We start from the raw sequence: 461,373 nt of genomic DNA, 5'->3' as shown, positions 1-461,373 counted from the left end.
GAATACCTACGTGAACCAGGCCGTTTCCAGAAATTGGGTGGGAAAATTCCAAAAGGTATTCTGATGGTCGGGCCACCAGGTACTGGTAAGACCTTGCTGGCAAAGGCAATTGCTGGTGAGGCGAAGGTTCCGTTCTTTACTATCTCTGGTTCTGACTTTGTTGAAATGTTTGTCGGTGTTGGTGCATCCCGTGTTCGTGATATGTTCGAACAAGCGAAGAAAGCCGCACCTTGTATCATCTTTATCGATGAGATTGATGCCGTAGGTCGTCAGCGTGGTGCTGGTTTGGGGGGAGGCCACGATGAGCGTGAGCAGACTTTAAACCAGATGCTGGTTGAGATGGATGGTTTTGAAGGTAACGAAGGTATTATTGTTATTGCTGCGACTAACCGTCCTGACGTACTTGATCCGGCGTTACTGCGTCCTGGCCGTTTTGACCGCCAGGTTGTTGTTGGTCTGCCAGATGTACGTGGTCGTGAGCAGATTTTAAAAGTTCATATGCGTCGTGTTCCTCTGGATACTGATGTTGATGCTTCGGTCATTGCTCGTGGTACTCCAGGATTTTCTGGTGCTGATTTGGCGAATTTGGTAAATGAAGCTGCTTTGTTTGCTGCTCGTGGCAACAGACGTGTGGTTTCTATGGTTGAATTCGAAAAAGCGAAAGACAAAATCATGATGGGTGCGGAACGTCGCTCCATGGTGATGACGGAAGAGCAAAAAGAATCAACTGCTTATCATGAGGCAGGCCATGCGATTATCGGTCGTCTGGTTCCTGAGCATGACCCAGTTCATAAAGTTACCATTATTCCGCGTGGCCGAGCTTTGGGTGTGACGTTCTTCTTGCCGGAAGGTGATCAGATTAGTGCCAGCCGTCAGAAACTGGAAAGTCAGATTTCAACCTTGTACGGTGGGCGTTTGGCAGAAGAGATTATTTACGGTCCGGACAATGTTTCTACTGGTGCATCTAACGATATCAAAGTCGCGACCTCAATTGCCCGAAACATGGTGACGCAGTGGGGATTCTCGGAAAGACTTGGTCCATTGCTTTATGCGGAGGAAGAAGGTGAAGTATTCCTCGGGCGTTCAGTTGCTAAAGCTAAACATATGTCTGATGAAACAGCTCGTTTGATTGATCAGGAAGTTAAGGCAATTGTTGATAATAATTATCAACGTGCCCGCCAGATTCTGATGGATAACCTTGATATCCTGCATTCAATGAAAGATGCATTGATGAAGTATGAAACCATTGATGCACCTCAGATTGACGATTTAATGAATCGCACAAATGTGCGCCCACCGGCAGGATGGGAAAATGGTAATGGTAGCAACAATAGCAGCCGTCCAGCAGATAATACATCTCCGTTACAGCCTGTAAAATCAACTGGTGATGTCGATACATCGGTACAAGGTGGAGAACAGTCAGGGAAACCAGGAAGCAATGATCGGTAATTGTTCCCTGAGTCTGGTAGATATACTCCTCAAACCCCAGGTAAACCCTGGGGTTTTGACATTAAAGGTGGACCAAAATGCAACTCATAGCCAGAAATAGTGTTCTCGATCTTTCTTGTCCACAAGTGATGGGCATTTTGAATGTTACTCCAGATTCATTCTCTGATGGTGGTGCTTACAATACTTTTGATATGGCCTTACGACATGTGGAAAAAATGATTACTGAAGGAGCTGCGATCATTGATATCGGCGGAGAATCTACTCGTCCTGGCGCTGATGAAATCAGTGAACAGGAAGAAGTAGATCGGGTTGTACCGATTGTTGAAGCTTTAGCTCAGCGCTTTGATATCTGGATTTCTGTTGATACATCAAAAGCATTGGTTATGAGTGAATCGGCAAAAGCCGGTGCTTGTTTGATTAATGATATTCGTTCATTGCGGGAGCCTGGTGCCTTAGAAAGTGCTGCTCAATCTGGCTTACCTATTTGTTTGATGCATATGAAGGGGCAGCCACGGACTATGCAGGATGCGCCACATTATGAAAACGTATTAAGTGAAGTGAAACAATTTTTTACTAAACAAATTGAACGTTGTGTTGCGGCAGGGATAGGAAAAAATAAGCTTATTATTGATCCGGGCTTCGGTTTTGGTAAGAGCTTGACACATAATTATCAATTATTAGCGCATTTAAATGAATTTCATCAATTTGGCTTGCCTGTGCTAGCAGGAATGTCTCGTAAGTCTATGATAGGTCAATTACTTAATGTACCGCCACAAGAAAGGGTTGCCGGTAGTGTGGCCTGTGCTGTTATTGCTGCTATGCAAGGAGCGCAGATTATCCGGGTACATGACGTTAGAGAAACCGTGCAGGCAATGCGAATTGTCGAAGCAACACTTTCAGCAAAGGAAGAGAAAAATTATGAGTAATCGTAAATATTTTGGCACTGATGGCATCCGTGGCAAAGTGGGTGACAGTCCGATTACACCGGATTTTGTGTTAAAGCTCGGTTGGGCGGCAGGTAAGGTATTGGCCCGTCATGGTTCTCGTAAGATCATTATCGGTAAGGATACCCGTATTTCTGGCTATATGTTGGAGTCTTCTTTAGAGGCGGGTTTGGCGGCGGCTGGTTTGTCTGCTTCATTCACTGGCCCTATGCCAACACCTGCTGTTGCTTACCTGACCCGTACTTTCCGTGCTGAAGCGGGAATTGTTATCTCTGCTTCTCATAACCCTTATTACGATAATGGTATTAAATTCTTCTCTATCGACGGCACAAAACTGCCAGATGATGTGGAAGAAGCTATCGAAGCGGAAATGGAAAAATCCCTGACTTGCGTAGAATCTGCTGAATTGGGGCGTGCAAACCGTATTGTCGATGCGGCAGGTCGCTATATTGAATTCTGTAAAGGCACATTTCCAAGTGAGCAAAGTCTCAATGGATTGAAAATTGTACTTGATTGCGCTAATGGTGCGACTTATCACATTGCTCCAAATGTACTTAGAGAATTGGGGGCTAACGTTGTGACGATTGGCTGCGAGCCAAACGGTATTAATATTAACGAAAAATGTGGTGCTACCGATGTCCGTTTGTTGCAGCAACGTGTTGTTGAGGAGAAAGCAGACGTTGGTTTGGCATTCGACGGTGATGGTGATCGCGTTATTATGGTTGACCATTTAGGGCAGAAAGTTGATGGCGACCAGATCCTTTATATTATTGCTCGTGAAGCGTTGAGACAGGGACAATTGCGTGGTGGTGTTGTTGGCACGTTGATGAGTAATATGGGATTAGAGTTGGCATTGAAACAGCTTGGTATCCCATTCTTGCGTGCTAAAGTGGGGGACCGATATGTACTGGAAAAACTACAGGAAGAAGGCTGGCGCTTAGGTGCAGAAAACTCTGGTCATATTATCCTACTTGATAAAACGACTACAGGTGATGGCATTGTTGCTGGCCTTCAGGTCCTGAGTGCAATGGTACGCAACCATATGAACTTGCATGATTTGTGTAGTGGTATGAAACTTTTACCACAGGTGTTGGTAAATGTTCGTTTCTCCGGCTCATATGATCCACTTCAATCAGAAAATGTAATTAATGTTACCAAGTCTGTTGAAGCTGAATTAAATGGTTGTGGACGGGTATTGTTACGTAAGTCTGGTACTGAGCCATTAATTCGTGTCATGGTAGAAGGTGAAGATAATGAGCAGGTAACTGCGTTGGCGCATCGTATTGCTGATGCAGTGAAACACGCAGGTTAATTTGTTGTTTTTTTCTTCAAGTGATTCTGATTATTGAAATTAACCTTGCGTATCAGATGTGGTTTGGTTAGTATTCAGACCCACTCAGTCAGGTGATTAATCTGTTTGAGTGGGTGATCAGTATTAAGGTAACCACGTAGATTGTGGTAAACCCCACGAGGACACAGGTACAACATATGTATGAAGCTCTTTTAATTGTTTTCTTGCTAGTAGCTATCGGGCTGATTGCCTTAGTCATGCTACAGCAGGGTAAAGGTGCTGATATGGGTGCTTCCTTTGGTGCGGGTGCGTCTGCAACACTGTTTGGTTCGTCGGGTTCGGGTAACTTTATGACCCGCATGACGGCGATTTTTGCCGCTCTGTTTTTCATTATTAGTCTAGTGCTCGGTAATATGACTAGTAACCAAACTGGTACGAGTAGTAAGTGGGAAAATATTGGTGAGCCTGCTAAAGTCGAGAAATCAACAGAAGTTCCGACAGCGCCAGCAGCACCAACACCAAATAGTGACATTCCTCAGTAATCGTCACGAAGAATTAAGGTGGGGTTGTCAGTTTAGGTAGATGGCCTCATATCAGTGCCGAGGTGGTGAAATTGGTAGACACGCTACCTTGAGGTGGTAGTGCCCACACTAGGGCTTACGGGTTCAAGTCCCGTCCTCGGTACCATTATTCAGATAACTTGCGTTTTTGCGGTTATCGGCGTAATATTTGCCACGTTTTCGAACGCGGGATGGAGCAGCATGGTAGCTCGTCGGGCTCATAACCCGAAGGTCGTCGGTTCAAATCCGGCTCCCGCAACCACTTCTTAACGAATAAGATGCACCTTTTTGAATGAAATAATTCAGCAATATTTAAGATATTGATCCTGATTTGAAAGGTGCATGAAGTGAGTGGTTGAAGCCACTGGCAGCAAACAGGGTCCAGTTGCATAAAGCCCCGAATTTCGGGGTTTTTTGTTATTTGACAACAGAACTACTGGGCTAATAAGCCCTTTTTTTATGTCTTGGGGGTGGGCTTGTCCACATTAGAACAAAAATTAACAGCGATGATTTCAGCACCAGTTGAAGCTTTAGGCTTTGAATTAGTCGGCTTAGAGTTTATTCGTGCGCGTGTTTCTACACTGCGGATCTATATTGATAGTGAGAATGGTATCACTGTTGATGATTGTGCTGATGTTAGCCACCAGGTCAGTGCGGTATTGGATGTCGAAGATCCTATCTCAGTGCTTTATAACCTGGAAATTTCTTCACCTGGCTTGGAGCGTCCGTTGTTCACTGCTGAACATTACCAGCGTTTTATTGGTGAGGAAGTCAGTCTGGTTTTACGTCTAGCAATGCAAAACCGTCGGAAATGGCTGGGTGTTATCAAAACTGTCGACGGCGAAATGATCACGGTTACGGTGGATGGAAAAGATGAAGTGTTCGCACTGAGCAACATCCAGAAAGCGAACCTGGTACCCCACTTTTAAAGTTCGGATGAGGCAACTAGGATGAATAAAGAAATTCTGGCTGTTGTGGAAGCGGTTTCCAACGAAAAATCCCTTCCACGCGAAAAAATCTTCGAGGCGCTGGAAACAGCACTGGCCACAGCCACCAAGAAAAAATATGAACAAGATATTGATGTTCGTGTCAGTATTGATCGTAAATCTGGCGATTTTGATACCTTCCGCCGTTGGCTAGTTGTTGAAGAAGTGACTCAGCCGACGCGTGAAATTACACTGGAAGCGGCTAGATTTGAAGAACCTGAAATCACTTTGGGTAGTTATACCGAAGATCAAATTGAATCAGTAACGTTTGATCGTATTACAACACAGACAGCTAAACAAGTTATCGTACAGAAAGTACGTGAAGCTGAACGCGCTATGGTTGTTGACCAGTTTCGTGAACAGCAAGGTGAGATCATCACCAGTGTGGTTAAGAAAGTAAATCGTGAGAATATCACTCTTGATTTGGGCAATAATGCTGAAGCAGTTATCCTTCGTGAGGATATGTTACCAAGGGAAAATTTCCGTCCAGGTGACCGCGTGCGTGGTGTACTGTATGATGTTCGCCCTGAAGCACGAGGTGCGCAATTGTTTGTCAGCCGTTCCCGCCCGGAAATGTTGGTTGAACTGTTCCGTATCGAGGTTCCGGAAATTGGCGAGGAGCTTATCGAAATTAAAGCTGCCGCCCGTGATCCAGGCTCTCGCGCTAAAATCGCAGTAAAAACTAACGACAAACGTATCGATCCAGTTGGTGCTTGTGTTGGTATGCGTGGGGCGCGAGTACAAGCTGTTTCCAGCGAGCTGGGCGGCGAACGAATTGATATCGTACTGTGGGATGATAATCCTGCTCAATTCGTAATTAATGCTATGGCTCCGGCTGATGTTGCATCTATTGTTGTTGATGAAGATAAATGTACGATGGATGTTGCCGTTGAAAGCAACAACTTAGCTCAGGCTATTGGCCGTAATGGCCAAAATGTACGCCTGGCTGCTCAGTTGTTGAAAAAACACCGCGGTGATGACAAATGGGAATTGAATGTCATGACTGCTGATGAGTTGCAAGCAAAACATCAGGCAGAAGCTCATGCTTCTATTGATATATTCACTAAGCATCTCGATATTGATGAAGAGTTCGCTACCGTTCTGGTCGAGGAAGGTTTCTCAACTTTGGAAGAATTGGCTTATGTACCAATTAATGAGCTTCTGGAAATTGAGGGTCTTGATGAGGAAACTATCGAAGTCCTGCGTGAACGTGCGAAAGCTGCTTTAACTACTCTGGAACTGGCTCAGAAAGAAAGCCTCAGTGATAAACAACCAACTGAAGAGTTGTTAAATCTGACTGGCATGAACCGCACTTTGGCATTTGACCTGGCTGCCTGTGGCATCTGTACGCTGGAAGATCTTGCCGAGCAGGGTATCGACGACCTATCTGATATTGAAGGTTTGAATGATGAGAAAGCAGGCGAGCTTATCATGGCTGCCCGCAATATCTGTTGGTTTGGCGATGATGCGTAATAAACTGTAGCAGGAAGGAACAGTATGACAGATGTAACTGTAAAATCACTGGCAGAAGAGATCCAGACATCGGTTGATCGCCTGGTACAGCAATTTGCTGATGCAGGGATTAAAAAAACCGAAGCTGATTTTGTTTCCCAGAAAGAAAAAGAAGCTTTACTGGCACATTTGAACCGCGAACAAGGTGGTTTAGCTGGTAAACCTGATAAATTAACATTACAGCGTAAAACACGTAGTACACTGAATGTTTCAGGCACCGATGGTAAAAGTAAACCGGTAGCCGTTGAGGTCCGCAAAAAGCGCACATATGTGAACCGCGATGCAATTGAACAGGCTAAAGCGGAAGAACAGGCGAAGCGTGAAGCGGAAGAGCAAGCACGGCGTGAAGCAGAAGAAAAAGCGCAACGCGAAGCCGAAGAAGCTGCAGTGAAGAAACTCGCTGAAGATCAGGCTAAACGTGAGGCAGAGGAAAAAGCCAAACGTGAAGCGGCTGAAAAAGCTAAGCGCCAGGCAGCGGAAAATGAAAAAGTGACCAATCAACATACCGAACATAGACAAAAACCAGCTCAGACTGATAAAACAGTCCAAAATGAAAAAGCGCGTCGTGAAGCAGAAGCTGCTGACCTGAAGCGTAAAGCAGAAGAAGAGATGCGCCGTAAGGTAGAAGAGGAAGCTAGGCGCGTTGCTGAGGAAGCTCGTCGTATGGCTGAGGAGAATCAGGATAAATGGTTAAATGATTCAGATTCCAGCGATAACGATGATTATCATATGACTACCTCTCGCCACGCCCGTGCTGCAGAAGATGAAAACGATGCCAAAGTTGAAGGTGATCGTCGTACTCGCAGTCGTAGTGGTAAAACTACTCGCCAGAAGAAAAATAATAAACATTCAGAATCTAAAGCCGATCGTGAGGAAGCCCGTGCAGTTGGCCGTACAAAAGGCAAACAGCGTAAAACCAGTACATTACAACAGAGCTTCAATAAGCCGGTAGCAGCGGTTAACCGTGATGTTGTGATTGGTGAAACTATTACTGTTGCTGAGCTGGCTAACAAAATGGCGGTTAAAGGTTCTCAGGTCATCAAAGTCATGATGAAAATGGGGGCAATGGCAACTATCAACCAGGTGATTGATCAGGAAACAGCTCAACTGGTTGCTGAAGAAATGGGCCATAAGGTTATCCTTCGTCGTGAGAATGAGTTAGAAGAGGCGCTGATGAGCGACCGTGATACAGGTGAAGCTGTAGCAGAACCTCGAGCACCGGTTGTTACCATCATGGGCCATGTTGACCACGGTAAAACTTCTCTTCTGGATTATATTCGTTCTACGAAAGTTGCTTCTGGTGAGGCTGGTGGGATTACCCAGCATATCGGTGCTTACCATGTTGAGACTGAAAGTGGCATGATTACTTTCCTGGATACCCCGGGACATGCTGCGTTTACTTCAATGCGTGCACGTGGTGCGAAAGCTACTGATATTGTAGTTCTGGTTGTTGCTGCTGATGATGGTGTGATGCCTCAGACGATTGAAGCTATCCAACATGCAAAAGCAGCGAATGTTCCTGTGGTTGTTGCAGTTAATAAAATTGATAAACCAGAAGCCGATCCAGATCGTGTTAAAAACGAACTTTCTCAGCACGGTGTTCAGCCTGAAGAGTGGGGCGGTGAAACTCAGTTTATCAATGTATCTGCTAAAGCAGGTATCGGTATTGATGAGCTGTTAGACGCAATCTTATTACAGGCTGAAGTTCTTGAACTGAACGCTGTTCGTTCTGGTATGGCCAGCGGTGTTGTTATCGAGTCATTCTTGGACAAAGGTCGTGGCCCAGTCGCGACAGTACTGGTTCAAGAAGGTACTTTGAACAAAGGTGATATTGTACTTTGTGGTTTTGAGTATGGGCGAGTTCGCGCAATGCGTGATGAGTTGGGTCGTGAAATATTCTCCGCAGGTCCATCTATTCCTGTGGAAATCCTTGGTTTGTCCAACGTACCTGCGGCTGGTGATGAAGCAACCGTTGTACGTGACGAGAAAAAAGCCCGCGAGGTGGCTTTGTATCGTCAGGGTAAATTCCGTGAAGTGAAACTGGCTCGTCAACAGAAATCTAAACTGGAAAACATGTTTGCTAACATGGAAGAAGGGGAAGTTTCTGAATTGAATATCGTTCTGAAATCTGACGTTCAGGGGTCATGTGAAGCGATTCGCGAAGCATTGGAACAACTGTCTACCAATGAAGTGAAAGTGAAAATTATCGGTTCTGGCGTAGGTGGTATTACTGAAACTGACGCTACACTGGCTGCTGCTTCTAATGCAATTATTCTAGGTTTCAACGTTCGAGCTGATGCTTCTGCGCGCCGTGTCGTTGAAAATGAAAACCTGGATCTTCGTTATTACTCTGTCATCTATAGCTTGATTGATGAAGTTAAACAGGCAATGAGTGGTATGCTGGCACCTGAATATAAACAACAGATCATGGGCCTTGCAGAAGTTCGTGATGTGTTTAAGTCACCGAAATTCGGTGCAATTGCAGGTTGTATGGTGACTGAAGGTACCATTAAGCGTAATAACCCGATCCGCGTATTGCGTGATAACGTGGTAATTTATGAAGGTGAATTGGAATCCCTGCGCCGCTTTAAAGATGATGTTAACGAAGTCCGTAACGGTATGGAATGTGGTATCGGTGTCAAGAACTACAATGATGTTCGTGTTGGTGACATGATAGAAGTATTTGAAATAATTGAAGTTAAACGTTCTATCGCTTAATTCCTACCGCTGGTTAATTTCATTGTTGGGGGGCTTAGGCCCCCCAAATGTCAGGAGATACAACAATGGCAAGAGAATTCAGTCGTACTCAGCGTGTTGCGCAGGAAATGCAAAAAGAAATTGCTATCATTTTGCAGCGAGAAGTAAAAGATCCACGGATCGGTATGGCAACTGTTTCTGGTGTTGAAGTTTCACGTGATTTGGCTTACGCCAAAGTTTTCGTCACTTTTCTAAATGTGCTGACTGAAGAGCATGATTCTGATGTGGTGAAAAACGGTATTAAGGCGTTGGGTGAAGCTTCTGGTTTTATTCGCTCTCTGCTAGGTAAAGCAATGCGTTTACGTGTTGTACCAGAATTGACATTCTCCTATGACAATTCCTTGGTAGAGGGGATGAGAATGTCGAATCTGGTCACGAATGTCGTTAAGGATGATGAACAACGTCGGGCTTCTGCGGATCACAAAGAGGAGAACTAATGGGGCGTCGTCGTCGCGGTCGCGATATACATGGTGTGCTGTTACTGGATAAGCCGCAAGACATTTCTTCTAATGATGCACTGCAAAAAGTAAAACGTATTTTCAATGCCAGCAAGGCTGGTCACACTGGTGCGTTGGACCCATTGGCAACGGGTATGCTGCCGGTTTGCCTCGGTGAAGCGACTAAATTTTCCCAGTTCTTACTTGATTCCGACAAGCGTTACCGGGTGGTAGCCCGCCTTGGTCAGCGAACTGACACATCTGATTCACATGGGCAAATCATCAGTGAAAGAGCAATCCTGTTAAATCAGGCACAACTTGATACAGCTTTGAATAAATTTCGTGGTAATACCATGCAAATTCCCTCTATGTATTCTGCACTGAAACATCAGGGGAAACCACTGTATGAATATGCCCGTCAGGGTATTGAAGTAGAACGAGAAGCTCGGCCAATTACGGTTTATGAATTACAGTTTATCCGTTGGGTAGAGGATGAGCTGGAATTGGAGATACATTGTTCGAAAGGAACTTATATTCGTACTATTATTGATGACTTAGGCGAGTTATTAGGTTGTGGTGCTCACGTTATTTATTTACGCCGTTTACAGGTAGCAAATTACCCAAATGATCGAATGGTGACACTTGAGCAATTATATGAATTGCAAAATCAGGCTGAAGATCGGGAAATACCTGTGGGAGAATTAATTGATCCATTGTTATTGCCAATGGATAGTGCAGTTGCTCATTTTCCTGAAGTTAATTTACTTCCTGTCGTTGCGTCTTATTTCAAACAAGGTCAAGCTGTGCGAAGTGCAAAATCTTCGGCTCTGGTTGAAAGTATGGTGCGTGTAACTGAAGGTGATGAAAGGAAATTCATCGGCATTGCTGCTATTAATGATGATGGTCTTGTCGCTCCCCGTCGTTTGGTTGTTGAAAGCAGGGACTAGGGTATTTGGGGGTTATCTTGCGCTTAACTTATTTGCGGCGTAGAATGGCGCAGCTATATGTTGGGCGGCTGAATTAGAGATCGGCACCTGTGATTTTAATTTATATATTTTTGGAGTTGTAATATGTCTCTAAGTACTGAAGCAAAAGCGCAAATTATTGCTGAATTTGGTCGTGATGCGAATGACAGCGGTTCTAGTGAAGTACAGATTGCTCTGCTGACTGCGCAGATTAATCACTTGCAAGGTCATTTTTCAGAGCATAAAAAAGATCACCACAGCCGTCGTGGTCTGCTGCGTATGGTTTCTCAGCGCCGTAAATTGCTGGACTATCTGAAGCGTAAAAATGTAACAAGTTACACTGCGCTGATTGGGCGTCTCGGCCTGCGTCGCTAATCAAGCAAGTTTCAGTGGAAAGGGGCCATATATGGCCCCTTTTCTTCTGAAAAGCCATCATTATGTAACAGCATAAGAATGCTGATGGTGGTTTTTGGTAAGGCTCTTCGGTTACAGAGGTTCGCGCGGCTAATGAGAGTACTTAAGGGGGTAAGTTCTGTCATTAGTCGCGAGGATGTGGCATGAAGAGATCATTCATTGTTGTCTGCTAAATATCAAAGGCAACGTTAACGAAAGGATATTATTTTGCTGAGTCCGATTGTTCGTAAATTTCAATATGGCCAACATACCATCGCTATCGAAACGGGTATGATGGCTCGCCAGGCCACAGCTGCTGTTATGGTAAATATGGATGACACGGCTGTATTCGTCACTGTTGTTGGTCAGAAAAAAGTAAAAGCTGGTCAGGATTTTTTCCCACTGACTGTTAATTATCAGGAGCGTACTTACGCTGCTGGCCGTGTTCCAGGTAGTTTTTTCCGCCGTGAGGGCCGTCCCGGCGAAGGTGAAACGCTGGTAGCTCGTTTGATTGATCGTCCTTTGCGACCTTTATTCCCAGAAGGCTTCCTGAACGAGGTTCAGATCGTAGCAACTGTTGTTTCTGTTAATCCACAAGTTAACCCTGATATTGTTGCAATGATTGGTGCTTCTGCCGCATTGGCACTTTCTGGCATTCCATTCAATGGCCCAATTGGTGCTGCTCGTGTTGGTTATATTAATGATCAATATGTACTGAACCCAACCAGTGATGAGCTGAAAAATAGCCGTTTAGATCTAGTGGTTTCAGGTACTGCTGGCGCTGTACTGATGGTTGAATCTGAAGCAGATCTGTTAACTGAAGAGCAAATGCTTGGCGCAGTGGTGTTTGGTCATGATCAACAACAGGTGGTTATTGATAACATTAATGCGTTGGTTGCGGAAGCGGGCAAGGAAAAATGGGATTGGGCGCCAGAGCCTATTAACCAAGAATTACATGATCGTGTCGCTGCATTGGCCGAAAGCCGTCTGGGTGATGCTTATCGTATCACTGAGAAGCAAGAGCGTTATGCTCAAGTTGATGTTATCAAAGATGAAGTTATAGCAGCATTGCTGGAACAGGATGAAGCGCTGGATGAAGCCGAAATCCATGAGATTTTGGGTAACTTAGAGAAAAATGTTGTTCGCAGTCGTGTCTTGCGTGGTGAACCACGTATTGATGGTCGTGAAAAGGATATGGTTCGTGCGTTGGATGTACGTACTGGTGTTCTGCCTCGTACCCACGGTTCTGCGCTGTTTACTCGTGGTGAAACTCAGGCTTTGGTTACTGCGACTTTGGGTACAGAGCGTGATGCACAAATCATTGATGAGCTGATGGGTGAACGTACAGATCGCTTCCTGTTGCATTACAATTTCCCTCCATACTCTGTTGGTGAAACAGGTATGATTGGTTCTCCAAAACGTCGTGAAATTGGTCATGGCCGTCTGGCCAAACGCGGTGTATTGGCAGTCATGCCAAAAGCTAATGAATTCCCATATACTGTTCGTGTAGTTTCTGAAATTACTGAATCAAACGGCTCATCTTCAATGGCATCTGTTTGTGGTGCATCTCTTGCATTGATGGACGCAGGTGTGCCGATTAAAGCTGCTGTTGCTGGTATTGCAATGGGGCTGGTGAAAGAAGGGGACAATTTTGTTGTTCTGTCTGACATTCTGGGTGATGAAGATCATTTGGGAGATATGGACTTTAAAGTAGCGGGTAGCCGTGAAGGTGTTAGCGCGCTGCAAATGGATATCAAAATTGAAGGTATCACTCGTGAAATTATGCAAGTTGCTCTAAATCAGGCAAAAGGTGCACGTTTGCATATTCTGAGTGTAATGGAGCAAGCGATTAATTGCCCACGTAATGATATTTCTGAATTTGCACCACGCATTCACACTATTAAAATTAATCCTGACAAAATCAAAGATGTTATCGGTAAAGGTGGCTCAGTTATCCGTGCATTGACTGAAGAAACCGGTACTACTATTGAAATTGAAGATGATGGTACAGTGAAGATTGCTGCAACTGATGGCGAAAAAGCGAAACATGCAATCAGTCGTATTGAAGAAATTACTGCGGAGATCGAAGTTGGTCGTGTTTACACTGGTAAAGTAACCCGTATTGTTGATTTCGGTGCGTTTGTTGCTATCGGTGGTGGTAAAGAAGGTTTAGTACATATTTCTCAGATTGCTGATAAACGTGTTGAGAAAGTGGCTGATTATTTGCAGGTTGGTCAGGAAGTATCAGTTAAAGTACTAGAAGTTGATCGCCAAGGCCGTGTTCGTTTGAGCATTAAAGAAGCAATAGTGGGTACAACTGTTGAGGAAGTACAGGCACCACAATCAGCAGAATAAATTTGATGCTATAAACGGTGTCTTGTAAAAGAGCGCCGTTTAATAGACTCAAGGGCAGGAGGCCCAATAAATGCAATATGGGTGATAGGGCATTCTTATCAATGTCTGACTTTCGGGAGTAGGAAATGAATTTTTTTCTGCGCTGGTGTTATGCTGTGGCAATACTTATTTTAACAGGATGCAGCAGCAAGGATTGGCGTAAAAACGAAGTTTTTGCTATTCCGTTACAACCTTCATTGCAGCAGGAAGTCATTCTGGCTCGTATGGAACAGATTCTTGCGAGTCGGTCATTGACAGAAGATGAGTACGCACAGCTTTTATATGAGAGAGGTGTGCTGTATGATAGTCTCGGGCTGAGAGCTTTGGCACGGAATGATTTTTCTACTGCCTTATCTATTCGCCCGAATATTCCCGAGATTTTTAATTATCTCGGGATTTACTTTACGCAGGCTGGCAATTTTGATGCCGCCTATGAAGCGTTTGATTCTGTATTAGAGCTTGATCCAACTTACAATTACGCGCGTCTGAACCGTGGCATCGCGTTGTATTACGGTGGCCGGTATAAGTTAGCGCAGGATGATCTGCAGGCGTTTTATCAAGACGATCCAAATGATCCTTTTCGTTCGTTGTGGTTGTACCTAGTGGAAAAAGAATTTTATCCTAAAGGAGCGATGGTAAATTTGTCGCAACACTACGAAAAAGCGAACCGGGGGCAATGGGGCTGGAATATAGTTGAATTCTACTTAGGTAAAATCAGTGAATATACATTGATGGATCGCTTAAAAGAGAATGCAACGGATAACACTTCGCTCGCTGAGCATCTCAGTGAAACTGACTTCTATTTAGGTAAGCATTACCTAAGTCTGGGGGACAAGGATAGCGCATCTGCGTTATTCAAACTGACGGTAGCTAATAATGCACATAACTTTGTTGAGCACCGCTATGCATTGTTGGAGTTGGCGCTGTTAGGCCAGGAACAAGACGACCTATCAGAATCGGACCAGCAATAGCTGACGAACATTTTTCGAGATCGATTAACAAAGTCCATCATCTTGACCGATGAGGGCTTATTTGTTCGTTTAATTAAATACTTTGAGCCAGTTCACATTTTAAATGAAAATGACCGAAATTCTTTTCGATGCGTTATGTAGACTGGCCGCCATAACTAATGAGGCACCATTACATGACCACTGAGACTGAAATCTCTTTTGCTGATCTGGGTTTATCAGCACCTATTCTTTCTGCACTGGAAGATCTTGGCTATGAAAAGCCATCTCCAATTCAGCAACAATGTATTCCTCACTTATTAAACGGCCGTGATGTGCTGGGTATGGCACAGACTGGCAGTGGTAAAACTGCGGCGTTTAGCTTGCCCTTATTGCATAATATTAATGCTGAGCTGAAAGCTCCGCAGATCCTTGTGCTGGCACCGACCCGTGAACTGGCGGTACAGGTAGCTGAAGCATGCGCAGATTTTTCTAAGCATATGCGTAACGTAAATGTTGTTGCACTGTATGGTGGACAACGTTATGACGTTCAATTACGTGCTTTGCGTCAGGGGCCACAAATTGTTGTGGGTACACCAGGCCGTCTCCTGGACCATCTGAAGCGTGGTACTTTGGATCTGTCTAATCTGAGCGGTTTGGTTTTGGATGAAGCTGACGAAATGCTGCGTATGGGCTTTATCGAAGATGTTGAAAACATCATGAGTCAAATCCCTGCGGAGCACCAAACTGCGTTGTTCTCTGCAACTATGCCGGAAGCTATCCGCCGTATTACTCGCCGTTTTATGAACGACCCACAGGAAGTACGTATTCAAGCGAGCGTAACTACTCGTCCTGATATTAGCCAGAGTTACTGGTCTGTTTACGGTATGCGTAAAAATGAAGCACTAGTGCGTTTCCTTGAAGCTGAAGATTTTGATGCTGCGATTATTTTTGTGCGTACTAAAAACGCAACCCTGGAAGTGGCTGAAGCACTGGAGCGTAATGGTTACAACAGCGCCGCTTTGAATGGCGACATGAACCAGGCACTGCGTGAACAGACTCTGGAACGCTTGAAAGATGGTCGTTTGGATATTTTGATTGCAACTGATGTTGCTGCGCGTGGCTTGGATGTAGAGCGTATCAGCTTGGTTGTTAACTATGATATTCCAATGGATGCAGAATCTTATGTTCACCGTATTGGTCGTACTGGTCGTGCGGGACGTGCTGGTCGTGCGTTATTGTTTGTAGAAAACCGTGAGCGCCGCTTGTTACGTAATGTTGAACGTACAATGAAGCTGACTATCCCGGAAGTTGAACTGCCAAATGCTGAGTTGTTGAGTCAGCGTCGCCTGGAAAAATTTGCAGCTAATGTACAACAGCAATTGGAAAGTAGCGATCTGGATCAGTACCGTGCTCTGTTGTCCAAATTGCAACCTGCGGAAGATCTGGATATAGAAACTCTGGCTGCAGCATTATTGAAAATGGCGCAGGGTGAACGTCCGTTGATTCTACCACCAGATCCGGTTCGTCGCCCTCGCCGTGAGTTCAACGAACGTGATGATCGTCGTCGTAATGGCTTTGATGATCGCGGCGAACGAGGTGATCGTCCTCGCCGTGAACGTCGTGATGTTGGGGAAATGGAACTGTACCGTATTGAAGTGGGCCGCGATGATGGTGTTGAAGTTCGTCATATCGTTGGTGCAATTGCTAATGAAGGTGATATCAGCAGCCGTTATATTGGTAATATTAAACTGTTTGCAACACATTCTACGATTGAATTGCCAAAAGGTATGCCAGGTGATTTGTTATCCCACTTTACCCGTACCCGTATTCTGAATAAGCCAATGAATATGCAGTTAATGGGTGATGCACAGCCATTTGAACGTCGCGAACGTCGTGGTGGAGGACGTAACGGTAATGGCAATGCTCCTCGTCGTGATCGTGAAAGCTTCAATGGTGGTGGTCGTCGCTTCAGTGGTGAACGTCGTGGTGGTGAAGGCCAAAGCCGTAGCAATTTCCGTGGTCGTAGTGATGACCATGGCCCATCTGCTGCCCCACGCCGCCGTTATAGCAATAGTAACGCGCAGTAATTGACTGATATTTAAATGATAAAACGGCTCCTTTTTACAGGAGCCGTTTTTGATCTATAGAAATAGATCAATTATTTAGAGCGTTAATTGGATTGCTGGCACTACGCGCGTGCCATAGTTTCAGCCATTGCATAATAGAAGCAGCCAGAATTACGGCACCAAGGATAACCATCGCAATTGAGATAGTGCCATTAAAAATGTTGAAACCTTTTGCTGTGGAGTTGAAATAAACGTGCTTCACCATCCAGTAAGCAGCATAGTTCACAGTAACATACAGATAAGCTAATGGGATCAGACAGGTCAACATATACCAGCGTTTTTCAGACAGGCGTAGGATAACTGTTGCACCAATCATCAGGCCGATAGATGCCATCAGTTGATTGGATACCCCGAATAGTGCCCAGACTGAGTTGATGTCGCCGGAATTCAGTAGGTAGCCCCATAGTAAACAAGCAATGATGCTGCAACCAATGGAACCCGGTAACCAGTCGATGCGTTTTAGCGGTGCCCAGATATCGCCCAGGAAATCTTGCAGTAGGTAACGGGCAACACGCGTACCGGAATCAACGGCTGTCAGGATGAATACTGCTTCGAACATGACAACGAACTGGAAGAAATAGGACGTTAACTGGTTAAACCAAGGGATACGAGTGAATATATCTGCCATACCTACTGCTAGTGTTACTGCGCCACCAGTACGGCCATTCAGATCGAGGCCGATTTCTTGACTTAGCGTTGGTAGGTGAACAACGTCCATACCCAATGTGGCAAAGACTTCTGGAGAGGCATTAATCGCGAAGTAGTCAGCAGGATACAGGGAAGTGGCAGCGATCAGGGCCATTACACCAACGACACATTCTGCTAGCATTGCACCGAAGCCAACTGGCAAGATATCACTCCATTTATCGATCTGTTTAGGAGTTGTACCAGAGCCGATAAATGCGTGGAAACCAGAGATTGCGCCACAAGCAATAGTGATAGAGATAAATGGCCATACCGGACCTGCCAGCACAGGGCCATTGCCATGAATAAATTCAGTGACTGCCGGGAATTGTATCTCTGGGTTAATAAAGATCACGCCCACAACCAGCGCACCGAATACCCCGATTTTCATAAAGCTGGAAAGATAGCCACGTGGAGTTAGTAGCATCCATACAGGCAGAGCAGTTGCGAAGAATGCGTAGATTGGCAGTGCCATGCTGACGGTTGATGTACGCAAACTCAACCATTCACCGAAAGAGGATGTCTGAATGTAAGGGCCGGCGATCACGCATACCATAATGGTGATAATACCTACCCAGGTTGCACCGCGCATATTACCGGTAAAGCGTTCCCACAGACCGACACCAATCGCTACCGGAATGGTCATAAATACTGCAAATGTACCCCAGGGGTTACGTTCCAAAGCGTGAACTACCACCATGCAGAGACCTGACATGGTGATAGTGATGATGAATAGCATTGCAAGACCTGTACACCATCCAGCAATCGGACCAAGCTCTGCTTTGGTAACTTCTGACAGGGATTTACCGCTATGTTTCATTGAAGCGAACAGAATAACGGTATCGTGTACTGCACCACCAATGACACAGCCGATTAATAGCCATAACATGCTGGGCAGATAACCGTATTGAGCTGCTAATACGGGGCCAACCAACGGGCCGGCCGCAGCAATTGCAGCGAAGTGACTGCCGAAATTGACCCATTTCTTTGTAGGTACATAATTTTTGCCATCTTCCAGTAAATGCGAAGGTGTAACCTCATTGTCATCGGCTTTCAGTACCTTCTTAACGAAAAATACACCATACAAGCGGTAGCAGATGACCAGGATACACAACGTCGCAATAACAAATGTAAGAGCGTGTTGCATTTCTCTTCTCCTGAGATCGGTAAGTTTTTACTCAATCTTGTCACAGGTAAAGGAAGTAATAGGGGAGTGTCTGAGTGAGTGGTTGTATGGTGGGTTGAGTGGTTAGATTCAGCAGGTAAGTGGTTAGCAAAAATTGACTAACCTGCTGAAAATGTGATGGATATCACTTATTATTTTAATCCTAACGCCTCTTTCAATGGCTTTAGGTAGCGACGGCTAATAGGAATAGTTTTACCATTACGTAAAATCAGTTCAGCCTGTCCGTGATCACCAAATAGGATTTCGCGCAGATGGGTCATATTAACCAGATATTGACGATGATTTCTCATCAGTGATGTACGAGTTTCCAGTGTACGAAGTGTCAGTTCAGTAAATCCTTCTTGGCCATTGGTACACATAACGTAAACTCCACTAGGACGGGAGGTAACATAAAGTATTTCATCCAGTTGAACAAGCCATATGCGACTATAGCCAGTGCATGGTATATATTTTAGTGGTTCTTCTGCTTTCAGGATGGAAATATTTTGTTTCTGATGCCCTTGACGTAATCGTTGTAAGGTTTTGGTTAGGCGGTTTTTTTCCGGTGGTTTTAATAAATAGTCGAATGCGTGTTCTTCAAACGCTTGTATTGCGTATTCATCAAATGCCGTCAGGAAAACAATATCGGGGCGATGCTCTGGATCGAGCATCCCGACCATTTCTAATCCGGTAATACGTGGCATCTGGATATCTAGAAACACAACATCTGGCTTCAGGCGATGGATCGCACCAATAGCTTCAATGGCGTTGGCGCATTCGCCAATGATTTGGATATCTTGTTCTTCTTCTAGTAAACAGCGCAGGTTCTCTCGCGCTAGTGGTTCGTCATCAACAATTAATATATTCATATTCACACAGTTTTATCAGCCTCTGTATTCTAGTGGTAAACATAAAGTTACGCGGGTGAATTGTTCTGGCTGGCAATCTATTTGCACACCATAATTTTCACCATAGCGAAGTCGCAGTCGTTTATCCACCAGACTCATTCCTAATCCATCTCCCATGGAAACTGGTTTATAAAGACCGGCATTATCTTCTACTTCCATTATCAGCAATTGATCTTGCTGGTGGGCTCGGATAGTAATTTTGCCGGTTTCCAGTAATTGTGATGTGCCGTGTTTGATGGCATTTTCTACTATCGGCTGGAGAGAAAAAGCAGGGAGTCTGGCATCAAGTAGAGAATCAGGTAGTTCAATACGCATTTGCAGATGATCACGGAATCGGGCTTTCTCAATTTGTAGGTAAGCATTCACATGTTCGATTTCATCAGTCAGGCTGACAATTTCTTCTGATCGTTTCAGGTTCTTACGGAAGAAAGTTGAGAGATATTGTACTAACTGACAAGCTTGATTACTGTCCCGGCGGATTACGGCTTGCAGGGTATTTAGGGCATTGAATAAAAAGTGAGGGTTCACTTGCGCGTGAAGCAACTTAATTTCTGATTGGAGCAGTGATTGTTTATTACGTTCATATTGTCCGGCGAGGATTTGGGCAGATAACAGGCTGGCAATACCTTCCCCAAGAGTCCGGTTGATCGAGCTGAACAAACGATTTTTAGCCTCGTAAAGTTTAATCGTTCCGATCACTTGTTGATTTTCTCCCCGTAGTGGAATAACCAAGGTGGAACCCAGTTTGCAGGTTGGGTTGATTGAGCAGCGGTAAGGTATTTCATTGCCGTCGGCATAAACGACCTCGTTATTTTCAATTGCCCGACGGGATAGAGCTGAGGCGATAGGTGTTCCGGGAAGATGATGATCTGAACCGATACCAATAAACGCCAGTAGTTTTTCCCTATCTGTAATGGCAACTGCGCCGATTTCCAATTGCTGATAAATAACTTTTGCTACTCGCATGCTGTTATTTTCATTAAATCCTTTCCGCAGAATACCTTCAGTATAGACGGCGATCTTGAGTGCCTGAGCAGAAAATGCACTGGTGTATTTTTCAAATATAGCGCGCCGGTCGAGCAGAATACGTATGAACATTGCTGAGCCGATACTATTGGTGACAATCATTGGAGAGGCGATATTTTTTACCAACGCTAATGCTTCACTATATGGGCGAGCAAGTAGTAGTAAAATTCCCATTTGCATTATTTCAGCACAGAACGTTACGATAGCAGCTGTCCAGGGATTAATTAGTCGGTTTATTTGACCGCGTTTTATTAGGTAGCTGTGAATAATTCCACCGATCAAACCTTCGACAATAGTCGATATCATGCAGCTAAAAGCGGTCATCCCACCAAGAGAATAACGGTGTAGTCCACCTGTTAATCCAACCAGCATGCCAACGCTAGGCCCACCCAACAACCCGCCAAGGATGGCACCAATAGCACGAGTATTGGCAATGGAATCACCTACATGTAGACCAAAGTAAGTCCCCATAATGCAGAAAATAGAGAAAATGACGTAGCATAGTAACTTGTGAGGTAAGCGCACTGTGACCTGTAAGAGTGGAATAAATAGCGGCGTTTTACTGAGTAGCCAGGCGATGACTAGATAGACACACATCTGCTGTAGTAATAACAACACGAGGTTAAATTCGTACATAGGCTTTCTGGGAAGATTATTAATGTTACCAGTGTATAGAAATTGTTAATAATATTATTAACAATTTGGTTTAAGTAGAGCAATATTTGACAAGAGCTATAAACCATTCCACTATGGTAAAAATTTTTCCTTTCTGTCAGTGATTATACGCACAAACATATAAGAAATTTTCCGTAAAACAATGCGAGACTATGCTATTAGTTTCAGGCCGGGCGATTTTGGGTGTGTAAGGCATAATGAAAAAAAGAACACTTTTTACGATCTTATTGGTTATTTTGCTCACAGCAATGGCTGTGTTATTCCGTTCTCATAACCAATACTTATTGTTGCAAGGTGAAGTTGATGCGCCGGAAGTGATTGTGGCATCTAAAGCCAAAGGTCGGGTGATCGCGCGCCATGTAGAACGAGGGGATGATGTTAAGGCGGGTCAGTTGTTGATTACGCTTGAAAATCCTGAATTACTGGCTCAGGTGGCCTCACTGGAAGCTGCCCGTGATCAGGCTAAAGCCCAGTTAGAGCAGTCTCTCCATGGTACTCGTGAAGAAAGTATCCGGAATTTGGAAGCCGGTCTGGCGCAAGCTCAGGCCGAATATGATAATGCGATGCGCGAGTACAACCGTATCCAGAACATAGCATCTAAAGGCTATGTTTCACCAAATGAACTGGATAATGCCCGTAGAAGCAGGGATGTTGCCTATCAGAAAATGCAAGGAGCAAAAGCTGCATTGGATGAGGGTATGCATGGTGACAGGATTGAAATACGTCAGAAATATGAAGCCGCTCTACGTCAGGCTGAACAACAACTGATTGAATTACAGACCCAAAGTGATGATTTGCTGGTTAAAGCGCCTGTAGCGGGTGAAGTTGGGCCGATTCCGGCAGAAGTCGGGGAATTATTTAATGCCAATAGCCCGCTGGTGACGTTAGTCCGTGTACCAGAAGCTTATTTTGTTTATAACCTGAGGGAAGATATTCTGGCCAAAGTGCGCAAAGGGGATAAAGTCAAACTCTGTGTTCCGGCATTAGGTGATAAAGAAATTGAAGCAGAAGTTCGTTATATCTCCTCGATGGGAGATTATGCGACTAAACGCGCAACTCGTGCGACTGGTGATTTCGACTTAAGAACTTTTGAAGTTCGTTTGTATCCTGTACAGCCTATTGAAGGTTTACGTCCTGGTATGAGTGCTTTATGGCATTGGGATGAGTAGGTAACGGATGCGGAGCAAGGTTGCATGGCGTAGTTTCGAACGCGCTTTTAGTCAAGAAATTCGGGCTACGATTCGTAGTCCGGTTTTTCACTGGCTAAGCTGGCTATTCCCTTTGATGCTATTTGTGCTGATCAGCGCTAATTTCTCAGAAGGGACGTTGCTCAATCTGCCAGTATCGGTGGTAGATAATGATCATAGTTCATTGTCACGTACTCTGATCCGTAACTTGGATGCAGCTTCTCATGCGCAAATTAAATCCTACGATGGTGGATTGCAGGAATCTCTTGAGCGGCTTGGTAATGCTAAGGATTACTCTCTGCTTTATATCCCGAATGATTTTGAGGCTGATGCTCTCCGGGGGTACCAGCCAACAGTGCGTATGTATTACAACGCGTTGTTTTATGGCGCGGGAAGTTATTCTATTCAGGATTTCAGTGGAGTAATGGCGGAGATTAATACGAAGTATCGTTCCATATTGGCGACAGAAATGGGTCATCAGTTACCTCCGTTAGCTAATGTTACGCTCGTTTATGACAGTCTTTTTAACGCCAGCGGTAGTTACATCTATTATCAGCAGTTTGCGGCCACAATCCATTTGTTACAGCTTTTTGTCGTAACCTGCACGATTTATAGCATGGCACGTGGCAATATGCTGATGACAATGAAGCCGTTTACCTGTGCTCTACTGGGAAAACTGGCACCTTATACCTTGTTTTTTACTCTTTTGTTGATTGTAGAACTGGCGGCGCTGATCGGCGTATTTGATGCAAAAGTGAATGGTAATCCAATATATATGGTGATAGTGGGTTTCTTCTATGTCATTGCTGCTCAAAGTATTGGCCTGCTACTGTTTACTTTCACCAATAGCACACTGACTGCTTATAGCCTTATTGGGGTACTAGTGAGTATCGCGATGACCTTTTCAGGTATGTCAGTACCAGAATTATCAATGATATTACCGGCGAGGATAATTGCTAATATCGAGCCTTTGACGCATGCTTTGAATGCGATGTTTGATATTTTTCTGCGTGAAGTTTCTTTACTGGGTATCTTATCTGTTTGTGCCTTGTTACTGATCTACCCGCTCATTTGCTCCCTGCTTGTGCGCAATCGGTTATTGAAACGACTTAGCCTGCTACAAGGCGGTGAATAATGCGAATGTATTGGCAAACTTTCCGTCGGGTGCTAATGGGGATGCTGGAAAAACCCATGTGGATGTTAATGTTGGCTTCCCTGTGTCTAATGAGTCTGGTGTATGTCCGGCCAACAGTATGGGATCTGCCCGTTGCCGTGATCGATCAGGATCACAGCTTTGCCAGTCGTGCTCTAATACGTCAGCTTAATTCCACGGCTAAAATTGCTGTCCACAGCTATGACAATTTGGCTGATGCTCGTCACGATCTACTATTACGTGAAATTTTCGCGATCATTATCATACCGGCGGATCTGGAGAAAAATATCCTTAATGGAAAAAATATTACTTTCCCGATTTATGGAGATGCAACGAGTCGTCTTGCCAATGGGCAAATTCAGCAAGAGTTGACCTTTGCTCACCGGCAACTGTTGAATGAATATAACAACAAATTATTACTGAAATATGGTTTCAGTCCAGAGCAGACAAAATTATTACTGATGCCAATTCGTAGTGAAACGGTTGGGTTATTTAACCCAGGTGTTAGTTTTGCTGCAATTGTTTTTCCCGGTTTGTTGGTGATGTTATTACAACATTCATTGTTGATATCTTGTGTGCGGGTCAGTATTACGATGCGAGGAACGCCGAAAGGTAAACCTCCATTACCTGTCTACTTGGGAGCATTGTCGGCGTTATTACCAATTTGGATTTTTCTCTCCATCATATTTTTCGTGCTTTGGCCGTGGGTGTTGGGATATCGACAGGAAGCGTCAATTCCGCTGTTATTAATGCTGACTTTCCTGTTTATGTTGGCAGTACTCGGATTGGGGAAATTGGTGACAGAATGTATGCGCAGTGTAGAAATGATCTATTTGACGATCGCTCTTCTGACAACGCCTGTGTTCTATATTTCCGGCACAATTTGGCCTGTACAAGCGATGCCTGATTGGGTAAGAGCCATCTCTTTTGCTTTACCCTCTACTTGGGCGACAAAAGCGATTGCCGGTATTAACCAGATGGGGCTGTCATTACAGAATATTTTGGGAGATATTGCTATGATGCTGATCCTTGGTGTGGTTTATATGCTACTAGGAATTATGATCGGGATGGTTCGAAATGGTGAATTCAGGAAAATAACTTATTATTTGCGTAAAATATTTAGGTAATAATTCTATATACCCAATAGATTTCGAGTTGCAGCGCGACGGCAAGTGAACGCATCCCCAGGAGCATAGATAACTATGTGACTGGGGTGTGTGAAAGCAGCCAACAAAGCAGCAACTTGAAGGATGAAGGGTATATTTCTATTTTTCATATAATTGAATTTTATTATATAAGCTGCGAAACCGCAGCTGTTTTGCTGCGGTATTTACGTCGAGTTTCCTACCTAAAATCTCGTTTTCTTCAGCGAAAGCAAAAATAGTATATTTTTAACAACAAAGGCACTGATTAAAAAACAGAGGAAAAAGAAAAGTGCATCGATATAAGTAAGATTAAGATAAATAAAATAGGTTATTGTGACACCAATAGCGGAATCAAGTTGATCGAATAAAATAAACAATCGTTTATTTTTCTCTGGGTGTTGCCCCGGTGGTGCGCCGAGCCTCCTTTTTAGCCAGGAGTTTGGTAGTTCGAAAATAACATAGCCGAAACCTGCCAGAAAACCGGTAAATAAGCAGGAGGAAATAGTCTGGGGAATAGTCGTGTCTTGTGTTCCGGTGTCGAGAACTAACCACAATAGTGAAGATAGCGCGGTAACGATGGGTACAGTAATAAAACCGCGCCAGGTTTTGTTACGGCCGAAATAACGTTGATGTATTGGGATAGCCCAGCGGGCAAAATAGTTTTTCGTCACAATCACCATATGTAAACAGCCACCAAGGATGATGGGGATCATTAGAATCCATCCGTGATAAAAACTATTGAGCATAAAGACTCCAGAAATGAAGACCGGTAAATAAAACAAACCCTGCAAGTGTTGTACTGATGATAGTATTGAGACTCTTGAACTTATAAAACGGGCGATCCCATAGCATGGCGATACTGAATGTAAGGAGCGCTAATGTCAGTAAGAAATGGCTTAACCACGGCTCGATTACCAGGTTTACCAAAGCGTAACCACTGATAATAAATAAGCTCCAGAATACAGGCATACCAAGATAGGAGAGCTGATTTTCATTCTGAATATTCCCGACTTCATTAAATACAGATAATCGCAGACAACCGCTAATTATCATTAAGATAATGAACAGGGAATACCAAGATTGATAACCGGAAAGGTAGAGAATAATGGCTGGAGAGATCAAGTAAATAAGTTGATCCATAAATCCATCAAGATAACGACCAAACGGGCGAACAATATCTAAATTTCTGGCGAGAATGCCATCGAGCGCGTCACCAAGCATGGCAAGATATAAAAACGCAATAGCTAAGTAATACCAATGTTGTAACGCTGCGGCTACAGCCAGAGCGCTAAATACCGCTCCACCAATAGTAATATAGTCTGCTTTGTTTAATTGGATAATAAAATGATTATTGTTCATAATTTTTCCTTGTATGCAATGGAGGATAATTGGCCTTTCCTGAGCATATTTATCAGCTCAATGCGGTTTATTTTGCTGTTATGACGAATGTCGACAGGGATAGGATTGATATAATAAAGACGGGTAACTAACGTAATATTCAGTTCGTCTAAAATGACGGGTAAATCTGCCGGTGTGGTAGTGCTTTCCAGTATTAGAGCGGCTCCTCCCAAAGGATGCAACACGAATGCGCTCCGAGTGACATCGGGGAGTTCATTGATTCTTTTTTCTACCATATAGGGATGGATAATTCGCCCATCATCTAACACTACTTTGTCTTTTACCCGCCCAAGCAACCAAAGTTGTTCTGTGGCGTCTATGTAGCCAACGTCACCGGTACAGTGCCAGATACCTCCCTGTTTTCGTGGAAGTTTGTTTTCTTTCGTTGCTTGAGGATTATCAATATAGTCTTTAAGTACATGAGGTCCAGCAACCAGGATTTCACCGACATTACCGGTGGTGAGTGGAGTAATTTGCTGGGGATTGGTGGTTATCTCCCGGATACATATTTCTGCTTGTGTAACCGGTTTTCCGACCAGATAGCCATCATGTGTTGCCCATTGGTTTAACTGAATTGACATTTCGACTGTACTGATTGGTTCGACTTCGGTAGAGCCATAGACGACTAAATGCCGTGCATGTGGGAAAACGGCCAGACAGTTTTCGAGCAGTGACTTGTTGGCAGGCGCACCACCTACGATAACCGTCCGTACATTGGGGAATGACAACTTGTTGTTTCTGGCATAGTTAGTGACCTTGTTCATATAGGCAGGGGCACCGCTGAGACATGTGATGCCTTTATCTTGCAATTGCTTAACGATTTTTTGCGGATCGACGGTTGCGGGATGGGCAAAGTCAAAGTTTGGCAGAATACTGCCGTTACCGCAGCACAATGAATGCAGCACCATAACGGGAAAACTGTGCAGGTCAATCTCATTCTTTTCTTCGGGAAAAAGCGCCTTTATAGCGTAAAGTTGTGCTAACAGGCTGTCATGGGTGCGGTTTGCACCTTTGGGCATGCCGGTGGAACCCGAGGTAAAGGTAATTAACCCTGTCGTATCAGGTGGTAAATCACGGCAGATAAAACTATTTAGCGGTAAATGTTGGCTGGGGGTTTCCAGCACTTTCATGCCCCAGATACGTTGTCCAATGACAAAACGACGCAGTCGCCACAGTTCGGGGATCAGAAACCAGAATTTTCCTAATGTAGGTTGGGTGATCACTGCTGATAATTTACTGTGACGCAGTATCTTTCTAAATTGCTTTTTAGAAAGCCCGCGCTCAAGCATAACCGGAACGAGTCCCAATCCTAAAATGGCGATAAGTAATGGGTAAAGTATCAGGCCAGGCTGAACAATGACTAACAAGCGATCACCGGCCACGAATCCAGCTTGAGTTAACAGACTCTGGAAATGGGACGCATGAGAAAAGAAGTCCCGAAAACTTAAACTACAGCCGTTATCCAGTGGATGTGGCGCTTGCAGGGCTAAATGTTCAGGATGTTTTTGGGCTGCATCGACAATTGGCTGACAAATATTTGTCATGCGATCCTCCTGTAATAAAGCGCATATTGATGTTTGGTGGAAGTAGGGGTACTGAAGAGCCGTTCTGCGGTCTTTAATGATTTGTTATCTTCACGCATCAGAGCGCCCCCTAAACGGGGATGAACGCGGCTGGCGCTCCGCTCAAATGAGTCATATAGCGTGTTATACAGCCGGCTGCCTCTGTATTGCGGTGCGACGGCCACAGTTTTCAACAATCCGATTGCGGGTTGACCTTCTTGCAGGACCGATAGACTAAGAATTAACCCAGCAATCTCGCCGCTGGTGGTTTTAGCCAGGAATGACGCAGGATAGCGACAAAACGGTTTAATAAATTCCTCACCACAATATTGTTGAAACGTTGGCCAGGATGGCGTGGTATAAGCGAAATTCTCGCCAAATACCGAGTCAATAAAAGAATAGAGCCTAACTTGTTCCTGCATCCATAATTCCGGTGTTAACGGCAGTAATGTTGCTTGGGGATCAGGGAGTTTTTGTGCGCGTAGATAATCTTGTCGAAAGTTGTTTGCTATTGCTCGGGTGTCATTGAATAACGAGGTATAGCGGTAACGGGTACCAAATCCCAACCCTTCTAATAACAGGGAATAATAAGGAGGATTATAAGGTTCATGCTCAAAGGGAGGGACATCAAAATGATCAAGCCGGACACGATAATGCCCGAAGGTTGAAAAGTTGATTGGCCCGTAGAGCGCGCGCGCACCATTTTCCTTAGCCCATTGTTCCAGGGCGCTAAACAGCATGGTGTTGCTTGCCAGGTCATGATCGGTTTCCCAAAAGCCGAAGAATGCGGCAGGTTGTCCATCAACGCTATGAGGCACCAAAAAGCCGGCAAGACGGGTTTTCCCTGGAATACAACCAATCCAAGCTTTACTGTGATTAAACCAAGGATTGGTCAGGCTGAACTGCTGTTGTATCTTTTCCTGATCTTCACCAGGCCAAAGCGGCCAATCGCGGTAAATGATTGATGGAAGCTCAAGAAAGCCTTTAGGCAGTGGATTGGTCGGAGACCATTCTCCCATGAATATGTCAGACATGTTCACTCCTTGGTGTCAGCTCTTCTGTTGTGGTGTCGTGCAAGCGGATAACGCTCCCTGTTGCGCCATCCATGCGTACTCGATCGCCATCTTTCAAAATTTGTGTAATGGCGGGAATACCGACAATTGCGGGTATCCCAAGTTCACGAGCGACAACGGCGGAGTGTGAGAGTGTGGAACCGCGCTCGATTAATAATCCGCCTGCTGTAGGGAATAATGGAGCCCAGCCAGGATCGGTACGCACGGTACAAAGGATCTGCCCTGCCAATGACATTTCATCCTGTGGGTTTTTAATCAAGCGGATAGTCGTTTCAACTTGCCCTGGGTAACAACCTATGCCTTGCAGCACGCTGCTATCGGTCGGGAGTTGTTGCTCTTGGTAGGGGTAACTGTAATCTTGTTGTTGATATAGTGAACCTCTAGTGAAAAAGTGGTGAGCAGGTTCATCCTCTGTTTCGTAGCTGGCATATTCTTGTTTGCGTATAGCAACTAAAGGCTTAAGTTGGGTTTGTACTGTTGTCCCTTCGTAGCCGCTGTAGATCTCTTCTAGCGTCAGATAGAAAATATCGCGGGGTTCAGCAAGGAGTCCTTCTAGTGCATATGCCTGACCAAGTTGTATGAAAATATCCCGGTATAGCCCAAACATACGCGTCCGGGTGAAGCGCATATTTTCCCGGTGGCGTATTGCCTGGCGCAATTTCTGCAAATTCTTTTTAAAGGTGCCCATACGTTTGGAGCCAAGTCGCTCGCGTATTTGCTGAAATGCGGTATTTTCTGCCTGAGTACGCAATTTTCTTTCCCGGCTGGATAACGTCTCTGGTGTGAGGTTATCGATAGCAAGGTAGTTTTTTATTATCAGAAACAGAAAACTGGGATCTTGTTTTAGTGTAATGGTTTCCAGCTTCAGTTCACCCATAGTACGATCGCCATATTTTTCAATATAATCAATGCACTGTTGGTAGAATGGTTCATCAAGCTGGCGTACTTGGGTTAGCAAAGTACGTGCATCGCCGTTCGTTAGCAGGGTGCATAATTCAGGACGCTGGCGCGCATATTGGCACATCCTTAACAGTACCTTGGTCGGTTGGGTACTTTCAATATCTTCATCCCCTGAGAGGAGATCACCCAATAATGCCGTCGGGTTTTCTATGCCAGCAGCAGCTAGCCCCCGGTGTACCCGGCCATTAAACATCATTACGTAGAAGTCATTCAGAATTGGCGTCGTCCAGCGTCGTAGCAGGTACTCATCTAGATATTTTAATTTCTCGATCAGTTGGCCGCTGTTGCAGGTATGCAGTTCTGTTCGTTTTATAGCAGCGGCATGCTGTTTAAACTGTGCTAAAAACAACTCTACTCGTTGATCCATCGTTCTGAAAGCATATAGCAATCGCAGCAGTGCCCACCCCATTTTGGGCAGTCTTTTTATTTTATCGCCTAATGAAAGCTCTTTATCTTCAATGAAATCGACGGGATCTTCCAGCCCCATCATTCTTTCCATATCTTTCTTATTAGTTTGGAAAGAGGGGAGTAATAATAGCCCTTTATACCAATTGTTGATGTTGTAATAGATCCGGCCTTTAATTAAGCCGAGCATATTTTCCAGCATGGAACGATGTTGATTAACTTGTTTATCTGAGCAACCCAATGCACGTATTGTCTGTTCATAAACAGTGGCATAACCAGCACGTGCAAAAGAGAAAGTTAGTGGCGTTGTTATTCCACAATAAGATTCCTGAATATTAGAGTTATCGAAGATAATACGATGTTCATTCTTATCATCCAGACGGGGTAATCTGGTTATTGGCCGGGTCTGTAGAATAAATATTTGATGGTCTTGAACCGTCCACTCGATATCTTGTGGGCAACCACGTGCTGCCGCAATTTTTTTGCCAATATCCCGCAATGCATATATTTCATCATCGGATAAGGTTGGCACCCACTGTTTTTCCTCCGCAACAGGTACTGTCACTGTACCGCTGCCGTTAGCAGTATCGAAGATACTTGCTGTTCCTTTTTGTGTGATATGGTGTTCGATCTTTGGCATGGTGAGATGAACCGAAAACTCATCGGTATCACATTCACCAGAAACCACGCCTTCCCCAGTGCCCCAAGCGGATGAGATTAAGTAATGTTGCCTGCTGCCGGTAACTGGGTGTGCGGTAAACATGACACCAGAAACTTCACCGGCAACCATGTCCTGAATGATGACTGCGCTACGGATATTACCCATCGGCAGTCGTTTGTGTAGGCGATATTGTAACGCGCGGGTATTAAAGGCTGAAGCCATCACAGCTCGTAGACTGTCGGCAAGTGCGGATTTGCCACGCTGAAATAGGTAGCTATCCATCTGCCCGGCAAAAGATGCATTGGCGGCGTCCTCTCCAATAGCGGATGAGCGAACAGCAAAAAACGTATCCGGGTGATTCTCTGACAATAGAGCCAGCTCTTCTTCTAATTCCTCAGGCAGAGGGAGTGATTTTAACCATTGGCGCAAAGGGGCGGCAATAGCGTCGAGTTTTTCCTGGCTGATATCATGTGGCACGGCGGCTAACTGTTCCACGATGTTGATCGCAAATGTATCGTTAGCTAATAAGCTGTTTAGCACCTCGCTGCTGATGACCCAATAATTAGGCACAGGAAAACCATTTTGTGTCAGCCATAATAAATTAGCCGCTTTGCCACCTAAGGAATGCTCCGCTAATTTAATAGCGTTATCTTGAGTATAGAGATATTTCATGTTATTCCACCAATGCAGCAATAGTACACGTATATATATCATGGTCTTATTTGCACATAATATTTGTGGGTTAATAGATCAATAAGATACGCATGAATTACAAGCTATTGCTGCACCCTTTATTATTAGAGGAAGAGTAAATTAAGTAACCTAATTCGATTTACTATTGATTCCGCGTTAATGAAATAAGCCATCGGATAGTTTTCATCGTGCGCTCCATAAATGGGTAGCCAATAACATTATGTGCCATCATATAAAGCGGGATTCTTCTCATCCAGAAATCACGTAGCGCGAGCTCATAGCCGCGATGCCAATTTATCGGATCAAGAGAAACTCCCGATTTTTGCTCAAGTTCAATTCGGTGTAATTCAATATAATAGGCCACACTGTTTGCATCGATTTGCTGGTGGTCTAAGCTAAAGGCTAATAGTTCGACAAGGTCACGTTGTGGCAGATGTAAAGTAGACAACTCCCAATCCCAGGCACATAAACGTAATCCTTCTTCCTGCTGTCGAAAAGCGATGTTACGTGGGTTGAAATCACCATGGATCAGTGTCCGAGGCATCTGTTCGATCTCTTGCCACCAGATGGCTGAGTTATCTACCCAGTGCTGGAAATCTTGGTGTTCCTCGGCGGTCAACAAATCCGGGAACACTTGGTGAACAAAATTGCCAAGTTTTTGCCATAGAGGTTTCGTTTGTGAAACCGTGTCAGCGTTCGAAATTTGCAGTTGTGGGAATTTCCACATAAGCTCTTCTTCTTGCCCTAACCAGATGGCGTGAACATCGGCAATTCCTCGGATGGCAGCTTCAAAGTGATGCTGTTCCCAAGGTATTTCCAGATTAATATTGTTCATTAACACCATATCGTGAAGTAATTCTTCAATCAGGGCATAGGTTCCGGTTGCTTCGTTTTCAATCACACCATAGATAATTGGAATATAGCGCATGAGCCGTGGAACCCGCTGGTTCATAATGGCTAGCTCGCGGGTATGGCTTTGGTTAAATTCAAGCTGATGCGCGAAATCCTGAAAAACGGCAAACAACTCAGGGGAACAGTGTTTGGCGATATCCAGGACCATATTAACGACTTCACTCCCCAATGGTTTTAGCTTCAGTATCACTGGCAGAGTACTCTGTGCGGATGTGGTCATCGCAAAGGGAAATAGACCAATTAAACGTTCCGCATAGTTTGAGCTCAAATGTGTCAGCATGCTGTGTCCATCATCCCCAGAAAACTTGGGTTTGATGGTGGTCGGGTGCGCCCCTTGTAACACCGGATTAAAATTTGCTTGTTGGAAGAATGACAGGTCAAGCTCTTGTGGGGTACGCGGAATAATGCCACCGGTGGGAGCTGGATGGTTACGGCTAAGTTTTTCATGCGATTGAGCGAACTCATCCGCAGCAATGGCTGATAGTGTTGAAATATCAAGGGCCAGGCAATAACTAGCGATGATTTCAGCCAGGCGAGCAGTACCGTTTTCATCGGTACAGCCCAACATGTTCAGGCATTCGCGTTGATGTGGCAAATAGGTACCACCGCCGACTGTACCTACGATCAATGAAGGCAGTGTGATACTGCAATAGACGCGGTTATCGGCAGTTAATGTCATGTGTAAATGTGCGACTGACGATTCATGTACACAGGCGATGTCCTGACCTAGAGCGGTAAACATCCCGGCAATAACATTTGCTGCATTAATGTTTATGCCGACCATCCCTGAAGCGATGGCTCCCTCGCAGACATGATGATAAGCCGTGACTAGTTGTTGTGGAGTGACCCTCAAGATCTGCTGGCAGGATTCAGCATTTAGATAAACCTCAGCCACCACACGAGTTCCACGTCCTTCGATGAAAGGTTGATAAGACACTTTTTTATCGCTGGATGTATTACCATCGATCATAAAATGACGCAGTGGGATAAACGCCATTTTAGCTAGCTGTTGTTGTATCCATTGACATGCATACCAAGTGCAGATGGTGGTCATGTTTTGACCGGCAGCCGCGGCAGTATTGTAGATAAATTGCAGATGGACGCTGCGTCCAATGATGTGTGGTTTTATGTCCATCAATTGTGCATGTTTGGAGTGACGTCCAATTTCATACCGTAGTTCGCTGATATGTTCGTTGATCCAATCACTGAACATCATGCTATGTGAGACGCTATAGAATTCAAAACGGGGAGCTCGTATCATGCGTTGGCCGAGCATACGGGCAGTCGTACCCCCTGATTGCATAATGGCTGAGGAGCCACGGGATACCGATGCAATTAAAGCGGCTTCCGTGGTGGCAAGTGGTGCATAATATACCCCTTGAGCGTATTGTCCCTTTATTAAGAGAGGGCCGGCGATCCCCACAGGAATTTCTATTGAACCAATAAATCCCTCAAGAGTTTTTGTTAGTTTCGTCGCGTCCAGATGGGTATTTGCTACATGCTCCAATGCATGCCCGGTATGTTTTGCCAAATAATCCAGACGTTTTTGCCGGGCTTCCTCGGTATATGTATAAAGATGGCGGCGGGGTAATAATTTTACCTGGGCTGCTGTTGTATGAACGGCAGACACCTCTTGGCGTTTATTGCTGAATATGTCACGTGATAATTCTGGAATTGAACCCAGTGCACAGCTTTCTATATGAGTTGTGGTATTATCTGAGATATTACTCACATATGATTGGATATTTTTTTGCAACATAACTATATTTCCTTCAATACTTAAGCAAACCCAAGCTTTATTAAAATACTGGCAGCGCAAACTGAATAACCCAGAACCATAAATATTCCCACGACAGCTTCATCGCGTTTGCGATTTTGAATGGTGGGGTGGCGGAGAAATTTACCCAATTGCCACAGACACAATGCATAACAAACTACCAAGATAATTACTGCCCATAATGCTATGTCATCAGTGGTGATGTTAATGAGCCAAATTTGTAACACTAACATTATGGTGAGTAGTGCCGCGATAATAGCGACAGCCCCTTTTTTGCCGAAAATAGATGAATAGGTCGGTATTTCCGGGCGTTCTTCATCTGGACCTTTACATTTGCGTGTAATTTCAAAACTAAATCCAGAGAAAAAGCATAACCCCATCAAAATCCATATTGGGAAAGTGAGTGTGAGGTTGGGACTGGCGATGTTAACCAGCCACCAGATAATGAGTGGCATGACCAACATATGGGAAATGGCATACCAAGTGAGGTGCTGGTTTAACCATTCACTGATAAAGAATTCTTTCCCCATCAGACAGGTCCAAATAAAGACTGACAGCCAGGCAAAAGTGACTGAGCCAATTCCCTGATCTAAAAATAAACTCCCTCCCAATTGCAGGGCAATACAGCAGATACCAAGTACCCGTAGATTTTTCAGCGTAATAATACCTCGCTGTAATATCCGCTGTGGGTGGTGTTCACAATCCAACTGATAATCTTTATGCTCATCAAATATCCGTAATAGTAAAAAATAAGAAAAGGACATTAAGCAACCGAGCAGGATTTCCCATGATAAAACGGGCTTTTCCCCTATCGAATAAAAAGCTACGGAATAGCTGATAATATAAAAGATAAAGAAAAGTGGCGCGTTTTGTAGCGGGAAGCGTTCATCCATCCATAGCTTTATCCTCTTACCAATGGATTTTGAATAAATATCTTGGCTTTCCATATACCATTCCTATTTACTGTATAAAGATCGAACTAATATACGTTTGTGACAAATGACAGCCTAAGGATAGTAAATCCAGAAGCAATACTTAATGAAATCTATACGTGCTTTTAGCATTATTCCTAAGAATAACCGTAAGGAATACGTATGGACTGATGTCATACGTTAAGCTAAAAATTTGCAATCCGCTATAATCAAGATGTGTAAATTTAGATCTTAACATGCAACTTATGTTTACAATTTTATTTGTAACTGTATGTTTATCTGTGTTTTTATTTTGTTATAAGATTGAGAGAATAACGGGCCTTGATCTCCTACTTTAGAATGATATCGATGGTATCGGCCCTGTTATCTGCAACGATTTTATTCCTCATATAGGTTTTTTGTGGGATAAAGTTTCCCGATATAAAATACCGGAATAAAGTAATAATGATTAGTAATTTTAATTGAATTAAAGGGGCGATGTTTTGATTTAGAGCAGTTTATAAGCAAATGTTACTTTAATAACTGAAAGGTAAAATTTACAGCTGGTTCTGCATTGGATTCTTGATGTAGGATCGGAGAAATACCGATGTATTCTGGCAGAATAGCTACATTACTTTGTCGAGTAAGGAGTCTGAGCTGTGTTAGGAAAAATCTGCGATCTCAATCTGCGTTGGTTTGTTACTGTCCGTGATAATCATTGGGTTATCAGTCAGTGTGAGCAGAAAAATATTGGTCTTAGCAACGAAACCAATGGTCTGGTATTGATAGCTACCCGTAAAGAAGACCCTGATACTCCGTCCTTTCTGCGTCGTTGTTTGTGTATCGCAGAAGAGGCTGGACTAAAGTTTTATATTAAAATCGGTCCCCTGGAGGGCGCGGATCAATACGATCATGCGCGATTATCATGTTGATTAGGGTAGAGATTCCGGTAGATGCAGTCGGGATAGATCGGTTATTACGGAAATCGTTTGATACCCCGGTAGAAGCGGAATTGGTGCAGCAATTACGAGAGGATGGATTGTTGACACTAGGCATGGTTGCCACAGATGACGAAGGTCAGGTAATCGGTTACGTGGCATTCAGTCCGGTAGATATTAATGGTGAGGATCACCAGTGGGTCGGTTTGGCACCATTGGCAGTTGCTGAAGAGTATCGCAGGCAGGGGATTGGAGAAAGATTGGTTTATGAAGGTCTGGATAGTCTGAATGAATTTGGCTATGGCGCAGTCGTTGTTTTAGGTGATCCTCGTTATTACCGTCGGTTTGGTTTTATGCTTGCGAGTCAACATCAGTTGCGTAGTCAGTGGCCAGCATTTGAACCCTATTTTCAGGTATACGAATTAGCTGACAGCTTCTTGGCTGACCATACTGGCCTGGTTACTTACTCTCCACCTTTTAATCGTTTCTGAATTGATGCTAAATATTCTGCTATACAGATAGGCTGGCAAATGACCAGCCTTTCTTTTTGTTGTTTACTCAACTGTTTTACCTGATATTCCAATCGTGAGGCGTTGGCTTTATCACCGATATGACTGCTGAAAACCAGTTGCAATGGTCCTTTCCCTCTTAGCGCTTTTGCTCCTTTACCATTTTCATGCTGCGCAAAACGGCGGTTGATATCTGTCGTTATTCCTGTGTACAGCATTCCTGTTCTCGTTTTTAGCAAATAAAGAACCCACTGATTTTTAGTCATATAACTTTTTTCTTAATTTTTTACTTTTGATATCTATGTTTTACTCAAGTGCTCATTCTATATTATTTTTTGGAATAATTTATTTTAAGTTATTATTATATAACAACTTTGTTAAAAATTGTTACATATCAATTTCATAGATATAGCGCTATTTGTTCAAAAAATTTGAAAATAAATAGCAATAATTGCTAATTTTTATTCTGGCCGTTAGAGCATACTATGATCCACATCACAGAGAGTAACTCATTCCGTTAAAAATTGATTAAGGATCATATTATGAAAAACGTAAAATATATCGCTGCTGTTTTAGCTTTAAGTGCTATCTCTTTTGGTAGTATGGCGGCAACTGAAGTTCAATCTTCTTCATCTCCTAAAGTTGGTGTGGTTTCTGTAACTGGAGCTGATACCTTGGAAAGCTTGAGTACCGAATTGTCCAAAAAAGCTGACAAAGCTGGTGCATCTTCTTTCCGTATTATCTCTGCTAGTGGTAAGAACCAATTATCAGGTGTTGCTGAAATCTATAACTAATTTATAGTAGAGCATACTGAACCCTGATTCTGTCAGGAGATGTCAGAACACGCCGCGGGGTAATATTTGTCCGGGCGTGGTTCTGGGTATCCAGGCAGATAAAATCCTCCTATCGGAGGGAGTGTGAATACTACTGAAAACTTCCTACTTATCCGTCAATACCTCGCAAGACAACATGTCCTTACGCTTTGTACCGTCGCCGATGATGATATTTGGTGTGCGAGTTGTTTTTATATTTTCGATGTCGATAACGTAGCCTTTTTGTTTATGACGGAATCCCATACTCGGCATGGGAGAATGATGCAAATAAACCCACAGGTTGCAGGTACTGTTGCTGGACAAATTCGAAATATTGCTCAGATAAAAGGGATTCAGTTTAAAGGGGAAGTCATTCGTCTTGAGGGTGAAAAAGATAAAGTTGCCAGAGTACGTTATTGTCGCCGCTTTCCAGTGGCAATGGCGGCTGAAACGCCTATTTGGCAACTGAATCTCAGAGAGATAAAAATGACTGATAACACGCTGGGATTTGGTAAGAAAATCTATTGGCAGCGATGAAATTATCTTAATTTATGAATAATCTGGTTATAGCTGCCACGCCATAGTAAACCGGGATCATGAAGAGCTTGTACGAATTTCCCATCCACCAGTACGTTAATATGACTGACAATTTCCTGCTGAGCTTCGTTAAGGTTATCTAACAGATAGCCAGTCCAGAGCCAAATATCTTTTCCAGGACATTCTGTTTTGACCCGTCTTACTAATGTTAGGATTGCAGGAATGTTGTGTGGATGGAGAGGGTCGCCTCCAGACAGTGACAATCCTTGTCGTTTAATGCGGTTATCCTGTAAATCAGCAATAATATGGTCTTCTATTTCTTGCGTAAATGGGTGGCCAGAGTTAATTCGCCAGGTGTTTTTGTTATAGCAACCGTGGCATTGGTGTTCGCATCCCGCGACGAATAGTGTGCAGCGAGTTCCGGGACCGTTGACCACATCAACGGAGTAATATTGGTGATAATTCACTTTCTTAGCCTGTTTTATTAGCCTAACTGCCCATTTTTCAGGTGTTTTACCCTGCGTTTTACTTCTTCTTGTTTACCTACATTGAATGGGCGAGCATCAGGACTCCCCAAATAACCGCAGACGCGGCGGGTTACTGATACTCTTGAAGATTCATGGTTGCCGCAACGTGGGCAGGTAAACCCTTTACTGGTACAGGAGAATTCACCCGTAAATCCGCAGTTATAGCACTCGTCAATGGGAGTATTGGTTCCGTAATAAGGCACATGTAGGTAGCTGTAATCCCAGACATCTTCCAATGCTTTCAGATTATGTTGCAGATTAGGATATTCGCCGTAACAGATAAAACCGCCATTTGCCAGTGGTGGATAAGGTGCTTCAAAATCCAGTTTATCGTAAGGATTGACCTTCTTTTCAACGTCTAAATGAAAGCTATTGGTGTAATAGCCTTTGTCTGTCACGCCTTTGATAACACCAAATTCAGCGGTATCAAGGCGGCAGAAACGGTAACATAGATTTTCACTTGGTGTACTGTATAGGCTGAAACCATAACCAGTTTCTTTCTTCCATTGATCAGTGGCTTCTCGCAGACGTTTAACAATTGAGAGTGCTTTTGCACGTAATTGTTGATCATCAAATAGATGAACTTGGTCGCCATACAATGCGTTAATGGTTTCGTGAATGCCAATATAGCCCAGAGAGATAGAAGCCCGGCCATGTTTAAAGATTTCAGCGATATTATCATCAGCTTTCAGGCGAACCCCGCAGGCACCTTCCATATAAAGGATTGGAGCAACTCGTGCTTTGACCCCTTCCAGACGACTGATACGGGTCATCAATGCTTGTTTCACCAATGTCAGACGTTTATCTAGCAATTGCCAGAAGTATTTTTCATCTCTTTTGGCTTCGATAGCAATACGAGGGAGATTTAAGCTGATAACTCCCAGATTATTGCGTCCTTCATGAATTTGCTCACCATTTTCTTCATAAACATTGAGGAAACTACGGCAACCCATTGGAGTTTTAAAGGAGCCTGTCACTTTGACAACCTGATCGTAGTTAAGAATATCAGGATACATCCGCTTGCTAGCACACTCGAGAGCCAATTGTTTGATATCGTAGTTAGGATCACCAAGCTTGTGATTTAGACCATTGCGGATAGCAAATACCAGTTTGGGGAATACCGCTGTTTTGTGGTTCTTACCCAAACCCGCAATGCGGTTACGCAGAATAGATTGCTGGATTAGTCGGGACTCTTTTGACAGCCCCAAACCAAAGCCAAAAGTGACAAAAGGAGTCTGCCCATTGGCGGTATGCAGTGTATTAACTTCATATTCCAGTGATTGGAAAGCGTCGTAACACTCTTTTTCTGTTCGTGCTTCGGCGTAAGATTTTTTATCGCTGATATCCCACTGTTCGGCAATTGCCAAGTGTTTTTCATAGCTGGCTTTAACGAAAGGGGCCAATACTTCATCTATACGGTTGATGGTGGTACCGCCATAAATATGGCTGGCAACTTGAGCAATAATTTGTGCCGTTACCGCCGTTGCGGTTGCAATAGATTTTGGCGGTTCTATCTCAGCATTACCCATTTTGAACCCGTTGGTTAGCATGTTTTTCAGGTCAATCAGCATACAGTTAAACATTGGGAAAAAGGGGGAATAATCGAGATCGTGATAGTGGATTTCCCCCTTTTCGTGAGCTGATACTACGTTACGCGGCAGAATGTGTTGTTTGGCATAATTTTTAGCAACAATTCCTGCCAGCAGGTCGCGTTGAGTTGGGATAACTTTACTGTCTTTATTGGCATTTTCGTTGAGTAGGGAAACATTACTTTGTTCAACCAAGCCACGGATTTCCTGATTAAGATGGCTATGTAGCTCGCGGGCAATATCTCTGTCGTGACGATATTCAATGTAGATACGGGCAAGGTGCTTATAGTTGCCAGCCATTAATTGATTTTCTACTGCGTTTTGAATATCCCGTATATCAACTTGGCTGTGATTAGTCATTAATTGTGTCACTACGGATGCAACTTGAGCACAATATTCATCATCTGTGACACCAGCAGCAGAGGCGGCCCGTTTTACAGCATCCCTGATACGCTCTCCATCAAATGGTACCTGATGACCATCTCGTTTTATCACAACAGTTTTCACAATATAGCTCCTTGAGAATATTATCCATAGATATCAGCCATACCCGTTCGGATAATTAACTTAAATATGGATAAATCTATATATAGATTTAATTTAATATTTAAACACAATATATGGTAATTCGAAGCAAGATAATAACCAGCTGATTTGATCTAAGACAAAGAATAGTCAACTAGGTTTAGAAGGCGGAGAAAAGTAAAAACCCTTAGTTAGCGACTAACTAAGGGTTTGTAGAAAACGGAGCAGGGGAGATTATCTACGAATCGCGATAGCTTCGATTTCGATTTTAACGTCTTTTGGCAAACGGGCTACTTCAACACAGGAACGAGCTGGGAAAGATGCATTGTGTTCTTTGAAGAATGCTTCATAGGTTGCGTTAACGGTGCTGAAGTCATTCAGGTCCTTAACGAAAACGGTTGTTTTAACAATGTCACCTACAGTCAAACCTGCTTTTTCAACAATGGCTTTAACGTTTTCCAATGATTGACGAGTCTGAGCAGCAATATCTTCTGCAACATCACCTGTTTTTGAATTTACCGGGATCTGTCCGGAAGTGATTACCATGCTACCCAAATCAACCCCCTGAACATATGGACCAATTGCAGCTGGGGCTTTATCGGTATTAATCTCGTATGACATAGGTTCTCCTGTTAATGTGATAACTATACCCGTTATCTTTCAAGTTGCCTCTTTGTTGGCTGCACTCACTCACCCCGGTCACATAGTTCTCTATGCTCCCGGGGATTCGCTCCCTTGCCGTCGCGATGCATCTTGAAATCCATAGGGTATAAATGAATATTTCATTAAAGGTACTATTATAGTGCCCGTATCTGCCTCAGCAACTGACATAGATCGTTTAATCGTTGAGTATCACCACGTTGCGGTCGAACTCTTTCTCACAGTATTTGCAGGTTAGCACCACGTCTTCGGATGTGACTTTAACCCGAAAACTACTTTCTACTGGCTCATTGTGGCTAATGCAGTTGCTATTAGGGCAGACTAACACGCTATCAATGCGCTCGGGCAAGTTAATTGGCAGTTTCTTGACAACTTCATAGTCTTCAATACAGTTCACGGTTGCGTTAGGCGCATACATAGCAAGTTGGTTAGCCTGTTGTTCTGTAAGAAATGTGTTCTCGATTTTGATGAGATCTTTCTTACCTAATTGATTGGAAGGCAAGTTCAGGCCGATGGTGATACGTTGATCAGTTTCAGTCAGTTTAAATAAAGAGAGTAATTTGAAGCCTACTTGAGCTGGGATATGGTCAATCACGGTACCGCATCTAATGGCTTCGACTTGTAGTTTATGATCTTGGGTCATAGTATTTTTTGTGAATACATTTTGGTAAAACTTTTCTGTATTCACCCTCCAGACAATTATTAAGAATCGATATTCCTTCCATTCTAGAAAGAAAATAATAACCGGTTATGTTCGCGGATTAACAAGTATTTTCTTTGTCTTAATCATTCACTTAAAACTAAAGATAATAGTGCTTGACGAGCATAAATACCATTTTCTGCCTGTTGGAAATAATAAGCATAAGGTGTTTTATCTACATCAACAGTAATCTCATCAATACGTGGTAGCGGATGCAGAATTTTGAGGTTCTCTTTTGCTCCAGTTAAATCAGTAGCACGTAGGACAAATTGTGCTTTTACATTGGCGTATTCGGATGGATCAAGGCGTTCTTTTTGTACGCGAGTCATGTAAAGAATATCCAACTCGGGTAAGACTTCTTCAATATTGGTATGCAGACTATAAGTAGCCCCTTTTTCGTTCAGCATATGCAGAATATGATTTGGCATTGCTAGTGCTTCTGGGGCGATAAAATAAAAATGGTTGCCATTAAATTTCGCCAGTGCTTGTGACAGAGAATGAACGGTGCGACCATATTTTAGGTCACCAACCATGGCGATATTCAGACTATCCAGCCGTTGCTGGGTTTCCTGAATAGTGAATAGATCCAGCAAGGTTTGAGTCGGATGCTGATTTGCACCGTCACCAGCATTGATAATCGGAGTATGACCGGAAAATTCAGAAGCCAGACGCGGTGCACCTTCTTGTGGATGGCGTATCACGATAGCGTCAACATATTGGCTGATAACGGAAATAGTATCTGCCAGTGTTTCGCCTTTCTTTCCCAGGGAAGTATTACTACTATCCGAAAAACCGACTACTGAAGCACCAAGACGGTGAATTGCTGTTTCGAAAGAGAGGCGAGTACGAGTAGATGCTTCAAAGAAACAACTGGCGATAACCTTGTGTTTCAGCAATTCAGGCTGTGGTCTGGTTTTCAGGGCGGCGGCAGTTTGCAATACCAATTCCAGCTCTTCGCGGTTCAAATCATTTATCGAGATGATATGTTTGCGATATAACGGATTAGCCATTTTTCACTCTCCTCTAATGCTGACATCCGGGTGTAGCGATCTCAATTGATTACCGGGCAAAAAAAAGCCCCTCATTGAGGGGCATTAAATGATCGGTTTAGCTGCGGGAAAAACAATGGCTGCTGGCTGCCTTCGGGCAGTTGCACTCGTATTTTAGCTTGACGAAAATAAGCGTTGTTTTCCATGATTTCTCCCGGCAAATTGCGGCGCATTATACTCGTGAAAAATCTCACAGCAAGTACTTGCCGGAAGAAAAATGATATTGGCAGCATTCGCCTTTATAGACATAATCTTACAGATATCTTAAGTAATCAGATTTTCAAATCCTTTGCCAGTGTTGCTACCATTACTGCTTTAATGGTATGTAGGCGATTTTCTGCCTGATCAAATACAATACTGTGTTTTGACTCAAAAACTTCATTGGTGACTTCCAGTCCGCCATACATATCAAACTCGGCCGCCAGTTGCTTACCTAATGCTGTTTCTTCATCATGGAATGCAGGCAAGCAGTGCAGGAATTTTACCTGTGAATTACCTGTCATTTTCACTACATCCATATTGACCTGATAAGGTTTCAGTAGACTAATTCGCTGTTGCCAAATTTCTTTTGGCTCTCCCATCGAAACCCAGACATCGGTATAAAGAAAATCAGCATCTTTAACACCCTCGGCGATATTTTCAGTTAGCGTAATTTTACCACCGATTTTTTCAGTCAGCTTTTGGCATTCAGCAACCAGTGTTGCATCTGGCCAGTATTCTTTAGGAGCAACTAGTCGAACATCCATACCGATCAATGCAGCGGCTTCTAGCATACTATTCCCCATATTGTTACGGGCATCACCCAGATAGGCAAATTTGATTTCTGATAGCGGTTTCTCTGGTTGATGTTCTTGGATAGTGAGTAAATCTGCCAGTAACTGGGTAGGATGAAACTCATTTGTCAGGCCATTCCATACGGGGATGCCGGCGTGTTCTGCTAGTGTTTCGACGACTTTTTGAGCATAGCCGCGATATTGAATACCGTCATACATGCGACCAAGTATACGAGCGGTATCTTTAATTGATTCTTTGTGGCCAATCTGGCTGCCACTAGAGCTGAGGTAAGTGATATTTGCCCCCTGGTCAAAAGCAGCTACTTCAAATGAACAGCGGGTACGGGTGGAATCTTTTTCAAAGATCAACACAATATTTTTGCCTGTTAATAAAGCTTTTTCAGCACCAGATTTTTTGGTCGATTTTAATTCAGCAGCCAGTTTTAGAAAGGAGTGGATTTCTGTTGAAGAAAAATCAAGTAACCTTAGGAAATTACGTTGATATAATGGATTCATTATTGGGTACCTCTGTATTCACTTTATGCATTTATATTCAATTTATATCTATAAAAATTCAATTTCAACTCCGTGTTAGATTTCTTTGATGTAAACAGTGGTTAGGCTGACTGTGGTGTGGGAGAATGAACGCCAGGACAGCCAACTGATTGAGGGTATTGGGTATGGCAAATCAAAAAGACTTAGAAGAACAGCGCGAAGAAACGCGCCTTATTATTGAAGAGTTATTGGAAGATGGTAGTGACCCAGATGCGCTTTATGCCATTGAACACCACTTTTCTGCAGAAGATTTTAATCTATTGGAAAAGGCTGCTGTTGAAGCCTTTAAACTAGGTTATGAAGTGACCGATGCGGAAGAATTGGAGATTGAGGATGGCACTATCCTTATGTGTTGTGATGCTATCAGTGAATGTGGATTGAATGCAGAGCTGATCGATACCCAAGTTGAACAACTGATGAATCTGGCCGAAAAAATCGGTGTCAATTATGATGGCTGGGGTACTTACTTTGAAGATCCTGATGAACAAGATGAAGATGATGAAGACGATCTATCAGAGCACGGAGGAGATAGGCTTCATTAAGGTATCGAAGTAAGAAATAAATAGAGGGATAGCTTACAGGTTTCCACTCTGTAAGTTACCCTTTATTAATTTAAAGCAGTGGTTAATTCTTATTTCCTTTTTATAGGAATTTATATTCCAATTGAACTGAACGTTAATATCTGCTGATTTTTCAAAGTAGAGCTCCCATTGCTAAAAAAATAGCCATTATGATTATCATTCCTCCACCCAGTATATTCACTAACTTCATTCTTTTTTCAGTAAAAGATGCGCGCAAACTCACCGCATGCGCGGCAGCGACCCATGCTGTATCTATCACCAAGCCTAAGCCAATCGGTATCAATGAAAAACTGAGCAGGGATAAAATAGGGCTGTCTATTCCTTCGGTTAAAAAGCTTGGAACTATCGTACCAAACATAATCAATGCTTTCGGATTTGTTGCACCAACGATTATTCCTAGTGCCAATGTTTGTTTATTTTTCTTGGAACTAATATTCTCCCCAGCTTGCAGCGGCTTCGAGAAAAAAATATATTGAAAACCGATGACCAGTAAGGCAATAGCACCCAGCAAACGAATAACCATCAAAGCTGTGCTGGATTGTGTGAGCAAAGAGCCAATTCCCAAGGCAAGGACCACGGCAACGCAATAGGTTCCGATTGCATTACCAATCACTCCACGTAATGCGTTGGCCCGTCCTACTGACAGCGCTTGCCCCACAATAAACATGATACTTGGGCCAGGAATAGCGATTAGTATTGAGCTAGTCAGTAAGAGTCCTAACAGACCTTGAAGTGTAGTAAAATCTGTGAACATAAAGTAGCCTTCGTCATCTGATGCAGGGACATGAATTTTTTAGATAAAAATTGTTATCCTGCCCCTGCCGTGTTAGTTAAATTTCGCAGTATACATCTAGTACAATATAATCATGATTGCTTAGCAAGTAATGCCAAGTTTGGTTGAATCCGAAGCGCTTCTGCGATCTCCTTTTCGCTCATGAGGGGGTAGCACTTATCGACAAACTCATCAAGCACGGGCAACATGCTTCTGCGCTCTTCAATGCCAAGTGCGCAGGCGCAGGCATTGAAAGCGACGTTCCTGTACTGATCAACATTAGTCTCGGCATTTACATAGTCATCAAGGTCCCAACGACCAATAAGACTTTCTTGCATATGAAAGGAGTTCACTTCTACACCCTCGCGGAAAACATGAAACACGGGGTGGATATAAGCACTTTGAGAAGTGTCGAAATGATCAGCGGGTAACGTAAAGTAATGTGTCGGGAGCTGGCCATTGCCATATCGATAGAATCCATACTCGAATACTACCTCAAGGCGATTTTGCTTATCTCCCCAACGCTCGTTGTTATATTCTCGTGAAAATGGAGGCCATACGCGCGCGCATACAACATTTTCATCATCACACTCTTCGAATGTAACAATGTTTCCAAAATAACTGAAAAGCTCAAATAGTGGCATGCTTGTACTGACAAGGTCTACGAGAAACTTGGAGAGAGATACCAGCGCGTCAGAAGGATTGTTAAGAGGTATTCTGCATTCAAATATTGGCTTGAGAGCTATGCTGTGATATTTCTCAGCGATGATATTTCCAAGCGCTTGAATATTACATCGGAAGCCATGCACAAATCCGGAGGCGGCATCTGGATCATTGACTCGCATAGGGGCACCAATAAAATAGAGCCCAGGTACGTTCACTGATTCCCAACTTGATGTGAGTAAACAGTATTTGCCTTTTTCATCAACATCTGGTCGAACAGTATCCATGTCGAAAATATCTGATAAGGTATAGTTGAATCCACAGCATACAATGACATCGTCAACGATACCTGTTCGCTTCATCCATCTTGGTGGAGACCAATGTGGGCAGGGTGTCTCGTAGCTGACTAATAACCGCCCTTTATGCTTCCCACTAGCAATTCGACGAATTTCAACAATGCGGTCACTGACAATATTATTGTTGGATTTGAGTTGCATTAAATCGAAAACATCTGAGACTTGAGCTCGCAAATCATGCACGTTATGAGTTTGTCGGGCGAATAGCGGTAATGATCTCGTGACAACACGCGTTTCGGCTGTGATATCGATAAGGTGGTGTGCAATTTCGAAAGCAGAATTACCTCGTCCAAGTACCACAACAATTTTATTTCTATAGCGCTCAGTAGCGGTATTTGGATCGAAGTTCTCGTAAAAGGTACAGGTCTCAGTATTAAGTCCTTTGATATCTGGCACAATCGGCTTTGATACGCCGGTAGCACAAAATATCCGATCCGCTGAGATATGCAGAGAATCAGAAATTTCGATAATAAAATGTTCATTCTCTTTCGTTATACGCCGAACGCGCATATTGGTGCGTATACACTTTACGAGCCCCATTTTTTCAGCCACGTATTTTAGGTATTCTTTATAGATTCTTGCTGATGGCCAATGCGCTGATGTCCATTCTGTAAATCGAAGTTTTGGATCATTTGCCACATCTTCAGCGTCAATGGTGCTGAGGGTGTGCCAGTCATAGCGCATCCGGTAGGTATGATTGTCTCCGGGAACATATTTTTTGTTGAGTGAGATCAGTTCTCCACATACGGGAAATCGATCCCATTGACCACCAACAGTCTCGTTTGCTTCAAGTAAGAGATATTCAATCCCGCGTTTACTAAATTCAAGGGCCATATTTAGCCCAGCAGGACCTCCACCGATGATAATATTAGGATAATGGTTTCGCATTATACTTATCTCCGCTAGTAATAATATTAAGATAATGAACTTGCATTATATTTACCTCTTATAACGATGAAATTGAGATAAGGGTTCTACATTTATCTCCGCTTAATTTAAAGCTCTTCCATAATTTATTCTGAGTGATATCAGAAGGGGGTGTAGATCAAATGCCCTTCTTTAAGAACCAAAGATTTTGGTTCCTGAAATATATTGTTAGCTCCCAAACACTATTTATTAAAGATAATATTTATGGATGAAATTTCTGCCTATTAATTAAATTATTTCATCTATAATGCATGCGGGAAGGATACTCTCAAATATCGATACGAATTTCAAATATAAAATTATGATTAGTTGATTCAGCAATGCTATATATTATTTGCCATCCTTAATAATGGAGTAATAATAAATCGTAATAAGCCGCCAATTATTAATTGAGGAAGTATTTTTGATAAGGTTTTTGTGATTATTTATACCCATTCAACTTGAAGATGCCGGTTTCAATATTTTAAGGGAAATATTAATGGTATTTTTCTGTGACAGATTGTTTTAATCCCGTCTGGAAATAAATAATAATTTATTAAACATAATTCAGGCGGTGAATTCAGATACTGTACTGTTTTATCTGATAATGTTTCTGTGAACTTGAATTAGGTGAGCAACCAGATTCAATTTATAGCCTTAAATTCTATCTTCTATGGGGAAGAGGGATAAATGAGAATATCAATAATTTCATCAGACAATACTTTCCAAAAGGAATATATTTTAAATAAGGATAAAATGAAATATTATCAGTGGTAAAATTTAGCGTAATTTAATAAACAGAAGTGCAGAATTCTGAACGCTTCCGTTGCATGGTTGAATGTGTTCAGAATTCTGTGTCAGACCTTCGCTACCCATATTTTAAGTACTGTACAATATTCCAGGTATTAAGAGAAACCATCTCTTGAAAGAAAAGAGGGTCACTTTCTTATTTGGAAACGTCGGTACCGAAATACTTGGTAGAAATTTGCAGATAGGTGCCATCAGCTTTAATGTCGGTGAGTGCCTTATCGATAGCCGCTTGTAATTCTGGTTCGCCTTTACGGATTAGAATACCGACCTGATCGCCATTGGGTTCAGATGCGACAACTTTTACCGGCGCATTAGGTTTGTGTTTTTTAAAATCCAGATAGGACAAATTATCATTGATGGTTGCATCAGCCCTGCCTGTAGCAACCAGATCGATTGCCTGATTAAATCCTTCGGTAGGGACGATTTCAGCACCAAAACGTTTTGCTAACTGCGCATAGTTGCTGGTTAAGCTATGGCTTGATGTTTTACCTTTAAGGTCACTAAACGTCTTGATACTGTCATTGTTTTGGCGGGTGATAAGTACGGCCTTGGAGATAATATACGGAGCGGAAAAGTCATATTTTTTCTTGCGTTCTGGCGTAATAGCGACTTGATTGATTACAGCGTCGTAGCGTTTAGCATCCAGGCCGGCAATAAGCCCATCCCATTTTCCTTCAGTGAACTCTGCTTTGACATTTAGGCGATGGGCAATTTCGCGGCCAATCTCAACATCAAAACCGGTTAAAGTTCCTGAAGCATCGTGATAGGTAAAGGGTGGATAGGTTCCTTCGGTAGCGATTTTGAATACACCCGTTGATTTAATCTTATCAAGGCTAGATTCTGCACTGGCAGAATGTACAATGCCGAATTGAATGACACCAGCTAATAATGCGGTAAAGAATACTTTCATTTTGTTTCTCCAATCTGTCAAAAAATTTATTTATTTGATCATCATTGATTTGATGTAAGGAGCAATGATGACAAGGTATTTTTAACGGTGGATTATATTTCCCAATCCGGTAAGGTATTGGTTAAGGTTGAAACAAATTCCACAGTACGTTGTTTAAGGGCCCGGGTAAAAATCGTTTTCGATGTTCCCGATTCGATAATTTCCCCAGATTCTAAAAATATGACGTTGTGAGCAAGATTAGCAGCCAGACGCAGATCATGGGTGGCCATTAACATAGTGGTTCCTTCTTTAGCTAACTGCTTTAATACGGCGACAACTTCCTGGGATAATTCTGGATCAAGCGCGGAAGTTGGCTCGTCGCATAATAACACTTTGGGCGAAGGTGCCAGTGCCCTGGCAATCGCGACACGCTGCTGCTGACCACCGGATAGAGTGGCTGGCAAGACATCAGCTTTATGTAACATACCCACCTTTTCCAGCAGTTCGAGCGCCCGTTTTTTTGCCTGTTCATGTGACCATTTTTGAACCCAGATCAACCCTTCCATAATGTTTTCAATGACGGTGAGGTGAGGAAAAAGCTGGAAGTTTTGAAACACCATGCCGGTTTGCTGACGGATTCGTTGTACGTCCTTGTGAGCAATTCGTTCTTTACCGATGAAGGTCATACTTTCATTACCAATTTGCAGCTTCCCGGACTGAGGAATTTCTAATAAGTTGATACAGCGTAACAGCGTGCTTTTGCCGCTTCCTGATGGACCGATTAATGCGGTAAGGCTGCCTTCCTCAATGGTAAGATCGATATTTTGCAGGACCTTTTGCCCGTTAAAACTTTTTTCAATGCCGTTGAGCTGTATCATTTTCTAATTCCTTTGTATCACTCTTTTGCGAAAACTTCTTTTCCAGGCGGGCTTGTAATGATGATAATACTGAACTGATTATCAGATAAATTATTGCAGCTTCGGTGTAAAGAATGAGAGGTTGATAAGTCACTGCGGCAATACGTTGTGCGGCAAGGAAAAGTTCCGGTACTGTGATTACTGAGGCCAGCGAAGTATCTTTCACCAGTGAAATAAATGTGTTTGAGAGAGGTGGAATAGCGATTCTAGCGGCTTGAGGCAGAATGATCCGGCGTAATGATTGTGTCCAGCTCATGCCGATAGAATAAGCGGCTTCCCACTGCCCTTTTGGCACGGATAATAAAGTAGCGCGGATTACCTCAGATGTATAGGCACCGATATTCAGAGTGAAACCGATAACGGCTGAGGTAAATGCGCCTAGCGTAATACCGACGCTGGGTAAAGCATAAAAAATAAGAAACAGTTGTACAAGCAGTGGCGTACCACGGATCAGCCATACATAGAATTTAGCGACAGCAACAAAGGGTTTCGGACCGTAAAGCCGGATTAGTGCAACGATAAAACCCAGTATGATACCAAGGGTAAAGGTAATCAGAGTGAGTGGAATAGTGAAAGTAAAACCGGCATAAAGCATAGGCCAAAAAGAATCGAGTACTAAAGTGAACCAGGAGGGTTCCATATATTTTCCCTATTGTGTGAATATAAGAATATATTTATATGTAATTTTTTAAATATCATATGGCAAGCTGGTAGTTTATATATATAAAATAAAGTTATATCATATTGTATTTTTCGATATATCGAAAAAATTGTATAAATTAATATATTTTATATTTGATTAAAATATTGCCTAATTGTTCGATTAAACGAGATTAACGATAAAGTTCCCAGGTCAGAGTTTGTATCCGACTTTTAGGGAACGAGGACACTTAAGTAAGAGATGTTTCACTTATTCGGGAGTATTGACGCCAAAGTATTGAATCCAGATGCGTTGGTAGGTGCCATCAGCTTTGATATCAGTTATTGCTTGATCAATAGCAGCTTTGAGTTCGGATTCTCCTTTGCGGAGTAAAATGGCTGTCTGCCCTGTGTTGGGATGGGAAGAAACAATTTTCACCGGCGCATTTGGCTTGTGCTTCTTATAATCCAGATAAGATAGGTTATCGTTGATTGTGGCATTGGCTCTGCCTGTACTAACCAGTTCGATTTCCTGGCTAAACCCATTAGTGCCAATAATTTCTGCGCCGTTATGTCTTGCAATTTGGGCGAAGTTATTGGTCAGAGTATGTGCTGAGGTTTTTCCTCGTAAGTCACTGAATGTTTTTATACTGTTGTTATCTTTATGGGTGATAAGTACGGCTTGAGATGTGATGTATGGAATGGAAAAATCATATTTTTTCTTGCGCTCAGGTGTAATTGCAATTTGATTAATTACCGCATCAGAGCGTCCAGCATCCAGCCCGGCTATAAGCCCATCCCATTTTCCTTCAATAAATGTTGGTCTTACATTTAGTCGCCGTGCAATTTCACGACCGATATCAACATCGAAGCCCGTTAAAGCACCTGAAGTATCGTGATAGGTGAACGGTGAATAAGCCCCTTCGGTTGAAATCCTGAATACACCCGTTGATTTAATTTTATCAAAAGTTGATTCAGCATTGGCTGAATGTACAATACCGAATTGAATAGTACTTGCTAATAATAGGGTAAGAAGTATTTTCATTTTATTTCTCCGGGTTATTAGAATTTAGTGAAGCAATTTATCTGGAAATACGTGGTCATCATGTATTACGTGTATGCTGTAGTTTCTGTATGTTGTTCGGGCTCACTATTTATTGTTACCTAATAATGTCTATCGGAATAGATTGTTAAGATTAATAAAATAATCGACTGTTAAATAAAACCAAAATACATGATGATTAAACTCGTTATTAGTAATAAATATTTATTTTTGTGAATTTATTTTCAATATAATATGCCAATTCTAATGATTTATATATAAAATAAAATTATATCATATTGTAATTTTAAATATATAAAGGTTAGAAATTAATGAAATAAATAATTATGAGATATTTTCATATTAAGAAAATAAGGATTATTATTTTCAATATATTCGATGATATTTATATAAAATTAGTTGAAATTACGTTTTATTCTAAATTCTACCGTTTGGTTTATACCTAATATATTTCGAGTTGCAGCGCGGCTGCAAGTGGAAAGCCGCCAACAAAGCAGCAACTTGAAAGATGAAGGGTATATAAACTAAAAAGCCACTAATAATTGAACTGACCCCAGAAAGTTGGACATTTTAGTTAAACGGCGTGTAAGGCCTGGTTTCGATATTCTATCGGAGTTAGGCCTTTTAATTTCACCTTGATCCGTTTTGTATTGTAATATTCAATGTATTCTTCTATTTTTTCAATCAGTTCATCCGCACTTTTAAAGTGCTGCTGGTGATACATTTCTGTTTTGAGTAAGGCAAAAAAGTTTTCTGCCATCGCATTATCCAAACAGTTCCCTTTCCTCGACATACTTTGTTTAATATCTTTATCAGCAAGTTGCTTTTGATAAGCCCTATGCCGATATTGCCAACCTTGATCACTGTGAATGAGTGGCTTAGAGTGAGCATCTAGCCCATCTAATGCCCCTTTTAGCATCTCTGTCACTAAAGGCAGACTCGCCTTTTTCGCCACGTTGTAAGCGATAACTTCTTGATTAAATAAGTCAATAATAGGTGATAGATAGACTTTTTGTTCATTCACTTTAAATTCCGTCACATCCGTTACCCATTTCTCATTAGGTTTTGTCGCGCGAAAATCTCTTGCCAACCAATTCGGTGCTGTTTTTCCAACTTCCCCACGATAAGAACGATATTTCTTCGGCCTTACCGTGGATTTTAGGTTTAATTGCCCCATTAATCGTTGGACTGTTTTATGATTGATTTTAAAGCCATTTTTTCTCAATGCTAAATGAATGCGGCGATAGCCATAACGACCTTTATGCTCATGATAGATAGTTTTAATCATCTCTATTTCTTGTTCATAAGCACGCGTTTTTTTAAGCGCTTGGCATTGATAGTAAAACACGATTCTTGCAAGATTAATGGCACAAAGTAAGTGCTTTAATGGATATTTCTTTTTAAGAGCTAAAACAATTAACGCTTTTTCTTTGCTAGTGGGCGTTTCTTCTGTTCCAGCTCTTCTAACTTTTTTAGGACAGCATTTTCTGCACGCAAATAAGCTAATTCTTCTTTAAGTTCCTCAACTGTCATTTCGTCATCAGACTTCGGCGGGGTTTTAGGTCGGGATTTCATTGGGGGTCTTCCTCGCTGATGACTTTCGAGTCCTTTGATACCGGTTTCATTATACTTATCAAGCCAGACTGATAAGGTACCTGGAGTCGTTAAATTGAGAACTGCACTAGTGTGAGTGAGAGACCAATCATGTGTCCACATTAATTTTAAAGCTTGGAGTTTTGTTACAGCACAAAGAGAGTGAGACGTTGGCAAAAAGGCGTTATCGCCATGAATGGCAACAACTTGAGCCCAGTATCGAATTTGTCGAGAAGAGATTGAATATTCCGCTGATAGCTTATCCGATGTGTTACCTGCTAGACATCGTTTAGCAATAATGATTTTTAGTTCACGACTATATTTAGACATAAAAAAACCCCCAGTAAGTGGTTGTCCAACTATTGGGGGTCACTTCATAATGTAGTGGCTTTGGATGAAATACTTATCTATTGAGAATATTACAGCGCCGCAATGGTTTCCTTTTGAGCCAGCAGCTTCTCTTTTGATGTATTGCAGTTTGCCAGACGCTCACGTTCTTTAGCTACAACGGCTTCAGGTGCACGACTGACGAAGCCTTCATTCGACAGTTTACCTTCGATGCTGCCAATCTCTTTGTCCAACTTCTCAATCTCTTTATCCAAACGGTTCAGCTCGGCTTCTTTATCGACTAAACCAGCCATTGGGATTAGCACCTCTGCGCCATCAATCAGTTTGGTCACAGAAACCGGGGCTTCTTCGCCCGCAGACAGAAGAGTAACTGAAGAAAGGCGGCCCATTGCTTGAATAAAATTCAGATTTTCTGCTACACGGCGTTGTGCGTCAGGGTCAGCATTGCGCAATAGAACTTCCAGTGGTTTGCCAGGCGCAATGTTCATTTCAGCACGAATATTACGTACCGCAATAATTGCTTCTTTAATCCATTCCAGATCATTCAGAGCCAGTTCATCTGTTTTTTCCTGATCAAATTCTGGGAACGGTTGTAGCATGATGGTATCGGCTTCAATCCCTTTAACGACTTTTACTCGCTGCCAGATGGTTTCAGTGATAAATGGAATAATAGGATGGGCCAGACACAATAATCCTTCCAGAACTTCAATCAGAGTATGACGGGCACCACGGACTTCTGCTTCTGAACCTTTGTTGATCGCCGGTTTAGACAGTTCAAGATACCAGTCACAGAATTGGTTCCAGGTGAACTCATAAAGAATATTGGCTGCCATATCAAAACGATATGTATCCAGAGCTTCACGATAGGCTTTTACTGTCTGATTAAATTCAGCCAGAATCCAGCGATCAGCCAATGACAGCATCATTTCGCCACCATTTTGTCCACAATCCTGACCTTCTGTATTCATCAGAACAAAACGGCTGGCATTCCACAGTTTGTTACAGAAATTACGGTAGCCTTGTAGACGTTTCATATCCCAGTTGATATCACGGCCTGTCGAGGCCAGTGCTGCCAATGTAAAGCGCAGGGCATCTGTGCCATGTGCTTCAATACCTGTCGGGAATTGTTTTTCTGTGCGCTTGCGGATTTTTTCGGCTAACTGTGGTTGCATCATATTGCCGGTGCGTTTTTCCAGCAGATCTTCCAGGGCAATACCATCAACCATATCCAGTGGATCAATGACATTCCCTTTAGATTTGGACATCTTCTGACCTTCTTCATCCCGGATAAGTCCAGTCATGTAGACCGTCTTAAATGGAACCTGAGGCTTGCCATTTTCATCTTTGATGAAATGCATGGTCATCATGATCATGCGGGCAATCCAGAAAAAGATGATGTCAAAGCCACTAACCAACACATCCGTTGGATGGAAGGTTTTCAGTGCTTCGGTTTGTTCCGGCCAGCCAAGGGTGGAGAATGTCCACAGACCGGAAGAGAACCAGGTATCCAGTACATCTTCATCTTGGTTGAGGATGATATTTGCACTCAGATTATTTTCACGGCGAACTTCTTCTTCGTTGCGACCGACATAGACATTACCTTCAGCGTCATACCACGCCGGGATGCGATGGCCCCACCACAATTGACGGGAAATACACCAATCTTGGATATCGCGCATCCAGGAGTAGTACATATTTTCATATTGCTTAGGTACAAATTGGATATCGCCATTCTCAACGGCTTCGATAGCGACTTTTGCCAGAGGTGCAGTGCGGACATACCACTGATCAGTCAGCATTGGCTCAATCACTACACCGCCCCGATCGCCGTAAGGAACAGTGAGATCATGAGCTTTGATTTCAACTAGTAGACCCAATTTTTCAAATTCAGCAACCATTGCTTTACGGGCAGCAAAACGTTCCATGCCCCGGTATTCAGCTGGAATATCAGAACTGTAAATATCAGAAATTTCGCCATTGGTATCGAAAACTTCTGCTTCATCAAGGATATTGCCATCAAGTGTCATGATATTGATCATTGGCAAAGCATGGCGTTTACCCACTTCATAGTCGTTGAAGTCATGGGCAGGTGTGATTTTCACGCAGCCAGTACCTTTTTCCATATCCGCGTGTTCATCACCGATAATAGGAATACGGCGATTAACCAATGGCAGAATGATCTCTTTGCCGATTAAATCCTTATAGCGCGGATCTTCTGGGTTAACTGCTACGCCGGTATCGCCTAACATCGTTTCAGGCCGGGTGGTTGCAACGATCAGATAATCTTTACCTTCGGCAGTTTTTGCACCGTCAGCCAGTGGATAACGCAAGTGCCACATAGAGCCTTTCACTTCACGGTTTTCAACTTCCAGATCAGAAATTGCAGTGTGTAGTTTCGGGTCCCAGTTAACCAGACGTTTGCCACGATAGATCAGGTTTTCTTGATACAAACGAACAAAAGCTTCTTTTACCGCGTTGGATAGACCTTCATCCATGGTAAAACGCTCACGTTCCCAGTCAACCGAGTTACCCAGACGACGCATCTGATTGGTAATCGTACCGCCGGATTCGGCTTTCCATTGCCAGATTTTATCGATAAAAGCGTCGCGGCCATAATCGTGACGCGTTTTGCCTTCTTCTGCTGCGATTTTACGCTCAACTACCATTTGAGTAGCAATACCTGCATGGTCAGTACCAGACTGCCACAAAGTATTTTTACCCTGCATCCGCTGATAACGGATCATGGTATCCATAATGGTTTGCTGAAATGCATGGCCCATATGCAGGCTACCAGTCACATTTGGCGGTGGAATAACAATACAAAAGCTCTCGCGGCTGGTATCACCGTTAGGTTTGAAATAACCGCTTTTCTCCCAATGGCTGTAAAGCGGTTGCTCAATTTCTTTAGGATTGTAAGTTTTATCGAGAGATGGCTCAGATTGCGTTTGATTAGTGGGTGTTTTTTCCATTTTATCTTGATACTTAGTATGTTGGCGGCGTTGCCATGGTCAAATTAAAGCCGACGCTGCGATATGTTTTATATCGTTCACGCGCCAACTGTTTCAAATTCTCGTCTATAGGAACGAAGTCTATCACTTCATGGAAAGCGGTGGCAAAGTCTGCAAATTGCGGTAGCAGATTTATCAATATATCACGGGGAGAATTTCCCCGTTTTTGTGGCCAACATAACTCAACGGGTGCACCATATCTCGGCCCTTCACCAGCAAGATTATGCGGGACGAACTGGTGGGGTTCCCTTTGCCATAAGGCTTCATCTAACTTTTCTGCCTGTTGCTGATCTTCACAAGCAATTAGCACCCGTTTTCCGGCTCGCCATTGGTCAGCCGCAAATTGACATGCCAGCCATTCGTGAGCTTGCAAATCTGCCTGAGGTGATGGCTGTTCCAGTAAATAAAACGTGGCGCTTTTCATAATGTCTCTATTACGGGGAAAGGGCATTGTTAATGCCCTTTTTTGATTAGCGGGGTATAAATCAATCGTCGTTATTGATACCTGTACTACCAGCACGATTTAACAGGAATTGTGACAATAGTGCAACTGGGCGACCTGTTGCACCTTTCGCTTTACCTGAACGCCATGCAGTACCGGCGATATCCAGATGTGCCCAATGATATTTTGTTGCGAAGCGGGACAGGAAGCAGGCAGCCGTAATCGCACCACCCGCACTGCCACCAGTATTTGCCAGATCGGCAAAATTGGAATCAATTTGCTCGAAAAATTCATCGGTCATTGGCAGGCGCCATGCGCGATCACCGGATTGTTCTGAAGCATTTAGTAGCTCGTGAGCCAGTGGATTATGGTTGGATAGTAACCCACTGTAATGATTACCAAGAGCGGTGATGCAAGCACCGGTCAGTGTGGCGATATCAATGACCAATTCTGGATCAAAACGTTCGACGTAAGTTAATGCATCACACAGAACCAGACGGCCTTCTGCATCAGTATTGAGCACTTCGACCGTTTGACCAGATAGGGTGGTTAAAATATCTCCTGGTCGGTAAGCACGACCTCCTGGCATATTCTCACAGCCGGCCATGACACCGATGACATTGAGTGGTAGCTGTAGTTCAGCAACCACACGCATAACACCATAAACTGTTGCAGCGCCACACATATCGTATTTCATCTCATCCATGCTACCAGCAGGTTTGATTGAAATACCACCGGAGTCAAAAGTCAGGCCCTTGCCAACCAGGATGATCGGTTTGGCACTTTTATCAGAGCTGCCTTTATATTCCATGACTGACATCAGGGATTCATTCTGAGAACCCTGACCAACGGCCAGATAAGCGTTCATTCCCAACTCTTTCATCTGTTCTTCACCAATTACTTTTGTTGTAATGTGGCTATTAGCAGAATCTGCGAGCTGACGGGCTTGAGAGGCCAGATAAGCTGCGTTACAGATGTTTGGTGGCATATTGCTAAGATCTTTAGCTGCTTTGATACCGATAGCAATGGCAAGACCGTGTTGGATTGCACGTTCACCACTGGTTAGCTCCCGACGGGTAGGAACATTGAACACCATTTTACGCAGTGGGCGGCGCAGCTCATTTTTATTACTTTTAAGCTGGTCGAAAACATAAAGAGACTCTTTTGCTGTCTCTACCGCTTGGCGTACTTTCCAGTAATTATTCCGGCCTTTAACATGTAATTCTGTTAAAAAACAGACTGCTTCCATTGAGCCGGTTTCATTAAGGGTATTGATAGTTTTTTGGATAATTTGTTTATACTGACGTTCGTCCAGCTCGCGCTCTTTACCGCAGCCGATGAGCAAAATACGTTCAGATAACACATTGGGAACATGGTGGAGCAGCAGTGATTGACCAACTTTGCCTTCCAATTCACCACGGCGCAACAAGGCGCTGATATAACCATCACTTATTTTATCAAGTTGTTCGGCAATAGGGGATAGGCGGCGAGGTTCGAAAACGCCGACAATAATACACGCACTGCGTTGTTTTTCCGGGCTACCGCTTTTTACACTAAACTCCATGCGTTCTCCTGAATCTTAAAGACAAAGACGGATGCTATCGCTAAAATATAACGTTCTGCATTAATCTACCCCATAGAGAGTTAACTATTTATGCTAAGCTAAACACACTATTTGTTATTGTTTAGCTAACTATAAGTATATTCTGACTGGGGACCTTAATTATGGAATGCTTCGATATCATTTTAGCAGCGAGGAAGCCAAACTGATGCACATAATAAATGGTATATATACAATGAAGTTAGCGATTTTCCTGCAAAAAAACAAGTTTTCACAGGCGTAATAAGCGTGATCATCATTAGATATCTGGTACGGGAAACCCTAAAAAGCCAAGTTGCGATACTCTTTATCCTTTTATTGATCTTTTTTTGCCAAAGGTTAGTAGAAATTTTGGGTGCAGCAGTGGAAGGGAACGTCCCGGCAAATTTGGTTATATCCTTATTAGGATTAGGCGTGCCTGAAATGGCGCAGCTTATTTTACCTCTGAGTCTTTTTCTTGGGGTGTTGATGACTTTCAGTAAACTTTATACTGAAAGTGAAATTACTGTTATGCATGCGTGTGGTTTGGGGAAACGTGTGTTGGTGGTTTCGGCACTTATTCTCGCATTGTTGACTTCCGCATTGGCCGCAGTGAATGTTATTTGGATGATGCCGTGGTCCTCTAAATATCAGGAGCAGGTGCTGGCTGACGCTAGGGCCAACCCAAGCCTGGCAGCGATAATGGAAGGGAAGTTCAAACCTTCCAATGATGGCAATCTGGTACTCTATATTGGTAGCGTACACGGCGATAAGTTTAAAAACGTATTCCTCGCCCAGCTTCGTCCGGTGGATAATCAGCGTCCTTCAGTTGTTATTTCTGATGGTGGCCATATGGTGGAACGGCCTGATGGTAAACAGGTGGTTATCCTTAATCATGGTACACGTTACGAAGGTACTGCTATGCTGCGTGATTTTCGGATTACTGAATTCAATGATTATCAGGCGGTTGTTGGGCATCAGGCTTCAGTCGTAGATGGTGATAAAGTTGAACAAAAATCCATTGCTCAGTTATGGCGGGATAATGACAAGGATTCCCGTGCTGAGTTCCATTGGCGTCTGACTCTAGTACTCTCGGTACTGATTATGGCCATGATGGTGGTACCGTTAAGTGTGGTAAATCCGCGTCAAGGGCGGGTGCTGAGTATGTTGCCTGCGATGCTGCTTTATCTAATTTTCTTCTTGCTGCAAAGTTCTCTGCGCTCTAACGGAGGTAAAGGAAAATTGGACCCGTTGATCTGGATGTGGACGGTTAACGGAGCTTATCTGATGCTGGCGCTGGTTCTCAATATCTGGGACACCGTGCCGATACGCAGGATTCGGTCTCGTCTCAAAGGCAGAGGAGTAGCCTGATGTTTGGTGTATTAGATCGTTATATTGGGCGAACTATTCTTCAGACTATTCTGATGACATTGTTTATGCTGGTATCACTCTCTGGCATTATTAAGTTTGTTGATCAGTTGAGAAAAGTGGGACAAGGGGAATATACCACTATTTCCGCTGGTCTTTATGCTTTGCTGAGTGTGCCGAAAGATATTCAGATATTCTTCCCAATGGCAGCTTTACTTGGTGCATTACTGGGACTTGGCGCACTGGCGACGCGTAGTGAGCTGGTGGTTATGCAGGCTTCCGGTTTTACCCGTATGCAAGTTGCTGGCTCAGTCATGAAAACGGCTATTCCGCTGGTGATCTTGACAATGATTATCGGTGAATGGGTAGCGCCACAAGGTGAGCAGATGGCACGTAACTACCGGGCTCAGAAGATGTTTGGTGGTTCTTTGGTTTCAACAACCAAAGGTATGTGGGCGAAAGATGGTGCCGATTTTATCTACATCCAGCGGGTAATGAGCGACACAGAGATTAAAGGCGTTAATATCTATCATTTTAATGATGATAAAAAACTACTCTCTGTGAAGTATGCAGACAGTGCTGTTTATGATGAGAATAATGATCTGTGGAAACTTTCTCAGGTGGAGGAATCTGACCTGACAGACAGCAAAAAAATCACTGGGTCGCAGCGTATTTCTGCTGATTGGAAAACCCGCTTAACGCCAGAGCAATTGGGGGTTGTTGCTCTTGATCCTGAAGCGCTTTCCATCAGTGGCTTGTATCAATACATCAGTTATCTTAAACAGAGTGAGCAGGAATCTGGACGTTATCAACTGAATATGTGGAAAAAGATTTTTGCACCACTTTCAGTTGCGGTAATGATGTTGATGGCACTCTCTTTCATCTTCGGGCCGCTGCGTACCGTACCGATGGGAGTTAGGATAATAACAGGTATCACTTTGGGTTTCTTATTTTACTTACTCAACGAGATCTTTGGCCCGTTGAGCTTGGTCTACAGTATGCCAGCAGTTCTGGCCGCACTGTTACCAAGCTTACTATTCCTTACCTTAAGTATTTATTTACTGCTTAAGAGACAATAGCTTTTAGCAATGCGGTCTGGTAATGATACCAGACTTAGAGGAACGGCAGGGATGGGGTTGATAAACAGACAACTCCATCCTTGGTATCTCTTTATAAAGTGTCTACATCAAGCTTGGTTATGATTCCTCGACAATGCAGTGACGAGTTGGTTAACCCCTGTTGTTACGCTGCTAAACTTACTGTGTTGCTTACGGGTAATCACGACAAATACTCCGATATTCTGCTCGGGGATCATTGCTATATACGTATTGAATCCACCTCCCCCACCGGTTTTCTGATAGATATTGGGGATATCACCATGAGCACTCATATAAACCCAGCCAAGACCAAGGCCATCTGCTTGACCGGCAACATCCATTCCTTTAATTGCAGCCAGAGCGGCACGCTTAAAATAGACCCCCTGCTCACGGCTAGCGGTCTGTTTACGTAACTGATTGTCTGATGATAGAAACTGCTGCATCCAGCGTTGCATATCTTTTGGTGTTGAATAGACTCCACCACTACCTGCTGCTGCAACAGTATTGACACACGGGCTGGGCTTATAACTTTCCATTAAACGGGCACACTGAGAACGGTTTGGTGTCAGTGTAGTGTCTTTCATATAATAAGGGCCGGTGATCTTATCGTATAGTAAGCGGGTATATGGCTTACCAGCAGCTTTAGAAAGCGCATCTGCTAATAAATCGTAAGCTAGATTGGAATAAGAAGCTGTTGTACCTGGAGGCATATCTAATCGAGCCGAGTTCAACCAGGCCCAACGATTGGTTTGTGTCGGCCAGACAAAAACAGGTCGTCCCCATTTTCCTCCTGGTTGTTCACGAGGTAACCCACTGGTATGGCTTGCCAGATGGAACAACCGGATAGGTTGAAGGGGACTATATTCAGGCACTTTCACGCCAAAATAGTCATAGTCTTGTAATGGATCGGTGGAGCGTAAAACCTTATCTTCTTCCAGTTTGATCATAATCTCACTGGTCATCAGCTTAGTCAGCGAGGCGATGCGGATAATGGAATCAGGTTTCGGACGGATGCCACTTCCCGGACGTGTTTCACCGAAGCTACGGTAAACTACCTGATTATTATCAATCGCCACTATTGCCATTCCTTGAGCATTACTGCCGTTGAAAATATCCTGTGCATACTGATCGACCAATTGTGAAGCTAGCTTTTTAGTTCTCGCATTGCCTTCAAACACTTCCCATTTCAATGGTTGTCTCTTTGGTTGCAGAAACTTTGTCGAACATGTTTTATCGGAAGAAGAGCAGGCCGCAAGAGCCAATACTATGGCGGAAACCGGGAAGATCTTAAAAAGCAGTTTATTCATTTTGAATTAACCAATCAGGCATACTTCCAGTGAATACAGGAACGGAATAGAGAGACCAGAAACTGCTACTTGTTCCTCTTAAACAACATCATCAACGCGCCAATGACAATGCCTAAAAAGATCCCGGCGCCAATCCAGCTAATAATCGTCATAATTATTTACCTCGCAGTGAATTATCATCCTGAGATTATATAAGGTGATGATAGGTTGTCTATCTGAGTTAGATGTTTCAGCTCATTAATGGTTGTAAAATTATTTTGGGATATTTATCAGTTGTTGTTTTAGTGCTTAGTTGGGAATTTATTTCGGGTAGAAAAGATGTTGTTGGGTGTATCCAGTACCTTGTGATGAGGCTTTGTGCTTGGAAATTGAGCGATGATTTGCATTGAACATATGCAACATGCTCTTTTTTTCGACACTTAAACTAAATCAGAAGGATAACAGTTGCTAACAGATCGCTGACAAGTATAATGGCCTCCGTTCTCCGCATACTACTTCAGTGCCGAAGTGGCGAAATCGGTAGACGCAGTTGATTCAAAATCAACCGCCTTCGGGTGTGCCGGTTCGAGTCCGGCCTTCGGCACCATTGCTATGTTCATAGCAGTTCACTAAAGTCCACTTATCTAAGAAAACTCCTTGTAAATCAAATAAAATAGTCTATCAAGGTCTATTATCGTCCGTTGCAATCCACATATCTGTGGGGGCATAATTAGGGGCATCTTCCGATTCGATTAAGAATGTGCCCCCAAAATGAAACTCAATGCTAGGCAAATAGAGACAGCAAAGCCAAAAGATAAAGCTTATAAACTCGCTGATGGTGGAGGGTTGTATCTGGAAATTACTCCGCGAGGTTCAAAATACTGGCGTATGAAATACCGCCGACCAACAGATAAAAAAGAAGACAGGTTAGCATTTGGTGTTTACCCGGTAATTTCTCTTGCTGATGCCAGAGCTAAACGTGATGAGGCTAAAAAACTTATAGCTAGTGGTGTAGATCCCAAAGCAACACAGAAAGAGGCTCAAGCTGAGGTATCTGGCGAATTTAATTTTGAAACTATTGCTAGAAAATGGCACGCCAGTAATAAGCGGTGGGGTGACTATAACCGGGCGCGTGTACTGCGCAGCCTTGAACAATACATCTTTCCCCATATTGGTAAAGTTGATGTTCGTCAGTTAAAGACTAGTCATCTATTGGCACCTATCCGAGTGGTTGATGATGCAGGAAAGCATGATGTGGCTCAACGGCTCCAGCAGCGGGTAACAGCTATCATGCGCTATGCCGTACAAAATGACATTATCGACAGTAATCCGGCTATAGATATGGCCGGGGCGCTGACCATGCCTAAAACTAAACATTATCCTGCATTGCCATCTAATTGCTTTCCTGAATTATTGGAACGTATAAATCGTTACTGTGGCAGGAAAATTACACGTTTAGCAGTAGTACTGACTTTACTCACTTTTGTGCGTTCTAGTGAGTTACGTTTTGCACGATGGGATGAAATTGACTTTGATATCTCTGTGTGGCAGATCCCCGGCCAACGAAACCCAATCGAAGGGGTTCGTTATTCTTACCGTGGTATGAAAATGAAATCAGCCCATATTGTACCGCTCAGTAATCAAGCAATAGATGTTTTACAGCAACTTAAAGAGCTTAGTGGGGACAATGAGCTGCTTTTTCCCGGCGACCATGATCCTAATAAAGTCATGAGTGAAAATACGGTAAATAATGCGTTACGAGTAATGGGATATGATACAAAAACGGAAGTATGTGGGCATGGTTTCAGAGCGATGGCTTGTAGCGCTTTAGTTGAATCAGGACTATGGTCAAAAGATGCAGTTGAAAGACAAATGAGCCACACAGAGCGTAATGGTGTCCGAGCTGCTTATATCCATACATCTGAACATTTGGAGGAGCGGCGATTAATGATCCAGTGGTGGGCGGATTATTTGGATCAATGTAAAAAAGAGTTTATTGCTCCTTACGTTTTCTCAAATAAAAATAGTAAATAGCCATATAGAAACATATTAATTCACTGTGTAAAAAAGCCCACTTTGAATAGTGGGCAATAGATGTTTTGGGTTAGTGATGTTTTTTTAAGAGTTATAAAATCTCTCTGACCTGGATACTTTAATATTGTTACCTTTTATAACGGGAAGGCCAGATAATTTCTGGCGCAATTTCTAACGCATTAGAAATAACTCTTTCTCCTTTAGGCCAGCGGCGTGTCAATGCATTGGCTAGTGTAGATGAAGCTAATCCAGCGCTCCTTGATAAAGCAGCTAATGTTATTCCTTTCTTTTTTAGTCCGGCAATAATATCGGCTGGGTGCCAATCTTGTTGAATCATATTTTATATTCCCCTGAGTAGTGACATAAAATAATTATCCTTTCATGGACTCTATCTGTAAATAGTTAAAGTTAAAAAATACTATTATTTTACTATTCCCCCGTTTAAATGGAACTCCCCCATTCATTACCCATTTCATTCCCTTTAAATAAAAAAGGCGTTTTTATAATTACAGAACAATGTAAATATTCTATTGAATGTCACTGAATAGGATTGTTTTAGATATTATATTATGAACGGGTTAAATAACGATGTATTCATAGAAGAAATATACCCATGTTTCCCCCGTTTTATCCCCCACGATATATGGATTTTTATTGCCCCCACATTGATATTATTAAAATCGCTTAAGGTCAGACAGAATAAGGGTTTCACGTGCTTCCCCCTTTTAGGTGTACTTAATAAGTGGCAAGTGGGGAGTATTGCCGGATTTCTGACAATATCCCCCACATTTACCATTTATTCCCCCGTATTGGAATGGCGTTGATTAATGCGGATATCTTCACCCAATACGGTCAATAAGCCATCATTTTCCAGTTTGTCCAGCCAACGGCTGAATTTCTTTGATACATCGATGCCTTTTGCTCGTAAGTCATCCCGCACCTGTGATTTTGTGCAGGAATCGCTTTGGGCTGTTCGGTTACGAACAGATTCCCATAGGGCTAGATGATTACCTGACAGACGCCGGACATGGGCCAGTGCGATATCACCGGCTGCGGCATCCCGTGGTTGTCTGGGCTGATCTGACAACACCAGAGAGGTAATCTCTTCGCCATCTTCATCAATACAAATGCTGACCGGATGCAGGTCATAAGCGACTTGTGGCGGTTCATCAGCATCTTTCATTTTAGTACAGCTTAATATCAGCGCTTCTTTATCATTTTCACGGCGGATATTAAACTCCGCATCCAGTGCTGCCCGAAAGGCGCTGGAGCCTCTTGCGCCTTTATCCTGGTCTTTGCCGGAATGGTGCACAACAAGTACGGTGGCGTTTGTTTTGGCTTTGATATAGTCGCAACCCTGAATAAACGCGCCCATATCTTTAGCGGTGTTTTCGTCTGAGCCGCCAAAACAACGGGCGAGGGTGTCAAGTACAATCAGACGAACAGGTAATCCGGTTTCCTGTTCGACATCTTTGGCTGCACAAATCACCTGTTCAGCGCTTTCCGGGTTAGCAGGAAACACCGGGCAGTCTATACGGTAAAGGGCGTCTATCGGGCTGTTATCATTCAGGCTGCTTTCCCATGCCCGGATACGACGAGGAACGCCCAGACCACCTTCACCTACCACATAAACCACCGCTCCCCGATTGACTCGTTTACCTGCCCATGCTTTACCTGTGGCAATATGACATGCCCATGACACCGCCAAAAAAGATTTATAAGAACCACTGGGGCCGTAAATACTGGCTAAGGAGTTACTGGGCAAATGGCCTTTAATCAGATAATCCTGATGAGTATCAAATCCTTCAGAACTTCTGCGTAAAGGTAATGATGTGCTGTAAGTCGTCGGAAGACAAGTTACAGGAAGGGGACTGATGATTTTATCTGTCTGATGATAAAAGGCTGTTCGGGTGGCTTCATCACCGTATTGCCTGCGGTAATCATCCCAGTCAGCCTGATAGTCTGTTGGTGGCAGGGCAACCTTTCCCTGTATTGCATTAGCGGCCTGTTCTGCCTTAATTTTTCCGGTGTTCTCTTCATCTGCATTAATATCATTATCCCCCGCGATAATAAAAACATCGTGGGGATGTTGAGCTTTAAGCGTTTTTGCTACATTGAGCAGATTATTAGCGGAAATGGCGGCATAGATTGCACTGTTACGGTTAATAACGGCCAGTGATAAGCCAGTGGCATAACCTTCTGTAATGATAATGTCATCATGAGAATCAGGCTCGCGGACAACAGCAAAAGCCCCTTTTAACTGACTGCCGGATAATAGTCGCTTACTGCCGTCAGGGTGAATCAATTGGGCGCCGCAATATTCTCCCGAAATATTAACCAGTGGCAACACCAGTGTATTTTCTGGAAACATCACATTGCCTGTCTTTTGACAGTAAGCCGGCGGGAACAGAAAAACGGGTTCAGCTAAATTTTTGCGGAGCAAATAAGGGCTTGCGCCCTTAATGCACTGATTTAATAATAAACTGACCCGTTCAGCAATCGGCACCTGAATAACAGAGGCTTTTTTTCTGGCTGGCGCTGTTGACGGAAGTTCTGACAACTCAGATATCCACCTTGCCGCTTCAATCAACTGACAGCCTTTAAATTTTGCCAATAAATCCAGTCCATCTCCATGACCGCATTCAGCCCGATTACAAATCCATGTGCCATTACCGTCTTTATCATCAAATCGGAACCGGTCTTTCCCTCCACACATGGGGCAAGGCCCATGACGATGATTGGCAGGCACAACAATGCCCGCCTGAGACAGAATCGCGGGCCAGCGGTGGCGGGACTGCCGGACAATATCAGAAACGAAGGAGGGCATGACTTTCCTCCTCAGTGGTTTCTCCAACCAGCATTTTACTGAGCAGTTCAATGCGTTCCCATAAAATGAAAGCTAGGATTTCCTTAAACGCGAGATTATTTTGCTCAATAATACTATTGATAAGTGCCCGGCAGTGGTCGAGTACTTCTTCTGAGTTTTCAGGGCGGTAATCATGCATAAAACACCCCTGCCAGAGAAAAAGTCTTAGAACGGGAGAATAGTTGACATTGTAGATAAAACAGCCAGTTTTGGGGTGGTAGGTAGAGGTTAAGAGGGGGTATAGCCATAAGGCAGCCTCCATTGTGTGCGAACTATCGCTACCACCAGAGACGCTAACCTCAAGGGTGGCAGCCCAGACAGGGTTAGCGTTACCGGACACAATGGAAACCGGCGCTTCTTTCGAAGCCCCTGCCTGAGCCACCATAGACAACAGGTGTACAAAGGCACCAGCATTGAATAGCCTAAAACAGGCGTTTAATGCTGCCATCATGTTAATCGGAACGCTAACTCCGGCTGCGGATTTTGCCGCAGCGCGTGAACTATACCTCAGTAATTTACTGATTATCAACTTATAATTAAGGTTAAAAGCCTCATTCAGACTCATCCCTGTGTTTCCTTACGATTGTTGATTTTATTGATAATCCATTCATCAATTTCTTTTTCTACCCATGCAACTGAGCGTGCTCCCAGACTGACAGATTTAGGAAACTCGCCTTGCTGCATCAAATGGTAAATCCATGATTTCTTTAAACCGACTTTTTTCATGACATCCGCCAGACGTATTAAGGTTGTCTCTGCCATTTTTCAATCTTCCTTTTGACTATAAACTCGTTCAACATAACGCCCGCGACCATCACCGTGACCTAAATCCATTGAGACTAAGGCTCTGGCTTCCTGACGAGTAAAACCGCTTTCTTGGTAAAACTTCAATGCATCCTGTGCCCATGCGTAGCGCAAACTGTGCGGGGCATAACAGCCTGTTAATCCCAATTGTGTCGTATGAGCACGCCAGTAGTTCATAGCTTGTTTGAGGTTGGGTTTATCAATCAGCCTACCGCTGCGTTGTTCTGCAATTTCAATGGCTTTCTCAACGGTTTTTTTCACGGCTTCCACATTCAGTACATGGGTTTGCCTTGGGCGACCGCCTTTGGTGCCGAAAATTATATGAAGTTTAGGTTCAGGCTGGTTAAGCTGTTTTTGCCAGCTTTTCAGCGAAGCACTACACTGAACGGCTTCCTGAGAACGTAACCCCATCAAACGAGTAAGCTGGAGAGTGACAGCCAGTCCGGCATCGTATTTTGTTGCTTTCTGATAAACCGCCTGAAAAAGCACATCAGGAATAGCTTGTTTTGTCCCTGCTCGGCTGGCGCCACTCAATCCCAATGCCTGATTACTCAGCCGGGGAGAGGTGCTTAACTTGGTCCGACCCGCTAGAAGAAAGATATGGCGAAGCGCCGACATTTCATTTTGCAGGGTACGTTTGGCTATCCCTTGAGACAGACGGGCATGGATATAACTTTCAATGTGTTTGGTCTTTAAATGGCTGAGGCTTTTCACCTGGATATTCAGCCTCAGTAAAAACTCGCCTAATCGTCCCGCTATCCTAATACGGTCATGGCAGGTTTTATGACTGCCTCCGGCCTGTCGGGCAAAAGTTTGCATTTCCCTGACTAATCGACTCATATCACCCCTTATTTTTCACCTGATAACATTAAATCTCTGGCGCGCGACAATTCTGACAAAACAGAGGTTATCTGTTTTGCCCTTGAACGATACCTGTGCGCCAGAGTGAACGCTGTTGAGGTATTGCGGGGCATCGGTTTCAGTACGCTGTACTACCGCCTGTGTGAACAGGTTATCCCCTCTGGCAAAAGCCAGCCTCGATATTGTCAAGCCTTCCTTTTTAATGTTTTTTTAATCTTAATTAGCAGTGACAGAAGCACTGATTTGTTGAACGGGCATACACCTGTAATACGAATGTTGCCTTTATACTGCGGCGTCACTTTCAGCGGTAAACCGGCGAAAAGTGACTCCTGAACATCGGAGTGAGTAAACAGAAGCAGGATAGGCGTTTGCTGATGCCTGCTGGCATAGCAAAGTGCTGCCCGTAGCAGTGTAAAACTGTCGCAATATGCTGATATTGAGAAATAACCTACCTGACCGCCTGATAACTCAGGCAGCAGTAGTTAAAGTGTGAGCCAAGCAAACCACAAACCGCGGATGCTTTAACTTACGTGAAGTGAATGAGGTTAAACGTGTAACTTAATCTCATTGGAGCGAAAGGCAAGTAAAGCTGTCCTGTCTGACTCCTGGGTATAAGAAGAACTCTTTTCCTCCGGGATAAACAACCCGTGAGTGAGTCAAATGTATAAGTGCACCTTCATCGCTTTCATTTCGCGATCCCCGCTCTCAAAGGATAAGTGGGGTTATCAGCCTCATGGTATCTGACGGCCTTCTCTTTTCAGATCAGGGAGAATTTTAGGTATGGTCGCTCGAAAGCGCTTCTTCACAGACCTTTTAGAAGCATTGAGTGCTGTCAATGGCAGCAATAGCGGATCACTCGAAAGCGTTTCCTCACAGATCCCTCGGAAACATTGGCGGCTGTCGATGACAGCAATTAAGTGTAGCAAGGTTAACGCAGGATGTAACACGTAGCAATAGGGAACAGATAATTTAATCAGTTAGTTAAACGGTTGATTAGATACGCTGACGAAATCAGCTTATTGATGACTATGACATGGGCGTTTTCTAGCTGACGCGCTACGCTTGTCTTCTCTTAGTGGACTTGTTAAAAAATTTAACAAGTCCACTAAGAGAGTTGAAAAGACCACGGAGTTATCTTGTATCTCAAATGAAATAAAATCACGTAACGAAATAGACTGTAACTTAAAATTACGCCATACCTGTTGTATTAATTTTCTATTTAAATTTAATCGGTTACATGAAATAGTAGTAAATAATTCTGGTCTTGGGGGCATAAAAAGGGGCATCATAATAATATTTTTTAATAAACTAATTTAAAAACAATGTATTAACTTATTATTCGAGTCCGGCCTTCGCACCATCGGAACATCAATAGACGTCAACGGACGTCTTTTTTTGTGCCTGAAATCCTGTACTTAACCATCATTCCCGCTATATTAACTCTCTCAAGGTCAACCGACTTCAACGTACATCTACCAACAGATGTTGGTACAGATGATGGTATTTCCGGTTCGATAATGCTTGTACCAACAGGGAGGGGATAAGCATGGCCCTAACAGATATTAAAGTCAGAACAGCCAAGCCAACGGATAAGCAATACAAGCTGACCGATGGCAACGGTATGCATCTTCTCGTTCACCCAAATGGTTCAAGATACTGGCGTCTGCAGTACCGATTTGGCGGAAAGCAAAAGATGCTGGCTTTAGGTGTATATCCTGAAGTGTCTCTTGCAGATTCCAGAGCTCGTCGTGATGAGGCTCGTAAGTTGTTGGCAAACGGCATCGATCCGGGAGATAAAAAGAAAAACGATAAGATTGAGCAGGAAGAAACCCGAACTTTCGAGCAGCTCGCTGTTGAGTGGCATGCCACAAATAAAAAGTGGTCGGAAGAACATAGTCGACGAGTGCTCAAAAGCCTGGAGGACAACCTCTTTCCAGCCATAGGTAAGCGTAATATTGCCGAACTAAAAACGCGGGACCTTTTAGCGCCCATCAAAGCTGTTGAGCTGTCTGGGCGACTTGAAGTGGCTTCTCGGTTACAACAGCGCACTACGGCAATAATGCGTTATGCAGTACAGAGCGGTTTGCTTGACTATAATCCCGCGCAGGAGATGGTCGGTGCTGTTGCTTCGAGTAACCGGCAGCATAGGCCTGCGTTAGAGTTGAAACGTACTCCCGAACTGCTTCAGCGCATTGAGAGCTATACCGGTAGGTCTTTGACTCGTCTTGCCGTTGAGCTAACCCTTCTTGTCTTCATCCGCTCCAGCGAACTACGTTTTGCTCGTTGGTCTGAGATCGATTTTGAAACATCTATCTGGACGATTCCAGCCGAGCGAGAAGCTATTGAAGGGGTAAAGCATTCGCAGCGTGGCTCTAAAATACGTACACCTCATCTGGTGCCGCTTTCTCGTTAAGCGTTAGCAATCCTTAAACAGGTACACAAACTTAGTGGCGATCGCGATTTTGTTTTCATTGGCGATCACGACCATCGCAAACCGATGAGCGAAAACACAGTAAACAAGGCGCTACGCGTTATGGGTTATGACACTAAGGTAGAGGTTTGTGGACATGGCTTCAGGACGATGGCATGTAGTTCATTGATAGAATCGGGATTGTGGTCGAGGGATGCGGTTGAACGGCAGATGAGCCATATGGAGCGTAACTCTGTGCGTGCGGCTTATATTCATAAGGCCGAGCATCTGGATGAGCGCAGATTGATGCTGCAATGGTGGGCTGATTTTCTTGATGCGAATCGTGAGAAGGGGGGGAGTCCGTTTGATTTTGCCAAATTAAATACGGGCTGATTAGAAATATATAAGGTATGTATCTGACATACCTTATTTTTTCTAAAATATTGCTTCTGATGGGCTGTACATTTTGGTGATAAAATCTGTTGTTCAATGCCAAAAACTCACATTGTAAGCTTGGTTCAAGTGATAGGTAGTTTTACACTGTGTCATCAGAAAAGCAGCATCCAAGATTTAGCCTTTCAAATAGAAGCGTTCTTACTGTTACATCAAAGGCAGGAGCTATGACTAGTCGCCCACAGATGATTATTAATGTTCTTCAGGCTAATCCTGATGAACAATTTACAGCCCGTCAGCTTGCCAAAAAAATCATAGATCACTATGGCGCAGAGCTTGCTGTAAAGCGTTAAAACCCTTGTTTCGCCAGTGATGAAGATTTCTTGAGTCAAATAGCTGCTGAAGTTGGTGGGAGCAGAACCGTTCAGGCAAAAGCGATGTGTCCTCAGGTTATGACGCGTGACAAACCTCGGCCTAGACTATTTTACTGGGGTAAGGAAATCGATAATGGTGTGCAACAAGAGTCATCTTTTGATATTGCTCCGACTCCATCTGCTGAGACGGTAGGTTTTTCTGAGCATGCTCTTTACCCGCTTTTGATTGAGTACCTTTCTGAAGAAGAAGAATTGCTTTGTCGCCGTATCGATGAAAAGCGTTCAAGCAACAACAAAGGTCTTGGGGTAAACCATTGGCTTTATCCTGATATTGTTGCATTGCAGCCTCTCGATAAAGGCTGGGATAGTGTCGTGCAAAACTGTGTACGGTATAGCGAAGGGCGTTTAACCCGTCTGTGGTCCTTAACCGTAGCAATGTTCGAGAATGTTTCTTCCAGGCTGTGAGCAATTCAAGCTGGGCCCATTTTGGTTATCTCGTCGCGACCGAAATAAATGAAGATAAGCAGCGTTGCGTAGAAAGAGAGCTGCAGATGTTGTGTGCATTGCATGGTATTGGTGTGATCCTCCTTAATCCGCAAGATCCCGGTAATAGGCAAACTCTGATTCCTGCGCGAGAGCGAACCAGCATTGACTGGCAATCCGTCAACCGCTTGGTGGTAGAGGACAAGGATTTTAAAGAGTTTATCGATCTGGTTTCTGATTATCTACCAGACAGGAAAAATACACAAAGCGCTCTGGAATAGATAATCCGCTCCAATATTTCAATAAGAAATATGATAGCGAATTAGAAGCAATATAGATTAATGAACAGCGAGGTGTTTAGAATTAGTAATATTTAAAAGTTCTGTCTGCGAACCGATGGAATAGTAAATATAATAAAGGTGGGCGAGTAGGTGCTCACCAAATATAATAAAAAATAAAGCCATACAGATAGGTTAGGTTATCCAAATCTGTCATTTTAAAGAAATAGACCGCATCTTTTAAAGATGGTTTTTTTCGATTGTAATCTAATACACTGGAATTTGCACTTCAGTCAAAAACCAGGTTTTTCTCACTGACAATTGTATAGAACACTGGGATAGGTCAGGGGGACCACTTTGTCCCCCTATGCGCCCACAACTAAATTTGCCCACCTACCCCTTTAAACTTCTCAATAAACTCACCAATTTTCTGAAAAACGGTTTGTTTTTTCGTTTTGTACTGGGGGTTTAACGGACTAAGCTTTGGTAGAGTCTCGTTTAACTCAGTACCATTTTCGGTGGCATATTCGCGTTTCAGCGATGTACGGATATAGCGCTTTGCAGCCTCTTCGTTCAGGTTTTCTTCCTTTATCAACGCTTCAATTTCACGCAGCTGCTCACGCTGAGCAAAAATGAAGAACGCATCAATGATGCTGGCTTTGTCCGGCATGTCATCAAGATTAGTCTGCTGAATAAAGTCAACAATCAGACCTTCTTTGGCCCTGTTACCCAGACTGGAGCGGATTAACCGTCTAACCTCTTCAGTCAGTGCCTCTTTACCTTTCTTCTGCCTGTTATGTTCAAAAATCAGACCAAGAATGTAGTCCAAGTTAATTTCCTGAGATTTCAACAGGTCAATTTCAAACACGACATCATCCCAGTCAGTGGTTGACTTATCCTTGTCATTAGCCACTTTTTCGCGACGCTGCCAGTCACGGATATCATTGTAGGCTGAACGATAGTCCTGAATCTTACGTTCTGAGGGGAGACGAATGGTCTGTAATTCGGCAAACTTTTCATCGTCAAGATAATGCGCTGACTTGAAGGTTTCCACGGCATCGGGATCGCTACTATCGACTTTTTGCAAGTCTTTCAGCATGGCAAATTCGTCGTAGTTTTGTAGGATATTTTCAGCCCGCAGGTATTCGCCAAACAATTTAACGAAGGCCTTTTTCCCCTTCTCGCTATCAATGCTAGCCGGATCAGGGAACTGATATTCCAATGTCGTAACAATATCCATAAAGCCGCGCTTGGCCTCACCTGTCACGATATCGGTAAAGCCCTCCATGTACTCTTTGTAACTTTTCTCAAGCACCACGTTTTTGGTATTTTTATCCCCAAACAGCGTGATGGCATCAATGGTTGCGCGTTCCAGATCTCTAAACGTCACAATATTGCCGAAGGTCTTTGTAGCATCAAAGATACGGTTGGTGCGGGAGAATGCCTGCATCAAACCGTGATAACGCAGGTTTTTATCGACGAACAGGGTGTTCAGCGTCGGGGCGTCAAAACCGGTTAAAAACATTCCCACCACAATGAGCAGGTCGATATCCTGATTTTTAACTCGCAGGGCTAAATCACGGTAATAGTTCTGAAAGCCGTTGCTGTCAGTGCTGAAATTGGTTTTAAAGTGAGCGTTATAGTCATCAATGGCTGCATCCAGAAACTCTTTGGCGCTGCTATTCATTGCACTGGTATCAAAGCTTTCATCAGTAATGTCACCGATAGCACTTTGTTCTTCATTAGCCGCAAAAGAGAAGATAGTTGCCACCCGCAACGGTTTATAGCTGGCTGATTTATTAGCCGCCTCCTCCTGTAGCTCTTTAAACGTCGCGTAATATGCTTTTGCCGCATCCACGCTACTTACTGCCAGCATGGCATTAAAACCTCTGGCACTAGGGAAAGTGCGATGTGTTTTCTGGCGGAAGTTATTCAGGATGTACTGTGTGATTTCCTGAATGCGCAGTGGGTGAAGAAAAGCCTGCCGGTTTTCCGCGGCGCTGAGTTTTTTCTCGTCGGTTTCGGTTTCCAGCGCCTTAAACTGCGGGCGGACATCGTTATAGTCCACCTTAAACTTCAGCACCTTTTCATCACGAATGGCATCGGTAATCACGTAAGAATGCAACTCTCGCCCAAACACGCTGGCGGTAGTTTCCGACCCTAATGCGTTTTGCGGGAAAATTGGCGTACCGGTAAAACCGAACTGGTAAAAACGTTTGAATTTCTTTTTTAGGTTCTTCTGTGCTTCGCCGAACTGACTACGGTGACATTCATCAAAAATAAACACCACCTGTTGCTGATAGACGGGTAGGTCAGCTTCAGCTTTCATCAGGTTATTCAATTTCTGAATTGTGGTGACGATAATTTTGTTATCGTCTTTATCCAGATTCCGTTTAAGGCCTGCAGTATTGTCAGAACCATTGACGCTGTCCGGGGAGAAGCGCTGGTACTCCTTTATGGTCTGGTAATCGAGATCTTTCCTGTCTACCACAAAGAAAACTTTATCAATAAAGTCTAGTTCAGTTGCCAGCCGTGCGGCCTTAAAGCTGGTCAGGGTTTTGCCTGATCCGGTGGTGTGCCAGATAAACCCCCCGCTTTCCGGCTTTGACCAGTTCTTGGCGGTAAAGGAACTGTTAATTTTCCATAGGATTCGCTCGGTGGCAGCAATCTGATAGGGGCGCATCACTAGCAGCGTCTGGCTACTGTCAAACACGCTGTAATTAAACAGCACATTGAGCAGAGTATGCTTCTGGAAAAACGTGGCGGTAAAGTCCTTCAAGTCTTTAATCAGCGTGTTATCGGACTTCGCCCAGTTCATGGAGAAATCAAAGCTGTTCTTATCCCGCTTGGTGGTGTTGGCAAAGTAACGGGTATCTGTACCGTTGGAAATGACAAACAATTGCAGGTATTTAAACAGGGAATTGTCACTGTTAAAGCTTTCCTTGCTGTAACGGTGTATCTGGTTAAAGGCTTCACGAATTGCCACGCCACGCTTTTTCAGTTCGATTTGTACCAGCGGCAGGCCATTGACCAGGATGGTTACATCGTAGCGATTGGCGTGCGTGCCACTTTGCTCAAACTGCTTGATCACCTGCACTTTATTGCGAAGGATGTTTTTTCTATCCAGTAGATAGATGTTCTGAATACGGCCATCGTCGAAGACGAAATCATGAACATAGTCATCATGAATCTTACGGGTCTTTTCGACAACGCCATCGCTGGGCTTGTCCATCCAGGTTTCCACAAAGCGACGCCATTCAGCCTCCAGGAACTCTACATTGTTAAGGATTTGCAGCTGTTCCCTGATATTAGCCAGCATAGCCTTGGTATTGTTCAAGGCTGGCAGGTATTCATAGCCTTGGTTAACCAAATCCTGAATCAGCTCACGCTCCAGATCACCTTCGCTTTGGTAGCTCTCGGTGATTTTCCATTCTGGGTTGTATTTATCCAAAATAATGAAATTATTGGACTCAGCAATTGACTTGGTGCAATCAACCATTTTTTTGTTCCTGCTGCCAGAAGCCACAGTTGTTCTTCAAGTGATCGAGCAACAGTTTGACAGTCGCTTTCTCCGCTGGCGTTGGCTCTGCAACGGCTTCATTTGATAGAGTGCTGTGGCTTGTGAAATTGATGATTCTGCTCAGATAAAGCTGCTTGTCGTCAGGCAAGAGTTCAGACCATTTAGGGTAGCCCAGAAAGCTGGCCGTTTTCTCATAAAGATTGCGCAGTAACGTGAAGTGATATCTTTCAACGTTGTTGTCAGCGATTGCCTGTTCGATTGTTTGCTTTAGGTGGAGATGGTAGGAAAAACTCTTGTTAGAGTCGCCATGTTTTTCTGTGAGGGCAAATGTACCATCCTCAAAACTCTCCAACATGTAACAAGCTTTCCCGTTCAACTCATTGAAAAGCACATTATAAAATATTGGGCTATGCGTCGTGATAATGAACTTCAAATTGGATTCGCTGGATTTGATCAGGCCCGCAAGATTAACTGCTAGTTCAATCAAGTGGTTATCATCAAGGGAGCTGACTGGATCATCAATGAATACAAATTCCAGCTGATCAAATGCGCGGGTCTCGCGCGCATCGGGTTCGGCGACATTGAGAATTGTTACCACTTGATCCAGTAAGGTGTAAAATACACTCCAGATGAAGTTGCTTTCTTCACCTTTGGATAACTTGATATGGGCGGAACGCTCATCGTTGCCGCGCTCCATTGAAAACGTGACTTCGGTAAAATCTGTATTGAAGTGGGGCGTTAGCTTGTCGTTTGCATAGCGCTGGAAATAACGGACGATATTGCCATCCTGTCCCAAATCTTTGAGTAGGGTCAGCAACCAGTTTGTATAGGAATTAGGCTGCACCTTCAGCCTCGGCTCGGCGTCTTCTTGCAGATCGTTGTCCCAATAAAACAAGTCCTCGGTGAAGGCATTGTAATAGAGGATTTTTTTGTGCGACAACTCGGACTGTTCAGCTTCGTCTTCACCTTCTCCGTCAATGACTTTGGGCGCAATCAATTGCTTGAAATCCCGGGAAAGATGTGTCTTGCCCGTGCCGTTGAAAGCGTAGATTAACTGCACCTTTGGTACGGGCCTTGTCTCTTCAACTTCCTTAGTTTTTTCAGGGACAGTTTTCTTAACTTTTTTAGGCGTACTCAGCTGCTGGGCTATTTCCGAGAGTGTCTTGTTCATGTCACGCCTCTAACACATCCGGCTTCGGGAAGCTAAGTAGCGTATCCCGATAATATTCGTACTGCTTATTACGCAGGGTAAGCTCAGTGGTAAGCTCAGTGGTAAGCGAAGTAAATTTATCCAGAATTCGTACGATTTCAGACTGTATGGCAAGGGACTTCTCTGGATTGTCCGGGCAGGGGATTGGGAATTCAAGTTTTTCAAGTACTGACTTTGAGAGGCGCGGAATACTGGCACGGCGTACTTGCCCTGAAATTTTATTTTTTTGTGTCAACAAAAAATGAAACAGAAATCTGTCATTTATGTATTCTGGTGTGATTGCAAAATGAACATCATCGGCCGCCCAAAATTCATCTTCGCTATAACCAATTTCACCGGCAGCACCCGCACAGATAATGAACGAAGATTGTGCGGCGACATTAGATTCATGATAGTAACCTAGTGGTGTCATGCTGTTCTGATAAACTGCATATTTGCCACTGATTTCTAATTGAGATTTTACAAGCCGTCTACCACGCTGAAGATCGACAACATCTCCCAATGGCTTCCATTCGACCTCAGCCCCATCCAACAGTTTTTCCAGATAGTTCAACCCACTAATGCCTGCGTCCTCACTGCCTCCAATCTCTGCCACAATCGCATCAATGTCTTTGCGTAACTGATCGATTTTGCTGACGGTAGTTTTCAGTTCGGCATTCAGTTCCGTAATATCAACGATTTCTCGGGTGTCTTTGGCTTCCACGTAGCTGCTGACAGACAGGTTGTAATCATTCCCGGCCACTTGTTCGAAGGCTACTGATTTTGCCAGATGGTCAACATCTGATTTACTGCTGAACACCTGCATGATCTGAGCAATATGGGCATCGGTGAGAATGTTGTTATTGGTTTCTTTTTTAAACAGACCGCTGGCATCGATGAACTGCACGCTGGTATCTGTTTTGTGCTTTGACAGCACCAGAATGTTAACGGCAATGGTAGTGCCGAAGAACAGGTTTGGTGCGAGTGAAATCACCGTCTCAACATAGTTGTTATCAACCAGATACTGGCGGATTTTCTGCTCTGCACCGCCACGGTAGAAAATACCCGGGAAGCAGACAATCGCCGCACGGCCTTTGGCGGACAGGTAGTTCAGCGCATGAAGCACAAACGCAAAGTCAGCTTTTGATTTTGGTGCCAGCACGCCTGCTGGTGCGAAACGCTCATCGTTAATCAGCGTCGGGTCGTCACTGCCAATCCATTTCACCGAATACGGCGGGTTCGAAACAATCGCATCAAACGGCTTTTCATCGCCAAAGTGTGGTTCAGTCAGGGTATTGCCCAACCTGATATCAAACTTGTCGTAGTTGATATTGTGCAGAAACATGTTCATACGTGCCAAGTTGAACGTCGTATGGTTAATCTCCTGACCGAAAAAACCTTCCTCAATGATGTGGTTATCAAAATGTTTCTTCGCCTGCAGCAGCAGTGAACCCGAGCCTGCTGCCGGGTCGTAGATTTTATTGACGTGGGTCTGACCGTGCATTGCCAGTTGTGCAATCAGTTTTGAAACGTGCTGTGGCGTAAAGAATTCTCCGCCAGACTTACCGGCATTCGCCGCATAGTTAGAAATCAGGAACTCGTACGCATCACCGAACAGGTCAATCTGGTGGTCGTTAAAGTTACCCAGTTTTAAACCTTCGACACCTTTCAGAACGGCGGCCAGACGGCTATTTTTGTCTTTAACGGTGTTACCCAGACGGTTACTGGTGGTGTCAAAATCAGCAAAAAGGCCTTTAATGTCAGCTTCAGACGGGTAACCATAAGCCGAGCTTTCAATGGCGACAAAAATGCTGTTTAGATCAGCATTCAACCTGTCGTTGGTACTGGCTTTAGCTGCAACGTTGCAGAATAGCTGGCTCGGGTAAATGAAATAGCCTTTGGTTTTGATGGCATCATCTTTGATGTCATCGGTAATGATACTGTCATCCAACGCAGCATAGTGGATGCTGTCATCACCGGCTTCGATGTAACTGGAGAAGTTTTCACTGATAAAGCGGTAAAAAAGCGCACCAAGGACATACTGCTTAAAATCCCATCCATCTACCGAGCCTCTGACATCGTTAGCGATGGCCCAGATTTGACGATGTAGTTCTGCACGCTGTTGAAAGCTTGTCATTTTTTATCCTGTGTTCGGTTCTTAGCAACTGCTGTTGACGAGATTTTACCGCAATTTGTTCTCAACGACTTTACCTATATCAGATCCAGTTATGCCTTTTCCGGTAAGTGGCTTCGTAGAGGCAGAAAGGCTATGCCAGTTACCCGTATCTGTGTGCATTGTAAAAATTTGATTATTTACTGTTGCTGCAGCAATCGTTTTCTGGTCTGCCGCATTGGGCATCAGAGCGTATCCTGCAGCAGATAAACCTGCATACCTGTTCAGTTGAGTCGCAGGGGAAGCCGTGGACGACCTGTCAGCGGACGCTCAGGTACTTCGTTGCAGCCGTGGAGTAGCAAGCCCTCCTTCTGTTGGATTTTTGTCATATGGCGAGTACCTGCCTTATGTTGGTAATACTTCCAGGATCGTTGTAGTGAACAGGGATATTGATATTTGCTCGATAGTGTTCCTTGTACTCACAACGGTGGTGCCATCCTTCCCTGTCTGTGATGTTGCTCCATAGCTCGCCCGCTTTTTCAGCTCATGGATAGGTTATCTGGGTCCGATTACCATCTAACCAGAAGACTGCATGGGCGTGGTAGCGGTGATCCTCAGTCCACTCTATGACCCAGAAATAACCTACTACGGCTCGCAGGCTCATCATGTTTTTCATTAACAACTGGATATCCAGCTCCAGTTGGTGGTGTCCAGGTTGTGCAAATCTAGGCGTTCCGTTTTTGTAGAACAGATCTATTCGAATAGCCCGCAGGCAAGCATACCGGTTGATCATACTATCCGTATGCCAGTTCAAGACAGACTCCAGAAACCAGTCTGGTGTCCAGGATTGTTTAATATTCATATGGTTATTTCCTGACCGCTGCTTGGATCAGCCATGTAGAGGAAGGTAATCCCCCGGCAAGAAGCTGAGGGATGGATTATTAATGGGCAGATCTGTAGGGAGGTTGAAGAGGAATATAAAAAAGGGAGTGCCTATTAATTATATTAATTAACCGATATTAATTTTAACTACCCGAATCATCTATTAGCCCTTACAGAACAAGACTTGAGGCTCAAATCAGCGGATCGAGTACTGTACGATAGGCAAAACAGATGTACTCATCCATCTTGCTGGTAAGCATGTGGTTCTCAGCCTGACGGTCATTGACCCAGCTATTTACCTCCTCGCTTGTTTTGAATTTTAGACTTTCAACCCAATCAGCAAGACAATTCCCCAACATCAAATCGTACCAGCATAGCCAGACAAGCTTGAGACGGAGCTCAGTCCCTCTAAACTGCTGAAACAGGCTGGTGAGCTTATTTGCCAGTGAACGTTGTTTTAAACGGACACATTCGGAAAGCAGAACACCTTCAAGCATGGGATGGTGTGCCAGCAAGTGATCCTGCGTTAATAAGCTTACGCTCATGTCATCATCTATCGATAATGATGCTGCCGTTAAATTTCCGTAAATAAGCCGGTGTAGCCAGTGGGGCACAATAGCAATAACAGCTTCTTTCCCAGGGAAACTTAGACAGCCAATCGTTAGACTATGATAGTGATATATGTTTTGATGGCACATTCCCTGCCTGACAGTCAGCTTAGTAAAATCTGTCAACCAAGTCTGGTAGTATTTATGAAGTTCTTCGTAACGTGGTTTATAGTCTTTCATGGTTCATATTCTTTCTGGCTTAAATTACAGGTAGTAGAAAGTCGCTGGGGAGCCGGATAACTATCTTCGTACTGCGGGTTTATCTCGGTTGTGATTACTGACGGGAAAGGTCGATACGTTCCTGAAGCCAGGCTTCAACTTCGCTTTTTAACCAGCGGGAGCTACGACCCATTTTTATTGGTTTTGGGAAAACATCTTCTTTAATTAACTTATAGAACCACTTATCAGTTAAACCAGTCAGACTGGTGATAAATGCCATATTGACAAACTGGTCTTCTAAAAGAGAAGGGTGGGTATTCATTATTCGATTCTCCGGTTAAGAAAGGTAAGCCGGATTCGTGATGTTTGATAACGACCACGTGCTTCGGCATACCAACCCGGTAATCTGTAAAAAATTGAAGATCGTTTACCTCTATGCCACTACGGACCTATAGGCGAATTGAATCGATATGTGCTTCCTCATACCGATCCGTTAGTCATTAGCTACTGAGTATCCTGAACGCCACTACATACCAATTTCTTGTCTGCCATTGAATACTGCATTAAGCGAAGTTTTTTTCATTGAATGTCAAAAGACCGCTAAGTGCGGGAGTGAATAAAACGTCCGCTTCTTTCCTTGGTAGTTACTGAGCAGTCAATCGAGTTGATGGTAGAAGGACATAACTGCTGAATCTGGCTACGATTTTTGTGTAGAACATCATGGGGTAGGTTTCGTCGTGTGTTATAAGTAGAAGACTGTATTTTTGATGCGGAAAAGACCATGCGTCATCTCTAACTTATTGATATTGTATCTTGTAACTGAAATTACACCCTACACTTTTACTACGTTATTACACTGTTTTTATATCATTTTTTCCTTCAAAAAAAGTATGATTTACATCTGGATTTGCTTCTTTTACTCTTGAGTGAAATGATGGAAAACAACCATTCTGGAACAGGAGGGGTACCATGGAAGAGTATGAATTCGATGAACGGGAAATGCGAAAAAAGAGACAGAGACAGGCAAGTCGCCTAAAGTGGTTGAGGAAAAACCCTAGGGCAATGCATTTCTTTCTCTTTCATTTACTAACGAAGAAAACCGTAGCACTTGCTAGTACGAACGTCCGATCTTATCTAGCTGTGCCACAATTTCATGTCCATGACCCCGAAGTGACCATGTCCCCACAAAATATGGGAAGAATGAATAAAAGCGAGATAGACTCTCAGGGTTTAGACCTGAATTTGCAGGACTTGGATCTAAATTTGTCTTCACCAAAATGTGAGCAAGCTAATGGATTAGACTTCTCAAGGATAACAAATACGGATGTCATCCCAGATGTAATGGAAAAAATAATCGATGTCATTTTGAAAATGTATCCATCGACGAGGTTAGTAGACCAAGCTATACGAACCGATCATTGGCATCATGGGCAAAACAGGTGCGGGAAAATCGTCACTCTGCAACGCGCTGTTCCAGGGTGAGGTCACACCTGTCAGCGATATCGACGCCTGCACCCGTGACGTGCTGCGATTGCGGCTGCGAAGTGGTGAGCATAGCCTGATACTTGTAGACCTACCTGGCGTAGGCGAGAGCGAGCAACGAGATGAAGAGTATGAATATCTGTATCGCAAAGTTCTGCCTGAGCTGGATCTCATCCTATGGATTATTAAAGCTGACGATCGTGCTTTCTCCATCGATGAACGTTTCTACCGGCGAGTGATAGCTGGCTACCAACAGCGGGTGCTGTTTGTTGTTAATCAGGCTGACAAAATAGAACCAAGCCATGAATGGAATTCTATCAGCAATACGCCTTCACATAATCAGTCGGCAAATATGGAGGCCAGACTAGAATCCATTCGCCATCTTTTTTCATCGCATCTTCCGGTGTGTGCCGTTTCAGCCAGGAAAGAATGGAATCTGCCGTCAATGGTAGAAACGATGATGCGTTGCCTGCCGGACCGTGCCGCCAGCCCATTGGCTACACAACTGCATGGGAGGTTATGCAGTGAACCGGTAAAAAAGCAGGCTCGTGAAGGCTTTGGCGATGCGGTTGGGGAGGTATTTGATTCTGCGGAAGCGGCATCATTTATTCCCGCGCCACTAAAAATGGTTATTCGTACTATTCGTGAGGTGGTGGTATCTGTTGCCCGTGCCGTTTGGGACTGGATTTTCTTCTGAGCAGGCTTATCTGCAATTATCTTCGGGACATACGCTGTCCGTTCTGATGTTCTATAGGTTGCTGAATTTCGACAGTTTCCCCTTTATGCCCCGTCACGCTTGATTTTGGCATCAGTAAAAAATACGTCTTTTTATGTCCATTCCCTGTCCCACCCTCTCGTTAGAATAATCGTTTTATTTTCAGCTAATTATCTCACTGGAGAACCTGCCTCATGGTTCAGGTTGAACGTCGTCATGATCGGCTTGCCGTCCGACTGTCGTTAATTATCAGCCGACTGGTGGCTGGCGAAACACTGGATTTGCGAGCGCTGGCAATGGAATTTGGCGTGTCGGTTCGAACTCTGCGCCGGGACTTTCGGGAACGGCTGATGTATCTGGACCTGGAGTATCGCAAAGGCCGGTGCCGCTTGTTATCCGGTAGCCGCCAAAGGGAGCTGGCGGTAATGACATTTGCCCGCCAGTCAGGCGTTGAAGCACTGTTTCCTGATATGGATAACAACCTGGTCAGTTCACTGCTGAGCGGCCCAGGGGAGTCTCCTTGCCTTATCTGGCAGGGAGCTGCCCAGATTTCATCCCCAGACTCAGGCGTATTCACTCGGTTGGTGAGTGCGATATCGGAGAATCGAAAGGTGACGCTGCTCGGTAACGGTTGCCGGTGTACGGGCCTTGCTCCCTACCGGCTGGTTCTGCGTGAAGGCGAGTGGTATCTGACGGGTGAGCATCAGGAACGGATTGCCGTCTTTCCCCTGACCGATATTCGGACGGTCACGCTCCACAATGGCAGCTTCGCTCCTGATATAGCGATGCGCGACATCCTCTCTCATCCGGATTTTCTTCAGGCTTTACCACACTTTCGCTTTTTCCATTCATTGCTTGTCGCAACTGACGGCGGGCTTATACCTCAGAAGGAATAACCACGATGAAATTATTTACCACAACATTGCTGGCTGCCAGCATTTGTCTGGGTACAGTTTTTCCGGCTGATGCTGGAAATATTGTCGGCTCTGTCAAAGCCTGGCAGTACATGCAGGCTGATGGCTGGAAATCCGCCGATGGTACGGATGACAACAAGCTGCACAATATGCTCTACCAGGCCAATGTTATTGATAACTACCCGTGGACGAAGCAGTTTTTGCTACGTACCCGTGGTGGTGGTGCAATTTTCCTGGCCGATAAGAAAACCCACACCATTCGTCAACTAAAACTGAGTCCTGTCGGTGAAACCTACAATGATATTGAAACGGTTTATCAGGGAGATGATAAAGGGGAAGGCTGCTACTTCGCCATTATAGACAACCAGTCCTCAGCCCGATACGAAGCGGAGCAAAGTGTTCTCTACAGCTACCCTAAGGTCGATAATATTGATAACGAACTGGCTAAAGTCAGGCAGAAATTCAGCCCACAAGTAGTTACAGTCATTCCGGATAACTGCGTAGATAAACAACAGCAGGCCGTGTTGGTGGCTAAACGTTCGGAAGAAGATCGGAAACTACAGCAATGGGTGGCGCAGCAAAGCCTGGCGGAATTGTGTCGTCGCACAGGCAACTGCTAATTTCTTCTCAATAACCATCAAAGGAAAAGAATGATGGAAAAGGATTATCAGAAGGTTATCGCTATACCTTCTCCCACAATGGTAAAGATATTTGCAAAGCCTGATTGCAGCAATCTCCTGCCATTCGTCAATCGAACTGCTAAAGCCTTATCAATCATTGTCGGTTTAATGTTGTGCCATCCATCCTACGCTTACGCAGATGAACAACGCTATATCAGCGTCCGCAGCACCGATACTGTATGGACTCCCGGTAATATCTGCGCGTATCAGTTCCGTCTGGATAATGGTGGTAGCTAGTGTGGGTTTTGGCCCATTGTCTATTTCGCTGCGGCTGAAAGACAAGGCGGGCAACACGCTGGCGACGGGAACAATGCATGTTGCTCCTTTTGGCGACAGCGATGCTACTCGTTCTCAGGAAGCTTTTTTGGAGCATGAATGTGTCGAAAACGTCAGCGCTGTTGAAATCATGAAGGCGAGCGAAGAGCGCAACGGCCATCAGGTTAAACTGCCACTGTCCGTTTTCGACCCACAGTATTACCAGCCACTGTCAGTATCGGTTGCCGGGAATAAGGCATCATAGCTGGCTTAGATTTGCATCTGCCTAACATCAACTTAGCACAATCCTTCACTACACATCAGGCCATGCCTCCTTCGGGAAGCATGGCCTTTTCGTTTTTAATCTCTAAAAAAGGAATAGCCATGACCCGATTAGCCAGCCGCTTTGGTGCGGTTAACCTGGTACGCCGTGACCGCCCGCTAACCCGTGATGAACTGGCGCATTATGTGCCGAGTGTCTTCAGCGAAGAAAAGCATGAATCCCGTAGTGAGCGCTATACCTACATCCCGACCATCACTCTACTCGATAACCTGCAGCGCGAAGGCTTTCAGCCGTTCTTTGCCTGCCAGACGCGAGTGCGTGATCTGAGTAAACGCGAGCATACCAAACATATGTTACGTCTCCGCCGGGAGGGGCAAATCACCGGTAAGCAGGTGCCGGAAATCATTCTACTTAACAGTCATGACGGCTCCAGCTCGTACCAGATGCTGCCGGGGCTATTCAGATCGGTTTGCCAGAATGGACTGATTTGCGGGGAGAGTTTTGGTGAGGTGCGCGTGCCGCATAAAGGCAATGTGGTGGAGAAAGTCATTGAAGGGGCCTACGAAGTGCTGGGAATATTTGACCGGGTGGAAGAAAAGCGAGACGCCATGCAGTCGCTGTTGTTACCACCACCCACTCAGCAGGCAATGGCTAAAGCGGCATTAACTTATCGCTTTGGTGAAGAGCATCAACCAGTGACGGAATCGCAAATCCTTTCCCCGCGCCGCTGGCAGGATGAGAGTAACGACCTGTGGACCACTTATCAGCGCATTCAGGAAAACCTGATCAAAGGCGGACTGTCGGGGCGAACGACCAAAGGTAAACGCGCCCATACACGCGCTGTTAAAGGTATCGACGGTGATGTAAAGCTCAACCGCGCTCTGTGGGTGATGGCTGAGAATATGCTGCAGCTTGCTTCATGAACCTTTTTATCACCCTTCAGGCCCTGCTAATAAACCAGCGGGGCTGTTTGTTTTAAGGAACCATTATGTCTGCATGCAATTTATCCCCGGTATTTCCTGCAAATGAGCAGCGGGTCATCCGGCGAGCGTTACGACTGCTGGAAAAATACCAGCGTCAGCCTAGTGAGCCTTTTACCTCCACCAGCCTCACCAAAACCTGGTTGCAACTACAGATGGCTCATCAGGAGCGTGAAGTTTTTATCGTGTTGTATCTCGACAACCAGCACTGTCTGCTGGAACGAGAAATACTATTTACCGGCACGCTCAGTCATACCGAGGTTCATCCCCGCGAAGTGGTTAAATTGGCCCTAAAGTACAATGCCGCAGCGGTAATTCTGGCGCACAATCATCCATCGGGTACGACGGACATCAGTCAGCAGGACAAACATATTACCCAGCGGATCGTGAAAGCCTTGGCACTGGTGGAAGTGCGCGTGCTGGATCATCTCGTGGTTGGAAACGAAGTGGTGTCTTTTGCCGAGCAGGGTTTGCTTTAAACGGAGGTACCCATGTCATTAACACCATCTCAGGAATGGGGGCTACAAAGCGATATCACCCCACGCTTTGGGGCAAGATTGGTTCAGGAGGGTAATCGGCTGCATTACCTGGCTGACAGGGCTGGGTTGACGGGGGGCTTTACCCCGAAGCAACTGCAGAAACTGGATCAGGCTTTCCCGCTATTTATCGGTCAACTGGAAGCAATGCTGCGTTCCGGTGAGCTAAATCCACAGCAGCAACATCAGGTGACCATTCAACTTATGGGGTTAATCTGTATAGCTGATACCCGTGGTAGCTGCGGCTACGTTTATCTCACTATTTATCCAGCCCAGTAACAACTTCTCTCTTTCTTTTCTCAGGACACTACTTATGCACATTTCATCTGTACCGGCCACGGGGCCGGTTGCGTTACGTCTGTCGCCCGTACAGGTCTGGCAGCAACTTTTAACGTATCTGCTAGATACCATTACGGCCTAACGCTTAACGATACGCCATTCCATAATGACGCGGCCATCCAGGAGCATATAGAAGCGGGAATAACACTTGCTGATGCGGTGAATTTCCTGGTAGAGCGTTATGAACTGATATGCACCGACCGTAAAGGATTCACTTGGCAGGAGCAAGCACCATTCCTGACCGCCACCGATATTCTCAGAGCCAGACGTGTTACCGGCCTGATGAATACGTAAATTCTTCGAGCTTCGTTCCTGATTTTTACCTCTGAACTTCCCACCCTTTTTATTCATCGCATAATGCGCCTGCCGCTCCTGGCAGGCGTGTTTGCTTTTATGGACGATTGACGATGCAAGCAGAACCCTACGTATTGACGGAACACAATGAACTCATCCTCTCGACCAATATCGAACGTATTGTGACTGGCCGCGATACTGCACTGGTGCAGATTAAACAGATTATCGAGCAGCTTGATGCTATATCCCGGTTAACCTCAGAAGTCGGCGGAGGTACAGCGCAAGACTGGGCTATGAAGTCAGGTCACCGGTACGATAGCTGGCTGAATGAAGACGTTGATAAAGCGATACCTGCGATCACCCGCAATATAGACCGCAGCATCTGGCGAGACCTGATGTTGAAATCCGGCATGATGGCTTTGATGGATGCGCAGGCCCGCGACCAGTGGCATAAGAACCTTGAAGAGGGCGACCTCCCTGCAATCAGTGAGGGGAATATCCTCAACACCTTTGAGCAGTTGCATCTCAACAAAATGGATGTCTTCGAACGTGGGATCATCAACGTCTTCAAAGGGCTATCATGGGATTACAAAACCAATAGTCCCTGCAGCTTTGGTAAGAAGATTATCATTAACAATCTGGTGACGTATAACCGCTGGGGCTTTAGTCTGAACTGGGGCTGGCGGCGAGATCAACTGGCAGACCTGGAGCGGATGCTGTTTCTTCTTGATGGTAAACCGATTCCTGAAAGTCGTGGTGATGTCACTACCTCGGCTGATGGATCACATTCGGGACAACCCTTCGAAGGATGCTTACGAAGATGATTTCTTCAGTATCCGTTACTTTCAGAAGGGCACTGCGCACATAACCTTTAAGCGTCTGGAATTGATTGAGCGGATGAATGATATCATCGCCAGACACTATCCGGAAATGCTGGCTGCGAGGTAGGTTAGGTGTCGTATGTTTGCTGTTAAAAGTGTCGTATGTTTGCTATGATGAAGAAACGAACAAAGGAGGATGACATGACCATAAAAGCTCGTATTCAGTCACGGCTGAAACGCTCAAAGCGTTATGTTTTCACTCGTGACAATTTCAAAGATCTTGCTGGCTACGATCAAATTGGCAGAGCACTGCGTGAACTGGTGAAGGAAGGGCAACTGCTGAAAGTAGGTTATGGCGTCTACACCAAAGCGCGGCAAAATGCGATTACCGGTAAGCTGATGCCTGCTGCTCCCGGAGGTTCTGTTGCGGTAATGATTGAGGCGTTGGAACGTCTGAAAGTGGATTACCGTCTGGCAGGAGCAACAAGTGCTTACAACAGTGGTAAATCTACCCAGATCCCCGCGTCACTTGAAATCAAAACCTCACCACGTTTTAAGAGAACATTGTCAGTAGGGAGCAGCAAACTAAATGGATGATTTAACAAAGCTATTCCCGGACGTTGCCGATGCTCTAGGCATTGAATCAGTTGCAATTGTAGAGAAAGATCATTACATCGTTGAGTTATTGCGATTGCTCCAGCCTCTGTCCTTTGATACGCATCAGCTGGTTTTTGCCGGTGGAACAGCATTGTCAAAAGCGGGTATATCTTTGAACAGGATGTCGGAGGACGTGGACATTAAGCTTGTTCCTGTCGCCGGTTTTTCCCAGCAATATTCCAGAGGCCAGCGTAAAGACATTCGTAAGGGTATTATTCAGACCATTATCGAAACGATTACAGCCTCAGGTACGTTTCGCATGGATGAAGGGTATCCAAAGGTTACTCGTGATGAATATCGCTATAATGAAATTTCGGTGCGCTACCCACAGGAATATGCACAAATTCCCTGCTTAAGGCCATTTATTAAACTGGAACTGATGGAAACGGGTTTGCTTGAGGCTGCGGAAAACCGTGTTATTAGCTCATTGGTAATGGATCTAACAAAGAAGGGTGAAGTAGTGAGGGCTTTTCCCTGCGCAACTATCGCCAGCACGCAGGCTGAAAAGCTGATTTCGATGATGCGCAGAACGGCTGCAAGTATGAGTGATGTGGAACGTGTAGTAGATGAATCATTGGTGCGTCATATCTACGACAATTTTTGTATTGTTAGAGAAAAAGGTGCTGATGTTCCTGTTTTAAAGCAATTCGTGCAGGAATGCATTGAGCAGGATATTGAACGTTACGGTGACCAGTATCCTGAATTCTGCGAGTCGCCTGTTGAAGAACTAAAAATGGGGCTGGAAGAACTTGAGAGCAATCCTGTTTATAAGGAACGCTATCTGCGGTTCGTCACACCAATGGTATTCGGTGAAAGCCACGTTTCATGGGAAGATGCCTATACCTGCTTCCGCAAAACGACATTGGATGTGTTTGATGCATAGCGCCAGGGATACGCTTGATGGTGAGCATCTTCCCAGGTAATTCGAGTCCCAAAATCAACGATTTAATGTGTTGGTATCGATGTTGGTACATTATCTAATTATTATTTTTTATTTGTTTTAAATCAAAGGATTACTAATTATGTGCGAGTCCGGCCTTCGCACCATTTGACCTTCCAGAGATGTCCATAATCTTTCATAACTATCTGAAAAAACAACAAATTACTTAGTTTTTGAGTCTATAATCGTCCATTCGTATCCGTTGACATCCATGATATTTGGGGGTCATTTCTTTTCGATAATGAGTTGACCCCCAAATTATGCCTTTAACAGACATGGAAGCTCGTGCGGCAAAGCCCCGTGAAAAAGAATATAAACTTACCGATGTACAAGGTTTGTATCTTCTCATCAAACCCAATGGCTCAAAACGCTGGTATCTGAAATATCGGTTTGCGGGTAAAGAAAGCCGGATTGCTTGAAGTGACCCCCAATAGTTGGACAACCACTTACTGGGGGTTTTTTTATGTCTAAATATAGTCGTGAACTAAAAATCATTATTGCTAAACGATGTCTAGCAGGTAACACATCGGATAAGCTATCAGCGGAATATTCAATCTCTTCTCGACAAATTCGATACTGGGCTCAAGTTGTTGCCATTCATGGCGATAACGCCTTTTTGCCAACGTCTCACTCTCTTTGTGCTGTAACAAAATTCCAAGCTTTAAAATTAATGTGGACACATGATTGGTCTCTCACTCACACTAGTGCAGTTCTCAATTTAACGACTCCAGGTACCTTATCAGTCTGGCTTGATAAGTATAATGAAACCGGTATCAAAGGACTCGAAAGTCATCAGCGAGGAAGACCCCCAATGAAATCCCGACCTAAAACCCCGCCGAAGTCTGATGACAAAATGACAGTTGAGGAACTTAAAGAAGAATTAGCTTATTTGCGTGCAGAAAATGCTGTCCTAAAAAAGTTAGAAGAGCTGGAACAGAAGAAACGCCCACTAGCAAAGAAAAAGCGTTAATTGTTTTAGCTCTTAAAAAGAAATATCCATTAAAGCACTTACTTTGTGCCATTAATCTTGCAAGAAGCGTGTTTTACTATCAATGCCAAGCGCTTAAAAAAACGCGTGCTTATGAACAAGAAATAGAGATGATTAAAACTATCTATCATGAGCATAAAGGTCGTTATGGCTATCGCCGCATTCATTTAGCATTGAGAAAAAATGGCTTTAAAATCAATCATAAAACAGTCCAACGATTAATGGGGCAATTAAACCTAAAATCCACGGTAAGGCCGAAGAAATATCGTTCTTATCGTGGGGAAGTTGGAAAAACAGCACCGAATTGGTTGGCAAGAGATTTTCGCGCGACAAAACCTAATGAGAAATGGGTAACGGATGTGACGGAATTTAAAGTGAATGAACAAAAAGTCTATCTATCACCTATTATTGACTTATTTAATCAAGAAGTTATCGCTTACAACGTGGCGAAAAAGGCGAGTCTGCCTTTAGTGACAGAGATGCTAAAAGGGGCATTAGATGGGCTAGATGCTCACTCTAAGCCACTCATTCACAGTGATCAAGGTTGGCAATATCGGCATAGGGCTTATCAAAAGCAACTTGCTGATAAAGATATTAAACAAAGTATGTCGAGGAAAGGGAACTGTTTGGATAATGCGATGGCAGAAAACTTTTTTGCCTTACTCAAAACAGAAATGTATCACCAGCAGCACTTTAAAAGTGCGGATGAACTGATTGAAAAAATAGAAGAATACATTGAATATTACAATACAAAACGGATCAAGGTGAAATTAAAAGGCCTAACTCCGATAGAATATCGAAACCAGGCCTTACACGCCGTTTAACTAAAATGTCCAACTTTCTGGGGTCAGTTCAGCTTTAGGTGCATTATTTTCACGTAGTTCTTCTATAACTACGGTAAGTTTTTCTAGTATCTCTTCCAGTGTTTCCAGATTTACTTCACGCGATAGAGGTCGTAATTTTCAAATATTGTTTAATAATTCAATTGTTTCGTTCATTGGATAATTCTCCTTGGTAAATTATGTATACGCTGATACTGCCTTATCTTTTTGGACAAAAGCAACTTAACTTTTACAATCAATTTATAATTATTCGGAAAATGATATACTGTGAGGGGTTAAATTGGATTGGATAAGATAAATTTCAAACACTATTATATCTTATCTGTATGTTACAGACAGATTTGAATAGTTGCAGAATATGCAACCTTTGGAATTTTCTTTATGACTTATAATGAAGGCAAATGTCGCGATACTCAAAAGTATACGTTGATACTATCGCTCTACAGATGAGGGGATTAGCTAGTACAAATTATAGCATTCTGCTTTCAAATATCTCTCAATATAAATCTTTGGTTATCTATGGAAAATACTTATTGGCTATTCCGAAGTGTGTAGTTGTGTTAAATATTATTTAAAAACAACCTTATGAAAAAGGTTGTTTTTATTAATATTGTATTAGAAAGGGGCTTTCAAGAACTCAAATCCCTCGGAGTTTTTGAAAATTTCAAAATTTGTCTCTTCATCTCTATAATTAGTTTTTTGCAATTCATACAACGACCCATTTGCTCCTAAAAATGGGGCATCATGCGAAAATTCGTCAGGAGCAAACCCGATGCATATTAAGGGTAAAGAAACCTGTGAAAGATAAGATCTGTTCTTTAATTCTTGAAATGAACCATTTCTATTTGATACGGGCCATATCCTTGTAGCAGAGCTTTTCTTATCGATACTTGTTATAAAACAACCACCATCTATTTGACCTTGGTGAAACAATCCGTTTAGTTTGTTTATAGCCCTAAATGAGCTTGCAACATTACCTGTTTCAAATTCGACACCAATTTTATAACGATAGGATACATATTTTTCTTCAAAAAAATCCTTTATATTTTCAAGTAGTGGCAGGTTAAAGCAGAGTCTATCGGCATACATACCATAAAACATTGGAAATAGGTTGTAGATGACATTCTCTGCAAGTTTTTTGGATTCTATATATTCAAAGGCTACATCCAATATCCGTCTTTTATCTTTTAATTTATATGCAAGTCCATTATATTCTATGCTAATGAAGCCATCTATTCGTTGTAATAGTAAGCTTGTTTCCCCTAAACAATCAGGTAGTAGACTTAGATTTTTTTGGAATTTACTTGATATGAAAGATGCAGAGTTCATTACGCAAGGTGTAATTCTATTGTTGTTTTGCTTTCTCATAAATGAAGAATCATTGATTATAAATTTATTATCAATGGTTTTTATTTCATTTAAAGCGTGAATAACTTTATTTTTAACTATCTCTGCAATCTCATTAGGAAGAAATCCATCGTCTAATTCTATATTAGTTATCATTATCAACCTCGATATCTCTGAGAAACTCTTCTATAGGTATTTCTAAGACTGTCAGTATTTGAAGAAGCTGATATAGGGAGATGTGTTGTCTGCCATTTTCAATCCGTGATAAGGTTGCCCTATCGATACCAGTTGCATTCTGGATATCATTTTGGCTGAGGCCCCTATGAGATCTTGCAACCATCAATCTGCTACCAACTATCGATGCGAAAGATTTTCTGTTGATTTTCATCAAGCTATCAATCCGTTCTGTCATTTTAAGTGAGATGTTAACAGGCGATGGACTATGAGGGAGTGACAGATTCTCACGATTATGAGATGCTACTTGCAGTGTGAATTTATCAAAGTGTGGTTTATCAAATGGGTTATTCTGATCAATTTCTTAAAACTTTGGGAAAGGTTGATTCTACTTCTAAAACTTACAATGAAATAAGTAAGAAAACATCTATTCCTGTGGAAACACTTAAGTATTATAATCAGAGAAATATTATGCCTAGCGGAAATGACCTTTCTGTTCTTTGTCGTGCATATAATATTACCCCTCTTTATTTTCAACTGAATATGGGACATATAGATATGAATATTCTGGAATTGATTCAAAGAAATGCATCATTAATATATGATAAACTTAATTGCTCCTATTCAGAAAGTGAAAACTGTATTAATAGTGGTGATGAACCTATCTTAGCTTTACAAACCGAAAATGGCACTTTGTATCATGGTGACTGCTTGAATATTAGTAAGGTAATTCAGAGCGATACAGTTGATATGGTATTTGCTGATCCTCCATTCAATCTTGATAAATTATATCCTTCTAAAATGGACGATAACTTAAAAGAGGAAGAATATATTAAGTGGACCCATCGGTGGTTGGATGAATGCATTAGAATACTAAAGCCGGGGGGGGCATTTTTCCTCTGGAATTTGCCTGTATGGAATAGTAAGATAGCAAGCTTCTTACATGGCAGGCTTAATTTCAAACACTGGATAGCTGTTGATATGAAAAATAATATGCCGATCCAGGGGCGTTTATATCCTTCACATTATTCTCTTTTATATTTTATTAAGGGAGAAAAAGCTAATACATTCGAACCTGATAGATTACCGGTTCAAACTTGCCCTAAATGCTTCGGTGATCTTAAAGATTACGGAGGGTATAAAAGCAAAATGAATCCTCTTGGTATTAATCTAACCGATGTCTGGTATGACATTCCTCCGGTTAGACATAAAAAATATAAAAAAAGAAATGGTGCTAATGAATTAAGTATAAAAGTTCTTGATAGAGTCATCGAAATGTCAACCAAAGAAGGTGATTTAATTTTTGATCCTTTTGGTGGTTCAGGTACAACTTATGTAATCGCAGAGATTAAAAACAGGAAATGGATCGGATCTGAAATTGATAATTGTGACATTATCAAGGAACGTTTTGATAATATATCTGAAGATAAGGAACATTTAGTCAATATTCGTGACAAGCTCAATTCTCTTTTTCCACCTACTATTAGGTTAGAGAGAGAAAAAAGAGGACTATGGACTGTAGAAAGTATTAGAGAAAAGAATGCTAATAAAGTAAAAAATAAATTGAGCAAGAATGATATCGATCCTACTCAATAATTAAAGCTTCTTGGTGAGAATGATAATTAATATTTATTAAATCATCGGATAAATAAACATTATGATCAGGAATTGCTATATAGCAATTCCTGTATCGATGATGGCAATGAAGGCGGTAGCTGCTCTTGAATTGGATTGTTTTAGAGTTATTCAAAGCATTTAACTCCATTTAATATCAAATTGTGTCGATTAATTGCACTATCGAGGTGGTTTTATGGATTTTGTTAACCTTGTCGAAAGCAATGGACCGGCAACTAAAATAAGTATGGCTGAATTTCAGCGTCGAAATTTTATAGCACGGCTTTCCCACTACCACGAAACTGAAAATCCAGAAATCTGTCCGTTAAGTACCAAATCAAAACGATTTAAAGGTTTATCCAAATCAACGGACTTTGAAGAGGCAAAAAGAATAAAGGCTAGGTTTTATCGGTTCAAAAACCCCAAACAAGGTAAACTCAGTCAGACGGACTTCACCAAAGAAGGTTAATGTCGCTGATAGTTTCAGTATCTGGGGATATAAAGACATGGTCATATTTTGTGAGTGGGCATGTCCTTTTGATAGAAAAACAGATTGTACATTTCATAGTCGATGTATTCATAATTCAGCTATACTTGGATTGCCCACGTTCGTAGACACATCTGGCCTATGGTTGTAAGCCAGTGAAATTATGTGAGAGCCAACAGTTACATTAGATTCCTTCTTAACACACCACACACATGGGTTTACCTGAAATTGGCTCGGGGTGAATTTCCGTTTCAATGTTGAATACTTGCTGCAATAATTCCGGTGTCATAACTTCCCCGGGTGAGCCCTGAGCGACAACTTGCCCCTGCGAAAGCAGCACCAGGTGGTCACAGTACCGGCTGGCCTGATTGAGGTCATGCAGTACTGTCACTACCGTTTTTCCTTCGTTGTTCAGTTCACGTAGCAGCTTCATCAATTCCACCTGATGGTTGATGTCCAAGTACGTAGTGGGTTCGTCGAGCAATAGCACTGGCGTATCTTGGGCCAGGACCATCGCCAGAAAAGCGCGCTGGCGTTGCCCGCCAGAGAGGTCGGTAACGCGTTTATCAGCAAGATGGCTAATCTGCGTTTTTTCCATTGCTTGTTGTACAAGACGATGATCCTCAGATGCTAAACGCCCCCAGAATGTAAGCCAGGGGCTGCGTCCGTATGCAACCAGTTCACAAACGGCGATCCCTTCAGGCGTGAGAGGGTGTTGCGGCAAAAGCGCCAGATGTCTGGCGAGCTGGCGTGAGGAGAAGTGCGCTAAAGATTCACTATTTATTGTTAACTTGCCGGATAATGGTGTTAATAGTCTTGAAAAGCATTTTAGTAATGTCGATTTCCCGCAGCCATTGGGGCCGAGCAGTGCCGTGATTTTCCCGGTCGGGAGAGTGAGCGACAGGTCATTTAGAATGCGTTTCTCCCCGTAGCCTGCATATAACTTTTCCGTAGTCAGTTGCATTTAACGTATCCTCACTAAAAGCCAGAAGAAATAAGGGGCGCCAATGATGGCGGTCAATACGCCCGCAGGTAGTTCCATCGGTGGATTTATGGTTCTTGCCAGCAAATCGGCTAGTAGCAGAACCAGTGCTCCCATAAGCATGGATGTTGGTATAAGCCAGCGATGCCGACCTCCTACAAGCCTACGAACGAGATGGGGTACCACGAGGCTGATAAAGCCAATCGGCCCGCAAACGGCGACGCCTGTTGCGGCAAGTGCTACTGCTAATATTAGTCCCCAAGATTGTACGTGTAGGAGCGAAACGCCCAGTGTGTTGGCGCTGTCATCACCAAGCGCCAGTAAATCTAAATCGCGACAAAAGCGCAGGCTGAGTGGCATCAGTATCATCAGTACTGGTAGAGCTATAGCCACAAACTGCCAGTCACGTCCCCACAGACTGCCTGTCAGCCACAGAAGCGCGTTGTTGATATCTTGTGGACGTGAGAGCATCAGGTAGTCGGTAATGCTTGTCCAAGTAGCTGAAAGTGCTATGCCAACCAGTGCAAGGCGTAGCGGTGAAGATGGTCCGGCAATTGCCCGCAGCAGGATTAGTGCGGCCATTCCTCCGCCAAAAGCGAGCAGTGGCAGCCACAGCACTGGTAGGGAAGGGAAAAGGATCAGTGCGCTGATGGACGCCAGGCTTGCTGCATGATTTACCCCCAGCACATCGGGGGAGGCCAGTGGATTACGAATAATACCCTGAACCAGAACGCCGGAAAGTGCCAGTGCAGCGCCTACAGTGATGGCCAGTAAAATACGTGGTAGGCGGTACTGCATTAGCACAAAATGGTGTTCGTCACTGGGTTGCCAGCCGCTGATTAATGCTTCCCAAGGAAGCGGTTGTGCACCCATGCGTAGCGCCAGCACCAGCGTAACCGTTAGCAGCAACATCAAAAGTAAGATAACCTGACGATTCATGCTCGCCTCCTTGCCAGCCATACGAAGCAAGGAGCGCCAATCAGAGCCAATACCGCACCTGCCGGGAGTTCTCCAGGCCAGGCCAGTGCACGGGCCAGTAAATCCGCAAGTAACATAAATACCGCTCCCAGCAACATACACATTGGGAGTGTGCTGCGCAGATCGTAGCCAACCCAGAAACGTGCCAGATGCGGCATTAGCAGGCCAATAAATACGATCGGACCAGCAACACTGACACAGGCCCCTACCAGAATCAGCACCGTCAGATTGACGAAGGTACGTAGGTACGTCAGGTTCACGCCAAGCGTATGGGCACTGACATCGCCAGCGTTAAGCAGGTTAAGCGATTTCGCCAATAACAAAACTACGGGCGCAATGACCACCACGAAAGGGAATAGTTGCCAGAATTCAGGCCAGCGGACATGGGAAACCCCACCCGCCAGCCAATAGAAAATGCCGTAAGCATGATCTTCAGCAAGCAGTAGCGTAATACGTGTTAGTGCCATACATAAGGCAGATAAAGCAATGCCCGCCAGAATCAGCCGGTTGCGGTCGTATTTTTGCTGCCAGCTGCCACTTGCGGCCATCACCATCATCCAGCTGATTCCACCGCCGCAGGCTGCTACTAGGGAAATGGAATATCCGGCTAGTGGTGCTGGACTGAAAGCGCTGACCAGCGCCATTGCCAGCGCTGCGCCACTGTTAATTCCTAGTAAGGAAGGTGAGGCTAGAGGATTATGGGTAAGTGTCTGGAGTAGTGCACCAGCCAGCGCCAGAGCCGCACCGAGTAAAATGGCAACCAGACTGCGTGGTAGCCTCAGATTGATAACTAGTGTTTCAGGCAGCGTCGGTGTATGACCGGGCATCAGTGCCTTGAGCGCGCTGATGGCAGGAATGGGAATAGCAGAATAGCAAAACAGGCTTAACCAGAACGCGCTAAATAGTGCAACCAGCGGTAATCCCCAACGCAAGACCGGATGATGGTGGAGTTTCATGGTGTTTCGTTAACCGGCTGGTGATGGAAGATTTTTACTGCATCACGGCCAATGCGTTCAGCAGCAAATATCCCCCGCATGCGTGCCCAGGTGTTGCTGTCTACCGCTGCTATTTGGTGCTTGTGCTGTGCTGTCATCATTTGCCACAGAGTATCTTGCTGCCAGCGTTTCACGATGCTTTCCTGGCGATAATGGGCCACGATAAGCCAGTCAGGATTGAGTGCCAGTAACTGTTCAAGGCTGAGAGAAACCATTGCTGCGTGGTTAACTGGCGTGGGAACCTTCAACCCTAATGCGGTTAAGACGCTGCCGGTATAGGTGTCGCTGGAGTGCAGGTTAAATTGTTGTTCGCGCGAGGTGCCAAAAACCACATTGACACCTTGTGGCAACTGACTGGCATAGCCTTTCATACGTTCATGGTGCTCTGCCAGTTGTTTCTGCATCTCACTATCTTTTCCCATTACTTTGCCGATGGTCGCAGCAGATTGCAGGTTTTCTTCGTAAGTTTCGTTGCGGGATTTTAGCAGCAGGACGGGGGCGATGCCCTTGAGTGCTCGATAAATCCCCGCGTGGCGTTGGCTATCTGCAATGATGAGATCAGGCTTCAACGCGCTGATAGCTTCAAGGCTTGGCTGGGCGCGAGAGCCTGTTGATTGCCAGGGCTTAATACGTTGGCGAACATCCGTTAGGATGCGTTGTGGATCATTATCATCGGCAATACCCACCGGGCTGATATTAATGGCAGCCAACGCATCGGCAAACGATAATTCCAGCACGACCACGCGCTGGGGAATGGTATTGAGGGTAAAACTGCCCTGCTCATCTTGCACCGTGACTGCGAGAGCGTAGGTCAGGTTGGTGAAGAAAAGCAAAGCGATAAACATAGCTCGAATCAGGGCATACATAACTTAACTCCAGAAATAGCAAAGCCGGGCAATAGCCCGGCGAAAGGATTAACGTAGCGTCAGAACTTCAGCGAACCCTGCATATAGAGCGTGCGCGGTTGCCCGGCGTAGATGCCTTTATTGTTATCATCATAGGAACGGGTGTAATACTCGTGGTCGAAAATGTTTTTCACCCCAACGGCCAGAGTTAGGTTAGCCATTTGTGGGCCGAAGTCATATGCCACGCGCGCGTCCCACAACATAAAGCCAGGAATGCGACCGGTGCTACCATCTGCGCTTTCCTGTATGGTATTAGCGTTATCAGCAAACTGGCTAGACTGGAATTCGCTATTGAGGTTGAAGGTCCAGTTGCCCGGTTTGTAATCCATACCCAATGTACCTTTATGTTTCGGTGAGAACGGCACTTGATTCCCGTAGGTATCGCCTTCTTCACGAATTTCCGCGTTTACATACGTGTAGTTGGCATAAACCGAAACGTTCTCCAGTTTGGGCGTAAGCTCGGAAAAATCGTAACGTGCCTGAGTTTCTAGCCCGGTGTGTCGGGTTTTCCCACGTGCCGTAACGGTATCGTTGGTCTGGTTGGAGTCGTACTGATTGTTGAAGTTAATCAGGAACAGCCCCATTTCCGCAGTCAGTGCGCCATCGTCGTAGCGGGTTCCGACTTCCCAGGTTCGCGCTTTTTCTGGTTCTACATTACCGCTTCGCACCGCCTTACCAATTTGGCTGTACTGTACGGTACCGAACGAACCTTCTGTATTGGCATAAAGATTCCAGTTGCCAGTGACGTGATAAAGAACATTGAGCGCAGGCAGCGGTGCATTGTAGCTTACTTCTTGGCGGGTGCCTTTCAGGTTGTTGTTTTGGATGGATTCGATATGTTCAAATCGTATCCCTGGCGTGATGGTCCAATTGCCAATATCAATGCGATCGTCAATGTACCAGGCATGTGCTTCGGTGCCGGAGCGGGTATTACGGTCATAAGGACTCGACGTGCTGGGTAATTCGCCGCTGCTGGTGGCGGTGTAATAACGCATTTCGTGACTGGATTCATTCACGTAACGGTAGCCAATTCCTACCTCATGGGCTGAAGGCCCTAAATTGAAGATCTGGCTATAGCGTGGTTCGATGCTGCGTACCCAATATTCTCGTGGGGAAAGGGTAATGCGCTTGCCCTGCTCAAGATAACCGCTGCGCAAGGTATGAGTATATAAGCCTTGAATATTGAATTTGTGTTGTTGGTCGGGCTGATACTGATAGCTGAGGCTTGCGAGCTGACGGCGGCCCCAGAAGCGATCATATGGGCGAGTGGATTGCCAGCGATTGGCATCGTAATCGGCGCGTGAAAGGCCCCCGGGCATATCTGCTCTGCCATCGTAATATTGCAGCAAGCTGTTGAAGGTATGTACTTCATTGGGGGCATAGCGGCTTTTGAGCATCACATCGTCAATGTGCGTAGCGCTGTGCTCACGCCAGTCGCTGCCGCGTGTGCTGGAGTAAAGAAGCGCTGTGCCAAAACCGTTAGCTGCTGTACCACCAATCATCAAGTTATGGGTTTCTTTTGGGTTATTTTGTGAGGATGTGGGGCTAAGCTGGCCTTCTACACTTGCCTCAATACCAAAATCCTGTGGGATAGCGCGGGTCACGAAATTCACTACACCACCTACGCTTTGTGGTCCGTAGCGCACAGCACCACCACCGCGTACCACATCTACGGCGTCCATGTTGCCAAGAGATACTGGTGCCAACGACAACTGTGGCTGGCCGTAGGGCGCATAGGGCACTGGAACGCCATCCATCAGAACTGTAGAGCGGCTGGCGAGACGCGGGTTCAGGCCACGAATGCCGAAGTTCATTGCCAGATCGTGGCTGCCGGTACCGTTGTTTTCCGGTGCATTGACGCCCGGAATGCGGTTCAGCACTTCACGCATGGTTGTTGCACCTGTTTTAGCAAAATCTTCACGGCGGATGACATCACGTGCACCGGCATGTTCAAACACGTCAACTTCACGCGCACTACCTAACCAGTCGCCTACCACGGTCAGTACGTCTTTCTGCGCAACAGGGGCGTGCTCGAGCGTGAACGTATTATCCCCCAAGGTTTTCACTTGCAAATCAGTACCGACCAGTAAGGTATTCAGCCCATCGGTGATGGAGTAATTGCCGTGTAGGCCGCTGCTTTGTTTGCCGCGTGTTAAGCTGGCATCGACCGAAAGAGTGATACCTGCACGGGTGGAATACTGATTGAGAACTTTATCCAGTTCGCCTGCATTAATGTCATAGTATGTGCTAGCTGACTCCACCGCAGCATATGTGATCCCTGAGGTTAGGCAAGCCACCGGTAACAGGCTCAAACGAATCGCCATTACCAGCGGTGCTGTTTTGTGAAGCGCGCGCAGTGGCCGTGCACGTAAAGGCATCATAACGTCTCCATAATTATTTTGTTGCTGTATTTATTTACTAAGTCGAATGAGGAGGTAAAAAGGACAATTGAAAATGATTATTTTTTACGTTAACGATTTTTCTGCGGGCAGAATATTTACCCAATAACGAGTAATGTATTGAATTTTAACGGGAAGCGTCTTTTCTATGACAGTTAATACCGTATCGGTATTTTTTATCGGGAAAGTGCCGCTTAACCGTAGCGAGGCGACAGTCGGGTCGCAGCGTAATACGCCATTGCGATAGCGGGCGAGGGTTGCTATCACTTCACTCAGTGGCTTATCGCTGAAGCTTAGTATCCCCTGTGTCCATGCGTTGTCTTCAGCGGTTGCTGTTGTCAGTTCGCCAAAATAGGTGGCGTTAAATTTTAGGCTTTCACCTTGACGCACAATATATTTACGGTCAGCGCCGGTTAGTCTCACCTCTACGGCATGTTGTTGCACGCTAAGTAGAGTGGCGTTGTCTTCCTGACGAACTGTAAATTTGGTGCCCAGTGCGGTCAATTGTGCATGGCGAGTTTGTACACGTAACAGCCTTGCTCCGATATCGTGCCCGGTGGTGATGGCAATTTCCCCATACCAAAGATGAACCAGACGTTGCTTAGGGTCAAAACGAACATCTACTGCACTTTCGGTATTGAGTGTAAGCAGAGTGCCATCGTTCAGTCGATGATGCTGAATATCTCCTTTAGCGGTACGGTAATCGGCCCGCAGACCCGCTCCTGTTTCTGAACACCACAGTTGCCAGCTACCGCCAACCCCTAGTAGTAACAGTATGCTTTTGATCATTCTGCGACGTGACAGGTGCGTTTCCTGAAGTGTGCGGCTTGCCACATTGCCGGGTACCACCAACATCTGGTTACGCAGATTTTCTATCTGCTGCCATGCCCACTGATTATCCTGATGCTGGTCGTACCAACGCTGCCATTTTTCGGTTTGCAGCGGACTTACCTGATCGCTACTCAGTACTGCGTACCAGTGCGATGCTGATTTTAAAGCCTGACGACGAGAATGGGTCAACGTGATGTTCATATTAGAGTCCATGTTCCAGGCGAAATAGTAGGCAGTGTTCAGTGGCTTTGGCCATGTATTTTTTCACGGAACTGACGGACACATTAAGACGTGAAGCGATATCGCTATAGGTCAGATTTTCAAGCTGAGACAGTAAAAATGCTTGACGCGTTTTGTTGCTCAGGCCATCGATCATCTGGTCGATTTGCTGGAGTGTTTCAAGCTGACACTGGCGGATTTCCGGCGAGGGCATGAGTGCCTCCGGCTGTTGCGCGAGCAGTTCCAGATATGCTTTTTCCAGCGCATTGCGGCGGAACAGATCGATCATCACCCTTTTGGCGATAGTGCAGAGGAAAGATTTTGGGTCGCGAATTGTCTGTAGTGAGTCACTGGTTATTACACGCAGGAAGGTGTCCTGCGCTACATCGTCGGCGTCAACGGACGATTGTAGTTTGCGCGTGAGCCAGTTTTGCAGCCAGCTATGATGCGTGCCGTAAAACGATTCAAGTGTCAGCTCAGCGGAAACAACAATGTAGTCAGACATAGTTTTATAATATCAAAAGTAAATAATCACGGCATCATCTTAATGTGAGAATGGTTATCATTACAATCTTTCCTGAAGGTTTTTTATTTAATGTTAATGTGATGTCAAGTGGATGTAGTTGCGGGAACTATTCGCTGTTCTGTAATCCAGCTATCTGGATCTGACTTGTCCACAGGGTTTTGTGGTGTTGCTGTTTGGTTGCGGATGGCGGTGATCATAGCAAATACAGATTTTTTGCTGTAGCCGGATACTGCCCTTATCAGGGCAGAGGTTTGAAGAGTAGATTGCGAAGAATGGAGTTATGATTTTACCAAGTATAAGTAAGATATCCCTATTATTAGAAATATTCATCATTTAATGCTTCAATGAGACTATTTTCACTAGCACTAACCATCTTCTCGACCATATTTTTTATTTTTTTCTTAATTATTCCGAACTTATTTTGCAACTCAATAGGTGGTATAGGAATAGATAAGTTTTCTATTTGATCCTTTGTTAACGCTTCCCTGGTTGCGCCCGCAGATCTAGCTATAGACAGCAAGTACTGTTTAAAGCTAGGTGAAATTAATATGTGCAGTAAATAGTCATGATTTACTACTTCTGATCTAATTATAGAAACATGCTGGTTAACTCTAGCTGGTAAAATATTATTATCAACAATCGCACAGCGACAAACAGAGGCACCTGTAATATTTAAAAGTATATCATTCTTCTTAACTTCAACATTATTCAATGCAGAAGCTTGTGCGTCATTGATGAATACAAGATCTTTATGCAAAAACTTATTATCATGAATGTTTAAACTACGAATGAATGATATGCCGTTTTCAACATAAACGCTTTTTCCACCTTTTGGAGTGGCTCCGCTACCAATTTTAGTCGTTATATCTTTTAGTTTATATTTATTCCAATGGCTAGGGTTTACCACTGGATCACCAAACATCTCCAAAAACGTGGCTTGTAAAAAATCATCAGCTAATTTAACTGCTTGTTCATGCTTGCGGTGAATACTGTCGGCTTTATCGAGAATAGCGGCGATACGTTTTTGTTCATGTAAAGGAAATAATTCTATTTCAAGTGATTCAATGTGAGAACGACTAATTTGCTTAAAAGTAGAGCCGGTGCCTTTCGAGGAAAGTAAACTTTTTCTAGTATTCAAATAGTGCCATAAGTATTTACTATCTAATTCTTTTTTTGGCCGTAACCCTGCAACTCCTCGTCCTAAACAATATTCTTTATCGCTCCAGTTTAGATCACCAATCGTTGCGCGAATGCAAAGAATAATATCGCCAACTTTTGATATCTTAGAAGCCTTTGTTGTATATTTTTTGGGGTGTGGCGTCATTTCGCCAAAATCACCGGCACCTGCAATAAGAGCATAACCCATACCTTTTTCATTATAAGAAGAACCGGCAGGTGCTTGCCCCATTGTAATTTCACATACATCAACTAGACGGCAAACTATACTCACAGCATTCCCTCCAGCTCATCCAGCTCATCCAGAATCTCTTTTTCCAGATCTTTTAACCGTTTGAGTATCACCTTTGGATCTTCATGTTGCTCCGTCTGATACACCACTTCTTTATAGCGATTGATGGAGAGGTCATATTTCTGTGCGGCAATATCTGCTTTCGTAACCACAAACGCCGACTGAGTGCGATCCTGATAATCTACCGTTTCATCAATCCCCTCAGAATACTGTTGTTTCAGCAAGTTATTGAATTTCTCACCGATAAAGTTATCCACCGGCATACCTTTTAACTTGCGGTAATGTTTCCAAGAGGCGATCAAGTGCGGTAGATCGTTGTCTTTAATCGGGTGTCGCTTGTCATCCAGACTGTAACCATCGTTTTGCAGGTCATAGAACCACACTTCATTGGTTTGGCCGCCTTTGGTGAAAATCAGAATTGCAGTTGCCACACCGGCGTAAGGTTTAAACACCCCTGAAGGCAGGTTGATCACCGCTTCAAGCTGGTTATCTTCCACCAGTATTTTACGTAGTGACTGGTGCGCTTTGCTGGAACCAAACAGTACCCCTTGTGGCACAATGGTTGCGCTGCGACCACCCACTTTTAGCATTTGCAGGATACGCGCTAGAAACAACAGTTCGGTTTTCTTGGTTTTCACCATTGCTAGCAGAGTGGGATCGGTATCCTCTTCATCTAGTGAGCCGGTAAACGGTGGGTTAGCCAGAATCAGGTTAAACGCGTTTTTACTGGCCTGCGGGAAGTTGGCGCTGAAACTCTGACTCATAGTGTCCTGATAATGAATATCGGGCTCTTCTACGCCGTGCATAATTAGGTTCATCGCTGCAATACGCAGCATAGTAGTATCAAAGTCGTAGCCGTGGAACATGTTGTTATCAACATGATTACGCCATGGGGTAAGTAGATCCCCAGTGAAGATTTTTTGTTCTTCCAGCTCGCCCCGCTCGTTTGTACCGATCTCACTATGTACCGATTCCAGTGAGCTGTATTTTTCCAGCAGATATTCATAGCTGGTTGCCAGAAAACCACCCGTACCACAGGCAGGATCACATACCGTTTCGCCACGTGCCGGGTTTGGCTCCATCATCTCTACCATTGTACGGATAATATGACGTGGTGTGCGGAACTGGCCGTTAATCCCAGCGGTTGTCAGTTTACTGAGCAGATACTCGTACAGATCGCCCTTGGTGTCACCCCTGTCCAGCGGCAGGTTTTTGATCATATCTACTGCTTTAGTTAACAGGGAAGGCTTAATAATCTCCAATCGAGCATCTTTCATAAAGTTGCCCAGTAACGTTATTTGTTCTCCTTCTGCTTGTCCTAACTGACGGAAATGCTGAAATACGCCATCGCGCACCACTTCCATCATTTCATCAGCACCCAGATTACTGTAATGACTAAAGCGAAATTCTTGTTGTACTGGTACAAAACGTGGTTTAAAGTCGATACCGGTAATCTGTTTACGTTTTTCGTCTTTCTGTTCCTGAGTATCCAGCATGCGGGAATACATCAGATAGGTAATCTGCTCGATAACGGTCAGCGGGTTAGTGATTCCTCCTACCCAGAAATCTTCCCACAAGCTATCGATTTTGCTTTTTAATTCACCAGTAATCATGTTGTTACGTCTTATACCTTGTAAAAATATAAAAGCCCAGGGCTGGGCTTATCATGAGGACATTATACCGCTGGAGTGTTGGTGACAACACCTAACTCTTCGACGATTTTTTGTAGGCGGGCAATTTGCGTCATATCTGGGAACACACCTGTTATGCCTTCGTTATGAATATGGGTAAATGGTTGTTCGAAGAGTTGTTTCATCTCGATAGTTCCAAAGTCACGTATGTGGTTTTTCAGTAAATCGAGGAAACGCAGTTGCTGGCTGTTCAGATGATGATGGGAAGCAAACTGTGCGAAGCGCGTTGCGACAGCTTCACCGTCCATACCGATAATAGTACGTAACAATTGATCAAGGCTAGCAGTGGCTTGGGGGTAAAACTCTTTAAGAGCCCGAATGTTCACATTGGGGTTCTGAATCAATACCAGTTTCGCCAATTCGTCCAGCTCTGTTTCTGTAACCGGTTCACCGTTACGTACTTTTTTCAGTACTGGGTTGTTCTGGAACAGTGGTTCCAGTGCCCCCTGCACCTGCTGACGGTAGAGCTTGAAGTTAATTGAGTGAATATTCGTCTTGCGGGTTTCTGACTGAATCAGATTAATGTCTTCAGTAATATCCACGTTCAGCGGACCGGAACGCGTCGTTACCTCTTTCTCCATCAAATGCATGATGCCGCGTAGGTGAATGCGCATATCTTCTAGTTCTTCCAGATTAGCCTTTTTCCACCAGGTTAAATCGCGTAGCTGGTTAATTCGCGATCCTTGTTGTTGCACCTGTACCAGGTGCGGCGGCAGACGTTCCAGTTTTTCCACGATTACTGGCCAGAGTACATCCAGTTCATCCGGGTTAGTATAACGGGCTGTTTGCGCTGCCAGGATGTCTATGTCAAAACGCAGGGCTTCACTCTGACCACGAACATCTACCCACTGCATTAGTGGGGCAAGAATGGTCAGCAAATCCTGCTGGGTTTTTGGCGAGAACTGTTGAAGTACTTTTTCGTTGCTGTACTGAACTTTTTGCTGCCATTTTTCCTGAACGGCAATAGATTTTTCGTCCAGCGCGTTAATTTGTTCCTGTAACTGGCGAGCCACCAGAATCACAGCTTGCTTATCAAACTTACGTTGTGCAGCGGCCCCCAGAGTGATCCAGGCTTCAAAGCGTTTTTGAGCAAGGGATTTAGCGGGGGTGACTTCCGCTTCTTCAGTACGCAGTTCGTGATACTCAAAGTTACCCCAGTGATCGAATATCCGGAATTTCTCCTTATCAAGTGATTTGCCGTTCTTGTCTTCACCGTACAAACCGGGGCACAGACGGGTACCACGGCCAATCATCTGCCAGAACTTCACTTTTGATTTTATCGGTTTTGCAAAAACCAGATTCACAATCTCGGGTACATCAATACCGGTATCCAGCATATCCACAGAAATCGCGATTGTGAGCTCTTTGTTCGTACTTTCGTCTAGCCCTTTAAAGTCCTCAATAAGTTGTTCGGCTCGGGGATCGTAGTTGTCGATGACTTGGCAGAACCGCCCGGCAAACTGCGGATACATATCGTCGAACAATTTATTCAGGAGAATGGCGTGGGCATGGTTACGGGCAAAAATGATGGTTTTACCCGGCAGTTGTTCGTCACGGTCTTTGAGTCCATTTTCCATTAGATTACGCAGGATATGGCGGTTGGTGTCTTTGTTAAAGATCGCTTCATCCAGCGCAGTACCTTCAAATTCCAGGGTATTGGGATCGATGCCTTGATCTTCCAGTTCACGGATTTGTACATCACTGAGTTTTTCCCGCTTGATACCGTCACGAAGGAACTGTGTGGTATGCGTGACTACCTCGTAAGGTACCAGATTGTTGTCGGCAATAGCATCTTCCAGACTGTAGTTTGCGGTGGGAATGCGTCCTTCGCAGCCAAACAAGCCAAACGTAGTTTTACTGACCATATCAATGGGGGTTGCGGTCAGGCCCACTTGTAGCGCATCAAAATACTTGAAGAGATCGCCATAGACGTTATAGATAGAGCGATGAGACTCATCGGCGATGATCAGATCAAAATAACCCACATCGAAGCGGTCCATGATCTTTAGCATACCGGGGTAAGTAGCAATATAGATACGCGCGTTCTGCATATCTTCTCTTTTCGATTTTCCCACTATGTACAATGGATCGTTGGTGAACTGTTTAAAGGCATTCCCAGCCTGCTTACGCAGCTCTTTACGATCGCAAAGGAACAGTACGCGCTTTACCCAACGGGCATCAATCATCAGTTTGCTGAGAGCAATAGCAACACGAGTTTTCCCGGTACCGGTTGCTTGTACGATTAATGTTTGACGGTATTTATTGGTGAAACGCTCGCTAACGCGAGCGATAGTCTCAAGCTGATATAAACGTCCGGCAACCAGTTGACCATTACTGTCTTTAACATGTGGAACAGTATTTAATGGCAGACGTGTTTCACGCTGCTGAATTAGATATTGCAGGCTTTCTTTGCTGTAGAAGCCGAATATCCGGTGTGGTGGGTAGCCCTGAGTTTTATGGTCATCCCATAGCCAGATGTCGTATCCGTTGGTATAAAAGATAACTGGACGTTGACCATACTCTTTTTCCAGCCAGTCAGCATAGAGTCTTGCCTGAATGCGTCCCTGTTCCGCATTGACACTGGTCTTCTTGGCTTCAATGACTGCAAGCGGTTTGTGGGTATCATCCCAGAGTACGTAATCAGCGTAACCATCACCACTTGTTGTCGGTTGCTCTTTAACAGGATGTTCCTGAATGACTTGGTCTGTATTTTGTAATTCAGTGCCAACATCCCAGTCTGCTGATATTAGGCGGGAATCAATCAGACGGCGTCGGGTTTCCGCTTCGTCGATAGCAAGAATATCGGCAACCTGCTGGTTACGCGCTTTGGCTTCATGCAGGCGTTGAGTAAGTTGCTCCGCTTTTTCCTGCTCCTGCTGCAAAGCACGTTGTAACGCCAGTTCACGCTCACGGCTTTCATCCTGGGCTTTCAGCGCTTTTTCAAGATGTTTTTTATCTGTGGTGTTAGATGAAGAGGACAGGGGAGGAAGCGTGAATTTAGGGCAGTCGTCTACATTGCCATGCCCGTAACGAACGTAAAGCCAGACGCCTAACAGAAACGCTTCTTTCAGCAACCAGTAAGTATCTTTGGCTTTGATTCGCCCACCATGTGCAGCCCGGTTACCGTGAATACGTAATGCGTCCATCTTCATGATAATGGCTTCTGGCATCATGCTGGTGAACACATCGGCGTTCATCAGGTCGTACAGGTTAGCTTTAAAACCTTCCGGCAAACGCTCTTGGCGGTACAACCAGCGCACCATCAGTTCATCAAAATTACGTAACTTAACCAGGCAGCTTTCTGGGTCAGAATGAACATAACGTTCTGCCATATATGCTAGCTCAGTAAGCTCCGGCCATTGGCTACGCAGCATTTCAAAGTTGAGAGACTGCTCCATAAAATCGTTGCCTTATGTAGTGGATACAGCAGGAAATTTGTGCAGCATATCACATGCCTTATCGTAAAAGTGTGAGTACTATGATGAATATTAATAGTAGTTCGGTAAGTGACGTATATTGCCTCTAATGGGGCAAAGGAGAATCAGTGGGATCGGCTAGTGATAAATTTGTAGAAGAGAATCATTAAGCAGATTTACTGTCATAATCGGTGTTTAGGTGGTGTACAGCATGCAGTACGCCACCTTTTTTATATATACCTGTTATCTTTCAAGTTGCCTCTTTGTTGGCTGCACTCACTCACCCCGGTCACATAGTTCTCTATGCTCCCGGGGATTCGCTCCCTTGCCGTCGCGATGCATCTTGAAATCTATTGGGTATAACAGCTAAGTTGGACTTTTAAAGTCTCCGTTTCTTTAAGAAGCTTATCGATTAGTCTGCTAGTCTGCGTTGTTGTTGCAGCATTTCATTAGCAACTGAGAAATACTGGCAGCCAGACCAGATTTCTTTGTTGCCGACAATATAGACCCTTTTCTGCGCACGAGTGACGGCGACATTCAATAGGTTAGGTTTAGAGGATGCCCATTTAGTTGCACCGCGGTTTTCAGTAGACAGTCCGAGTACGAAGATGACATTTTTCTCTTCTTTACCCTGAAAGGTATGGACGGTGCCGATTCGCTCATTTAGCCATTTATTTCGTCCATTGATGGGGGATAACTTTTCTTTCAGAAAAATGTTTAGTTCCTTTTTAACATGTTTAAAGGGGGAAATGATGTAAGCATCCGGCAGTTTTTTATAATGATCAATATAGGCTTGTAGCATGGTCAGTACATGTTGGGCTTGTTCGGGAACAAAATGTTTGCCTTCAGTACAGCCCCGTACATCAAACCAACAACTTGGACCCCAGAAAAACATCTCATCACTCCATGGATTATCCAGACCGTGCAGCATTTTGTTGTTGTAGGCAATCTCATTGGCAATGCTGAACATAGGTTCATCACAGCGGCGGTGGACGCGCAATGGGCTTCCCAACCATGTATTTTTAGCGATCTGCTCTGTGCCGTAAGGATTCACTCTGTCTGCCAGGTTTTGTACTGACGTTACGGTCGGAGACCATAATTTCCATTGTTCACCAAATTCGCGCCTGGCAATACCTTCAACAAAAGCCGGTGGAATGGTAAATACTGGTTCAATCTGTAATGGATCGCCTACGACTATGGCTCGCTTTGCTCGCCATAGTGCTCCAACAGCTTGCTGAGGGGTTGCCTGACCCGCTTCATCAATGAACAGCCAGCCAATATCCCCATCATCCAGTGCGCTGAACTGACGAGCCACAGAGGCAAATGTTGAGGACACTACCGGGATGATCATAAACAGTAATTGCCACAAGGCTTTGGCGGCCTGTTTGTCCGCTATTCTGCCGTTAATCACATGCATGATAACGAGTAGGGAATCTGAAAAGTGGCACTCTTTGTAAGCTGCGGCAAGCCATGCTTGATGTAACTCAAGAGCTTTTACAGTAAGGCGGTTTCTGGCTTCATTCAATGTTGGACATTGACCAGAAGCAGTACGTTGAATAGCGGGAGCTTCCAGATCGGTATCCTGCCCGGCAAAAAGCACATTGGCATATTTTTCTTTAAGAATCATGCAGGTCTGTTGCTCAATTTCCAGCTCTGCTTGCAGGTGTTCCCATGTATGTTGATCCTTTTGATATTGTGTTTCCACTTTATTACGGCGTAGTGTCAGACCCGTAATGATGGCCCGCAAACGGTACCTATGCCTGATGCGTAGGTCCCACCACTTGGTTTTCCTTTGCTGAAGTTTTGCCAGGCGCACATTTAGGCAAAGGATGCGAAGCCGTTCACGTTCTGCTTTCTGTTTCTGAACTTGGCAGTTTTCTTCCAATATGGGCAGACTCTCCAATTTTTTTAGCTCATTGAGAAGTATCTCAAGATCCTTTTGAGCTTGTTGAAATGCGTTCTGCGCCTGAGTAAACGAGGAGGTAGCATCAGAGCTATTTGCTAACTGTTTAATGGCGGCGGCCAGTGTACGGTATTGGTCGGCAGGAGGTGGGGCAATGCACTTTTCCGTTGTCTGGAAGATCGCCCGTGTACCAAATATCTCCCGGTTTTTTTGTTTACCCAACGCGGCAGCAATCAGTCCCCAGCACTCTGTTTTTTCAGTTAAGGGCGTGATCTCATATTTATCCTGACCGTCAGGGAGCTCATGAAAGGCGGCTAATTTTTGCGCGACAGGTTTAAGATAACTGATATCCTGCCAGGATTTTCCCAGGCTTTTTATCTGGGGTAATTCCTGAGAAATGTTCTCAACGGCTGCGTTATTGCTAGAAACAACAATCATTTCAAAGCCAGTGAGCGATGGTGACAAGCATTTGACAGTGCGTTGTTTGTCACCCGACGTAACAGTAATTTCATGGCTGAAGGCATCCGCAGCACTATTAAGATCAGCCAGGACTTCTGCCCTTTTCACCAGATTGCTGGCAATAAGGTCACGAAGCATGGTTGTTTTTCCTGTTCCCGGCGGACCGTTGACAGAATAGAGGCCACTTAGCGTCAGCTCTTCCTCAATAGTGTTGATGGCAAATTGTTGCATCAAGCTCATGGAATGGGCAGTTTCGGTGGGCCAACGACCTAATGGGAGTTTATTTAACCGCAACATTTCCAGGAGTAAAGGTTTACCATCAGGCTTCAGTAAATCTGGTTTTCTTTCTCTCGTGTCAGAAAGATAGCGTTCTAAAGGAGGATTAAGCTTAAATCCATCCCGTTTTACACATTCCATAATTCGTTCTATATCACGAATATAAAAACTATTGAGAATGGTTATTTCTTTGGTTTCTTTTATCGAGGGGGATGAGCTTTCAGTTTTTAACTTATCGATATCTGCTTTCGCTATCTTATCTGGCAAGGTTGATAGATGAGGTAATAAATTGATGTCCAACTCAATATGCTTTGTACTGTTTTTTCTTTTTTTTCCTTTTGCCTGAGTAAGCTTGATGTACAGGGCAGGAGTTGAGATCTCGGGGCTAAAGTCTGTCCATTCCGACATAGATTTAAGGAACTCGATAATCTCATAAGTTGTCAGTTTGGGGGGGAGTTCATATTGTTGCTTCAGGTTATCAGCTACTGCCATGACGTTGAGAAAATGCTGGCGTAATTTCTCCGTATCTTTCTCGTATGTGTTTAGCGTAATGTTGTCGAGCCCGTTTTTTTCCAGTTGTCCTAGAGCCCAGGTTACCGTAGAGAATGCAAAACTGTCTTTATCAGCACATCCATCCTGATTGACATATAGCGTAATAGAGCATGTCCGACCTTCGTCCTGATTTTGTTCTTCTTTGTCATTGATGATGTCCGGAAACGCACATTTGGCGCGCTCAAAGATTTCACTGCGATCGAAGATGCCGAAATACAGCGTGTAATTATATTTTTTCGCAGGAGAGAAATTTTTTCCTGCGCGTCTTATTTGCTGAGGGTTAATCCATGGCAGGCAACTGGGTTCCTGTAGCTCTTCTGGCATTAACTTAATGACGCCTTCTGCTCCCTCTTCCAGTTCTTTTATGTCTGTGGACTCAAAGAATTCGATTTTGTGCCAGTAATCCAGCACCCTGAGAGCCTGGCTACTGTTACTGTGTAAAGTACTGCTCTGATTTTTATAATCCATTTAGCGGAGATGTCCTGTCCTAATGATTCATGCTTTTCAGTTATATTAACTCTACTAATGAATTATGTTCAATGGGCGGATTTTGAAGGCAAGTCACTAATTTGTAAGGTGTTGTATAGGTTAACTCAGTGATATATTGGTGAAATTTGATCAAACGTATGACAGATACTTTATCAAGATTGATAAAAAATTTGCTCAGAGAGCAGCATAACTAGGAATGTTGATATGGCGGTACCAACCTACGATAAATTTATTGAGCCTGTTTTGCGTTTTTTAGCAGAGAAACCAAAGGGTGCACCAGCCCGTGATGCGCATGAGGCTGCGGCAGATGCCCTCCATTTGGATGAAAATCAGCGAGCTGAAGTAGTTGCCAGCGGACAACTGGTTTATAAGAACCGCGCTGGTTGGGCACACGATCGCCTGAAGCGAGCCGGGTTGTCACAAAGTCTTTCCAGAGGGAAATGGTGCTTGACGCCACTAGGATTTAGTTGGGCACTGTCGCACCCTCAGCCACTGAGTGAAGATGAAGTGACGCATCTCGCTTTTGATTTTATGAATGTGAAATTGAAACAACAATTCGATTCAGTTGAGCTGGATACTAAACCTGAACCTCTTAACCAAGAAGAACTGGCAAAGAGCAGCCCTGATGATCGGCTGGATCGGGTATTAAAAGAACTACGTGATGCGGTAGCAGATGAGTTGCTTGAAAACTTGCTACAGGTTTCCTCAGTTCGTTTTGAGGTGATTGTACTGGATGTTTTACATCGTCTGGGGTACGGCGGGCATCGGGATGATTTACAACGGATTGGTGGGACAGGCGATGGTGGGATTGATGGCATTATCTCTCTAGATAAACTGGGATTGGAAAAAGTCTATGTACAGGCGAAACGCTGGCAAAGTACGGTAGGGCGTCCTGAACTTCAGGCTTTTTATGGTGCCCTGGCAGGACAAAAAGCAAAACGTGGTGTGTTTATCACTACATCAGGTTTTACTGCCCAGGCTCGTGATTTTGCTCATTCCGTTGAAGGAATGGTACTGGTCGATGGAGAGCGTCTGGTTCATCTAATGATTGAAAACGAGGTTGGCGTTTCTTCCCGCCTTTTGCGAGTGCCAAAACTGGATATGGATTACTTTTAGCAAAATCCGCCGTAAACCCTCTTTACGGCGGGGAGCAGTCACTAAGGATATTAAGTACCTACAAGACTGTATTCATTCAAACAAACTCTGATGAAGAGTTTGAACAATTTGCTCGGCATCTTTGCCAGGAACAAGCAGGCATAGATTGTGATTGCTAGCGCCGTGGCTGATCATACGAATATTGAATACTTCCAGCGCATCAAAAATCTGTTTTCCTAATCCTCTGACCTGAGAAAGCTGATTACCAATAATTGCTATCAAAGCCAGATCTTCTTCTACTTCAACTCGGCATAGAGTTGAAAGCTCAGTCATCAGTGCATTAGTTAGCAGATAGCCATTAGTGCTGGTGGAACCTGTTGTATCTAGCGTTAATGCTACATTCACTTCAGATGTGGTGATCAAATCCACTGAGATGTTATGGCGTGACAGAATGGTAAATATTTCAGCTAGAAATCCTTGCGCATGCAGCATTTTCAAGCTATGTAGTGTCAGTAATGTTTGTTTCCGACGCAGGGCGATAGCCCGGAATTGTGGCGGAGCGGTTGTTGTATCGCAAACCAGTGTTCCACCAGCTTGGGGATTCTTACTGGAACCAACAAATACCGGAATGTCACAACGAATAGCAGGCAGTAGTGTGGCCGGATGTAGAATTTTTGCACCAAATGTTGCCATCTCAGCTGCTTCATCAAAGGCAATTTTGTCAATTCGTTTGGCAGTAGGAACGACTCGTGGGTCAGTAGTGTAAATCCCCGGGACATCTGTCCAAATATCAACGCGTTTCAGGTTGAGGGCTTCTCCCAACAGGGCCGCAGTATAATCACTGCCACCACGTCCTAGTGTAGTGGTACGTCCTTTCTCTTCACGACCAATAAAGCCTTGAGTAATTACCAGAGTATTTTGTAGACGTGGTAAGAGATGTTCAGTGACTAGTGATTGGAGTTGTATATTGTCTGGTTCTGCGCAACCAAAATGATCATCGGTACGCATAATCTTACGGACATCAAACCATTCAGCATCGGTACCGCGTTGACGGAGTAGTTCAGTAAACAACAATGTAGACATCAGTTCACCGTGGCTGACCAGTTCATCTGTCAGCGCATCTGAAGTTGCCAAAGAGGCGGCTTCGGAAAGCGCTTTAATGTTTTCCAGCAGGCGGTTGATTTCTTGACGAATAACATCAGAGTCATGCAAACGGTCAACAATTGCGTGTTGAATGGTGTGGATCTGTTTCAGGTAGTCAGCCCGCTTATCTGCGTCGCAACCTTCCGCCAACGCGATTAATAAGTTAGTAATACCAGCAGATGCGGACAGTACAACTAAACGTACCTCTTTATTTGCCAGTACGATGTTGGCACTGCTATTCATGGCATCGAAATTTGCCACGCTGGTACCACCAAATTTTGCGACTACATATCCGCCGATTTCCGGACATAGGGATGAAACAGCACTCATTGCGATAACCTTCTGTTAACTGAATAGGCTTTTAGAAATATCGGGTTAGTAGGTTTGAGTCAACACAGTAAAAGGCTACATAAATATCTTTCATGATGATGTAAGAATCATAAAAGAAATTGAGGATAGCGGAGAAAAGTAATTATTTTTTATACACATCAGCAAATAGAGCTAGAAAAATTTAATTGTTTTGACCAATATCAGCGATTAAAGGAAAAGAGACTTCAATCACGGAATTACAGGTTACAATCTTTACCTCCATTTATTTATTGTCATTGATAGAGAGCATAGCTATGAAAAATATCAATCCTAGTCAAACTCCAGCTTGGAAGGCATTAGAACAACATTTTGCACAGATAAAAAATATTCATATACGTGAGTTGTTTGAACAGGACAGAAATCGTTTTGCTAAGTTCTCCGCGACGTTTGATGACCAGATTTTGGTAGATTTTTCGAAGAACCGTATTACGGCTGAAACATTGGAAAGGTTACAGGCACTTGCTAAAGAGACTGATGTTGCCGAGGCTATTCGCAGCATGTTTTCCGGTAAGAAAATTAACCGTACTGAAGATCGCGCTGTACTACATATTGCCCTGCGTAACCGCAGCAACACCCCTGTTATTGTTGATGGGGAAGATGTTATGCAGCAGGTCAACGTTGTGTTGGCAAAAATGAAAGAGTTTAGTGAGCGTGTGATTAATGGTGAGTGGAAAGGTTATACCGGCAAGGAAATTACTGATGTGGTGAATATCGGTATTGGTGGTTCGGATCTCGGTCCTTATATGGTGACTGAAGCGCTGAAACCTTATAAAAATCATCTGAATATGCATTTTGTCTCTAATGTTGATGGAACGCATATCGCGGAGACTTTAAAAGCACTTAACCCGGAAACAACCCTGTTCTTGATTGCTTCCAAGACATTTACTACACAGGAAACGATGACTAATGCTCACTCTGCTCGTCACTGGTTTCTGAGAAGTGCCGGTGATGAGGCATATGTGGCTAAACATTTTGCTGCGCTTTCCACCAATGAGCAGGAAGTGAAGAAATTTGGTATTGATACCAGAAATATGTTTGAGTTCTGGGATTGGGTTGGTGGCCGTTATTCCTTGTGGTCAGCGATTGGTCTGTCTATTGCGCTCTCTGTTGGGTTTGAAAATTTTGAGCAACTGCTTAATGGTGCACATGCTATGGATCAGCATTTTGCCAATACCCCATTTGAGCAAAATATCCCGGTATTGCTGGCGCTGATTGGAATTTGGTACAACAATTTCTTTGGTTCAGAAACTGAAGCGATTCTGCCATACGATCAGTACATGCATCGCTTTGCGGCATACTTTCAGCAGGGCAATATGGAATCCAATGGTAAATATATTGACCGCAATGGCAATCCGGTGGATTACCAAACAGGCCCAATCATCTGGGGGGAGCCTGGAACCAATGGCCAGCACGCTTTCTATCAGCTTATTCATCAGGGTACTAAACTGATTCCTTGTGATTTTATTGCTCCGGCGATCAGCCATAATCCATTGAGTGACCATCACAGCAAATTGTTATCCAACTTCTTTGCTCAAACGGAAGCATTAGCATTTGGTAAAACTCGTGAGCAAGTGGATGCTGAATTTGTTGCTAGTGGTAAAACTGCGACTGAAGTTGAACATGTTGCGCCATTTAAAGTGTTTGAAGGAAACCGCCCGACTAATTCCATTCTGTTACGTGAAATTACACCGTTCAGCCTGGGAGCTTTGATTGCTATGTATGAGCATAAAATATTTGTACAAGGGGCAATTCTTAATATCTTCACATTTGATCAGTGGGGTGTTGAACTGGGTAAACAACTGGCTAACCGTATTTTGCCAGAGCTTGAGGATGATGGAGCGATTGCTAGCCACGATAGCTCGACAAACGGATTGATTAACTGTTTTAAAGCATGGCGTTAGTCACTTATTCCGAATCAGAAATTTAACTATTTTTTATAAAGCGAATTGTGTTCATCATAATTCGCTCATTCTTCTCAAACATTATTTACAAAATTTGTTATAACCTTTTATGCTGCATACCTGCACTGTGGTATTCTCCATGGCTGTTAATTATATACCCGTCATCTTTCAAGTTGCCTCTTTGTTGGCTGCACTCACTCACCCCAGTCACATAGTTATCTATGCTCCCGGGGATTCGCTCCCTTGCCGTCGCGATGCATCTTGAAATCCATAGGGTATACAATCAAATAATAAGAAATTTGTTCATAGTGGAAAAGCGTATGTCAGCAGACTCAATACTAACAACAATGCCTATTCAATGGCTTTCGATGAGCTCGTCTGATTTTCCTGATGAGATTTTAGATTGGTTGATGGAATTGGGTTCAATGACCCGACGTTTTGAACAATATTGTGACCATGTTCATGTTGTACCATTTAGAGAATGTTTTATCACCGAGGAAGAAATTTCTGATGAAAGTGATCATTTACCAATTAGCCAAAGATATTGGCTGCGTGAGACCGTGTTATATGGTGACAATATCCCTTGGCTATTAGGTCGGACATTAATTCCTGAGGCAACATTAACCGGTCCCGATGAAAAATTGGTTGATTTAGGAACAGTTCCACTTGGGCGGTATCTTTTTAGTAGCAATAAATTAACGCGGGACTATATTCAGAAGGGGAAACATGGAAAGCGTTGGGCAAGGCGATCGTTGCTGAGGTTATCAGGCAAGCCATTATTATTAACGGAAGTCTTTTTACCTGAATCACCTGTGTACAACAGTAAAATCTAAAATAAAGGGGAGAAGCAGAAGTGGCGGGAAGTATGGCGCAAAGTAAATGGTGGGCTTATTGCCGTTTAGTGCGTATTGATAGACCTATTGGTTCATTATTGTTGTTATGGCCGACGTTTTGGGCTTTGTGGATTGCAGGGAAAGGTATCCCGAATATGCACATATTATTGGTCTTTACTGCCGGTGTGTTTCTGATGCGTGCAGCAGGATGTGTAATCAATGATTTTGCTGATAGGAAATTCGATGGCTATGTAGAACGTACAAAGACACGTCCTCTGCCTAGCGGTGCTATCAGTGAAAAAGAGAGTAAGATCCTATTTGTTGTATTGGTACTGATTTCTTTCGGATTAGTTCTGACTCTCAATAAAATGACTATCTACCTGTCATTTGCCGGGTTGGCTTTGGCTTGGTTTTACCCCTTTGTTAAACGGTTCAGTAATCTTCCGCAGTTTGTACTGGGGGCCGCTTATGGCTGGTCTATTCCTATGGGATTTGCTGCGGTTAGTGAGTCCTTACCATTAGAATGCTGGTTATTATTCCTGACCAATATCTTGTGGTCAGTTGTTTATGATACGCAGTATGCAATGGTCGATCGTAACGATGATCTAAAAATTGGTATTAAGTCTACCGCGGTCCTATTTGGTCGCTTTGATAAGCTGATTATTGGTTTACTACAATTAGCTATGTTACTGATTCTTGTGCTGGTGGGCTATATGATGAACCTTGGTGGCATCTATTATTGGTCGCTATTGCTTGCTGGTGCTTTATTTATTTATCAGCAGAAACTGATTTCAGGACGGGAAAGAGAACTTTGTTTCCAGGCATTCCTCAATAATAACTATGTTGGTTTGGTGTTATTCCTGGGTATCTTCTTCAGTTACGTCTGATATACCTGTTATCTTTCAAGTTGCCTCTTTGTTGGCTGCACTCACTCACCCCGGTCACATAGTTATCTATGCTCCCGGGGATTCGCTCCCTTGCCGTCGCGATGCATCTTGAAATCTATTGGGTATAGATCTGGTGATAATGGGAAACCCCATTATCACCAGTATTCCAAAAAATTACACTGTCTTGGTCGTTTCTTCAGTATCGTTGTGCTCTGCTGGTAAACTGACACTTTCAATAGTAAGGCGAATTTCTGGTGACATCAGTTCACTCAATACCTGATACAACTCTTGAGTATTGGCCGTGATCACATCGCCACTATCACTGATATAACCTTCTTCACGTAGTGTATTTACCGAAGTTGTAAAGACTGCCTTATCGAAGAATTCAGGAGCGTTAATGCCATGTAATACAGACAGACGCTGTGCCAGCATTCGACTCTCTTTTTCCAGCATACCCCGGCTGATTTCCGGATTGGCATTCAGTAAAGAAAGGGTGATGGCATAACGTTGTAGTGTTTCACGAACACCTGCTGCGAGTAATTGCAGTGAGCGGATACGTGCTGGATTCAACACTAACATACCTTGCTCTTTGTTGCAGATAAGACACTGGCGAGTAAGTTCATTAATCAGAGTATCAACCACTTCTTGTAGATCTGCTTTGTCATAACGCATAAACAGCTCTGCTTTAAGCAGTGGATAAATGATTGCTACTTGGCTTAGCAACTCTTCGCGGTTAATACGGCGATGATGAATAACAATACTGGCAATCAGCGATGGCAGTACCAATAAGTGATGGATATTGTTGCGGTAGTAGGTCATCAAAACTGCACGGTCACGCGGCAGAATGATGATATCGCCCATACTATCTTTGTCTACCTCGAACTTATCCATTTGCAGAGCGTGTTCTAACAACTCTTCTGCGGTTTTATTGGGTACCGTGACATCGGCAGCATAAGGTGCATTGCGCATGAGTTGTATATAACAGTCCAGTTGCTCAATCAGTTGTTCGCGAGTAAGTGCTCGCTGACGTGATGAAAGCAGGGCGGTTGTACACAGATTGATTGCGTTAGCTGCCGCAGCATTGTTGATGTTCACCATAATTTTCCCTGCCAGTTTACTGATTGCTGGGGTAATCCACTCTGGGCGTTGGAATTCTATTGGATCAATAGAATCACGCCAGTCAGGAACATGGTGATTAAGGTATTGGATCAGCGGGATAGGTTCGCCAAAGTTCACATAGCCTTGCCCCAAATTACGAAGTTTACGTAAACCGCGCATCATCTGGAAGAAGCCCTCTTTTTCTTTAGTTGCACCACGTAGCTCTTTGGCGTAGGTAGCAACTTCCATCACATGTTCGTAACCGATATAAATCGGAATGATAGTGATTGGGCGTGATTCACCTCTCAGCAGCGCTTGTAACGTCATGGTCAGCGTACCCGTTTTGGGATCGAGTAAACGACCCGTCCGGGAACGACCACCTTCCATAAAGTATTCGACAGAGTAACCGCGTGCAAATAACTCACCCAAATATTCACGGAATATCGTGGCATAGAGTTTATTGCCTTTGAAAGTGCGACGGATAAAAAATGCACCTAAACGTCGGAAGATCGGCCCTGCTGGCCAGAAATTCAGGTTAATACCTGCGGCGATATGGGGTGGCACTAAGCCCTGATGATAGAGCACATAGGAAAGCAGCAGATAATCCATATGGCTACGATGGCAGGGAGCATAAACCAGTTCGTGACCATCTTGTGCCAGGCGACGGACCCGTTCAGCATTATGAACGTTAATCCCTTGGTACAGGCGGTTCCAGGTCCAACCGAGTACACGTCCTGACAGCCGTACAGTTTCATAAGAGAAATCCGCGGCAATTTCTTCCATCATGTTGATGGCATTCTGTTGAGCTTTCTCATGTGAGATTTTCTTGGTACGAACTTCATCGGAGACGGCTTTTTCTATTGCTTTCGAAGCTAGCAATTTATTAAACAGAGCTTGACGGACTGGCAAACGCGGACCTACTGCTGCCAAACGCTGACGTGAATAGTGCATCCGTGCTACACGAGCTAGTTTATGGGCAATCGTCTTGTCAGTACCATGCTCAGTAGCCATATAACGCAGAGATACTGTATTTGAAAAGCGAACGAAACTATCCCGGCCAAGCCAGAGAATGGCAAAGAATTTCTGGATACCATTAAGCAGCCGTAGATGTGGGGTGCTTTGTCCTTCACGTCCGGGTGAACGGCCAAACATGACAGAAACTGGTAGCATCTGAATATCCAGATTTGGATTATTGCGATGCAGGTCCAGATAAGCATGGAAAATTTTTACAGATTCTTGCTTTGGTGCGTAATAGCGGAATACACGCGGGCCATTATCAATAAAGACATAGCTGGGAAGTTCGGTGTCTCCTATCTCAAGTGGGTTTAAAGGGTCTGGCAGATCCTGCTCCAGACATTGCTGACGTAATGTCAGTAAGTCTGCTTTGGAGTGATATGGCAGCACGTACAGAATAGGGCGTGTCGTATCGAGCCGCAATTCAGTAATGGGATCTGTAGGAATAAGTTTGCTCTTTACCAGTATTTTTAGTGGTAAATTCAATAAATTATAATATATTTTACGCCAACCTGACATAAATAACATAAAGCCTCTCGTTAGCAATACGTCGCAAGCATAACAGAAACAGGTGTTGAGATCTGTTGAGTTAAGACAATAATAAATATGAAAAGTGTCAAACAACCTCATACATGATGTGAGTAATTTATGAAAAATCAATCTGTAGGACTGACCCGTATCATTAAAGCAACCAGATATTCGGTGAAAGGTATTAAGGCTGCATGGCAGCATGAAGCCGCTTTCCGGGAGGAAATAATCGTAGCGGTATTGGCTGTGATCGTTGCATTTTATCTCGACATCAGCGTAATTGAGCGTATTTTACTCATTGGTTCAGTCATGTTGGTGGTGATTGTGGAAATTCTGAACAGCGCTATTGAGGCGATTGTTGATCGTATTGGCAGTGAGTTCCATGAGCTGTCCGGTCGGGCGAAGGATATGGGTTCGGCGGCAGTCTTTTTGACGATTATTCTGGCATTAGTTGTCTGGAGTGTCATTCTTTGGCAGTTTTTTATGAGTTAGTTTCGTTTACTAATTGAGTAATGTATTGCAATTAGCTGATTTTCCGTCCTGACAGGTTCCAAATTGCTATTTACCTGTATATACTCACAGCTTGACTGTATAAACAAACAGGAGGCGAAATGAAAGCACTTACTGCAAGGCAGCAACAAGTTTATGACTTAGTGCGTGACCACATTTCGCAAACGGGTATGCCGCCAACGCGTGCTGAAATTGCATCACATCTTGGCTTTCGTTCACCGAATGCGGCTGAAGAGCATTTAAAGGCGTTGGCTCGTAAAGGGGTGATAGAGATTGTTGCCGGGGCATCCAGAGGTATCCGTTTGCTGCTTGAAGAATCTGGTTTACCGTTGATTGGTCGTGTTGCTGCCGGTGAACCACTGCTGGCACAGGAGCATATTGAAAGTCATTATCAGGTTGATCCTGCACTATTTAAACCCAGTGCAGATTTTCTGTTAAGAGTCAGCGGAATGTCCATGAAAGATATTGGGATCATGGATGGTGATTTGTTGGCTGTTCATAAAACACAGGATGTTCGTAATGGGCAGGTTATTGTTGCCCGTATTGAAGATGAAGTAACTGTAAAACGTTTTAAACAGACTGGGAATAAAGTTGAATTGCTGGCAGAAAACCCGGAGTTTAAGCCAATCGTTATTGATTTACGTGAGAAAAATTTGACAATCGAAGGATTGGCAGTTGGAGTGATTCGTAGCGGTGGCTGGTTCTGATAGTAATTTGAATCACAGTTTTTGGGTGATTATTGGGAATTGGGTAATTGCAGTATTCCGGCAGAATCATGTTTTGAATGCATCATTATGATTGTCTTGAACGTGATTCTGCAGTTGTCTTTTCAGCTGGATGATTGATTTGTACAAAACATTCAGTACTGGCTATTTATTTCTTTTTTAACTGAATGTTGTGGTCATGCTGGCATTCATCCCGTTCAGTGCAAGATTCAATCTCTTCACAAGGTGAACATAATCCGTGTGCTTCAATTACCGTATGGCGTAAGTTGAATCCGGCAGTTTTTGCTAATTGTTGAATCGCAGATTCAATGGCGACACCATCCCGTTCTGAAACGGAACCACAGCGATCACAAATAAACATCGCTGAAGTGTGGCTTGGGTGTTCAATATGGTGGCACAGTACATAACTGTTGGTGGATTCTATTTTATGAATAAATCCTTGTTCTAGCAGAAATTCCAGTGCTCGGTAGATGGTTGGAGGCTTGGCTTGTGGCTCTGCTGCCCGTAATAAATCCAGCAAATCATAAGCACTGATTGCTCCGGGTTGCTCTGAAATCAGACGTAAAACTTCAAGCCGTTGTGGAGTCAAACGGACTCCCCTGGCTTGACAAATAGTTTCAGCCTGTTCCAGTAACTTTTTTTGATTAATTAGTTCCATTGCGCCCCTTACAACCAGCATGATGACAGTATTGTGATGTTATCATGTTTCTACGATAGAAAATATTATCCAGAAAAATTGCTCGCGATTGTCCCCTGATAGAGTTAATTTGGTTAAATTGATACTTAGCGGTAAAAATAATGTTTTTTTGAAGTTTGTGATAACGCAGATAAGAATTATCATGTATGACAGATAATTTCCGAAGAGGAATCATTTGTGGCGAAAGAACTTTTACAAAATCAGCCTCATTACAGACAATTTCCTGTTAAAGGTTATCAGATAATAAAGAACATTCTCTGTGAGAAAAGAAAATCTCCTTTTCTCCGTCTTTTATATACAGTCATTAATATTTTATTTGTAATTGCAGTGGGTATGGGAATTATATTATCTGTAGCAATTGTCTTATCAATAATGGGCGATGTATATGTTCCAGATAAAGATTATTTACTTTTAACTAAAGTAGGAAGTGTTGCATTAGTGGTAGTAATATTACTCTTTGTTATTATTTACCGTATTGTTAAACGTCCAGAATGGGAACAACGGCGTTATTATCAACAGGCAGGTTTATCTCTTTTACCAGAAGAAAAACGTCAGGTATTACGGTTGAATATTGTCAGTGACTATTGGCTAGGTTTTTGGAGTGAAACTCTAGAACATTATCCTTTACAGTCACGTGTTGCCCATGATGATTATTGTTATTACCTGTTACCATTATCAGCAGCCCAAGAACATCAATCCCAATTATACAGCGACTGGGGGATTCTTGATGAAGAAGGTTATATGAAAATGCTAACGGGTTTATGGCATGGCGTGCATTCGAAACATTTTGCTGTTGATGTTGCTCTTAGTGACGGAAAAATGTTTGAGGTTCTTGCTAAATTAGTTGAGGTAACACCTGATTATATTCGTAAATGTTCTCGGTCTGTTAATGGACATCCACCTGCATTAGTGTGGGGATTCGATTTGTGGCTTGCAATTGTTTTAAGTCGTAACTGTTTTTGTGCTGGTTATATTAGCGAAGAAATGGCATGGGAAAATATGCTTAAAACCGCTGATTATATTTATGAGATCTTCGGTAGTTTTGATGATTTTTATACAAATTTTCGGTTGGGAAATACCTACTGGAGTAATGATTTTGATAAAACTAAAGGGAGATTGGAACAATTTAATTATTATAAATTACATTGTGATTGGCCAATTGCTAAACTTCCATGGCCTGAACCAAAAGGTATTATTATGGAACGGCAAATGATGACCGGTTTCTCTGCATTAGTTGAGGAAGTTTTACGTAGTAAGATAGAAGAGCAGAGAGTTTGTGAAATAGATATTGATGAATCATTGGTATCTCGTGTACTTCATTAATATTTATATGAAACATTTCCCCTTGAAGTTTTCTTCAAGGGGAAATAAATAATTAATACAGAAGATAATCACTTATTATTTTTTTGCGGCTTCAACTTGAATATATAAATCAACTTGTTTGCTAATGCCGTTTTTAACCTGGTAATCCATTCCCCATTGAGTACGGTCTAATTGAGTTTGGAAATCTCCACCACAAACTTCAGCCTTAAGAATTGGGCTTTGGTAACAATTGAACTTTGTTGCATTCAGAGTAATAGGATGTGTTTGACCCATTAATGTGAGATTTCCGTCAATACTTTTAACTTTATCTCCCTTGAAATTCCACTTTGTTGAAACAAAACGAATGACTGGGTATTTTTCTTCATCGAATAAATCAGCGCTTTTTAAATGGTTATCAAATGATGCTGAACCGCTATTGATATTTTTTATTGGAATGGATATATCGACGACACCTCTTTTTTCTTCGGGTGAAAATTCTACCTTACCTTCTAAATTATAAAAACCGCCGTGGTTCGTGGTAGTAGCAAAGTGATCTATCTGAAAACGGGCATTGGTGTGATTAGGATCAATGACATATTCCGTAGCTTGAACTGCAAATGTAAAAAGGGTAGCAGCAAGTGAGATAAAAAATTTTTTCATTATGAGATCCGTTGTTTCTAAAGGGAATGTTATTTACCCCGTTTCCTGAAATTACATGTTTCACATGAAACGGGGTGGGTTTTTTTATCAGTTAGCTAATGCACTAAATCAAACTGATAAATTTTCTCTCGATATCTTTAATAACTGCGCATCCGGCCAGTTTCATACAAAGTTTTAGCTCATCCTTAAGTAGGTTTAAAACGGATGTAACGCCTGGTGCTCCGCCTAAGGCGAGCCCATACAAAATTGGTCTGCCGATAGCGACAGCTTTAGCACCTAATGCGAGAGCTTTAAATACATGAACACCGCGACGGATACCTCCATCTAAATAGACTGGAATTTTAGACCCAACAGCTTCAACAATGCCCGGTAATGAAGTGATTGCTGCCGGGACAGTATCCAACTGTCGGCCACCATGATTAGATACCTGAATGGCTGAGGCTCCGTAGTCAACACACTCTTTCGCGTTTTCGGCAGATTGAATACCTTTTACGATAATAGGAAGACCCGATTCTTTGGCAAGGAATTCCAGATCTTTGAAATTAAGATCGCGTTTAAAGATGGAAGTGATCTCTTTTAATGTTGCACCGACAGGAGCGTTAGGGATGTTAGGAAACGGCAGTGAATTTGGGAAGACAAATTTATTACGTTTATCGGCCTCTCTGTTACCATTCCATTCTAAATCAACCGTAAATACTATTGCAGTGGCACCCATAGCTTTAGCCCGGTGTATAAGTTCACGGTTAATGCCCATATCCTTGGTAAAATAAATTTGGAACCATTTGGGACCTTTACTTACCTTTGCTATCTCATCAAGAGATGAATTAGAAAGTGTTTGTGCAGTAAATAGTGTGCCAGCATTAGCAGCTCCTTTGGCTGTTCCCAATTCTGCGGTAGTATGAGCCAGTCCATGCGCCGCCATTGGGGGAATAAAAATAGGCATATCCACTTTGCTACCGAGTAATTCGGTTGTTGTGTCAGGATCTTTTATTCCTGCGAGATAGTGTGGAATAATTTGGTAATCATCAAAGGCTCTGGTGTTTTCGCGTAAAGTCCATTCATCACCTGAACCGCCGCTAATATAACCAAAGTGGGGAGCAGGAATCAATTTGCGTGCGTCTTCTTCTAAGTCATAAAGATTAATGATATCAAGGTCTTTTTCTGTGCTACTTGCTTTATAAGCTCCTTGCAGTTTTATATTAGCAGTTGCAGCATTGGCTGAGGATACTGTGGATAGGATACCAGCAGCAGCAAGACTTAACCCTCCAACCATGACGTCTCTTCTTGATGGCATACAATTCTCCCTTACTTAAAGTAGGCTTATAAGTATTGACAATAGAATTTGTCTACATATTAAGAATAGACGTATTCTGGGTAGTTAAAGCTAATAAATGCACTAATAATGTTTTTATGTGCTTGCAAAGTCAGTTGTTATAAGGGTTTCTTTGCTGTAATAGGCGAATTTTAAAGTGAAAAATAAGGTATATTGGTTTGTTTTATTCTATCTTGGATTATCAGGTTAGCTTATGTCAGAATATTATTTATGAAATAGAAAAATTGATGGGAAGAGATATAAAAAGGATGGGAAATAATCGGGCTAAATAAATTCTCTGCATATTTTGTTTCAATAGTTCATTGTAATTCTTATAAACTGTGAGAAAATAATTAATCACTTTTGGTTATTAAAATTTTTCATCATCCTTGATTAGAAAAAGACTATGATTTAAATGCAATCTAAAAATTATATTCGATGACAAGTGATATGTTTTAATAGCTATTAACTCAGAACCTTATTTAATGAAAGTATTGGTTTTTTCCTTAAGGAGAGTTTATGAGTAATAAAAATGATTTTAAAGCTTTTTCTGCTAACCAAGATGCTAATGTTGTTTCTCAAGGAGAATATGAAGAAAGTCAGTACCTTAATACTGGAATACCCCCAAATATTATTTCCATTGATTTATTAAATAAGGTCTTACGTCAGTCGTCAATTATATCATCCGTGGTGGCTAATTTCATATCTACACAATGTGGTGATGATGTTTTGGATGATGGTGATATAGTAAAACTCTCTACACAATTAAATGCAGCCTTAGAGCAAAAAGTCAAGAAAGACATTCCAAATGCTTCATTGACACAAAAAGGTGTTATTCAACTTACTGATGTGGTGGGTGATAGTGACACATTGGCAATTACGCAAAAACTTGCCCAAGATATAGTAAATTCGTTGAATGAAAATATTAGTAACAGAGTACCTAATATTCGTAAAATTAATAGCAAGGAGCTATCTGAAGATATACATTTGGATGCAGTGGATATAGGAACGTACACCAAATCAGAAATAGATAAACAAATTAATACTAAAGGCAATAAGAACACAGCCGGTAAAGCTATTAATGGTTGGTGGAAATGTGGGGATACCGATGTAATTTATCAATGGGGGCGAACTGATGTAATTCATGGTGGTCATGCGGCTCGTATTCAGCTACCAATTAGTTTTTCCAGTATGGATTACTCCGTAATTATTAATCCGATTCAGAAAAAAATCGGTATTCTGGGGGCGTCTATTGGATACGTAAATTTGATTGATGATTCATCTTTCGAATTGTTTAATTCATGGGTAAATGCCAAATGGAATAGCCCGTTTTTTTGGATAGCGATAGGATATTAATTATGTATTATTATAGCGCAAAAAAGAATGCATTCTATCCCATAGAACTGAAGAAAAATTATATTGCTGCTGGTTCATTGCCAGATGATATTACTGAAGTCAGTAACGATATTTATCAGGAATATGCGGCTAGTAGTGCTCCGGAAGGTAAATATCGCATAGCGGGTAAAAATGGCTTACCAGAATGGGCGGATATTCCACCACCGACAAAAGAAGAATTACAGCAGCATGCTAAACTTAAAAAACAGCAACTAATGATTGAGGCAACAAATCAAATTGCATTATTACAGGATGCCGTCGATTTGGATATTGCCACGGAAGAAGAAAGAACGGCTTTATTGGCATGGAAGGAATATAGAGTGATGCTTAACCGGATAGATATTTCACAGGAAATGGACATTGATTGGCCTGAACTGCCAGAGTGATATCCCCTTCATTTTTCAAGTTGTTGCTTTGTTGGCAGCTTTCACTTACCCCAGTCACATAGTTATCTATGTTCCTGGGGATGCGTTCACTTGCCGTTGCGCTGCAACTCGAAATCTATTAGGTATAGAATAAAAGCTGAATTTCCCCCAAAAATTAACGGTATGGTTCTTTGGGGGATACAAAACTTAAATTTTAATTGCCAGCTATCTGTTATAGATTAAATTTATTTACGTGAATCAATAGTTCTTTCTTCACTATAATGTAAATTGTGAAAAACATTCTGATTCATTTCTATTTTTCTCGCTATACTTTCCTCTGAAAGTAATCTATTCGCACTATTGGTTTTCTTTTGGTAACGAGAAGGCCATATTTCGGAAGGGGATAACCCTAGTTTTGTTGCGATTATTGCTTCCCCTTTTGGCCATTGGCGGTGCAATGCATTACTCAATGTGGATGATGCTAACCCTGCTTTGCGAGATACGGCTGAAAGGGTTGTTCCTTGCTTTTTTAAAGCGGCAATAATATCAGCTGGATGCCAATCTTTTTTGTCCACAATAATTCTCCAAAATTATATATAAGTGTTTGTACAGTGAATTCACTTCCATAGCCAGTAAGACTGGGTATCTGTGTATAACTAAGGTGATTCTTTTTTAGCTGTAATAAACCTTGAGTTTAAAAATATATAGCTATTTCAAATAAATATGATACGAAAAGGAACCGATAAATATACTTAATCAAAGTCTATAAGGTCTTAATAAGTTTAATGTAACTACTCACACATGAATTTTCAACAAGTATTTTGTATTTTAATAACAAATTTGTAATTTGCATGAAGAAATTAACGTATAAATTGCTAAAAAATAGATAAATTTTTCATAATGTTAGTTATAATCTGCAACTATTAAGGCATTACATAATACTAGCTGTAAATATGACCATATACAGGGAAAGGATTTATCAAGAATAAATCTATAAAAATATTAAAAATCAATAAGTTAATGTTAATATATGAAAAATCTTGCAGATAGATTGAAATTTGTCCTATATAAGCTGGATATTTCTCAGGCGGAAGCCGCAAAGCGTTGCCGATTGGCCCAACAATCATTAAACTACATTATTAGAAATAATCTTGATGAATCAAAGCTCTCGAATAGGATCGCGGAAGGATTAAATTTAAATCCAGAATGGTTGATTAGTGGCAAGGGAAATTTTCGGAATCCTGAAATATATAGAGTTCCTTTGATCGATAACTATTTTTCTCTCGGATTATACATCAGAGGACAAGAATTAGGCGAAGATACTCAATATTTGCTCACAACTCGATTCCTGGGTAATAGACCTTTTGCGAAACAAACTGAGAAGAACAAGATAGCTGTTTGTTGTTCAAAAGAATTCGAGATTGAATCTGTATTTTTTAATGAATATCTATATATAACAGAAGATTATTGTAAGGTTGTGGAAAGTAAAGATTTATATGATCAAAGAAATGTCTATACTATTTGTGAATGGAGGATTTATAATGTCGATTTTTCGCAGAGCAATTGATTATTTTTATTATTTGAAAGATTTATTGAGAGAAGAAAATTTGCACGTAAAGATTGACAGTTTAAAGTTATTTTCAGGAAACTTCTTTGTTTCTTACCATATTAACAAGCATGATATAAATTCGTCAATGGAATTAAGAAGCTTTGTAGATAGCTATTATAATAATTTGGCAACTAGTGACAAGTTATTGCTAGTAAAATATATTACTTATTATGATATTTTCTTAAAATGGTTCAATGATGGAAATTGTACAGAGAAAGAGTTTTTGGATAATATTAAAATGGAAATAAAGAAAGATGGCTTATAATCGATTGGAAACCAGAAATAGATCTGAGTTTTATAATATTCTTTTTGCTTCATTATTTATTTGTTTGTCAATTACTTCACATTTGATCGCTTACAGGTTAGTGAGTTTTGGTGATTATGTAATAATCCCTTCCACGGTTACTTACATGTTATGTTTTTCCATCGTAGATATTTTTTCCAGCTTTAATGCAAGAAAAACGGTCCTGCTCATTATAGCATTAGAGGCAATCACTAATTTAATTATGATTTTGATCACAAATATTGTGATTTCCATGCCTTATCCTGATGTTTTTAAGGAGAGTATGGATTATTATAATACTTTTAATCCAATTTCTAATTTATTTGTTGCTAATATATTTGGTTCATTCGTGGCATTTGTTTTAAATTCTATAATATTCTCCTATTTCTACAGAAATAAAAAATTGTCTTTTATAACATCATCAATACTCTCATTTGCAGTAGTTGTTGTGGTATATACAACTATAACTGATTATTTAGCTTTTAATGAAATGTATTCTGATATAATATATAGTCTTACTTTAACCAATATGGTTACTAACTCTGTTTTAATAATTTTTTATTCTCTTATTTCAAACCAAATTGTACGTTATATAAACAGAAAGTTGATATAAACTAGCGGAGAAAAAAATAATGATAAACTTCAAAGGATTAGGTCATATTAATATCGTCGTAGATGATATTCAGGAAGCGATTGATTTATATAAGAATTTATTTGGTGCTATACCAAAGCAATTATTTCCTCATTTTAAAAATAGTGGTTTTTCAAAAGCGGCTGGCTTCATTGATAACGCTGATCAGGTAGATGTATCAATAGCATTCCTGGAAATTCCTGGGACCGGGGTTTTTATTGAATTGATGGAATATCACAATCCAACTGGAATAAAAAGGGTTGAGTTAAAAGAGGCTAATGATATTGGTGGTGTTGGGCATATTTGTTTTAGAGTACAAAATATAGATAGTGTTTTTGAACACGTAAAAAATTTTCCTGATGTCAGATTGATAAACCCATCACCATTATATAAAGCATATAAGATAGATGAGATCACGAGCGATGAGTTCATGTTCTTTAATGAGGAAGATGAAAAAAATACTGATCTAAAACAAGAAACTTGTAAGATTATAGGAAAGATCAGGTATTTTTATTTTATAGACAAATATAATATTCAATGGGAGTTTGAAGAAGGGCATGACGATATCGGCTCTAATTGAGTATGAATATATTTGATTAATTGAGAAATATACATGTAAATATTTAATTATATTTACATGTATAATTAAGATTTTTTTATGATGTTAATTTAATTATATGATGATAAACATCTGAAATGATATTTTATTATTTTACATAGCAAAAATTCAACTTTGCCAGTGTTAGTGTAGTGATGTTTGCTAATATCATCAGCACCTATGTTATATACCCGTCATCTTTCAAGTTGCCTCTTTGTTAGCTGCACTCACTTCGGTCACAGAGTTATCTATGCTCCCGGGGATTCGCTCCCTTGCCGTTGCGATGCATCTTGAAATCCATAGGGTATAATAAGTGATATTACCACTATTTCCGTGTTTGATTCCCTGTGATATTTGGGAGATTGAGAGAGTAAAATTAGTAAAAATGTACGAAAATAAAGAAATTGCAAATAACAAAGAAACCAATATTTCCAATAAGTTATGGCCAGGTCGCTTCTCTGTTGCCCCGATGCTCGACTGGACGGACCGTCATTGCCGTTATTTCCATCGTTTGTTAAGTAAACAAACTCTGCTATATACCGAAATGGTAACAACTGGCGCGATTATTCATGGTAAAGGTAACTATCTGGCATATAACGAAGAAGAACATCCTCTAGCATTGCAATTGGGTGGCAGTGATCCGCAGGCATTAGCGCATTGCGCTAAAATTGCTCAGGAACGTGGTTATGATGAAATTAACCTGAATGTGGGTTGTCCTTCAGACCGGGTACAAAATGGTCGTTTTGGTGCTTGTTTGATGGGAGAAGCTAAATTGGTCGCTGATTGCGTCAAGGCAATGCAAGATGTGGTCAATGTGCCGGTAACTGTTAAAACCCGTATCGGTATTGATGAACAGGACAGTTATGAATTCCTGTGCGATTTTATTGATACTGTTGTACAACACAGTGGTTGCAATATATTTACCATTCATGCCCGCAAAGCCTGGCTTTCTGGTCTGAGTCCAAAAGAAAACCGCGAGATCCCGCCGCTGGATTACCCACGGGTTTATCAACTGAAAAAAGATTTTCCGCAATTAACGATTGCTATTAACGGTGGTATTAAATCGCTGGAAGAAGCGAAACAGCATCTGCAATATGTGGATGGGGTTATGATTGGACGTGAGGCATACCAGAATCCGGCTATTTTGGCCCAAGTTGATCATGAATTATTTGATGCTGTAATTCCGGTAGTTGATACCGTTGCGGTAATTAGAGCGCTTTATCCTTATATAGAGCAAGCGCTTTCACAGGGGACATATTTGGGGCATATTACTCGCCATATTTTAGGTATCTTTCAGGGGATTCCGGGAGCGCGTCAATGGCGCCGTCATCTGAGTGAGAATGCTCACAAACCGGGTGCCGATATTTCCGTTGTAGAACAGGCGTTGGCTATGGTAACAGAGCGGATGTAATATCCGCTCATTTTACTGTTAAAGGTACAGTCATATATGAGAATTGAGCACTAAAATATTTATGGGTATTGCGTGATTTTTTACTGTGCTTTAATCTGTTTTTTCGAGTTAGTTTTTCATTATCGGACAAAAATAGATATCCATATACCCAATAGATTTCGAGTTGCAGCGCAACGGCAAGGGAGCGAATCCCCGGGAAAATAGATAACTATGTGACCGGGGTGAGTGAGTGCAGTTACAAAAGGCAACTTGAAAGATAACGAGTATATTAGACTTGCTGGCTTAGTTAATAACCCGCTCATTTTACCGTTAAGGGATCAGTAAACAAGACCCTTGCGTTGCCCGGCTTTCTAGAATCTGATGTGCTTTTGTTGCTTCACTTAGCGGGAATTTCTGATTTTCTGGTACATCCACGTTAATTTTGCCGCTGGCAATCAGAGCGAACAGTGCTTTACTCGCCTCATCCAATTCTTCGCGTGTTGAAATATAGCCAGCGATAGAAGGGCGGGTAACAAACAATGAACCTTTTTGATTTAAAATTCCTAAATCGACACCAGTAACAGGCCCGGATGCATTACCAAAGCTGACCATCAATCCGTGACGTTTCAAGCAATCCAGTGAATCCAACCAGGTAGATTTACCCACCGAATCATAAACTACACCGACTTTCTCACCATGGGTAATTTCATGAACTCGTTCGACAATATTTTCACGGTTATAGTTAATTACCTGCCACGCCCCGGCATTTTTAGCGAGTTGGGCTTTCTCATCAGAGCCAACTGTTCCAATAAGTTTTGCACCTAAAGTTTTTGCCCATTGGCAGGCAATGAGCCCAACGCCACCAGCAGCGGCATGAAACAAAAAGATTTCTCCTGGCTGAATTTTGTAGGTACGGCGTAGAAGATAATAAACCGTTAATCCTTTTAGAAAAGAAGCAGCAGCCTGCTCGAAGGAGATGGTATCAGGCAGAACAACGACTTGATTTTCCGCGACATTATGCACTTCACTGTAAGCACCTAAAGTTGATTGTGCATAAGCTACACGGTCACCAACTTTTATGGAAGTGACAGTAGAGCCGACTTTGGTAACTACGCCTGCGGCTTCAGTACCTAAACCGCTTGGTAATTGCGCAGGTGGATAGAGTCCATTACGAATATAGGTATCGATATAGTTGATTCCAATAGCCCTATTTTCTACTTGTACTTCATTATTAGCAGGATCTACAGGTGTGAATTCACTATATCTTAGGATTTCAGGGCCACCAGTTGCGGAAAATTCGATATGTTTTGCCATGACTCAACCTCATCAATGTAAGGGGAATGTGTGCACGTAGTAGTTCAATTCATTGTAAATGGGCTTTCGAATGTGTCAGAAATAATTACAAACTATATGTAATTACTCAAGGCACTTCATAGCGTATACTCATGTGCTGTTGCAGATTTATCAGTAGATTATTGCGGGATTCATGGCGGGAAAAAAATCAACTCACAACAAAGCGGTCGAACCAAAAGATCGCCAAATGGAAGGACTGAAGCTTCCGCCACACTCTTTGGAAGCAGAGCAGTCCGTGCTAGGCGGTTTAATGCTAGATAATGAACGCTGGGATAATGTATCCGAACGTGTTACTAGCAATGATTTTTTCAGTCGTCCACACCGGCGCATTTTTTCTGAAATGCAGCGATTGCTGGAGATGGGTAACCCAATCGATCTGATTACGTTATCTGAATCTCTTGAACAAAGTGGTGATTTGGGCAATGTAGGTGGTTTTGCTTATCTGGCCGAGTTATCAAAAAATACGCCAAGTGCGGCTAACATTAATGCTTATGCAGATATTGTCCGTGAACGTGCTGTTGTCCGCGATATGATTGCCGTTGCAAATGAAATTGCCGATGCAGGTTATGATCCACAGGGAAGGAGCAGCGAGGAGTTATTGGATCTGGCTGAATCGAAGGTATTCCAGATTGCGGAAAATCGTGCCAGCAAAGATGAAGGACCAAAAGGAATAGAACGTATTCTTGAGGAAACGGTGGAACGTATTGAGCAACTCTACCAGCGTCCTCATGATGGCGTAACCGGTGTTTCTACCGGCTATCAGGATTTGGATAAGAAAACCGCGGGATTGCAGAAGTCCGATCTGATTATCGTGGCTGCTCGTCCTTCTATGGGTAAAACCACTTTCGCTATGAACCTGTGTGAAAACGCAGCCATGATGCAAGATAAGCCAGTTTTGATCTTCAGCCTTGAGATGCCCGGCAACCAGATCATGATGCGTATGTTGGCATCCCTTTCACGAGTGGATCAAACTCGTATCCGCACCGGCCAGCTTGATGATGAGGATTGGGCGCGGATTTCCAGTACGATGGGGATATTGCTGGAAAAACGCAATATGTATATTGATGATTCGTCTGGCCTGACACCTACCGAAGTCCGTTCCCGCGCCCGGCGTGTTTTTCGTGAAAATGGTGGATTGAGTCTCATCATGATCGACTACCTGCAATTAATGCGGGTGCCGTCTTTATCTGATAACCGTACTTTGGAAATTGCAGAGATTTCCCGTTCATTGAAGGCGTTGGCTAAAGAGCTCCAGGTGCCGGTGGTTGCACTTTCTCAGCTCAATCGTAGCCTTGAACAGCGGGCAGATAAGCGCCCTGTTAACTCTGATTTACGTGAATCCGGCTCTATTGAACAGGATGCCGACCTAATTATGTTCATCTATCGTGACGAGGTTTACCATGAGAGCAGCGACATGAAAGGTGTAGCTGAAATCATTCTTGGTAAGCAGCGTAACGGTCCAATTGGTACAGTTCGCCTGACGTTTAATGGTCAATGGTCGCGGTTTGATAACTATGCCGGACCAAGTTATGACGACGAATAAGTATTAACCACCAAAGAATTAATAGATTAAGGAATAAAATGAAAGCGGCAACCGCAGTTATTGACCGCCGCGCTCTGCGACATAACCTGCAACGGGTAAGGGAGATCGCCCCTAAAAGCAATCTGATTGCAGTTGTGAAAGCAAACGCTTATGGCCATGGTTTACTGGAAACAGCACATACGCTGGATGACGCCGATTGTTTCGGTGTAGCGCGAATTGGTGAAGCATTGACGTTGCGTCATGGTGGTATTGTCAAACCGATTCTGTTATTGGAAGGATGCTTTGATGCAGCTGATCTGCCAGTACTGGTTGCTAACCATATTGAAACTGTAGTTCACAGCATTGAACAGTTGGAAGCACTGGAGCAGGCTAAGTTATCTCATCCGGTAAAAGTATGGATGAAACTGGATAGCGGGATGCATCGTTTAGGTGTAAGGCCGGAAGATGCCGAAGAATTTTACCAACGGTTAAGTCGTTGTAAAAATGTACAGCAGCCGGTCAATATTGTCAGCCATTTTGGCAGGGCTGATGAACCAACATTAGACACAACTTGCCAGCAGATTGCCTGTTTTCAGGCTTTCTGTGCTGATAAACCGGGAGAAAAATCTATTGATGCATCGGGAGGTATCCTGTTGTGGCCGGAAGTCCATCAAGATTGGGTGCGTCCTGGGCTGATGATGTATGGTGTATCGCCATTATCCGATAAAACGGCGGCGGATTTTAACCTGATGCCGGCGATGACCTTAAAGTCGAGCTTAATTGCTGTTCGTAAGCATAAAGCTGGCGAGGCGGTTGGCTATGGTGGAACTTGGATCAGTGAACGTGATACCTGTCTTGGGGTTGTGGCTATTGGCTATGGTGATGGTTATCCGCGCTGTGCTCCTTCAGGAACACCAATATATATTAATGGCCGTGAAGTGCCGATTGCTGGTCGTGTCTCGATGGATATGATCTCCGTTGATTTGGGACCAGATGCGGCAGATAAAGTCGGTGATGAAGCGGTTCTCTGGGGAGATGTGCTGCCAGTGGAACGGATTGCTGAATGCACCGGTATCATCACTTATGAGTTGGTGACCAAACTCACTTCCAGAGTGGTAATGGAATACTTGGACGAATGATTTTGTAGGTTATACCTAATAGATTTCAAGTTGCAGCGTGGCGGCAAGTGAACGAATCCCCAGGAGCATAGATAACGATGTGACTGGGGTAAGTGAAAGCAGCCAACAAAGCAGCAACTTGAAAGATGAAGGGTATAATTGTTTATTAAATAACTCACTGATAAGGAGTAGAGCCTGATGTTCCAGAATGTTGATGCTTATGCTGGTGATCCTATTCTTTCGCTGGCAGAAGAATTTAAAAAAGATCCTCGTGCGGAAAAAATTAATCTGAGCATCGGGCTTTATTACGATGAGCAGGGTGTGACTCCGCAATTGCAGGCGGTGGCTACCGCAGAAGAACAACTTAGAGCGTTATCACAGACAGCCTCTCTTTATCTGCCAATGGAAGGATTGGAATCATATCGTCTTGCGGTTCAGGAACTGTTATTTGGTAAAGAGCATTCGGTGTTGAAACAGAAAAAAGTGGCAATAATTCAAACACTTGGCGGTTCTGGTGCCCTTAAAATTGGTGCTGATTTTTTGCGTCGTTATTTCCCTGATTCAGAAGTGTGGTGTAGTGATCCAACTTGGGAAAACCATGCTGCTATTTTTGCTGGTGCTGGTATTAAGGTGAACTATTACCCTTATTTTGATACACAGACCAAAGGGGTAAAATTCAGTGAAATGCTGGAAACATTCGGGAAATTACCGGCAAAAAGCATTATTGTGATGCACCCTTGTTGCCATAATCCAACAGGATCTGACTTGACCTATGATCAATGGGATCAGGTTGTTCAGATTGTTAAGGAGAGAGAATTACTGCCATTCCTTGATATTGCTTATCAAGGGCTTGCTGATGGTATGGAAAAAGATGCTTATGCCATTCGTGCAATGGCGACAGCCGGATTGCCTTGTCTGGTGAGTAATTCTTTCTCCAAGATATTTTCTATGTATGGTGAGCGCGTGGGGGGCTTGTCTGTCATTTGCGATGATGAGCAGATTAAAGAGCGAGTATTGGGGCAGTTGAAAGCCGGTGTACGTCGTGTCTACTCTAGCCCACCGAATTTTGGTGCACTGGTTGTCGCTAAGGTGTTGACTGATTCAGCGTTGAAAGCGCAGTGGTTGGAAGAAGTTGAGCGTATGCGCTTGCGTATTTTGGAAATGCGCACAGTGCTGGTGGATACCTTGAGAACTGAATTACCAGAGAAAAACTTTGAATATTTGCTGAAACAGCGCGGTATGTTCAGCTATACCGGTTTTAGTCAGAAACAGGTGGATCGCTTGCGTGAAGAGTTTGCTGTTTATCTAGTCGGTAGTGGCCGAGTCTGCATGGCTGGCGTTAATTACCATAATGTTGCGCGTATTGCTGAAACATTTGCAGCGGTAAATCAGTAATAAAGTTTAATGTAATGAATTTGCTATTGATGATAATGATGGGCAGATTCGTAAAATAGTAGTAAACATCTTTTTGAAGCGCGCTATTCATAGTGCGCTAATATATTAATTTAATAAATTGAATTTATACCCAATAAATTTCGAGTTGCAGCGCGGCGGCAAGTGAACGAATCCCCGGGAGCATAGATAACTATGTGACCGGGGTGAGTGAGTGCAGCCAACAAAGAGGCAACTTGAAAGATAACAGGTATATAATGGTTTTATTCATCTCATCGTATCAATATACAGATATAAACTACAGACTCCTCTAATCAAATTTTTGTGAATTGAATAGTTTGCCAAAAATATTACCCTTTGATCATGATCTGGCGCTTGCTGTTTATTGTGAGGTAGATCTCTTTTTCATGAAACACTTTTCATACGGTAAAAATACTTCTGACTATTTCAAGGCATAGCCAAACACTTGTTAGTATTCGATAAGATTTTTCTTATTCCTTTGTTTTATCAGATTTATTTTAAATATAAAACACAATCTCATTATCAAAGTGCTGGAATAAATGTTTTTCAGCGGAATTTAACTTGATGGTTATCACATAAAATAGGACTGGAAACTCAGCAAAGCGTTCTTACGATCACTCTCTCAACTTCGTTATAAAGTAGAAAATTTTCTTTACTGTTTGGTGTTTCACGCATAAAACAAACGTATGTTTAAAAACAAACAAGTGCCTACAAATGACGAACCGGGAAAAACAAATATTGTATCTTCTGAGACAAGATCCGTTGATCCCACAGCAGGAAATTGCCAATATTTTAGGAATAAGCCGTTCTGGTGTTGCTGGTCACATTATGAATTTAATGAATAAAGGGTATATAAAGGGCAAAGGTTATATTTTATCTGATCATAATTATGTAGTGGTGGTTGGCTCTATTAATATGGATGTTTGTGGTTATGCATCTTCTAAATTAATTTATGAAGATTCTAACCCAGGAAAAGTAAAGTGTGCACCTGGTGGTGTGGGGAGAAATATTGCCCAAAATATCGCGTTGTTAGGTAAAGAGTGTCATCTTATTTCTGTTGTTGGTGATGATTTCTATGGTAGTACTTTATTGGATTTGGCCAAACGTGCAGGTGTCAACGTCGATCATTGCTATAAGCTTTGTGGTGAGAATACCTCAACTTATATCTCTTTATTAGATGACAGTGGTGAGATGTTAGTTGCCGTTAACGACATGCATATCCTGGAAAAACTGACGCCATCGTTGTTGGTGGATAATTGTGATCTTATTCAACATGCTGGTGTATTGGTGGTTGATTGCAATTTGTCCGAAGAGGCTTTGACCTGGCTGTTTACCAATGCCGGAACAGTCCCTGTATTTGTCGATCCGGTATCTGCATTTAAAGCACCTAAAATTAAAAATTGGCTTTCCTATATCCATACCTTAAAACCTAATCGCTTGGAAGCTGAGGTGCTTAGTGGCATGAAAATAACCCATCTTTCTGATGTTCCTGGTGTAGCACAGTGGTTTCACGATCAGGGCGTGCAGCAGCTAGTACTCAGTATGGGAATGGAAGGGGCCTACTTCAGCGAAAAGGATGGTGTGGCTGGTTGGTCACATCCCATAAATATCAAGATTGTCAATGTAACAGGTGCCGGCGACGCTATGATGGCCGGGCTCGTGAGCTGCTGGTTGGAGGATATGACGCTGGCTGAAAGTGTTCGCTTTGCTCAAGGATGTTCTGCGTTAACGCTATCTTGCGAATTTACCAATAATCCAAATCTGTCGAATGGCAGTGTTCAAAAACTTTTGGAATTACGATCATGAAAAATCACGCTATTGGAAATGAATATCTGGATATTTCTCCAGAAGTTACTGAGGCTTTAGCGAATAATCAACCTGTCGTAGCGTTTGAATCTACTATTATTGCTCAAGGGATGCCCTATCCGCAGAATGTGGAGGTGGCATTACAGGTTGAACAGAAAGTCAGAGAAAATGGAGCTGTTCCCGCAACGATAGCTGTTATCAATGGGCGGATGAAAGCAGGATTGTCGCATGAAGAAATAGAGCTTTTGGGTAGCGAGGGCTACAAGGTGACGAAAGTCAGTCGCCGTGATTTACCTTTTGTTATGGCTGCCGGGAAAAATGGTGCGACTACGGTGGCTTCTACCATGATTATCGCTGAGATGGCGGGCATTAAAATTTTCGCTACTGGCGGTATTGGTGGTGTACACCGTGGAGCGGAACATACTTTTGATATTTCCGCCGACTTGCAGGAACTGGCTAAAACCAGTGTTGCGGTAGTTTGTGCTGGAGCTAAATCCATTCTGGATCTTGGCTTGACAACAGAATATCTTGAAACTCATGGTGTACCATTAATTGGTTATCAGACTGACTCTTTACCGGCGTTTTTCTGCCGTACCAGTCCATTTTCGGTCAGTGCTCGTTTAGATTCCCCAGAACAGATAGCCCAAGTCATGGCGATAAAATGGCGTACTGGGTTACAAGGGGGATTAGTGATTGCTAATCCAATCCCTGAGCAGTACGCCATGCCAGAAGAGGAAGTTAATGCAGCTATCGAGCAGGCGGTGCGTGAGTCCATTGAGCAGGGAGTGAGTGGAAAAGAGTGTACGCCGTTTTTGTTGGCCAGAGTGGCTGAGTTGACTGGAGGTAATAGCCGGTCTTCTAATATTCAATTAGTACTCAATAATGCTGAATTAGCGGCGAAAATTGCTTGTCATTATTGGGAAAACGATATGTGAAGTTGCTGCCAGGAAATAGAGGGGCCTGACTAAGCCCCTACGGGCACATTATGCTTTTTTCTGTAATACAGGTTTCAGGAAACGGGCGGTATGTGATTTTTCACATTCGGCGACCTCTTCTGGGGTGCCAGAAACCAGAATTTCACCGCCGCCGCTACCTCCTTCAGGACCAAGATCAATGATCCAGTCAGCGGTTTTAATAACATCAAGATTGTGCTCGATAACCACAATAGTATTTCCTTGATCACGTAGCTGATGCAAAACTGCCAGCAATTGCTGGATATCAGCAAAGTGCAAACCCGTTGTTGGCTCATCAAGAATATATAATGTTTGTCCTGTGCCGCGTTTGGATAACTCGCGTGCTAATTTTACTCGTTGAGCTTCACCACCTGACAATGTTGTTGCTGATTGCCCCAGACGAATGTAGGAAAGGCCAACATCTATTAATGTTTGCAGTTTACGAGATAAAGCAGGAATCGCATCAAAGAATTCACGGGCTTCTTCGATAGTCATATTTAGCACTTCATTGATATTCTTGCCTTTATATTTTATTTCCAATGTTTCACGGTTATAACGCTTACCCTTACATTGATCGCAAGGTACATAAATATCAGGTAGGAAGTGCATTTCTACTTTAATCACGCCATCACCCTGACAAGCTTCACAGCGTCCACCTTTAACGTTAAAACTGAATCGTCCAGGTGTATAACCACGGGCGCGGGATTCCGGTACGCCAGAGAATAATTCACGGACTGGCGTGAATACGCCGGTGTAAGTTGCCGGGTTAGAACGAGGGGTTCGGCCTATCGGACTCTGGTCAATATCAATCACTTTATCGAAATGTTCCAACCCTTGAATATCGATATAAGGAGCGGGATTGATATTGGTCGCACCATTCAATTGGCGTTGGGCAATGGGGAACAGTGTGTCATTGATGAGCGTTGATTTACCGGAGCCAGAAACCCCGGTAATACACGTGAATAACCCGACAGGTAGATTGAACATCACATTTTTCAGGTTATTACCTTTGGCACCAATCAGTTTTAGCATTTTTTTCGGATCTGCCGGGATACGTTTTTCTGGAATCATAATTTCCCGTTCACCACTCAGGAATTTACCTGTTAGTGAATCTTGGCTTACCATGATGTCCTTAACTGTGCCTTCTGCGACGATTTTGCCACCGTGTACACCGGCACCGGGGCCGATATCAATGATATGGTCAGCCGCTCGGATGGCATCTTCATCATGTTCAACCACAATCACGGTATTGCCCAAGTTGCGCAAGTGAATCAGTGTTTCCAGCAGGCGTTCATTATCCCGCTGATGCAATCCGATGGAAGGTTCATCAAGTACATACATGACTCCCACCAGACCGGCACCAATTTGGCTGGCAAGACGGATACGCTGAGCTTCGCCCCCGGACAGTGTTTCGGCAGAACGGGAGAGGGTCAGATAATTTAGACCGACATTAACCAGGAATTTCAGACGATCGCGGATCTCTTTTAATACTTTCTCAGCAATTTGCGCACGTTGACCGCTGAGTTTAATATTTTGGAAGAAATCCATCGCATGGCCAATACTAAAATCTGAGATTTCCGGTAGGGTTGTATTCTCAATAAATACGTAACGCGCTTCTTTACGTAAGCGGGTTCCGTGACAGGAAATACATGAACGGTTGCTGATGTATTTCGCCAGTTCTTCACGGACAGCCGTAGATTCCGTCTCTTTATAGCGGCGTTCCATATTATGCAGTACACCCTCGAATGGATGGTTGCGTATTGTGGTATCACCGCGATCATTGATGTATTTAAATTCGATGGATTGTTTACCGGAACCGTACAACACTATTTTCTGAATACTGCTGCTCAGGGAGTTGAAAGGTATTTCAATATCGAATTTATAATGCTCTGCCAGTGAACATAGCATCTGGAAATAGTAGAAATTACGGCGATCCCAGCCACGAATTGCACCACCAGCGAGGGAGATATCACCATTCTGAATGACTCTGTCAGGATCAAAAAATTGCTGAATGCCTAAACCATCACAAGTTGGGCAAGCCCCGGCTGGGTTGTTAAAAGAGAACAGGCGAGGTTCCAGTTCACTCATGCTGTAGCCACATGTTGGACACGCAAAATTGGCGGAGAAAATCAGTTCCTCAGCCTGAGCGTTATCCATATCAGCGACAATAGCTGTACCGCCTGAAAGTTCCAGAGCGGTTTCAAAAGATTCAGCCAGACGCTGCGCCAGATCGGCACGAACTTTAAAGCGATCAATGACCACTTCAATGGTATGTTTCTTCTGTAATTCCAGTTTTGGTGGATCGGATAAGTCACAGACTTCGCCATCAATGCGCGCGCGGATATAACCTTGTGCTGCCAGATTATCCAGTAATTTAGTGTGTTCGCCTTTGCGCTCTTTGACAATGGGTGCCAGCAACATCAAGCGATTACCTTCTGGCAGTGCTAGCACATTATCTACCATTTGGCTGACAGTCTGTGCCGTCAATGGGATATCGTGGTCAGGGCAACGTGGTTCGCCTACGCGGGCAAACAGCAAACGTAGATAATCATGAATTTCGGTAATTGTCCCTACGGTTGAACGTGGGTTGTGAGAAGTAGATTTTTGCTCAATAGAAATAGCCGGGGATAGTCCCTCAATATGGTCAACATCGGGTTTCTCCATCAGTGATAGAAACTGGCGCGCATAGGCTGAAAGTGATTCAACATAACGACGCTGCCCTTCTGCATAAAGCGTATCAAATGCTAGAGAAGACTTACCAGAACCGGACAAACCCGTGATAACGATCAGCTTGTCTCGGGGAATTATCAGATTGATATTTTTGAGATTGTGGGTACGTGCGCCCCGAACTTCGATGTTATCCATGAACTATTTCCCGGATGATTCATACGTGCATATACCCTTTATCTTTCAAGCTGCTGCTTTGTTAGCTGCCTTTCACTCACCCCAGTCACATCGTTATCTATGCTCTTGGGGATTCGCTCATTTGCCGCCGTGCTGTAACTCGAAATCTATTGGGTGTAAATAATAAAAAGTGAGTTATTATTACACAGAGTTGACTGATTAGATATACAGTATTTAAGTGAAATAATGTAATAAGTACAGTATGAAAATACGGTAAGCTTCGCAAAGTCCGCTTTAAAGCGGTCACGTTTCATTTTTAGCGTCGCATGTTAAACTGCGTTGCTTAATAATTGTAGAAATTCATTTCATCAGGAGTATTCCCAATGGCCAGCAGAGGCATAAACAAAGTTATTTTAATTGGTAATCTGGGGCAGGACCCTGAAGTTCGCTACATGCCGAACGGTGGCGCAGTTACCAACATTACTCTGGCGACTTCTGAAAGCTGGCGCGATAAACAAACCGGCGAGATGAAAGAAAAGACTGAATGGCACCGGGTTGTTTTATTCGGCAAACTGGCAGAAGTTGCGGGTGAATATCTGCGTAAAGGTTCACAAGTTTATATTGAAGGCTCTCTGCAAACTCGCAAATGGCAGGATCAGAACGGCCAGGATCGTTACACCACTGAAGTGGTGGTAAACATGGGTGGTACCATGCAAATGTTGGGTGGTCGAGCGGGTGGTAGTTTCCAGGAGGGACAACCACAAGGCGGTGGTTGGGGACAGCCACAGCAGCCACAATTACAACCACAACAATCTCAGCAGTTCAGCGGCGGCGGTGCTCCTTCTCGCCCTGCTCAATCCTTTGCTCCACAAAGTAATGAACCGCCAATGGATTTTGATGATGATATTCCGTTCTGATTTCTGAGTTTTTCTTTGTAAAACAATTGGTTGTAATATTGTTTTGTGATAATCGTAGGCTGTTGGAGTGCCTATTGCAAGCCTGACTTATCCTTACCCAGTAATGGGTTATGAACCTCGAAAGAGGCAGAGGAATGTAGCATGTCAGGAAAAGGCTGGTTGCGGGAAATAACCTACTTTGCGCCAGCCATTGCAAGTCCCATATGGTTAAGCCTTCATAGTGGGTTGCGAGATATCTTTAATTAATGGTTAGTTAGGATTGATACTACCTTTATCTGGTAAAAAGTAGCATCTCGATACTCGTAAATTATGATTTTGCCTCTAACAAGGTTTTAGCCGCTTCAATGCCTGAGTTTATAATGAAATCTTTGGGGGTGATATTTTTTTCATTTACTTTATCGGAGATAAGTCTTCTTTGGTTTACACCAAATGTCATTGAGATTGGTTTACCAACCTTCGCTCTATTGGATTTTTTCTTACTTCTCATTTTTTTCACCTTTTGTTTGGGCTGCTAGGGCGGCATTTTTCTTAAACCACTTGTTGACCGACCAGTGTTTACCAGTCAATTTTTCCATTAGATCACAAGCCTTATTGACGTTGTCAACAGACTCCTGATTGCTTAAAACGATAATTTGTTTTCGTTTCATTATAAATTGGTCTTTCATGTTTTCCCTTAGAGCTTTTGATGAACTCAAATCTCAAGCTACACCTAAACAATTTATGCGTCAATCTGCGAAATAGTGCGACAATATGCGACATTTTGTTTTTTAGTGAGGTGAGGTGAGGTGTGATTTGGCAATTTTTTAGGCTAAAGTATAAGAAACTTAGGCTAAATAATATTGATTTAATGCGTCAATCTGCGTCAAATTGCGCCTTTGATAACTTATCCTGGAATACAGGAATTAGGAAATGAAATATCTTACTATTGATGAAGTATGTGAAATGTTAAGCATCAGCAGGAGGACTTTGGAAAGAATGAGATCTGATACTTTGGATTCTCGTCGGAATGAACCAAATTCAGGAGATGTTATTAGAAACGGAATAGGAGACTTAGTGGGGCAGATGAAACATCCTCATCGTATATCATTTCCTAAACCCGATTTTTATATTGGTAAAAGTCCACGATGGGAGAGAGATAAGTTGATAACTTGGCTACAAAAAAATGGTCATAGATTGTGAACTGGTATAATTTAATATGGTAGCCTTTCAAAAGGCTACCTTGCTTAATTATTTCTTTGTGTTTTTGAAAAGTTCTCCCCCGGATTTGGAGGGCATAAGATATTACTTTGAATCAAAGTTAATCGTTTATTTACTAAGAAATCACATGAATCTAGCTTGCCTATGAGTGTTTCTTCCGTTGAAAATAAGGAAGTATGGCTGTAGTACTAGTAAGCTGATTTATCTAATGCCCCGTTAAATTGAACTGACCCCATAATGCAGGGCTTTTCACCTGAGTTCGTATTAAATTGACTGCATAGCTACCAAGGTATTGGCTTGAGAACCTTTTATTAATTACCAGAACAAGTCCCCTTTAATACGTTGGCATGATATGTGATATGCTCGCCGATAAAACTAGCAACAAAATAGTAGCTATGGTCATAGCCGGTGCGTAGGTTTAGTATGTAGGGATGCCCAGTACTCTCGCATACATCTTTCAGCAGCTCAGGGCGTAGCTGCTCTTCAAGAAATGGGTCATCGGTACCAATATCAATTAATACATGCAATGGTTCAGCGCTATTGGTTAGTAGCTCGACTGTATCATAGGCTTTCCATGTGTCACGATCTTCGCCCAAATAGGCGCAAAAAGCTTTTTCTCCCCAGGGAACCTGGGAGGGAGCAACAATGGGTGAAAAGGCCGATACACTGCGGTAACGATCTGGATTGCGTAGCGCAATCATCAATGCGCCATGGCCGCCCATAGAATGACCACTGACGGCCCGAGCAGTTGTTGCCGGAAAATCTGCTTCGATCAGCGCCGGTAGTTCTGACACTACATAATCGTACATGCGATAGTGTTGTACCCAAGGTTCCTGTGTTGCGTTGAGGTAAAAACCGGCTCCCTGACCTAAATCATAAGCGTTATCATCAGCAACTTTTTCACCACGAGGGCTGGTATCTGGAGCGACAAGGATAATCCCCTGTTCGGCAGCGTAACGTTGAGCTCCCGCTTTAGTGATGAAATTCTGCTCATTGCATGTTAAGCCTGAGAGCCAGTACAGTACCGGTAATTTCTGACGTTCAGCTTGAGGAGGAAGGTAGACAGAAAAATTCATGGTACAACCAAGCACAGCCGATTCGTGCTGATAAACATCCTGCCATCCTCCAAAACAAGCGTGGCGTTCAATCCTCTTCATTCTTTTCCTCTTCTGTAAAACTTACTCGTTCACTTATTTCACGTTAAAAACCGTCTGTCACAGCACGGTTTTTAACTCCGGCAAAACAGCTTAGTAATAGATGACTGTGCGAATCGATTTTCCCTCATGCATCAAATCGAATGCTTCATTGATGCGCTCAAGCGGCAAGGTGTGAGTAACAAAGGGTTTTAACTCAATTTCACCTTTCATTGCCTCTTCCACCATTTTAGGCAACTGACTGCGGCCTTTAACACCGCCAAAGGCGGTGCCTCGCCATGAACGGCCAGTGACTAGTTGGAATGGTCGGGTTGAAATTTCTTGTCCTGCACCGGCCACGCCAATAATCACTGATTGCCCCCAGCCACGGTGTGCACTTTCGAGCGCGGCACGCATGACATTGACATTACCAATACACTCGAAGGTATGATCCACACCCCATTCCGTCATCTCGATAATGACTTGTTGAATAGGTTTGTCGTAATCATTTGGGTTCAGGCAGTCGGTTGCACCGAATTGTCTGGCCAGCTCAAATTTTGCCGGGTTTGTATCGATGGCAATGATCTTGCCAGCTTTTGCCTGACGAGCGCCTTGGATCACGGCAAGGCCAATGCCGCCGAGCCCAAAGACGGCGACGGAATCACCGGGTTGCACTTTGGCAGTATTGTGCACTGCACCGATGCCGGTAGTGACGCCACAGCCCAGCAGGCATACTTCTTCGTGGTTTGCTTTCGGATTGATTTTTGCCAGTGATACTTCGGCTACGACTGTATATTCGCTGAATGTGGAGCATCCCATATAATGATAAATAGGTTGCCCTTTGTAGGAAAAACGGGTTGTGCCATCCGGCATGACACCTTTCCCCTGAGTTGCGCGCACAGCTACGCACAGGTTGGTTTTTCCTGATTTACAAAACAGGCATTCCCCGCATTCTGCGGTATAAAGAGGGATAACGTGATCACCGGGTTTGACACTGGTGACGCCTTCGCCAACCTCAACGACTACGCCCGCGCCTTCATGTCCGAGTATGACAGGAAAAACGCCTTCCGGATCATCCCCTGACAGGGTGAAGGCATCCGTGTGACACACACCGGTATGGCTGATTTTGACCAATACTTCACCGGCTTGGGGCGGGGCAACATCAATTTCAACGATTTCAAGGGGTTGACTTGGTCCAAATGCAACAGCGGCTCGTGATTTCATAATCTTTCCTTTTGAATAGACAGTGCCATGTGTTCGCGAATACAGATTAATAAAGTCAGTCGGTTTGTCAGCGAAGATATGTTCGGATCAGAGAAAACGGCATCTTAGATTGAGGTTTTCTGTGCTTCAATCTGGCCTTTGATCCTCCTGATCTGAGTGAGAATGCGTTTTTTCTCTTTCTGACGAATGGGTATAAAACAAGTATCTCCTGAATAGTGGGGGATGTATACCTAATAGATTTCGAGTTGCAGCGCGGCAGCAAGTGAACACATCCCCAGGAGCATAGATAACTTCAGTTGTACCTCGTCTATCCCCCTTCTACAGGCTTTGATGTTAATAATACGTTTATAAATGGTTATAAAACATAAGTTATTGCATGTGTTTGAGGCGATAAAATCCGCCATTTTCGGACTGTTCTTATATACCTTAAGTTAAATTCGATGCATTATTAACCATCTGTTAACTCACAAGTGGTAAAAATATGATGGTGATTTCAGTTAAACCCATTCTTCATGTGGTCAGCCGATGGAGAAGCGAATAGATGGCAATAGGATATTTTTTGCTCGTTGGTGATAAGACGACCTGTGGCGGCCAGATTATTACCGGTGACCACACTATGACATTTAATGGGCGGGCAACCGCGCGTGAAGGGGATAAGGTGACCTGTGGTAAACATCCCGGTACTTATATGATTGTCGGGGGTGTTTCAGATGTGTTTGACATGGGGCGAAAACTGGCGGGCACATTGGACAGTGTCAGTACCTGCCCCTGTCGGGCCCGGTTTATTAATTCGGAGAGGGACAGTTACGAAAAACAGGAGCAGCCCAATCATCCGGCCACAGCGCCGGTTAATATGGCGGCTCAGAATATCTCATCGCCGGTTAAGGGAGCGGAAAACGTGCAGTCCGGTCTGCCTCCGGTGATAAAAGCCCCGCCGCCAACCCCGGTGTTTACCAAGTCTTGTCTGCGGGGTAAAGGCTGTACTGATGCTGGAACCGACGCGGAACCCGCGGATAATTTCGGGTGCATGGGGATCTATCAGGTTTCGTCATCGCCTGCGTCGGTGACACCGCCGAAACCCGAACCACCGCCACCAAATAAGAAACACCCGCCGGAGCCGGATAAACCGCAGGATAAAAAATTACCGTGGTATAAACGGTGGTTGAGTGATGGCAAAGATAAAACCGAAGCCGCCGCGACCGCTATGGCTGCGACTGCCCGCAGCGCGGTAGCGGAAGGGGAAGTGCTGGCGATGCGTTACATCGGTGGTAGTGCTATCAGTGCTGGACGCTGGCTGGTGGCCCCGAATCCGGTAACGGTGGGGCTAATGGGACTGTTCTATTCGCCGTCGCTGAATCAGGGTGAGGAGGATTATCTCAGTCAGTATCAACTCAGGCAAATAGCCGAACAGTTTGGTAAAGCGCCGACTCGTGTTCGTTTCCGCTGGATCAGAGATGAAGAAAGCGGCAGGATGACGGTTCAGGGGTATCACGTTAGCCCGGAAAGTGGGCTGGATGAAGTGCCGGTTCATGTGATGAGATTGAACCAGACCACGGGGAATTACGAGTTCTGGGAGCCGGGAGAGAACAGGCCGACAATTTTATGGACGCCGAACGAACAGGAATTTAAAGTTCCGGCCCATACCGGGAATGAAGAACCGCCGTTTATTCCATCGCAAATAACCGTATTGCCGATCCCGGATAGAGTGGGCAGCGATATTGAATCGCTACCGATGCCGGAAGAAAAGGATTTCCGCGATTATATTCTGGTCTTTCCTGCCGGTTCAGGCATGAAACCAATTTATGTGATGTTCAATACTCCCCGAAATCAACCGGGCGTAGTTACTGGTCGGGGGCAAAAATCGAAGGAAATTGGTTAAGTCGCGCAGGACAAGGTATGGGAGCGCCCATTCCCAGTCAGATAGCGGATAAATTACGTGGGAAGAGATTTAATAGCTTTGATGATTTCAGAAAGGCGTTTTGGAAAGAGGTTGCTAATGATCCTGAGTTGTCTAAGCAATTTAAAGCTGCAAATATAGGGAATATGAAAAAAGGAAAGGCTCCAGCTCCAAGGAAAAACGAATGGAGAGGAAAAAAGAAGAAATATGAGTTACATCATAAAAAACCTGTTTCAGAAGGTGGTGATATTTATCATATTGATAATATTAATGTTGTTACTCCAAAGAAACATGGTGAATTACATAGTAGAGGTGAATAAACTATGGAAAATGATGCAAAGAATATTACTGAAAATGAATTTCTATCTTTAATAGAGAAAATATTTAATGGTAATTTTAGAACAGAAGATGAAGAATCAGAAGCTATAGATGAGTTTGAAAGAATTTCAGAGCATCCCTCTGGTGGTGATTTAATATTTTACCCAGAGGAAGGCGTTGAAGATAGCCCTGAAGGTGTGCTTAAAGTTATAAAAGAATGGTGAGCTCAAAACGGCAAACCTGGCTTTAAGGAATAACCGGGATTCGGTAAATGAGGAAAAGGATTTCCGCGATTATATTCTGGTACTTCCCATCCCGAATATGCCGCCGGTGAAATGGTTTGAAGTGGGAGAATATCAGGATCTGGCTGGACGTAGCCGTAATGATGGAATGGATATTGATCATATTCCTTCTAAGGCAGCGTTAAGAGAGTATTTGATAAGAACCTACGGAGAAAAGATTCAAGAGCAAGATATGGGAGAACCTAATTCTGTTGGTAGTCCAGAGAAAATCCCTGTCATTGGTATCGTTGGCGGATATGATTCATATACACATAAGCTGAGTGAACAATATCCTAATACAGAAATTCGTTTTCTCTATTTGGCTGATCTACGGGGGCATGCATTAATATTTGAACATTTTGCATAAATGCTTTCTGTAATATTTCTCTTTTATTGGATAACAGTTAATAAACCGTTATCCGTGTTTATATACAATTCTCCCATGATTTACTTGGGCAAGTTGAGACAATCATTGGGTATAGGATAATAAACCGCTACCCATATTCAATATCGGCATTTTGCGCTATTAAGCACCAGATTTTCGGAATAAATAATGGCAGTTAATATTGAAGAGTTAATTAATAACTTAGGAAAAAATTATCAGAAAATTTTTATTGAAAATTAATCTCTTATTTGTTTTTATAGATAATAAGATGTTAATTACGACTATTTAATCTATCTACGACAAAGTTTACTTCAGATTGAAAGCGTTAATAAAATCATTCCCTTTTGTAAAATACATTTTCTGATTAAACGACTCATATTATTATTTTTCTTTTTTCCAAAAAGAGATATAAGTATTCACCACGTTAATTTTTGTTTTTCATTTTTCACTGATGGTTTTATAATAAACCAGTTTTAAATTGTTTTAAAAGTCATAGTATTAATCCTTGGTTTTAATCGGGATAAAGTTTTAACCATTGTTTTAACCATTGTTTTAACCATTGTTTTAACCATTGTTTTAACCATTGTTTTAACCATTGTTTTAACCATTGTTTTAACCATTGTTTTAACCATTGTTTTAACCATTGTTTTAACCATTGTTTTAACCATTGTTTTAACCATTGTTTTAACCATTGTTTTAACCATTGTTTTAACCATTGTTTTAACCATTGTTTTAACCATTGTTTTAACCATTGTTTTAACCATTGTTTTAACCATTGTTTTAACCGTTGTTTTAACCGTTGTTTTAACCGTTGTTTTAACCGTTGTTTTAACCGTTGTTTTAACCGTTGTTTTAACCGTTGTTTTAACCGTTGTTTTAACCGTTGTTTTAACCACTTTTAACGCCTGATTTTTAGCAAATTTAATCATCATGGCATATAGTGTTTTACGTTTAATGCACATTAATCATAGCCGGTTTTAGCTTTAATGACGCGGTTTTACCAGCAATCCTGAATAGTTTTAATAAGGTATTCTCTTTATGTTTTTACGGATAATAAATCCTTTAATTGGAATAAACGAGATAATGTTATTCTCATTATATGTTTGAAAATTTATTCGGTTTATTATTAAGGGAAAATTCCGGATTGATTTTAGCGTTAATTTTATCAGCGATTTAGCTTTAGTTGAAAAATGATGATAAAAATTGGGTGATTATCATGTTAAGTTTAGATATTTAAATGAGTAAATTATTTATATAAAACTTGCCATAAGTTAAAGGTTTATTTCTTAAACTTTATCATTTAATTTGTTAAAGTAAATTTTTTACACAGGTATGTATGGAATAGATAAGATTTATCTAGACAAGTAAAGTAGATTTTTAGCTTATAAGGCCCTGCATAAGCAGAGCCTATATGTATTACTGGGTAACATCGATCAAGCCAAGATCATTATTTAATGTTGTGCCACTAATCATATAGTTGGCGATGGTTTTATTTCCTTTGTTGTATGCAAAAACTTGATGAGCTTCATTATCACGACCCCATACTACAAACACATGCATATAAACCATCGCTCCATCAGGAACCCCAAGATCACCTGGGTCAATAGTCTTTGTTACGCCAAGAGTAATATCATCACCTTGTTTACTTAAATATTTTTCACCGTTAGCATCAATATAACTAAATTGTATTCTGGCAACAAATCCTCCTGAATTTTTCAGGCTCATTTGTCCAATTTGTTGAAATTCCATAATAATTTCCTCTTAAGAAAAATGCTAATAACATTGAGATATTCGACTATACCCTTCATCCTTCAAGTTGCTGCTTTGTTGGCTGCTTTCTCTCACCCCAGTCACATAGTTATCTATGCTCCTGGGGATTCGTTCACTTGCCGCCGCGCTGCAACTCGAAATTTATTGGGTATATACAAATCGTCCAGGATTTATAAAAAATAAATAACATCTTAAAGCAACTAGGGCAAATAAATATTATGTTTGTTTTAGTGGTGATAAAATTATTCTGATAAGCATAAATAATATATGATTTGTTTGTTTTTATTTTTACAGATATTTAATATAGTTCATGTTTTTTCTTTGAAATATAAACTAATGAGAAATTCGTTTTTTATTATGTAGTAACATCTTTATTGTTTTGATTGGAAATAATTTCAATATCATAGTTTTTATTTTTGAATAAAAATAATTGTTAACTTTGTCTCCCTGTTTTTCTCTTGTCACTCCGTCGAAAGATAAATCCTCAGAATTAAGCCTATGGCCTTGCTCAATTAAGTTGAACTTGTAACTTTTTTGAGTAATTGTGTGTAATAAAAGCAATTAAGTAATTTCATAAACTACTGAAAGGTTTTTTAACGGCTCAAAAACGCATTTCCAAGGAATACGGGCGTTAAGTATGGTGATATTGCTTGATAAAATAGATAATATTCCTATAATGGTTGCGTTTAGCGATATAAGATGTGACTTTAGGAACGATATTTACTGGTATTTTTGACGGTATTTTTTATTAAAAAATAATTTTGGGTTTTCTAAAGTGATAATTGAATTTTCAATTTTTTTAGATTTTTTTTCAATGATCATTCTGTATATATGCAATAATTGCCACTGACGGCAAAAAATATTAAAGGAAAATTATGTCTGTTTTTAAATCTTTATTGATGACTGCGGTTTTGGGGACTTCTGTTAATACGGTTGGGGCGGCGACGTTGACTGACAGTTTGCTTCAGTGTGATCCGCAATTCTTCCAAACACTTTATCAGCATCGTGCAGCTTTGAGTAAAGTAGTGAATGTTGAGCATGATAATAAAGGGAATGCCTGGATTCCGGTGAAGGATAAGGAAGTAAGAATTGCATTTTTCACTCAACCCATCCACGATAAAAAATTGACACTGTCTGGTTATTATGAGCAGTTTGATGATCTAGATAAATTGGGAAAATACTATTTTTGGGGATTTTTAATCAACGAACCGATGGAGGCTGTTGTTGCTGCGACACCAGAAATACACTGGCAGCACAGCGGCGATCTCTACATTGCCAATCCGCAGATTAAACTCAAGCAGGATGAGTCTTGGCAACCTAATCCTTCTACGACTGATGGAATTGCTCCGATGGTGGGCAGTGCGGAGAAATTGTTGATGCTTAGTAGCAGAAATGGGAAATCGATATTACATTGTTCCATTCAGGGCAGTATCGATCAGGCATTACTTTATCAAGAACGACCGGATATCGCAGCAGGGAATCAATAATGAAACGTTTATTTATTGTCGCTGGAATATCACTGTTAGCTGGCTGTGCCAATCATGCAACGCAGGCAGTGAAGCCGCCTAATGTGGTTAAATTACTTGATAATGACAGGGCCACAACCTATTTTTCTTTTGAGGGGATTTCAGCCTACAATAATAATCCACATCTTCGTCAATTTTATACAATTAATAATTACAAAGAGCCTGGAGTGATCTCGAAGGAAAAAAATTTGTCTATTTACAGTTCACGAACGATCAATGTAGTGAATTGTGATCGAATGGAAACTGCTGCATTTGAACTCACTTTCTTTTCTGAGCCTTTCGCCAAAGGTTTGGTTATTGCGAGGCGGGATGAAGTGGGGCAATGGAGAACATTTTCGGAAAAGTCGATCATGGAAATGATTCGTGGGTTAGTGTGCAGAATTGATCCGGCCCGGCTGAAACCCGCTTTATCTAAGGATACACAAACACCATTGTTAGAATAGTTGTTTCAGTTATATAACCCTTGAAAGCTAAAAGTGTAGATAATTGGGGTTTGTCACCAGTCTGAAACCCATCGAAGGTGGGTTTCGTTGCTCTAAGATATATCGGTTTTACTTATGATATTAACTGCGTAGCCTGTTAGTACGCCCACTTTTTTTTTGCAAATTGCCCTGACAAGCGATAGTAAAAACTATTAATATAGGGAAAACGATCACTTTAGTTTTAAAACTATTTTCAAGGAAATAGAAATGCTACATGTACTGACATGGTCTGATCTGATTATTTGCATTTTTGTCGTTTTCTTTGCTTATCTGGTTTTTGGTATGGCAGGGTTTGGTTCTGCACTTATTGCCAGCCCGATTTTGGCTTTTTATATTCCGGTAGCTAAAATTGTCCCTTTGTTAGCTTTGATAGATCTAACCGCAGCAGTGATTAATCTTGCTAGGGAAGGTAAAAAAACGGAATTCAGTGAAATCAAATTAGTTATTCCGTTAATGATTATCGGTAGCTTGATTGGAGCAACTATTTTATTAATGGCTCGACCCAATGTTTTAGTTTTGGTATTGGGGTTATTTGTGGTTTTCTATTCACTTTATTCTCTGTTTGTGAGTAAAACTTATCGTCAGTTTCCAATTAAAGCCGCTATTCCATTTGGTCTGGGTGGTGGTATTTTTAGTGCACTATTTGGTAGTGGTGGTTTTCTTTATGCAATTTATCTCGCGGGGCGGATACCAGATAAGGAAGTTTTCAGAATTACTCAGACGACTTTAATTGGTTTTAGTACCATGACAAGGGTGATTATTTTTATTGTCATGGGTTTTTATCTGGATACTTCATTTTTGTTATTGATACTGGTATTTATTCCAGCGATGCTGTTGGGAGTCTATTTGGGTCGCCAGGTGACACTGAAAATTTCTAGGGAAGTTTTCCTCAAGTTTATCAATATTCTTGTATTGGTTTCGGGTTTAATGTTGTTATATCGTTATATATTTACACTTTAAAATATACCCTTCATCCTTCAAGTTGCTGCTTTGTTGGCTGCTTTCACTCACCCCAGTCACATCGTTATCTATGCTCCTGGGGATTCATTCACTTGCCGCCGCGCTGCAACTCGAAATCTATTGGGTATAGTAACTAATAATAATTAATATGTTTCGTATTATTTCATTAATTTGTTGTTTTCTGTTTTTTTCATATTTATTCTCTTTGTTTTTGCTAGATAGGCATAAATAAAATGAATGTTCGTGATTATAGAAGTAATAATTTTTTTGCCATTTTTACTATTACCACTAGTATCGCGGTTATTGGCATTGTCATTGGTTTGACTATCCCAATGATAGCGTTACGTTTAAATAGCCAAGGTGTTGATGAACTTTATATTGGGTTAATTTCTGCGGCCCCTGCATTGGGTGTTTTTTTGAGTGCCCCGGTAGTCCAGAGAATTGTGGCTCTGGTTGGTAAGAAACACGCCATGATGATTGCAACAGGGGTTTCTGCTGTCAGTCTGCTTCCTCTTTTGGGTTCGTTGCCGATGGAGCTACTTTTTCCTCTGCGGCTAATTACTGGTGCTGCTAATGGGTTAATGATTTGTTTGGGTGAAACCTGGATTAATGAACTTTCTGAAGAGAATAAGCGGGGCCGGGTATTGGCTGTTTATACGACAGTCTTTACTGTCAGTCAGTTGCTTGGCCCTTCTATTATTGCGCTTTATGGCGTTGAAGATAATGCGCCGATATTGATTTGTACTCTGATCCATATCTTTTCGCTGGTGCTTTTTGTCATGGTAGATCAAAGTAAAGGCGATAAGTTGCCGAAACATAGCAAGAAATCCAATTTTTCTATTGTTCAATTTGTGAGAGTTGCGCCGGCGATCTGTGGTGGTGTGCTGTTTTTTTCCTTTTTCGACGGCACCATCCTTTCTATGTTACCCATCTACGGAATGAGTTGCGGGTATACCGAAGCGGTAGCTGCGCTGATGATAAGCGTTATTCTTGCTGGTGATTCATTGATGCAGTTCCCATTTGGTTGGCTGGCGGATCATATGAATCGTATGCGTTTGTACCGTATTTGCGGTGTGGCAACGCTCGGAGCAAGCGCATTGCTGCCATTTGTTATGACACATCAGTATCTTATCTGGCCTCTGCTGATTGCTTTGGGGGCAACTGCGGGGGCTATTTACACCATCGCATTGGTCCAAATAGGTCAGTATTTTTCAGGGAATGAGTTGATCGTTGCTAATGCTGCGGCAGCTATGTTGTGGGGTATCGGGAGTTTGTTTGGCCCGTTGTTTGCTGGTGTAGCAAGTTCAGTGACACCATCGGGTTTACCTATTCTGCTTGTGATCATTGCGGCATTATTTCTGGTTTCGACAATGGATCGCTTTAATTCACAGAGTGAGCATGACTGAAGATTGTTACAGTTATAGACGCTGGTTATGAGCAGCAGACAGCACCGAGTCTTTTCGAAGAGTGAATAAATTGAGCTTCAAATAATATCGTTAGCTATTGATTTCGACACTATGATCACTGGATAATCTTTCGCCTTAAATTCTTTCACTGTTCTCTATTCTAAAAGCCAAACGATTGCTTTTATGATTTGTTGAACCGATTGGTGCAATATTCATTAATTGTTATTAAGTGAAGTCATCGTTTTCGTTTGATTAGGAACTGGAAGAAGTACCATGAACATAATGCAGGGGAACAATATGTCTGGCACTCAGGCACCAGTTAAATGCAGACTGGATAAGTATTTTCAATTGACTGAACGTGGCACAACGATACGCCGTGAAATTCTGGCTGGGCTTACAACTTTCCTGGCGATGGTTTATTCAGTCATCGTTGTACCAGGGATGTTAGGGCAGGCAGGGTTTCCCCATACTGCTATCTTTATTGCGACTTGTTTGGTTGCCGGTTTTGGTTCTTTGTTAATGGGACTTTGGGCTAACTTGCCAATGGCAATTGGTTGTGCAATTTCATTGACTGCATTTACCGCGTTTAGTTTGGTTTTAGGACAGCAAATCAGTATTCCAGTTGCACTCGGTGCCGTATTCCTGATGGGGTGCTTGTTTACGGTGATTTCTGTTACTGGTATTCGTTCCTGGATTTTACGCAATATACCTATGGGTATTGCGCATGGCGCAGGGATTGGTATTGGGTTGTTTTTGTTACTGATTGCGTCAAACGGCGTTGGTCTGGTCATTAAAAATCCGTTGGAAGGTTTGCCTGTTGCTTTGGGTTCGTTCACCTCTTTTCCAGTTATGATGACTTTGCTTGGGCTGTCTGTGATTTTCGGACTGGAAAAATTGAAAGTCCCCGGTGGTGTGGTGTGGGTGATTGTTGTGATTTCTGTTATTGGGTTGATTTTTGATCCAGCGGTGAAATATCAAGGGTTCTTTAAAGTACCGAGTCTGGGAGATGATGGACTGTCCCTGATTTTTAGTATGGATGTTATGGGGGCTTTACAGCCAATTGTATTACCTAGTGTGTTAGCGTTGGTAATGACCGCCGTATTTGATGCGACCGGTACCATCCGTGCAGTAGCAGGGCAAGGGAATCTGTTGGATAAAGGCGGGCAGATTATTAACGGTAGTAAAGCGCTGACTGCCGATTCTGTCAGTAGTATTTTTGCCGGTGCTATCGGTGCTTCTCCGGCTGCGGTATATATTGAATCAGCCGCGGGTACCGCAGCAGGCGGTAAAACAGGTTTAACCGCAACCGTTGTCGGTATCCTGTTCTTGTTGATTTTGTTCTTTTCTCCACTTTCATATCTTGTACCGGCATACGCGACTGCACCGGCGTTGATGTATGTTGGTCTGCTGATGTTGAGTAATATCAGGAAACTGGATTTCAATGATTTTGTTGGGGCGATGTCCGGTATGCTCTGTGCAGTCTTTATTGTTCTGACCTGCAATATTGTAACTGGTATTATGCTGGGCTTCAGCTCTTTGGTGGTTGGTCGTATCTGTTCCGGTGAATGGCGTAAATTGAATATGGGGACAGTGGTGATTACGATCGCTTTGGTAGCATTTTATGCTGGTGATTGGGCTATTTGATTGATTAAAAAGTGCGTAAGGGGTGTCTGTGCCTGCGCACTTTGCCGTTTCTTGCGATTACTTTTAAATGCTCAATTATTTCCCCGCTATTTATCTGATTAGTTTACAATATTCCTGCAATTCTTTTGGATACGGCTCAGCATGTATCCACCTTTTTCGATTGATTCAGTTATTTTAGTATTAAGATTTATTCTCACTGTTTTTGTTTTGACGGAAAGAAAAAGTCTCAATCTATATACCAATGGTTCTCAGGTAAATTGTAAGGGCAACATGGAAATATTCTTTACTATTCTGATCTTGATTTTGGTGGTTTCAGTTTCTGGCGTTTTGACTAAGGTGATTCCGTTCCGTATACCTTTGCCATTAATGCAAATTGCCATGGGGGCATTACTGGCTTGGCCACATTTTGGCTTACATGTTACTTTTAATCCCGAACTATTTCTCGTTTTGCTAATTCCTCCTCTGTTATTCGTTGATGGCTGGAAAACGCCAACCAGAGAGTTTTTCCAGCATGGAAGGGAAATTTTCATATTAATGTTGGTACTGGTTCTGGTTACTGTTGTTGGTATTGGTTATCTGATTTACTGGCTGATGCCAGGCATTCCATTAATTGCCGCTTTTGCTCTTGCTGCTGTGCTATCACCAACGGATGCAGTGGCTTTATCATCCATTGTTGGAAAAGGGCGTATGCCTAAGCGTATGATGAGTGTGATGGAAGGGGAAGCGTTGATGAACGATGCTTCCGGTCTGGTGGCTTTAAAGTTTGCAGTAGCGATAGCGATGGGAACGATGGTATTTACTGTTACCGGCATGACCATTGAATTTTTTAAAGTTGCTATTGGTGGTTTGTTATCTGGTATTGCAGTGACCTGGTTGTACAGTAAATCTTTGCGTTTGATGAACCGTTGGAGTGGTGGCGATCCAGCAACGCAAATTGTTTTTATGTTGCTGTTGCCGTTTGCTTCTTATTTGATTGCAGAACATATTGGTGTTTCAGGTATCTTGGCTGCGGTCGCTGCGGGTATGACTATCAGTAAATCTGGGGTGATCCGTAATGCGCCGTTGGCGATGCGTTTGCGTGCTGATAGTGTCTGGTCAATGCTAGAGTTCGTATTTAACGGCTTGGTATTTATCATGTTAGGTCTGCAATTACCCGGGATCTGGGAAACTTCTGTCGTACAGGCAGAACTTGATCCGACAGTTGAGACCTGGATGCTGTTCGCCGCAGTTGCAGTGATTTATGTTGCGCTTCTACTACTGCGCTTCTGTTGGTTATGGCTGATGAAGAATATCAGCAAAGCCTTTATGAAAAAAAATCCACTGAATTTTGCGACTTATACCACCCGTGAATTGTGGTTGGCATCTTTTGCCGGGGTTCGTGGTGCAATCACACTTGCCGGTGCGTTGTCTGTCCCTCTGTTTCTGACGGATGGCACCCCATTCCCGGCACGTTATCAGCTTATCTTTATTGCTGCTGGGGTTATCCTGCTCTCGTTGTTAATCGGGGTTATCTCTTTGCCATTCCTGTTACGGGGAATTCAAATTTCTGATAAAGAGGCCGATATCAGTGAAGTAAGAATGGCTCGGGCAGCCATGGCGGAAGTGGCGATTGTCAGTATGAATAAGATGGAAGAACGTCTTTCAGCCAGCACTGAAGAGCAACTGGATGCTGAAGTTATTACTGAAGTTGCTTCTAGGGTAATTGGTCATTTGCGTCGTCGTACTGTGGGACAGGATGAGATAGAACATAACCTGCTGGTGGAAGATTTGGAACGTCGTTTTCGTCTGACTGCATTAAGGGCAGAACGTGGTGAGTTATATCATCTACGTGCAACCCGAAAGATCAGTAACGAGACACTTCAGACCTTGCTGCGTGATTTGGATTTACTGGAAGCTCTACTGGTGAAGAAAGAGCACTGATATCCTGTAATTTGTGGGTTGCCACGATAACAATATTGTGAGCCGCTTTATTCAGCCTGATAGGTGAATATCTCGCCTGTCAGGTTGATAGCGGATTTGTGATATTTGCTCATGTCTGGCCGGTGGTATTGATTTTCCCGCCGTAAATACCGGAACCTTCTCCGCTAATAATGGAAAATATGTTGGTTCCGGTGGAATGGCTGATAAATTTACCATTGGAGGGAGTTTTCTGGTTGCGTTGTTCTGGTTTCATCCGTGCTTGATCTTGGAATTCCTTGCACAAATGGCAGATTCTTCATCGCATGTTGGCGCGCAGAACGAATAAACGCCTCAGTTTCAGGCTGTCGCTGCTCACCATCCCGGACAGCTGCGTATAGTCTGCTCCATAAACCATCTCCTAGCGTTTTAGTTACCACTAATCCTTGCCTTTCAAATGATTCAACGACCCAATGTGGCAAAGCCGCGATCCCCATGCGGGCGGCAACCATCTGAATGAGCAACAACGTATTATCTACATTTTTCAGTGTGGGAATAACACCGGCTGGTTGTAGGAAACGCCGCCAGATATCAAATCGTTGACGTTGAACGGGATAAATCATCAACGTCTCATCAATTAAATCATTTGGTTGGATATGCAGCTTATTTGCCAGAGGGTGATCCGGTGCTACAACCAGTTTGACTTCATAATCAAATAGCGGTGTGTAGTACAAGTTGCTGTCAGTGAGAATATCTGATGTGAGAACCACGTCCAGTTCCCGTTTTTGTAGTGCAGGCTGTGGATCAAAAGTGACACCAGATTTGAAATCTACATTGACCTGTGGCCAAGTTTCGCGGAAATGTTTGAGTGCGGGGGTTAGCCATTGAATACAGCTGTGGCACTCAATTGCGATACGTAGGTTTGTCTGGCCTGGTTCCTTGCATTCGCGGAGTGCACTTTGCACCAGAGGAAGAACTTGTTCTGCCAGCCGTAATAAGATCTCACCCTGTGGCGTGAAACGAAGTGGCTGACTTTTACGAATGAACAGCCGGAAACCAAGGCGATGTTCAAGATCACTGAATTGATGAGACAAAGCAGACTGTGTCTGATGCAGGTGATTGGCTGCTGCTGCTAATGAACCACAATGACTCAATGATTGTAATGTTTTTAGATGTTTTATTTCGATCATGAGAAACCTTCAGGATGATAATGAATAAATTGCGCTTGTGGTTTATACCTTACCTGTTGATTATGGATGTGTAAACATCTAGACGGCTAAAAATGACGGGATAATGAAATGACGATTATTAATCACACACTTGGCTTTCCACGTATCGGTTTGAAAAGAGAACTTAAAAAGGCTCAGGAAAACTATTGGGCGGGGAAAATTTCCCAGCAAGAATTATTGGAAACTGGCCGTGAGTTACGTGCCCGTCACTGGGAACAACAGAAGCAGGCTGGTGTTGATTTAGTGCCGGTTGGTGATTTTGCTTGGTATGATCATGTTTTGACAACCAGCTTACTGCTCGGCAATGTGCCACCACGTCACCAGAATCCAGATGGTTCGATTAATCTGGATACACTGTTCCGTATTGCCCGTGGTCGTGCACCGACGGGTGAACCTGCCGCTGCCGCAGAGATGACTAAGTGGTTTAATACTAATTACCATTATATCGTGCCAGAATTCCAGCAAGGACAGGAATTTAAACTGAGTTGGACTCAGTTACTAGAAGAAGTGGATGAAGCGTTGGCCTTGGGTCATCAAGTGAAACCAGTTTTACTGGGGCCGGTAACTTACCTGTGGTTGGGTAAGGTGAAAGGTCAGGCATTTGATCGTCTCTCTTTATTGAAAGATATTCTTCCTGTTTATCAGCAAGTATTAGCTGAGCTAGCTAGACGTGGTATCGAATGGGTGCAGATTGATGAACCGGCTCTGGTACTGGAATTACCCGCAGAGTGGCTGGCCGCTTATCCGGTTGCTTATCAGGCACTTCAGGGGCAGGTTAAGTTATTGTTGACTACCTATTTTGACAGCGTTGGTCACAATCTAGAAACGATCAAATCCTTGCCAGTACAAGGGCTACATGTGGATCTGGTTGCTGGTCAGGATGATATTAAGCAGCTGAATGAGTCATTGCCAAAAGAATGGGTGCTTTCCCTTGGGGTGATTAATGGTCGTAATGTATGGCGAGCTGATTTAACCGCTAAATATCAGCTGATTAAACCATTGGTAGGTAGCCGTACACTGTGGATTGGTTCTTCTTGTTCTCTTCTGCACAGTCCTATCGATTTGAATGATGAGATAGAGCTTGATGCAGAGGTGAAAAGCTGGTTTGCGTTCGCATTGCAGAAATGTGAAGAGTTGGCCCTGCTGGCTGCGGTATTAAATCAGCCAGAAGGCAGTAAACAAGCAGAGTTGGATGTTTACAGTACGCCGATCCGTGCCCGCCGTGAATCTAAACGGGTGAATAATCAGGCTGTTACTGAGCGACTTGCGGCAATTAATCCACAGGATAGTGAGCGTAATCAGCCATATCCACAGCGTGCAGAAATACAGCGTCAGCGCTATAACTTGCCATTGTGGCCGACAACAACAATTGGATCATTCCCGCAAACAACGGAAATCCGTGGCTTGCGTCTGGACTTCAAAAAAGGCCGGGTAGATGGTGCTAACTATCGAACCAATATCTGTGAACATATTAAACAGGCAATTAACGAACAAGAACGTTTAGGATTAGATGTATTGGTTCATGGCGAAGCTGAGCGTAACGACATGGTGGAATACTTTGGCGAACATTTCGATGGTTTTGTCTTTACGCAGAATGGTTGGGTTCAGAGCTATGGGTCCCGTTGTGTTAAGCCTCCAGTGATTATTGGTGACGTTAGCCGTCCTGAGGCTATCACTGTGGAGTGGGCTAAATATGCTCAATCATTGACGGAGAAACCTGTTAAAGGAATGTTAACTGGGCCGGTGACTATTCTCTGTTGGTCATTCCCAAGAGAAGATGTTAGCCGTGAGACGATTGCTAAGCAGATTGCATTGGCATTGCGTGACGAAGTGGATGATTTGCAGGAAGCTGGCATTGGTATCATCCAGATTGATGAGCCTGCATTGCGAGAAGGTTTACCGTTGCGCCGTGAAGAATGGCAGTCTTATCTCGATTGGGCGGTAGAAGCATTTAAATTGAGCGCTGCAATTGCTAAAGATGACACACAGATTCACACTCATATGTGTTATTGCGAGTTCAATGACATCATGCCTTCCATCGCAGCATTGGATGCAGACGTGATTACCATTGAAACTTCCCGTTCAGATATGGAACTGTTGGATTCATTCGAAAACTTTTCTTATCCGAATGAGATTGGGCCAGGTGTTTATGATATTCATTCACCTAACGTCCCCAGTGTTGAATGGATTGAAGCCCTGTTACGTAAAGCGGCTGATCGTATTCCAGTGGAACGTTTGTGGGTTAACCCGGATTGTGGCTTGAAAACCCGTGGTTGGACTGAAACTCGCCAGTCATTGGCTAATATGGTGCAGGCTGCGAAACGCCTCCGTGAATCAGTGAAATAACTAATCCAGTCAATTTGCCTGTCACCCTTAATGGGTGATGGGCATTTTTCGTAAAATAATCTTTCTTTTTGCAACAGCGCGTAGCAATGCAGCTTAACGGGAACCTTTTCTGTTACCAAACTTTTAGTAACTTATATATGCCATATTGGTATTTGAAAAAGTACATTTTATTAACAAAATAACCCGGGTAGTAACAAAATGGAAGCATTGTAATAGAAACTTAATAATTAAAGAGAGGATTATATGGATGTTAATAAGTTGCAAGGTAAGAAAAGTAGCTCTCGAAGAAATTTTTTAAAAAGTAGCGCTGCTATTACGGCGACTGTTGCACTTGCCCCGATGAGTTTAGCTCGTGCGGAAGCAAAGTTATCCCCACAACATGGAATAGGCGTGTGTATGCTTGCGCCAGAGCAGATATCAGGGCCGTATTTCCGCAATGACAAAATTGTAAGAAGGGATATTACCGATTCAGAGTTAGGAATACCTTTTTTATTGAAAATTACTGTCATGGATAAAAAAACATGTAAACCGGTTGAGGGTTTATTTGTTGATATCTGGCATTGTAATAGTCGGGGAAAATATTCTGGTTGGAGTTATATCAGCCCCGATGTCGTACCTAATGTTGATGGAATAGGTTCTAGCAATAGAACTGATGATAAAAATTTTCTAAGAGGAGCTCAACCATCGGATAAGAATGGGATAGTTAATTTTACGACTATTTATCCTGGGTTTTATGCTGGTAGAGCGACTCATATTCATATTGCCATCAGAAAGTTGAGCACAGATGTGACTGACAAAGAGCATTTTGCTTTTGTTGGTCAAATGTATTTTCCAGAAGAGATCAATACAGAGGTTTATAAATATGATCTTTATTCAAAACGGAGGATAATCAGAACAAAAAATCATGAGGATAACTATTTTAAAAATATGAATGGTCATCTTTCAGAAATAAAAGTAACAAAAATAGACGAATCTGATATTAACCGTGGAATACTAGGTGAAATAATTCTTTCAATAGACTTGGAAAATATATCTAAGTTCATAACTAAAGATGATTTATATTCCCATACAGTATGACCAATTTGTTGAATAAACTAAATTCCAATGTGATAACAGTCGAAATTATAAAGTAACCTATGTAAATGGTATGCTGATTAGTAACTTAAAAATAGTATCAGATGCTTGATATTTACATAAGGATATAGTGCAGGCACAGAGAGGATTATCTTTGCTGTTTGGTTAATATTATCCAGTAGATCGTGTTTCTCTGTGCCTGTCATTTTCGTGGAGAGTTTTCAACCGTGTGAACGGAACTCAAATTAATGAGTTGCACCTCCACTGATGATGATATCTTCACTGTTTTTTAACGCCTCATCAATGGCGATTTCTAATGCTGTTATGACTGTTTCCAGAGACATACTCGGTGTGCCAGAGTGTCGCACTGCCTGCTCAGGTAGATAAGGGATATGGATAAAGCCACCGCGTATTTCAGGATTGGTATGTGCCAAATGATGCAGCAAGCCATACATAACATGATTACAGACAAAAGTACCCGCGGTTTGTGAAATTGAGGATGGAATTCCTGCTTCATGTAAACCTTTGACTATCGCATTGATCGGTAATGTGGAGAAATAGGCCGCAGGGCCTGTTACGACTATGGGGGTATTAATAGGTTTATTGCCTTGATTGTCAGGAATGCGAGCATCATTGATATTAATTGCCACACGTTCTACGGTAATATCGGGTCTACCACCTGCTTGTCCCACTGAAATTACTATATCAGGTTGTATTTCCTCAATCGCGGCGTATAGACAAGCTAGAGAAACGTCAAATACGCATGGAAGCTGGCGAGCTTCGACCCGTGCTCCGCATAGTCTGCGACCCTGCAATTGTTTGGCTGCTTCCCATGACGGATTTGTCGTTTCATTGTCGAAAGGATCAAAACCGGTAATTAAAACTATTTTTTGTGTCACCATAGATAGCACTCCTACATGTTGGAAAAATTCTAATATGTTCAAGCAATATGCATTCTATAAAAAAGTGATTGTGATATTTATATTTATCAATTGCTACATTTTTATTGGAAATATAATCATGATATGATTGAAAATAATAAAGAAAAATATTTTATTAGATATGAAGATAAAATATGTTTTTTTAATTTTTCACGATAATAAAAAACCAATGTATACCCAATAGATTTCAAGTTGCAGCGCGGCGGCAAGTGAACGAATCCCCAGGAGCATAGATAACTCTGTGACTGGGGTGAGTGAAAGCAGCCAACAAAGCAGCAACTTGAAGGATGAAGGGTATATTGTGTTGTGGGTTTATAAACATGATATTAGGTAATTTTAACGATGATAATAATTTATATCTAATGAGGGTGTAGTAGACTTTTTTTATTCTTTACTATTAATAAATAAAATCAGCCACTTGGGAATATTTTCTTCTTGGGGTTGTTTGAAGTATAAATATAATTAAACAATTTTTGGTTGTTTCCCGGTGTGAATGTATTCAGGTAGCTTATGGTTGAGAGAAAACATTCGGCTTTTTTGTTAAATTTACAATTGTTATTCAACCCTGTTTGAGTCTTCAGTAATAGTTGGCCCACTCATTTTCTCTTGTTTTATGATTATTTTGTGATTTTAATCACAAAATAATGTACGTTTTTCTTTTTTATCTTACTTTAAAGTGATATTTATCACTAAAAGATGTCTAAATACTCAATACAGTAGATTTCAATTAATTTCATTATAAATTCTTCCCGTTGAGGAGTCTGATATGTCTGATGTGTTTCACTTGGGTCTGACCAAAAGCGACCTGCAAGGCGCGACTTTAGCTATTGTTCCGGGTGATCCGAAACGTGTGGAAAAAATTGCAAGATTAATGGACAACCCAGTTCATCTTGCTTCTTTGCGTGAATTCACGTCCTGGCGGGCAGAAATTGATGGCAAAGCAGTTATTGTTTGTTCCACAGGTATCGGTGGCCCATCAACGTCCATTGCTGTTGAAGAATTAGCGCAATTGGGGGTCCGTACTTTCCTGCGTATTGGTACAACAGGCGCAATTCAAGAAAATATTAATGTTGGTGATGTACTGGTAACCACGGCAGCTGTTCGTTTGGATGGTGCTAGCTTACATTTTGCCCCGATGGAATTCCCGGCAGTGGCAGATTTTGAATGTACAACTGCGTTGTATGAAGCGGCAAAAGATTTAGGTGCAACGACACATGTTGGCGTAACAGCTTCTTCAGATACTTTCTATCCTGGACAGGAACGTTATGATACCTATTCTGGCCGTGTTGTGAGTCGTTTCAAAGGGTCAATGGCTGAATGGCAGGCAATGGGCGTCATGAACTATGAAATGGAGTCTGCAACTTTGTTGACTATGTGCGCGAGCCAAGGTCTACGTGCAGGTATGGTTGCTGGTGTCATTGTCAACCGTACTCAACAGGAAATTCCTGATGTTGAGTTGCTAAAGAAAACCGAGAGCAGTGCATTGATGATCGTAGTAGAAGCTGCTCGCCGCCTGTTGTAAATCATATTCTTTGGGGCCGGAATATTCCGGCTCACTCTTCTTTTTAGATAAAAATCTGTTAATGTCTTAACATTCTACAACTAATTAAGAGTAATCATGATTACAACATCCTTATTGCATCCATCGGCGCTTCCCCTCCATGGAGGGATTAATTTTCGTGATTTAGGTGGTAAAACTGTAGTCAGTGGAGGGAACATCAAATCAGGTTTACTTTTCCGTTCTGGTTCTCTAGATCGTTTGACAGAAAAAGATCAGTCTTTCCTGGCAAATAAAAACTTATTTCAAATTATAGATTATCGTGACATAAGTGAGATAGTGGATAAACCTGATCAGATATGGAATGGTGCTAATTATCACCATGCCCCTGCTAATCCATTATCTGAGGAGGTGAATGCTAATCTGGAAAAATTGGCGTCAGAAATGTTGGAACAATTTAATCCACAGGCATTTATGTTCCGTCTTTATGAATTATTGCCCTTAAAAAATCCCGCTTATAAGACATTGGTTAACTTACTGCAACAGCCGGAAAAAGGCGGGATAATACAACATTGTGCGGTAGGTAAAGACAGAACTGGCGTAGGTTCTGCACTGGTGTTGTTTGCACTTGGTGCTGATTTGGATACGGTAATGGAAGATTATTTGGTGACTAACTCTACGTTGGCACCTTACCGTGAGTATTTGTTGAATGAACATGCGAAAACCATGAGTGACAATGTGGTTGAAAAATTCGCTTATGTCTATTCCGTCAGAGAAGAATTTCTTATGACGACTCTAAACAGTATTAATCAGAATTATGGCAGTGTAGATGTATGGCTGGAGAAAGATCTCGGCCTTGATTGTGCAGCCCGTAGGAAATTACAAGATTATTTCCTTGAATAAGATATCGGTTTAATTCTGGTTAATACGGCAGCAGTTAAATTTAATGTGGTATTAATCAATACAGGAATATGAATTTGAGCCTCCATGAAATAGTTGATCTGGTAATAGATTTTGTTAAAGCCCATGATACCTGGATCATACCGATAATTTTCTTACTCGCTTTGGGTGAATCTTTAGCTTTTTTCTCTTTGTTACTACCTGCAACTATCATATTGCTCGGATTAGGTGCATTAATAGGTGAAAGTGGCCTTAATTTTTGGCCAATGTGGTTGGCAGCAGCAGCAGGGGCCTTCTTCGGCGATTGGGTATCCTATATTGTTGGTGCTTATTTTAAAGGTGATGTTGTTAAAATTTGGCCGATTTCTCGCAAACCACAATTGCTAACACGAGTACATCATTTCTTTGATCGTTGGGGTATCTGGAGCATTTTCTTCGGGAGATTCTTTGGCCCATTCCGTGCAATTGTGCCATTGGTGGCGGGTATATGTACTATGCCATTGCGCTATTTCCAAATTGCTAATATCTGTTCTGCACTTATTTGGTCTTTTGGGGTGTTGGCTCCAGGCGCTTTTGGTTTGCAATGGCTGGCTAATTGGATGAGCTAATTGCGAGTGGCTTCGCAAACAGAACCACTTGTATAAATCGATCTGGACATCTATACAGTATCTATTTAACTTAACTGGCTGAAGAATGTAACAGAGGAAATATAGGTGGATATCCAGTTGCTATATGCGTTGATTGGTATTCTTGGTGGCTTACTGGGTGGAGGCACTACCGTCTGGTTTTGTGTTTATCAACGTATTCAGCAGCAAGAACTGGAATTTCGGGAACTGAATAGCCAGTTTGCAGTTGCCAATGAAAAACTTGAGCAGTTGGCTTACTGGCGGGCTGAATGTGAACAATTGAACCAGGAATTGCGAGCTCAGAGAGAAGTTAACAGCGTACAGGAATCTGAACTACGGGAAGTGACTACACGGCTGGAGGAAAGTCGCCTTGCTGCTGAGGAGAAACAGCGGTTATTGATCAATAGTGAACTACGTCTGAATACTCAATTTGAAAATTTGGCTAACCGTATTTTTGAACAGACTGGTCGCCGTACAGATGAACAAAATCGGCAGAGTCTTAGTGGTCTTCTGACTCCATTTCGTGAACAACTTGATGGTTTTCGCCGTCAGGTGCAGGAGAGTTTTGGTCAGGAAGCCCGTGAGCGGCATACTCTTGCACATGAAATCCGTAACTTACAGCAACTGAATGCTCAGATGGCGCAAGAGGCTATTAATCTGACAAATGCCCTTAAAGGTGATAACAAAATTCAGGGAGATTGGGGGGAAGTCGTGTTGGCCCGTATCCTGGAAGCTTCTGGTCTACGGGAAGGGCATGAGTTTTGTACTCAGGTTAATATCAAGGCAGAAGATAATAGTCGTTTCCAGCCCGATGTTGTTGTTCATTTGCCGCAAGGAAAAGATGTGGTGATTGATGCTAAAATGTCGCTGGTGGCTTATGAGCGTTATTTTAACAGTAGAGAGCAGCATCAGCAGGAATTGGCTCTTCAGGAACATATCAACTCAATTAAAGGCCATATCCGCGGTTTGAGTCGTAAAGATTATCAACAGTTACCCGGGCTGAAATCATTGGACTATGTACTGATGTTTATTCCGGTTGAACCCGCTTATTTGGTCGCGCTCAACAGGGCACCTGAGTTGCTTGATGAAGCACTTAAACACAATATTATGCTAGTTAGCCCATCAACATTATTAGTTGCTGTGCGTACCATTAATAATTTGTGGCGATATGAGTATCAAAGTCAAAATGCGCGTTTAATCGCGGATAAAGCTTCTCGTATGTACGATAAGATGCGTTTATTTGTTGATGACATGCAAAGTTTAGGGCAAAGCTTGGATAAGGCTCAGCTTAATTATCGGTTGGCAATGAAAAAGTTGACTGAGGGGCGTGGAAATCTAATAAGCCAAGCGGAGGGTTTTCGTCATTTAGGGGTTGAGGTGAAACGTCCTATTGATCCTGAATTGGTCGATAGGGCTAACCAACCATCCTGTGCTAATGATTAACGCCAGGATAGGGTTTTGTATGAAAGGCTGATACACTTTTATACCCAATGGATTTCAAGATGCATCGCGACGGCAAGGGAGCGAATCCCTGGGAGCATAGCAAACTATGTGACCGGGGTGAGTGAGTGCAGCCAACAAAGAGGCAACTTGAAAGATAACGGGTATATAACAGTTTGAATAAAAAGCGGGAAATAACATGGTAGACCAAACGAAACAAACCACACATTTTGGTTTCCGCACTGTAGCTAAAGATGAAAAAGAAAGTATGGTAGCTGAAGTATTTCATTCTGTAGCTGCAAAATACGATTTAATGAATGATTTGATGTCGTTTGGCATCCATCGTATTTGGAAACGTGTGGCTATTAGTGCCAGTGGTGTTCGCCGGGGTCAGCGGGTACTTGATTTAGCTGGCGGTACTGGAGATCTGGCAGCCAAATTTTCCCGCATGGTTGGTGAAAAGGGGGAAGTTGTTCTTGCTGATATCAATGAATCTATGCTGAAGGTTGGGCGTGAGAAATTACGTGATACTGGTATTGTTGGTAATGTCAGTTATGTACAGGCCAATGCGGAAGCTTTACCTTTTCCTGATAACTATTTTGATTGCATTACTATCTCTTTCGGTTTACGCAATGTGACGGAAAAAGAAAAGGCCCTGCGTTCTATGTTTCGGGTTTTGAAACCTGGTGGGCGTTTATTGGTGCTTGAATTTTCCAAACCTTTTCTTGCACCGTTAAGCAAAGCTTATGATGCTTATTCTTTCCATGTGTTGCCAAAAATGGGGCAGATTTTTGTGCAAGATGCTGACAGTTATCGTTATCTGGCTGAATCCATTCGTATGCATCCTGATCAAGAGACACTTAAAACAATGATGGAAGATGCTGGCTTTGAACAGGTGACTTATACCAATATGACTGGCGGTATTGTTGCACTACATAGAGGTTTTAAATTCTGAGATGGAAAGACCATCAATGAGTAAAACTATTAATTCCACATTGATGCCGGTTTTAACCGCAGTGATGGAAACATCGTTGAATCACCTGTTGTATAGCGAACCTGTATTAAGGCAAGCTCGTATGCGACTGGTGGGTAAAGTTTTGTCGATTGAGCTGAAAGAAATAAATACACCACTTACACTGGTATTCAGTGAAAAACAAGTGGACGTATTAAGCCGATGGAGTGGATCTGCTGATTGTACAGTTAAAACCAATTTTTCTGCTTTGTTTAAGCTACGAGATCGCCAGAAGCTTTCTGGGTTACTCAATCGTGGTGAAATAGTCATTGAAGGGGATATGCAGGTTGTTCAGCAGTGGTCTGTTCTGCTGGATATGGTTGAATGGGATTTGGCCCATTATCTTTCCCCTTATTTTGGGGATATCGCTGCTGAGAGTATCAGCCAGGTAGTTAAAAAGGGATTTCAGTTTGTTTCCGGTTCAATAACGTGCCAGAAAAATTATTTGGCGGAAGCATTAACAGAAGAATGGAAATTGGCACCAAATAAGCTTGAAGTGGCTTATTTTAGTGAAGAAGTCAACGTGTTGACCGACGATATCAGGCAAATAGAACAGCGATTGGCGGTATTAGAGGAAAAATATGACTCCAGGTGAATTAAGGCGCCTTTATTTGATTATACGTGTTTTTCTTTCTTACGGATTGGATGAATTGATTCCTCGAATTCGTTTGACTTGGCCTCTTCGTTTTGGACGTTATTTATTCTTCTGGATACCAAATAGACATAAAGATAAATCACTTGGGGAGAGATTGCGACTTGCCTTACAGGAACTGGGGCCTGTCTGGATTAAATTTGGGCAGATGCTTTCGACACGGCGTGATCTGTTTCCTCCAGCAATAGCTGATCAATTGGCTCTGTTACAAGACCGGGTTGCTTCTTTCGATGGTGTTCTTGCCCGTCAATATATTGAAACTTCTTTAGGGGGAACGCTGGAAACTTGGTTTGATGACTTTGAACCCAAAGCTCTGGCCTCTGCCTCAATTGCTCAGGTACATACCGCCCGGTTGAAAGAGAATGGTCAGGAAATCGTTATCAAAGTAATCCGTCCTGATATTCTGCCAATTATTAAAGCGGATATCCGATTGATGTACCGTCTGGCTAATTGGGTACCAATGTTATTACCTGATGGCCGCCGTTTACGTCCTCGTGAAGTTGTGCGGGAATACGAAAAAACGTTGATTGATGAGCTGAATTTGTTGCGTGAAGCAGCCAATTCAATTCAGCTTCGTCGTAATTTCGAAAAGAGCTCAATGCTCTATGTGCCAGAAATTTATTCTGATTATTGCCGTGAAAATGTTCTGGTGATGGAGCGGGTGTATGGTATTCCGGTTTCTGATATTGAAGCGTTGGCAGCGCAGAATACCAATATGAAATTGCTGGCTGAACGGGGTGTTCAGGTCTTTTTTACTCAAGTTTTCCGTGACAGTTTCTTCCATGCAGATATGCACCCAGGAAACATTTTTGTCAGTTATGAACATCCTGAAGATCCATTCTATATTGGTATTGATTGCGGTATTGTTGGCTCTCTTAATAAAGATGATAAACGTTATCTGGCTGAGAATTTTATTGCTTTCTTTAATCGTGATTACAGGAAAGTTGCGGAACTTCATGTGGATTCAGGTTGGGTGCCAAGTGATACCAATGTTGAAGATTTTGAATTTGCAATCCGTACAGTTTGTGAGCCAATATTTGAGAAACCGCTTGCAGAAATTTCGTTTGGTCATGTTCTTTTGAATCTGTTTAATACTGCACGTCGTTTTAATATGGCAGTTCAACCCCAGTTAGTTCTTCTGCAAAAGACGCTTTTGTATGTAGAAGGTTTAGGACGGCAACTGTACCCACAACTTGATTTATGGAAAACAGCAAAACCGTTTCTGGAGGAGTGGTTACATAGTCAGGTCGGATTACCTGCTGTTATTCGCGCGCTAAAAGAGAAAGCGCCTTATTGGGCAGAAAAGTTGCCAGAACTACCCGAATTAGTGTATGACAGTCTTCAGCAGCATAAATATTTGCAAGCCAACATTGAGAGACTATCAGATCAGCTAAAAGGACAGCAGATAGGGCAGCGACAGTCACAATATTTGCTCGGAGTTGGTGCGACGTTGTTTCTTTGTGGAAGTTTATTTTTGTTGTCTGGCTTAGCCAATATTCCTTGGTTATTTATAGGTGCTGGTGTCGTTTCTTGGTTGTTTGGTTGGTATCGATTGCGTAAAATTTAGTAATATTTGTCTTAGGGAAAATTTTTTTCGAGAGATCGGTTATAGTTCATCGTATGTATATACCTTATGGATTTCAAGATGCATCGCGACGGCAAGGGAGCGAATCCCAGGGAACATAGATAACTATGTGACCGGGGTGAATGAGTGCAGCCAACAAAGAGGTAACTTGAAAGATGATGGGTATAGTGAACTATTAATAATAATCATTGTTAAGTAGAGGTGAATCAGAATGGGCGGTATAAGTATTTGGCAATTACTCATCATTGCGGTCATTGTGGTGCTGTTGTTCGGCACGAATAAACTCCGCACTTTAGGTTCTGATCTTGGAGAATCTATTAAAGGTTTTAAAAAAGCGATAGGGGATGATAATCAGCCTCAGCAAGCACAAAAAACCAGTAATGATGCTGATTTTGAGACTAAAAACATTACTGAAAAACAATCTGTAGCTCGATCTGAAACATCTGAGAGCAAAAATAAAGAGCAGGTATAAACCGTGTTTGACATTGGTTTTGGTGAGCTACTGTTAGTTATGGTCATTGGCTTGGTAGTTCTGGGGCCAGAACGGTTACCGGTGGCAGTAAAAACGGTTGCTGGTTGGATCAGGGCGTTACGTTCTTTGGCTGCTAATGTCCAAAATGAGCTTGCCCAAGAACTGAAATTGCAGGAACTTCAGGAAAGCTTGAAAAAAGTTCAAGAAGAAGCGGGGTTGCAGAATTTATCTCCAGAATTAAAAGCTTCGATGGATGAGCTAAAAGAAGCTGCTGAGTCTTTGAAAAAAGCATACCAAAATGAACCTGATGTAGAGAATATAAAGGCATCAGAAATAGAGAAGGTAGTACAAAATCCGGCAACGCCTCAGGTTACGGACTCATCCGAATCTTCTTCTATAGTGGATGATAAAACGACTTCTGAAACGAAGAAAAAAACTTCTAATTAAGTTTAATGGTGAACACTAAAACATGGCTGTTGATGATACCCAACCACTTATCAGTCACCTTATTGAACTGCGTAAGAGAATTCTAAACAGTTTGTTGACTGTATTAGTGGTTTTTTTAGCATTGGTTTATTTTTCTAACGACATCTATCAGATGATCTCTGCACCTTTGATTAAGCAATTACCTCAAGGTGCTAGTATGATAGCGACAGATGTGGCTTCTCCCTTTTTTACACCGATAAAACTGACCGTTATGGTGTCGATATTTGTATCTGCACCTATGGTTCTTTATCAGGTATGGGCGTTTATTGCTCCCGCGTTATATAAGCATGAACGCCGTTTGATGATCCCTCTGCTCGTTTCCAGTAGTCTGTTGTTCTATTTGGGGATGGCATTTGCTTACTTCGTCGTATTTCCGATAGCTTTTGGGTTCTTTGCTAAGACAGCACCAGCAGGGGTTTTGATTGCAACGGATATCAGTAATTATTTGAGTTTTGTCATGGCACTGTTTATGGCTTTTGGTGTTTCTTTTGAAGTGCCTGTTGCCATTATTTTATTGTGCTGGAGCGGGGTGGTAACACCTGAGTCTCTGAAGAAAAAGCGTCCGTATATTTTGGTAGGCGCTTTTGTTGTCGGTATGTTGTTGACTCCCCCAGATGTTTTCTCGCAAACTTTACTGGCTATTCCTATGTATCTGTTGTTTGAACTGGGTATTTTGCTCTCCCGTTTTTACACTGGACAGCGCAAATTAGGGGATCGTTCAGAAGACGAGCAAGTATCGGAAGCAAATACGGAAAAGTGATAATAGTAATCTTAATATGTCGTTCTGTAGTGCTAAGATATTACACAAAGCAATAGCATATTAATTAACCCAGCGCTAGGCGCTGGGTTTAAGTTAGGAGAGCTATATGAGCTATGCATTTCCAGGCACTTTCCCTGGTCGCCGTATGCGTCGAGTGCGCCGCCATGATTTTTCCCGTCGTTTAGTTGCTGAGAATCAATTAACTGTCAATGACTTAATCTATCCTGTGTTTGTGATGGAAGGGACTAACTGTCGTCAGGAAGTTCCTTCTATGCCAGGGGTGTATCGTCTGACAATTGATCTTTTGTTGAAAGAAGCTGAAGAGATTGCCCGGTTGGGGATTCCTGTATTGTCTCTGTTTCCTGTTATTGAAGCAGATAAAAAATCTCTGGATGCGAAAGAAGCTTATAGTCCTGATGGACTAATTCAACGGACTATACGCACGCTGAAAGAAGCGGTTCCTGAACTGGGATTATTGACTGATGTAGCATTAGATCCGTTCACTACACATGGTCAGGATGGAATTATTGATCAGGATGGTTATGTAATTAATGATGTTACCAAAGATATCTTGGTCAAACAGGCGCTGTCACATGCGGAGGCTGGTGCTGAGATTATTGCGCCAAGTGACATGATGGACGGACGGATTGGTGCAATTCGAGAGAAGCTTGAAGAGGAAGGTCATGTAAATACTCAGATTATGGCTTATTCCGCTAAGTATGCTTCTGGTTATTATGGTCCTTTCCGTGATGCTATCGGTTCAAGTAGTCATCTAAAAGGTGGTAATAAAAAGAATTATCAAATGGACCCTGCTAACAGCGATGAAGCGTTGCAAGAGATTGCTCAGGATTTGCAGGAAGGCGCTGATACTGTGATGGTTAAACCGGGTATGCCTTACCTGGATGTTATCCGTAGGGTAAAAGAGACATTTGGTGTCCCAACCTTTGCTTACCAAGTATCTGGTGAATATGCCATGCATATGGCTGCTATCCAGAATGGGTGGTTACCGGAACAGGTAATTATGGAATCCCTGTTGTGTTTCAAGCGTGCGGGAGCAGATGGCGTGCTGACATATTTTGCAAAACAGGTTGCTCAACAGTTAATTGAGCAGCGGTTGTAATATCGATTAAAAACGGGTGAATATGAATTCTGCCCGTTTTTTGTTTGGTTAAATCTTCACAAACTGCTTGTTATCAAGTGCCTTGGGTAATTGCCTATTCAGAATATTGAGCAACAAAATAGAACGGGTTTCTCCATCTGGTTCATTGTAGATAGCTTGTAATCCTTCAAAAATTCCTTCGGTGATTAATACCGTATCACCCGCTACGGGTGTATCGGGTGATACATATTCTTGCTCAGTTGCTGACACGATTTCTTTAATCAGAGTTTCCGGTACGATTGCCGGATGCACACCAAAACGGACAAAATGGCTGACACCGCGCGTTGAATTGATAGTCGTAGTATGAATGACTTCCGGGTCAAACTGAACAAACAGGTAATTAGGAAAAAGTGGTTCTGTATTCACAGTACGTTTACCACGGGTTATTTTTTCAATTCTCGCGGTAGGAGTCAGGCAAGCAACATCCTGTCGTTCCAGATTTTCTATTGCTCGTGAAATTTGTCCACGTTTACAGTAGATGAGGTACCAGTTTTCCATGTTTATTTAACCTTGATCCAATGACTATTAAGCATAGCAAAATAGACAAGGGCATTACAGGCATTATCTTAGTGATAATTGTTTGATGATAGATATTTATTGTTATGAGTGAGTACTGTGTTTTTAGTAAAAAAGCGATGAATAATATCATGGTAAGCCACGGATAAAGTAGTCAATATAAGGTTGGTACTTTTTTCTGCAATTAAGATAAGGATTAAGTATTTCTGTTGAATAATGGCAAACTTTTAGATAACTCGAACGGTTGAGTTATGCTCAAGATCGATTGGATATAATAATTGCTAAATATGGTATCTATGCTGCTATGTTAATTTCAGGTGTATTTGACTTTGAGATCTCAAGGTTGAATTAAACCCATTGCTTTTTATTAAGTTATTGGTTTACCTTGTAGTCTTCTAAAAAAACACAAAAAAGCTGAGTGGGATAGCTTATAATGTTTTCTCTCCCCTTAAAAACCGGCATGAATGGATAGTATGAAATACCGTGACTTGAGAGATTTTCTGGCCTTACTGGAACAGAAAGGTGAGTTGAAACGTATCAGCCTTGAAGTTGATCCTTATTTGGAGATGACTGAGATTGCGGATCGTACCCTCCGCGCTGGTGGGCCTGCCTTGTTGTTTGAAAATCCCAAAGGTTATTCAATGCCTGTATTGTGTAATTTGTTTGGTACTGCCAAACGTGTTGCTATGGGAATGGGGCAGGATGATGTTAAAGCTTTGCATGATGTAGGTAAGTTGCTAGCTTTTTTGAAAGAACCCGATCCTCCTAAAGGTTTTCGTGATTTGATAGATAAGCTGCCGAAATTTAAGCAAGTTCTTAATATGCCGACTAAACGGCTTAATACTGCAGCTTGTCAGGAGCAAATTTGGGTTGGTGATGATGTCGATTTAAACCGTATTCCTATAATGCACTGTTGGCCAGAGGATGCTGCCCCGCTAATTACTTGGGGGCTGACAGTAACCCGTGGTCCAAATAAAGAGCGGCAAAATCTTGGTATTTATCGCCAGCAGGTGTTGGGTAAAAATAAACTCATTATGCGTTGGTTATCTCATCGTGGGGGGGCTCTTGATTTTCAGGAGTGGTGTCAGGCTCACCCAGGAGAACGTTTCCCAGTTGCTGTCGCGTTGGGGGCTGATCCGGCGACAATATTGGGTGCTGTGACGCCAGTTCCTGACACGTTATCAGAATATGCATTTGCTGGGTTGTTAAGAGGACATAAAACAGAAGTTGTGAAATGCCTTTCAAATAATTTGGAGGTACCAGCAAGCGCTGAGATCATACTGGAGGGATATATTGAGCCTAGCGAGTTAGCTCCAGAAGGGCCATATGGTGACCATACGGGTTATTATAATGAAATCGATATGTTCCCAGTGTTCACTGTGACACACGTTACTCAACGTCACGATGCTATTTATCACTCGACTTATACTGGCCGTCCACCAGATGAACCTGCTGTATTAGGTGTTGCATTGAATGAGGTGCTGGTGCCGATCTTGCAAAAGCAATTTCCTGAAATTGTCGATTTTTATTTGCCTCCAGAAGGTTGCTCCTATCGCCTTGCCGTCGTGACTATGAAGAAGCAGTATGCAGGTCATGCCAAGCGGGTCATGATGGGGGTTTGGTCATATCTGCGACAATTTATGTATACAAAATTTGTTATTGTTTGTGATGATGATATCAATGCCAGAGACTGGAACGATGTCATTTGGGCAATCACTACGCGAATGGACCCGGTAAGAGATACGGTATTAATGGAGAATACTCCAATCGATTATCTCGATTTTGCATCACCAGTTTCAGGGTTAGGTTCGAAAATGGGTATGGATGCAACGAATAAATGGCCGGGGGAGACGCAGAGGGAATGGGGACGCCCTATCGTGATGAGTGAAGAAGTGCGTACCCGCGTCAACAAGATTTGGGATGAATTAGATATTTTAAGACCATAAGAGGGAACGCATGACAACACTGAGCTGTAAAGTAACCTCCGTAGAGGCTATTACTGATACGGTTTATCGGGTTCGGTTACTTCCTGATTCTCCGTTCTCATTCCGTGCCGGTCAGTATCTGATGGTGGTGATGGATGAGAGAGATAAACGTCCGTTCTCAATGGCATCAACGCCCTCAGAAAAGAAGTTTATTGAATTACATATTGGTGCTTCTGAACTGAATCTGTATGCAATGGCTGTGATGGATAGAATTCTTGAACGGAAAATAATTGATATTGATATTCCTCATGGTAAAGCTTGGTTCCGTCAGAGTAGCACTAATCCGTTGTTATTGATTGCAGGCGGTACGGGTTTTTCTTATACCCGTTCTATATTGCTAACAGCTTTGGAAGAACAACCTGAGCGTAAAATCTCTATTTACTGGGGAGGTAGAGAATTACAACATTTATATGATCTTGCTGAATTACAGTTACTTACAGATAGTTATTCTAATCTGACAGTTGTTCCAGTTGTTGAACAGTCGGAGAATGACTGGTGTGGACGTACTGGGACAGTTTTAAAAGCAGTGCTAGAAGATTTTGGCAGTTTAGCCAATTATGATATCTATATTGCTGGGCGCTTTGAAATGGCAAAAATTGCTCGTGAGCGCTTTTGTTGTGAGCGTGATGCTTCCGCTGACAGTATGTATGGTGATGCTTTCGAATTTATTTAAAAAATAATAATAAAAAAACCCGCCCCTGACAGGCGGGAATTACGGCAACAACGACTCAGTTATAATATTTTTTTACAGATAAGTTCTTAATCCATTCTTTCTATGATGGTAGCAATACCTTGACCTAAGCCGATACACATGGTTGCCAAGCCAAACTGAACATCGCGGCGTTCCATCAGATTCAGCAATGTTGTTGTGATGCGAGCACCTGAGCAGCCTAATGGGTGTCCGAGAGCAATTGCGCCACCATTAAGGTTTACTTTGTCATCCATACTATCCAGTAAATTTAGACCTTTCATACAGGCAAGTGATTGAGCGGCAAATGCTTCGTTGAGCTCAATTACATCTATATCGGACAGCTCTAAACCTGCTTTTTTGAGCGCTATTTGTGTAGCAGGGACAGGACCATATCCCATAATGGAAGGATCGCAACCAACAACAGCCATAGAACGGATACGAGCGCGAGGTTTCAGTCCCAGATTTTTGGCATAGCTTTCACTGGTTATCAGCATTGCAGATGCACCATCGGATAAGGCAGAGGCGTTTCCTGCGGTAACCGAACCTGTTACCGGATCGAAGACAGGACGTAGAGCTGCCAGATCTTTCAGATTGGTATCTGGACGGATAACTTCATCGTAATTGAACAGCCTCAGTATACCATCAGCATCGTGGCCGTAAGTTGGTGATATCTCATTGGAGAATGCACCTGATTGCGTTGCTTGTGTTGCACATTGATGAGAACGAAGAGCAAATTCATCCTGCATTTCACGGCTGATATGGTGAGTCTTTGCCAGCATTTCAGCGGTTAACCCCATAACTCCCGCTGCTTTGGCGACACTTCGGCTCATTTTAGGATGGAAATCTACACCATGAGTCATCGGAACATGACCCATATGTTCTACACCTCCAACCAACGTAATATTGGCTTCTCCGGTCATAATCATACGGGTGCCATCGTGCAATGCCTGCATTGATGAACCGCACAGCCGGTTAACAGTCACGGCTGGTACAGAATGAGGGAAACCCGCCAGCAATGCAGCATTACGGGCAATATTGAAGCCTTGCTCCAGAGTTTGTTGAACACAACCCCAGTAGATATCATCTACTTTATGTTGCTGTATTGCCGGATTACGTTTAAATATCTCTTTCATCAGGTGAGCAGAGAGATCTTCAGCCCGGACCTGACGGAATGCACCACCTTTTGAGCGCCCCATGGGGGTGCGGATGCCATCAATAATGACTACATTTTCCATGTTTCCAGACCTCACGCTGTTGTTCCGGTGCTGACAGCAATCGTTGCTGCTGTAGGGTAGTAACTTTCATTACGTTCAGCTTTGGCTTTCAGACCAGGTGGTACCTGATAAAGAGCACCGAGGTGAGCATAATTTTCAGCCATTTTTACGTAAGCTGCTGTTCCCATCGTTTCCAGATAACGGAAAACGCCACCACGGAACGGAGGGAAGCCGAGGCCATAGACTAGAGCCATATCAGCTTCTGCTGGGCTGGCAATGACACCTTCTTCCAAACAACGGACAACTTCGTTGATCATTGGGATCATCGTACGGGCAATGATCTCCTCACCGGAGAAATTATTCTTCGGTTGGCAGATGGTTGCCAGAAGTTGATCTGTTTGCTCGTCTTGCTCTTTTTTAGGTTTGCCTTTCTTATCCTGCGTATACTTATAGAAACCGATACCATTTTTCTGCCCGTAACGTTGATTGTCATATAAAACATCAATGGCATCTTTATAATCACGCTGCATACGATCTGGGAATCCTTGGGCCATGACTGATTGAGCATGATGTGCAGTATCAAGACCAATAACGTCGATAAGATAAGCAGGACCCATTGGCCAACCAAATTCTTTCTCCATGATTTTATCTATTTGACGGAAATCGCCACCATCACGTAATAGAAGACCGAAGCCGAGGAGATAAGGTAGAAGTACTCTGTTTACAAAGAATCCCGGACAGTCATTAACGACGATAGGAGTTTTCCCTATTTTACTGGCGTAGGCAACTACAGTTGAAATTGTCTTTTCAGAGGTTTTTGCACCACGAATGATTTCAACCAACGGCATACGATGTACCGGGTTAAAGAAGTGCATACCACAGAAGTTTTCCGGGCGTTTTAGGGAGTTAGCTAATTCTGAAATTGGAATTGTTGAAGTGTTGGATGCCAGGATACAATCTTCATTAACCAAATTTTCAGTTTCTGATAGTACAGCTGCTTTGATCTTAGGATTCTCTACTACTGCTTCAACTACGATTTGAGCTTGCTCGATACCGGCATAATTTAGTGTAGGTTGAATAGAAGAGAGGGTTAGAGCCATTTTTATGGGGTCTAGACGACCACGTTCAAACTGTTTGTTTAGAAGTTTTGCCGCTTCAATCATGCCTAACTCAAGAGCCTGCTGACTGATGTCTTTCATCATGACAGGAATCCCTTTGCGGGCAGATTGATAGGCAATGCCGCCACCCATAATTCCAGCGCCTAGAACGGCAGCATATTCAGGTGTTGTGACCTCTTTCAGATGTTTTTTCGCCAGCCCTTTTATATACTGGTCATTAAGGAAAATACCGACTAAAGCACGGGCGACATTTGTCTGAGCCAGAGGAATAAAGCTGGCAGTTTCTTGTTTCAGTGCTTCATCACGACCAAATGTAGCCGATTTTTCTATGGATTTAACAGCAGTGATGGGGGCTGGGTAGTGTGGACCGGCAACTTTCATCACCATGCCTTTTGCCACATTAAAACTCATAGCACGTTCGATTTCATTGAGCTTTAAAGGCTCTAATTTTGGCTGGCGTGCTGCTTTCCAATCAAGGTCTCCTGCAATAGCCTGTTCCAGCATGGAAACTGCAGAATTAATCAGTTTTTCATTAGAAACAACGGCATCAATAAGGCCATTTTTCAATGCTTCTTCCGCACCAATATCTTTACCTGCGGCGATGATATCCAGTGCATTATCTGTCCCGATAAGGCGTGGAAGGCGAACTGAGCCACCGAAACCAGGCATAATACCAAGCTTGGTTTCTGGCAGTCCAATGCGTACGTCAGGGGAGGCTACACGGAAATCTGTAGATAGAACGCATTCACAACCGCCACCAAGAGCATAACCATTTATTGCAGAAATGGTTGGAACGGGTAAATCTTCTATCCGATTAAAAATGTTATTTGAGAAATCAAGCCATTCTTGCAGTTTTTCTACGGGTGAATCGAATAAAGAGAGAAATTCAGTAATATCCGCACCAACAATAAATGCGGCTTTCTCAGAACGTAATAAAACGCCTTTCAGTTCAGTTTGTTGCTCCAGGATAGCGACAGCCTTATCCAGAGATGCAACAGTTTTGGTATCCAGTTTATTAATAGCGGCTGGGGCATTGAAGACTAGCTCAGCAATGCCATCTTTCAGCCAGTTTACTTGAATTGTTTCACTTTGATAGAGCATGTCGTTCTCCTAAATGAGCGCATACCATCTGGTATGACCAGATGGGTTTGATTGTGGTTATTATGTTAAGTAAATGCAAATGAGTGATTAATTTTTTGCAAGGGTGATCACAAGTGAGATTTGTATCTCATTGACAATAATTGTTTTTATATTTTGATAAATAAGGGATTAGTAGAGTCAGATAATATTGAGATGATTTTGGCGTGATACCTGCAAATATCAATGATTGTGATAAGCTAATGATTCAGCCATAAAATAAAAAAGGTCAATTAAAATGGAAAAGTTGGCATCTCTGTACCGCGAACATATCTCTACATTACAACAACGTGCCCGTGAAGTATTGGTACGTAATCAATTTGATGCTCTGCTTATTCACTCAGGAGAGTTACAATGTATTTTCCTTGATGACAGAGACTATCCTTTCAAAGTTAACACTCATTTCAAAGCTTGGGTGCCAGTAACTAAAGTACCTAATTGCTGGTTATGGGTAGATGGTATTAATAAACCTAAATTATGGTTTTATTCACCAGTAGATTATTGGCATAGCGTAGAACCGCTTCCTACCAGTTATTGGACCAAAGAAGTTGAAATAATTCATTTGGTAAATACCCAAGATATTAATTCGGAGTTAAACCCTTATGTAAAACATAATGTTGTTTATATCGGTTGCTCACCACAAAGGGCAAAAGAACTTGGTTTCTCTGAACATAATATCAATCCAAAGGCTGTTCTGGATTATTTCCATTTTTATCGTTCATACAAAACAGACTATGAATTAGCTTGTATGCGTGAGGCGCAAAAAACGGCTGTTGTCGGGCATCTGGCAGCTTATGAAGCATTTCAGGCTGGTATGAGTGAATTTGATATCAATATATCTTATCTAATGGCAACAGGTCACCGTGATACGGATGTTCCTTATGATAATATTATTGCTATGAATGAGAATTCGGCAGTTTTGCATTACACAGTATTACAGCACAATGCACCTGCCGAAGTACGTAGTTTGCTGATTGATGCCGGTGCTGAATATAATGGCTATGCAGCAGATATTACCCGTACTTATGCAGCAAAAAGTAATAACGAATTTGCTTCTCTGATTAAGGATTTGAATGCTGAACAAAAAGCTCTCATCAGCACAATTAAAGCAGGAGTTCGCTATACCGAATATCATATCCAGATGCATCATCGAATTGCTAACTTGCTGAAAAAACATGGTATTGTAAAAAATATCAGCGAAGAAACTATGCTTGAGAAAGGACTAACAATGCCATTTTTTCCACATGGTATTGGCCATCCTCTTGGATTACAGGTTCATGATGTGGCAGGATTTATGCAGGATGATACAGGTACACATTTAGCATCCCCGGCTATATATCCATATTTGCGCTGTACCCGTATTTTGGAACCTCGTATGGTGTTAACCATAGAGCCGGGCCTTTATTTCATTGAATCGTTGCTTGCATCTTGGCGTGAAAGTGAATTTAGTAAACATTTTGACTGGAATAAAATAGAGATGTTTAAACCTTTCGGTGGCATACGTATCGAAGATAATATTGTCATCCATGAAAACAAAGTGGAAAACATGACTCGGGATCTTCAACTGCCATAATGAAACCTTATTTGATACCGGTAGCTTCAGTGAGTTGGACTGAAGAGATTAAAAAAAGCCGTTTTATTACTCTGCTGAAACACACTTGCGGAGCAGAGGAAGCTAAAGCGTTTATTCAGCAAATTAAAGCTCAATACCCTGATGCTCGCCATCATTGCTGGGCATTTGTTGCTGGTGCACCAGATGATTCACAACAATTAGGTTTTTCAGATGATGGCGAGCCTTCAGGAACCGCTGGTAAGCCAATATTATCTCAGCTTATGGGAAATAATGTTGGTGAAATAACAGCGGTTGTTGTCCGTTATTTTGGTGGAATAAAGTTAGGTACTGGTGGATTGGTTAGGGCATATGGAAGTAGTGTCCAACAGGCGCTGAAGTTACTGGAAACAAAGTATAAGGTTCCCCAGAAACTCTGTTCTTTACAGTGTGAATACGCCCATATCTCTATGATTGAACAGTTATTACAAAAATCAGCAGGGAAGATCATTTCCAGTGAGTATACAGAGAATGTTACTTTGCAAATTTCACTCCCAGCTACCCTGGTGAGTGAAGTCAGTGATAAATTACGTGATCTGAGTCGTGGTGTACTGTATTTAACACCTGATCTGTAAATATTCTCTGTAACTGGATTTCTAAGGAACCAGCTGAATGCATTTTCGTGCCATAACCCGTATTGTTGGGCTGCTTGTCATTCTTTTCTCCGTCACTATGATTATTCCAGGGTTGGTAGCACTTATCTATCGTGATGGAGCTGGGCGTGCATTTAGTCAGACATTTATTCTTGCCTTAGTTATCGGTTTGATGCTTTGGATACCTAATCGGGAGCAAAAACATGAGCTAAAACCCCGAGAAGGGTTTCTTATCGTGGTTTTATTCTGGACGGTATTAGGAAGTGTTGGTGCTTTACCTTTTATCTTTTCTGAACAGCCAAATCTTTCTATTACAGATGCATTCTTTGAATCTTTCTCCGGTTTAACAACAACCGGGGCGACAACACTTATTGGACTTGATTCCTTACCTAAAGCGATTCTCTTCTACCGGCAGATGCTGCAATGGTTGGGGGGGATGGGGATTATTGTATTGGCAGTTGCAATATTACCTCTGCTTGGGGTTGGAGGAATGCAGCTCTATCGAGCCGAAATGCCAGGACCTTTGAAAGATAATAAAATGCGTCCGCGAATTGCTGAAACGGCAAAAACCTTGTGGTTGATCTATGTGTTACTGACAATCGCCTGCGCTTTGGCATTATGGGCAGCGGGTATGTCAGTTTTTGATGCTATTTCTCACAGCTTTTCAACTATCGCAATCGGTGGATTTTCTACTCATGATGCCAGTATTGGTTATTTCAATAGTCCAGCGATAAACACTATTATTGCGATTTTTTTGTTGATTTCTGGTTGTAACTTTAGTTTACACTTCGCGGTGTTAACAGGGCGTAGCCTGACAGTATACTGGCGGGACCCTGAATTTCGTATGTTTATCTCTATTCAATTAGTATTGGTGATTATCTGTACTTTAATTTTGTGGTATTACGCTGTTTATGAATCTGGGATGGAGACATTGAACCAAGCTTTTTTTCAGGTTGTCTCAATGGCGACAACAGCCGGATTTAGTACAGATAGCTTTGCCCGTTGGCCATCATTTTTGCCAATATTGTTATTGTGTTCTGCTTTTATCGGTGGCTGTGCAGGTTCGACTGGAGGGGGACTGAAGGTCATTCGTATCTTATTGTTATTCCTACAAGGTTCCCGTGAGTTGAAACGGTTGGTTCATCCTAATGCGGTCTACACCCTTAAATTAGGGCGAAGGGCATTACCTGAACGTATTATTGAAGCAGTCTGGGGATTTTTTTCCGCTTATGCTTTGGTGTTTATCATCAGCTTGCTGTTATTGATCGCAACAGGTGTAGACGAGCTTTCTGCTTTTTCTGCAATAGCCGCTACACTGAATAATCTAGGGCCAGGGTTGGGTGTTGTTGCAGATAACTTTACTGCAATGAATCCGATAGCTAAGTGGATATTAGTTATAACAATGTTGTTTGGTCGTTTAGAAGTATTCACTTTGTTAGTTTTATTTACACCGACCTTTTGGCGTGAATAGCCTATTGGGAACAAGGACATAGATATGAATTGTTTATTACTTTATTCCAGCCGAGATGGGCAGACGAAGAAAATTATTACCTGTATTGCTGAAAATCTACGTAGAGCAGGGGAATTATGTGATCTTAAAGACTTGGCAACAGTAAAAAGAGTCAATTGGGAATCTTATGACAAGGTTATGATTGGAGCTTCAATCAGGTATGGCCGTTTTGATCCAGTACTAAAAAAATTCGCTATTTGCCATAAACAACAACTTAATAAAATGCCAACCGCATTTTTTGGCGTTAATTTAACAGCAAGGAAGCCAGAGAAATGTACTCCCGAAACGAATGTCTATGTTCGTAAATTTTTGCTTAATACACCTTGGAAACCAGATCTGTGCGGTGTTTTTGCTGGCGCATTACTTTATCCTCGTTATCGTTGGTTGGATCGTGTAATGGTTAAGTTGATCATGCAAATGACTGGTGGGGAAACGGATACAACTCAGGAGATTGAGTATACAGATTGGCAGCAAGTCGATCGTTTTACCGATAGTTTTTTTAGAATGATGAGTAAAAAATAGCCTGTTTGTTCTTTTTATCAGTGTTTTGTTGAAAAAAAACGCGAACGAAAGTTTTTTGCAAATAAACACTTGCCAGCGCCGAAGAACGCCCTATAATGCGCCACCACTGACCGACACAACGCTGATAAACGTTGTCAGGCTAGGCAGAGAAAAGCCAATAAGCGCTTGACTCTGCGGGCGGAAAGCGTAATATACGCAGCCCGGCTGAGCGAGAATATTAATTTTTGATTTGGCCTGCTCTTTAACAATTAATCAGACAATCTGTGTGGGCACTCACAAGACCGTATCACAAAAAAATACGTCTTAAAGTCTTGAAGAGTGAACAACAGTTAATTCATTACGAACTAACAGGGCAATTCTTTGAGCATCAAACTTTAAATTGAAGAGTTTGATCATGGCTCAGATTGAACGCTGGCGGCAGGCCTAACACATGCAAGTCGAGCGGTAACAGGAAAGTGCTTGCACTTTTGCTGACGAGCGGCGGACGGGTGAGTAATGTCTGGGGATCTGCCCGAGGGCGGGGGATAACCACTGGAAACGGTGGCTAATACCGCATGATGTCGCGAGACCAAAGTGGGGGACCTGAAAGGGCCTCACGCCCTCGGATGAACCCAGATGGGATTAGCTAGTAGGTAGGGTAATGGCCTACCTAGGCGACGATCCCTAGCTGGTCTGAGAGGATGACCAGCCACACTGGGACTGAGACACGGCCCAGACTCCTACGGGAGGCAGCAGTGGGGAATATTGCACAATGGGCGCAAGCCTGATGCAGCCATGCCGCGTGTATGAAGCAGGCCTTCGGGTTGTAAAGTACTTTCAGCGGGGAGGAAGGGTTTGGCCTGAAGAGGGTTAAATTTTGACGTTACCCGCAGAAGAAGCACCGGCTAACTCCGTGCCAGCAGCCGCGGTAATACGGAGGGTGCAAGCGTTAATCGGAATGACTGGGCGTAAAGCGCACGCAGGCGGTCAATTAAGTTAGATGTGAAATCCCCGGGCTCAACCTGGGAATGGCATCTAAGACTGGTTGGCTAGAGTCTCGTAGAGGGGGGTAGAATTCCATGTGTAGCGGTGAAATGCGTAGAGATGTGGAGGAATACCGGTGGCGAAGGCGGCCCCCTGGACGAAGACTGACGCTCAGGTGCGAAAGCGTGGGGAGCAAACAGGATTAGATACCCTGGTAGTCCACGCTGTAAACGATGTCGATTTGGAGGTTGTGGCCTAGAGCTGTGGCTTCCGGAGCTAACGCGTTAAATCGACCGCCTGGGGAGTACGGCCGCAAGGTTAAAACTCAAATGAATTGACGGGGGCCCGCACAAGCGGTGGAGCATGTGGTTTAATTCGATGCAACGCGAAGAACCTTACCTACTCTTGACATCCAGAGAAGACCTCAGAGATGAGGTTGTGCCTTCGGGAGCTCTGAGACAGGTGCTGCATGGCTGTCGTCAGCTCGTGTTGTGAAATGTTGGGTTAAGTCCCGCAACGAGCGCAACCCTTATCCTTTGTTGCCAGCACGTTGAGGTGGGAACTCAAAGGAGACTGCCGGTGATAAACCGGAGGAAGGTGGGGATGACGTCAAGTCATCATGGCCCTGACGAGTAGGGCTACACACGTGCTACAATGGCGGATACAAAGTGAAGCGACCTCGCGAGAGCAAGCGGAACACACAAAGTCTGTCGTAGTCCGGATTGGAGTCTGCAACTCGACTCCATGAAGTCGGAATCGCTAGTAATCGTAGATCAGCATGCTACGGTGAATACGTTCCCGGGCCTTGTACACACCGCCCGTCACACCATGGGAGTGGGTGGCAAAAGAAGTCGGTAGCCTAACCGCGAGGGGGGCGCTGACCACTTTGTGATTCATGACTGGGGTGAAGTCGTAACAAGGTAACCGTAGGGGAACCTGCGGTTGGATCACCTCCTTACCTGAGATGCGTTGAGTGCAGTGCTCACACAGATTGTCTGATGAAAGTAGAGCACGGGTGCGTCTGCGAAGCTGACTATCGGGTCCCCTTCGTCTAGAGGCCTAGGACACCGCCCTTTCACGGCGGTAACAGGGGTTCGAATCCCCTAGGGGACGCCACCTTGCGGGACGACGGGTGAAAGGCGTGGTCGTTGATGTATCTTTAAGCGGATTTTAAGAATCGGTTTAGCGATATAAGCTCTTTAACAATCTGGAACAAGCTGAAAAATTGAAACTGTTGATAATATCACCGAGGTATTATTGACGAGTCTCTCAAGCTGCACAATCCGAGACAGTTTCGGGTTGTGAGGTTAAGCGAATAAGCGTACACGGTGGATGCCTAGGCAGTCAGAGGCGATGAAGGACGTGCTAATCTGCGAAAAGCGTCGGTGAGCTGATATGAAGCGTGATAAGCCGGCGATGTCCGAATGGGGAAACCCAGTGCACTGCGGTGCACTATCATTAACTGAATCCATAGGTTAATGAGGCGAACCGGGGGAACTGAAACATCTCAGTACCCCGAGGAAAAGAAATCAACCGAGATTCCCCCAGTAGCGGCGAGCGAACGGGGAGGAGCCCAGAACCAGCATCAGCCACCGTCTCAGAGGAACGGTCTGGAAAGGCCGGCGATAGCGGGTGATAGCCCCGTACTTGAAGTGGGGGTGGCTGTGAGTTCGACGAGTAAGGCGGGACACGAGAAAGCCTGTCTGAATATGGGGGGACCATCCTCCAAGGCTAAATACTCCTGACTGACCGATAGTGAACCAGTACCGTGAGGGAAAGGCGAAAAGAACCCCGGTGAGGGGAGTGAAAGAGACCCTGAAACCGTGTACGTACAAGCAGTGGGAGCCCCACCACCAAAGCGTTTCGCTTTGTGTGGTGCACAAAATGCGTAACGGCATCACTGATGCGCGGTTGGCGGAGCGGTAGCGACGCCCAACACAACAATCAAGCAGTGGAGCGTTTTGGGGTGGGGTGACTGCGTACCTTTTGTATAATGGGTCAGCGACTTATATTCTGTAGCAAGGTTAACCGGATAGGGGAGCCGCAGGGAAACCGAGTCTTAACTGGGCGAAATGAGTTGCAGGGTATAGACCCGAAACCCGGTGAGCTAGCCATGGGCAGGTTGAAGGTTGGGTAACACTAACTGGAGGACCGAACCGACTAATGTTGAAAAATTAGCGGATGACTTGTGGCTGGGGGTGAAAGGCCAATCAAACCGGGAGATAGCTGGTTCTCCCCGAAAGCTATTTAGGTAGCGCCTCGTGAGTTCATCTTCGGGGGTAGAGCACTGTTTCGGCTAGGGGGCCATCCCGGCTTACCAACCCGATGCAAACTGCGAATACCGAAGAATGGTATCACGGGAGACACACGGCGGGTGCTAACGTCCGTCGTGAAGAGGGAAACAACCCAGACCGCCAGCTAAGGTCCCAAAGTCATGGTTAAGTGGGAAACGATGTGGGAAGGCCCAGACAGCCAGGATGTTGGCTTAGAAGCAGCCATCATTGAAAGAAAGCGTAATAGCTCACTGGTCGAGTCGGCCTGCGCGGAAGATGTAACGGGGCTAAACCATGCACCGAAGCTGCGGCAGCGACACGTAAGTGTCGCTGGGTAGGGGAGCGTTCTGTAAGCCGTGGAAGGTGGCGCCGTGAGGCCTGCTGGAGGTATCAGAAGTGCGAATGCTGACATAAGTAACGATAAAGCGGGTGAAAAACCCGCTCGCCGGAAGACCAAGGGTTCCTGTCCAACGTTAATCGGGGCAGGGTGAGTCGACCCCTAAGGTGAGGCTGAAAAGCGTAGCTGATGGGAAACAGGTTAATATTCCTGTACTGAATGTGACTGCGAAGGGGGGACGGAGAAGGCTAGGCCATCCGGGCGACGGTTGTCCCGGTTTAAGCGGGTAGGTGGGAGGAGCAGGCAAATCCGCTCTTCTGTGAACACTGAGGCGTGATGACGAGCCGCTACGGCGGTGAAGTGGTTGATGCCCGGCTTCCAGGAAAAGCCTCTAAGCATCAGGTCATATTGAATCGTACCCCAAACCGACACAGGTGGTCAGGTAGAGAATACTCAGGCGCTTGAGAGAACTCGGGTGAAGGAACTAGGCAAAATGGTGCCGTAACTTCGGGAGAAGGCACGCTGGCATTAGGTGAAGGAGTTGACCTCTGGAGCTGAAGCCAGTCGCAGAGACCAGCTGGCTGCAACTGTTTATTAAAAACACAGCACTGTGCAAACACGAAAGTGGACGTATACGGTGTGACGCCTGCCCGGTGCTGGAAGGTTAATTGATGGGGTTAGCCGCAAGGCGACGCTCTTGATCGAAGCCCCAGTAAACGGCGGCCGTAACTATAACGGTCCTAAGGTAGCGAAATTCCTTGTCGGGTAAGTTCCGACCTGCACGAATGGCGTAATGATGGCCAGGCTGTCTCCACCCGAGACTCAGTGAAATTGAACTCGCTGTGAAGATGCAGTGTTCCCGCGGCAAGACGGAAAGACCCCGTGAACCTTTACTATAGCTTGACACTGAACATGGAGCCTTGATGTGTAGGATAGGTGGGAGGCTAGGAAGTGTGGACGCCAGTCTGCATGGAGCCGACCTTGAAATACCACCCTTGAATGTTCGATGTTCTCACTTGGGCCCGTGAACCGGGCTGAGGACAGTGTCTGGTGGGTAGTTTGACTGGGGCGGTCTCCTCCCAAAGAGTAACGGAGGAGCACGAAGGTTGGCTAATCACGGTCGGACATCGTGAGGTTAGTGCAAAGGCATAAGCTGGCTTGACTGCGAGAGTGACGGCTCGAGCAGGTACGAAAGTAGGTCTTAGTGATCCGGTGGTTCTGAATGGAAGGGCCATCGCTCAACGGATAAAAGGTACTCCGGGGATAACAGGCTGATACCGCCCAAGAGTTCATATCGACGGCGGTGTTTGGCACCTCGATGTCGGCTCATCACATCCTGGGGCTGAAGTGGGTCCCAAGGGTATGGCTGTTCGCCATTTAAAGTGGTACGCGAGCTGGGTTTAGAACGTCGTGAGACAGTTCGGTCCCTATCTGCCGTGGGCGTAGGAAGATTGAAAGGGGCTGCTCCTAGTACGAGAGGACCGGAGTGGACGCACCGCTGGTGTACGGGTTGTCATGCCAATGGCATAGCCCGGTAGCTAAGTGCGGGAGAGATAACCGCTGAAAGCATCTAAGCGGGAAACTTGCCTTGAGATGAGTCTTCCCTTGACTTGAGTCACGGAAGGAACGTTTAAGACGAAGACGTGGATAGGCTGGGTGTGTAAGTGCAGCGATGCATTGAGCTGACCAGTACTAATGAACCGAGCGGCTTAACCTTACAACGCCGAAGGTGTTTTGGTGTCAGAAGACAGTGGACAGCTGTCAGAAGACGGAAGAGAGATGAATTTCAGCTTGTTCAGAGATTGATTCGGTGGTTGCGGGAGAGAGCGTCGCAACGGTCGGAGTAAAACAGAATACGCCTGGCGGCGATAGCGCGGTGGTCCCACCTGACCCCATGCCGAACTCAGCAGTGAAACGCCGTAGCGCCGATGGTAGTGTGGGGTCTCCCCATGCGAGAGTAGGACACTGCCAGGCTTGAAATACAGTAGAAACCCTCAGCGAAAGCTGGGGGTTTTTTGCGTTTACGGGGCTCGGGGCGAAGATGAGCAACGATGCCCTGCGATTTACCCGGTCATGTTTATCCGGCCAGAGGGCGAACGAAGGAAAGCCGTGTATAAACTGCCTGGCTTTAAATAACGCACAATGTCTCTCTGTGTTCATCCTGCCTTAAGGGTGGCTACCCATTGTCAAGGTCATCCCTTATGCGACATTGCCCTGGTTAACGGCTCTGAAGTCTGAGCCAGTGATACCGAAGAGTGGAAGGCGGGCACCACGGCTGAAAGCCCGATATTAATAGGGAAATGTCTGATGCGGATGCGGAAGAGGACTTAGTCGTTTCGAATTTTCATTAGATTAGATAAGCACTTTTTTAAGAAACAGGCGGCTTATTTGCCCGTTTATAATCAAAACCTGCTATCACGGTAGCAGGCACGAAAATGACTCAAATTGATTTCTTAAACTGATAGAAAATGGGCAGTGAAATTAGTTTTAAGTTAAGGTTAGTTCCTTATGATAGCTTTTTTTAAGAATTTTAATGAAGCCTTATTGAGCAGATTATTGGCAGGATATAATTATAATTAGTCTGAATTTTGGGTTTTAAGATAGCCAAAAATTTTCGAACTTTTATTATCGTGATTGTGGTTCTTAATCCAAATTATTTTTATTAATTGCCAGATTATGTCGTTAATTTAAGCGCTCAAATGCTATAAGAATATTAATCACAGCCTGTTACGACTTAATTTTGGGATAAGTGAGCGCTGCTATACGTTCCTAACATTTTCAGTATTCACTGATGTATTTATATTTTGACTAGTAGTGACGTCTGGAACTAACAGACACAGGATTAATCCTTTTTAAGACTCTTTTGGTTTTTTCGCCTTATTTTTCTATTTACACTGAATGAAGATTAATGACGTTTTTTGCTAAATTCAAAAAAAGTGTATCCTGATAGTGTATAACTATGTCATAACATTGTGTTTATTATCCTAAATTCTACTAATTTTAAATTGTCTTAAAATATGAAGAAAAAACGTCCTATTTTGCAAGATGTGGCTGATCGTGTTGGTGTGACGAAAATGACGGTAAGTCGTTTTTTGCGTAATCCTGATCAAGTTTCTGAGCAATTGAGAAAGAAAATAGCTAATGCTTTAGATGAATTAGGTTATATCCCCAACCGAGTGCCTGATATCCTTTCTAATTCTACCAGCTATGCTATTGGCATTTTGTTGCCTTCGTTGACTAATCAGGTTTTTGCGGAAGTTATCCGTGGTATCGAATATGTGACAGATCGTAATGGATATCAGACCATGTTAGCCCATTATGGATACTTGTCAGAGAAAGAGGAAGAGCGTCTGATTTCTTTACTTTCTTATAATATTGATGGCTTGATTCTTTCTGAGCGTACTCACACTCCTCGAACCTTAAGAATGTTGGAAACAGCTGGTATTCCTGTTGTTGAATTGATGGATTGTGTTTCCCCTTGTTTTGATACGGCAGTTGGTATTGATAACTTTGAAGCGGCTCGGCAGATGACAATGGCAATGATTGAGCGAGGTTGCCAGCAAGTTATTTATCTGGGGGCAAGGCAGGATGAAAGGACAATTATCCGTCTGGGAGGTTACGAAGTTGCTATGAAAAGTGCGGGTTTAAAACCTGGTAAGGTGATGACACCAAACAGCTCTTCTTACACATTAGGGGGACAATTACTGAATGAAGCACGAACAAAATATCCTGATGTAGATGGTTTATTTTGTACTAACGATGACCTTGCTATTGGCGCAATTTTTGAGTGCCAACGTCAGGGGATTGCTGTACCGCACGATATTGCAATAGCGGGTTTCCATGGTCACGATGTTGGTCAGGTGATGACACCAAAACTTGCTAGTGTGCTGACACCTCGTGATTTAATGGGGCGGAGAGCTGCTGAATTATTGATGGCGCGCTTGAAAGGTGAGCATTTACCGCAGAAAATGGTTGATATTGGCTTCGAAATATCACCAGGAGAAAGTATTTAGTTTATCTATTAATTTCATATTTTTTAAATTTATTTGGGATAAATATCACATTTTTATTTTCTGAAGATTCTGTGTTGTTGCGAATCTTGTTTCTACTTCTGATAATGTTACCGATAACAGTTACCGGTAACATTTCGCGGATAAAATATCTGTGCTTAAGGAGTTTATATGAGCGATACCCATCATTCTAACCATGTTTTTGTGCTTATGGGGGTATCCGGCAGTGGTAAATCTGCTGTTGCTAGTGCTGTGGCCTATAAATTGGATATTGCTTTTTTAGATGGCGATTTTTTACATCCAAGATCTAATATTAATAAGATGGCTGAAGGACATGCATTGAATGATGAAGATCGCAAACCTTGGTTAAAATCATTGAATGATGCTGTTTTTGCTATGCAACGCACAAATCTGGTTTCTTTGATTGTTTGTTCTGCTTTAAAAAAGCATTACCGGGATATGTTGCGTGATAATAATAAGAATCTATCATTTCTTTATATGAAAGGCGATTTTGATTTAATTGAAAGTCGGTTGAAAGCACGTAAAGATCATTTTTTTAAACCTCAAATGTTGATATCTCAATTTGAGGCATTAGAAGAACCAAACAGTGATGAAAAGGATGTTTATCCGATTGATATTAGCTCGTCTCTAGATGAAGTGATTAATCACTCGATAAAAATAATTAATAGCATCATTTCAGGGGAAAATTAATGAGTACTTTAACCTTAGTCCTTACAGCCGTTGGCTCGGTTCTCTTACTACTATTTTTGGTGATGAAGGCCAGAATACACGCTTTTGTGGCATTAATATTGGTTTCTATGGGAGCTGGTGTTTTTTCTGGTATGCCGCTGAATAAAATTACCGAAACAATGCAAGAAGGAATGGGGGGAACATTAGGCTTTCTGGCAATTGTTGTTGCACTGGGTGCTATGTTTGGTAAGGTTTTACACGAAACAGGTGCTTTGGATCAGATTGCAGTTAAATTACTAAATAGTTTTGGTGAAAAACGTGCTCATTATTCATTGGGAATAGCTGGCTTGGTTTGTGCTTTGCCACTATTTTTTGATGTAGCAATTGTTTTACTGATTGGTGTGGCATTTGCAGTAGCACGCCGTACTGGCGGTAATGTAGTGAAATTGGTTATTCCTCTGTTTGCTGGTGTTGCAGCTGCTGCGGCATTTCTGTTACCAGGCCCGGTTCCGATGTTATTAGCTTCACAGATGAATGCCGATTTTGGCTGGATGATCTTGATTGGTCTCAGTGCGTCAATTCCCGGGATGTTACTGGCAGGCCCGATTTTTGGTAGTTTTATCAGTAAATATGTCACTCTAGATTTACCTGCTGATATAAGAGAGCCAAGTCTTGGCCAAGGTAAAATGCCATCTTTTAGTCTGAGTCTATCGTTGGTTTTGTTTCCCTTGGCTTTGGTTGGATCAAAGGCTGTTGGTGAGCGCTTTGTTGCACAAGGTTCTGAATTGTACCAATGGCTTGAATTTATCGGTCATCCATTCTCTGCGATTCTGATTGCTTGCTTGGTCGCCATTTATGGCCTGGCAATTCGTCGTGGGATGAGTAAAGAAAAAGTGATGGATATCTGCTCTTCGGCTATTCAACCGGCTGGAATTATTTTGTTGGTTACTGGGGCAGGTGGAGTTTTCAAACAAGTATTGGTGGATTCCGGTGTTGGCCCTGCTCTGGGGAATGCATTGATTGGTGCGGGTCTGCCAATTGCGTTGGCGTGCTTTATTCTTGCTAGTACGGTTCGTGTTATTCAAGGGTCTGCGACTGTGGCTTGTTTGACGACGGTTGGGCTGGTGATGCCAGTTGTCGATGCATTGGGATATTCTGGAGCTCAGCTTGCGGCTCTCTCAATCTGTATTGCTGGAGGTTCTCTGGTGTTAAGTCATGTTAATGATTCAGGTTTTTGGTTGTTCGGTAAATTTACTGGCGCAACAGAATCCCAGACACTGAAAACTTGGTCAATTATGGAAACCGTCCTTGGAACAACGGGCGCTGTTGTTGGGATGATTTTCTTTGCTGTGATGTAATTCCTCTTTCATCTAATAGCAATAGCCAAAATTCAAACGAGATTTCACATTACTATTGCCCAAGAATGTCTATTAATTGTTTATATAAAGCTTTCGCACTGAGCTCATAACCTGCGGCTGAAAGGTGAACATAATCAGGACGTGCAAGGTTTTGTTGCGCCCAGCTTTTAATTGAACATTCGCCCCCCATATATTCACGCCAGTTCCAGAATAGTGTGTGTTGGTCTTGGGCGACTTTCTGTTGAATACGGATGACATCATTCAACATTGTGGGTTGCTGTGTTGTACAGCTTGTGGCTTGACTATTTTTTAAGGAGTCATTCGGTCCGATAATAAGAATAACTGTTTTTGGTAACTGATAGCGAATTTGTTTTATCTTGGTTGTTAATTGTTGGCGATAATCAGATAAATCCAACGAATCATTGAAAGCGGCATTTGTGCCATAAGCGAAGATAATCAGATCAGGGTGCATTTGTACTAAGGTATTAATCCATTGTGGCTGCCATTTATCCATCATATTAATAGTCGCACCATTAATACCTAAAGCGGATAATATAACACCTGGTTGTTTACGTTTGATAAACCAGCCGCCTAATTTCAATTGGTTATCTTGTGTCGCCATAATATTAACTGGGAATTTGACGGTTTTTTCAGAAGAAAACTGCCATTGACCACGAGTTGCCGGTAATTTAAGGACTTGTTTGGTTGCAGACTGAACTAGAATCTGAGAATCAGTAGATGTCTGATATAACGCTTTGAGTTGATAGGGAGCATAGGATGGCACAAATAGCTTTAAAACCAGTTTGCTTGTTTCGCTATTAGGCTCTGCAATTGCACCTCCGAGAGGGAAATCAGGTCGGTTATCTTTGCGGCTGGTAGTCAGTTCCCATTGCTGTTTATGACTCGTCATACCAATCATGGCGCTACGTTGTCCGGGGATGCTTATTGGGCTGACAAAACCGATACCAGCATCGCCAAAACGTTGTTGTAACAAAGAGCGGAGTTTGCCAGTGAAAAAATCTGCGGCAGTATGGGAATCACCTATCTGAATAAAATGCAGTTGATTATGCCGACTGTTGCGAAGTTTATCTGCTAATAAGGCTAGATTTGGCTCACCAAAGTCGGTTAATTGCTGGCTCATTTTCACTGGGTATTGTGTTAGCAAATGTTCTGGTCTTTGCTTATTGCATGATATTAGGCTTAAAGAGAGTATGATGACCAGACCAATACCAGCTGATTGGTATCGCTTGTGAAGTTTTTTAAGCATTTCCATTTTGTTTGGCTGGTTCCTGAATAAATTCAATTAATGAAAATATGTTGTCTGAAATAGCTTGCTGACCTTTCAAGCTAAAGTGTATACCATCACCGCTTCTGAGTTTGATTTTATTGCTATTATCACCAATATAATCAGAATAATCATCCGAATGATATTTAAAGATATTATTAACAGAAACGTATATTTCTCCGGCTTTTGCTACTTCTGATTGATACAATGATCTCAGATATTTCATGCTGGTAGAAAGTTTTTTCTGTCGCATATTTGGAGGGCCAACCCAGATAACATCAGCGCCATAGTGACGTGCTTCATGAAGGATCATATTGATACGTTGGCGGTAGAGGTTTTCCCAATCAGCGCTGGCAAATTTCAAATAGATACGTCCATGTTCTGGTGGCATATCCCAAGGATCATTGGGTCCCAGAAAAATAATAACCAGTTTGATATCGTGGTTGGTTTCCAGTGCCTTGTTGATAGTTGCTGGCCAGTTAAAGAAACTGGGGTAAGCAAGCCCAGTACTTTGTTTGCTGAGATTAATACTTGAAATGCCGTAATCCTGAAAGAGCCGACGTTTCAGATGAGGAGCAATACCTTGCATCATTGAGTCTCCAGCAAAAAGTACCTTATCCTTAGCTGTCAGAGTCACATTGGTTTTGGCGATGACGATACTGGATTGGGTATGGTGTACTGATGAACTGACAGAATCAGCATGGGGGGATTTTTGTAATAACGCAGGGAAAGTTGCAGATGAATTTGTAACAGGAGAGATGTAACCATTTAAAAATCGCAGTCCTATCTGAAAATCTTTGGGAATCGTAATACTGGATTCCTGAGCAGCTTGCTGATGATCGTCACTGTTACTGCTGGTGGTGTGTAATATGAAAGTCTCCCCCGCAGCCAGAATGCCTTGTTCCAAATTATCCCCAAAATCCCAGAGCGCATTACCTTGTAAGGTTGCCCAAAGGCTTTGCTGGTGGTATTTCTGTTGCCAGAATCTATCCAGTGAACGATGATTCAACCAGATTAATAGTAGGCTAGTTAAGACTATGATAAGCATGACTTGCCCGGCTGTTTTTAGATTGGATTTGAACTCAGAAATTGGCATAGATAAATCCTGGCATTCCTTGTGGTGAAAGCATAAATACCAAAGTTAGAATGATAGCTAATGGTATTGGGTAGTATATCCATGGAATATAGGAATAGATTTTCTCAATTACTATTTTCAGGTTAACCAGTTTAGGATAAATAATAAACATACCCCAGAACATCATCAGTGACCACCCGTTAGTTATGATTGAGTGGAATAAATCTGATGATATTAATTGCTTTAATAATGTCAGAGCATCATCTAGAGTAGGACAACGAAAGAAGACCCATGCCAGACAAACAAAGTGGAAAGTGATTACTCTGGATAAAAATGAAGTTATTGGGTTTTTAGGTGTATTTTTGTTTTTTTTGTCTGTTAGAGAAAATAATTTATATTTAATGTTTAGGATGACTAATCCTAATCCATGAATAGCGCCCCAAATAATAAAGTTAATCCCGGCACCATGCCATAAACCAGAGATTACCATAGCAGCAAACACATTAATATTTTTACGTAGAAACCCTGTTTTATTACCACCAAAAGGAATATAGACGTAATCTCGGATAAATTCAGATAAACTGATGTGCCAGCGGTGCCAGAAGGCTTGTAAATTTTCAGCCAGATAAGGGGCATTAAAGTTTTTAGGAACTTTGAATCCGAGGAGTAACGCTAATCCGGTAACTAAGTTGGTATAACCAGAAAAGTTAAAATAGATGTGCCAGGCATAAGCATAAATACCTACCAGGATTTTTCCTGCATCGTAGCCGATGGGGTCATCAAAAATCGGATTTACATAATTTTCAGACAAATAAGAGCTAAACAGGAATAGTTTTGTCATTGCTAATACAAGCAGTAATATGGCTTTTGATGGTTCGATGATTATTCTTGATGAAATCTGGATTTGAGGCAGGAAATCTTTAGCTCGGTTTATTGGCCCGGCAACAATACTTGGGAAAAAACAGAGGTATAAAACGACATCAGGGAATGATGCCCGTGGAATTTCATTTCTTCCAACAGAAACAACATAGCTAACAGAATGGAATGCATAAAAAGATAACCCCAGAGGTACGAGTAATGTTAGTACAGGTAAATCTATGGGTAAACCAAATTGAGCAAATGCTTGTTGGAGATTTTCCTGAAAGAAAGAATAATATTTGAATGCAGTAAAACATCCGAGAATACCTATCGTTAGGATAGTAAATGTGATGTGGTTGGATAGAAATTTACTGGTTATGTTTGCTAAAAGATAAATGAATAACGTATAGCAAAATAAGATACCAGCAAAAAGTGGGTTAAAAGAAAAGATAAATAAATAACTTGCAATTATTAGCAAATAGTTTTGTATTTTTGCACTTTTTTGTAACATCCAATACAAGATAAAGAAGGCAACAAAGGACCCGAGAAACTCAAAAGAAAAGAAATTCATATTAAACTCTGGCTAATCATTGCATCGCGATTATAGGACAATATGAGTAATATTATAATATTTAACTTAAACATTCTATCAATGAGTAAGACAAGCTGGCGGATATAAGGAAATCAACCGTTCCATATTTTATTATGAAACGGCTGATATTGGTAGTTAGAGCAATATATTCGGACTTATACCCGCTATCTTTCAAGTTGCTTCTTTGTTGGCTGCACTCACTCACCCCGGTCACAGAGTTATCTATGTTCCCGGGGATTCGCTCCCTTGGCCGTCGCAATGCATCTTGAAATCCATAGGGTATATACCCTTCATCCTTCAAGTTGCTGCTTTGTTGGCTGCTTTCACTCACCCCAGTCACATCGTTATCTATGCTCCTGGGGATTCGTTCACTTGCCGCCGCGCTGCAACTCGAAATTTATTGGGTATATACTAATAGGATTTTTAGTTATGTTCATTCTTAACTAACTTTTGCGCCTGAGTGATAAGTCCTTTGTTGCTGTTAAAGACTTTATGCAAGTAGTTGTTATAAGTAGAACCTAGTTGTGAATATCCTTCGAGATTATCAATCAGTTTGCTGGTATTCAGTGATGTTTGAAGGATTCTCTGTTTAGCACGTGAAACACGTAATGATTCATAAGCGTTGTGGGTATTCATGTTCCGCATATAGGCTTCGACAGAATCATTTATAGTCGGATAAGAGGAATAACCTTTTATCTTACCTTGAGTTTTCTTACAACTGTTGCCACAACGCATACCAAACAGATTGTTGTTCTGTTGTGCAAGCTTAGAGGTTCCCCAGCCAGATTCTGTTGCAGCCTGAGTAGCAACAAAATGGGTTGGAATGATATCAACTCGGCTCAGTAGCTTGTTCCAATTAACTTTTTTAGGCGAGCTGCTACAGCTCACGTTGTAGTTTTTGCAAATTTGTTGCAGGCGCTTGATATCCTGGGTAGACCAGCGTTTGACATCCTGATGTTTCAGTAGCCATTCCCGCTCCTGCATAATTTGTTGATTGTGTTTATCAATCACTGGGACAACAACATTTAAAAACGCTTTCTTACGTGGGGTGCCTGAAGGGTATTTTCGCAAATCTGGCAAATTGCTTTGTATGCCATTGTGAGAATACTCTATGCTTTTAGCGGTACTAGTTGATGCCTGGCTAAAAGCGGAAAACAACAGTGAAATAAAGAAAGCGAAGATTGCGGTTGTCCTCATCGTTCGAGAGGGCATTGCTTTTCCTCGTTTGCTCTGAATAAAAAACAAACTAATGCTAGCAAAATAAATCCAGCATAGCCAGAGTTATTAATAATTCATAAGAACTTTTTCTGTATTAAAATTGGTATGTTATTGATGTATTCTATTTTTTTATTAAATTATAGTTGGTTGTGTATTGTTTTTATACAAAATAATCTCTGTCTAGTTTGATTTATATATAAAATATAATAATGTTTTTTGTTTGTTTCACTTTTAAGGTGTTTTTCCCGGGAAGAAAAAGATCGATAAACCGGTTGAATATCTACAGTTATTGGGTTTGGCTTCATTTATCTATAATATTGCTAATTGTAAGAATACTGCTGCGAGTAACAAACTAATTGATATTAATGTTGCTATTATAAGAATAAGTATCATTTTCATAAACAGATAACCGTCACCGATATATAGTTTTTCTCTGTGAATTCGAGTTGAGTTGTGTCGATCAGGCTTAAGCTGATTTTGTGATATATCTATTGTCATTGGTGCGATGCAGGGTATTCGATATTATTATAAATGTTAAGTTAAAATAAGTAACAAAGTGTTAATATTTTCTACTTTTTATTATATTATAAAAATATAATAAAAATAGGTATGAAAAAAAATAAATATTTTCAATGGTTTTATTTTTTAAATATAACAATTCATATTTTAAAGTTGATGATAATAATGTTTTTTTTGATTTTATTTATATTTGGTTGATAATGAATTGGTTAATTTTATTTGTATTTTTATGTTACCTTTGAGTATGTAATTATCTAATTTTTCATTGTTCTTTTTAATTTATATTTGTTTGTTATATTTTTGATTTTATTGGTTTTTTATTGTTTTACGTAATGTGTTTAGTTGAGTGTTTTTTTATTGGAATAATGTTTTTATATTATTGTTTGTATCGTATTAATTGCTGGTTTATATTGTGTTAAATATATTTAAATATCTTTTTTATGATCTGGTTTATATTTGAATAATATGATTAGGTATGATTTTTATATTGTTTATTTAAATTTTATTGATAAGTCTGAGTATGTTGTTTTTATATGTTTCATAGAATTGTACTATTTTATGAAAAAATTAAGTCAATGTTAATGTTTGTTGAATACTAGGATTATCATTGCCTTACGTAGGTTCTGGGTAAGTGATAAATGTAAATGGATTTGTATTTAGAAACACTTTCTTACATATTGTTACTTATTGATACATAAAATTTTGGTTAGAATAAGAAACAGGAGGGGCATTTCCTTTGCCACCTGATTACTTGGTTACCTGATCAATTGTATTCAAAGTTTAGAACAGAGGTTGCTTTTAGTTCCCCTGTTGTGATGTTTTTAGGGTCATAAACGTAATAGTAAGCATTAAGATCAATGGCAAAACGTTTATCCATGGTACTGCCAGCATTTTGGCTGAATAACAGAGTTGCACCTTGGGAAGACGTTTGCGAGGTACTGAACATTATTGGTGTTGCATTCCCCGGTTGAGAGACTCGGATACCAACGCCTTTTGCAGCACCCGCTTTGTTATCGATTAAAGTGCGGTTATCGTTTGGTAACAGATTATTACTGCTGAGGTAGGCTTTAACTGAACGTGAAGTTTTACCATCAAGGAGAAAATTACATTCAAAGTTGAGTGTAAAAGGGGTTTCTCCTTTATTTGTTCCGCTAAGTAGTGTAGCTCGGTTAACTTTTGGCAGGTTCACTGTTAATCCTGCATTTGAGAAATTACAAGTTGTATCATGACGATTAAAAATCATGGTAACTGGTTGGTAATAGATATCTTCAGAATGAGTGGGCCATACCCAGGTTAGAATAAAAGTCAGAAAATCGGTAGCAAAACGGAGAATAGCATCAAAAAGTCCTATATTGGTGGTGTCCATAGCTATTACAGCCGTCTTTAATGTTGCAGTATCGCCGGAAAAGACGTGAATATTACTACCACCAGGTCTACCGTTTAATCGCTTGGCATTCAGTGTAAATTGGGCCTGTAATCTACTGGCGGGGAATGTTGTGTTACTGTTTCCCAGGTTAATATTGTCATTTGGTGAGAGATTAGTGATAGTGACTTCCACATAATCTTTGCCACCATTGAATCCCAAAACAACCTTGTTTCTGGCAAATGGCGAACCGTTAGCAACAGAGTTTTGCTTCCATAATGCATTTGTCGTGCATTTAAAATAGCCAGAATACCGGGTACTCAGTTGCCAGCTTGCATTACTGCTCAGATAGAGACGATCTGTCATATTGACAATAATTTCTGGGGCAGTTATCGCAACATTGGGTTGACAGTTTGCATAAACTATATTGCTACTCAGGCTGATTAGGGCCGCCAGATACAATGACTTAAGTTTCATTAGCTTCTCCCTAACGGCAAATATTGGCGGTTGAGTCCATTTCAGGCTGAGGATCGTTTATTACACAGTCCTTTTCACCTGATTGACCGATGCGGACATAAACTTGTTGCGGCAATTTTTCTACTCGTAAGAAAACCATACTACCCTGACCAACATATCCAAGGCTGTTGCCTTCTGAATCGACAATTTCAGTACCGAAAGGTAAAGGTTTACCATTGGACTGAGTGGAGTAGAAAATGAAAGTTTTCCGTTGGTCTGTTTTAAATCTGATGTGGGTAATAGCTCCAGAATATGGTGCAATATCCCTGATATTACCGATAAGTTCAGCCGCATCTTCCGGCACTTCACTGGTATCTAGCATGATGGCGTTTTTACGATAAGGGGAAAGATAAGGTATCAGTAACTTACCGCTGTTATTCGTTACCATGCTTTTATCTCCATTCACAGAGGCGTTAGCTGTGCCCGGTGCATCAATGATTGCAAAGGTTTCTCCAATCTGATTAGCGGCCAGAATGCCACCCCGATAAGCGACTAAACTGCCTGTTGCACCAAGTCCCATTTGACGATAATCCTTGGACTGGCTATAAGAACTACTTAATGTGGAAATGGATGTTTTATAGGTTAGATTTGCACTGGTTGTTGTAGAACCGCTTTTCTGATCTGAAATGTTAAGGTGGTAATTCAGGCGGTTGTGTGGACCCGCGCTACCACTTAATCCCAAATCGCTATTGTTGTAGTGACTATCATTGAGTGAGACATTACTGGTCAGATAGGCAGGGTAATTGAACAGTTCAAAAGGAACAGACAGCGTCAGATAGTAACGTTGTTCCTCTTTACTTTCGGTTTCATTGATATTGTACCGAACACGGCTTGCTGTCAGGGTATAATTAACTTTACCCAGGCTGTTGGAATACCCCATTTGATACTCCCTACTTTTATTCTGCGTTCCCCAGTAATCACGTAATGTTCCTGAAAGAAAAAGTGAACCCGCACCACTACCAAGATTCTGGTTTAAATTAATATTGAAGGTGTTTTTCTGATGATAGTAGTGTTGTCGATTATATCCGTTGCTTATCCAATCATGGAGATTAATGGTATCGACCAGGCTCAGATAGTTTTTAGTTGAATAACGATAAGCAGCCAGAGAGAAATTGGTTCTTGTTTGTGGAATATAGCGGCTATAAGCCGCTTTATAACTCTGGCCTTTCATGGTTGGGCTGTTGTCAAATTTGGCGCTGGATTGAGAAATATCAATTGAGACAGCGCCAATCGGCAGGTTAAACCCACTGCCTAATAGTAATGAATAATAATTTTTACTAATGATGGTCCCTGTATAGCCGGTAAGGATATTATTAAACCCATATTGATAGCTGGCTTGAAAAAAGTTGGGCTTATAGCGACTGTTGGCAATTTGGGTTTTACCTGCACTGATATCATATTTGCTAAGACCTTCTTTCATCATATTAGGGACAGATGAAAAGGGAACAGTAAAGCTGTTTCGGCGTCCATCGGCTTCTGTGACTTCGACAGATAAGTCGCCGCCAGAACCTGTTGGTAAAATAGTATCAATGGCAAAAGGCCCTGGTGGTACATTGCCCTGATAAATAATAACGTTATTCTGAGAGATTCTTACTAAGGCGTTCGTCTGTGCAACTCCCCGGACGATAGGGGAAAATCCTTGCCAGGCATCGGGATACATGCGCATATCTGTTTTCAGATTGATACCACGGAAGCGGAAAGAATCGAACAAATCGCTTGATGTATAGCTGTCGCCAATGCGAAGTTCTGAATTAATTGATGAAATTCCTCGTTGCAGATAACGGGTATTATTATTCCATTTACTGCCATTTGAACGCGTATAGTGATAAGAGGATTGATCACGTAATTGCCAGCCAAACAGATTTAAGCCGCTATTCAGTGACACATAAGCATTATCCTCATTTTCATCGTCACTGCTCTGCTTATTCCTGTTCTGAGTATGGTAATAGTTGGCATTATAGGAGAGCATAGCTCCTGGGATACCTCTGTCCCAGAATGCGGGATCGATATAGCCTTTTAGTTCATTTTGGATATAAGCTTGAGGGACAACCAAATATAAGCTGAGTTTAGGAACATCAAGATTAGCGGTTCCTTCATGTATTACTTTAGTAATAAGAGTTTCATCTTGAGATAAATTTGATTCTGATAATTGGTTCTTGTCAATTTTTATCCCTAACCTTGGTAGATCTTCATTGAGTAAGTAGATATCTTTGCCATTGTTCTGGATATGAATATCAAATCGTCCTTTCCAGTCATTATTTAGGTAGATATCAATATCGTAACGGCCTGCTGGTAATTCGGAACTCGAATCAAATCGGGACAAATCTGCTTTTGCAGATTCGCCAACCAGAAAACCAGTATTAAATGTTGTGGCATAACATAAGCAATCTGTATACAGGGTGGTGATTATTATCAGAGTCAACGAGCTAACTTTTTCTTTTATCATGTTCTATGCTATGCCAGTAATATCACTATTGAAGTGGTAAAGTTAATTTATTTATAGCACCAAAATCGTCAACAATAGCTAAAGTTAATTTGTCTCCGACTTTTACTTTTTCATTGGTACTAAATGAATGAGAAGAGAGTGGTTTAATGATTGTCCCCTCGTTTAATAGGTTAGGTCGAGTGTCGGAAGATTTGAGACCGACGACATTTAGAAAATAGGGTGATGAATTCACCAATTTTAGTTGGTTACCATCGCGTTTTAATACAATATGTTGCTTGATCTGTTTCGGTGAAATAGAAAGTTTTTCAGGCCGGTAGAAAAACTTTATCCGGGTACGAATCGCAATCTGCATGACATTTTTATCGGCAATATTTTCTGCAACAGGTGGAATATCTAGAACATTTAAATAAAACAGTGATTCCCGATCGGTGGGTAGGTTGCTGCTAGTGTGCTTAATTCTGAGCTGTTGACCGTTATTGCCATCAATTTTAACGACTGGCGGAGTAAGCAGAAAAGGGACCTTAGCTGTTTCAGGTGTTGAGTTAGGATCGCCATCATCTATCCAGGATTGTACTAGAGAAGGTTGATCTCCTGTATTTAATAATTGAACAGACACCTCTTTATTACCGGCTGGATAAATAACACGGGTTGTATTAATAACGATGTTAGCATCTGAAGGTAAAGCCGTTACCGCTAATAATGTAGCTAAAAATAATTTTTTCATAATACTATTTTTGTCAAAGTAAATAAGCCTATTTGGATAAATAGGCTTTATTTATTGTGGTAAATAATTATAGGTAAGTAACGTGATAAGTAACCCTCGTTACTACTTTACCTGGGTCTGCTTCAGTAGTGCCTACTTTATAATATTTTGCGTAGAAATCAATAACTTCACGTTCTTTACTAGAACCTTTGATTCCTGTATCAAAAGCTTTATTCAGCATAATTGGGGTACTTTCATCTTTGTGTTTAACAATAGCAATACCTACGTTTTTTGGCTGGCCATCGGCTTTAAGATCTTCGTTGACTAGGTACTTACCATCGTTAGAAATAGAGTTGGCTGATGAAAACTGGATTTTTAACATGGAAGTTGCCGGGTCAAAACCAGTAGCTTTGGACTGGCAGTTAGAAAATTCTAGTGAAAATGCTTTCTTACCAGTATCAATTAAACCTTCCTTTTGTCCGGCTTGGGTGATGGAGATAGGTTCCAATATAATTGACAGATTCGCTGAAACACCACCGTTAATAGTACAAGTGGCATCAGTAACTGCACCAGTGAAATGTAATGTTCCACCGGAAACACTATCGGCTGCAACAGCAGAACTTGTAGTAAAAATAAGCGCGGCGGCGGTGGATAAAGCTAGTTTATTCATTTTTCCTCTCCAAGAGTAGGGGTATCTTTAATTGGCCTTATCAGGGTGGTGAAGATAGGGGCCCTGAATCCCCTGACACATCAAAAAGGCTTAAAAGTGATGTTTGTGTCTATCTATAAAATTGATTTGATTTTATGAACTTAAAATAAAAATCAATATATTATATAGTTGAAAATAATTTAGTAACTTAAACTAGATTGAATAAATTTAATTATTTCTGATGTAAGCTATTATTTTATCTACTTAGATAGAACTGATATTGTTTATACATATTTATAACTTCGAAGCGTATATTATAGACGATCAAATGTATTTAAGAAGGATTTTTTGTTATTTAAATTAAATTAAGAGTAAACGTCTGTATTATTGGTGAAAATAGGAAAAATACTCAAGCTGCGAGTGTTTTATGGAGCTATTTGCTAAATTAATTTATTTTTCTGAATTTTATTTCTGTTGATGCTTGTTTTGTAGATTAATGTTTTTTTTGATTTATTAATTTGTTTTTTTATGTTGTTTAATATTAATTATTTTATATCAATTAGTTATTGTTATTTTGTCTTTGTAAATATTTTAATACGATTTTTTCATTCTTTGAAATAATGTCTTGGTAATGTGGTTCTTTTTTTTATGATTTAATTTGAACATGGTTAATATAGTTTGGTTTTATTATGGGGTAAATTAAGTTAATATTGTGATGTGATATTATGGAAATGGTAAATAATAGTTGATGATAGTTAGAGGGAATTATTAATTGAGAAATAGTATTCTAAAATCTTTTTATATATACCCAATAGATTTCGAGTTGCAGCGCGGCGGCAAGTGAAAGCAGCCAACAAAGCAGCAGCTTGAAGGATGAAGGATATATCTTGATTAATAATGTTATTTTCATTGGTAACATATGAATCAATGATTTTCTTGCTGTTTTTTCGCTTTTTCTGCCAGTTGTGGAAAATCAGCAGCGCTCCAGTAGATTTCTGGTACAGGAAGTTCTTTCATTTGGCGGTTAGGCCACAATTGTAATTCTGCCAATTCAGATAATATATAGCCGGAATATTGTTGTGGCAGAGCCAGTCTGAGTGGATGTTGCTGTTCTGTCGGGACCATGTTAGGCAGACGGTCGCTGTGAGTATGAAAATCACGTTGAAGGATTAAGCGTTTATCAGGTATACGGCGTTTGCTGTCCCACCAGATACCATCAACCTGTTCAAACATTTTCCGTGTTTCATCAGGGGATAAAGCCTCCAGTTCACGTAGTGCAGGAGGCAGAATGGCTTGCATTGATAGGCGGTATTGTTTCATTGACGGCACTTGCCCGGCCAGTATCAACGAGAGGGAAAGACGAGCGCCTAATAGATTAGAGTAGAGGTCTTCAGGAGAGAATGCAGAGACTTTTTCAGAAAATCCGGGTACAGACTGATAGCCATACCATTGGGCGATTTCATGCCATGCAGCAAGTTCAAAAGCCAATTTTACGGCTAGATAAGCACTTAGAGTATAACGTTGTTCTATCGTTGCTGGTGGTGTGAATTGATAGAATTGGATACGGCGTAATGCTAATTCGCTGCTGAGTTCTATTTTCCACTCTTCTCCGAGACGAGGCCAGATTTGACTGAACAGAAAAACTGCATTATCAGCGGTATCCCGCACATGGGAAATATCAATGAATCCGCCCCTGCGGGTATATATCATCCCTACTTTTTCATTACTGAGTCCTGTTAATGAAGCAATGGTACCAAAAAAGCTGTTGTTATAATTATGTATCCCAAGGTTATCGGCATCTAGCACATTACTTATATGGTAAAAAGGTACTGGAATAGTCAGTAATTCCGTTTTTAAATTATAGCCAAAAGCACAGCAAGCTCTTAATCCTTCGGGAGAGGGAATTGGAGCAAGAACCGGCCATGCACGGGTTGTTTCGGCGGTTGTTTCACTATTTAAGTCAGGTTGTACTGGTACGATTGGAGAAAAAGTTCCTTGGCATCCTGCGACTAACGTTAAAGCCGTAATCCATAAACGCAATTTCAAAACGCCTCTCCCACCTGAAAATAAAATCCATTGCTTTTTTTACCAATACCAAAGTCCAGTCTGATATTCATTTTGGGTTTGAATTCAAAACGGTAACCAGCGCCAACTGTGGGTAACCAGTTTTCTGAGCCAATATCTTCTGCGTAATGGCTTAGGGTGCCAGCCCCAGCCCACAAAACAAATCCATGCCGCCAGTTCAATTTGCGCCGATATTCCAATTGGGTGCTGATAACATTTTTATCCCGGTATCTGCCTTCATAATATCCGCGCATCCGGTTACTGTTACCCAGCATTGACAGCATATTCCAGGGTACCTGGCCATCAGTAAAACGACCGTAGCTATCAAACGCCAGTACAGATTTTTCATCTAATTGATAATAGGTGCTGTATTGCATATCAACGGTGTTAAACCGGCGGTCGCTACCTAATGCCGGGGAAAAATGGGTATAGGTAATATCAATAACGTGCCCTTGCTGAGCGTTAGGTAGAAAATCCCGTGTGTCGTAGCTGAAATAGGCACTGACACCAGAACTCAATATAGACCGCCCATCGTTTTCTGCGGCGAAAAGCTTTTTGGCACCGTTATCGGGATCTTTGGCGTGTAATGATGAAAAATTCCAGCCGGCACCTAAATAGGTAGAATCAGCAACTCGGTAGAGAACTCTGGGTTGCAGGTGCAGTTCCTGTGAGCGATATTTTTCTTTGCGATCATTTACTTTACCTGCTTGATATCCTGTTCCCCAGTAATAGGTGGGGACATTGTTCAATGTACCGGAAAGAAAAAAACGCCATTGATCATGAGCAAAAAAACTGTAGTTATCAAATGTAAAGCCAAAGGCACCGGTTGAAGAGGTAAATCCATTCAAGGAAAGGGAAGAAGTTTGGCTGGTATGGTCATGATCATCTGGTCGATAAAGACCCACGACAGCAACTCCAAGTCCAGCGCCTAATTCTGGAGTATAAAAAGGGCCAGGTAAAATGCCCCAGTCAATGGCTTTATTGCTGTCATAGGTATTACTGCCACCTAATTTTTCCAGCCAGCCATCGATTTTTTCCCTGCTAAGTGGCGTTTGACCATATGAGAAATCAGAAATAAAAAGGCTGACTAAAGCCAGCCCATATAAAGTACCGCGGATGTTCATTTAAAAACGGAACTCTCCTGAAATATAGCAGCTATTACGTTTGTTAAAACCGACTTCAGTCAATAGATTGAAATTACGTGTGACTTCCAATCTTGCGCCGACGGTATTATTCCAGCGAGCGGAAACATGCTGTTTTACTTTGAATTTCATGTCAGGATCGTTGAATGCCTGTACCAGTCTGGCAAATGTAGGTGGTAAATCGAGGTTGCTGATATTGCCTTTAAATTCTTGAGTAATTTTCTGGTACATGCCACCGGTCCATACCTGCAATTTGGTGTTTCCTTGTCCGGGAATGATTGGCTGGAATGTAAATTCATAACCCACTCGTGGAGTGACGACTAAGGCGCTGATTTTACCGTCCAGAATATCCAGATTAGTGCGGGTATAGTTAGTATCAAGTGTACCGAAAAACTGATCGTAACCCCCCGCTAGAGTAAAACCGCCACCATAGGTTTTACCTTTAAAATCCAGTTCGAATGGAATGTCTTGCATGCCAGGAAAAGTGATACCGCCAAAATAAATACCTTCAATGTTGGTTTTTGACGAGCCTTTTGTCCAACCATAAACGCCGTAAACATTCAGAAAAGGCAGAACCCAAGTGTCTAGTTTAAGCATATGTGATTCATTCTTTTCTCTGGTTTTACCTGCTTGGATATCCAGAGCTTTTTCGGTGTCTGGGTTCTTCGGCATAGTGATTTTTATATCGTCTACAACGATATTTTGTCGCATATTCATATAGCCGTAACTGGCGCCAAAAGGCTCCGGTAGGTCATAACCTTTAGCTCTGGCTTCATCACCCCAAATAGGAAGTATTCGTGATTCTTGTTTATTCGGTTTTCTGGATAAACTACCATCAGCAGTGACTTGATTTCCACCGGATTGGCTGACAGAAAGAGAAAGAATGGGGCGGTCATCTGCATAGCCATAAGGGATTGCCAGACAGAATGAAATAACAGCTAACTTACTAAGATTAAAAAATTTCATAATAGAAAGCTCGGTTTTGCGAGTGAGAAAATTTAAGGTTTTAGATATATCCCATCGTAATATTCGAAGCGCAACAGACCTGGCAAATTATCATAAGTTTTATTAATAATAAGTATCATAAAATGCTGAAAAGTATAATTTTACTGTTCATCTAATGACCTATTTTGTTTTTTCCGGGCAAAAAAAGAGGAACATGGTTATTATTCCCCCTATTAATCCCCAGAATGCAGCACCTACGCCAAGTAGAGTGGCATCGGAAGCAGTAAAATGGATTACTTGGCGGTTTTCATTCTGTAGTGTTTGTAGCAGGCTGCTAGAATTTTAAGTAATCTCGTAAAGACAAGTCAGTTATGATGAATTGCTTGTGAAAGATTTGATGCTAAAAATAACTATATTCTATAATTAATTCTTATACTTATTATGGAGCCAGCCCAATGGAAAACTTTGTTCGTCCTGTTTTAACGTTACCCGATAATGCGGAGCGGTTATTATTGCACTCTTGTTGTGCGCCTTGCTCTGGCGAAGTCATGGAAGCGTTGCACGCCTCTGGAATTGATTACACCGTCTTTTTCTACAATCCTAATATTCATCCCAAACGGGAATATTTGATTCGCAAAGAAGAAAATATCCGCTTTGCGGAACTGCATAACGTGCCATTTGTTGACGCAGATTATGATAGCGACAACTGGTTCGAACGCGCTAAAGGTATGGAGTGGGAGCCAGAAAGGGGCGTTCGGTGCACGATGTGTTTTGACATGCGTTTTGAACGCACCGCTTTGTATGCTTATGAAAATAACTTCAGCGTTATTTCCAGTTCTTTGGGGATTTCTCGCTGGAAAAATATGCAGCAAATAAATGATTGCGGAAAACGCGCTGCAAGCCAATATCCGGGGGTTCAATATTGGGATTACAACTGGCGTAAGCAGGGTGGCTCGGCTCGGATGATTGAAATCAGTAAACGGGAAAGATTTTATCAGCAGGAATATTGTGGTTGTATCTATTCATTGCGTGACAGCAATAAGCACCGTAAGTCTCAGGGGCGGGATATTATCAGGATTGGTGTTAAATATTATGGTGATGACGATACAGAAGGCGCTTGTTAAGTTTTTCACTTTAATAGGTTGAGGGGGGATTTCCCCCCTGAATTTATGGTTATGACATGATTAAACTTGTGTTATAACCACTTATCGAACCGCTATGAGGGAACAAAGTTCCTCTATGTCTGCTGTAGCTGAAAGTACCCTCTTTACAGCCTGCGGTTGTTTTCAAATGGAGATCAGTGAGCCTTCTTCGTTTCTTCCTTTTTTACCTTATGATTTGAATGTGTTTTAGTTTTGCTTGATTGTTTTTCCTGGCCTGCTTTTTTCTCCATATGAGAAGAGGTCATTTGGGTATCCGAAGATTGAGTCATAGGTGTGGTCGGAGCTGCTAATACTGCGCCAGAAAATAAGAATGATAATACAGTTACAGATAAGCCTAAACGTGTCATAATGATTGTCCTGTTTTTAACTTTGTTTCACTTGCTGGAATATATCTTAAGCGACAGATAAGCGGCTTGATATTCCAGATTTATTCTTAATGCACAGCCGAGTATACGGTTGTGATCATTAATTCTGCAAATTGAAGGTATTACATTTTAATGGTTTGTTGAATAATCGTTGAATTTTCCTGCTTTTTGTATAGAGTTCTTTTGATTAATGAAAGTATCTTCAATAGCTAACGTAATTCGTTATTTTCGGTAATGTCATCAATGAACAGATTTTCATTAAATAAAGATATTATGGGTTTTTAAATGAGATTGAGAATTAGGATTGATAAAGTTGAATTAATACCTTTCATCTTTCAAGTTGCTGCTTTGTTGGCTGCTTTCACTTACCCTAGTCACATAGTTATCTATGCTCTTGGAGATTTGTTCACTTGCCGCCGCGTTATAACTTGAAATTTATATCGATGAAATTTGAAAATTGGTCATTATATAAAAATCGGGGTCGATTATGAGCAGCTGAAAAATTATTGCTAATGTAAGACTGTTGTAATAATCAATTCATAGAAATGAAATTTAGCGGGATTGTTTTAAAATAATACAATTTTATTGAGGTATTAGTAACACTTTATAAATAATTTCTACTTATTTAGTGGTAAATAGTAAAAGTTGAACTATGATCAAACTGGTGTGTTGAAATAATCAATGCAACATAGCAGTAATTACATCACAGTCTATAGTAACGTATTGAATGTATTTACGCTCTATTAGGGAAGAATCATTACCGTCCATGATATACCCGTTATCTTTCAAGTTGCCTCTTTGTTGGCTGTACTCACTCACCCCGGTCACATAGTTCTCTATGCTCCCGGGGATTCGCTCCCTGGCCGTCGCGATGCATCTTGAAATCCATAGGGTATAAAGAGCAATAAATTGTCATGATAACTATTGCTGTCATCAGGAAAATAATGTTAACCGAGTGGAGATAAATGTATGTATAAGTCCAAGGTAAATCGATATTTATTAGCAAGTACGATATTATTCTCTGTTATTTCTGGCAATGCTATTGCCTCTAATCCTGAAATCTCAGCATATTATTTGAGTGGGCCTGACGCGCAAATGGGTACTCAGGAATATTATGCCAGCCTTGATAATTTTGAAAAATTAAGCAGTGACATTGCTAAGAATAAAAGTAATTTTAATACGTTGGTATTATCTTTTGTTCAACCGAGTTTGGTTAATTATGAAAAAAATAGTCTGAAATGTACTGGATTGTTTGGCTATACTTGTACCCCAGGCCAAATAATCAGTGAAAAAGTTGCTAGAAATGCTACATTAGATTTTGTCAGATTAAAGGGCATTATTGCTGATTTAAAATCTCATGGAGTAAGTACCTATATTGCTGTAGGGGGATGGAATTTCAGTTGTTATCCGAAAATTTATGATATCACTGCCGGTAAAAAAGATGCTTGTGGCAATGAACCCGGTGCGGTTTATGATATTTTTCCTAATCCCCTAACCAAAATTCCCCGATTTGATAGTCCTATTACCGGGAAAGCGGCAGATAAGGCATACAAAAATATTGTTAATCTGGCTGCTAATTTAGGCGTCATGGGAATTGATGTTGATTATGAAGAATTCTGGCATGCTGATATTAATGCGAGAAGCTGGAAATTAACGCCTGATTCAATCAACATTCCTCCTAATAATAGTGAGAATTTAGCCACATCAGTTTTAATGAGGAAGGGAATGGGTCATTATGTTTATGATGAATCAATGAATATTGTTCCAGGTGCAGAATCAATTCCCCGCGTAATGCCTGAAACTGTGGATAAATTCGCTGCCATTTTAAAATCTTTTTACAATTCGATTAATACTGTTAAGCCATCGCTTAAATTAAGTACTGCGGGCCCCGCAACGGGAGGAATTCCGAATATGTCCGCTAACTGGGGAACCAACGCGAGGAATAGTGATATTTATGGTGGTGCCTGGTGGGGAGGGAATCTCTATGGTTTGATTTATAATACCGCGTTGAATTATCCCAAGCTTATCAACCGACTCAGCTATATTGGTGTGATGACCTATGATTTGAGTGAAAAAGACTGTGGATTTATCGGGGGAGGTGAAACATATATTCCTTGTGACCTTCCTGGACAAGTTAAATATTATTATAGTCAATATATTAACTGGCTTAAATCAGGTAATGAAGTTGTTTCCTTCCATGTCAAACTGAAAGGAGCGCGTAATTATGCGCAGGCATCAGTTCAACCTCAAAAATTATTGATTTCGCCACCTATTACGGTTGGATTTGAAGTCGGTAGACCCGCAACCGGTAATTTACCGCTCACGAAGACTGCTCTCAACAGTATATTAGATGGTACGATCAAATATGGTAAAACGGGTCTTATTATGTGGGATCTATTTAAGAATGAACGTTATGACGGTAATAACTGGAAAGATGAGTGGGCAACACCTAACGATGTTTTGTCGACTGCCTGTAAAAAAATGGGGCTGAAAGGAGAACATTATCATTGCGATAGCTCTGTGCCTACTCCTGATCCTGTGCCGATTTTTACTAAGAATTAGCGGTTCTGCGGTGATGCAGGTTTCTTAAAGAAACCTGCATCTAAAAAGGTAGTAAAAAGTTTAATGAGGCCAGCTAATCCTTTTCGGGGAAGCTGGCTATTTTATTATTGCCTACGGCGTATCAGAGATCTGCTGGTAACCTGAGAGGATTTATCCATTAACTGCCAATGCTCATTTTCCGAATAGACTCTTCCGCTTTTAGGAACAATGGAGCCAACGAGTAAATCAACATGGTGAGGTTGTAGACCAAGTTGATTAAATGCGGCCACATCGACATTCATTGGCGCGGTAGGGAATTTTTTATAGTCCTTTTCTAAAGTGGCGTCTTCGGCAATCGCTTTAAATACCGCGGAAGGAATATCGAACGATTTTATGACAAAGGGGAATTTTTCTTTGGGATTTTCAGTTTTTTGTTCGTAGAATTGTAATGCCCGACGTGGGTTACCGAAATTATAGAACGCAAGATTACCGCTGGATTTACCTTTATTTGCCGCAATATAATTTTTAGCAAATTGGTACCATCCACCACCTTTCCGTGCCTCAGCTGGCATGGTTTTGCTGAGGTAGTCTTCCCTGTCGCCATGTTCGTTACTCCTGTTAGGAACTGCAATTTTCACACCGCCTGTATCGGTAATCGCGGTATAAAGAAACTTTTCTGATTGTTGTGCGACTTCCACACGATAAACGGTAACATTTTCAGTGGTTATGCCATGTAGGTTAATCTCTTCAGCCGCTGCTACTTTAGGTTCTGTAAAAGGCAATTCATTAAACAGGCCCAATGCTTCACGTTCTTTAGTCTGACCATGATAGGCTTCATACCATAAACTATTCGTGCCTGATATCTTTGGTGCAAGCTCATCACGTGTGCCTAAGCTATGTTCGCTGAAAGGTAATTGTTTAAATGCTTCTCGAGTATGCCACTGTTCGGGTGTTAATCCGTCTGGATCATGTAATGTCACCGGATTATTTCGTACCATCCGATAAAGGTTCACACCGTCGGTTGTCCCTGCCGGATCTGCGCTTAACCATCGCCCGACCCACGGTTGGTAATATCGGTAACCATAGTAGTACAGTCCTGTTGCATCACGTTCTTTGCCGGAATAACGGATAAATTTATAGTTGGCTTCTATCTGGTCCTTGGTCGCCCATAAAGAGGTACCGCCGAATGGATAGTATTCTTCCTGACTGGTTATTCTCCCCTTATCATCCAGCTCAAGTTGGCTGGAACCAGTGAAGTTATCGTAGCTATAACGTACTTGATTGTTTTTGATATCGGTTGGTGGTTTTTCCCAATGTAATACCCGCACTTGTGCGCGACCCGCTTCGCCGATGGTAATAACCTGCAAGTTTTCCGTTATATTCTGGTCGTTTTGTGTGGTTCGCAGTTCCAATTGCGGCAGATAGATGACTCGCTGTTGCTGAATGGAATATTGAGTTAGCTGTTCATTCACTTTTAATAATCGTGTGCCATCACTGCCATAGTGATACCACTCCTTATTATGATTGATGCTGTTTCTTTGTGCTGCGAGTGTCACTTGTTGCAACTGCCCGCGGGTGTTCCAGTCCAGGTGGTACCCCGGTGTTAATGTATTCTGATTACCGCCTGCATCAAACAGTGTATCCACCTGCATCGGGTTGTCGGTTAGTTCACTCGGTACTGCGCGGTTGCTGCGATTTGAAACGGTTATCCTTTTGGTATAGCTGCCTTTGATGGCTGATGAATTGTGCTGGATTTGTGTCAAATTACCGCCACGGTCATAAGTATAAGTACGAATGTATTTAGTGTAAGTATTGTTATCAGTAGGTAAAACAGGAGAAGGAAGCTGGTGATTCTGTCGGACGATATTAGTCATTTCCCGGCCAGTGGCTTCGGTTAACTGGTATAGAGAATCATAGGTATAGGTATTCTTTGGTACTACTTTCTGATTGCGCCAGAAGCGAGTAGCTTCTGTGCTATTGCGGGTGTTGATAACATTGCCCACTGGGTCATACTCATAGCGTAAATCTTGTAACAGTCTGGTGTCTGAGGTGCGACGCATGGTGATACTAATCAGATGTTGGGTTTCTGGTTCATAAGTGTATTCGGTAATAACGCCGTTACCATGCTCTTCTTGCAGCTTTTGCCCGGCGGCAGAATAGGTCAGAGATTTGACGATAATCTGTTCAGACTGGCCTTGTACTGTCAGTTTGCTACCTTTTAGTTGTCCTGCAACATTATAGGCTAGGCGCTGTATATTCCCTTTCGCATCGGTCTGAGTGAGTAACGCGCCGGTAGTGTCAAAGGTGCTTTGTGTGGTGTAGGTTTGCTTGTCCAGTCTGCTTTGGTTAGCCGCTTCGTTATCATTTATCCAGTTTGCCTCTTGATCATCGGCGAGCAATTGGCGGGTCTGTGATAAAACGGTTCCGGTCAGTGATCGGCTTTCCAGTCGGATCAATCCTGCGGAGTCATAGTGATTGACACACTGACCGGCAAGGTTACGGTTTTTTTCTTCCGGTGTATTTCGGGCCCAGATAAGAAGCTCTGTCACATGTGGGGTTGTTTCCCATGCCTCCTGTTCGGAAATTGACAATAGACGCCCCGGCAGGGAAGAGGCTTCATATTGCCGAGTTTGTATGATTCCGGTTGCGGTTTTTGTCAGTATCGGGCGACCTTCAATATCATTGAGTCTAACGGTTTGACCTGCATCAACACTTTCTGTACGCAGGAGATTACCGGTTAGATCATAGTGCCAGGTAAAATTGGGCTTCACTGAACTATCGGTTTGCATAGCAGCATACAAGCGTGGATCAATGCTTTGGCTCAGGTGTCCGTGAGTATCATACTGATGACGAGTGATACGAATATCGGTATCTCCGCTGGCTGAGGCGCGGTGAACGTTGATTTCACGAATAGTCAGGCCACGGTTATCCTGAACGTTGATCGTGGGCGTATTGGCAAAGATTGCCGGATCAAAAAAGGATGTCATATTAATATTCCTTATTGTGTTGATAGTATTGCGTTGATAGATGTCGCCCCGCAATGTACTGCGAGGCAACGGATAAAATTATAGGTTTCGTGATGCTGTGTCGTTTTCATCCTCACTCACGACAAACCAAGGGGTGTACTGTTTTTCCCTTAGATATTTCTTAGCCGTGATGACTTTGTATTCACGTCCCAATGGATCATAAATATGGGTATCCGCAAACAGATCATCCCGTGCACTGTCATCACTGACGTAGCGCCAGTCATTGAGAAAATAGGGTTGATAAGTGCGCACTGGCTGGCCTTTGTCGTCATATTCTGTGCGACCGGATACGACCCAACGAGTATCCGTTGGTGCACTGACCAGCGCTCCATTTGTATCGACGACTAATCCGCCATCTTCTTTACGTTGCCAGGCATCACCGGATTCGTAACGAACTGAACTCTGGAGTAACCGGCCAAAACCGTCACTGAAGCTGATTGTCTGCTGGTGTAGTTGCTGCGGATCGTTGTCGTAACGATCTGTAGTAATCGTTAGCGTATGGGGAGGTAAACGGGGAATATCCGCGAATAAGGAGGCCATCTGGACGGTCAATTTTTGACGATCTATGGCCTGTTGCCAGCTAAGCGTACGTATTTTCCCATCTTCGGTCACTACCTGGGCAGCTTGAAGTTGCTTCCATTGGGTTTCGGCTTCTTCCTGTGTCCCGGAAAGGTGGGTTAATGATAACGCTGGCATCCAACCGTCAATGGCATGGACGATACATTGAGCAACGGGGAGTTGGCCTGTTAATGCGAGTGCTTTATCAACCGAATCTGGTGGCGTAAAGGGTTTATCGGCTGGTGTGGAATAGCCTGTGACTTGTCCGGCTTCAGTACCCCAGAACCGGCTGGTGATAACGCGTCCCAGAGCATCCAATGTCACAATGTGTTGATTATCATTGATATCTGTCAGTTGTATCGGTGTTAGAAAACGATAATCGTAGTGGGCTTGTGTCGTTAAGCCTGCGGCATCCTGAGTCTGCGTCACTACACAATGATGGGTATCCCAACTCAATGTGGTTTTCCCGGTCAGTAACGAGTTACGCTGAGCTTGGGGCCGCCAGAACTGTGTAGCATCTCCGTAATCGGTGTATCCCAGTCGCGCGACCCATACCGGACTTTCTGAGCCGGTATTAAACAGTCGAGCTGATTGCTGATAACCCGCTTGTGTCAGTGCCGTGTTCAACGCTTGTTGTTCAATTACGCCGTCATAAGCCTGTAATGATGTGTCGTCCATCATGGCGGTTTCGTAAAATGCAACCAATGCCTGAAGCGTAGGTTTTTCCAGCGGTATTTCTGATTGGCCGGCGGTATAAAATGTCTGTTGCTGACCCAGATAAACTGCGGCTTTTTCATCAGCCAGTAAGCCATCTTCTTCTAGCAATACTTCAAGAGAAATGCCGTCTGCTGGAATTTTAGACCGATCATGGGTATAAACATCGCTGCGTTGAGCATCAGGTAAGCCTAACCGCCAATTTTCTCCGTCAGTCAGGTGATGCCAGTTATTTTTTTGCCGAACCAGACGCAGCACCTGCTGTTGGTCATCATAGCTACTGTCGAACAAGGTATCTGGCAGAGTTGACGGATAGGGGTTTTCAGCAGGTTTTTCCCGGCGGGGCCAGGAGATATCAACCCCTTGCAATAGTTGCCCAAAAATATCTTGTTGCAACCGAATACTTTGGGTAAGCAGCGGATCACTGACAATACGCTCGTAGTGATAACTGCGGTTTTCAATAGCCGAGACCCAGGCTGATAGCTCTGTTTCTTTATCTACCGGAATAAACCGTACCTGATAGCGTGACTCACTAACGATATAAGGGATTGTTTCCTTCTCGGTTCCGTCCAGACTGTATACTTCATTGCGTAGCAACTGGCCTTTCACTGCTCTGGTTAGCCAGTTACGTTGTGTATCATTGGGGGAGAAAACTTTATCCGTTTGGCTGGTACTGTCCCAAGTGGTATAGCGGGTTTTAAATTCGGTACAAGCCTGAGTATCTCCCTGCCAATATTCTGCCGATAACTGATTGTCTACTGCATCAATCCCGGTGGCAAACCAACTGACGCTGAGTGATGGAGAAGCTTGTTCAGGTGCGGTGCCGTGGGAAAAAGTCGTGGTATCTGTTTGTTTGATACAACCAAAGCCCCTGAATTCCCGCTCTTTGTCATCCCAAACGCCATGACTGTAACTCACTTCACTGGTGAGTTTATTACCACTGATTTCATCCTGAATTTCAGTGTGCCACAGTAGATGCATAGGAAATGGCAGGTAACAGATGGGTGGTTTGCCCGCTTTGGTGAGTTGTAATTTTTCATCTAGCCAGAACTGAGCAGAACTGCGGTAATGCAGGGTATGATGTGCTCCCCGGTTATTGTTCATCACCTTTAATAACCAAGGCTTGGTCAATGACAGGTCACAACGCCAATGATGAGGTGTCATATGAGGTACTGTCAGTATCAAACTGGCTACCCCCAGTCCCTGAATATCAGCAACTTGTAGCTGACAGGTGTTGTCAAACTGGACACCTTCAGGCAAAGCTAATGTCAGTGGTGCGTCAAACTGATTACCGCTTTGGTTGAGATAAATTAACAAAGAATCGGATTGTGCATAGATAATGTCTGCGGTGCCGGAGCCGTCGATATCCGCCAGAAACAGCCGTTCGGGATTAAAACGGTTTTCGGGGTGGCTGAATCCTGGAAGGGTTAGTGGCTGACCGAAACGGCCATGTCCCAGATTGGGCCAGCAAGTGACACTGTTAGCGCTGATTTCTACCAGATGTTGCTGACCTGAACCTAGCATATCACTGAATGCCACCAGTTTGCGGGCATCGGTGCCGGCGATCGGCAAGGTAATACCGGCGGATTGTGGCACATTTTCTCCTTTGCGCCAGCCGTCACGCTGGTTGGCATACAGACGCACGCTTTTCGGTCCTATCAACACTAAATCGGATAAGCCTGCACCGATAAGATCGGCGAATTGGGCACTTGGATGAAAATATTCCACAGGCAAGGCACTGATTGGCGTAAAGTGTGTCCATTTTCCATCAGGTTGTTGGCTGTGGTATCCCCGGATGCCGGAAGCGGTGACTACCCAGTCCAGTTGACCGTCCCCGTTGATATCCATCAGTGAGGCATTTTCCTGCAAACTAGGCAGGGTGGGCAGAGGGGCTATTTTGCTGTAGGTTACCGCATTACTGTCTTTGCCTTCCTGACGTTGTGGGGCTTTGTACCACCAGGCACCGCGTTCTTGATACAACATTCCAGGCAACCCTTCTCCCCGTAGGTCGACTAGCTGATAGTGTTGTTGAGGATTGAAATTATCCAGAGTATCAAAACGTTGCCAGGCTGGTATCTTCTCATGATCAAATTGTTGCCAAGCAAACTCCAGTGGTGGCATCGCGGTTGGCTTGCCGTCAGATTCATGGCTCAATTGACGGGCGGCGATTAAGGTTGTGACGCTGGCATTTTTGTCATAGTCCAGTATCAGACGCCCCACCAACTCTGGTGTGCTATTAGTATTGGCTTCTCCAGCCAGCAGCGCGATACGGTGAAACATCAGCACCTGTTGACACAGACGGCGGGTACGGACTTCAAAACCGTATTCATAGCGGGAAAAAGTATCCGGGCGTGCAGACCATTGTGCTGTACCGGTATCCCATGCTGGTACGGTATAAAGTGAGGTATCTCGTTCTCCGTGGTCAAAGACCAGATGAAACAACCATTCTTCCGGGGTTGGTGGTGTATTATCCAGCACGAACAGGCTGGCCTGTGGTTTAATGTTCCCGTAGTTTACCTGTACTAGATAGCGTTGTGCTGTAGTATTCGGATGGCGTGTTTTTTCGTTATCGTCGCAATTGGCTTCATCTTCGGCCCGATACTGATAGCTGACATGTTCACCGGTTGGCGTCACGGTTTCTTCTAGTAACCACTGAGCGATTTGCTGATCATTTTGTGGGTTAGTCAGGCAAGCTTGTGCTGTTTTTCCCAGGATATGCAGTTGTCCGTCTGGTGATGATATCAACCAGAAAGGACGTCCTTCCTGACCAGAGGAGGGTTGCCAGTATTCTATTTTACTGAAATCCTGTATCTGGCGGGGTTGGTAGTGGGTCACCGTATAGGAAACAGGCAGGGTAACGCCTTGCAGAGTCTTAACTCCCTGGCGGATATCTGGTTGTCCCTGATCATTCAGAGCGATATTCATCACTTCGCCTTGGGGGGATAAAAATGTGTCGTCAGTACCATATTGCGGGATGCCATGTTGAGTACGGCGGCTGATGGTCATGACGCCACATTGCCAGCCGATGCCAAAAGGCCCATTGCCTGCACTGCTGCTATAAATCAGTGACAATCCGGGGGCAACACCTCGCCCAGAGGAGAGAGGTAACGGCAGAGAGAGCGTTGCGGCCCCTTCTGGACCGGCGGTGTTAAGCGCTTCTCCCATTCCATTAATAGCGCCACCACCTTTGGGCAGCGACAATGTTGTAACTGATACTTTGGGTGAATCCTGCATAAAGCACTCCTTACAACAGACCCTAATAGGGACTTGTGATAGACAAAGAAAAGAAACTTACTCCTCTCGGACGATGTAATTCAGATGCACAATGATGTCACTCAGATTGACAACCAGCTTATGTTGTGATCCGTCTTTACCGGCATGGAAAATATTGAGCACCAGTGTACCGATTGTTGCCTCTCGATCTGTAAAGGGAAGAAAATGACCAGCACAAGCAATTTAATTTCATTTGAAATATTTATGGCAAAAGGTGTTATAAAAATAAAAATTCAATTATAATAATAGATTAATCAATGAGTTATCTTGGATGTTTAACTTCACTATTTGATGATTATTCCTAATTGATGGAGGGATGACTTTATATTGAGGGGGCTTATTATGTTAAGCTTATTTTTTATTAATGAATGAATAAAAAATTAATTCAATGATAGAGGAAGGGAAGCGAGCGTAACGGATTGGACCTGAGAATAGCTCAATTTGCATTTTGTGCGGTTTTTTTGAACTAGAGCTTGAGATCATTTTGACCTTTATCAGCTAATTTATTGATGATATTTGGTCGTTATGTGAAAGAATACCCTCTATGTATATTTGTGGGCTAAGACGTAGAAAAGCCTATTGTACTGGTTCTTGCCGGCTTCATTTGCACTAATAAGGGATTATTGTTACTGCATCTTATCGCCATAATGACGTGGGATTGGTAAATATATTAGGGAGAGAGCAAGGATTGTTTACCTTTGTCATTTTCCACAAACCGGTCTGGCTTTTACGGGTCGTATTGTTGGACATGAATACTTGATACAACGAGCCTGTGTCTCCAGCATGATTATGGGTATCAAGGAAACCTTTATTTCCCCATCGATTATAGAGAGAAACATTTTCGCCTGCTCTGATATTCCCATCTGATGGTGTGGTTTCACAATAAATAATCCATTCCAATGTTGATTTTTTACATATATCTGAAGTGTATACTTGATGTATTTCCTCTGATTGCTCATATTGATCCACTACGTCATAATACCGTAAGTAACCGCCGTCACAGTAATATAGGTTGTAGAGTAAGATAATATCATTATTGATTATTTTACTACCGATAGGTTTCTCCATGGCTGATTCAATTCTCCATATTCCACCATGAATAGCTAAAGATGAATCTATTGTTACCACGGCATATTTTGTGCCGGGTTTATTACCATTGCCAAATACACTGAGATATCCACCGCTCCAATTCTTATAGCTGTTTAATATAGTCACGGTATCTCCGTATTTAAGTTCATTATCCATAGTTTCCTCAAAAATTGCGTTGTTTCTTGCTAATAGTTGATACCATAATGAAATTATTACTTAATATTATTACTTCATAATTCCTGTACTACTGAATACTCATAGCAATGGGAGATAGGAAAAGAAAAGATAAAAAGTTAATTTTTATCGGATGAAGAGTATATACCCTATGGATTTCAAGATGCATCGCGATGGCAAGGGAGCGAATCCCCGGGAGCATAGATAACTCTGTGACCGGGGTGAGTGAGTGCAGCCAACAAAGAGGCAACTTGAAAGATAACGGGTATATATTGTTCGAAAGCTGAGATATCCTTGTCGTGGCACATAGCAAAAAAGCGACATAATGCCGCTTTAATTTATTGTTCAATATTGTTTTTTTATGATGAAATTTACCAAATTATTTTTAATTCACACTAGCGGCCAGTTCAATACGACTACGCTGTCGTTGTAATTATTATTGGAATCATTTTCGGCACCAATAATGACTGAACCGGGTTTTCCATCAAGGGTATTATAGGCATAACGGAGTTTGCAGGGTTTACCATCTCCTTCAATTTCAATACAGACTTTGCCTTTACCTGATGTATAGGCTTTAGTTGCCATCAGATTATCGGTTCCTTTACCGGTTAATGTATCTACCAGAAGATCGTCAATATAGACTTTTACCGTTTGCCGATAAATATCGGTATTAGAATAGGCGGTCAGGCCAAATCGGATACTTTGGGGTAACTGGAAACAGTGTTTACCCGTGTCATTAGTGCCACATGTTCCGCTACAGCCTCCATGATTGCCTCGGTCACTGCCTAATAAATCGGTGTCAATTAATACTGCTGCTTGAGTTGTTTTGAAGGCTGCGACATGATTACTGACAGGAGCAGGTCCATATGCAATAACGTGTGATTGCGGATAAAATCCGAGATCTTGATTGTCTTTGAAGAAAGCAATAGAAGGATTACTTTGATGAGTTTTTCTCCATGCAGCAGCGTCTAGGTTTTTACTAAATGCTGGGTATGTCTTTGTTATTTTCCATCTGTCTGAGATAGATTTCCGTTTAATCGTGTGTGAGTTTACGGCATAATCGATGCAATCACTACCTTTAAAGAAACAAACGATATTTGTTGTTAATTCTATGGCTGCATCTATCCCATTTTCGAATTCGGTTCCTTTCAATCCGGGCCACCCATCGGCAATAAATTTGGGGCCATCAGTTACCTTGGCTTTCGCTATGTTAAATTTAAGATATTGCGAGCCTTTAAAAAAATATAAATAACCATTTAAATTAATCACATCATCAATATGTCTTTGAAACTCGACAGGAAGATCGGGCCAGTCATTACTGATAGGCTGTGGGTAGTTTTGATCTGATTTATGTGATATTTCATTAAATCTGCCGTTATCTGCATTAAGGAATAAATAAACATGTAGATTCATTAATATATATCCTTTATGGTTTTTAGGTTTCTCATTAATTTATTGTTTCTGTTAAATTTTCTGTTTGCAAATTAAATATAGGAAAATGATATTCAGACTATTGAGCGAAACAAGAAAGTTATCTCCATGGAAGTTAATGAAAAAGGTAGATTATGGCAATGTTATATATTAATAGATTATTTATTGATTTAATAGAGTTGTTTTATGGCAAAAATATAAATATGTGCTAAGAGATAAGGTTTATATTATACAGTTAAGGTGAAAAACATTGTTTTGTATTTTATTTGTTTTCGTGTTTTAATGATAACATATTAAAAATATATTGAATTGATAATGTTTTTATATAATAAATCGGCATAATGCCGCTTTGGTTTATTAATGATTATTTATTTTTGGTGAAATTAATCGGGTATTTTAAACTAATGTCTCTAGTGACTAACTCAATATTACTACGCAGTTATTGTAATTATCATTATTCCTATTTTCGATATTTCTATCGTGCTTGGTGAAAAAAGTGGTGTGTGTCTATTTAATCGTCTAACTTAAACCAATCTCTTGACAAGGTATTATCTCAGAGTGAGTAAAATTATATCATGGCATTGTGATTTACATAATTTATTAAGTGAAATGAGTTAATTACTGAATGGTGATAAAGAAACAAAAATTTAATTTTATTGACATAAAGGACACAACTCTAATAAATTAATACCTTGATATATGATTGTTTTTTTATCACCAAACTGAATTTATTGCGTTAAAATAGAATTTCGCTCTCACATCAAAATTGTTAAATTCTGAATTTTCAGGATAGGGTGGTAGTGTCAACTCTGATTATATACCCAATAGATTTCAAGTTGCAGCGCGGTGGCAAGTGAGCGCATCCCCAGGAGCATAGATAACGATGTGACTAGGGTAAGTGAATGTGGCCACAAAGCAGCAGCTTGAAAGATGAAGGGTATAATACCTTTTTGAGGCTAGGATTCGTTTTGATTTCGGATAAATGATAAGGCAACAACACAGTGAAAACAGGGCTAAAACAACGCTTTCATATCTTAATAGGATTAGCAGCAATACTGATCATAATCCAATTGTTTGATACTTTAACCGGTGGCGCACTGAGTAATTTCGGTATTATTCCCCGATATGCCCAAGGGTTGATTGGTATTCCACTATCTCCATTCCTGCATGGTAACTGGGGGCACTTGTTCAGCAATCTCCCCGTATTATTAGTATTAAGTGCCTTACTTATGGCACACTCCATTCGTTATTATGTGCTCGCCAGCCTGTTTATTATCTTTGTGGAAGGAACATTAGTTTGGTTATTTGGGCGCACGGCTATTCATATTGGTGCTAGTGGTTGGGTTTTTGGTCTATGGGGATTATTGCTGGCTAACGCTTTTTTCCTGAGAAGAGTAAAAGATTTCTTTTTTGCGATTCTGGTGTTTGTTTACTACGGTGGGATTGTGTTTGGTCTGTTACCGTGGCAAGAGGACATTTCAACGGAAGGGCATATCTTTGGCGTAATATCTGGGCTGGCTTTCTCTTGGTTGTCAAAGAAATGGGCAATAACGAACTATACCCAATAGATTTCGAGTTGTAGCATGGTGACAAGTGAAAGCAGCCAACAAAGCAGTAACTTGAAAGATGAAGGGTATATACCCTATGGATTTCAAGATGCATCGCGACGGCAAGGGAGTGAATCCCCGGGAACATAGATAACTATGTGACCGGGGTGAGCGAGTGCAGCCAACAAAGAGGCAACTTGAAAGATAACGGGTATATTAGCTTTATGGTATTGGGGATAGTAGATTATCCCCATTTTAGATATTCATAATAATAAACAATAAAAAAATAAACCCGGTTACCTTTATTCTAAGAATAAATGACCATTTAAAATAGAATGACGACTTGGGATACCCAGAAATATGATATCGCGATTTTTAACTATAATTTCATCTCTGAATTAAGAATTATATTCTATACCCAATAGATTTCGAGTTGCAGCGCGACGGCAAGTGAACGAATCCCCAGGAGCATAGATAACTATGTGACTGGGGTGAGTGAAAGCAGCCAATAAAGCAGCAACTTGAAGGATGAAGGGTATATATCATTTAACATAATTCAATTTAACTCTGTTTTAAACAGAGCATTGGACTGTATTTTTTAAACAAGATTTAATATTTGTGATTTTAAAAATAAGCAAATAATGTAACATCAATAAGAATATAAACAGGACATATTCAATGCGTAATAAACTCTTTCTTTGGTTACTTGCTCTGCCATTGGTATTAAGTTGTTATGGTGGCTGGCAATATTACCGAACTGCTGAACTGACTGAAGCTCTCGATGGGATTAAATTATTACATGTGGAAGCGACACAGTTATTGAACACTGATCCCAAGGTTACAATGGAAATCAACGGCTCTTCTTTTACAGCCAAACAAATCCTTGATAAAACAAATGAGATACTGAACAGCGAAGAAGCCACATTCATCGAGTTTCAGTCAATATTGGATCTAGGGACGGCTGGCGGTGGTGTATTATCACTGTTGCTAGGCGGATTTGCGATTTTTCTATGTATGCGTGCTGGTATTACAGCCCGCAAATCCCGCGATGAATTATTAAAGGTTTTTGATCGCTGTCGTCGGTTACTACCTTTTATTCTTGTCGGACAGATGACATTGATTGGACTCAGTATTTTTTCTCTGATTAGCTACGAAATACTTTGGTTTATTAATAACTTTGAAATGAAAGGGGGTGGGGGGAAAATTGTCATCATGGCAGGCGTTACCGCATTGGCAATCCTGTGGTGCATCATTAAGGGTATTGCGAAACTCAAACACTGTTTTACTATATTTTCCCCTTCAGCTTCTCATTTGACGGGAAAATCTGTGACTCCAGAGGAAGCACCAGGTTTGTGGCAATGGATGAATGAGTTAGCAGAGCAAGTCGGTACAGAGCCACCAGACAATATTGTTGTTGGTTTGACGGAATGTTTCTTTGTGACTTCCAGTCCTATCTGCATTAATAATGAACAAGTACTTGAAGGTCGTACCTTATACTTCCCATTAATCTACGGAGCGCTGTTAAGCCGTGAAGAATCCGCAGCGGTGATCGGCCATGAATTGGGGCACTTTACCGGCGAAGATACTACCTACAGTCTCCACTTTTCACCGATCTACGCAGGCATGAGCCACAGCATTGATGTGATGATCAGTAACGTCAAGGGTGAAGAAGATTACTATAGCCGTCTGGTTATGAGTCCTTCCATTTATTTGGGTATCTTCTTTATCCAACAGTTTGATTTTGCGGTTAATCATTGGAGCCGTATCCGTGAATATGCAGCCGATGCTGTGGGAGCCAGATTGAGTAGTGCCCAAGCTATTTCCAGCTCTCTACTACGTATTTCTGCGGTGAGCGAGGCAGTTAACAAGCAGTTGTCAGCGTTGTATGAAGGTAAATTGAAAGTCGATGATTTGTTGCCTGTCATTATTGATAACCTACGCGAAAACGGCGTTCCTGATGCAGGTCAGTTCTTGGAAAATGAGCTCACTCACCCAACCGATACCCATCCGACAACGAAATCACGTATTGAAGCACTAGAGCAACCGATAGATCAGGCGTTGTTGGATTATGCTTCGCGCCCGGTTGAAGCAGGACATTACGACAATATTGATGATCTGTTTGTCGATGCTAAAGCGCTTTCGGTGGAACTGACGCAAAACCTGTCGGGTGAAATTGATGAGTATTATCAAGAGCAGAAGCAAATTTGGGAGGCGCAAGCAGCGTTATCATCTGAAGTCACCACGTTGACCGTATCCAGCAAACGTAATCTTATGTTTTTTGTGACTCTTTTCCTTATGGTTATTGTGGGCAGTGGCTTCTTTTTGTCTTTCATTATGCAAGGAACCCATTCAGAAAATATATTAGCGATACTTTTAATCTCCTCTGTAACTGTCTTAGTGAACTTATTTTGTTTGTTATTAGTAATTATCATCTATAAACGCTGTAAAAACAGCATGATAATTTTGGAGCCAACAAGGATGAGTGGCCCTGATTTTCAGACGCCTTATCCTCTGAATAATATTATTGACTTTAATTACACCACCCTTAGCTCTTTTTTCTACAAAGTCAGTACATTAACATTTGAGCTGGCAGACCATGCAGCTCTGCCAGATATGACCCCTAAAAAGCGATTAGGTCGCGGAAAATTGAAGAAGAAAAAACGTTGTATCTTCTATAGCCTTGGGGGAACACTGAGAGTAAATGGCAAAAAAATATCTGACGAAAAAGTCATTGAAGTGATCTACAACCATCTTCAAGCAGCATATGCCCAACATGCTTTAAATCAACATCAAGCTGATTAATGATAGCTAGCAGCCCGTTGATGATAACGGGCTGGTAAAAGTTTAATTTTTTGATTGCGTGTGGTTATGTCCATTTCAACGCAGCATCATCTACAGGTTGCCCCAAAACCTGTTTATCTTTATTGAAATCATGCGGAACTTGCCAGGTTGCACTGCGTCCTTGACGAGGAAGAGAATCCGCTGCTCGTTTTACATAACCGGATTGCAAGGCACTAAAAATATTTTCGTCCTCCAGCATTTCACCCGGTTGCGCGTAGGGTGTTACAACCGTAGCACCGCGGCGGTCCATCTCATTCAACAAACGGCAGATGTATTCCGCAGAGAGATCAACTTTCAGCGTCCAGGCGTTATTGATATAACCAAACACACAGGCAAAATTAGGGATATTCTGTATCAACGTCCCCTTATAGAGCATTCGATCATGACCTTGCTGCTTTTGCCCATCAATAGAGAGTTCAACTCCACCAATAAAATGTAACTTTAGTCCAGTCGCTGTCACAATAATATCCGCGGGTAATTCTTTGCCCGATTGTAACCGGATACCGTTTTCAGTTATGTGGTCAATATGGTCAGTAACGATAGACGCTTTACCTTCTTTCAGTACCTTAAATAGGTTACTGCTGGGAATAAAACATAGCCGTTCATCCCATGGCATGTACTTTGGAGTCAAGTGCTTCATGTCAAAATTTGGGCCGACACGTTTGCGAGCGGACGCCAGTAAAAACGATTTTAATAAGTTAGGGAAATGCCGACTTGTTTTATAAAGCAAGCGTTGCATAAAGAGATTGCGATTTCTACTCAACGTGTAAATCCAATGCTGCGGAATAATACCTTTGCAGAACTCTGCTATCTTATCCCTGCCAGGTATTGAAAGAACATAACTGGGGGAGCGCTGTAACATCGTGATATGTGCAGTATCATTTGCCATTGCAGGAAGTAAAGTCACTGCTGTTGCGCCGCTACCAATTACAACAACCCGCTTTCCTTTGTAATTCAATCCTTCAGGCCAGTGTTGAGGGTGAATTACCGGGCCTTTAAAATCTTCGATGCCGGGGAATTGCGGTAAGTGAGGTTCATCATAGTTGTAATAACCTGTTGCAGCGACGAGAAAATGACAGGTAAATTGCCGAGTTTCCCCACTGATTTCGTCAATTGCGGTCACGGTCCACTGGCGAGTTGCATTTGACCAGTCAGTATGTGTGATTTTTAGTCCAAACTGTATTTTCTTCTCAACGTCATATTCTTTTGCCGTTGCCTTGATATAACTTTTAATTGCAGGCCCATCGGCAAAAATGCTGGTGTCTGTCCAGGGGCGGAATTTATAGCCATAGCTCATCATATCTGAATCTGAGCGAATGCCTGGATAGCGAAATAAATCCCAGGTACCGCCCATCGAATGGCGACGCTCTAAGATAACAAACTTCTTATCAGGGCATTTCTTGGTTAAATGACAAGCAATGCCAATGCCAGCAATACCAGCACCAATAATCAAAACATCATAATGGTTATTCATTGTTATCTCTCCCTCAGGGGCATTTGAAGCGCTATTTATGGGGTCAAAAATCGTGCCGTCTTACGGCGTAGTGAGTTTTGCCACACCTATTATCTAAACCCATTATTGATGTTAACGGGTGAATCGGCGCGGCTACCTCAGTTTCAACCTGAAAAGATATATAGCCAGTGGTCGGATGATTGGCTGAGCACGGCGTTTTTGATTTTCCCGTCGATGGGTTGTGATTGTCGGAATTTAACCCACGAAAGGCCGACGGGCAGTTTCACGCGACGACGCTCGAGCTGGCAATATTTCTCGAAGTTGACGAATCTGGTTGAATCGCGGTTATCGCTTTTCTTCTTGAATACAGGGGTCCTGGTGGAGAGTTTCTTGTCAAAATAACGCTTCCATGCGTCATGAAGAGCTTTAAATTTTTGCTGAAGGTTGTTCGTGTAGGATTTGGATAAAAAGGCTATTTCAGGTGCTTTCTTCCAGTGAATTGGCTTCCAGTTTAACTCGAAAGCTGACGGCAACTTTTGGCTTAAATCAAGCAGGTGCTTTGTTTCTGCCAGCCCAAAATCCCAAATGAAACATGTATAGCTACAGCGTTGGTGTAAACGCTGAGCTTGCTGTTCAGTTGGTTCCAGACGGAATTTGTAGGCTGTTAGAATGAGCATTATCCATTCAATGTGTAGTTTTTTTTATGATAAATATACCGCATTAAGTCATCATGGCAATGCAAAAATATCAGATAAATCGTTCTCGTCACATTGCCTTTTTATTACCTAATTCATCTCGTTTTTCAGCGAAGCTGGCGCTTTGTTGCTTGCTTCTAACGATGAATAATAGGTGTCTGAAATTACCTTCAGTTTGGCAACCTCAGTCGTTTGGCTACGTCAGGCACTTACTGCGATGATTACGGCGCTTTTTTTTAATCGATGTGTGATGTAGATTGGCTTATCCTATCGATGAAATTTACCCCAACAGGAATTGGAACTCATAATGTCAAAGTTAATTGGAAATAATCGGATAGTTGTTATTGCGATGGTTATTGCATTAGTACAATTTATTAATGCGCTAGAGTACATGATGGTCACTCCGCTTTTTGTTTATATGTCTAATGATTTTCACATGCCCGTGACGATGGCGGGGGTTATTGCTGGTACTTATGTTTTCTCCTCCGTATTTTCTGGTCTGGTCTCTTATTTTTTTATTGATCGCTTTAATAAAAGGAAAGTACTTATTTTAAACACTTTGCTACTTGGCTTGATTACTTTCCTGACAATTTTCGCTTCTGAGCCATATCAGCTTATTTTGTTACGTATAATCGCCGGTCTGTTTGGTGGCATGACATTAGGGGTAGGAATTGGGATTTTGCTTAATAATTCACCGGAAAGTATGCGTGGAAGAGTATTAGGGATTGCGTTTTCGTCTTTCTCATTTGTTAGCATTGTCGGGATGCCGTTATGTTTATATTTGGCGACCCATTTCAACTGGAAAATCCCTTTTTTATTGATCGTTATTTTATGCATAGTGAGTTTGCCTCTGATTCTTTTCTTCATTCCTGGAACCGAGAAAATACAAAATAATAATAAAATAGCGCTGACTAAAAAAATATCTTTGGCTGGGTTAGCGAGTGGTGTAAGTAACTTTGCTCCTTTCATGCTTATTCCGATACTTGTTCCGTTATTAACAAATGTGTTTTATATTCCAGATGATCATGTTTCACTCGTATTCTTTGTTGGTGGCATCGCCTCTTGGTTGGGGACTTATTTAGCAGGGAAACTTTGTGATAGATATCCTCCTCAGAAAATTACCATAGTCGCAGCGGCCTTATTTATCATTAATATTTTCCTGGGATTGACGGGAAAAACCAATGGGTATATTTTCTTTGCGCTTTTTATGTTTGCTACTTATGTGCAGGTTATGGCAGCAAACGTGCTGGCTTCTTATGCTTCAACACCGGAAAACCGTGCAGGTTTCGGTGCCCTTCAGATGGCATTATCCAATTTAGGTGCTGGTGTAGTGTTTTTCTTTTCTTCCATCTTGTTAAATGGTAAAGAGATTACTGCTGAAAGCGTACAGCCTATTTTCATATTGTCTATGCTTAGCGCCCTAATATTACCTGTTTACGTCAGGAAATTAGCCCAGGTGTTAAATAGAGATGCTAAAAGTTTAATGAATAATTCTCACAGTAGTATTCAATAGATGTGTGATCTAGCCTTAATGATAAAATATGGGTTTTAAGCTATATTTGAACTTGAGGCTAGTTAAGGATGAAGGGTATAAATGTTATTGAGAGTATAATGTCACTGGATGAAATTAATATTAAAAGGTAGATTTAGTTAATGTTTTGTGAGAATGTGAGGAAGGATAAGGTTATTATAAGGTTCTATCATAATTATTATTAAATTCATTAATTGATAAAGGTGAATAAAATGGGCGAAAAATTAATTAACATTAAAAATAAACCCACTGTTAATATTATCGCAGGGGTAACAAATATTAAATTCATTCATAATAAAACACCTTGTAAGGCTATAATTGAGCATGGATATATTGCCAGAAAACGATTTACTGTAGATAGGATGTCTGAATGGAGTGGTGATTTGTGGGCACCATGGATAAGTGATAAATATGAACCCAATAAAGCCATTCATATTTATACTGGAAGAGAGTTAAAACCTGAATTAGGAATTGATATTTGGATATTTCAGGATTATTGGAATCCGCCAAATGTAAATGCTGTTAAATATTCCATAAATAAAGAATTCAATTATGAAGGTGCATTAGAAATTCCCGGTAATAATCGAGGTGGAGGTAATAAAACCCTGATTTTAGAACTTAAAGGTGATAATATTGATCTGAAAATGATATAGAATGAAATGATGAGATAGTGAATATATTTCTACTAAATACATTTGCTGAGATGAAAATATTTCTCAGCGTGTTGTTCAATGTTTGAATTTCCTTGCTGATGGCTGAAATTATTGACGGTCAGGTAGACCCTTGTTTAAGTGATAGTATATAAGGAGTGAATGTTCATTATTTATTGGTAGAAACTGTTTTTTTCATCTATAGCACTTGTTGGTACAGATTTTTGTATGCGAATAATTCTGTAATTAATAATCAATATCATTTAAAGAATGCGATTAAATAAGAAGGTAGAATATCAATGATGATTCTCCGATATTTATTACGTATTATTACTTATTTTTACTTACTTTTACAAAATAGGGTAAAAATTTATATTTTATAATTAGTTGAAAAATGTCATTAAGAATTATCTAAATTTTATTTATTTTTATTTAATTGGGTTTTGTTTATCTTTTGTTGATACTTGTCCAATTATCATGCTCTGTAAGCTAAATTTTTATCTTTGGCGGATGTTTTCTACTGCTGCTTTGTTTTAAGGTTGCGGGGAAACTATGGTTATTTCGTGTTGGTCGATTTTTTTAGTAGATTCGTTAATTAAGATGTCATTATTCGTTCCCTCATAATTTGCAGATCTGTTAACTGCCTATTCGGAAATATTTGATTCAGCGTATTCTTTCTGAAATTAGTCATGACATGACAACCATCATCTCTTTATTTACTTTTTATGGAGGAGCCATCAATGGCTGCGAGTTTTCAAAATGAAGTTCCTAAAGCGCGTATTAATATTAAATTGGATTTACATACGGGTGGGGCGCAGAAAAAAGTTGAGTTGCCGCTGAAATTATTGGTTATGGGCGATTACAGCAACGGACGGGAACAGCGTCCGCTCTCGGAAAGAGAAAAGGTTGATATTAATAAAAACAATTTTGACAGTGTATTGGCTGAATTTAGCCCCGCCGTTAACCTGACAGTCGAAAATACCTTGGTTGGAGATGGGAGTGAAACGAATATTGATCTCACTTTCCGGCAAATAAAAGACTTTGAGCCTGAGCAAGTGGCCCGACAAATTCCACAACTCCGGGCGTTGCTTTCTATGCGTAATCTGTTGCGCGATCTGAAATCTAATCTGCTTGACAATGCCACGTTTCGCCGGGAGCTGGAACACATTCTCCGGGATGACCAGCTGAGCGATGAACTGCGGGCGGAACTGGCGGCGCTGGCACCGAAAGAAGGTTGATTCTCACCCTATTTTCTTTTTTGTGAAATTTGATTCAGGAGATGTTTAATGACGGTACAAGAGCAAGCTGCTTCTGTGACGACGGCCCACAGTGAAGGCAGTGTTTATCAAGCATTATTTAAGAAAATTAACTTACAGCCAGTCGAACAGTTAAATGGTTTTGATCTTTTTCAGAACAATGATGCGTTGGCTGATGTGACGACGGATGAGAGAGTCACCGCGGCGGTCAGTGTTTTTCTCACGCTGCTGAAAGAATCGGCACAAAAAGTTGAGCGATTGGATAAAACCTTGCTGGATTATCATATTGGTGTGTTGGATCACCAAATCAGCCGTCAATTGGATGTCGTGATACATCAACCGGAATTCCAGCAAGTAGAATCAGCCTGGCGGGGCCTGAAGTTTCTGGTTGACCGGACGGATTTCCGTCAGAACGTCAGAATTGAAGTGCTGGATGTCACCAAAGAGGATTTGCAACAAGATTTTGATGATGCGCCGGAAATTGCTCAAAGCGGTTTCTATCGCCATACCTACATTCAGGAATACGATACACCGGGCGGTGAACCTATCGGATCGGTGATTGCCAACTATGAATTTGGTGCTGGATCGCAGGATATTGCCCTGTTGCGCAATATCGCTAAAGTGGCAGCAGCGGCACATATGCCCTTTATTGCTTCTGCTAGCCCGGCCTTTTTCGGTAAGGAAACCATGGAAGAGGTTGCGTCCATTAAAGACATTGGTAACTACTTTGACCGCGCCGAATACATCAAATGGAAATCCTTCCGCGACAGCGATGATGCCCGTTATATCGGCCTGACATTGCCGCGGGTGTTAGGACGTTTACCGTATGGCCCGGATACCGTGCCGGTGCGAACGTTTAATTATCTTGAGCAGGTTAAAGGTCCGGATCACAGTAAATACTTGTGGACCAATGCGGCTTTCGCGTTTGCGGCCAACATGGTGAAAAGCTTTGTGAAAAATGGCTGGTGTGTACAGATCCGTGGGCCACAGGCGGGTGGGGCGGTGACTGATTTGCCGATCCATTTCTACGATTTGGGAATTGGTAATCAGGCAAAAATTCCCTCAGAAGTGATGATCCCGGAAACCCGCGAGTTTGAATTTGCCAATTTGGGATTTATTCCGCTCTCTTTCTATAAAAACCGCGATTACGCCTGTTTCTTCTCGGCTAACTCGACGCAGAAACCAGCGGTATATGATACGGGTGAAGCGACAGCTAACAGCCGCATCAATGCGCGTCTGCCGTATATCTTCCTGCTGTCTCGCATTGCCCATTACCTGAAATTGATCCAACGGGAAAACATCGGCACCACCAAGGATCGTCGTCTGCTTGAAATTGAGCTAAACAACTGGATCAACACGCTGGTGACCGAGATGACCGATCCGTCTGACGATCTACAAGCTTCGCATCCACTGCGTGAAGCGCGAGTGATCGTTGAGGATATTGACGACAATCCGGGGTTCTTCCGGGTCAGGCTGTATGCGGTACCTCATTTCCAAGTAGAAGGGCTTGACGTCAATCTGTCGCTGGTTTCTCAGATGCCGAAAGCGAAAGAGTAATCATTCACTGGGGGTTATGATGAAAATTTTACGTCCTCTTTGGATTGAAGATGCCTTTTTGGCACCTCAACAATTTCAGCAACAGGCAAGTTGGGAAGCGCTGACTAACGATTGCATTGCTCATCTGGGATTGATCCATCCCTGGGGAGTGCTGGACATTCAGTTTGATCAGGATGCACTGCGTTTAAACCGACTGAAAGTTCAGCACCTTAGGGCCCGTTTACAGGATGGGACGCTGATTGACACCGATCATGCCGACAATCTGCCTATTGCCTGCGATTTGCGGCAGGTTGTACCGGAGGATCTGCGCACTGTTGAGGTATTACTGGCATTACCGTTGGAACACGCTAATGGCGGGAACTGCCGTCAGAGCAGTGAGGAGGTCGTGCCGGGACAACCGCCGCTGCGTTATCAGCAAGAGTGGATTGAAATACAGGACAGATTCGGCAGTGCGAGTGAGTCAATTGCGGTTGAACGCTACGCATTTTCTCTGCGTTTTAAGCATGACGAAAATGGAGCTTATTTGACCTGTCCGCTGGCACGTTTAGTACGTGACGGACATGCAGGTTGGACGCTTGATAATAGCTTTATTCCGCCGCTGCTCTCCTTCGCGGCCCATCCTCCACTGCTGGAACAGCTCGAACTGTTGCTAATTCAGCTACGTGCTAAACGCGCTCGTCTGATGGGGATGCGCCGTGAAAGTAATCAACGGATGGCAGACTTCGCTGTGGCTGATGTTTCGCTGTTCTGGTTACTGAATGCACTCAATAGCTATGAGCCGGTGCTGAATGATTTTAAGGCGGGACCCGCATTGCACCCGGAAATCATCTACCGTGAAATGGTGAAATTGGCTGGGGCGTTGCTGACGTTCTCATTGGATCACGATCTCGACGCGATCCCTGGTTATCAACACGATCAGTTAAGTGATGTTTTTCCGCCTCTAATGCAGCTGATTAGCACTCTGCTTGAAGCCAGATTGCCATCAAGGGTGATTGCGATTGAATTGGAAGTTGTGCGTGAGAATCAGTGGAAAGCATCGTTTCATGATAGACGCTTGTGCGAAGAGGCTGATTTCTATCTCTCTGTGCGATCGTCGATACCGGCACATCAGCTGCAAATCCAGTTTCCGCATTTGTGTAAAGTAGGGGCACCCGATGATATTGATCGGTTGATTAACCGGTCATTAAGCGGCGTTCCTTTACGTCCACTAAGTCATGTGCCGGCAGCGATCCCGCTGCGGTTGGAAAACCAGTATTTTGCTTTCGATCTGAATAATCCGTTGGCTAAAGTCATGCTGGAAGCGGGAAGCTGTGCCTTCTATGTGCCCGGTACGTTATCGGGCGTTCAGTTAGAGCTATTTGCGGTATTACGTTCATGAACAAAATGATCTCAATCGACGACCTGATGCTTGGCATTGGGATATTGGTGATTGCACTGAGAAACGGTGATAAGTCGGTGCATGGTGAGGCGTTATATCAAAAAGGGGTTGAGTTGATAGAAAGTGCACAGCAGCAATTAAGTGAAAGTGATGTTAGTGAAGATGACATGACTCACATGATCTATGCCTTGTGCGCATTGCTGGATGAAACCGTACTCAGTCGTCCTGGCCGGGATAATGGTCATGAAACTTGGTCGAAAACGCTGTTGCAGACGCGATTTTTTAATACTCATCATGCCGGTGAGCGGTTGTTTGAACGTATCCGTCAGGTATTGAATCAATCGCAACCTTCCTTGATGGTACTGACTTGTTTCCAGCGCGTATTAGCACTGGGTTTTCAGGGGGGTGATAACGAGCAGATTGCACAGGAGCGCCAGTCATTACTGGATGTATTGACTCAGCGTGCGGGGGAAATGGTGGTGCAACCATATCAAACGATACAGACAAATGCATGTCGTCGTCAGGGAAAATTCTGGCGTTCACGCTCTCTGTGGTTCTGGGGGTGTCAGGCAATGGGCGTGATAGCTTTGATGTGGTTGGGCTTGCATTTCTATCTTCAGCAATATTTGTCTGCTGGGCAAGGCTAAGGAGAGCAAATTGAGTTGTGCATTAAGGCGAGCGCTATGGCTTTTGGCTTGTGTTTTGGCTGCGGTGCTGTGCTGGTTCTTCCCGTTGGGAAAGGTATCTGCTGCATTGTGGCTATCTGTAATTCTGGTGATAGCGATCATTGCCTGGTGGCAAACAGGGCGTGCTATGCGTGAAATGTCCCATCAGGACAGTGTTTGTCGTTTGCTGGCGGCACTACCAGCTGCCTCATGGCGTCAGCCTGTGGTGCTGACCTGTGGTGAGAATGTGACAACCTTGTTTACAGGAGAGCCGCTGCGCATCACTCCACAGGGCTGTTTTATCTGCGTACCACGACAAAGTGAGATGAGTGCGCTGGTGGAAGCCATTATTACGGCCAGACCTGACTGGTGCGCGCAGATTAGTGTGTTGTTAACACTCTTCCCTGAACAGCAACAGGATCAGTCGGTAATGACAGCTCAGATCCGGGAGTTTCGTTATCAGGTTGCTTGTGTTGCACAACTAACCGCCTGCCGTCCCCCGGTGTTAATTGCTGGTTATCTTGATGGTGATATTAGCCCGTGGTTCGAATTGCGGGCAGATCGCCCGATGATGACGGTATGTTGCGAGAAACAGGCCGCCATTGGGATGAATATCTGGTTGGCAGAAGGAGATGCACAGCAGCGCGTTGTACGTTTACAACAGACAGTTGCCGTTGCGGCATGGCAACGTTGGATGGTGGAAAACGTTCTGAGCGAGTGTCAGTCGCGGGATCTAACCAGCCAGCCTTGTCACCCCATCGCAATGGCACTGATGTTTTGGCCCCAAACTCCGCAGGCAAACAATCTTTGGACAAAATGGCTGATTGCCCATACAACTTTACCCCGCATCAACCGCAGCATCGCTGGTGCTGTGAGTGTACTGCCATTTCCTGATGCAATGTTGCGCTTGTTGCCAGGTTATTACGGCTATTCACCGCGCCGGCGTGCAGTAGTTTGGGCGATTGGCTTGCTGACGGGATTTGCTTGTCTGGCATTAACAGCCAGTGCTTGGAATAACCAGCGTTTGCTACGCCAGATACGTAGTGATTTACAACATTACCATGCTATTAGCATGAAAGACGTTGGTGCTAAAGGGCTGGCTTATCAGCAACTCAAACGCGACGCAGCATTGTTGGAAAAATATCATCGGGATGGTGAACCGATGCGTTTGGGGCTGGGGCTTTATTTGGGTGATCACCTTTATGCGCCGTTGATGGATGTTATCAACCATGCGGTATTACCGGCATCACCGCCTGCGCAGCCGAAGAAAGACAAAGCGCTGCCGCGGACGTTGAGTCTTAACAGCATGTCATTATTCGATGTTGGACAATCCCGCCTTAAGGCCGGATCTGCCAAAGTTCTGATGAACGCATTGATAGATATCAAGGCTAAACCCGGCTGGCTGATTGTGATTAGCGGTCATACCGATTCCACTGGCAATACTGAGAAAAACCGCGTGTTATCACTGGCGCGAGCAGAAGCGGTACGCGACTGGTTATTACAAACCAGTGATATTCCGCTCGCTTGCTTTGCCGTACAGGGCGAAGGTGCAACGCGGCCAGTCGCCACCAATTCAACGGCTGCGGGGCGAGCTGCCAACCGCAGAGTTGAAATCCGTCTGGTACCTAACGCAGTCGCCTGCCAGCGACTGCAACCAGTGTCAGGCTCTTTATCAACAACAACGTCGCCGGTGCAGGCGACATCACACACTCAAAAACAGGAGTAATATTATGGCTATCCCCGCTTATTTGTGGCTAAAAGATGACGGCGGTGCGGACATCAAAGGGTCTGTCGATGTACAGAACCGTGAAGGCAGCATCGAAATTGTGGCGTTGGAACATGCTTTACATATTCCGACGGACAACAATACTGGCAAGCTGACCGGAACCCGCGTGCACGCTCCGCTAGTGTTCACGAAAGAAGTCGATGCTTCAAGTCCTTATTTGTATAAAGCGGTCACTTCCGGCCAAACCCTGAAATCAGCAGAAATCAAGTGGTACAAAATTGATGATGCGGGTCAGGAGAAGGAATATTTCAACACCCGACTGGACAACGTGAAGGTGGTGAAAGTGGCGCCGCTGATGCATGACATCAAAGATCCTGCCAAAGAGAAACACAATCATCTGGAACAAGTTGAGTTCCGCTACGAAAAAATCACCTGGACGTACAAAGACGGCAACATCATTCACTCGGATGCGTGGAATGAGCGCAATCAGGCGTAGTTGCTGACAGGCCGCCATACCTTGGTATGACTGCCATTTTAATCGAACCAGTACGGCGTTATCGCCGTGCTGGTTAAACGCGAGGACTGAGTGGGATATCCCACCAGACTAATAACTTTTTACCCGGGGACGGGCACATTTTGAGCAAAAAATCACGGATGAGCTTCAGACGTGCGGTAGCTATGGCAAAACGGCTTATTCCTCGAATGTGACCTGACCTCTTATTAACACCGGAACTTATATGGATACGGTATCGACTTCATTATTGTGTCGCTTAAATCCCTATTGCGCACAGGCACTAAGCGCAGCAGCAGCACTCTGCCAGACACGAGCGCATGCTGAAATTACTGTGGAGCACTGGTTGCTAAAACTACTTGAAGACGGTGAGGGCGATATTACTGTGATTGCCCGGCGTTACGAGTGGGATATGCATTCGTTGTGGCAATCTTTGTTGACCACGATTGACCGTCTGCCCCGTAGCATCAATCAACGTCCACGGTTGTCAGATAGCTTGTATCGTTTATTACAAGTCGCTGAGTTTGTTGCTTCTCAAGAAGCAGGCAATGAATCTATTCGCTCGGTGCATTTGTTGCAGGTGCTGCGTGGTCAGCCGGATTGGTTGCGTACTCACGATGGTTGGCCGTTGATGAGCCTGAGTGTGAGCCAGTTACAACATTTGCGCCCGCTGCTGGATCAGCATTCAGCAGAGCGCCCGGAAGTACAGGCGGCGGCGCGTCTGGCCGATAGCGGCGGGGGTTCTGCGGTGGCAGAAATACATCCTGATAAACCTGCTCAAAATGCTCAAGCGTTATCACCAGCGTTACAGGGAGTATTAGACAAATTCACACTGGATTTAACGGCGCGTGCTGCCGAGGGCCGTATTGATCCGGTGTTTGGTCGTGACAATGAAATTCGCCAAATGATCGACATTCTGTCGCGCAGACGTAAAAACAACCCAATTTTGGTCGGTGAACCGGGGGTAGGAAAAACTGCGCTGGTGGAAGGATTGGCCTTGCGTATTGCCGGTGGTCAGGTGCCTGATAGCCTGAAAACCGTCAGTGTGCGGTCGCTGGATCTGGGGCTATTGCAGGCAGGCGCGGGGGTAAAAGGCGAATTTGAACAACGGCTGAAAAACGTGATTGAAGCAGTACAACAGTCACCCACCCCAATCTTACTGTTTATTGATGAAGCTCATACGCTGATTGGCTCTGGTAATCAGGCAGGCGGCACCGATGCGGCTAACCTGCTCAAACCCGCACTGGCGCGGGGAGCATTACGCACGATTGCCGCCACTACCTGGTCGGAATACAAACAATATTTTGAGCGGGATGCGGCACTGGAACGGCGTTTTCAGATGATCAAAGTGGACGAACCGGATGATGAAACCGCCTGCCTGATGCTGCGTGGTCTGAAAGCGCGCTATGCCCGTTACCATGGCGTTCATATTCAGGATAACGCCGTTAAAGCAGCGGTTACCTTATCTCGCCGTTACCTGACCGGGCGTCAGCTCCCGGATAAAGCAGTGGATTTGCTGGATACCGCCAGCGCCCGGGTGCGGATGAGTCTGGATACGGTGCCGGAAGCATTGACGCAACGTCAGGCACAACTAACGGCCCTTGAAATGGAGCAACAGGCGATTGAAGCGGATTCGGCGGTGTTGCCGACAGAAGAAGATAACACCCGTTTAAAGGAGATTGCGGTTCGGCGTGAAGAGGTTGCACGCCAGACTGAACAACTCACAGCACAGTATCAGCGCGAAAAGAGCCTGGCTCAGCGCCTTCTCGATTTACGTCAACATTCACCCAAAACACCTGAACTCAGGGAAGGCATAGCGGAGCTGGCAGAATTACAGGGCAATGAGCCATTACTTTCATTGAATGTCGATGTGCGTACTGTCGCGACGGTCGTTGCCGATTGGACGGGGATACCGTTAAGCAGTTTGCTAAAAGACGAACAAACCGGTTTGTTACATCTTGAGCAGTATTTAGGCGACCGGGTTATCGGTCAGGATATGGCACTGAGGGAAATCGCTCAACGTTTACGTGCGGCTAAAACCGGTTTGACGCCGGAACAGGGGCCATTAGGCGTCTTTCTACTGGTGGGGCCAAGTGGTGTGGGGAAAACCGAAACCGCACTGGCATTGGCCGATTGCCTGTTTGGGGGCGAACGTTCACTAATTACTATCAATTTGTCGGAATATCAGGAACCGCATACGGTTTCTCAGCTGAAAGGTTCACCTCCGGGTTATGTGGGGTACGGACAGGGCGGCATTTTGACGGAAGCAGTACGTCAGCGCCCCTACAGCGTCGTGTTGTTGGATGAAGTAGAAAAAGCGCATCGTGACGTGTTGAACCTGTTCTATCAGGTATTTGATCGCGGTTTTATGCGGGATGGTGAAGGGCGCGAGATCGATTTTCGTCATACCGTCATATTGATGACCTCTAATCTGGGGAGTGATCAACTGATGGCATTATTGGCACAACAGCCTGATGCTCCGACTGCCACCCAGCACGAATTGTTGCGTCCCATACTGCGTGATCACTTTCAGCCGGCATTGTTGGCTCGTTTCCAGACCGTGATTTACCGCCCATTATCGGCGGAAGCGCTCAGACGGATTGTAGACATCAAATTGGGGCAAGTCACCCGGCGTCTAAACACCCATTATGGCCTGACCTGCACGGTGGAAAGTGGCCTGTGCGACACGCTGGTCAATGCCTGTCTGTTGCCGGACAGTGGGGCGCGCAATATCGACAGCCTGCTCAATCAACAAATCTTACCGGTGCTATCGCAGGCGCTGCTAGAACGTCTGGCACATCACCATAAACCTGTTGGCGTAACGTTAGGTTTCAATGAAGAAGAGGGGATCATCCTTGCTTTCACTGAACAGACTGCCGTATCTGATAGCGGGGAAAATGCATGATGGAACGCATGGTAGATAGAAAAACGCTGCTGGCCCGCCAGCGTCAGGCGGATAAAACAGCGCTGACGGGTCACTGCCGTTATCGGCTTGAGGTCCGGCGCGGTGAGGCGGAGCTGGATGTGTTCAGCTTCAGTGGGGAAGAACGCCTGTTCACCCCTTATTGTTACACCATTGATTTCACCAGTCCCACCCGGGATATCGACCCGGCGGTGATGTTGAAAAAATCTGCCACGTTTATCTTGCAGGCACCAGAAAGCCCGGCGCAGGTGCGTAAAGTGTACGGGGTGATTACCCGGTTTAACCGGATTTCCAGCTCGGTGGATGAAACCCACTATCGGGTCTGTCTGGAGCCGCGTCTGGCGTTGTTGCGCCATACCCGACGTTGTGCCATTTACCAGAATCAGTCGGTACCGGAGATTGTGGAAAAGGTCCTGCGTGACCGGCACGGTTTTCGCGGCCAGGATTTTCTGTTCACGCTGGTGCGGGAGTATCCGCGGCGAGAACTGGTGGTGCAGTGGCAGGAGAGCGATCTGGACTTTGTTCAACGGATTCTGGCGGAAGTGGGGATTTGGTATCGCTTCGAGGCGGACAGCCGGCTGGGGATTGACGTGGTGCGGTTTGGAGATAACCAGCGTAATTACCAATACGACGTCACGCTGCCGCTGCGTAACCCGGCGGGAATGAATCACAACGCCGGTGACTCGGTATGGAACTTACACTTTGAGCATCAGGTGGTGACGCAGGGGGTGACGGTCCGGGATTACAACTACCGGGAAGCGGAGAGTTATCTGCAATGTCAGGTCAGGCAGGAGCGGGATACCACGACCGAAGGGGAGATTTACCGCTATGGCGACCACTTCCTGACATTAGGTGACAAGTTTCAGCCGGAGGTTGAAACTGGCACCTTCTATGCCCGGTTGCACCATGAACGTGACCGGGGTCATCAACACCTTATCAGCGGTCAAAGTTCGTCACCGGTTTTAGAGCCGGGTCTGGTGCTGGAAATCGAAGGCGAGATCCCGGCGTCATTGAAGAAAGGGGTACTGATCATCTCAACCGACAGCCATGCCCGGCGGGACAGCAACTATCTGGTGAGTTTCATGGGTATCCCGTACAGCGAAATCATCAGCTACCGGCCTGCACTGCGGGAGCGCCCGGTGATATCCGGGACCGTGCCGGCACGGGTGACCAGTGACTGGCCGAAAGACACCTACGGTCATATCGACAAACAGGGGCGTTACCGGATCAAGTTTGATTTTGATCTGGATGACTGGCCGATGGGGAGAGAAAGCCTGTGGGTGCGGTTAGCCCGGCCGTATGCGGGCAGAACCTACGGTTTCCACTGGCCGCTGGTGCAGGGGACGGAGGTGGCGGTGGCGTTTGAGCAGGGCAACCCGGACCGGCCCTATATTGCCCATGCGCTGCATGACTCGCGGCATGAAGATCATGTGACCGTCTACAACTACAAACGCAATGTGCTGCGCACGCCGGCGAACAACAAATTACGGATGGACGATGAGCGGGGCAAAGAGCACATCAAACTGAGTACCGAATACGGGGGTAAGAGTCAGCTGAATCTGGGTCATCTGGTGGATGGAAAGAGGCCGCACCCGAATAAACGCGGGGAAGGATTTGAGCTGCGCACCGACGACTGGGGAGCCATCCGGGCGGGGAAAGGGCTGTTTATCAGTGCCGATCAGCAGACCCAAGCTGCGGGCCAGCAACTGGATATGTCAGGGGCGCTGTCCGAGTTGGAGGCGGCACTCCAGACTGCGGCAGGATTACGTCATGCCGCTGAAGCGGCGAAAGCAGAGCTGGCGGATATTGAAACCCAAACTGCATTGATGAATGAAACCCTCAAAGATCTGCAACAACGCGCCCTGTTGCTTTCAGCGCCGTCAGGCATTGCGCAGGTGACGCCGGGCAGTTTGCAACTCTCCGCGGGTGAGAACCTGATCACGACGGTGGGGCGTGATGCGGATATGAGCATCACCCGGAAATTTCGGCTGGCGGTGGGGAAAGGTTTGAGTTTGTTCACCCGGGCTTGGGGAATAAAGCTGCTGGCGGCATCTGGCAAGGTAGAAATTCAGGCGCAGACCGATGCGATGGATGTGCTGGCACGACAGGCATTGACTCTGGCGAGTCAGGATGACCGGGTAACGGTATCGGCAAAAACTGAACTGAGGTTGGAGTGCGGTGGTGCCTATATCTCGCTGAAAGAGGGACAGATTGCGTTTGCCAGCCCGAAAAATGCCCGGTTTCAGTGTGACATTTTACAGAAAACCGGTCCCGCCAGTCAGGATTCAGCCCTGACCCTGCCTGAACGTTGTATATCAGCATCAGCGCGGATGGCCGGTGATCAAAATGGCGTGACTAAATAAGGAGTCCACAATGACAGAAGCAAATACTCAAATGACGGTGGATTATGATTTTTCCCCCGAGGCTGAAACCAGACAGAAAACCGGTCTACTGGCTGACTTGCGTACTGCCTTTACTCAGCATGACGAACACGGTTTTTTACTGGTTGACCCGGCAGTTTTTCTGGATACCCGGCAGGAAGAGAGGTTGCCTGCGGCAATCCTTAATCATCAGCCGGCGGCAACGCCGACCCAGATAAAACATCACCGCTTCGAGTCCCGTTATTCGCCCTGGCTGATACCGCTGGATATGAGTCGGTCTGAGGATGCCGAATTGCTGGCGTTGAGTATCACTCAGGCGTTACGGGAAGCTGAACCGACTGAATTGATGGCCGGACGGGGTCGGATGGTGTGTGGCTGGCTGTTTAGTGCCAGCCCGGTCTCGGCTATTGCACAACATATCAGTATGACCGCGGTCCAGCCCGTGTCATTTGAACAGCCGGTAATGCTGCGTTTTTATGATCCGGCGGTAAACAATGCTTTTTGGCCGTTGCTGGATAACTGGCAACGTTCACGTTTGTTAGGGCCGATAACAGATTGGTATCTGACTGACGGCGACGGTCAGTTACTGCATCGGGACAATACCCAGTCTGCGAGGGTGCAGTACACCTTTTCACTGGGATTGACTGCGGAAAAGGTGGAAAAAATGTCTTGGTCAGGGCCGATGAATCGGGCCTTGCGCCGATATCGTCAGGCACACCGCAACCAGTTACGCCGGACGGAACTTGAATCGTTGCCTATTATGCTGGCCTTGTTGCGCCGGGTAACCGCCCGTTATCCCTTTAATGCGGTGAAGAGCCTGGAAGCCTGTGCATTGCACGGTTTGCTTTACCACCCGGAGATTGATTTACACCCCCGGATACAGTCGCTGTTATCCGGTGAAAGGGGCAATAGCGCTGGCGGCTATGCCGCTCGGACCGCTGGACTGACAGCAGAAGCGTGGTCAGCATTGGTTCATGACTGTTGCCATCTCAGTCCTGCCATTATTTCTTTAGAGAATCAGGAGATCTTGTAATGAGTCAATCATTATGTCCGACCTGTGAATCCACTGGGCCGGCACTGTTGCCGGTCCGCTATAGCGTGGTGCCGGATCGGGTTGTTGAAACCTTGCCGAAATGGGCGGAAACGCCAGAACCGGCGGCACCGGGCTATCATTATGCGCTGCGTGCCCTGCGACAAGGGTTTTTGTATGTCTATTACACTAATGCCGGATTAGATGAACCGGAGAGCTGGGATGCCTGGAGCATCACGGAAGATGGGGCGTTGTGGCAACAGTTTAGTGCGCCTTTTGGTGTCTTCCCCCAGAAAACCGCAGATTGTCATGTTACAACTCATCAGAGTGCCAATGTGGAATTTATCGTGCTCCAGGACATTGCTTTGTATGAGGAGACCTGGCTGGCATTTTCGCCCTCAGCCTGGAGCTGGGAGACCATTGAGTATTATCACAACAACCGAGCAGCGCGGGAAAACCGCATGCAGTGCGTGCAACCGTGGCAATGGAGCGGGGTGCCGGAAGGGGTTGGTATTGCTCAGGCAACGGTAGAGAACCTGAATGGGGTCATCGATTACTGTCTGGGCGACAATGATTCCGGCAAATATGTGCTGCCCTGCAACCGGAAAGTGATGCGTATTAGCGAGACATTGGAAGAGGCGCCCTACTATGAAATTTATCACGGTGCGTTGAGGCCGAAGAGCACCTTGTATCCGTGGAGTAAAACGCGAGCGGGATGTGCGGACATTACGGTCAGGGCGATGCAAAAGCGGGGTTTGGCTGCGGATGGCACGCCGGTATCGCCGGTACTAATGGCATTGCATGATCCGATAGGGATAGCGCATGAGTTAGCGGGCTGGTGTGATGATATCGTCGGGGCGCACAAAACCTTTTTGGATGAACTGTCGATTGAGTTTATGACCGACAGCTCACTGAATGGGGTGGAGAATCAACTGCGTCAAATGAAAGCTGCAGATGTGCAAGGGCAGGTTGATAAAGCTCTCGAAGTCACTAAACAGAAGGAGTATGGGGTTTTTTCCGATCAGCAGAAGGCTAAGCTCAGAGAGGGTGTGACTCGTCTTATGGCGGAAGCGAATGAGCAAGCGTTTGCCCACGATTGGAAAAAATATACCGCAGAGCTGAATCTGGCTAAACGGCAGGCATTTCACCAATGTTATGCCGATCTTTGTGCTGACGTGGCGAAAGAGCTGGAACAACTGGCCCAGTTCAGGGTGAGCTGGTTAAAACAGAGTGGGTTTATCACCTGTTGTCAGGATTTTCATTCCACCCGGCTGGAGGACAATCTGAATTACTGCGAGGCAGTGGATTATGCGATAGCGTCGCTTAACGTGACCGAAACGGGCAGTGCCTTTCTAGATGACCAAATCGACCAGTATTCTGCGCTGTCACCGGAGAATATTGTCTGGCGTTCGTTGCTGTTGAATAACCCGGACGTGATGAAAGAGATGGACGGGTTTTTGCAGAAGATGAAGCTGAATAAAGGGAATGATAAACCGGCGGACTCTTCGGATTTTATGAAAACGGTGACGACACTGGGTGGAAAATTGGTTGAAGCCTACGATAAAGCGAATGAGGCACTGGAAAAGCCGCCGGCCTCCAATAGTACCTTTGCCCGGGCGATGCTGCATTGTGACCGGCGAATGGTCACACTGGGGGATCGATTCTTTAATTTTACCCGTTTAGGGAAAGTGCTGAATAGCACCAATGAAATGCTGAGTAAGGGGCTATTCTCGGTGATTTCAGGGGTGCGTCTTGACAAGATAGTTGACTTGTCAATCTCACAGCTTAAGGAGGGTAATGCCTTCCGGCAACAGGTATTGGAGAGACTTAAGAGACCGGGGGCTGAGGCTCGTCTTGAAACGAGAAATAGTTATAACGATAGGTTTAAAGAATTCGCCGAAAGTGCCGAAGGCGAGCCGGTATTAAAAAAATCCCGGATAAAGCTATTGGTCTTATTTTTTAATGGGTTGGAGTTTTTCGGTCAGTTAAAAGAGAGTAAAGAGGACATCAAGAGTCAGGCCCAGGTAACCGCTGCATTTTTAAGCACACTGAGTACGGCGATGGAGATTGTAGAGCCAACAATTAAGCATGGAATAGGAAATATGGCTGCCGCCAACACCATTAAATTTATTGGGGCGAATGCCGGGGCGGTTTCGGCTGCATTAAATTTGGGGGTGGATTTTAGTGACCTCTATTCTGAATGGCATGGCAGAAGACGCTGGCAATTTATTGGCCTTTACGGTCTTAAAAGTGCCTATGATTTTATGCAATTCACAGCAGCATTAAAGGGGGTATTGGAAGTCTTAGTTGATAGAGCATTACTTTCACCTGAAAGTTTAATCGTCAAAGGGGTAGCAAGGCTTTTGGCGTGGGAATATCTTGCCTGGCTGTGCAGTTGGGAGGCGATGCTCTTGGTTTTTCTGGTTGAAGCCTTAGTGACGTATTTTTCTGATAATGACTTACAGAAATGGTGCCGGAGCTGTGTTTTTGGTTTGGAGCCAGCTAAAAATTTGCAATCCACGCAATCTATTTACTTTGAATCGCAGCGAAATGAGCTGTGCGAAGAACAACGTAATAGTTTTGCTAAAGCAATGAAGGAGGGTATATGAGTACCTATCGTCCTTATAAAGAAGCTATTAATTTTGATGAAATAAAAGATCAAAGAAAAGACATTGATATATTGGTAAAGGTTAAGCGAGAAAGAATTCAGCGTCGTCCTGAAGATAGAGAAGAAGTAGAAAAATCCATTGCGGAACTTCAGGCTAAAATCCCTGCATTGGATGCGATATTAGCAAAAGAGCCGCCACCGCCGGAATTACCGCCTCATAAGCCCTTAATTAAAGTGAGTGGTGTATTGGAGGAGTTCGAACCTCTCTGTGTAATTGGTTATTTTACTGATCGTGAATATGATCCGGTTGCCTTTGCCCGTCAGGAAGAGAGAGAACTGTATGGCGGGTTATTGCTGGCGATGGCAGGAAATACCTCGGGGTCTAATTCACCAACCAAAGTTCGGGAGCGTGATGTCTGTGATTTTGTGCGGGGGAAAATTAATGGTATCCCATTCCACGGCTGGTTAGGGTTTACTGTAGCAAAAGCAGGTGATTATGTTGAATTAGCGGTAACAGAGAAAGAAGGACACTATGTGGTTTATGCCATTGCCCATCCCGGATTAAGGATTGTTTCTATGACGCCGCGTTGTAAGCAGGGTATTCATTCAAATGCCAAATATCAGATATGTGGCACTTGGTATGGTTCTTTAGTACTTTTCTCTGTTTTCATGATAGGGGGAATTTTTTATGAACAAGTCAGGGAAGATATTATTGATTATATAGAATACATCTCTTCATTTTTGGGGCTGATGGCAATGGTCTTTTCACCGTTAATCTATTTTTCCTGCATGAGAAATCCTAAACCAACATTCAGGCTGGCTGAGGAGATTTTTACTGTATTGGGTTTTCCTGATCCTACGGAAATTAATCTTGAGAAATTCACAAAAAAGAGGCTGAAGGAAATCAAGGCTAATTACCCGGATGGGAAAGCCGATAAAGAGGGTGAAAGAGTGTTGCCCGATAAGGGTTGTTTTTTAAGCTATTACTACTATTACTGATTCAAGTCATTCAAACAACAGGAATCCATTATATGAAGAACAACGTAATAGTTTTGCTAAAGCAATAAAGGAGGGTTTATGAGTACCTTTCGTCCTTATAAAGAGGCCATTGATTTTGAAGAAATAAAAAGTCAGAGACGTAATCTTGATACATGGATAGCGGTTAAGCGAGAAAGAATTCAGCGTCGTCCTGAAGATAGACCAGAAGTGGAAAAAGAAATAGCAGAATTTCAGGCTAAAATCCCCGCACTGGATGCAATATTAGCAAAAGAGCCGCCACCGCCGGAATTACCGCCTCATAAGCCCTTAATTAAAGTGAGTGGTGTATTGGAGGAGTTCGAACCTCTCTGTGTAATTGGTTATTTTACTGATCGTGAATATGATCCGGTTGCCTTTGCCCGTCAGGAAGAGAGAGAACTGTATGGCGGGTTATTGCTGGCGATGGCAGGAAATACCTCGGGGTCTAATTCACCAACCAAAGTTCGGGAGCGTGATGTCTGTGATTTTGTGCGGGGGAAAATTAATGGTATCCCATTCCACGGCTGGTTAGGGTTTACTGTAGCAAAAGCAGGTGATTATGTTGAATTAGCGGTAACAGAGAAAGAAGGACACTATGTGGTTTATGCCATTGCCCATCCCGGATTAAGGATTGTTTCTATGACGCCGCGTTGTAAGCAGGGTATTCATTCAAATGCCAAATATCAGATATGTGGCACTTGGTATGGTTCTTTAGTACTTTTCTCTGTTTTCATGATAGGGGGAATTTTTTATGAACAAGTCAGGGAAGATATTATTGATTATATAGAATACATCTCTTCATTTTTGGGGCTGATGGCAATGGTCTTTTCACCGTTAATCTATTTTTCCTGCATGAGAAATCCTAAACCAACATTCAGGCTGGCTGAGGAGATTTTTACTGTATTGGGTTTTCCTGATCCTACGGAAATTAATCTTGAGAAATTCACAAAAAAGAGGCTGAAGGAAATCAAGGCTAATTACCCGGATGGGAAAGCCGATAAAGAGGGTGAAAGAGTGTTGCCCGATAAGGGTTGTTTTTTAAGCTATTACTACTATTACTGATTCAAGTCATTCAAACAACAGGAATCCATTATATGAAGAACAACGTAATAGTTTTGCTAAAGCAATAAAGGAGGGTTTATGAGTACCTTTCGTCCTTATAAAGAGGCCATTGATTTTGAAGAAATAAAAAGTCAGAGACGTAATCTTGATACATGGATAGCGGTTAAGCGAGAAAGAATTCAGCGTCGTCCTGAAGATAGACCAGAAGTGGAAAAAGAAATAGCAGAATTTCAGGCTAAAATCCCCGCACTGGATGCAATATTAGCAAAAGAGCCGCCACCGCCGGAATTACCGCCTCATAAGCCCTTAATTAAAGTGAGTGGTGTATTGGAGGAGTTCGAACCTCTCTGTGTAATTGGTTATTTTACTGATCGTGAATATGATCCGGTTGCCTTTGCCCGTCAGGAAGAGAGAGAACTGTATGGCGGGTTATTGCTGGCGATGGCAGGAAATACCTCGGGGTCTAATTCACCAACCAAAGTTCGGGAGCGTGATGTCTGTGATTTTGTGCGGGGGAAAATTAATGGTATCCCATTCCACGGCTGGTTAGGGTTTACTGTAGCAAAAGCAGGTGATTATGTTGAATTAGCGGTAACAGAGAAAGAAGGACACTATGTGGTTTATGCCATTGCCCATCCCGGATTAAGGATTGTTTCTATGACGCCGCGTTGTAAGCAGGGTATTCATTCAAATGCCAAATATCAGATATGTGGCACTTGGTATGGTTCTTTAGTACTTTTCTCTGTTTTCATGATAGGGGGAATTTTTTATGAACAAGTCAGGGAAGATATTATTGATTATATAGAATACATCTCTTCATTTTTGGGGCTGATGGCAATGGTCTTTTCACCGTTAATCTATTTTTCCTGCATGAGAAATCCTAAACCAACATTCAGGCTGGCAGAAGAGATTTTCACTGCATTAGGCTTTCCTAATCCTACGGAAATTAATCTTTATCAATTCACGAAGAAGAAGCTTAGAGAAATCAAGGCTAATTCATTGGATGGAAATTCTAGTAAAGGAAGGGTTTTGCCTGATAGGCATTGTTTATTAAGCTATTACTACTATTACTGATTCAAGTCATTCAAACAACAGGAGTAAACTGCGCAGAAAATAAAGTAAGAATTTATGGAAGAATACCTCAGAGTTATATCATGACTATTCGTAGAGAGATTAAAAAGGTTATCGACTTTGAAAAACTCAGCGACGAATTGTCTCATGTAAAATTTTATATCGTTAATATGTAATTTTGTGTAAATAGAGGAGTTTTTGTGAAGCAGATCTATAAAATAACTTGGATAGGTTTGGCTATTAATTTATCGACATATTTGCTTTTATTCGCTGTCGTAAAATGGCTTGATGTCAGTTATCTTGGACTCTCTTATCAAGTGGGGAGCTTCCTTGATAAGATATTAATGTTTATTCTGATTTTTATTTTTCTGGAGGTGGTGAATCTGTTGGTGATTATCAACGCGCCAAGGTATGCCAAGATCAGTTCTTTTATTGTCTCTATGTTCTTTCCATTTGGTGCGTTTTATTTCATTGGGTGTTTGTTGTCGATTCAACGAGTCGCATTATCCCCTTTTGCTGAATATCAGGATGATAATACGGTGCCAAATTCCGCGGTTTATTTTATCCGAGAGAGGTATCGAGACAGCGCTTGGCTTTGGAGTTTGGGGGCAATTTTATTGCTTATTCATGGAGCGAGTGGTATTTGCATCATGATGACGGCGATGCATTATGTCTCCTATCGGAAAACAAAAGATCGTTATTTTTTTGCCGAGACAGAGGGCGGCTTTTTATTAACGCCCACCGCGTTCAGTAAAACCATTTTTTTGCCTTATGGATGCATTAGAAGGATTGAGGAACGTGAAAACAGTTTGCTGATTAGCGTGAATTTAAATAATAAAATCGACATCGTATGCTCAAAGAAATTTATTGCCAGAGATGATTTTAATCAAGTCATTCAAACGCTTTTGCAGGCCGCATCGAAAAATCAGGATGATAATATTATTACCCCGAAAATGTGAAAAATTTATTCTGAATGATATAGGCATCGTGATGTTTGCAGGTGTTATTTGCCTGGGCGATAAGCTCAGCAACGGCAGGGAGTTCTGTGTAAAGATCCGTACAGTCTGCTCACGTAATCTATTTACCTTGAATCGCCGTGAAATGATTTGTGCGAAGAACAACGTAATAGTTTTGTTAAAGTAATAAAGGAGGGCATATGAGTACTTATCGTCCTTATAAAGAGGCCATTGATTTTGATGAAATCAAAAGGCAGAGAAAAAGCATTGATATTGATATTAGTGTAAACCGCGAACATGCCATCAATTTTCCTGATAGCAAAAAAGAAGCGGAACAGGAAATTATGAATCTTCAGGCTAAAATCCCCGTACTGGATGCGATCTTAGCAAAAGAGCCGCCGCCGCCAGAATTACCGCCGGGTAAACCCTTAATCAAAGTGAGCGGTGTATTGGAAGAATTCGAGGCCTTGTGTGTGATGGGTTATTTTACCGATCGTGAATATGATCTGGCCGCCTTTTCCCGTCAGGATGAATGGGAAGTGTATAGGAGGATTAGGAGGGTGATCGCAGGAAATAGGACTAATTCGCAAATTAGAGTTTCAGGGCGTGATGTCTGTGATTTTGTGCGGGGAAAAATCAATGGTATTCCTTTCCACGGCTGGCTGGGATTTACCACCGTAAAAGAGGGTGATTATGTCGAATTGGCAGTGACAGAGCAGGAAGGACATTATGTGGTTTATGCGATTGCCCATCCCGAATTAAGGGTGGTTTCTATGACACCGCGTTGTAAACAGGGTATTCATTCAGATGCTAAATATCAGATATGTGTCATCTGGTGTGGCTCTTTAGTTATTTTTTCTATGTTCATGATAGCTTGGGTCTTTTTTATTAGGGAATATATTGTGAATTATATAAAAAATATGGCTTCGTTTTGTGGTTTGATGGCAATGGTCTTGTCACCATTAGTTTATTCTTCCTGCATGAGAAATCCTAAACCAACACTCAGGCTGGCTGAAGAGATTTGTACTGTATTGGGTTTCCCTAATCCTACAAAAATTAATCTTGAGAAACTCACAAGAAAGAGGCTGAAGAAAATCAAAGTTAATTCCCCGGATGGGAAACTGCATAAGAGTAGTAAGAGGGTCTTGCCAGATAAGGACTGTTATTCCAGTTATTACTACTATTACTGATTCAAGTCATTTAACCAGTAGAATCGACGGTATAAAAAACAAAGTCAGCATGTTGGGGAATATCCCAGCGGCATATTATGGCCGGCTGGTGACGGTATTAAAAAGGTTATCCACTTTGAAAAACTCAGCGACGAATTGTCTCATGTGAAATTTTATATCGTTAATATGTAATTTTGTGTAAATCGAGGAGTTTTTATGCAGCAGATCTATAAAATAGCCTGGATAGGTTTGGCTATTAATCTATTAACCTATTTTGTCTTACTGGTTGGCACAAAGATACTGGCTGCCAGTTATTCTGATCTCTCTTATAGCGAACAGCGGTTTATTGACCTGTTATCCATATTCAATGTCATGATACTGATTTTTATTTTTCTGGAGGTGGTGAATCTGTTGGTGATTATCAAAATGCCAAGGTATGCCAAGATCAGCTCTTTTATTCTCTCGATGTTCTTTCCATTTGGCGCGGTTTATTTCATCGGGTGTTTGTTGTCGATTCAACGAGTTGCATTATCCCCCTTCTCTGAATATCAGGATGATAATCCGGTGCCAAATTCCGCGGTTTATTTTGTCCGGGACAGGTATCGGAAAAGGGCGTATATTTTGGGAGGAATAACGCTTGTTATGTTAATTAAGGGAGTGGCTAGCATTGGTATCATGATGACGGCAATGCATTATGTCTCCTATCGGAAAAAAAAAGATCGTTATTTCTTTGCCGAGACAGAAGGGGGATTTTTATTAACACCTACCGCGTTCAGTAAAACTATTTTTTTGCCTTATAGATGCATTAGAGGCGTGGAGGAACGTGAAGGTAATATACGGGTTTCTGTTAATTTAAATAAGAAAATCAACATCGTATTCTCAAAGAAATTTATTGACAGAGAAGATGTTATAAAAGTCACCGCGCTGTTTTCACAGGCAGCATTGAATAATCCGAACGATAATATTATCACGTTCTAAATGTGAAAAATTTATCCTTAATAATATAGGCATCATGATGTTTGCAGGTGTTATTCGCCTGGGCGATAAGCTCAGCAGCGGCGGGGAAGTGATTTCCGTTTCTTCCTCCATTGATATTGAAGGTAAACGCGTCGCATTATTAAATGATTTAGTCAGCTGTCCGCTAAAAGGGCATGGTATTAATCGTATTGTTGAGGCTAATGCTCACTGTATTTCCGATGGCAAACCGATAGCGTTTGATAAAGCGCGTTGTCAATGTGGCTGTTATGTCATTTCCAGTACGCCTAAAGCCGGAATTGGGGAGTGATGATGATGGCCTGGGAAATTCCGGAGTCTTACCCCATACACCGGCCAGCCCCACTTGACTGGTCACTGTGGTGGCGGCTGTTTAGTCTGGCTGGCTTCATTATCGCAGTCGCAGCGGGGGGGTTTTGGTCTCTGTTTAAAGATCCGCACAGTTTGCTGTACGCACTGGTTGCGGTCACCGGTATAACGGTTTTGTTCGGATTAATCGCTGGTTGGCGGTTGTTTCGTTACGGTGTGGAACTGGAAAAGGCTGAGATCCTGACGCAGGAGAATGCCTGGCAGGAAGCGCATTGGCAAGTGTGGGCTTCACAAGCGATGCGGGTTGTGGATTATGGTGCGGTTTTTCCGCCGGAAGTGCCGTCGCCGGCGGAGACGACGGCGTGGGTCAATGGTGACAGCGCACTGTTATTGCCCCCTTTCTCAGGGTATCCCGACTTGTTTAAGGATTTATTGGGATTGGTGCGTATCAGCCTGACGGCGTATGTGGCTGACCATCAGGTCAGTGTCTATTTTCCTTCAGACCAGTGCGAAACTGCTGCATGGGAGCAATTCTGTCAGGTTTGGGCAGAACTGGGGCTGCCTTTATCTCAGCTACAGGGCCCAATAGGACTCCAGTCCGATTATACCCACCAGATAAATGACTGGCTGACCACGGAGGTTAAGGGGCTGATGCTGGTCATCACATGGTGGTGGCAGGGCGAGCAAACGCCTAACGCGGTCAGTGAGGGGGCAGTGATTTGGCTATTGGCACCACCCTCGTCTCAGTTGCTGGCAAAATGCTGTTTGCATCGGGCCATGACAACCGTCTCTGCGGCAGCGGAAAGGGATATGGGCCAGTTTCTGCACTATCAGCGCCCCGCTATCACGGCGGGGACATTGTGGTACAACGAGGCTGATTCACCAGAGAAAGACCGGTTGTTAATCCGGTTGAATCAGATGTTGGAAGCCTTGTCATCCCCGGCACAGCAGAGTACACCGGCAATGCTTGACCAGCAGTTTGTCTCTCATTGGCTTGGGAAATCAGGATGTTGTATGGATTGGTTCACCCTGACGCTCGCGATGCAGATGGCTGAGTGTCAGCATGCTCCACAACTCCTTCTGCTTTCGCAGAATACTTCTCTACAACTGGGAACGGTTTCCCCGTTAGATCATGTCACTTCATCAGGGAGTTTCCATGTTTAAAGCTTTTATTGCCCGTAATCTGGGCGTGGGGTTGGTCACCAACCTGATCGCACTGGTATTGGGGGGATTGTTATATTTTTGGGGGGCGCGATTAGGGTTGGACACGCCGGCGGTCAAAATAATCGTCTGGATTGTCAGTATGGTCGGCGTGGTCTGGCTGTTGAACCTTTTTCGTGATTACAAACAGTGTGTGCCTGTACCGGACATCGCAGCAAAAGTGTCGGTAGCGTCAGCTGAATCATCGGAAGGCCCATTTTATTTTCACAGGCTGCAAGATCATGTCCGTCATCGTTATGGTCGCTTTTGGCGCCGTAAAGTACGGATATTGATGGTGATGGGGCAACGGGAACAAGTGGAAGCGATTGCGCCGGGGCTGACGAAGCAACACTGGCTGGAAGGCGAGAGTAATCTGTTGCTGTGGGGCGGCAGCTTGCAGGTGGCTCCCGATGTGGCGCAGTTAAAGGCATTACGTAAACTGCGTCGTCGCTGCCCGTTGGATGGCGTGGTGTGGGTGATGACCGAAGAGCAACTGAGCCAGCGGGCCGAGATAGATACCGCATTACGGATGCTGGAGAAACAGGGTCAGCAGCTTGGCTGGCAGGCGCCGGTGTATGTGTGGCATGTGCAATGCAGCCTCTGGGACCAGCGTGACCGCCCGACTCAGACGGTTGGCTGTTTCCTGCCATCGGAGAGCCCGCCGCCGTTGCTGACGGAAAGCCTGAACACCCTGCCGTCGCAACTGGCGGCCAGAGGGATGGCGCAGGCGTTAGCGAACATCCGCCACGATTTTTTGTTACGGCTGGCGCAGTCTCTGCGGGAGGGGGGAGTCACGCGTCTGGTTCGTCAGCTGACGCCGCTGTTAAACCGGCCATCGGTATGGATGGCGGGGGTGATGTTCAGTTTACCGCTGGCCGCTCAGCCGGGGATGACAGAACATGGCTGGCTAGTGGACGCAAGCTGGAACGGGGTACTGGAGGATGTGCGCCATGTCCGGGGTAACGCGGTGGGTTTCCCGTGGGAGAAAAGTGCCCAGTGGGGATTAATTGTGCTGGCGGCGCTGTGGGGGATGGGCAGCGTGACGTCATTTTTTGCGAACCGTCACCAGATAACCTTGAGCCGTGAGCGGGTCAGTCAGGTCAGTCACCGGCAGCATTCATTATCAGACCGTCTGCTCAGCCAGCATGCACTGCAACTAGAGCTTGACCGGTTGCAGCACCGGGCGGAAGCCGGGGCACCGTGGTACAGCCGGTTTGGGCTGAATCAGAATGGGGTTCTGCTCCGGACACTGTGGCCGGTTTACCAGCGCAACAATGCGCCGCTGATACGTGATGCGGCGGCGCGGGTGTTGCATCAGCGGCTGGCCGACTGGGTCAATCTGCCCCCCGGGAGTCCACAGCGATGTCAGCAGATGAAAGCGGCTTATGCGCAGCTGAAAGCCTATCTGATGATGGCCCGCCCGGAGAAAGCGGATGCGGCTTTTATGAGCCGGGTACTGATGGAGAGCTGGCCGCATCGGGCCGGGGTCAGAGATGGGCTGTGGCAGAACACCGGGGCGTCCCTGCTGCGGTTTTATGCGCAGCATCTGCCGCAGCATCCGGTCTGGAAAATCATCGCCGATGCCGGGCTGGTCAGTGAAGTGCGCCAGATATTGCTAAATCAGCAGGGTCAGCGCAATGCGGAAGCGACGCTGTATCAGCACCTGTTGCAACAGGTGGCGCACAGCTACGGGGATTTAAGTCTGGCACAGATGACCGGGGCCACGGATGCCAGCCGGCTGTTTAGCACGAATAAAGTGGTGCCGGGCATGTTTACCCGTCAGGCGTGGGAAGGTCAGGTACAGCAGGCGATAGCGGCGGTGGTGGCTTCCCGGCGTGAAGCGATGGACTGGGTGTTGAGCGATGGCGGTCAGCCGATGGCGGAAGCGGTTTCGCCGGGGGTGTTACAAGCCCGGCTGAGGGCACGTTACTTTAGGGATTTCGCGGGGGCCTGGCTGAATTTTCTTAACAGTCTGCGCTGGAATAGGGTACATAACCTGTCCGATACCCTGGACCAGTTAACTTTGATGGCGGATGTGCGTCAGTCGCCGTTGATAGCGCTGATGAACACGCTGGCGTATCAGGGAGAAACCGGCCAGCCGGACGAGGGATTATCGGATTCGCTGGTGAACACGGCCCGGACGCTGTTCCAGAAAACGCCGCCGTTGGTGATTGACCAGAACCGCGGTCCGCAAAGTCCGATGGAGAACACGTTTGGTCCGTTACTGAGCCTGATGGGAAAAACGCCCGGCCAAGCGCTGATGACGGCAGACAGTACCCTGAGTCTGCAAACCTTCCTGACGCGGGTGACGCGGGTGCGGCTGACCCTGCAACAAATCGCCAATACGGATGACCCGCAGGAGAGGATGCAGGCGCTGGCGCAGACGGTGTTTCAGGGAAAGCGAGTGGACCTGACGGACACGCAGTCATATGGCAGCCTGATAGCGGCGAGTCTGGGGTCGGACTGGAGCGGATTTGGTCAGACGGTGTTTGTGCAGCCATTAACACAGGCGTGGCAGACGGTGCTGCAACCGTCAGCGGCGAGTATCAATGCGCAGTGGCAGGCGTCGGTGGTGTCAGACTGGCAGGCGGCATTTAACGGGCGTTATCCGTTTGTCGATGAGCAAAATGAGGCGTCGCTGCCGGTGCTGGGGCAGTTTATTGCGGCGGATACGGGTCGGATTGAGCAGTTTCTGCAGCGGGAGTTAGGGGGCGTGCTGCATAAAGAGGGCCACTATTGGGTGGCGGATAAAGTGGGGAGTCAGGGGCTGCTGATTAACCCGGCGTTCCTGACGGCGATAAACCAGCTGAGTGCCATAGCGGATGTGCTGTTTATGAACGGGCGTCAGGGGCTGCGGTTTGAACTGCGGGCCAAGCCGGTACGGGATGTGGCGGAAACGGACCTGACGATAGACGGGCAAAGGCTGCGTTACTTTAACCAGATGGAGAGCTGGCAGCGTCTGCGCTGGCCGGGGGAGAGCGATAATCCGGGCGTGGTGCTGACGTGGACGAGTGTGGACACCGGGGCGAGGGTGTTTGGCGATTACCCGGGGGAGTGGGGGCTGCTGCGCTGGCTGGAGCAGGCGAAGGTGAAGGCGTTAGATGGTGGCCGTTACCGGCTGACGTTTAATGCGCCGGACGGATTACCGCTGAGCTGGGATTTACGCACGGAGCAGGGGAAAGGGCCGCTGGTCTTGCTGGGGCTGAAAGGGTTCCGGTTGCCGGCCCAGATATTCAGCGAGAAAGAGGAATAAAGCATGTTGCAACAATTGATCACAAACTGCTTTGCCGAGCGTGATGCGCTGGCAGAAGCACGGGAAAGGGCGGTTCGGTGGGAAAACTGGCTGTTACCCATTAGTGCTGATGCTCCCACAGGCGATGATCCGGTCTATAACGACGATTTTCAGCGTATGCGGGAGGAGCTGAACAAGCTCAGTGGCATTGATACCACACTTATCTGTCAATTGGCGGAGAAACTGTTAACTACCGAATGTAAAGATGTTCGCGTGGCGACCTATTATGTGTGGGCGCGTTTACATCAAGAGGGTGAAAGCGGCTTGGCCGATGGGCTGGGGTTACTGGCTGCACTAGTAGATCGTTTTGGTGAAACCTTGTTACCTTGCCGGGCGAGCAGTCGAAAAGCTGCGCTGGAGTGGTTGGTAGGCACCAAGATTCAGGACAGTTTGTCACTCTATCCAGAGGTAAATCGTACCGACTTTGAACATATCGTATCGGCTCTGGCGTTACTGGAACAGACGTTTGCTACTTGGGACGAAAATGCCCGGCCCTCCCTTGTTGGGCTGGCAGGCACTCTGGAAAACCGATTAGCTCAGTCCGGTGGAGTGGATGCGGTGGTTCCCCAAACGGCTGCTCCGATGCCTTTATCTGGGGGGCAGGTCAATTCATCAGCTCAGGGTGAGTCATCGGTATTATGGGGGCAGGTGCAATCCGGGCGTGATCTGTTGGAACGAGCACGTGAATTAGCGCGCTATCTGCGTGAACAGCCTCAAGGCTGGCTCTCTTCTGCACGGCTGATGCGGAGTGTCCGCTGGGATACTGTGCATCAATTACCACCACTGGATGCTGACGGGCGTACCCGTTTGGTACCGCCACGTACAGAATATCGGGCCTTGTTAAAACGGCTCTATCGGCAACAAAACTGGCATGATTTATTGGAGCAAGCCGACCGAATGTTCTCGGAAAGTGTTAACCACTTTTGGCTGGATTTGCAGTGGTATCTCTGTCAGGCATTAAACCGATTGGGTAGCTCCTATGAAAGTTGGATAGAGATGGTGAAACATGATCTGAGGATGCTGCTTGAACGGCTGCCGGGGCTGGAAAATCTGGCATATAACGACGGAACGCCTTTTGCCGATGAAGTCACTGCCGGTTGGATCGCCCAACAGGTTCATGACTCTCAGGCAGACTGGTCATTTGTACATTCACCGATGCAGCCCCAGCATGATGATGATGTTTTAGCTCTGGAACCAGAGGCGCAACAACTGGCGGACAGCGAAGGCATAGATGCTGCATTACGCTGGCTGGGGCAGCTGCCGAGTATCAACGGAGCGCGACAGCGCTGGTTACAGCGCTTGCTGATGGCTCGGATGGCGGAGCAATACGGCAAAAATGAAATGGCCTTGCATTTGCTGACCGAGCTAAACACCGATGGACAATTTAATCTTGGTGAATGGGAGCCGGCACTGATGTTTGAGGTGAAAGCATGTCTGTTGAAGTTGCTGCGGATGAAAGCACAGCGCAGTGAACAGGATAAAGCGCGGATGGCGCAGCGCATGGAGACTTTGTTAGCTGGACTAGTGGCGATTGATCCGGTCAGAGCTGCTGTGCTATGTGGCTGATTTTAGCGGTATGAGCTCCCTATCTTCGATTCGCTCAGACTGAGCCAATAACTCTATTTTTATGACAATCACGAGAACAATCCTATGGATGATTTAATTCTCCGCTATTACGAGGCGGAAATGCACTATCTGCGTGAGGCAGGTAAAGAATTTGCGTTGGCGCATCCAGATCGGGCGGCAATGCTTAATCTGGACGAGGGACATGATCTTGATCCCTATGTGGAACGGTTACTTGAAGGCTTTGCGTTCCTGATGGGCCGGATGCGGCAAAAACTTGACGATAGTTTGCCGGAGCTGACAGAAGGGTTGGTTAGCCTGCTGTGGCCGCATTATATGCGTACCATTCCCTCACTCTCTATTGTTGAATTGGCACCTGATTATCAAGATTTGCAAAGAAGTGAAAGCATAGCCAAGGGGTTTGAAGTGGTATCCCAGCCTGTGGGGCCGAGTCAGACTCGCTGCTACTACCGGACTACCCGTGATATGTGCATAACGCCGCTGCATATCACCTCTGCCACGCTGCAAAATGAAACAGATGGGCGTTCGGTGATCCGACTGCGTTTTGACTGCGGCCAGCTGGCGGAGTGGGATAAAGTCGATTTGACGCGGTTGCCTTTGTACCTTAAAGCGGGCAGTCCGTTAAGTTCTGCGTTACATCTGGCACTGACCCGACAGACTCAGGATATTTATGTGCGTGTGTCGGGGATGGAGCGTCGCCGTTTTGAGGGGCATTTTTCACCCATGGGTTTCGACAGCGATGATGTCCTGTGGCCGAAAGGGGAAAGTGCATTCAGTGGCTATCAATTGTTGCTGGAGTATTTTACTTTCCGCGAAAAATTTATGTTTGTGGCACTTAACGGTCTGGAAACATTACATATTCCTGCCAGTACACCTTGGTTTGAATTGGAAATGGTACTGGGTGAACTGTGGCCGTATGAATTGCCATTTTCAGCCGAAAATATCCGGTTGCATTGTGTACCAGTGATCAATCTGTTTAATGTTGAAGCCGATCCGATGCACATTTCTCGGATGCAAAATGAGTATTTGTTGCGCCCGATGCGGATTCAGGATGGTCATACCGAAATTTACTCGGTGGATGAGGTGCTCTCTTCTGGACGAGGTGAAACACAGCGTTTTGTACCATTCAGTAGCTTCCGCCATCGGGGAGGCATCATGCGTAATGCTGCGCCAGAACGCTATTATCATACCCGTGTGTGTCCTAATCCTGCTGGTTTGCACGATACCTGGCTGATCCTCGGTGGTGAATCGTTTGAAAGTGACCCGGAAATTGATGATGAAACGTTGTCGCTACGTATTACTGGTACTAACGGTCAATTACCCCGCAGGGCATTGCGCGATACGCAACTCGAACAGACATTACAATCCACCGGCGGCAAACTGCGCGTGAAAAATCTTTGTTCACCGACGTTGCCTTGCTATCCCCCGGCGAATGATCGTTTCCATTGGCGAGTCCTTAGCCATCTCGGCTCTAACTTCCTCAGCATGATGGATAACCCGGAGGTGCTGCGCGGTACGTTAGGGCTTTATAACTGGACTAATGACGAAATGAATTGTCGTCGTTTGGATGCCATTGTTGGGGTGAAGCACAGTTTGATCCAGCGCTTTGAAAAGGGCTATCTGCTGAGAGGGGTTGATATTGAGATTACGCTTAACAGCAACGGTTTCTCCGGCGAGGGTGATATTTTTCTATTCGGTGAGATGCTGAACCGTTTCTTCTCTTTGTATACCGATATTCATCTGTTTAACCAGCTGACACTGGTCCTTCAACCTTCGGAGAAATGTTTGCGATGGAAAGAAAATCACAATCAGCGTATTCCCGGTTAGTGCAGCGACTGGCGCCAAACATTTACGGTTTTAACTTTTTTCGTTTCTGTCAGTTGCTGGAAAGTATACAGGACGAGCGTCCGCCTTTGGGCAGTACGATTTCACCCAGTGATGATCCGATCCGTTTTCGTCCCCATCCTGGTATGGGCTTTCCTGCCAGTGAACTGAGAAATGCGGAATGTGATGAGGAACAGCTTCCGGCAATACGTACCTTGTTTCTGGGTCTGTATGGCGTGGATTCACCGCTGCCTACCGCTTATCTGGACGATATTGCCCAGCGGCGTGAAGGCTATGAAGGAGTGACCGATTTTCTGGATATTTTTAATCACCGGATAATGACCCAGTATTACCGTATCTGGCGTAAATACTCCTATCCAGCCACTTATCATCCGGGCGGTAAAGATGAGACATCACAGTGCTTGCTTGGGTTGGTTGGTTTGGGCATACCGGGTAGTCAGCAACAGATTGCTACGCCGGTTTCCCGCTTTCTGGCACTGCTTGGGACTATGCGGTTGCCCACTCGAACTGCTGAAGGGGTTATTAAGCTGGTCGAGCTGCTGGCACCGCTGACACTGGCAAAAGTGATTCCGCATGATCGCCGGCGGGTGCGGCTGACCCTGCCGGCTCGTCTGAGTTGCCGCCATCCCGTTCAACTCTCCCAGCGTCTGGTGTTGGGTAAGATGGGAACGGATGTTAACAGTCAGATGAGGCTTCATCTTTATACCGAAGATACCGATGAAGCTCAGGGTTGGCTGCCGCAGCGGGAATTGCATGCCGATCTGTTGGTACTGCTGCGTGTTTATCTGGGGTGGCGTTGCAGTGTGCGATTACATCTCACTTTACCTAAAGGGATATTGCCAGCGGCTCAGTTGGGAAAACAGCGTATCCGGCTAGGTCGTACAGGTGTATTAGGATTAAAACCGGGAGCGCCGGCTGTTTCAGGCATGGTGACAATTAATCTGGGACTTTATCAAGGGCTATTGCCAAGTTATCAATATCGGGAGGCCGAAAATGGCAGCTATCAATTTTAAATCAATCATGATGGGCAGTATGGTGTGGCTGGCAACGGCTGGGTTAGTCGGATGCGGTCTGACGCAGACTATAAGCGACGGCACAGTAGCCGTTACTCAATCCATTTTTCATAAGCAGGTGAAGACACTGCATCTGGATTTCAGTGCCCGTAGTGCGCTTAACACCAATGACGCGCAAACACCGCTGAGTACGGTGATACGTGTTTATCAACTCAAAGACAACAAAGCCTTTGAGCGTGCCAGTTATGCGGAACTGTTGAAAGGTGACAGCGAGGCGCTTAAGGCGGATCGGCTGGCACAACGGGATATTAGGGTGGCTCCGAAGGGGAGTGTCATGTTGGATATGCCGATGGAAAAGGCCGCGAAGTTTGTGGCGGTGGTGGGGCTGTTTCATACACCCGATGCCACCAATAATGACTGGCGGTTGGTGATCAGGCGTGATGAGTTGGATGCAGATAAACCGCGTACTATCGAATTAGGTAACGGCAAATTAACATTAAATCCCATGAAGGAATAACCAATGAAACAGCTGAGGCCCTCACTTTACGAAATGTTGACGCTTAACTTTAATGGAGATCTGGATGTCGATCAGATCGGTAAGCGGGAACAGGTGATTTTATCCGTACTGAACAATATGCAACGTATCCTTAACTGTCGTGCAGGTTCGCTCACCCATTTGCCGGATTATGGTTTGCCTGATCTCAACACGATCTTGCAAGATTTGCCTGCATCATCACAGCGTTTGATTGCGACGATTGAACATACGTTGTTGACTTATGAACCACGTTTGCAACAGGTCAATGTGACATTATTGCCACAACTTGAGCCGGCACATCTGCGTTATGACATCAATGCTGAATTAAAAGGTGTGGGATTGGTGCGTTTCAGCACCGAATTTGTGCCGGAAGGGAAGGTATTGATCCGCCATTTACGCCAGCAAGGGCGCATAGATTAATCCGCTGTATTTTGATTTGCCATTTGCTATCGGACAGGAGGCTTGAGCTGTGTCCGGGATATACCCGTTATCTTTCAAGTTGCCTCTTTGTTGGCTGCACTCACTCACCCCAGTCACATAGTTATCTATGCTCCTGGGGATTCGCTCCCTTGCCGTCGCGATGCATCTTGAAATCCATAGGGTATATATTGACAAGCATGGCTTACATCAATGATGCCTATTAAAAAAGCAGATTCTAATTAAGGATAAATATTATGGCCGCAATATCATCCGGTCACACCGTACATACTGGGGATGACCCGCGTGCACTGCCTGAATTTAGGGCACTGAAAGAAGAAATAAGCAAACTGAGTCATCCAGCCCGGCCAGATGTTGACTGGGCCAAAGTTGAACAGCTTTGTTTAACGTTATTTCGCTTAAATGGCGTAGAACTGCAAAGTGCTGCCTGGTACACACTGGCCCGTGCCCAGCGCGCTGGATTAGCGGGCATTGATGAAGGGCTGGCACTGATTGATGGGTTAGTGAGCTATCAATGGCCGCAATTCTGGCCTCAACCCGTTCATGTGCGGGTTGAAATTTTTGCCTGGCTGGTTGTACGTCTACAGCAAGTGTTACGGACCTGCGTTTTCGCTTATATTGATCTGCCGCTGATTTATCGCACAGAGAAGGTACTTGAACATCTGTGTGAAGTGCTTCAACGTTTAGAACTGAAACATGTAAGCAAACTCGACAGCCTCCGTGTACAGCTTCACAACAGCGCCCGGCGACTGGAGAGTTTGGAGCAGGAAAAGGGTGCGGTATCCGTCTCTTGCTCTTCAGCTCATGTTCTGGAGAACAACGCTAGGTTGATGCCGGAGAAACATGCTCAGCCACAACTGATGTATGTGGTACACGAAACTATCTCCTCTGAACAACCTCAGGTTAAAGTGATTCGTGGGGGACCTGCACCTCGTTGGAAAGCCTGGCACGGCTTTGTGGCGGGTGTCGCATTATGTACGCTGATTGTCACGGGGGGCTGGCTGGTGGACAGGATGCAGCAGTCACCTCTGCTGGCACAGGCTTTGTTAGAAACGGTGCATCCGTTACCGCAAGTATTGCTCCCAACACAACTGGCTGAGTTACATCACCCTGATAATGCGGTGCTAATGAGCCGGTTGCAGGATAAAATCATGGATGTCAGTCGTAAGCAACTGACAAACTTAGACGCATTGCCGCCATTGTGGCGATTGAGCCATGGTTCGCAGTTATTACAGCAGCTACGTACATTGTGGCCGGCCAGCCAAACGGTGCAGGATATGGAGAAACAGTGGTTACAACAGCGTGAAGCCACTGCCCTGCCGATGTCGGAACTGGAAAATTACCATCTGGCTCAATCACGGCTGCAACAACTGACTGCGCGGCTTGACGCATTGGATGAAAAACGCGGGCGATATCTCACCGGCTCTGAACTGAAATCGATGGTATTTGGCATCAGGCAACCGCTGTCCAGCACACCGCCATTGGAAGAATTATTGCGCCAACTGGCGGAGCAGCAAAAAAATGGTGCCGTTTCTCCAGCATTACGCCAACAAATTAATACCCGTTTTAGTCAGTTACTTAATCGCTATTATTTATTGCAGAGGTAGGAGAATGTTTTAATTATATGATGAAATCCGGTATGAATTTATTAATTAATGAAGATATTGTTTGAGAAAGGATTTTCTCATAAATCCCTTTGATGAAATATAACCATAAAGTATTTTTCATGATTTTTATACCCTATGGATTTCAAGATTCATCGCGGCGGCAAGGGAGCGAATCCCCAGGAGCATAGATAACTATGTGACTGGGGTGAGTGAGTGCAGCCAACAAAGAGGCAACTTGAAAGATGACGGGTATATATAAGGTGTTGTGAATGGAAGCTTGTATTAATTATTATTTATAGATGGGGGCGAATGTTATTGCATAATATATTGTTGGGAGTTATTAATAATGTATTGATTCATTTTACTACCCGTCTCAATAGAGCTATTTTTTTTGTTAATTAAATCGATATTAAATATTAGAGACTATTCCGGTTTTTTTAAATGAGTAGTTGTTATGAAAGATATAATCTATTGGAATGTTAAGGTTCAGAAAAAAATAGATAGTTACCCTGATGCTGTACATGTTCGAATTAACTTTGAACTTGTAGCTTTACAGAATGGTTATCCTCATTCTTTTGATAATGAAGCACGGCATTTTCTCATGATTGCATATCGGATTATTAAGAAGAAATATATTGTACCTTCTGTTATTGTCCCACAAGAAAATAACCTATTGGTTAATTTACAACATCCAGGTTTCCAGCATTTTTTAAATACCGTTATTTTGATTACCAAAAGTTAATTTAGTGCGGAGTGGTTTTCATCTTCCTTAATGTGTTATGTGAAATTTTAAGCCGGTTAGACAAACATTGTGATTTTATTACAATATGCTATCTCTCCCATGCGATTTATATTTTCCACATGATTAATACTACTTGAGTAAATAATCATGTGGAAGATAAATTACCACCTCCATGTATCAGGGCTGGTTGCACTTGGTAATACATTAATGCCATAGTAGCTAATAACCACGACGACATATATATCGCCACCATAGCAATCTAATTGATATTTTCTTCCTCTTTCAGTCCATTGCCAATAATCAGTTTTCCAACTGGCTGGGTAGAATCCTTGAAGCAACGAAGCTGCCCCCGGCCTTAACCCGTTGACATCAAGAGCACTGGTATTTTCAGAGTTACTCCAAATCACTTGGCCTCTTAAATTTTCATTTGTCAGGTTAACGACAAAAAAGAAATGATCGTTACTATCAAGCATTTCACCTTTTTCTTTTTTTTCAGTTTCTTTCATTTCATACTCCTGATAAATAAATGGATAAAATTGGTGATTATGATAGAAATCGCCATGAGCTTCCTACTTTTACTGAGGTTGATGTAATAACTACATTACTAATTATAGTCGAAATATACCCTTCATCTTTCAAGTTGCTGCTTTGTTGGCTGCTTTCACTCATTCCAGTCACATAGTTATCTATGCTCCCGGGGATTCGTTCACTTGCCGCCGCGCTGCAACTCGAAATCTATTAGGTAAAAATACATAAGAAGTGGATTTATATACTGAGATATTTTTATGGTAGGTCAAGATATATCTTTGCTGAGGATGAGGATAATATATATTTTTCCTTTGAAAATGTATTGTTTTTTCCCCGTGATAATGAAATTAATAAAAAATAAACTATTACAATGGTGATATTAAAGTTGAGGTATTATAATGTGTACTAAAATAGTAATTAATTTCAATTTGTTATTTGTTTGTATTTAAATGATTTATTATTGTAATCATGGATTAAATTGTGGGAATTAAGTTGTAAATAGTAACATTGTTTAAGATTTTAGTTGTATATTGTGTGTTATGGTAATTTTACCACAATAAAAACTTATGTTTTTTTATTGAAATATAATTATATATGGTATAACTTATAATGATTCTTATCTGGTTGTTATTAGAGAGTTTTATTTGTTTTCAGGAATCATAATGAATAAGTGAATATTAACGTGAATAAGTAATAAAGTAAGGGAAGTAATTATATAAAAAAGATTTCTATCATATGTATAGAAATGTTTTTTTGTTTTTTATCTGTTTTTAAAGATGGATTTTATTTGAATCGATAATATCATGGAGTTGCTTGCTTTTTAGGCGTTGTCAATGATGTTAATGAAAATACAGGTTTTATACCCAATGGATTTCAAGATGCATCGCGACGGCAAGGGAGCGAATCCCCGGGAGCATAGATAACTATGTGACCGGGGTGAGTGAGTGCAGCCAACAAAGAGGCAACTTGAAAGATGACGGGTATAGATCTGTGTTTCTTATAATGCTGTAAGTAATTCTGGATATTCTTCATCACTGAAGTAGGAATAGATATATATAATGTTATTGAAGTGATGTGATTTTAAAATATAAAATTCTTATTCCCCTGAATTTAATGGTTATATTTCTGGTCGGGGGATTTTGTATTGAAAAAATTGCTGCAATAGAAAAGTAACGTTATTAACTATTATGCCAGATATTAATTATGTATGAATATAGTAGAGATTTTAGAATCCTATTTGTTTCTTAAATGTTAATTATTGATCGTAAAATCCTACTCGATTGAATAATTGTGAACGACTCTTCAAGTTATTAGCGTATAAATAATTATGATTAGATTCAATGATAAGGCTATTAAAGCGAGATTTGTTATTACATTGACCTTTATTAAATCATAATTGTTATTTTTTTATTATTTTGTTTACAAGGAATTAACAAGATTAAGTATTAATTTTCCCAATATATACCCAATAAATTTCGAGTTGCAGCGCGGCGGCAAGTGAACGAATCCCCAGGAGCATAGATAACTATGTGACTGGGGTGAGAGAAAGCAGCCAACAAAGCAGCAACTTGAAGGATGAAGGGTATATACCTAATAGATTTCGAGTTGCAGCGCGGCGGCAAGTGAACGCATCCCCAAGAACATGGATAACTATGTGACTGGAGTGTGTGAAAGCAGCCTACTTATTATTTTAAGGGAGTAAACCCCCTTTTTTCTTTTTTTCTGGAGATGACTTTTGACCTCTCTTGCTTATGTTGATGCCCTTTGCGCACTTGAGCATCCTTATCGTGCTGATGATGCTTGCGATCGGCTGTTTGATGCGGCCATGCTTGAGCTGACGTTGTACCATTGTGAAAATACGCCCGGTTACTACCCATGGTTGAAAGCAGGCGGCTTTGACGTTCAAAAACTAGAGAAATTGAATGATTGGTCGCATTTGCCGCCCATTTTCGCTAATTATTTCAAACATCAATTGTTGCTCAGTACTTCCGGCAGAGATGCGCTGGAATTAACCTCATCCGGGACAACGGGTCAAAAAAGCCGTATGCGTTACGATGCACGTAGTATCAGTGCTGCTCAGAATATGGTTGAGCGCATTTTCGAGTATTACGGTTGGAATACGCCACAACAACCCTGTAATTATTTGTTGCTGAGTTATGAACCTGCCGGAGCGATTACGCTGGGAACGGCTTATACCGATCAGTATCTGTGTAAATATGCGCCAGTGGCGCAAGTCTGTTATGCACTGCGTCATAACGGAAGAGGTAATGAATTTGATCCATTTGGCGTGATTCGAGCCTTGCAGGAGTTTGCTGAGCAAGGGCTGCCGGTACGTATGCTAGGTTTTCCGGCATTCCTTTGGTTTGCGCTGGAGCGGATGCGAGAAATGGGTTTACCCCCGATACAGCTACATCCTGAATCATTAGTATTTTTAGGTGGCGGCTGGAAAACACACGTTGATAAAGAGATTCCAAGATCTTTGCTGTACCAGCGTTTGGGGGAACAACTGGGTATTCCTGATGAGCGTTGCCGGGATGGTTACGGCTCGGTTGAACATCCGGTGCCTTATGTTGAGTGCCAAAATCATCATTTTCATGTGCCGGTTTATGCTCGTGCCTATATTCGTGATACGGCCAATATGGCTGTCCAATCCTATGGCAAACCCGGTTTTCTGCATCTGATATCACCTTATATCACTTCCAGCCCGGCCCACAGTATCGTGGTGAACGATTTGGCTGTGTTACATCCAGCTGCTGAATGTGGTTGTGGATTGGCTACCGATTGGTTTGAGTTACTGGGTCGCGCTGGTACGAGTAAAAGCCGCAGTTGTGCGATTGCAGCTTCTGAGTTGATAAAGGAGTCCTGAAATGTATTTAATTAATGGTGAGGTTATCTCTGACTTGGAGCCTGCGGCTGTACTGGCTGAACTTAAAAGTAAGCTTGCTGATACGCTGGCTTGTTCCCCAAGTGTACAGCAAGTATTGGAGTGTGCCAGGCGCTTTGCTGACAATCTCGATGCTATCGCTTCTAAACTTGGACTGGATACGGCCACAATCGCTACCTTACGCAGCTTTTGTCATCGTGATTCGCTAGAAGCGAAGTTGCGACACGAATTGGGTGAACAGCCGTTTTCTTTGCGCCGTTTTGACTATACCCAACCGCGCTTTGAAACCTGGCAACCTTTGGGATTAGTGGTGCACATCACGCCAGCCAATGCTCCGTTGCTGCCATTTATGGCGGTGCTGGAAAGTTTGCTGGTTGGCAATGTCAACTGGTTGCGTCCTAGCAGCAGCGATCGTGGTCTTAATGCGCAAATACTGGCTGAATTTTTGCGTCATGATCCCAGTGGTAAGTTGGCGTCTTATGTATCTGTATTGCCTTTACCGTCTGACCAGTTGTCAGAGTTACTGGATTGTGCTGATGCAGTGTCAGCCTGGGGCAGTAATGCGGCATTGGCGGCTATTCGTAGCCAATTACGGTCCGGTTGCCGTTGGATAGACTGGGGACATCGTATCAGTTTTGCCTATCTTGATCCGGTAGCTGCCAATAGTGCTGATTATGATGCGTTGGCTGATGATGTGTGCCGTTTTGATCAGCAAGCGTGTTCCAGTCCACAGTGTTTGTTGGTAGACAGCACTGACGAGGACGTTTTACGGCAGGTGGCGAGTGCTATGGCTGCGGCGTTGGCTCGGCGGGCGCCAGTATGGCCAGCGTTACAACCCGATATACAAGAAGCGGCGGAAATCAGCAGTCAGATGGCATTTTTGCAATTGGATCACTCTTTTGCTGGTCTGACGGGTTCAGTAGAAAAAGGCGATGGATGGCGGGTAGCCTGGATACAGCGTCAGGAACTGGTGCCATCACCGTTATACCGTACCCTGCAAATTCGTCCGGCACCGCGGGCAAAATTGGTAGAAATTTTGTTACCGTGGCGCCCCTATTTACAAAGTTGTGGTCTGATAGTCAGAACGGACGAACTGACGGTACTTAGTCGCCAGTTGCTGACCGCTGGAGTTAGCCGCATATGTCAGGTTGGCGCTATGCATGATGGTTATGAAGGTGAACCACATGATGGTGTTTATGCATTGACTCGGTTGGCACGACGCGTCTCTGTTAGCTTAAAAGCTGAACAATTACCGGGCCATGTCGCATTGGATAAATTGTCGGTTAATCCACCAGAATTGGCCGGGATTCCCGTAATGGATAAAGCCAAGTTTCAGCAAAATGGCGTTACTGAGAAAGCACAGCTGTTTTTCCGCAGTGGTGGCAGTAGCGGTGCTCCCAAACTGGCGGGTTTCAGCCGTAGAGATTATCACAGTCAGATGCAGGCTGCGGCAGATGGCCTGTTTTCGGCTGGTTTGGACCCGGCTCAGGATCGGGTAATGAATTTGCTGTATGGCGGCAACTTGTATGGCGGCATGCTCAGTTTTTTCACTATCTTGGATAAATTATCTGTACCACACTACCCGATGGGAGGCCCGGTAGACGATGATTTTAGCCAAATCAGTCATTTTATTGTCAGCCAAGGGGTCAATACGTTGGTGGGGATGCCAAGTACGATACACCAATTGTTTGAATGTGAAGAAACAGCGTTGCGTGCTTATGGTGGTGTGCGCAAAGTCTTTACTGGCGGAGAACATATTAGCGAAGAGCGACGTCAGTTTCTGTCCAGTTTTGGTGTACAGGTGATCCGCTCGGCAATTTATGGTTCTGTGGATGCGGGTCCATTGGGTCATGCTTGTGCCTGTTGCCACGATGGAGAATTCCATCTGTTATCTGATATTCAATGGCTGGAAATATTGGCTCTGGACAGTGATCAGCCTGTTTTGAACGGTGAGACCGGTCGATTGGTGTTCACCCCTCTGGCGCGGGAAGGGCAGTTGATTCAGCGTTACGATTTAGGTGATTTAGGTCACTGGCTGCCGGGTTCCTGCTCCTGCGGATTGCCAGCTCCACGTTTTAAATTGGTGGGGCGTCATGGTGCATTGATACGGGTAGGTTCTATTTTCCTGAATCCGATAGAGTTATCGGCTAGGTTGGCGTGTCCGGTGCAGTGGTTAGTAGGAAACAACTCCGATGGTTATGAGTATGTCCATATATTAGCCGATGGGGATGCTGATCAGGTGCGTATGCAGCTGCTGCAACACAGGATGCTAAATCAAGTTGTCAGCGGTGGATTATTGCAACTGGACGTGATTCCTACGCTAGTTGGGCAGTTCCGTCATCATCCGCAAAGTGGCAAAACGCCGCTAGTGCTGGATTACCGAGTTTGAGACCAATAATCTTATTTTTTGAGTAAATCATGACATTATCATTACACGATCTGGTTGAATATGCCCGCAATCATGCTCCCTTCTTTAGGGATCTTTACCGTGATTTGCCTCGCTCCGGCTGGACGCTGACGGATTTGCCATTAATCGATCCTGCCAATTACTGGCAGCAGTCGCAACCATTGGAAAACTGGCCGGTATTGACCGGCCCTATCAACGGTGGTCATGTTTTCAAAACCGGTGGCTCTACCAGTGAGGGACGGTTGTCGGTATTCAGTTGTGACGAATGGCGCGCGTTTGTACGGGCATTTGGTCACGGACTGGCGCAACAACTACAGCCCGGTGACCGTGTTGCTAATCTATTTTTTGCTGGTGATCTATACACTAGCTTGTTGTTTATTCATGGTGCGTTGTCCTACTCTCCGGTGCCAGTGATAGAGTATCCGTTCACGTGTTCAGTTGATGATCAGGCACTGGCTGACGCTATTGTCAGCTTGGGCATTAACGTTCTGGCTGGAGTACCAGTACAATTACTACGTTTTGCCAGCACCTTACAGCAGAACGGCCAATTCATGCCCAATATTGAACGTCTGTTGTACGGTGGTGAAAGCTTGTTTCCGGAACAATTAACACTGCTGAGTACGGTGTTTCCTAATGCACGTATTGGTTCAATCGGTTGCGCCAGTGTTGATGCTGGTCTCATTGGGGCAGCGGCTCCAGATTGTTGCCAGGGTGAACATCGAGTTTTTGATGCTGACACGATTGTTGAAATTATTGACGAATCCAATGGTCAGCCGATTACCGTCCCTGGGCGGAATGGCATGTTAGTTATTACCAACCTGCAACGGCGTCTGATGCCGGTTATCCGTTACCCTACTGGTGATATGGCTTGTTGGTGTGAGGAAGCTGGGAAACCGCATCGTAAATTCGCTTTGCAGGGGCGGGCGGGCAGTGCTCATCGAGTTCGAGTGTCTACTCTGTCTCTTTTTCCGGACCAGATTGCTCATTTACTGCAACAGCAAGCCGGCATACTTGCCTGGCAGTTATTGCTGAGCCGTCAGGATGGTATAGATGAGATAAAACTACTGTTAGCCAGAGATCAATCATCGGTGCCGTCTACAACATCAATCCATCAAGCACTGCTGGCAGCGCAACCTGCGATAGCCAAGTTATGTAGTCAGGGAATGCTGTATGTGGAAGTGGTTGATTGTGCTCTCGAAAGCATGTTGACTCATCCGCGCTCCGGTAAGCTGATGCGGGTAGTTGATCATCGTGGTTATCGTGTTGAAGAGAAGGCAGCATGAGCATAAATCCAGTGATGCCATTGATTCGATTATTCCGGGAAGAAGATTCTACCGGTGTCAGCGCCTTATTTCGGGTGGTTTATGGTGAAGATTATGTCTACCCGGAAGTTTATTTACCAACCATGCTTGGCCGCTACAATGCGGATAAACATTGGTATTCTGCCGTTGCAGTACAAGATGGCCAGGTGCTGGGGCATGCGGCACTGTGGCGGGATGATCGTTGTCCATTAAGCGCTGAACTTGCGCTTATCGTGGTACACCCACAGATGCGTGGTCAGGGTGTCGCCACTGCGCTGGGGCAATATTTGTGCGAGCGGGCTAGAGAAATGGGCTTGAGTATCCTCACTATCAAGCAGGTATCGTCACATAATCACAGCCAGCGTTTAGCCCAAAACTTGGGCTTTCACACCACCGGCCTGCTGCCGGACTATGTAACATCACCATTTGATCAAACGTATCCTGAAAGCATCGTTTTGGGCTGCCTGCCGCTACAACGCTGGCCCTTTCCAGAATTACACTGGCCTTCAGGTTGGCAACAGTGGTTGAAATCGGTTACTCAAGTATTTGGTCAGGAACCTCTGCAACCGGAGGAGTCCATTGATACAGAGATCAGCATGACGAGTCATGGTCGCCGGTTGGAAGTGTGGATAGAAAAACAGACAACCGAACGGATAAAAGAGGTGGCAGAGTTACCGGTTCGCAAATTGGTTTATGTGAAACTCCCGGTAGGGGAAGGCACGCTTCAGGCTATGCAAATTTTGCAGCAAGCGGGGTTTGCCTGTACTGGTTTTGTGCCAGGTCATCATCATCGTTGGGAGGCTTTACTGGTTCGGGGACATAGTAGGAAAGAGTTGAGCCTGAGTTGTCAGCTTGCCCGTAATCTGCACCAGCAAAGTATGTTTTCCAGCGCAGTGGGATAGCCCGCCAGCAATGACCGGAAATGATTTAGCGAAATCTGTTAGAGCTTAAAGGGCCTTACCGATTAATAACAAACCTACTTTTTGGCAGTAGGTTTTTTTGTGTCTCTCACCCGGAATGCTCCTTTACATGTCATTGTTCAATATAACGAAGTCGAAATTATGAGAAATTTATTATTATATTATTTATCTCTGCAAATAAGAGGGTTCCCAGGTAAAAATGATCCAGACAGCATTATTTAATATTTATACCCAATAGATTTCAAGATGCATCGCGACGGCAAGGGAGCATAGATAACTATGTGACTGGGGTGAGTGAGTGCAGCCAACAAAGAGGCAACTTGAAAGATAACAGGTATAAAGGGACTCAAATTATCTCTGCCACCATTCAATCCGCCATAATTCTTGGATGTTTTTGAACCCCAGCTTTTTTATTGCTGCCCTCCTCTGTGTATATATCGTTTTAGCATCCACGCCCCGGAGTTTGGCAATTGTCGTTATTGGTAAGCCTTGTAGTGTGGCCTGTATTACTTGCTGCTCTGCTTCACTTAACCCTGTCACTGGTACGGCAGGATGAGTGGGCCTTTCGTCATTTTCTTGTATCCATGCGAGACATTCATCATGTAATGCCTGTACAGGTTGGTTGAGATTAAATACGTTGTGGGTACCTAGCTGCTCCGTTATTATCCGGTTGGTTGCACATGAGGGATCAATCAATAAGCCAAGATGCCAGTCAGATAATAACCAATGATATTGTTGGCAAAACCCAATTATTTCACTTAACCATTCCTGGTTGCGGTTGCAGATATCCAATAACATAAAGTCATACGGTTCGTCTGTGGCGGCTGTAAATTCTGATGGTGATGAGTACGTATGGAGTACGTCTACATGCGGTGTTAGCAAGTATAAAAATGCCTTACGTGTCATTTCGCAGGCGCTGATGATGGATAACCTCTTCATTTTTTCTCTTTCTCTTCCAGGTTTGATTTTGCCAATTCAGTTTGTAATTCATCCGGTAAATCTGCCAGAAACCAGTAATATTCTGAGTACAAAAGACTCGCTGGGTTGTCGAATAATGCCGGGCTGTCATAATAAGACAACCACGCCGGGTTTTGATTCGATGTTATCGATCCCGTTGATCTGCTTAATTTCTTACGCAACATATTTTTTCTCCATATTTTTCATTATTTGCTGGTAATCAGGTAGCTCCCTGATTTACCAATATCAAATGTCAGTGTTAATAGTCAGTATATTGCGCGTCTGTCTCAATCCGTTGAATACCTGATAACGGTGTCATCGGTAAGGAAATCAGGCGTTGGAAAATAAATCTCATGTTATTACCTGATGTTCTACTCTGGCCTGTACAGCCTATTATCGCCTGAGATATCAGCACGAGCGATTCCCATTGAGGGTAAGACGGGCCTGTTTTATTGGAGAAGATTATGATGAGTCATAGATCCGATTATCGTACAGATGTCCGCATTATTGCGAATATACCGCGTAATGTTTCTGATAGCGATAAACTGCGTTTCAGAAAATTAACGGGTAGTGAATCGTTGTCGCAACTGTATCAGTTTAAAGTGGAGTTTCTCTGTCCATGTAATGATCTCGATATGAAGTCATTGTTGGGTAAGAGTATGTCTCTGGAGATACCATTGATACAGGGTGGTTCCCGTTTCTTGCATGGTAATATTACGCGTATTGAATATGCCGGACATTATTTGCAGGAAGGTAGGGATAAATTATATATCTTCACCTTACATCCTTCTCTCTGGTATTTGACGCAAAACCGTGATTGTCATATTTGGCAGGGACAGAGCGTGCCGGATATTATTGCTGGCCTGCTTGCAAAATATAATATCAATATTGAAAACCGTCTCAGTAGCCATTATCGCCAATGGGAGTATTGCGTTCAATATCAGGAGAGTGATTTTGACTTTATTAGTCGATTAATGGAGCATGAAGGTATCTATTATTATTTCAGTCATCAGAAAGAGGGGCATACCTTAATTTTGGCTGATTCCCCCAATGCGCATCGGCCATTTAATGATGCTTATGCTCAAATTCGTTATTTAGCGGCACAACCGGGTGTTGTTGATCATCAGGAGGGGATTACCTGCTGGAATACGGCCCAGGAAATTACGCCACGAATTTATACGCTAGATGATTATGATTTTCGTAAACCACGGGCGCACTTATTAGAAGTATGTCGTAATCCAGCATCGTTTGCAGCGAATAAGGCTGATGTTTTCGAATGGCCAGGACGTTATATCGACAATCAACACGGCCAGTTTTATGCGCAAATTCGTCAACAGGCATTTAAAGCGCAGCAACAACAGATGTATGGCAATGCGACAGCGTGCGGAGTGGCTCCGGGCAGCACGTTTACCCTGCAAAATAGCCCTTTTCCAGCTGATTCAGACGCTTTTCTTGTCACACATGTGGAATATGAATTGTATGACTGTACGCTGTATGACGAATTGGACCAAGGCAATCAGGATAAAGGGCCATTCCAGGCCACATTCCGCGCAGTGCCGGCTGATATTGTCTGGCGTCCACAACGGATAACACCTTGGCCGAAAACCTGTGGTCCCCAAACGGCGGAAGTTACTGGCCCGGCAGGGGAAAGCATTTGGACCGACAAATATGGTCGTGTCAAATTGAAATTCCGTTGGGACAGATACAGTCAGCCAGATGATCGCAGCTCTTGCTGGGTACGTGTTTCCAGTAGTTGGGCGGGTTGGAAATATGGCAGCTTGCAAATTCCACGCATCGGTGAAGAGGTGGTGGTTGATTTTATTAACGGTGACCCGGATCGCCCGCTGGTAACTGGGCGGGTGTATAACGAAGAGTGTATGCCGCCCTGGCAGTTACCCGATGATGCGACCCGGATGGGCTTTATGAGCCGCAGTAAGAAGGGTGGGGTAGATAACGCCAGTTTTCTGTTTCTCGAAGATGCTCCTGGGCGTGAGTCATTCACTATGCACGCTGAACGTGACATGAATATCTCCGTTGAGCACGATAAAAATATTACTGTTGATGGCGCCTTAGCGCAGGAGATAAAAGGCGAAACCCATTTCAAGCATTATGGTGTGTGCAACACCCTGAAAATGATGCCGGATATTCAAACCTTCCTGTTAGGGAAAACTGCCGTTATCGGTGTCGGTGGACGCGCGGATTTTATTGCGGGTGGCAGATATGAACGTATCCAGGGTAAATCAGAGACGCAGGTCAATCAAAGTATCAGTCAACATGCCGGAGAAAATATCAGTTGTCATGCGCGGGGCAATATTCTGTTCGATGCGGGTAAACAAATCATCTACGGTGACAGCCTGTATCTCAACAAAGAAAGCAGCGATCCCAATAATCAGGCAGAGAAGAAGCTGATGACGTTACAGGGGCTGACACCGGAGGAGATCGCGGATCAAAAAGCATCAGAGCAGCAGCAGCAGCAAAAAATTCCAACGTCAGTGATTTACAAGAAAGGAGTCAGTGTTGAGATCAACGGTGTTGATAACAGACGTGTGGATAAGGATCAGAAAGTAGAAATTAAGGGCGCGGTAACGCGAAGTATTGATGGTAGCTGGCAAGAACATGTTAAAGATGACCTGAAAATTCAGGCAGACGCTGATGCTCATCTTAACTGTGGCGGTAAGGTGTGCATCGAAACAAAAGATATGGAGCATAAGATTGAAGGCCATATAGAAACCCATGCCGGCAATACCTTGACCGTTTGTGGTACGACGGAAAGTATCAACATGCTCAATTACACCAATTCCTCTATTGCTATGAAAAATGAGGGGGTGGTGATGTCAAATAATATGCTGAACATCGGTAATACTACGCTCCATATGTCAACCAATACCCTCAGCCTTAGCTTGGGACAGATAAATATCAATGCTGTGGCACTGAGTCTCAGTCTCAGCGGTTTAGCTATTTTTATCTGATATACCCAAACAGGAGAACGAGTGATGAAAATCATAAAACCTCTGAGATTGGGGCTCTTACATCGTCCGTGGCGTTGGCAGCAACAAAACTATCTGGGCGTCACGGTGATGGCGTTGACCGATATGAGTGATTCGCCACAAATCAGGCCAGAACCAGAGCTATGGCAACTGGTTGCGCAAGAGTTGCAAAGTACCGGCGGAGTATTGGATCTTTCCATCCCTAAGCCTTGTGCAGAATTTTTTGCTTCCGGTTATGCCTGGACCAATCATCAGTCGCAAAAAGAGGCTTGTATAGCAAAAATTCAGGTTGCTGATAAAGAAAAAAGCTTGATGGTGTTTGGTGATCGTTACTGGCAGAACGGGCATCCTTCAACGCCGCAGCCGTTTGAGAAGATGCATCTTGATTGGACAAATGCCTTTGGTGGTAACTGTACAGCAGAAAACCCGTTGGGTAAGGGGGATGAACCGGTTACCCGTGATGGCGTATTGTGGCATCCATTACCTAATGTTGAATTGCCTGAGCAGTTGCTGCATTCAGTACATCAGCGTGTACCGCCAGCCAGTTTTGCACCACTGGATTTTAGCTGGCCACAACGTAGCCGCTTGATGGGGAAAAAATATGATAAACAGTGGCTGGCACATGAATTTCCCGGTTTTGCCCGCGATACCGATTGGCACCTGTTCAATATGGCTGGGCAGGATCAATGGTTGACGGGGCAATCCTGTTTGCCACCTGCTGCTAGCTGGCGTATCTGGAATATGCATCCAACTCAGGCCGTACAACAGGGAACGTTACCGTGTTGGCAGGCACGTTGTTTTATCAACCGCCAGCGTGGTGAGGAAATGCGTCTTGAGGAGATCCATTTACGTGCTACCACGGTATGGTTTATGCCTCATTTGGAGCGCATGGTACTCATTTGGCACGGTGCTTGTCCGATTAATGAAGATGACGCTGTGGATGTACATCAGATGTTGGTGGCGATGGAGCTGGCACAATCAGAGCGTCCCGTTGCCCATTACCAACAGGTGATGGCACAACGGGCAGAAAAAGAGAAAGGCGCACTTTTTACCTTGCGGGAAAAGGATTTGATAGATGAAAGTCTGATTGCGCCCTGGATAGATAATGATGTGCAGGTTACACCCAGTGCGTTAGCCGAGATGATGACAAGGCGTGAAACCTATTTGCGTCAGCGGCATCAGGCGAGAAATCAGAAGCAAGATCAGGATATCAATCAACTGTTGACAGAATTGCCGCAGCAAGAGGAAAAAGCGCTGACCGCTGATAAATTACCTGAGCTGGTTGCCAGCCTGGAGCGGCAGGCAGAACGTATACAACAGCGAGCTCAGAAAAAAAATGCCGTCTATGCGGCAACTAAACAAGTCGGTGCTCCTCCGTCTGGTCCGGCAAGTTACTACCGGATGATGGATCTGTTGCACAAACAATCACAGAAAACACCGGCGTTTCAGACACCTGAAGCATTGAAACAAACACACCGCAGCTTGCATCAGATGTATCTGTTGTCAGCGGATACGCGTCCGCCAGCCGCCAGATTGCAGGGTGAACAAGCGGAGGTGTTACGCCGCCATGTGATGGCTTGCATGGCAACAAAACGCGATCTCAGTGGTATGGATTTGACGGGGGCAGATCTTTCTGGTTTGGATCTGCGTCGGGCTAATTTACAGCGTACCTTGCTGGAAAATGCCAATCTGGATAACTGTTGTCTGGATGAAGCTGATCTGAGTGAAGCGATGCTGGCTTATGCCTCATTGAATAATACTTCGCTGAACGCGGCCTGTTTAGATAATGTCTCACTGACCGGAGCACGGTGCCACAATTGCTATTTTACCGGTGCACGCCTTGGTGGGGTGTTGTTGGAACAGGCGGAGCTGGTCATGTGTGATTTCACCCAGGCTTCTCTGAGTGATATTTTGTTGCGTCAGTGTATGCTCTACCATTGCCATTTCTCTCAGGCGCGGCTGGAAAATTGCTTGTTTATGGAGCTGATGCCGGAAGAGCTGGATTTCAGTTATGCCCATTTGACACGTATGACAGTGATCAATGGCGGGTTTATCGCCGTGCGTTTCAATCATGCCGTGATGGATAGCTGTACTTTTCTTGATAGCGCACTCGATCATGCTCAATACCAGCATGCACACTTAGAGAGTTGTGTCTTTACGGGTAAAACTCATATTCGTTCCGGTCTGTTCCAGCATGCGCGGCTGACCAGTTGTAACTTTCGCCTTACACTCCTTGAAGCCGCTGATTTTTCAGAGGCTGTACTGCAAAACTGTGATTTCAGCGAAGCCGATCTCAGTTTTGCCCAAATGCGCGCCGTCAATGGCAGCAACTCTCTGTTTATCCGTACCCTGTTGACGAATAGTAATTTGCAGGAAGCCAACCTGATGGGAGCAATATTACAAAAGTCCCATTTAGCCGGGGCAGATTTGCGTCGTGCTAATCTGTTTCGCGCCGATATTTCTCAATCCAGCGTTGATGTGAATACTCAGTTGCAGGGCGCTCTGCTTGATCAGTGCAAAACCCTACCTTGTGCTGGCGGAGATTTAGTATGAAAACGTTAACGCCGGAACAATTGAGTGAGCTGATTTCGCAAGGGGAAATTATTCAAGATATATGTCTGACCAATGACCTGCTGGCAGGGCGAGATCTTGCAGGTATGGTGTTTGTCAATGTTGTCTTTGAAAGTGTTGATCTCAGTTGTTGCCGACTTGATGAGACCGTATTTCTGCAATGTCAGCTATCGTATGCTTCCTTTCAGGGAATGGCGATCAAGGGGTGTTCGTTTCAACAATGTACTTTGTCGCAAGCGTGTTTTGATCGCACTCAGCTGGATAACTGTGTATTTAATGACTGCCAGCTGGAACAGCTCTCTTTGCAGCATGCAGTGCTTAATAGTAGTTATTTCATCGTTTCTCACCTTAATAATGTGCGTCTTACCGATAGCTCGCTTGATAAGGTCATACTGTACGACTGTGATATTCACAATGGTGTGGTGCATAACTGTCGTTGCCAGAGTTTAACTTGGTTCGGCATGGATCTGCGCAGTATCACCTTTGCCGGTAGCCGTTTTGAACGGGTTGTGTTTGCGCATTGCGATCTGCGTAAAGGGCATTTTCAAGGACTTACCTTTCAGGCTTGCCAATTTACCGATAACCAATTGGATCATGCCGATTTTCGACAAGCGGTATTAACGCAGAGTTGTTTTAAAGGCGCTTCGCTGCGAGGCGCCTGTTTAGATGAGATACAAGCTGAAGGTGCACTGTTTATTGAAAGCGATTTACGTGAGGCACGGTGTCGGCAGGCAAAAATCAATCACGGACAGTTTATTGCTGCCCGTTTGAGCCAATCTGATTTTTCTCACAGCACATTAGTGCAAAGCCAGTGGCGCTATGCGCACGCGAATAATTGCTCTTTTATCGCCTGCGATTTGAGCTATGCCGATTTCAGTTGGGCAGATCTCAGTCACTCTGATCTGCGTCAAGCACATTTTAAACGTACTCTGATGCATCGGGCCTGTCAGCAAGGAAGTCGTTTTTCCAATCGTCAAGGTATTTTGGAACAAGATGAGGCGCTGTTTGCGGCAGAGATGTGGAGTACACGCAGCTAGCGTTTAACGGAAGTTGAGAGCTTTATTAGTGATGAGGTTGATCTATGAACGCAACGCAAAAATCATTTCCATTGGGGATTAATCTTCCTCAACAGGCAGCGGGGCAAGTGGTCAATATACTGCCAACCGGTGATGTGATCGTCGAATATCAACAACGTGGCTGGCAATGTCGTGTCGCTATCAGTTGTTTGCTGAGCCCACAGGTCGGTGACGAGGTACTGATTTGTGGCGATGATAGCCAGCGGTTATGGGTGCTGGCGGTATTGAGCCGTAGTGATGAACAGCAGACTGTAACGTTGAGTGTTCCAGGGAATCTGTGTATTGCTCCACAGGGAGAATTAACGCTTCACAGTGCTGAACAGGTCAGTATTGATAGTCAATCTGTGCAGATCACGGCGCAACAGAGTGATTGCCACATTGCTCATATGCGTTACAGCGGTGATGAGTTGACCGCTTGGGTGAATGTGGCTTGTCTGCTTGGCCGGCGTGTGGAAGCTTTGTGGAAAACTGTAGTGCAAATTAGCCAGCGCGTATTGCGTAAGGTTGAGCAGGCCGAACATGTACGAGTTGGGCAACTGGATTGTCAGGCTCGCGATTATGTCCGTTTGCACGCACGTAATACCATTATTACGTCCCAGGCGATAACGAAAGTGGATTCTGAACAGATTCATATGGGCTAAATGATGAGCAGAATACCAGAGAAAAACGTCAGGGAACGTAGAGTGCCGGCAGTCTATGCTAATCATCAGACGTTTCCCATGTTACTCGAACGTCTGACAGAGAGCGGAAATGATCGGGAAGATGGGTTGTATGGTGACAGTGCACAGCAGCTTCGTCTGTCGGTTCTGCATAATTTACAGGCTCTACTTAATTGCGACCATTATTCCTCTGGCGCCGATCTTTCATCATGGCCGCATGTCAGCACCAGCACACTGAATTTCGGTATTCGTGCATTGGCTGGCAAGTTTGTTTCTCAGGTGAGCTGGGAAAGTATTGAGTGCGCGATACGTGAAGCTATTCTTCATTTTGAACCACGTATTATGCCACAGGAATTAACCATCACGGGTATGCAGGGTGATCAAAAATTGAATGCGCACAATATTCTCTGCTTTGAAATCCGGGGGCATCTGTTGTGTTCTTCCCGCCCATTGGCATTTGCTTTCAGTAGTCATGTTGATCTGGAAAATGGCCGTTTTGAGCTGGTGGATGGAGGGTAAATCATGCATGAAAAATTACTGGAATATTACAATCGTGAGTTGGCATGGCTGCGTGAAATGGGGGGAGAATTTGCTCGCCATTATCCTGGGGTTGCCGGGAGATTGGGAATGCAGGGGGATGACGTTACCGATCCTTACGTTGAGCGTTTGATGGAAGGTGTTGCTTTTTTGACTTCGCGCATTCAACTCAAAATGGATGCTGAATTTCCGCGTTTCTCTGCTCAGTTATTGGAAGCCCTTTACCCTAACTACCTTGCTGGTCTGCCTTCGATGGCAATTGTTGAATTACAGCCAGATCCGACTAAAGGGGATTTGAGTAAAGGTTTTCCTGTGCCTCGTGGTTCTCTGATGGAGAGTTTGGCACTGAAAAAGAAGGGGCTCAACTGTTGCTACCGTACAGCGCAAGATGTCACCTTACAACCGTTGCGTTTGCTACAGGTTGAATTGGGTGGTGTTCCTGCGGATATTCCGCTTGCTGCGCTTGGCGGTGCGAATGTACAGGGTGCTTTGCGTATTCAGTTATCGTGTTTTGATAATGTGTCGTTGGGCGAATTGCAATGTGATGAGCTGATGTTTTATCTCAGTGGCGGCGATATTCCCGCGTTGCAACTGCTGGAATTATTGATGGCACACGGTCAGGGCGTGTTGTGCCAAATTCCCGGCAGTTCAGTGCAGCGGTTATTGCTGCCATCTCAGGTATTGCGTCATGAGGGTTTTGCTTCTGAACAGGCATTGTTGCCGGTTGATTTGCGTAATGTAGAAGCTTATCGCCTGTTGCAGGAATATTTTGCTTTTCCTGCCCGTTTCCAGTTTTTCAGTATCAGTGGCTTACAGCCGCTGTTGGCGCAAGCCGGTAAACAACAGAGATTAGAAATTCAGATCTTGCTAGATGTGCGTTCGCCACAGTTGGAAAAGGTGGTGGATGTCAGCCATCTGGCTTTGCATTGTACTCCTGCTATTAACCTTTTCCCTCGTACTGCTGAGCCGATGATACTTAATGAACAACAGCATGAATATCATGTTGTGGTTGATAACATGCGTCCGCTTGATTATGAGGTTTTTTCTGTCACAGCATTACGCGGTATTGGTACTCAGCATGACGGCGACCAGCGCTATATTTTCCATCCGCTTTATCATACGCAGCATGATGATGCGTTGGTTAATGCGGGATATTTTTCTATCCGCCGTGAATCTCGTCTGTTGCCACAGGATGTAAACCGCTATGGTATGCGCTCTGATTATCTTGGCAGTGAGGTTTATGTTGCGCTGGCAGACGAGCATCACCCGCCTTGGCGTAGTGATTTGAAATATCTCAGTGCAGAAGTTTTGTGTACCAACCGTGATCTTCCTTTATTGCTACAACGTCAGGCTCAAGAAAGCTTGGTGATGCAGGATTCGGTACCTGTTTCTGGTGTTCAGTTACGTAAAGGTCCCAGCAATCCCCGTCCGGCATTGGCAGAGAGTCGTATCTGTTGGCAGCTAATCAATCAGTTACAACTTAACTACTTTAGCTTGCAGGATTGCACCACTGAACAGGGTGAAACAGAACTACGGCGGCTGTTGCGTTTTCATGCGAGTCAGGCAGATGCGGTGATTGCGCAGCAGATTAACGGTATCCGTTGTTGTCGCTTGCAGGCTCAAAATCGTCATATGACCGGTACACCGTTATTTCAGCGCGGTGTCAACGTGGCGTTGGAGGTAGATGAACAGGCATTTTCTGGTCGTTCTCCTTGGTTAATGGGGAGCGTATTGGCGCATCTGTTTAGCCGTTTGGTGACAATAAACAGTTTTGCGGAAACAACGCTCTCCAGTGTGCAACGGGGGACGATCGGATTTTGGTCGGGACGTGGTGGGGTAAGGACATTGTTATGAAGATATTTGCCATACATGCCGACAATCAGATCGTACAGGTTGGGGAAAAAATACAGACAGTATCATCCGCTCTTGATATTCATTTCTGGGCTGAAAAAGAAAAAACGCCGTGGGATTTTGATCTGTTTCAATTGCTACGGCGTATTGATGCACAGTCAGGAGCGCCCTATTCCTTGGGACGTTCACCTTTACCGCGTTATGAACCATTGCGCTTGGGGCAACAGCCGACATTGTGCTTTGCACCGGCAGAAATTGCGTCCATTGAGCCTTGCCCCGATGGTGCTCGCTATCAGATTAATATCAATAACTTTGGTCTGTTTGGCCCGAATGGACCTCTACCTCTACATGTTACTGAGTTTGCCTGGCAACGTCAGAAACAACATAAAGATCATGCATTGAGTGCCTTTTTTAACCTTTTTCAGCATCGTTTAATAACCTTATTTTGGCGTGCATGGGCAGACGCACAGCCTTGTCTTTCCTTTGATCGCAGCGATAACCGCCGCTTTGATCGCTTTTTTGCTAGCTTTATCGGCATGGAACACATTTCGAGTTACCGCCTCCGGCAGGAACGGACACATCACTATATGGCTGGGCACTTGAGCCGCTATCCGCGTAATAAAGAGGGTTTGCTGTGCTTGCTACGTTACCATTTTGGTTTACCAGTGACGTTACATGAAAACCAGTTTCATTGGTTAGCGATTGCTCGTGATGAGCAGTTACAGCTGCATAACCGGCATTCAGGTGCCCGGTTGGGGTGCGCAATCCGTCTCGGTATTGCTGTAGCTGATGTGCAATATGCATTTTGTCTGGAACTTGGTCCGCTCTCCTGGTCGGCATATCAGCGTTTCTTACCGGCTTCACGATTCGCAACATCCTGTTGTGATGATCTTCAGCAATTGTGTGATTGGGTTCGGGGTTATGTCGGCCTTGAATATGCCTGGAAACTCAGAATTACGTTGGATCATCAGCATTATCAGGGCTGTTCATTAGGTAGCACTCAGTCTTTGGGGCAAAACTGTTGGCTGGGACTTAACATCCATCATCACGATCGTAGCGATCTCTGTTTCAATCCAGATAAGGCTGCGTAGTCATAACAAGCCGCATCTGTTTTATTTTCTATCCAATATGGACGAGGGTTCTATGCCAGATATCAATCGCCAGTCACTATTTAATAAACTTAATCCGCCCTTGTTTAGTGCTTTGGAAAGCGCCAGTGCATTTTGTAAGCTACGGGGCAATCCTTATGTTGAACTGGCGCACTGGTTGCATCAGCTAATGCAGCAGAAAGCGGGCGATCTACAACAGATCATGGGCCATTTTGCCTTGGATGAGCAGCAGGTGGCACGGGATATTGTGCAAGCGCTGGATATGTTACCGCGTGGAGCGAGCGCGATTTCTGATCTTTCTGCACATATTGACGAGGCAGTAGAACGGGCTTGGGTGTGTAGTTCTGTGACCTTTGCGGCAGGTGAAATTCGTGGTGCTCACCTGTTGCTGGCCCTGTTGACGACTTTTAATCTGCGCCAGCATTTGTTAGCTATTTCCGCTCAGTTTGCCCGTATTAATGCGGGAAGTTTGGCGCAGGATTTTACTCATATCCTGAGCAACAGTACGGAAAATGGTCCTCAGAGAACGCAGGCAGAGAATGGGAATAATCAGTCAACATCAGAGAGTGCGTTACAAAATTATGCGCAGGATATGACTGCACTCGCGAGGGATGGGCGAATTGATCCTGTTGTTGGTCGGGATAAAGAGATTCGCCAATTGGTTGATATTCTGCTACGCCGTCGGCAAAACAATCCTTTGATTACTGGTGAGGCTGGCGTGGGTAAAACGGCGCTGGTGGAAGGATTGGCATTGCGTATTGCATCGGGTGATTTGCCGCCGTCATTGTGTCATGTTCAGCTTTGGTCATTGGATATTGGCCGTTTGGAAGCGGGCGCTGGCATGAAAGGAGAATTTGAGGCACGTTTGCAAGCGGTGATTAATGAAGTTCAGCAAAGCCCGGTTCCCATTATTCTGTTTATTGATGAGATACATATGCTAATTGGTGCGGGCGGTGCGCAAGGAGTTGGTGACGCCGCGAATTTGTTAAAACCGGCTCTGGCGCGTGGACAGTTGCGGACTATTGGTGCCACCACCTGGGCGGAATACAAAAAGCATATTGAAAAAGATCCGGCGCTGACCCGGCGTTTCCAGGTATTACAGGTCGAACAGCCAGACGAAGCGCTAGCTTTACAAATGATACGGAGTTTGTCTGGGCAACTGGAACAGCATCATGGTGTGTTATTACTGGACGAGGCGCTGGAAGCGGCGGTATCGCTCTCTCATCGTTATATTCCGGCTCGCCAATTGCCTGATAAAGCCATAGCTTTGCTTGATACCACCTGTGCACGGGTCGCGGTTAGCCAGCACAGTCAACCGGCGGTATTGGAGGATTATCGCCGTCAGCTTGATGCACTCCAAATTGAATATGAGATTGTTTGCCGCGAGCAGCAACTGGGGGGGGATCATGATGCACGCTTGGCTCAGCTTGATGAGCAGCGCGGTGAATTGCGGGCGGAGGAAGAACTGATGGTTCAACGTTGGCAGGCTGAAATAGCACTAGCTCAGCAGATTATCAGCTTGCGCCAACAACTGATTGCTAATGATGAAACTGCGGTAGATGATGCACAGCGTCTGGCCTGGCAGACACAGTTACAGGATTGTCGGCAACAATTGAGTTTGTTGCAGGGAGAACAGCCATTAATCACGGTGGCGGTGGATGCGCACAGTGTTGCGGCGGTGGTTGCGGATTGGACCGGCATCCCGCTTGGTCGGATGGTAAAAAATGAGCTCAATGTTGTTCAGAATCTGGAACACAGCTTAGGGCAACGGGTTATTGGTCAGCAATACGCGCTAAATATCATCAGTGAGCGGGTGCGGACAGCGCGTGCACATTTGGCTGATCCTAGTAGACCGGTGGGAGTATTTCTGCTGTGTGGTCCTTCTGGAGTCGGGAAGACCGAAACGGCATTAGCACTTGCTGAGAGCCTATATGGTGGTGAACAGAATCTGATTACCATCAATATGAGTGAGTTTCAGGAGCCACACAGCGTATCAACTCTGAAAGGGGCGCCACCGGGATATGTTGGTTATGGTGAAGGTGGAGTCTTAACAGAAGCGGTTCGGCGACGCCCATACAGTTTGGTGTTGCTTGATGAGGTGGAAAAAGCCCATTCTGATGTGCATGAACTGTTTTTTCAGGTATTCGATAAAGGCTGGATGGAAGATGGTGAAGGTCGGCGCATTGATTTCCGTAATACACTGATCATATTGACCTCGAATGTGGGTAGTCAGGAAGTTATCAACGCTTGTAGCCGGCAGGATGGTTTGCCGAATATAGAAACGTTGACACAGCAGTTACGCCAACCGTTGTTACGGGCTTTTCCTGCCGCACTGCTTGGCCGTTTGACGGTTCTTCCTTTTTTATCATTGAGTGACGAAATGTTGGAAAATATTGTGCAATTGCAGCTGGCGCGGGTGGCACAACGTTTGCGGGAAAATCATGGTATTGCAGCGCAGTTTGACCACCGAGTGACGCGACAGATTATGTCCTGTTGTATGGAACAGGAATCTGGTGCTCGCAGGATTGATTCGATTATTACGAATACTTTATTACCGCAAATTAGTCGTAAGTTGCTGACCGCAACAATAGAGAATCAGCATTATTCACAATTGCAGGTAACTTGGGAGGAGACGGCGTTTCAGTGTCATTTTTGCTGAGTATAGATACTGTCCTTAGTGTGTTAGAGCCCGGTTTTAATGTCGGGCTTAAAGACTTTGTTTTTTTGACTATTGTTACCAGTACATTTCTGGGATGGTAACAATAGTCAGATCCAACCCGTTCAGTGAGATCATCACTAAAAAAAGAAGATTAAAAGCTGTTTTCGTAGCTCGTGTGTGCTACATTGTGATGTGAACTGATAACAAGGAGCTAAGGCTAAAATGGCAACTATAAAAGCTGAAATTGTCAGAGCAAGAGTTGAACCCAAGTTGAAAGAAGATGCGGAAAATGTGTTATCCGCGTTGGGAATAAGTCTATCTGATGCTATTAGGATATTTTTAAATCAGGTTTCATTAAGGCAGGAATTTCCTATCGAATTAAAGGTACCTAACAGGACAACCCTAAAAACTATTGCTGCACCGGTAACTGATGAGGTATTCACTTCAGCAGATGAATTATTTTCTAGTGTGTGTGGTGGTGATGCTGAAGATTAGACAGAAAGCGCAATTTAAAAAGGATTTAAAAAAAGCGATTCTGGATAGAAAGAGGAACACGGAACTACTTAAAACACTCATTAACGGGCTAATTGTTACGGGTACTGTACCGGAGACTTTTAAGCCGCATCAATTAAAAGGAAATTGGAAACCGTGTATGGAATGCCATATACAACCAGATTTTTTGTTGATATGGGATGTTGATTGGGAAAAACAGGAACTAATCTTAATCCGATGTGGGTCTCATTCTGAATTATTTGGTTGATTTATAAGCTGGTAAAATCTTGGAATGACTTCTGTTCAGAATAATGTACTACAGCCTATGATATTGATAAATCATGTTAATATCTGTTTCTTCTACACAAATGCCCAACCAAAAAATGGGCATTTTTTTGAACTTCAATGCTGGATGCAGGACACATTCGGGTTAGCATCACTCGGTGATAACTGTCGCATAAAGATGAAAAGTATCAGAATATAATCGCGGAAATCCTTTTCTTCCGGCATTGGTAGCGATTCAATATCGCTGCCCACTTTATCCGGGATCGGCATATTTAACTTAAGGTATATAAGAACAGTCCGAACATGGCTGATTTTATCGCCGCCAATGTATGTGATAACTTATGGTTTATAACAAAAAAAGAACATATTATTAACATTTGAGCCGGCCAGGCCAATATAAGGGAGGTGAACAAGGTACAACATGAAGTTATTGTTACAAGCCATTCCTTTCGGATGAATAATGAATGCGAACAGCCCACAAAACTATTGAGATTCTTCTGTTGAAAAAGGGAAATATAGCAGTAATACTCAATTGCAATCAATGCAACTTTTAAAGCTTTTTCCTTTTTCAAAAATATCGTTAACTGTATTTAATCGAAGCCCATTAACCATTAATAAAGAGTTAAAAAGCAATCAGTGTAAAAACGAATATTATCCGTAAAAACATAAAGAGAATACCTTATTAAAACTACTCAATATTTCCGGTAAAACAACGTCAGTAAAACGGTTCATTAAACGTAAAACCACGATATGCCATGATGATTAAACTTGATAAAAAGCAGGTGTTAAATAGTGGTAAAAACAGTGGTTAAAACTTTATCCCGATTAACACCATGACTTTTAAAACAGTTTAAAACTGACCTATTATAAAATTATCAGTGAGAGATGAGTTTACACAAGTCATTCCGCTATTGGCTCAAGCACTGAATAACCATTACAATAGCGATAATGACATTATTACTATCCTTAATTATCTGTTCTTGGCGCTGGATTCCCCTTATTTTGAGCAAATCGTCCAGCAATTGAGTGAGCAGACTGAAAAACATCAGGAGGCAATTGTGAATATTGCACAACGCTTACAAGAGAAAGGAGAAAAATTGGGTTGGGAAAGAGGCCGTCAAGAAGGGATTGAACAAGGGATCGAACAAGAGAAATTACGTTCTCATCAGCGCCAATTAGAAACGGCCCGTACCCTGTTAAAAAATAGGGTAAGCCTGGATTTGATCATGGAAAGTACCGGTTTAAGTCGTGATGAACTGATCTCGTTGCAATAATTGTGTGCGGTTCCCTGCCCTTTCTTGTGGTAGGGAACTGGCGGTTACCTCATTGCCTTAAATCAACCTGTTTAGAATGATATCGCAATCCTATAGCAGTTTACCGCATCAAAAATCTGTTATTTTGACACCCATAAATACCGTCCGTTGTTACCGATTTAAATAAAAATTACCTATCATGTCTAAGATCGGGCAATATTGTTATGATTGATTTTTTAATAATGGAAAACGGGTGATGACTCTAATTTAATGATAGCGATGAACCGTTAAGTACCAGCCAATGATTTTGTCGTGATTATTAGAAATGGATCACGAATTTGATGAAATTTCTGAGAATTTTTACGTCATCGAATAAGAATCTCAATGAATGAAATTCAAAAAATCCTGTTTCGTTCAAGAATAGAATAAATATAAAGGTATAACGGACAAATATGGCATTCTCCGTTATGATAAGCCATATTGTGAATTGACCCCAGGTTAGGCACTTAATGAAGAAGAAGCACACACCAACTGCTCATGATGCCGCGTTTAAGGGTTTCATGACTCAAATCGAGAGCGCGAGGGATTTTTTCACTATTCACTTACCGGAGCATATTAAGTCGTTGTGTGATTTTAGTACGCTAAGTCTAACTAACTCTTCATTCATTAATAAGAAACTGCGATCACGGTTATCGGATGTGTTGTATTCCGTGCAAACCACCGAGGGAGAAGGCTATATCTATCTTTTGGTTGAGCATCAATCTACGCCGGATAAACTGATGGCCTGGAGATTAATGCATTATGCGTTTTTGGCGATGAATCAGCATTTGCAACAAGGGAACAAAACATTGCCGTTAGTGGTGCCAGTGCTGTTTTATCACGGTGGCCGTTCCCCTTACCCGTATTCGCAATTGTGGACCGATTGTTTTTCACTGCCGGATATTGCTAATGTGTTGTACACCGGCCCTTTTCCTCTGGTAGATGTAACGGTTATCGATGATAATGAACTGGTGAATCATCGAAAAGTGGCCGTGATGGAGCTGGCGATGAAGCACAAGCACCTACGGGATGAGTTTACACAAGTCATTCCGCTATTGGCTCAAGCACTGAATAACCATTACAATAGCGATAATGACATTATTACTATCCTTAATTATCTGTTCTTGGCGCTGGATTCCCCTTATTTTGAGCAAATCGTCCAGCAATTGAGTGAGCAGACTGAAAAACATCAGGAGGCAATTGTGAATATTGCACAACGCTTACAAGAGAAAGGAGAAAAATTGGGTTGGGAAAGAGGCCGTCAAGAAGGGATTGAACAAGGGATTGAACAAGGGATCGAACGAGGGATCGAACAAGAGAAATTACGTTCTCATCAGCGCCAATTAGAAACGGCCCGTACCCTGTTAAAAAATAGGGTAAGCTTGGATTTGATCATGGAAAGTACCGGTTTAAGTCGTGATGAACTGATCTCGTTGCAATAATTGTGTGCGGTTCCCAGCCCTTTCTTGCGGTAGGGAACTGGAGGTTACCTCATAGCCTTAAATCAACCTGTTTAGAATGATATCGCAATCCTATAGCAGTTTACCGCATCAAAAATCTGTCATTTTGACACCCATAAATTTGAGGTTGATGGCAATATTGATTTTACGCACCAAATTGATTTTTGGGGAAATTATGTATATTGGTCTGTAGATATGAGATAGGTTTTTCAAGATTATGATTGAGTTTATCTTTAATTTTGGCCGTTATCAGGAAAAGTGCTAACTAATAAGGTCAGCACCTTATGACTAATCTGGTTTATATCCTTCATCTTTCAAGCTTCCGCTTTGTTGGCTGCTTTCATTTACCCCAGTCACATAGTCATCTATGCTCCTGGGGATGCGTTCACTTGCCGCCTCGCTGCAACTCGAAATCTATTGGGTATATATCCTTATCATCAGTTTCGATTTAAATAAATTACTACTAGTAATTTTATTATTTAATATCTTTTTAACTTCAAAAAGTTAATTTTTTTAATATCTAATTGCGGAGAATATCAGGTCATTCCAGTAGTTTTCTGTCTGTGTTATTCGCCATTATTGTTGTCGAAAATCGTGTTTAATTTTTGTTGATAAATACTGAGGAAAAAGGCATTGAATAATGTCGATGATTGCTGACGTATCTCTTCGGTAGTTTGTTGGTAACGCTCAGTGAAATTATCCCACAATTTTGCCTTACGGTGCTGTGTGCCATTCATGTGCCAGAAGTGCGCTGCGGGGACACTGTTTTCGTCGTAGGATGGGTCAAAACGATTCATGATGGAGTTAAGGCAATAGAAAAGTGCTTCTTTCATTGCCTGTTCGTGTCTGTCTGACATTTGATATGTTTGTGGGGCGGTCATGTCGTTGGCAGTGGCGGTTGTCGGTTCTTTTTTGAACATGCATAGCGGATCGAGCTGTTTTACCTGCTCTTCCCATAGTTGCAATGGTGTAACAGATTGGCGGGTATTTTGTTGAAACAGAGTATGACCGCTAGCACTGTGACGTTGGGCCGTAAAGAGTTGCATTGGATCAGTGGGGCGGGTAGCAAGTTGGTCAAGGGATAGCACAGGCTCTGTTCCTTGTTTCGGTAGCATAAAATTTGCTAATGACAGCTGCTCGTCCTCTGTAGGATTTTTTTCTGTGGGCAATGTTGCATTTAATTCATCCCATAGTGCTGCGGAAATATCAGTTTCTGGTATTTCCTGTTCGGCAGAACGGTATTTTGTTGTTTCCGTTTTATTCACCGTCAGGGAATAATTTCCAATCTGGAGTTTGCTATTTTCTTGTAGAGATGTGGTTTCTCCACGCGCTAATGGGATATTATTAATCATCATGAAAGCAGTTCCAATATTAGTAATAGTGCAGGCACCTTGGGTAGAAATATGTACACTGGCTTGTAATGCCGAAATACAATTACTCGGATCTGGCAACACAAAATGATTATCTTCGCTGGTACCGATAGTGCCACCGGGAGGATAAAAAATATGACTGCTATTTGCTGTCATGTCACCTGCTGGAGTATTGATGATGGTTATTTGCATAATAACTTCGCTCATTATCTTGAAAATTATTTAACCTTCCTCCACGAAAAAAAGTGTGCAGTATCCTGATGGAAACGAATATAGCGTATTCCGGGAGGAAGGTTATTTTTTTACTGACTTAGTTGTCAGTGAGTGTTTTCACTATTCAGGGCGGTTCGTTTGTGTGTTCCATTTAAATTCCACTTCAGCACCGCTTTTTCCTTCGTTATCCTGTTCCTTATAAATTACTTTGGCTTTATTCGGAGAGAAGCTGTATTTCACGCCAATTGTACCGGGCTTAATGTCAGTTGAACCTTCTGTCAGATGCGGAATGTCACGGTTAAAATCAACCAGCTCAATGCTGTCAAGTAACGCACTTTCAAGTGTAATAGTGGTGAACTCTTGTTGCTCACTTCCAGCCTTGCGCATGGTTAACTTCACTTCAGGAAGATGAGTTCCTAGCGCTAATTTCTGCATTAACGTTGGCATTGCCTTATCCATACGGGCGTAGACCACCAGAGAGTGAATTTTGGCGCGCCCACTTCCGCCACCGCCACCGCTACCGGTTTCTACTGGTTGTGACAGCTCCCATTTAAAGGTATGGACATCAATACCATTGGGATGATTGCTGTCTTTACATTCACCGGAGACATCTTTGATATCCAGATAGATACTGTTGTTCATCATCGTATTCCTTCATTCAGTGATTTTCAGGATTAACCGCCACTCTGTTTTAGAGAAGGCAGTTTTGATACCAACCGTAGGGAAACAGTTAATCCCTCCAGTTGATAATGGGGACGCAGGAAGAATTTGGCTTGATAGTAGCCGGGGTTATCTTCCTGTTCGCTAACTTGTACTTCCGCCGCTGCCAGCGGTTTACGCGCTTTGGTCTGTTGTGAGGAGTTAGCGGGATCGCCGTCAACATAGTTGAGAATCCATTTATTCAACCAGCGTTCAATGTCATTGCGGTTTTGAAACGATCCCACTTTGTCACGCACTATGCATTTCAGATAATGCGCGAAGCGGCAGCAGGCAAATAGATAAGGTAAACGGGCGGCCAGATTAGCGTTTGCTGTGGCATCCGCATCCATATATTCCGCCGGTTTTTGCAGTGATTGAGCGCCGATAAACGCGGCAAAATCAGAGTTTTTACGATAAACCAACGGGATAAAACCGTTTTTGGCTAACTCGGCCTCGCGGCGATCACTGATTGCGATTTCGGTCGGGCATTTGATATCTAAACCGCCATCATCTGTCGGGAAAGTGTGACATATCAGTTTATCTACCGCTCCGCCTGACTCGACGCCTCGGATGGATGCACACCAGCCATATTCTTTAAATGAGCGATTGATATTGACCGCCATGGCATAGGCTGCGTTGCTCCATACGTAGTTACTATGAGTGGCCCCAGCGGTTTTTTCTTCGAAATCGAATCCTTCAACTGGATTGGTACTGATTCCGTAAGGTAAACGAGCCAGAAAACGTGGCATGACTAAGCCGATATAACGGGCATCTTCTGATTCACGCAAACTACGCCAAGATGCGTATTCGGTGTTGAGAAAGATCTTGCTTAGATCGCGCGGGTTTGCTAGCTCTTGCCAGGTTTCCATTTGCATCACTCCGGGCGAAGCGCTGCTGATAAAAGGACAATGGGCAGCGGCAGCGATACGGGCCATTTCTCCCAGCAACTCAACGTCCTGCGGATTGTGGTCGAAATAGTAATCACCGACCAGACAACCAAGAGGTTCTCCGCCAAATTGGCCGTATTCTTCTTCATAAATCCGTTTGAAAACAGGACTTTGATCCCAGGCTGTTCCTTTATAGCGTTTCAGTGTGCGTCCTAACTCTTTCTTCTCGACGCTCATAACACGTATTTTTAGCATTTCGCTGGTTTCTGTGTTGTTCACCAGATAGAGCAGCCCACGCCATGCCCCCTCCAGAGCCTGAAAATCAGGATGATGGAGAATTTCGTTGATCTGTTGAGAGAGTTTGTTGTCAATAGCGGCAATCAGCGCTTGAATGGTGCTGAAAGTGTCGCTCGATAATGTCAGGCTATTTTCCAGAGCCTGATGTGCCAGAGTTTTAACCGCATTTTCCACCGCAAGGCGTGCTTGATCTGTTTTCGGGCGAAACTCTTTTTTGAGTAGTGCACTGAGCTCTCCCTGGCTGTAACTGTCGGTCTGAGTTTGGTTTTCACTGGCAGCATGGATTTCAGACTGGCTCATGAGTGCCTCCTTGATCTTGTTTTGCTACCGAGTCGGTGGACTCGGTATTATTCAACGGTGCAGTACTTAATGATTTCAGTAATTCAGGATTTTGCAGGATGGACGCGATCAACTCTTCGGCACCACTTTTGCCGTCCATATAGGACAGCAGATTAGCTAACTGAGTACGGGCTTCCAGGAGTTGATTAAGCGGTTCTACCTGACGTGCTATCGAATCAGGTAGAAAGTCATCCATGGTGTTGAAAGTGAGTGCGACCTGAATTTTGCCTTCACCGCTCAGGGTGTTGTCCACCGGAAAAGCCACGCTTGGGCATAGTGATTTCATACGGTCATCGAAGTTATCAACATCAATATCGAGAAACTTGCGCTGACCTAGCGGAGGAAGTTGATCAGCAGATTTTCCGGCTAAATCCGACATGACGCCCATGACAAAAGGCAGCTGAACTTTACGTTCACTACCGTATAGTTCGACGTCATATTCAATTTGTACTCGTGGAGCACGGTTACGAGCGATGAATTTTTGCCCGCTATTTGATCCTGACATAATATTCTCCATCGGAAAAATCAGTGGTTATGGGTAATTAACGAAGCACAACAGCCCTTCTGGCATATTGCCTGATATTCTGTTGCGTTTCTGACCTCGTTATGTGTGCTTTTCACGGCCAAAAAAGTGCTCAAGTTGATCGACAGCTTCCGGCGCAAGGTTGCGCATAATGCTCATAAAATCCTGACTCATTAGGCGTTGTATCCGTTCAATCATCAGTGGTGCCGGATGGCTGGATTCATGTAGCAGAAAGTACTGTCGTACCGCTTCTAGTGCCTGTTGGGCCTGTTCGCGGTTTTGAATGTCAGATGTCTGCCAACCATGGGATATTTTTTGTTGTGGAGGTGTATTCTCTGGCGGGGGATATGCTGTATTTTCCACCGTCTTAACCGCGCTGGTTTCAGGGACGAGAAGTTGTGTCAGATGATTAAGTGTTGCCATCTGACGGCGCATATCGGGTAGCCCGCTGTCGCCAAGATGATGGCGCAATGTGCTAAATAAGCATTGAAGAGTGGCCGCTATTTGTGGGATCTGTTTGATGACCGGTGCTGCACTTTTTCGTAATTCGGCGATCAGAAGATCGATCCCACCAGGAAATGGGTGATCTTCCGCACTACTGCCATCTAGACATTTCATTACATCCGCTACTGTAAGGATGAGTCCGTTCAGCTGGGCAAATTCGCAAAGGCGTACTTGTTTAGCCAGCGCGAAACCATCACTCAGTCCTTGTAATGCGTTAATACGCATCAGCAAGTCTGGCTCCCCATCGAGCTCTGCGGCAGGCCACAATGTTTCCCAATAACGACTGATCGTCTGTTCCAATAACAGCAGCCCCTGTTCATATCCAGTCAAACCGTATTGACTGCACCAGGCTTGCATTAGCAAGATGATAATGCGCAGATCCTTACTACGAGCCAGCAGAACCAAGGCACTTTTCTCTATCTGACGCCAATCGGGTTCCTGAGCTGGCATGATAAAATCACCGAATTGCTGTTCAGCTTTTCCTGCTGCCAATTGAATCAGTTGCATGAATTCGGCGCTGTATTCCAGGTCTTCTCCACAGGGATGTTCCTGGCTGATCGGGTTAAGCAAAGATGCAATATTCATCAGGTTCTCCTTATGGTTTGATACAAGTAAATTCCGGCAGAACAAACGGGTTGTGTATGCTATCGGGGGTGAGTATCAGCGTGGCTTGGTGCCCTGCCAGATTGAAAGTGATTCGATAATGCATGCTGTCCTCCTGAAACCATTTTCCTGCATCAATCAGCCTGTTTAATGCCCAAGGCCCTGAAGTTTCCAGTGATTTGGTTTTGCCATTAGCCAACAGCATGGTCAGTTTGGCTTTACCGGCATTGTTGCTACCGGGCCAGGTGAAGTACCAGGATGTCAGCGGACCGTGGCTGTAACTGGCATTTTGATCGTTGAGTGTCAGCGACAGGGTAAGGATGTCGTTATCCATGCGCAGAGGTTGCAAGGTAAGGGAGAAAGAGGGTTGTGAAGAGGCGGTACCAAAAAATGCATCACGGACAAACTGCGCTTGCCGGAATGTTTTTAGCAGTGACTGATCTTCTGGCTTGGTACTGCCTAGTGCCCAGGGGAAAAAGCGCCATTCGTTGCCTTGGGTGTTGACCTTATCCACCAGATATTGATTAAAAAAGCGATCCATTAACCCCTGATTCGGCGCAAACATATGTGCCATATCGTCGGGAGTCATATCACGTTTGCTGTGGCGGGAAAGCGGATAACGTCCGGCAATGGCCTCACGGCAGAAGTCACTTAACTGAGCATTGGCCAATTGGTGTATGCGCGAAACTGCCTGTTGTTGCGTGTCGCCTTTGGCCCCCTGCGTCATGTCCATGATAATGCTGCGGAACGGAGCAGGCAGGCGGCCGGCATCAGCCTGTAATTGTGTCAGTATGGTACCCGAAGAGGAGGCTGTCGCTTCACCATTTTCCTGTAAGGCGGTAAGGTAGCGATACAAGTCCCCCAGTTTCTTGAACAGATCATCAAAGGCGATCGCGTCACTGTTATTTCCCTGTGGACGTGCCAGATCGAGCAGATCACGATAGTGACTTCTAACAATCTGTTCTGGTGAAGGTGGCGCTGGGGTAGTTCTGACCGCCGGAAACAGATTTTGTAATTTTCGAGAGGCTTCATCGTTCAGTTGCTGGCCCAGCTGCGTGAGTTTGCCATGATCTTCGGGTGGAGATAATGCAACAATGTGGCTGATGCCAATTAGCAGATTACGCAGGGGCGAGTGGGCGCCAGAGAGAATACGCACATTATTAATACGCTGGTTGAGGCTACTTGTCGGGATTAGAGCGATATCATTGAGAAATGTATCCCACTCCAACATAAAGTCATCCATATAAAGCTGGCGTACTCGGCAGGCAGCGTCGCACCCTTCCTGTACCTGTGGCGGAATATTGAGTACCCAGCGATCAGTATCATGAAGTGTCTTTACCGTATCATCGACCTGTGCAACCAGACCGTGCCAATATCCGTCTGGTGTAAAAAAGCCGGGGATCGCCGCAGTATCTGGCAGGTCGCTTTTACGTTTTAATACCAACTCAGCCTGAGAACCCGCCAAATCAAGCAGATTGACGGATTTGAAACGTCCGCTATTGATCAGCCTTTTTTTTATGCTGGTATAAACCCGCTGGGAAAACGTAGAACGCATGATATTTTTTATCGCTTCCTGTATCAGCTGTTGGTCCTTGTGTTGAGACCAGGAAGGTTGACTGTGATTCAGTAGCTGATAAAGATGTTCCTGAAGTGCTTGACGTTGTGCCTCATTCAACTTTTCACCACTGGGAATATGAGACAGATTCAACATCAGCCAAGCGGTAAGGAATTTGCCATCGTAATGTTGTGTCTGAAATAGCATTTGGTAGGCTTTCAGTGCTTCGTAAGTTGATTCACTGTTATTGCTATCAGCTTGCTGACGCAGAATACTCTCGACTTGCTGTGTCACCAGAGGCAGCAATAAATTCTTTAACGCATGCTGATAAACGGGATAGCTGGCACTGTTCAGTTGCGGGCCTTGATATAATCCCATACCGTAAACAAGTGGCGGACTGTCTGGATTAATTTGCTGATTAGTTGTCAGTGACTGTAGCTGTGTCAAATACTGGATCAAGTGTGGTAGATCGCGAGCTGATGGTTTGTTCAGCGCCCGGCCCTGTTGTTCTAGTAGAGGAAGTCGGGCTGTAATTTGTGCCAGATAACTCTTGTTATTGTGGTAACTTGTCAGTAGTAGTAAGCAGATCCCAGCCATTAGACTGAGTAATAGTCCACATCCGGTCAGTAGCATGAAGCGTCGGCGCAATTCGTACATGCGGTTGATCCCTGCCAGCCCACTCTCAGCCAAAATGATTTTTTGGAATAATTGTCTCAGAAAGTAACTGCGGGCAGTCCGGTGAGTTGTTTCGCCATCGCTATTGGTAACAGAGGAAAGCGCATAACTGTAATCGAACAGATTATCTTGCGTAGTTCCATTACTGTGCTGAAATTCCCCATGCTTTTGGTTAGCGCTGGTGAAATAGAGACCATGTGGTAACCATGGGCGATCAAAGCCAGAAGTGGCAAAAATAATACTCAGATAACGCATCAAGACTGGGCGTAGGGTGGCAAATGCCTGTGGGAAGGCAAAGCTTTGTTCCCGTTGAGTGATATCCTGTTGGGTTATTAAGGTATCCGCCAGTGCAGCGTCCAGACGTTGCTGCAAACGGTCATATTGCTCATCCAGCATCTGTTGTAAATCGTTATGGGAATGCAATGCTTGTTCCCAGGGAAAGGTGAAACCCCAGACCTGATCCAATTCTTCGCCATAAAAACCGTTGAAGTAGCTACTGAACCCCGGGAGCAAGTCAGCTTTGGTGATCATCACGTAGACCGGAAAGTCAATTTTCAGTTGTAAACGTAAATCCATCAGTCTCTTACGCAGTAATAACGCCTGATGATATTGCGCGTCATTATCTTGTTGCAGCAGATCTTGTACGCTGATTGTCAGAATAACGGCGTTGATTGGCTGACGTGGACGATAACGTTTTAGCAGTTTTAATAAGGCCTGCCACAAAGGGTTGCCTTCCTTAAGGTACTCTCCGGCAGGGCTAAGAATGACGCCTTGCAGGGTGAAATACCATGAACAGTGCGATTCGGCATTGGTTTCAGGAAAAGCGAACTGGCTTGGATAGGTTGTGTGGTAGAAGTCTAACCCTGAATTCAGTAGAGATTTATCTTTACCACATCCTTTGGTACCCAAAACCAGATACCAGGGCAGGCGATAGAGATAGAATTTGCCCAGACGTGTGGTGAGTTGTTCGCCATTCAGACGTAACCCTCGTTTGATCAGGGACGCCGCTTGTTTAAAATTGTCAGCGAGGGATTGAGAGGCGTTTCGGGTTGTTGGCGTGACATTGCTGACATGGTGTAAACGGCGGCGCAAACGAGCATTTACCCATACCTGATAGAGAAAAGGCAACAGCCGTAGCAATAACCACAGCGAAATCAGGGCGGTGATAGCTATTTGGCGTTGGACTTCGGTTGCTAGTGGATGGTGATCACCGATGGCGATAAATGGCCCGATGATCCAAATAAGCAGACACAATGCGGCAACGATCAGCGCCCCCCAAAACAGGCGATTAGTGATGATGGCGATAAATGCTCTTAACATTTTCTTTCTCTCCTGCCTATTGGCCTGAATTATCCGACTGGGTGTTGAAAATAATTTCAATCCGGCGGTTCAAAGCCCGATTTTTGGCGGTGGTGTTGGGGACTAAAGGAGCTTCTGCGCCAGCACTTTCAACCTGTAGCCGTTGTGGTTGGAGCAAGTTAGTGCGTAACTGTTGTGCTACCGTTTCTGCTCGCGCCAATGACAGCGCATAGTTAGAGGAGTAGGTATGTGTATGAATCGGCAGATTATCACTATGCCCACGAACGATAACCTTACCAGTCGTCAGGTTCAGTTGTTTAGCCAGCTCCTGGAGAGGTGTCTGATAGAGTGGATTAAGTGTCGCTGATGCAGAAGCAAATAAGCCGCCTCCCTGTAGGGTTACGCTGACATTATCTGCGTTCTGGCTGACGGTGATATCCTGTTGTTCAATCATCGGTTGCAGAACCTGCCGCAAATGAGCAATAGAGAAACTTTCAGTCGGTAATGCCGCTTCTGGTAGTGGCAGGTCGTATATGGATGTCAACACGGGTTCTGTTTGTTGATCAAGCCGGGTGTTTAATCCGATGTAGAGTGAACCAGTCAGCAGTACTCCAGACAGCGAGCAAAACACCAAAAAATGGGTTAACCGTGATGTCTGATGTGTGTTGACAGGGAGAGGCGGAAGAGTGCTTAATGCCACGGAATATTCCCCTCGCACTTGACGCAGACGTATTGCCAGGCGCTGGGTGAGGGTTTCTAATTGAGCCAGGCCGTTATCAATCAAGCGATAACGTCCACCAAATCCCAGTAACAGACAAAAGTAGAACAGTTCGAGTAAATCGATATGTTTGGCTGGTTGTTCCAGCAACATATCCAGTAGCTTGAAAAACTTTTCACCACCACTGCTCTCTTTATGGAATGTCACCAACAGGCCATTACCTGACCATATGCTATCGCTTCCCCAAGAGGTCAATGCGACTGCTTCATCTAAACAAGTGCACAGACAATAACGGGCGCCGAGAATCGTTTCGTAGCTGAATCCCTGTTGCTGGCACTGTTTCTCAAAGCGATACATTTCTCCAATCAGTTGTTGGCGTAACTGACTGGAATCTTCTAGTTTTGCGGTGTGGCGAATATGTGGCATCGCATTTAATAGTGGATAAGCTGCCTGTACCAATGGGTTACGGTAGTTATGATTCATAGGTTCATTTCCTCCTCATCAGACAGACGTTTAAGCGCCCAAAATGCCATTTTCAGACCAGGAAACTCACCCGCAATATAGAAGGCAAACACCCCGGATTTTCCCAGCGACTGTTCAGTTTTACTGTTTAATTCCAATTTGAAATAGCAGTGCCCATTCTGATAGGGAAGTTGTCTGGGGATCTGTACCAAGTGGCGCAGGGCAATACCTGGCAATTGCAGGCGCACCAGATCGCGTATGCGATCAGCTGGCGCGATTTTGATTTGGGCCGGAAAGTGAGTCATAAAAGAGTCATGCTCCATTTCAGACTTCACGACTAAGACGAAGTGGTAATCATCCAGATTCATCTGTTCTGGCAGTGTTGCGACGCTCAGTCCTGGTAGGCGTTTGGTCAGGGGCAGTGATACAACATGCTCTTCCAGCACAATCGACAAACTGCGTTGCAGTAAAGTACAGAGGCGGGTGAAGCAACCACCGATATCCAGATGGTTGTAGCGGGGTAATTCTCCCTCCAATGTATAAGGCGCTTGAAAAGAACTCATTTCCAGTGCATAGCTGATCCAGCTAAGGAAAAGCATTTCGGGTGCCTGTTGAGGCAGATGCATGATGTGTTGCAGCTGAGCGCTAAAACGGTTTAATAGCGCCAGTCGTAATAAATCACTGGTGCAAGAACCATTACATTGCAGATGACGGCTAAGCTGTCGACTGCGTTGTAATAATAGACCGTACAGATCATGAGTTATGTTCTGTAATAACGGGCTTGTCCAACAGTTAAGCAACGGTGGAATATATCCTGTATCAAGAATGACAATACCATCCTGATTTTTTTCTAAAACCCGCAGTACTCCCATGGCAATCCATTCACTATTCAACTCATTTTCTGGTAGCAGACGCAGGCGTAATCTCCCGCAATGTAAGGTCGTACTACTGAGTGCCAGCGAATTGATGTCATTGACCTCTTTTTCAAATGCTTGATAACGCGCCAAAGAATCGGGTGCATCATCGAAACTGACGGATTCACGTCCGGCCAGATATGCCGGTATAGCTAAGGTGATAATTTGTGAACGTAGTGAAGTGCTGATTGCTAATGCTGGTGGGGCCTCATTGGTTTCAGTAAATTCAAAACTGGTGCCATCAGGCATAATACCGCTGGCCGCCAGCAGTGAGATTTTTCCCAGAGTAAGCTGGCTCTCATCAATTTTTAATGATGAAAACCCCCAATTGTAGGCTCGTTGCAAAGCTCCCCATTGACGTAAGCGTGCATCTACATACTCATCTGCTTGTTGAAAATGGTGAGGTCGTAAAAACATGCCTTCCATCCAGAGAACTTTGTGTGCATTTTTCATGGGTGATCTCCTGAGCATGTGTGATTCATTGATCGGACGCAGATGCTATCTGTAATCCGTGAGAAGTAACGGTAATCAACTGATAAAGCTCAGAAGATGAAAAAGGATTCAAAACCGATAAAGAAGGTGTGGTTAGAAACGATGATAGAGGAATAGCGATCCGCCATTGTTTGTCACTAATATTCTGATACTCGGCCCAAATCGCAATATATTTCTCCGTTGACGGTGTATTAATGGTAATACTGATATCATTTTGTTGTTCTTTTTTCGGCAGTAAGAAGATGGATTTTTGACAAAGTACAGTATCATTCAGCGTTGAATGGGTATCTTTTTGTAAAGACCCGATATCAGCCTGATTAAATTTATCTGGATCACTTAACAATAATATATTTAATTTTAATGGAGCGTGGTTGTTAATATCTCCATGTGTCTGGAATTTAATTGTGTATGGAATATTTTCTTCCGCTTTATTTGCAGAACAACTAACACTTAGAAGTATGCTCAGCAGAATAAAGGCAAAGAAACAATGACTTTTATGACGAGGTAAAAGCAACATAGAAAGTCCTCCATCACAAGCCCAGTAGTAATACCTTAAGCTGGCTGGGAATTAAACGCATGCCAATCATGTTAGTGTTGTTTTGTAAGCTCAGACTGGTGACGCGTGTAGCCGGAAATCCCTTAATTAAGGTGGTAAAAGAGCCGATTAAATGGCGTGAAGGCCCCATGACGGTACCGGAAACAACACCGAGATTGACACCGGGATTATCACCGAAACTTGAATTAGTCACCGTCGCCATATTATGCGCTGGCATGCCCATAAACAGCACCTTATAAGTGTGAGGGGTCGCCATGAGGCCCAGCGTCATATTGGGATATGGAACGGGCACGGGTACAGGTAAAGGTGTCATACAGACATCTGGAAATGCCAGATCCATACCGAAAAGTTGGCAGTTTGCAAACATATCATCACCTACCAAATTAATGTGTTGCTATTTCTGTTAAATAGATTAGCAAATAAGGGAATAGAACCAATAAGGTATTAACCTTATTTCTGGTGATGGGTGATGGAATGAAAATATTAATATTGTTGTTTTCTTTTGTGCATAAAAATAAGGTTTTTGACTGATTTTAATGAGAATTGTATTTCGGAAGAATTCCCGCGGTAGTAGGTGGTAATAACTGAGTAGTTAATGTGAAGAATGGCATTGCCTTTTTTATTTGGTGGCATGGCAGTGTTTGAATCTATTTCTAATATAATGATATTTAAAATCTAAATAAAAGCACTCATGAAGAAAAAAATAGGGTATGTATCGGCCATTACCGTGGCATTGCTATTAGCAAGTTGCTATAAGCCCAATAAGAAAAAAGAGTTAATGGTGAATGAAACTCAAAAAGAGAATCTTAATACTATTGGCAGCGAACAGAAACGAAAAAAGAGGTGGTTACAACATCAAACTGATGACGATGCAACGCAGGGCGGTGATATTCCGAAATCGGCTATGTCAGGTAAAAGGTGGTTACAGCATCAAACTAATGACGATGTGATGCAGGGAAGTGATATTTCAAAATCGGGTATAGCAGATATGGGTTTTGCTGCGTTACAGCCAGAGACAGAAAAGTCCGCTGGAGAAGTACGTGCTAATTTACCTTTGTCTGATGGAAAACTAACCAGCGGTTCAATCGACCTTTTTTATCCATTATATGACGGAGATAGTCGTCTATTTTTTGGTCAAGTAGGCGCTCGCCGTTTCGATGGGCGGAATATCGTTAATTTGGGCATTGGTCAACGTTATTTTCAGGGAGATTGGGCTTTAGGTTACAACACCTTTTACGATATCCAAATATCCGGCAATGCTCACCAGCGGCTAGGATTCGGACTGGAATACTGGCGCGATTATCTGTATCTGTCTGCTAACGGATATTTTGGTTTGACGGACTGGTACTCGTCTTCGGCACTGGATGGTTATGCAGAACGAGCAGCGAATGGCTATGATATTCGCGCTCAGGGTTGGTTTCCTGTTTACCCGCAACTGAGTGGTAAACTGAAATTTGAGCAATATTTCGGTGATGATATTGCGCTGCTTAATCACCAGAATCGTTATAAGAATCCGTATGCGCTAACAATGGGCCTGGAATATACACCTATCCAATTGATTTCATTAGGCATTGATAGAACTTTTAGTCATCGTGGTAAGGATGATACAAAGGTTAATCTATCTTTCAATTATCAGCTTGGGGTGCCTTTATCTCAACAGATTGATCCGACTGTGGCACCGGTAAAACGCACTTTAGCTGACAATCGTTACCATCTGGTTGAACGTAATAATAATATTGTGTTGAAGCACCGAGAAAGAGCACAGCTGAGCCTGTATTTACCAACGGGACTTAGTGGATTTGGTGGAGAAAGGAAACTGATTAATTTCTCTTTCAACGGGAAATATCGTTTAAAACATATCCAGTGGAATGATGGCGCATTACGTGCACGTGGAGGCCGGATCATTGCGTTATCAAATAATAGCTACGTAGTGCAGTTCCCTAATTATAGTCGTCAGCAAAGTAACCATATTACGATCTCAGCGGTAGCGCATGATGAACAGGGAAATGTCTCAAATAGCAGTGAGATGGGCGTATTGATTAATGTGCCGGTTGCGTTGTCTGCTCCTGTAATAGGGCCAGTAGAAAAGGATGAAGCTGAATTGCTGTTACTGACCGGTGAAGGTGGGGAAGTGCCTCCGTTTTTGAATGACAGGGAGGATGAATTGCTGGAGAAACAGCTAGGACAGAAGCGGTTAGAGCAAGAACGATTGGAACAGGAACGGCTAGAACGGGAGCGGTTAGAACAAGAACGACTAGGACAAGAACGGTTAGAGCAGGAACGACTGGAGCAGGAGCGGTTAGGACGGGAGCGGTTAGAACAAGAACGACTAGGACAAGAATGGTTAGAGCAGGAACGATTGGAGCAGGAGCGGTTAGAACGGGAGCGGTTAGAGCAGGAACGATTGGAACAGGAACGGCTAGAACGGGAGCGGTTAGATCAGGAACGGGTAGAGCAAGAAGCGCGGGATGCTTGGTTGAGACAGGAGGAGCAAGAACGGTTAGAGCAGGAACGACTGGAGCAGGAGCGGTTAGAACAAGAACGATTGGAACAGGAACGGTTAGATCAGGAACGGGTAGAGCAAGAAGCGCGGGATGCTTGGTTGAGACAGGAGGAGCAAGAACGGTTAGAGCAGGAACGGTTAGGACGGGAGCGGTTAGAACAAGAACGACTAGGACAAGAACGGTTAGAGCAGGAACGATTGGAGCAGGAGCGGTTAGAACGGGAGCGGTTAGAGCAGGAACGATTGGAACAGGAACGGCTAGAACGGGAGCGGTTAGATCAGGAACGGGTAGAGCAAGAAGCGCGGGATGCTTGGTTGAGACAGGAGGAGCAAGAACGGTTAGAGCAGGAACGATTGGAGCAGGAGCGGTTAGAACGGGAGCGGTTAGAGCAGGAACGATTGGAACAGGAACGGCTAGAACGGGAGCGGTTAGATCAGGAACGGGTAGAGCAAGAAGCGCGGGATGCTTGGTTGAGACAGGAGGAGCAAGAACGGTTAGAGCAGGAGCGGTTAGAACAAGAACGATTGGAACAGGAACGGTTAGATCAGGAGCGGGTAGAGCAAGAAGCGCGGGATGCTTGGTTGAGACAGGAGGAGCAAGAACGGTTAGAGCAGGAACGACTGGAGCAGGAACGGTTAGAACGGGAGCGGTTAGAACAAGAACGGTTAGAACAAGAACGGTTAGAGCAGGAGCGAAGAGATAAAATTTTAGAAAGAAGAAAGGGTACGTATGGCGATAGCGATGACGATAGCGATGACGATACTTATCAGGAATCGCCAGAGACGACAAAAGAACCAGAAAAAAAACCAGAATTACAAGGGGGTAATGGAAGCAAGCCAGACATCGCTCCAAATTTGCTCCTAGATCATCCACTTCTGAATCAGGTAGGTGATAATTCCACTCTTTATACTAACAATACAGATCCAAATGAAGAGGGAAATGAAACTGATTGGGAAGATTAATAATTCTTATAACAATCAATGTCAGCCTAGTAGCTTAACCCGGCAACCTGATTAAAAAGTACTCACTCTTTCCCACATTAAGTATTGTTTGTGGGAAAGGAAAACTTCTGTTTCTGAATAATCGACTGCCAGTGATCAGAAAAACGTTTCGCTGGCAGATATTCACTTTCGTTTGGGCTTTGTTGAGATGAAATAAGTGTAAAATTGATTTTGATCATGATTTAGTTAAATAATTTTGATAAGTTTTATCTGATTGTTATCTGCCATAAAGTATTTATTATCTTCTAGTGTGTTTTTCTTGAATTATAGAGTACCGGAGAGATATAACCCAATTAGATAACTGTTAAACCTGTGGTTAATTTAACGTGATAAGCACAGAGTAATTTGGGTTTTTCACCAGGAAGTATCTCTGAATAATAAGGAGATTATAAAATGAGAACACGCTCATCATTAGTGATTAAACTCACGCTGTTTCTATCACTTACGCTGTTTCTTATATGGCTGATTTCTGTCATAGCGACAGCCTTTTTTTCCTTCAGACATGCACACCAGCATATGATGGATGAGTTATCACATCTTGCGACTTTACGGGCAGATTTAAGTAATCATCGTTTTGAAGACGCTGAGAAAGACGCGCAGGAGCTGGCAAGGCGCTATGACGCCTATTATGAAAAGTATGAAAATGATAAAAATATTACGTCGAATACTGATAGTAAATATCTTCCCATCAATGGCAATATTTGCCAGCCCGATCATGAAATAAGTCAGGATAACTGGTTTATTCAGGCATATGGCGCTGCCGGACAAGCTTATTATCTGGACAGCTTTATTTTTAAGCGATCTCAAGGGATATCAATTTATCCTCCGGAAAAAATCTCAGATGATTATTTTGTCAAACGATGTCTTGAATTGGCGAATTTTCCCATGAGCCCCAATCACGATAATATTTATTGGGGACAGCCGGAGCATATTCCTGGCAGTGGCTGGAGTATTTCGGTTGCTGCGAGTGATAAAATGGGACGACTGACTGGATACGCGATTAAATTCAATGACCTATTATCATACGGACAAGCCGTCACTAATTATGACATCGATCTCTGGCTGGACAGCAATCAACAATTATTGCCATTTTTCAAAGGAAAATTACCGCAGGATCAAGAGCAACATATTCTAGCGTTGCTGAAGAAGGTCAAATTACATGATGGTTGGCAATATATTCCCGGTTATCAGGTATTACGTATCCAGCTTAAAGGTCCCGGTTGGCAGCAATTGGTACTTTATCCTACCAGAGGTCTATTTGAGGAAATTATTGATCAGGCGATTATTCAGCTTCCCTTTGCGTTGGTTATTTTATTCATGATAACGCTGACTTTATTCTGGATGTTGCATCATTACTTAGCCAAACCGTTATGGCAGTTTGTAGATATCATTGATAAAACTGGGCCAAGCGCTCTAGATGTCCGTCTGCCAGAGAATCGGCGTGACGAGTTGGGTCAGATCGCTAGAGCTTACAATGCGTTACTTGATACCCTGAATCAGCAATACTCCACATTAGAAAACAAGGTAGCAGAGCGCACCAGAGCATTAACGGAAGCAAAACAACAGGCAGAGTTAGCCAATAAGCGTAAAAGTCGCCATTTGACGACGATCAGCCATGAATTGAGAACACCACTTAGCGGAACACTGGGGGCATTGGAACTGCTGAAAACCAGTGAAATGGACAACGAACAACTGCAACTTGCAGAAACGGCACACCAATGTACATTATCTTTACTGTTTATTATCAATAAATTACTTGATTTTTCGCGCATTGAAGCTGGGCAAGTTGAATTGCAGTATGCAACCTGTCAGTTGTTACCGTTGTTGGATCAGTCAATGGCGACGATACAGGGAATGGCACACAATAAAAGGTTGACGTTAGAAACTTTTGTCGCCGCTGATGTACCGCAATCATTAGTTCTTGATGCAATCCGTGTAAAGCAGATTCTGGTGAATTTGTTAGGAAATGCCTGCAAGTTTACCGATGATGGCGGCATTTGTCTGACTGTTACCCGTTCAGATAACATGCTGATTTTCGATGTCACGGATAGCGGGTGTGGTGTGGCACCAGAAAATATCTCATCGGTATTTAATCCCTTTTATCAGGTGCAAGAACATGCTCAGGGCACAGGGCTTGGGCTTGCTATTGCGGCTACGCTAGCCAAAATGATGGGAGGAAGTTTGAAGTTCAACAGTGCTTTTGGTTTAGGCACCAGCGTGGTATTTCAACTGCCGCTGACAGATTTTATTGAACCAGAGTTATTGCAGGGGGAAGTCGATGCACCATTGGCTTTACATCGTCAACTAATGACATGGGGCCTCACTTGTTTGTCAAAACAGCATTACGGCGAGTTATCCGCCAATGACTTACGTTTTTTGCCGGGTCGCTTGCGGGATATTGTAGAACGTCAGCTATCTGGAGCACCGTCACCTGTGCAGGATAATGTACCGTTACAGCCCTGGCGTATGCGTGTGTTATTGGTGGATGATGCAGAGACCAACCGGGACATTATTGGTATGATGCTGACCCGGTTAGGTCAAGAAGTGCAGTACGCTAAGGATGGTACCGAAGCACTATTGTTAGGAAAGCGTTACCGTTTTGATCTGGTATTAATGGATATATTGATGCCAGGGCAATGTGACGGTCTGGAAACTACCCGACTTTGGCGTATTGACTCTGACAATCAGGATTCAGAGTGCATGATTGTTGCTCTGACGGCAAATACGGTTGCCGAGGAAAAAGAGCGCGCTGCTCAGGCTGGAATGAATGATTACATATCCAAACCGGTTACGATTAACCAATTGGCTCAAATATTAGAGATGACTGCGGAATATCAGTTACGGCGTGATATTGATCTGATGGTACAGCAAGAAACAGACAAACCATTACTATCCATGAACTTATTGCGTATGCAGGAAAGGGTCCGCAGGGAATTATTAACTTTACTCAACGAAGTTGAACAACATGTTACTCAACAGGAGGTATTAGAAAAGCTCTTACATTCCATGAAAGGAGTAAGTGGGCAGGCAGGGCTTAATTCGTTGTTATGTATCATTGTTGAGATGGAAAACCAAGTACATAACGGTGCGCTGCCGCAAGAGAATGAGCTGATGAAACTACGTAAATTGATTAATGCAACACTGTGCTCTGCTGAGGAACATGAGCAGAATGCACCTTTTTCCGTGAGGTCCTAATATGATTTGCTATAAAGTTTTGCTAGTGGATGATCATGAGCTGATCATAGATGGAATAAAGAACCTTCTTGCTGCATATCCGCGTTATCAAGTAGTCGCGCAGGTTGATGATGGGCTAGCTGTTTATGCTGCCTGCCGAGATCTTGCACCGGATATTGTTATTCTTGATCTTGGTCTTCCTGGGCTAAATGGATTGGATATTATTCCACAACTTTGCCAACGTTGGCCGGATTTACGCATACTTGCCCTTACTGCCCATGATGATGAATTAACGGCCAGCCGTGTACTACGTGCAGGGGCATTAGCCTATGTTTTGAAAACCAGCTCACAGCAGATATTACTTGCTGCAATTACCAGCGTTGCAGCTAAAAAAAGTTACGTTGATCCTAACCTGAATCAAGAGGCTGTTCACCGGTTAGGAGAGGGAACGAATGATGACAGTACATTACTTACTCGACGCGAGCGCCAAATATTACAGCTAATCAGCGAAGGTAATGGCAACCGTAATATTGCGGAGATGCTAAGTATTAGTGTTAAAACAGTAGAGACTCACCGCCTTAATATGATGCGAAAACTCAAAGTTCATAAGGTCACTGAATTACTTAAATACTCGAGAAAGTTAGGATTAATAACTTGATCATGCAGACAGCATTAATGCTGATGGGTGACAATTGGCTATTAAAAATAGCTTGCAGAAACAGCCCGATTTATAGGGCTGTTTTTGTATTTGTCAGTAATATACCCTTCATCTTTCAAGTTGCTGCTTTGTTGGCTGCTTTCACTCACCCCAGTCACATAGTTATCTATGCTCCTGGGGATTCGTTCACTTGCCGCCGCGCTGCAACTCGAAATCTATTGGGTATAGTACAATTAAGGTCACCTAAGATGAGTTTATAACGCCAGTTTATGCAGGCATTTTTTATTTTATATGTCAACGTTTACAGGCGAGTTAGAAAATAGAACTTGTTTTAAACACCTCGTAGATGCCATATAATATTCCTTATTTTTTATATAATTATTTTATCTATTTCGCTAACAGGATTATTTCATGAGCACTAAAGTTATGCCTATCCCATCATTCGGTCATGATATGGTTATCAATGAGTCAATTGCTCTGGTTGATCAAGAACACCTCAACGCATTAGTAGAGAAGCTCGATATTTCTCAACCTGCGGCGGTGATCAGTTATGGTGCCAAACCTATGGGGGAAATTGCTCGTTTTGCCGATACCTTATTAGAGAATGTACGGACGAAAGAAGCTAATGAAGTAGGCCAGAAACTTTCAGCTTTAGTCATGTTTATTCGCGAACATGATGCATTATCCGCAGAAGAGAAGAGTAGTAACTTTCTAAGAAACTTACCGTTGATCGGTGGAATTTTTAAGAAAGTCGAACGCACCATGATTGATCAGAAGACGCTAACACAGCAAGTCGATACCATTGCCACTCATCTGGATAATGCAATGCTTAACTTGCTGCGTGATATTACTGTGTTGGATCAACTTTACGATCGTAATCTCGGTTTTTATAAAGAAGTATCGCTCTATGTTGAAGCGGGCAAACAGAAGTTACAACAGATTAAAACAGTGGAATTACCTGCACTACAGAGAAAGGCTGCAACGTCTCAAGACATGATGGATGCGCAGAGTGTTAAAGATTTGCTGGAAGATATTAATCGTTTTGAACGTCGTCTTCACGATCTGGAACTGTCAAAAACCATTGCTATACAGACTGCACCACAGATTCGTATTGTACAAAATAACAACCAGCAACTGGCGGAAAAGATCCAGAGCAGTATCCTTTCGACATTACCAATCTGGAAAAGTCAGATGGTACTCAATTTGTCACTGAAAGCGCAGGGTAAAGCGGCTAAATTGCAAAAAGAGGTGGCTGATACGACTAACGATTTATTGCGTAAAAATGCTGAAATTCTGCAACAGAGCAGCATTGCAACGGCTACTGAAGTGGAGCGCTCTATCGTTGATATTGAAACCCTGCGCGATGTGCAGAGTCGTTTGGTCAATACGATTGAAGATACCATGCGCATTGCGTCAGAAGCGCGTATTAAGCGGACTGAAATCGAACGAGAATTGTCCTCAATGGAAGATAATTTACGCCAGCGTTTAACTGCGGCGGCTAATGCACAATATTAATCATCTTATTATTGCCTAATAGATTTCCAGTTGCAGCGCGACGGCAAGTGAGCGAATCCCCAGGAGCATAGATAACTCTGTGGCCAGGGTGAGTGCAGCCAACAAAGAGGCAACTTGAAAGATAACGGGTATAGATGCTTTCCTAAGACAGTAATGGATAATAGATAAGAGTAAAATACATATATGCCCACACCTCAATCATCGGCTGACCATGATGCGGCACAGCAGCAGGAACAGGAAGAGATATCCCTGTTCGATAGCATTAAGCGGTTTTTATCGCGTGTACTGTTTCATATCATAGTTTTTGTCATCGCGTTTACGTTGGCCTGTGTCGCTTTGTTCACTCCTTGGTCTTTTTTAACCTTGCCTGCGGATAATAATCATATTTCCAGCATGGTGCTATTGTCAGGCTATATCGGATTATTAGCTCTTTATCCGCCACGTCCACATAGATTGGCAACTTGGGCCGGTTGGTTGGTGGTGGTGTTGAGTCCGTTGGCGGGACTGTGGGCTGTTGCATTATCGTTTGGTGGGTTAGCGACTTTGCTCATTACTATTATTGGACAACGTAAACTAGAGGTAAGCAGATTCCCATTATTGCTGATAGCAGCGCTTATCATTGTATTGCTGTTTAGAATGGATGCCCATGCTATTCCTGTTTGGTTCGGTGCTGCATTTTTTGCCATTGTGCTGATAGTGGCGTTTGTTGAATTCTGGCTCCATCTCCGGCGGCGGAAAGCGTTGCAACGTCAACAACGGATTGTTGCTCGTCAACAAGCAGAAGAGCAGCGTCGGCAAAATGAAGCGCTGGCAGAGTTTGCTGAATATTATGAACAATTGGCTCAGATTACGAGTTATAAGTCTGGCATGACGTATGAGATACAGGAGTTGGTTAGCCAGATTGAGGAGAAAACGCAGGCGATCATTGGCTGTATGCAGGCTGATGCTAGGGATGTCACTCCCGGTAAATTATTTCTCAACCGTTATTTGCCAATGATCGTTAAGTCATTGGAACGTTGTGTTTCGTTAAAGGAGCACAATGCTCATAGCACGCAATTCGAAGAGGTGAGATTACTGACTTATCAAGGGATACGGGAAATGAGTGTTGCATTTAGTGAAATGCATCAGAGTCTATTGGATAACGATATCGACGATCTACGGGTAGATCTGAAAGTAATGAATCAGTTGATCCGTTCTCAAGGATTTGGTGCCAAGCACGATCAATAAGGCTGAAGAAATTGATGAGAATTACGGAGGGGGACTACTGGATAGACTGTTTGTCACGGTGGGGTAGTTAACGATAGTTCGCTTGAGCGGCTTGTTAATTGAGTCTCTATGAGGAGCCTAATGCAATCCTTTTGGCAATCGGCCTAGCGGCATAGCATTGTTCGCCTGGCCTCTTTAGAGATTGCTAAGCTACAGGCAATTCATTTATTTAAGATTTTGCCATTTTGTTGTTAATCACACCGGAATAGATAAATAATTCTGGTATATCCTGCCGTGAAATGTATTAAAAATGTGTAATTATCATGGACAGGGCAAGGAATTTTCTAACTAAGGTTGGTTTTCGATTTGACAAAATTGATAAGGAAGGTTGAATGTCGATTAACTCATTGTTCTCTATGCTGATAATAATAACTTTATTTGTTATTAGCAATGTGGGATTCATTTCTCTTGATTTAACTATCAAAGAAATAATAACGATATGGTCAAGCAAGGAGTATAATTCATCTGGATTATCTCTTCTTATTCGTACCACTGATTATACCCTTCATCTTTCAAGTTGCTGCTTTGTTGGCTGCGTTCACTCACCCCAGTCACATAGTTATCTATGCTCCTGGGGATTCATTCACTTGCCGCCGCACTGCAACTCGAAATCTATTGGGTATATGTGATGCTGACTAACAATTTATTGTTTGTTTTCTGTACCACCCTATTCTTGTTTCGAAATAAATTAAAACGCAGCTTACGCATGATTTTTTTATTTTTTTTAATCAGCCTGCTGAATAATACTGCTACATTTGTTTTCATCCTGAATTTGTCAACTCATTTTCAATTTATTCCAGAACGTGTGCTAAATTGGATACTGATTTTATTTCCTGTTTCAATGATTATTATTTATATTCTGGCAAGGAAGAACACAAATGAACAATATACCCGTCATCCTCCAAGTTGCCTCTTTGTTGGCAGCACTTGCTCACCCCGGTCACATAGTTATCTATGCTCCCGGGGATGCGTTCACTTGCCGCCGCGCTGCAACTCGAAATTTATTGGGTATAGTTAAAATAGTCATCATCAAAATCACTTTTTTATGAAAGATGATAACCATATCGTTTTAATGGTGAAAAATTCAAAATAAAAAATTAAATTATATAGTATAAAAAATAGAATTATATTACATCATTAGATAAAAAGAATAATATCAATATATCCCATCATAGTGGCAATGCTACGGAATTTTTAAGTGATTAAACTTAATTATTCTACTACTGTCATATTAAGTAAATTCACCCATTGAATTAATTTAATAGTTAATACATTATAATTAATAACAAGAGGTAATTACTTCTCTTAAATATAATACATATACTTAATAGATTTCGAGCCGCAGCGCGGTGGCAAGTGAACGCATCCCCAGGAGCATAGATAACTCTGTGACTAAGGGAAGTGAAAGAAGCTAACAAAGCAGCAGCTTGAAAGATGAAGGGTATAGATAAGGTTAAGCTAATACCGCGCACTCTAATTGCTCCGATCTTATTAAATATTGGAAACGGTGTTGAAATATAAAAATGAATTATTTAAATAGAAAACTTCCTACAATTAAACAATTACAATGCTTCCTCGCTGTTGCTTATGAATTAAACTTTCGTCGGGCTGCGGAACGGATGCTGATGACTCAACCCCCATTGACTCGGCAAATCCAGTGCTTAGAAGAAATGCTCGATTGTTCTTTATTTACCCGAAATACTCATCAAGTTTATTTGACTGAGGTGGGCATTCAATTTGAAAAACAAGCTAGAGAACTTATAAACCAATTGGCTCATTTGGTCAGAGAAATAAATAGAGAAAGTTGTACGGTAAAAATTGGAATCACACGTACGTTAGATTCCAGCCTCATTCCTGCCATTTATTCTGCCTTTAAGTTACTAGACGATACAAATGTAAGATTCTCTCATCAGTTGGTCTCAAAACAATTACTGCAAATGTTAAGAAGTGGGAAGTTAGATATTGCCTTAGTAGGCGAAAAACCTCTTAGCCATTTACAAGAATTTAGTTTTTACTGGCTTGATCGTGAACCGTTGATGCTAGCTCTTCCCTCTGTCCATCCTGCAAGCCTTAAAGAACGAGTCTTATTACAGGATGTAGCTGATTTACCTTTATATTGGTTTTCACGTAGAGCGAATCCGGGCTTCTACGGTAAATGCGAAACCTATTTTCAACAGTTGCCATTTCCCTTGAAACGAATACCAAAACCTGATGATTCATTGATTATGCTGGCTAATATAGCCAAAGGGAAAGGAATGGCACTGATGCCACAGTCAATGTGTGTATCAATGCGCGAGGGCCTGTGCTATCGCAAGTTAGATAAGTCAGACAATGAGCAGCTGAACATTGATATCTATTTAGTAATACGTAGTAATGAACATCGTGATAATGTGTTGCATATAACCCAAAAGTTGCTTGCTATTTCTCCAAAAAATTAATGACCCAGACAATATTTCGATATATATCCAATAGATTTCGAGTTGCAGCGCGGCGGCAAGTGAATGCATCCCCAGGAGCATAGATAGCTATGTGACTGGGGTGAGTGAACGCAGCCAACAAAGCAGCAACTTGAAAGATGAAGGGTATATGAACAAAATTGCAATGAGCAGCTTGTTGATTGTTTTAAGTGACTCTTGTCAATGAAGTTTACATTACTTGAAAGGTTTGGTCTCATCTTGTCCTGAAAGTTTTGCCCTATTTAGAAACACTGTGTCTGCCAGAAAGTCTGCAACTTTTCTTATTTTGAGGGAATGCGCTAAATCTGCTTGAATTACCAGCCATAAAGGTTGATCTATGCCCAAATTACTTGAAACACATATGAGACCCGCTGCGTTGGCTACAAAATGTGGAAGTACTGCTAATCCCAAGCCTGCTTTTACAGCAGAAATTTGAGCAGAAAGGGAAGTTGTGGCTACAGAAAGTGGGCGACCTTTGAGTATTTGTTCAACCCATTTGAATGTAAAGAGTTGAGATTGATCATCTGTCCACCCAATAAAGTTATCGTTTTCATATTCTCCTCTAAGCGCTCCTGATGAATGAGTTGCCAGGTAATCTTCACTTCCATAAAGACCAAATCCTAAGATTCCTAATTGACGAATAGTTACATGCCCTCTCTCTGGCCTAATTATGCGAAGTGCCAAGTCAGCGTCGCGACGATGTAAATTGACAGTATGAATATCGGTAATGATCTCCAATGTTAGATCCGGATAATTTTTCCGTAAGCTTGGCAAGCTAGGAATTATTAAACTATTTGCGAGCGTCTCCGTGGTAGCGATGCGAACTTTCCCCGAAATTTCCATGCGTGTATCAGCCTCAAGCAACAACGTATTTGCTGCCATCTCCATATTTTTCGCTTTTTCCAGAAGTTCAGTCCCATCTTCTGTTAGTTGATAACCAGCTTGATGGCGGAGGAACAATGGCATCCCAAAAGTTGCTTCAAGTCGTTCAACTCTTCTGGATACAGTTGCAACTCCTATCTTAAGGAGATTTGCAGCCCTACTTATGGTACCGGTTCGAGCTACTGCTAAGAATATACGTATATCATCCCAAACAAGAGACTGTGCAATCCGGCTTCCATTTTTGGAAAGTTGAATTCCGATATTATCTACATCTTTCATATTTGATATGTGCCACAATTATCTTGAGAAAAGCAAACGAGTTTAATACATGGCGATTTCTTTGGATATTTAATATATCAACGGTCATTTCTTCATATATTGAATGTCGAATCGTTCCATTCTTAGGCTGTCATTGTTGTTCAATAAATAATGGCGGTCAAAAGTACTTGTTGCTTACTTGAGACCAGCATTGATGAGTTAATTGGAAATAAGTTAACACCACACATCCAATCCCCATCCTGACTAAGTCTACTTGTTTAATATGATTATGATATGAGAGGCCATTATGATGAAGAAAAGAAAAATATTTATTACAGGTGCTGGTGGAGGTATTGGGTCTTCATTAGTTCAGGATCTCCTGCAAGCAGGTCATTTTGTAGCTGCTGGAGACATCACATCAATTAATACTCACGATAGTAACAGTGATTCAGCTCGTTTAATCCCCCTTCAGTTCGACATACGGGATGTCAATAGCTGCACCCAAGCTGTTCAAACCGCAGTGGAGACATTTGGTTCAATAGACACACTGATTAATGTGGCAGGTATTTGCTACGGGGGCGATCCACTTACTGCGTCACCCGAAGAATGGGAGAACACATTTGATATTAATGTAAAAGGTATGTTTCAAATAACTCAGGCCGCTTTACCGTACTTACAAGGAAAAGAGCGCTCTGATATTGTGAATATATCTTCTGTATGGGGAGTAGACTACAATCCGAATCTACTCTCATATTCAGCATCAAAGTTTGCAGTAGAGGGTTATACAGGTGGATTGCGTGAGTGGGGCCTTCCCAGAAATATACGCGTGACGTCGTTGCAAGTAGACAAAGTCGATACCAATTTTCGTCGCAATTTAGGTAATGCGGGTGTTTTCCCTGATGAAAAATTGAGAAAAATGCTTACACCAAAAGATGTTTCAGAAGCTGTATGCTTTGTTCTCAATACAAACTCGACTGCGCATGTATCATATATGCGTCTTGATGCTCCATTATGGTATCAATTAGAAAAATAAGGTCATTGTTATGCGAGTTACACCACAGCTAGCCGTCATTTTGACTCTATTTGCAACCTTCTTTTGGGGCTCCAATTTCCAGGCAACAAAACTCGCTCTCAGCAGCTTACCTCCATGGACTGCGTCTGTTGAACGTTTTGTCTTTGCTGTCTTAGCTATTTTTATCTTTATGGTCCTTAAGGGCGGTATTCACGGTAAGGTACTGAGACAAAATCTCCTTGCATTCATTATTCTTGGAACGATTGGCGTCGCCGGCTTCAATGGGGCTTTGTTTGTTGGCTTGCAAAGCTCCAGCCCTGTCACTGCTGCATTAATAATGGCTACAACTCCAATTTCTGCCAATATTCTGGAAGCCATAATGAATCGCCGTTTTCCAGAGCTTATCCGTGTGTACGGGATGATGATTAGTCTATTTGGTGTAGCGTTAGTTATCACTAATGGTCAATTGTTTTCTGGCGGAGCAATTCATACAGCATCTGGCGACTTAATCATTTTAGCGGGTAGTCTCGGTTGGGCAATTTACACAGTGGGAACCCGCACGTTTGTTACAGGTGCTACTCCTCTCGAAACAACTAGTTGGACGATGCTTTTTGGTACTGTGATATTGGCTATGATTGCCATTTTCGTTGAATCACCGGTTCCTTCATTATTCTCAGGAAAACTTGAGAGTCATCTGGCGAGTGTCTATATGGGGATCGCCGGTTCCGTTTTTGCCTATCTTTTTTGGAATATAGGCATTGCTACTAGAGGACCAGGAAAAACAGCGATATTTTTCAATTTCGTTCCAATTTTTGCTCTTGGTATACAAGTAGCGATGGGGGATATTCCAAGTTTAGCACAAGTTATTGGAATAATTATCACTATTGCAGGGGTACTTTTAGGGCAGGGGGTGGTTACTTCGAGGTTTATATCTAAAGGATTGCCGGCGAAATAATAATCTATACCCTTCATCCTTCAAGTTGCTGCTTTGTTGGCTGCGTTCACTCACCCCAGTCACATAGTTATCTATGCTCCTGGGGATGCATTCACTTGCCGCCGCGCTGCAACTCGAAATCTATTGGGTATACAATAATTAGTTGTTTGTTTTCTAGGGGGGGCTTGGGAAAATGGAAATATACTGTCCCCCGTTCTCTCAAAATCTGATGGGTAACAGCAGTGCCCAGAAGACCACCTTTGCCACTCAGGCCGTCTGGCGTTTTCTTAATAATGGTCGTATTTCATTTAGCCAGCTTAATCAGTTGATGATTGAGCTGGCCCAACAGGGCATCTCTCAGAGTTCCCATTCAGCATGTGGGCGTGCTCAGATTCGCTGTGGCTTTCTTTTAGCGAAGCGCCAAAATCACGGCATTCACTTGCATACTGATTAAAAGCGGTGAAATGGAGTTTGCTGAGTCTTTTCTTCCGGTATTTGGTGACAAAAACGAGATGCCCATGCAGAAGAAAGGCTGCGTGCCGGGAACGATTGATTGGGTATTTTTGCATTGAAATTAACCGGATAGGCTGTAGGATAGTGAACAAAATGACGACATACTGAATGCTCATGCTCATCCTGAAAGCCTACAAATTCAGACTCGAACCCTCAGTAGCACAGTCGCAGCGTCTGCACTCGCATATCAGTAATATCCGCCACGACTACCTTACATAAAACCACAACGACAATCAGCAAAAACTACGCGATGATAGTCATTGAGGGTTTGAAGGTCAGCAAGATGTCGAAATCGGCAAAAGGAACTGCCGAACAGCCCGGGCGTCATGTTCGAGCGAAGTCGGGCTTAAACCGTTCGATACTGGCTCAGGGTTGGTACGAAATGCGCCGTCAGCTTGAGTACAAGCAACGCTGGCGTGGTGGTCAGGTGTTAGCCGTCCCGCCGGCCTATACCAGCCAGATTGAAGCCAGAATAACGATAACGCGAGCGGTCAAATCGAAGCGTATCGATGAAGAAACCGGAACAAGGCTAAAAGTGCAGTCAGGTTCGCTGTTCCGGGTCAGGCTGATAGTTATCCGGATGATGGATGAGGAACTGACCCGGCTAGCCGCAAGTGTGTTGGATCAGTTCGGAGATGTGTAGATACCTATGACCTGGAAGGAAATGGTTTCCCGCGAAAAGTATGGTGAAAGAAGAGATTGATTTTAAGTACCTTGCTCATACTCATTATGAACGAGTGACCGCCAAAGCCACTCCTTCACCACCGCCAATACACAGCGCAGCGATACCATTCTGCAAACGGTTCCGTTTCAAGTTATGGATTAACGTCACAAGAATGCGACATCCAGAAGCACCGATGGCATGTCCTAAAGCAATAGCACCACCATAAGGATTGACACGCTCAGATGGAATACCACACGAAGAAAGCACAGCCAAAGCCTGTGCAGCAAATGCCTCGTTTGATTCAAGTACATCAACATCCTCAGGCTTCCACTGCTGTTTTAATATACACTGGTGTATCGCTTCAATGGGAGCCGCTCCCATAAGCTCGGGCTCAATACCTGTATTGGCAAAGCCGCTCAAAGTAGCCAATGGCTGTAAATTTAGACTTTCTGCTTTCTCGCGGCTACATAATAACACTGCTGCAGCGCCATCATTCAGGGAAGATGCATTACCGGCTGTCACGGTCCCTTCTTTCTGAAAGACAGGCTTCAGAGAAGATAATTTTTCTATGCTAGTCTCCCGTGGCCCCTCATCTTGTACGAAACGGAGAATTTCTCCCTTTCTTCCGGCTATCTCAACAGCAACAATCTCGTCATTGAAATATCCCGCCTGTTGAGCATGAACAGCCCGGTGATGTGATAGAAGCGCGTATTCATCCTGTTGAGCACGTGTTATATTAAATTGCTTTGCGACATTTTCTGCTGTTACTCCCATGTGAAAATGATGAAAAGCATCCCAAAGGCCATCATGTACCAAACTATCTTTCAGTTCACTGTGGCCGAGACGAATCCCTTGTCGAGACATGGGTAGAATGTGAGGAGCCAGAGACATGTTTTCCTGCCCACCAGCAATAACTATCTCCGCTTCACCACTTTGGATCGCTTGCATACCCAAATGAACAGCTTTCAGACCTGAACCACAGACCTTATTAATGGTCATAGCTTGGATAGTAACTGGTAACCCCGCTCGCAATGCAGCTTGCCGCGCTGGATTTTGTCCACAACCGGCCGTCAGCACTTGTCCCATAATGACCTGTTCAATATCTAGTGCAGCAACACCGCTTTCTGCTAGCAAGGCTTGGATGACCGTACTGCCAAGAAAAGTTGCAGGTTGAGCAGCTAGCGAACCCTGGAAACTGCCTGTTGCCGTACGTTTAGCAGCAACAACAACAACGTCTCTCATGATTTCCCTCCTGTTTCACTCTTCAGTGCGTTTTTTTGAGCTATAGCTGTACGGAACGCAGTTAGCCCATTCATGCAGGCGGGAATACCAGCGTACACTGCCATCTGGACTACAATCTCCAATAATTCTTTCTCTGTGACTCCTACATTAAGTGCAGCGCGCATATGCAGTTCTAATTGAGGCTGAGCATTACCTAAAGTAATTAAAGAGGCTACTGAGAGCATCTCACGCGTTTTGAGATCCAAACCTTCACGTCCTACAATTGCACCAAAGGCATAATCAGTAATCAAAAATGGTAAGTCTGCATCCAGTTCTGCTAAGCTTCCCATTACTCGATCTGCCAAACCTGGCTCTAATGACTCCATAATAGAGCGGCCATGTTCAGTTAATTCTTCACCCATTTTCATCTTGTTTTCCTTACTAATAGTTATTCTGTGTGGTTTTTATAATTATCATTCTTTTCAATTTTCATAATATTCTTCAATAAATATGGGCACTTTCAGTAAGAATTTCCCAATTATTCCTTCGGGCATATGCGGCTAGATTTGTGTTATCACCAACGCAAACCGGATTTCCTGTAGCTTCTAACATCGATACATCAGAAAGGTCGTCGCCATAAGCAAAGCTATTTTCTAGATCAATATGTTGGTTGTATGAAAAGGAAATTAATGCTTTTTTCTTTCCTTCTCCTATGGTTTGTGGTTCATCTATCTCTCCTGTTAGTTTTCCTTCTTTATTTAACAATAATTGCGTACAAAGAATAACATCCACTCCCAAGTGCCGTCCCAATGGTTTTAATAAAGGCAACATGGAGCCGGAGATAAATACTGTTAAATGACCATAAGTCTGATGCTTATAAAACGCATCTATTGCTGACGAAATATAAATCTCATCCTTTTTAAGAAACTTATTAAACCAATTCTCACCCTCTTGATACAACTCATCTATATAAACTCCACTGAGTTGCCGATAATACATACGATTTAATTCTTCTCTTTTCGCTCCCTGAGAAAGAGCAGTTGTAAACCGCTCATTAAATGCATTATATTCATGCTGACGTTGGCGACAATGGCACCAAAATTGATAAAAATGAAACATACTTTTCATTTTTATCAAAGTTTCGTCAACATCGAAAAAGGCCGCTATTCGCTTCACAGTTCCTATTCTCCTAATAAATCTTTTGATAGGATTTAGTTAAAAAATCTGTTTAATTACATTCTTATAGTTATTTGCCTTGGTATTACGATTATTTAAAAAGTAGTGAATTCACTGAAAGAAGCAGTAGGTAATTTTAGATGAGCATGGATATCTCCCCCCAAACCATATAAACCTATCGCACCACCAAAACTTTGCTGACAACTCATAAAAAGAACAACAATGTTGATAATCCGGTTACGTTCCTTTCCCTCTGAGGGGAATGGATTAGGTAATTCTGCCCAATATTCTGCGTTCCCTTCAGCATCAGTAACAAAAACGTTAGGTATTCCGAGTGGCCCAGGGCGACTAGGTTTTTCAGGAGCCAGATCTCGTTCACGCAGACTCATAACAGTATAGACACTGTGTGGTACCAGATGCTTAAAGGTAAAATCAAAGCGTGCACTGCGCTTGTCTTTACTCAGAGTTACTGTCAGAGTCCCCTTAGCCTTCATCCAATCCCGCAATGTGATAGGTTGCAGTTTACGTTGTCCGTCAGAAGCTCGGAAATCAGCAATATATCCTTCATGTAATGGCCTGCTTGGTCGCTGATCTCGAGCAGCTTCTGGTCGCTGTTCTGGAGCAAATATCATAGGATAGTTATTCATCGGTAGCGGTAATGGCAATGTATATAAGGTTATTTTTGCCAGATGGTCCTTTGACTGAGCATCAAGATCCTGAACAATATGATATGGTTCAACCTGTCCATAAGGTGGCAACGGACTGTTCTGATCCACAATTGCACAGCCCCAACGAATACCATTATCAGAGGGAATCTGACCGACCACGACAAAATTCCCGTGAATATCCACCACCTCAGCAGGGGGATAAAGGGGCCCCTGCGTAGTGACGGCCAGATCATAAGTTTGGCCGTATTTTTCAGGCATACACCTTCTCCTCAACAGCTGGTGTGCTTATGTGTTGAGTCTGCAAAATGGCCTCAGTGATTTCGTTAGCCATTGCTGCTTCTTTTTTGCTGATCACTTTTTCTGGATAAACCGTGAAGGAAACAGCCATAGATGCACAAAGTGTTGTATGTTGTGAGATATGAATATTAGCTTTAAAACGGGAACGGCGATCATTAATATCCTCTTCTACCAATTCATAATTAACTACTGCTGGTAAAGGGAATAAAAAGTTTGAAAATTTTATATTCATATCATTGATGACATAATAAGACTGTCCTACTTTATCTGACATATAAAATTCTTCTGTCACAGCTATAAAAGTCTGACGACAAGCCTCAATTAAAATCATTCCTTGAATATGTTGTCCTGTTTGGTGGTCAGCCATTAATTCACAACGCTCATCAATTAATAGGGGTAAAGAAAATAAATTTTTATTCACTTTCTCTGCAGCACCTATCACCGTATTATGCGTTATTTTTTTATGGGAGTATGCATTTTTCCTCGAAACAGTTAACTGTTGCAAAGTAGTTAGATCTATTTCGTTATTATAGCACTGGTTTCTCTTCTGATTATCCAATACTTTTTCAGCAAAATCATATCTTACTCCCTGACCAACAATAAACTGCTTCTTTGTATCAATAATATGAGCAGGGATTTGTGTAATAAGATCCAATTGGCTAATGGTAACGACATCTTTACCATTGGCAAATGCATTAAATTTGTCCCCTACAACGACTATTTTTTTACACGCGGCTGTTTTCATTTTCTCTACCAGATTTTAAAACATCAAGAAATAGAACGATAAATACGGGTATAAAGACCACCATTTCCACCTGTAATGTAGTTATCCCCAGCTTGCTGGATAATGTTCAGATAACGTTCATTGGTAAACACTTCTAAATAGCTTTCTTTATCTACATTAAATGCTGAAATAAACATAACACCAGGTTGACCACTAATCAGAGAATGGTAGGCCTCAAAACTGGTAATCTTTTCTTTATTTTCCCGCACTACATTAAAGATTGTCTCTTCACGCCATTGACGGTATTCTTTATAATTTTCTGCCGGTACTTCTACATGGCGAAGTTGAATATACTCTGTAACAGGAAGTTCATCTTCCGAGTCAATTGGCGCTTCAACAAATTTTAACAATTCACGGCGAATATCTCCTTTCAATATTGAAGAAAAACTCTGAAATGCCGATTCTAATTCTTTTTCACTTTCGCTTATTTTATCAATAGATGAAAAAGAACGAAGTTCTAATAATTCATTAATTCCAGGTTCGTCTGAAATAAAATATTTTTTATTGTTTTTATTCTTCAATGTATTGAAGTTATTAATGTCAGTGTGTTCTTTTAATGGAAAGCGTGTGATGATTATATATTTCGCAGACATTTTAAATTATCTCGTTGTTTAATTGGTCGTCGTATAATAACGATTTTATGATTTTTTGGAATTGTTATTTTTGTGATATATTTATTATATTAATAGCTTCATAAGATAATTTCTGTTCCATTTAAGAACAGTAATTCCGAAAGTCAGTAGATTCAGACTAGTATTACAGCTGTAGATACTTTTCCTTGATGCTCACGACACTGAGAAATCACATGAATTAAACTTTTCTATGAGAGTCTCTTCTGTTGAAAAAATGAAGTACGGGTGGAGTACTAATATATATCCTATGGATTTCAAGATGCATCGCGACGGCAAGGGAGCGAATCCCCGGGAGCATAGATAACTATGTGACCGGGGTGAGTGAGTGCAGCCAACAAAGAGGCAACTTGAAAGATGACGGGTATAGTTAGGAGTCTTGATTAATTTAACCTTGATATGACAATCCGGTATATATTATTTACGCCAGATTTTTTGCGTTAAAATTAAATAAAAAATTTATAATTATTATATAAAGTAAATAGTTAAATTGAAATTATAATCGTTATATCCGACATTCCGCACCCAATTCAGGAATAAAAAGACTCATACCATTGACCCAATATTTTCAACAGGTCACTTTGGTACGGTTGTATACCCGTTACCCTCCGATGCTCTTGAAATTCGAAGGTATTAATCCCTTCAAAGGTTAAAAATACCCAACGGGCGGTGGGCGATTGTGTCTGCCGGTTTTTCATATCCGGGTAAAATGCCGCATTTTGTTTCAATCCGCTGCGAATTTTATGCTCCAGCGCAGCATAAACCATTAAACTGCATGTCATCACCATCAATAAAGCTTCGATGCGTTCCGGTTTTTTCAGATACAGGGAAGCGGTCAGGAACTCCGGGCTTTTCAGAAACCGGAAGCCCCGCTCAACCTTTTGCTGGGCTTTGTAATTAGCCAGCAAAGTTTCCATATCAAGGGCTTCCTCGTCCATGTCGTTGGTGGCGAGAATAAACATCCCCACCTGGAGTCTGGCATCGGCAGCTTTATCCAGCTGGCTGTAAGCCCGGCCCGATAGCTGATAATGAATCTGAGCGCGTTGATCTTTCGCCGGACGTCCACGCCCCTGATAAGTCACGATTTCCTTCGCCTCCGGAGCGTCAACAGCGAGAAACTGGCAGACGGATTCAAAATCACGCAGGGCATGTAACGCATCTTCCTTGCAGGCAAACGCTTTTTTGCACAATTTTTCAAACAAAATGCGCGATCGCCGTCAATCTTATTGGCGCTACAAAGATATAAAGCGTGCGTAAGATCACACTATTTTTAAATCAGGAATGAGGTGCGGAATGACGGCTTTAAAAATCTTTATCTCTCATCATAAGAATCTATCACAATAGGAGTTTATTCCATATGTAGATTTGGCTCCTTTCTTGTTCTGGGTTAAGTTATTGCTCCTTGCCTTTCCAGTATTTGCGAGTTAATTTAAATGGAAGCAGCTGACCGGAATTTACAAATGTGTGTGGATGACTGGGACATAAATTCCTTGTTACAAGGTAAGAAATTTTTTTGAACTTATGCAAATACCCAAGGGTTGTTTTTGATATATCAGGAAAATTCATCAAGAGGCAGGTTGTTCGAGCACAGATATCTGGTAGGTTGATAAATAATAAGATATTAAATTAATTCTTGTTTTGATTGCCTTGGCGGCTTGCGGTGAGGCTTATAAGTATTCCGCTGGGATAAAGAAGTGGCATCTTAATGTAAGATAAATAAGGCTTCTCAACTGCAATGATGCATTTGGCTTCTGTATTGAGTGCTCGTCGGAATTTTTATCTCTCAACTAACACGTTTTGAATTGGTGCCCGGAGGCGGAATCGAACCACCGACACGAGGATTTTCAATCCTCTGCTCTACCGACTGAGCTATCCGGGCAACGGGGCGCATTAAACCGTATTCAGCCTAAGTCGTCAATGTCTTTCTGATAAAAAATGATAAAAGTCGGTTAATTGCTTGCTTTTTGCCCCATGTTTGTGTGGTTATTCATCTTAGGCTGATTTTTATTAACTTAATGCGCCATTTCTGCGGCATTGGGCAATATTCAAAACATCTTCTGCCAGCAGCTTTGCTGTAGCGATATCATTAATATCTCGTTTGACCAATAGCTTACTCAGGCAACCTTCCAGAATGAGTTCCATTTGTTTGGCAACTTGTTCGCAATCTTCGATATCCAGCTGACACAGTAGCTCGGTGGTGTATCGGAAAGAACTTTGTTTTTGCAATTCAGCTAATTGATGAATAGGGTGGTCAGGTTCAGGGAATGCACTACAGGCTGCGATAAATAAACAACCCGGATAGCGTTTCTCTCTTACTTTTCCATCAAGTGTTGTGTAACGAGCTAGCAGTTTTTGCTCTGGCGTCAGAATTTCATCTAACAACATTTGTCGTTGCCAAACTTCGATTTGTTGGCCGTGATAACGTAGACAGTCATAAATCAGTGCTTCCCGATTGGGCCAGAACTGCTGTAGATACTCCATATCCATGTTAAGTGAACCAAGAAGCATTTCAGTGGTCGCAGATAAGCCATGTTGCTCCAGCAAATTTAAGGCATGGCTAAGAACTTGTTCTCGTTGCACGGTGTTCTCCTCCAGATCATTTTTGTAGATGCTGCAAATGCTCAGTAAAGCGGGTCGCATTCATAAAACCGTTTATCCGTGAATCGGGGATCTCTTTTCCCTGAGAATCAAAAAATAGAATAGTTGGTAATCCTCGTACACTGAATGTTTCCAATAGCTGTTTTTGTTGCGGGCTGTTATGAGTGACATTAGCCTGTAATAGCAGGGTATCACGTAGTTGTGATTGAACCAGAGGATCGCTGAAAGTATATTTTTCAAACTCCTTACAGGCGACACACCAATCAGCATAAAAATCAAGCATAACGGTTTTGTGGCTATTTTGTGCTATTACCTGTTCTAATTCTTGCCAGCTATTTATCTGGCGGAAATTGAGGCTGTGTTGCGGCTGCTGTGTAATTGATGTCCCCCAAAACCCATCTTGTAATGGGCGGGTTGCTATCAACATTAGAACTAATAATATCAGTTGCATGACTCTCATCCAGCCATTTTGACTTCTGAGTGTCAGAGTAAATCCCCATCCCAGGAAGCTAACCGCCAGCAAGCTCCATAACCGTATTCCCCATGTGTCCCCGACAATTCTTTCCAATAGGAAAACAGGTAGTGCAAGAATAATGAAGCCAAAAGCTTCTTTGACATACTGCATCCAAGGACCACCGCGTGGCAGGAGTTTATGACCAAACATAGTGACAGCAATCAATGGTAATCCCATTCCCAAAGCATAGAGATAAAGGGTTATGCCACCTGCCACTGTATTACCACTTTGCGCAATGTAGAGCAGAATGGCACTTAAAGGTGCTGTCGTACAAGGAGAACAAATTAATCCTGCTAGCGCACCCATTGCGAAGACGCCGAAGAATGAGCCGCTTGTTTGCTGGTTACTCCAGTTGACCAGGCGGGTTTGAACAGAGGAAGGTAGTTGCAGAGAATAAAAGCCGAACATCGATAGTGCTAGCAGCATAAACAATACTGACAAACCGATTAGTACATACGGATGTTGCAGTGCAGCCTGAAACTGTAGACCCGCTGCCGCTACAATCAACCCAAGTAAGGTGTAAGTGAGTGCCATTCCTTGAACGTAGCTTAGTGCTAACCAAAAGATCTGTTTCAGGTTTTTAGGGCGTTGGCTGCCAAGAATAATGCTGGAGATCAACGGGTACATTGGCAGTACACAAGGTGTAAAGGCGATACCGATACCAATCAAAATTGCCCAAAGTGGTGAAAAAGGTAAATTTTGTTGATCATTTGATGTGCTTTCTAGTGTTTTCCGAACGGGCTCAGTTTGGATTACGTTGGTTGTTTTTGATGGGATAACGGCATTCAATGGAACAAGACGGGTTTCAGGTGGATAGCAGTATCCCGCTGCTGCGCAGCCCTGATAAGTGACAACAATATTGGATTTATCACTTGCTTCTGTAATAGGAACATTGATGGCAAGTTGCTGGAAATAAACTTCGGTTTCGCCAAAGAATTCGTCCTGATGAGCTGTACCCTGTGGCAACGCGATTTTACCTAGTGTGGCTTGTTGTGGCTCGATACGAAATTGTTTGCGGTAAAGGTAATAGCCCGGTTTGATTTGCCAGTTTAATGTTAGTTGGTCGCCTTTTTGCTGAAAATCAAACATGAAGGCTTGATCTGCGGGTAAATACAGGTTTTGCCCCGGTGGTTCAAACAACGCATTGGCTGCCAATGGGGTAAAGAGAGAACTGAAAAATAGCAAAAACAGCATCAAAGTATGTTTAATCATAAAGGTAACGATCGTTAATGAAATGAAACGGATTTAGCACTATAGCTGATGACTGCCAGCCCAGAAAGTGTTCTGGTTAAGATTGAAACAATAATTAAAGACTTGCAGAAAAAACCTATCCTTGATTGCGGGAAAGTTCAGGGACGGTATACGCCCCTGAATTGAGCTGTTGTTGGCAGAATTAGAGGATTATACCGCCGAACAAGAAGCCGAAGGCAACCGCCAAAGTAACTCCAATGGTGCCAGGGATAAAGAACGGATGGTTAAATACGAAACGGCCAATACGAGTAGTTCCGGTGTCATCCATCTGAACTGCGGCAACCAACGTTGGATAAGTAGGCAAAATAAACAATCCGGAGACCGCAGAGAAAGAAGCAATTGCTGTCAATGGCGTGACGTTCAGAGCCAGCGCCATCGGCATCAGTGCTTTTGCTGTTGCGGCTTGGGAATAGAGCAGGGCAGAACAGAAGAAGAAGATGACGGCCAGTAACCAAGGCTGAGATTGGATTAAGCCGCCAGCGGTGTCTTTAATCCAATCAATATTTGCTTGTACGAAAGTATCGCCTAGCCATGCAACACCTAGAATACAGATACATGCACTCATACCTGCTTTAAAAGTGCTGGAATTGAGAATGGCATCAGTATCAACTGAACAAAACATAGTAGTGATAGTTGCTACACTCAGCATGATAATCAGAATGGCGCTGGTGGTGCTCATCAGTGGTGTTTCAACCAGACCGATACTTGGGCTGTTGACGATAGCGTAAATAACAACACTAATAACGCCTGACAGGAACAGCAGAACAGAAGCTTTGGCTCTTGGTTTAACTTCAATCTGTTTGCTGCCGCGCAGAGTCACCAGGTTTTCTGCCAGACGTTTTAGATAAACAGGGTCGTCAGATAGTTTGGAATTAAATACCCAGGAGATAATAAAGGACATCAGAACGATAGCCGCAAAAGTCGATGGCAACAGAACCATCAGCAGGTGGATATAGCTGACGCCGTGGCCTTCCATCAGGGAAGACATATAAACGACTGCCGCAGAGATAGGCGAGGCGGTAATACCAATTTGGGCTGCTACAACTGCGGTGGAAAGTGGGCGGCATGGTTTGATGCCTTGCTCTTTTGCAACTTCAGCAATAACAGGCAGCGCTGACAGAGAGATATTACCTGTACCTGCAAACAGCGTTAGGAAATAGGTAACAATGGGGGCAAGGATCGTGATGTACTTTGGATTTTTGCGTAAAAGTTTTTCTGTTTGTTGAACCAAATAATCCAGACCACCAGCAACTTGCATTGCAGAGATAGCGGCGATAACTGCCATAATGATGGAAATAACATCAAATGGAATATGCCCTGGTGTAACACCCATTGCTGATAGTACGAGAACGCCAAGGCCACCGGCAAACCCAATGCCGATCCCCCCTAATTTTGCACCAAGGAAGATGGCCAGCAGAACGATAATCAATTCTACGGCTAACATAATATTTACTCCTTAAAATAATTAAAAATTTGAAAATTTTAGGTTAATACTTTGTGTATGTAGGGAAGTAAAAAGGCACGCTATCCAGTTGGAGTTGCGTGCCTTAATTATTAAGACCTATTTATTATTATGAATATTTTATGAGTCATAAAAACGTTTCGCTTTATACGCTAATTGCTTCAGATTTTCTACTGGAAAGATATAATCTAACCGAGCTTCACTTAGTAAACTATGTTCTAACACAATTTTTCTTGCATTTTTACCAGTCTTAACGCAAATATTCCAATAAATTAGTACCATTATTATAGAAATACCACAATGAATTGCACGATATAATATGAATTTATGAAAGTACCTAAAATGGCTTTACAGAATGATTTACTTTTTCAAAATTAGAAGAAATTTACGCCAATATTATTGGCTGGTATTTGGCCATCTATCATTATCAATAAATTTGAGTCATTATCAGTCATTATATCAGTAATATTGTTATTATCAGTGATTTTTATGTTTTCTGGCTAATCATAACTATTGCAAGGGGCACAGTAATAATAGCAAGCGTTGTGCTTAACTTCACTGAAAGCGCTGTTTTTTCGGGATGGACATTTAGATTGTTTGCGATTTACCTCACCTCTACCATGTACGCATCTTAAATTATTAAAGATAACTATACCCTTCATCCTTCAAGTTGCTGCTTTGTTGGTTGCTTTCACTCACCCCAGTCACATAGTTATCTATGCTCCTGGGGATTCGTTCACTTGCCGTCGCGCTGCAACTCGAAATCTATTGGGTATATAAAATAGATATTTTAATTAAAATGAATTTTCAGACTTGTCTTATTTTCCATGAAATTTTGTCGTAATAATATTCTGACTAGTCAGAAAAATAAAAAAGTAAATTGATTTAAAAAATAATTATTATTGGTAATGAAAATAAGATATCTTTTTCATAATTAAATAAAGTTATGCCTCACTCCCGCCGTGAAGTAAAAAGGCACGCTATCCAGTTGGAGTTGCGTGCCTTATTGCTAAGAACTATTTTTTTGTAATATTCAACAAATTAATCGTCAAAACGTTTTGCTTTATAAGCAGGGTGTTTCAGGTTCTCTACAGAGAAGATGTCATCTAACTCAGTTTCGGTCAGTAAACCACGTTCTAGCACGACGTCACGGACACTCTTACCGGTTTCAGCACAGATCTTGCCGACAATGTCACCATTGTGGTGACCAATAAATGGGTTCAGATAAGTGACGATACCGATCGAGTTGAACACGAAGCTTTCGCAAACTTCTTTGTTGGCAGTGATACCACTAACGCATTTTTCTACCAGATTACGGCAAGCATTGCTTAGCAGAGAGATAGATTCAAACATAGCCTGACCAATAGCAGGTTCCATAACGTTTAACTGTAACTGGCCTGCTTCAGATGCCATAGTGACACAAATATCATTACCAATAACTTTGAAGCAAACTTGGTTTACAACTTCTGGAATAACCGGGTTAACTTTTGCTGGCATGATAGAAGAACCTGCCTGCAATTCTGGCAGGTTGATCTCGTTCAGGCCGGCACGAGGGCCGGAAGAGAGCAAGCGTAGGTCATTACAGATTTTAGACAGTTTAACCGCCAGACGCTTCAGAGCGCCGTGAACCATAACATAAGCACCACAGTCAGAGGTTGCTTCAATCAGATCTTCCGCCGGTATGCAAGGTAGACCGGAGACTTCAGCCAGTTTTTCAACGGCCAATTTCTGATAGCCTGGTGCAGTGTTAAGACCAGTACCGATAGCGGTAGCACCAAGGTTAACTTCCAATAACAGTTGAGAAGTCCGGCTCAGGTTTTTAACTTCTTCTTTCAGCAGGATGGAGAATGCGTTGAATTCTTGTCCCAGTGTCATGGGTACAGCATCCTGTAACTGGGTACGACCCATTTTCAGGATGTCATCAAATTCTTTGGCTTTTTTATCGAAGCCAGCGATGAGCAGTTCAAGAGACTCAATGAGTTTCAGGATAGAGTTATAAACGGCGATACGAAAACCGGTTGGATAGGCGTCGTTAGTTGACTGACTTTTATTCAGATGGTCGTTTGGGTTGAGGTATTCATATTCACCTTTTTGATGACCTAATAATTCCAGACCGATATTCGCCAGAACTTCGTTAGTATTCATATTGAGTGAAGTACCGGCACCGCCCTGAAATACATCAACCGGGAATTGGTCCATGCATTTCCCTTCATTGAGCACTTCATCACATGCTTTGATAATGATATCTGCAATTTTTTTGGGGATGGTTTGCAATTCTTTGTTCGCCAGAGCCGCCGCTTTTTTTACCATCACCATGCCACGGATAAATTCTGGTACATCGTTAATGGTGTTATTACTGATGTAGAAGTTTTCAATCGCACGTAAGGTATGAATACCGTAATAGGCTTCAGCAGGGACTTCTCGTTTACCTAACAGGTCTTCTTCGATACGAATGTGGTTTGACATGAGAACCTTCTTATTAGATTACGTTTTTACTGTCTAATTATGGGTTTATTAAATAATTATGTTGCCAACAGCAATAGTTGTGATATGAGTTCTTCATCACCAGATTGCTGGCGTGATGATATGCTGGTTAGCAATAAATGCATTGAATCTGGATCACTTTATAGTGGTATTTGCTGAACATGATTCTATATATGTGATGATTATCACAATTGCATGCCTAATCAGTCAGATCTTTAGAGGATTGAAAATGATAGCTGTAGCCCCAATCATTAATCTCTATAAACTGAAAAAATACTAATTTGGTTGTCCCTTTGGATCTTGTTGATATGATTTATTCAGGATACAACTTTTACAGCCAAATCAATTGAAGGAGAACCAAGTGCGTTGGTTGCCATTTATCCTGATATTTTTGCTCGTCTATATTGAGTCAACTTTATTTGTGCGTGTCGCCTCTGAATTAGGGGTGTTGTTAACTCTGCTACTGGTACTGTTTACTTCCTGTGTTGGTATCTCGTTGGTACGTAATCAGGGAGTAAAGAACTTTATTCAACTCCAGCAGAAATTGGTTGCCGGAGAAAGCCCCGCGGCAGAAATGATAAAGAGTGTGTCTCTTGTATTGGCCGGTTTCCTGTTACTACTGCCAGGTTTTTTTACTGACTTCCTTGGGTTGCTGTTGTTACTGCCACCTGTTCAGAAAATGTTGGTGATGAAATTGATGCCACGTATCAATTTCTATCGTCCTCATAGTAGAAATGGGTTCAAACAGGACGGTAACACCTTTGAAGGGGAATACGAGCGTAAGCAAGATGATCCCTCTCATACGTTGAACGACCATAAACGTAGTGATGATGAGCATAAACCTCATTGATAAGAGAGCATTTTTTCTAATGATGTGGTTTTTTTCTGCGGGTAAGAAAAGAGTAAAATATTTTTCTTACCCGCCCTTGAAGTGTCATGAATAAGTCCCCATTTAATCTATTATGATACTGGTTCAGTGAAAGCATACTGGTATCAATCCTCTTACCTGATATGGACTTTCTTATAGGAGAGCTATCAATGAATATTCGTCCATTGCATGATCGTGTAATCGTCAAGCGTAAAGAAGTTGAATCAAAATCTGCTGGCGGTATTGTGCTGACTGGTGCTGCTGCGGGTAAATCTACCCGTGGTGAAGTTTTGGCTGTAGGCAATGGCCGCATCCTTGAAAGCGGCGACGTAAAAGCGCTGAGTGTGAAAGTTGGAGATATCGTTATTTTTAACGAAGGTTATGGTGTTAAGTCAGAGAAGATCGATAACGAAGAAGTGTTGATCATGTCTGAAAGCGACATTCTGGCAATTGTTGAAGAGTAATTGTTGAAGCGTAAGCGTTGCGCTTAGATCTTCTTAACTGAACGAATTTAAAGGAAAGAAAATAATGGCAGCTAAAGACGTAAAATTTGGTAGCGATGCTCGCGTTAAGATGCTACGTGGTGTGAATATTCTTGCTGATGCAGTAAAAGTAACCTTGGGACCTAAAGGCCGTAACGTTGTTCTGGATAAATCTTTTGGTGCTCCTACAATCACTAAAGATGGCGTTTCAGTTGCTCGTGAAATTGAACTGGAAGATAAGTTCGAAAATATGGGCGCTCAGATGGTGAAAGAAGTTGCCTCTAAAGCGAATGATGCTGCGGGTGACGGTACAACGACAGCAACTGTATTGGCTCAATCTATTGTTACTGAAGGTCTGAAAGCCGTAGCCGCTGGCATGAACCCAATGGATCTGAAACGTGGTATTGATAAAGCTGTGGTTGCAGCAGTTGAAGAATTGAAAAAACTGTCCGTACCTTGCTCAGATTCCACCTCTATTGCTCAGGTAGGCACTATTTCTGCTAATTCCGACGAAACCGTGGGTAAGTTGATTGCAGAAGCGATGGACAAAGTCGGTAAAGAAGGTGTAATCACCGTTGAAGAAGGTACTGGCTTGGAAGATGAACTGGATGTCGTTGAAGGTATGCAGTTCGACCGTGGCTACCTTTCTCCTTATTTCATCAACAAACCAGAGACCGGTTCTGTTGAGTTAGAAAATCCATTTATTCTGTTGGTAGATAAAAAGATCTCCAACATCCGCGAACTGCTGCCAGTTCTGGAAGGTGTTGCTAAAGCAAGCAAGCCTCTGCTGATTATTGCTGAAGATGTTGAAGGTGAAGCGCTGGCAACTCTGGTTGTTAATACCATGCGTGGCATCGTAAAAGTTGCTGCGGTTAAAGCTCCTGGCTTCGGTGACCGCCGTAAAGCTATGTTGCAGGATATCGCTGTTCTGACTAACGGTATTGTTATCTCTGAAGAGATCGGTCTGGAACTGGAAAAAGCAACTCTGGAAGATCTGGGTCAGGCAAAACGCATCGTTATCAACAAAGATACTACAACTATCATTGATGGCGTTGGTGAAGAAACTGCAATTTCTGGCCGTGTTTCTCAGATCCGCCAGCAGATCGAAGAATCCACTTCTGATTATGATCGTGAAAAACTGCAAGAGCGCGTAGCTAAACTGGCTGGCGGTGTTGCTGTTATCAAAGTTGGTGCTGCGACAGAAGTTGAAATGAAAGAAAAACGCGCTCGTGTTGATGATGCCCTGCATGCAACTCGCGCAGCAGTAGAAGAAGGCGTAGTAGCTGGTGGTGGTGTTGCACTGGTTCGTGTTGCAGCTGCTATTGCTGGTCTGAAAGGTGACAACGAAGATCAAAACGTAGGTATCCGTGTTGCAATGCGCGCAATGGAAGCACCTTTACGTCAGATCGTTGACAACTCAGGCGAAGAACCTTCAGTTGTTGCAAACAATGTGAAAGCAGGTGAAGGTAACTTCGGTTATAACGCGACGACTGAACAGTATGGCGATATGATCGCAATGGGTATTCTGGACCCAACTAAAGTGACCCGTTCTGCGCTGCAATTTGCAGCCTCTATTGCTGGGCTGATGATCACCACTGAATGTATGGTGACTGACCTGCCTAAAGATGACAAAGCTGATTTAGGTGCAGCAGGCGGTATGGGTGGCATGGGCGGAATGGGCGGCATGATGTAATGGCCGTTCAGTCGCTGTATTGAACTCTCAATAGCGCGAATATGAATATCAGACGGGCGGAGTAATCTGCCCGTTTTTTTATATTTGATTTATAAATCAAAATTTAGGGCGGTGATTGATGGATATATTCCGGAATTTTTATTTATGCTAGATATGGTATATTTATTTCCCTCCGTTGGAGTTTCTGTGTTTTTTCCACCAGATAATCAAAAAAAGGAAATAATAATTTATTACGGATATATAGGTAATAGATTATTAATTCAAGATTATTCTTATGCTAACTATCTAAAAAGTCATCAGTTATTATCATAGTATACCCAATAGATTTCGAGTTGCAGCGCGGCGGCAAGTGAAAGCAGCCAATAAAGCAGCAATTTGAAAGATGAAGGGTGTATATTATTACATTTTTATGTCGTGCTAATATTATTTTTTTATTCATTTTATTGGTTGTAATTGATAAAACCTTTTGCGTTATTTTTAATAAGCGTAGTTTTTGTAACATCAACCTTGAACTTTTTCATGTTATTTATTTAGCTACTTTATTCTATTTCTTCTGAACTCATCCAAATACAGACGGCGGTTGGTCCAATATTTCACTGTAAGGATTCCCTTATAAATTATTTACTTTGCGATATTGGTGTACAACAAGGTATATTGATGACTAATTGTCGAATTTCCAACAATAAATGAGGAAAAATATGCGAATTAAAGTTTTGTTCAGTGCTTCGGCATTGTTACTGTTGGCAGGATGCTCAGCTACTAACCAATTAACTTCCGGCGGTTCACAGGTTCGTTTTGTTGATACTAAGCCAGGCAACGAATGCCAGTTATTAGGTGAAGTGACCGGCATTCAAAGTAACTGGATTGGTGTAAGTAATGAAAGTAGCTCAATGCGCGGTGCAGCTAATGATTTACGCAATAAAGCCGCAGACATGGGCGGAAATGTAATTTATGGTGTAACCAGCCCAAGCGAAAGTCTGTTGTCAAGCTTCGCTCCACTAGACAGCAAAATGGTTGGTCAGGTTTATAAATGTCATTGATGACATTCAGAATTTGAATGAGACATGCCCGGCAAAAAAGTATCCGGGCATGAGCTTTGGTTAGCTTTGCTTTAATTCCAAATCTAATGGTGTTTTACTCGATTCTCCCCCGATTTCCCTTGCCAGACGTGGCACCAGATAACCGGAAACTTTTGTCAGCAATTCCCTGATAATTCCTCTGGCTTCCTCATCACTTACCATAAAGTGAGCGGCACCTTGCACTTTGTCCAGTACATGAATGTAGTAAGGTAAGATTCCGGCATCAAATAGAGCATTGCTCAGATTAGCCAATATATCAGGATGATTATTGACACCACGCAGTAGCACACTTTGGTTCAGTAACGTGATACCTGCGTGTTTTAGTAACATCATGCTGTTTCGTAAAGATTGGTCGATCTCATTCTCATGATTGATGTGCGTCACCATGATCACCTGTAATCTCGATTGGGCCAGCCGATTGCAAAGCGTAGTTGTAATCCGAGCAGGAATAACCACCGGTAAACGGGTGTGGATGCGTAGTCGTTTGATATGGGAAATCTGTTCTAAGTTGCTGATCAACCAATCCAATTCGTGATCTTTTGCCATTAGCGGATCGCCGCCTGAGAAGATGATCTCATCAAGCTCAGGGTGTTGCTGAATGTAATTTAATGCTTGCTGCCAGTTGTGTTTATTACCTTTGTTGTCCTCATATGGGAAATGACGGCGGAAGCAATAACGGCAATTAACCGCGCATCCTCCTTTAACCAGCAATAGTGCGCGGTTACGGTATTTATGTAACAAGCCAGGAACAACACTACGTTGTTCATCCAAAGGGTCGGCGGAAAAACCGGGTACAATGTTGAACTCTTCTGGTGCTGTTATGACCTGTAGTAATAGCGGATCATTAGGATCGCTTGCCCGCATACGGGCAGCGAAAGCTCTGGGTACTCGCAGTGGAAACAAGCGACGAGCACTGCTCCCTTTGGTTAACTCCGGGTGCTCATGTAAAGATAATAATTGTAATAATTCATCAGGATCAGTAATAACATCGGTAAGTTGTTTCAACCAGTCTTCTCTGATGAGGATCTTTGGGGTTATAATGTGCGCCATTTTTTGGCTAAGCCATTTGTTTAAATTAGAGGTTCTCCATGGCTACTTATAGTACCAATGAATTCCGTTCAGGTCTTAAAATCATGTTAGATGGCGAGCCGTGCGCTATTCTTGAGAGTGAATTTGTAAAGCCGGGTAAAGGCCAGGCGTTTGCGCGTGTTCGTATCCGCAAGCTAATTTCCGGTAAATTGTTGGAAAAAACCTTCAAATCTACTGACTCTGTAGAATCTGCTGATGTGATGGATATGAACCTGACTTATCTGTATAACGATGGTGAATTTTGGCACTTTATGAACAACGAAACCTTTGAGCAGTTAGCTGCTGATGAAAAAGCAGTGGGTGAGAATGCGAAATGGTTAGTTGAACAAGCGGAATGTATCCTGACGTTGTGGAATGGTCAGCCTATCTCTGTGACTCCACCAAACTTTGTTGAATTGGAAATCACTGAAACTGATCCAGGTCTAAAAGGAGACACTGCCGGTACGGGGGGCAAACCAGCAACCCTGAGTACGGGTGCTGTGGTTAAAGTACCTCTGTTCGTACAAATTGGCGAAGTGATCAAAGTAGATACCCGCTCTGGTGAATACGTTTCCCGTGTGAAATAACCGCCGAAGGCAACGGTATTCAGTAAAAACCGCAGTTTTGGCAACAGGCTGTGGTTTTTCTTTAATTTCCGTGTGTAAGGGTAATAAGCTATTTATACCTCTAAATCGCCGTAATATCGTGCTATTGATACCGTGATTTTACGCGATTATAATCTGCTTTCATTTCTAATGGTTATTCAGGACGACCTGAATATACTGCCGTTTCTTGGGGACGACCCCCGCAACTTTATGGGGCGTTGATATGTCCTGGTTTATTCTTGTTATTGCTGGTTTATTTGAAGTCGTTTGGGCGGTAGGTCTGAAATACACCCATGGTTTCACCCGTTTAATACCAAGTCTTATGACAGTCAGTGCTATAGCGCTTAGTATGGGACTGCTTGCTTATGCAATGAAAGGTTTACCTGTAGGTACAGCTTATGCAGTGTGGACTGGAATAGGCGCAGTGGGTACTGCTATTTTTGGTATCATCGTGTTGGGTGAATCTGCGAGCATCGCCAAAGTATTGAGCCTGGTTCTGATTGTTGCTGGGATTATTGGCTTGAAATTAACCAGCTAATGTTTAATGTTGAGCTACACTCTAAAGGTTTAGGTTTTGGCAGTGCGGTTTTTAACGTAAATATATAGATTTGAAAAAGTGCTGATAAGTTAAAGGCCGGATTGATCGGCCTTTAAACTCGTTATTGTTCGATTACAGAGTGAAAACCCCGATAGTAGCAACAACACTCAGAATTGCTGCCATGCCGTAAAAGACCCATTTACTCGCAGGAATATGAATTTTCAAGTCATGCATACCGTGGTGGATACGGTGTAACCCGCACCATAGCGGCAGAATGATCATCAGCAATAAGAAAGTACGGCCAATGAAGCTCTGACAGAAGATCAGAATTCGCTCATAACTGAATGCTTCTGGTGCTATTCCCAATGGTAAAAGGATTGCTACCAGTAAAATAATGGCTGGTGCTACCATTGCTCCCCACATACCGCCAGCACCAAATAATCCCCAGAAAATCGGTTCATCGGAACGTTTAGGTCTTTGATTCATCAGATCCTCCTTGGGATTAAAATAAGGCTATGCCTAAGATGATAGCGGTGATGATAATGGTAATTGTCCACAACAGTTTGATCACCGGTTCAGGCCCCATCTTTTCACCTTTTATCACGATGTTAGCTGCCTTTGGTGCCAGTTCAAACCAGGTTTTGGTATGCAGTAAAGCGCCCAGCAGAGTGATGATGTTAATCAGCAGGATAACGGGATTTTGCAGGAACGAGACAAATCCATCCCAGCTCTGTGTACCACCTTTCAGGGCGAATACACCGTATATCAATAAGATACTGAACCATACAGTCGTAACAGCGGTACTTTCACGGAGAATATAGTAGCGGTAGAAGCCCAGTTTTTGCCACCAGTTGGGAGCCATGCCGCGAACATAAGGTTTACGTTTGGTCGTCATTCTATATTTCTCCCTTCACTGTGGTTTCAGCATGGCGATCATGAAGTCTTTAGCACTTTCGATCTTGCCTTGTTGAATTGCAGCAGCTGGATCGACATGTTTCGGACAGACTTCAGAACAATAGCCAACGAAAGTACAACTCCATACACCATTTTGGCTGTTAAGTTGCGTCATACGCTCTTTCTTGCCGTGGTCACGATTGTCAAGGTTGTAACGATGAGCCAGAGTTATCGCAGCTGGGCCGATAAATTCAGGGTTCAAGCCAAATTGAGGGCAAGCGGCATAGCACAAACCGCAGTTAATACAGCCGGAAAACTGATGGTATTTTGCCATCTGTGCTGGAGTCTGAATATTCGGGCCTTCAGACGGTTTGCGGTCATTCCCGATAATGTATGGTTTGATCGCTTCCAGGCTTTCAATGAAGTGAGTCATATCAACGACCAAATCACGTTCAATAGGGAAGTTAGCCAGTGCTTCAACTTTCATGCCTTGCGGGTAATCACGCAGGAAGGTTTTACAAGCCAGTTTCGGCACACGTTCAACCATCATGCCGCAAGAACCACAGATAGCCATGCGGCAGGACCAACGGTAAGAGAGATCGGGAGCCAAATTGTCTTTAATATAACCTAACGCATCAAGTAGGGAGGTCTGTTCATCATAAGGAACTTCATAGGTTATAAAATGGGGTTCATGGTCACTTTCCGGGTTATAGCGCATGACCTCCATTCTCAGGGTTTTCATATCAGCCATTCGCCTGCTCCTTATGCTCTTTCTCTTGTGCTGCGGCTTCGCCGCCGTACACGCGTTTTGCTGGAGTAGATTTGGTAATTTTCACGTTGCTATATTTTAGGTCAGGTGCGCTGTCAGGCTTATAGAAAGCCAGCGTATGTTTCAGGAAGTTTTCATCATCACGTTCGGTACAACCTTCATCCAGACGTTGATGCGCACCACGGGATTCTTTTCGGTTGATTGCTGAGTGAATCATGCATTCGGCGACATCCAGACCAAAACCAAGTTCAATGGTGTACAGCAGATCAGTGTTGAACACACTGGTGTTATCAGTAATCTGAACGTGTTTAAAGCGATCTTTTAGCTCGGCAATCTTATCAACAGTTTTCTGCATTAATTCAGGAGTACGGTAGATCCCACAGCCTTCCTCCATAGCAAGGCCCATTTCATCACGGATCTTAGACCAACTTTCAGTACCTTGTTGTTTCAGCAGATTGTTAAGACGCGCTATGACATCATGTGCTTGGGTATCCAGTGCACGATCGTTAGCAGGTGTTACTTGCTGAGCGTGTTTAACAGCTTCTTCACCCGCCAGACGGCCAAAAACTACCAGTTCAGCCAGAGAGTTGGAACCAAGGCGGTTTGCACCATGCAGACCAACAGAAGAACATTCGCCAACAGCAAACAGTCCTTTAATGCGGGTTTCACACTTCTGGTCAGTTTCGATACCGCCCATGGTGTAATGTGCGGTAGGGCGGACCGGAATGGGGTCTTTAACCGGATCAACACCGACATACGCTTTTGCCAGTTCACAAATAAAGGGTAGACGTTCAAGTAGTTTCTTCTCACCGAGATGGCGTAAATCCAAATAAACCACATCGCCACGTTGGGTCGGAATTGTGCGACCGGCCCGCCATTCATGCCAAAAAGCTTGGGAAACTTTGTCACGAGGACCCAGTTCCATATATTTATTTTCAGGTTTGCCTAATGGCGTTTCAGGTCCGAGGCCATAATCCTGTAGATAGCGATAACCGTCCTTGTTGACCAAAATTCCGCCTTCACCACGGCAGCCTTCTGTCATCAGGATACCGGAGCCGGGCAGGCCGGTTGGATGATATTGAACAAACTCCATATCACGCAATGGTACGCCATGGCGGAATGCCATCCCTATACCATCACCAGTCACGATACCGCCGTTAGTATTGTAACGGTATACACGACCGGCACCACCGGTTGCCATAATCACGGCATTGGTCCGGATCTGAATGTTGCTACCTTCCATCATATTTAGTGCAACTAAGCCACGAGCCTGTCCTTCATCTACCAAGATATCGAGAACAAAATGTTCATCAAAACGCTGGATTTGTGGGTATTTAAGCGAGGTTTGGAATAGGGTATGCAGCATATGGAAGCCAGTTTTATCCGCCGCAAACCAGGTACGTTCTATCTTCATGCCACCGAAGCGACGCACGTTGACAGAGCCATCTTCTTTACGGCTCCATGGACAGCCCCATTGTTCCAGTTGGATCATCTCTGTCGGACAATGTTTGACGAAGTACTCAACAACATCTTGTTCACACAGCCAGTCACCGCCAGATACGGTGTCATTGAAATGAAAGTCGTAGGAGTCATGGGCTTGAGTGACTGCCGCTGATCCACCTTCTGCGGCTACAGTGTGGCTACGCATTGGGTAAACTTTTGAGATCAAAGCAATCTTCATTTGAGGATTAGACTCAGCCGCGGCAATTGCGGCACGTAGACCTGCGCCCCCGGCTCCGATAATAGCGAGATCGGCATTAAAGGTTTGCACTGTGCTTCTCCATTGTTCAAGTGAAATTTAGTGAGTTATCAAAAGGGTTATCACTATTCCTGAATGTTGTTGTTATTGTTTCTTATATATACCCTTCATCTTTCAAGCTGCTGCTTTGTTGGCTGCTTTCACTCACCCCAGTCACATAGTTATCTATGCTCCCGGGGATTCGTTCACTTGCCGCCGCGCTGCAACTCGAAATCTATTGGGTATAGCGAGATTCCGTGGATAAAATCCGTGCCTTAACGATTAAGGATAGCTATTTGTTATTTTTTTGTATGGAATTAAGTATAGCAAATTGTAAGTGAGGGAAATTTGATATGAATCGGTGTTTTGTTGGATTTGATGGTTAATATATTGATCTAAGGCAAGAATTGGCCGCTTTTTCTTTCATTTATCTTAAGGATTAATTGTTTAGATATTTTAATTGATTATGTTATCTCGAATTAGGTGGTAGAACGATAACCTGGAGAAGGAATATTAATTGATTTTATGATTAATGCTATGAAAGTTTAATAATACTTTAAAGTGGTGTTTTCATTTTTTTCGAATAATATAATTGGCGATTTAATATATAAAATAAATAGTCAGTTGTTTAAATTAGTTAATTCAGGATGGTTATTAAAATTATTAATTATATTTTTCTGGTTATTTTCATTGAATGTTAATTATTATTCTTAATTTAATATTAAAAAGTTATGAGCAGAAAGATAATTACTATAATTATTGATCTTAAAGCGGTAGGATGAATATAAATATATATTTTTCATTAAATACTAGTTATCTATGCTTAGCAAGGGGGTATTTTTACGGCCATATGAAAATTGATATTTAAATGATTCTTTATCATTAACGCCATGTAATTATGTTAAGAGTTTAAAATTTATTTTAATAGGAGAGTGTTATGGGATTGCCAAATATTACAGTTGCATTACAGGCGGATAATAATCTCTATTTGAGTCGAGTAACTCAGAATGGGATTAATTACATTGAAGCGGTTAAATCTGGTATTGATATTTACTCAAGGTATAAATTAATACAGCGTAGCCTAAATACGATAGCGCTTCTTGCGGATAATGGACTCTATTTGAGTCGGATAACTCGACCTGGTGGTGATTATATTGAAGCTGTGAAACCAAGTATTGATATTTTTTCTACATTTATGGTAGAAGATGTTGGATGTAATGTGATAGCGCTACGTGCAGATAACGGAAAATACCTAAGTCGGATCACGCAAAACGGTATTGATTACATTAAACCAGATAAGGTTAGTTTAGACGTATATTGTCGTTTTAAAGTGACAACGCTGATTGAATAAAGATTGATATTTACGGGTATTATCTTTTTAGTGGCCAAATAAAATTGGCCACTTTTTTGTTTTTGAAATAATTTTATTAATGATTTCATATAGTAATAAAAATAGCGGCTATAGTATGTTGTTATTTTAATTTTTTGTGAGAATTAAATGGTGATATTTAATAAATAAATGTCATAATTTAACTTTAAATAACCATATTACTAGAAATAAAAATAAAATATATTTTATTATTTAAAGATAATATTGGTTGTATATATTCAATAAAGAGATTTTATATTCAATGAAACAGTAAAAATAGAGTATTAATACGGTGTTATATAATTAATCTAATTAAATATATATTAACAAGGATAATATTATGGGATTATTAAGTGGTACCATCGCATTACAGGCAGATAATGGACTTTTTCTAAGTAGAATTGATCGGGGAGGTGGTGGCGGAATTGATTTTATTGAAGCGAATAAATCTACTATTGATATTTACTCAAAATATTCTGTAATACAGATTAGCGCTAATAGAATAGTACTTCGTGCAAATAATGGACTCTATTTAAGTCGGTTTTCTCTGGTTGGTGGTGATTATATTGCTGCTGTGAAATCGAATATTGATATTTATTCTATTTTTACAATAGAAGATATCGATAATAATGTGATAGCTTTGTGTGCGGATAATGGTAAATATCTTAGTCGGATCAATACAGGAGGTATTTTCAGCTATATTAAACCGGATAAAGGCGATGTAGATATACATTGCCAGTTTAAAGTGATAAAACTATAAAAGGTTAAATAGTGATTTTTGTTTACTTTGATATTATAGTGGTTAGGTAAAACTGGCCGCTATTGTTATTATTTTTTTAACAATAATATTCGTGAATTAATACATAGGTAAAAGACACATTGCCATTTTAAGGTAATTGGTTGATGATGTTTTCTGGGTATTATTTGTAATTTGTCATATTAAATGTTTTTTGCCTTATCTATAGTGCTTTTTAATTCAAAAATAATAATTTATTATAATTGTTTTATGAATAATCGTAAAGTGGAGTAACAATCTGTTCTATTATTGAGAATAAAGATAAAGATAAAGATATATTTTATTATTTATTGAGTATGCTGATTGTATATATTAAATAAAGAGTTTTTACAAATTAAGTGAATGGATACAGTATTTAAATGATGTTCTATAAGTAATGTCGTGTAATCAACTTAAGAAAGTAAATATATTAAAATAGGAGAATATCATGGGAGTTACAAATATCACTATCGCATTACAAGCAGATAATTGACTTTATTTGAGTCGGGTCAATCAAATTGATGGTGACTTTATTGAAGCAGAGAAAACAAATATTGATATTTTTTCTATTTTTACAGTAGAAGATGTTGGATGTAATGTGGTAGCTCTGCGTGCAGATAATGGTAAATACCTAAGTAGGGTTTCTCTCGACGGTATTAACTATATTAAGCCTGAGAAGGCTAATATATACCCGTCATCTTTCAAGTTGCCTCTTTGTTGGCTGCACTCACTCACCCCGGTCACATAGTTAGCTATGCTCCCGGGGATTCGCTCCCTTGCCGTCGCGATGCATCTTGAAATCTATTGGGTATAGATGTGTATTGCCAATTTAAAATGACAACACTCATCGGATAAACCGTGATTTTTGCTGGCATTGGCTTTGTTGTGGTCAGATAAAACTGACCACTATTATTTTGTTATTAAAATAATATGATTGGTCATTTAATGTATTAAATAAAAAGATTAATTATTTATTCTAAAATAATTCATTAATAATATGTTATTAATGCTATATATAATTCTATAATTAGTTATCTGAAATGATTTATTGTTAGTTTATAGTTTGTTGTTATCCTAATTTAAATGTGAAAATGAACTGTGGTTATTTGATAAATAAGAGTGATAATTTTTTTAATTAATTTAATCATTCAAGGCAAAGAGAAAAATATATCCTATTATTTAATTATAATGGTAATCTTGTGTATTCAATAAAGGCATTTTTTTTCACAGGCATAGAGAGTAGAGATAGTGTTTGAATGATATTCTATACCCTTCATCCTTCAAGTTGCTGCTTTGTTGGCTGCGTTCACTCACCCCAGTCACATAGTTATCTATGCTCCTGGGGATTCATTCACTTGCCGTCGCGCTGCAACTCGAAATCTATTGGGTATATAAGTAATTAGTTTAATAGATTAAATATTTTTAAACAGGAGAATATGATGGCACTACCAGATCACACTATTGCATTACAGGCAGATAATGGACTCTATTTGAGTCGATTCAGTCAAGGAAAAATTAATTATATTCAGGCGGGTAGATATACTATTGGCGCTTCTTCCAGGTATATAGTGGAACTATTTGATGCTCATACGATGGCACTTCGGGCAGACAATGGACTCTATTTGAGTCGAATTCTTCGACCTGGCGGTAGCTATATTGAAGCTGCAAAATCGAGTATTGATATTTATTCTAAATTTACTGTAGAAGATATTGAAGATAACGTAATAGCTTTGCGTGCAGATAATGGGAAATATCTGAGCCGGATCAACATAAAAGGTATTAATTATATTAAACCGGATAAAACTTATATAGATGAGTATTGTCGATTTAAATTGATAACGCTGTTAGAGTAATCGTGACCTTGGCTGGTATCGGTTTTTTTGTGGTGAATATAATCGACCACAATTTCTTCTTTATCTGGCGGTAGTATTTCGACAGATAGTTAATAATGACCTATTTGGCTGTAGCAAATTTGTTGTAGTATCGATGCCAGACAAGCTCAGTTGTTCCGGGATGATCAGATAGTAATAATTTGTCTGATATGTGTGATGCAGGTAGACTGCATGTTTTGTTTTATTTTGGAGTCCTTTACATGAGCGAAACAGCAAACTGGCAGCCAAGTGCACCTATCGCCAACTTGTTGAAACGGGCGACTATTTTAGCTGAAATACGGCGCTTTTTCGCAGATCGCGGGGTATTGGAAGTTGAAACACCAGCGATGAGTCAGTCTACAGTGACTGATATCCACTTGTTTCCTTTTCAGACAGAGTTTGTTGGTCCAGGCGCCTCAGATGGAATGACTCTTTATCTGATGACAAGTCCGGAATATCACATGAAACGTCTACTGGCGGCAGGAAGTGGCTCTATTTACCAGCTCAGTCGCTGTTTCCGTAATGAGGAAGCGGGTCGTTATCATAATCCTGAATTTACCATGTTGGAATGGTACCGGCCTCACTATGATATGTACCGCTTGATAAATGAGGTGGATGACTTACTTCAGCAGATACTTGACTGCGAAAGTGCAGAATTGCTCTCTTATCAGCAGGCTTTCTTACGTTATTTGGATATTGACCCGTTATCCGCAGAGAAAGAAAAATTGCGTGAAGTTGCCGCCAAACTGGATCTGAGCAATATTGCTGATACAGAGGAAGATCGGGATACTTTATTGCAACTTTTGTTTACCGTCGGTGTTGAGCCACATATTGGTATTGAAAAGCCAACTTTCATTTACCATTTCCCGGCTTCTCAGGCTTCTCTGGCTGAAATCAGCAAAGAAGATCACCGGGTTGCAGAACGTTTTGAGGTCTATTTCAAAGGCGTTGAACTGGCAAATGGTTTCCGGGAACTGACTGATGGTGATGAACAACGTCAGCGTTTTGAACGGGATAACTGTAAACGTACCGGGCTGGGTTTACCTGTCCGGCCAGTTGATGAAAATTTGATTGGTGCTCTGAAACAGGGAATGCCTGAGTGTGCAGGTGTGGCGCTTGGCGTTGATCGTTTAGTGATGCTGGCTTTAGCAGCAGAAAAGCTTAGTGATGTTATTGCCTTTTCGGTAAACAAAGCATAATCATTAAACTACAGGGCGCTGATTAAAGCGCCCTGTTTGCATCTTACTTATGCTGATACTGTTTTTGTAGGAATTTCACCCCTAAATCAGGGAAATCTGTGAATGCGCCGTCTACATTCGCCTGGTTATAAATGATATCGAACAGCTGATCGCCGTTAATGGCGTATTTAGGCAGTTGATCAACTCGAATGGTGTATGGGTGGACTTCTATATTGTTAGCGTGAGCGTCTTTCACCATACTGGTTAATTTAATATTGGTTGGTGTAGAACTCTCATCCACAATCATATGGTAATCAGGACCAATGCCATCAGCATATTGTGCCACTTTTTTCATAGCGCCCGGTTTGAACATCCAGTCATAGCTGTAATTTACCCATTTGCCATCTGATTGTTGTTCGTAGGTTTCGTTCCAGTCGGTATAGGCGATAAGTTGAATCAGTTTCAGATTCATGCCCAATTTAGGTTCTAGTTCGTTTTTGATACGTTTAAGTTCGTTAGCATCAAAGCATTGCAGATAAACTTTGTCGCTTTTTTGGGTGTAACCATATTCTTTCAGCACTGTTAGCACCTTAGTGGAAATATCTTTTCCCTCCTGCTGGTGGAACCATGGTGCTTTGATTTCAGGATAGATACCGATGTTTTTGCCAGTAGATAGGTTTAATCCCTGAACAAATTCAATCTCTTCTTGAAAAGTGTGAATTCGGAAATCAGATTTCCACATCGGAAAACGATTGGCATAGGTCTGTATATGCTTGTTATTTTGAATCTCGAAGCCTTCTGTGAATTTCAGTGATTTGATTTCGGGCAAGGTGAAATCGATAGCATAGTAGCGCCCGTCTTGACGAGCACGGTCAGGGAATTTATTGGCAACGTCAGTGACACGATCAAGATAATGGTCGTGTAGGACCACCAACTCATTATCTTTCGTCATAACCAAGTCTTGTTCTAAATAATCCGCACCTTCAGCATAAGCCATAGCTTTAGCAGGTAAGGTGTGTTCAGGTAGATATCCGCTTGCACCGCGATGAGCGATCACAATTTTATCTGCCGCTTGAACTATTCCTGACATAGAAGATACTAAAATAATGCCCGTTATCATGGTTTTTATTGGAGTTTGCATATGTATTTCTCCGTTTTAGCGATGAGATTGCTGTGCTGTGTTAACAATATCTTTTTTGGCAGATTAAAAAAACCGCAGCATAAGCAATGCTGCGGCTTATTATGTTAATGATGTATCACAATTTAGTGACAGTAATTAGCTGCGATGAGCTAATTCTTGTTTATGTTTGTTTTCGTTGACCATAACAATCAACAATAAAATAACAGACAAAGCACTACCGCCTATCATGACCATAAAGCCACCGTTCCAACCGAAGAAGTCAACGGTGTAACCGACAATAGCACTGGCCGCCACTGAGCCACCTAAGTAACCGAATAAGCCAGTGAAACCAGCGGCTGTTCCCGCAGCTTTCTTAGGTGCTAGTTCAAGGGCGTGCAAGCCGATCAGCATAACTGGGCCGTAGATCAGGAAGCCAATAACCAGCATACAAGCCATGTCTACATTTGGGTTACCAGCCGGGTTTAGCCAGAATACAATTGTTGCGATAGTGACCAGGGTCATAAAGAAGACGCCGGTTGCACCACGGTTGCCTCTAAATACTTTGTCTGACATCCAGCCGCACAGTAGAGTACCTGGGATACCAGCATATTCGTACAGGAAGTAAGCCCATGAAGATTTGTCTAGCGCAAAATGTTTAGCTTCACGGAGATAGGTTGGTGACCAGTCAAGCACGCCGTAACGCAACAGGTAAACGAATACGTTGGCAATGGCAATCATCCATAACAGTTTGTTTGGTAATACGTACTGCATGAAAATCTGTTTGGCCGTTAATTCTTTTTCGTGTTTCTCTGTGTAGTCAGGTGGATAATCGTTTTTATACTCTTCAACGGGTGGCAAGCCACAAGATTGTGGTGTGTCGCGCATCAGAGCAAAGGCAACCAGAGCCACTAGGATTGCAGCGAAAGCGGGCATATAAAGTGCCGCTTTCCAGTCATTGAACCACGCCATACCTAGCAGGAACAGTAACGGCGGCAAACCACCACCGACATTATGTGCGCAGTTCCAGATAGAAACGATACCGCCCCGTTCTTTCTGTGACCACCAGTGAACCATAGTACGTCCGCAAGGGGGCCAACCCATACCTTGGAACCAACCACATAGGAACAGCAACACGAACATGACAGCAATACTGGAAGTTGCCCAGGGAACGAATCCCATGAACAACATGACAGCTGCCGCGAGAATCAGACCAGCGGGCAAGAAAACCCGAGGGTTGGAGCGGTCGGAGACGGAACCCATGATGAATTTGGAGAAGCCGTATGCGATAGAGATCCCTGATAGTGCAAAACCGAGATTACCTTTGGAAAAACCTTGCTCAACCAGATAAGGCATTGCCAGAGCAAAGTTCTTCCTTACCAGATAATAAGCGGCGTAACCAAAGAAAATCCCCATAAAAATTTGCCAGCGTAGACGGCGATAGACTGGATCTATCTGTGCTGTTGGCAGTCGGGGCTTATGAGGCGCCGGCTTGAAAATACTTAACATATTTTGCCTCCGATGGCTTATCTGGTTATATGAACAACTTACCGGTTGACTAATGTTACCGGATGGGAAAACGAGAAGTTTTATAAGCGGTTATTTTCTATAACGAAAATTATGATAGTCGAAACGACTCAATCTATCTGTGAGAAAAGACTCAGTTGTTAAAGCTGTTTTGCCCTGGCAATAATTCTGAGTGATTTGTTAACTTTTTAAAATGTACTTTATCAATGAAATTGTGACCGTCGTCACAATAACAAACTTTACTTCTTTATTGGTGAGCGTTTTTAGTTCGTTTTTGTTCTTTTTCAAACAAAAACCACAGTTTTTATGCATATTTTGTTGCTATATACCCGATAAATTTCGAGTTGCAGCGTGGCGGCAAGTGAACGAATCCCCAGGAGCATAGATAACTCTGTGACTGGGGTGAGAGAAAGCAGCCAACAAAGCAGCAACTTGAAGGATGAAGGGTATATATGTATCCGTCCAGACGCTAGGGTCTTTTAAGTGATGGTGAATGAGTAATCGATTTTGGCGATAAACATACTGCTTTGATAGTATGTTAGAAATCTGACAGACTTATTGGTTATATATCGTATAGCCGATATGCCAAATGGAGGAACCATGACGACACGTTATGATAGCGATTTTTATGGTTGGACTCAGGAGCAGGCTAGTTTGCTTCGTTCCGGTAATCTGAACCAGTTGGATACGGAAAACCTTTTGGAGGAGATCGAAAGCATGGGGAATAGCCAAAGAAACGAGCTGGAATCTCGTCTTGAGTTGCTGTTCCTTCACCTTCTAAAATGGCAATTCCAATCTGAACGACAGGGGCGAAGCTGGAGACTTACGATTGAAGAGCAGAGGAGGAAAATAGCTCGTCGTCTTAAAAGAAGTCCTAGCTTAAAATCAGAACTTAGCGAAATTATCTCTGATGCTTATGGTGATGCCATTATTGCTGCTGAACGGGAAACTAATATCAGGCGTAGTGTATTCCCTGAAATTTGCCCTTGGACGTTTGAACAAATAATGGATGAGAATTTCTGGCCTGAATGATTTCGATAAATTTGTTTATTTGACGCACTGGTTTTGAGCGGTGCGTCGTTCTGGAGCTGTCCATGATGAGTTCTTCCAATATTGCATAGGTATTATTCCAGACGAAGACAACTGCTCAATTGATGGTGAATGAGCTGTGAATCGATTTTGACGGTATGCTAATAATCTGACAGACTCATCGAGATTGTATAATTGTATAGCTGATATGCCATATGCCAAGTGGAGGAACCATGACGACACGTTATGATAGCGATTTTTATGGTTGGACTCTGGAGCAGGCAGACCTCATCCGTTCTGGCCATATTGATATGCTGGATACTGAAAATCTTTTGGAGGAGATTGAGGCTATGGGGCGTAGTGAGCGACGGGAATTCGAATCACGTCTCGAAGTTTTAATCGCTCATTTACTGAAATGGAAATACCAACCTGTAAGACGAAGTCGTAGTTGGACATTAACGATTAATGTTCAGCGTAAAAAAGTGAATCGTTGTTTGAAGGAAAGTCCTAGCCTGAAGCACCGACTGGTTGAATCGTTCAATGATGCTTATGATGATGCCATATTACTCGCGTCAAAAGAGACTGGCATGATAGAAGATGCTTTCCCTGAAATTTGCCCTTGGACGTTTGAACAAATAATGGATGAGAACTTCTGGCCTGAATAACCTTGATGAACTTATTTATTATCTAACGCACTGGTTTTAATCAGTGCGTTACTCTGGTTGTTAAAAATAAAGGCGGACAGTTTCCGTTTATTTCAGACTTAGTACAGCCAGTCGCGTCCCATCCGGTCAGCCGCCAGAATAGCGGCGTACACTTTTTCTGGTGTCACTTCAAAAGGCATGTTGTGAATAGTTTCACCTTCAGCACAACTTGCTTTTGCTACTGCCATCACTTTTTCTTTCAGTTTTTCACCGTCTTTCACGCCAAGCTGATCCAGAGTGACAGGTAGCCCTACTTGTACACAGAAATCGAGTACCGTATCCAATTCTTCATTTGGACTGTTTTCCAGCACGAGTTGGACTATTACTCCGAAAGCAACTTTTTCTCCGTGGTACATGTGGTGGCACTCTTCCAATACGGTAAAGCCATTGTGTACGGAATGTGCGGCGGCTAGACCTGTATTTTCAAATCCCAAGCCACTCAGGTAAATGCTGGCTTCGATAACATTTTCTACCGCCGGCGTACTGACTCCAGCATCAACGGCTAATTTTGCTTTATAACCATCTTCTAATAAGGTTTCGTAACATAGATGGGCAAGAGCCATTGCTGTGCGGGATATCCCGCCATCTGTCATTCTTGGTTTATGGGCAGTGCTACAGATGCGGGCTTCAAAATAGGTAGCCAGTGCGTCTCCAATTCCGGCAACCAGAAAACGGGTTGGTGCTTTGGCGATCAGAGCAGTATCTACCAGTACAATATCTGGGTTTGTTGGGAAAAACAGATAATCTTCAAATTCGCCATCATCGGTATAAACAACAGATAAGGCACTGGATGGGGCATTAGTCGAGGATATTGTGGGGGCAATTAGAATGGGTAATTTGGATTCGTAGGCAACCACTTTTGCTGTATCTTGTACCTTACCGCCACCGATACCAATAACCGCCTGGCATTCATTTTCTTTTAGAATATCAGACAGACGTTGAATCTCATTTCGGCTACATTCCCCACCAAACACTTCAAAATGGCTAGTAACATCATATTCTTCCAGGCTGTTATAAACAGTATCTCCCACCAATTTCATTGCTGAGTTGCCGATAATAACAAAGACGTGGTCGGCAATGGTTTTCGTGTATTTACCAATAGAGAGTAAGGCGTCAGGCCCTTGAATATATTTGGATGGAGCTTGGATAACTTTCAGCATAAAAATACTCCTTTTGTGGAAATTCAGTGCCTGTTTACCACATCAATTTTCCTGACGAACAGGGAGCAAAACGTGACAGACAGGGAAACGAGTTTCGGGTGAAAAAGTACTTATTTACTTAACGGGTTAACACTATATGATAAAAAGTAGTGATCGGTTATGGATAAAAAAACGGTTGTACCGATTTTATAGCGGGAAATATGCATTTTTTTGATCTATGCCCGATATTTACCGGGCATATGAGAATCAGTGAACCTGGATATAGGCGCGGTCAGTCTGATAAGCGAACAAGTGCTTCAGGATCAAATTCAGTAAAATACCATAAGCTGGTAGGAAAAATAGTAGGCAGATTAATAACTTGAAGCAGTAATCGACTAATCCAATCTCGACCCAGTTTGCGGCCATAAAAGTATCTGTACTGCGGTAAAAAGCAATAAAGAAAAAAGCGAGAGTATCAAGTAAGTTGCCGAAGAACATTGCAGCTGCTGGGGCAATCCACCAGTTACGTTTTCGCCGCAGCCGGTTAAAGACGTAGACATCCAGTACTTGCCCAAGTAAATAGGCCATAAAACTGGCGCAAGCAATGCGAGCAACAAATAGGTTGAATTCAGACAGTGCGGTGAAACCTTGCCATATTCCTTGGAAGAATAGGGCAGAAATAACATAAGAGATCAGTAACGCAGGGATCATAACGGTGATAATGATTCGTCTTGCAAATGACGCATGATAGATACGAACAGTTAAATCTGTGGCAAGAAAAATAAATGGGAAAGTAAATGCTCCCCAAGTGGTATGAAAACCAAAGATAGAAATAGGTAATTGCACCAGATAATTACTGGAAGTAATAATTAGGATATGAAATAGCGAAAGCCAAATCAAAGTTGCAGCTCGCTGCGACGTAGTAAATGAAAGCATATTGTACCTTTTTGAATAATGGGGTGAGGGAACCCAATGGAATATCTGCCGTTTTAACTGACGGCGCCGCGCATGATACGTCGGTTGTGCATAAAATCAAGATGCTTGCCTGTAAAGTTCATTTTTGGATAGCCTTTTTATAATATAATCGACTTTCATAAGTTGCTTGGAATTACAGAGATAGTTATGCCAGATGTTTTTGCCAACCCAGACAAAACCCTTGATACACAGGGGCTTCGTTGTCCTGAGCCTGTGATGATGGTGCGGAAAACCGTGCGCCATATGGAAGCCGGGCAGATGTTACTCATTCTTGCAGATGATCCGGCGACTACGCGCGATATTCCCAGTTTTTGTCGTTTTATGGAGCATCAGCTTGTTGCGCAAGAAACTGAACAAATGCCTTATCGCTATTTGGTTCGGAAAACAGAAAGTTAACTCTGAGCATAGCAGTGATTTGATCATTGAACTGAGTCTTAAATAAAGGCTCAGTTTGTGAAGATTTTATGCTTTAAGCATGATTATAGGTGTAAAACGGGATTCATTTGTTGATGTAAAATCCGAACAACGAAAATGTAATCCACCTTTACCTGGTAAAAAATGGCATGTTGCCCGTGATCGTGACGGCGAATCCCAGCTTTTACATCTGAATTGTCACGGTCCATAAAGGGAGTAAGGAATAGAGAATTGAAACATTTCTCTATGTTATCTGTATAGAGATCAGCTTGTTCGACACCAAAGTTGTTGAGGGTGTATTCATAAATCCTTGCAAAGTCCTCTGCTGCCAAATTGGATAGTTTATACATTCAATGAGCGCTTTTTCTGTTCTGCAATGTCTTTGAGTGTCAGTGAACTTTCACCACTAAGTTCACCTTGTTCTATGGCTTCTCTAAGTGAATCAATCTTGTATTCTTGTTGCTCCAGTAAACGCAATGCAGAACGTACAACTTCACTGGTTGAACCATAACGCCCGTTTTGGATCATACGGGTTATAAAATTATCCAAATATTCTCCGATAGTAACACTGGTTGTTCTTGCCATATCTACCTCTATGCTATACTTTGTGTGAATTATTCACACAAAGTATAGCATAGAGGTAATGCCAGGGAGCAATCAGAAAAATGTCCTTATAGTGATAGGTTTCATTGACTTTGTCTGTAGCAACAAAAAAAGGATATGGATCGGCGCTTGGAATAGGCCCCATACCCTTTAATTTAAGAAGTTGATGATTGGCATTAATCGTTAAATGGTTTTGTTATTTCACTTTAATCCTCAGTAATCTTACTGCGTTTGCAGTTACCAGAGCGGTAGCGCCAGAATCAGCTAATACTGCCATCCACAGGCCAGTAATGCCTAACAGACTAGTGATAAGGAAAATCCCTTTTAGTCCTAGTGCAATAGCAATATTTTGGCGGATATTATTATGAGTTGCGCGAGACAGGGCGATGATTTCTGATAAACCCGTCAGACGGTTGTGGGTTAATGCTGCATCTGCGGTTTCCAGCGCAACATCAGTACCACTTCCCATTGCGACACCGATACTGGAAGCTTTCATTGCTGGTGCATCATTAATGCCGTCACCAACCATCATTGTGCTGTGGTCTTTATTTAATTCCATGATAACTTTGACTTTATCTTCTGGCATTAATCCAGCGCGGAAGTCCATTCCTAACTGACCGGCAATTGCAGTCGCAGCACGTGGGTTGTCTCCTGTTAGCATCACTGATTTGATGCCCTGACTTTTCAGTAGATGGATGGCACCTATCGCATCTTGACGTAATGTATCTTGCATAGCGATAAGGCCAATGAATTGTTCGCTATGCATCACAGCAACAACCGTTTTGCCTCCATCTTCCAACTGAATAATTTTTTGTTTCCAATCATTAGACAAAGTATTCTCTGGCAGTTTACCCGGTGTACTGACTAAGATGCGTTTACCCTCTAATTGACCTTCAACCCCGATACCAGCCAGTGCCTTACGATGTTCCGCTTCAGTAACATTAATGTTTTTACTTTCTGCATGTTGCAAAATAGCGTTGGCCAGTGGGTGGTGGGAGCCACTTTCTACGGCAGAGGCCAGAGCTAATAGCTGAGATTCACGGATATTCTCCGCTGGTTGTACATCCGTGACTTGTGGCTTACCGGCTGTCAATGTACCTGTTTTATCAAAAGCAATGGTTGTGATTCGACCGAGTTGTTCCAGTGCCGCACCGCCTTTGATCAGTGCACCTCGGCGGGTTGCAGCGGCAAGGGCAGAAGTGATTGCGGCAGGTGTAGAAATCACCAATGCGCAAGGACAACCAATCAATAACAGAGTAAGACCACGGTAGATCCAAGTTTCCCACGGCTGGCTGAATACAGTAGGTGGAATAATGATAACCAACATAGAGAACAGCATAATCAGCGGAGTATAAATCCGGCTAAAACGGTCAACAAAGCGTTCAATAGGGGCGCGGCGTTCTTCTGCTTCTTCAATCAGTTGCAGGATGCGGTCAATGGCGTTGTTGCCTTGTTCAGACAATACTTTCATCTGCACTGAACGGTCTACGGACAAACAACCTGCCGGAACTTTTTCTCCCTGTATGCGTTCAACCGGGATAGATTCTCCTGTCAGGGCACTTTCATCAAAGCTGGCGAATGAATTGAGTAATTCAGCATCGGTTGGTAAACGTCCCCCCGGGGCAATTTCAATAATATCTCCAGGGCGAAGATCGGCGACCGGAACAGTTTTTCTTTCGCCATTTTTTACTAACAGTGCCTCTTCCGGCACCAATGCCATCAAAGCACTCACTCCTCGACGTGCACGGCCAGCAGCATAGGATTCTAACATTTCACCCAGCATAAACAGCAGGAGTACCATTGCGGCTTCAGCGGTGGCGTCAATAAACAGTGCGCCGATGGCGGCAACGCTCATTAGTGTTTCAATGGCAAATGGTGTACCTGATCGTATGAGCTTCCAGGCTTTGCTAACAATAGGTACCAATCCAATCAAGGTGGTGATAATAAAGGCAATGCGGCCAAATGGGGCATTGACATGGGAGATTCCCCAGCTTATTAGCATCATCAGTGAGAGAAGGGTGATTGGCGCAAGTTCTTTCCAGCGGTTGCCTTTGGGGGCTTTCTGATTTGCATTTGGGGTGTGAAGTTTAAATCCAGCTTGGTTGACGGCTTGGATAACTGTTGAACGTATATCTGTATCAGCATCTACAACCAGTTTTTCAGTGGCGAACAGGACTTTGACTTGTTTCACTTCTGGAATTTTTTTAACTGCCGTTTCAATTTTACGTGCACAGCTTGCGCAATCCATACCATTAACAACCCAACTAAAACGCTGGCTTGCCAAAAGCTCAGGTATCTGTGTTTCTTGTGGGTCATGAGAATGACTGTGTTCATGTGAACAGGCACTGTTGTGTTTATGTGAATGCTTACTAACATGTTGAGCTTGCTCAGCACAGGCGGTAGTTGTACAGCAGCTTCCATGCTGGTGGTTATGTTGATGGGTGTTATTTTGGTTTGAATTTGAGTACATGGGCTCCCCCTTACAGAGTTAATTCACAGGATGATGATTAAACTCTACACTTTGGAGCCTACTCCAGAGTCAAATGAAAAAGAGAAAATAAATGGATAAATTGTGCTACCTATCATTAATACAGATTTTCATCTGCAATACCGGCCTCATGATGTAGATAAGATAAGCACGTAGCAACTCAAGTAAACACTTACTGGGGAAAAGGAATATACACAGGATGCTATTGGGCATTTTTTCTAATATTCATAATGCAAGGTTCTTTTGTGGGTACATTTTTATATTGAGAAAAGTAATTATAGCTAAGTATAGTTTGTCTATAATGCTTAATAATATTTTTATTGACTTGTTTTTTATTATGTGAATAAATAAATCGTTGTGATTTTGTTAATGAAATTTATCAACATTCTTATTTCGGAGGGTAAAATGATCAGCATCGTTTCTAACTAATTACGTTAATAATAATTATGTTTTATGCTGTATATACCCAATAGATTTCAAGTTGCAGTGCTGCGGCAAGTGAACGCAGCCAACAAAGCAGCAACTTGAAAGATGAAGGGTATAAAGTTATTTCTACGGTATAATACCTAACTCTTAGGTGGATATGGTGAAATACTTAGTAAGAATAGAAGAATTGGCATTCATTCTCGAAAAATAAAAATAGAAACACAAGAAATACCTAAAGATGAAAGGTGTAATATATGTGGCCTTCAACCAAAATAGTAATAACGTATTCTGTTATTTTTAATTCTTTGAGAATGCTTATTGGTGCGACTTCATCGATTTATCTTTTAAGCAAAGGCGTATCTCTTGTCGATCTTGGTTTAATGAAAACCATGCAGGCCAGCGTTTTTTTTATATTGGATATACCAACGTCTTATCTTGCTGATAAGATTAGCAGAAAATATGCGATAGCTCTTTCGGTTTTATTTGGTGGAGCTTGGCTTGTTTTAACAGGGATTTCATCCAATTTATATGGTTTTTATCTGGCTGAATTTTTTAACGCGATCTCTTTGACAATAATAGGTGGAACATATCATTCATATTTGATTGATGTATATAAATCAGAAGGTGGTAAAGATATTCATCGGATATTGGGAATTAATGGTAAATATCATTATATGTCTATGGCTATTGCCGCTATGATTGGCGCTGCAATAGGTGATGTAGATTCACGATGGATATGGATTGTTGCCGGAACGGGAAGTTTTATATTAATGTTTTTTTACTTTTTTCTTCCGGAATCAAGGGTTAAATCGGTAAATGGGAAAAAATCAGGGTTAATAAACGATGTAAGAGAAATATATTCGCTTTTGATTAAAGGAAGTAAAGATTTTTTATTCGTGTTTTTTTCTATTGTTTCAAATATAGTGTACTTTCAAATATTACTTCAGTATTGGCAGCCTTATGCTTTTTATGGGTTCTCTGGAGGAGTCAAAGATTCCTTGTCATATGGAGTACTATTTGTTTTTATTCTTATGGCTCAATCTGTTGCAGGGTGGATCATCAGTAAAATTAGTGACAACAAAAAACTGATTTGGTTTGGCTTCCTTTTGATGTTTGTTTCCACCGGAATATGCTTGTTAGGCGGGGAGCATTATCCATATTTAATACCTGTAGCTTTGATTTTTATGTTTGGGAGTAATCAATATCTAACAATGGGACTGAGAGCTGTTTATCACGACTATTTGGATGCTAGTTTGAGGTCAACCTTTGACTCCTTATTATCGACATTTGCACGCTTGATCGTTTTGATACTCTTGCCGATGGTTGCATATTTTACGGAAACTTTTGGATGGCAAATGATGTCATATTCACTCATTATCTTGTCTTCAATAGTTATTTCTTTTTATGTGTTTAGCCTGAAATTATCGCTCAGGCAAACACACTAAGAATCTCTTTCAACGCAGAGTAAGATAAGCGGGCGGCTATGAACGAACGGTGGCATTTATGCTGAATTCGTTTTCGCCAGTCTGCCTATTACTACAAGTGAGCATTTCCCGCTAATGATTTATTTTTTAAGCTGCTTTTTTTGCATTGCCAATAGCTCAAAGACACCAAAAAAGAAAATCTTCGTTTGCATCAGGCCAGAAAGTTTTTGGTCTTTTGGCTGACTGGATTTTAGGAGTAGCATTTGAAATGCATGCATTACTACCGTGAAAATCATGGCAATATCCATAAAATACTTCAATGGTTTTGGAAATGGGTGGATTAGGTTAAATATCAAAAATCCCCAAACGCAGACCATTAATAGTTTTCCCAGTTGAATAAACATCAGTGTGCTCCAAAAAGATAATTATGCAGGTAAGTAACGAATATAAAGCCGGTATGCGACTTGTCCGGCAACTTTTTCACGATGAAGTTGCCAGTTAGCAGGAACGTCTGCCGCTGCGGATTCGGATTCAGCCTCAACATAGATCCAACTTTTATCTGCTAACCAACCGTACTGTTCCAATAATTTTATGGTTTCGGCAAGCATTCCTTGACGAAAAGGGGGATCGAGGAAAATCACATTATAGGGTGTCCCCGGTTGAGATAAATAGTTTAACGCGCTGTCATTAGTAATTTCGGCATTTTTGGCATTGAGAAGAGCCAAATTAGCTGAAAGCTGTTTTGCTACATTACGTTCATATTCAATAAATGTTGCCTGTGCTGCATAACGAGAAAGTGCTTCTAATCCAAGAGCTCCGCTTCCTGCATAACAATCCAGGCAGCGCGCTTCCTGAATAACCGGAGCCAGCCAGTTAAACAGAGTTTCTCTAACGCGATCTGTGGTTGGTCGTAATCCAGGGCTATTTAGTACCGGTAATTTTCGGCTTCGCCATTTTCCACCAATAATGCGGATTTGTCCCATAGATTGTTGTTGTGATTTTTTTGCCATAATTTACGTAACTTAATAATTTGTCATCAAATAAACCGATAACGTACTTTTAAAGGTGCCATGAAAGTGTCGGATAAGAAAAAACTTGTTAAATCTTGCTGGCGTTAATTTACCATGGAATGCGTGATTGATATGTGTTGCGTTACTACGAAAATGTTAGACTGCATCTAATTTCGTTATTATTCACTGTTATAACGCCATGATTTAACCTTGAGGAGTGTAGTGGCTGATGGCAAAAGAGAAAAAAAGAGGCTTTTTCTCCTGGTTCGGGCGTGGTCGTCAGGAAGAACAGCAAAAAGAAGAGCAATTGGCAGCTGAGCAAGCGGAACAACAGCGTTTGGCCGAAGAAGCAGCAAGGTTAGCTGCCGAGCAGGCAGAGCAACAGCGCCTTGCTGAAGAAGCAGCGAGATTGGCAGCAGAACAGGCAGAGCAACAGCGCCTTGCTGAAGAAGCGGCGAGATTGGCAGCTGAGCAGGCGGAGCAACAACGCCTTGCTGAAGAAGCGGCGAGATTGGCGGCAGAACAGGCAGAGCAACAGCGCCTTGCTGAAGAAGCGGCGAGATTGGCGGCAGAACAGGCAGAGCAACAGCGCCTTGCTGAAGAAGCGGCGAGATTAGCCGCCGAGCAGGCAGAGCAACAGCGCCTTGCTGAAGAAGCAGCGAGATTGGCAGCCGAGCAGGCAGAACAACAGCGTTTGGCGGAAGAAGCTGCAAGGTTAGCCGCAGAACAGGCGGAACAGGCACTAACCGAACAGCCAAAGCCGGTTGTATCTAAGGAACAGGAACGCCCGACTAAAGAAGGATTTTTCACGCGTTTGAAACGCAGTTTGGTTAAAACTCGTCAAAATCTAGGGTCCGGTTTCCTCAGCCTGTTTCGTGGTAAAAAGATCGATGATGATCTATTCGATGAATTGGAAGAGCAGTTATTGATTGCCGATGTTGGTGTCGATACTACCCGCAAAATCATTGGCAGTCTGACGGCCCATGCTAGTCGCAAAGAGCTGAAGGATGCAGAAGCGTTGTATGCCAAACTGAAAGAAGAGATGTCTGGTATTCTGGTTAAAGTTGATAAGCCGTTGGATATTGAAGGAAAAACACCGTATGTCATTCTGATGGTTGGTGTTAATGGTGTTGGTAAAACCACAACGATTGGTAAATTGGCCCGTCAGTTTCAGGCACAAGGTAAATCTGTCATGTTGGCTGCTGGGGATACTTTCCGCGCAGCCGCCGTTGAGCAGTTACAGGTTTGGGGGGAACGTAATCATATTCCTGTGGTGGCGCAACATACCGGTGCTGATCCGGCTTCTGTGATTTTTGATGCCATGCAGTCAGCTAAAGCCAAAGGCATAGACATATTGATTGCAGATACAGCAGGTCGTTTGCAAAATAAATCTCACTTGATGGAAGAGTTGAAGAAAATTGTTCGGGTGATGAAAAAACTGGACGAAGACGCTCCACATGAAATCATGCTGACACTGGATGCCAGTACCGGTCAGAATGCAATAAGTCAGGCTAAACTGTTCCATGAAGCTGTTGGATTGACAGGTATTTCATTGACAAAACTGGATGGTACTGCCAAAGGTGGAGTGATTTTCGCCATTGCTGATCAGTTTGAAATTCCTATCCGCTATATTGGTGTCGGAGAAGGAATTGAAGATTTACGGCCATTTAAGGCAGACGATTTTATAGAGGCACTTTTTGCCCGAGAGGATTAATTACCGATGATTCGCTTTGAACAGGTCAGTAAAGCTTATCTGGGGGGACGGCAAGCCCTGCAAGGGGTGAATTTTCATTTGCGCCCTGCGGAAATGGCATTTTTGATTGGTCACTCAGGAGCAGGTAAAAGTACCTTGCTGAAACTTATCTGTGGCATTGAGCGGCCCAGCGCCGGACATATCTGGTTTGCAGGTCATGATATCAGCCGGTTAAAAAGCCGTGAAGTCCCTTTCCTCCGCCGTCAGATTGGTATGATCTTTCAGGATCACCACCTGCTGCTGGATCGCACGGTATACGATAATGTGGCAATGCCACTTATCATTTCTGGTGCGAGTTCTGAAGATATCCGTCGCCGAACTTCTGCTGCATTAGATAAAGTGGGTTTACTGGACAAAGCGAAGAATTTCCCGATTCAACTCTCGGGTGGTGAGCAGCAACGCGTTGGCATTGCCCGTGCAGTTGTGAATAAGCCGACGGTTTTGTTGGCGGATGAACCAACGGGTAACCTTGATGGTGAGTTGTCAGAAGGCATTTTACGGCTGTTTGAAGAATTTAATCGGGTAGGGGTAACCGTGCTGATGGCGACTCATGATATGGCACTGATTGAGAAGCGAAAATATCGTATTCTGACGCTGAGCCAGGGCCGTATGACGGAGGAACATCATGGTTAAAAATGTGCGTAAGGTCGCAGGAAAAGTAACAAGATCAAAAAGTAAAACCTTGCGGGGGGGATGGCGTGAACAATGGCGTTATGCTTGGATGAGTGCACTGACCGATATGCTGCGTCAGCCGTTGGCAACGTTGCTGACGATTATGGTGATTGCAATTTCTCTGACATTACCCAGTGTTTGTTACATCGTATGGAAGAACGTTAGCCAGGCCGCGGAAAAATGGTATCCCACTCCACAGCTGACAGTTTATCTCGATAAATCACTGGATAATAACAGCGCCCAGAAATTAATAAGTGAACTGAAAGCACTCGATGGAGTGGATAATGTTAATTATCTTTCACGTCAGGAGGCCATGACAGAGTTCCGTACCTGGTCTGGTTTTGGCAGTGCTCTGGATATGTTGGAAGAGAATCCATTACCCGCAGTTGCTATCATTACCCCGAAAATTGATTTCCAGAATTCACAGACTTTGACTACGTTGCGTGACAGAGTTTCTCAGGTCAAAGGCATTGAAGAAGTCCGGATGGATGATAGCTGGTTTGCTCGTTTAGCGGCGTTGACGGGCTTGGTCGGTCAGATTGCGACAGTGATCGGTATTCTGATGGTAGTGGCGTTGTTTTTGGTTATCGGCAATAGCGTGCGTCTTAGTATTTTCAGTCACCGTGATACGATTAATGTGATGAAGTTGATTGGTGCAACGGATGGTTTTATTTTGCGTCCATTCCTTAATGGTGGTGCTTTATTGGGGGGAGTTGGGGCACTTTTATCATTAATACTCTCTGCCTTACTGGTGTGGAAACTCTCTGATGTTGTAACACAGGTTGCCAGCGTATTTGGTACGACATTTAATTTATATGGGCTTTCATGGGATGAATCCTTATTGCTAGTTCTTATCTCTGCCATGATTGGTTGGGTGGCTGCCTGGTTAGCGACAACTCAGCATTTGCGTCATTTTACGCCAGAATAAATTCTGTAGCTTTTGTTAAGGCTGATCGAGGTCGGCCTGACAATAAAATAATAATTCTTCTGTTTTTTGCGTGTTAATTTTTCTGCACATTATCTGTAATTCAAATTCGGTTTCTTGTCTATAAATTTCCAGTGAACTCTGCGTATTCATTTTGTAAAATTAAATTAATGCTTATCAAATTAAGTCTGAGTATACCCAATGGATTTCAAGATGCATCGCGACGGCCAGGGAGCGAATCCCCGGGAGCATAGATAACTCTGTGACCGGGGTGAGTGAGTGCAGCCAACAAAGAGGCAACTTGAAAGATGACGGGTATAGTACAAATAAAGTTAGTTGCATAAATATAAAACAATCTGTTATTTTTTGTTCTATAACTTCACAGTGGATGTTGTCTGTACTGAAATTATGACTACCTCATGCAGCTGTAACTTGAATATGCTCATTCTGGTGATAGACTGTACCGCTGTGTGTTGAGCATTGGTTCATATACACTGATGTAATCTATACCAACGATTTAAGTCTTATTTGAGAGGATTTGAATGGCCAAAGAAATGCAAACCTTAGCGTTAGTTCCTCAAGGAAGTCTGGAGGGCTATATCCGCGCCTCTAATGCCTATCCGATGCTGACAGCAGAGGAAGAGAAGGAACTGGCTGAAAGGCTGCATTACCAGGGAGATCTGGATGCAGCTAAGAAGCTGATTCTGTCTCACCTGCGCTTCGTTGTTCATGTCGCTCGCAGCTATGCTGGTTATGGCTTGCCTCAGGCAGATTTAATTCAGGAAGGGAACATTGGCCTGATGAAAGCAGTACGTCGTTTTAACCCAGAAGTGGGGGTGCGTCTGGTTTCTTTTGCTGTTCACTGGATTAAAGCTGAAATCCATGAGTATGTGCTGCGTAACTGGCGTATTGTCAAAGTTGCAACAACTAAAGCGCAGCGTAAGCTGTTTTTCAATCTGCGCAAAACTAAACAGCGTCTGGGTTGGTTCAATCAGGACGAAGTGGAAATGGTTGCCAAAGAGCTTGGTGTAACCAGTAAAGATGTACGTGAGATGGAATCTCGTATGTCAGCGCAGGATATGGCGTTTGATATGTCTGCCGATGATGATAATCAGGAAGGTCAATCGGTTGCTCCAGTTTTGTATCTTCAGGATAAAGCGTCTGATTTTGCAGGCGGTATCGAAGAGGATAATTGGGAAAACCATGCTGCCGATAAATTATCAGTGGCGATAGAAGGTTTAGATGAGCGCAGCCAGGATATTATCCGTTGTCGCTGGTTGGATGACGATAATAAATCTACCTTGCAAGAATTGGCTGATAAGTACGGTGTTTCTGCTGAGCGTGTACGTCAACTTGAAAAAAATGCCATGAAAAAACTACGGGTAGCGATTGAAGCGTAAACAAATTTGATGTATTCATCATGAATAAATGAAAGGGCGATAATGATTTATCGCCTTTTTTGTTCCTGTTTTTCAGTGACTTCCTTCTTAGGATAATTGTATGAAAATTGTTATTGCACCTGATTCATTTAAAGAAAGTCTCAGTGCTTTGCAGGCCGCTGAAGCGATAGAACAGGGATTTCGTGAAATCTATCCACAAGCCGAATATATCAAATTACCAATGGCTGATGGTGGTGAAGGTACGGTTGAATCGATGGTTGCAGCCATGAATGGGCAGATTATCCATCTGTCTGTTACTGGTCCGTTAAATCAGTCAGTGGATAGTTTCTTCGGCATATTGGGTGATGAAAAAACGGCTGTTATTGAAATGGCCGCAGCTTCTGGCTTACATCTGGTTCCAATGGAAAAGCGTAATCCGCGAATTACTACCACTTATGGCACAGGTGAGCTGATACTGGCTGCTTTAGATCAAGGTGTCAGAAAGATAATTCTGGGTATTGGGGGCAGTGCGACTAATGATGGTGGTGCCGGTATGATGCAGGCACTGGGGGCTCATCTACTTGATATTAATGGTAACGAATTAAAAACTGGCGGGGCTGCATTAAGTCAGCTTGCTGAAATTGATCTTTCTGGTTTGGATTCTCGTTTGAGTCAAACTGAAATTATAGTCGCCTGTGATGTGACTAACCCGCTGTGTGGTGAGTTTGGTGCATCGGCTATTTTTGGACCCCAGAAAGGCGCAACACCAGAGATGGTGAAAGAATTGGATGTTGCCTTGCGTCATTATGGTGAAAAAATTGAATTCTTAACGGAAACCAGGCTCATTGATGTACCTGGTGTGGGAGCCGCTGGGGGGATGGGGGTTGCTTTACTTGGTTGTCTGAACGCTAAATTGCAACCGGGAATTGATATTGTTATCTCCACTTTGAAGCTGGAAGAAGTTCTACAAGGTGCTAGTCTGGTTATTACTGGCGAAGGCCGGATAGACAGCCAGACTATTTATGGTAAGACGCCAATTGGTGTTGCCCGTATCGCCAAAAAATATGCCATCGCAACCATTGCATTGGTTGGTGGTATGAGTAAGGACTACTGCATTGTGCATGATCATGGATTGGATGCTGTTTTTTCCATTATGCCCGGTGTTTGTTCGCTTTCTGATGCGCTTGCTTGCGGGCATGAAAATTTACGAGTGACTGCCCGCAATGTGGCGGCTGTTTGGAAGATGGGTCAGTTGGAATAATAATTTGACGTTGCGTCATAATGGAAACCACAGGCGCTCATAAAACCTTGTAATGCCGGCTCGTTGGCGTCTGGGAAACCTCCAAGACTGAACCTCCACTGCTTAACAGTAGGATGGCGGGCTCTTATTTCATTTATCAGATATAAACCGACTCCCCGGCGACGTGTTATTTCACGGACACATAAATCTTCAAGCAGACCGAATTGATGACTGAGCGTAATTTTTACTGCAGCTAGTAATCTGCCATTAAAACGGGCAGCAAACAGTTCATTCCCATTTCTTAGACAGATCTGCCATTGTTCAGGCGTTTGCTGAGGCCATATTTTCTCCAGATCAACCCTATCTTGTGCAGATAAAACAGTAAGTTGTTCGATAGTTAGCTTCATGGTTTTTTCCACGTCAATTGTCGATGAATAGATAGTCAGTGTGTTGTGCAACTGCTTTTATACCCGTCATCTTTCAAGTTGCCTCTTTGTTGGCTGCTTTCACTCACCCCAGTCACAGAGTTATCTATGCTCCCGGGGATTCGCTCCCTGGCCGTCGCGATGCATCTTGAAATCCATAGGGTATATACGTTACTGGAAAAATGTTTTTAATGACCTCGATCTTTCGAGTTAAAGATTGCTTTACTAATATTTAACCAGAATATCACACTGTGTTTTGGCTAAATTCCAACCATATTTGGTGGTATTTTATTCTGTGAGTAATGCTTTTAGCTACCTTGCTAATTTGATTTTGAGCATGAAATGCTATTTTAATAACATGAAAAATAAAGTCTTATTAATAAAAATCACTTTATCTAATCATTCATCACAGAATGTCATAATTTCCAGCCCGATAATGAAAGATTTTAAAGGCAAACACAATAAATAAGACCAATAACAATACGGGGATAAATAAATGAATATCATAACAGGTAAAGCATTATTAGCTGGTTGTATTGCCATGGTAATGAGCTATTCACTATGGGCAAAAGAGATCAAGATTGCGATTGTAGGAGCGATGTCTGGCCCAGTTGCTCAGTATGGTGATATGGAATTTACGGGTGCACGTCAGGCGATTGCAGATATCAATGCTAAAGGCGGTATTAACGGTAATAAGCTGGTGGGTGTTGAATATGATGATGCTTGTGACCCGAAACAAGCGGTAGCAGTTGCTAACAAGGTGATTAATGACAACATTCGTTATGTTATCGGTCATCTGTGTTCTTCATCGACTCAGCCAGCATCTGATATCTATGAAGATGAAGGCGTCATTATGATTACGCCAGCAGCGACTAATGCTGATCTGACGACTCGTGGCTACCAAATGATTCTGCGTACTACAGGGTTGGATTCTGATCAGGGACCAACAGCGGCGAAATATATCGCTGAAAAGATCAAACCTCAGCGTTTGGCTATTGTTCACGATAAACAGCAGTATGGCGAAGGGTTAGCGCGTTCTGTTCTCGACAAATTGAAAAAAGCAGGAGTCAATATTGTCCTGTTTGAAGGCGTTACTGTGGGTGATAAAGATTTCTCCGCATTGGTCGCCCGTCTGAAAAAAGAGAACGTGGATTTTGTCTACTTCGGTGGTTACTACCCTGAAATGGGGCAAATTTTGCGCCAGGCTAAGCAGGCTGGTCTGAATATTCGCTTTATGGGACCAGAAGGGGTAGGTAATTCTTCACTGTCCAATATCGCCGGTGATGCTTCTGAAGGAATGTTAGTAACACTGCCTAAGCGTTACGATCAGGTTCCAGTGAACAAGGCTGTTGTTGATGCAATCAAAGGCAAGAAAGAAGATCCCACCGGGCCGTTCGTCTGGACAACTTATGCTGCCATTCAATCTCTGACAGCAGCAATGAGCCGTACCGGTAGTATGGAGCCTGCTGATTTAGTGAAAGATCTAAAAGTTAATCCAGTAGATACCGTAATGGGAACATTGAGCTGGAATGAGGCTGGTGACTTGAAAGGATTCGAGTTCGGTATTTTTGAATGGCATGCAGATGGTTCTTCTACCTCTGCGAAATAAAGTCATTTGAATGGCCGTCAGCCCCTGTTTGTCAGGGGCTGTTATTTCAGAGGTATAAAAGTATGTCAGAGCAATTTCTCTATTTCTTACAACAGATGTTAAATGGAGTGACTCTGGGTAGCACTTATGCATTGATTGCCATTGGTTATACGATGGTTTACGGCATAATTGGGATGATTAACTTTGCGCATGGCGAAGTTTACATGATTGGCAGCTACGTCTCCTTTATTGTGATTGCGGCCCTGATGCTGATGGGCATTGATCTAGGTTGGTTACTGATTACTGCTGCTTTTTTGACATCAATTGTCATTGCCAGTACTTATGGCTGGAGTATTGAACGGGTGGCTTACAGACCTGTTCGTCACTCCAAACGCCTGATTGCACTGATTTCCGCAATAGGAATGTCTATTTTTCTGCAAAACTATGTCAGTTTGTCACAAGGTTCCCGCGATCTCGCACTGCCGAGTTTGATTACCGGGCAGTGGGTATTGGGTGAAAGTGATGGCTTTTCTGCCAGTATTACGGCAATGCAACTGACTATCTGGATAGTGACATTTCTTGCCATGTTGGTCTTGACGATATTTATCCGCTATTCCCGTATGGGGCGTGCTTGTCGTGCCTGCGCGGAGGATTTGAAAATGACCAGTTTGTTAGGAATCAATACTGATAAAGTCATTTCCTTAACCTTTGTTATTGGCGCAGCAATGGCCGCGGTAGCTGGTGTTTTGCTGGGGCAGTTTTACGGTGTGATAAATCCGTATATCGGTTTTATGGCTGGAATGAAAGCTTTTACCGCCGCGGTGTTGGGCGGGATTGGCAGTATTCCGGGGGCGATGATTGGCGGCTTGATCTTGGGAGTTTCTGAAGCTCTGACTTCTGCTTATCTGAGCACAGAATATAAAGATGTTGTTTCTTTTGCTCTGCTTATTATTGTGTTGTTGTTTATGCCTACCGGGATCTTAGGCCGTCCGGAGGTAGAAAAAGTATGAAACATGCTAATTGGATTAATGCCATTATCGCCGCAGTCGCTTTATTTGTGCTGTCTGTTTTTATGATGGGAATGCAATTATCACTGGATGGTACGCAGTTAGTGGTTCACCGTGCTGATGAAGTGCGCTGGATATGGATTGGTATTGGCTGTGCGATTGTTTTTCTGTTCCAGTTATTGCGTCCTGTTGTTCAGCAGACGATGAAAAAAATACCACTTAAAAACCGGGTGCTACCTGATTTCGATGGTTCAACTAAAGGACAAAAACAACTGGCGGTATTGATCATTATTGCTGCCATTGTTTGGCCGTTTGTGGTTTCGCGTGGTAGCGTCGATATTGCTACGCTGACATTAATTTATGTCATGCTGGGATTGGGTTTGAATGTCGTGGTTGGTTTGTCAGGGTTACTGGTGCTTGGTTATGCAGGTTTTTATGCTATCGGTGCTTATACCTATGCTTTACTCAGTCACTATTACGGATTGGGATTTTGGCAAAGTTTGCCGTTGGCAGGGTTAACCGCTGCTTTATCTGGGCTGTTATTAGGTTTTCCCGTATTGCGATTGAGAGGTGACTATTTGGCCATTGTCACACTCGGTTTTGGTGAGATTGTTCGTATTTTACTGTTGAATAATACGGAAATAACCGGTGGCCCAAATGGCATCAGCCAGATTCCTAAACCCACTTTCTTCGGGCTGGAATTTAACCGCAGCGTGAAAGAGGGCGGCTGGGATACTTTCCATAATTTCTTTGGTTGGAAATACGATCCAAGTGACCGAGTCATCTTCCTTTATCTGGTCGTGTTGCTGTTAGTGATAGTCATGATATTTATTATCAATCGATTGTTGCGTATGCCATTGGGGCGCGCATGGGAAGCACTGCGTGAAGATGAAATTGCTTGCCGTTCTCTGGGGATTAGCCCAACTCGTATCAAACTAGCTGCATTTACCATCAGTGCCACATTTGCCGGTTTCGCTGGCACGCTATTTGCCGCTCGGCAAGGTTTCGTTAGCCCAGAATCTTTTACTTTTGCTGAATCTGCTTTCGTGCTGGCTATTGTGGTACTCGGAGGAATGGGGTCACAAACTGCGGTGATACTGGCGGCAATTTTGCTGGTGGTTTCTCGTGAGATGATGCGTGATCTAAATGCCTACAGCATGTTGTTGCTAGGAGCAATGATGGTATTGATGATGGTTTGGCGCCCGCAAGGGTTGCTACCAATGAAACGCCGTGATGTTAGGTTGAAACAGCAGGAAAACCACGTGCAGGAAGGAGAGCGGGGATGAGTGCAACATCATTATTGCGGGTTTCTGATCTGACCATGCGCTTTGGTGGTTTGCTGGCTGTCAACAATGTTGCTCTGATACTTAATCAGGGGGAAATAGTCTCTCTCATTGGACCTAATGGTGCTGGAAAAACCACGATCTTTAATTGCTTGACTGGGTTTTACCGTCCGACTAGCGGTACCATAAAATTGCGGGAAAAACATCTGGAAGGGTTATCTGGGCAGGAGATTGCCCGTATGGGAGTAGTTAGAACATTCCAGCATGTACGGTTGTTCCGTGAAATGACTGTGATTGAAAACCTGTTGGTAGCGCAGCATCAGCATTTGAAAAGTGGTCTCCTGGCTGGGCTTTTTAAAACGCCAGCGTTCTGCCGTGCAGAATCTGAGGCTGTAGATCGAGCCGTAATTTGGTTGCAACGGATTGGTTTGTTATCACTGGCAAATCGACAGGCAGGTAATCTGGCATATGGTCAGCAACGGCGTTTGGAAATTGCACGCTGTATGGTGATGAGTCCAGAAATTCTGATGCTGGATGAGCCAGCGGCAGGACTGAACCCGAAAGAGACAGCGGAACTTAATGCTTTGATTGATGGACTAAGAAAATATCATCAGGTTTCTGTTTTACTGATTGAGCACGATATGAAGCTGGTAATGGGGATTTCAGATCGCATTTATGTTGTTAATCAGGGAATACCTTTGGCACAAGGACGGCCAGAAGAGATTCGTAATAATCCGGATGTTATCCGGGCATATCTGGGTGAGGTGTATTAATCATGTTGGAATTTAAGCAGGTATCTGCTCACTATGGAAAAATTCAAGCGCTGCATCAGGTTAGCTTGAATATTCAGCAGGGAGAAATTGTCTCGCTGATAGGTGCAAACGGTGCAGGGAAAACAACTTTGCTCAGTACATTATGTGGTGCACCTAGAGCGACTGAAGGCTCGATTATTTTTCGTGGCAAGGATGTTACCCAATGGCCGACAGCGCGTATTATGCGAGAAGACATTGCCATTGTTCCAGAAGGGCGCAGAATATTTGCTCGTATGACGGTGGAAGAGAATTTGGTCATGGGGGGATTTTTTGCTGACAAAACGCAATATCAGCAGCGTATTGAACGGGTTTATGGTTTATTTCCTCGCTTACAGGAGAGACGTCATCAACGGGCTGGAACGATGTCTGGCGGTGAACAGCAAATGCTGGCAATTGGTCGTGCTTTGATGAGTCAACCCCAGTTATTGTTACTGGATGAGCCTTCATTGGGGCTGGCACCGATAATTATCATACAGATTTTCGATACTATTCAGCAGTTGCGGGAAGAGGGAATGACAATTTTTCTGGTTGAGCAGAATGCAAATCAGGCGTTAAAACTGGCTGACCGGGGATATGTACTGGAAAATGGTAAGATCGTACTGGAAGACGGGGGTTCTGCATTACTGACTAATGAAGCTGTGAGAAATGCGTATTTGGGTGGATAGCGACATTCGCATGAAGGGAATATCAAATGGTTGATTATTCTTGTAGCGTTGGAAAGATGTTTTTTCCCAAGGTGAGGGCGCTATAAATAATGCTTTAAGTTTGGCATTATCTGGGGCCGGGGTAACCAGTATGGCTTCAAATGCCTTGAAATCTTCCTCTAAATAGAAAAGGCGTTGAGCTGGCGGAATGTTTTAAGCTTCCCGACAGGTAATATCTAAAATAGAAGTGCAAATGTGATGCCCCTCTACGTTTTTTCGTCATATTTTCAGCGATATATACCCAATAGATTTCAAATTGCAGCGCGGTGGCAAGTGAAAGCAGCCAATGAAAGCAGAAAATTGAGGGATGAAGGGTATCGTTTATTGGTGGAGTAATGAAAGGCAAATTAGTTGTACTCAGTATGTTTGAGTAGCTAAAATCTATGGTTAAAATTATTTTGCTATTAAGTTAATTTTCTATCATCAGGAATTTAATTTTTTCAAAAATATTATTTCTATAGAAAGTATAGTTAATTTGTAATAATAATCTCATTAATGTATATATAACGGAAATATATTGTCATGATACTGGGTTTTTTATTTTTTATCATTTAAATATTGTGAGTTAATTATTGTATTTATTATAAATAAAGTTAGATTTTCAAAGTGAAAAATAGAATTTCATCGAACGAAAGTAACAAATGTTAACATTATAAGTTCAGGTAAATAACATAATCACAATAATTTTCATTTTAATGCTTTTTTATATATTGTTTATTTGTTGTATAATTTCAATAATTCCTAAATAATAGTGATTTCATTGAGGCGTAGCGTTGACATCAACTATATCTCTGCTATAGTTTTATATTATTGCGATTTGTTTTAGATATATCATCATTAATGATTGATTTATAATATGGATATTTTAATGTTCTGGTGATTTATTGTGGTCTATGAAGTCAACATAATAATCTGGGAATTAAGTTATCAAAGATAATAGTGGTTCCATGCTGATTAGATTAAAGAGTATCTTTAATTAAGTGGTAATGCTGCTTTTTGAGAATATTTATATGTAAGTTGAGTAGGTTTTATTTAAATTTTAATGAGGAAAATAAATATGTCTAGAATAACCATTTTTATTGATTCAGATGAACAGAAATCAGAAGTTTATTCTAATTCTACGGTTCCGGTACGTAAAGAATTAAATACAGTTTTTCCTTTGAGTGAGCTGACTATATCCCCTGGTTCTAGTGTGGAAGTATTTAGAATAGATACACCAATAATTCCAGAATCCAGAAGATCTCTGAGAGTTGTAAATACAGGACTGGCAAGTCATGTTACGGCTAAATTTTACTGGTCTCATAGTTTTACCTCTGAATGGTTTGAGTCTGGTTCTATAGATGTAGGATTAGGAGAAGATAAGGTATTAAACGTGCCTAACAACTCTTTTTATTATAGTAAATTTGTTATCTATAATAACTCGGATAAAGTTGCTTATATTACGGCAAATTTGGTTTAAACAGCTTATACCCTTCATCCTTCAAGTTGCTGCTTTGTTGGCTGCTTTCACTCACCCCAGTCACATAGTTATCTATGCTCCTGGGGATTTGTTCACTTGCCGTCGCGCTGCAACTAGAAATCTATTGGGTATATATTAATTGAGGAGTTTAATTATGCAGACAGAAAATGTTTTAGACATAAGAACCATTGTAGCTAATGAATATGCTGTAAAAACGAGTGCATTAGAGTGGGATGTTACTGATATTGTAAAAAATGCAATCATAGGGGGAATATCTTTTATACCTTCGGTTGGTCCTGCTATATCTTTTTTAGTCGGTTTATTCTGGCCCCAGTCGAAAGAAAATATATGGGAAGGGATTGTCAAACAAATTGAAAGGATGATAGAGGAATCTGCATTAAAGACGATTAAAGGTATCCTTGCTGGTGATATTGCCTATATACAAGAGCGAATGGCAACTGTTGCTGATCTTCTTGAGAAACATCCAGGATCTGCAGAAGCTAGGAATGCTTTTAATAACCTGGCAGAAAATATAGATGGTTATCACAAAAAATTTAATAATTTTTCGGATGATGTTAATTATCAGATATTACCCATGTTTTCTACTACGGTTATGATGCAGATAACATATTGGGTTGCGGGTTTAGAGAGAAAAGAAGAAATTGGGCTTAGTGATATTGATATTGAAAAAGTCCGAGGATTAGTCAAAAAGACAGTAGAACAGGCTAATAGTTATATCAACAATATATATGATAGAGAGCTTAATGATGCTCTTAATAATTCGACGGCTGACACTGTTGTAAATAATGTTATGTCTGTTCATGGTCACTGTCGTTTACATGGAATTGAATATATCAGTATTTGGGATAGATTAAGTGAAACTGAGTCTGTAAATAATAGAATCTATGTTGATGTTTTAAGTTATTCTACTTTCTTTGACCGTCAAACAGCAAAAGCCAGAATTCAGGCATTGACGCCAGAGAAAGATATGACTCCACCTCTCAAACCGGCTCTTAATGGAGGAAAGAGAAGAAAGATAAATTCGTTAATGGGGCATATTGTACGTATTGGAGGGGCACCAAGAGTAGGAGGGCTGACAGTAGTATTTGATGATGGTAGTCGCCATCAATTAGGTACAATATCTGGTGAGACGGCATCTATTTCTCTGGATAGTAGTCGAATTACCAGTTTGGAAGTATGGGGCAATGGTGCTGTTGATAAAGCCGTCTTTACTTTGAGTGATGGTCGTTCGCTATCATTTGGAGAACCTGGAACATCCAGATATAGGAAATTTTATGTTGGTGAAAGTCACTACATTTCAGGGATCTATTTGTCCAGTGATTACAGCCCATTAGTCGGTCAGGCAGCAAATATTGCTGTATCTTATCAGCTGATAAATGATGATGAAAAATAATCGCTTTTAACAAGTATATATTATGTACGCAGAATGCTATTAGCTTTTCTTGATCATCTTCTTTATTTGATACATTTGCCGGCGTCTATGTTCATATGGTGAATAGTTCTTTTGATGTCGGCAATTTTTGTATATACCCTTCATCCTTCAAGTTGCTGCTTTGTTGGCTGCTTTCACTCACCCCAGTCACAGAGTTATCTATGCTCCTGGGGATTCGTTTACTTGCCGCCGCGCTGCAACTCGAAATTTATTGGGTAATCCTATTGTAGGGGCAGTGATTAATTGGTATTGGTCGGTGAGCTACAGATGAGGATTTTATCTCAATAATTACGTTCCTTATAAACAGACATATATTCCCTTGGTGAGCGACCGGTCATTTTCTTGAAAAAGGTTATGAAAGCGCTATCGCTAGAAAATTCTAGTTCATTAGCGACAGATGACAAATTACCCTGTTTTGCCAGTAATTCTATAGATTTGATCAAACGCCACTGTTGTCGCCATTGCTGATAACTTAGCCCTGTTTCCCGGTGAAATATCCGACTGATGGTTTTCTCACAGGCCCCGATATTCATTGCCAGTATTTTGAGTGGTGGTGGCAGTGTGGTCATAGGAATGCAGGATAAACGACGATCGAAAGGAAGGGGTAATAATGTGGGTTCTCTTTTTGCCAATCGAATTTCGTCAAGACAAACGGCCAATAGGTTAGCCGCAGGTCTATGTAGCCAATCGGTATTGAAAGGTGATTGTGCTATCCGCTCCAATACTTCACGTAACAGAGGTGTAACTTCCAATACTTCAACATTTTCTGCTAAACATCCGATCTGATTTACATTTAGATAAATTGAGCGATACCCGACGGATTCTTTTATCTCTGCTCTGTGAATAATACGCGGTGGAATCCAGGCAACTCGAGTTGGTGGAAGTATGCATAAATGATCTGCCAGGGTGATATTAATGCACCCTTGCTGGGTAAATAATAATTGCCCCATTTCATGCTGATGAAATCCTGAATCATGCTGACCTAGTTCAGCAGCAATCCCCACTACCGGCACTCCAAGGCTATCAGGATCAAAACTATCATCACGGGAAAGCCATACCATATTTACGTCCTATTTGATAAATAAATTGTCTTTATTATTATAATGCGACAATTGAAAGCATGCTAATTTACGTTTATTGTCTAATTGATTAAGAAAAATACAATGCAACGTAAACCTGGACTTGCGCTGGTAACAGCGCTGATGATGTTTCCACAAATTGTAGAAACCATCTACAGCCCGGCATTAACCAATATCGCAAGGGAATTTAAAGTGAACGCCGAGCAGGCCGCTCAAACACTATCTTTATATTTTTTCGCTTTTGCTATCGGCGTGGTCGTTTGGGGGCGCATGTGCGATCTCATAGGCAGACGGCCAACGCTGTTGGGTGGGTTGTTACTCTATAGCGGTGCTTCGTTAATAGCGCTATTCAGTAGCCAGTTTGAGTTATTACTGGCCGCCAGAATGTTATCTGCATTTGGTGCTGCCGTAGGCTCGGTAGCAACTCAAACAATGTTGAGAGATTCTTACCAGGGAAGGGAACTAGCTCGGGTGTTTTCTATCTTGGGAATAGCCTTGGCAGTCAGTCCAGCAGTTGGCATGATGAGTGGCGCTATTCTGGTGTACTTCTGGGGATATAAAGGCGTCTTTTTGGGTTTGTCTTTACTCGCGGTATTACTATTAGGTTGGTCTGCTATTTGTCTGCCTGAAACCCGTTTAATGTCAGTGGTAACAATACCGTTAACAAGTACTTTAATTATCATGCTTAAGGACGTAGCAATTTGGTGCAATGCGTTGTTGATAGCTTTCTTTAACCTATGCTTGTTTAGTTATTATCAATTAGCTCCATTTAATTTTGATCGGTTGGGATTTTCTTCTGAGATGTTTGGTTACACGGGATTATTTTTGGCATTAGGAGTAGGCATTGGTGCTTGGTTGAATAAGTTCTTGCTGAAAAAAGAATGGAATTCATCAAATTTAGTGTTGCTTTCTTCTGTCACCGTTCTTGTTGGCGGAGGATTGGTAATGGCTATGGAAGCCACCTGGTTGTTTATCCTACCTATGATTTTGATTGTTGTGGCCTACGGAATTGCAATTCCTAATATCCTGGCTTCGGCATTAACTAATTATACGGATAGATTGGGAACAGCAGGAGCCTTATTAGGTTTACTTTATTATTTGCTGTTGGGTGGCGGTTTGATGCTGACGGGTTGGAGCCAACGTCTCGGTGTTGTCTTGGTAGGTTGTGGCTGTTTTATTCTATTGTTAGCGATAAGTCATTATTTTATGTTCATGAAATCCGGAAATAACCGGTCAGTGACGAAATAGCCTGATGTCAGGAAAATTTCGAATCAGTGGTCAGTGAATGGTAATAGGTGGGAATATATAAAGGTTTTGGTTTTGTATCCTGCGGCTCCTTTTACTGTGTATAACAAGCAGCAAAAAAAGACACTTCAACAAAGTAAAAGTGTCTTTTTTCAGTAAGTTAACTGATTTCTATCAGTTCATACCATATTTTTTCAATTTCTTACGCAGTGTACCACGGTTGATGCCCATCATCAGAGCAGCACGTGTTTGGTTGCCACGGGTGTATTGCATCACCATGTCCAACAATGGCTGTTCCACTTCAGCCAGTACCAACTCATACAGGTCATTAACATCTTGACCATTCAGTTGAGCAAAATAGTTCTTCAGTGCTTGTTTAACTGAGTCACGCAAAGGCTTTTGAGTTACCTGATCTTGTGAATTTACAGTAGCAACGGTTAGTACGTCAGAATTTACGCGTTGTTCGAACATAGTTCTGTCAGCTCTTTTCTTTATATTACGCAAAATTTTCGAAATATGCCTTCAACACCTCCAGCTGTTCGCTGGCATCCTCTATGGTGTTGAATGTGCGCCGGAACTGGTCATCAGGGGCATGTTCCCGGAGATACCAAGATACATGCTTACGTGCGATACGGGCTCCCTTGCCTAGACCATAAAAGTCGTGCAATTCCTGTATATGCTCGTTCATTAAATGCTGCACTTCGCCAATTGGCATCGGTGGTAGCAGTTCCCCTGTTTCCAGATAGTGCTGGATTTCCCGGAAGATCCAGGGTCTTCCCTGAGCAGCGCGGCCTATCATTAGGGCATCAGCCCCAGTGTATTCAAGCACTGCTCTGGCCTTAAGCGGGTCAGTAATGTCACCATTGGCAATAACCGGGATGGCAACAGTCTGCTTAACTGTCCGAATATTGTCATACTCTGCTTCTCCGTTAAACAAACAGGCACGAGTCCTGCCGTGAATCGTCAGAGCCTGAATACCACAATGCTCGGCCAATTGGGCAATTTTTACACAGTTTCGTTCTTCTGGCGACCATCCAGTGCGAATTTTCAACGTAACAGGAACATCTACTGCGTTTACAACAGCGGAAAGGATCTTTTCGACCAGTTCCGGGTAACGCAGTAAAGCCGAACCTGCCAGCTTACGATTCACTTTCTTGGCTGGGCACCCCATGTTGATATCAATGATTTGAGCACCATTAGCGACATTAACTCTCGCTGCCGCTGCCATCTCATCTGGATCATTACCGGCAATTTGCACGGAACGAATTCCCGGTTCGTCACTGTGAACCATACGCAGCCGAGATTTGTCTGTCTTCCAAACTTGTGGATTGGAAGAAAGCATTTCCGATACTGTCATTCCCGCACCCATTGCATAGCACAGTGACCGAAATGGACGGTCAGTTATGCCAGCCATTGGGGCTGCGATAAGACAGTTTTTCAGCTGGTATTGTCCGATACGCATAGACGAAAAAAGAGTGGCCATACTGTGACTGCAAGGGCGCGTATATTACGCATTTTTCGCAAAATATGAAAGGCCAAACTTTGAGCAAATCGACATTTGTTACAACTTTTTTCCAGCTTTTATTCTGAGATAAATATAATTATTCATAAATAACATGGTGTTATGTATTAATGGTAAAGTTTATCGCTTTGGATTTTTCTGTCAGTAAGTTTACTGATAGCACGGATTACCACCAGTAAGTGATCAAAAGTTACCCTTATTTATCATAACAAAATAAAATAGTTTTAATTTGTTACTATTTTTACCCCAGATATTCGACACCACTCTTCCTGTTCTGCGACAGGATCTATCACAAATTTATCAGTATAGGCTTGAATAACACTTTCTGCCTGACTTGCCAGAATGCCAGATAAACCTAACAGACCTCCTGGTTTTGGTAATGCACCAATTACAGGGGCGAGTTCACGCAAGGGGCCTGCCAAAATATTAGCAATTACTACATCAGATTCAAGATCGTTTGGTTGATCTTTCGCCAAATATAGCGTTAAACGCTCTACAACGCCGTTACGCTCTGCATTATCACGGCTGGCCTGAATGGCTTGTGGATCGATATCTATGCCAATAGCGTGCGCAGCACCGAGTTTTAGCGCCGCAATTGCCAGTATGCCGGAGCCACAACCAAAATCAATGATGGTTTTTCCTGTTAGATCGAGGCTATCCAGCCATTGCAGGCATAGTGATGTGGTTGGGTGTGTGCCTGTACCAAAAGCCAATCCCGGGTCTAGCATGACATTGACAGCATCTGGGTCAGGGACTTCACGCCAGCTTGGGCAAACCCATAGACGATTCCCAAAACGCATTGGATGGAAGTTGTCCATCCATTCACGTTCCCAGTCTTTATCTTCTAGCTGCTCAATCTTATGAACAAATCCGTTACCCAACTGAGAAACTTGTTCAAGTTGGCAGATAACGGCTTTCATATCGGTTTCAGCATCATAAAGCCCGATGACGTCTGTATCTCCCCACAAACGAGTTTCACCTGGCAGAGGCTCGAATACAGGGTTATCGTGGCTGTCTTGAAAAGTGACCGATACGGCTCCGCTTTCCATCAGATGATCCCCCAGAGATTCAGCTAACTGTCCTGTAGTATTTAATCGAAGTTGTATCCAAGGCATAAAAATTCTCTTTTACTAAAAATAGGTTAAAAACAACCGGCTTAATGAGGTTTGGCTATCCGTTGCGGCAACCGGGGGCCGATAATATTACCAATCCCGAAAGCCAGCAGGCTAAATAGCAGTGATGGCACGATCGGATGAAAGTTTAATAATTGAATATTGAAACTGGCGAGCAGAGCATAGCTTACTGCCCCTATTATCATAGAACTGACTGCGCCATATGCATTGGCTTTTTCCCAGTATAATCCCAGCACCAATGGCCAGAGGAATACGGCTTGTAAACCACCGAAAGCCAGTAGATTCAGCCAAATGATCATTTCTGGTGGACGCCAGGCAGCTAAAAGTAGCAACAAGCCAAGAACCAAGGTAGAGCAATTGGAAATCCGGGTTAATTTCTTTTCTTGAGTGATTTGTTGTGGAAACAGGTTGAGATAGAGATCTTTGACGATCGTGGCAGAAGATTGCAGCAGTTGCGCATTAATCGTTGACATAATTGCCGCCATCGGCGCGGCCAGAAAAATTCCGGCGGCGAAGGGGGGTAACACGGTGATCATCAGTGTCGGGATGACTTGATCAGGAATGGTTAGATCCGGAACAATTGCCCGACCAAGAGCGCCTGCCAGGTGCATACCAAACATGAGGATGGTCATGACAATGGTGCCGATGATAATCCCATGATGGACGGCTTTGCTGTCGCGGTAGGAGATGCAACGGATGGCAGTATGAGGTAGCCCGATAACGCCAAAACAGACGAGTATCCAAAAAGAGGCCATGAAAGGCCCATTGAGGATATGGCCCGCCCCTTGTGGGGAAACTAATTCGGGATTAATTGTTCGTAATGTGGCAACAGCTTCCGGTAGGCCACCTGCTTTATAGACAACTGCTACCAGCAGCAGAACTGTGCCCAGCAGCATGACCAGTCCTTGTAGGGCATCATTGAGGACTCCTGCTCTAAAACCACCAAATGCGGTATAGAGAGCAATAGAGATACCAAAAATCATCAATCCAGCGCCATAAGGGATACCTGCGGCAGTTTCTAGCAGGCGTGCGCCGCCAATAAATTGGACGGTCATCGCTCCGATAAAAGCCACTAAAAGGCTTAGACTGGCAAACCAAACCAGAAAACGACTGCCATAGCGGGCATACAGCATGTCATTGAGAGTGACGGCGTTATAGCGGCGGGCGAGAATGGCAAATTTTTTACCCAGCACGCCAAGGGAAAGCCATATTGCTGGTAACTGAATCAGAGACAGTAATACCCACCCAAGGCCATATTTATAAGCTGCTCCTGGCCCACCAATAAATGAGCTGGCACTGATATAAGTCGCGGTAATGGTCATTGCCAGTACAAAACCACCCATTGAGCGATTACCAAGGAAATATTCAGTCAAGAAGGCGCCTTGTTGGCGGCGTCGATAAGCATAAATTGATAAAAGAAATACCAGAGCAAGATAACCTAGCAGAGGTAAGATGACTTCACTTTGCATTTTCATCCTCCAATGGGACTTCTTTGAAAATAAATTTAACCATCAACCAGCAGAGGAGGATAAATGTGACTGGCAGTAACAAACAGGCCATTTCGAACCAGCGCGGTAAGCCAGTGACACCAGGAGCATCACTGGGCAAATAGGCTGTCAACAGCCAGCTAATAAGGTAGGCAAGTGTCAGGAACATTGCCCAGCGTGCTTCTTTATGGGATTGAACAAATCGTCTGTCCATTCGTTCTTCCGGTAATTAAATAAGATGGGAAAGGGAAGGATTGTACGGCAAGAGATGGATTTATTCAGGAAAAATATGATGACGAAGTAAATAATCTGAGTTTCGCTGAAAAATTAATACTGTGAAACACAATATGAAATTAAATTATTGTTGGTAGTAATATTTGTCTAATATTTGTCACCATGTTTGCTATAGTGGGGAAAATTTAAAATATTGGTAAAATATTTTTATCGATCGTGACTATTCCTATTGGAGGAATCTACTATTCTACGGAAGTTTGTCCGACCAATATCAGGAATATCAAACTTTACTCATGAAAAAAGTTAAATAGCTGAATCAATAATAAGGAATATACCCAATGGATTTCAAGATGCATCGCGACGGCAAGGGAGCGAATCCCCGGGAGCATAGAGAACTATGTGACTGGGGTGAGAGAAAGCAGCCAACAAAGCAGCAACTTGAAGGATGAAGGATGAAGGGTATAGAGTATGTATGATTATATTATTGTTGGTATTGGTATCGTCGGGCTTGGCGTTGCTAACGCATTGCAGGAAGATCAGCCGAACATCAAAATATTGATGTTAGATAAAGAGAATACGCCAGCCAGGCATCAGAGCGGTCATAATAGCAATGTGGTGCATTCAGGTATTTATTATAAACCCGGTAGCCTGAAGGCTCGTCTGGCGATGCGTGGTAATAAAACCATATTCTCCTTTTGTCGCGAGCATGGTTTGTATCATGATCGCTGTGGTAAGGTTATTGTTGCCACACAGTCGAAAGAATTACCATTGCTAGAGAATCTCTATCAGCGAGGATTGCAAAATGGTTTGGAAGTTAGCCGCCTAAACCGTTGGCAACTTAATGAGCGTGAGCCACATGTTAATGGGTTAGAGGCGTTACTTGTTCCCGACGCTGGGATTGTGAACTATAAAGAAGTTGCAAATAAAATGGCAGAGATCATCCAGCAGCGTGGTGCAACTTTGATTTATGGTCAAATGGTTACAGCTATTGAAGAACGCAGTGACAGAGTAGATGTTATCACGCCACAGAATAGTTATCAGGCAAAATGGTTGATTAATTGCGCCGGGTTGCATAGCGATCGTATCGCTAGTTTGGCAGGTTATGATATTGGCATGAAGATTATTCCTTTTCGCGGTGAATACTACGTGCTGAATAATGAAAAAAACTATCTAGTTAACCATTTGATCTATCCAGTGCCGAATCCAGATTTCCCTTTCCTCGGTGTGCATTTTACCCGCATGTATAACGGAAAACGTGATATTGGCCCGAATGCGGTATTGGCATTTAAGCGTGAAGGCTATAAAAAAACCGATATTAATCTGAGAGATCTGAGTGAAATATTGAGTTACCGTGGTTTTTGGAAAATCGCCCGAGCTTATTTTGGTGAAGGAATGGCGGAGATGTACCGTTCATTATGTAAAAAACGGTTTGTTGCTAATGCTCGTTGTTTGATACCTGAACTTAATGTCGAAGATATTGTGCCGGGCCCCGCTGGTGTGCGTGCTCAGGCACTGACTGCCGATGGCAAGTTGGTTGATGATTTTCATATCGTTACTGGTGAGCGCTCACTACACGTTTGCAATGCGCCTTCACCAGCAGCAACGGCTTCAATTGAAATAGGCCGTGAAATTGTTTGCCAGTATTTGCCTGTGTGAATGTGCGATAATGATGAAGGTTATATCAGGTTAAATAAATGTAAAATAAGCGCAAATAGCATTGCAGATAAATGAGTTAAACATGGCAGAGAATAGGCCGTTTTTAGCGATAAAACGGCTATTTAAATCGCTAAAAAAGGAAACAAAGTAAAAATAGAAATTGAGCCACGTTAAAAAGGTGATCATGAGTAAAATGATTTTCATTCAATAAATGGTTTTCACTGAACAGTCTTTTAAACCTGACAGTTTTTACTTTTTCTCGTATTTAATGAGATTAAATAAACTTTTTTATTCTTTTTTTGCCGTTAATCTAAAGGGGTATTGGTTTTATTTAATGATTGTTTCAAATCTGTCTGGTGATAATAACATGCGATGAAAAGGCGTTTAATGTCCATGTAATCAACAAATAAAGGAGCGTTTAAACGCTCCTTAAAATATGTTGATGTTATTAAACCGGTTTTAAGTTTCCTGCAATCCCAATTTTTTCTCCAGATAGTGAATATTCGTGCCACCATTCTGGAAGTTTTCATCATTCATAATCGCTTGCTGAAGTTCAATATTGGTCTTGATGCCATCGATAATCAGTTCTGCCAATGCATTTTTCATTCGGGCAATGGCGTTATCACGATTTTCACCGTAAGTAATCAACTTACCAATCATTGAATCATAGTAAGGGGGCACGGTATAGCCGGCATAAATATGCGATTCCCAACGCACACCAAATCCGCCAGGTGAGTGGAAACGGGTAATTTTACCTGGGCTTGGTAGGAACGTGTTTGCATCTTCGGCGTTAATTCGGCATTCAATAGCGTGACCACGAACGATAACGTCTTTCTGTTTAATTGAAAGCGGCATCCCTGCGGCAATCCGTAATTGCTCTTTAATCAGGTCAACACCAGTAATCATTTCTGTCACTGGGTGCTCGACCTGAATACGGGTGTTCATCTCAATGAAATAAAACTCGCCGTTTTCATACAGGAATTCGAAAGTACCGGCGCCACGATAACCAATTTCGATACATGCGTTGGCACAGCGCTCACCAATGCTACGACGCATTTCTGGTGTGATACCGGGAGCAGGAGCCTCTTCAACAACTTTTTGGTGACGGCGTTGCATAGAACAATCACGTTCAGCCAAATAAATTGCTTGACCCTGACCGTCAGCTAGTACTTGGATCTCAATATGACGTGGATTTTCAAGGAATTTTTCCATGTAAACCATATCGTTATTGAAAGCAGCTTTTGCTTCCGCACGGGTCATATTGATTGATTGTTCCAGATCTTTATCACTGCGGACGACGCGCATACCGCGACCGCCACCACCACCGGATGCTTTGATGATCACGGGATAACCGATGCGTTTAGCAATGGTTTTATTTTTCTCCATGTCATCAGACAGTGGACCGTCAGAGCCAGGTACACAAGGAACGCCGGCTTTTTTCATCGCATTGATAGCGGAAACCTTATCTCCCATCAGGCGGATCGTTTCTGCTTTCGGGCCAATAAAAATAAAGCCAGAACGTTCAACTTGCTCAGCAAAATCGGCGTTTTCAGATAAGAACCCGTAACCCGGGTGAATGGCTACTGCCCCCGTGATTTCTGCCGCAGAAATAATCGCCGGGATGTTTAAATAGCTTTTTGCAGAAGCAGCCGGGCCAATACAGATAGTTTCGTCTGCCAGCAGTACGTGTTTTAAGTCACGATCCGCAGATGAATGTACCGCAACAGTTTTTATTCCTAGCTCTTTACAAGCTCGCAGGATGCGCAGTGCAATTTCACCACGGTTAGCAATTACAATTTTATCAAGCATGGGAACGCCTCGTTATTCGATGACGACCAACGGCTCGTCAAATTCAACGGGTTGACCGCTTTCTACAAGAATCGCTTTAACCACACCGGCTTTGTCGGCTTCGATCTGGTTCATCATTTTCATTGCTTCAACGATACACAGAGTATCGCCCACGCTGACATGTTGGCCGACTTCGATAAATGGTTTCGCATCTGGGCTAGGTGTACGGTAGAAAGTACCCACCATTGGAGAACGGACAATATGACCACTGATTTCAGCTGCTCTCTCAGTGATCGTTTCCGGCAAAGCTTGAGAAGGTGCAACAGCGTTAGCCAGCGCAGGTTGTTGCGCCTGGACGGGAATATATTGTTGAGCTGCCGGAAAACTCTGGGGTGCTAATGCGCGGCTGATGCGCACTGACTCTTCCCCTTCAGAGATTTCCAGTTCAGAAATGCCAGATTCTTCAACCAGCTCGATCAGTTTTTTTATTTTACGAATATCCATGAGTGTGATTCCGTACTCTTCTGTTTTATTTAGTTGAGTTTTGACAAGCGGTTTACCGCTGCCTGTAATGCAAAGCTATAGCCATCTACCCCTAAACCGCAGATTACACCAGCGGCAAGATCTGAAAGATATGAGTGATGACGAAATGGCTCGCGAGCGTGAACATTAGAGAGGTGGATCTCAATAAATGGGATCTTTACCGTCAACAATGCATCACGCAGTGCCACGCTGGTATGCGTGAATGCAGCAGGGTTAATTAAGATAAAATCAATGTTGCCCTGTGCAGAATGAATTCTGTTTATCAGCTCAAATTCTGCGTTGGATTGCAAGTGGCTGAATTTAACCCCCAATTTATGGGCTTCTTTAGACAATTTGCTGACGATATCATCAAGCGTTAAGCTGCCGTAGATATCGGGCTCCCGAGTTCCCAACATATTTAGGTTAGGGCCATTAAGGAGTAAAATGTGAAACTTGTCTGCCATTGTGCTGGTATCTCCGGCAATTTGTCAACAATCGCCTCAACATAATCCGATGTTAACGATTTGTCATCTTTTTATAACAGTCACTAAGCTTGTTTCTGCGGTAAAGCGCGACATTATAACAATATCGTGGCATTTAGCAGCTAAATACTGGTCTTATCAGAGAAAATGTCAAGAATTAAACAGCCGCACTTTCGAGGCTAGTCACAATTCTCAACGAACCCTGACTAACGTCCGTCCTGTTACCTGGTTAGCTATTAATTTATTCGCGTACTCTATTGTTTGATCCAGTGTTATCTCGGTGGTTGCCTGTTGATAAAAAGAGTCGGGCAACAGTTTTTGCAGGCGTTGCCATACAGCAGGCCGTTTTGCTGATGGAACAGTGACAGACTCTACACCTTGCAGACGTATATTCCGTAAAATAAATGGCATAACTGTTGTTGGCAGGTTTACTCCACCAGCGAGGCCACATGCTGCAACGGTACCGCTGTAGTGAGTTTGAGCCAGTATTGTTGCCAGTACATTATCGCCTACTGTATCAATTGCACCGGCCCAAAGCTGTTTTTCAAGTGGGCGAGGGGAACGGTTAAATTCGTCGCGTGGTAGAACCTTCTTTGCTCCAAGGGATAACAAGTATTCGTGATTTTCTTGCCTGCCGCTGACAGCAACAACGGAATAGCCAAGTTGTGAAAGCAGTGTTACCGCGGTACTTCCTACACCCCCGCTAGCACCCGTGACAATGACATCACCATTTTCTGGCAGGACTCCGCCTTCTTCCAGGGCCATCACGCACAGCATGGCAGTAAAGCCGGCAGTACCAATGATCATTGCTTGTCTGCTATCTAAACCCGCGGGTAAAGGGGTCAGCCAATCGCCTGAAACTCGGGCTTGTTCCGCCAGACCACCCCAGTGATTTTCGCCTACACCCCAGCCAGTTAGCAGCACATGCTGGCCGATATGAAAACGGGGATCTTCAGTACTATGTACAATGCCTGAAAAATCAATACCCGGTATCATTGGGAACTGACGGATAATTTTCCCTTTACCTGTGATTGCTAATGCATCTTTGTAATTCAAAGTTGACCAGTGAATATCAACGGTAACTTCTCCTACAGGCAGAAGAGAGGGGTTAACTTCCTGTATAGAAGCGAATAATTGATTCTGTTTTTGTTCAAGTAATAGGGATTTCATTATTGCTTTGCTCTCTGGTAAGTGACTTTCTTATCAGATAAGAATAGATAAAAATTGGCAGTTTACATAAGAAATATAAGAAAAAATAAAGTTTTGATGGATTATAAAACGGAATTTGTTCGCATTTTTTCTATGTTGTTTCAGTATATTGCGAGCTATTTCAGAAAATTCTGTTTTTTATTATATTGCAGCAGGAAGTATTGTATTTTACCTGGAATTTATTACATGATTAGCTTGTTCGTTGCGTAGGCTGATTAGTTGCAGTGACTATCGGAAATAACGAGAAAACGAGGGCCTAATGTGGATTTTAGTGAACTTACAGGAACAACTACGGGTTAGAATAGAGATATGTGGCTCGACTGCTACAGCAATGATGACGCTATAACGTCGAATTGTGCAAAATCAGGTGATTTCTGCATGATATATACCCAATAGATTTCGAGTTGCAGCGCGGCGGCAAGTGAACGAATCCCCGGGAGCATAGATAACGATGTGACTGGGGTGAGTGAATGCAGCCAACAAAGCAGCAACTTGAAGGATGAAGGGTATAGGATAATTGGTAAAATTAACCCATTTTTATGCAGTTTTTTTCTGCTCTGTTTGGGAAAAGTAACGTAGAATATTGCGCTGTTGATATGAATAACGTAGCCACTTTTTTATTGAAGCAAGTGCTTATGTGCCTTGTCGCTGCTTCATGTGGTTGGTAGAGTAGACGGGTTTCATTCCGTCCCCAGCTTGCAGGATTATCCTTTCGCTATGTTTAAAAAATTTCGTGGCATGTTTTCCAACGACTTGTCTATTGACTTGGGTACCGCCAATACCCTTATTTACGTCAAAGGTCAGGGTATTGTATTGAATGAACCTTCTGTAGTTGCAATCCGTCAGGATCGTGCTGGTTCATCAAAAAGTGTTGCTGCTGTTGGGCAAGAAGCAAAACAAATGCTGGGTCGTACACCGGGCAATATCGCTGCAATTCGTCCTATGAAAGATGGTGTGATTGCTGATTTTTATGTTACAGAAAAAATGCTGCAACACTTTATTAAACAAGTTCATAGCAACAGTTTTATGCGCCCAAGTCCGCGAGTTTTAGTTTGTGTTCCAGTCGGTGCAACTCAGGTTGAACGTCGGGCAATCCGTGAATCTGCACTCAGTGCGGGAGCCCGTGAAGTATTTTTGATTGAAGAACCTATGTCTGCGGCTATTGGCGCTGGCTTACCTGTTTCTGAAGCCACAGGTTCAATGGTTGTGGATATTGGCGGCGGTACCACAGAAGTGGCGGTTATTTCTCTGAATGGCGTGGTTTATTCATCATCTGTACGTATCGGTGGTGATCGCTTTGATGAGGCGATTATCAATTATGTCCGCCGTAATTATGGTGCGTTGATTGGTGAAGCGACGGCTGAACGTATTAAACACACTATCGGTTCTGCCTATCCCGGCGATGAGATGCTGGAGATTGAAGTTCGTGGTCGTAATTTAGCTGAGGGCGTACCACGTGGGTTTACTCTTAATTCCAATGAGATTCTTGAAGCTCTGCAAGAGCCATTAACAGGTATCGTCAGTGCTGTCATGGTTGCCCTTGAACAGTGCCCGCCAGAATTGGCTTCCGATATTTCAGAACGTGGCATGATTTTGACCGGTGGTGGTGCGTTGCTGCGTAATCTTGATCGTTTATTGATAGAGGAAACCGGTATCCCGGTCATTGTTGCGGAAGATCCATTGACATGCGTTGCCCGCGGTGGTGGAAAAGCGCTTGAAATGATTGATATGCATGGTGGTGAACTCTTCAGCGAGGAGTGAGTGTTAACTTGCAAGTGAGGGGGGGATGACCGCTGGATTCAGACCTCCTTGCTATTGCTGTCTGGGAATTCCATTGCTTATGAAACAATACAGTTTGGAATAGCGCAGCTTATGAAGCCAATTTTTAGCCGGGGACCTTCCCTGCAATTACGACTTTTTTTTGCTGTTATTGTTGCCATTACTTTGGTCGTGGTGGATAGCCGCCTTGATGCTCTCAGTAAAGTACGTAGCTATATGGATACGGTAGTCAGCCCATTTTATTTTCTTGCCAATGGTCCGCGTCAAGTACTTGATGGTGTGTCAGAAACCCTTGCCTCCCGTGAACAACTTCAATTGGAAAATCGAGCTTTACGCCAGGAATTATTGATGAAAAACAGCGATATGCTGTTGTTAGGGCAACTTAAACAAGAAAATTCCCGCCTGCGTGAACTGTTGGGATCACCGTTGCGTCAGGATGAGCATATGATGGTGACACAGGTGATTTCAGGTAAGGCTAATCCTTATAGTGATCAGGTGGTAATCGATAAGGGCTCAAGAGAAGGCGTTTATGAAGGACAACCGGTTATCAGTGATAAAGGCATTGTTGGTCAGGTTGTTGCTGTCAGCCAGTTTACCAGCCGGGTATTACTGATTTGTGATACGACTCATGCTTTGCCAATACAGGTCTTACGTAATGATATTCGGGCCATTGTTGCTGGTGCGGGTTGTGCGGATGATTTGCAATTTGAGTTATTGCCAAGCAATACAGATATTCGGGTTGGAGATGTGTTGGTCACTTCTGGATTGGGGGGGCGCTTTCCTGAAGGGTATCCGGTAGCTGTGGTTTCGTCAGTTAAAGTTGATAATCAACGGGCCTATACTGTGATTAAAGCCCGGCCAACGGCAGAATTACAGCGTTTGCGTTATTTACTGTTATTGTGGGGAGCGGATAATAATCCATCGGAACCATTGCCTCCATCGGATGTTTATCGGGCAGCTAACGAACGTTTAATGCAAATGATGCCTCAGGTATTGCCACATGCAAATGAAATGGGACCGCCAGCACCTCCTTCTGTTTCTGATGAAATAACTAAAACGGCAGAAAAAGTGACAAATTCTGAGCTGACCGTGACGCCAGCTAAGTTTATCAGTGCGAGAAATCATTAATGAATCAATACCGAAGTCATGGGCGTTGGGTCATTTGGTTATCTTTCTTGATTGCAATGGTGCTGCAAATTATGCCGTGGCCGGAGCAAATTTATATGTATCGGCCTACCTGGTCAGCACTGTTACTCATTTATTGGGGGATGGCATTACCTCACAGAGTCAGTGTTGGTACTGGTTTTGTACTGGGAGTCATCATAGATCTGATTCAGGGCGCGACACTGGGTGTTAATGCCCTGGCTTACAGTCTGGTTAGTTATTTAGTGTCATTTAAGTTCCAATTATTCCGCAATATGGCACTCTGGCAGCAGGCTTTGGTCGTTGTTGCTTTATCTGTGCTGATGGATTTTAGTGTTTTTTGGGCAGAATTTTTGTTATCAAATGTTGCTTTTCATTCAGAAGTATTCTGGAACAGTTTGGTCAATGGTATCCTTTGGCCGTGGTTATTCCTGTTAATGCGAAAAATCCGTCGTCAGTTTAATGTGCATTAGTGCTCAAACGGTAATTTTTAATGTTCTGACGAAAAACTTATTCCAGTAGGCGTTATTGATGCAGGCCATTCTTTCCAATAAATCGTGGATACGGACAGCACTCATAACCTGAACATATATACCCAATAGATTTCAAGTTGCAGCGCGGCGGCAAGTGAACGAATCCCCAGGAGCATAGATAACGATGTGACTGGGGTGAGTGAAAGCAGCCAACAAAGCAGTAACTTGAAGGATGAAGGGTATACATAGTACGTGAAGATGGTTACCGTACTAAAAGTATGTTCAAAAGCTAATGCTTTTTGAGTTCTGCCCAAGAATCGCTCTTAAATACCAAAGAAGGGCAAAGACAATAGCCTAATGAGATAGGTAGTAAGGACAACATATCATCATGAAAACCCTCTATCTGGCTTCCGGCTCACCAAGGCGGCGTGAGCTGGTTGAATTATTGAACTTTAAATTTGAAATTCTTTCCCCTCAGGTAGAGGAGCAATGGCAAGAGGGTGAAACTCCGCATCAATATGTCAGCCGATTAGCAAAAGATAAATCTCTGGCAGGAGTTGCGATTGCACCGGAAGATTTTCTGGTGCTGGGAGCTGATACTATTGTTGTATTGAATAATAAAATTCTGGAAAAACCCCGTAGTGAACAACATGCTGTTGAAATGCTTAGCGCGCTCTCCGGTCAGTGTCATCAGGTGATTACGGCTATTGCTTTATCAGATAGTCAGCGTACTTTAAGTGATATAGTCATTACAGATGTGACTTTTCGCCAATTGTCTACGCAGGAAATTTTGGATTATGTTGCAACTGGTGAGCCAATGGACAAAGCGGGTGCTTATGGTATTCAGGGAAAGGCGGGTTGCTTTGTTAAAACTTTGAACGGTAGTTATCACGCAGTAGTTGGTTTGCCATTGGTGGAAACGCATGAATTAATCACAAAGTTTTTTGCGTTAGTTGATGGAAAGAGGAACACATGACAACAGAGTTATTAGTCAACGTAACACCATCCGAAACGCGCGTTGCCTACATTGATGGTGGAACCTTGCAGGAAATCCATGTTGAGAGAGAAGCTAAAAGGGGAATTGTTGGCAATATTTACAAAGGTCGTGTAAGCCGGGTATTGCCAGGAATGCAAGCAGCCTTTGTTGATATTGGGTTGGAAAAAGCCGCCTTTCTGCATGCCTCAGATATTATGCCTCATACGGAATGCATTGCTGGTGAAGAACAAAAGAACTTTCATGTCCGAGATATTGCAGAACTGGTTCGTCAGGGGCAGGACTTAATGGTTCAGGTGGTGAAAGATCCGCTTGGCACCAAAGGAGCCCGGCTAACTACGGATATTACATTGCCTTCCCGCTATCTTGTATTTATGCCAGGTGCTTCTCATGTCGGGGTTTCACAACGTATTGAAAGTGAAGACGAGCGTAATCGTCTGAAAAATATTGTTGCTGACTATTGTGATGAGCATGGTGGTTTCATTATTAGAACTGCGGCTGAAGGGGTTGGTGATGATGAGTTAGCTCAGGATGCCGCTTTCTTGAAACGACTGTGGAGTAAGGTAATAGAGCGTAAAAAGCGCAATGTCACCAAAAATAAACTTTATGGTGAACTGGCTCTGGCTCATCGTATTCTGCGTGATTTCGCTGGAACAGCTCTTGATCGTATTCGTGTAGATTCTCGTCTAATGTTTAATCAGTTACAGGAATTTATTAGTGAATATATTCCTAAAATGACCGCCAAACTGGAACTTTACAACGGTAATCAGCCTATTTTTGATTTGTTCGATGTAGAAAATGAGGTCCAACGGGCTCTCGACCGTAAAGTTGAATTAAAGTCAGGTGGTTATTTGATTATTGACCAAACAGAAGCGATGACCACAATAGATATTAATACCGGAGCATTTGTTGGACACCGTAATCTGGAAGAAACTATTTTTAATACTAATATCGAAGCGACACAGGCGATTGCCAGGCAATTAAGATTGCGTAATCTGGGTGGTATTATCATTATTGATTTTATTGATATGAACAGTGAAGATCACCGTCGCCGGGTATTAGCTTCTCTTGAACAGGCGCTGAGTAAAGATCGTGTTAAAACAACGATTAATGGTTTTTCTCAGCTCGGATTAGTAGAAATGACGCGTAAGCGAACCCGAGAGAGCATTGAACATATACTCTGTGACGATTGTCCTACTTGTCATGGACGGGGAACGGTGAAATCGGTTGAAACGGTCTGTTATGAGATTATGCGCGAAATTGTGCGTGTTCACCGGGCAGTGGATGCAGATCGCTTTCTTATTTATGCATCGCCAGCCGTGGTCGAAGCGTTGAAAGGGGAAGAATCTCATGCACTGGCAGAAGTGGAAATTTTTGTTGGTAAACAGGTAAAAGTTCAGACAGAACAGCTCTATAGTCAGGAACAGTTTGACGTAGTCATGATGTAATAACTATTTGGTTTGCTGACATAACAGCACTGAAAACCAAGGAGATGCGTGTGAGGCGACTGCCGGGAGTATTATTAGCGACAGCCGCAATAGTCATTATCATTGTGGCTTTGCTTGTCAGTGGATTGCGTTTTCTATTGCCACATATTAATAGCTATCGTCCGCAATTGCTCGCTAAAGTTGAGTCAATTATCGGTGTACCTGTTGATGTTGGATATATTACGGGGGAATGGGAATCTTTTGGTCCCGTGCTTGAACTACGTGATATTAGTGTGAAAACTGCAAGCGCAGATGTGAAAGCTAAAAAAATCACGGTTGCATTGGATATCTGGTTATCTTTGTTAAGAATGCGGTGGAATTTCCGCGATCTTACTTTTTATCAGTTGCAGGTGAATTACCATCAACCGCTGTTTAATGATCAAAGTGGTAATATGTTTTCCCAATCAGATACGTTTTCTGATCTGTTTCTTGAACAGTTTGACCATTTTAATTTGCAAGATAGCCGTCTGACTTTTTTAACACCCTCCGGCGAGCGGGCTGATCTGCTGTTACCACGATTAACTTGGTTGAATAAAAATAATCGTCACCGTGCACAGGGGGAAATAAGCCTTTCTTCTATTAATAATCAGCATGGGAATGTCCAGGTTAAATTTGATTTGCATGACACTCACGGCGTATTGGATAACGGTACTATTTATTTACAGGCAGATAATGTTGATGTTCATCCATGGCTGAGCCATTGGTTGCAGGATAATACCGGGTTGAAAGATGCTGAATTTAGCTTGTCTAGCTGGATTATGCTTAAAGATGGACGAATTGATGGCGGCCAACTGCAATTACGTCAGGGGGAAGCTAACTGGAAAGTTGCTGATAAACTCCACAATCTGTCTGTCAGTGATTTGGTGTTGCGAATGCGCCGTCAGGATAATGGTTGGTTGTTTGATGTGCCTGAGTTGACAAGCCTGGTTACTGACGGTCAGCAATGGCCGTCAGGAAAGGCATCGGTACTCTATCTACCGGAAGCTAAGAACTATGATAACAAAGATCACTGGCGTATCCGGGCAGAAAATATTCAACTTGAACGGTTGAGTAGCATTTTACCCACTTTTTCTTTTTTGACTCCTGACCTTGTCAGAGATTGGGAACATCGGCAGCCACAGGGATTGGTAAATCATTTCGCTCTCGATATTACACCGGAAATGGCAGAGAGTTCGCACATCAGTATGCAATGGCAAAATGTCAGTTGGCAGCGTTGGCAGGAATTGCCTTCCATTGATAATTTCTCTGGTTCTCTCAATGGGCGTTTGCAGCAGGGGAAACTGAGTTTTACGTTGAAAGATAGCGTCGTTGATTATCGAGATATGTTCCAGGCACCGTTTGAGATATCCCAAAGTCACGGTGAAGTGTTTTGGCAGCAGGATAAACGAGGTTTACAACTTTGGAGTCAGGGGCTGGATTTACAAGCAAAATCGTTGTGGCTCAGTGGTGATTTTCGTTATCAACAGCCGAAAGAACAGCCTCCGGCGCTAAGTATTCTGGCGGGAATACGGGTTTATGATGCAGGTGATGCCTGGCGATATTTCCCTGTGCCTTTGATGGGAACATCTTTGACTGACTATCTGACGGCATCAATCATTAAAGGACGGATAGAAAACGCGACTTTCGTTTTTCAGGGTAATCCTAAAGATTTTCCATTTACTAAGAATGATGGTCAGTTTCAGATTTTTGCTCCACTGCGTCATGCTACTTTCCAATATCAGCCAAACTGGCCGGCATTGCAGGATCTTGATATTGATCTTAATTTCCATAATAACGGTTTATGGATGCTTGCTCCGCAAACGGCACTTGGCAAAGTGAAAGCGGGTAATGTTTCAGCAGTAATTGCTGATTACCGTAAAAAGAAACTGTTGATTGGTGCTGATCTGCTGGGAGATGGCAAAGATATCCATGAATACTTTACCCGCAGTCCGTTAGCAGATTCCGTTGGTAAAACGCTTGATACGTTGCAAGTTAGTGGTCAGATTACGGGTAATTTACATTTGGATATTCCGCTTGATGGTGGCAATGTAGATGTCAGCGGTGAGGTCACGTTAAAGAATAATCATTTGCTGATTAAGCCGTTAGACAGCGAAATGAAAAATGTTAAGGGTCGGTTCCGTTTCAAGAATGGCAACTTACAAAGTGACAAATTATCCGTTCAGTGGTTTGGGCAGCCTGTTACTGTTGATTTCTCTACCCAGAATTTACTGAAAAACTATCGAGTGGATGTTGGCTTGAATGCTCATTGGGCTCCTGAAAAGTTACCTAAGGTGCCACCAGCGATTGCCAAAGGACTGTTTGGTTCCATTGGTTGGCAAGGTAAAGTCGGCATTAGTTTACCGCATCAAGGTAAGGCTCAATATGATGTAAAAATCGACGCTGATTTGTCGCAAGTGGACAGCCAGTTACCCGCCTTGAAAGCAGATGAAATACGAAAACTGAAAGCTCTGCATATTTTGGCTGATGGTGATATGGATCGGCTACAAGTGAAGGGCACTTTGGGCAAACAGTACGTATTTAATACTCAATGGCGTTTAACAGAAAAAAATAGCCAACTGTTACGAGGAATTTTACAAAGTAATGGCGGCAAAGTTCCTGACTTACCAGAGAAGTCACTATTGGCGTTGGATTTTCCGTCAATTAGCGGTGAAGAGTGGTTGGGGTTGATTACTCCTCTAATTTCTGATTCTTCATTTTCAGAAGTGTCAATGTTGCCCCAGTATCTGCGGGTATCATTTCCATCATTGGATGTGGGAGGACAGCGTTGGAATCAATTATCGTTGGATGTGGAAAAACAGCCTTGGGGAACGCAGATCAGTGCTAATGGCCAGGAAATCAACGGTAAGCTTAATATTCATAATAATGGCCCGTGGCAGGTGAATCTGAACTATCTTTATTATAACCCTCAGCAACATAGTTTTGAGCAACCTGAATCAACTTTGCTTAAGCAATCTCAGATAAGTGCAACTCAGCGTTATTCGCTGAACCAATGGCCGTCATTAGATATCATCTGCTCTGAGTGCTGGGTTATGGGATTGAAGCTGGGGAGCGTGTCAGGGACTCTGATACCAGAAGGTAATGCTTTGGTATTAAAAGATGGCAAGGCGGAAAATAGCGTTAGTAAACTCGATTTGACCGGTCGTTGGCAAGAAAGTGCTGTAGGGAATAGTACTCATCTTATGGGGCAATTTTCTGGTGGAAGGTTTGATGAGATGGCGTCTTACCTTGGCGTGGTTGTGCCAATTGTTAATTCACCGTTTACCTTCCGTTTTGATTTTAACTGGCAAGATGTACCCTGGAAGCCTGATTTACATACGCTGAATGGCAATCTTAAAAGCGATTTAGGTAAAGGTGCGATTGAAAAGCTGGGAGGAGGGAGTGCGGGTCAGCTACTCAGACTAGTTAGTTTTGATGCTCTGTTGCGTAAATTGCGACTCGATTTTAGTGATACTTTTAGCCAGGATTTTGAATTTGATTCAATTCGTGGTGATGCTTCAATAAAAAGCGGGATACTCAATACCAAAAATTTACGGATTGATGGGTTAATTGCTGATGTGACAACGCAAGGGGAGATTGATTTTGTTCGCCAACAGATCAATATAGAAGCGATTGTCACACCAGAAATTTCGGCTACTGTCGGTGTAGCGACAGCTTTTGTTATTAATCCAGTAGCAGGTGCCGCCCTATTTGCGGCAACTAAGGTTTTGGGGCCTTTATGGAATAAGATATCGGTTATTCGTTACCGGATTACCGGTAATCTTGATCAGCCGAAAATTGATGAAGTTTTGCGTCAGCTTAAGGAGAATAGAGGAACATGAGAAACGTCAATGTTGCACTCTTACAGTTATGTAGCGGTGAGAATATCAAACATAATTTGGCGCAAATTGAACAACAAATTAAGCCGTTGCCGGATACCATCAAGCTTGTCATGACTCCGGAAAATGCGTTGTTGTTTGCTGATGCTGCCAGCTATCGTAAACATGCAGAACAGCAGGGGAAAGGACCTTTGCAGCAGGCTGTCAGCGATATTGCGCGTCGTTATGGTGTCTGGTTATTAATTGGCTCCATGCCGCTTATCAGCCGTGAAAATCCTGAACAGATTACTAGCAGCAGCTTGTTATTTGATGATCAGGGCGAGATCCGCGCCCGTTACGACAAAATCCATATGTTTGATGTCAATATTAATGATGAACATGGAGCATATAACGAGTCGGCTGGTTTCCAGCGTGGGGAACATATTACTGTTGTGGATACGCCTGTCGGCCGCCTTGGAATGGCCATCTGTTATGATCTACGTTTCCCAGGGTTGTTTCAGGCGCTGCGTGAACAAGGCGCTGAATTGATATCTGTTCCTGCGGCATTTACCCGTTTAACAGGAAAAGCACATTGGGAGCCATTGTTACGGGCCCGTGCTATTGAAAACCAGTGTATTTTGTTAGCGCCAGCTCAGGTTGGTGTACATGGGACCCGCCAGACATGGGGCCATTCAATGGCAGTAGACGGCTGGGGAAAGGTGATTAAGAAAAACCCAGATGCAGTCAGTGCACTACAGCTGAATGTTAGGGCTGACAGCTTGAAGATTATACGTGAGCAGATGAAAGTGGCGAAACATAACCGCTTCCGGCCACAGTTGACTTCCCTGATTAAAAAGAATACCACAAATTAAAGAGTAACAATTATGAGTTTAACTTCTGTCAGTGAACATTTACTGGCTGCAAATAAATTAAGTCATCAAGATCTGTTTTCAGTATTGGGTCAACTGGCTGAACGCCGGCTGGATTATGCCGATCTCTATTTTCAGTCCAGTTATCATGAATCTTGGGTACTGGAAGATCGTATTATTAAGGATGGTTCCTATAATATTGATCAGGGGGTTGGTGTTCGGGCAATCAGTGGTGAAAAAACGGGTTTTGCTTATGCAGATCAGATCACACTCAATGCGTTGCAACAAAGCGTGCAGGCTGCCCGTAGTATTGTTCATGAAAAAGGGAATGGTAAAGTTCATACGCTTGGCGAAGTCGCTTATTCTCGGCTTTATGCAGCAAGTGATCCGTTGCAAAGTTTTTCTCGCGAAGAAAAGATTGCGTTATTGCAGCGTGTAGATCAGGTTGCTCGTGCTGAAGATCCGAGAGTACAAGAAGTAAATGCTAGCCTGACAGGGATCTACGAACGGGTATTAGTCGCGGCAACTGATGGTACTCTGGCTGCTGATATTCGTCCTATGGTGCGTTTATCTGTCTCTGTACTGGTGGAAGATAACGGCAAGCGTGAACACGGTACTAGCGGTGGTGGTGGCCGTTACGGTTATGAATATTTTCTGGAAATGGTGGGGGGGCAGGATCGTGCAGAGCAATTCGCGCGTGAGGCTGTTCGCATGGCACTGGTGAACCTTTCGGCTGTCGCTGCGCCTGCGGGCACTATGCCTGTCGTTTTGGGAGCGGGTTGGCCGGGAGTGTTGCTGCATGAAGCTGTTGGTCACGGGTTGGAAGGTGATTTTAACCGTCGTGGTACTTCCGTATTCTCTGGTCAGATTGGTAAGAAAGTTGCTTCCGAACTTTGTACCGTGGTTGATGATGGAACAATAAAAGGTCGTCGCGGATCATTGGCCATTGATGATGAAGGTGTTCCTGGGCAATACAATGTATTGATTGAAAATGGCATTCTCAAAGGTTACATGCAGGACAAAATGAATGCACGCCTGATGGGGGTAGCGCCGACTGGTAATGGTCGCCGTGAATCTTATGCCCATCTGCCAATGCCGCGTATGACAAACACTTATTTGCTGGCGGGCAATTCTACACCGGAAGAGATCATAGGTAGTGTAGAAAATGGTCTGTATGCACCAAATTTTGGTGGTGGTCAAGTTGATATCACTTCCGGTAAATTCGTATTCTCGACATCTGAAGCTTATCTGATCGAGAACGGCAAGATCACCAAACCAGTGAAAGGTGCAACTCTTATCGGTTCTGGTATTGAGGCTATGCAGCAGATCTCTATGGTAGGAAACGATCTTGATCTGGATAAAGGTGTTGGGGTTTGTGGCAAAGAAGGCCAGAGCGTACCCGTTGGTGTTGGTCAGCCTACTTTGAAACTGGACAACTTGACCGTCGGAGGAACAGCCTGATTTTTTGCTGTTTATCCGACATAGATCATTGTAAGGATAGTCATGAAGAAGACTTGGTTAGCAGGCGTGTCACTGACTGTTCTGGTTGTGGCTTGTGGCACCTTGGCTAAAGGTGTCGGCAAGCAGGGTGTTGAGGCAACACTGGCACAGACTACGGAAACAGATAACAGTACTTCGGCAATACAACGGATTGATAGGCTTACTGAACAAAATGAAGTGGCGGCTTACTTACGGCAGAATAATAAATTGCCTGATCTATATATTACCAAGAAGCAGGCCCGAGACCTTGGCTGGAATGCAAAGCTAGGAAACTTATGTCAGATCTTGCCGGGTAGGGCAATTGGTGGTGATAAATTTGCTAATCGTGAGAAAAAGTTACCAATTAAACCGAAACGTCAGTGGTTTGAGGCAGATGTTAACTATCGTTGTGGGCACCGAGGGAGTGACAGACTGCTTTATTCATCTGACGGTCTGATTTATCTGACGTTAGATCATTATAAAAGTTTTACCCTAGTGGAGTAATGCTATGCATAAAGTGGAATTTGATTTTGACCGTATCCCTGATCTGAATGTGTTCTATCAGCAGTTTTCTGAGCAATTTGAGTTAGGAGACGAGTTTGGTAACAATCTGGATGCTCTGTGGGATGTTGTGACAGGAGGAATTGGTTTACCTGTGGAGGTCAATTTCATCCATTTTACGCAGCAGAAAAAACGCCATTTTGACTCGTTAGTACTCTTGTTTGAAGAAGCGGAGGAAGAGCTGGAAGGGGAACTTAGTTTTAATATTTTCCCCTAACAGAATTAGAGCTTTATATATTTATACCCTATGATTTCAAGATGCATCGCGACGGCAAGGGAGCGAATCCCCGGGAGCATAGAGAACTATGTGACCGGGGTGAGTGAACGCAGCCAACAAAGAGGTAACTTGAAAGATAACGGGTATATAATCATCAGGTCGATTCGGCCATATCTTTAAGATACTGGAAAATCTGACGATAAGATTTAGGTGGCTTATTAGCCACCTTTTCTTTTTTAGCATTTCGGATCAGTGTGCGTATTTGTTGGCGATCGGTTTGTGGAAAGAGCTCTACAACTTCATCAATAACTTCATCGTTGCCATTAACCAGTTTATCACGCAGCTCTTCTAACTTATGGAACAGAGCGGTTTGCTGATTGTGGCGATTTTTCAGTTTATCAAGTGCAGTGGTAATGGGTTCTACATCTCGGGCACGCAGCATTTTACCGATTAATTGTAACTGGCGACGGTGCCCCTCTCTTTTTATCTTCTGCGCAAGTTCAATGGCTGCCAGCAGATCCTCATCTAACGGGATGCGTTCAAGAGCGTTTTTGCTGAGATCAACTAATTCTGCTCCCAGCTTTTTCAATGCTTCTGCATCACGTTTAATTTCGCTTTTACTGACCCAAATTATCTCTTCTTCTTCCTCTTCGGTAGGATAATCATTGAGCCAATCTTCGGGCTGCTTTGCCATGGTGGTTTTTCCTTTTAAAAAGGCCGGATCTGGCAGGTTGATTTTTGGGGAATGACCTGTAGCCCGGTGGGTGTTAACATCCTAATATTAGGTATTGTAACTGGGAAAAACCCCTGATTACCACTCGGCATTATCTTGTGGATAAAATGGTTCTGTTTTCTCGACAGATTTTCCCTTTATTCATCAAATTACGGGTAATTAATGAAAATCATTGATCAAATTGCGGAACAACGCAAACAACTGGAAAATGCAGTTTCACAGGCATTAGAGCTGGCAAAAGCGGGTTGTGATGCCGCGGAAGTGGCTGTTAATAAAACAACAGGTATTGGTGTTAGTACCCGCTTTGGCGAAATAGAAAATGTAGAATTCAACAGTGATGGAGCGCTAGGGATAACCGTATATCATCAGCAACGTAAAGGGAGTGCATCATCAACAGATTTAAGTCCGGATGCCATTGCCCGTACCGTTCAGGCTGCGATTGATATTGCACGTTATACTTCTCAGGACCCATGTGCTGGCCCGGCAGATAAAGCGCTTCTGGCATTTGAGGTACCAGATCTTGATTTATTCCACCCAACAGAATTGGATGCGGATAAAGCGATTGAATTGGCTGCTCGTGCAGAACAAGCTGCATTACAGGCAGATAAGCGTATTACCAATACTGAAGGTGGCAGTTTTAACAGCCATTATGGCATTCGGGTGTTTGGCAATAGCCATGGTATGCTGCAAAGCTATTGCTCTAGCCGTCATTCGATGTCGAGTTGTGTGGTTGCTGAAGTTGATGGTGATATGGAACGGGATTACGCATATACCATCAGCCGTCGTTTTGAGGATTTAAAATCGCCAGAGTGGGTTGGACAGGAGTGCGCGCGTCGTGTGTTATCTCGTTTGTCGCCACGTAAATTACCGACCATGAAAGCGCCGGTGTTATTTGCTGCGGAAGTTGCAACGGGGCTTTTTGGTCATTTGGTTGGCGCTATCAGTGGCAGCAGTATTTACCGTAAGTCCTCTTTCCTGCTTGATCATTTGGGTAAACAAATCCTGCCATCATGGTTGACGATTGAAGAACGGCCACATTTGCTGGCGGGGCTAGCATCCTCTCCATTTGATAGTGAAGGCGTGTGTACTAGTAATCGAGATATTATTAAGGATGGTGTATTACAAACTTGGCTTCTGACAAGTTATTCTGCCCGTAAACTAGGTATGGCAAGTACCGGTCATGCTGGTGGTATTCATAACTGGTGTATTGCAGGGCAAGGGCAGGATTTTACTGGTTTACTGCGTCAAATGGGAAGTGGCTTAGTGGTTACTGAACTGATGGGGCAGGGCGTAAGTGCAATAACCGGCGATTATTCTCGTGGTGCCGCCGGTTTTTGGGTAGAAAATGGCGAGATTCAGTATCCTGTCAGTGAGATTACTATTGCCGGTAATTTGAAAGATATGTGGGCTAATATGGTCACTATTGGGGATGATATTGAAACCCGTAGTAATATCCAGTGCGGTTCAGTGTTACTGTCCGAAATGAGTATTGCGGGTCAATAAGGGTTTACCCACAATTTAAATTGTGGGTTGAATGTAGTTAGTCGTGTTAAACGGCTAACTCTTCATCTCTGATCGTGAGTACTTCATATCCGTTGTTTGTCACCAGAATGGTATGTTCCCATTGAGCAGACAGTTTTTTATCTCTAGTCACGACTGTCCAGCCATCTTTTTTCGTTTTGATTTTTGCGGAACCTTGATTAATCATAGGTTCAATAGTAAAAGTCATACCTTCTTTTAGCATTAAGCCGGTATCACGGTGGCCATAATGTAAAACTTGTGGACTTTCATGCATTTCTCGTCCAATTCCGTGACCACAATATTCGCGCACAACACTATAACCTGCCCGTTCAGCGTGATTCTGAATTGCATGGCCTACATCACCTAAATGTGCGCCTGGCTTCACCACTTTGATACCTTCCCACATAGCAGCATAAGTTGTTTTTACTAAATTTTTGGCTGGCAATGGCGCTGCGGAGAACAGATACATTTTACTTGAGTCGGCAATAAAACCGTTTTTTTCCAATGTGATGTCTACGTTAATAATATCGCTGTTTTTAATTCTATAATTTCTATTAGGAATGCCATGACAAACAACTTCATTTATTGAAGTGTTTAATACATATTGATAGCCATATTGTCCTTTGCTTGCAGGACGAGCACTTAAAACATTAACAATAAAATCCTCTGCTTTATCGTTAATATCCATCGTAGTAATCCCAGGTTTAATAAATTGATCAAGCATCTTAAAAACTTGTGCAAGTAGTTTGCCCGATTGCCTCATTAATTCTATTTCGGTGGGAGTTTTTATATAAATATTATTCACTATACACTCCAGATAATAACATATTTTCTTTTTTGAATTGCTGCTGAATTATTTCACTAAACGTCAAGTTAGGATTTAATTCTGCTAGCATCCCTATTTTTATCCAGAACTCAGCTTGAGAGTTGATTGAACGAGACATTACATTACTCGCTTTTCTGATTTCTTCGTGTAGTTCATCAGAGATTTTCACAATGCCCATAAATATAGTCCATATATTAAACGTATATGAAGCATATATTATATGTATACCCTTCATCTTTCAAGTTGCTGCTTTGTTGGCTGCTTTCACTCACCCCAGTCACATAGTTATCTATGCTCCTGGGGATTCGTTCACTTGCCGCCGCGCTGCAACTCGAAATCTATTGGGTATATGCCCTTCATCTTTCAAGTTGCTGCTTTGTTGGCTGCTTTCACTCACCCCAGTCACATAGTTATCTATGCTCCTGGGGATGCGTTCACTTGCCGCCGCGCTGTAACTCGAAATCTATTGGGTATATCTTACCTCATTCTATCTGTGAAAACGGTAAAATAGATTCATCTGCTGTTAACACCCTGTCATTGTTTCTTTCCTTGTTGAGGATTGATGGTTCAATATCGTAGCCTATGAGTTCTGATAATATATACTTATTCATTAACCCGCTTAAATAGCCATCTTTATTTTTGAATGATTCTATAAATTGACAGTTATATTGGTTATTATTTGATTCGTACATGAAAGGCACGAGATATTGCTCTCTACCTTTTTGATAGCCATGTCCTTTATTAATTATTTCCCCATGATCGGAAGTATATATTAGTGAGTAATTGATGTTTTTTTTGTTAATGACATCATATATATTCTTTATGACTCTATCTGTATGGTGGATAGTTAAGTCATATTTATCCGCATTAGGCAGTGCTAATTTATCATCGTTATCGTAATTATTATAAGGCATATGGCTACCATGTAAATGAATTACAATGAATCTTTTTTTTTCGTTATCTGAGAGAACGTTATGTAATAGAGCGCTTAGGTTGTCATCTTTATAGTTTGTGAGTTTTATTATATCGGATTTTTTTGCGATAAATCCGTATTTGGATGAGTGAAGCCCATTTAGTTCTTGCGAACCCAACCAATAAGTCTTATAGCCGTTTGATTTAGCCATTTCTATTATTGATTTGTTTTTAAATAAGTTTTCTTCGCTTTCAGGTGTATGAAATGCAAGAGACATAGAGATAGAGTTTCTTGTGATTGGCGCGCTAGAATGTGCGTTATTAATTATACATCCTCCGTTAGAAGAAAATATATTATTCATGTTTGGTGTCGTATTTAACTCATATCCATATGCACTATAATGAGTTGGTAATGATGATTCACCCATTATTAAAATAATATTGTCAATATTATTATTTTTCTTGCCTATTATTGAATCATTGAATTTATTTATTTCACTTATATCTGCATACTTATCATTTGAATTTCTGGAAATATACAAATAAGCAAAGTCCCCAATGACAGCGGGATATCTGTCTCTTATAAATCGCCCAACTGTTTTATCATCCTCTCTAATGTCTGATAATAATTGCTTATCTATAGTAGAAGCACTAAGATAAAACGTAGTAAAAAAAATAAGTACAGGTAATGTTTTAAATGATACGTGATAATGAATGTTTCTTGTCTTCTTAATTATTAAGTAAAATAAAGCTATTGTTACTATTATTGCTGGCAATAACATTATGAAAAAAAAATGACTGACCATAGATAATGATTCTTTTTTATTTGTTTCAACAAATGAATCAAGAACTGATACTGATATCCTTTCGCCAAAAATAAGAGAATAATTTATTTGGATCAGAAGAAAGAAAAGGAGTAGACCTCCAATACTGTTTAGGATCTTGTTTTTTTCTTTAATTAAAAGGAAAATCGATAATAACAGTGAAAAAGTTGATAAGTGAGGTATACTGGAATCTTTCTGAAAGATAAAAGGGTTCAATAGATAAGTTAAACCTAATCCAATAACTATAGTTAAAATATATTTATAACATCTACGATCAATTAATTTCATATTATTTCATTTTATAAAAAATAAAGTATGCATTATTATACTGTCTTTTGCACTCTATTTCCACAATAGAACCTTATCTCAAATTTTTAATATGGTTATTATGGGTGAAAATGATTCTTTACATGCTCAATAAACATATAAAAGAGATATCAAAACCTATTAATAAAATTATATTGAATATGATAAGTCATTAATATCCATGTGGAAATTGATTTTTCTACAAAGTAGAATCCTGCTTTACTGCCAGAAATGAGTATCGCTGGTCAATAAGAGATATACCCTATGGATTTCAAGATGCATCCCGACGGCAAGGGAGCGAATCCCCAGGAACATAGATAACTATGTGACTGGGGTGAATGAGAGCAGCCAACAAAGAGGCAACTTGAAAGATAACGGGTATACTCAGATTCAATGGCTATGATCAACCTTATTTAAATAGGCAGGTTGAATTAACGGTGAAGCTCACCCGCAGCTTCTGGTTGGTAAAGTAACTCTAATCTTGTGAATACCATAACGAATTTAGCCAGCGCCAGACGGCGGGCAATGCCATGACCATTCCCAAGATCCTATCATTGCGCCCAGGTGTGGTAGTCAATCAGCACCGGCTGAACAAAGTTAATCTGAACAATGAAAATATGGTCATTACATGGGAAGTCGTCAACAAACTGACAGGTCAGTCGCAGACCAAAACGCCAATGCTGCGCCAGATTGATGCCGCCTACCCCGAATTGTCGGCAGGGTTGCATTTACCCAAATTCGCCCGTATTGAGGCACACACTGAAAGCACGGTTAGCGGTGATATTTCCGTCCATTCCGACCGCGCTATGCCGTTGATGTTCAATTGCTAGATAATGATGGTCAGGATGCCTCTGTCCCTGTTTACCACGCTGTCCCGCTGCCTTTGCCGATGGTGGGCAGTGAATCCGGTATGTTTCAATATCCGCCAATCGGAACGGTAGTTGAAATCACTTTTGAGGCAGGCAGGCCGGACAAGCCCTTTATCCGGCAGACATTAAGCCAGGGCAATACTTTGCCCGATATCAAGCCAGGCGAACAATTGCAGCAACAGCGGGCGGAAGTTTCGCAGAGGATAACTCAGGAAGGGAACTGGATTCGTCAGACTGACCAGACCATTAATGAATCGTCCATGCACCGTGAAGTCAGGGCAGACACGGAAACACGTACCGTAGTTGCACGGGAAACCACGATTCAGACCACGGATAAAACTACGGTTTTGGGCACGTCTACGCTGTTGGCGGGTGCTGTTCAGCAAATTGCAGACGGCGATTATTGCATAGCAACGTCATCGAATTTTGTCGCCAGTGTGGGGAAAGGGACCAATATTGAAATCGGACAAAAGCTGATAGAGAAAATTGGCCTGCTTAAGCAGAGCATCGCCGGAGCCAGGCAAGAAATCGTCGCACCAGTGGTTTGAGTGGGCAGCCAGCAAATCAATGTCATGATTTTGATGTTAGAGACGCTGGATGTGGTTAAGGAGTTAGCTGAACTGACCGACGCGCATACGCACCACAACACAGCTACGCCGGAGAACGCCAGAGCGATAAGGAACACGGCCTATAAATCGGATGGGCTGAAACAGAAATATTTGTCAGTGATTGGCTAGATTAATTGATCTCTCTTCGGTAGAGGTTATTTTTACTCTTTCTAGGTGGTAAACAAAATTGTTGATACTGTAAGCATAAATGTTTACTTTGTTGGTATGTTCAACAGAATGGAGGAGTGGTGAAGCAAAGCGAGTTTAGACGGTGGCTGGAAGCTCAAGGCGTCGAAGTTTCAAACGAACAAACCATCTGAAACTGAGATATCGGGGGAAACGAAGCATTATGCCGAGACACCCTAGCCAAGAGATCAAAGAGCCACTGAGGAAAGCAATCATTAAGCAATTAGGATTGTGATAAAAACCAGCCTCGCAAGGGGCTGGTTCTCGCACAACAGGTTCACCATTAAAAATATGCGATATCCAGTCACATTAGAGCCAGTAGAAGAGGGTGGTTATTTCGTCTCGTTCCCGGATATTCCCGAAGCTTTAACCCAGGGGGATACACGGGGAGAGGCGCTAGAGATGGCACTTGATGCGCTAATAACCGTCTTTGAATTTTACTTCGAAGATAATGAAAAAATCCCGCTTCCTAGCCCCGTAGGGCAGGATGATGATTATGTCGATGTGCCTTTAAGCGTGGCCTCTAAGGTGCTTATGCTCAATGCGTTTCTTGATTCCAAGTTAACGCAAATTGAGTTAGCTAGCCGTATGGGGGTGAAAAAGCAGGAAGTGACCCGTATCTTTGATTTACGGCACTCAACCAAAATTGATACGGTGGGTAAGGTTGCATTGGCTATCGGACATCAGTTAACGTTGTCCATTGAATGAAAATCACCATTAATTAACAGGCTGCGTTAACACGTGGCCTTCTTTATATCCTCATAGAACGCAACCAGATGCACACAGCACGGTCATTAATCAAACCAATACGTACCCCAGGTTAATAATGCGGTATCAATCAACGCTATTGGTTCGTGTTCTGGTGGTCTGAAACACAATTATCTCGCCCGCAACATGCGGGTTTTTTTACACCTTCATAGAGCTTGAATACAATTCTGATATTAAAGAATGGGCAATGAGTGTAATAAAAAACTGATAATTCAGCGTGTTATATTGGTTTAGTGGTTTACACCGCACCTGCCTGTACTTGTTGGATCAAAAAATTATTTCAGTTTTAAAATCCTACAAAGCAAGTCGCCAGACCGCGCGAGTGCTGGCTGGTGTAAGAAAAACTGCAAATTGAAATAGGTGGAAAGATTTTCAGGGAATTTCAGTTTTTGGATCACGGGAAAAATATTAATGTAATGATATTAAAGGAAAAATTCTACTTTACGTGGGAGATAGGAGCATGACCAGAAGCCGCGCTGATTTTAAGAATTCAAGTAGATTCATCTACATCAGAGCCAGTGAATACTTTAGTGTCTCTTACTTCTTTAAGAATTGGCAGATTGTTATTATTTCCAATCATTATAATTATCTCATAATGTATATACCCAATAGATTTCGAGTTGCAGCGCGGCGGCAAGTGAACGAATCCCCAGGAGCATAGATAACTATGTGACTGGGGTGAGTGAAAGCAGCCAACAAAGCAGCAACTTGAAAGATGAAGGGTATAGTGGTTAGCTGAAAAGTAATTGAAGATATAAAATCTCTGTCGCCATTTGGCTATCAAAGACAAAAAACCACTTGTGCTATAGTGGTTTTTTTGTATTGATTTAATAGGGTTTTATCTGTGATATTCACCGGCAGCTTCTGGTTGGTAAAGTAACTCTAATACTTTGACTCGAGTTTCTTCGCCGTTTGGCAATTTCCAACTGATTTCATCACCAATACGAAGACCCAATAATGCAGCGCCCAGAGGTGCCATGACAGAAAGCTGGTTCGAACTGTCTTGCAGTGATGCTGGATAAACCAAAGTTCGTACCCGTTCTTCGCTACTTGTTAGATCAAGGAAACGGACCCGGCTATTCATAGTCACAACGTCTGATGGAATTTCTGCTGGCGGCACAATCTCTGCACGATCCAGCTCCTCATTCAAAGCGTCAGCGATACTAGTATCTGCAAACGCCGGTTGTTCCAACAGGGAATCTAAACGTTCTGCGTCTAATTCGTTGATAATAATTGCTGGTTTAGTCATACCACACTCCAAATGGATTCCAACACAAAATAACACCCCGCACCGTAAGGAGGGGGGTGTTATTTAAAATTATTAACCTGATAGTAGGCTGTTCTTACTGGAAAGGAAAGAGATCATGATCACGAACTGTTTTGTGTTGCTAATGAAAAACAGTGAAAAGCATGATAAGTCCGTTGTGAGTAGGTGATGTTATTCTTCGTCAAATCCCGAATTAAATAGATCAATGATAGCTGCAAGAGCCTGCTTTTCATCTGGACCGCTGGCTTCAACTTCAATATAGCTACCTTTTTCTGAGTCTAGCATCAGCATGGCAATCACACTGCTGGCTTCAGCTTCAACATGGCTATCATTGCGTAAGATAACGTGAGATTCAAAAAGCTGTACCAGGTCGTACAGCTTCATTGCAGGTCGGGCGTGCATTCCCAGCCGATTTTTGATTTCAAGCTTCTGCTTGACCGTCATTATTTGCGCTTTTCGAGAGTACGGTGGCGTGACTGTACGTTTTTGCCACGCGAACGGAAATAATCAGCCAGCTGTTCTGCTACATAAACAGAACGGTGTTTACCACCAGTGCAACCAATAGCGACAGTCAGATAGCTGCGGTTATTCGTTTCAAGCATGGGGAGCCATAGTTCAAGATAGCTGCGGGTCTGATAGATGAAGTTATGTACTTCCGTATGGCGGTCAAGGAAAGCGGCCACGGGACGATCAAGACCTGTCATTGGCCGTAGTTTTGGGTCCCAGTGCGGATTTGGCAGGAAACGTACATCAAAAACATAATCTGCATCAATTGGAATACCATGTTTAAAGCCGAAAGATTCAAAAACCATTGTCAGTTCGCGTTCTCGTTTGCCTAGCAGACGAGTCCTTAACATCTCGGCCAGTTCATGGACTGACATTTCCGAAGTATCGATAATGAGATCTGCTCTTGAACGGAGGGGTTCTAGTAGATCGCTTTCATGATCAATGGCACTTTCCAGAGAAAGATTTTTGCTTGATAACGGATGCAGACGGCGGGTATCACTGTAACGGCGGATTAACGTATTACGGTCAGCGTCAAGAAACAATAATTGAGGTGAGAAACTAGTTGGCAGTTTAGTCAGAGCTTCTTCGAAAATTTCTGGTGACTCTGGCATGTTTCTTACGTCAATACTGACAGCAGCAGAAATATCGCGATCAGCCAGAGTATTTGCTAATTCCGGTAGCAAAACTACCGGTAAGTTATCTACACAATAAAAACCCATATCTTCCAGTGCGCGCAAGGCAACGGATTTACCCGAACCGGAACGGCCACTGACTATCATCAGCACCATGAGGCGACTCCCCTTAAATTTCTCAGTGGTTGTTATGAGCCACTGCTATCTGTTGCTTTCCATTTATTGCAACAGCTATTCAGTGATAATTGCGTAAAGTTCTTCATCACTTTGTGCCGATCTTAAACGGCGGCAGAAATTTTTATCTGCAAGACGTTTGGCAATCAATGATAATGTATGTAAGTGTGTCTGGCATTGATCGTTTGGAACCAGTAAAGCAAACAGCAAATCAACGGGTTGATTATCAATAGCATCGAAAGCAATAGGTTGTTCCAGATTCAGGAAAACCCCAACAGCTTTATCTGAGCTATTTTCCTCCAGCTTACCGTGAGGGATAGCAATACCACTACCAATTCCAGTAGTGCCTACTTTTTCGCGGGTCAATATTGCTTCGAATACGATATTTTCTGGTAATTTGAGCTGCTTAGATGCTAGCTCACTGATAATCTCTAAAGCTCGTTTTTTGCTCGAACAATGTACGTTATTGCGCGTGCATTCGAGGGAAAGAACTGAGCTTAATAGTAAATCTGCCTGGTTATTCATTTTTCTATTCGCTTAGGTGCTTATTGATACCGGATGCCATAGGTTATCCGTGGCATCCGGTATTTGTGCACTGTTTTACAGCAAAACTCCGCTGTTGTTACTATAGCCTTTGTTAAGAACCATAGCTTTCGTTAAAAAAGGATGATTAATGTTGTCTGAGTTTGTCTTTATGTTTGGTTAGCTGACGAGCTAGTTTATCGACCAGCCCATCAATTGCTGCATACATATCTTCATGTTCTGAGGATGCGTGCAACTCACCTCCGTTAATATGTACAGTGGCCTCAGCGATTTGTTGCACCTTTTCCACCCGGAGGATTACCTGAGTCAGGTTGATCCTGTCGAAATATTGATCCAGCTTGCTGCATTTTGCAGTGATAATGTCGCGTAATGCATCAGTAATTTCAATATTGTGGCCAGTTATTTTGAGTTGCATATTGTCTTCCTTCTCTGTTCATTTCAAACCAGACGCTTACGTTGGTTTGATGGCGGAATGGATAACGACTCTCGATATTTTGCGACAGTCCGTCGGGCAACGACGATACCTTGATCAGTCAGCATGCTCGTCAGTTTGCTGTCACTTAATGGTTTGGCGGGGTTTTCCGCTGCTACCAGTTTTTTCACCAAAGCCCGTATTGCAGTAGAAGAGGCTTCGCCTCCACTTTCTGTATTGACATGGCTGGAGAAAAAATACTTCAATTCAAAAATACCACGCGGACTGTGCAGGAATTTCTGGGTAGTCACCCTGGAAATGGTAGATTCATGCATATCAACCTGGAAGGCAATGTCTGCCAGAACCATGGGTTTCATATGTTCTTCACCATGTTCAAAAAATTCTTGCTGCTGTTCTACAATGCAACGTGTCACTTTCAGTAAAGTATCATTTCGGCTTTCCAGACTTTTGATAAGCCATTTCGCTTCCTGTAAGTTATTGCGAATAAATTGGCAGTCGCTTTCATGGCGTGCATGTTGTCCGAGTTCCGCATAATGCTGATTAATACGTAAACGAGGAATGCTATCTGCATTCAGTTCTACTTGCCAGTGTCCACTCTCTTTTCGAACTAACACATCAGGGATCACATACTCCGATTCACCCGTATTCACCGCCAGACCGGGTCTTGGTTCAAGTGATTGAATTAAATTTATCACTTCTTTCAGTGTATCTTCTTTTAAGCGGCTAAGGCGGATTAAATTACGGAAATCCCGATGACCCAGCAACTCCAGATGTTCGCAAACGATCAATTTGGCTTCTTTCAGATAAGGTGTTTCTGGGGGAAATATTGATAGCTGGATCAGAAGACAATCTTTTAGATCACGGGCCGCGACACCGATAGGATCAAAATGCTGTACCCGTTTTAATACTGTTTCTATCTCTGCCAGAGTGAGCTGATCGTCGCCAATACTGGCAAGGATGTCTTCCAATGGTACAGTGAGATAACCTGTATCATCTATGGAGTCAATAATTGATGTGGCAATGGCGGCATCCGTTTCCGTGAAAGGGGTCAGCCCTGCTTGCCACATCAAATAGTCTTGCAGGGTTTGAGTTGTCTCGCCTTGGTAAAGTGGCAATTCATCATCACTATAGTCATTACGTGTACCAGAAGGCGTTCCAGCAGTGTAAATCTCATCCCAGCTTGTATCTAGTGGTAGCTCGTCTGGAAGATCCTTTTGTTGCAGGGCTTCAAGCGTATCCATAACTTCAGTGTCGTTGTCAGGAGATTCCTGACTGTCGATTTCGCGGTGTTCTTCGTCCTGCTCAAGCAAAGGATTCATTTCTAACGCTTGTTGTATTTCTTGTTGAAGTTCAAGCGTAGAAAGTTGCAACAAACGAATGGCTTGTTGGAGTTGTGGTGTCATAGTCAGTTGCTGACTAAGCCTGAGTTGCAAACTTTGCTTCATAGCGTTAAATCAATTCTCCTGGCTGAATTAGAGCCGGAAACCTTCGCCTAAGTAAACGCGCTTCACCTGTTCATTATTAAGGATATCATTAGGTGTACCATGAGCAATCAGATGCCCCTGGCTAACAATATAAGCACGCTCGCATACATCCAGCGTTTCACGGACGTTATGGTCTGTGATAAGAACACCTAGTCCATAATCTCTCAAATGCTGAATGATCTTTTTGATGTCGATGACTGAGATGGGATCTACGCCAGCAAAGGGCTCATCCAGTAAAATAAACTTAGGATTGGCTGCTAGCGCGCGAGCAATTTCTACACGGCGACGTTCTCCACCGGATAGTGATTGACCAAGGTTGTCACGCAGATGGCTGATATGGAACTCTTCCATTAGCTCTTCAGCTCGTTCTTTCCGCTGTTCCTGAGTCAGATCCTTGCGGATTTCCAATACGGCCATCAGATTGTCGAAGACACTCAGACGGCGGAAAATAGACGCTTCTTGAGGCAAATAACCAATACCACGGCGCGCACGTTCGTGAAGTGGCAGTAGGCTGATATCTTCATCATCGATGGTGATTGTTCCGGTATCCCGTGAAACAATACCCACGACCATATAGAAAGTCGTGGTTTTTCCCGCGCCATTGGGACCAAGCAGGCCAACAATTTCGCCAGAATTCACGTTCAAGCTGACATTTTCAACGACCTTACGGCCCTTGTAAGCTTTTGCCAGGTTTTCTGCATTTAGTATTGCCATATATATCGTTATTTACTCTTGTTGTTAGCCCCAGGGCCTTCTTCCTGTAACTGAGAAGGTAACAGGACGGTTGTCACTCGTTTACCTTTGTCACTGAACGCTTCCATTTGCTGGGTTGGCACCAAATAGGTGATGCGGTCGCCTTTGATATTGCTGTCCAACTGTTCCAGATAGGCATTACCAGTCAGTGTAACCAGCTCTTTATCCATTTCGTAGCGCATTTTGGCACCACGGCCTTTGATTGGTTTGCCATTGTCCTGTAACTGATAGAACGTTACCGGATTACCAAATGCCTCGACAATCATTTTCTTAGAATCACCATTCGGCCGGGTCACAATGACTTTGTCGGCGTGAATATCAATAGAACCTTGTTTAACGATCACATTTTCTGTAAATGTGGCAGTGTTTCCTGTCATGTCAAGGGCTTGCTTGTCAGAATCAATATAAATTGGCTTCTGGGTATCATCTTTCAGTGCTAGTGCGGGAAGGCTGATCGCAAAAATAGCACTGGCAATAAAAGCATTACGGATTCTGTTGTTCATGTTGGATTTCATAGTAGGTGTTAACCTTTTCAATCAGTTCAGCGGTTTTGTTCCGCAGATTGCCACGCATTTTCATCCCAACGGATTTCAGTCCTACACCGATTAGTGTGACCTTATCATCGGATGAGACATCTTGGGTTACCAGATTGACGACAGCATTCTCTGTGGTAATACGTTGTAATTGTGACGTATCAGTCAGGCTATCAACCTGTACGTCTCCGTAAAGATAGAGCATTCTGTCATTAGTCAATTTGGCTTTGTTAGAGCGTACTGTCCATGTAGCAATGGCATTTGAATCATATGTAATTAATACTGGTTTGGTAAACCAGGTGATTTTTGACTCGGCATAATTCTGGACATCATCGGCGACCAGTTTATATGTCAGCTTACCAGTAGGATCATAAACAAAAGTTATGGTTTCCTGACTTTGATATGTTGGCTGGTTGTTATCTGTGGCAGAAGACAATTGATTTTCGTCTGAATCAGATAAGTTCCAGCCAATTAGAGCCAAGGTGATTAATGTCAGTATGATAGCAGGCCAGGATTTGATTTTATCCATTCTCGTTTCGTTTTAACCTATATTGATAATCCTTTGGCATCTTCCAGCTTATTCTGAGCGAAAAGCACCAAATCACAAAGTTCTCTTACTGCCCCGCGCCCGCCTGCAATTTGGGTGACATAATGCGCTTTTGGTAAGAGTAATGGATGTGCATCTGCCACTGCGACAGATAACCCCACCTGTTCCATGACCGGCCAGTCAATCAGATCATCACCGATATAAGCAACCTGTTCTGGTTTTAATCCCAGTTTATCTAACAGTTCTCTGTACGCCAAAGCCTTATCACTCTGTCCCTGGTAAAGATGTGTAATGCCGAGTGTGTTTGCGCGATCTTCCAGCAATTTTGCCTTACGGCCGGTGATAATAGCGACTTCAATTCCCGAAGTAATTAAGCAGCGAATCCCGTAACCATCACGAACATTAAACGCTTTTAGTTCTTCACCGTTATTTCCCATATATACCAGACCGTCTGACATGACACCGTCAACGTCACAAATCAGCAAGCGGATTTTACTGGCTTTTTCGATAATGTCTTTATCCACCGGACCATAACAGGTGTCCAGATAAACTAATTGGCTCATTAAAGCATTCTCACAGGTTAAACCACACCGGCTTGTAAAAGGTCATGCATATGTAATACACCAAGCAATTTATTTCCCTCTGTAACCAGTACGGAAGTGATATGGCGTGATTGCATTAAGTTTAATGCATCAACTGCCAGGGCATTAGGTTTTATACGGATACCTCCTGCTGTCATAACATCTGAAATTTTGACGTTGTACAAATCAATTCCCATATCAAAAACGCGGCGTAAGTCACCATCGGTAAAAATACCATCAATATGCATATTTTCATCGCAAATGACTGTCATACCCAGTTTTTTACGGGTAATTTCAACCAGTGCTTCACGTAAGGATGAATCACGGTTAATTCGTGGAATATCATCACCGGTATTCATTAAATCACTGACTAGCAGCAGAAGTTTGCGTCCAAGTGCGCCGCCTGGATGTGATAGCGCGAAATCTTCAGCGGTAAAGCCACGTGCTTGAAGTAGTGCGACAGCTAAAGCATCTCCCATCACCAATGTTGCCGTGGTGCTCGTTGTTGGAGCCAAACCTAGCGGACAGGCTTCTTGTGGGACTTTGATGCACAAATGGATGTCTGCGGCTTTTCCCATGCTGCTGTTATGATTGTTCGTCATGCAGATGAGTGGAATTTTTTGGCGTTTTAGCGCAGGGATCAGTGACAGAATTTCATTGGATTCACCAGAATTCGAGATTGCCAGAACAATATCTTGCGGGGTAATCATACCGAGATCACCGTGGCTGGCTTCTCCTGGATGCACAAAAAAGGAAGGTGTGCCAGTACTGGCGAAAGTTGCGGCGATTTTACAGCCGATATGACCAGATTTACCCATCCCCATGACAATAACCTTACCTTCGCAGTTGAACATCAGTTCACAGGTACGGGTAAAATCTTCATTTATGTATTGCTCAAGTTCTGCTAACCCATCACGCTCTATGTGTAATACTCTCTTACCCGCTTGCTGAAAATCAATTTTAGGCATTTTTTCTTCCTACTAATTCTTGTTTATTCAATGCGGTAATTGGAAATAAACAGTACGATAAAATAAGCAATAAAGCAGCTTAATAACAGGACACCTTTCACCCGGTTTAACCGCTGTTTACGACCCAGACAAAATACAGCAAATATTATGCTAGTTATCATCATTACCCAAAAATCCCGATGAAAAGCTTCAGGTGAAATGGCTGATGGTGAGAGTAATGCGGGAAGTCCCAGAACAATTGATATATTGAATATATTCGAGCTTATAATATTCCCGAATGCAATATCATCTTCCCCTTTAAATGCTGCTGCAATGGAGGTAGCTAATTCTGGTAAGCTGGTACCGACGGCAAGTACCGTAAGCCCGATAATTAATTCACTAATGCCATAAATACGAGCAATAACCGTTGCATTGTCAATCACCATTCGGGTAGCCATAGGCAAAATAATGAGTCCTAATAATATCCAAAGCAAGGCAATACGCTTATTGCCCTCGATTGGTAATTCGGAAGCCTGCTCTTGAGTATAAATATCAGTTTCAGCACGGTGCGGCAGTGTAGCCATTTTTATCATCAGTAAAATACACGCTATAGCAGAAATCAGTAATACCAATCCATCCATCCGACTAAGGTAGTTATCGCTTATCAAATAGCCACAGAACGCGGTGATCAGCAGCATCAGAGGAAGTTCTTGTCGCAGAATATCTGATTTGACTTCCATTGGACGGATAAGAGCAGCGGCTCCGGTTATCAATAGCAAATTGGTAATATTAGAACCAATAACATTACCAATAGCCATATCCGGTTGACCATCCAGCATAGCAGTAACTGAAACCATTAATTCTGGCAGAGAAGTGCCAATGCCAACTATCGTCATACCAATAATGAACGGAGGCAGCCCCAGTGTACGGGCAAAAATTGCAGCACCATATACTAATCTATCGGAACCATATACCAGTAAAATCAATCCGGTAATTAAGAGTAAAAAGGTTAAAAACATGAAGCAGCCCTTGTAAGGTATATTCCGGATTTAATGTTAACGCTGGTTGATTTCTTAAACAAAAATTGTTTGTTTAGTTAGATGAGGGATATTCTGACGGCGGCGAGTAGAAAAGTAAAATTTGTTACAACTTTAGTGGCGAAAATTCTCAAATTTTTTTGTAGTATATGTGATTAATATGTAAACCAAATATCAGCCAGTTTATTAACCGTTAAGGGCTATCAATAATGAGTCAACAAACAGCAAATCTCATCGAGATCCGAGGTATGTATTTTACCCGTGGGAGCCGTTCGATTTTTGCTGATATCAATCTGACTGTCCCCAGAGGAAAAATTACTGCAATTATGGGGCCTTCTGGAATAGGGAAAACAACACTATTGCGGTTGATTGGTGGTCAGTTGCGTCCTGAACGAGGAGAAATCTGGTTTGATGGCGATAATATTCCGGCCTTGTCTCGTTCCCGTTTGTATGCAGCTCGCAAGAAAATGAGTATGTTGTTTCAGTCAGGGGCATTATTCACGGATTTAAATGTCTTTGATAATGTTGCTTTTCCTCTACGAGAACATACGGCGCTGCCGGAAGAGATCATCCACACTACGGTGATGATGAAATTGGAAGCCGTTGGATTACGAGGTGCTGCAAATCTGATGCCTTCTGAACTTTCCGGTGGTATGGCAAGACGTGCTGCTTTGGCGCGTGCGATTGCGCTTGATCCTGATTTGATTATGTTTGATGAGCCTTTTGTCGGCCAGGACCCGATTACCATGGGGGTTTTGGTGAAACTGATTGATGAGCTGAATAAAGCGCTTGGCGTGACCTGTGTGGTTGTTTCCCACGATGTACCGGAAGTTCTAAGCATTGCAGATTATGCTTATATTATTGCTGGACAACAGGTTATTGCTGAAGGTACGGCGCAACAGTTGCAATCTAATTCTGATCAGCGGGTACGGCAATTTCTTGATGGTATTGCTGATGGGCCGGTACCTTTCCGTTTCCCGGCAGGGGATTATAAAACTGAGTTATTAGGATAATGGGATGTTAATGTTAACACAGGCGCTGGCGGCACTTGGCAGACGGGCTATTGAGGTATTTGCCTCTTTTGGTCGTGCAGGTTTTATGCTTTTTGGCGCGATAATTGGCAGACCAGAGCCTGCCAGACAATGGCCATTACTGCGACAGCAACTTTTTAGTGTGGGTGTTCAGTCATTGTTGATTATTGTGGTTTCAGGATTGTTTATTGGCATGGTGCTTGGTTTACAGGGATATCTGGTACTAACAACATACAGCGCAGAAGCCAGTCTTGGCATGATGGTGGCGGTATCTCTGTTGCGTGAATTGGGGCCGGTTGTGACGGCTCTGTTGTTTGCTGGTCGTGCCGGGTCAGCGCTGACCGCAGAGATAGGTTTGATGAAAGCCACGGAACAAATTTCCAGTTTAGAGATGATGGCGATAGATCCATTACGGCGTGTGATAGCCCCACGTTTCTGGGCTGGATTTATCAGTATGCCGTTGTTGTCCTTGATTTTTGTGGCTGTAGGTATCTGTGGAGGTGCGATGGTTGGTGTTGATTGGAAAGGGATTGACAGTGGTTTCTTCTGGTCTTCAATGCAATCTGCTATTGAGTGGCAAAAAGATTTACTTAACTGTTTTATTAAAAGTGTTGTTTTCGCCATTACTGTAACCTGGATTGCTTTATTCAATGGTTATGATGCGATACCTACCTCAGAAGGGATCAGCCAGGCAACGACCAGAACGGTGGTTCATGCGTCATTAGCCGTTTTAGGTTTGGATTTTGTGCTGACAGCACTTATGTTTGGGAACTAAGTCAATGCAAAGTAAGAAAAGTGAGATTTGGGTTGGGGTTTTTATCTTGATTGCACTGACTGCAATCGTCTTTTTATGTCTTAAAGTGGCAGATATTAAATCAGTAGGCAGTCAGCCGACTTACCGTTTGTACGCAACTTTTGACAATATCGGGGGTCTGAAAGAACGTTCACCGGTAAAAATTGGTGGTGTAGTGATTGGCCGTGTCGTAACTATCTCTCTTGATGAGAAAACTTATACGCCACAGGTGGCACTAGATATTATGAAGCAATATAACCGCATCCCTGATACCAGTTCTCTTTCCATTCGGACTTCGGGTTTGTTGGGTGAACAATATATTGCCCTGAATATGGGGTTTGAAGATCCCGATATGGGAACCCGTATTCTGAAAGATGGTGACCGCGTGCAGGATACCAAATCAGCAATGGTGCTTGAGGATATGATCGGTCAGTTCCTGTATAAGAGCGGCGATAATTCCCAAGGTGGGGTAGAGCACACTTCAGCACCCACAGCCAGCAACTGAAATATCGTTAAGAGGAACCAATTATGTTGAAGAAATTATTAATGGTGGCGTTGCTGGTGGTTGCGCCATTAGCTAGTGCAGTTGATCAGACCAATCCTTATAAGTTGATGCAGGATGCGGCAGAGAAAACTTTCACTCGATTAAAAAACAGCCAATCACAAATTCGTCAAAATCCAGATTATCTGCGTCAGATAGTGAAAGAAGAACTACTGCCTTATGTGCATATCAAATATGCCGGAGCGTTGGTTCTGGGTAGCTACTATAAAGATGCGACTCCGGCACAACGAGACGCTTATTTTGCTGCATTTACATCCTATTTAGCGCAGGTTTATGGGCAGGCTCTGGCTATGTATCATGGCCAGACTTATCAAGTTGATCCCGAGAAGCCATGGGGAGATAACAATATTATTGCTATTCGTGTCACTATCATTGATCCGAATGGCCGCCCTCCCGTCCGCCTTGATTTCCAGTGGCGTAAAAATAGCAAAACTGGCCATTGGCAGGCATATGACATGATTGCGGAAGGTGTCAGTATGATTACAACCAAACAGAGTGAATGGGCTTCTATCTTGCGTCAACAAGGTATAGATGGCTTAACTAAGCAGCTTGAAATCAGCGCTCGTCAGCCAATCACTCTGGAAGAGAAAAAGTGAGATGAATGAGAGTCTGAGCTGGGAAAAAGCGGGACAGACATTGATCCTCAGAGGTATTTTGGATCGTGACAGCTTGCTTCCTCTCTGGCAGCAAAAGGAAAAGTTACTGACCAATATCAACGATATCAATGTGTCACAGCTTGAGCATGTGGATTCTACCGGGTTAGCTCTTTTAGTTCGTTTTAAATACCATATGCAAAAGGAAGGGGTTGAGTTGCTCTTTTCCGGTGTGAGTGAACGGCTCAGTACCCTGATTATGCTTTACGATCTGCAAGAAATTATCATTGATAGTTAGCCGATATTATCGGCAATTATCTGTATATACCCAATAGATTTCAAGATGCATCGCGACGGCAAAGGAGCGAATCCCCGGGAGCATAGATAACTATGTGACCGGGGTGAGTGAGTGCAGCCAACAAAGAGGCAACTTGAAAGATAACAGGTATAATCAGCGCCCTTGTAAGCAGAAATGTCACAAGGGCGTTTGTAAATGCGCCTGATGTTGGGAGTCAAAGTCTGGCTCTACAATAAGCCTCGTCGCCGCAGTTAAAAGCCTGTGACTTCAGTCGCGGGTTATTTACAGTTTAAGAGTAAGCCGGATTCTATTAGGATAGATGACTGTCTATCTATTATTTCTAACTACAGAATTGAGCAATTATGGATACTAATGAGATTAAGCAAGTGCTGATGGACAAATTAGCACTAGATGAAGTCATTGTTAACGGAGATGGTAGCCATTTCCAGGTTATTGTAGTTGGTGAAATGTTTGCTGGTATGAGCCGGGTAAAGCAACAGCAAGCCGTTTATGCGCCTTTGATGGAATACATTGCTGATAATCGTATTCATGCCCTATCAATCAAAGCCTATACACCGGATGATTGGAAAAGGGATCGTAAGCTCAACGGTTTTTAATGCTGTTTGCCTCGCCGCGAACAGCAAATTATATAAAGAGAGTAGTCACAGATGGATAAATTTCGTGTGAAAGGACCAACTCGCCTGTCGGGTGAGGTTTCTATTTCCGGGGCAAAAAATGCTGCACTGCCAATCTTGTTCGCCGCGTTGTTGGCTGAAGAGCCTGTTGAATTGCAAAATGTTCCAGAACTGAAAGATATTGATACCACTATCAAATTATTAAATCGCCTTGGGACCAAGGTTGAACGTAATGGTTCTGTATTTGTGGACGCCCGCGAGGTGAATCAATATTGTGCGCCTTACGATTTGGTAAAAACGATGCGTGCATCTATTTGGGCATTAGGTCCATTGGTAGCACGTTTTGGTCAAGGGCAGGTTTCTTTGCCTGGGGGTTGTGCTATTGGCGCACGCCCGGTCGATCTGCATATCAGTGGCTTGGAACAGTTAGGTGCCGAAATTGTTCTGGAAGAGGGTTACGTTAAGGCTTCCGTTAATGGGCGTTTAAAAGGTGCTTGCATTGTGATGGATAAAGTCAGCGTTGGGGCGACAGTCACGATTATGACTGCGGCAACATTGGCTGAAGGAACAACCGTTATTGAGAATGCAGCACGCGAACCTGAAATTGAGGACACAGCCAATTTTCTCAATACATTGGGTGCGAAGATCACTGGCGCGGGTACTGACCATATCATCATTGAAGGTGTAGAGCGCCTTGGTGGTGGTGTATATCGTGTATTACCGGATCGTATCGAGACTGGTACATTCCTGATTGCGGCTGCGGTATCTGGAGGTAAGGTCGTTTGTCGTCATGCTAAGCCTGATACGTTAGATGCTGTATTGGCAAAATTGCGTGAAGCGGGTGCTGATATTGAGGTTGGTGAGGATTGGATAAGCCTTGATATGCACGGTAAACGACCGAAAGCAGTGACATTGCGTACTGCGCCACATCCCGGTTTTCCGACTGATATGCAAGCGCAGTTCAGCTTGCTGAATTTGGTGGCTGAAGGTGCTGGTATGATCACCGAAACTATTTTCGAAAACCGTTTTATGCATATTCCCGAATTAATCCGTATGGGAGCTCATGCTGAAATTGAAAGCAATACGGTGCTTTGCCACGGTGTTAAGAAGCTTTCTAGCGCTCAAGTAATGGCGACTGATTTACGCGCATCTGCAAGTTTGGTTCTGGCTGGTTGTATTGCTGAAGGTGTGACTATCGTTGACCGTATCTATCATATTGACCGTGGTTATGAGCATATTGAAGATAAACTGCGTGGACTTGGTGCAGATATTGAGCGAGTGAAATAAGCGGAAAAGTAATTTTGTTTTCTTATTTGGAAACAGACGATATTGCAGTTTAATTGACGACTTTTCTCCTTTTAAGGCATAGGTATCTACATCTCACTGAACTGACCCGACACATTTATAGCTAATGGGTCAGTTCTTTTGCTAAATATTCTGACAGCAATTGTAGGATGTTCAGCAAGAGTGATAAGCCCGCCAGAGTAGTCGGTGTGCTTATTATAAGACGATGGATAATTCGTCATTCCGCGATGCTTGCCGCTTCCCGTACCAGATGCCATAGGGTTGTCCCTGACTCGGCCCCTTCGATGTCAAAAGCGATGGCTCCCTGAGCAAAGAAATACTGTTTGTTAGGTAGTTTGTCCGTTCGCCAGAATCCGCTGACCCGTGCGGGATTACCAGCCCGGAGTGGGGTGATATGCAGAGGTTCACGGTCATAACGGGCATACCAGGCTTGTGTGGAAACATCATCAAAATGACCGTCACCGTAAAAGTGCAGGGAGTCACCTTCTCCCGAAACAAAACGTATCGGACGTATCAACTGGTTAATGGCAAAATAACTCTCCGGGACACTGCCCGGCAACGGTGTCAGATCCGGGTATTGACCAGCCCGAATCATAAGACCATTGGAATAAGGACTAATCACCACGTCCGTGTAACGTGCCAGCGTTTTACGTATCCAGATTTCTCCACCCAGTCGGTTTACAAATCGTTTGGATAGCAGGGTGATCCAGTTAATGCTTCGGATGGAGTGGGCATAATCATCCAGTGTGGTGTGAACAGTGGAGTTGACTTGCAAGGAGGGATAGCGAAGAGCCAGTTGGTACTCCAGAGGAAAATAATCATGATAATCTCTGGGTAAGACTAGACAGTAACCACAGTCTCCCCAGTCAGGTTCGAGTTGTTTGCACAGAAAGTCCAGCCAGGCCATAAAGCGGGTCATACCCTCCTGTTCCTTTAAATAATCCCAGGGCAATACCAGACTGAGGTAAGAGCTACTGTCGTCACCATCAATTTCTCTGGAATCCAGGTAATGCATCAGATAGTGAGGGGCTTCATAGATATTTTTAGCGTCACTAATATCCCAAGTAGAGGGATGATTTTTTTTCTGATTAAGAATACCTTTCTCGACTTTGGCAATATTTTCCGATGAATATTTTTTTAACCCTTTTAATGCATGTCGGTGAAAACGTAGATGAGTGCCAAATTCCTCGCGAAAGCGCCGGTAACAGGCCAGAATGCGTTGCTTTTTTTCCTGAGTGTAGCCCTGTTTAAAAAACAGGGTAATCGAGAGACCCAGACGGGACACAGTCAGCCCATCGGCATTGATAAAAAGAAAAGAGGTCAATTGTGATCTCAGTTGGGCAAAGTAATCTGAAGTTTCCATGATTTTCTCCGTTAATTATGAAGCGGTGATAATTCGTCATTCCGCGATGCTTGCCGCTTCCCGTACCAGATGCCATAGGGTTGTCCCTGACTCGGCCCCTTCGATGTCAAAAGCGATGGCTCCCTGAGCAAAGAAATACTGTTTGTTAGGTAGTTTGTCTGTTCGCCAGAATCCGCTGACCCGTGCGGGATTACCAGCCCGGAGTGGGGTGATATGCAGAGGTTCACGGTCATAACGGGCATACCAGGCTTGTGTGGAAACATCATCAAAATGACCGTCACCGTAGAAGTGCAGAGAATGGCCTTCACGAGGGATCACCCGTATCGGGCGTATCAGTTGGTTAATAGCAAAATAACTTTCCGGGACACTGCCCGGCAATGGTGTCAGATCCGGGTATTGACCAGCGCGGATCATCAGGCCATTGGAATAAGGACTAATCACCACGTCTGTGTAACGTGCCAGCGTTTTGCGTATCCAGACTTCTCCACCCAGTCGGTTTACAAATCGTTTGGACAGCAGGGTGATCCAGTTAATGCTTCGGATGGAATGTCCATACTGTAATACCGCAGTATGAACCGCAGAATTGACTTGCAGGGAGGGGTAACGTTGCGCTAGCTGGTACTCTAAGGGAAAGTAGTCATGATAATCTTTGGGGAGGACCAGGCTATAGCCACAGTCTCCACTGTCCGGTTCGAGTTGTTCACACAGAAAGTCCAGCCAGGCCATAAAACGAGCCATGCCATCTTGTCCTTTTAGATAATCCCAAGGCAACACCAGACTGAGGTAAGAACTGCCGTTATTACCGCTTATTTCCCGAGAATCCAAGTAATGCATCAGATAGTGGGGAGCTTCATAGATATTTTTAGCGTCACTAATATCCCAAGTAGAGGGCTGATTTTTTTTCTGATTAAGAATACCTTCCTCGACTTTAGCAATATTTTCCGGTGAATATTTTTTTAACCCTTTTAATGCATGTCGGTGAAAACGTAGATGAGTACCAAATTCCTCGCGAAAGCGCCGGTAACAGGCCAGAATGCGTTGCTTTTTTTCCTGAGTGTAGCCCTGTTTAAAAAACAGGGTAATCGAGAGACCCAGACGGGACACAGTCAGCCCATCGGCATTGATAAAAAGAAAAGAGGTCAATTGTGATCTCAGTTGGGCAAAGTAATCTGAAGTTTCCATGATTTTCTCCGTTAATTATGAAGCGGTGATAATTCGTCATTCCGCGATGCTTGCCGCTTCCCGTACCAGATGCCATAGGGTTGTCCCTGACTCGGCCCCTTCGATGTCAAAAGCGATGGCTCCCTGAGCAAAGAAATACTGTTTGTTAGGTAGTTTGTCTGTTCGCCAGAATCCGCTGACCCGTGCGGGATTACCAGCCCGGAGTGGTGTGATATGCAGAGGTTCACGGTCATAACGGGCATACCAGGCTTGTGTGGAAACATCATCAAAATGACCGTCACCGTAGAAGTGCAGAGAATGGCCTTCACGAGGGATCACCCGTATCGGGCGTATCAGTTGGTTAATAGCAAAATAACTTTCCGGGACACTGCCCGGCAATGGTGTCAGATCCGGGTATTGACCAGCGCGGATCATCAGGCCATTGGAATAAGGACTAATCACCACGTCTGTGTAACGTGCCAGCGTTTTGCGTATCCAGACTTCTCCACCCAGTCGGTTTATAAATCGTTTGGACAGCAGGGTGATCCAGTTAATACCACGGATGGAATGTTCATACTGTAATTTTGCTGTATGAACGGCAGAATTCACTTGCAAAGTAGGGTAACGTTGTGCTAGCTGGTACTCTAAGGGAAAGTAGTCATGGTAATCTCTGGGCAGGACTAGGCAGTAACCACAGTCTCCACTGTCCGGTTCGAGCTGTTTACACAGAAAGTCCAGCCAGGCCATAAAACGAGCCATGCCCTCTTGTTCCTTCAGATAATCCCAGGGCAACACCAGACTCAGGTAGGAGCTACCATCGTCACCATCAGCTTCATCGGAATCCAGGTAATGCATCAGATAACGAGGGGCTTCATAGAGATTTTTAGCGTCACTAACATCCCAACTAGAGGGCTGATTTTTTTTCTGATTAAGAATACCCTCTTCAACTTTGGCAATATTTTCCGGGGAATATTTTTTTAACCCTTTCAGCTCATGAGTGTGAAAACGCAGGTGAGTGCCAAATTCCTCGCGAAAGCGCCGGTAACAGGCCAGAATGCGTTGCTTTTTTTCCTGAGTGTAGCCCTGTTTAAAAAACAGGGTAATTGAAAGACCCAGACGGGAAACAGCCAGTCCATCGGCATTGATAAAAAGAAAAGAGGTCAATTGTGATCTCAGTTGGGCAAAGTAATCTGAAGTTTCCATGATTTTCTCCGTTAATTATGAAGCGGTGATAATTCGTCATTCCGCGATGCTTGCCGCTTCCCGTACCAGATGCCATAGGGTTGTCCCTGACTCGGCCCCTTCGATGTCAAAAGCGATGGCTCCCTGAGCAAAGAAATACTGTTTGTTAGGTAGTTTGTCCGTTCGCCAGAATCCGCTGACCCGTGCGGGATTACCAGCCCGGAGTGGGGTGATATGCAGAGGTTCACGGTCATAACGGGCATACCAGGCTTGTGTGGAAACATCATCAAAATGACCGTCACCGTAGAAGTGCAGGGAGTCACCTTCTCCCGAAACAAAACGTATCGGACGTATCAACTGGTTAATGGCAAAATAACTTTCCGGGACACTGCCCGGCAATGGTGTCAGATCCGGGTATTGACCAGCGCGGATCATCAGGCCATTGGAATAAGGACTAATCACCACGTCTGTGTAACGTGCCAGCGTTTTGCGTATCCAGATTTCTCCACCCAGTCGGTTTACAAATCGTTTGGACAGCAGGGTGATCCAATTCATGCTTCGGATGGAGTGGGCATAATCATCCAGTGTGGTGTGAACAGTGGAGTTGACTTGCAAGGAGGGATAGCGCAGAGCCAGTTGGTACTCCAGAGGAAAATAATCATGATAATCTCTGGGTAAGACCAGACAGTAACCACAGTCTCCCCAGTCAGGTTCGAGTTGGTCACACAGAAAGTCCAGCCAGGCCATAAAGCGGGTCATGCCCTCCTGTTCCTTTAAATAATCCCAGGGCAATACCAGACTGAGGTAAGAGCTACTGTCGTCACCATCATCTTCATCGGAATCCAGGTAACGCATCAGATAGTGAGGGGCTTCATAGAGATTTTTAGCATCACTGACTACCCAACTAGAAGGCTGATTTTTTTTCTGATTAAGAATACCTTCCTCGACTTTGGTAATATTTTCCGGGGAATATTTTTTTAACCCTTTCAGTTCATGACGGTGAAAGCGTAGCTGAGTGCCAAACTCTTCGCGAAAGCGCCGGTAACAAGCCAGAATGCGTTGCTTTTTTTCCTGAGTATAGCCCTGTTTAAAAAACAGGGTAATCGAGAGACCCAGACGGGACACAGTCAGCCCATCGGCATTGATAAAAAGAAAAGAGGTCAATTGTGATCTCAGTTGGGCAAAGTAATCTGAAGTTTCCATGATTTTCTCCGTTAATTATGAAGCGGTGGCGAATGTCGCATTCGCCAATATTGCCAGGATGGCAGCTAACGCGGCGGCGCTGACTGCGGCGGCGGCGGTTAAAATTTCCACCAGTGCAATCAGCGCGGCAGCGACGGCAACGGTGACCAGGATAACAACGGTGACTTCGGCAATAATCAAAACTATTTCCAGCATTTCCTCGCTGACTTTTTTCAATATTTGCATCCAGCTGATGTTTTTTAGCTCTTCCAGGGTGAGATCTGAACCCTGTTGTACGGTCTGCCACTGGGCTTTTATCTCATTCTCAGTCCAGGTCACGATTTTTCCCGTCTGTTCACTAACCCAGGAAAACGCGTAGCTGATCTGATGGCTTATCGGGTCAATCATTTCTTCACACATCCACTTGCCGGCTTGATTGAACCAGATACCAAACTGGGCAAGAAGCTCCCGGGTACTGTCGCGGACATAATTCAACCCGTTTTCGGCCAGACCTGCCACCTCCTGCCCGAGAACAACCCAGTCTTCATAGCTCGGTAAAAAAGACCAGGGGGAAGTGCTGAGAAGAGGGGGTTTTTTTGTCAGGGGTTGCGGAATGGTTCCCGGTACTCCCTCTTCGGGAGGGATGGGTAAAGCTTCCTCATCAGGATGTGAACCGGGTGGCAACGGAGCCAGTGGTATGGGATTTTTATAGTGTTGGGAACCTGGTTGATAATGTTTTCGCCACGCCTCATCATACTGCTTTTGCTCCTCTGTGCGGTTATCGGTGATACGCATCACCCCAAAACGGTCACGGGTGGCAATCCGGATATAATCTTTTTCCTGACTATCAGAGAGTTCATCCCCCGGGAATTTCACTTCAATCAACATCTTCAGATTATTGGGGTGCACAGAACCATCAAAGTAGGTGGCCTTTCTGCCCGGCCAGCGGAGATCTTCATCTTTAACCAGAATAATATCGGGCCGGCGAATACGTTTAACCCCAAATTTCTTCATATTGTCGGCAGAAGGCCGGGCAAACGGGTTACTGGATTGCGGTAGATTATCACCATAGCGCTGCTTAGAGGCTTGGCTGGTCGCCAGCATAGGCAAAGGAACGTCCTTATTCCCTCTGATAGTAAACACCACTTCCGCTTTATAGGGCCACAGGAAGTCATGTTTGAGTTCTTCAACCTTAATCAATCCACTCATAATAATTTGATTCAGAAAGCGAATGGCCCCTTGTTTAGTCATAATCATTGCCGGCATCCGCAGAGCATACTCGGCTTTTTCAGCCAGATAACAGGGATCTTCATCAGCGGGAAAGATACCTATTTCCATCGTGCAATTAATTGAGGTGACAGCTGGGCACATCTTGTCGCTGTTGGATATTGCCATACTGATTTTCTCCGTAAATTCCGTAACATATTCCCCCGGCGTGTTACCACTGCTCCGGTATTTTCTTTGGCTTCAGTGATGTGTTCGGTTAGTGCGGCCAACCTAGGAAGATGCTTTCCCATATTGTTTTATACCTGTTATCTTTCAAGTTGCCTCTTTGTTGGCTGCACTCACTCACCCCGGTCACAGAGTTATCTATGCTCCCGGGGATTTGCTCCCTTGCTGTCGCGATGCATCTTGAAATCTATTGGGTATATACCCTTCATCCTTCAAGTTGCTGCTCCATTGGCTTGCAGAATAAAGAGTAGAGCTAACCGAAATCATCATGATGTTTTTACCACTAACTCGTTAATGGCTGATCAATAATGCAACAAATTTAGCTTAAAAATATATAGGAATATTCCGAAAATTATGTCGATTTTATCGTCTCTGGCGTTTGGGGTTGATGATTGTTTTTAACATTTGTGTAGGAACAAATTTACTGGGATAACTAGTATTCACCATATTCTTCAATAGTGACTTGCAGCGATAACATTTTCCCATTGCGCAATAGAGTTACAGGAACAACACTGCCGGGGCGTATTTCAGCCACTTGATCCATGGTTTCAACCGCCGAAATAGCCGGTTTGTTATTTACACTGGTAATAATATCACCTACTTTGATACCGGCTTTTTGCGCTGGTCCATTGGGGGTAACTTGAAATACCCGGAGTCCCTGAATTTGATTAATATTGCCGTTATAAGAGCGAATATGGGGAAGTTCCTGTGATACGATGCCGATAAAACCTCGGATAACCCGCCCGTCGCGGATAAGTTTCTGCATAATCTTGGTGGCGAGTTCAGTAGGAATAGCAAAACCCAACCCCTCTGGGGTTTCACCATTTTCACTTTTATCGAATGATAATGTATTGATCCCTACCAGTTCGCCAAGGGTATTAATCAATGCACCGCCAGAGTTACCTTGATTAATAGAAGCATCAGTTTGGAGAAAGTTTTGGCGGCGGGTAGGGCTTAATCCAACGCGGCCAGTGGCACTAATAATCCCCTGAGTAATAGTTTGTCCCAGATTGTAAGGATTACCGATGGCCAGAACGACATCTCCTACGTGGGCTACTCTATTTGGATTAATGGGAATGACAGGCAGGTTTTCGGCATCAATTTTCAGGACTGCAAGATCCGTTAGACTGTCAGAACCTACGACCAGAGCCTCATAAAAATGGCCGTCTTGCAGTGCAATAATAATTTGTCCCGCGTTATTGATAACGTGTTTATTAGTGAGAATGTATCCTCTATCGCTCATGATAACGCCAGAACCAAGGGTGTGGTTTTCCCTGCCTTGATGGGAAAAACTCCCCATGTTGCTGCTGTAGACGTTAACCACAGCGGGCGCCGCTCTGCGGACACCTTTATTAAAACTGAATGGAACTTCATCATTACTATTGCTGGTGATTGCAGATATCAGCCCAGTAGGGCGCAGTGATGGAATGGTAATCAGTAAAATTACAGCTACAAATAATCCTAAAAAAGCAGAACGCAGCAATTTGGCAGTCATGGGTATTATTCAGTGTGAGTTAATGAGTCATTGCAGGATAACATAGAAATTAACAGACACAGCATTATGCTGTATCTCAGATTGTTTGGTGTTTCTATTTTCTCAGTTTAAATCGTGTGAGGTATCGTTTTTCATACCATTTGAAAATAGAGGATTATAGAAACGTTCGTTCATTCAAGCGTTTTATCTGAATGTGATAAACAGTCGTTGAGAAAAACCGTTTATAGTCTGTCAGTATGGTTTTAAAATCTGGAGAAAATGATAAGTAAATCTGTCGATAAAAACTTTAATCATTAAAGGTAAAACAGAAATGATTAAGGGGTTTTTGCCGCAGTAAAAATTTAAATGTTATACTGATATTGAAAGAGAAAACATTAAGAAAAACGGGTTTTAAATTGATTAATAAGGTGGAAAAATGACAGAGTTAACCAAAGAATAGAAATATGAAATTGTGTCAAAACATTTAACAGGAATAACCGCATTAAAGAAATTTTCTCAAATAAAGGATATTGAATGGCTGGAAGATGTTTACGAAAAATTGGGGATAGTCGTTGAAGAAAGCTAGGAGGCTTTTAAAGATTATTGCAGAAATGGGTTTTGATCTTGATACCATTAAAATGTCAGTTACCCTTTACTGGTTTTAAAATCTAAAAAATCAAACTCAGGAAAATGAAAAGCGAGAAAACCTAATTATCAGTTTAATCATAATGAATAAATTAGATATTGCTCGGTAAACGAAAAAAACTATTAGGTTTACAGATACTGCTTAATGAAGGTTATTCATTAGATGAGTTTTTGATTAAAAAATAGAAAAATGTGGAGTGTTGAACACTATATTTGCTGATTGTTTTTAACATGATTTCTTGTATTTCAATTTATTGCCGATTGCAAGCGATGTTTTATCGGTGATTAGCTCGTTTGTCTATCAGTCAAGGGTTAAAAAGATAAACTTTTCATTAATACCAGATTTTAAAAGAACGTATGTGCCTAAAAATGGTCTTTTTAATACATTTATCGGCGATGTTATCCTTATGTTTATTTAATCTTCCATGACCATTTAAAGGTACGAATATAGAAAAATTAAAACATTTATACCCGTGCTCATTGAAACTGCTTGATTTTCGCCCAAATGAGGTTCAGGGTATCCGTCATGAAAATATTCATTACCGACGAACAAAAAGCCGAACTTGAACACCTTCATCACACCTGCCGTGATAAGCGGGAGTGTGATCGTATCAAAGCGGTCCTGCTGGCCTCTGAGGGCTGGAGCTCTGTCATGATCGCTCAGGCCCTGCGCCTGCATGAAATGACCGTTAATCGTCATATCAGCGATTACCTTAATCACCGCAAACTCAAGCCCGACAATGGCGGCTCTCAGAGCCACCTCAGCGAAACACAGACGAAGGAACTTATCGCTTATCTGACCGCGAATCTTCTGCCCACCACACAGGCGGTTATCCACCTTGTCAAAGAAGCGTGGAATATCAGTTACACCGTTCCCGGCATGAATAAATGGCTGCACCACAATGGATTTAGTTATAAAAAACCGACCGGCGTGCCACACAAGTTCAACGCGGAACAGCAGCGGGCCTTTATAGAAACCTACGGGAAACTCAAGCAGGAAGCCGGAGACAATGAGCCCATCCTGTTCATTGATGGCGTCCATCCCACTCAGGGGACGAAACTGGCTTATGGCTGGATGCGTAAAGGCCAGAAAACCGTAGTGAAAACCACGGGAAGCCGTACCCGTCTGAACCTGATGGGAGCCCTGAATCTGGCCGATATCAGCAAAACAGTCGTACACGAATATGATCGTATCGACAGTTATCACATCGCAGAATTCTTCATTGCCCTGCGTGAAACCTATCCGGTCAGTCAGAAGGTTCATATTATCCTTGACGGAGCCGGTTATCACCGGAGTGAGTTGGTGAAAGACTGGGCTTATGTGATGAATATTGAACTTCATTACTTACCGCCCTACAGCCCAAATCTGAACCCGATAGAAAGGCTGTGGAAAGTGATGAATGAACAAGTCAGAAATAATCGTTACTTCGCCTCGGCGGCCTTGTTCAGGCAGGCAATACATCACTTTTTTACGGAAATATTACCGGAACTTGCCGGGAGTCTGTCACGCCGTATTAATGACAATTTTCAGATTCTGAATCCTGCATCTTCAAGTTAAGCGGGTATATATAAAAGCGGGTTTAATTCCCGATAAAAATGGCTAATTATTAGAACATTTGTTGGATTATTTTTGAAGATAAAATAAAGGAGCTGACTTATAGAAAACTTTCAGGAAAAATGATAAATACCATTAAAGCTTTGTACTTATTAAAACTAGGATTTAAGGCAATGACTTTTAATAATAGTTTAAAACATTTTTCTCATAAATCCATCAATGAAAAATGAGAAATAAAAACTGGTTTTGTTAATGTGGATGTACTTTTAAAAAAGGCAAATAAGAATAGGTTAATTAGATAATATGTTTTTCAATATGATTAGGTTTTAATAACTTTTTCAACCGGGAATAAAGTTATCATAAACTAATTAAATAACCGATTGCAAAAAATTAATAAATAATTTAATAAAATTGTAAACGTGGACGGGATAATTTAAACCGTGATACTTTAAATACACTGGTTTAAATTTGTTTTATACTACTTTAATCCGTTAAATATCATTGTTTTTTACAGTGTGGTTTAAGACATTCATTTTTTTATCTTTTTAATGTGATTTCATGCTGAAATCAATGCATATTGTTATTTTTTTAGGCTATTTTCGCTTTCTGTCAACATTTAAATACCTATTCAACCATTATGATTTTTGGGGTTTATTAATCTGCCAGACCTTTTACTCTCGTTGAGGCAATAAAGCATTATTAAGTATTAAAGAAAGCTAATTATCTGATAATGCGAAAATACTTTTTTTAAATGGTTTTCCAGTGGTATAAGACACCGAATTACGCAGTGTCTTATACCGGAACTGGATCGAATGTTTTAATTCGAAAGAGTATTAATTTCTCAGCAACAGATAAATACTTTCTTCACCGCGAAGAATATTTAACGCTATTACTGGTGGTTTAGCATCAATGACTTTGCGTAGCTCGTTAATATTCTGTACGCGTTCATTGTTCATCCCAACAATCAGGTCATTTTTCTGTAAACCAGACATTGCTGCGGGTGAATTTTGCATGACACTATCGATTTTCACACCGTAAGTACCTTTTACTTCACCATTACTCAGAGTTGCACCTTGCAGAGCAAGAGTCAGGTTTCCTGCTTTGGTTGTTTGGCCTTCACTGCTTTCCAGGATCACAGAAACTTCCATTGGCTTGCCTTTACGTAATAGGCCAATTTTAATTTCTTTACCTGGTGTAGTCGTGCCAATTTTTGCCTTCAGCTCAGCAAAACTATTGATCTTCTTACCATCAACAGAAACCAGAATATCGCCGGATTTAATACCGGCTTTCGCCGCTGAGGATTTTGGTAATACTTCACTGACAAATGCGCCGCGCTGAGCATCAATATTGAATGCCTTGGCGATATCGGAATTCATTTCGGTACCTTTAATACCAAGGATACCGCGTTTGACTTCACCATGAGCGATAAGCTGCTCACTTAGGGTTTTTGCCATATTACTTGGAATAGCAAAGCCGATACCAATGTTACCGCCACCCGGTGCCAGAATTGCGGTGTTGATGCCAATCAACTCGCCATTCAAATTAACCAGTGCGCCACCGGAATTACCTCGGTTAATTGATGCATCAGTTTGGATAAAATTCTCTAATCCTTCCAGGTTCAGACCGCTACGCCCTAACGCAGAGATAATTCCTGAAGTTGCAGTTTGACCAAGACCAAATGGATTACCGACGGCGACAGCAAAATCACCTACTCGCAGCTTATCGGAATCGGCTATCGTAATTGCAGTTAAATTTTTAGCCCCCTTCAGTTGCAGTAAGGCAATATCCGTCTGAGGATCGCGGCCTAACAATCGGGCTTCATATTCGCGTCCATCATTCAATTGAACACGGATTTTATCTGCATTATCAATAACATGATTGTTGGTTAATATGTAACCTTTGGCGGCATCAATGATGACTCCTGAGCCAAGTCCTTGAAATGGGCGGGTACTTTCACGGCCCATGGGTAAATTTGGACCAAAGAAGAACCGGAACTCCTCAGGTATATTCGGTTCTTGCTGCACCTGTGTACCAGAAACATGCACACTGACAACGGCAGGCAGTACTTTTTCAAGCATCGGTGCGAGGCTTGGCAACTCCTGACCTGCGATAGCAGCAGGTAAAGCGGCGTTACTAACAGCAGGAACAGAAATGATAGACAACCCGATACTGATTGCTAATGCACTAAGGAATAAGTTTTTTCTTTTCATCTAATTTAGTTCTCTTGTATACCTAAGCCAGAAGGCTAACTGCCTATCCCAATAGGGCTATTTTTGCCCTTCTGTAATGATGTACTACGTGTACGCTCAGTTTTTCCGTGCTGTCCGTGTTTACTGTTCATCCACAAGAACGGTCTGCAACAATGACGCCTATTGGGACAAGCTCTAAATAAGTTAATTCGAGCAAGCTGCCATGATTACTCTATGACTCTCAATTATTAAGTAAAGTTCATCTGGCAAACAGAGTTAGACATTTTTTTACAGGTATTTACATGAATTGAGGAATAGAAAAACAAAAGTTTTTGCAAGTAGGTAGTAAATTTTGCGTTTGGCGTTTTGGCTGTGGCATAAAATATGCCACAGCAGATGTTGTTACGGGTTTTTTTCATTAACTGGACGGAACAAACCGGAAGCGCCATCAGAGTAATCTCTTGGTGGCATTTTAACCGGAGCTTGATCATTATCTGCTTCTGATTCGGTCAGTCGATAATTAAATGGATTTTCTTGTACTGGCATATTGGGCATCAGTTCATGAGAACTTTTAACCATATGCTGATACAACTGGCGATAATCGCGAGCCATATTGTCGAGTAATTCTGCACTGTGGGCAAAATGGCCGACTAATTCTTTGCGGTACTCTTCCAGTTCTGATTTATTATTCTCCAATTCAGTTTGTAAGGCTTCCTGCTGGCGTAGCTTAGTGCTACCAAAGCGCATGACTAGCGCTCCGATAACAAAACCAACTATCAATCCAATCAGTGCATACTCCCAAGTCATAGCTACTCCTTCATCAACATCGTTGTTCAGCAGAATGTTTCACTTAATTATCGTCACTATAACCGTTAATCTAGTCAGAGTGGAATATTGTTCATGATTTACATATTGTTTGTAGATCTTATTCTGAATCTTATTGTAGACAATTGATCCGGTAATAAGGTCAATCTGAATCATAAAAACGACAAAAAACGGGCGATTATTTTTAAGGATTGTTATTGTCATGCCATCATCGATTATCCCTTCATCATTCTATCAAAAAGCCCTTGCTGAGGGTGAATACCAACCAGATGATGTCCAGAGTCTGGCTGTTGCTCAATTGGATGTCATTCACTATGCCCTAGTTTCCGGTAATTCAACGAAGCGACAAAGTCTGAAAGGGCGTCTGAGTAAGTTATTTGGGAAACAGATTCCAACAATTTGTACACCTGTTCAAGGTCTTTATATGTGGGGGGGCGTTGGCAGGGGGAAAACTTGGTTAATGGATATGTTTTACCAGAGTTTGCCCAGTAAGAGAAAACTGAGGTTGCATTTTCATCGTTTTATGCTGCGAGTGCATGAAGAACTAAAAGAATTACAAGGGCATGAAAATCCCCTGGATATTGTGGCTGATGGTTTTAAAGCAGAAACAGATGTGCTCTGTTTTGATGAATTTTTTGTTTCCGATATTACTGACGCCATGATTCTTGGAACATTATTGGAGGCGCTGTTTGTAAGAGGGATCACGTTGGTTGCAACATCCAATATTCATCCTGATGGACTTTATCGCAATGGCTTACAACGGGCACGTTTTTTACCTGCTATTGAACAGATTAAAAAACATTGTGATGTCATGAATGTGGATGCGGGTATTGATTATCGGCTGCGTACTTTAACGCAGGCTCATCTCTATTTTACGCCGTTAAATGAAGATAACGAGCGGGTTATGGATCACATGTTTACTCGTTTAGCGGGTAAAAACAGTGAGCAAGCGCCCGTGCTGGAAATTAACCACCGGCAGATGCCGACAATTCGTAGCGCGGATGGTGTATTGGCAATTGGATTTAAAGTGTTGTGTGAAGATGCGCGCAGCCAGGTGGATTATATTGTTTTGTCAAAACTTTATCACACGGTTTTGTTATATCAAGTTCCGGCAATTATGCCCGGTAATGAAAACGCCGCTCGTCGTTTTCTTGCTCTTATCGATGAATTCTATGAACGCCGGGTGAAACTTATTATTAATGCTCAGGTGCCGATGGAGCAGATTTACCAGGGAGTTTTGCTGACTTTCGAATACCAGCGCTGCTTATCCCGTTTGCAGGAAATGCAAAGTGAAGAATATCTGAAATTACCTCATTTGCCTTAATCCTATGCTTACCTTGCGTACGGGAATTAAAACTGATTTTAAATATTTAAATTGGGGTCGATTTTTATTTATGACTTCTCTATAATCTTGCGACCCCACGTTACAGCAACGTTTTTTTTCCCAAAAACTTGCATAGTGCCGGCATAGGCTATTCGAAGGGGTAGGTTTGCTGGACAAAAGTCGTGTGAACCTCGGCAGTTTCTGAACCTTGAGTGTTCACCAACGTGTAACTTATTATTGGGTAAGCTTTAATGAAAACTTTTACAGCTAAACCAGAAACCGTAAAACGCGACTGGTATGTTGTTGACGCAGATGGCAAAACCTTAGGCCGTCTTGCAACTGAAGTGGCTCGTCGTCTACGCGGCAAGCATAAAGCGGAATACACTCCGCACGTTGATACAGGTGATTACATCATCATCGTTAACGCAGAAAAAGTTGCTGTAACTGGCAACAAGCGTTCTGATAAAATCTACTATCACCACACTGGTCACATCGGTGGTATCAAGCAAGCGACCTTTGAAGAGATGATTGCCCGCCGTCCTGAGCGTGTAATTGAAATCGCGGTTAAAGGCATGCTGCCAAAAGGGCCACTGGGTCGTGCAATGTACCGTAAACTGAAAGTTTACGCAGGTAGCGAGCACAACCATGCGGCACAGCAACCGCAAGTTCTGGACATTTAATCGGGATCATAGGCAATGGCTGAAAATCAATACTACGGCACTGGTCGCCGCAAAAGCTCTTCCGCACGTGTCTTTATTAAGCCAGGTAGCGGTAACATCGTAATCAACAAACGCAGCCTCGAAGTTTACTTCGGTCGCGAAACAGCGCGCATGGTTGTTCGTCAGCCACTAGAGCTGGTTGATATGTTGAATAAACTGGATCTGTACATCACTGTTAAAGGTGGTGGTATTTCTGGTCAGGCGGGTGCAATCCGTCACGGTATCACTCGTGCACTGATGGCATACGACGAAACTCTACGTTCTGATCTTCGTAAAGCTGGCTTCGTTACTCGCGATGCTCGTGAAGTTGAACGTAAGAAAGTGGGTCTGCGTAAAGCACGTCGCCGTCCACAGTTCTCTAAACGTTAACTTTTGGCCTTGTGGCAAATTAGTTAATGTTCAAACCCGTCTTTTTGGCGGGTTTTTTTACTTAATTATCCATACACTTCCCCCAAAATGTACAAAATCTGGTAGACTAGTGCCAATTTTTGCCTCATCCATTTATCTGCCTACTATCCTGAACGATGATAATTGTATTGAGTAGTGCATTGCGTATCTACAGTTGCGGCGCAGAAACATAAGGGATGAGAATGAATGAGCAGGAATAGTCGTTCATTTATAGCGTAGGACTATTCGTTCTTTTTTTAGATAAACTTGGAGGTTTTCATGGCTGTCGCTGCCAACAAACGTTCGGTAATGACTCTGTTTTCAGGCCCGGCCGACATTTTTAGCCATCAAGTGCGAATTGTACTGGCGGAAAAAGGTGTCAGTGTCGAGGTTGAGCAGGTTGAAGCAGGTAATCTGCCACAGGACCTTATTGATTTGAATCCTTATCAGACAGTTCCGACTTTGGTTGATCGTGAGCTGACGTTGTATGATTCCCGCATTATTATGGAATATTTGGATGAGCGTTTTCCTCATCCACCATTAATGCCAGTGTATCCGGTTGCCCGTGGCTCCAGCCGTTTGATGATGCACCGCATTGAAAAGGACTGGTATTCCCTGATGCACACTATTGAAAAAGGTAATTCTCAGGAAGCCAATGTTGCTCGTAAACGATTAGCAGAAGAATTGCTGGCAGTCGCACCAATATTTAAAGAAATGCCATTCTTTATGAGCGAAGAATTCAGTTTAGTTGACTGCTATCTTGCTCCTTTATTATGGCGTTTACCGGTACTGGGGATAGATTTGCCTAGTTCGGGTACTAAAGATTTACAAATTTACATGCAGCGTGTTTTTGAACGTGACGCATTCTTGGCTTCATTAACAGAAGCTGAGCGCGAAATGCGTCTGCAATCCAGCAGGAACTGATTTATGAAGCTGTCTCAAATGTCTCCCCGTCGACCTTATTTGTTACGCGCTCATTACGAGTGGCTACTAGATAATAATATGACTCCATATTTGGTTGTAGACGTGACTTTACGTGGAGTTAATGTGCCAATGGAATATGCTCGTGATGGGCAAATTGTGCTGAATATAGCACCGAGAGCTGTTGGTAATCTTGAATTAGCTAATGAAGAAGTGCGCTTCAATGCCCGCTTTGGCGGTGTTCCCCGTCAGGTGTATGTACCAATGGCGGCGGTTATTGCTATTTATGGCCGTGAAAATGGGGCGGGAATGATGTTTGAGCCTGAAACAGCTTATAATGATGAATATCTTTTTGAGTCTGCTTCAGATAAAGATGAGATGGGCACCTCTGCATCTGCGACAGATAATTTGGTACTGGTTACTGATATCCTGGGTGATGCTGAAGATAATAGTGGAATTTCACCTGATGATGAGCCACCAAAACCGACAAGAGGGCGCCCTGCTTTACGGGTAGTTAAATAATAAATTAAAAGGGGATAGGGTCGCTTAATAGTGATTAGTCGTGACTGTCTCCGCAAAAAGATCAAAATCCGATGATTATCTATCATCGGATTTTTTGTATATATTATTATTTGCATGTTATTAGGCGACTATATTTCAGCTAATTAATGAGTGGAGTAGAAGGTATATACCCAATAAATTTCGAGTTGCAGCGCGGCGGCAAGTGAACGAATCCCTAGGAGCATAGATAACGATGTGACTGGGGTGAGAGAAAGCAGCCAACAAAGCAGCAACTTGAAGGATGAAGGGTATATAAGAGTACGATATTGGTTTTTAGTGCATGAAGCAGCGACCAGAAATCATTCATGTTGGCATATATCGCAATTATTGAGAGCAGTTAAAAGATCGATGGAAATTTCTGTTCTTAATTCCCGGGAAATAAACAGGAACTGATCAAAATAGAGCAGGGTGATACTTGGCTTGTTGGTTTAAAGCTCCATATTGTAGGCTTTCTCTAATTCCCAGAAACACTCTTCAGCTCTATCTTTAACTTCATAATCTGTGATGGATTCCAAGCTTTTTCTGACTTTATCGACAAACTCTATTTTATTCTCTCTGGTTTCAAGTTCTGGCGGGATTGTACAGATATCAGTTAATGATATATTTTTTTCTTTATCTGCGGCAGTAAGGACATCAACAGGATTATTGATTAATGCAATGGATAGTGCATAGCGTATCTCTTTGGAAAAATCGAGATGTATACTTTGAGTTAATTTGAAAGCCAACTTTACCCAGTTACTATCACCAGTAGTAATTTTGTGAGTTATTTCTTGTCTGGCACCCGTTTCTCCTAATTCTGCAACAACAGAGTTGACGCCTCTGTTTGTAATCTCTCTGGCAATATCATTGGCTGTCAAGGTTGATGATAAAGCAAGTGTAGAAGGACTGGTAAACAAAGTCGGAGACAATAAGAGTAAAGATTTTATTAGTCGCATTAATATTTCCAGTATTTATAGTTGAGTAAGTGTAGTGATATATGAATCCGATGTTTAAAATATTTTATTTAAAATTCATTGTAATAAGAAGGAATATTTCCAGATAAATAATATGACAGCAGTAAGTGCGGAATGTTCATTAAGATACTTACTTTATATTAAGGGCAATCTGATTAATATGATTTATCGAACTGATAGTGGAAATATGGGAGCTGGCAAGCTCCCTTTATTGACTCTAGATATTGAGATAGTCAAGAATGCCTTGTGCTGCTTTACGCCCTTCGGCAATCGCTGTGACAACTAAATCGGAGCCGCGAACGGCATCTCCGCCAGCAAATATCTTGGGATTACTGGTCTGGAAAGGAATATCAGAGAACTCAGGTGCGATAATACGCCCCTGTTTGTCTAATATGACTTGATGATCATTTAGCCAGTTCATTGAATGTGGTTTAAAACCAAATGCCATAATTACTGCATCAGCTTCGAGTAGATGCTCTGAGCCTGCGATGATTTCGGCCTGGCGGCGTCCATTCTCATCAGGTTTACCTAATTGAGTCTGCACCATTTTTACGCCACAAACTTGACCTGAGCTGTTGATTTCAATACCGATAGGTTGCAGATTAAACAGAAATTCCACGCCTTCTTCCCTGGCATTTTTCACTTCACGGCGGGAGCCAGGCATGTTCATTTCGTCACGGCGATAAGCGCAGGTAACTGAAGCCGCTTTTTGGCGAATAGAAGTTCTGACGCAATCCATTGCCGTATCGCCACCACCGAGCACGACGACCCGTTTGCCTAACATATTAATAAAAGGCTGTGATTGCAGGCCGGGATAACCCATTAGATGCCGGGTATTAGCAATCAGGAATGGCAGCGCATCATAAACGCCATCAGCATCTTCGTTTGCCAGTTTTCCACGCATCGATTGGTAAGTTCCAACACCAAGAAATACAGCATCAAACTGTTCAGTTAGTTCAGACAGGGCAATATCTTTACCTATTTCAGTATTGAGTCGGAACTCAATGCCCATCTCAGAAAAGATTTCACGGCGTCGTATCATCACTTCTTTTTCTAGTTTAAATGCAGGTATGCCAAAAGTGAGTAATCCACCTATTTCTGGATGACGATCAAAAACGACGGTTTGTACACCACTACGGGTCAATACATCAGCACAAGCTAGCCCGGCAGGGCCTGCGCCAATAATAGCGACTTGTTTGCCCGTTGGTTGAACTTGTGACATATCAGGCTTCCAGCCCATAGCAATAGCTTTATCGTTGATATAGCGTTCAATATTACCGATAGTCACAGCACCAAATTCATCATTCAAAGTGCAAGCGCCTTCACAAAGACGATCCTGTGGACAAACACGGCCACAGACTTCCGGTAGGCTGTTTGTCTGGTGAGATAAATCAGCCGCTTCCATGATACGTCCTTCATTGGCAAGTTTGAGCCAATTCGGAATGTAGTTATGCACTGGGCATTTCCATTCACAATAAGGATTACCGCATGAAAGGCAGCGATCTGCCTGTGTTTGTGCCTGGACTTCTGAAAATGACTCATAGATTTCTACAAATTCTATTTTGCGGATTTTCAGCGGTTTTTTAGGTGGATCGACGCGCTGTAAGTCGATAAATTGATATACATTCTGACTCATCTTGACTCCTTACTGCGCCTGAATTCGCAGTTCTGCGGAAGAACGACTGCGATGTCCTAGCAGGGCTTTCACATCACTGGATTTGGGTTTCACAAGTGCAAATTTACTCAGCCACTGTTGCCAGTTAGCAAGAATATCTTCACCACGCTGAGAACCGGTCAGAAGAACGTGTTCAGTGATAAGCCCTCTTAAATGTTCTTCGTGGATAGCCAAGGTATCTACTGCCAGTACTTCTACCAATTCTGGGTTAACCCGTTTACGGAAATCATCATTTTCATCCAGAACATAAGCAAAGCCACCGGTCATTCCTGCACCAAAGTTTATTCCAGTACGTCCGAGAATGCAGACGATACCGCCTGTCATATATTCACAACCATTATCTCCGATACCTTCTACAACCGTAATCGCACCTGAATTGCGAACGGCAAAGCGTTCTCCGGCGCGTCCGGCAGCAAACAGTTTGCCTCCGGTTGCACCGTAGAGGCATGTGTTACCAATAATGGTTGCTTGATGGCTTTTGAAGGCAGATCCCACTGGGGGGTGTATGACAATGCGGCCACCAGCCATGCCTTTACCGACATAATCATTGGCATCACCAATGAGTGTTAGTTCTAAACCGCCAGCATTCCAGACACCAAAACTTTGACCCGCGGTACCGTTGAAATGAATTTTTATTGGAGCTGCCGCGATCCCTTGGTTACCATATCGCTCAGCAATAAAGCCAGAAAGAGAAGCTCCGACTGAACGATCGGTATTACGGATATCAAAATAGAGAGTTTTACTTTTTTGGCTCTCAATATAACTGGTGGCTTGAGCCAGTAAGTTTTTATTCAGGGTTCCATCATCAAATGGTGGATTGTTTTCAGTGCAATATAATGTTTTGCCTTGATGGGGTTCAGCTGTTGCCAACAGTGGCTCAAGATTTAATTTGCTCTGTTTTGCTGAAATGCCTTCTAATACTTCAAGTAGATCAGTTCGGCCTATCAAATCAGTTAGATTTCTGACACCTAATTCAGCCATGATCTCTCTGGTTTCACGGGCAATAAAACGGAAATAATTCATTACCCGTTCAGGTAATCCATGGTAATGGTCACGGCGTAATTTTTCATCCTGAGTTGCAACCCCGGTTGCGCAGTTATTTAGGTGACAGATACGCAGATATTTACATCCAAGGGCAACCATTGGCCCGGTACCGAAACCGAAACTTTCAGCACCAAGAATGGCTGCTTTGATAATATCTACGCCTGTTTTCAGCCCACCATCTATCTGTAAACGGATCTTATGGCGTAAACCGTTGGCAACCAGAGCTTGTTGGGTTTCCACTAATCCCAATTCCCACGGGCATCCGGCATATTTCACCGATGATAATGGGCTAGCACCGGTACCACCATCGTAACCTGCAATAGTAATTAAATCGGCATAAGCTTTAGCAACACCAGTTGCAATTGTGCCGACGCCCGGCTCTGAAACCAGTTTTACTGAGATCAACGCCTTGGGGTTGATCTGTTTTAGATCAAAAATCAACTGAGCGAGATCTTCAATCGAGTAAATATCGTGATGTGGTGGTGGCGAAATAAGTGTGATGCCAGGTACGGAATAACGTAATTTTGCAATATAAGGCGTCACCTTATCACCCGGTAACTGCCCTCCTTCCCCAGGTTTAGCGCCTTGAGCTACTTTAATTTGAATCACATCAGCGTTGACTAGATAGGCGGGTGTTACGCCAAACCGACCGGAAGCAACTTGTTTGATGCGGGAAACCTTTTTTGTACCGTAGCGGGCGGGATCTTCTCCGCCTTCACCAGAGTTAGAAAAGCCCCCTAGTGTATTCATTGCTTCAGCCAGAGCTTCGTGTGCTTCGGGGCTTAATGCACCAATCGACATTGCTGCGGTATCAAAGCGTTTAAACAGCTCTTCGGCTGGTTCCACTTCATCTATGGATATAGATTCATCTTTTGTTTTTATCGCCAGCAAATCACGGATTGTCGTGATTGGTCGCTGATTAACCAGACGAGCATATTTCAAATAGTCACTGTATTCACCGCTATGAACCGCAGATTGTAGAGTGCTTACAACATCTGGGTTATAAGCATGATATTCGCCGTTATGAACATATTTCAGCAATCCACCTTGATCGACTGGCTGGCGGGCAAGCCATGCTCGTTTGGATAAATTTCGCAGATCCTGCTCAAAATCACCGAAGTTAGCCCCTCCAATCCGGCTGATAACGCCGTTGAAACAAAATTCTGTGAGTTCAGAATGTAAGCCAACGGCTTCAAACAATTTAGAACAACGATAGGAAGCGATAGTCGAGATACCCATTTTTGACATGATTTTATATAGCCCTTTATTGATGCCATTGCGGTAGTTGAGCATGACATCAGTATAAGGTTTGTTAATCGTGCCATTATCGACCATTTTGGCCAGTGATTCGTAAGCCAGATAGGGGTAGATAGCTGTTGCACCAAAGCCCAGTAGTACCGTGAAATGATGTGGATCACGGGCACTGGCTGTTTCTACTATTAGATTGGTATCACAGCGCAAACTTTTTTCTACCAGACGATGCTGAATAGCGCCAACAGCCATGGGGGCTGGTATTGGTAATTTCTCTGGCGTGATGTTGCGGTCAGATAATATCAGGAGTACCGCACCATCTCTGGCGAGTTGTTCGGCCAAGTCACACAGTGCAAGCAGGGCATTTTGCAGATTGGTTTTCTGTGGATTAAAAGTTAAGTCTAATCGTTCTGCGCGATAATGTGGACTTTGCTGAGTTGTTAATTGATGAAAATCAGAATAGAGCAGAATAGGGGATTTAAAGCTTAGCCGATGTGCTTGTCCTTCAGCCTCACAAAATACATTCATCTCACGCCCTATGCAGGTGGTGAGAGACATAACATGCGCTTCACGCAGCGGATCAATGGGTGGGTTAGTGACCTGAGCGAATTGTTGGCGGAAATAGTCATAAATAATTCGAGGGCGGCTGGAGAATACAGCAAACGGGGTATCATCACCCATTGAACCTGTTGCTTCCTGGCCGTTTTCTCCCAGGACACGGATAATTTGATCTAATTCTTCATTGCTGTAGGCAAATTGCTTGTGATAAACCGTCAGTGATTGATCGTCTAGATCCCGGTGGCCTGATTGATCTTGTCGTAATTCTTCAAATGGGATAAGACGTTTGACGTTTTTATCCATCCATTCTTTATACGGATGGCGACTTTTCAGGTCATTATCGGTCTCTTCTGCATGAAGGATGCGGCCTTGTCGGGTATCAATCACCATGAGTTCGCCGGGGCCGACTCGTCCTTTTTCTATCACTTCATCCGGCTGATAATCCCAGATGCCGATTTCGGAAGCACAGGTGATCAGTTTATCTTTTGTGATGACATAACGTGCCGGGCGCAGGCCATTACGATCCAGATTACAAGCCGCATAGCGCCCATCTGACATGACGATACCAGCAGGACCATCCCATGGTTCCATGTGCATGGAGTTGAAATCAAAGAAAGCCCGCAGATCCTCATCCATGTCAGGATTGTTTTGCCACGCAGGAGGAACCAGTAGCCGCATAGCCCGGATTAGATCCATTCCACCATTGAGAAACAGTTCTAGCATATTATCAAGTGAGCTGGAGTCTGATCCGGTTTCGTTTACGAAAGGTGCGGCAGTTTGTAAATCAGGAATAAGCGGAGTTTTGAATTTATAGGCTCTTGCCCGCGCCCACTCGCGATTACCATTTATCGTATTTATTTCACCATTATGAGCGAGATAGCGGAAAGGTTGTGCTAATGGCCAGCGTGGGACGGTATTGGTTGAGAAACGCTGATGAAATAGGCAAATAGCCGATTCCAGACGTAAATCAGCCAGATCAGGATAGAAACGGGGCAAATCTGCCGCCATGCATAATCCTTTATAGATAGTGACCAGATTGGATAAACTGCAAACATAAAAATCACTGTCACTGATACGTTTTTCTATTCGGCGACGGGCGACGAATAAACGGCGTTCTAAATCACGTGCGCGCCAGCCAGCGGGGGCATTAATAAAAATCTGTTCGATACGGGGGAGGCTTGAAAGGGCTATTTCACCCAAAATATCACTGTTGGTTGGTACCTCACGCCAGCCAACGACTGACAGAGTTTCATTTTGTAACTCCTGTTCGACTATTTCCCGGCAGGTTTGTGCAATCTGAGTGTCTTGGCTGAGAAATAACATACCGACTGCGTAATTACGGGCTAAACGCCACTCTTGCTCCTGTGCGACCATACGAAAAAAACGGTCAGGTTTTTGCAGTAATAAACCGCAACCATCACCCGTTTTACCATCTGCCAGGATAGCACCGCGATGTTGCATTCTGGCCAGTGCATGGATAGCGGTACGAACGACTTTGTGGCTTGGCTCCCCTTCGATATGGGCTATCAGTCCAAAACCACAGTTATCCTTTTCTTGAGATTTGTTATATAGCATAGTGAACCTCCCCAGGTTCTGTTCGACTCTCACAGAGACTCACAAAAATTTGTGAGATTAATATCTTTACGGGCGTCTGAATTGCGTCCTTAATCATCCATCACTTGTCTGTTAGAAACAGGCGATATATATCCTTCATCTTTCAAGTTGCTGCTTTGTTGGTTGCGTTCACTTACCCCAGTCACATAGTTATCTCAGTTACATAGTTATCTATGCTCCTGGGGATGCGTTCACTTGCCGCCGCGTTGCAACTCGAAATCTATTGGGTATAAACAATATTGTGTCACTGCATAATTGTGTCACTGCATAATTATGGTTCAGATGAGGATCTGATTGATGATTTCCAGTGGCTTTCCAAGTTAACGAGAAATGTAAATCAGGTCAAATATTGCCGGGATAAGACGATTACGGGCAAAGAATTGGTTTAATTTAATGATTTTTAAGTGAAAAAAATAATATTGGTGTTGTGTGATATAGATCATGTTGGAATTTTAATGTGAGCTATCTCACTAATATTAGCGTAATATCTGTTTTATATATACTGTTAAGTATTTATTTTTCAGATTTATAGTCTGACAAATATAAATTATATGGCATAAATATGTATTTTTGTTTATTTATAAGAATAAAGTATTATCTTTTTGTGGCTATTAATATAGTAAAAAAGAATTTTATGCTTATTTTGGCGACTATTATGATTATTTATTCATATTTAGATTGTGCAAAAAGACCGGCAAAGATGAAAAGCCAGAATAATATTTGGGAAGCCATAACCTAAACTATTACATAATACTATTATTTTATCAGGTCAACAATTTCTGTATTCCTTCAACAAAGTAGCTGGTTTTTTACGGTATGATTCGGATTGGTCATATGAACGGGAGTCTTTATGAAGTTGCTCAGGGGTCTGGCCCAATATTATGTTGATTTAATGATGAAATTGGGGTTAGTACGCTTCTCATTACTGCTTGCATCTGCATTGGTGGTTCTTGCCATGGGCGTACAAATGGTAGTGACTTTTTTGCTTCAGGGAGGAGTACAAGGTATTGATTTAGTTCGCTCAATATTTTTTGGTCTGTTGATTACGCCCTGGGCTGTCTATTTCCTTTCAGTTGTTGTTGAGCAGCTTGAAGAATCTCGACAGCGATTATCCAGATTGGTTGAAAAACTGGAAGTGATGCGCCAGCGTGATCGAGAACTTAATCAGCAATTAAAAGATAATATTATTAAGCTTAATCAGGAGATCTCAGAAAGAGAAAAAGCGGAGCAAGCACACCTGATATTGTTGGATAAATTACAGGAAGAAGTGAAACACCGTGAGCAGACTCAAATTGAACTGGAACAGCAATCTATATTACTGAAATCTTTTCTCGATGCTTCTCCTGACTTGGTTTATTACCGTAATGAAAATAATGAGTTCTCTGGTTGCAATCGAGCCATGGAATTGCTGACGGGTAAAAGTCAAAAACAACTTATTGGTCTGACACCCCATGATGTTTATGACAAAGAAGTTGCTCGCAAGGTGATGGAAACAGACGAGAAGGTCTTCCGTCATAACGTTGCACTGACTTATGAACAATGGCTGGTTTATCACGACGGTCGAAAAGCCTGTTTTGAACTGCGGAAAGTTCCTTTTTATGATCGGGTAGGAAAAAGACATGGGCTCATGGGGTTTGGGCGCGATATAACGGAACGTAAGCGCTATCAGGACGCTTTAGAGAATGCCAGTAGGGATAAGACAACTTTTATCTCTACGATTAGCCACGAGCTTCGTACACCTTTAAATGGCATTGTTGGTTTGAGTCGCATCTTGCTCGATACTGAGTTGACTACGGAGCAAAATAATTATCTGAAAACGATTCATGTTAGTGCTATCACGCTGGGTAATATTTTTAATGACATTATAGAAATGGACAAAATTGAGCGGCGCAAAGTACAGATTGATAATCAGCCAATTGACTTTACCGGTTTTATGTCCGATTTGGAAAACCTCTCTGGGCTTCTGGTGCAGCCGAAAGGGATTAAATTTGTTATGGAACCGGCATTGTCATTACCCGCTAAAATTCTTACAGATGGTACTCGTTTACGCCAAATTTTGTGGAACCTGATTGGTAATGCGGTGAAATTTACTCAAGAAGGTGAGATTCATGTTCGAATCTGGTATGAAGAAGGAGAGCGTCTGTTTTTTGAAGTCACTGACACCGGGATTGGTATTCCACTTGATGAGCAAGAGAAGATCTTTGCGATGTATTATCAGGTGAAAGGCAGCAATGGTGGTTGCCCAGCAACAGGAACGGGTATTGGATTGGCTGTATCTAAACGCTTAGCCCAAAATATGGGAGGAGATATCGTGGTGAAAAGTGAACCGGGGCAAGGTTCTCGATTTACATTGTCTATCATCGCTCCTGCTCTGGAAGAGAGTCTTTCCTGTGAGGAAGATACAGAAGATTACCTACTGCCGGCTTTGCATATCTTGTTGGTAGAAGATATTGAGTTGAATGTCATTGTTGCCCGCTCAGTATTGGAAAAGCTGGGTAACAGCGTAGAAGTTGTGATGAATGGTAAGGATGCTCTTGAAATGTTCCAGCCAGGGGAATTTGATCTGGTATTACTTGATATTCAATTGCCTGATATGAGCGGATTAGATATCGCTCGTGAATTACGTAAGCGATATACCGCACAGGAACTACCCCCACTGATTGCGCTGACTGCTAATGTCTTAAAAGATAAAAAAGAATATTTGGATGCGGGTATGAATGGTGTACTGAGTAAACCGCTTTCAGTCAATGCGTTAACTACCATTATTGAACAATTCTGGGGAGAACAGTCTGTGTGTTATACAAAATCAAATGAAGATGAGCCGGGATTGATGAAAAAAGATGAAAATTTACTTGATATAGAAATGCTTAATCAATACATCGAGCTTGTTGGTCCTCAATTGATTCGCAACAGTTTGTCTGTATTTGAGAAGATGATGCCGGGGTACCTATCTGTTTTGGACTCGAATATGACAGCTAAAGACCAGAAAGGCATTACAGATGAGGCCCATAAGATAAAAGGTGCCGCGGGTTCGGTCGGATTATGTCATTTACAGCAACTGGCTCAGCAGATTCAATCACCTGATTTACCTGCATGGTGGGACAATGTTCAGGAATGGGTTGATGAGTTAAAGCAAGAATGGAAAAACGATATAGAAATTTTGCGGGAATGGTTGGTGGATGCTGAAAAAAAATAACCCCAACCGAGGTTGGGGTGCGCGAATACTGCGCCAACACCAGGGAAAACTTTTTACCCGCCATCTGATACATATTTGTTGGGGCGAGTAAATGAGGAATTCTCCGTACATCATACAAGTACCAACATAGCAAAGATAAGATTTTTTGTTACAAGATTCATTAAAATCTGTGATGAAGATTGGTGTTTGACCCCCTAAAGGGTTAAGCAATAATCTACTACAAATGGAGAGAGGTATGAAATCAGTTGCGGTTGTCTTGAGTGGATGTGGTGTATTTGATGGTAGTGAAATTCATGAGTCAGTATTAACTATGCTTTCTTTAGACCGTTTAGGTGTTAAGACGAGCTTTTTGGCACCTGATGAGCCACAACTTCATGTTATTAATCATATTAGCGGTGAAGAAATTGGTGAAAAACGCAATGTCTTACAGGAATCTGCACGTATTTCAAGAGGAAAAATCAAGCCTTTGTCACAGGCAAATGCAGATGAATTTGATGCTCTGATCATTCCTGGGGGATTTGGTGTTGCAAAGAATTTATGTGACTTTGCGGTTAAAGAAGTTGACTGCGAAATAAATAAGGATTTATTAAGTTTAGTGAGAACTATGCATAAGCAACATAAACCAATGGGCTTTATGTGTATTGCGCCTGTCATGTTGCCAAAACTACTTAATAAACCGGTGAAATTAACTATTGGTCATGAGCCCAATACTGTTGCCCAAATAGAGAAAATGGGGGGAATACACGTAGCTTGTAAAGTAGATGAGATTGTTGTTGATTTAGAAAATAAAATTGTTACAACTCCAGCCTACATGCTTGCTGAATCTATCTCTCAAGCAGAGGAAGGAATTGATAAACTTGTCAAAAAAGTATTGGAAATGACTGAGTAACCGGGTGAGAAACTCTTTTCAATTTTTATGGCTCTGGTTTAAAAAAATCGTAATTTCAGTCATTATCTTATGGATAGTTTCTGTTGGGGCGTTTTCATTTTTGCCAGTGCCATTTTCTATGGTTATGGTTGAACGTCAGGTTAGTGCTTGGTTATCAGTTAATTTTTCTTATGTTTCTCATTCTATCTGGATAGAGCAAGAGCAAATATCGCCAAATATCGCATTAGCTGTTATTGCTGCGGAAGATCAAAAATTTCCTGAGCATTGGGGATTTGACTTGGATGCTATTGAAAAGGCACTTGAACATAATAAAAATGACCTTGGAAGACTTCGGGGGGCTTCAACGATTTCTCAGCAAACGGCTAAAAATTTATTTTTGTGGAATGGACGTAGCTGGTTCAGAAAAGGATTGGAAGCAGGGATGACTTTTGCCATTGAGTTGGGATGGACAAAAAGTAGGATTCTCACAGTTTATCTTAATATTGCAGAATTTGGTGATGGTATTTTTGGTGTTGAAAAAGCATCCAGACACTATTTCCATAAATCGGCTAGTAAGTTGACAACGTCAGAAGCAGCCTTACTTGCAGCAGTATTGCCTAATCCACACCGTTATAAAGTTAATGCACCTTCGGCTTATGTTTTACAGCGTCAACAATGGATTTTGCGGCAAATGCGGTTGTTAGGGGGAGTGAGCTATCTTAAGAAAAATGAGTTAATGAAGAATAATTCAGGGAAGGAGTAGAAGGTTACCAGGTTTGACGTAGATATCGATGAAAAAGCGCAAAACACCCGCGCCATAAAGTTAGGCGCGGCTCAATACGTTTGGGGATGGCTTATTATGTTGTCACGTTCAGTAATACTTAATTTAGATAAGTAAATGCAGTTGTTACCCGTTTTACTCCGTCAGTTTCACTGGCAATTTTTGCTGCGGCATTACCTTCTTGCTTAGTCAGAATTCCCAGTAAAAAGACTTCGCCGTTTTCCGTAACAACTTTTATGTTGGAAGATTTAACCGAGTCACTCGCCAGGATTTTTGAACGTACTTTGGTGGTGAGCCAGGTATCTTTAGATGCAGTACCCAATTCAACAGGTTTACCCTGACGAATTTCATTGTAAATAATTTGTGCTCCGTTAACACGTGATGCTATTTGTTTAGCACGGTCTGCAAGGCTTGAATCTTGGCTTTGACCTGTCAGTAAAACTTTCCCTTGATAGGCAGTAGTAATAATTCGGGTTTGTTCCTTGAGTTGTTTGTCTTTGTTAAGCGCATTACTCACACGTGCTTCCAGAGTGCCATCATCGACTTGCTGGCCGATAGTGCGGGGATCAGTTGCTGTTTTAGTCGCTACGGCGGCAGAACCTATTACCGCAGCACCAATACATCCTTGTAACATTACAGCGGCACAAACCATAATTAATAGGGAGAAAAATCGCATGATTGGTTCCTTAGTCATCCTGATGGGGAAAGAGTGTATTGTCGATTAAGTCACATAGGCAGTTAACTGTCAGCATATGAACTTCCTGAATTCTGGTGCTACGATGAGATGGAATACGAATTTCCACGTCCTGCGGCCCTAATAAGCCAGCAAGTTCGCCACCATCGTAGCCAGTCAGGGCGACAATCGTCATATCACGGTTTACAGCAGCTTCGACAGCTTTAACAACGTCACGGCTATTACCATGAGTGGAGATAGCTAATAACACATCGCTTTGCTGACCTAATGCTCGAACCTGTTTAGCATAAATTTCATCATGCTGTTTGCTGCTTAAAATTGCAGTTATTACCACATTATCTGCGTTAAGTGATAATGCAGGAAGACTTGGACGCTCAGTCTCAAACCGGTTGATCATATTGGCAGCAAACCGTTGTGCAGTTGCGGCTGAACCGCCGTTGCCACAGCAAAGGATTTTATTACCATTTAGTAATGACTCAACCATCGTCATTGCAGCACGAGAGATAGCATCAGGTAATGCTTCCGCAGCTGCAATCTGAGTTTGAATACTTTCCGTAAAACAGACTTTAATTCTATCCAGCACGTTTATAACCTACTCAATATCATTTTAACGAGTGAACTCATTTTGATTGAAGGCATTTGGCAACCATTCAAATCTTTGACCAGTAATAGCACAAATATCAAAGCGACAAGAAGTAGTTTCAAAACATTCGCCTCGTTGACACAGCCAAACTGCGGCGGCGTGTAATAATTTTTTACGCTTACTAAGGGTGACTGTTGAAAGTGCATCGCCATGTTGCTCTAGTTTGCGAAAGCGGACTTCAATAAAGACCCAAGTCTGCTTGTCTTTCATAATCAGATCAATTTCACCACCATGCACTTTGACATTCGCAGCGATAAAAGATAGTCCCTGTTTTTGTAAAAATAACTTTGCCTGCGTTTCATAGCTGCGTCCCAGCAAATAACTTGTCGGCTTTTTTATTTTCATCTTGAAATGAATTGCTTGAATTTAAATGCCGCCTGATAACCAGCGGCAATCAACTATTAAATTAAATGGTAATGATTTGGCCATGATGATATTGCATCCACGAGAGTTGTCGGAAAATCGTACAATTTTCCTGGGCAGATAGCATACCGGAAGCACCATTGAGATGGAAATCACTTTGCAGTTGAAACTGATTGAACTGATTTGCTAGTGACCAGGCATCAATACCCATAGCGTAAAGGCGCATCAGAGAGTAATCATTCGCAAACTTACCGGCTGCTTGCTGCATCAGTGGCAGGTTAGCCCCCGCTATTAATGGAATATCGCTAAATTGCATTCCTTCCATTTCCAAACGGAAATCAGGACCAGCACCTGCTTGATTACTGCGGGAGCTTGCATATAGAGCAGGCTTATTACGGGAGCTGATTGCCATATCAATCATTGGCTTAATCAGAGTCAGTTCATCTAAGGTAGAAACAATATAAACGGCATCTACTGCACCATTAGAGGTGGAAACTGCATTTGTATTTATCTGGGGAATTTCCAGATTATCAAGGGGAGTTGGCACCGGTTGGTTGGTTGCTACATTAATGACAACGGCTGTTCCGGTTAGGCGA

389 protein-coding genes, 5 tRNA genes, 3 rRNA genes and 17 pseudogenes (2 of these 414 cut by a window edge) are annotated in these 461,373 nt (G+C 43.2%); 229 read left to right on the top strand and 185 right to left on the bottom strand.

Annotated features, from left to right (window positions below; genetic code table 11):
- The 16 genes from ftsH to BDD30_RS10375 all read left to right on the top strand — a co-directional run.
- Positions 1-1,449 carry the 3' portion of an ATP-dependent zinc metalloprotease FtsH gene (gene ftsH / locus BDD30_RS10450; protein ID WP_015836111.1) on the top strand. Its footprint begins 513 nt before the window's first position, so only the last 1,449 of its 1,962 coding nucleotides appear in the window; the start codon falls outside the window, past its left edge; it ends in the stop codon at positions 1,447-1,449.
- A gap of 77 nt (positions 1,450-1,526) precedes the next feature.
- Complete coding sequence (gene folP / locus BDD30_RS10445; RefSeq protein WP_015836110.1) at positions 1,527-2,375, top strand: dihydropteroate synthase; 849 nt, start codon at positions 1,527-1,529, stop codon at positions 2,373-2,375.
- Entirely contained in the window at positions 2,368-3,705 is a 1,338-nt protein-coding gene (gene glmM, locus BDD30_RS10440; protein WP_015836109.1) for a phosphoglucosamine mutase, read from the top strand. The genes folP and glmM overlap by 8 nt, the downstream gene beginning before the upstream one ends.
- Before the next feature lie 176 nt (positions 3,706-3,881).
- Positions 3,882-4,226, top strand: coding sequence for a preprotein translocase subunit SecG (secG, locus tag BDD30_RS10435; protein ID WP_015836108.1), 345 nt, complete (start codon positions 3,882-3,884; stop codon positions 4,224-4,226).
- 56 nt (positions 4,227-4,282) lie between these two features.
- A tRNA-Leu gene (locus tag BDD30_RS10430) sits at positions 4,283-4,371 on the top strand.
- A 58-nt stretch (positions 4,372-4,429) separates the two neighbouring features.
- Positions 4,430-4,506 (top strand) — tRNA-Met (locus BDD30_RS10425).
- A gap of 214 nt (positions 4,507-4,720) precedes the next feature.
- Positions 4,721-5,173, top strand: coding sequence for a ribosome maturation factor RimP (rimP, locus tag BDD30_RS10420; RefSeq protein ID WP_041382516.1), 453 nt, complete (start codon positions 4,721-4,723; stop codon positions 5,171-5,173).
- Between the two features lie 21 nt (positions 5,174-5,194).
- On the top strand, positions 5,195-6,703 hold the full coding sequence (gene nusA / locus BDD30_RS10415; protein WP_015836106.1) for a transcription termination factor NusA: 1,509 nt from the start codon (positions 5,195-5,197) through the stop codon (positions 6,701-6,703).
- Between the two features lie 24 nt (positions 6,704-6,727).
- On the top strand, positions 6,728-9,460 hold the full coding sequence (gene infB, locus BDD30_RS10410; protein WP_015836105.1) for a translation initiation factor IF-2: 2,733 nt from the start codon (positions 6,728-6,730) through the stop codon (positions 9,458-9,460).
- A gap of 65 nt (positions 9,461-9,525) precedes the next feature.
- Positions 9,526-9,936: a 30S ribosome-binding factor RbfA gene (rbfA, locus tag BDD30_RS10405; RefSeq protein ID WP_015836104.1), complete on the top strand. Its 411-nt coding sequence runs from the start codon at positions 9,526-9,528 to the stop codon at positions 9,934-9,936.
- Positions 9,936-10,883 carry a tRNA pseudouridine(55) synthase TruB gene (gene truB / locus BDD30_RS10400; RefSeq protein WP_015836103.1) on the top strand — a complete coding sequence of 316 codons (948 nt, stop codon included), beginning with the start codon at positions 9,936-9,938 and terminating at the stop codon, positions 10,881-10,883. Before rbfA ends, truB begins: the two co-directional genes overlap by 1 nt.
- Before the next feature lie 123 nt (positions 10,884-11,006).
- Positions 11,007-11,276 (top strand): 30S ribosomal protein S15, encoded by a 270-nt coding sequence (gene rpsO / locus BDD30_RS10395; RefSeq protein WP_015836102.1) that lies wholly within the window; start codon positions 11,007-11,009, stop codon positions 11,274-11,276.
- Positions 11,277-11,522: 246 nt separating this feature from the next.
- Positions 11,523-13,649: a polyribonucleotide nucleotidyltransferase gene (gene pnp / locus BDD30_RS10390; RefSeq protein ID WP_015836101.1), complete on the top strand. Its 2,127-nt coding sequence runs from the start codon at positions 11,523-11,525 to the stop codon at positions 13,647-13,649.
- Positions 13,650-13,774: 125 nt separating this feature from the next.
- Positions 13,775-14,659 (top strand): lipoprotein NlpI, encoded by an 885-nt coding sequence (gene nlpI, locus BDD30_RS10385; protein ID WP_015836100.1) that lies wholly within the window; start codon positions 13,775-13,777, stop codon positions 14,657-14,659.
- Positions 14,660-14,762: 103 nt separating this feature from the next.
- The gene (gene yrbN / locus BDD30_RS25030) at positions 14,763-14,843 is read left to right on the top strand and encodes a protein YrbN (RefSeq protein ID WP_110882688.1); all 81 of its coding nucleotides are present in this window, start codon (positions 14,763-14,765) and stop codon (positions 14,841-14,843) included.
- On the top strand, positions 14,833-16,725 hold the full coding sequence (locus BDD30_RS10375; protein WP_041382513.1) for a DEAD/DEAH family ATP-dependent RNA helicase: 1,893 nt from the start codon (positions 14,833-14,835) through the stop codon (positions 16,723-16,725). Before yrbN ends, BDD30_RS10375 begins: the two co-directional genes overlap by 11 nt.
- A gap of 67 nt (positions 16,726-16,792) precedes the next feature.
- Here the strand turns inward: BDD30_RS10375 and BDD30_RS10370 are convergent, their stop codons facing one another.
- The 3 genes from BDD30_RS10370 to BDD30_RS10360 all read right to left on the bottom strand — a co-directional run bounded on the left by BDD30_RS10370 (position 16,793) and on the right by BDD30_RS10360 (position 21,183).
- Positions 16,793-18,595, bottom strand: a complete 1,803-nt coding sequence (locus BDD30_RS10370; RefSeq protein WP_015836098.1) for a carbon starvation CstA family protein — start codon at positions 18,593-18,595, stop codon at positions 16,793-16,795.
- Positions 18,596-18,765: 170 nt separating this feature from the next.
- Positions 18,766-19,482, bottom strand: coding sequence for a two-component system response regulator BtsR (gene btsR / locus BDD30_RS10365; protein ID WP_041382510.1), 717 nt, complete (start codon positions 19,480-19,482; stop codon positions 18,766-18,768).
- A 15-nt stretch (positions 19,483-19,497) separates the two neighbouring features.
- A complete protein-coding gene (locus BDD30_RS10360; protein ID WP_015836096.1) occupies positions 19,498-21,183 on the bottom strand; it encodes a sensor histidine kinase in 1,686 nt (561 codons plus the stop codon).
- A 236-nt stretch (positions 21,184-21,419) separates the two neighbouring features.
- Between BDD30_RS10360 and BDD30_RS10355 the strand changes: the two genes are divergently transcribed.
- The 4 genes from BDD30_RS10355 to BDD30_RS23145 all read left to right on the top strand — a co-directional run bounded on the left by BDD30_RS10355 (position 21,420) and on the right by BDD30_RS23145 (position 24,946).
- Positions 21,420-22,391, top strand: coding sequence for an HlyD family secretion protein (locus BDD30_RS10355; protein WP_015836095.1), 972 nt, complete (start codon positions 21,420-21,422; stop codon positions 22,389-22,391).
- Between the two features lie 7 nt (positions 22,392-22,398).
- Positions 22,399-23,544 (top strand): ABC transporter permease, encoded by a 1,146-nt coding sequence (locus tag BDD30_RS10350; protein ID WP_015836094.1) that lies wholly within the window; start codon positions 22,399-22,401, stop codon positions 23,542-23,544.
- Complete coding sequence (locus BDD30_RS10345; protein WP_015836093.1) at positions 23,544-24,689, top strand: ABC transporter permease; 1,146 nt, start codon at positions 23,544-23,546, stop codon at positions 24,687-24,689. The genes BDD30_RS10350 and BDD30_RS10345 overlap by 1 nt, the downstream gene beginning before the upstream one ends.
- A 77-nt stretch (positions 24,690-24,766) precedes the next feature.
- A complete protein-coding gene (locus tag BDD30_RS23145; protein WP_147408131.1) occupies positions 24,767-24,946 on the top strand; it encodes a hypothetical protein in 180 nt (59 codons plus the stop codon).
- Here BDD30_RS23145 and BDD30_RS10340 read toward each other — a convergent pair.
- From BDD30_RS10340 to BDD30_RS10310, 7 genes are all read right to left on the bottom strand, one after another.
- On the bottom strand, positions 24,911-25,453 hold the full coding sequence (locus tag BDD30_RS10340) for a CDP-archaeol synthase (protein ID WP_015836091.1): 543 nt from the start codon (positions 25,451-25,453) through the stop codon (positions 24,911-24,913). The two genes, BDD30_RS23145 and BDD30_RS10340, sit on opposite strands and share 36 nt — an antisense overlap.
- Positions 25,443-26,066 carry a CDP-alcohol phosphatidyltransferase family protein gene (locus tag BDD30_RS10335; RefSeq protein ID WP_015836090.1) on the bottom strand — a complete coding sequence of 208 codons (624 nt, stop codon included), beginning with the start codon at positions 26,064-26,066 and terminating at the stop codon, positions 25,443-25,445. Before BDD30_RS10335 ends, BDD30_RS10340 begins: the two co-directional genes overlap by 11 nt.
- Positions 26,063-27,649, bottom strand: a complete 1,587-nt coding sequence (locus tag BDD30_RS10330; protein WP_015836089.1) for a fatty acid CoA ligase family protein — start codon at positions 27,647-27,649, stop codon at positions 26,063-26,065. The genes BDD30_RS10335 and BDD30_RS10330 overlap by 4 nt, the downstream gene beginning before the upstream one ends.
- Positions 27,646-28,701, bottom strand: a complete 1,056-nt coding sequence (locus BDD30_RS10325) for a hypothetical protein (RefSeq protein WP_015836088.1) — start codon at positions 28,699-28,701, stop codon at positions 27,646-27,648. The genes BDD30_RS10330 and BDD30_RS10325 overlap by 4 nt, the downstream gene beginning before the upstream one ends.
- Positions 28,694-31,438, bottom strand: coding sequence for a phosphoenolpyruvate synthase (locus BDD30_RS10320; protein WP_231849156.1), 2,745 nt, complete (start codon positions 31,436-31,438; stop codon positions 28,694-28,696). The genes BDD30_RS10325 and BDD30_RS10320 overlap by 8 nt, the downstream gene beginning before the upstream one ends.
- Before the next feature lie 163 nt (positions 31,439-31,601).
- Positions 31,602-34,130, bottom strand: a complete 2,529-nt coding sequence (locus BDD30_RS10315; protein WP_015836086.1) for a phosphotransferase — start codon at positions 34,128-34,130, stop codon at positions 31,602-31,604.
- Positions 34,131-34,150: 20 nt separating this feature from the next.
- Positions 34,151-35,095, bottom strand: a complete 945-nt coding sequence (locus BDD30_RS10310) for a prenyltransferase (protein ID WP_015836085.1) — start codon at positions 35,093-35,095, stop codon at positions 34,151-34,153.
- A gap of 623 nt (positions 35,096-35,718) precedes the next feature.
- Between BDD30_RS10310 and BDD30_RS10305 the strand changes: the two genes are divergently transcribed.
- Both BDD30_RS10305 and BDD30_RS10300 read left to right on the top strand, forming a co-directional pair.
- Positions 35,719-35,991 carry a putative lipid carrier protein yhbt gene (locus BDD30_RS10305; protein WP_015836084.1) on the top strand — a complete coding sequence of 91 codons (273 nt, stop codon included), beginning with the start codon at positions 35,719-35,721 and terminating at the stop codon, positions 35,989-35,991.
- Complete coding sequence (locus BDD30_RS10300) at positions 35,985-36,488, top strand: GNAT family N-acetyltransferase (RefSeq protein WP_015836083.1); 504 nt, start codon at positions 35,985-35,987, stop codon at positions 36,486-36,488. Before BDD30_RS10305 ends, BDD30_RS10300 begins: the two co-directional genes overlap by 7 nt.
- Here the strand turns inward: BDD30_RS10300 and BDD30_RS10295 are convergent.
- Positions 36,461-36,772 carry a GIY-YIG nuclease family protein gene (locus BDD30_RS10295; RefSeq protein WP_015836082.1) on the bottom strand — a complete coding sequence of 104 codons (312 nt, stop codon included), beginning with the start codon at positions 36,770-36,772 and terminating at the stop codon, positions 36,461-36,463. The two genes, BDD30_RS10300 and BDD30_RS10295, sit on opposite strands and share 28 nt — an antisense overlap.
- 276 nt (positions 36,773-37,048) lie before the next feature.
- Here BDD30_RS10295 and bhsA point away from each other — a divergent pair, with 276 nt between their 5' ends.
- Positions 37,049-37,300, top strand: a complete 252-nt coding sequence (bhsA, locus tag BDD30_RS10290) for a multiple stress resistance protein BhsA (protein ID WP_015836081.1) — start codon at positions 37,049-37,051, stop codon at positions 37,298-37,300.
- Between the two features lie 123 nt (positions 37,301-37,423).
- Positions 37,424-37,855 (top strand): YhbP family protein, encoded by a 432-nt coding sequence (locus BDD30_RS10285; protein WP_015836080.1) that lies wholly within the window; start codon positions 37,424-37,426, stop codon positions 37,853-37,855.
- Positions 37,856-37,857: 2 nt separating this feature from the next.
- Here BDD30_RS10285 and nrdG read toward each other — a convergent pair whose 3' ends face one another.
- From nrdG to argF, 6 genes are all read right to left on the bottom strand, one after another.
- Positions 37,858-38,322, bottom strand: coding sequence for an anaerobic ribonucleoside-triphosphate reductase-activating protein (nrdG, locus tag BDD30_RS10280; protein ID WP_015836079.1), 465 nt, complete (start codon positions 38,320-38,322; stop codon positions 37,858-37,860).
- A gap of 17 nt (positions 38,323-38,339) precedes the next feature.
- Entirely contained in the window at positions 38,340-40,478 is a 2,139-nt protein-coding gene (nrdD, locus tag BDD30_RS10275) for an anaerobic ribonucleoside-triphosphate reductase (protein ID WP_015836078.1), read from the bottom strand.
- A 252-nt stretch (positions 40,479-40,730) separates the two neighbouring features.
- Positions 40,731-41,117: a 2-iminobutanoate/2-iminopropanoate deaminase gene (gene ridA / locus BDD30_RS10270; protein WP_015836077.1), complete on the bottom strand. Its 387-nt coding sequence runs from the start codon at positions 41,115-41,117 to the stop codon at positions 40,731-40,733.
- 217 nt (positions 41,118-41,334) lie between these two features.
- Positions 41,335-41,799, bottom strand: coding sequence for an aspartate carbamoyltransferase regulatory subunit (pyrI, locus tag BDD30_RS10265; RefSeq protein ID WP_015836076.1), 465 nt, complete (start codon positions 41,797-41,799; stop codon positions 41,335-41,337).
- A gap of 143 nt (positions 41,800-41,942) precedes the next feature.
- Positions 41,943-42,866 (bottom strand): aspartate carbamoyltransferase, encoded by a 924-nt coding sequence (gene pyrB, locus BDD30_RS10260; RefSeq protein ID WP_015836075.1) that lies wholly within the window; start codon positions 42,864-42,866, stop codon positions 41,943-41,945.
- A 311-nt stretch (positions 42,867-43,177) separates the two neighbouring features.
- Positions 43,178-44,194, bottom strand: coding sequence for an ornithine carbamoyltransferase (gene argF, locus BDD30_RS10255; protein WP_015836073.1), 1,017 nt, complete (start codon positions 44,192-44,194; stop codon positions 43,178-43,180).
- A 164-nt stretch (positions 44,195-44,358) separates the two neighbouring features.
- On the opposite strand from argF, the gene rraB reads away from it, so the two are divergent.
- The gene (gene rraB, locus BDD30_RS10250) at positions 44,359-44,775 is read left to right on the top strand and encodes a ribonuclease E inhibitor RraB (protein ID WP_015836072.1); all 417 of its coding nucleotides are present in this window, start codon (positions 44,359-44,361) and stop codon (positions 44,773-44,775) included.
- A 151-nt stretch (positions 44,776-44,926) separates the two neighbouring features.
- On the opposite strand, the gene BDD30_RS10245 is transcribed toward rraB, so the two are convergent.
- The 11 genes from BDD30_RS10245 to pepA all read right to left on the bottom strand — a co-directional run bounded on the left by BDD30_RS10245 (position 44,927) and on the right by pepA (position 58,784).
- Positions 44,927-45,568, bottom strand: coding sequence for a LysE family translocator (locus tag BDD30_RS10245; RefSeq protein ID WP_015836071.1), 642 nt, complete (start codon positions 45,566-45,568; stop codon positions 44,927-44,929).
- A gap of 110 nt (positions 45,569-45,678) precedes the next feature.
- A complete protein-coding gene (locus BDD30_RS10240; RefSeq protein WP_015836070.1) occupies positions 45,679-47,493 on the bottom strand; it encodes an NAD(P)-binding domain-containing protein in 1,815 nt (604 codons plus the stop codon).
- 964 nt (positions 47,494-48,457) lie between these two features.
- Positions 48,458-49,231 (bottom strand): amino acid ABC transporter substrate-binding protein, encoded by a 774-nt coding sequence (locus BDD30_RS10235; RefSeq protein WP_015836069.1) that lies wholly within the window; start codon positions 49,229-49,231, stop codon positions 48,458-48,460.
- Positions 49,232-49,323: 92 nt separating this feature from the next.
- Complete coding sequence (locus BDD30_RS10230; RefSeq protein ID WP_015836068.1) at positions 49,324-50,088, bottom strand: amino acid ABC transporter ATP-binding protein; 765 nt, start codon at positions 50,086-50,088, stop codon at positions 49,324-49,326.
- The gene (locus BDD30_RS10225) at positions 50,066-50,767 is read right to left on the bottom strand and encodes an amino acid ABC transporter permease (protein WP_015836067.1); all 702 of its coding nucleotides are present in this window, start codon (positions 50,765-50,767) and stop codon (positions 50,066-50,068) included. The genes BDD30_RS10230 and BDD30_RS10225 overlap by 23 nt, the downstream gene beginning before the upstream one ends.
- Positions 50,768-51,037: 270 nt before the next feature.
- Positions 51,038-51,811, bottom strand: coding sequence for an amino acid ABC transporter substrate-binding protein (locus BDD30_RS10220; protein ID WP_015836066.1), 774 nt, complete (start codon positions 51,809-51,811; stop codon positions 51,038-51,040).
- Between the two features lie 592 nt (positions 51,812-52,403).
- On the bottom strand, positions 52,404-53,246 hold the full coding sequence (locus BDD30_RS10215; protein ID WP_231849249.1) for an IS3 family transposase: 843 nt from the start codon (positions 53,244-53,246) through the stop codon (positions 52,404-52,406).
- Positions 53,246-53,752, bottom strand: coding sequence for a helix-turn-helix domain-containing protein (locus tag BDD30_RS10210; RefSeq protein ID WP_015834198.1), 507 nt, complete (start codon positions 53,750-53,752; stop codon positions 53,246-53,248). The genes BDD30_RS10215 and BDD30_RS10210 overlap by 1 nt, the downstream gene beginning before the upstream one ends.
- Positions 53,753-53,841: 89 nt before the next feature.
- Positions 53,842-56,739: a valine--tRNA ligase gene (locus BDD30_RS10205; protein WP_015836065.1), complete on the bottom strand. Its 2,898-nt coding sequence runs from the start codon at positions 56,737-56,739 to the stop codon at positions 53,842-53,844.
- Positions 56,740-56,752: 13 nt separating this feature from the next.
- Positions 56,753-57,202 carry a DNA polymerase III subunit chi gene (locus BDD30_RS10200; RefSeq protein ID WP_041382504.1) on the bottom strand — a complete coding sequence of 150 codons (450 nt, stop codon included), beginning with the start codon at positions 57,200-57,202 and terminating at the stop codon, positions 56,753-56,755.
- Positions 57,203-57,263: 61 nt separating this feature from the next.
- A complete protein-coding gene (gene pepA / locus BDD30_RS10195) occupies positions 57,264-58,784 on the bottom strand; it encodes a leucyl aminopeptidase (RefSeq protein WP_015836063.1) in 1,521 nt (506 codons plus the stop codon).
- A gap of 285 nt (positions 58,785-59,069) precedes the next feature.
- Between pepA and lptF the strand changes: the two genes are divergently transcribed.
- Together lptF and lptG are read left to right on the top strand one after the other, a co-directional pair.
- Entirely contained in the window at positions 59,070-60,170 is a 1,101-nt protein-coding gene (lptF, locus tag BDD30_RS10190) for an LPS export ABC transporter permease LptF (RefSeq protein WP_015836062.1), read from the top strand.
- Positions 60,170-61,246 (top strand): LPS export ABC transporter permease LptG, encoded by a 1,077-nt coding sequence (gene lptG, locus BDD30_RS10185; protein ID WP_015836061.1) that lies wholly within the window; start codon positions 60,170-60,172, stop codon positions 61,244-61,246. The genes lptF and lptG overlap by 1 nt, the downstream gene beginning before the upstream one ends.
- Before the next feature lie 107 nt (positions 61,247-61,353).
- Here lptG and ampH read toward each other — a convergent pair whose 3' ends face one another.
- Positions 61,354-62,571 (bottom strand): D-alanyl-D-alanine-carboxypeptidase/endopeptidase AmpH, encoded by a 1,218-nt coding sequence (gene ampH / locus BDD30_RS10180; RefSeq protein ID WP_015836060.1) that lies wholly within the window; start codon positions 62,569-62,571, stop codon positions 61,354-61,356.
- Positions 62,572-63,072: 501 nt separating this feature from the next.
- On the opposite strand from ampH, the gene BDD30_RS10175 reads away from it, so the two are divergent.
- Together BDD30_RS10175 and BDD30_RS10170 are read left to right on the top strand one after the other, a co-directional pair.
- Positions 63,073-63,157, top strand: a tRNA-Leu gene (locus tag BDD30_RS10175).
- 164 nt (positions 63,158-63,321) lie between these two features.
- Positions 63,322-64,584, top strand: coding sequence for a tyrosine-type recombinase/integrase (locus BDD30_RS10170; RefSeq protein ID WP_015836059.1), 1,263 nt, complete (start codon positions 63,322-63,324; stop codon positions 64,582-64,584).
- Positions 64,585-64,711: 127 nt separating this feature from the next.
- Here the strand turns inward: BDD30_RS10170 and BDD30_RS10165 are convergent, their stop codons facing one another.
- The 7 genes and pseudogenes from BDD30_RS10165 to BDD30_RS23140 all read right to left on the bottom strand — a co-directional run bounded on the left by BDD30_RS10165 (position 64,712) and on the right by BDD30_RS23140 (position 69,304).
- Positions 64,712-64,921, bottom strand: coding sequence for a helix-turn-helix domain-containing protein (locus BDD30_RS10165; protein WP_015836058.1), 210 nt, complete (start codon positions 64,919-64,921; stop codon positions 64,712-64,714).
- Positions 64,922-65,380: 459 nt separating this feature from the next.
- Positions 65,381-66,463: a helicase RepA family protein gene (locus BDD30_RS24195; RefSeq protein ID WP_231849248.1), complete on the bottom strand. Its 1,083-nt coding sequence runs from the start codon at positions 66,461-66,463 to the stop codon at positions 65,381-65,383.
- A 51-nt stretch (positions 66,464-66,514) separates the two neighbouring features.
- Positions 66,515-67,411 (bottom strand): annotated as a pseudogene (locus BDD30_RS24190) (primase-helicase zinc-binding domain-containing protein); the annotation flags it as partial.
- Positions 67,392-68,015 (bottom strand): ash family protein, encoded by a 624-nt coding sequence (locus tag BDD30_RS10155; RefSeq protein ID WP_015836056.1) that lies wholly within the window; start codon positions 68,013-68,015, stop codon positions 67,392-67,394. The gene BDD30_RS10155 and the pseudogene BDD30_RS24190, both read right to left, overlap by 20 nt.
- A complete protein-coding gene (locus BDD30_RS10150; RefSeq protein WP_012777182.1) occupies positions 68,012-68,212 on the bottom strand; it encodes a helix-turn-helix transcriptional regulator in 201 nt (66 codons plus the stop codon). Before BDD30_RS10150 ends, BDD30_RS10155 begins: the two co-directional genes overlap by 4 nt.
- Before the next feature lie 3 nt (positions 68,213-68,215).
- A complete protein-coding gene (locus BDD30_RS10145; RefSeq protein ID WP_015836055.1) occupies positions 68,216-69,094 on the bottom strand; it encodes an integrase domain-containing protein in 879 nt (292 codons plus the stop codon).
- 15 nt (positions 69,095-69,109) lie between these two features.
- Positions 69,110-69,304, bottom strand: a complete 195-nt coding sequence (locus tag BDD30_RS23140; protein ID WP_132346831.1) for a hypothetical protein — start codon at positions 69,302-69,304, stop codon at positions 69,110-69,112.
- A gap of 1,357 nt (positions 69,305-70,661) precedes the next feature.
- Between BDD30_RS23140 and BDD30_RS10140 the strand changes: the two are divergent.
- The 4 genes and pseudogenes from BDD30_RS10140 (at position 70,662) to BDD30_RS24180 (ending at position 73,056) form a co-directional block, all read left to right on the top strand.
- Positions 70,662-71,918 (top strand): annotated as a pseudogene (locus BDD30_RS10140) (tyrosine-type recombinase/integrase).
- 227 nt (positions 71,919-72,145) lie between these two features.
- Positions 72,146-72,271 carry a hypothetical protein gene (locus BDD30_RS24665; protein WP_015836052.1) on the top strand — a complete coding sequence of 42 codons (126 nt, stop codon included), beginning with the start codon at positions 72,146-72,148 and terminating at the stop codon, positions 72,269-72,271.
- A gap of 30 nt (positions 72,272-72,301) precedes the next feature.
- Positions 72,302-72,757 (top strand): hypothetical protein, encoded by a 456-nt coding sequence (locus BDD30_RS24185; RefSeq protein ID WP_015836051.1) that lies wholly within the window; start codon positions 72,302-72,304, stop codon positions 72,755-72,757.
- Positions 72,758-72,843: 86 nt separating this feature from the next.
- The gene (locus BDD30_RS24180; protein WP_231849155.1) at positions 72,844-73,056 is read left to right on the top strand and encodes a hypothetical protein; all 213 of its coding nucleotides are present in this window, start codon (positions 72,844-72,846) and stop codon (positions 73,054-73,056) included.
- Positions 73,057-73,432: 376 nt separating this feature from the next.
- Here the strand turns inward: BDD30_RS24180 and BDD30_RS10130 are convergent, their stop codons facing one another.
- From BDD30_RS10130 to BDD30_RS10105, 8 genes and pseudogenes are all read right to left on the bottom strand, one after another.
- Complete coding sequence (locus BDD30_RS10130; protein WP_015836049.1) at positions 73,433-76,552, bottom strand: HsdR family type I site-specific deoxyribonuclease; 3,120 nt, start codon at positions 76,550-76,552, stop codon at positions 73,433-73,435.
- Positions 76,545-77,744, bottom strand: coding sequence for an ATP-binding protein (locus BDD30_RS10125; RefSeq protein WP_015836048.1), 1,200 nt, complete (start codon positions 77,742-77,744; stop codon positions 76,545-76,547). Before BDD30_RS10125 ends, BDD30_RS10130 begins: the two co-directional genes overlap by 8 nt.
- 1 nt (position 77,745) lies before the next feature.
- Positions 77,746-78,378: a restriction endonuclease subunit S gene (locus tag BDD30_RS24175; RefSeq protein WP_249039929.1), complete on the bottom strand. Its 633-nt coding sequence runs from the start codon at positions 78,376-78,378 to the stop codon at positions 77,746-77,748.
- Positions 78,355-79,899, bottom strand: a pseudogene (locus BDD30_RS10120) (type I restriction-modification system subunit M); the annotation flags it as partial. The pseudogene BDD30_RS10120 and the gene BDD30_RS24175, both read right to left, overlap by 24 nt.
- Before the next feature lie 45 nt (positions 79,900-79,944).
- On the bottom strand, positions 79,945-80,121 hold the full coding sequence (locus BDD30_RS23565; protein WP_158307083.1) for a hypothetical protein: 177 nt from the start codon (positions 80,119-80,121) through the stop codon (positions 79,945-79,947).
- 38 nt (positions 80,122-80,159) lie between these two features.
- Positions 80,160-80,737, bottom strand: a pseudogene (locus BDD30_RS10115) (rolling circle replication-associated protein).
- A gap of 211 nt (positions 80,738-80,948) precedes the next feature.
- On the bottom strand, positions 80,949-81,545 hold the full coding sequence (locus tag BDD30_RS10110) for a hypothetical protein (RefSeq protein ID WP_015836045.1): 597 nt from the start codon (positions 81,543-81,545) through the stop codon (positions 80,949-80,951).
- Between the two features lie 94 nt (positions 81,546-81,639).
- The gene (locus BDD30_RS10105; protein WP_015836044.1) at positions 81,640-81,846 is read right to left on the bottom strand and encodes a helix-turn-helix transcriptional regulator; all 207 of its coding nucleotides are present in this window, start codon (positions 81,844-81,846) and stop codon (positions 81,640-81,642) included.
- Positions 81,847-82,493: 647 nt separating this feature from the next.
- Here BDD30_RS10105 and BDD30_RS10100 point away from each other — a divergent pair.
- The 15 genes and pseudogenes from BDD30_RS10100 to BDD30_RS10030 all read left to right on the top strand — a co-directional run bounded on the left by BDD30_RS10100 (position 82,494) and on the right by BDD30_RS10030 (position 92,232).
- Positions 82,494-83,006 carry a hypothetical protein gene (locus BDD30_RS10100; protein ID WP_015836043.1) on the top strand — a complete coding sequence of 171 codons (513 nt, stop codon included), beginning with the start codon at positions 82,494-82,496 and terminating at the stop codon, positions 83,004-83,006.
- Positions 82,930-83,703, top strand: a pseudogene (locus tag BDD30_RS10095) (GTPase family protein); the annotation flags it as partial. The gene BDD30_RS10100 and the pseudogene BDD30_RS10095, both read left to right, overlap by 77 nt.
- Before the next feature lie 212 nt (positions 83,704-83,915).
- Positions 83,916-84,617 (top strand): WYL domain-containing protein, encoded by a 702-nt coding sequence (locus BDD30_RS10090; RefSeq protein WP_015836041.1) that lies wholly within the window; start codon positions 83,916-83,918, stop codon positions 84,615-84,617.
- A gap of 5 nt (positions 84,618-84,622) precedes the next feature.
- Positions 84,623-85,255 carry a hypothetical protein gene (locus tag BDD30_RS10085; RefSeq protein WP_015836040.1) on the top strand — a complete coding sequence of 211 codons (633 nt, stop codon included), beginning with the start codon at positions 84,623-84,625 and terminating at the stop codon, positions 85,253-85,255.
- Between the two features lie 168 nt (positions 85,256-85,423).
- A pseudogene (locus tag BDD30_RS10080) lies at positions 85,424-85,835 on the top strand (IrmA family protein).
- Positions 85,836-85,954: 119 nt separating this feature from the next.
- Positions 85,955-86,776: a DUF932 domain-containing protein gene (locus BDD30_RS10075; RefSeq protein ID WP_015836037.1), complete on the top strand. Its 822-nt coding sequence runs from the start codon at positions 85,955-85,957 to the stop codon at positions 86,774-86,776.
- 65 nt (positions 86,777-86,841) lie between these two features.
- Complete coding sequence (radC, locus tag BDD30_RS10070; RefSeq protein ID WP_015836036.1) at positions 86,842-87,312, top strand: RadC family protein; 471 nt, start codon at positions 86,842-86,844, stop codon at positions 87,310-87,312.
- A gap of 12 nt (positions 87,313-87,324) precedes the next feature.
- Entirely contained in the window at positions 87,325-87,648 is a 324-nt protein-coding gene (locus BDD30_RS10065) for a type IV toxin-antitoxin system YeeU family antitoxin (protein ID WP_015836035.1), read from the top strand.
- 34 nt (positions 87,649-87,682) lie between these two features.
- Positions 87,683-88,002: pseudogene (locus BDD30_RS10060) on the top strand (TA system toxin CbtA family protein).
- A 113-nt stretch (positions 88,003-88,115) separates the two neighbouring features.
- A pseudogene (locus tag BDD30_RS10055) lies at positions 88,116-88,950 on the top strand (DUF4942 domain-containing protein).
- Between the two features lie 74 nt (positions 88,951-89,024).
- Positions 89,025-89,420 (top strand): DUF6088 family protein, encoded by a 396-nt coding sequence (locus tag BDD30_RS10050; RefSeq protein ID WP_015836032.1) that lies wholly within the window; start codon positions 89,025-89,027, stop codon positions 89,418-89,420.
- Positions 89,413-90,363, top strand: a complete 951-nt coding sequence (locus BDD30_RS10045; protein WP_015836031.1) for a nucleotidyl transferase AbiEii/AbiGii toxin family protein — start codon at positions 89,413-89,415, stop codon at positions 90,361-90,363. Before BDD30_RS10050 ends, BDD30_RS10045 begins: the two co-directional genes overlap by 8 nt.
- Before the next feature lie 317 nt (positions 90,364-90,680).
- Positions 90,681-90,836 (top strand): annotated as a pseudogene (locus BDD30_RS10040) (Arm DNA-binding domain-containing protein); the annotation flags it as partial.
- Positions 90,837-90,883: 47 nt separating this feature from the next.
- Positions 90,884-91,390, top strand: coding sequence for a helix-turn-helix domain-containing protein (locus tag BDD30_RS10035; protein WP_012776365.1), 507 nt, complete (start codon positions 90,884-90,886; stop codon positions 91,388-91,390).
- Positions 91,300-92,232, top strand: a complete 933-nt coding sequence (locus tag BDD30_RS10030; protein WP_121302549.1) for an IS3 family transposase — start codon at positions 91,300-91,302, stop codon at positions 92,230-92,232. The genes BDD30_RS10035 and BDD30_RS10030 overlap by 91 nt, the downstream gene beginning before the upstream one ends.
- Here the strand turns inward: BDD30_RS10030 and BDD30_RS25025 are convergent.
- The 3 genes and pseudogenes from BDD30_RS25025 to BDD30_RS10020 form a co-directional block, all read right to left on the bottom strand.
- Positions 92,233-92,358, bottom strand: a pseudogene (locus BDD30_RS25025) (H-NS family histone-like protein); the annotation flags it as partial.
- Positions 92,359-92,865: 507 nt separating this feature from the next.
- Positions 92,866-93,753, bottom strand: a complete 888-nt coding sequence (locus BDD30_RS10025; protein ID WP_041382500.1) for a PDDEXK family nuclease — start codon at positions 93,751-93,753, stop codon at positions 92,866-92,868.
- Positions 93,743-93,937, bottom strand: coding sequence for a helix-turn-helix domain-containing protein (locus BDD30_RS10020; protein ID WP_231849246.1), 195 nt, complete (start codon positions 93,935-93,937; stop codon positions 93,743-93,745). Before BDD30_RS10020 ends, BDD30_RS10025 begins: the two co-directional genes overlap by 11 nt.
- Before the next feature lie 176 nt (positions 93,938-94,113).
- Here BDD30_RS10020 and BDD30_RS10015 point away from each other — a divergent pair, with 176 nt between their 5' ends.
- Positions 94,114-95,367, top strand: a complete 1,254-nt coding sequence (locus tag BDD30_RS10015) for a DNA-methyltransferase (RefSeq protein ID WP_015836027.1) — start codon at positions 94,114-94,116, stop codon at positions 95,365-95,367.
- A 214-nt stretch (positions 95,368-95,581) separates the two neighbouring features.
- Complete coding sequence (locus tag BDD30_RS10010; RefSeq protein WP_041382498.1) at positions 95,582-95,854, top strand: hypothetical protein; 273 nt, start codon at positions 95,582-95,584, stop codon at positions 95,852-95,854.
- Positions 95,855-96,068: 214 nt separating this feature from the next.
- Here BDD30_RS10010 and fecE read toward each other — a convergent pair whose 3' ends face one another.
- The 11 genes from fecE to BDD30_RS09955 form a co-directional block, all read right to left on the bottom strand.
- On the bottom strand, positions 96,069-96,836 hold the full coding sequence (fecE, locus tag BDD30_RS10005) for a Fe(3+) dicitrate ABC transporter ATP-binding protein FecE (RefSeq protein ID WP_015836026.1): 768 nt from the start codon (positions 96,834-96,836) through the stop codon (positions 96,069-96,071).
- A complete protein-coding gene (gene fecD, locus BDD30_RS10000) occupies positions 96,837-97,793 on the bottom strand; it encodes a Fe(3+) dicitrate ABC transporter permease subunit FecD (protein WP_015836025.1) in 957 nt (318 codons plus the stop codon).
- Positions 97,790-98,788: an iron-dicitrate ABC transporter permease FecC gene (gene fecC / locus BDD30_RS09995; protein ID WP_015836024.1), complete on the bottom strand. Its 999-nt coding sequence runs from the start codon at positions 98,786-98,788 to the stop codon at positions 97,790-97,792. Before fecC ends, fecD begins: the two co-directional genes overlap by 4 nt.
- The gene (locus BDD30_RS09990) at positions 98,785-99,693 is read right to left on the bottom strand and encodes a Fe(3+) dicitrate ABC transporter substrate-binding protein FecB (RefSeq protein ID WP_015836023.1); all 909 of its coding nucleotides are present in this window, start codon (positions 99,691-99,693) and stop codon (positions 98,785-98,787) included. Before BDD30_RS09990 ends, fecC begins: the two co-directional genes overlap by 4 nt.
- Before the next feature lie 59 nt (positions 99,694-99,752).
- Positions 99,753-102,113, bottom strand: coding sequence for a TonB-dependent Fe(3+) dicitrate receptor FecA (gene fecA / locus BDD30_RS09985; protein WP_015836022.1), 2,361 nt, complete (start codon positions 102,111-102,113; stop codon positions 99,753-99,755).
- 84 nt (positions 102,114-102,197) lie between these two features.
- Positions 102,198-103,163: a ferric citrate uptake sigma factor regulator FecR gene (fecR, locus tag BDD30_RS09980; RefSeq protein ID WP_015836021.1), complete on the bottom strand. Its 966-nt coding sequence runs from the start codon at positions 103,161-103,163 to the stop codon at positions 102,198-102,200.
- 1 nt (position 103,164) lies between these two features.
- Positions 103,165-103,686 (bottom strand): ferric citrate uptake sigma factor FecI, encoded by a 522-nt coding sequence (fecI, locus tag BDD30_RS09975; protein ID WP_015836020.1) that lies wholly within the window; start codon positions 103,684-103,686, stop codon positions 103,165-103,167.
- A 337-nt stretch (positions 103,687-104,023) separates the two neighbouring features.
- Positions 104,024-105,157, bottom strand: coding sequence for a restriction endonuclease subunit S (locus tag BDD30_RS09970; protein ID WP_015836019.1), 1,134 nt, complete (start codon positions 105,155-105,157; stop codon positions 104,024-104,026).
- Positions 105,154-106,788 carry a type I restriction-modification system subunit M gene (locus BDD30_RS09965; protein WP_015836018.1) on the bottom strand — a complete coding sequence of 545 codons (1,635 nt, stop codon included), beginning with the start codon at positions 106,786-106,788 and terminating at the stop codon, positions 105,154-105,156. The genes BDD30_RS09970 and BDD30_RS09965 overlap by 4 nt, the downstream gene beginning before the upstream one ends.
- 62 nt (positions 106,789-106,850) lie before the next feature.
- Entirely contained in the window at positions 106,851-110,264 is a 3,414-nt protein-coding gene (locus tag BDD30_RS09960; protein WP_015836017.1) for a DEAD/DEAH box helicase family protein, read from the bottom strand.
- 430 nt (positions 110,265-110,694) lie between these two features.
- A complete protein-coding gene (locus tag BDD30_RS09955; RefSeq protein ID WP_015836016.1) occupies positions 110,695-113,940 on the bottom strand; it encodes a DEAD/DEAH box helicase in 3,246 nt (1,081 codons plus the stop codon).
- A 225-nt stretch (positions 113,941-114,165) separates the two neighbouring features.
- Here BDD30_RS09955 and BDD30_RS09950 point away from each other — a divergent pair, with 225 nt between their 5' ends.
- Positions 114,166-115,077: a restriction endonuclease gene (locus BDD30_RS09950; protein ID WP_015836015.1), complete on the top strand. Its 912-nt coding sequence runs from the start codon at positions 114,166-114,168 to the stop codon at positions 115,075-115,077.
- A 72-nt stretch (positions 115,078-115,149) separates the two neighbouring features.
- Here BDD30_RS09950 and lysC read toward each other — a convergent pair whose 3' ends face one another.
- Positions 115,150-116,529 (bottom strand): lysine-sensitive aspartokinase 3, encoded by a 1,380-nt coding sequence (gene lysC / locus BDD30_RS09945; protein WP_015836014.1) that lies wholly within the window; start codon positions 116,527-116,529, stop codon positions 115,150-115,152.
- Positions 116,530-116,822: 293 nt separating this feature from the next.
- On the opposite strand from lysC, the gene pgi reads away from it, so the two are divergent.
- From pgi to ubiA, 3 genes are all read left to right on the top strand, one after another.
- Positions 116,823-118,469 carry a glucose-6-phosphate isomerase gene (gene pgi, locus BDD30_RS09940; RefSeq protein WP_015836013.1) on the top strand — a complete coding sequence of 549 codons (1,647 nt, stop codon included), beginning with the start codon at positions 116,823-116,825 and terminating at the stop codon, positions 118,467-118,469.
- A 320-nt stretch (positions 118,470-118,789) separates the two neighbouring features.
- Positions 118,790-119,302: a chorismate lyase gene (ubiC, locus tag BDD30_RS09930; protein ID WP_041382494.1), complete on the top strand. Its 513-nt coding sequence runs from the start codon at positions 118,790-118,792 to the stop codon at positions 119,300-119,302.
- A 32-nt stretch (positions 119,303-119,334) separates the two neighbouring features.
- Entirely contained in the window at positions 119,335-120,189 is an 855-nt protein-coding gene (gene ubiA / locus BDD30_RS09925) for a 4-hydroxybenzoate octaprenyltransferase (RefSeq protein ID WP_041383015.1), read from the top strand.
- Positions 120,190-120,363: 174 nt separating this feature from the next.
- On the opposite strand, the gene plsB is transcribed toward ubiA, so the two are convergent.
- Positions 120,364-122,820: a glycerol-3-phosphate 1-O-acyltransferase PlsB gene (gene plsB / locus BDD30_RS09920; protein WP_015836010.1), complete on the bottom strand. Its 2,457-nt coding sequence runs from the start codon at positions 122,818-122,820 to the stop codon at positions 120,364-120,366.
- A 129-nt stretch (positions 122,821-122,949) separates the two neighbouring features.
- Between plsB and BDD30_RS09915 the strand changes: the two genes are divergently transcribed.
- A complete protein-coding gene (locus BDD30_RS09915) occupies positions 122,950-123,321 on the top strand; it encodes a diacylglycerol kinase (protein ID WP_015836009.1) in 372 nt (123 codons plus the stop codon).
- 119 nt (positions 123,322-123,440) lie between these two features.
- Entirely contained in the window at positions 123,441-124,046 is a 606-nt protein-coding gene (gene lexA, locus BDD30_RS09910) for a transcriptional repressor LexA (RefSeq protein WP_015836008.1), read from the top strand.
- A gap of 166 nt (positions 124,047-124,212) precedes the next feature.
- On the opposite strand, the gene zur is transcribed toward lexA, so the two are convergent.
- Positions 124,213-124,722, bottom strand: a complete 510-nt coding sequence (gene zur / locus BDD30_RS09905; protein WP_015836006.1) for a zinc uptake transcriptional repressor Zur — start codon at positions 124,720-124,722, stop codon at positions 124,213-124,215.
- A gap of 216 nt (positions 124,723-124,938) precedes the next feature.
- Between zur and BDD30_RS09900 the strand changes: the two genes are divergently transcribed.
- Complete coding sequence (locus tag BDD30_RS09900; protein WP_015836005.1) at positions 124,939-126,084, top strand: DUF1266 domain-containing protein; 1,146 nt, start codon at positions 124,939-124,941, stop codon at positions 126,082-126,084.
- A gap of 75 nt (positions 126,085-126,159) precedes the next feature.
- Here BDD30_RS09900 and BDD30_RS09895 read toward each other — a convergent pair whose 3' ends face one another.
- Both BDD30_RS09895 and BDD30_RS09890 read right to left on the bottom strand, forming a co-directional pair.
- Positions 126,160-126,723: a YceI family protein gene (locus BDD30_RS09895; RefSeq protein WP_015836004.1), complete on the bottom strand. Its 564-nt coding sequence runs from the start codon at positions 126,721-126,723 to the stop codon at positions 126,160-126,162.
- Positions 126,724-126,826: 103 nt separating this feature from the next.
- Complete coding sequence (locus tag BDD30_RS09890) at positions 126,827-128,017, bottom strand: lactate oxidase (RefSeq protein WP_015836003.1); 1,191 nt, start codon at positions 128,015-128,017, stop codon at positions 126,827-126,829.
- 537 nt (positions 128,018-128,554) lie between these two features.
- On the opposite strand from BDD30_RS09890, the gene BDD30_RS09885 reads away from it, so the two are divergent.
- Positions 128,555-129,391, top strand: a complete 837-nt coding sequence (locus BDD30_RS09885) for a gp53-like domain-containing protein (protein ID WP_015836002.1) — start codon at positions 128,555-128,557, stop codon at positions 129,389-129,391.
- Between the two features lie 2 nt (positions 129,392-129,393).
- A complete protein-coding gene (locus BDD30_RS09880) occupies positions 129,394-129,816 on the top strand; it encodes a tail fiber assembly protein (RefSeq protein ID WP_015836001.1) in 423 nt (140 codons plus the stop codon).
- Positions 129,817-130,040: 224 nt separating this feature from the next.
- On the opposite strand, the gene BDD30_RS09875 is transcribed toward BDD30_RS09880, so the two are convergent.
- Complete coding sequence (locus BDD30_RS09875) at positions 130,041-130,370, bottom strand: helix-turn-helix domain-containing protein (RefSeq protein WP_015836000.1); 330 nt, start codon at positions 130,368-130,370, stop codon at positions 130,041-130,043.
- Between the two features lie 455 nt (positions 130,371-130,825).
- Between BDD30_RS09875 and BDD30_RS09870 the strand changes: the two genes are divergently transcribed.
- From BDD30_RS09870 to dusA, 5 genes are all read left to right on the top strand, one after another.
- A complete protein-coding gene (locus tag BDD30_RS09870; protein ID WP_015835999.1) occupies positions 130,826-131,362 on the top strand; it encodes a helix-turn-helix domain-containing protein in 537 nt (178 codons plus the stop codon).
- Entirely contained in the window at positions 131,337-131,669 is a 333-nt protein-coding gene (locus tag BDD30_RS09865; RefSeq protein ID WP_041382491.1) for a hypothetical protein, read from the top strand. Before BDD30_RS09870 ends, BDD30_RS09865 begins: the two co-directional genes overlap by 26 nt.
- A complete protein-coding gene (locus tag BDD30_RS09860) occupies positions 131,659-132,300 on the top strand; it encodes a VUT family protein (protein ID WP_015835998.1) in 642 nt (213 codons plus the stop codon). Before BDD30_RS09865 ends, BDD30_RS09860 begins: the two co-directional genes overlap by 11 nt.
- 19 nt (positions 132,301-132,319) lie before the next feature.
- Positions 132,320-132,898 (top strand): VOC family protein, encoded by a 579-nt coding sequence (locus BDD30_RS09855; protein ID WP_015835997.1) that lies wholly within the window; start codon positions 132,320-132,322, stop codon positions 132,896-132,898.
- 403 nt (positions 132,899-133,301) lie between these two features.
- Entirely contained in the window at positions 133,302-134,327 is a 1,026-nt protein-coding gene (gene dusA, locus BDD30_RS09850; RefSeq protein ID WP_015835996.1) for a tRNA dihydrouridine(20/20a) synthase DusA, read from the top strand.
- Positions 134,328-134,636: 309 nt separating this feature from the next.
- Here dusA and BDD30_RS09840 read toward each other — a convergent pair whose 3' ends face one another.
- Positions 134,637-135,620 (bottom strand): quinone oxidoreductase, encoded by a 984-nt coding sequence (locus BDD30_RS09840; RefSeq protein ID WP_015835995.1) that lies wholly within the window; start codon positions 135,618-135,620, stop codon positions 134,637-134,639.
- Positions 135,621-135,792: 172 nt separating this feature from the next.
- Here BDD30_RS09840 and dnaB point away from each other — a divergent pair, with 172 nt between their 5' ends.
- The 5 genes from dnaB (at position 135,793) to BDD30_RS09815 (ending at position 142,453) form a co-directional block, all read left to right on the top strand.
- Positions 135,793-137,202 carry a replicative DNA helicase gene (gene dnaB, locus BDD30_RS09835; RefSeq protein WP_015835994.1) on the top strand — a complete coding sequence of 470 codons (1,410 nt, stop codon included), beginning with the start codon at positions 135,793-135,795 and terminating at the stop codon, positions 137,200-137,202.
- A gap of 38 nt (positions 137,203-137,240) precedes the next feature.
- A complete protein-coding gene (alr, locus tag BDD30_RS09830) occupies positions 137,241-138,320 on the top strand; it encodes an alanine racemase (protein ID WP_015835993.1) in 1,080 nt (359 codons plus the stop codon).
- A gap of 177 nt (positions 138,321-138,497) precedes the next feature.
- Entirely contained in the window at positions 138,498-139,694 is a 1,197-nt protein-coding gene (locus BDD30_RS09825; protein WP_015835992.1) for an amino acid aminotransferase, read from the top strand.
- Positions 139,695-140,426: 732 nt separating this feature from the next.
- Positions 140,427-141,518 (top strand): PfkB family carbohydrate kinase, encoded by a 1,092-nt coding sequence (locus BDD30_RS09820; RefSeq protein WP_015835991.1) that lies wholly within the window; start codon positions 140,427-140,429, stop codon positions 141,516-141,518.
- Positions 141,515-142,453, top strand: a complete 939-nt coding sequence (locus BDD30_RS09815) for a pseudouridine-5'-phosphate glycosidase (protein ID WP_015835990.1) — start codon at positions 141,515-141,517, stop codon at positions 142,451-142,453. Before BDD30_RS09820 ends, BDD30_RS09815 begins: the two co-directional genes overlap by 4 nt.
- Before the next feature lie 48 nt (positions 142,454-142,501).
- Here the strand turns inward: BDD30_RS09815 and uvrA are convergent, their stop codons facing one another.
- Positions 142,502-145,336 (bottom strand): excinuclease ABC subunit UvrA, encoded by a 2,835-nt coding sequence (gene uvrA, locus BDD30_RS09810; RefSeq protein ID WP_015835989.1) that lies wholly within the window; start codon positions 145,334-145,336, stop codon positions 142,502-142,504.
- Between the two features lie 362 nt (positions 145,337-145,698).
- On the opposite strand from uvrA, the gene BDD30_RS09805 reads away from it, so the two are divergent.
- The gene (locus tag BDD30_RS09805; protein ID WP_015835988.1) at positions 145,699-146,232 is read left to right on the top strand and encodes a single-stranded DNA-binding protein; all 534 of its coding nucleotides are present in this window, start codon (positions 145,699-145,701) and stop codon (positions 146,230-146,232) included.
- A gap of 307 nt (positions 146,233-146,539) precedes the next feature.
- Here the strand turns inward: BDD30_RS09805 and BDD30_RS09800 are convergent, their stop codons facing one another.
- Positions 146,540-146,719: a hypothetical protein gene (locus BDD30_RS09800; RefSeq protein ID WP_041382488.1), complete on the bottom strand. Its 180-nt coding sequence runs from the start codon at positions 146,717-146,719 to the stop codon at positions 146,540-146,542.
- Positions 146,709-146,897, bottom strand: a complete 189-nt coding sequence (locus BDD30_RS09795; RefSeq protein ID WP_041382486.1) for a hypothetical protein — start codon at positions 146,895-146,897, stop codon at positions 146,709-146,711. The genes BDD30_RS09800 and BDD30_RS09795 overlap by 11 nt, the downstream gene beginning before the upstream one ends.
- 244 nt (positions 146,898-147,141) lie before the next feature.
- On the opposite strand from BDD30_RS09795, the gene BDD30_RS09790 reads away from it, so the two are divergent.
- Complete coding sequence (locus tag BDD30_RS09790) at positions 147,142-147,411, top strand: helix-turn-helix transcriptional regulator (RefSeq protein WP_041382484.1); 270 nt, start codon at positions 147,142-147,144, stop codon at positions 147,409-147,411.
- 329 nt (positions 147,412-147,740) lie between these two features.
- Here BDD30_RS09790 and fghA read toward each other — a convergent pair whose 3' ends face one another.
- Both fghA and BDD30_RS09780 read right to left on the bottom strand, forming a co-directional pair.
- Entirely contained in the window at positions 147,741-148,586 is an 846-nt protein-coding gene (fghA, locus tag BDD30_RS09785; protein WP_015835987.1) for an S-formylglutathione hydrolase, read from the bottom strand.
- A gap of 90 nt (positions 148,587-148,676) precedes the next feature.
- Complete coding sequence (locus BDD30_RS09780; RefSeq protein ID WP_015835986.1) at positions 148,677-149,786, bottom strand: S-(hydroxymethyl)glutathione dehydrogenase/class III alcohol dehydrogenase; 1,110 nt, start codon at positions 149,784-149,786, stop codon at positions 148,677-148,679.
- 541 nt (positions 149,787-150,327) lie between these two features.
- On the opposite strand from BDD30_RS09780, the pseudogene BDD30_RS09775 reads away from it, so the two are divergent.
- The 3 genes and pseudogenes from BDD30_RS09775 (at position 150,328) to BDD30_RS24165 (ending at position 152,649) form a co-directional block, all read left to right on the top strand.
- Positions 150,328-152,003, top strand: a pseudogene (locus BDD30_RS09775) (S-type pyocin domain-containing protein).
- Between the two features lie 3 nt (positions 152,004-152,006).
- Positions 152,007-152,225, top strand: a complete 219-nt coding sequence (locus BDD30_RS09770) for a bacteriocin immunity protein (protein ID WP_015835983.1) — start codon at positions 152,007-152,009, stop codon at positions 152,223-152,225.
- Between the two features lie 106 nt (positions 152,226-152,331).
- Positions 152,332-152,649 carry a hypothetical protein gene (locus BDD30_RS24165; RefSeq protein WP_249039927.1) on the top strand — a complete coding sequence of 106 codons (318 nt, stop codon included), beginning with the start codon at positions 152,332-152,334 and terminating at the stop codon, positions 152,647-152,649.
- A 491-nt stretch (positions 152,650-153,140) separates the two neighbouring features.
- On the opposite strand, the gene BDD30_RS09760 is transcribed toward BDD30_RS24165, so the two are convergent.
- Together BDD30_RS09760 and BDD30_RS09755 are read right to left on the bottom strand one after the other, a co-directional pair.
- Positions 153,141-153,563, bottom strand: a complete 423-nt coding sequence (locus tag BDD30_RS09760) for a hypothetical protein (RefSeq protein ID WP_147408130.1) — start codon at positions 153,561-153,563, stop codon at positions 153,141-153,143.
- A 520-nt stretch (positions 153,564-154,083) separates the two neighbouring features.
- Positions 154,084-154,416 carry a hypothetical protein gene (locus BDD30_RS09755; RefSeq protein WP_015835980.1) on the bottom strand — a complete coding sequence of 111 codons (333 nt, stop codon included), beginning with the start codon at positions 154,414-154,416 and terminating at the stop codon, positions 154,084-154,086.
- An 896-nt stretch (positions 154,417-155,312) separates the two neighbouring features.
- Here BDD30_RS09755 and BDD30_RS09745 point away from each other — a divergent pair.
- The 6 genes from BDD30_RS09745 to BDD30_RS09720 all read left to right on the top strand — a co-directional run bounded on the left by BDD30_RS09745 (position 155,313) and on the right by BDD30_RS09720 (position 162,375).
- Positions 155,313-155,924 carry a hypothetical protein gene (locus BDD30_RS09745; RefSeq protein WP_015835979.1) on the top strand — a complete coding sequence of 204 codons (612 nt, stop codon included), beginning with the start codon at positions 155,313-155,315 and terminating at the stop codon, positions 155,922-155,924.
- Positions 155,924-156,406: a surface-adhesin E family protein gene (locus BDD30_RS09740; RefSeq protein WP_015835978.1), complete on the top strand. Its 483-nt coding sequence runs from the start codon at positions 155,924-155,926 to the stop codon at positions 156,404-156,406. The genes BDD30_RS09745 and BDD30_RS09740 overlap by 1 nt, the downstream gene beginning before the upstream one ends.
- A gap of 246 nt (positions 156,407-156,652) precedes the next feature.
- Positions 156,653-157,405, top strand: a complete 753-nt coding sequence (locus BDD30_RS09735) for a sulfite exporter TauE/SafE family protein (RefSeq protein ID WP_015835977.1) — start codon at positions 156,653-156,655, stop codon at positions 157,403-157,405.
- 233 nt (positions 157,406-157,638) lie between these two features.
- Positions 157,639-158,811 carry an MFS transporter gene (locus BDD30_RS09730; RefSeq protein ID WP_015835976.1) on the top strand — a complete coding sequence of 391 codons (1,173 nt, stop codon included), beginning with the start codon at positions 157,639-157,641 and terminating at the stop codon, positions 158,809-158,811.
- 297 nt (positions 158,812-159,108) lie between these two features.
- Positions 159,109-160,455 carry an NCS2 family permease gene (locus BDD30_RS09725; RefSeq protein ID WP_041382479.1) on the top strand — a complete coding sequence of 449 codons (1,347 nt, stop codon included), beginning with the start codon at positions 159,109-159,111 and terminating at the stop codon, positions 160,453-160,455.
- Positions 160,456-160,725: 270 nt separating this feature from the next.
- Entirely contained in the window at positions 160,726-162,375 is a 1,650-nt protein-coding gene (locus BDD30_RS09720) for a Na+/H+ antiporter (protein WP_015835974.1), read from the top strand.
- A gap of 51 nt (positions 162,376-162,426) precedes the next feature.
- Here BDD30_RS09720 and BDD30_RS23560 read toward each other — a convergent pair whose 3' ends face one another.
- Positions 162,427-162,591, bottom strand: coding sequence for a hypothetical protein (locus BDD30_RS23560; RefSeq protein ID WP_158307082.1), 165 nt, complete (start codon positions 162,589-162,591; stop codon positions 162,427-162,429).
- A complete protein-coding gene (metR, locus tag BDD30_RS09715; protein WP_015835973.1) occupies positions 162,585-163,541 on the bottom strand; it encodes an HTH-type transcriptional regulator MetR in 957 nt (318 codons plus the stop codon). Before metR ends, BDD30_RS23560 begins: the two co-directional genes overlap by 7 nt.
- 108 nt (positions 163,542-163,649) lie before the next feature.
- On the opposite strand from metR, the gene metE reads away from it, so the two are divergent.
- Positions 163,650-165,926, top strand: a complete 2,277-nt coding sequence (gene metE / locus BDD30_RS09710; RefSeq protein WP_015835972.1) for a 5-methyltetrahydropteroyltriglutamate--homocysteine S-methyltransferase — start codon at positions 163,650-163,652, stop codon at positions 165,924-165,926.
- 243 nt (positions 165,927-166,169) lie between these two features.
- The gene (locus tag BDD30_RS09705; protein WP_015835971.1) at positions 166,170-167,003 is read left to right on the top strand and encodes a dioxygenase family protein; all 834 of its coding nucleotides are present in this window, start codon (positions 166,170-166,172) and stop codon (positions 167,001-167,003) included.
- A gap of 242 nt (positions 167,004-167,245) precedes the next feature.
- On the opposite strand, the gene pcp is transcribed toward BDD30_RS09705, so the two are convergent.
- Positions 167,246-167,902, bottom strand: coding sequence for a pyroglutamyl-peptidase I (gene pcp, locus BDD30_RS09700; protein ID WP_015835970.1), 657 nt, complete (start codon positions 167,900-167,902; stop codon positions 167,246-167,248).
- Positions 167,903-168,707: 805 nt separating this feature from the next.
- On the opposite strand from pcp, the gene udp reads away from it, so the two are divergent.
- The 12 genes from udp to hemB all read left to right on the top strand — a co-directional run bounded on the left by udp (position 168,708) and on the right by hemB (position 178,492).
- Positions 168,708-169,463 carry a uridine phosphorylase gene (gene udp, locus BDD30_RS09695; protein WP_015835969.1) on the top strand — a complete coding sequence of 252 codons (756 nt, stop codon included), beginning with the start codon at positions 168,708-168,710 and terminating at the stop codon, positions 169,461-169,463.
- Between the two features lie 96 nt (positions 169,464-169,559).
- On the top strand, positions 169,560-170,342 hold the full coding sequence (locus tag BDD30_RS09690) for a tyrosine-protein phosphatase (RefSeq protein ID WP_015835968.1): 783 nt from the start codon (positions 169,560-169,562) through the stop codon (positions 170,340-170,342).
- Between the two features lie 68 nt (positions 170,343-170,410).
- The gene (locus BDD30_RS09685; protein ID WP_015835967.1) at positions 170,411-170,947 is read left to right on the top strand and encodes a DedA family protein; all 537 of its coding nucleotides are present in this window, start codon (positions 170,411-170,413) and stop codon (positions 170,945-170,947) included.
- Between the two features lie 153 nt (positions 170,948-171,100).
- On the top strand, positions 171,101-172,408 hold the full coding sequence (rmuC, locus tag BDD30_RS09680; RefSeq protein ID WP_387795866.1) for a DNA recombination protein RmuC: 1,308 nt from the start codon (positions 171,101-171,103) through the stop codon (positions 172,406-172,408).
- 15 nt (positions 172,409-172,423) lie between these two features.
- Positions 172,424-172,585, top strand: a complete 162-nt coding sequence (locus BDD30_RS23555) for a hypothetical protein (RefSeq protein ID WP_170152958.1) — start codon at positions 172,424-172,426, stop codon at positions 172,583-172,585.
- 19 nt (positions 172,586-172,604) lie between these two features.
- Positions 172,605-173,360, top strand: a complete 756-nt coding sequence (ubiE, locus tag BDD30_RS09675) for a bifunctional demethylmenaquinone methyltransferase/2-methoxy-6-polyprenyl-1,4-benzoquinol methylase UbiE (protein ID WP_015835965.1) — start codon at positions 172,605-172,607, stop codon at positions 173,358-173,360.
- Positions 173,361-173,376: 16 nt separating this feature from the next.
- Positions 173,377-174,012: a ubiquinone biosynthesis protein UbiJ gene (gene ubiJ, locus BDD30_RS09670; RefSeq protein ID WP_015835964.1), complete on the top strand. Its 636-nt coding sequence runs from the start codon at positions 173,377-173,379 to the stop codon at positions 174,010-174,012.
- A complete protein-coding gene (gene ubiB, locus BDD30_RS09665; RefSeq protein WP_015835963.1) occupies positions 173,999-175,636 on the top strand; it encodes a ubiquinone biosynthesis regulatory protein kinase UbiB in 1,638 nt (545 codons plus the stop codon). The genes ubiJ and ubiB overlap by 14 nt, the downstream gene beginning before the upstream one ends.
- A 229-nt stretch (positions 175,637-175,865) precedes the next feature.
- On the top strand, positions 175,866-176,126 hold the full coding sequence (gene tatA / locus BDD30_RS09660) for a Sec-independent protein translocase subunit TatA (RefSeq protein WP_015835962.1): 261 nt from the start codon (positions 175,866-175,868) through the stop codon (positions 176,124-176,126).
- A gap of 3 nt (positions 176,127-176,129) precedes the next feature.
- Positions 176,130-176,573: a Sec-independent protein translocase protein TatB gene (gene tatB / locus BDD30_RS09655; RefSeq protein ID WP_015835961.1), complete on the top strand. Its 444-nt coding sequence runs from the start codon at positions 176,130-176,132 to the stop codon at positions 176,571-176,573.
- A 22-nt stretch (positions 176,574-176,595) separates the two neighbouring features.
- On the top strand, positions 176,596-177,372 hold the full coding sequence (gene tatC, locus BDD30_RS09650) for a Sec-independent protein translocase subunit TatC (RefSeq protein WP_015835960.1): 777 nt from the start codon (positions 176,596-176,598) through the stop codon (positions 177,370-177,372).
- A 106-nt stretch (positions 177,373-177,478) separates the two neighbouring features.
- Complete coding sequence (gene hemB, locus BDD30_RS09645) at positions 177,479-178,492, top strand: porphobilinogen synthase (protein WP_015835959.1); 1,014 nt, start codon at positions 177,479-177,481, stop codon at positions 178,490-178,492.
- Between the two features lie 48 nt (positions 178,493-178,540).
- Here the strand turns inward: hemB and rfaH are convergent, their stop codons facing one another.
- The gene (rfaH, locus tag BDD30_RS09640; protein WP_015835958.1) at positions 178,541-179,029 is read right to left on the bottom strand and encodes a transcription/translation regulatory transformer protein RfaH; all 489 of its coding nucleotides are present in this window, start codon (positions 179,027-179,029) and stop codon (positions 178,541-178,543) included.
- 491 nt (positions 179,030-179,520) lie between these two features.
- Between rfaH and ubiD the strand changes: the two genes are divergently transcribed.
- Together ubiD and fre are read left to right on the top strand one after the other, a co-directional pair.
- Positions 179,521-180,993, top strand: coding sequence for a 4-hydroxy-3-polyprenylbenzoate decarboxylase (gene ubiD, locus BDD30_RS09635; protein WP_041382473.1), 1,473 nt, complete (start codon positions 179,521-179,523; stop codon positions 180,991-180,993).
- A 10-nt stretch (positions 180,994-181,003) separates the two neighbouring features.
- Entirely contained in the window at positions 181,004-181,705 is a 702-nt protein-coding gene (gene fre / locus BDD30_RS09630; RefSeq protein WP_015835956.1) for an NAD(P)H-flavin reductase, read from the top strand.
- An 86-nt stretch (positions 181,706-181,791) separates the two neighbouring features.
- Here fre and fadA read toward each other — a convergent pair whose 3' ends face one another.
- Together fadA and fadB are read right to left on the bottom strand one after the other, a co-directional pair.
- Positions 181,792-182,958, bottom strand: a complete 1,167-nt coding sequence (fadA, locus tag BDD30_RS09625; protein ID WP_041382471.1) for an acetyl-CoA C-acyltransferase FadA — start codon at positions 182,956-182,958, stop codon at positions 181,792-181,794.
- Positions 182,959-182,969: 11 nt separating this feature from the next.
- Positions 182,970-185,156 carry a fatty acid oxidation complex subunit alpha FadB gene (gene fadB / locus BDD30_RS09620; protein ID WP_015835954.1) on the bottom strand — a complete coding sequence of 729 codons (2,187 nt, stop codon included), beginning with the start codon at positions 185,154-185,156 and terminating at the stop codon, positions 182,970-182,972.
- 274 nt (positions 185,157-185,430) lie between these two features.
- Between fadB and pepQ the strand changes: the two genes are divergently transcribed.
- The 11 genes from pepQ (at position 185,431) to gntU (ending at position 199,057) form a co-directional block, all read left to right on the top strand.
- Complete coding sequence (pepQ, locus tag BDD30_RS09615; protein ID WP_015835953.1) at positions 185,431-186,765, top strand: Xaa-Pro dipeptidase; 1,335 nt, start codon at positions 185,431-185,433, stop codon at positions 186,763-186,765.
- Positions 186,765-187,376, top strand: a complete 612-nt coding sequence (locus BDD30_RS09610) for an IMPACT family protein (protein ID WP_015835952.1) — start codon at positions 186,765-186,767, stop codon at positions 187,374-187,376. Before pepQ ends, BDD30_RS09610 begins: the two co-directional genes overlap by 1 nt.
- A 37-nt stretch (positions 187,377-187,413) precedes the next feature.
- Entirely contained in the window at positions 187,414-188,865 is a 1,452-nt protein-coding gene (trkH, locus tag BDD30_RS09605; RefSeq protein ID WP_015835951.1) for a Trk system potassium transporter TrkH, read from the top strand.
- 24 nt (positions 188,866-188,889) lie between these two features.
- Entirely contained in the window at positions 188,890-189,426 is a 537-nt protein-coding gene (gene hemG / locus BDD30_RS09600; protein ID WP_015835950.1) for a menaquinone-dependent protoporphyrinogen IX dehydrogenase, read from the top strand.
- Between the two features lie 376 nt (positions 189,427-189,802).
- Positions 189,803-191,347, top strand: a 16S ribosomal RNA gene (locus tag BDD30_RS09595).
- A gap of 82 nt (positions 191,348-191,429) precedes the next feature.
- Positions 191,430-191,505: transfer RNA gene (locus tag BDD30_RS09590), tRNA-Glu, on the top strand.
- 189 nt (positions 191,506-191,694) lie between these two features.
- Positions 191,695-194,716, top strand: a 23S ribosomal RNA gene (locus tag BDD30_RS09585).
- 141 nt (positions 194,717-194,857) lie between these two features.
- Positions 194,858-194,973, top strand: a 5S ribosomal RNA gene (rrf, locus tag BDD30_RS09580).
- Together the 16S, 23S and 5S rRNA genes with 1 tRNA gene alongside form the textbook arrangement of a ribosomal RNA operon.
- Positions 194,974-196,016: 1,043 nt before the next feature.
- Positions 196,017-197,012 (top strand): gluconate operon transcriptional repressor GntR, encoded by a 996-nt coding sequence (gene gntR, locus BDD30_RS09575; RefSeq protein WP_015835949.1) that lies wholly within the window; start codon positions 196,017-196,019, stop codon positions 197,010-197,012.
- A gap of 168 nt (positions 197,013-197,180) precedes the next feature.
- Positions 197,181-197,720, top strand: coding sequence for a gluconokinase (gntK, locus tag BDD30_RS09570; protein ID WP_015835948.1), 540 nt, complete (start codon positions 197,181-197,183; stop codon positions 197,718-197,720).
- Positions 197,720-199,057 carry a gluconate transporter gene (gene gntU / locus BDD30_RS09565; protein ID WP_015835947.1) on the top strand — a complete coding sequence of 446 codons (1,338 nt, stop codon included), beginning with the start codon at positions 197,720-197,722 and terminating at the stop codon, positions 199,055-199,057. Before gntK ends, gntU begins: the two co-directional genes overlap by 1 nt.
- A gap of 52 nt (positions 199,058-199,109) precedes the next feature.
- On the opposite strand, the gene BDD30_RS09560 is transcribed toward gntU, so the two are convergent.
- The 12 genes from BDD30_RS09560 to BDD30_RS09505 form a co-directional block, all read right to left on the bottom strand.
- Positions 199,110-200,330, bottom strand: a complete 1,221-nt coding sequence (locus tag BDD30_RS09560; protein ID WP_041382468.1) for an SGNH/GDSL hydrolase family protein — start codon at positions 200,328-200,330, stop codon at positions 199,110-199,112.
- A complete protein-coding gene (locus tag BDD30_RS09555) occupies positions 200,317-201,438 on the bottom strand; it encodes an SGNH/GDSL hydrolase family protein (protein WP_015835945.1) in 1,122 nt (373 codons plus the stop codon). The genes BDD30_RS09560 and BDD30_RS09555 overlap by 14 nt, the downstream gene beginning before the upstream one ends.
- A complete protein-coding gene (locus BDD30_RS09550; protein ID WP_015835944.1) occupies positions 201,425-202,846 on the bottom strand; it encodes an MBOAT family O-acyltransferase in 1,422 nt (473 codons plus the stop codon). Before BDD30_RS09550 ends, BDD30_RS09555 begins: the two co-directional genes overlap by 14 nt.
- Before the next feature lie 61 nt (positions 202,847-202,907).
- Positions 202,908-203,207, bottom strand: coding sequence for a hypothetical protein (locus BDD30_RS23125; protein WP_015835943.1), 300 nt, complete (start codon positions 203,205-203,207; stop codon positions 202,908-202,910).
- An 83-nt stretch (positions 203,208-203,290) separates the two neighbouring features.
- A complete protein-coding gene (locus tag BDD30_RS09540; RefSeq protein WP_015835942.1) occupies positions 203,291-204,079 on the bottom strand; it encodes a protein bax in 789 nt (262 codons plus the stop codon).
- A gap of 1,288 nt (positions 204,080-205,367) precedes the next feature.
- Complete coding sequence (locus tag BDD30_RS09535; RefSeq protein ID WP_015835941.1) at positions 205,368-206,444, bottom strand: fimbrial protein; 1,077 nt, start codon at positions 206,442-206,444, stop codon at positions 205,368-205,370.
- Between the two features lie 10 nt (positions 206,445-206,454).
- On the bottom strand, positions 206,455-208,929 hold the full coding sequence (locus tag BDD30_RS09530) for a fimbria/pilus outer membrane usher protein (RefSeq protein ID WP_015835940.1): 2,475 nt from the start codon (positions 208,927-208,929) through the stop codon (positions 206,455-206,457).
- Between the two features lie 25 nt (positions 208,930-208,954).
- Positions 208,955-209,653: a fimbrial biogenesis chaperone gene (locus tag BDD30_RS09525; protein ID WP_015835939.1), complete on the bottom strand. Its 699-nt coding sequence runs from the start codon at positions 209,651-209,653 to the stop codon at positions 208,955-208,957.
- A gap of 67 nt (positions 209,654-209,720) precedes the next feature.
- A complete protein-coding gene (locus BDD30_RS09520) occupies positions 209,721-210,302 on the bottom strand; it encodes a fimbrial protein (protein WP_015835938.1) in 582 nt (193 codons plus the stop codon).
- A gap of 903 nt (positions 210,303-211,205) precedes the next feature.
- A complete protein-coding gene (locus BDD30_RS09515) occupies positions 211,206-212,327 on the bottom strand; it encodes a DUF4056 domain-containing protein (RefSeq protein WP_015835937.1) in 1,122 nt (373 codons plus the stop codon).
- The gene (locus BDD30_RS09510; RefSeq protein WP_015835936.1) at positions 212,324-213,469 is read right to left on the bottom strand and encodes a BamA/TamA family outer membrane protein; all 1,146 of its coding nucleotides are present in this window, start codon (positions 213,467-213,469) and stop codon (positions 212,324-212,326) included. The genes BDD30_RS09515 and BDD30_RS09510 overlap by 4 nt, the downstream gene beginning before the upstream one ends.
- Entirely contained in the window at positions 213,470-214,453 is a 984-nt protein-coding gene (locus BDD30_RS09505) for a hypothetical protein (protein ID WP_015835935.1), read from the bottom strand.
- A 434-nt stretch (positions 214,454-214,887) separates the two neighbouring features.
- On the opposite strand from BDD30_RS09505, the gene BDD30_RS09495 reads away from it, so the two are divergent.
- Positions 214,888-215,556 carry an epoxyqueuosine reductase QueH gene (locus BDD30_RS09495; RefSeq protein WP_015835934.1) on the top strand — a complete coding sequence of 223 codons (669 nt, stop codon included), beginning with the start codon at positions 214,888-214,890 and terminating at the stop codon, positions 215,554-215,556.
- Between the two features lie 173 nt (positions 215,557-215,729).
- On the opposite strand, the gene BDD30_RS09490 is transcribed toward BDD30_RS09495, so the two are convergent.
- A complete protein-coding gene (locus tag BDD30_RS09490; RefSeq protein ID WP_015835933.1) occupies positions 215,730-215,942 on the bottom strand; it encodes a hypothetical protein in 213 nt (70 codons plus the stop codon).
- Between the two features lie 696 nt (positions 215,943-216,638).
- Positions 216,639-216,788, bottom strand: a complete 150-nt coding sequence (locus BDD30_RS23550; protein ID WP_170152957.1) for a hypothetical protein — start codon at positions 216,786-216,788, stop codon at positions 216,639-216,641.
- A 141-nt stretch (positions 216,789-216,929) separates the two neighbouring features.
- Here BDD30_RS23550 and BDD30_RS09485 point away from each other — a divergent pair, with 141 nt between their 5' ends.
- A complete protein-coding gene (locus tag BDD30_RS09485; RefSeq protein WP_015835932.1) occupies positions 216,930-218,522 on the top strand; it encodes a glycosyl hydrolase family 18 protein in 1,593 nt (530 codons plus the stop codon).
- Between the two features lie 104 nt (positions 218,523-218,626).
- Here the strand turns inward: BDD30_RS09485 and BDD30_RS09480 are convergent, their stop codons facing one another.
- From BDD30_RS09480 to BDD30_RS09465, 4 genes are all read right to left on the bottom strand, one after another.
- A complete protein-coding gene (locus BDD30_RS09480) occupies positions 218,627-221,488 on the bottom strand; it encodes an RHS repeat protein (RefSeq protein ID WP_015835931.1) in 2,862 nt (953 codons plus the stop codon).
- 78 nt (positions 221,489-221,566) lie between these two features.
- Positions 221,567-226,033, bottom strand: a complete 4,467-nt coding sequence (locus BDD30_RS09475) for a SpvB/TcaC N-terminal domain-containing protein (RefSeq protein WP_015835930.1) — start codon at positions 226,031-226,033, stop codon at positions 221,567-221,569.
- 675 nt (positions 226,034-226,708) lie between these two features.
- Positions 226,709-227,317: a hypothetical protein gene (locus BDD30_RS09470; protein ID WP_015835928.1), complete on the bottom strand. Its 609-nt coding sequence runs from the start codon at positions 227,315-227,317 to the stop codon at positions 226,709-226,711.
- Between the two features lie 408 nt (positions 227,318-227,725).
- On the bottom strand, positions 227,726-228,748 hold the full coding sequence (locus BDD30_RS09465; protein ID WP_015835927.1) for a fucose-binding lectin II: 1,023 nt from the start codon (positions 228,746-228,748) through the stop codon (positions 227,726-227,728).
- Between the two features lie 1,019 nt (positions 228,749-229,767).
- Here BDD30_RS09465 and BDD30_RS09460 point away from each other — a divergent pair.
- On the top strand, positions 229,768-230,334 hold the full coding sequence (locus tag BDD30_RS09460) for a rhomboid family intramembrane serine protease (protein ID WP_015835926.1): 567 nt from the start codon (positions 229,768-229,770) through the stop codon (positions 230,332-230,334).
- A gap of 657 nt (positions 230,335-230,991) precedes the next feature.
- Complete coding sequence (locus BDD30_RS09455) at positions 230,992-233,115, top strand: M48 family metallopeptidase (protein ID WP_015835925.1); 2,124 nt, start codon at positions 230,992-230,994, stop codon at positions 233,113-233,115.
- Between the two features lie 64 nt (positions 233,116-233,179).
- Here BDD30_RS09455 and BDD30_RS09450 read toward each other — a convergent pair whose 3' ends face one another.
- A complete protein-coding gene (locus BDD30_RS09450; protein WP_015835924.1) occupies positions 233,180-234,628 on the bottom strand; it encodes a flavin-containing monooxygenase in 1,449 nt (482 codons plus the stop codon).
- Positions 234,629-234,771: 143 nt separating this feature from the next.
- Positions 234,772-235,284: a helix-turn-helix domain-containing protein gene (locus BDD30_RS09445; RefSeq protein WP_015835923.1), complete on the bottom strand. Its 513-nt coding sequence runs from the start codon at positions 235,282-235,284 to the stop codon at positions 234,772-234,774.
- A gap of 325 nt (positions 235,285-235,609) precedes the next feature.
- Here BDD30_RS09445 and BDD30_RS09440 point away from each other — a divergent pair, with 325 nt between their 5' ends.
- The 26 genes from BDD30_RS09440 (at position 235,610) to tssE (BDD30_RS09315) (ending at position 269,984) form a co-directional block, all read left to right on the top strand.
- The gene (locus tag BDD30_RS09440) at positions 235,610-236,815 is read left to right on the top strand and encodes an MFS transporter (protein WP_015835922.1); all 1,206 of its coding nucleotides are present in this window, start codon (positions 235,610-235,612) and stop codon (positions 236,813-236,815) included.
- A gap of 230 nt (positions 236,816-237,045) precedes the next feature.
- Positions 237,046-237,486 carry a hypothetical protein gene (locus BDD30_RS09435; RefSeq protein ID WP_015835921.1) on the top strand — a complete coding sequence of 147 codons (441 nt, stop codon included), beginning with the start codon at positions 237,046-237,048 and terminating at the stop codon, positions 237,484-237,486.
- 737 nt (positions 237,487-238,223) lie between these two features.
- Entirely contained in the window at positions 238,224-238,721 is a 498-nt protein-coding gene (tssB, locus tag BDD30_RS09430) for a type VI secretion system contractile sheath small subunit (RefSeq protein ID WP_015835919.1), read from the top strand.
- Between the two features lie 48 nt (positions 238,722-238,769).
- Positions 238,770-240,296 carry a type VI secretion system contractile sheath large subunit gene (gene tssC / locus BDD30_RS09425; RefSeq protein WP_015835918.1) on the top strand — a complete coding sequence of 509 codons (1,527 nt, stop codon included), beginning with the start codon at positions 238,770-238,772 and terminating at the stop codon, positions 240,294-240,296.
- A gap of 19 nt (positions 240,297-240,315) precedes the next feature.
- Positions 240,316-241,674 carry a type VI secretion system baseplate subunit TssK gene (gene tssK, locus BDD30_RS09420; RefSeq protein WP_041382464.1) on the top strand — a complete coding sequence of 453 codons (1,359 nt, stop codon included), beginning with the start codon at positions 240,316-240,318 and terminating at the stop codon, positions 241,672-241,674.
- Positions 241,671-242,321, top strand: a complete 651-nt coding sequence (tssL, locus tag BDD30_RS09415) for a type VI secretion system protein TssL, short form (protein WP_015835916.1) — start codon at positions 241,671-241,673, stop codon at positions 242,319-242,321. Before tssK (BDD30_RS09420) ends, tssL begins: the two co-directional genes overlap by 4 nt.
- A gap of 10 nt (positions 242,322-242,331) precedes the next feature.
- Positions 242,332-244,065, top strand: coding sequence for an OmpA family protein (locus BDD30_RS09410; RefSeq protein WP_015835915.1), 1,734 nt, complete (start codon positions 242,332-242,334; stop codon positions 244,063-244,065).
- A 4-nt stretch (positions 244,066-244,069) separates the two neighbouring features.
- Entirely contained in the window at positions 244,070-244,561 is a 492-nt protein-coding gene (locus BDD30_RS09405) for an Hcp family type VI secretion system effector (RefSeq protein ID WP_015835914.1), read from the top strand.
- A gap of 241 nt (positions 244,562-244,802) precedes the next feature.
- Positions 244,803-247,481: a type VI secretion system ATPase TssH gene (tssH, locus tag BDD30_RS09400; protein WP_015835913.1), complete on the top strand. Its 2,679-nt coding sequence runs from the start codon at positions 244,803-244,805 to the stop codon at positions 247,479-247,481.
- Positions 247,478-249,862, top strand: a complete 2,385-nt coding sequence (locus BDD30_RS09395; RefSeq protein WP_231849154.1) for a type VI secretion system Vgr family protein — start codon at positions 247,478-247,480, stop codon at positions 249,860-249,862. Before tssH (BDD30_RS09400) ends, BDD30_RS09395 begins: the two co-directional genes overlap by 4 nt.
- A gap of 10 nt (positions 249,863-249,872) precedes the next feature.
- Positions 249,873-250,913, top strand: coding sequence for a DUF4123 domain-containing protein (locus BDD30_RS09390; RefSeq protein ID WP_015835911.1), 1,041 nt, complete (start codon positions 249,873-249,875; stop codon positions 250,911-250,913).
- Positions 250,913-253,519 carry a T6SS effector BTH_I2691 family protein gene (locus BDD30_RS09385; RefSeq protein ID WP_015835910.1) on the top strand — a complete coding sequence of 869 codons (2,607 nt, stop codon included), beginning with the start codon at positions 250,913-250,915 and terminating at the stop codon, positions 253,517-253,519. The genes BDD30_RS09390 and BDD30_RS09385 overlap by 1 nt, the downstream gene beginning before the upstream one ends.
- Positions 253,516-254,517, top strand: a complete 1,002-nt coding sequence (locus BDD30_RS09380) for a putative type VI secretion system effector (protein ID WP_015835909.1) — start codon at positions 253,516-253,518, stop codon at positions 254,515-254,517. Before BDD30_RS09385 ends, BDD30_RS09380 begins: the two co-directional genes overlap by 4 nt.
- A 78-nt stretch (positions 254,518-254,595) precedes the next feature.
- The gene (locus BDD30_RS09375; protein ID WP_015835908.1) at positions 254,596-255,597 is read left to right on the top strand and encodes a putative type VI secretion system effector; all 1,002 of its coding nucleotides are present in this window, start codon (positions 254,596-254,598) and stop codon (positions 255,595-255,597) included.
- Positions 255,598-255,675: 78 nt separating this feature from the next.
- Positions 255,676-256,671, top strand: a complete 996-nt coding sequence (locus tag BDD30_RS09370) for a putative type VI secretion system effector (protein ID WP_015835907.1) — start codon at positions 255,676-255,678, stop codon at positions 256,669-256,671.
- Positions 256,672-256,868: 197 nt separating this feature from the next.
- On the top strand, positions 256,869-257,627 hold the full coding sequence (locus BDD30_RS09365) for a hypothetical protein (protein ID WP_015835906.1): 759 nt from the start codon (positions 256,869-256,871) through the stop codon (positions 257,625-257,627).
- 197 nt (positions 257,628-257,824) lie between these two features.
- Complete coding sequence (locus tag BDD30_RS09360; RefSeq protein ID WP_015835905.1) at positions 257,825-258,814, top strand: putative type VI secretion system effector; 990 nt, start codon at positions 257,825-257,827, stop codon at positions 258,812-258,814.
- A 195-nt stretch (positions 258,815-259,009) separates the two neighbouring features.
- A complete protein-coding gene (locus BDD30_RS09355; RefSeq protein ID WP_015835904.1) occupies positions 259,010-259,771 on the top strand; it encodes a hypothetical protein in 762 nt (253 codons plus the stop codon).
- Between the two features lie 34 nt (positions 259,772-259,805).
- Positions 259,806-260,078: a PAAR domain-containing protein gene (locus BDD30_RS09350; protein WP_015835903.1), complete on the top strand. Its 273-nt coding sequence runs from the start codon at positions 259,806-259,808 to the stop codon at positions 260,076-260,078.
- A 5-nt stretch (positions 260,079-260,083) separates the two neighbouring features.
- Complete coding sequence (locus tag BDD30_RS09345; RefSeq protein WP_015835902.1) at positions 260,084-261,259, top strand: hypothetical protein; 1,176 nt, start codon at positions 260,084-260,086, stop codon at positions 261,257-261,259.
- Entirely contained in the window at positions 261,252-264,548 is a 3,297-nt protein-coding gene (locus BDD30_RS09340) for an ImcF-related family protein (RefSeq protein WP_015835901.1), read from the top strand. Before BDD30_RS09345 ends, BDD30_RS09340 begins: the two co-directional genes overlap by 8 nt.
- A 3-nt stretch (positions 264,549-264,551) precedes the next feature.
- Positions 264,552-266,153, top strand: a complete 1,602-nt coding sequence (tssA, locus tag BDD30_RS09335; RefSeq protein WP_015835900.1) for a type VI secretion system protein TssA — start codon at positions 264,552-264,554, stop codon at positions 266,151-266,153.
- Between the two features lie 84 nt (positions 266,154-266,237).
- A complete protein-coding gene (tssF, locus tag BDD30_RS09330) occupies positions 266,238-267,998 on the top strand; it encodes a type VI secretion system baseplate subunit TssF (RefSeq protein ID WP_015835899.1) in 1,761 nt (586 codons plus the stop codon).
- Positions 267,962-269,029, top strand: coding sequence for a type VI secretion system baseplate subunit TssG (gene tssG / locus BDD30_RS09325; protein ID WP_041382459.1), 1,068 nt, complete (start codon positions 267,962-267,964; stop codon positions 269,027-269,029). Before tssF (BDD30_RS09330) ends, tssG (BDD30_RS09325) begins: the two co-directional genes overlap by 37 nt.
- Positions 269,010-269,546: a type VI secretion system lipoprotein TssJ gene (tssJ, locus tag BDD30_RS09320; RefSeq protein WP_041382457.1), complete on the top strand. Its 537-nt coding sequence runs from the start codon at positions 269,010-269,012 to the stop codon at positions 269,544-269,546. Before tssG (BDD30_RS09325) ends, tssJ (BDD30_RS09320) begins: the two co-directional genes overlap by 20 nt.
- A 3-nt stretch (positions 269,547-269,549) precedes the next feature.
- On the top strand, positions 269,550-269,984 hold the full coding sequence (gene tssE, locus BDD30_RS09315) for a type VI secretion system baseplate subunit TssE (protein ID WP_015835896.1): 435 nt from the start codon (positions 269,550-269,552) through the stop codon (positions 269,982-269,984).
- Here the strand turns inward: tssE (BDD30_RS09315) and BDD30_RS23545 are convergent.
- Positions 269,958-270,101, bottom strand: coding sequence for a hypothetical protein (locus BDD30_RS23545; RefSeq protein WP_170152956.1), 144 nt, complete (start codon positions 270,099-270,101; stop codon positions 269,958-269,960). The genes tssE (BDD30_RS09315) and BDD30_RS23545 overlap by 27 nt on opposite strands.
- Positions 270,102-270,238: 137 nt before the next feature.
- Between BDD30_RS23545 and BDD30_RS09310 the strand changes: the two genes are divergently transcribed.
- Both BDD30_RS09310 and BDD30_RS09305 read left to right on the top strand, forming a co-directional pair.
- A complete protein-coding gene (locus BDD30_RS09310) occupies positions 270,239-271,609 on the top strand; it encodes a VasL domain-containing protein (RefSeq protein WP_015835895.1) in 1,371 nt (456 codons plus the stop codon).
- A gap of 454 nt (positions 271,610-272,063) precedes the next feature.
- Positions 272,064-272,351 (top strand): hypothetical protein, encoded by a 288-nt coding sequence (locus tag BDD30_RS09305; RefSeq protein WP_015835894.1) that lies wholly within the window; start codon positions 272,064-272,066, stop codon positions 272,349-272,351.
- A gap of 161 nt (positions 272,352-272,512) precedes the next feature.
- Here the strand turns inward: BDD30_RS09305 and BDD30_RS09300 are convergent, their stop codons facing one another.
- Together BDD30_RS09300 and BDD30_RS24660 are read right to left on the bottom strand one after the other, a co-directional pair.
- Positions 272,513-272,857: a hypothetical protein gene (locus BDD30_RS09300; protein ID WP_015835893.1), complete on the bottom strand. Its 345-nt coding sequence runs from the start codon at positions 272,855-272,857 to the stop codon at positions 272,513-272,515.
- Positions 272,858-272,894: 37 nt separating this feature from the next.
- A complete protein-coding gene (locus tag BDD30_RS24660; protein WP_282958028.1) occupies positions 272,895-273,029 on the bottom strand; it encodes a hypothetical protein in 135 nt (44 codons plus the stop codon).
- A gap of 1,379 nt (positions 273,030-274,408) precedes the next feature.
- Here BDD30_RS24660 and BDD30_RS24655 point away from each other — a divergent pair.
- The 5 genes from BDD30_RS24655 (at position 274,409) to BDD30_RS09280 (ending at position 280,373) form a co-directional block, all read left to right on the top strand.
- Positions 274,409-274,537, top strand: coding sequence for a hypothetical protein (locus BDD30_RS24655; RefSeq protein WP_282958027.1), 129 nt, complete (start codon positions 274,409-274,411; stop codon positions 274,535-274,537).
- Between the two features lie 77 nt (positions 274,538-274,614).
- Positions 274,615-275,745, top strand: a complete 1,131-nt coding sequence (locus tag BDD30_RS09295; protein WP_015835892.1) for a LuxE/PaaK family acyltransferase — start codon at positions 274,615-274,617, stop codon at positions 275,743-275,745.
- 1 nt (position 275,746) lies between these two features.
- Positions 275,747-278,152, top strand: a complete 2,406-nt coding sequence (locus BDD30_RS09290) for an acyl-CoA reductase (protein WP_015835891.1) — start codon at positions 275,747-275,749, stop codon at positions 278,150-278,152.
- 29 nt (positions 278,153-278,181) lie between these two features.
- Positions 278,182-279,453 (top strand): phenylacetate--CoA ligase family protein, encoded by a 1,272-nt coding sequence (locus BDD30_RS09285; protein WP_015835890.1) that lies wholly within the window; start codon positions 278,182-278,184, stop codon positions 279,451-279,453.
- Positions 279,450-280,373, top strand: a complete 924-nt coding sequence (locus tag BDD30_RS09280) for a GNAT family N-acetyltransferase (protein WP_015835889.1) — start codon at positions 279,450-279,452, stop codon at positions 280,371-280,373. Before BDD30_RS09285 ends, BDD30_RS09280 begins: the two co-directional genes overlap by 4 nt.
- 369 nt (positions 280,374-280,742) lie before the next feature.
- Here BDD30_RS09280 and BDD30_RS09275 read toward each other — a convergent pair whose 3' ends face one another.
- Positions 280,743-281,330, bottom strand: coding sequence for a helix-turn-helix transcriptional regulator (locus BDD30_RS09275; RefSeq protein WP_041382454.1), 588 nt, complete (start codon positions 281,328-281,330; stop codon positions 280,743-280,745).
- Positions 281,327-281,533: a hypothetical protein gene (locus BDD30_RS09270; RefSeq protein WP_015835887.1), complete on the bottom strand. Its 207-nt coding sequence runs from the start codon at positions 281,531-281,533 to the stop codon at positions 281,327-281,329. The genes BDD30_RS09275 and BDD30_RS09270 overlap by 4 nt, the downstream gene beginning before the upstream one ends.
- A gap of 282 nt (positions 281,534-281,815) precedes the next feature.
- Between BDD30_RS09270 and BDD30_RS09265 the strand changes: the two genes are divergently transcribed.
- From BDD30_RS09265 to BDD30_RS25020, 10 genes are all read left to right on the top strand, one after another.
- The gene (locus BDD30_RS09265; RefSeq protein WP_015835886.1) at positions 281,816-284,317 is read left to right on the top strand and encodes a type VI secretion system Vgr family protein; all 2,502 of its coding nucleotides are present in this window, start codon (positions 281,816-281,818) and stop codon (positions 284,315-284,317) included.
- 24 nt (positions 284,318-284,341) lie between these two features.
- Entirely contained in the window at positions 284,342-286,888 is a 2,547-nt protein-coding gene (locus BDD30_RS09260) for a DUF2169 family type VI secretion system accessory protein (protein WP_015835885.1), read from the top strand.
- Positions 286,885-287,943, top strand: a complete 1,059-nt coding sequence (locus BDD30_RS09255; protein WP_015835884.1) for a pentapeptide repeat-containing protein — start codon at positions 286,885-286,887, stop codon at positions 287,941-287,943. Before BDD30_RS09260 ends, BDD30_RS09255 begins: the two co-directional genes overlap by 4 nt.
- A gap of 44 nt (positions 287,944-287,987) precedes the next feature.
- On the top strand, positions 287,988-288,623 hold the full coding sequence (locus BDD30_RS09250) for a DUF3540 domain-containing protein (protein ID WP_015835883.1): 636 nt from the start codon (positions 287,988-287,990) through the stop codon (positions 288,621-288,623).
- Positions 288,624-288,626: 3 nt separating this feature from the next.
- Entirely contained in the window at positions 288,627-289,160 is a 534-nt protein-coding gene (gene tssE / locus BDD30_RS09245) for a type VI secretion system baseplate subunit TssE (protein WP_170152955.1), read from the top strand.
- A gap of 3 nt (positions 289,161-289,163) precedes the next feature.
- On the top strand, positions 289,164-291,032 hold the full coding sequence (tssF, locus tag BDD30_RS09240) for a type VI secretion system baseplate subunit TssF (protein ID WP_015835881.1): 1,869 nt from the start codon (positions 289,164-289,166) through the stop codon (positions 291,030-291,032).
- Entirely contained in the window at positions 291,029-292,120 is a 1,092-nt protein-coding gene (gene tssG / locus BDD30_RS09235) for a type VI secretion system baseplate subunit TssG (RefSeq protein WP_015835880.1), read from the top strand. Before tssF (BDD30_RS09240) ends, tssG (BDD30_RS09235) begins: the two co-directional genes overlap by 4 nt.
- A 52-nt stretch (positions 292,121-292,172) precedes the next feature.
- On the top strand, positions 292,173-294,797 hold the full coding sequence (gene tssH, locus BDD30_RS09230; RefSeq protein ID WP_015835879.1) for a type VI secretion system ATPase TssH: 2,625 nt from the start codon (positions 292,173-292,175) through the stop codon (positions 294,795-294,797).
- Between the two features lie 222 nt (positions 294,798-295,019).
- Positions 295,020-295,292, top strand: coding sequence for a type II toxin-antitoxin system RelB/DinJ family antitoxin (locus BDD30_RS09225; RefSeq protein WP_015835878.1), 273 nt, complete (start codon positions 295,020-295,022; stop codon positions 295,290-295,292).
- Positions 295,228-295,557: a type II toxin-antitoxin system YafQ family toxin gene (locus BDD30_RS25020; protein WP_407946580.1), complete on the top strand. Its 330-nt coding sequence runs from the start codon at positions 295,228-295,230 to the stop codon at positions 295,555-295,557. Before BDD30_RS09225 ends, BDD30_RS25020 begins: the two co-directional genes overlap by 65 nt.
- Before the next feature lie 200 nt (positions 295,558-295,757).
- Here the strand turns inward: BDD30_RS25020 and BDD30_RS09215 are convergent.
- A pseudogene (locus tag BDD30_RS09215) lies at positions 295,758-295,844 on the bottom strand (S-type pyocin domain-containing protein); the annotation flags it as partial.
- A gap of 608 nt (positions 295,845-296,452) precedes the next feature.
- Here BDD30_RS09215 and BDD30_RS09210 point away from each other — a divergent pair.
- On the top strand, positions 296,453-296,848 hold the full coding sequence (locus BDD30_RS09210; RefSeq protein WP_015835876.1) for an RpnC/YadD family protein: 396 nt from the start codon (positions 296,453-296,455) through the stop codon (positions 296,846-296,848).
- A 488-nt stretch (positions 296,849-297,336) separates the two neighbouring features.
- Positions 297,337-298,308, top strand: coding sequence for an Rpn family recombination-promoting nuclease/putative transposase (locus tag BDD30_RS09205; RefSeq protein ID WP_015835875.1), 972 nt, complete (start codon positions 297,337-297,339; stop codon positions 298,306-298,308).
- A 584-nt stretch (positions 298,309-298,892) separates the two neighbouring features.
- Here BDD30_RS09205 and BDD30_RS09200 read toward each other — a convergent pair.
- From BDD30_RS09200 to BDD30_RS09155, 10 genes are all read right to left on the bottom strand, one after another.
- Positions 298,893-299,888 carry a type VI secretion system-associated FHA domain protein gene (locus BDD30_RS09200; RefSeq protein WP_015835874.1) on the bottom strand — a complete coding sequence of 332 codons (996 nt, stop codon included), beginning with the start codon at positions 299,886-299,888 and terminating at the stop codon, positions 298,893-298,895.
- 141 nt (positions 299,889-300,029) lie between these two features.
- Complete coding sequence (locus BDD30_RS09195; RefSeq protein WP_015835873.1) at positions 300,030-300,551, bottom strand: Hcp family type VI secretion system effector; 522 nt, start codon at positions 300,549-300,551, stop codon at positions 300,030-300,032.
- A 32-nt stretch (positions 300,552-300,583) separates the two neighbouring features.
- Positions 300,584-302,092, bottom strand: coding sequence for a type VI secretion system contractile sheath large subunit (tssC, locus tag BDD30_RS09190; RefSeq protein WP_015835872.1), 1,509 nt, complete (start codon positions 302,090-302,092; stop codon positions 300,584-300,586).
- Entirely contained in the window at positions 302,079-302,636 is a 558-nt protein-coding gene (gene tssB / locus BDD30_RS09185; RefSeq protein WP_015835871.1) for a type VI secretion system contractile sheath small subunit, read from the bottom strand. The genes tssC (BDD30_RS09190) and tssB (BDD30_RS09185) overlap by 14 nt, the downstream gene beginning before the upstream one ends.
- Positions 302,637-302,735: 99 nt before the next feature.
- Complete coding sequence (gene tssA / locus BDD30_RS09180; protein ID WP_015835870.1) at positions 302,736-303,743, bottom strand: type VI secretion system protein TssA; 1,008 nt, start codon at positions 303,741-303,743, stop codon at positions 302,736-302,738.
- Positions 303,744-303,753: 10 nt separating this feature from the next.
- Positions 303,754-307,311 carry a type VI secretion system membrane subunit TssM gene (gene tssM / locus BDD30_RS09175; protein WP_015835869.1) on the bottom strand — a complete coding sequence of 1,186 codons (3,558 nt, stop codon included), beginning with the start codon at positions 307,309-307,311 and terminating at the stop codon, positions 303,754-303,756.
- 16 nt (positions 307,312-307,327) lie between these two features.
- Complete coding sequence (gene icmH / locus BDD30_RS09170; protein WP_015835868.1) at positions 307,328-308,491, bottom strand: type IVB secretion system protein IcmH/DotU; 1,164 nt, start codon at positions 308,489-308,491, stop codon at positions 307,328-307,330.
- Entirely contained in the window at positions 308,488-309,837 is a 1,350-nt protein-coding gene (gene tssK / locus BDD30_RS09165) for a type VI secretion system baseplate subunit TssK (RefSeq protein WP_015835867.1), read from the bottom strand. Before tssK (BDD30_RS09165) ends, icmH begins: the two co-directional genes overlap by 4 nt.
- 25 nt (positions 309,838-309,862) lie before the next feature.
- Positions 309,863-310,393: a type VI secretion system lipoprotein TssJ gene (gene tssJ, locus BDD30_RS09160; RefSeq protein ID WP_015835866.1), complete on the bottom strand. Its 531-nt coding sequence runs from the start codon at positions 310,391-310,393 to the stop codon at positions 309,863-309,865.
- A gap of 13 nt (positions 310,394-310,406) precedes the next feature.
- The gene (locus BDD30_RS09155) at positions 310,407-310,799 is read right to left on the bottom strand and encodes a DUF4150 domain-containing protein (RefSeq protein ID WP_015835865.1); all 393 of its coding nucleotides are present in this window, start codon (positions 310,797-310,799) and stop codon (positions 310,407-310,409) included.
- Positions 310,800-311,123: 324 nt separating this feature from the next.
- On the opposite strand from BDD30_RS09155, the gene BDD30_RS09150 reads away from it, so the two are divergent.
- The 6 genes from BDD30_RS09150 (at position 311,124) to BDD30_RS09115 (ending at position 322,988) form a co-directional block, all read left to right on the top strand.
- Positions 311,124-313,898, top strand: coding sequence for an inverse autotransporter beta domain-containing protein (locus BDD30_RS09150; RefSeq protein ID WP_015835864.1), 2,775 nt, complete (start codon positions 311,124-311,126; stop codon positions 313,896-313,898).
- A 432-nt stretch (positions 313,899-314,330) separates the two neighbouring features.
- The gene (locus BDD30_RS09145) at positions 314,331-317,132 is read left to right on the top strand and encodes a two component system sensor kinase (protein ID WP_015835863.1); all 2,802 of its coding nucleotides are present in this window, start codon (positions 314,331-314,333) and stop codon (positions 317,130-317,132) included.
- Between the two features lies 1 nt (position 317,133).
- The gene (locus BDD30_RS09140; RefSeq protein ID WP_015835862.1) at positions 317,134-317,769 is read left to right on the top strand and encodes a two component system response regulator; all 636 of its coding nucleotides are present in this window, start codon (positions 317,134-317,136) and stop codon (positions 317,767-317,769) included.
- A 411-nt stretch (positions 317,770-318,180) separates the two neighbouring features.
- Positions 318,181-319,284, top strand: a complete 1,104-nt coding sequence (locus BDD30_RS09130; RefSeq protein WP_015835861.1) for a toxic anion resistance protein — start codon at positions 318,181-318,183, stop codon at positions 319,282-319,284.
- A 183-nt stretch (positions 319,285-319,467) separates the two neighbouring features.
- Entirely contained in the window at positions 319,468-320,511 is a 1,044-nt protein-coding gene (locus tag BDD30_RS09125; RefSeq protein ID WP_015835860.1) for a 5-bromo-4-chloroindolyl phosphate hydrolysis family protein, read from the top strand.
- 1,562 nt (positions 320,512-322,073) lie between these two features.
- The gene (locus BDD30_RS09115) at positions 322,074-322,988 is read left to right on the top strand and encodes a LysR family transcriptional regulator (protein ID WP_015835859.1); all 915 of its coding nucleotides are present in this window, start codon (positions 322,074-322,076) and stop codon (positions 322,986-322,988) included.
- A gap of 213 nt (positions 322,989-323,201) precedes the next feature.
- Here BDD30_RS09115 and BDD30_RS09110 read toward each other — a convergent pair whose 3' ends face one another.
- Positions 323,202-324,167, bottom strand: a complete 966-nt coding sequence (locus BDD30_RS09110) for a LysR family transcriptional regulator (protein ID WP_015835858.1) — start codon at positions 324,165-324,167, stop codon at positions 323,202-323,204.
- A 286-nt stretch (positions 324,168-324,453) separates the two neighbouring features.
- Here BDD30_RS09110 and BDD30_RS09105 point away from each other — a divergent pair, with 286 nt between their 5' ends.
- The 3 genes from BDD30_RS09105 (at position 324,454) to BDD30_RS23540 (ending at position 326,546) form a co-directional block, all read left to right on the top strand.
- Positions 324,454-325,179, top strand: coding sequence for an SDR family oxidoreductase (locus BDD30_RS09105; RefSeq protein ID WP_015835857.1), 726 nt, complete (start codon positions 324,454-324,456; stop codon positions 325,177-325,179).
- Positions 325,180-325,189: 10 nt separating this feature from the next.
- Positions 325,190-326,113 carry a DMT family transporter gene (locus tag BDD30_RS09100; RefSeq protein ID WP_015835856.1) on the top strand — a complete coding sequence of 308 codons (924 nt, stop codon included), beginning with the start codon at positions 325,190-325,192 and terminating at the stop codon, positions 326,111-326,113.
- Between the two features lie 172 nt (positions 326,114-326,285).
- The gene (locus tag BDD30_RS23540) at positions 326,286-326,546 is read left to right on the top strand and encodes a hypothetical protein (RefSeq protein ID WP_041382446.1); all 261 of its coding nucleotides are present in this window, start codon (positions 326,286-326,288) and stop codon (positions 326,544-326,546) included.
- Here the strand turns inward: BDD30_RS23540 and BDD30_RS09095 are convergent.
- Positions 326,464-326,661 (bottom strand): annotated as a pseudogene (locus BDD30_RS09095) (transposase); the annotation flags it as partial. The gene BDD30_RS23540 and the pseudogene BDD30_RS09095 overlap by 83 nt on opposite strands.
- Positions 326,662-326,725: 64 nt before the next feature.
- Here BDD30_RS09095 and BDD30_RS24160 point away from each other — a divergent pair.
- Positions 326,726-327,065 (top strand): annotated as a pseudogene (locus BDD30_RS24160) (RNA-guided endonuclease TnpB family protein); the annotation flags it as partial.
- Between the two features lie 267 nt (positions 327,066-327,332).
- Here the strand turns inward: BDD30_RS24160 and BDD30_RS09080 are convergent.
- From BDD30_RS09080 to aspA, 12 genes and pseudogenes are all read right to left on the bottom strand, one after another.
- On the bottom strand, positions 327,333-328,511 hold the full coding sequence (locus BDD30_RS09080; protein WP_015835853.1) for an acetyl-CoA C-acetyltransferase: 1,179 nt from the start codon (positions 328,509-328,511) through the stop codon (positions 327,333-327,335).
- Complete coding sequence (locus BDD30_RS09075; protein WP_015835852.1) at positions 328,508-328,918, bottom strand: carboxymuconolactone decarboxylase family protein; 411 nt, start codon at positions 328,916-328,918, stop codon at positions 328,508-328,510. Before BDD30_RS09075 ends, BDD30_RS09080 begins: the two co-directional genes overlap by 4 nt.
- Before the next feature lie 73 nt (positions 328,919-328,991).
- Complete coding sequence (locus BDD30_RS09070; RefSeq protein ID WP_015835851.1) at positions 328,992-329,666, bottom strand: HAD family hydrolase; 675 nt, start codon at positions 329,664-329,666, stop codon at positions 328,992-328,994.
- A 95-nt stretch (positions 329,667-329,761) separates the two neighbouring features.
- Positions 329,762-330,592 carry a hypothetical protein gene (locus tag BDD30_RS09065; protein ID WP_015835850.1) on the bottom strand — a complete coding sequence of 277 codons (831 nt, stop codon included), beginning with the start codon at positions 330,590-330,592 and terminating at the stop codon, positions 329,762-329,764.
- Positions 330,585-331,376, bottom strand: a complete 792-nt coding sequence (locus BDD30_RS09060; RefSeq protein WP_015835849.1) for an AfsA-related hotdog domain-containing protein — start codon at positions 331,374-331,376, stop codon at positions 330,585-330,587. The genes BDD30_RS09065 and BDD30_RS09060 overlap by 8 nt, the downstream gene beginning before the upstream one ends.
- A 23-nt stretch (positions 331,377-331,399) precedes the next feature.
- The gene (locus BDD30_RS09055) at positions 331,400-332,008 is read right to left on the bottom strand and encodes a hypothetical protein (RefSeq protein WP_015835848.1); all 609 of its coding nucleotides are present in this window, start codon (positions 332,006-332,008) and stop codon (positions 331,400-331,402) included.
- Between the two features lie 566 nt (positions 332,009-332,574).
- Positions 332,575-333,243: pseudogene (locus BDD30_RS09050) on the bottom strand (IS1634 family transposase); the annotation flags it as partial.
- Positions 333,244-333,847: 604 nt separating this feature from the next.
- Positions 333,848-333,923, bottom strand: a tRNA-Phe gene (locus BDD30_RS09045).
- 128 nt (positions 333,924-334,051) lie between these two features.
- Positions 334,052-334,624: a division control transcriptional repressor DicD gene (gene dicD / locus BDD30_RS09040; protein ID WP_015835845.1), complete on the bottom strand. Its 573-nt coding sequence runs from the start codon at positions 334,622-334,624 to the stop codon at positions 334,052-334,054.
- Positions 334,625-334,640: 16 nt separating this feature from the next.
- Positions 334,641-336,368 (bottom strand): protein-disulfide reductase DsbD, encoded by a 1,728-nt coding sequence (locus tag BDD30_RS09035; RefSeq protein WP_015835844.1) that lies wholly within the window; start codon positions 336,366-336,368, stop codon positions 334,641-334,643.
- A 181-nt stretch (positions 336,369-336,549) separates the two neighbouring features.
- Positions 336,550-337,851 carry an anaerobic C4-dicarboxylate transporter gene (locus BDD30_RS09030; RefSeq protein ID WP_015835843.1) on the bottom strand — a complete coding sequence of 434 codons (1,302 nt, stop codon included), beginning with the start codon at positions 337,849-337,851 and terminating at the stop codon, positions 336,550-336,552.
- Between the two features lie 1,059 nt (positions 337,852-338,910).
- A complete protein-coding gene (aspA, locus tag BDD30_RS09020) occupies positions 338,911-340,335 on the bottom strand; it encodes an aspartate ammonia-lyase (RefSeq protein WP_015835842.1) in 1,425 nt (474 codons plus the stop codon).
- A 379-nt stretch (positions 340,336-340,714) separates the two neighbouring features.
- On the opposite strand from aspA, the gene BDD30_RS09010 reads away from it, so the two are divergent.
- The 4 genes from BDD30_RS09010 (at position 340,715) to BDD30_RS08990 (ending at position 344,436) form a co-directional block, all read left to right on the top strand.
- Positions 340,715-341,203, top strand: coding sequence for an FxsA family protein (locus tag BDD30_RS09010; RefSeq protein WP_015835840.1), 489 nt, complete (start codon positions 340,715-340,717; stop codon positions 341,201-341,203).
- A gap of 188 nt (positions 341,204-341,391) precedes the next feature.
- The gene (locus BDD30_RS09005; protein ID WP_015835839.1) at positions 341,392-341,685 is read left to right on the top strand and encodes a co-chaperone GroES; all 294 of its coding nucleotides are present in this window, start codon (positions 341,392-341,394) and stop codon (positions 341,683-341,685) included.
- 64 nt (positions 341,686-341,749) lie between these two features.
- Entirely contained in the window at positions 341,750-343,396 is a 1,647-nt protein-coding gene (gene groL / locus BDD30_RS09000) for a chaperonin GroEL (protein ID WP_015835838.1), read from the top strand.
- A 698-nt stretch (positions 343,397-344,094) separates the two neighbouring features.
- Positions 344,095-344,436 carry a DUF4156 domain-containing protein gene (locus BDD30_RS08990; protein ID WP_015835837.1) on the top strand — a complete coding sequence of 114 codons (342 nt, stop codon included), beginning with the start codon at positions 344,095-344,097 and terminating at the stop codon, positions 344,434-344,436.
- A gap of 60 nt (positions 344,437-344,496) precedes the next feature.
- Here the strand turns inward: BDD30_RS08990 and epmB are convergent, their stop codons facing one another.
- Complete coding sequence (gene epmB, locus BDD30_RS08985) at positions 344,497-345,525, bottom strand: EF-P beta-lysylation protein EpmB (protein WP_015835836.1); 1,029 nt, start codon at positions 345,523-345,525, stop codon at positions 344,497-344,499.
- A gap of 38 nt (positions 345,526-345,563) precedes the next feature.
- On the opposite strand from epmB, the gene efp reads away from it, so the two are divergent.
- Positions 345,564-346,130: an elongation factor P gene (gene efp, locus BDD30_RS08980; protein ID WP_015835835.1), complete on the top strand. Its 567-nt coding sequence runs from the start codon at positions 345,564-345,566 to the stop codon at positions 346,128-346,130.
- A gap of 241 nt (positions 346,131-346,371) precedes the next feature.
- Entirely contained in the window at positions 346,372-346,686 is a 315-nt protein-coding gene (gene sugE / locus BDD30_RS08975; protein WP_015835834.1) for a quaternary ammonium compound efflux SMR transporter SugE, read from the top strand.
- A 132-nt stretch (positions 346,687-346,818) separates the two neighbouring features.
- Here sugE and frdD read toward each other — a convergent pair whose 3' ends face one another.
- Genes frdD through frdA form a run of 4 tightly spaced genes read right to left on the bottom strand, consistent with a single transcriptional unit; the run spans position 346,819 to position 350,120 of the window.
- A complete protein-coding gene (frdD, locus tag BDD30_RS08970; protein WP_015835833.1) occupies positions 346,819-347,172 on the bottom strand; it encodes a fumarate reductase subunit FrdD in 354 nt (117 codons plus the stop codon).
- A 16-nt stretch (positions 347,173-347,188) separates the two neighbouring features.
- The gene (gene frdC / locus BDD30_RS08965) at positions 347,189-347,581 is read right to left on the bottom strand and encodes a fumarate reductase subunit FrdC (RefSeq protein WP_015835832.1); all 393 of its coding nucleotides are present in this window, start codon (positions 347,579-347,581) and stop codon (positions 347,189-347,191) included.
- A gap of 15 nt (positions 347,582-347,596) precedes the next feature.
- A complete protein-coding gene (locus BDD30_RS08960) occupies positions 347,597-348,331 on the bottom strand; it encodes a succinate dehydrogenase/fumarate reductase iron-sulfur subunit (RefSeq protein WP_015835831.1) in 735 nt (244 codons plus the stop codon).
- Positions 348,324-350,120, bottom strand: coding sequence for a fumarate reductase (quinol) flavoprotein subunit (gene frdA / locus BDD30_RS08955; RefSeq protein WP_015835830.1), 1,797 nt, complete (start codon positions 350,118-350,120; stop codon positions 348,324-348,326). Before frdA ends, BDD30_RS08960 begins: the two co-directional genes overlap by 8 nt.
- Before the next feature lie 904 nt (positions 350,121-351,024).
- Between frdA and BDD30_RS08950 the strand changes: the two genes are divergently transcribed.
- From BDD30_RS08950 to epmA, 5 genes are all read left to right on the top strand, one after another.
- Positions 351,025-351,438, top strand: a complete 414-nt coding sequence (locus BDD30_RS08950) for a fascin domain-containing protein (protein ID WP_015835829.1) — start codon at positions 351,025-351,027, stop codon at positions 351,436-351,438.
- Positions 351,439-351,796: 358 nt separating this feature from the next.
- Positions 351,797-352,216 carry a fascin domain-containing protein gene (locus BDD30_RS08945; RefSeq protein ID WP_015835828.1) on the top strand — a complete coding sequence of 140 codons (420 nt, stop codon included), beginning with the start codon at positions 351,797-351,799 and terminating at the stop codon, positions 352,214-352,216.
- Positions 352,217-352,730: 514 nt separating this feature from the next.
- Positions 352,731-352,979, top strand: a complete 249-nt coding sequence (locus BDD30_RS08940) for a fascin domain-containing protein (protein ID WP_015835827.1) — start codon at positions 352,731-352,733, stop codon at positions 352,977-352,979.
- 691 nt (positions 352,980-353,670) lie between these two features.
- A complete protein-coding gene (locus BDD30_RS08935) occupies positions 353,671-354,084 on the top strand; it encodes a fascin domain-containing protein (RefSeq protein WP_015835826.1) in 414 nt (137 codons plus the stop codon).
- A 239-nt stretch (positions 354,085-354,323) separates the two neighbouring features.
- Positions 354,324-355,301, top strand: a complete 978-nt coding sequence (gene epmA / locus BDD30_RS08930) for an elongation factor P--(R)-beta-lysine ligase (RefSeq protein ID WP_041382439.1) — start codon at positions 354,324-354,326, stop codon at positions 355,299-355,301.
- 43 nt (positions 355,302-355,344) lie between these two features.
- Here epmA and glpQ read toward each other — a convergent pair whose 3' ends face one another.
- Positions 355,345-356,421 (bottom strand): glycerophosphodiester phosphodiesterase, encoded by a 1,077-nt coding sequence (gene glpQ, locus BDD30_RS08925; RefSeq protein ID WP_015835824.1) that lies wholly within the window; start codon positions 356,419-356,421, stop codon positions 355,345-355,347.
- 135 nt (positions 356,422-356,556) lie between these two features.
- Positions 356,557-357,906, bottom strand: a complete 1,350-nt coding sequence (glpT, locus tag BDD30_RS08920; protein ID WP_015835823.1) for a glycerol-3-phosphate transporter — start codon at positions 357,904-357,906, stop codon at positions 356,557-356,559.
- Between the two features lie 618 nt (positions 357,907-358,524).
- Between glpT and BDD30_RS08915 the strand changes: the two genes are divergently transcribed.
- Together BDD30_RS08915 and BDD30_RS08910 are read left to right on the top strand one after the other, a co-directional pair.
- The gene (locus BDD30_RS08915; protein ID WP_015835822.1) at positions 358,525-358,956 is read left to right on the top strand and encodes a DUF29 domain-containing protein; all 432 of its coding nucleotides are present in this window, start codon (positions 358,525-358,527) and stop codon (positions 358,954-358,956) included.
- Between the two features lie 230 nt (positions 358,957-359,186).
- Positions 359,187-359,618: a DUF29 domain-containing protein gene (locus tag BDD30_RS08910; RefSeq protein ID WP_015835821.1), complete on the top strand. Its 432-nt coding sequence runs from the start codon at positions 359,187-359,189 to the stop codon at positions 359,616-359,618.
- Between the two features lie 98 nt (positions 359,619-359,716).
- Here the strand turns inward: BDD30_RS08910 and BDD30_RS08905 are convergent, their stop codons facing one another.
- Both BDD30_RS08905 and BDD30_RS08900 read right to left on the bottom strand, forming a co-directional pair.
- The gene (locus BDD30_RS08905; protein ID WP_015835820.1) at positions 359,717-360,817 is read right to left on the bottom strand and encodes a glycerol dehydrogenase; all 1,101 of its coding nucleotides are present in this window, start codon (positions 360,815-360,817) and stop codon (positions 359,717-359,719) included.
- A 246-nt stretch (positions 360,818-361,063) separates the two neighbouring features.
- Complete coding sequence (locus BDD30_RS08900) at positions 361,064-361,732, bottom strand: 7-cyano-7-deazaguanine/7-aminomethyl-7-deazaguanine transporter (protein ID WP_015835819.1); 669 nt, start codon at positions 361,730-361,732, stop codon at positions 361,064-361,066.
- Positions 361,733-361,918: 186 nt separating this feature from the next.
- On the opposite strand from BDD30_RS08900, the gene tusA reads away from it, so the two are divergent.
- Positions 361,919-362,167, top strand: coding sequence for a sulfurtransferase TusA (gene tusA, locus BDD30_RS08895; RefSeq protein WP_015835818.1), 249 nt, complete (start codon positions 361,919-361,921; stop codon positions 362,165-362,167).
- Between the two features lie 83 nt (positions 362,168-362,250).
- On the opposite strand, the gene BDD30_RS08890 is transcribed toward tusA, so the two are convergent.
- The 3 genes from BDD30_RS08890 to BDD30_RS08880 all read right to left on the bottom strand — a co-directional run bounded on the left by BDD30_RS08890 (position 362,251) and on the right by BDD30_RS08880 (position 365,258).
- A complete protein-coding gene (locus tag BDD30_RS08890; protein ID WP_015835817.1) occupies positions 362,251-362,535 on the bottom strand; it encodes a type II toxin-antitoxin system RelE/ParE family toxin in 285 nt (94 codons plus the stop codon).
- Positions 362,528-362,770, bottom strand: coding sequence for a type II toxin-antitoxin system ParD family antitoxin (locus BDD30_RS08885; protein ID WP_015835816.1), 243 nt, complete (start codon positions 362,768-362,770; stop codon positions 362,528-362,530). The genes BDD30_RS08890 and BDD30_RS08885 overlap by 8 nt, the downstream gene beginning before the upstream one ends.
- Positions 362,771-362,984: 214 nt before the next feature.
- Positions 362,985-365,258 (bottom strand): zinc/cadmium/mercury/lead-transporting ATPase, encoded by a 2,274-nt coding sequence (locus tag BDD30_RS08880; protein ID WP_015835815.1) that lies wholly within the window; start codon positions 365,256-365,258, stop codon positions 362,985-362,987.
- Between the two features lie 698 nt (positions 365,259-365,956).
- Here BDD30_RS08880 and BDD30_RS08870 point away from each other — a divergent pair.
- The gene (locus BDD30_RS08870; RefSeq protein ID WP_015835814.1) at positions 365,957-367,147 is read left to right on the top strand and encodes an MFS transporter; all 1,191 of its coding nucleotides are present in this window, start codon (positions 365,957-365,959) and stop codon (positions 367,145-367,147) included.
- A 119-nt stretch (positions 367,148-367,266) separates the two neighbouring features.
- On the opposite strand, the gene BDD30_RS08865 is transcribed toward BDD30_RS08870, so the two are convergent.
- Together BDD30_RS08865 and rsmD are read right to left on the bottom strand one after the other, a co-directional pair.
- Positions 367,267-367,530: a DUF1145 family protein gene (locus BDD30_RS08865; RefSeq protein ID WP_015835813.1), complete on the bottom strand. Its 264-nt coding sequence runs from the start codon at positions 367,528-367,530 to the stop codon at positions 367,267-367,269.
- A 21-nt stretch (positions 367,531-367,551) separates the two neighbouring features.
- The gene (gene rsmD / locus BDD30_RS08860) at positions 367,552-368,136 is read right to left on the bottom strand and encodes a 16S rRNA (guanine(966)-N(2))-methyltransferase (RefSeq protein ID WP_015835812.1); all 585 of its coding nucleotides are present in this window, start codon (positions 368,134-368,136) and stop codon (positions 367,552-367,554) included.
- A gap of 229 nt (positions 368,137-368,365) precedes the next feature.
- On the opposite strand from rsmD, the gene ftsY reads away from it, so the two are divergent.
- From ftsY to BDD30_RS08835, 6 genes are all read left to right on the top strand, one after another.
- Positions 368,366-369,850 (top strand): signal recognition particle-docking protein FtsY, encoded by a 1,485-nt coding sequence (ftsY, locus tag BDD30_RS08855; protein WP_015835811.1) that lies wholly within the window; start codon positions 368,366-368,368, stop codon positions 369,848-369,850.
- A gap of 6 nt (positions 369,851-369,856) precedes the next feature.
- Positions 369,857-370,522 (top strand): cell division ATP-binding protein FtsE, encoded by a 666-nt coding sequence (gene ftsE, locus BDD30_RS08850; RefSeq protein ID WP_015835810.1) that lies wholly within the window; start codon positions 369,857-369,859, stop codon positions 370,520-370,522.
- Entirely contained in the window at positions 370,515-371,489 is a 975-nt protein-coding gene (gene ftsX, locus BDD30_RS08845) for a permease-like cell division protein FtsX (protein ID WP_015835809.1), read from the top strand. The genes ftsE and ftsX overlap by 8 nt, the downstream gene beginning before the upstream one ends.
- Before the next feature lie 259 nt (positions 371,490-371,748).
- Complete coding sequence (locus tag BDD30_RS23535; RefSeq protein WP_170152954.1) at positions 371,749-371,898, top strand: hypothetical protein; 150 nt, start codon at positions 371,749-371,751, stop codon at positions 371,896-371,898.
- A gap of 130 nt (positions 371,899-372,028) precedes the next feature.
- A complete protein-coding gene (gene rpoH / locus BDD30_RS08840) occupies positions 372,029-372,886 on the top strand; it encodes an RNA polymerase sigma factor RpoH (RefSeq protein ID WP_015835808.1) in 858 nt (285 codons plus the stop codon).
- 100 nt (positions 372,887-372,986) lie between these two features.
- A complete protein-coding gene (locus tag BDD30_RS08835) occupies positions 372,987-374,126 on the top strand; it encodes a glycerate kinase (protein WP_015835807.1) in 1,140 nt (379 codons plus the stop codon).
- On the opposite strand, the gene panM is transcribed toward BDD30_RS08835, so the two are convergent.
- Positions 374,114-374,512, bottom strand: a complete 399-nt coding sequence (panM, locus tag BDD30_RS08830; RefSeq protein ID WP_015835806.1) for an aspartate 1-decarboxylase autocleavage activator PanM — start codon at positions 374,510-374,512, stop codon at positions 374,114-374,116. The two genes, BDD30_RS08835 and panM, sit on opposite strands and share 13 nt — an antisense overlap.
- Positions 374,513-375,026: 514 nt before the next feature.
- Here panM and BDD30_RS08825 point away from each other — a divergent pair.
- From BDD30_RS08825 to BDD30_RS08795, 7 genes are all read left to right on the top strand, one after another.
- Positions 375,027-376,139 (top strand): branched-chain amino acid ABC transporter substrate-binding protein, encoded by a 1,113-nt coding sequence (locus BDD30_RS08825; protein ID WP_015835805.1) that lies wholly within the window; start codon positions 375,027-375,029, stop codon positions 376,137-376,139.
- Positions 376,140-376,201: 62 nt separating this feature from the next.
- On the top strand, positions 376,202-377,128 hold the full coding sequence (gene livH / locus BDD30_RS08820) for a high-affinity branched-chain amino acid ABC transporter permease LivH (protein ID WP_015835804.1): 927 nt from the start codon (positions 376,202-376,204) through the stop codon (positions 377,126-377,128).
- Positions 377,125-378,411, top strand: coding sequence for a high-affinity branched-chain amino acid ABC transporter permease LivM (locus BDD30_RS08815; protein ID WP_015835803.1), 1,287 nt, complete (start codon positions 377,125-377,127; stop codon positions 378,409-378,411). The genes livH and BDD30_RS08815 overlap by 4 nt, the downstream gene beginning before the upstream one ends.
- Positions 378,408-379,181: a high-affinity branched-chain amino acid ABC transporter ATP-binding protein LivG gene (gene livG / locus BDD30_RS08810; protein WP_015835802.1), complete on the top strand. Its 774-nt coding sequence runs from the start codon at positions 378,408-378,410 to the stop codon at positions 379,179-379,181. Before BDD30_RS08815 ends, livG begins: the two co-directional genes overlap by 4 nt.
- 2 nt (positions 379,182-379,183) lie before the next feature.
- Positions 379,184-379,885 (top strand): high-affinity branched-chain amino acid ABC transporter ATP-binding protein LivF, encoded by a 702-nt coding sequence (gene livF, locus BDD30_RS08805; protein ID WP_015835801.1) that lies wholly within the window; start codon positions 379,184-379,186, stop codon positions 379,883-379,885.
- A 1,096-nt stretch (positions 379,886-380,981) separates the two neighbouring features.
- Entirely contained in the window at positions 380,982-381,383 is a 402-nt protein-coding gene (locus BDD30_RS08800; protein WP_015835800.1) for a hypothetical protein, read from the top strand.
- 154 nt (positions 381,384-381,537) lie between these two features.
- Positions 381,538-382,797, top strand: coding sequence for an insecticidal delta-endotoxin Cry8Ea1 family protein (locus BDD30_RS08795; RefSeq protein WP_015835799.1), 1,260 nt, complete (start codon positions 381,538-381,540; stop codon positions 382,795-382,797).
- A 320-nt stretch (positions 382,798-383,117) separates the two neighbouring features.
- On the opposite strand, the gene BDD30_RS08785 is transcribed toward BDD30_RS08795, so the two are convergent.
- Positions 383,118-383,897, bottom strand: a complete 780-nt coding sequence (locus BDD30_RS08785) for an AraC family transcriptional regulator (RefSeq protein ID WP_015835798.1) — start codon at positions 383,895-383,897, stop codon at positions 383,118-383,120.
- Between the two features lie 102 nt (positions 383,898-383,999).
- On the opposite strand from BDD30_RS08785, the gene BDD30_RS08780 reads away from it, so the two are divergent.
- Positions 384,000-385,163, top strand: coding sequence for a Bcr/CflA family efflux MFS transporter (locus tag BDD30_RS08780; RefSeq protein ID WP_015835797.1), 1,164 nt, complete (start codon positions 384,000-384,002; stop codon positions 385,161-385,163).
- A 171-nt stretch (positions 385,164-385,334) separates the two neighbouring features.
- Here the strand turns inward: BDD30_RS08780 and fis are convergent, their stop codons facing one another.
- The 5 genes from fis to BDD30_RS08755 form a co-directional block, all read right to left on the bottom strand.
- Positions 385,335-385,631, bottom strand: coding sequence for a DNA-binding transcriptional regulator Fis (fis, locus tag BDD30_RS08775; RefSeq protein WP_010847912.1), 297 nt, complete (start codon positions 385,629-385,631; stop codon positions 385,335-385,337).
- A 25-nt stretch (positions 385,632-385,656) separates the two neighbouring features.
- Entirely contained in the window at positions 385,657-386,622 is a 966-nt protein-coding gene (gene dusB, locus BDD30_RS08770) for a tRNA dihydrouridine synthase DusB (protein ID WP_041382987.1), read from the bottom strand.
- A 284-nt stretch (positions 386,623-386,906) separates the two neighbouring features.
- On the bottom strand, positions 386,907-387,797 hold the full coding sequence (gene prmA, locus BDD30_RS08765) for a 50S ribosomal protein L11 methyltransferase (RefSeq protein WP_015835795.1): 891 nt from the start codon (positions 387,795-387,797) through the stop codon (positions 386,907-386,909).
- Between the two features lie 41 nt (positions 387,798-387,838).
- Complete coding sequence (panF, locus tag BDD30_RS08760; protein ID WP_015835794.1) at positions 387,839-389,284, bottom strand: sodium/pantothenate symporter; 1,446 nt, start codon at positions 389,282-389,284, stop codon at positions 387,839-387,841.
- Positions 389,274-389,516 (bottom strand): YhdT family protein, encoded by a 243-nt coding sequence (locus BDD30_RS08755; RefSeq protein ID WP_015835793.1) that lies wholly within the window; start codon positions 389,514-389,516, stop codon positions 389,274-389,276. The genes panF and BDD30_RS08755 overlap by 11 nt, the downstream gene beginning before the upstream one ends.
- Before the next feature lie 488 nt (positions 389,517-390,004).
- Between BDD30_RS08755 and lhgO the strand changes: the two genes are divergently transcribed.
- A complete protein-coding gene (gene lhgO / locus BDD30_RS08750; RefSeq protein ID WP_015835792.1) occupies positions 390,005-391,192 on the top strand; it encodes an L-2-hydroxyglutarate oxidase in 1,188 nt (395 codons plus the stop codon).
- A 459-nt stretch (positions 391,193-391,651) separates the two neighbouring features.
- On the opposite strand, the gene accC is transcribed toward lhgO, so the two are convergent.
- The 4 genes from accC to acuI all read right to left on the bottom strand — a co-directional run bounded on the left by accC (position 391,652) and on the right by acuI (position 395,154).
- Positions 391,652-393,001, bottom strand: coding sequence for an acetyl-CoA carboxylase biotin carboxylase subunit (accC, locus tag BDD30_RS08745; protein WP_015835790.1), 1,350 nt, complete (start codon positions 392,999-393,001; stop codon positions 391,652-391,654).
- A gap of 12 nt (positions 393,002-393,013) precedes the next feature.
- Positions 393,014-393,484 carry an acetyl-CoA carboxylase biotin carboxyl carrier protein gene (gene accB / locus BDD30_RS08740; protein ID WP_015835789.1) on the bottom strand — a complete coding sequence of 157 codons (471 nt, stop codon included), beginning with the start codon at positions 393,482-393,484 and terminating at the stop codon, positions 393,014-393,016.
- A gap of 29 nt (positions 393,485-393,513) precedes the next feature.
- Positions 393,514-393,966 carry a type II 3-dehydroquinate dehydratase gene (gene aroQ, locus BDD30_RS08735; protein WP_015835788.1) on the bottom strand — a complete coding sequence of 151 codons (453 nt, stop codon included), beginning with the start codon at positions 393,964-393,966 and terminating at the stop codon, positions 393,514-393,516.
- A 210-nt stretch (positions 393,967-394,176) separates the two neighbouring features.
- Positions 394,177-395,154 (bottom strand): acrylyl-CoA reductase (NADPH), encoded by a 978-nt coding sequence (acuI, locus tag BDD30_RS08730; RefSeq protein ID WP_015835787.1) that lies wholly within the window; start codon positions 395,152-395,154, stop codon positions 394,177-394,179.
- 492 nt (positions 395,155-395,646) lie between these two features.
- Between acuI and BDD30_RS24650 the strand changes: the two genes are divergently transcribed.
- The 11 genes from BDD30_RS24650 to BDD30_RS08680 all read left to right on the top strand — a co-directional run bounded on the left by BDD30_RS24650 (position 395,647) and on the right by BDD30_RS08680 (position 407,989).
- Entirely contained in the window at positions 395,647-395,772 is a 126-nt protein-coding gene (locus BDD30_RS24650; RefSeq protein ID WP_282958025.1) for a hypothetical protein, read from the top strand.
- A gap of 138 nt (positions 395,773-395,910) precedes the next feature.
- Positions 395,911-396,954: a rod shape-determining protein MreB gene (gene mreB, locus BDD30_RS08725; RefSeq protein WP_036768430.1), complete on the top strand. Its 1,044-nt coding sequence runs from the start codon at positions 395,911-395,913 to the stop codon at positions 396,952-396,954.
- Positions 396,955-397,065: 111 nt separating this feature from the next.
- Positions 397,066-398,100 (top strand): rod shape-determining protein MreC, encoded by a 1,035-nt coding sequence (gene mreC / locus BDD30_RS08720; RefSeq protein ID WP_015835785.1) that lies wholly within the window; start codon positions 397,066-397,068, stop codon positions 398,098-398,100.
- On the top strand, positions 398,100-398,588 hold the full coding sequence (mreD, locus tag BDD30_RS08715; protein ID WP_015835784.1) for a rod shape-determining protein MreD: 489 nt from the start codon (positions 398,100-398,102) through the stop codon (positions 398,586-398,588). Before mreC ends, mreD begins: the two co-directional genes overlap by 1 nt.
- 388 nt (positions 398,589-398,976) lie before the next feature.
- On the top strand, positions 398,977-399,564 hold the full coding sequence (locus tag BDD30_RS08710) for a Maf family protein (protein WP_015835783.1): 588 nt from the start codon (positions 398,977-398,979) through the stop codon (positions 399,562-399,564).
- Entirely contained in the window at positions 399,561-401,030 is a 1,470-nt protein-coding gene (gene rng, locus BDD30_RS08705; RefSeq protein WP_015835782.1) for a ribonuclease G, read from the top strand. The genes BDD30_RS08710 and rng overlap by 4 nt, the downstream gene beginning before the upstream one ends.
- Positions 401,031-401,080: 50 nt before the next feature.
- Entirely contained in the window at positions 401,081-404,887 is a 3,807-nt protein-coding gene (gene yhdP / locus BDD30_RS08700) for an AsmA2 domain-containing protein YhdP (protein ID WP_041382430.1), read from the top strand.
- Positions 404,884-405,735, top strand: a complete 852-nt coding sequence (gene nit1, locus BDD30_RS08695; RefSeq protein ID WP_015835780.1) for a deaminated glutathione amidase — start codon at positions 404,884-404,886, stop codon at positions 405,733-405,735. The genes yhdP and nit1 overlap by 4 nt, the downstream gene beginning before the upstream one ends.
- Positions 405,736-405,747: 12 nt before the next feature.
- On the top strand, positions 405,748-407,193 hold the full coding sequence (gene tldD / locus BDD30_RS08690) for a metalloprotease TldD (protein WP_015835779.1): 1,446 nt from the start codon (positions 405,748-405,750) through the stop codon (positions 407,191-407,193).
- A 42-nt stretch (positions 407,194-407,235) separates the two neighbouring features.
- Positions 407,236-407,715 (top strand): ribonuclease domain-containing protein, encoded by a 480-nt coding sequence (locus BDD30_RS08685; protein WP_015835778.1) that lies wholly within the window; start codon positions 407,236-407,238, stop codon positions 407,713-407,715.
- Positions 407,716-407,719: 4 nt separating this feature from the next.
- Entirely contained in the window at positions 407,720-407,989 is a 270-nt protein-coding gene (locus BDD30_RS08680) for a barstar family protein (RefSeq protein WP_015835777.1), read from the top strand.
- A 154-nt stretch (positions 407,990-408,143) separates the two neighbouring features.
- On the opposite strand, the gene yjgA is transcribed toward BDD30_RS08680, so the two are convergent.
- Positions 408,144-408,683: a ribosome biogenesis factor YjgA gene (yjgA, locus tag BDD30_RS08670; RefSeq protein ID WP_015835776.1), complete on the bottom strand. Its 540-nt coding sequence runs from the start codon at positions 408,681-408,683 to the stop codon at positions 408,144-408,146.
- Positions 408,684-408,884: 201 nt separating this feature from the next.
- On the opposite strand from yjgA, the gene pmbA reads away from it, so the two are divergent.
- Positions 408,885-410,225 carry a metalloprotease PmbA gene (gene pmbA, locus BDD30_RS08665; RefSeq protein ID WP_015835775.1) on the top strand — a complete coding sequence of 447 codons (1,341 nt, stop codon included), beginning with the start codon at positions 408,885-408,887 and terminating at the stop codon, positions 410,223-410,225.
- Between the two features lie 46 nt (positions 410,226-410,271).
- On the opposite strand, the gene map is transcribed toward pmbA, so the two are convergent.
- The 3 genes from map to BDD30_RS08645 all read right to left on the bottom strand — a co-directional run bounded on the left by map (position 410,272) and on the right by BDD30_RS08645 (position 413,093).
- The gene (gene map, locus BDD30_RS08660) at positions 410,272-411,048 is read right to left on the bottom strand and encodes a type I methionyl aminopeptidase (protein WP_015835774.1); all 777 of its coding nucleotides are present in this window, start codon (positions 411,046-411,048) and stop codon (positions 410,272-410,274) included.
- Positions 411,041-411,247: a ParD-like family protein gene (locus tag BDD30_RS08655; protein WP_041382986.1), complete on the bottom strand. Its 207-nt coding sequence runs from the start codon at positions 411,245-411,247 to the stop codon at positions 411,041-411,043. The genes map and BDD30_RS08655 overlap by 8 nt, the downstream gene beginning before the upstream one ends.
- Positions 411,248-411,551: 304 nt before the next feature.
- The gene (locus tag BDD30_RS08645) at positions 411,552-413,093 is read right to left on the bottom strand and encodes a phosphoethanolamine transferase (RefSeq protein WP_015835773.1); all 1,542 of its coding nucleotides are present in this window, start codon (positions 413,091-413,093) and stop codon (positions 411,552-411,554) included.
- Between the two features lie 512 nt (positions 413,094-413,605).
- Here BDD30_RS08645 and BDD30_RS24150 point away from each other — a divergent pair.
- The 3 genes and pseudogenes from BDD30_RS24150 to BDD30_RS08625 all read left to right on the top strand — a co-directional run.
- Positions 413,606-414,717 (top strand): annotated as a pseudogene (locus BDD30_RS24150) (hypothetical protein); the annotation flags it as partial.
- 119 nt (positions 414,718-414,836) lie between these two features.
- A pseudogene (locus BDD30_RS08630) lies at positions 414,837-415,009 on the top strand (type II toxin-antitoxin system HicA family toxin).
- 56 nt (positions 415,010-415,065) lie between these two features.
- Positions 415,066-415,482 carry a type II toxin-antitoxin system HicB family antitoxin gene (locus BDD30_RS08625; RefSeq protein ID WP_041382427.1) on the top strand — a complete coding sequence of 139 codons (417 nt, stop codon included), beginning with the start codon at positions 415,066-415,068 and terminating at the stop codon, positions 415,480-415,482.
- Positions 415,483-416,380: 898 nt separating this feature from the next.
- Here the strand turns inward: BDD30_RS08625 and rnk are convergent.
- The 12 genes from rnk to BDD30_RS08565 all read right to left on the bottom strand — a co-directional run bounded on the left by rnk (position 416,381) and on the right by BDD30_RS08565 (position 424,962).
- Positions 416,381-416,791 (bottom strand): nucleoside diphosphate kinase regulator, encoded by a 411-nt coding sequence (rnk, locus tag BDD30_RS08620; RefSeq protein WP_015835767.1) that lies wholly within the window; start codon positions 416,789-416,791, stop codon positions 416,381-416,383.
- 189 nt (positions 416,792-416,980) lie between these two features.
- A complete protein-coding gene (gene npr, locus BDD30_RS08615; protein ID WP_015835766.1) occupies positions 416,981-417,253 on the bottom strand; it encodes a PTS phosphocarrier protein NPr in 273 nt (90 codons plus the stop codon).
- A complete protein-coding gene (gene rapZ / locus BDD30_RS08610) occupies positions 417,253-418,104 on the bottom strand; it encodes an RNase adapter RapZ (RefSeq protein ID WP_015835765.1) in 852 nt (283 codons plus the stop codon). Before rapZ ends, npr begins: the two co-directional genes overlap by 1 nt.
- 75 nt (positions 418,105-418,179) lie before the next feature.
- Positions 418,180-418,647 carry a PTS IIA-like nitrogen regulatory protein PtsN gene (ptsN, locus tag BDD30_RS08605; RefSeq protein WP_015835764.1) on the bottom strand — a complete coding sequence of 156 codons (468 nt, stop codon included), beginning with the start codon at positions 418,645-418,647 and terminating at the stop codon, positions 418,180-418,182.
- A gap of 145 nt (positions 418,648-418,792) precedes the next feature.
- Positions 418,793-419,080 carry a ribosome hibernation promoting factor gene (hpf, locus tag BDD30_RS08600; RefSeq protein WP_015835763.1) on the bottom strand — a complete coding sequence of 96 codons (288 nt, stop codon included), beginning with the start codon at positions 419,078-419,080 and terminating at the stop codon, positions 418,793-418,795.
- 23 nt (positions 419,081-419,103) lie between these two features.
- Positions 419,104-420,543, bottom strand: a complete 1,440-nt coding sequence (gene rpoN / locus BDD30_RS08595; RefSeq protein WP_015835762.1) for an RNA polymerase factor sigma-54 — start codon at positions 420,541-420,543, stop codon at positions 419,104-419,106.
- A 27-nt stretch (positions 420,544-420,570) separates the two neighbouring features.
- Positions 420,571-421,296: an LPS export ABC transporter ATP-binding protein gene (lptB, locus tag BDD30_RS08590; RefSeq protein ID WP_015835761.1), complete on the bottom strand. Its 726-nt coding sequence runs from the start codon at positions 421,294-421,296 to the stop codon at positions 420,571-420,573.
- 8 nt (positions 421,297-421,304) lie between these two features.
- A complete protein-coding gene (gene lptA, locus BDD30_RS08585; protein ID WP_015835760.1) occupies positions 421,305-421,838 on the bottom strand; it encodes a lipopolysaccharide ABC transporter substrate-binding protein LptA in 534 nt (177 codons plus the stop codon).
- Positions 421,819-422,397, bottom strand: a complete 579-nt coding sequence (gene lptC / locus BDD30_RS08580) for an LPS export ABC transporter periplasmic protein LptC (protein ID WP_015835759.1) — start codon at positions 422,395-422,397, stop codon at positions 421,819-421,821. Before lptC ends, lptA begins: the two co-directional genes overlap by 20 nt.
- A gap of 17 nt (positions 422,398-422,414) precedes the next feature.
- Positions 422,415-422,978, bottom strand: a complete 564-nt coding sequence (gene kdsC, locus BDD30_RS08575; RefSeq protein WP_015835758.1) for a 3-deoxy-manno-octulosonate-8-phosphatase KdsC — start codon at positions 422,976-422,978, stop codon at positions 422,415-422,417.
- Positions 422,979-422,995: 17 nt separating this feature from the next.
- The gene (gene kdsD, locus BDD30_RS08570) at positions 422,996-423,964 is read right to left on the bottom strand and encodes an arabinose-5-phosphate isomerase KdsD (RefSeq protein ID WP_015835757.1); all 969 of its coding nucleotides are present in this window, start codon (positions 423,962-423,964) and stop codon (positions 422,996-422,998) included.
- Between the two features lie 23 nt (positions 423,965-423,987).
- Positions 423,988-424,962 (bottom strand): calcium/sodium antiporter, encoded by a 975-nt coding sequence (locus tag BDD30_RS08565; RefSeq protein WP_015835756.1) that lies wholly within the window; start codon positions 424,960-424,962, stop codon positions 423,988-423,990.
- A gap of 227 nt (positions 424,963-425,189) precedes the next feature.
- On the opposite strand from BDD30_RS08565, the gene mlaF reads away from it, so the two are divergent.
- From mlaF to murA, 7 genes are all read left to right on the top strand, one after another.
- On the top strand, positions 425,190-425,993 hold the full coding sequence (gene mlaF / locus BDD30_RS08560; protein ID WP_015835755.1) for a phospholipid ABC transporter ATP-binding protein MlaF: 804 nt from the start codon (positions 425,190-425,192) through the stop codon (positions 425,991-425,993).
- Positions 425,994-426,003: 10 nt separating this feature from the next.
- Positions 426,004-426,786 (top strand): lipid asymmetry maintenance ABC transporter permease subunit MlaE, encoded by a 783-nt coding sequence (gene mlaE / locus BDD30_RS08555; RefSeq protein ID WP_041382984.1) that lies wholly within the window; start codon positions 426,004-426,006, stop codon positions 426,784-426,786.
- A 4-nt stretch (positions 426,787-426,790) separates the two neighbouring features.
- Positions 426,791-427,309 (top strand): outer membrane lipid asymmetry maintenance protein MlaD, encoded by a 519-nt coding sequence (mlaD, locus tag BDD30_RS08550; protein WP_015835753.1) that lies wholly within the window; start codon positions 426,791-426,793, stop codon positions 427,307-427,309.
- Positions 427,310-427,332: 23 nt separating this feature from the next.
- Positions 427,333-427,962: a phospholipid-binding protein MlaC gene (gene mlaC / locus BDD30_RS08545; protein WP_015835752.1), complete on the top strand. Its 630-nt coding sequence runs from the start codon at positions 427,333-427,335 to the stop codon at positions 427,960-427,962.
- A 1-nt stretch (position 427,963) separates the two neighbouring features.
- Positions 427,964-428,257 carry a lipid asymmetry maintenance protein MlaB gene (gene mlaB / locus BDD30_RS08540; protein WP_015835751.1) on the top strand — a complete coding sequence of 98 codons (294 nt, stop codon included), beginning with the start codon at positions 427,964-427,966 and terminating at the stop codon, positions 428,255-428,257.
- A 362-nt stretch (positions 428,258-428,619) separates the two neighbouring features.
- Positions 428,620-428,874 (top strand): BolA family iron metabolism protein IbaG, encoded by a 255-nt coding sequence (gene ibaG, locus BDD30_RS08535; protein ID WP_011148158.1) that lies wholly within the window; start codon positions 428,620-428,622, stop codon positions 428,872-428,874.
- A gap of 51 nt (positions 428,875-428,925) precedes the next feature.
- Positions 428,926-430,179 (top strand): UDP-N-acetylglucosamine 1-carboxyvinyltransferase, encoded by a 1,254-nt coding sequence (gene murA / locus BDD30_RS08530; protein ID WP_015835749.1) that lies wholly within the window; start codon positions 428,926-428,928, stop codon positions 430,177-430,179.
- Between the two features lie 235 nt (positions 430,180-430,414).
- Here murA and BDD30_RS08525 read toward each other — a convergent pair whose 3' ends face one another.
- The 7 genes from BDD30_RS08525 to degS form a co-directional block, all read right to left on the bottom strand.
- Positions 430,415-431,560 (bottom strand): DUF3396 domain-containing protein, encoded by a 1,146-nt coding sequence (locus BDD30_RS08525; protein WP_015835748.1) that lies wholly within the window; start codon positions 431,558-431,560, stop codon positions 430,415-430,417.
- 36 nt (positions 431,561-431,596) lie between these two features.
- A complete protein-coding gene (locus BDD30_RS08520) occupies positions 431,597-432,742 on the bottom strand; it encodes a DUF3396 domain-containing protein (RefSeq protein WP_015835747.1) in 1,146 nt (381 codons plus the stop codon).
- A 36-nt stretch (positions 432,743-432,778) separates the two neighbouring features.
- Entirely contained in the window at positions 432,779-433,924 is a 1,146-nt protein-coding gene (locus tag BDD30_RS08515) for a DUF3396 domain-containing protein (RefSeq protein ID WP_015835746.1), read from the bottom strand.
- 36 nt (positions 433,925-433,960) lie between these two features.
- A complete protein-coding gene (locus BDD30_RS08510) occupies positions 433,961-435,106 on the bottom strand; it encodes a type VI immunity family protein (protein ID WP_015835745.1) in 1,146 nt (381 codons plus the stop codon).
- A gap of 15 nt (positions 435,107-435,121) precedes the next feature.
- The gene (locus BDD30_RS08505; RefSeq protein ID WP_015835744.1) at positions 435,122-436,480 is read right to left on the bottom strand and encodes a VRR-NUC domain-containing protein; all 1,359 of its coding nucleotides are present in this window, start codon (positions 436,478-436,480) and stop codon (positions 435,122-435,124) included.
- Between the two features lie 195 nt (positions 436,481-436,675).
- Complete coding sequence (locus tag BDD30_RS24645) at positions 436,676-436,807, bottom strand: hypothetical protein (protein ID WP_282958024.1); 132 nt, start codon at positions 436,805-436,807, stop codon at positions 436,676-436,678.
- 163 nt (positions 436,808-436,970) lie between these two features.
- Positions 436,971-438,032, bottom strand: a complete 1,062-nt coding sequence (degS, locus tag BDD30_RS08500; RefSeq protein WP_015835742.1) for an outer membrane-stress sensor serine endopeptidase DegS — start codon at positions 438,030-438,032, stop codon at positions 436,971-436,973.
- A gap of 451 nt (positions 438,033-438,483) precedes the next feature.
- Here degS and BDD30_RS25015 point away from each other — a divergent pair, with 451 nt between their 5' ends.
- Both BDD30_RS25015 and BDD30_RS08490 read left to right on the top strand, forming a co-directional pair.
- A complete protein-coding gene (locus tag BDD30_RS25015; protein WP_387796048.1) occupies positions 438,484-438,597 on the top strand; it encodes an H-NS family histone-like protein in 114 nt (37 codons plus the stop codon).
- Between the two features lie 585 nt (positions 438,598-439,182).
- Positions 439,183-440,214 (top strand): IS630 family transposase, encoded by a 1,032-nt coding sequence (locus BDD30_RS08490; protein ID WP_041381472.1) that lies wholly within the window; start codon positions 439,183-439,185, stop codon positions 440,212-440,214.
- 830 nt (positions 440,215-441,044) lie between these two features.
- On the opposite strand, the gene degQ is transcribed toward BDD30_RS08490, so the two are convergent.
- Positions 441,045-442,421 carry a serine endoprotease DegQ gene (degQ, locus tag BDD30_RS08485; protein ID WP_015835741.1) on the bottom strand — a complete coding sequence of 459 codons (1,377 nt, stop codon included), beginning with the start codon at positions 442,419-442,421 and terminating at the stop codon, positions 441,045-441,047.
- Positions 442,422-442,802: 381 nt separating this feature from the next.
- Complete coding sequence (gene zapG, locus BDD30_RS08480) at positions 442,803-443,207, bottom strand: Z-ring associated protein ZapG (RefSeq protein WP_015835740.1); 405 nt, start codon at positions 443,205-443,207, stop codon at positions 442,803-442,805.
- A 220-nt stretch (positions 443,208-443,427) separates the two neighbouring features.
- Between zapG and zapE the strand changes: the two genes are divergently transcribed.
- The 6 genes from zapE (at position 443,428) to BDD30_RS23110 (ending at position 447,530) form a co-directional block, all read left to right on the top strand.
- Positions 443,428-444,549 (top strand): cell division protein ZapE, encoded by a 1,122-nt coding sequence (zapE, locus tag BDD30_RS08470; protein ID WP_015835739.1) that lies wholly within the window; start codon positions 443,428-443,430, stop codon positions 444,547-444,549.
- 251 nt (positions 444,550-444,800) lie between these two features.
- Positions 444,801-445,229, top strand: a complete 429-nt coding sequence (gene rplM / locus BDD30_RS08465; protein WP_011148147.1) for a 50S ribosomal protein L13 — start codon at positions 444,801-444,803, stop codon at positions 445,227-445,229.
- A 15-nt stretch (positions 445,230-445,244) separates the two neighbouring features.
- The gene (rpsI, locus tag BDD30_RS08460) at positions 445,245-445,637 is read left to right on the top strand and encodes a 30S ribosomal protein S9 (protein ID WP_015835738.1); all 393 of its coding nucleotides are present in this window, start codon (positions 445,245-445,247) and stop codon (positions 445,635-445,637) included.
- A gap of 297 nt (positions 445,638-445,934) precedes the next feature.
- The gene (sspA, locus tag BDD30_RS08455) at positions 445,935-446,579 is read left to right on the top strand and encodes a stringent starvation protein SspA (protein WP_015835737.1); all 645 of its coding nucleotides are present in this window, start codon (positions 445,935-445,937) and stop codon (positions 446,577-446,579) included.
- A gap of 3 nt (positions 446,580-446,582) precedes the next feature.
- On the top strand, positions 446,583-447,098 hold the full coding sequence (sspB, locus tag BDD30_RS08450) for a ClpXP protease specificity-enhancing factor (RefSeq protein ID WP_015835736.1): 516 nt from the start codon (positions 446,583-446,585) through the stop codon (positions 447,096-447,098).
- A gap of 234 nt (positions 447,099-447,332) precedes the next feature.
- Positions 447,333-447,530 (top strand): hypothetical protein, encoded by a 198-nt coding sequence (locus BDD30_RS23110; protein ID WP_147408129.1) that lies wholly within the window; start codon positions 447,333-447,335, stop codon positions 447,528-447,530.
- Between the two features lie 35 nt (positions 447,531-447,565).
- Here the strand turns inward: BDD30_RS23110 and BDD30_RS08445 are convergent, their stop codons facing one another.
- The 3 genes from BDD30_RS08445 to gltB form a co-directional block, all read right to left on the bottom strand.
- A complete protein-coding gene (locus tag BDD30_RS08445; protein ID WP_015835735.1) occupies positions 447,566-448,072 on the bottom strand; it encodes a hypothetical protein in 507 nt (168 codons plus the stop codon).
- A gap of 235 nt (positions 448,073-448,307) precedes the next feature.
- Positions 448,308-449,726: a glutamate synthase small subunit gene (locus BDD30_RS08440; protein ID WP_015835734.1), complete on the bottom strand. Its 1,419-nt coding sequence runs from the start codon at positions 449,724-449,726 to the stop codon at positions 448,308-448,310.
- 9 nt (positions 449,727-449,735) lie between these two features.
- Positions 449,736-454,193, bottom strand: a complete 4,458-nt coding sequence (gene gltB, locus BDD30_RS08435; RefSeq protein ID WP_015835733.1) for a glutamate synthase large subunit — start codon at positions 454,191-454,193, stop codon at positions 449,736-449,738.
- Positions 454,194-455,082: 889 nt separating this feature from the next.
- Between gltB and arcB the strand changes: the two genes are divergently transcribed.
- The 3 genes from arcB to mtgA all read left to right on the top strand — a co-directional run bounded on the left by arcB (position 455,083) and on the right by mtgA (position 459,059).
- Positions 455,083-457,428, top strand: coding sequence for an aerobic respiration two-component sensor histidine kinase ArcB (gene arcB / locus BDD30_RS08425; protein WP_015835730.1), 2,346 nt, complete (start codon positions 455,083-455,085; stop codon positions 457,426-457,428).
- Between the two features lie 235 nt (positions 457,429-457,663).
- Positions 457,664-458,317, top strand: a complete 654-nt coding sequence (elbB, locus tag BDD30_RS08415) for an isoprenoid biosynthesis glyoxalase ElbB (RefSeq protein ID WP_041382419.1) — start codon at positions 457,664-457,666, stop codon at positions 458,315-458,317.
- 4 nt (positions 458,318-458,321) lie between these two features.
- Positions 458,322-459,059 carry a monofunctional biosynthetic peptidoglycan transglycosylase gene (gene mtgA, locus BDD30_RS08410; RefSeq protein ID WP_015835728.1) on the top strand — a complete coding sequence of 246 codons (738 nt, stop codon included), beginning with the start codon at positions 458,322-458,324 and terminating at the stop codon, positions 459,057-459,059.
- Positions 459,060-459,177: 118 nt separating this feature from the next.
- On the opposite strand, the gene dolP is transcribed toward mtgA, so the two are convergent.
- The 4 genes from dolP to BDD30_RS08390 form a co-directional block, all read right to left on the bottom strand.
- Positions 459,178-459,753: a division/outer membrane stress-associated lipid-binding lipoprotein gene (dolP, locus tag BDD30_RS08405; protein ID WP_015835727.1), complete on the bottom strand. Its 576-nt coding sequence runs from the start codon at positions 459,751-459,753 to the stop codon at positions 459,178-459,180.
- A 10-nt stretch (positions 459,754-459,763) separates the two neighbouring features.
- Positions 459,764-460,354 carry a DnaA initiator-associating protein DiaA gene (diaA, locus tag BDD30_RS08400; protein ID WP_015835726.1) on the bottom strand — a complete coding sequence of 197 codons (591 nt, stop codon included), beginning with the start codon at positions 460,352-460,354 and terminating at the stop codon, positions 459,764-459,766.
- Positions 460,355-460,378: 24 nt separating this feature from the next.
- Positions 460,379-460,759 (bottom strand): YraN family protein, encoded by a 381-nt coding sequence (locus BDD30_RS08395; protein ID WP_015835725.1) that lies wholly within the window; start codon positions 460,757-460,759, stop codon positions 460,379-460,381.
- A 61-nt stretch (positions 460,760-460,820) separates the two neighbouring features.
- Positions 460,821-461,373, bottom strand: the 3' portion of a protein-coding gene (locus BDD30_RS08390) for a penicillin-binding protein activator (RefSeq protein WP_041382416.1). Its footprint extends 1,193 nt past the window's final position; the window shows 553 of its 1,746 coding nt (coding positions 1,194-1,746); its start codon lies off the right edge, out of view — the gene reads right to left on this strand; the stop codon is at positions 460,821-460,823.

This window comes from Photorhabdus asymbiotica, assembly GCF_003634575.1.
Lineage (GTDB): Bacteria > Pseudomonadota > Gammaproteobacteria > Enterobacterales > Enterobacteriaceae > Photorhabdus > Photorhabdus asymbiotica.
Note: the sequence above shows the minus strand (reverse complement) of the source record. Positions and strands in the feature narration are given on the sequence as shown.

Excerpts from the sequence above, each read along its gene's own strand:
- folP (WP_015836110.1), top strand. The coding sequence starts at position 1,527 with ATGCAACTCATAGCCAGAAATAGTGTTCTCGATCTTTCTTGTCCACAA.
- glmM (WP_015836109.1), top strand. The coding sequence starts at position 2,368 with ATGAGTAATCGTAAATATTTTGGCACTGATGGCATCCGTGGCAAAGTG.
- secG (WP_015836108.1), top strand. The coding sequence starts at position 3,882 with ATGTATGAAGCTCTTTTAATTGTTTTCTTGCTAGTAGCTATCGGGCTG.
- nusA (WP_015836106.1), top strand. The coding sequence starts at position 5,195 with ATGAATAAAGAAATTCTGGCTGTTGTGGAAGCGGTTTCCAACGAAAAA.
- infB (WP_015836105.1), top strand. The coding sequence starts at position 6,728 with ATGACAGATGTAACTGTAAAATCACTGGCAGAAGAGATCCAGACATCG.
- rbfA (WP_015836104.1), top strand. The coding sequence starts at position 9,526 with ATGGCAAGAGAATTCAGTCGTACTCAGCGTGTTGCGCAGGAAATGCAA.
- truB (WP_015836103.1), top strand. The coding sequence starts at position 9,936 with ATGGGGCGTCGTCGTCGCGGTCGCGATATACATGGTGTGCTGTTACTG.
- rpsO (WP_015836102.1), top strand. The coding sequence starts at position 11,007 with ATGTCTCTAAGTACTGAAGCAAAAGCGCAAATTATTGCTGAATTTGGT.
- nlpI (WP_015836100.1), top strand. The coding sequence starts at position 13,775 with ATGAATTTTTTTCTGCGCTGGTGTTATGCTGTGGCAATACTTATTTTA.
- yrbN (WP_110882688.1), top strand. The coding sequence starts at position 14,763 with ATGAAAATGACCGAAATTCTTTTCGATGCGTTATGTAGACTGGCCGCC.
- BDD30_RS10375 (WP_041382513.1), top strand. The coding sequence starts at position 14,833 with ATGACCACTGAGACTGAAATCTCTTTTGCTGATCTGGGTTTATCAGCA.
- BDD30_RS10370 (WP_015836098.1), bottom strand. The coding sequence starts at position 18,595 with ATGCAACACGCTCTTACATTTGTTATTGCGACGTTGTGTATCCTGGTC.
- btsR (WP_041382510.1), bottom strand. The coding sequence starts at position 19,482 with ATGAATATATTAATTGTTGATGACGAACCACTAGCGCGAGAGAACCTG.
- BDD30_RS10360 (WP_015836096.1), bottom strand. The coding sequence starts at position 21,183 with ATGTACGAATTTAACCTCGTGTTGTTATTACTACAGCAGATGTGTGTC.
- BDD30_RS10355 (WP_015836095.1), top strand. The coding sequence starts at position 21,420 with ATGAAAAAAAGAACACTTTTTACGATCTTATTGGTTATTTTGCTCACA.
- BDD30_RS10350 (WP_015836094.1), top strand. The coding sequence starts at position 22,399 with ATGCGGAGCAAGGTTGCATGGCGTAGTTTCGAACGCGCTTTTAGTCAA.
- BDD30_RS10345 (WP_015836093.1), top strand. The coding sequence starts at position 23,544 with ATGCGAATGTATTGGCAAACTTTCCGTCGGGTGCTAATGGGGATGCTG.
- BDD30_RS10340 (WP_015836091.1), bottom strand. The coding sequence starts at position 25,453 with ATGCTCAATAGTTTTTATCACGGATGGATTCTAATGATCCCCATCATC.
- BDD30_RS10335 (WP_015836090.1), bottom strand. The coding sequence starts at position 26,066 with ATGAACAATAATCATTTTATTATCCAATTAAACAAAGCAGACTATATT.
- BDD30_RS10330 (WP_015836089.1), bottom strand. The coding sequence starts at position 27,649 with ATGACAAATATTTGTCAGCCAATTGTCGATGCAGCCCAAAAACATCCT.
- BDD30_RS10325 (WP_015836088.1), bottom strand. The coding sequence starts at position 28,701 with ATGTCTGACATATTCATGGGAGAATGGTCTCCGACCAATCCACTGCCT.
- BDD30_RS10320 (WP_231849156.1), bottom strand. The coding sequence starts at position 31,438 with ATGAAATATCTCTATACTCAAGATAACGCTATTAAATTAGCGGAGCAT.
- BDD30_RS10315 (WP_015836086.1), bottom strand. The coding sequence starts at position 34,130 with ATGTTGCAAAAAAATATCCAATCATATGTGAGTAATATCTCAGATAAT.
- BDD30_RS10310 (WP_015836085.1), bottom strand. The coding sequence starts at position 35,095 with ATGGAAAGCCAAGATATTTATTCAAAATCCATTGGTAAGAGGATAAAG.
- BDD30_RS10300 (WP_015836083.1), top strand. The coding sequence starts at position 35,985 with ATGTTGATTAGGGTAGAGATTCCGGTAGATGCAGTCGGGATAGATCGG.
- BDD30_RS10295 (WP_015836082.1), bottom strand. The coding sequence starts at position 36,772 with ATGACTAAAAATCAGTGGGTTCTTTATTTGCTAAAAACGAGAACAGGA.
- bhsA (WP_015836081.1), top strand. The coding sequence starts at position 37,049 with ATGAAAAACGTAAAATATATCGCTGCTGTTTTAGCTTTAAGTGCTATC.
- ridA (WP_015836077.1), bottom strand. The coding sequence starts at position 41,117 with ATGTCATACGAGATTAATACCGATAAAGCCCCAGCTGCAATTGGTCCA.
- pyrI (WP_015836076.1), bottom strand. The coding sequence starts at position 41,799 with ATGACCCAAGATCATAAACTACAAGTCGAAGCCATTAGATGCGGTACC.
- pyrB (WP_015836075.1), bottom strand. The coding sequence starts at position 42,866 with ATGGCTAATCCGTTATATCGCAAACATATCATCTCGATAAATGATTTG.
- argF (WP_015836073.1), bottom strand. The coding sequence starts at position 44,194 with ATGAATCCATTATATCAACGTAATTTCCTAAGGTTACTTGATTTTTCT.
- rraB (WP_015836072.1), top strand. The coding sequence starts at position 44,359 with ATGGCAAATCAAAAAGACTTAGAAGAACAGCGCGAAGAAACGCGCCTT.
- BDD30_RS10245 (WP_015836071.1), bottom strand. The coding sequence starts at position 45,568 with ATGTTCACAGATTTTACTACACTTCAAGGTCTGTTAGGACTCTTACTG.
- BDD30_RS10240 (WP_015836070.1), bottom strand. The coding sequence starts at position 47,493 with ATGCGAAACCATTATCCTAATATTATCATCGGTGGAGGTCCTGCTGGG.
- BDD30_RS10235 (WP_015836069.1), bottom strand. The coding sequence starts at position 49,231 with ATGAAAGTATTCTTTACCGCATTATTAGCTGGTGTCATTCAATTCGGC.
- BDD30_RS10230 (WP_015836068.1), bottom strand. The coding sequence starts at position 50,088 with ATGATACAGCTCAACGGCATTGAAAAAAGTTTTAACGGGCAAAAGGTC.
- BDD30_RS10225 (WP_015836067.1), bottom strand. The coding sequence starts at position 50,767 with ATGGAACCCTCCTGGTTCACTTTAGTACTCGATTCTTTTTGGCCTATG.
- BDD30_RS10220 (WP_015836066.1), bottom strand. The coding sequence starts at position 51,811 with ATGAAAATACTTCTTACCCTATTATTAGCAAGTACTATTCAATTCGGT.
- BDD30_RS10210 (WP_015834198.1), bottom strand. The coding sequence starts at position 53,752 with ATGTCTAAATATAGTCGTGAACTAAAAATCATTATTGCTAAACGATGT.
- BDD30_RS10205 (WP_015836065.1), bottom strand. The coding sequence starts at position 56,739 with ATGGAAAAAACACCCACTAATCAAACGCAATCTGAGCCATCTCTCGAT.
- BDD30_RS10200 (WP_041382504.1), bottom strand. The coding sequence starts at position 57,202 with ATGAAAAGCGCCACGTTTTATTTACTGGAACAGCCATCACCTCAGGCA.
- pepA (WP_015836063.1), bottom strand. The coding sequence starts at position 58,784 with ATGGAGTTTAGTGTAAAAAGCGGTAGCCCGGAAAAACAACGCAGTGCG.
- lptG (WP_015836061.1), top strand. The coding sequence starts at position 60,170 with ATGTTTGGTGTATTAGATCGTTATATTGGGCGAACTATTCTTCAGACT.
- ampH (WP_015836060.1), bottom strand. The coding sequence starts at position 62,571 with ATGAATAAACTGCTTTTTAAGATCTTCCCGGTTTCCGCCATAGTATTG.
- BDD30_RS10170 (WP_015836059.1), top strand. The coding sequence starts at position 63,322 with ATGAAACTCAATGCTAGGCAAATAGAGACAGCAAAGCCAAAAGATAAA.
- BDD30_RS10165 (WP_015836058.1), bottom strand. The coding sequence starts at position 64,921 with ATGATTCAACAAGATTGGCACCCAGCCGATATTATTGCCGGACTAAAA.
- BDD30_RS10155 (WP_015836056.1), bottom strand. The coding sequence starts at position 68,015 with ATGAGTCTGAATGAGGCTTTTAACCTTAATTATAAGTTGATAATCAGT.
- BDD30_RS10150 (WP_012777182.1), bottom strand. The coding sequence starts at position 68,212 with ATGGCAGAGACAACCTTAATACGTCTGGCGGATGTCATGAAAAAAGTC.
- BDD30_RS10145 (WP_015836055.1), bottom strand. The coding sequence starts at position 69,094 with ATGAGTCGATTAGTCAGGGAAATGCAAACTTTTGCCCGACAGGCCGGA.
- BDD30_RS24665 (WP_015836052.1), top strand. The coding sequence starts at position 72,146 with ATGACTAGTCGCCCACAGATGATTATTAATGTTCTTCAGGCTAATCCT.
- BDD30_RS24180 (WP_231849155.1), top strand. The coding sequence starts at position 72,844 with ATGTTGTGTGCATTGCATGGTATTGGTGTGATCCTCCTTAATCCGCAA.
- BDD30_RS10130 (WP_015836049.1), bottom strand. The coding sequence starts at position 76,552 with ATGGTTGATTGCACCAAGTCAATTGCTGAGTCCAATAATTTCATTATT.
- BDD30_RS10125 (WP_015836048.1), bottom strand. The coding sequence starts at position 77,744 with ATGAACAAGACACTCTCGGAAATAGCCCAGCAGCTGAGTACGCCTAAA.
- BDD30_RS23565 (WP_158307083.1), bottom strand. The coding sequence starts at position 80,121 with ATGCCCAATGCGGCAGACCAGAAAACGATTGCTGCAGCAACAGTAAAT.
- BDD30_RS10110 (WP_015836045.1), bottom strand. The coding sequence starts at position 81,545 with ATGAAAGACTATAAACCACGTTACGAAGAACTTCATAAATACTACCAG.
- BDD30_RS10105 (WP_015836044.1), bottom strand. The coding sequence starts at position 81,846 with ATGAATACCCACCCTTCTCTTTTAGAAGACCAGTTTGTCAATATGGCA.
- BDD30_RS10100 (WP_015836043.1), top strand. The coding sequence starts at position 82,494 with ATGGAAGAGTATGAATTCGATGAACGGGAAATGCGAAAAAAGAGACAG.
- BDD30_RS10090 (WP_015836041.1), top strand. The coding sequence starts at position 83,916 with ATGGTTCAGGTTGAACGTCGTCATGATCGGCTTGCCGTCCGACTGTCG.
- BDD30_RS10085 (WP_015836040.1), top strand. The coding sequence starts at position 84,623 with ATGAAATTATTTACCACAACATTGCTGGCTGCCAGCATTTGTCTGGGT.
- BDD30_RS10075 (WP_015836037.1), top strand. The coding sequence starts at position 85,955 with ATGACCCGATTAGCCAGCCGCTTTGGTGCGGTTAACCTGGTACGCCGT.
- radC (WP_015836036.1), top strand. The coding sequence starts at position 86,842 with ATGTCTGCATGCAATTTATCCCCGGTATTTCCTGCAAATGAGCAGCGG.
- BDD30_RS10065 (WP_015836035.1), top strand. The coding sequence starts at position 87,325 with ATGTCATTAACACCATCTCAGGAATGGGGGCTACAAAGCGATATCACC.
- BDD30_RS10050 (WP_015836032.1), top strand. The coding sequence starts at position 89,025 with ATGACCATAAAAGCTCGTATTCAGTCACGGCTGAAACGCTCAAAGCGT.
- BDD30_RS10045 (WP_015836031.1), top strand. The coding sequence starts at position 89,413 with ATGGATGATTTAACAAAGCTATTCCCGGACGTTGCCGATGCTCTAGGC.
- BDD30_RS10035 (WP_012776365.1), top strand. The coding sequence starts at position 90,884 with ATGTCTAAATATAGTCGTGAACTAAAAATCATTATTGCTAAACGATGT.
- BDD30_RS10025 (WP_041382500.1), bottom strand. The coding sequence starts at position 93,753 with ATGATAACTAATATAGAATTAGACGATGGATTTCTTCCTAATGAGATT.
- BDD30_RS10020 (WP_231849246.1), bottom strand. The coding sequence starts at position 93,937 with ATGGTTGCAAGATCTCATAGGGGCCTCAGCCAAAATGATATCCAGAAT.
- BDD30_RS10015 (WP_015836027.1), top strand. The coding sequence starts at position 94,114 with ATGGGTTATTCTGATCAATTTCTTAAAACTTTGGGAAAGGTTGATTCT.
- BDD30_RS10010 (WP_041382498.1), top strand. The coding sequence starts at position 95,582 with ATGGATTTTGTTAACCTTGTCGAAAGCAATGGACCGGCAACTAAAATA.
- fecE (WP_015836026.1), bottom strand. The coding sequence starts at position 96,836 with ATGCAACTGACTACGGAAAAGTTATATGCAGGCTACGGGGAGAAACGC.
- fecD (WP_015836025.1), bottom strand. The coding sequence starts at position 97,793 with ATGAATCGTCAGGTTATCTTACTTTTGATGTTGCTGCTAACGGTTACG.
- fecC (WP_015836024.1), bottom strand. The coding sequence starts at position 98,788 with ATGAAACTCCACCATCATCCGGTCTTGCGTTGGGGATTACCGCTGGTT.
- BDD30_RS09990 (WP_015836023.1), bottom strand. The coding sequence starts at position 99,693 with ATGTATGCCCTGATTCGAGCTATGTTTATCGCTTTGCTTTTCTTCACC.
- fecA (WP_015836022.1), bottom strand. The coding sequence starts at position 102,113 with ATGATGCCTTTACGTGCACGGCCACTGCGCGCGCTTCACAAAACAGCA.
- fecR (WP_015836021.1), bottom strand. The coding sequence starts at position 103,163 with ATGAACATCACGTTGACCCATTCTCGTCGTCAGGCTTTAAAATCAGCA.
- fecI (WP_015836020.1), bottom strand. The coding sequence starts at position 103,686 with ATGTCTGACTACATTGTTGTTTCCGCTGAGCTGACACTTGAATCGTTT.
- BDD30_RS09965 (WP_015836018.1), bottom strand. The coding sequence starts at position 106,788 with ATGATTACTGGTGAATTAAAAAGCAAAATCGATAGCTTGTGGGAAGAT.
- BDD30_RS09960 (WP_015836017.1), bottom strand. The coding sequence starts at position 110,264 with ATGGAGCAGTCTCTCAACTTTGAAATGCTGCGTAGCCAATGGCCGGAG.
- BDD30_RS09955 (WP_015836016.1), bottom strand. The coding sequence starts at position 113,940 with ATGGATTATAAAAATCAGAGCAGTACTTTACACAGTAACAGTAGCCAG.
- BDD30_RS09950 (WP_015836015.1), top strand. The coding sequence starts at position 114,166 with ATGGCGGTACCAACCTACGATAAATTTATTGAGCCTGTTTTGCGTTTT.
- lysC (WP_015836014.1), bottom strand. The coding sequence starts at position 116,529 with ATGAGTGCTGTTTCATCCCTATGTCCGGAAATCGGCGGATATGTAGTC.
- pgi (WP_015836013.1), top strand. The coding sequence starts at position 116,823 with ATGAAAAATATCAATCCTAGTCAAACTCCAGCTTGGAAGGCATTAGAA.
- ubiC (WP_041382494.1), top strand. The coding sequence starts at position 118,790 with ATGTCAGCAGACTCAATACTAACAACAATGCCTATTCAATGGCTTTCG.
- ubiA (WP_041383015.1), top strand. The coding sequence starts at position 119,335 with ATGGCGCAAAGTAAATGGTGGGCTTATTGCCGTTTAGTGCGTATTGAT.
- plsB (WP_015836010.1), bottom strand. The coding sequence starts at position 122,820 with ATGTCAGGTTGGCGTAAAATATATTATAATTTATTGAATTTACCACTA.
- BDD30_RS09915 (WP_015836009.1), top strand. The coding sequence starts at position 122,950 with ATGAAAAATCAATCTGTAGGACTGACCCGTATCATTAAAGCAACCAGA.
- lexA (WP_015836008.1), top strand. The coding sequence starts at position 123,441 with ATGAAAGCACTTACTGCAAGGCAGCAACAAGTTTATGACTTAGTGCGT.
- zur (WP_015836006.1), bottom strand. The coding sequence starts at position 124,722 with ATGGAACTAATTAATCAAAAAAAGTTACTGGAACAGGCTGAAACTATT.
- BDD30_RS09895 (WP_015836004.1), bottom strand. The coding sequence starts at position 126,723 with ATGAAAAAATTTTTTATCTCACTTGCTGCTACCCTTTTTACATTTGCA.
- BDD30_RS09890 (WP_015836003.1), bottom strand. The coding sequence starts at position 128,017 with ATGCCATCAAGAAGAGACGTCATGGTTGGAGGGTTAAGTCTTGCTGCT.
- BDD30_RS09885 (WP_015836002.1), top strand. The coding sequence starts at position 128,555 with ATGAGTAATAAAAATGATTTTAAAGCTTTTTCTGCTAACCAAGATGCT.
- BDD30_RS09880 (WP_015836001.1), top strand. The coding sequence starts at position 129,394 with ATGTATTATTATAGCGCAAAAAAGAATGCATTCTATCCCATAGAACTG.
- BDD30_RS09870 (WP_015835999.1), top strand. The coding sequence starts at position 130,826 with ATGAAAAATCTTGCAGATAGATTGAAATTTGTCCTATATAAGCTGGAT.
- BDD30_RS09865 (WP_041382491.1), top strand. The coding sequence starts at position 131,337 with ATGTCGATTTTTCGCAGAGCAATTGATTATTTTTATTATTTGAAAGAT.
- BDD30_RS09860 (WP_015835998.1), top strand. The coding sequence starts at position 131,659 with ATGGCTTATAATCGATTGGAAACCAGAAATAGATCTGAGTTTTATAAT.
- BDD30_RS09855 (WP_015835997.1), top strand. The coding sequence starts at position 132,320 with ATGATAAACTTCAAAGGATTAGGTCATATTAATATCGTCGTAGATGAT.
- dusA (WP_015835996.1), top strand. The coding sequence starts at position 133,302 with ATGTACGAAAATAAAGAAATTGCAAATAACAAAGAAACCAATATTTCC.
- BDD30_RS09840 (WP_015835995.1), bottom strand. The coding sequence starts at position 135,620 with ATGGCAAAACATATCGAATTTTCCGCAACTGGTGGCCCTGAAATCCTA.
- dnaB (WP_015835994.1), top strand. The coding sequence starts at position 135,793 with ATGGCGGGAAAAAAATCAACTCACAACAAAGCGGTCGAACCAAAAGAT.
- alr (WP_015835993.1), top strand. The coding sequence starts at position 137,241 with ATGAAAGCGGCAACCGCAGTTATTGACCGCCGCGCTCTGCGACATAAC.
- BDD30_RS09825 (WP_015835992.1), top strand. The coding sequence starts at position 138,498 with ATGTTCCAGAATGTTGATGCTTATGCTGGTGATCCTATTCTTTCGCTG.
- BDD30_RS09820 (WP_015835991.1), top strand. The coding sequence starts at position 140,427 with ATGACGAACCGGGAAAAACAAATATTGTATCTTCTGAGACAAGATCCG.
- BDD30_RS09815 (WP_015835990.1), top strand. The coding sequence starts at position 141,515 with ATGAAAAATCACGCTATTGGAAATGAATATCTGGATATTTCTCCAGAA.
- uvrA (WP_015835989.1), bottom strand. The coding sequence starts at position 145,336 with ATGGATAACATCGAAGTTCGGGGCGCACGTACCCACAATCTCAAAAAT.
- BDD30_RS09805 (WP_015835988.1), top strand. The coding sequence starts at position 145,699 with ATGGCCAGCAGAGGCATAAACAAAGTTATTTTAATTGGTAATCTGGGG.
- BDD30_RS09800 (WP_041382488.1), bottom strand. The coding sequence starts at position 146,719 with ATGAGAAGTAAGAAAAAATCCAATAGAGCGAAGGTTGGTAAACCAATC.
- BDD30_RS09795 (WP_041382486.1), bottom strand. The coding sequence starts at position 146,897 with ATGAAAGACCAATTTATAATGAAACGAAAACAAATTATCGTTTTAAGC.
- BDD30_RS09790 (WP_041382484.1), top strand. The coding sequence starts at position 147,142 with ATGAAATATCTTACTATTGATGAAGTATGTGAAATGTTAAGCATCAGC.
- fghA (WP_015835987.1), bottom strand. The coding sequence starts at position 148,586 with ATGAAGAGGATTGAACGCCACGCTTGTTTTGGAGGATGGCAGGATGTT.
- BDD30_RS09780 (WP_015835986.1), bottom strand. The coding sequence starts at position 149,786 with ATGAAATCACGAGCCGCTGTTGCATTTGGACCAAGTCAACCCCTTGAA.
- BDD30_RS09770 (WP_015835983.1), top strand. The coding sequence starts at position 152,007 with ATGGAAAATGATGCAAAGAATATTACTGAAAATGAATTTCTATCTTTA.
- BDD30_RS09755 (WP_015835980.1), bottom strand. The coding sequence starts at position 154,416 with ATGGAATTTCAACAAATTGGACAAATGAGCCTGAAAAATTCAGGAGGA.
- BDD30_RS09745 (WP_015835979.1), top strand. The coding sequence starts at position 155,313 with ATGTCTGTTTTTAAATCTTTATTGATGACTGCGGTTTTGGGGACTTCT.
- BDD30_RS09740 (WP_015835978.1), top strand. The coding sequence starts at position 155,924 with ATGAAACGTTTATTTATTGTCGCTGGAATATCACTGTTAGCTGGCTGT.
- BDD30_RS09735 (WP_015835977.1), top strand. The coding sequence starts at position 156,653 with ATGCTACATGTACTGACATGGTCTGATCTGATTATTTGCATTTTTGTC.
- BDD30_RS09730 (WP_015835976.1), top strand. The coding sequence starts at position 157,639 with ATGAATGTTCGTGATTATAGAAGTAATAATTTTTTTGCCATTTTTACT.
- BDD30_RS09725 (WP_041382479.1), top strand. The coding sequence starts at position 159,109 with ATGTCTGGCACTCAGGCACCAGTTAAATGCAGACTGGATAAGTATTTT.
- BDD30_RS09720 (WP_015835974.1), top strand. The coding sequence starts at position 160,726 with ATGGAAATATTCTTTACTATTCTGATCTTGATTTTGGTGGTTTCAGTT.
- BDD30_RS23560 (WP_158307082.1), bottom strand. The coding sequence starts at position 162,591 with ATGGTAAATTTATCAGCCATTCCACCGGAACCAACATATTTTCCATTA.
- metR (WP_015835973.1), bottom strand. The coding sequence starts at position 163,541 with ATGATCGAAATAAAACATCTAAAAACATTACAATCATTGAGTCATTGT.
- metE (WP_015835972.1), top strand. The coding sequence starts at position 163,650 with ATGACGATTATTAATCACACACTTGGCTTTCCACGTATCGGTTTGAAA.
- BDD30_RS09705 (WP_015835971.1), top strand. The coding sequence starts at position 166,170 with ATGGATGTTAATAAGTTGCAAGGTAAGAAAAGTAGCTCTCGAAGAAAT.
- pcp (WP_015835970.1), bottom strand. The coding sequence starts at position 167,902 with ATGGTGACACAAAAAATAGTTTTAATTACCGGTTTTGATCCTTTCGAC.
- udp (WP_015835969.1), top strand. The coding sequence starts at position 168,708 with ATGTCTGATGTGTTTCACTTGGGTCTGACCAAAAGCGACCTGCAAGGC.
- BDD30_RS09690 (WP_015835968.1), top strand. The coding sequence starts at position 169,560 with ATGATTACAACATCCTTATTGCATCCATCGGCGCTTCCCCTCCATGGA.
- BDD30_RS09685 (WP_015835967.1), top strand. The coding sequence starts at position 170,411 with ATGAATTTGAGCCTCCATGAAATAGTTGATCTGGTAATAGATTTTGTT.
- ubiE (WP_015835965.1), top strand. The coding sequence starts at position 172,605 with ATGGTAGACCAAACGAAACAAACCACACATTTTGGTTTCCGCACTGTA.
- ubiJ (WP_015835964.1), top strand. The coding sequence starts at position 173,377 with ATGAGTAAAACTATTAATTCCACATTGATGCCGGTTTTAACCGCAGTG.
- ubiB (WP_015835963.1), top strand. The coding sequence starts at position 173,999 with ATGACTCCAGGTGAATTAAGGCGCCTTTATTTGATTATACGTGTTTTT.
- tatA (WP_015835962.1), top strand. The coding sequence starts at position 175,866 with ATGGGCGGTATAAGTATTTGGCAATTACTCATCATTGCGGTCATTGTG.
- tatC (WP_015835960.1), top strand. The coding sequence starts at position 176,596 with ATGGCTGTTGATGATACCCAACCACTTATCAGTCACCTTATTGAACTG.
- hemB (WP_015835959.1), top strand. The coding sequence starts at position 177,479 with ATGAGCTATGCATTTCCAGGCACTTTCCCTGGTCGCCGTATGCGTCGA.
- rfaH (WP_015835958.1), bottom strand. The coding sequence starts at position 179,029 with ATGGAAAACTGGTACCTCATCTACTGTAAACGTGGACAAATTTCACGA.
- ubiD (WP_041382473.1), top strand. The coding sequence starts at position 179,521 with ATGAAATACCGTGACTTGAGAGATTTTCTGGCCTTACTGGAACAGAAA.
- fre (WP_015835956.1), top strand. The coding sequence starts at position 181,004 with ATGACAACACTGAGCTGTAAAGTAACCTCCGTAGAGGCTATTACTGAT.
- fadA (WP_041382471.1), bottom strand. The coding sequence starts at position 182,958 with ATGGAAAATGTAGTCATTATTGATGGCATCCGCACCCCCATGGGGCGC.
- fadB (WP_015835954.1), bottom strand. The coding sequence starts at position 185,156 with ATGCTCTATCAAAGTGAAACAATTCAAGTAAACTGGCTGAAAGATGGC.
- pepQ (WP_015835953.1), top strand. The coding sequence starts at position 185,431 with ATGGAAAAGTTGGCATCTCTGTACCGCGAACATATCTCTACATTACAA.
- BDD30_RS09610 (WP_015835952.1), top strand. The coding sequence starts at position 186,765 with ATGAAACCTTATTTGATACCGGTAGCTTCAGTGAGTTGGACTGAAGAG.
- trkH (WP_015835951.1), top strand. The coding sequence starts at position 187,414 with ATGCATTTTCGTGCCATAACCCGTATTGTTGGGCTGCTTGTCATTCTT.
- hemG (WP_015835950.1), top strand. The coding sequence starts at position 188,890 with ATGAATTGTTTATTACTTTATTCCAGCCGAGATGGGCAGACGAAGAAA.
- gntR (WP_015835949.1), top strand. The coding sequence starts at position 196,017 with ATGAAGAAAAAACGTCCTATTTTGCAAGATGTGGCTGATCGTGTTGGT.
- gntK (WP_015835948.1), top strand. The coding sequence starts at position 197,181 with ATGAGCGATACCCATCATTCTAACCATGTTTTTGTGCTTATGGGGGTA.
- gntU (WP_015835947.1), top strand. The coding sequence starts at position 197,720 with ATGAGTACTTTAACCTTAGTCCTTACAGCCGTTGGCTCGGTTCTCTTA.
- BDD30_RS09560 (WP_041382468.1), bottom strand. The coding sequence starts at position 200,330 with ATGGAAATGCTTAAAAAACTTCACAAGCGATACCAATCAGCTGGTATT.
- BDD30_RS09555 (WP_015835945.1), bottom strand. The coding sequence starts at position 201,438 with ATGCCAATTTCTGAGTTCAAATCCAATCTAAAAACAGCCGGGCAAGTC.
- BDD30_RS09550 (WP_015835944.1), bottom strand. The coding sequence starts at position 202,846 with ATGAATTTCTTTTCTTTTGAGTTTCTCGGGTCCTTTGTTGCCTTCTTT.
- BDD30_RS09540 (WP_015835942.1), bottom strand. The coding sequence starts at position 204,079 with ATGCCCTCTCGAACGATGAGGACAACCGCAATCTTCGCTTTCTTTATT.
- BDD30_RS09535 (WP_015835941.1), bottom strand. The coding sequence starts at position 206,444 with ATGAAACTTAAGTCATTGTATCTGGCGGCCCTAATCAGCCTGAGTAGC.
- BDD30_RS09530 (WP_015835940.1), bottom strand. The coding sequence starts at position 208,929 with ATGATAAAAGAAAAAGTTAGCTCGTTGACTCTGATAATAATCACCACC.
- BDD30_RS09525 (WP_015835939.1), bottom strand. The coding sequence starts at position 209,653 with ATGAAAAAATTATTTTTAGCTACATTATTAGCGGTAACGGCTTTACCT.
- BDD30_RS09520 (WP_015835938.1), bottom strand. The coding sequence starts at position 210,302 with ATGAATAAACTAGCTTTATCCACCGCCGCCGCGCTTATTTTTACTACA.
- BDD30_RS09510 (WP_015835936.1), bottom strand. The coding sequence starts at position 213,469 with ATGAACATCCGCGGTACTTTATATGGGCTGGCTTTAGTCAGCCTTTTT.
- BDD30_RS09505 (WP_015835935.1), bottom strand. The coding sequence starts at position 214,453 with ATGAAATTTTTTAATCTTAGTAAGTTAGCTGTTATTTCATTCTGTCTG.
- BDD30_RS09495 (WP_015835934.1), top strand. The coding sequence starts at position 214,888 with ATGGAAAACTTTGTTCGTCCTGTTTTAACGTTACCCGATAATGCGGAG.
- BDD30_RS09490 (WP_015835933.1), bottom strand. The coding sequence starts at position 215,942 with ATGACACGTTTAGGCTTATCTGTAACTGTATTATCATTCTTATTTTCT.
- BDD30_RS09485 (WP_015835932.1), top strand. The coding sequence starts at position 216,930 with ATGTATAAGTCCAAGGTAAATCGATATTTATTAGCAAGTACGATATTA.
- BDD30_RS09480 (WP_015835931.1), bottom strand. The coding sequence starts at position 221,488 with ATGACATCCTTTTTTGATCCGGCAATCTTTGCCAATACGCCCACGATC.
- BDD30_RS09475 (WP_015835930.1), bottom strand. The coding sequence starts at position 226,033 with ATGCAGGATTCACCCAAAGTATCAGTTACAACATTGTCGCTGCCCAAA.
- BDD30_RS09470 (WP_015835928.1), bottom strand. The coding sequence starts at position 227,317 with ATGGATAATGAACTTAAATACGGAGATACCGTGACTATATTAAACAGC.
- BDD30_RS09465 (WP_015835927.1), bottom strand. The coding sequence starts at position 228,748 with ATGAATCTACATGTTTATTTATTCCTTAATGCAGATAACGGCAGATTT.
- BDD30_RS09455 (WP_015835925.1), top strand. The coding sequence starts at position 230,992 with ATGCGTAATAAACTCTTTCTTTGGTTACTTGCTCTGCCATTGGTATTA.
- BDD30_RS09450 (WP_015835924.1), bottom strand. The coding sequence starts at position 234,628 with ATGAATAACCATTATGATGTTTTGATTATTGGTGCTGGTATTGCTGGC.
- BDD30_RS09445 (WP_015835923.1), bottom strand. The coding sequence starts at position 235,284 with ATGCTCATTCTAACAGCCTACAAATTCCGTCTGGAACCAACTGAACAG.
- BDD30_RS09440 (WP_015835922.1), top strand. The coding sequence starts at position 235,610 with ATGTCAAAGTTAATTGGAAATAATCGGATAGTTGTTATTGCGATGGTT.
- BDD30_RS09435 (WP_015835921.1), top strand. The coding sequence starts at position 237,046 with ATGGGCGAAAAATTAATTAACATTAAAAATAAACCCACTGTTAATATT.
- tssB (WP_015835919.1), top strand. The coding sequence starts at position 238,224 with ATGGCTGCGAGTTTTCAAAATGAAGTTCCTAAAGCGCGTATTAATATT.
- tssC (WP_015835918.1), top strand. The coding sequence starts at position 238,770 with ATGACGGTACAAGAGCAAGCTGCTTCTGTGACGACGGCCCACAGTGAA.
- tssK (WP_041382464.1), top strand. The coding sequence starts at position 240,316 with ATGAAAATTTTACGTCCTCTTTGGATTGAAGATGCCTTTTTGGCACCT.
- tssL (WP_015835916.1), top strand. The coding sequence starts at position 241,671 with ATGAACAAAATGATCTCAATCGACGACCTGATGCTTGGCATTGGGATA.
- BDD30_RS09405 (WP_015835914.1), top strand. The coding sequence starts at position 244,070 with ATGGCTATCCCCGCTTATTTGTGGCTAAAAGATGACGGCGGTGCGGAC.
- tssH (WP_015835913.1), top strand. The coding sequence starts at position 244,803 with ATGGATACGGTATCGACTTCATTATTGTGTCGCTTAAATCCCTATTGC.
- BDD30_RS09395 (WP_231849154.1), top strand. The coding sequence starts at position 247,478 with ATGATGGAACGCATGGTAGATAGAAAAACGCTGCTGGCCCGCCAGCGT.
- BDD30_RS09390 (WP_015835911.1), top strand. The coding sequence starts at position 249,873 with ATGACAGAAGCAAATACTCAAATGACGGTGGATTATGATTTTTCCCCC.
- BDD30_RS09385 (WP_015835910.1), top strand. The coding sequence starts at position 250,913 with ATGAGTCAATCATTATGTCCGACCTGTGAATCCACTGGGCCGGCACTG.
- BDD30_RS09380 (WP_015835909.1), top strand. The coding sequence starts at position 253,516 with ATGAGTACCTATCGTCCTTATAAAGAAGCTATTAATTTTGATGAAATA.
- BDD30_RS09375 (WP_015835908.1), top strand. The coding sequence starts at position 254,596 with ATGAGTACCTTTCGTCCTTATAAAGAGGCCATTGATTTTGAAGAAATA.
- BDD30_RS09370 (WP_015835907.1), top strand. The coding sequence starts at position 255,676 with ATGAGTACCTTTCGTCCTTATAAAGAGGCCATTGATTTTGAAGAAATA.
- BDD30_RS09360 (WP_015835905.1), top strand. The coding sequence starts at position 257,825 with ATGAGTACTTATCGTCCTTATAAAGAGGCCATTGATTTTGATGAAATC.
- BDD30_RS09355 (WP_015835904.1), top strand. The coding sequence starts at position 259,010 with ATGCAGCAGATCTATAAAATAGCCTGGATAGGTTTGGCTATTAATCTA.
- BDD30_RS09350 (WP_015835903.1), top strand. The coding sequence starts at position 259,806 with ATGATGTTTGCAGGTGTTATTCGCCTGGGCGATAAGCTCAGCAGCGGC.
- BDD30_RS09345 (WP_015835902.1), top strand. The coding sequence starts at position 260,084 with ATGGCCTGGGAAATTCCGGAGTCTTACCCCATACACCGGCCAGCCCCA.
- BDD30_RS09340 (WP_015835901.1), top strand. The coding sequence starts at position 261,252 with ATGTTTAAAGCTTTTATTGCCCGTAATCTGGGCGTGGGGTTGGTCACC.
- tssA (WP_015835900.1), top strand. The coding sequence starts at position 264,552 with ATGTTGCAACAATTGATCACAAACTGCTTTGCCGAGCGTGATGCGCTG.
- tssF (WP_015835899.1), top strand. The coding sequence starts at position 266,238 with ATGGATGATTTAATTCTCCGCTATTACGAGGCGGAAATGCACTATCTG.
- tssG (WP_041382459.1), top strand. The coding sequence starts at position 267,962 with ATGGAAAGAAAATCACAATCAGCGTATTCCCGGTTAGTGCAGCGACTG.
- tssJ (WP_041382457.1), top strand. The coding sequence starts at position 269,010 with ATGGCAGCTATCAATTTTAAATCAATCATGATGGGCAGTATGGTGTGG.
- tssE (WP_015835896.1), top strand. The coding sequence starts at position 269,550 with ATGAAACAGCTGAGGCCCTCACTTTACGAAATGTTGACGCTTAACTTT.
- BDD30_RS09310 (WP_015835895.1), top strand. The coding sequence starts at position 270,239 with ATGGCCGCAATATCATCCGGTCACACCGTACATACTGGGGATGACCCG.
- BDD30_RS09305 (WP_015835894.1), top strand. The coding sequence starts at position 272,064 with ATGAAAGATATAATCTATTGGAATGTTAAGGTTCAGAAAAAAATAGAT.
- BDD30_RS09300 (WP_015835893.1), bottom strand. The coding sequence starts at position 272,857 with ATGAAAGAAACTGAAAAAAAAGAAAAAGGTGAAATGCTTGATAGTAAC.
- BDD30_RS09290 (WP_015835891.1), top strand. The coding sequence starts at position 275,747 with ATGTATTTAATTAATGGTGAGGTTATCTCTGACTTGGAGCCTGCGGCT.
- BDD30_RS09285 (WP_015835890.1), top strand. The coding sequence starts at position 278,182 with ATGACATTATCATTACACGATCTGGTTGAATATGCCCGCAATCATGCT.
- BDD30_RS09280 (WP_015835889.1), top strand. The coding sequence starts at position 279,450 with ATGAGCATAAATCCAGTGATGCCATTGATTCGATTATTCCGGGAAGAA.
- BDD30_RS09275 (WP_041382454.1), bottom strand. The coding sequence starts at position 281,330 with ATGAAGAGGTTATCCATCATCAGCGCCTGCGAAATGACACGTAAGGCA.
- BDD30_RS09270 (WP_015835887.1), bottom strand. The coding sequence starts at position 281,533 with ATGTTGCGTAAGAAATTAAGCAGATCAACGGGATCGATAACATCGAAT.
- BDD30_RS09265 (WP_015835886.1), top strand. The coding sequence starts at position 281,816 with ATGAGTCATAGATCCGATTATCGTACAGATGTCCGCATTATTGCGAAT.
- BDD30_RS09260 (WP_015835885.1), top strand. The coding sequence starts at position 284,342 with ATGAAAATCATAAAACCTCTGAGATTGGGGCTCTTACATCGTCCGTGG.
- BDD30_RS09255 (WP_015835884.1), top strand. The coding sequence starts at position 286,885 with ATGAAAACGTTAACGCCGGAACAATTGAGTGAGCTGATTTCGCAAGGG.
- BDD30_RS09250 (WP_015835883.1), top strand. The coding sequence starts at position 287,988 with ATGAACGCAACGCAAAAATCATTTCCATTGGGGATTAATCTTCCTCAA.
- tssE (WP_170152955.1), top strand. The coding sequence starts at position 288,627 with ATGAGCAGAATACCAGAGAAAAACGTCAGGGAACGTAGAGTGCCGGCA.
- tssF (WP_015835881.1), top strand. The coding sequence starts at position 289,164 with ATGCATGAAAAATTACTGGAATATTACAATCGTGAGTTGGCATGGCTG.
- tssG (WP_015835880.1), top strand. The coding sequence starts at position 291,029 with ATGAAGATATTTGCCATACATGCCGACAATCAGATCGTACAGGTTGGG.
- tssH (WP_015835879.1), top strand. The coding sequence starts at position 292,173 with ATGCCAGATATCAATCGCCAGTCACTATTTAATAAACTTAATCCGCCC.
- BDD30_RS09225 (WP_015835878.1), top strand. The coding sequence starts at position 295,020 with ATGGCAACTATAAAAGCTGAAATTGTCAGAGCAAGAGTTGAACCCAAG.
- BDD30_RS25020 (WP_407946580.1), top strand. The coding sequence starts at position 295,228 with ATGAGGTATTCACTTCAGCAGATGAATTATTTTCTAGTGTGTGTGGTG.
- BDD30_RS09205 (WP_015835875.1), top strand. The coding sequence starts at position 297,337 with ATGAAGAAGAAGCACACACCAACTGCTCATGATGCCGCGTTTAAGGGT.
- BDD30_RS09200 (WP_015835874.1), bottom strand. The coding sequence starts at position 299,888 with ATGCAAATAACCATCATCAATACTCCAGCAGGTGACATGACAGCAAAT.
- BDD30_RS09195 (WP_015835873.1), bottom strand. The coding sequence starts at position 300,551 with ATGAACAACAGTATCTATCTGGATATCAAAGATGTCTCCGGTGAATGT.
- tssC (WP_015835872.1), bottom strand. The coding sequence starts at position 302,092 with ATGAGCCAGTCTGAAATCCATGCTGCCAGTGAAAACCAAACTCAGACC.
- tssB (WP_015835871.1), bottom strand. The coding sequence starts at position 302,636 with ATGTCAGGATCAAATAGCGGGCAAAAATTCATCGCTCGTAACCGTGCT.
- tssA (WP_015835870.1), bottom strand. The coding sequence starts at position 303,743 with ATGAATATTGCATCTTTGCTTAACCCGATCAGCCAGGAACATCCCTGT.
- tssM (WP_015835869.1), bottom strand. The coding sequence starts at position 307,311 with ATGTTAAGAGCATTTATCGCCATCATCACTAATCGCCTGTTTTGGGGG.
- icmH (WP_015835868.1), bottom strand. The coding sequence starts at position 308,491 with ATGAATCATAACTACCGTAACCCATTGGTACAGGCAGCTTATCCACTA.
- tssK (WP_015835867.1), bottom strand. The coding sequence starts at position 309,837 with ATGAAAAATGCACACAAAGTTCTCTGGATGGAAGGCATGTTTTTACGA.
- tssJ (WP_015835866.1), bottom strand. The coding sequence starts at position 310,393 with ATGTTGCTTTTACCTCGTCATAAAAGTCATTGTTTCTTTGCCTTTATT.
- BDD30_RS09155 (WP_015835865.1), bottom strand. The coding sequence starts at position 310,799 with ATGTTTGCAAACTGCCAACTTTTCGGTATGGATCTGGCATTTCCAGAT.
- BDD30_RS09150 (WP_015835864.1), top strand. The coding sequence starts at position 311,124 with ATGAAGAAAAAAATAGGGTATGTATCGGCCATTACCGTGGCATTGCTA.
- BDD30_RS09145 (WP_015835863.1), top strand. The coding sequence starts at position 314,331 with ATGAGAACACGCTCATCATTAGTGATTAAACTCACGCTGTTTCTATCA.
- BDD30_RS09140 (WP_015835862.1), top strand. The coding sequence starts at position 317,134 with ATGATTTGCTATAAAGTTTTGCTAGTGGATGATCATGAGCTGATCATA.
- BDD30_RS09130 (WP_015835861.1), top strand. The coding sequence starts at position 318,181 with ATGAGCACTAAAGTTATGCCTATCCCATCATTCGGTCATGATATGGTT.
- BDD30_RS09125 (WP_015835860.1), top strand. The coding sequence starts at position 319,468 with ATGCCCACACCTCAATCATCGGCTGACCATGATGCGGCACAGCAGCAG.
- BDD30_RS09115 (WP_015835859.1), top strand. The coding sequence starts at position 322,074 with ATGAATTATTTAAATAGAAAACTTCCTACAATTAAACAATTACAATGC.
- BDD30_RS09110 (WP_015835858.1), bottom strand. The coding sequence starts at position 324,167 with ATGAAAGATGTAGATAATATCGGAATTCAACTTTCCAAAAATGGAAGC.
- BDD30_RS09105 (WP_015835857.1), top strand. The coding sequence starts at position 324,454 with ATGATGAAGAAAAGAAAAATATTTATTACAGGTGCTGGTGGAGGTATT.
- BDD30_RS09100 (WP_015835856.1), top strand. The coding sequence starts at position 325,190 with ATGCGAGTTACACCACAGCTAGCCGTCATTTTGACTCTATTTGCAACC.
- BDD30_RS23540 (WP_041382446.1), top strand. The coding sequence starts at position 326,286 with ATGGAAATATACTGTCCCCCGTTCTCTCAAAATCTGATGGGTAACAGC.
- BDD30_RS09080 (WP_015835853.1), bottom strand. The coding sequence starts at position 328,511 with ATGAGAGACGTTGTTGTTGTTGCTGCTAAACGTACGGCAACAGGCAGT.
- BDD30_RS09075 (WP_015835852.1), bottom strand. The coding sequence starts at position 328,918 with ATGAAAATGGGTGAAGAATTAACTGAACATGGCCGCTCTATTATGGAG.
- BDD30_RS09065 (WP_015835850.1), bottom strand. The coding sequence starts at position 330,592 with ATGCCTGAAAAATACGGCCAAACTTATGATCTGGCCGTCACTACGCAG.
- BDD30_RS09060 (WP_015835849.1), bottom strand. The coding sequence starts at position 331,376 with ATGAAAACAGCCGCGTGTAAAAAAATAGTCGTTGTAGGGGACAAATTT.
- BDD30_RS09055 (WP_015835848.1), bottom strand. The coding sequence starts at position 332,008 with ATGTCTGCGAAATATATAATCATCACACGCTTTCCATTAAAAGAACAC.
- BDD30_RS09035 (WP_015835844.1), bottom strand. The coding sequence starts at position 336,368 with ATGATTAAACATACTTTGATGCTGTTTTTGCTATTTTTCAGTTCTCTC.
- BDD30_RS09030 (WP_015835843.1), bottom strand. The coding sequence starts at position 337,851 with ATGTTAGCCGTAGAATTGATTATCGTTCTGCTGGCCATCTTCCTTGGT.
- aspA (WP_015835842.1), bottom strand. The coding sequence starts at position 340,335 with ATGTCAAACCACATTCGTATCGAAGAAGACCTGTTAGGTAAACGAGAA.
- BDD30_RS09005 (WP_015835839.1), top strand. The coding sequence starts at position 341,392 with ATGAATATTCGTCCATTGCATGATCGTGTAATCGTCAAGCGTAAAGAA.
- groL (WP_015835838.1), top strand. The coding sequence starts at position 341,750 with ATGGCAGCTAAAGACGTAAAATTTGGTAGCGATGCTCGCGTTAAGATG.
- BDD30_RS08990 (WP_015835837.1), top strand. The coding sequence starts at position 344,095 with ATGCGAATTAAAGTTTTGTTCAGTGCTTCGGCATTGTTACTGTTGGCA.
- epmB (WP_015835836.1), bottom strand. The coding sequence starts at position 345,525 with ATGGCGCACATTATAACCCCAAAGATCCTCATCAGAGAAGACTGGTTG.
- efp (WP_015835835.1), top strand. The coding sequence starts at position 345,564 with ATGGCTACTTATAGTACCAATGAATTCCGTTCAGGTCTTAAAATCATG.
- sugE (WP_015835834.1), top strand. The coding sequence starts at position 346,372 with ATGTCCTGGTTTATTCTTGTTATTGCTGGTTTATTTGAAGTCGTTTGG.
- frdD (WP_015835833.1), bottom strand. The coding sequence starts at position 347,172 with ATGAATCAAAGACCTAAACGTTCCGATGAACCGATTTTCTGGGGATTA.
- frdC (WP_015835832.1), bottom strand. The coding sequence starts at position 347,581 with ATGACGACCAAACGTAAACCTTATGTTCGCGGCATGGCTCCCAACTGG.
- BDD30_RS08960 (WP_015835831.1), bottom strand. The coding sequence starts at position 348,331 with ATGGCTGATATGAAAACCCTGAGAATGGAGGTCATGCGCTATAACCCG.
- BDD30_RS08950 (WP_015835829.1), top strand. The coding sequence starts at position 351,025 with ATGGGATTGCCAAATATTACAGTTGCATTACAGGCGGATAATAATCTC.
- BDD30_RS08945 (WP_015835828.1), top strand. The coding sequence starts at position 351,797 with ATGGGATTATTAAGTGGTACCATCGCATTACAGGCAGATAATGGACTT.
- BDD30_RS08935 (WP_015835826.1), top strand. The coding sequence starts at position 353,671 with ATGGCACTACCAGATCACACTATTGCATTACAGGCAGATAATGGACTC.
- epmA (WP_041382439.1), top strand. The coding sequence starts at position 354,324 with ATGAGCGAAACAGCAAACTGGCAGCCAAGTGCACCTATCGCCAACTTG.
- glpQ (WP_015835824.1), bottom strand. The coding sequence starts at position 356,421 with ATGCAAACTCCAATAAAAACCATGATAACGGGCATTATTTTAGTATCT.
- glpT (WP_015835823.1), bottom strand. The coding sequence starts at position 357,906 with ATGTTAAGTATTTTCAAGCCGGCGCCTCATAAGCCCCGACTGCCAACA.
- BDD30_RS08915 (WP_015835822.1), top strand. The coding sequence starts at position 358,525 with ATGACGACACGTTATGATAGCGATTTTTATGGTTGGACTCAGGAGCAG.
- BDD30_RS08910 (WP_015835821.1), top strand. The coding sequence starts at position 359,187 with ATGACGACACGTTATGATAGCGATTTTTATGGTTGGACTCTGGAGCAG.
- BDD30_RS08905 (WP_015835820.1), bottom strand. The coding sequence starts at position 360,817 with ATGCTGAAAGTTATCCAAGCTCCATCCAAATATATTCAAGGGCCTGAC.
- BDD30_RS08900 (WP_015835819.1), bottom strand. The coding sequence starts at position 361,732 with ATGCTTTCATTTACTACGTCGCAGCGAGCTGCAACTTTGATTTGGCTT.
- tusA (WP_015835818.1), top strand. The coding sequence starts at position 361,919 with ATGCCAGATGTTTTTGCCAACCCAGACAAAACCCTTGATACACAGGGG.
- BDD30_RS08890 (WP_015835817.1), bottom strand. The coding sequence starts at position 362,535 with ATGTATAAACTATCCAATTTGGCAGCAGAGGACTTTGCAAGGATTTAT.
- BDD30_RS08885 (WP_015835816.1), bottom strand. The coding sequence starts at position 362,770 with ATGGCAAGAACAACCAGTGTTACTATCGGAGAATATTTGGATAATTTT.
- BDD30_RS08880 (WP_015835815.1), bottom strand. The coding sequence starts at position 365,258 with ATGTACTCAAATTCAAACCAAAATAACACCCATCAACATAACCACCAG.
- BDD30_RS08870 (WP_015835814.1), top strand. The coding sequence starts at position 365,957 with ATGTGGCCTTCAACCAAAATAGTAATAACGTATTCTGTTATTTTTAAT.
- BDD30_RS08865 (WP_015835813.1), bottom strand. The coding sequence starts at position 367,530 with ATGTTTATTCAACTGGGAAAACTATTAATGGTCTGCGTTTGGGGATTT.
- rsmD (WP_015835812.1), bottom strand. The coding sequence starts at position 368,136 with ATGGCAAAAAAATCACAACAACAATCTATGGGACAAATCCGCATTATT.
- ftsY (WP_015835811.1), top strand. The coding sequence starts at position 368,366 with ATGGCAAAAGAGAAAAAAAGAGGCTTTTTCTCCTGGTTCGGGCGTGGT.
- ftsE (WP_015835810.1), top strand. The coding sequence starts at position 369,857 with ATGATTCGCTTTGAACAGGTCAGTAAAGCTTATCTGGGGGGACGGCAA.
- ftsX (WP_015835809.1), top strand. The coding sequence starts at position 370,515 with ATGGTTAAAAATGTGCGTAAGGTCGCAGGAAAAGTAACAAGATCAAAA.
- rpoH (WP_015835808.1), top strand. The coding sequence starts at position 372,029 with ATGGCCAAAGAAATGCAAACCTTAGCGTTAGTTCCTCAAGGAAGTCTG.
- BDD30_RS08835 (WP_015835807.1), top strand. The coding sequence starts at position 372,987 with ATGAAAATTGTTATTGCACCTGATTCATTTAAAGAAAGTCTCAGTGCT.
- panM (WP_015835806.1), bottom strand. The coding sequence starts at position 374,512 with ATGAAGCTAACTATCGAACAACTTACTGTTTTATCTGCACAAGATAGG.
- BDD30_RS08825 (WP_015835805.1), top strand. The coding sequence starts at position 375,027 with ATGAATATCATAACAGGTAAAGCATTATTAGCTGGTTGTATTGCCATG.
- livH (WP_015835804.1), top strand. The coding sequence starts at position 376,202 with ATGTCAGAGCAATTTCTCTATTTCTTACAACAGATGTTAAATGGAGTG.
- BDD30_RS08815 (WP_015835803.1), top strand. The coding sequence starts at position 377,125 with ATGAAACATGCTAATTGGATTAATGCCATTATCGCCGCAGTCGCTTTA.
- livG (WP_015835802.1), top strand. The coding sequence starts at position 378,408 with ATGAGTGCAACATCATTATTGCGGGTTTCTGATCTGACCATGCGCTTT.
- livF (WP_015835801.1), top strand. The coding sequence starts at position 379,184 with ATGTTGGAATTTAAGCAGGTATCTGCTCACTATGGAAAAATTCAAGCG.
- BDD30_RS08800 (WP_015835800.1), top strand. The coding sequence starts at position 380,982 with ATGTCTAGAATAACCATTTTTATTGATTCAGATGAACAGAAATCAGAA.
- BDD30_RS08795 (WP_015835799.1), top strand. The coding sequence starts at position 381,538 with ATGCAGACAGAAAATGTTTTAGACATAAGAACCATTGTAGCTAATGAA.
- BDD30_RS08785 (WP_015835798.1), bottom strand. The coding sequence starts at position 383,897 with ATGGTATGGCTTTCCCGTGATGATAGTTTTGATCCTGATAGCCTTGGA.
- BDD30_RS08780 (WP_015835797.1), top strand. The coding sequence starts at position 384,000 with ATGCAACGTAAACCTGGACTTGCGCTGGTAACAGCGCTGATGATGTTT.
- fis (WP_010847912.1), bottom strand. The coding sequence starts at position 385,631 with ATGTTCGAACAACGCGTAAATTCTGACGTACTAACCGTTGCTACTGTA.
- dusB (WP_041382987.1), bottom strand. The coding sequence starts at position 386,622 with ATGCGTATCGGACAATACCAGCTGAAAAACTGTCTTATCGCAGCCCCA.
- prmA (WP_015835795.1), bottom strand. The coding sequence starts at position 387,797 with ATGCCTTGGATACAACTTCGATTAAATACTACAGGACAGTTAGCTGAA.
- panF (WP_015835794.1), bottom strand. The coding sequence starts at position 389,284 with ATGCAAAGTGAAGTCATCTTACCTCTGCTAGGTTATCTTGCTCTGGTA.
- BDD30_RS08755 (WP_015835793.1), bottom strand. The coding sequence starts at position 389,516 with ATGGACAGACGATTTGTTCAATCCCATAAAGAAGCACGCTGGGCAATG.
- lhgO (WP_015835792.1), top strand. The coding sequence starts at position 390,005 with ATGTATGATTATATTATTGTTGGTATTGGTATCGTCGGGCTTGGCGTT.
- accC (WP_015835790.1), bottom strand. The coding sequence starts at position 393,001 with ATGCTTGATAAAATTGTAATTGCTAACCGTGGTGAAATTGCACTGCGC.
- accB (WP_015835789.1), bottom strand. The coding sequence starts at position 393,484 with ATGGATATTCGTAAAATAAAAAAACTGATCGAGCTGGTTGAAGAATCT.
- aroQ (WP_015835788.1), bottom strand. The coding sequence starts at position 393,966 with ATGGCAGACAAGTTTCACATTTTACTCCTTAATGGCCCTAACCTAAAT.
- acuI (WP_015835787.1), bottom strand. The coding sequence starts at position 395,154 with ATGAAATCCCTATTACTTGAACAAAAACAGAATCAATTATTCGCTTCT.
- mreB (WP_036768430.1), top strand. The coding sequence starts at position 395,911 with ATGTTTAAAAAATTTCGTGGCATGTTTTCCAACGACTTGTCTATTGAC.
- mreC (WP_015835785.1), top strand. The coding sequence starts at position 397,066 with ATGAAGCCAATTTTTAGCCGGGGACCTTCCCTGCAATTACGACTTTTT.
- mreD (WP_015835784.1), top strand. The coding sequence starts at position 398,100 with ATGAATCAATACCGAAGTCATGGGCGTTGGGTCATTTGGTTATCTTTC.
- BDD30_RS08710 (WP_015835783.1), top strand. The coding sequence starts at position 398,977 with ATGAAAACCCTCTATCTGGCTTCCGGCTCACCAAGGCGGCGTGAGCTG.
- rng (WP_015835782.1), top strand. The coding sequence starts at position 399,561 with ATGACAACAGAGTTATTAGTCAACGTAACACCATCCGAAACGCGCGTT.
- nit1 (WP_015835780.1), top strand. The coding sequence starts at position 404,884 with ATGAGAAACGTCAATGTTGCACTCTTACAGTTATGTAGCGGTGAGAAT.
- tldD (WP_015835779.1), top strand. The coding sequence starts at position 405,748 with ATGAGTTTAACTTCTGTCAGTGAACATTTACTGGCTGCAAATAAATTA.
- BDD30_RS08685 (WP_015835778.1), top strand. The coding sequence starts at position 407,236 with ATGAAGAAGACTTGGTTAGCAGGCGTGTCACTGACTGTTCTGGTTGTG.
- BDD30_RS08680 (WP_015835777.1), top strand. The coding sequence starts at position 407,720 with ATGCATAAAGTGGAATTTGATTTTGACCGTATCCCTGATCTGAATGTG.
- yjgA (WP_015835776.1), bottom strand. The coding sequence starts at position 408,683 with ATGGCAAAGCAGCCCGAAGATTGGCTCAATGATTATCCTACCGAAGAG.
- pmbA (WP_015835775.1), top strand. The coding sequence starts at position 408,885 with ATGAAAATCATTGATCAAATTGCGGAACAACGCAAACAACTGGAAAAT.
- BDD30_RS08655 (WP_041382986.1), bottom strand. The coding sequence starts at position 411,247 with ATGGGCATTGTGAAAATCTCTGATGAACTACACGAAGAAATCAGAAAA.
- BDD30_RS08645 (WP_015835773.1), bottom strand. The coding sequence starts at position 413,093 with ATGAAATTAATTGATCGTAGATGTTATAAATATATTTTAACTATAGTT.
- BDD30_RS08625 (WP_041382427.1), top strand. The coding sequence starts at position 415,066 with ATGCGATATCCAGTCACATTAGAGCCAGTAGAAGAGGGTGGTTATTTC.
- rnk (WP_015835767.1), bottom strand. The coding sequence starts at position 416,791 with ATGACTAAACCAGCAATTATTATCAACGAATTAGACGCAGAACGTTTA.
- npr (WP_015835766.1), bottom strand. The coding sequence starts at position 417,253 with ATGACGGTCAAGCAGAAGCTTGAAATCAAAAATCGGCTGGGAATGCAC.
- rapZ (WP_015835765.1), bottom strand. The coding sequence starts at position 418,104 with ATGGTGCTGATGATAGTCAGTGGCCGTTCCGGTTCGGGTAAATCCGTT.
- ptsN (WP_015835764.1), bottom strand. The coding sequence starts at position 418,647 with ATGAATAACCAGGCAGATTTACTATTAAGCTCAGTTCTTTCCCTCGAA.
- hpf (WP_015835763.1), bottom strand. The coding sequence starts at position 419,080 with ATGCAACTCAAAATAACTGGCCACAATATTGAAATTACTGATGCATTA.
- rpoN (WP_015835762.1), bottom strand. The coding sequence starts at position 420,543 with ATGAAGCAAAGTTTGCAACTCAGGCTTAGTCAGCAACTGACTATGACA.
- lptB (WP_015835761.1), bottom strand. The coding sequence starts at position 421,296 with ATGGCAATACTAAATGCAGAAAACCTGGCAAAAGCTTACAAGGGCCGT.
- lptA (WP_015835760.1), bottom strand. The coding sequence starts at position 421,838 with ATGAACAACAGAATCCGTAATGCTTTTATTGCCAGTGCTATTTTTGCG.
- lptC (WP_015835759.1), bottom strand. The coding sequence starts at position 422,397 with ATGGATAAAATCAAATCCTGGCCTGCTATCATACTGACATTAATCACC.
- kdsC (WP_015835758.1), bottom strand. The coding sequence starts at position 422,978 with ATGAGCCAATTAGTTTATCTGGACACCTGTTATGGTCCGGTGGATAAA.
- kdsD (WP_015835757.1), bottom strand. The coding sequence starts at position 423,964 with ATGCCTAAAATTGATTTTCAGCAAGCGGGTAAGAGAGTATTACACATA.
- BDD30_RS08565 (WP_015835756.1), bottom strand. The coding sequence starts at position 424,962 with ATGTTTTTAACCTTTTTACTCTTAATTACCGGATTGATTTTACTGGTA.
- mlaF (WP_015835755.1), top strand. The coding sequence starts at position 425,190 with ATGAGTCAACAAACAGCAAATCTCATCGAGATCCGAGGTATGTATTTT.
- mlaE (WP_041382984.1), top strand. The coding sequence starts at position 426,004 with ATGTTAACACAGGCGCTGGCGGCACTTGGCAGACGGGCTATTGAGGTA.
- mlaD (WP_015835753.1), top strand. The coding sequence starts at position 426,791 with ATGCAAAGTAAGAAAAGTGAGATTTGGGTTGGGGTTTTTATCTTGATT.
- mlaC (WP_015835752.1), top strand. The coding sequence starts at position 427,333 with ATGTTGAAGAAATTATTAATGGTGGCGTTGCTGGTGGTTGCGCCATTA.
- mlaB (WP_015835751.1), top strand. The coding sequence starts at position 427,964 with ATGAATGAGAGTCTGAGCTGGGAAAAAGCGGGACAGACATTGATCCTC.
- ibaG (WP_011148158.1), top strand. The coding sequence starts at position 428,620 with ATGGATACTAATGAGATTAAGCAAGTGCTGATGGACAAATTAGCACTA.
- murA (WP_015835749.1), top strand. The coding sequence starts at position 428,926 with ATGGATAAATTTCGTGTGAAAGGACCAACTCGCCTGTCGGGTGAGGTT.
- BDD30_RS08525 (WP_015835748.1), bottom strand. The coding sequence starts at position 431,560 with ATGGAAACTTCAGATTACTTTGCCCAACTGAGATCACAATTGACCTCT.
- BDD30_RS08520 (WP_015835747.1), bottom strand. The coding sequence starts at position 432,742 with ATGGAAACTTCAGATTACTTTGCCCAACTGAGATCACAATTGACCTCT.
- BDD30_RS08515 (WP_015835746.1), bottom strand. The coding sequence starts at position 433,924 with ATGGAAACTTCAGATTACTTTGCCCAACTGAGATCACAATTGACCTCT.
- BDD30_RS08510 (WP_015835745.1), bottom strand. The coding sequence starts at position 435,106 with ATGGAAACTTCAGATTACTTTGCCCAACTGAGATCACAATTGACCTCT.
- BDD30_RS08505 (WP_015835744.1), bottom strand. The coding sequence starts at position 436,480 with ATGGCAATATCCAACAGCGACAAGATGTGCCCAGCTGTCACCTCAATT.
- BDD30_RS24645 (WP_282958024.1), bottom strand. The coding sequence starts at position 436,807 with ATGATGATTTCGGTTAGCTCTACTCTTTATTCTGCAAGCCAATGGAGC.
- degS (WP_015835742.1), bottom strand. The coding sequence starts at position 438,032 with ATGACTGCCAAATTGCTGCGTTCTGCTTTTTTAGGATTATTTGTAGCT.
- BDD30_RS08490 (WP_041381472.1), top strand. The coding sequence starts at position 439,183 with ATGAAAATATTCATTACCGACGAACAAAAAGCCGAACTTGAACACCTT.
- degQ (WP_015835741.1), bottom strand. The coding sequence starts at position 442,421 with ATGAAAAGAAAAAACTTATTCCTTAGTGCATTAGCAATCAGTATCGGG.
- zapG (WP_015835740.1), bottom strand. The coding sequence starts at position 443,207 with ATGACTTGGGAGTATGCACTGATTGGATTGATAGTTGGTTTTGTTATC.
- zapE (WP_015835739.1), top strand. The coding sequence starts at position 443,428 with ATGCCATCATCGATTATCCCTTCATCATTCTATCAAAAAGCCCTTGCT.
- rplM (WP_011148147.1), top strand. The coding sequence starts at position 444,801 with ATGAAAACTTTTACAGCTAAACCAGAAACCGTAAAACGCGACTGGTAT.
- rpsI (WP_015835738.1), top strand. The coding sequence starts at position 445,245 with ATGGCTGAAAATCAATACTACGGCACTGGTCGCCGCAAAAGCTCTTCC.
- sspA (WP_015835737.1), top strand. The coding sequence starts at position 445,935 with ATGGCTGTCGCTGCCAACAAACGTTCGGTAATGACTCTGTTTTCAGGC.
- sspB (WP_015835736.1), top strand. The coding sequence starts at position 446,583 with ATGAAGCTGTCTCAAATGTCTCCCCGTCGACCTTATTTGTTACGCGCT.
- BDD30_RS08445 (WP_015835735.1), bottom strand. The coding sequence starts at position 448,072 with ATGCGACTAATAAAATCTTTACTCTTATTGTCTCCGACTTTGTTTACC.
- BDD30_RS08440 (WP_015835734.1), bottom strand. The coding sequence starts at position 449,726 with ATGAGTCAGAATGTATATCAATTTATCGACTTACAGCGCGTCGATCCA.
- gltB (WP_015835733.1), bottom strand. The coding sequence starts at position 454,193 with ATGCTATATAACAAATCTCAAGAAAAGGATAACTGTGGTTTTGGACTG.
- arcB (WP_015835730.1), top strand. The coding sequence starts at position 455,083 with ATGAAGTTGCTCAGGGGTCTGGCCCAATATTATGTTGATTTAATGATG.
- elbB (WP_041382419.1), top strand. The coding sequence starts at position 457,664 with ATGAAATCAGTTGCGGTTGTCTTGAGTGGATGTGGTGTATTTGATGGT.
- dolP (WP_015835727.1), bottom strand. The coding sequence starts at position 459,753 with ATGCGATTTTTCTCCCTATTAATTATGGTTTGTGCCGCTGTAATGTTA.
- BDD30_RS08395 (WP_015835725.1), bottom strand. The coding sequence starts at position 460,759 with ATGAAAATAAAAAAGCCGACAAGTTATTTGCTGGGACGCAGCTATGAA.